Origin of the sequence: Streptomyces sp. NBC_01707 (assembly GCF_041438805.1) — a bacterium.
GTDB lineage: Bacteria > Actinomycetota > Actinomycetes > Streptomycetales > Streptomycetaceae > Streptomyces.
In genome coordinates this window covers 4,416,694-4,871,125 of the sequence record NZ_CP109190.1, presented here as the reverse complement: position 1 = coordinate 4,871,125, position 454,432 = coordinate 4,416,694, and the positions used below count along the sequence as shown (strand labels likewise).

At 69.9% G+C, this 454,432-nt stretch carries 418 protein-coding genes, 5 tRNA genes, 7 pseudogenes and 1 riboswitch (2 of these 431 running past the window's edge); of the genes and pseudogenes, 244 read left to right on the top strand and 186 right to left on the bottom strand.

What is annotated here, in order from left to right:
* Positions 1–61, top strand: the final stretch of a protein-coding gene (rlmB, locus tag OG963_RS21865) for a 23S rRNA (guanosine(2251)-2'-O)-methyltransferase RlmB (RefSeq protein WP_030929505.1). The gene continues 896 nt to the left of window position 1, outside the view; the window shows 61 of its 957 coding nt (coding positions 897–957); the start codon falls outside the window, past its left edge; the stop codon is at positions 59–61.
* 378 nt (positions 62–439) lie between these two features.
* The gene (locus OG963_RS21860) at positions 440–2,041 is read left to right on the top strand and encodes a DoxX family membrane protein (protein WP_093931228.1); all 1,602 of its coding nucleotides are present in this window, start codon (positions 440–442) and stop codon (positions 2,039–2,041) included.
* An 88-nt stretch (positions 2,042–2,129) separates the two neighbouring features.
* Here the strand turns inward: OG963_RS21860 and OG963_RS21855 are convergent, their stop codons facing one another.
* From OG963_RS21855 to OG963_RS21845, 3 genes are all read right to left on the bottom strand, one after another.
* The gene (locus tag OG963_RS21855; RefSeq protein WP_030977824.1) at positions 2,130–2,849 is read right to left on the bottom strand and encodes a nucleotidyltransferase family protein; all 720 of its coding nucleotides are present in this window, start codon (positions 2,847–2,849) and stop codon (positions 2,130–2,132) included.
* A 35-nt stretch (positions 2,850–2,884) separates the two neighbouring features.
* Positions 2,885–3,301, bottom strand: a complete 417-nt coding sequence (locus OG963_RS21850) for a hypothetical protein (protein ID WP_093773469.1) — start codon at positions 3,299–3,301, stop codon at positions 2,885–2,887.
* Positions 3,302–3,536: 235 nt separating this feature from the next.
* Positions 3,537–4,673 (bottom strand): ABC transporter ATP-binding protein, encoded by a 1,137-nt coding sequence (locus OG963_RS21845; RefSeq protein ID WP_030929515.1) that lies wholly within the window; start codon positions 4,671–4,673, stop codon positions 3,537–3,539.
* Between the two features lie 241 nt (positions 4,674–4,914).
* On the opposite strand from OG963_RS21845, the gene OG963_RS21840 reads away from it, so the two are divergent.
* Positions 4,915–4,988 (top strand) — tRNA-Thr (locus tag OG963_RS21840).
* 383 nt (positions 4,989–5,371) lie between these two features.
* On the opposite strand, the gene OG963_RS21835 is transcribed toward OG963_RS21840, so the two are convergent.
* Together OG963_RS21835 and OG963_RS21830 are read right to left on the bottom strand one after the other, a co-directional pair.
* Complete coding sequence (locus OG963_RS21835) at positions 5,372–5,836, bottom strand: hypothetical protein (protein ID WP_371799366.1); 465 nt, start codon at positions 5,834–5,836, stop codon at positions 5,372–5,374.
* 333 nt (positions 5,837–6,169) lie between these two features.
* Positions 6,170–6,604 carry a hypothetical protein gene (locus tag OG963_RS21830; RefSeq protein ID WP_371799365.1) on the bottom strand — a complete coding sequence of 145 codons (435 nt, stop codon included), beginning with the start codon at positions 6,602–6,604 and terminating at the stop codon, positions 6,170–6,172.
* 28 nt (positions 6,605–6,632) lie between these two features.
* On the opposite strand from OG963_RS21830, the gene OG963_RS21825 reads away from it, so the two are divergent.
* Entirely contained in the window at positions 6,633–6,776 is a 144-nt protein-coding gene (locus tag OG963_RS21825; RefSeq protein ID WP_371799364.1) for a hypothetical protein, read from the top strand.
* Positions 6,777–6,814: 38 nt separating this feature from the next.
* Here the strand turns inward: OG963_RS21825 and OG963_RS21820 are convergent, their stop codons facing one another.
* The 3 genes from OG963_RS21820 to OG963_RS21810 all read right to left on the bottom strand — a co-directional run bounded on the left by OG963_RS21820 (position 6,815) and on the right by OG963_RS21810 (position 9,519).
* Positions 6,815–7,387 carry a hypothetical protein gene (locus OG963_RS21820; RefSeq protein WP_371799363.1) on the bottom strand — a complete coding sequence of 191 codons (573 nt, stop codon included), beginning with the start codon at positions 7,385–7,387 and terminating at the stop codon, positions 6,815–6,817.
* 64 nt (positions 7,388–7,451) lie between these two features.
* The gene (locus OG963_RS21815; protein WP_371799362.1) at positions 7,452–8,009 is read right to left on the bottom strand and encodes a ribonuclease HI; all 558 of its coding nucleotides are present in this window, start codon (positions 8,007–8,009) and stop codon (positions 7,452–7,454) included.
* A 226-nt stretch (positions 8,010–8,235) separates the two neighbouring features.
* Entirely contained in the window at positions 8,236–9,519 is a 1,284-nt protein-coding gene (locus OG963_RS21810; protein ID WP_371799361.1) for a DNA sulfur modification protein DndB, read from the bottom strand.
* A 315-nt stretch (positions 9,520–9,834) separates the two neighbouring features.
* Between OG963_RS21810 and OG963_RS21805 the strand changes: the two genes are divergently transcribed.
* The 5 genes from OG963_RS21805 to OG963_RS21785 all read left to right on the top strand — a co-directional run bounded on the left by OG963_RS21805 (position 9,835) and on the right by OG963_RS21785 (position 20,105).
* Positions 9,835–12,048, top strand: coding sequence for an N-6 DNA methylase (locus tag OG963_RS21805; protein ID WP_371799360.1), 2,214 nt, complete (start codon positions 9,835–9,837; stop codon positions 12,046–12,048).
* A gap of 90 nt (positions 12,049–12,138) precedes the next feature.
* Positions 12,139–14,148: an N-6 DNA methylase gene (locus OG963_RS21800; RefSeq protein ID WP_371799359.1), complete on the top strand. Its 2,010-nt coding sequence runs from the start codon at positions 12,139–12,141 to the stop codon at positions 14,146–14,148.
* Entirely contained in the window at positions 14,145–15,386 is a 1,242-nt protein-coding gene (locus OG963_RS21795; RefSeq protein WP_371799358.1) for a restriction endonuclease subunit S, read from the top strand. Before OG963_RS21800 ends, OG963_RS21795 begins: the two co-directional genes overlap by 4 nt.
* A 2-nt stretch (positions 15,387–15,388) precedes the next feature.
* The gene (locus OG963_RS21790; RefSeq protein ID WP_371799357.1) at positions 15,389–18,586 is read left to right on the top strand and encodes a type I restriction endonuclease subunit R; all 3,198 of its coding nucleotides are present in this window, start codon (positions 15,389–15,391) and stop codon (positions 18,584–18,586) included.
* 205 nt (positions 18,587–18,791) lie between these two features.
* Positions 18,792–20,105 carry a hypothetical protein gene (locus tag OG963_RS21785; protein ID WP_356671754.1) on the top strand — a complete coding sequence of 438 codons (1,314 nt, stop codon included), beginning with the start codon at positions 18,792–18,794 and terminating at the stop codon, positions 20,103–20,105.
* A 111-nt stretch (positions 20,106–20,216) separates the two neighbouring features.
* Here the strand turns inward: OG963_RS21785 and OG963_RS21780 are convergent, their stop codons facing one another.
* Complete coding sequence (locus tag OG963_RS21780; protein WP_371799356.1) at positions 20,217–20,615, bottom strand: DUF397 domain-containing protein; 399 nt, start codon at positions 20,613–20,615, stop codon at positions 20,217–20,219.
* Between OG963_RS21780 and OG963_RS21775 the strand changes: the two genes are divergently transcribed.
* From OG963_RS21775 to OG963_RS21755, 5 genes are all read left to right on the top strand, one after another.
* Positions 20,562–22,151, top strand: a complete 1,590-nt coding sequence (locus tag OG963_RS21775) for a serine/threonine-protein kinase (RefSeq protein ID WP_371799355.1) — start codon at positions 20,562–20,564, stop codon at positions 22,149–22,151. The two genes, OG963_RS21780 and OG963_RS21775, sit on opposite strands and share 54 nt — an antisense overlap.
* Before the next feature lie 69 nt (positions 22,152–22,220).
* Positions 22,221–24,353 (top strand): UvrD-helicase domain-containing protein, encoded by a 2,133-nt coding sequence (locus tag OG963_RS21770; protein WP_371799354.1) that lies wholly within the window; start codon positions 22,221–22,223, stop codon positions 24,351–24,353.
* Between the two features lie 215 nt (positions 24,354–24,568).
* A complete protein-coding gene (locus OG963_RS21765; protein ID WP_371799353.1) occupies positions 24,569–24,982 on the top strand; it encodes a hypothetical protein in 414 nt (137 codons plus the stop codon).
* Positions 24,983–25,124: 142 nt separating this feature from the next.
* Positions 25,125–25,670 carry a GIY-YIG nuclease family protein gene (locus OG963_RS21760; RefSeq protein WP_356671747.1) on the top strand — a complete coding sequence of 182 codons (546 nt, stop codon included), beginning with the start codon at positions 25,125–25,127 and terminating at the stop codon, positions 25,668–25,670.
* Positions 25,671–25,744: 74 nt separating this feature from the next.
* Positions 25,745–26,320 carry a hypothetical protein gene (locus OG963_RS21755; RefSeq protein ID WP_371799352.1) on the top strand — a complete coding sequence of 192 codons (576 nt, stop codon included), beginning with the start codon at positions 25,745–25,747 and terminating at the stop codon, positions 26,318–26,320.
* A gap of 319 nt (positions 26,321–26,639) precedes the next feature.
* Here the strand turns inward: OG963_RS21755 and drmB are convergent, their stop codons facing one another.
* From drmB to OG963_RS21615, 28 genes and pseudogenes are all read right to left on the bottom strand, one after another.
* Entirely contained in the window at positions 26,640–28,499 is a 1,860-nt protein-coding gene (drmB, locus tag OG963_RS21750; RefSeq protein ID WP_371799351.1) for a DrmB family protein, read from the bottom strand.
* 1 nt (position 28,500) lies between these two features.
* Positions 28,501–31,761, bottom strand: a complete 3,261-nt coding sequence (locus OG963_RS21745) for a helicase-related protein (protein ID WP_371799350.1) — start codon at positions 31,759–31,761, stop codon at positions 28,501–28,503.
* Entirely contained in the window at positions 31,754–33,673 is a 1,920-nt protein-coding gene (locus tag OG963_RS21740) for a UvrD-helicase domain-containing protein (protein ID WP_371799349.1), read from the bottom strand. The genes OG963_RS21745 and OG963_RS21740 overlap by 8 nt, the downstream gene beginning before the upstream one ends.
* Positions 33,673–38,367, bottom strand: a complete 4,695-nt coding sequence (locus OG963_RS21735; RefSeq protein WP_371799348.1) for a sacsin N-terminal ATP-binding-like domain-containing protein — start codon at positions 38,365–38,367, stop codon at positions 33,673–33,675. Before OG963_RS21735 ends, OG963_RS21740 begins: the two co-directional genes overlap by 1 nt.
* A 340-nt stretch (positions 38,368–38,707) precedes the next feature.
* Positions 38,708–38,839, bottom strand: a pseudogene (locus OG963_RS21730) (IS5/IS1182 family transposase); the annotation flags it as partial.
* A 1,039-nt stretch (positions 38,840–39,878) separates the two neighbouring features.
* Positions 39,879–40,748: a hypothetical protein gene (locus tag OG963_RS21725; protein WP_371799347.1), complete on the bottom strand. Its 870-nt coding sequence runs from the start codon at positions 40,746–40,748 to the stop codon at positions 39,879–39,881.
* A 183-nt stretch (positions 40,749–40,931) separates the two neighbouring features.
* Positions 40,932–42,275, bottom strand: coding sequence for an esterase-like activity of phytase family protein (locus OG963_RS21720; RefSeq protein ID WP_093773465.1), 1,344 nt, complete (start codon positions 42,273–42,275; stop codon positions 40,932–40,934).
* Between the two features lie 186 nt (positions 42,276–42,461).
* Positions 42,462–43,877, bottom strand: coding sequence for a DUF6177 family protein (locus tag OG963_RS21715; RefSeq protein WP_371799346.1), 1,416 nt, complete (start codon positions 43,875–43,877; stop codon positions 42,462–42,464).
* A gap of 69 nt (positions 43,878–43,946) precedes the next feature.
* Entirely contained in the window at positions 43,947–47,921 is a 3,975-nt protein-coding gene (eccCa, locus tag OG963_RS21710) for a type VII secretion protein EccCa (RefSeq protein ID WP_371799345.1), read from the bottom strand.
* 37 nt (positions 47,922–47,958) lie between these two features.
* A complete protein-coding gene (locus OG963_RS21705) occupies positions 47,959–49,518 on the bottom strand; it encodes a hypothetical protein (RefSeq protein WP_371799344.1) in 1,560 nt (519 codons plus the stop codon).
* 54 nt (positions 49,519–49,572) lie between these two features.
* Positions 49,573–50,913 carry a type VII secretion integral membrane protein EccD gene (gene eccD, locus OG963_RS21700; RefSeq protein ID WP_093773459.1) on the bottom strand — a complete coding sequence of 447 codons (1,341 nt, stop codon included), beginning with the start codon at positions 50,911–50,913 and terminating at the stop codon, positions 49,573–49,575.
* Positions 50,914–51,021: 108 nt separating this feature from the next.
* Complete coding sequence (locus OG963_RS21695; RefSeq protein WP_030929537.1) at positions 51,022–51,333, bottom strand: hypothetical protein; 312 nt, start codon at positions 51,331–51,333, stop codon at positions 51,022–51,024.
* Positions 51,334–51,999: 666 nt separating this feature from the next.
* A complete protein-coding gene (locus tag OG963_RS21690; RefSeq protein ID WP_319328164.1) occupies positions 52,000–52,371 on the bottom strand; it encodes a hypothetical protein in 372 nt (123 codons plus the stop codon).
* A 493-nt stretch (positions 52,372–52,864) separates the two neighbouring features.
* Entirely contained in the window at positions 52,865–53,725 is an 861-nt protein-coding gene (locus OG963_RS21685) for an immunity 49 family protein (protein ID WP_093773454.1), read from the bottom strand.
* A gap of 170 nt (positions 53,726–53,895) precedes the next feature.
* Positions 53,896–54,774: an immunity 49 family protein gene (locus OG963_RS21680; RefSeq protein WP_371799343.1), complete on the bottom strand. Its 879-nt coding sequence runs from the start codon at positions 54,772–54,774 to the stop codon at positions 53,896–53,898.
* Between the two features lie 188 nt (positions 54,775–54,962).
* A complete protein-coding gene (locus OG963_RS21675; protein ID WP_371799342.1) occupies positions 54,963–55,832 on the bottom strand; it encodes an immunity 49 family protein in 870 nt (289 codons plus the stop codon).
* A gap of 15 nt (positions 55,833–55,847) precedes the next feature.
* Entirely contained in the window at positions 55,848–58,733 is a 2,886-nt protein-coding gene (locus OG963_RS21670) for a hypothetical protein (protein WP_371799341.1), read from the bottom strand.
* Entirely contained in the window at positions 58,730–59,122 is a 393-nt protein-coding gene (locus OG963_RS21665; protein ID WP_327125030.1) for a DUF6507 family protein, read from the bottom strand. The genes OG963_RS21670 and OG963_RS21665 overlap by 4 nt, the downstream gene beginning before the upstream one ends.
* Before the next feature lie 110 nt (positions 59,123–59,232).
* The gene (locus OG963_RS21660) at positions 59,233–59,544 is read right to left on the bottom strand and encodes a pore-forming ESAT-6 family protein (RefSeq protein WP_267003503.1); all 312 of its coding nucleotides are present in this window, start codon (positions 59,542–59,544) and stop codon (positions 59,233–59,235) included.
* A 59-nt stretch (positions 59,545–59,603) separates the two neighbouring features.
* The gene (locus OG963_RS21655; protein WP_093779629.1) at positions 59,604–59,936 is read right to left on the bottom strand and encodes a hypothetical protein; all 333 of its coding nucleotides are present in this window, start codon (positions 59,934–59,936) and stop codon (positions 59,604–59,606) included.
* Between the two features lie 192 nt (positions 59,937–60,128).
* Positions 60,129–60,530 carry a hypothetical protein gene (locus OG963_RS21650; protein ID WP_093931618.1) on the bottom strand — a complete coding sequence of 134 codons (402 nt, stop codon included), beginning with the start codon at positions 60,528–60,530 and terminating at the stop codon, positions 60,129–60,131.
* 34 nt (positions 60,531–60,564) lie between these two features.
* Positions 60,565–60,963, bottom strand: a complete 399-nt coding sequence (locus tag OG963_RS21645) for a hypothetical protein (RefSeq protein WP_093779751.1) — start codon at positions 60,961–60,963, stop codon at positions 60,565–60,567.
* Positions 60,964–60,977: 14 nt separating this feature from the next.
* The gene (locus OG963_RS21640; RefSeq protein ID WP_371799340.1) at positions 60,978–63,635 is read right to left on the bottom strand and encodes an ADP-ribosyltransferase; all 2,658 of its coding nucleotides are present in this window, start codon (positions 63,633–63,635) and stop codon (positions 60,978–60,980) included.
* Positions 63,632–64,024 carry a DUF6507 family protein gene (locus tag OG963_RS21635; protein ID WP_267003505.1) on the bottom strand — a complete coding sequence of 131 codons (393 nt, stop codon included), beginning with the start codon at positions 64,022–64,024 and terminating at the stop codon, positions 63,632–63,634. The genes OG963_RS21640 and OG963_RS21635 overlap by 4 nt, the downstream gene beginning before the upstream one ends.
* Positions 64,025–64,110: 86 nt before the next feature.
* Entirely contained in the window at positions 64,111–64,422 is a 312-nt protein-coding gene (locus tag OG963_RS21630) for a pore-forming ESAT-6 family protein (RefSeq protein ID WP_267003503.1), read from the bottom strand.
* Between the two features lie 22 nt (positions 64,423–64,444).
* Complete coding sequence (locus OG963_RS21625; protein ID WP_093779629.1) at positions 64,445–64,777, bottom strand: hypothetical protein; 333 nt, start codon at positions 64,775–64,777, stop codon at positions 64,445–64,447.
* Between the two features lie 201 nt (positions 64,778–64,978).
* Positions 64,979–66,379, bottom strand: coding sequence for an FAD-dependent oxidoreductase (locus tag OG963_RS21620; RefSeq protein WP_313938509.1), 1,401 nt, complete (start codon positions 66,377–66,379; stop codon positions 64,979–64,981).
* Positions 66,380–66,462: 83 nt separating this feature from the next.
* Positions 66,463–67,125 (bottom strand): rhomboid-like protein, encoded by a 663-nt coding sequence (locus tag OG963_RS21615; protein ID WP_030933159.1) that lies wholly within the window; start codon positions 67,123–67,125, stop codon positions 66,463–66,465.
* Positions 67,126–67,134: 9 nt separating this feature from the next.
* Between OG963_RS21615 and OG963_RS21610 the strand changes: the two genes are divergently transcribed.
* The gene (locus OG963_RS21610) at positions 67,135–68,073 is read left to right on the top strand and encodes an aminoglycoside phosphotransferase family protein (protein ID WP_371799339.1); all 939 of its coding nucleotides are present in this window, start codon (positions 67,135–67,137) and stop codon (positions 68,071–68,073) included.
* A gap of 55 nt (positions 68,074–68,128) precedes the next feature.
* Positions 68,129–68,602 carry a GNAT family N-acetyltransferase gene (locus tag OG963_RS21605; RefSeq protein WP_030933154.1) on the top strand — a complete coding sequence of 158 codons (474 nt, stop codon included), beginning with the start codon at positions 68,129–68,131 and terminating at the stop codon, positions 68,600–68,602.
* Positions 68,603–68,619: 17 nt separating this feature from the next.
* Here the strand turns inward: OG963_RS21605 and OG963_RS21600 are convergent, their stop codons facing one another.
* Positions 68,620–69,621, bottom strand: coding sequence for a zinc-binding dehydrogenase (locus tag OG963_RS21600; RefSeq protein ID WP_093779619.1), 1,002 nt, complete (start codon positions 69,619–69,621; stop codon positions 68,620–68,622).
* Positions 69,622–69,667: 46 nt separating this feature from the next.
* Entirely contained in the window at positions 69,668–70,867 is a 1,200-nt protein-coding gene (locus tag OG963_RS21595; protein ID WP_371799338.1) for an NAD(P)-binding protein, read from the bottom strand.
* 101 nt (positions 70,868–70,968) lie between these two features.
* On the opposite strand from OG963_RS21595, the gene OG963_RS21590 reads away from it, so the two are divergent.
* Positions 70,969–71,670 (top strand): pentapeptide repeat-containing protein, encoded by a 702-nt coding sequence (locus OG963_RS21590; protein WP_093779640.1) that lies wholly within the window; start codon positions 70,969–70,971, stop codon positions 71,668–71,670.
* Between the two features lie 28 nt (positions 71,671–71,698).
* Here OG963_RS21590 and OG963_RS21585 read toward each other — a convergent pair whose 3' ends face one another.
* The 3 genes from OG963_RS21585 to OG963_RS21575 all read right to left on the bottom strand — a co-directional run bounded on the left by OG963_RS21585 (position 71,699) and on the right by OG963_RS21575 (position 74,317).
* The gene (locus OG963_RS21585; protein ID WP_030933146.1) at positions 71,699–72,196 is read right to left on the bottom strand and encodes a hypothetical protein; all 498 of its coding nucleotides are present in this window, start codon (positions 72,194–72,196) and stop codon (positions 71,699–71,701) included.
* A 154-nt stretch (positions 72,197–72,350) separates the two neighbouring features.
* On the bottom strand, positions 72,351–72,977 hold the full coding sequence (locus OG963_RS21580) for a response regulator transcription factor (protein ID WP_030933144.1): 627 nt from the start codon (positions 72,975–72,977) through the stop codon (positions 72,351–72,353).
* Positions 72,974–74,317: a sensor histidine kinase gene (locus tag OG963_RS21575; RefSeq protein ID WP_093779638.1), complete on the bottom strand. Its 1,344-nt coding sequence runs from the start codon at positions 74,315–74,317 to the stop codon at positions 72,974–72,976. The genes OG963_RS21580 and OG963_RS21575 overlap by 4 nt, the downstream gene beginning before the upstream one ends.
* Positions 74,318–74,503: 186 nt before the next feature.
* On the opposite strand from OG963_RS21575, the gene OG963_RS21570 reads away from it, so the two are divergent.
* From OG963_RS21570 to OG963_RS21560, 3 genes are read left to right on the top strand one after another with little or no spacing between them, the layout of a single operon-like run.
* Entirely contained in the window at positions 74,504–75,061 is a 558-nt protein-coding gene (locus OG963_RS21570; protein ID WP_093779615.1) for a heme-binding protein, read from the top strand.
* A gap of 26 nt (positions 75,062–75,087) precedes the next feature.
* Entirely contained in the window at positions 75,088–75,690 is a 603-nt protein-coding gene (locus OG963_RS21565) for an ankyrin repeat domain-containing protein (protein ID WP_093779613.1), read from the top strand.
* A gap of 47 nt (positions 75,691–75,737) precedes the next feature.
* A complete protein-coding gene (locus OG963_RS21560) occupies positions 75,738–77,144 on the top strand; it encodes a M1 family metallopeptidase (RefSeq protein WP_371799337.1) in 1,407 nt (468 codons plus the stop codon).
* 24 nt (positions 77,145–77,168) lie between these two features.
* Here the strand turns inward: OG963_RS21560 and OG963_RS21555 are convergent, their stop codons facing one another.
* From OG963_RS21555 to OG963_RS21540, 4 genes are all read right to left on the bottom strand, one after another.
* Positions 77,169–78,767 carry a M4 family metallopeptidase gene (locus OG963_RS21555; RefSeq protein WP_319740895.1) on the bottom strand — a complete coding sequence of 533 codons (1,599 nt, stop codon included), beginning with the start codon at positions 78,765–78,767 and terminating at the stop codon, positions 77,169–77,171.
* Positions 78,768–78,903: 136 nt separating this feature from the next.
* Entirely contained in the window at positions 78,904–79,425 is a 522-nt protein-coding gene (locus OG963_RS21550) for a GNAT family N-acetyltransferase (protein WP_319740896.1), read from the bottom strand.
* A gap of 213 nt (positions 79,426–79,638) precedes the next feature.
* Positions 79,639–81,141, bottom strand: a complete 1,503-nt coding sequence (locus OG963_RS21545) for a M4 family metallopeptidase (RefSeq protein ID WP_371800315.1) — start codon at positions 81,139–81,141, stop codon at positions 79,639–79,641.
* A gap of 297 nt (positions 81,142–81,438) precedes the next feature.
* The gene (locus OG963_RS21540; protein ID WP_030933124.1) at positions 81,439–82,014 is read right to left on the bottom strand and encodes a TerD family protein; all 576 of its coding nucleotides are present in this window, start codon (positions 82,012–82,014) and stop codon (positions 81,439–81,441) included.
* Between the two features lie 191 nt (positions 82,015–82,205).
* Between OG963_RS21540 and arfB the strand changes: the two genes are divergently transcribed.
* Positions 82,206–82,631 (top strand): alternative ribosome rescue aminoacyl-tRNA hydrolase ArfB, encoded by a 426-nt coding sequence (arfB, locus tag OG963_RS21535; protein ID WP_030933121.1) that lies wholly within the window; start codon positions 82,206–82,208, stop codon positions 82,629–82,631.
* Between the two features lie 16 nt (positions 82,632–82,647).
* On the opposite strand, the gene OG963_RS21530 is transcribed toward arfB, so the two are convergent.
* Positions 82,648–83,154: a flavin reductase family protein gene (locus OG963_RS21530; protein ID WP_030933118.1), complete on the bottom strand. Its 507-nt coding sequence runs from the start codon at positions 83,152–83,154 to the stop codon at positions 82,648–82,650.
* 385 nt (positions 83,155–83,539) lie between these two features.
* Here OG963_RS21530 and cdgB point away from each other — a divergent pair, with 385 nt between their 5' ends.
* Positions 83,540–85,201, top strand: coding sequence for a diguanylate cyclase CdgB (cdgB, locus tag OG963_RS21525; RefSeq protein ID WP_093779605.1), 1,662 nt, complete (start codon positions 83,540–83,542; stop codon positions 85,199–85,201).
* A gap of 174 nt (positions 85,202–85,375) precedes the next feature.
* Positions 85,376–86,371: a CBM35 domain-containing protein gene (locus OG963_RS21520; RefSeq protein WP_093779603.1), complete on the top strand. Its 996-nt coding sequence runs from the start codon at positions 85,376–85,378 to the stop codon at positions 86,369–86,371.
* A 116-nt stretch (positions 86,372–86,487) separates the two neighbouring features.
* Here the strand turns inward: OG963_RS21520 and OG963_RS21515 are convergent, their stop codons facing one another.
* From OG963_RS21515 to OG963_RS21495, 5 genes are all read right to left on the bottom strand, one after another.
* Entirely contained in the window at positions 86,488–87,336 is an 849-nt protein-coding gene (locus OG963_RS21515; RefSeq protein WP_093779601.1) for a class II fructose-bisphosphate aldolase, read from the bottom strand.
* Positions 87,337–87,413: 77 nt separating this feature from the next.
* A complete protein-coding gene (locus tag OG963_RS21510) occupies positions 87,414–88,343 on the bottom strand; it encodes a 1-phosphofructokinase family hexose kinase (protein WP_093779634.1) in 930 nt (309 codons plus the stop codon).
* A 167-nt stretch (positions 88,344–88,510) separates the two neighbouring features.
* Positions 88,511–89,665, bottom strand: a complete 1,155-nt coding sequence (nagA, locus tag OG963_RS21505; protein ID WP_371799336.1) for an N-acetylglucosamine-6-phosphate deacetylase — start codon at positions 89,663–89,665, stop codon at positions 88,511–88,513.
* A complete protein-coding gene (locus OG963_RS21500) occupies positions 89,665–90,597 on the bottom strand; it encodes an ROK family protein (RefSeq protein ID WP_030933102.1) in 933 nt (310 codons plus the stop codon). Before OG963_RS21500 ends, nagA begins: the two co-directional genes overlap by 1 nt.
* 102 nt (positions 90,598–90,699) lie before the next feature.
* Positions 90,700–91,608 carry an SIS domain-containing protein gene (locus OG963_RS21495; RefSeq protein WP_093779597.1) on the bottom strand — a complete coding sequence of 303 codons (909 nt, stop codon included), beginning with the start codon at positions 91,606–91,608 and terminating at the stop codon, positions 90,700–90,702.
* A gap of 325 nt (positions 91,609–91,933) precedes the next feature.
* Between OG963_RS21495 and OG963_RS21490 the strand changes: the two genes are divergently transcribed.
* From OG963_RS21490 to otsB, 3 genes are all read left to right on the top strand, one after another.
* Positions 91,934–93,151 (top strand): ABC transporter substrate-binding protein, encoded by a 1,218-nt coding sequence (locus OG963_RS21490; RefSeq protein WP_256224124.1) that lies wholly within the window; start codon positions 91,934–91,936, stop codon positions 93,149–93,151.
* Positions 93,152–93,183: 32 nt separating this feature from the next.
* Positions 93,184–93,462, top strand: a complete 279-nt coding sequence (locus tag OG963_RS21485) for a DUF3263 domain-containing protein (protein WP_030933093.1) — start codon at positions 93,184–93,186, stop codon at positions 93,460–93,462.
* Between the two features lie 154 nt (positions 93,463–93,616).
* On the top strand, positions 93,617–94,471 hold the full coding sequence (gene otsB / locus OG963_RS21480) for a trehalose-phosphatase (RefSeq protein WP_093779593.1): 855 nt from the start codon (positions 93,617–93,619) through the stop codon (positions 94,469–94,471).
* Between the two features lie 19 nt (positions 94,472–94,490).
* On the opposite strand, the gene OG963_RS21475 is transcribed toward otsB, so the two are convergent.
* A complete protein-coding gene (locus OG963_RS21475; RefSeq protein WP_371799335.1) occupies positions 94,491–95,885 on the bottom strand; it encodes a trehalose-6-phosphate synthase in 1,395 nt (464 codons plus the stop codon).
* A gap of 54 nt (positions 95,886–95,939) precedes the next feature.
* Positions 95,940–96,890: a glucosyl-3-phosphoglycerate synthase gene (locus OG963_RS21470; RefSeq protein WP_371799334.1), complete on the bottom strand. Its 951-nt coding sequence runs from the start codon at positions 96,888–96,890 to the stop codon at positions 95,940–95,942.
* A gap of 152 nt (positions 96,891–97,042) precedes the next feature.
* A riboswitch (SAM riboswitch) is annotated at positions 97,043–97,169 on the top strand.
* Between the two features lie 17 nt (positions 97,170–97,186).
* On the opposite strand from OG963_RS21470, the gene thrC reads away from it, so the two are divergent.
* The 4 genes from thrC (at position 97,187) to groL (OG963_RS21450) (ending at position 101,462) form a co-directional block, all read left to right on the top strand.
* Entirely contained in the window at positions 97,187–98,488 is a 1,302-nt protein-coding gene (gene thrC, locus OG963_RS21465; protein ID WP_030933081.1) for a threonine synthase, read from the top strand.
* A 60-nt stretch (positions 98,489–98,548) separates the two neighbouring features.
* A complete protein-coding gene (locus OG963_RS21460) occupies positions 98,549–98,827 on the top strand; it encodes a MoaD/ThiS family protein (RefSeq protein WP_093779587.1) in 279 nt (92 codons plus the stop codon).
* Between the two features lie 454 nt (positions 98,828–99,281).
* Positions 99,282–99,488 (top strand): cold-shock protein, encoded by a 207-nt coding sequence (locus OG963_RS21455; protein WP_003967346.1) that lies wholly within the window; start codon positions 99,282–99,284, stop codon positions 99,486–99,488.
* A gap of 351 nt (positions 99,489–99,839) precedes the next feature.
* Positions 99,840–101,462 (top strand): chaperonin GroEL, encoded by a 1,623-nt coding sequence (groL, locus tag OG963_RS21450; RefSeq protein ID WP_030933074.1) that lies wholly within the window; start codon positions 99,840–99,842, stop codon positions 101,460–101,462.
* Between the two features lie 99 nt (positions 101,463–101,561).
* Here the strand turns inward: groL (OG963_RS21450) and OG963_RS21445 are convergent, their stop codons facing one another.
* Together OG963_RS21445 and OG963_RS21440 are read right to left on the bottom strand one after the other, a co-directional pair.
* Complete coding sequence (locus OG963_RS21445; RefSeq protein WP_319325085.1) at positions 101,562–102,230, bottom strand: HAD family acid phosphatase; 669 nt, start codon at positions 102,228–102,230, stop codon at positions 101,562–101,564.
* Between the two features lie 236 nt (positions 102,231–102,466).
* Positions 102,467–103,338 (bottom strand): annotated as a pseudogene (locus OG963_RS21440) (hypothetical protein).
* Positions 103,339–103,760: 422 nt separating this feature from the next.
* Here OG963_RS21440 and OG963_RS21435 point away from each other — a divergent pair.
* Positions 103,761–105,728: a YncE family protein gene (locus tag OG963_RS21435; RefSeq protein ID WP_093779581.1), complete on the top strand. Its 1,968-nt coding sequence runs from the start codon at positions 103,761–103,763 to the stop codon at positions 105,726–105,728.
* Between the two features lie 437 nt (positions 105,729–106,165).
* Entirely contained in the window at positions 106,166–107,440 is a 1,275-nt protein-coding gene (locus OG963_RS21430; RefSeq protein WP_371799333.1) for an LPXTG cell wall anchor domain-containing protein, read from the top strand.
* Between the two features lie 155 nt (positions 107,441–107,595).
* Here OG963_RS21430 and OG963_RS21425 read toward each other — a convergent pair whose 3' ends face one another.
* A complete protein-coding gene (locus OG963_RS21425) occupies positions 107,596–107,862 on the bottom strand; it encodes a DUF397 domain-containing protein (protein ID WP_093931496.1) in 267 nt (88 codons plus the stop codon).
* Positions 107,843–108,685, bottom strand: coding sequence for a helix-turn-helix transcriptional regulator (locus tag OG963_RS21420; protein WP_093931497.1), 843 nt, complete (start codon positions 108,683–108,685; stop codon positions 107,843–107,845). The genes OG963_RS21425 and OG963_RS21420 overlap by 20 nt, the downstream gene beginning before the upstream one ends.
* A gap of 113 nt (positions 108,686–108,798) precedes the next feature.
* Between OG963_RS21420 and OG963_RS21415 the strand changes: the two genes are divergently transcribed.
* The 3 genes from OG963_RS21415 (at position 108,799) to OG963_RS21405 (ending at position 110,097) form a co-directional block, all read left to right on the top strand.
* The gene (locus tag OG963_RS21415; protein ID WP_093779632.1) at positions 108,799–109,050 is read left to right on the top strand and encodes a hypothetical protein; all 252 of its coding nucleotides are present in this window, start codon (positions 108,799–108,801) and stop codon (positions 109,048–109,050) included.
* A complete protein-coding gene (locus OG963_RS21410; RefSeq protein ID WP_078879236.1) occupies positions 109,040–109,273 on the top strand; it encodes a hypothetical protein in 234 nt (77 codons plus the stop codon). Before OG963_RS21415 ends, OG963_RS21410 begins: the two co-directional genes overlap by 11 nt.
* Positions 109,274–109,491: 218 nt before the next feature.
* The gene (locus OG963_RS21405; RefSeq protein ID WP_093779573.1) at positions 109,492–110,097 is read left to right on the top strand and encodes a Uma2 family endonuclease; all 606 of its coding nucleotides are present in this window, start codon (positions 109,492–109,494) and stop codon (positions 110,095–110,097) included.
* A 57-nt stretch (positions 110,098–110,154) separates the two neighbouring features.
* On the opposite strand, the gene OG963_RS21400 is transcribed toward OG963_RS21405, so the two are convergent.
* The 3 genes from OG963_RS21400 to OG963_RS21390 all read right to left on the bottom strand — a co-directional run bounded on the left by OG963_RS21400 (position 110,155) and on the right by OG963_RS21390 (position 113,706).
* On the bottom strand, positions 110,155–111,693 hold the full coding sequence (locus tag OG963_RS21400; protein WP_030933051.1) for a PTS transporter subunit EIIC: 1,539 nt from the start codon (positions 111,691–111,693) through the stop codon (positions 110,155–110,157).
* 52 nt (positions 111,694–111,745) lie between these two features.
* A complete protein-coding gene (murQ, locus tag OG963_RS21395) occupies positions 111,746–112,723 on the bottom strand; it encodes an N-acetylmuramic acid 6-phosphate etherase (protein WP_093779571.1) in 978 nt (325 codons plus the stop codon).
* 62 nt (positions 112,724–112,785) lie between these two features.
* On the bottom strand, positions 112,786–113,706 hold the full coding sequence (locus OG963_RS21390; protein WP_030933046.1) for a MurR/RpiR family transcriptional regulator: 921 nt from the start codon (positions 113,704–113,706) through the stop codon (positions 112,786–112,788).
* A gap of 134 nt (positions 113,707–113,840) precedes the next feature.
* Between OG963_RS21390 and OG963_RS21385 the strand changes: the two genes are divergently transcribed.
* Together OG963_RS21385 and OG963_RS21380 are read left to right on the top strand one after the other, a co-directional pair.
* On the top strand, positions 113,841–114,209 hold the full coding sequence (locus tag OG963_RS21385; RefSeq protein ID WP_030933043.1) for a hypothetical protein: 369 nt from the start codon (positions 113,841–113,843) through the stop codon (positions 114,207–114,209).
* Positions 114,206–114,481, top strand: a complete 276-nt coding sequence (locus OG963_RS21380) for a DUF4031 domain-containing protein (protein WP_093931498.1) — start codon at positions 114,206–114,208, stop codon at positions 114,479–114,481. Before OG963_RS21385 ends, OG963_RS21380 begins: the two co-directional genes overlap by 4 nt.
* A gap of 28 nt (positions 114,482–114,509) precedes the next feature.
* Here the strand turns inward: OG963_RS21380 and OG963_RS21375 are convergent, their stop codons facing one another.
* The 6 genes from OG963_RS21375 to OG963_RS21350 form a co-directional block, all read right to left on the bottom strand.
* Entirely contained in the window at positions 114,510–115,736 is a 1,227-nt protein-coding gene (locus tag OG963_RS21375; RefSeq protein WP_176902404.1) for a Cmx/CmrA family chloramphenicol efflux MFS transporter, read from the bottom strand.
* 95 nt (positions 115,737–115,831) lie between these two features.
* Entirely contained in the window at positions 115,832–116,545 is a 714-nt protein-coding gene (locus tag OG963_RS21370; protein WP_093779565.1) for a hypothetical protein, read from the bottom strand.
* 108 nt (positions 116,546–116,653) lie between these two features.
* Positions 116,654–117,682: a DUF2891 domain-containing protein gene (locus tag OG963_RS21365; protein WP_093779563.1), complete on the bottom strand. Its 1,029-nt coding sequence runs from the start codon at positions 117,680–117,682 to the stop codon at positions 116,654–116,656.
* Positions 117,683–117,780: 98 nt separating this feature from the next.
* On the bottom strand, positions 117,781–118,749 hold the full coding sequence (locus tag OG963_RS21360; RefSeq protein WP_093779561.1) for a DUF979 domain-containing protein: 969 nt from the start codon (positions 118,747–118,749) through the stop codon (positions 117,781–117,783).
* Positions 118,746–119,477, bottom strand: a complete 732-nt coding sequence (locus tag OG963_RS21355) for a DUF969 domain-containing protein (protein WP_093779559.1) — start codon at positions 119,475–119,477, stop codon at positions 118,746–118,748. The genes OG963_RS21360 and OG963_RS21355 overlap by 4 nt, the downstream gene beginning before the upstream one ends.
* Before the next feature lie 378 nt (positions 119,478–119,855).
* Positions 119,856–120,572 (bottom strand): GntR family transcriptional regulator, encoded by a 717-nt coding sequence (locus OG963_RS21350; RefSeq protein ID WP_030933023.1) that lies wholly within the window; start codon positions 120,570–120,572, stop codon positions 119,856–119,858.
* 165 nt (positions 120,573–120,737) lie between these two features.
* Between OG963_RS21350 and OG963_RS21345 the strand changes: the two genes are divergently transcribed.
* From OG963_RS21345 to OG963_RS21335, 3 genes are all read left to right on the top strand, one after another.
* On the top strand, positions 120,738–121,487 hold the full coding sequence (locus OG963_RS21345) for a LamB/YcsF family protein (protein ID WP_093779630.1): 750 nt from the start codon (positions 120,738–120,740) through the stop codon (positions 121,485–121,487).
* A 140-nt stretch (positions 121,488–121,627) separates the two neighbouring features.
* Complete coding sequence (locus tag OG963_RS21340) at positions 121,628–122,266, top strand: allophanate hydrolase subunit 1 (protein ID WP_371800314.1); 639 nt, start codon at positions 121,628–121,630, stop codon at positions 122,264–122,266.
* Complete coding sequence (locus OG963_RS21335) at positions 122,263–123,123, top strand: biotin-dependent carboxyltransferase family protein (protein WP_093779555.1); 861 nt, start codon at positions 122,263–122,265, stop codon at positions 123,121–123,123. Before OG963_RS21340 ends, OG963_RS21335 begins: the two co-directional genes overlap by 4 nt.
* Positions 123,124–123,146: 23 nt before the next feature.
* Here OG963_RS21335 and OG963_RS21330 read toward each other — a convergent pair whose 3' ends face one another.
* The gene (locus OG963_RS21330; RefSeq protein ID WP_319787746.1) at positions 123,147–125,426 is read right to left on the bottom strand and encodes a heavy metal translocating P-type ATPase; all 2,280 of its coding nucleotides are present in this window, start codon (positions 125,424–125,426) and stop codon (positions 123,147–123,149) included.
* 245 nt (positions 125,427–125,671) lie between these two features.
* Here OG963_RS21330 and OG963_RS21325 point away from each other — a divergent pair, with 245 nt between their 5' ends.
* A complete protein-coding gene (locus OG963_RS21325; protein WP_093778332.1) occupies positions 125,672–126,379 on the top strand; it encodes a copper homeostasis protein CutC in 708 nt (235 codons plus the stop codon).
* A gap of 66 nt (positions 126,380–126,445) precedes the next feature.
* Here OG963_RS21325 and OG963_RS21320 read toward each other — a convergent pair whose 3' ends face one another.
* Positions 126,446–128,536 (bottom strand): UvrD-helicase domain-containing protein, encoded by a 2,091-nt coding sequence (locus OG963_RS21320; RefSeq protein ID WP_093778330.1) that lies wholly within the window; start codon positions 128,534–128,536, stop codon positions 126,446–126,448.
* 384 nt (positions 128,537–128,920) lie between these two features.
* Here OG963_RS21320 and OG963_RS21315 point away from each other — a divergent pair, with 384 nt between their 5' ends.
* Positions 128,921–129,148, top strand: a complete 228-nt coding sequence (locus tag OG963_RS21315; protein ID WP_093778328.1) for a hypothetical protein — start codon at positions 128,921–128,923, stop codon at positions 129,146–129,148.
* 98 nt (positions 129,149–129,246) lie between these two features.
* Here OG963_RS21315 and OG963_RS21310 read toward each other — a convergent pair whose 3' ends face one another.
* Both OG963_RS21310 and OG963_RS21305 read right to left on the bottom strand, forming a co-directional pair.
* A complete protein-coding gene (locus OG963_RS21310; RefSeq protein ID WP_093778326.1) occupies positions 129,247–130,890 on the bottom strand; it encodes a DNA repair helicase XPB in 1,644 nt (547 codons plus the stop codon).
* 209 nt (positions 130,891–131,099) lie between these two features.
* Positions 131,100–133,559: a helicase C-terminal domain-containing protein gene (locus tag OG963_RS21305; RefSeq protein WP_093778324.1), complete on the bottom strand. Its 2,460-nt coding sequence runs from the start codon at positions 133,557–133,559 to the stop codon at positions 131,100–131,102.
* A gap of 76 nt (positions 133,560–133,635) precedes the next feature.
* On the opposite strand from OG963_RS21305, the gene OG963_RS21300 reads away from it, so the two are divergent.
* Positions 133,636–134,751 carry a hypothetical protein gene (locus OG963_RS21300; protein WP_093778322.1) on the top strand — a complete coding sequence of 372 codons (1,116 nt, stop codon included), beginning with the start codon at positions 133,636–133,638 and terminating at the stop codon, positions 134,749–134,751.
* A 508-nt stretch (positions 134,752–135,259) separates the two neighbouring features.
* On the opposite strand, the gene OG963_RS21295 is transcribed toward OG963_RS21300, so the two are convergent.
* The 3 genes from OG963_RS21295 to OG963_RS21285 are packed head-to-tail and all read right to left on the bottom strand — an operon-like array spanning position 135,260 to position 138,194.
* Entirely contained in the window at positions 135,260–136,114 is an 855-nt protein-coding gene (locus OG963_RS21295; protein WP_093778320.1) for an ABC transporter ATP-binding protein, read from the bottom strand.
* Positions 136,111–137,187, bottom strand: coding sequence for an iron chelate uptake ABC transporter family permease subunit (locus OG963_RS21290; RefSeq protein ID WP_030926555.1), 1,077 nt, complete (start codon positions 137,185–137,187; stop codon positions 136,111–136,113). Before OG963_RS21290 ends, OG963_RS21295 begins: the two co-directional genes overlap by 4 nt.
* Positions 137,184–138,194 (bottom strand): iron ABC transporter permease, encoded by a 1,011-nt coding sequence (locus OG963_RS21285; RefSeq protein WP_093778318.1) that lies wholly within the window; start codon positions 138,192–138,194, stop codon positions 137,184–137,186. Before OG963_RS21285 ends, OG963_RS21290 begins: the two co-directional genes overlap by 4 nt.
* Positions 138,195–138,339: 145 nt before the next feature.
* Between OG963_RS21285 and OG963_RS21280 the strand changes: the two genes are divergently transcribed.
* Positions 138,340–138,957 (top strand): HAD family hydrolase, encoded by a 618-nt coding sequence (locus tag OG963_RS21280; RefSeq protein WP_093778316.1) that lies wholly within the window; start codon positions 138,340–138,342, stop codon positions 138,955–138,957.
* A 35-nt stretch (positions 138,958–138,992) separates the two neighbouring features.
* On the opposite strand, the gene OG963_RS21275 is transcribed toward OG963_RS21280, so the two are convergent.
* Positions 138,993–139,229, bottom strand: a complete 237-nt coding sequence (locus OG963_RS21275; RefSeq protein WP_030926548.1) for a hypothetical protein — start codon at positions 139,227–139,229, stop codon at positions 138,993–138,995.
* A 197-nt stretch (positions 139,230–139,426) separates the two neighbouring features.
* On the opposite strand from OG963_RS21275, the gene OG963_RS21270 reads away from it, so the two are divergent.
* Complete coding sequence (locus OG963_RS21270) at positions 139,427–139,810, top strand: cold-shock protein (RefSeq protein WP_030926546.1); 384 nt, start codon at positions 139,427–139,429, stop codon at positions 139,808–139,810.
* Positions 139,811–139,860: 50 nt separating this feature from the next.
* On the opposite strand, the gene OG963_RS21265 is transcribed toward OG963_RS21270, so the two are convergent.
* Genes OG963_RS21265 through OG963_RS21250 form a run of 4 tightly spaced genes read right to left on the bottom strand, consistent with a single transcriptional unit; the run spans position 139,861 to position 143,418 of the window.
* Positions 139,861–140,727 (bottom strand): 1,4-dihydroxy-6-naphthoate synthase, encoded by an 867-nt coding sequence (locus OG963_RS21265; protein ID WP_030926543.1) that lies wholly within the window; start codon positions 140,725–140,727, stop codon positions 139,861–139,863.
* Positions 140,711–141,445 (bottom strand): futalosine hydrolase, encoded by a 735-nt coding sequence (locus OG963_RS21260; RefSeq protein ID WP_093778314.1) that lies wholly within the window; start codon positions 141,443–141,445, stop codon positions 140,711–140,713. The genes OG963_RS21265 and OG963_RS21260 overlap by 17 nt, the downstream gene beginning before the upstream one ends.
* 29 nt (positions 141,446–141,474) lie before the next feature.
* Complete coding sequence (locus OG963_RS21255) at positions 141,475–141,954, bottom strand: hypothetical protein (RefSeq protein WP_030926539.1); 480 nt, start codon at positions 141,952–141,954, stop codon at positions 141,475–141,477.
* 27 nt (positions 141,955–141,981) lie between these two features.
* A complete protein-coding gene (locus OG963_RS21250) occupies positions 141,982–143,418 on the bottom strand; it encodes an MFS transporter (RefSeq protein WP_093778312.1) in 1,437 nt (478 codons plus the stop codon).
* 403 nt (positions 143,419–143,821) lie between these two features.
* On the opposite strand from OG963_RS21250, the gene OG963_RS21245 reads away from it, so the two are divergent.
* The 4 genes from OG963_RS21245 (at position 143,822) to OG963_RS21230 (ending at position 150,312) form a co-directional block, all read left to right on the top strand.
* Positions 143,822–144,757: a DUF3027 domain-containing protein gene (locus OG963_RS21245; RefSeq protein ID WP_093778310.1), complete on the top strand. Its 936-nt coding sequence runs from the start codon at positions 143,822–143,824 to the stop codon at positions 144,755–144,757.
* A gap of 314 nt (positions 144,758–145,071) precedes the next feature.
* Positions 145,072–148,278 carry a sacsin N-terminal ATP-binding-like domain-containing protein gene (locus tag OG963_RS21240; protein ID WP_093778308.1) on the top strand — a complete coding sequence of 1,069 codons (3,207 nt, stop codon included), beginning with the start codon at positions 145,072–145,074 and terminating at the stop codon, positions 148,276–148,278.
* A 175-nt stretch (positions 148,279–148,453) separates the two neighbouring features.
* Positions 148,454–149,383 (top strand): hypothetical protein, encoded by a 930-nt coding sequence (locus tag OG963_RS21235; RefSeq protein ID WP_371799332.1) that lies wholly within the window; start codon positions 148,454–148,456, stop codon positions 149,381–149,383.
* A 161-nt stretch (positions 149,384–149,544) separates the two neighbouring features.
* Positions 149,545–150,312 carry a DUF5707 domain-containing protein gene (locus OG963_RS21230; protein ID WP_093931100.1) on the top strand — a complete coding sequence of 256 codons (768 nt, stop codon included), beginning with the start codon at positions 149,545–149,547 and terminating at the stop codon, positions 150,310–150,312.
* 3 nt (positions 150,313–150,315) lie between these two features.
* On the opposite strand, the gene OG963_RS21225 is transcribed toward OG963_RS21230, so the two are convergent.
* Complete coding sequence (locus tag OG963_RS21225; RefSeq protein ID WP_093778304.1) at positions 150,316–152,784, bottom strand: HAD-IC family P-type ATPase; 2,469 nt, start codon at positions 152,782–152,784, stop codon at positions 150,316–150,318.
* A 190-nt stretch (positions 152,785–152,974) separates the two neighbouring features.
* The gene (locus tag OG963_RS21220; RefSeq protein WP_093778302.1) at positions 152,975–153,250 is read right to left on the bottom strand and encodes a DUF2530 domain-containing protein; all 276 of its coding nucleotides are present in this window, start codon (positions 153,248–153,250) and stop codon (positions 152,975–152,977) included.
* Between the two features lie 187 nt (positions 153,251–153,437).
* Between OG963_RS21220 and OG963_RS21215 the strand changes: the two genes are divergently transcribed.
* On the top strand, positions 153,438–154,895 hold the full coding sequence (locus OG963_RS21215) for an NCS2 family permease (RefSeq protein WP_030926520.1): 1,458 nt from the start codon (positions 153,438–153,440) through the stop codon (positions 154,893–154,895).
* Positions 154,896–154,937: 42 nt separating this feature from the next.
* Here the strand turns inward: OG963_RS21215 and OG963_RS21210 are convergent, their stop codons facing one another.
* Positions 154,938–155,132 (bottom strand): hypothetical protein, encoded by a 195-nt coding sequence (locus OG963_RS21210; RefSeq protein WP_030926518.1) that lies wholly within the window; start codon positions 155,130–155,132, stop codon positions 154,938–154,940.
* A gap of 135 nt (positions 155,133–155,267) precedes the next feature.
* Here OG963_RS21210 and OG963_RS21205 point away from each other — a divergent pair, with 135 nt between their 5' ends.
* The 3 genes from OG963_RS21205 to thpR all read left to right on the top strand — a co-directional run bounded on the left by OG963_RS21205 (position 155,268) and on the right by thpR (position 157,856).
* Positions 155,268–155,708, top strand: coding sequence for a MarR family winged helix-turn-helix transcriptional regulator (locus OG963_RS21205; protein WP_030926516.1), 441 nt, complete (start codon positions 155,268–155,270; stop codon positions 155,706–155,708).
* Between the two features lie 97 nt (positions 155,709–155,805).
* Complete coding sequence (locus tag OG963_RS21200; RefSeq protein ID WP_093778300.1) at positions 155,806–157,140, top strand: MFS transporter; 1,335 nt, start codon at positions 155,806–155,808, stop codon at positions 157,138–157,140.
* 152 nt (positions 157,141–157,292) lie between these two features.
* On the top strand, positions 157,293–157,856 hold the full coding sequence (thpR, locus tag OG963_RS21195) for an RNA 2',3'-cyclic phosphodiesterase (protein ID WP_030926508.1): 564 nt from the start codon (positions 157,293–157,295) through the stop codon (positions 157,854–157,856).
* A 138-nt stretch (positions 157,857–157,994) separates the two neighbouring features.
* On the opposite strand, the gene OG963_RS21190 is transcribed toward thpR, so the two are convergent.
* On the bottom strand, positions 157,995–158,768 hold the full coding sequence (locus OG963_RS21190) for an alpha/beta fold hydrolase (RefSeq protein WP_093931101.1): 774 nt from the start codon (positions 158,766–158,768) through the stop codon (positions 157,995–157,997).
* Between the two features lie 55 nt (positions 158,769–158,823).
* Here OG963_RS21190 and OG963_RS21185 point away from each other — a divergent pair, with 55 nt between their 5' ends.
* The gene (locus tag OG963_RS21185) at positions 158,824–159,393 is read left to right on the top strand and encodes a PadR family transcriptional regulator (RefSeq protein ID WP_371799331.1); all 570 of its coding nucleotides are present in this window, start codon (positions 158,824–158,826) and stop codon (positions 159,391–159,393) included.
* Between the two features lie 55 nt (positions 159,394–159,448).
* The gene (locus OG963_RS21180; RefSeq protein WP_030926504.1) at positions 159,449–160,444 is read left to right on the top strand and encodes an aldo/keto reductase; all 996 of its coding nucleotides are present in this window, start codon (positions 159,449–159,451) and stop codon (positions 160,442–160,444) included.
* A gap of 84 nt (positions 160,445–160,528) precedes the next feature.
* Here OG963_RS21180 and OG963_RS21175 read toward each other — a convergent pair whose 3' ends face one another.
* Together OG963_RS21175 and pip are read right to left on the bottom strand one after the other, a co-directional pair.
* Entirely contained in the window at positions 160,529–162,832 is a 2,304-nt protein-coding gene (locus OG963_RS21175; RefSeq protein WP_371799330.1) for an N-acetylmuramoyl-L-alanine amidase, read from the bottom strand.
* 182 nt (positions 162,833–163,014) lie between these two features.
* Positions 163,015–163,986, bottom strand: a complete 972-nt coding sequence (pip, locus tag OG963_RS21170) for a prolyl aminopeptidase (RefSeq protein WP_371799329.1) — start codon at positions 163,984–163,986, stop codon at positions 163,015–163,017.
* A 65-nt stretch (positions 163,987–164,051) separates the two neighbouring features.
* On the opposite strand from pip, the gene OG963_RS21165 reads away from it, so the two are divergent.
* The 5 genes from OG963_RS21165 (at position 164,052) to OG963_RS21145 (ending at position 168,580) form a co-directional block, all read left to right on the top strand.
* Positions 164,052–164,546, top strand: coding sequence for a hypothetical protein (locus tag OG963_RS21165; protein WP_371799328.1), 495 nt, complete (start codon positions 164,052–164,054; stop codon positions 164,544–164,546).
* A gap of 286 nt (positions 164,547–164,832) precedes the next feature.
* Positions 164,833–166,194, top strand: coding sequence for a C1 family peptidase (locus tag OG963_RS21160; RefSeq protein ID WP_319324201.1), 1,362 nt, complete (start codon positions 164,833–164,835; stop codon positions 166,192–166,194).
* 238 nt (positions 166,195–166,432) lie between these two features.
* Positions 166,433–166,888: a MarR family winged helix-turn-helix transcriptional regulator gene (locus OG963_RS21155; RefSeq protein ID WP_093778291.1), complete on the top strand. Its 456-nt coding sequence runs from the start codon at positions 166,433–166,435 to the stop codon at positions 166,886–166,888.
* A complete protein-coding gene (locus tag OG963_RS21150; protein ID WP_371799327.1) occupies positions 166,885–167,757 on the top strand; it encodes an ABC transporter ATP-binding protein in 873 nt (290 codons plus the stop codon). Before OG963_RS21155 ends, OG963_RS21150 begins: the two co-directional genes overlap by 4 nt.
* Positions 167,717–168,580, top strand: coding sequence for an ABC transporter permease (locus OG963_RS21145; protein ID WP_093778287.1), 864 nt, complete (start codon positions 167,717–167,719; stop codon positions 168,578–168,580). The genes OG963_RS21150 and OG963_RS21145 overlap by 41 nt, the downstream gene beginning before the upstream one ends.
* A 1-nt stretch (position 168,581) precedes the next feature.
* On the opposite strand, the gene OG963_RS21140 is transcribed toward OG963_RS21145, so the two are convergent.
* Together OG963_RS21140 and OG963_RS21135 are read right to left on the bottom strand one after the other, a co-directional pair.
* Positions 168,582–169,646, bottom strand: a complete 1,065-nt coding sequence (locus OG963_RS21140; protein ID WP_371799326.1) for a tetratricopeptide repeat protein — start codon at positions 169,644–169,646, stop codon at positions 168,582–168,584.
* The gene (locus tag OG963_RS21135; RefSeq protein WP_371799325.1) at positions 169,643–170,965 is read right to left on the bottom strand and encodes a 26S protease regulatory subunit; all 1,323 of its coding nucleotides are present in this window, start codon (positions 170,963–170,965) and stop codon (positions 169,643–169,645) included. The genes OG963_RS21140 and OG963_RS21135 overlap by 4 nt, the downstream gene beginning before the upstream one ends.
* Before the next feature lie 401 nt (positions 170,966–171,366).
* Between OG963_RS21135 and OG963_RS21130 the strand changes: the two genes are divergently transcribed.
* Entirely contained in the window at positions 171,367–171,993 is a 627-nt protein-coding gene (locus OG963_RS21130) for a TetR/AcrR family transcriptional regulator (protein ID WP_030926491.1), read from the top strand.
* Here the strand turns inward: OG963_RS21130 and OG963_RS21125 are convergent.
* Positions 171,974–172,708, bottom strand: coding sequence for a GDSL-type esterase/lipase family protein (locus OG963_RS21125; RefSeq protein ID WP_371799324.1), 735 nt, complete (start codon positions 172,706–172,708; stop codon positions 171,974–171,976). The genes OG963_RS21130 and OG963_RS21125 overlap by 20 nt on opposite strands.
* Positions 172,709–172,767: 59 nt before the next feature.
* Here OG963_RS21125 and OG963_RS21120 point away from each other — a divergent pair, with 59 nt between their 5' ends.
* The 3 genes from OG963_RS21120 (at position 172,768) to OG963_RS21110 (ending at position 175,026) form a co-directional block, all read left to right on the top strand.
* Positions 172,768–173,772 carry a hypothetical protein gene (locus tag OG963_RS21120; RefSeq protein ID WP_093778279.1) on the top strand — a complete coding sequence of 335 codons (1,005 nt, stop codon included), beginning with the start codon at positions 172,768–172,770 and terminating at the stop codon, positions 173,770–173,772.
* A 50-nt stretch (positions 173,773–173,822) separates the two neighbouring features.
* A complete protein-coding gene (locus OG963_RS21115) occupies positions 173,823–174,374 on the top strand; it encodes a GNAT family N-acetyltransferase (protein ID WP_093931104.1) in 552 nt (183 codons plus the stop codon).
* A gap of 241 nt (positions 174,375–174,615) precedes the next feature.
* Positions 174,616–175,026, top strand: a complete 411-nt coding sequence (locus OG963_RS21110) for a DUF4259 domain-containing protein (protein ID WP_093778357.1) — start codon at positions 174,616–174,618, stop codon at positions 175,024–175,026.
* 65 nt (positions 175,027–175,091) lie between these two features.
* Here OG963_RS21110 and serC read toward each other — a convergent pair whose 3' ends face one another.
* The 7 genes from serC to OG963_RS21075 all read right to left on the bottom strand — a co-directional run bounded on the left by serC (position 175,092) and on the right by OG963_RS21075 (position 181,643).
* Positions 175,092–176,210, bottom strand: coding sequence for a phosphoserine transaminase (serC, locus tag OG963_RS21105; RefSeq protein WP_093778275.1), 1,119 nt, complete (start codon positions 176,208–176,210; stop codon positions 175,092–175,094).
* A 93-nt stretch (positions 176,211–176,303) separates the two neighbouring features.
* Positions 176,304–177,512: a cytochrome P450 gene (locus OG963_RS21100; RefSeq protein ID WP_093778273.1), complete on the bottom strand. Its 1,209-nt coding sequence runs from the start codon at positions 177,510–177,512 to the stop codon at positions 176,304–176,306.
* Positions 177,512–178,765 (bottom strand): cytochrome P450, encoded by a 1,254-nt coding sequence (locus tag OG963_RS21095; RefSeq protein ID WP_371799323.1) that lies wholly within the window; start codon positions 178,763–178,765, stop codon positions 177,512–177,514. Before OG963_RS21095 ends, OG963_RS21100 begins: the two co-directional genes overlap by 1 nt.
* A complete protein-coding gene (locus tag OG963_RS21090; RefSeq protein ID WP_093778271.1) occupies positions 178,762–179,424 on the bottom strand; it encodes an ATP/GTP-binding protein in 663 nt (220 codons plus the stop codon). The genes OG963_RS21095 and OG963_RS21090 overlap by 4 nt, the downstream gene beginning before the upstream one ends.
* Positions 179,405–179,767: a DUF742 domain-containing protein gene (locus OG963_RS21085; protein WP_030926577.1), complete on the bottom strand. Its 363-nt coding sequence runs from the start codon at positions 179,765–179,767 to the stop codon at positions 179,405–179,407. The genes OG963_RS21090 and OG963_RS21085 overlap by 20 nt, the downstream gene beginning before the upstream one ends.
* Positions 179,764–180,204 (bottom strand): roadblock/LC7 domain-containing protein, encoded by a 441-nt coding sequence (locus tag OG963_RS21080; protein ID WP_093778269.1) that lies wholly within the window; start codon positions 180,202–180,204, stop codon positions 179,764–179,766. Before OG963_RS21080 ends, OG963_RS21085 begins: the two co-directional genes overlap by 4 nt.
* On the bottom strand, positions 180,201–181,643 hold the full coding sequence (locus tag OG963_RS21075) for an ATP-binding protein (RefSeq protein ID WP_093778267.1): 1,443 nt from the start codon (positions 181,641–181,643) through the stop codon (positions 180,201–180,203). The genes OG963_RS21080 and OG963_RS21075 overlap by 4 nt, the downstream gene beginning before the upstream one ends.
* Positions 181,644–181,928: 285 nt before the next feature.
* Between OG963_RS21075 and OG963_RS21070 the strand changes: the two genes are divergently transcribed.
* A complete protein-coding gene (locus OG963_RS21070) occupies positions 181,929–184,748 on the top strand; it encodes an FAD-binding and (Fe-S)-binding domain-containing protein (protein ID WP_093778265.1) in 2,820 nt (939 codons plus the stop codon).
* 120 nt (positions 184,749–184,868) lie between these two features.
* Here the strand turns inward: OG963_RS21070 and OG963_RS21065 are convergent, their stop codons facing one another.
* Both OG963_RS21065 and OG963_RS21060 read right to left on the bottom strand, forming a co-directional pair.
* A complete protein-coding gene (locus OG963_RS21065; protein ID WP_371800313.1) occupies positions 184,869–186,017 on the bottom strand; it encodes a serine hydrolase domain-containing protein in 1,149 nt (382 codons plus the stop codon).
* A 72-nt stretch (positions 186,018–186,089) separates the two neighbouring features.
* Positions 186,090–186,974: a LysR family transcriptional regulator gene (locus OG963_RS21060; RefSeq protein ID WP_093778263.1), complete on the bottom strand. Its 885-nt coding sequence runs from the start codon at positions 186,972–186,974 to the stop codon at positions 186,090–186,092.
* 162 nt (positions 186,975–187,136) lie between these two features.
* Here OG963_RS21060 and OG963_RS21055 point away from each other — a divergent pair, with 162 nt between their 5' ends.
* The gene (locus OG963_RS21055; protein WP_093778261.1) at positions 187,137–188,111 is read left to right on the top strand and encodes a DMT family transporter; all 975 of its coding nucleotides are present in this window, start codon (positions 187,137–187,139) and stop codon (positions 188,109–188,111) included.
* Positions 188,112–188,120: 9 nt separating this feature from the next.
* On the opposite strand, the gene OG963_RS21050 is transcribed toward OG963_RS21055, so the two are convergent.
* On the bottom strand, positions 188,121–188,867 hold the full coding sequence (locus OG963_RS21050) for an NUDIX domain-containing protein (RefSeq protein WP_319324214.1): 747 nt from the start codon (positions 188,865–188,867) through the stop codon (positions 188,121–188,123).
* A gap of 132 nt (positions 188,868–188,999) precedes the next feature.
* Here OG963_RS21050 and OG963_RS21045 point away from each other — a divergent pair, with 132 nt between their 5' ends.
* The 8 genes from OG963_RS21045 to OG963_RS21010 are packed head-to-tail and all read left to right on the top strand — an operon-like array spanning position 189,000 to position 199,226.
* On the top strand, positions 189,000–189,821 hold the full coding sequence (locus OG963_RS21045; RefSeq protein ID WP_371799322.1) for a TIGR03084 family metal-binding protein: 822 nt from the start codon (positions 189,000–189,002) through the stop codon (positions 189,819–189,821).
* On the top strand, positions 189,818–191,536 hold the full coding sequence (locus OG963_RS21040; protein ID WP_371799321.1) for an acyclic terpene utilization AtuA family protein: 1,719 nt from the start codon (positions 189,818–189,820) through the stop codon (positions 191,534–191,536). Before OG963_RS21045 ends, OG963_RS21040 begins: the two co-directional genes overlap by 4 nt.
* On the top strand, positions 191,533–193,131 hold the full coding sequence (locus OG963_RS21035) for an acyl-CoA carboxylase subunit beta (RefSeq protein ID WP_030926463.1): 1,599 nt from the start codon (positions 191,533–191,535) through the stop codon (positions 193,129–193,131). The genes OG963_RS21040 and OG963_RS21035 overlap by 4 nt, the downstream gene beginning before the upstream one ends.
* 8 nt (positions 193,132–193,139) lie before the next feature.
* A complete protein-coding gene (locus OG963_RS21030) occupies positions 193,140–195,086 on the top strand; it encodes a biotin carboxylase N-terminal domain-containing protein (RefSeq protein WP_319740068.1) in 1,947 nt (648 codons plus the stop codon).
* Positions 195,083–196,243, top strand: coding sequence for an acyl-CoA dehydrogenase family protein (locus OG963_RS21025; RefSeq protein WP_093778251.1), 1,161 nt, complete (start codon positions 195,083–195,085; stop codon positions 196,241–196,243). The genes OG963_RS21030 and OG963_RS21025 overlap by 4 nt, the downstream gene beginning before the upstream one ends.
* Before the next feature lie 45 nt (positions 196,244–196,288).
* Entirely contained in the window at positions 196,289–197,914 is a 1,626-nt protein-coding gene (locus tag OG963_RS21020) for a 4-coumarate--CoA ligase family protein (protein ID WP_319324217.1), read from the top strand.
* The gene (locus tag OG963_RS21015; protein ID WP_030926459.1) at positions 197,911–198,645 is read left to right on the top strand and encodes an enoyl-CoA hydratase family protein; all 735 of its coding nucleotides are present in this window, start codon (positions 197,911–197,913) and stop codon (positions 198,643–198,645) included. The genes OG963_RS21020 and OG963_RS21015 overlap by 4 nt, the downstream gene beginning before the upstream one ends.
* Positions 198,633–199,226, top strand: a complete 594-nt coding sequence (locus tag OG963_RS21010) for a TetR/AcrR family transcriptional regulator (RefSeq protein WP_093778247.1) — start codon at positions 198,633–198,635, stop codon at positions 199,224–199,226. Before OG963_RS21015 ends, OG963_RS21010 begins: the two co-directional genes overlap by 13 nt.
* Positions 199,227–199,371: 145 nt before the next feature.
* Here the strand turns inward: OG963_RS21010 and OG963_RS21005 are convergent, their stop codons facing one another.
* A complete protein-coding gene (locus OG963_RS21005) occupies positions 199,372–200,472 on the bottom strand; it encodes a citrate synthase 2 (protein ID WP_030926457.1) in 1,101 nt (366 codons plus the stop codon).
* Between the two features lie 224 nt (positions 200,473–200,696).
* Here OG963_RS21005 and pdxH point away from each other — a divergent pair, with 224 nt between their 5' ends.
* A complete protein-coding gene (gene pdxH / locus OG963_RS21000) occupies positions 200,697–201,323 on the top strand; it encodes a pyridoxamine 5'-phosphate oxidase (protein WP_093778353.1) in 627 nt (208 codons plus the stop codon).
* Between the two features lie 251 nt (positions 201,324–201,574).
* On the opposite strand, the gene OG963_RS20995 is transcribed toward pdxH, so the two are convergent.
* A complete protein-coding gene (locus OG963_RS20995) occupies positions 201,575–201,982 on the bottom strand; it encodes a hypothetical protein (RefSeq protein WP_319740065.1) in 408 nt (135 codons plus the stop codon).
* Positions 201,983–202,153: 171 nt separating this feature from the next.
* On the opposite strand from OG963_RS20995, the gene OG963_RS20990 reads away from it, so the two are divergent.
* The 6 genes from OG963_RS20990 to OG963_RS20965 all read left to right on the top strand — a co-directional run bounded on the left by OG963_RS20990 (position 202,154) and on the right by OG963_RS20965 (position 208,600).
* The gene (locus OG963_RS20990) at positions 202,154–203,488 is read left to right on the top strand and encodes a PAS domain-containing protein (protein WP_093778245.1); all 1,335 of its coding nucleotides are present in this window, start codon (positions 202,154–202,156) and stop codon (positions 203,486–203,488) included.
* 413 nt (positions 203,489–203,901) lie between these two features.
* Positions 203,902–204,351: a hypothetical protein gene (locus tag OG963_RS20985; protein ID WP_030926452.1), complete on the top strand. Its 450-nt coding sequence runs from the start codon at positions 203,902–203,904 to the stop codon at positions 204,349–204,351.
* A gap of 114 nt (positions 204,352–204,465) precedes the next feature.
* A complete protein-coding gene (locus tag OG963_RS20980; protein WP_234322168.1) occupies positions 204,466–205,368 on the top strand; it encodes a hypothetical protein in 903 nt (300 codons plus the stop codon).
* A 13-nt stretch (positions 205,369–205,381) separates the two neighbouring features.
* Complete coding sequence (locus tag OG963_RS20975) at positions 205,382–206,647, top strand: peptidoglycan-binding protein (protein WP_093931111.1); 1,266 nt, start codon at positions 205,382–205,384, stop codon at positions 206,645–206,647.
* 32 nt (positions 206,648–206,679) lie between these two features.
* Positions 206,680–207,345 carry an ABC transporter ATP-binding protein gene (locus OG963_RS20970; RefSeq protein ID WP_093931163.1) on the top strand — a complete coding sequence of 222 codons (666 nt, stop codon included), beginning with the start codon at positions 206,680–206,682 and terminating at the stop codon, positions 207,343–207,345.
* A gap of 4 nt (positions 207,346–207,349) precedes the next feature.
* On the top strand, positions 207,350–208,600 hold the full coding sequence (locus OG963_RS20965; RefSeq protein ID WP_319324228.1) for an ABC transporter permease: 1,251 nt from the start codon (positions 207,350–207,352) through the stop codon (positions 208,598–208,600).
* 62 nt (positions 208,601–208,662) lie between these two features.
* Here the strand turns inward: OG963_RS20965 and OG963_RS20960 are convergent, their stop codons facing one another.
* Complete coding sequence (locus tag OG963_RS20960) at positions 208,663–209,418, bottom strand: SIS domain-containing protein (RefSeq protein ID WP_093778239.1); 756 nt, start codon at positions 209,416–209,418, stop codon at positions 208,663–208,665.
* Positions 209,419–209,637: 219 nt separating this feature from the next.
* On the opposite strand from OG963_RS20960, the gene OG963_RS20955 reads away from it, so the two are divergent.
* Both OG963_RS20955 and OG963_RS20950 read left to right on the top strand, forming a co-directional pair.
* Positions 209,638–210,330 carry a metal-dependent transcriptional regulator gene (locus tag OG963_RS20955; protein WP_030926443.1) on the top strand — a complete coding sequence of 231 codons (693 nt, stop codon included), beginning with the start codon at positions 209,638–209,640 and terminating at the stop codon, positions 210,328–210,330.
* A gap of 597 nt (positions 210,331–210,927) precedes the next feature.
* Complete coding sequence (locus tag OG963_RS20950; RefSeq protein ID WP_093778238.1) at positions 210,928–211,821, top strand: alpha/beta fold hydrolase; 894 nt, start codon at positions 210,928–210,930, stop codon at positions 211,819–211,821.
* 30 nt (positions 211,822–211,851) lie between these two features.
* Here the strand turns inward: OG963_RS20950 and OG963_RS20945 are convergent, their stop codons facing one another.
* From OG963_RS20945 to OG963_RS20935, 3 genes are read right to left on the bottom strand one after another with little or no spacing between them, the layout of a single operon-like run.
* On the bottom strand, positions 211,852–213,504 hold the full coding sequence (locus OG963_RS20945; RefSeq protein ID WP_093778236.1) for a transporter: 1,653 nt from the start codon (positions 213,502–213,504) through the stop codon (positions 211,852–211,854).
* A complete protein-coding gene (locus OG963_RS20940; RefSeq protein WP_051878711.1) occupies positions 213,501–214,310 on the bottom strand; it encodes an ABC transporter ATP-binding protein in 810 nt (269 codons plus the stop codon). The genes OG963_RS20945 and OG963_RS20940 overlap by 4 nt, the downstream gene beginning before the upstream one ends.
* Positions 214,311–214,350: 40 nt before the next feature.
* Positions 214,351–215,007, bottom strand: coding sequence for a bifunctional DNA primase/polymerase (locus OG963_RS20935; RefSeq protein WP_030926438.1), 657 nt, complete (start codon positions 215,005–215,007; stop codon positions 214,351–214,353).
* Positions 215,008–215,344: 337 nt separating this feature from the next.
* On the opposite strand from OG963_RS20935, the gene OG963_RS20930 reads away from it, so the two are divergent.
* On the top strand, positions 215,345–216,727 hold the full coding sequence (locus OG963_RS20930) for a transcriptional regulator (RefSeq protein ID WP_093778232.1): 1,383 nt from the start codon (positions 215,345–215,347) through the stop codon (positions 216,725–216,727).
* Between the two features lie 148 nt (positions 216,728–216,875).
* Positions 216,876–218,264, top strand: a complete 1,389-nt coding sequence (locus OG963_RS20925) for a hypothetical protein (protein ID WP_177309357.1) — start codon at positions 216,876–216,878, stop codon at positions 218,262–218,264.
* 92 nt (positions 218,265–218,356) lie between these two features.
* On the opposite strand, the gene OG963_RS20920 is transcribed toward OG963_RS20925, so the two are convergent.
* A complete protein-coding gene (locus OG963_RS20920; protein WP_093931165.1) occupies positions 218,357–219,637 on the bottom strand; it encodes an ABC transporter substrate-binding protein in 1,281 nt (426 codons plus the stop codon).
* Positions 219,638–219,811: 174 nt separating this feature from the next.
* On the opposite strand from OG963_RS20920, the gene OG963_RS20915 reads away from it, so the two are divergent.
* On the top strand, positions 219,812–220,258 hold the full coding sequence (locus tag OG963_RS20915) for a hypothetical protein (RefSeq protein ID WP_093778230.1): 447 nt from the start codon (positions 219,812–219,814) through the stop codon (positions 220,256–220,258).
* 28 nt (positions 220,259–220,286) lie between these two features.
* The gene (gene purU / locus OG963_RS20910) at positions 220,287–221,165 is read left to right on the top strand and encodes a formyltetrahydrofolate deformylase (protein ID WP_030926430.1); all 879 of its coding nucleotides are present in this window, start codon (positions 220,287–220,289) and stop codon (positions 221,163–221,165) included.
* Between the two features lie 43 nt (positions 221,166–221,208).
* Here the strand turns inward: purU and OG963_RS20905 are convergent, their stop codons facing one another.
* Complete coding sequence (locus OG963_RS20905) at positions 221,209–222,621, bottom strand: zf-HC2 domain-containing protein (protein ID WP_371799320.1); 1,413 nt, start codon at positions 222,619–222,621, stop codon at positions 221,209–221,211.
* On the bottom strand, positions 222,618–223,244 hold the full coding sequence (locus tag OG963_RS20900; protein ID WP_093778224.1) for an RNA polymerase sigma factor: 627 nt from the start codon (positions 223,242–223,244) through the stop codon (positions 222,618–222,620). Before OG963_RS20900 ends, OG963_RS20905 begins: the two co-directional genes overlap by 4 nt.
* Positions 223,245–223,521: 277 nt before the next feature.
* On the opposite strand from OG963_RS20900, the gene OG963_RS20895 reads away from it, so the two are divergent.
* Entirely contained in the window at positions 223,522–223,896 is a 375-nt protein-coding gene (locus tag OG963_RS20895; protein WP_093778222.1) for an STAS domain-containing protein, read from the top strand.
* A gap of 93 nt (positions 223,897–223,989) precedes the next feature.
* Positions 223,990–224,511, top strand: a complete 522-nt coding sequence (locus tag OG963_RS20890) for an EF-hand domain-containing protein (protein ID WP_093778220.1) — start codon at positions 223,990–223,992, stop codon at positions 224,509–224,511.
* 138 nt (positions 224,512–224,649) lie between these two features.
* Here OG963_RS20890 and OG963_RS20885 read toward each other — a convergent pair whose 3' ends face one another.
* A complete protein-coding gene (locus OG963_RS20885; protein WP_093778218.1) occupies positions 224,650–226,194 on the bottom strand; it encodes a class I adenylate-forming enzyme family protein in 1,545 nt (514 codons plus the stop codon).
* Between the two features lie 189 nt (positions 226,195–226,383).
* Between OG963_RS20885 and OG963_RS20880 the strand changes: the two genes are divergently transcribed.
* The 4 genes from OG963_RS20880 to OG963_RS20865 all read left to right on the top strand — a co-directional run bounded on the left by OG963_RS20880 (position 226,384) and on the right by OG963_RS20865 (position 230,724).
* Positions 226,384–227,589: an amidohydrolase family protein gene (locus OG963_RS20880; protein ID WP_030926420.1), complete on the top strand. Its 1,206-nt coding sequence runs from the start codon at positions 226,384–226,386 to the stop codon at positions 227,587–227,589.
* Positions 227,586–228,752: an acyl-CoA dehydrogenase gene (locus tag OG963_RS20875; protein ID WP_093778216.1), complete on the top strand. Its 1,167-nt coding sequence runs from the start codon at positions 227,586–227,588 to the stop codon at positions 228,750–228,752. Before OG963_RS20880 ends, OG963_RS20875 begins: the two co-directional genes overlap by 4 nt.
* Before the next feature lie 7 nt (positions 228,753–228,759).
* Positions 228,760–229,713 carry an acyl-CoA dehydrogenase family protein gene (locus OG963_RS20870; RefSeq protein WP_371799319.1) on the top strand — a complete coding sequence of 318 codons (954 nt, stop codon included), beginning with the start codon at positions 228,760–228,762 and terminating at the stop codon, positions 229,711–229,713.
* Between the two features lie 516 nt (positions 229,714–230,229).
* Positions 230,230–230,724: an ATP-binding protein gene (locus tag OG963_RS20865; RefSeq protein WP_093778212.1), complete on the top strand. Its 495-nt coding sequence runs from the start codon at positions 230,230–230,232 to the stop codon at positions 230,722–230,724.
* A gap of 3 nt (positions 230,725–230,727) precedes the next feature.
* Here the strand turns inward: OG963_RS20865 and OG963_RS20860 are convergent, their stop codons facing one another.
* Positions 230,728–231,654, bottom strand: coding sequence for a cyclase family protein (locus tag OG963_RS20860; protein WP_319740062.1), 927 nt, complete (start codon positions 231,652–231,654; stop codon positions 230,728–230,730).
* 99 nt (positions 231,655–231,753) lie between these two features.
* Here OG963_RS20860 and OG963_RS20855 point away from each other — a divergent pair, with 99 nt between their 5' ends.
* From OG963_RS20855 to OG963_RS20845, 3 genes are all read left to right on the top strand, one after another.
* Positions 231,754–232,668, top strand: coding sequence for an SDR family oxidoreductase (locus OG963_RS20855; RefSeq protein WP_030926414.1), 915 nt, complete (start codon positions 231,754–231,756; stop codon positions 232,666–232,668).
* Positions 232,669–232,750: 82 nt separating this feature from the next.
* Positions 232,751–233,902, top strand: a complete 1,152-nt coding sequence (locus tag OG963_RS20850) for an acyl-CoA dehydrogenase family protein (RefSeq protein ID WP_371799318.1) — start codon at positions 232,751–232,753, stop codon at positions 233,900–233,902.
* The gene (locus tag OG963_RS20845; RefSeq protein WP_093931118.1) at positions 233,899–234,948 is read left to right on the top strand and encodes a Zn-dependent alcohol dehydrogenase; all 1,050 of its coding nucleotides are present in this window, start codon (positions 233,899–233,901) and stop codon (positions 234,946–234,948) included. Before OG963_RS20850 ends, OG963_RS20845 begins: the two co-directional genes overlap by 4 nt.
* Positions 234,949–234,974: 26 nt before the next feature.
* Here OG963_RS20845 and OG963_RS20840 read toward each other — a convergent pair whose 3' ends face one another.
* Positions 234,975–235,964, bottom strand: a complete 990-nt coding sequence (locus OG963_RS20840) for a GlxA family transcriptional regulator (protein ID WP_093778202.1) — start codon at positions 235,962–235,964, stop codon at positions 234,975–234,977.
* 56 nt (positions 235,965–236,020) lie between these two features.
* Between OG963_RS20840 and OG963_RS20835 the strand changes: the two genes are divergently transcribed.
* Together OG963_RS20835 and OG963_RS20830 are read left to right on the top strand one after the other, a co-directional pair.
* The gene (locus OG963_RS20835) at positions 236,021–237,346 is read left to right on the top strand and encodes an MFS transporter (RefSeq protein WP_371799317.1); all 1,326 of its coding nucleotides are present in this window, start codon (positions 236,021–236,023) and stop codon (positions 237,344–237,346) included.
* Entirely contained in the window at positions 237,343–237,780 is a 438-nt protein-coding gene (locus OG963_RS20830) for a DUF2809 domain-containing protein (RefSeq protein ID WP_093778200.1), read from the top strand. Before OG963_RS20835 ends, OG963_RS20830 begins: the two co-directional genes overlap by 4 nt.
* Here OG963_RS20830 and OG963_RS20825 read toward each other — a convergent pair.
* Positions 237,734–238,066 (bottom strand): hypothetical protein, encoded by a 333-nt coding sequence (locus OG963_RS20825; RefSeq protein WP_030926404.1) that lies wholly within the window; start codon positions 238,064–238,066, stop codon positions 237,734–237,736. The genes OG963_RS20830 and OG963_RS20825 overlap by 47 nt on opposite strands.
* A 162-nt stretch (positions 238,067–238,228) precedes the next feature.
* Between OG963_RS20825 and OG963_RS20820 the strand changes: the two genes are divergently transcribed.
* On the top strand, positions 238,229–239,560 hold the full coding sequence (locus OG963_RS20820; protein WP_371126475.1) for an MFS transporter: 1,332 nt from the start codon (positions 238,229–238,231) through the stop codon (positions 239,558–239,560).
* Positions 239,561–239,620: 60 nt separating this feature from the next.
* Here OG963_RS20820 and OG963_RS20815 read toward each other — a convergent pair.
* The 4 genes and pseudogenes from OG963_RS20815 to OG963_RS20800 form a co-directional block, all read right to left on the bottom strand.
* Positions 239,621–239,755, bottom strand: a pseudogene (locus OG963_RS20815) (helix-turn-helix domain-containing protein); the annotation flags it as partial.
* A gap of 212 nt (positions 239,756–239,967) precedes the next feature.
* Entirely contained in the window at positions 239,968–240,573 is a 606-nt protein-coding gene (locus OG963_RS20810) for a flavin reductase family protein (protein WP_371800312.1), read from the bottom strand.
* A 76-nt stretch (positions 240,574–240,649) separates the two neighbouring features.
* Entirely contained in the window at positions 240,650–241,480 is an 831-nt protein-coding gene (locus OG963_RS20805) for an enoyl-CoA hydratase/isomerase family protein (protein ID WP_093778198.1), read from the bottom strand.
* A gap of 31 nt (positions 241,481–241,511) precedes the next feature.
* The gene (locus tag OG963_RS20800; RefSeq protein WP_093778196.1) at positions 241,512–243,740 is read right to left on the bottom strand and encodes an acetate--CoA ligase family protein; all 2,229 of its coding nucleotides are present in this window, start codon (positions 243,738–243,740) and stop codon (positions 241,512–241,514) included.
* A 249-nt stretch (positions 243,741–243,989) separates the two neighbouring features.
* Between OG963_RS20800 and OG963_RS20795 the strand changes: the two genes are divergently transcribed.
* The gene (locus OG963_RS20795; RefSeq protein ID WP_093778194.1) at positions 243,990–244,169 is read left to right on the top strand and encodes a hypothetical protein; all 180 of its coding nucleotides are present in this window, start codon (positions 243,990–243,992) and stop codon (positions 244,167–244,169) included.
* A 132-nt stretch (positions 244,170–244,301) separates the two neighbouring features.
* Here the strand turns inward: OG963_RS20795 and OG963_RS20790 are convergent, their stop codons facing one another.
* On the bottom strand, positions 244,302–245,519 hold the full coding sequence (locus tag OG963_RS20790; RefSeq protein WP_319324251.1) for an NAD(P)/FAD-dependent oxidoreductase: 1,218 nt from the start codon (positions 245,517–245,519) through the stop codon (positions 244,302–244,304).
* 172 nt (positions 245,520–245,691) lie between these two features.
* On the opposite strand from OG963_RS20790, the gene OG963_RS20785 reads away from it, so the two are divergent.
* On the top strand, positions 245,692–246,144 hold the full coding sequence (locus OG963_RS20785; protein ID WP_093778190.1) for a DoxX family protein: 453 nt from the start codon (positions 245,692–245,694) through the stop codon (positions 246,142–246,144).
* Positions 246,141–246,551, top strand: a complete 411-nt coding sequence (locus OG963_RS20780; protein ID WP_319324254.1) for a Zn-ribbon domain-containing OB-fold protein — start codon at positions 246,141–246,143, stop codon at positions 246,549–246,551. The genes OG963_RS20785 and OG963_RS20780 overlap by 4 nt, the downstream gene beginning before the upstream one ends.
* 26 nt (positions 246,552–246,577) lie before the next feature.
* Here OG963_RS20780 and OG963_RS20775 read toward each other — a convergent pair whose 3' ends face one another.
* The 6 genes from OG963_RS20775 to OG963_RS20750 form a co-directional block, all read right to left on the bottom strand.
* Positions 246,578–247,180: a DUF1707 domain-containing protein gene (locus OG963_RS20775; RefSeq protein WP_093778186.1), complete on the bottom strand. Its 603-nt coding sequence runs from the start codon at positions 247,178–247,180 to the stop codon at positions 246,578–246,580.
* Between the two features lie 22 nt (positions 247,181–247,202).
* Positions 247,203–247,787, bottom strand: coding sequence for a hypothetical protein (locus tag OG963_RS20770; RefSeq protein ID WP_319740060.1), 585 nt, complete (start codon positions 247,785–247,787; stop codon positions 247,203–247,205).
* Between the two features lie 18 nt (positions 247,788–247,805).
* Positions 247,806–248,714: a zinc metalloprotease HtpX gene (htpX, locus tag OG963_RS20765; RefSeq protein WP_093778182.1), complete on the bottom strand. Its 909-nt coding sequence runs from the start codon at positions 248,712–248,714 to the stop codon at positions 247,806–247,808.
* Positions 248,715–248,824: 110 nt separating this feature from the next.
* Positions 248,825–249,511: a pyridoxal 5'-phosphate synthase gene (locus tag OG963_RS20760; protein ID WP_319324258.1), complete on the bottom strand. Its 687-nt coding sequence runs from the start codon at positions 249,509–249,511 to the stop codon at positions 248,825–248,827.
* 250 nt (positions 249,512–249,761) lie between these two features.
* The gene (locus OG963_RS20755) at positions 249,762–250,121 is read right to left on the bottom strand and encodes a DUF805 domain-containing protein (RefSeq protein WP_327422449.1); all 360 of its coding nucleotides are present in this window, start codon (positions 250,119–250,121) and stop codon (positions 249,762–249,764) included.
* A 138-nt stretch (positions 250,122–250,259) separates the two neighbouring features.
* Positions 250,260–251,441 (bottom strand): acetyl-CoA acetyltransferase, encoded by a 1,182-nt coding sequence (locus OG963_RS20750; protein WP_371799316.1) that lies wholly within the window; start codon positions 251,439–251,441, stop codon positions 250,260–250,262.
* Between the two features lie 137 nt (positions 251,442–251,578).
* On the opposite strand from OG963_RS20750, the gene OG963_RS20745 reads away from it, so the two are divergent.
* Both OG963_RS20745 and OG963_RS20740 read left to right on the top strand, forming a co-directional pair.
* The gene (locus tag OG963_RS20745; protein WP_319324262.1) at positions 251,579–252,823 is read left to right on the top strand and encodes an acyl-CoA dehydrogenase family protein; all 1,245 of its coding nucleotides are present in this window, start codon (positions 251,579–251,581) and stop codon (positions 252,821–252,823) included.
* On the top strand, positions 252,823–253,314 hold the full coding sequence (locus OG963_RS20740) for a nitroreductase family deazaflavin-dependent oxidoreductase (protein WP_093778172.1): 492 nt from the start codon (positions 252,823–252,825) through the stop codon (positions 253,312–253,314). Before OG963_RS20745 ends, OG963_RS20740 begins: the two co-directional genes overlap by 1 nt.
* A gap of 115 nt (positions 253,315–253,429) precedes the next feature.
* On the opposite strand, the gene OG963_RS20735 is transcribed toward OG963_RS20740, so the two are convergent.
* Positions 253,430–254,077: a TetR family transcriptional regulator gene (locus OG963_RS20735; protein WP_093931124.1), complete on the bottom strand. Its 648-nt coding sequence runs from the start codon at positions 254,075–254,077 to the stop codon at positions 253,430–253,432.
* Positions 254,078–254,373: 296 nt separating this feature from the next.
* Here OG963_RS20735 and OG963_RS20730 point away from each other — a divergent pair, with 296 nt between their 5' ends.
* Together OG963_RS20730 and OG963_RS20725 are read left to right on the top strand one after the other, a co-directional pair.
* The gene (locus tag OG963_RS20730; protein WP_371799315.1) at positions 254,374–255,351 is read left to right on the top strand and encodes a VOC family protein; all 978 of its coding nucleotides are present in this window, start codon (positions 254,374–254,376) and stop codon (positions 255,349–255,351) included.
* 171 nt (positions 255,352–255,522) lie between these two features.
* Positions 255,523–257,934 carry a PQQ-binding-like beta-propeller repeat protein gene (locus OG963_RS20725; protein ID WP_176902363.1) on the top strand — a complete coding sequence of 804 codons (2,412 nt, stop codon included), beginning with the start codon at positions 255,523–255,525 and terminating at the stop codon, positions 257,932–257,934.
* A gap of 69 nt (positions 257,935–258,003) precedes the next feature.
* Here the strand turns inward: OG963_RS20725 and OG963_RS20720 are convergent, their stop codons facing one another.
* The gene (locus OG963_RS20720; protein WP_371799314.1) at positions 258,004–258,654 is read right to left on the bottom strand and encodes a hypothetical protein; all 651 of its coding nucleotides are present in this window, start codon (positions 258,652–258,654) and stop codon (positions 258,004–258,006) included.
* Between the two features lie 193 nt (positions 258,655–258,847).
* Between OG963_RS20720 and OG963_RS20715 the strand changes: the two genes are divergently transcribed.
* The gene (locus OG963_RS20715) at positions 258,848–259,396 is read left to right on the top strand and encodes a hypothetical protein (RefSeq protein WP_371799313.1); all 549 of its coding nucleotides are present in this window, start codon (positions 258,848–258,850) and stop codon (positions 259,394–259,396) included.
* Positions 259,397–259,447: 51 nt separating this feature from the next.
* Here the strand turns inward: OG963_RS20715 and OG963_RS20710 are convergent, their stop codons facing one another.
* Genes OG963_RS20710 through OG963_RS20700 form a run of 3 tightly spaced genes read right to left on the bottom strand, consistent with a single transcriptional unit; the run spans position 259,448 to position 261,849 of the window.
* A complete protein-coding gene (locus OG963_RS20710; RefSeq protein ID WP_371799312.1) occupies positions 259,448–260,227 on the bottom strand; it encodes an enoyl-CoA hydratase/isomerase family protein in 780 nt (259 codons plus the stop codon).
* A 31-nt stretch (positions 260,228–260,258) separates the two neighbouring features.
* Complete coding sequence (locus OG963_RS20705) at positions 260,259–260,699, bottom strand: Zn-ribbon domain-containing OB-fold protein (RefSeq protein WP_093778160.1); 441 nt, start codon at positions 260,697–260,699, stop codon at positions 260,259–260,261.
* 1 nt (position 260,700) lies between these two features.
* Positions 260,701–261,849, bottom strand: a complete 1,149-nt coding sequence (locus tag OG963_RS20700; protein ID WP_371799311.1) for a lipid-transfer protein — start codon at positions 261,847–261,849, stop codon at positions 260,701–260,703.
* A gap of 98 nt (positions 261,850–261,947) precedes the next feature.
* Between OG963_RS20700 and OG963_RS20695 the strand changes: the two genes are divergently transcribed.
* Positions 261,948–263,510, top strand: a complete 1,563-nt coding sequence (locus tag OG963_RS20695; protein ID WP_362271657.1) for a FadD3 family acyl-CoA ligase — start codon at positions 261,948–261,950, stop codon at positions 263,508–263,510.
* Positions 263,511–263,914: 404 nt separating this feature from the next.
* Here the strand turns inward: OG963_RS20695 and OG963_RS20690 are convergent, their stop codons facing one another.
* A complete protein-coding gene (locus OG963_RS20690) occupies positions 263,915–264,088 on the bottom strand; it encodes a hypothetical protein (RefSeq protein WP_177309358.1) in 174 nt (57 codons plus the stop codon).
* A gap of 196 nt (positions 264,089–264,284) precedes the next feature.
* Complete coding sequence (locus tag OG963_RS20685; protein WP_371799310.1) at positions 264,285–267,257, bottom strand: BTAD domain-containing putative transcriptional regulator; 2,973 nt, start codon at positions 267,255–267,257, stop codon at positions 264,285–264,287.
* Positions 267,258–267,518: 261 nt separating this feature from the next.
* On the opposite strand from OG963_RS20685, the gene OG963_RS20680 reads away from it, so the two are divergent.
* The gene (locus tag OG963_RS20680; protein ID WP_093778337.1) at positions 267,519–268,745 is read left to right on the top strand and encodes an amidohydrolase family protein; all 1,227 of its coding nucleotides are present in this window, start codon (positions 267,519–267,521) and stop codon (positions 268,743–268,745) included.
* A gap of 66 nt (positions 268,746–268,811) precedes the next feature.
* Here the strand turns inward: OG963_RS20680 and OG963_RS20675 are convergent, their stop codons facing one another.
* Both OG963_RS20675 and OG963_RS20670 read right to left on the bottom strand, forming a co-directional pair.
* On the bottom strand, positions 268,812–269,639 hold the full coding sequence (locus OG963_RS20675; protein ID WP_030926356.1) for a MerR family transcriptional regulator: 828 nt from the start codon (positions 269,637–269,639) through the stop codon (positions 268,812–268,814).
* 167 nt (positions 269,640–269,806) lie between these two features.
* Positions 269,807–270,010, bottom strand: coding sequence for a cold-shock protein (locus OG963_RS20670; protein WP_003967102.1), 204 nt, complete (start codon positions 270,008–270,010; stop codon positions 269,807–269,809).
* Positions 270,011–270,364: 354 nt separating this feature from the next.
* Here OG963_RS20670 and OG963_RS20665 point away from each other — a divergent pair, with 354 nt between their 5' ends.
* From OG963_RS20665 to OG963_RS20630, 8 genes and pseudogenes are all read left to right on the top strand, one after another.
* Positions 270,365–271,243 carry a menaquinone biosynthetic enzyme MqnA/MqnD family protein gene (locus OG963_RS20665; protein WP_030926355.1) on the top strand — a complete coding sequence of 293 codons (879 nt, stop codon included), beginning with the start codon at positions 270,365–270,367 and terminating at the stop codon, positions 271,241–271,243.
* 393 nt (positions 271,244–271,636) lie between these two features.
* Positions 271,637–273,406 carry a serine/threonine-protein kinase gene (locus OG963_RS20660; protein ID WP_371799309.1) on the top strand — a complete coding sequence of 590 codons (1,770 nt, stop codon included), beginning with the start codon at positions 271,637–271,639 and terminating at the stop codon, positions 273,404–273,406.
* Positions 273,407–273,478: 72 nt separating this feature from the next.
* Positions 273,479–274,678: a cyclic dehypoxanthinyl futalosine synthase gene (gene mqnC, locus OG963_RS20655; RefSeq protein WP_093778148.1), complete on the top strand. Its 1,200-nt coding sequence runs from the start codon at positions 273,479–273,481 to the stop codon at positions 274,676–274,678.
* A gap of 7 nt (positions 274,679–274,685) precedes the next feature.
* Positions 274,686–275,339 (top strand): hypothetical protein, encoded by a 654-nt coding sequence (locus tag OG963_RS20650; RefSeq protein ID WP_030926350.1) that lies wholly within the window; start codon positions 274,686–274,688, stop codon positions 275,337–275,339.
* 140 nt (positions 275,340–275,479) lie between these two features.
* On the top strand, positions 275,480–276,172 hold the full coding sequence (locus OG963_RS20645; RefSeq protein WP_093931129.1) for a demethylmenaquinone methyltransferase: 693 nt from the start codon (positions 275,480–275,482) through the stop codon (positions 276,170–276,172).
* A 229-nt stretch (positions 276,173–276,401) separates the two neighbouring features.
* Positions 276,402–276,473: pseudogene (locus OG963_RS20640) on the top strand (zinc-ribbon domain-containing protein); the annotation flags it as partial.
* A gap of 57 nt (positions 276,474–276,530) precedes the next feature.
* Positions 276,531–278,690 (top strand): hypothetical protein, encoded by a 2,160-nt coding sequence (locus OG963_RS20635; RefSeq protein WP_371800369.1) that lies wholly within the window; start codon positions 276,531–276,533, stop codon positions 278,688–278,690.
* A gap of 352 nt (positions 278,691–279,042) precedes the next feature.
* Entirely contained in the window at positions 279,043–280,326 is a 1,284-nt protein-coding gene (locus OG963_RS20630) for a geranylgeranyl reductase family protein (RefSeq protein WP_319324281.1), read from the top strand.
* Between the two features lie 545 nt (positions 280,327–280,871).
* Here OG963_RS20630 and OG963_RS20625 read toward each other — a convergent pair.
* Positions 280,872–281,681 carry a C40 family peptidase gene (locus OG963_RS20625; RefSeq protein WP_371799308.1) on the bottom strand — a complete coding sequence of 270 codons (810 nt, stop codon included), beginning with the start codon at positions 281,679–281,681 and terminating at the stop codon, positions 280,872–280,874.
* A gap of 761 nt (positions 281,682–282,442) precedes the next feature.
* On the opposite strand from OG963_RS20625, the gene OG963_RS20620 reads away from it, so the two are divergent.
* The 15 genes from OG963_RS20620 (at position 282,443) to recQ (ending at position 300,591) form a co-directional block, all read left to right on the top strand.
* On the top strand, positions 282,443–282,802 hold the full coding sequence (locus OG963_RS20620; protein ID WP_003992243.1) for an NADH-quinone oxidoreductase subunit A: 360 nt from the start codon (positions 282,443–282,445) through the stop codon (positions 282,800–282,802).
* 18 nt (positions 282,803–282,820) lie between these two features.
* The gene (locus tag OG963_RS20615; RefSeq protein ID WP_030975705.1) at positions 282,821–283,375 is read left to right on the top strand and encodes an NADH-quinone oxidoreductase subunit B family protein; all 555 of its coding nucleotides are present in this window, start codon (positions 282,821–282,823) and stop codon (positions 283,373–283,375) included.
* Positions 283,372–284,082 (top strand): NADH-quinone oxidoreductase subunit C, encoded by a 711-nt coding sequence (locus tag OG963_RS20610; protein WP_030926339.1) that lies wholly within the window; start codon positions 283,372–283,374, stop codon positions 284,080–284,082. The genes OG963_RS20615 and OG963_RS20610 overlap by 4 nt, the downstream gene beginning before the upstream one ends.
* Positions 284,082–285,404, top strand: coding sequence for an NADH-quinone oxidoreductase subunit D (locus OG963_RS20605; protein WP_093778144.1), 1,323 nt, complete (start codon positions 284,082–284,084; stop codon positions 285,402–285,404). The genes OG963_RS20610 and OG963_RS20605 overlap by 1 nt, the downstream gene beginning before the upstream one ends.
* A gap of 29 nt (positions 285,405–285,433) precedes the next feature.
* Complete coding sequence (nuoE, locus tag OG963_RS20600; protein ID WP_093778142.1) at positions 285,434–286,261, top strand: NADH-quinone oxidoreductase subunit NuoE; 828 nt, start codon at positions 285,434–285,436, stop codon at positions 286,259–286,261.
* Positions 286,261–287,640, top strand: coding sequence for an NADH-quinone oxidoreductase subunit NuoF (gene nuoF / locus OG963_RS20595; protein WP_030926335.1), 1,380 nt, complete (start codon positions 286,261–286,263; stop codon positions 287,638–287,640). The genes nuoE and nuoF overlap by 1 nt, the downstream gene beginning before the upstream one ends.
* Positions 287,637–290,144, top strand: a complete 2,508-nt coding sequence (locus tag OG963_RS20590; protein ID WP_093778140.1) for an NADH-quinone oxidoreductase subunit G — start codon at positions 287,637–287,639, stop codon at positions 290,142–290,144. Before nuoF ends, OG963_RS20590 begins: the two co-directional genes overlap by 4 nt.
* Positions 290,141–291,565 (top strand): NADH-quinone oxidoreductase subunit NuoH, encoded by a 1,425-nt coding sequence (nuoH, locus tag OG963_RS20585; protein ID WP_030926331.1) that lies wholly within the window; start codon positions 290,141–290,143, stop codon positions 291,563–291,565. The genes OG963_RS20590 and nuoH overlap by 4 nt, the downstream gene beginning before the upstream one ends.
* Positions 291,558–292,187, top strand: coding sequence for an NADH-quinone oxidoreductase subunit NuoI (nuoI, locus tag OG963_RS20580; protein ID WP_093778138.1), 630 nt, complete (start codon positions 291,558–291,560; stop codon positions 292,185–292,187). The genes nuoH and nuoI overlap by 8 nt, the downstream gene beginning before the upstream one ends.
* Entirely contained in the window at positions 292,184–293,008 is an 825-nt protein-coding gene (locus OG963_RS20575) for an NADH-quinone oxidoreductase subunit J (protein WP_030926329.1), read from the top strand. The genes nuoI and OG963_RS20575 overlap by 4 nt, the downstream gene beginning before the upstream one ends.
* The gene (gene nuoK / locus OG963_RS20570) at positions 293,005–293,304 is read left to right on the top strand and encodes an NADH-quinone oxidoreductase subunit NuoK (RefSeq protein ID WP_024493678.1); all 300 of its coding nucleotides are present in this window, start codon (positions 293,005–293,007) and stop codon (positions 293,302–293,304) included. The genes OG963_RS20575 and nuoK (OG963_RS20570) overlap by 4 nt, the downstream gene beginning before the upstream one ends.
* A gap of 14 nt (positions 293,305–293,318) precedes the next feature.
* Positions 293,319–295,214, top strand: a complete 1,896-nt coding sequence (gene nuoL, locus OG963_RS20565) for an NADH-quinone oxidoreductase subunit L (RefSeq protein WP_093778136.1) — start codon at positions 293,319–293,321, stop codon at positions 295,212–295,214.
* A gap of 4 nt (positions 295,215–295,218) precedes the next feature.
* On the top strand, positions 295,219–296,790 hold the full coding sequence (locus OG963_RS20560) for an NADH-quinone oxidoreductase subunit M (protein ID WP_030926325.1): 1,572 nt from the start codon (positions 295,219–295,221) through the stop codon (positions 296,788–296,790).
* Positions 296,787–298,451, top strand: a complete 1,665-nt coding sequence (gene nuoN, locus OG963_RS20555) for an NADH-quinone oxidoreductase subunit NuoN (protein WP_078879014.1) — start codon at positions 296,787–296,789, stop codon at positions 298,449–298,451. Before OG963_RS20560 ends, nuoN begins: the two co-directional genes overlap by 4 nt.
* Positions 298,452–298,578: 127 nt before the next feature.
* The gene (recQ, locus tag OG963_RS20550; RefSeq protein WP_319324288.1) at positions 298,579–300,591 is read left to right on the top strand and encodes a DNA helicase RecQ; all 2,013 of its coding nucleotides are present in this window, start codon (positions 298,579–298,581) and stop codon (positions 300,589–300,591) included.
* Between the two features lie 113 nt (positions 300,592–300,704).
* Here the strand turns inward: recQ and OG963_RS20545 are convergent, their stop codons facing one another.
* From OG963_RS20545 to OG963_RS20535, 3 genes are all read right to left on the bottom strand, one after another.
* On the bottom strand, positions 300,705–301,391 hold the full coding sequence (locus OG963_RS20545; protein ID WP_093778132.1) for a GPP34 family phosphoprotein: 687 nt from the start codon (positions 301,389–301,391) through the stop codon (positions 300,705–300,707).
* Positions 301,388–302,617 (bottom strand): fumarylacetoacetase, encoded by a 1,230-nt coding sequence (fahA, locus tag OG963_RS20540; RefSeq protein WP_093778130.1) that lies wholly within the window; start codon positions 302,615–302,617, stop codon positions 301,388–301,390. The genes OG963_RS20545 and fahA overlap by 4 nt, the downstream gene beginning before the upstream one ends.
* Positions 302,618–302,752: 135 nt before the next feature.
* Positions 302,753–304,747, bottom strand: a complete 1,995-nt coding sequence (locus OG963_RS20535) for a CocE/NonD family hydrolase (RefSeq protein ID WP_093931135.1) — start codon at positions 304,745–304,747, stop codon at positions 302,753–302,755.
* Between the two features lie 441 nt (positions 304,748–305,188).
* On the opposite strand from OG963_RS20535, the gene OG963_RS20530 reads away from it, so the two are divergent.
* The 5 genes from OG963_RS20530 to OG963_RS20510 all read left to right on the top strand — a co-directional run bounded on the left by OG963_RS20530 (position 305,189) and on the right by OG963_RS20510 (position 310,457).
* Complete coding sequence (locus tag OG963_RS20530; protein WP_093778126.1) at positions 305,189–306,199, top strand: polyprenyl synthetase family protein; 1,011 nt, start codon at positions 305,189–305,191, stop codon at positions 306,197–306,199.
* A gap of 229 nt (positions 306,200–306,428) precedes the next feature.
* Positions 306,429–307,694, top strand: a complete 1,266-nt coding sequence (locus tag OG963_RS20525; protein ID WP_371799307.1) for an outer membrane lipoprotein carrier protein LolA — start codon at positions 306,429–306,431, stop codon at positions 307,692–307,694.
* 117 nt (positions 307,695–307,811) lie between these two features.
* Positions 307,812–308,798 carry an ABC transporter ATP-binding protein gene (locus OG963_RS20520; protein WP_093778122.1) on the top strand — a complete coding sequence of 329 codons (987 nt, stop codon included), beginning with the start codon at positions 307,812–307,814 and terminating at the stop codon, positions 308,796–308,798.
* Positions 308,785–309,669, top strand: coding sequence for an ABC transporter permease (locus OG963_RS20515; protein ID WP_371799306.1), 885 nt, complete (start codon positions 308,785–308,787; stop codon positions 309,667–309,669). Before OG963_RS20520 ends, OG963_RS20515 begins: the two co-directional genes overlap by 14 nt.
* Positions 309,670–309,866: 197 nt before the next feature.
* Complete coding sequence (locus tag OG963_RS20510; RefSeq protein ID WP_093931138.1) at positions 309,867–310,457, top strand: TetR/AcrR family transcriptional regulator; 591 nt, start codon at positions 309,867–309,869, stop codon at positions 310,455–310,457.
* Between the two features lie 12 nt (positions 310,458–310,469).
* Here the strand turns inward: OG963_RS20510 and OG963_RS20505 are convergent, their stop codons facing one another.
* Entirely contained in the window at positions 310,470–311,021 is a 552-nt protein-coding gene (locus tag OG963_RS20505) for a flavodoxin family protein (RefSeq protein WP_030926304.1), read from the bottom strand.
* 146 nt (positions 311,022–311,167) lie between these two features.
* The gene (locus OG963_RS20500; protein ID WP_371799305.1) at positions 311,168–311,974 is read right to left on the bottom strand and encodes an HAD family hydrolase; all 807 of its coding nucleotides are present in this window, start codon (positions 311,972–311,974) and stop codon (positions 311,168–311,170) included.
* A 498-nt stretch (positions 311,975–312,472) separates the two neighbouring features.
* Here OG963_RS20500 and OG963_RS20495 point away from each other — a divergent pair, with 498 nt between their 5' ends.
* Positions 312,473–313,009, top strand: a complete 537-nt coding sequence (locus tag OG963_RS20495) for a hypothetical protein (protein WP_093778114.1) — start codon at positions 312,473–312,475, stop codon at positions 313,007–313,009.
* Here the strand turns inward: OG963_RS20495 and OG963_RS20490 are convergent.
* The 3 genes from OG963_RS20490 to OG963_RS20480 all read right to left on the bottom strand — a co-directional run bounded on the left by OG963_RS20490 (position 312,984) and on the right by OG963_RS20480 (position 316,736).
* Entirely contained in the window at positions 312,984–314,567 is a 1,584-nt protein-coding gene (locus OG963_RS20490) for an FAD-dependent monooxygenase (RefSeq protein ID WP_371799304.1), read from the bottom strand. The two genes, OG963_RS20495 and OG963_RS20490, sit on opposite strands and share 26 nt — an antisense overlap.
* A gap of 170 nt (positions 314,568–314,737) precedes the next feature.
* Positions 314,738–315,739 carry an EamA family transporter RarD gene (gene rarD, locus OG963_RS20485; protein ID WP_093778110.1) on the bottom strand — a complete coding sequence of 334 codons (1,002 nt, stop codon included), beginning with the start codon at positions 315,737–315,739 and terminating at the stop codon, positions 314,738–314,740.
* A gap of 136 nt (positions 315,740–315,875) precedes the next feature.
* Entirely contained in the window at positions 315,876–316,736 is an 861-nt protein-coding gene (locus OG963_RS20480) for an SDR family oxidoreductase (protein WP_093778108.1), read from the bottom strand.
* A gap of 109 nt (positions 316,737–316,845) precedes the next feature.
* On the opposite strand from OG963_RS20480, the gene OG963_RS20475 reads away from it, so the two are divergent.
* Positions 316,846–317,235, top strand: coding sequence for a winged helix-turn-helix transcriptional regulator (locus tag OG963_RS20475; protein ID WP_371799303.1), 390 nt, complete (start codon positions 316,846–316,848; stop codon positions 317,233–317,235).
* A gap of 41 nt (positions 317,236–317,276) precedes the next feature.
* On the opposite strand, the gene OG963_RS20470 is transcribed toward OG963_RS20475, so the two are convergent.
* The 6 genes from OG963_RS20470 to OG963_RS20445 all read right to left on the bottom strand — a co-directional run bounded on the left by OG963_RS20470 (position 317,277) and on the right by OG963_RS20445 (position 326,344).
* Positions 317,277–319,232, bottom strand: coding sequence for an APC family permease (locus OG963_RS20470; protein ID WP_093778106.1), 1,956 nt, complete (start codon positions 319,230–319,232; stop codon positions 317,277–317,279).
* Positions 319,233–319,367: 135 nt separating this feature from the next.
* A complete protein-coding gene (locus OG963_RS20465) occupies positions 319,368–320,447 on the bottom strand; it encodes a 2-oxoacid:ferredoxin oxidoreductase subunit beta (RefSeq protein WP_030926293.1) in 1,080 nt (359 codons plus the stop codon).
* Complete coding sequence (locus OG963_RS20460; protein WP_030926290.1) at positions 320,440–322,413, bottom strand: 2-oxoacid:acceptor oxidoreductase subunit alpha; 1,974 nt, start codon at positions 322,411–322,413, stop codon at positions 320,440–320,442. The genes OG963_RS20465 and OG963_RS20460 overlap by 8 nt, the downstream gene beginning before the upstream one ends.
* 257 nt (positions 322,414–322,670) lie before the next feature.
* Positions 322,671–323,330 carry a response regulator transcription factor gene (locus OG963_RS20455; RefSeq protein ID WP_093778335.1) on the bottom strand — a complete coding sequence of 220 codons (660 nt, stop codon included), beginning with the start codon at positions 323,328–323,330 and terminating at the stop codon, positions 322,671–322,673.
* Positions 323,331–323,599: 269 nt separating this feature from the next.
* Positions 323,600–324,955, bottom strand: coding sequence for a sensor domain-containing protein (locus OG963_RS20450; RefSeq protein ID WP_319324311.1), 1,356 nt, complete (start codon positions 324,953–324,955; stop codon positions 323,600–323,602).
* Positions 324,956–325,126: 171 nt separating this feature from the next.
* A complete protein-coding gene (locus tag OG963_RS20445) occupies positions 325,127–326,344 on the bottom strand; it encodes a sensor domain-containing protein (protein WP_319324313.1) in 1,218 nt (405 codons plus the stop codon).
* A gap of 179 nt (positions 326,345–326,523) precedes the next feature.
* On the opposite strand from OG963_RS20445, the gene OG963_RS20440 reads away from it, so the two are divergent.
* The 15 genes from OG963_RS20440 (at position 326,524) to OG963_RS20370 (ending at position 339,439) form a co-directional block, all read left to right on the top strand.
* Positions 326,524–326,925, top strand: coding sequence for an NADH-quinone oxidoreductase subunit A (locus tag OG963_RS20440; RefSeq protein WP_030926286.1), 402 nt, complete (start codon positions 326,524–326,526; stop codon positions 326,923–326,925).
* Positions 326,916–327,548 carry an NADH-quinone oxidoreductase subunit B gene (locus OG963_RS20435; RefSeq protein ID WP_030926285.1) on the top strand — a complete coding sequence of 211 codons (633 nt, stop codon included), beginning with the start codon at positions 326,916–326,918 and terminating at the stop codon, positions 327,546–327,548. The genes OG963_RS20440 and OG963_RS20435 overlap by 10 nt, the downstream gene beginning before the upstream one ends.
* Complete coding sequence (locus tag OG963_RS20430) at positions 327,545–328,903, top strand: NADH-quinone oxidoreductase subunit C (protein WP_256223999.1); 1,359 nt, start codon at positions 327,545–327,547, stop codon at positions 328,901–328,903. The genes OG963_RS20435 and OG963_RS20430 overlap by 4 nt, the downstream gene beginning before the upstream one ends.
* Positions 328,900–329,868 carry a complex I subunit 1 family protein gene (locus OG963_RS20425; RefSeq protein ID WP_030926281.1) on the top strand — a complete coding sequence of 323 codons (969 nt, stop codon included), beginning with the start codon at positions 328,900–328,902 and terminating at the stop codon, positions 329,866–329,868. Before OG963_RS20430 ends, OG963_RS20425 begins: the two co-directional genes overlap by 4 nt.
* The gene (locus OG963_RS20420; RefSeq protein WP_371799302.1) at positions 329,868–330,470 is read left to right on the top strand and encodes an NADH-quinone oxidoreductase subunit I; all 603 of its coding nucleotides are present in this window, start codon (positions 329,868–329,870) and stop codon (positions 330,468–330,470) included. Before OG963_RS20425 ends, OG963_RS20420 begins: the two co-directional genes overlap by 1 nt.
* Positions 330,467–331,027: an NADH-quinone oxidoreductase subunit J gene (locus OG963_RS20415; RefSeq protein ID WP_030926277.1), complete on the top strand. Its 561-nt coding sequence runs from the start codon at positions 330,467–330,469 to the stop codon at positions 331,025–331,027. The genes OG963_RS20420 and OG963_RS20415 overlap by 4 nt, the downstream gene beginning before the upstream one ends.
* Positions 331,027–331,422: an NADH-quinone oxidoreductase subunit NuoK gene (gene nuoK, locus OG963_RS20410; protein WP_030926276.1), complete on the top strand. Its 396-nt coding sequence runs from the start codon at positions 331,027–331,029 to the stop codon at positions 331,420–331,422. Before OG963_RS20415 ends, nuoK (OG963_RS20410) begins: the two co-directional genes overlap by 1 nt.
* Entirely contained in the window at positions 331,419–333,419 is a 2,001-nt protein-coding gene (locus OG963_RS20405) for an NADH-quinone oxidoreductase subunit L (RefSeq protein WP_093779692.1), read from the top strand. The genes nuoK (OG963_RS20410) and OG963_RS20405 overlap by 4 nt, the downstream gene beginning before the upstream one ends.
* A gap of 27 nt (positions 333,420–333,446) precedes the next feature.
* Positions 333,447–334,997, top strand: a complete 1,551-nt coding sequence (locus OG963_RS20400) for a NuoM family protein (protein ID WP_093779706.1) — start codon at positions 333,447–333,449, stop codon at positions 334,995–334,997.
* Positions 334,994–336,556: an NADH-quinone oxidoreductase subunit N gene (locus OG963_RS20395; protein ID WP_371799301.1), complete on the top strand. Its 1,563-nt coding sequence runs from the start codon at positions 334,994–334,996 to the stop codon at positions 336,554–336,556. Before OG963_RS20400 ends, OG963_RS20395 begins: the two co-directional genes overlap by 4 nt.
* A 130-nt stretch (positions 336,557–336,686) precedes the next feature.
* Positions 336,687–337,148: an MscL family protein gene (locus OG963_RS20390; RefSeq protein WP_093779696.1), complete on the top strand. Its 462-nt coding sequence runs from the start codon at positions 336,687–336,689 to the stop codon at positions 337,146–337,148.
* A gap of 221 nt (positions 337,149–337,369) precedes the next feature.
* Complete coding sequence (gene htpX / locus OG963_RS20385) at positions 337,370–338,233, top strand: zinc metalloprotease HtpX (protein ID WP_030926267.1); 864 nt, start codon at positions 337,370–337,372, stop codon at positions 338,231–338,233.
* The gene (locus OG963_RS20380; protein WP_030926265.1) at positions 338,230–338,622 is read left to right on the top strand and encodes a YccF domain-containing protein; all 393 of its coding nucleotides are present in this window, start codon (positions 338,230–338,232) and stop codon (positions 338,620–338,622) included. Before htpX (OG963_RS20385) ends, OG963_RS20380 begins: the two co-directional genes overlap by 4 nt.
* 100 nt (positions 338,623–338,722) lie before the next feature.
* Positions 338,723–339,067: a hypothetical protein gene (locus OG963_RS20375; RefSeq protein ID WP_319740037.1), complete on the top strand. Its 345-nt coding sequence runs from the start codon at positions 338,723–338,725 to the stop codon at positions 339,065–339,067.
* Between the two features lie 99 nt (positions 339,068–339,166).
* Positions 339,167–339,439, top strand: a complete 273-nt coding sequence (locus OG963_RS20370) for a GlsB/YeaQ/YmgE family stress response membrane protein (protein WP_030926262.1) — start codon at positions 339,167–339,169, stop codon at positions 339,437–339,439.
* On the opposite strand, the gene OG963_RS20365 is transcribed toward OG963_RS20370, so the two are convergent.
* The 3 genes from OG963_RS20365 to OG963_RS20355 all read right to left on the bottom strand — a co-directional run bounded on the left by OG963_RS20365 (position 339,433) and on the right by OG963_RS20355 (position 341,403).
* Positions 339,433–340,113 carry an alpha-ketoglutarate-dependent dioxygenase AlkB gene (locus tag OG963_RS20365; protein ID WP_093779700.1) on the bottom strand — a complete coding sequence of 227 codons (681 nt, stop codon included), beginning with the start codon at positions 340,111–340,113 and terminating at the stop codon, positions 339,433–339,435. The genes OG963_RS20370 and OG963_RS20365 overlap by 7 nt on opposite strands.
* 60 nt (positions 340,114–340,173) lie before the next feature.
* The gene (locus OG963_RS20360) at positions 340,174–340,683 is read right to left on the bottom strand and encodes a methylated-DNA--[protein]-cysteine S-methyltransferase (RefSeq protein ID WP_093931144.1); all 510 of its coding nucleotides are present in this window, start codon (positions 340,681–340,683) and stop codon (positions 340,174–340,176) included.
* A 231-nt stretch (positions 340,684–340,914) separates the two neighbouring features.
* Positions 340,915–341,403 (bottom strand): YajQ family cyclic di-GMP-binding protein, encoded by a 489-nt coding sequence (locus tag OG963_RS20355; protein WP_030926258.1) that lies wholly within the window; start codon positions 341,401–341,403, stop codon positions 340,915–340,917.
* 168 nt (positions 341,404–341,571) lie between these two features.
* Between OG963_RS20355 and OG963_RS20350 the strand changes: the two genes are divergently transcribed.
* A tRNA-Tyr gene (locus OG963_RS20350) sits at positions 341,572–341,653 on the top strand.
* Between the two features lie 160 nt (positions 341,654–341,813).
* On the opposite strand, the pseudogene OG963_RS20345 reads toward OG963_RS20350, so the two are convergent.
* Positions 341,814–342,449, bottom strand: a pseudogene (locus OG963_RS20345) (tyrosine-type recombinase/integrase); the annotation flags it as partial.
* A 69-nt stretch (positions 342,450–342,518) separates the two neighbouring features.
* Here OG963_RS20345 and OG963_RS20340 point away from each other — a divergent pair.
* Positions 342,519–343,681, top strand: a protein-coding gene (locus tag OG963_RS20340) for an IS3 family transposase (protein WP_371799300.1) whose coding sequence is annotated in 2 segments (ribosomal slippage) — positions 342,519–342,791 and positions 342,794–343,681 — 1,161 coding nt in all. Because the reading frame shifts where the segments join, the coding sequence is not laid out codon by codon here.
* A gap of 100 nt (positions 343,682–343,781) precedes the next feature.
* Here the strand turns inward: OG963_RS20340 and OG963_RS20335 are convergent.
* From OG963_RS20335 to OG963_RS20315, 5 genes are all read right to left on the bottom strand, one after another.
* The gene (locus OG963_RS20335; protein ID WP_256328072.1) at positions 343,782–343,949 is read right to left on the bottom strand and encodes a hypothetical protein; all 168 of its coding nucleotides are present in this window, start codon (positions 343,947–343,949) and stop codon (positions 343,782–343,784) included.
* 153 nt (positions 343,950–344,102) lie between these two features.
* Positions 344,103–344,906, bottom strand: a complete 804-nt coding sequence (locus OG963_RS20330; RefSeq protein WP_256328071.1) for a leucine-rich repeat domain-containing protein — start codon at positions 344,904–344,906, stop codon at positions 344,103–344,105.
* A 70-nt stretch (positions 344,907–344,976) separates the two neighbouring features.
* Positions 344,977–345,450, bottom strand: coding sequence for a hypothetical protein (locus tag OG963_RS20325; protein ID WP_319737226.1), 474 nt, complete (start codon positions 345,448–345,450; stop codon positions 344,977–344,979).
* Positions 345,451–345,832: 382 nt separating this feature from the next.
* Positions 345,833–347,965, bottom strand: coding sequence for a tetratricopeptide repeat protein (locus OG963_RS20320; protein ID WP_319737225.1), 2,133 nt, complete (start codon positions 347,963–347,965; stop codon positions 345,833–345,835).
* Complete coding sequence (locus OG963_RS20315; RefSeq protein ID WP_362271700.1) at positions 347,962–348,360, bottom strand: hypothetical protein; 399 nt, start codon at positions 348,358–348,360, stop codon at positions 347,962–347,964. Before OG963_RS20315 ends, OG963_RS20320 begins: the two co-directional genes overlap by 4 nt.
* A 483-nt stretch (positions 348,361–348,843) precedes the next feature.
* Between OG963_RS20315 and OG963_RS20310 the strand changes: the two genes are divergently transcribed.
* Together OG963_RS20310 and OG963_RS20305 are read left to right on the top strand one after the other, a co-directional pair.
* On the top strand, positions 348,844–349,542 hold the full coding sequence (locus tag OG963_RS20310) for a hypothetical protein (protein ID WP_362271702.1): 699 nt from the start codon (positions 348,844–348,846) through the stop codon (positions 349,540–349,542).
* Positions 349,515–350,051 carry a hypothetical protein gene (locus OG963_RS20305; RefSeq protein ID WP_143019984.1) on the top strand — a complete coding sequence of 179 codons (537 nt, stop codon included), beginning with the start codon at positions 349,515–349,517 and terminating at the stop codon, positions 350,049–350,051. The genes OG963_RS20310 and OG963_RS20305 overlap by 28 nt, the downstream gene beginning before the upstream one ends.
* A 294-nt stretch (positions 350,052–350,345) precedes the next feature.
* Here OG963_RS20305 and OG963_RS20300 read toward each other — a convergent pair.
* The 5 genes and pseudogenes from OG963_RS20300 to OG963_RS20280 all read right to left on the bottom strand — a co-directional run.
* Positions 350,346–350,811, bottom strand: a pseudogene (locus OG963_RS20300) (ATP-binding protein); the annotation flags it as partial.
* 2 nt (positions 350,812–350,813) lie between these two features.
* Positions 350,814–350,929, bottom strand: a pseudogene (locus OG963_RS20295) (DNA primase); the annotation flags it as partial.
* Positions 350,930–351,309: 380 nt separating this feature from the next.
* Positions 351,310–351,909, bottom strand: coding sequence for a hypothetical protein (locus OG963_RS20290; RefSeq protein WP_371799299.1), 600 nt, complete (start codon positions 351,907–351,909; stop codon positions 351,310–351,312).
* Positions 351,910–352,818: 909 nt separating this feature from the next.
* The gene (locus OG963_RS20285; RefSeq protein ID WP_371799298.1) at positions 352,819–353,256 is read right to left on the bottom strand and encodes a hypothetical protein; all 438 of its coding nucleotides are present in this window, start codon (positions 353,254–353,256) and stop codon (positions 352,819–352,821) included.
* Between the two features lie 355 nt (positions 353,257–353,611).
* A complete protein-coding gene (locus tag OG963_RS20280) occupies positions 353,612–354,541 on the bottom strand; it encodes a phosphotransferase family protein (protein ID WP_093773309.1) in 930 nt (309 codons plus the stop codon).
* 853 nt (positions 354,542–355,394) lie between these two features.
* On the opposite strand from OG963_RS20280, the gene OG963_RS20275 reads away from it, so the two are divergent.
* Entirely contained in the window at positions 355,395–355,757 is a 363-nt protein-coding gene (locus OG963_RS20275) for a hypothetical protein (protein WP_143019982.1), read from the top strand.
* Positions 355,758–356,102: 345 nt separating this feature from the next.
* Here the strand turns inward: OG963_RS20275 and OG963_RS20270 are convergent, their stop codons facing one another.
* The 5 genes from OG963_RS20270 to OG963_RS20250 form a co-directional block, all read right to left on the bottom strand.
* Positions 356,103–356,402 carry a hypothetical protein gene (locus OG963_RS20270; protein WP_143136479.1) on the bottom strand — a complete coding sequence of 100 codons (300 nt, stop codon included), beginning with the start codon at positions 356,400–356,402 and terminating at the stop codon, positions 356,103–356,105.
* 437 nt (positions 356,403–356,839) lie between these two features.
* Positions 356,840–357,061 (bottom strand): hypothetical protein, encoded by a 222-nt coding sequence (locus OG963_RS20265; protein WP_093773307.1) that lies wholly within the window; start codon positions 357,059–357,061, stop codon positions 356,840–356,842.
* A 446-nt stretch (positions 357,062–357,507) separates the two neighbouring features.
* Positions 357,508–357,783 carry a hypothetical protein gene (locus OG963_RS20260; RefSeq protein WP_093773305.1) on the bottom strand — a complete coding sequence of 92 codons (276 nt, stop codon included), beginning with the start codon at positions 357,781–357,783 and terminating at the stop codon, positions 357,508–357,510.
* Positions 357,784–358,582: 799 nt separating this feature from the next.
* Entirely contained in the window at positions 358,583–359,239 is a 657-nt protein-coding gene (locus tag OG963_RS20255; RefSeq protein WP_030914063.1) for an SDR family oxidoreductase, read from the bottom strand.
* A 34-nt stretch (positions 359,240–359,273) separates the two neighbouring features.
* Positions 359,274–360,551 (bottom strand): amidohydrolase family protein, encoded by a 1,278-nt coding sequence (locus OG963_RS20250; protein ID WP_371799297.1) that lies wholly within the window; start codon positions 360,549–360,551, stop codon positions 359,274–359,276.
* 332 nt (positions 360,552–360,883) lie between these two features.
* On the opposite strand from OG963_RS20250, the gene OG963_RS20245 reads away from it, so the two are divergent.
* From OG963_RS20245 to OG963_RS20210, 8 genes are all read left to right on the top strand, one after another.
* Positions 360,884–360,956, top strand: a tRNA-Thr gene (locus OG963_RS20245).
* A 47-nt stretch (positions 360,957–361,003) separates the two neighbouring features.
* A tRNA-Met gene (locus OG963_RS20240) sits at positions 361,004–361,076 on the top strand.
* 89 nt (positions 361,077–361,165) lie between these two features.
* Positions 361,166–361,330 (top strand): 50S ribosomal protein L33, encoded by a 165-nt coding sequence (gene rpmG, locus OG963_RS20235; RefSeq protein WP_003956487.1) that lies wholly within the window; start codon positions 361,166–361,168, stop codon positions 361,328–361,330.
* A gap of 118 nt (positions 361,331–361,448) precedes the next feature.
* Positions 361,449–361,901: a MaoC family dehydratase N-terminal domain-containing protein gene (locus tag OG963_RS20230; protein ID WP_093773301.1), complete on the top strand. Its 453-nt coding sequence runs from the start codon at positions 361,449–361,451 to the stop codon at positions 361,899–361,901.
* A complete protein-coding gene (locus OG963_RS20225; protein ID WP_371799296.1) occupies positions 361,901–362,329 on the top strand; it encodes a MaoC family dehydratase in 429 nt (142 codons plus the stop codon). The genes OG963_RS20230 and OG963_RS20225 overlap by 1 nt, the downstream gene beginning before the upstream one ends.
* Before the next feature lie 144 nt (positions 362,330–362,473).
* Complete coding sequence (locus OG963_RS20220) at positions 362,474–363,022, top strand: TetR/AcrR family transcriptional regulator (protein ID WP_093773439.1); 549 nt, start codon at positions 362,474–362,476, stop codon at positions 363,020–363,022.
* A 75-nt stretch (positions 363,023–363,097) separates the two neighbouring features.
* Entirely contained in the window at positions 363,098–364,546 is a 1,449-nt protein-coding gene (locus OG963_RS20215; protein WP_093930859.1) for an MFS transporter, read from the top strand.
* Between the two features lie 72 nt (positions 364,547–364,618).
* Positions 364,619–365,674 (top strand): UDP-N-acetylmuramate dehydrogenase, encoded by a 1,056-nt coding sequence (locus OG963_RS20210; protein ID WP_093930858.1) that lies wholly within the window; start codon positions 364,619–364,621, stop codon positions 365,672–365,674.
* A gap of 51 nt (positions 365,675–365,725) precedes the next feature.
* On the opposite strand, the gene OG963_RS20205 is transcribed toward OG963_RS20210, so the two are convergent.
* The gene (locus tag OG963_RS20205; protein ID WP_371799295.1) at positions 365,726–366,361 is read right to left on the bottom strand and encodes an NAD(P)-dependent oxidoreductase; all 636 of its coding nucleotides are present in this window, start codon (positions 366,359–366,361) and stop codon (positions 365,726–365,728) included.
* Between the two features lie 86 nt (positions 366,362–366,447).
* Between OG963_RS20205 and OG963_RS20200 the strand changes: the two genes are divergently transcribed.
* A complete protein-coding gene (locus tag OG963_RS20200; protein WP_093930857.1) occupies positions 366,448–367,059 on the top strand; it encodes a TetR/AcrR family transcriptional regulator in 612 nt (203 codons plus the stop codon).
* Between the two features lie 43 nt (positions 367,060–367,102).
* Here the strand turns inward: OG963_RS20200 and OG963_RS20195 are convergent, their stop codons facing one another.
* Complete coding sequence (locus tag OG963_RS20195; RefSeq protein WP_371799294.1) at positions 367,103–368,125, bottom strand: adenosine deaminase; 1,023 nt, start codon at positions 368,123–368,125, stop codon at positions 367,103–367,105.
* 157 nt (positions 368,126–368,282) lie between these two features.
* Positions 368,283–369,509 (bottom strand): pyridoxal phosphate-dependent aminotransferase, encoded by a 1,227-nt coding sequence (locus OG963_RS20190; protein ID WP_093930856.1) that lies wholly within the window; start codon positions 369,507–369,509, stop codon positions 368,283–368,285.
* A 225-nt stretch (positions 369,510–369,734) separates the two neighbouring features.
* Here OG963_RS20190 and OG963_RS20185 point away from each other — a divergent pair.
* The 14 genes from OG963_RS20185 to tuf all read left to right on the top strand — a co-directional run bounded on the left by OG963_RS20185 (position 369,735) and on the right by tuf (position 387,746).
* Positions 369,735–369,807 (top strand) — tRNA-Trp (locus tag OG963_RS20185).
* Between the two features lie 106 nt (positions 369,808–369,913).
* Positions 369,914–370,201, top strand: coding sequence for a preprotein translocase subunit SecE (secE, locus tag OG963_RS20180; protein WP_030914093.1), 288 nt, complete (start codon positions 369,914–369,916; stop codon positions 370,199–370,201).
* Between the two features lie 73 nt (positions 370,202–370,274).
* Positions 370,275–371,165 (top strand): transcription termination/antitermination protein NusG, encoded by an 891-nt coding sequence (nusG, locus tag OG963_RS20175; protein WP_093773286.1) that lies wholly within the window; start codon positions 370,275–370,277, stop codon positions 371,163–371,165.
* Between the two features lie 176 nt (positions 371,166–371,341).
* Positions 371,342–371,776 (top strand): 50S ribosomal protein L11, encoded by a 435-nt coding sequence (gene rplK, locus OG963_RS20170; RefSeq protein ID WP_030914099.1) that lies wholly within the window; start codon positions 371,342–371,344, stop codon positions 371,774–371,776.
* A gap of 79 nt (positions 371,777–371,855) precedes the next feature.
* A complete protein-coding gene (rplA, locus tag OG963_RS20165; RefSeq protein ID WP_030914102.1) occupies positions 371,856–372,578 on the top strand; it encodes a 50S ribosomal protein L1 in 723 nt (240 codons plus the stop codon).
* A 157-nt stretch (positions 372,579–372,735) separates the two neighbouring features.
* Positions 372,736–373,632: a hypothetical protein gene (locus tag OG963_RS20160; protein ID WP_371799293.1), complete on the top strand. Its 897-nt coding sequence runs from the start codon at positions 372,736–372,738 to the stop codon at positions 373,630–373,632.
* 276 nt (positions 373,633–373,908) lie between these two features.
* The gene (gene rplJ, locus OG963_RS20155) at positions 373,909–374,469 is read left to right on the top strand and encodes a 50S ribosomal protein L10 (protein WP_030914107.1); all 561 of its coding nucleotides are present in this window, start codon (positions 373,909–373,911) and stop codon (positions 374,467–374,469) included.
* A gap of 85 nt (positions 374,470–374,554) precedes the next feature.
* Positions 374,555–374,938, top strand: coding sequence for a 50S ribosomal protein L7/L12 (gene rplL / locus OG963_RS20150; protein WP_030914109.1), 384 nt, complete (start codon positions 374,555–374,557; stop codon positions 374,936–374,938).
* A gap of 597 nt (positions 374,939–375,535) precedes the next feature.
* Positions 375,536–379,021: a DNA-directed RNA polymerase subunit beta gene (rpoB, locus tag OG963_RS20145; protein WP_030914111.1), complete on the top strand. Its 3,486-nt coding sequence runs from the start codon at positions 375,536–375,538 to the stop codon at positions 379,019–379,021.
* Between the two features lie 99 nt (positions 379,022–379,120).
* Entirely contained in the window at positions 379,121–383,020 is a 3,900-nt protein-coding gene (locus OG963_RS20140) for a DNA-directed RNA polymerase subunit beta' (RefSeq protein ID WP_030914114.1), read from the top strand.
* A gap of 359 nt (positions 383,021–383,379) precedes the next feature.
* Positions 383,380–383,751: a 30S ribosomal protein S12 gene (gene rpsL, locus OG963_RS20135; RefSeq protein ID WP_003948652.1), complete on the top strand. Its 372-nt coding sequence runs from the start codon at positions 383,380–383,382 to the stop codon at positions 383,749–383,751.
* Between the two features lie 2 nt (positions 383,752–383,753).
* Positions 383,754–384,224: a 30S ribosomal protein S7 gene (gene rpsG / locus OG963_RS20130; RefSeq protein ID WP_028812383.1), complete on the top strand. Its 471-nt coding sequence runs from the start codon at positions 383,754–383,756 to the stop codon at positions 384,222–384,224.
* Positions 384,225–384,262: 38 nt separating this feature from the next.
* Positions 384,263–386,392, top strand: coding sequence for an elongation factor G (gene fusA / locus OG963_RS20125; RefSeq protein WP_030914122.1), 2,130 nt, complete (start codon positions 384,263–384,265; stop codon positions 386,390–386,392).
* Between the two features lie 160 nt (positions 386,393–386,552).
* Entirely contained in the window at positions 386,553–387,746 is a 1,194-nt protein-coding gene (gene tuf / locus OG963_RS20120; RefSeq protein ID WP_030914124.1) for an elongation factor Tu, read from the top strand.
* A 107-nt stretch (positions 387,747–387,853) separates the two neighbouring features.
* Here the strand turns inward: tuf and OG963_RS20115 are convergent, their stop codons facing one another.
* Both OG963_RS20115 and OG963_RS20110 read right to left on the bottom strand, forming a co-directional pair.
* A complete protein-coding gene (locus OG963_RS20115) occupies positions 387,854–389,833 on the bottom strand; it encodes a PIG-L family deacetylase (protein WP_371800311.1) in 1,980 nt (659 codons plus the stop codon).
* 185 nt (positions 389,834–390,018) lie between these two features.
* The gene (locus OG963_RS20110; protein ID WP_093930870.1) at positions 390,019–390,477 is read right to left on the bottom strand and encodes a GNAT family N-acetyltransferase; all 459 of its coding nucleotides are present in this window, start codon (positions 390,475–390,477) and stop codon (positions 390,019–390,021) included.
* 542 nt (positions 390,478–391,019) lie between these two features.
* On the opposite strand from OG963_RS20110, the gene rpsJ reads away from it, so the two are divergent.
* The 32 genes from rpsJ to truA all read left to right on the top strand — a co-directional run bounded on the left by rpsJ (position 391,020) and on the right by truA (position 409,086).
* Complete coding sequence (gene rpsJ, locus OG963_RS20105) at positions 391,020–391,328, top strand: 30S ribosomal protein S10 (RefSeq protein WP_003948644.1); 309 nt, start codon at positions 391,020–391,022, stop codon at positions 391,326–391,328.
* Positions 391,329–391,341: 13 nt separating this feature from the next.
* Positions 391,342–391,986: a 50S ribosomal protein L3 gene (gene rplC, locus OG963_RS20100; RefSeq protein ID WP_030914132.1), complete on the top strand. Its 645-nt coding sequence runs from the start codon at positions 391,342–391,344 to the stop codon at positions 391,984–391,986.
* 4 nt (positions 391,987–391,990) lie between these two features.
* A complete protein-coding gene (gene rplD, locus OG963_RS20095; RefSeq protein WP_030914133.1) occupies positions 391,991–392,641 on the top strand; it encodes a 50S ribosomal protein L4 in 651 nt (216 codons plus the stop codon).
* Positions 392,641–392,964: a 50S ribosomal protein L23 gene (gene rplW / locus OG963_RS20090; RefSeq protein WP_030914135.1), complete on the top strand. Its 324-nt coding sequence runs from the start codon at positions 392,641–392,643 to the stop codon at positions 392,962–392,964. Before rplD ends, rplW begins: the two co-directional genes overlap by 1 nt.
* Before the next feature lie 40 nt (positions 392,965–393,004).
* A complete protein-coding gene (gene rplB, locus OG963_RS20085; RefSeq protein ID WP_093773282.1) occupies positions 393,005–393,841 on the top strand; it encodes a 50S ribosomal protein L2 in 837 nt (278 codons plus the stop codon).
* A gap of 12 nt (positions 393,842–393,853) precedes the next feature.
* Positions 393,854–394,135: a 30S ribosomal protein S19 gene (rpsS, locus tag OG963_RS20080; RefSeq protein ID WP_003966956.1), complete on the top strand. Its 282-nt coding sequence runs from the start codon at positions 393,854–393,856 to the stop codon at positions 394,133–394,135.
* A gap of 40 nt (positions 394,136–394,175) precedes the next feature.
* Positions 394,176–394,523 carry a 50S ribosomal protein L22 gene (rplV, locus tag OG963_RS20075; protein ID WP_004571827.1) on the top strand — a complete coding sequence of 116 codons (348 nt, stop codon included), beginning with the start codon at positions 394,176–394,178 and terminating at the stop codon, positions 394,521–394,523.
* A complete protein-coding gene (gene rpsC, locus OG963_RS20070; RefSeq protein ID WP_030914139.1) occupies positions 394,523–395,359 on the top strand; it encodes a 30S ribosomal protein S3 in 837 nt (278 codons plus the stop codon). The genes rplV and rpsC overlap by 1 nt, the downstream gene beginning before the upstream one ends.
* Before the next feature lie 5 nt (positions 395,360–395,364).
* Positions 395,365–395,784, top strand: a complete 420-nt coding sequence (gene rplP / locus OG963_RS20065; protein ID WP_014047785.1) for a 50S ribosomal protein L16 — start codon at positions 395,365–395,367, stop codon at positions 395,782–395,784.
* On the top strand, positions 395,784–396,008 hold the full coding sequence (rpmC, locus tag OG963_RS20060) for a 50S ribosomal protein L29 (RefSeq protein ID WP_015035581.1): 225 nt from the start codon (positions 395,784–395,786) through the stop codon (positions 396,006–396,008). The genes rplP and rpmC overlap by 1 nt, the downstream gene beginning before the upstream one ends.
* The gene (gene rpsQ / locus OG963_RS20055; RefSeq protein WP_030914142.1) at positions 396,008–396,292 is read left to right on the top strand and encodes a 30S ribosomal protein S17; all 285 of its coding nucleotides are present in this window, start codon (positions 396,008–396,010) and stop codon (positions 396,290–396,292) included. The genes rpmC and rpsQ overlap by 1 nt, the downstream gene beginning before the upstream one ends.
* Before the next feature lie 106 nt (positions 396,293–396,398).
* A complete protein-coding gene (gene rplN, locus OG963_RS20050; protein ID WP_003966950.1) occupies positions 396,399–396,767 on the top strand; it encodes a 50S ribosomal protein L14 in 369 nt (122 codons plus the stop codon).
* A 2-nt stretch (positions 396,768–396,769) separates the two neighbouring features.
* Positions 396,770–397,093 carry a 50S ribosomal protein L24 gene (gene rplX / locus OG963_RS20045; protein WP_003966949.1) on the top strand — a complete coding sequence of 108 codons (324 nt, stop codon included), beginning with the start codon at positions 396,770–396,772 and terminating at the stop codon, positions 397,091–397,093.
* Positions 397,093–397,650 carry a 50S ribosomal protein L5 gene (rplE, locus tag OG963_RS20040; protein ID WP_006126888.1) on the top strand — a complete coding sequence of 186 codons (558 nt, stop codon included), beginning with the start codon at positions 397,093–397,095 and terminating at the stop codon, positions 397,648–397,650. The genes rplX and rplE overlap by 1 nt, the downstream gene beginning before the upstream one ends.
* 2 nt (positions 397,651–397,652) lie before the next feature.
* A complete protein-coding gene (locus OG963_RS20035) occupies positions 397,653–397,838 on the top strand; it encodes a type Z 30S ribosomal protein S14 (protein WP_003948630.1) in 186 nt (61 codons plus the stop codon).
* Between the two features lie 224 nt (positions 397,839–398,062).
* Positions 398,063–398,461 (top strand): 30S ribosomal protein S8, encoded by a 399-nt coding sequence (gene rpsH, locus OG963_RS20030; RefSeq protein ID WP_005313538.1) that lies wholly within the window; start codon positions 398,063–398,065, stop codon positions 398,459–398,461.
* A 21-nt stretch (positions 398,462–398,482) separates the two neighbouring features.
* Positions 398,483–399,022, top strand: coding sequence for a 50S ribosomal protein L6 (gene rplF / locus OG963_RS20025; protein ID WP_030914145.1), 540 nt, complete (start codon positions 398,483–398,485; stop codon positions 399,020–399,022).
* Between the two features lie 2 nt (positions 399,023–399,024).
* Positions 399,025–399,408, top strand: a complete 384-nt coding sequence (gene rplR, locus OG963_RS20020) for a 50S ribosomal protein L18 (RefSeq protein WP_030914149.1) — start codon at positions 399,025–399,027, stop codon at positions 399,406–399,408.
* Positions 399,409–399,455: 47 nt separating this feature from the next.
* Positions 399,456–400,061, top strand: a complete 606-nt coding sequence (gene rpsE, locus OG963_RS20015) for a 30S ribosomal protein S5 (protein WP_030914151.1) — start codon at positions 399,456–399,458, stop codon at positions 400,059–400,061.
* Positions 400,061–400,243: a 50S ribosomal protein L30 gene (rpmD, locus tag OG963_RS20010; protein ID WP_030914154.1), complete on the top strand. Its 183-nt coding sequence runs from the start codon at positions 400,061–400,063 to the stop codon at positions 400,241–400,243. The genes rpsE and rpmD overlap by 1 nt, the downstream gene beginning before the upstream one ends.
* Before the next feature lies 1 nt (position 400,244).
* Positions 400,245–400,700, top strand: coding sequence for a 50S ribosomal protein L15 (rplO, locus tag OG963_RS20005; RefSeq protein ID WP_018550610.1), 456 nt, complete (start codon positions 400,245–400,247; stop codon positions 400,698–400,700).
* Positions 400,701–400,923: 223 nt separating this feature from the next.
* On the top strand, positions 400,924–402,243 hold the full coding sequence (gene secY / locus OG963_RS20000) for a preprotein translocase subunit SecY (RefSeq protein WP_030914158.1): 1,320 nt from the start codon (positions 400,924–400,926) through the stop codon (positions 402,241–402,243).
* Positions 402,243–402,902 (top strand): adenylate kinase, encoded by a 660-nt coding sequence (locus OG963_RS19995; protein ID WP_030914161.1) that lies wholly within the window; start codon positions 402,243–402,245, stop codon positions 402,900–402,902. The genes secY and OG963_RS19995 overlap by 1 nt, the downstream gene beginning before the upstream one ends.
* 138 nt (positions 402,903–403,040) lie before the next feature.
* A complete protein-coding gene (map, locus tag OG963_RS19990) occupies positions 403,041–403,877 on the top strand; it encodes a type I methionyl aminopeptidase (protein ID WP_093773280.1) in 837 nt (278 codons plus the stop codon).
* Positions 403,878–404,198: 321 nt separating this feature from the next.
* A complete protein-coding gene (gene infA, locus OG963_RS19985; protein ID WP_003956442.1) occupies positions 404,199–404,420 on the top strand; it encodes a translation initiation factor IF-1 in 222 nt (73 codons plus the stop codon).
* Positions 404,421–404,480: 60 nt separating this feature from the next.
* The gene (gene rpmJ, locus OG963_RS19980) at positions 404,481–404,594 is read left to right on the top strand and encodes a 50S ribosomal protein L36 (protein WP_003956441.1); all 114 of its coding nucleotides are present in this window, start codon (positions 404,481–404,483) and stop codon (positions 404,592–404,594) included.
* 197 nt (positions 404,595–404,791) lie between these two features.
* Positions 404,792–405,172, top strand: a complete 381-nt coding sequence (gene rpsM, locus OG963_RS19975; protein ID WP_014047799.1) for a 30S ribosomal protein S13 — start codon at positions 404,792–404,794, stop codon at positions 405,170–405,172.
* A 105-nt stretch (positions 405,173–405,277) separates the two neighbouring features.
* Positions 405,278–405,682: a 30S ribosomal protein S11 gene (rpsK, locus tag OG963_RS19970; RefSeq protein ID WP_006376016.1), complete on the top strand. Its 405-nt coding sequence runs from the start codon at positions 405,278–405,280 to the stop codon at positions 405,680–405,682.
* 29 nt (positions 405,683–405,711) lie between these two features.
* Positions 405,712–406,338, top strand: a complete 627-nt coding sequence (gene rpsD / locus OG963_RS19965; protein ID WP_030914174.1) for a 30S ribosomal protein S4 — start codon at positions 405,712–405,714, stop codon at positions 406,336–406,338.
* A gap of 109 nt (positions 406,339–406,447) precedes the next feature.
* On the top strand, positions 406,448–407,470 hold the full coding sequence (locus tag OG963_RS19960; RefSeq protein WP_030914177.1) for a DNA-directed RNA polymerase subunit alpha: 1,023 nt from the start codon (positions 406,448–406,450) through the stop codon (positions 407,468–407,470).
* A gap of 179 nt (positions 407,471–407,649) precedes the next feature.
* Positions 407,650–408,144 (top strand): 50S ribosomal protein L17, encoded by a 495-nt coding sequence (gene rplQ / locus OG963_RS19955; protein ID WP_030914180.1) that lies wholly within the window; start codon positions 407,650–407,652, stop codon positions 408,142–408,144.
* An 87-nt stretch (positions 408,145–408,231) separates the two neighbouring features.
* Entirely contained in the window at positions 408,232–409,086 is an 855-nt protein-coding gene (truA, locus tag OG963_RS19950) for a tRNA pseudouridine(38-40) synthase TruA (RefSeq protein ID WP_093773278.1), read from the top strand.
* Between the two features lie 12 nt (positions 409,087–409,098).
* On the opposite strand, the gene OG963_RS19945 is transcribed toward truA, so the two are convergent.
* Positions 409,099–410,994, bottom strand: coding sequence for a hypothetical protein (locus OG963_RS19945; protein ID WP_093930855.1), 1,896 nt, complete (start codon positions 410,992–410,994; stop codon positions 409,099–409,101).
* Positions 410,995–411,012: 18 nt separating this feature from the next.
* On the bottom strand, positions 411,013–411,867 hold the full coding sequence (locus OG963_RS19940; protein ID WP_093773274.1) for a hypothetical protein: 855 nt from the start codon (positions 411,865–411,867) through the stop codon (positions 411,013–411,015).
* A gap of 58 nt (positions 411,868–411,925) precedes the next feature.
* On the opposite strand from OG963_RS19940, the gene OG963_RS19935 reads away from it, so the two are divergent.
* The 4 genes from OG963_RS19935 to glmM all read left to right on the top strand — a co-directional run bounded on the left by OG963_RS19935 (position 411,926) and on the right by glmM (position 416,398).
* Positions 411,926–413,554 carry an ABC-F family ATP-binding cassette domain-containing protein gene (locus tag OG963_RS19935; RefSeq protein ID WP_093773272.1) on the top strand — a complete coding sequence of 543 codons (1,629 nt, stop codon included), beginning with the start codon at positions 411,926–411,928 and terminating at the stop codon, positions 413,552–413,554.
* A 227-nt stretch (positions 413,555–413,781) separates the two neighbouring features.
* Positions 413,782–414,225 carry a 50S ribosomal protein L13 gene (gene rplM / locus OG963_RS19930; RefSeq protein ID WP_030914195.1) on the top strand — a complete coding sequence of 148 codons (444 nt, stop codon included), beginning with the start codon at positions 413,782–413,784 and terminating at the stop codon, positions 414,223–414,225.
* A 44-nt stretch (positions 414,226–414,269) separates the two neighbouring features.
* Entirely contained in the window at positions 414,270–414,797 is a 528-nt protein-coding gene (gene rpsI, locus OG963_RS19925; RefSeq protein ID WP_030914197.1) for a 30S ribosomal protein S9, read from the top strand.
* A 239-nt stretch (positions 414,798–415,036) separates the two neighbouring features.
* Complete coding sequence (glmM, locus tag OG963_RS19920; protein WP_093930854.1) at positions 415,037–416,398, top strand: phosphoglucosamine mutase; 1,362 nt, start codon at positions 415,037–415,039, stop codon at positions 416,396–416,398.
* 87 nt (positions 416,399–416,485) lie between these two features.
* On the opposite strand, the gene OG963_RS19915 is transcribed toward glmM, so the two are convergent.
* The 7 genes from OG963_RS19915 to OG963_RS19885 all read right to left on the bottom strand — a co-directional run bounded on the left by OG963_RS19915 (position 416,486) and on the right by OG963_RS19885 (position 424,996).
* Positions 416,486–417,439, bottom strand: a complete 954-nt coding sequence (locus OG963_RS19915) for a DUF389 domain-containing protein (protein WP_093773268.1) — start codon at positions 417,437–417,439, stop codon at positions 416,486–416,488.
* A gap of 26 nt (positions 417,440–417,465) precedes the next feature.
* Positions 417,466–418,461 (bottom strand): type I pantothenate kinase, encoded by a 996-nt coding sequence (gene coaA / locus OG963_RS19910; protein ID WP_030914205.1) that lies wholly within the window; start codon positions 418,459–418,461, stop codon positions 417,466–417,468.
* 173 nt (positions 418,462–418,634) lie between these two features.
* Positions 418,635–419,570, bottom strand: coding sequence for an ROK family protein (locus OG963_RS19905; protein ID WP_093773266.1), 936 nt, complete (start codon positions 419,568–419,570; stop codon positions 418,635–418,637).
* Entirely contained in the window at positions 419,567–421,276 is a 1,710-nt protein-coding gene (locus OG963_RS19900; protein WP_030914211.1) for an ABC transporter ATP-binding protein, read from the bottom strand. The genes OG963_RS19905 and OG963_RS19900 overlap by 4 nt, the downstream gene beginning before the upstream one ends.
* A complete protein-coding gene (locus tag OG963_RS19895) occupies positions 421,273–422,172 on the bottom strand; it encodes an ABC transporter permease (RefSeq protein WP_093773264.1) in 900 nt (299 codons plus the stop codon). Before OG963_RS19895 ends, OG963_RS19900 begins: the two co-directional genes overlap by 4 nt.
* Positions 422,169–423,128, bottom strand: a complete 960-nt coding sequence (locus OG963_RS19890; protein WP_093773262.1) for an ABC transporter permease — start codon at positions 423,126–423,128, stop codon at positions 422,169–422,171. The genes OG963_RS19895 and OG963_RS19890 overlap by 4 nt, the downstream gene beginning before the upstream one ends.
* Positions 423,129–423,178: 50 nt before the next feature.
* Entirely contained in the window at positions 423,179–424,996 is a 1,818-nt protein-coding gene (locus OG963_RS19885) for a peptide ABC transporter substrate-binding protein (RefSeq protein ID WP_093930851.1), read from the bottom strand.
* Positions 424,997–425,282: 286 nt separating this feature from the next.
* On the opposite strand from OG963_RS19885, the gene OG963_RS19880 reads away from it, so the two are divergent.
* The 3 genes from OG963_RS19880 to OG963_RS19870 are packed head-to-tail and all read left to right on the top strand — an operon-like array spanning position 425,283 to position 428,802.
* A complete protein-coding gene (locus tag OG963_RS19880; protein ID WP_176902155.1) occupies positions 425,283–426,503 on the top strand; it encodes an ROK family protein in 1,221 nt (406 codons plus the stop codon).
* A gap of 23 nt (positions 426,504–426,526) precedes the next feature.
* Complete coding sequence (locus OG963_RS19875) at positions 426,527–428,050, top strand: M81 family metallopeptidase (protein ID WP_371799292.1); 1,524 nt, start codon at positions 426,527–426,529, stop codon at positions 428,048–428,050.
* Entirely contained in the window at positions 428,047–428,802 is a 756-nt protein-coding gene (locus OG963_RS19870; RefSeq protein ID WP_093773253.1) for a copper homeostasis protein CutC, read from the top strand. The genes OG963_RS19875 and OG963_RS19870 overlap by 4 nt, the downstream gene beginning before the upstream one ends.
* 104 nt (positions 428,803–428,906) lie before the next feature.
* Here the strand turns inward: OG963_RS19870 and OG963_RS19865 are convergent, their stop codons facing one another.
* The gene (locus tag OG963_RS19865; protein ID WP_093773251.1) at positions 428,907–429,167 is read right to left on the bottom strand and encodes a hypothetical protein; all 261 of its coding nucleotides are present in this window, start codon (positions 429,165–429,167) and stop codon (positions 428,907–428,909) included.
* A 488-nt stretch (positions 429,168–429,655) separates the two neighbouring features.
* Between OG963_RS19865 and glmS the strand changes: the two genes are divergently transcribed.
* The 8 genes from glmS (at position 429,656) to OG963_RS19825 (ending at position 437,303) form a co-directional block, all read left to right on the top strand.
* On the top strand, positions 429,656–431,503 hold the full coding sequence (glmS, locus tag OG963_RS19860) for a glutamine--fructose-6-phosphate transaminase (isomerizing) (RefSeq protein WP_093773249.1): 1,848 nt from the start codon (positions 429,656–429,658) through the stop codon (positions 431,501–431,503).
* A 21-nt stretch (positions 431,504–431,524) separates the two neighbouring features.
* Positions 431,525–431,893 carry a holo-ACP synthase gene (locus tag OG963_RS19855; protein WP_093773247.1) on the top strand — a complete coding sequence of 123 codons (369 nt, stop codon included), beginning with the start codon at positions 431,525–431,527 and terminating at the stop codon, positions 431,891–431,893.
* 4 nt (positions 431,894–431,897) lie between these two features.
* Positions 431,898–433,358: an NAD(P)H-hydrate dehydratase gene (locus OG963_RS19850; RefSeq protein WP_093773245.1), complete on the top strand. Its 1,461-nt coding sequence runs from the start codon at positions 431,898–431,900 to the stop codon at positions 433,356–433,358.
* 34 nt (positions 433,359–433,392) lie between these two features.
* Positions 433,393–433,803, top strand: coding sequence for a DUF488 domain-containing protein (locus OG963_RS19845; protein ID WP_051877934.1), 411 nt, complete (start codon positions 433,393–433,395; stop codon positions 433,801–433,803).
* A 94-nt stretch (positions 433,804–433,897) separates the two neighbouring features.
* Positions 433,898–435,097 carry an alanine racemase gene (gene alr, locus OG963_RS19840; RefSeq protein WP_093773243.1) on the top strand — a complete coding sequence of 400 codons (1,200 nt, stop codon included), beginning with the start codon at positions 433,898–433,900 and terminating at the stop codon, positions 435,095–435,097.
* Between the two features lie 74 nt (positions 435,098–435,171).
* Positions 435,172–436,437, top strand: coding sequence for an alpha/beta fold hydrolase (locus tag OG963_RS19835; RefSeq protein ID WP_030914259.1), 1,266 nt, complete (start codon positions 435,172–435,174; stop codon positions 436,435–436,437).
* On the top strand, positions 436,406–436,999 hold the full coding sequence (gene tsaE, locus OG963_RS19830; RefSeq protein ID WP_030914261.1) for a tRNA (adenosine(37)-N6)-threonylcarbamoyltransferase complex ATPase subunit type 1 TsaE: 594 nt from the start codon (positions 436,406–436,408) through the stop codon (positions 436,997–436,999). Before OG963_RS19835 ends, tsaE begins: the two co-directional genes overlap by 32 nt.
* A 133-nt stretch (positions 437,000–437,132) precedes the next feature.
* Positions 437,133–437,303: a hypothetical protein gene (locus OG963_RS19825; protein WP_176902154.1), complete on the top strand. Its 171-nt coding sequence runs from the start codon at positions 437,133–437,135 to the stop codon at positions 437,301–437,303.
* Between the two features lie 45 nt (positions 437,304–437,348).
* Here the strand turns inward: OG963_RS19825 and OG963_RS19820 are convergent, their stop codons facing one another.
* Entirely contained in the window at positions 437,349–437,891 is a 543-nt protein-coding gene (locus OG963_RS19820) for a L,D-transpeptidase (protein WP_030914264.1), read from the bottom strand.
* A 197-nt stretch (positions 437,892–438,088) separates the two neighbouring features.
* Here OG963_RS19820 and tsaB point away from each other — a divergent pair, with 197 nt between their 5' ends.
* From tsaB to OG963_RS19770, 10 genes are all read left to right on the top strand, one after another.
* Positions 438,089–438,751, top strand: a complete 663-nt coding sequence (tsaB, locus tag OG963_RS19815) for a tRNA (adenosine(37)-N6)-threonylcarbamoyltransferase complex dimerization subunit type 1 TsaB (protein WP_234321978.1) — start codon at positions 438,089–438,091, stop codon at positions 438,749–438,751.
* Positions 438,748–439,263 (top strand): ribosomal protein S18-alanine N-acetyltransferase, encoded by a 516-nt coding sequence (gene rimI, locus OG963_RS19810; protein ID WP_030914270.1) that lies wholly within the window; start codon positions 438,748–438,750, stop codon positions 439,261–439,263. Before tsaB ends, rimI begins: the two co-directional genes overlap by 4 nt.
* A complete protein-coding gene (gene tsaD / locus OG963_RS19805) occupies positions 439,263–440,366 on the top strand; it encodes a tRNA (adenosine(37)-N6)-threonylcarbamoyltransferase complex transferase subunit TsaD (RefSeq protein WP_093773241.1) in 1,104 nt (367 codons plus the stop codon). The genes rimI and tsaD overlap by 1 nt, the downstream gene beginning before the upstream one ends.
* Complete coding sequence (locus OG963_RS19800) at positions 440,363–440,650, top strand: hypothetical protein (protein WP_093773239.1); 288 nt, start codon at positions 440,363–440,365, stop codon at positions 440,648–440,650. Before tsaD ends, OG963_RS19800 begins: the two co-directional genes overlap by 4 nt.
* An 84-nt stretch (positions 440,651–440,734) precedes the next feature.
* The gene (locus OG963_RS19795) at positions 440,735–441,775 is read left to right on the top strand and encodes an LCP family protein (protein ID WP_371799291.1); all 1,041 of its coding nucleotides are present in this window, start codon (positions 440,735–440,737) and stop codon (positions 441,773–441,775) included.
* 104 nt (positions 441,776–441,879) lie between these two features.
* Positions 441,880–442,236: a YciI family protein gene (locus tag OG963_RS19790; RefSeq protein ID WP_030914281.1), complete on the top strand. Its 357-nt coding sequence runs from the start codon at positions 441,880–441,882 to the stop codon at positions 442,234–442,236.
* A gap of 65 nt (positions 442,237–442,301) precedes the next feature.
* Positions 442,302–443,582 (top strand): RNA polymerase sigma factor, encoded by a 1,281-nt coding sequence (locus OG963_RS19785; protein ID WP_093773235.1) that lies wholly within the window; start codon positions 442,302–442,304, stop codon positions 443,580–443,582.
* Positions 443,583–443,648: 66 nt separating this feature from the next.
* Positions 443,649–444,113 carry a VOC family protein gene (locus OG963_RS19780; protein WP_030914287.1) on the top strand — a complete coding sequence of 155 codons (465 nt, stop codon included), beginning with the start codon at positions 443,649–443,651 and terminating at the stop codon, positions 444,111–444,113.
* A gap of 193 nt (positions 444,114–444,306) precedes the next feature.
* Positions 444,307–444,447: a hypothetical protein gene (locus OG963_RS19775; protein ID WP_158715867.1), complete on the top strand. Its 141-nt coding sequence runs from the start codon at positions 444,307–444,309 to the stop codon at positions 444,445–444,447.
* Positions 444,448–444,701: 254 nt separating this feature from the next.
* Positions 444,702–445,067 carry a hypothetical protein gene (locus tag OG963_RS19770; RefSeq protein WP_030914290.1) on the top strand — a complete coding sequence of 122 codons (366 nt, stop codon included), beginning with the start codon at positions 444,702–444,704 and terminating at the stop codon, positions 445,065–445,067.
* On the opposite strand, the gene OG963_RS19765 is transcribed toward OG963_RS19770, so the two are convergent.
* Positions 445,064–446,425, bottom strand: coding sequence for a class I SAM-dependent methyltransferase (locus OG963_RS19765; RefSeq protein ID WP_093773233.1), 1,362 nt, complete (start codon positions 446,423–446,425; stop codon positions 445,064–445,066). The genes OG963_RS19770 and OG963_RS19765 overlap by 4 nt on opposite strands.
* A gap of 168 nt (positions 446,426–446,593) precedes the next feature.
* On the opposite strand from OG963_RS19765, the gene OG963_RS19760 reads away from it, so the two are divergent.
* The 3 genes from OG963_RS19760 to groL (OG963_RS19750) all read left to right on the top strand — a co-directional run bounded on the left by OG963_RS19760 (position 446,594) and on the right by groL (OG963_RS19750) (position 449,318).
* The gene (locus tag OG963_RS19760; protein WP_093773231.1) at positions 446,594–446,974 is read left to right on the top strand and encodes a hypothetical protein; all 381 of its coding nucleotides are present in this window, start codon (positions 446,594–446,596) and stop codon (positions 446,972–446,974) included.
* A 310-nt stretch (positions 446,975–447,284) separates the two neighbouring features.
* Entirely contained in the window at positions 447,285–447,593 is a 309-nt protein-coding gene (groES, locus tag OG963_RS19755) for a co-chaperone GroES (protein WP_030914297.1), read from the top strand.
* A 99-nt stretch (positions 447,594–447,692) separates the two neighbouring features.
* On the top strand, positions 447,693–449,318 hold the full coding sequence (groL, locus tag OG963_RS19750) for a chaperonin GroEL (protein WP_030914299.1): 1,626 nt from the start codon (positions 447,693–447,695) through the stop codon (positions 449,316–449,318).
* A 132-nt stretch (positions 449,319–449,450) separates the two neighbouring features.
* On the opposite strand, the gene OG963_RS19745 is transcribed toward groL (OG963_RS19750), so the two are convergent.
* The 3 genes from OG963_RS19745 to OG963_RS19735 form a co-directional block, all read right to left on the bottom strand.
* Positions 449,451–450,146 (bottom strand): ester cyclase, encoded by a 696-nt coding sequence (locus tag OG963_RS19745; RefSeq protein WP_030914301.1) that lies wholly within the window; start codon positions 450,144–450,146, stop codon positions 449,451–449,453.
* A gap of 476 nt (positions 450,147–450,622) precedes the next feature.
* Positions 450,623–451,396, bottom strand: a complete 774-nt coding sequence (locus OG963_RS19740) for an SDR family oxidoreductase (protein WP_093773229.1) — start codon at positions 451,394–451,396, stop codon at positions 450,623–450,625.
* Between the two features lie 34 nt (positions 451,397–451,430).
* A complete protein-coding gene (locus OG963_RS19735; RefSeq protein ID WP_093773433.1) occupies positions 451,431–452,105 on the bottom strand; it encodes an MOSC domain-containing protein in 675 nt (224 codons plus the stop codon).
* A 90-nt stretch (positions 452,106–452,195) separates the two neighbouring features.
* On the opposite strand from OG963_RS19735, the gene OG963_RS19730 reads away from it, so the two are divergent.
* A complete protein-coding gene (locus OG963_RS19730; protein ID WP_030914309.1) occupies positions 452,196–453,086 on the top strand; it encodes a LysR family transcriptional regulator in 891 nt (296 codons plus the stop codon).
* Positions 453,087–453,130: 44 nt separating this feature from the next.
* Here the strand turns inward: OG963_RS19730 and OG963_RS19725 are convergent, their stop codons facing one another.
* Positions 453,131–453,469: a WhiB family transcriptional regulator gene (locus OG963_RS19725; RefSeq protein ID WP_030914313.1), complete on the bottom strand. Its 339-nt coding sequence runs from the start codon at positions 453,467–453,469 to the stop codon at positions 453,131–453,133.
* 412 nt (positions 453,470–453,881) lie between these two features.
* On the opposite strand from OG963_RS19725, the gene OG963_RS19720 reads away from it, so the two are divergent.
* Positions 453,882–454,432, top strand: partial view of a response regulator transcription factor gene (locus OG963_RS19720; RefSeq protein WP_003948568.1) — the 5' portion only. 61 nt of this gene lie beyond the right edge of the window; only the first 551 of its 612 coding nucleotides appear in the window; it begins with the start codon at positions 453,882–453,884; its stop codon lies beyond the right edge, outside the window.

Below are 454,432 nucleotides of genomic sequence, written 5' to 3'. Positions count from 1 at the left end.
GCTGAACGCAGGTGTCGCGGCAGGCATCGTGCTGTACGAGACGGCACGCCGCCGCGCCTGACGCGCCGCGGGTGACCGGTCCGGGCCGACCGGACCGGTCAGTGGCCCTCGACGGCCGGCGTGGCGCCGTCGGCAGGGTCGACGAACAGGAACGAACCGGTGCGCCGGGAAGCGCAGGCACCGGCCGCCATCCGACGCGCCCCTCGCACCGACGGAGCGGGAGAGCCAATTCCCCTACGCCCGCCGCAGTAACGCGAGTAATCGCTCCCCGGAAAAGCACCCGGTCGGACGTCGGCCGACGGAGCGTGCACCCGCCACCACCTGTTGACGGGCCTCGGACACATCGGGTCCGTCAAGGCAGTGTCCTAAACACACATCACTCGGTTAGATGAGTGTGGACACCAGAACGCCTCGGTTCGACGAACTACCCGCCCTGAGTATGACCAAGGTGGACTGCGACCCTGCGCAGGTCATCGTCAACCACGCCAGCTTCCGGGTGCAGCTCGCGCCCAGCCGGCACGCACGGCTGCGTGGTGCCGCTCCCGCGGGTTCGGTCAGGATCCCCGCCATGAGCGGCCCCGGTGCGGGGCGCGGCCGGCGCTCGCCCGTCGTGTGGAGCGGCAAGTCCGCCCCCGGCGACCCCGGCGCCACCGGACTCCTCCAGGCCGTACGGAACTCCACCGCGGGCCGCCCCGACGGCTCGTACGGATCGTACGACTCGTACAACTCGTACGGCTCCGAGTTCGACGACGGACGAGGCCCGGGCGCCACGCAGGTCATCCCGCGCCTGGACGAGACCCAGCCGAACCCCGTCATCACGGCACCCCACCAGCCCGGCCGCACCGGCAACGGCCCGCTGCTGCCGCCCATGCGGCAGGCGGTCGGCGCCTACGACGCCGTCGACACCGGTCCGTACGGGCAGGAACCGTACGAGGAAGAGCGGTACGAGGACGACGAGTTCGGCGAAACCGTCGGAAGCAGGTCGCACCGCCACGGCACGGACACCGTCCGGCACGCGTACTACCCCGGCCGCCGGATGAACCTCGGGGTCGTACTCCTCCCCATGCGGGTCTTCCTCGGCTTCATCTCCATCTACGCCGGCATGGGCAAGCTCTGCGACCCCGTGTACTTCGACGGCGGAGACCGCGGCTCCATGGTCAAGTGGCTGACGTCACTGCATCCTTGGGCACTCGCCGAACCGCTGCGGGACTTCGCGCTCTCCCACCCCGTCGGCGCCGGACTCACCGTCGCCTTCCTCCAGGTCGTCGTCGGCGTCCTCACCGTCCTCGGCCTGTGGCAGCGCGTCGCCGCCTCCGTCGGCGCCCTGCTCTCCGCCACGCTGCTGGTCACCGTCAGCTGGCGCACCGTCGCCGTCTACGACGCGCCGGACATCATCTACCTCGCCGCCTGGAGCCCGCTGATCATCGCGGGCGCCCCCGTCTACTCCGTCGACGGACGGCTGGCCGGCGAGGCATGGCGCAGGCTCGGGCCGCGTTCCACGATCTGGGACCTGCGCCGCCGCGTACTGCGCCGCGGCGCAGTCGTCGCCACCGTCGTCGTCGGGCTCACGCTTCTGGTCGGCTCGATGCTCGGCGGCGCCGTCCGCTCCTCCGAGGTCGTCACCGTGCCCGGCCCCCACGACAACCCGACCAACCAGCTCCCCGGAACCCCGCTCCCGCAGGAGTCCACCGGCGGCCAGGCGTCGCACACCCCCGCCGGACAGAAGCCGTCACCCTCGACGTCCAGCTCCGCCACCCCGTCCGCGCAGGCGTCCACGCCCGGCACGGACACCGGCCGCGAATCCGGCCAGGCCGCCGGAGCCGGACAGCCCAGCCAGACGCAGGGCACCGGCCAGCAGCCCCCGCCCCGGACGACCCCGCAGCAGCCCCCGACCACCAGTTCCGGACCGACCTCGTCCGGCTCCACCGGCACGGGCGGCGGCTCCACCGGCGGCGGTTCGAACGACGGCGGCTCCACGGGATCGACGTCCGGCGGCACGTCGGGCGGCGGCCGCAACCCGATCGGCGGCCTGCTCGGCTGAAGCCCGGCGTCCGACAGACACGGAGGAGGGGCGGCCACCGCGAACCCGGCGACCGCCCCTCCTCCGTACCCCTTGTCCTCGGCCGGCCTCAGCGGGCCTGCGGGCCGTCCAGCTCCCGCGCCGCCTCCGTGAGGTCCTTCGCCGTGTCGATGGCCCGCCAGTACGCCCCAAGCGGCAGCGGATACCCGGCCAGCCGACGCTCACGGGCCAGCCGCGGGAACGTCGTCCGCTCATGGTCGCCCCGGTCCGGCAGCAGCGTCGTGAACGTCGGCGAGAAGACGTACACACCCGCATTGATCAGATACGGCGACGGCGGCGCCTCGATGAAGTCCGTGATGTGCCCGAACGCATCCGTCTCCACGGCACCCCACGGGATCCTCGGCCGGGCCAGGGCCAGCGTGGCGGTCGCATCGCGCTCCGCATGGAACGCCGCCATCTCACGCAGCGAAAAACGGGTCCAGATGTCGCCGTTCGTCGCGTACCAGGGCTCCGAAGGATCCGGCAGCCGGGTCGCGGCGTACTTGAGACCCCCACCACGGCCGAGCGGCTCCGACTCCACCACAGTGGTCACCCGGAGCGGCAGAACGGCCTCGGCCAACCACTCCTGGAGCACCTCGGCGAAATGACCGCACGACACGACGGCATCGGTCACGCCCTCCGCGGCCAGCCAGGAAAGCTGATGGCCGATGATCGGGGTCCCGGTTCCCGGGATCTCGACCATCGGCTTGGGGCGGTCATCGGTGTACGGGCGCAGCCGCGACCCCTGGCCACCCGCCAGGATCACGGCCTGCGTCGGATACGTATGCATGCCAGGCACGATATGCCGTGCCCGTTCCGCACCGGTCAGCTGAACTGCGCGACACCCGAGGCGAACGACGTGTCACAGACGGGACGGGAGAACCGCTGCGCCCGCGCGGGACCGTACTGCTCGACCGCTGCCCGGCCCAACGCCCTGGCGATCGACATGCAGTGCCGGGCGAGCGACGGGCGCCCCTCGACGGTCCGCTGAAGATCCGTCAGCGCGGTACCCGGGTCCTTCTGCCGGAGCTCCACGAGCAGCCGGTCGCGCAGCACGTCCTGCGGGGCGCGCGCCACGGCGTGCTTCTTCGATACGGTCTCCGCCGACGCGGTGAGTACCTGCGACTCGGAGTTGTGCGCTGCCCACGGCACACGGGTGACCGCGAGGGTCCCGGAGAGGACCATGACGACGGGCAGGACGAGAGCGAGAGTTCGGCCGATGCGGCGCGCGGTGTGGGTCACGCAGCGAGCGTAGCGGGCAGTGATGATTTGGCGACATTTCGTCACCCTTGCGGGGGATGGTTCGAGGGTACTTTTCGAATTCCGTGTTGACGGCCACAGGCGAAATGACCGAAGTACCGGGGAATTTGGCGGTGCCCCCGGGGTCCCGTCGCCCAAACCTCGACATGCGCCCGGATACGCGAACGGCCCCGCACCACGAGGGGTGCGGGGCCGTCGTACGGCGTTGTGCGCGACGTCAGCCGACGAGACGCTCACCCGTCGAGGTCGAGAAGACGTGCAGCTCGTCCGGGCGCGGCACGACGTGCAGCTTGGTGCCCTTCTCCGGCACGGCGCGGCCGCCGACGCGGACGACGAGGTCCTTGTCCGTACCGCCGACCTGTGCGGAGCCGTAGACGAAGCCGTCGGCGCCGAGCTCCTCGACGACGTTGACCGAGACGGCCAGGCCGGCCGGGGCGTCGGCGCTGTCCTTGGAGAGCGACTTGGCGGCGGCGCCACCGTGCTCGACGATGTCGAAGTGCTCCGGACGGATACCGACCGTGACCGTGGTGTCACCCTTGTCCGCGGCGGCGGTGAGCGCCTCGCGGGAGACCGGGACGACGCTGTTGCCGAACTTCACGCCACCGTCGGTGATCGGGACCTCGACCAGGTTCATGGCCGGGGAGCCGATGAAGCCGGCGACGAAGAGGTTGGCCGGGCGGTCGTACATGTTGCGCGGCGAGTCGACCTGCTGCAGCAGACCGTCCTTGAGGACCGCGACGCGGTCACCCATGGTGAGGGCCTCGACCTGGTCGTGCGTGACGTACACGGTCGTGATGCCGAGGCGGCGCTGGAGCGACGCGATCTGCGTACGGGTGGAGACACGGAGCTTGGCGTCGAGGTTCGACAGCGGCTCGTCCATGAGGAAGACCTGCGGCTCACGCACGATGGCGCGGCCCATCGCGACACGCTGACGCTGACCACCGGAGAGCGCCTTCGGCTTGCGGTCCAGGTAGTCGGTGAGGTCGAGCATCTTGGCGGCCTCTTCGACCTTCGCCCGGATCTCGGTCTTGTTGATACCGGCGATCTTCAGCGCGAAGCCCATGTTGTCCGCGACGGACATGTGCGGGTAGAGCGCGTAGTTCTGGAACACCATGGCGATGTCCCGGTCCTTCGGCGGCAGGTGCGTGACGTCGCGGTCACCGATGCGGATCGCGCCGCCGTTGACGTCCTCGAGACCCGCGAGCATGCGCAGGGAGGTCGACTTGCCACAACCGGAAGGACCGACGAGGACGAGGAACTCACCGTCCGCGATGTCGATCTCCAGCTGGTCCACGGCGGGCTTGGTGGAGCCGGGGTAGACGCGGGACGCCTTGTCGAACGTGACACTGGCCATGCTGAATCTTCTCCTCCACCGGCAGGAACGTGCCGGACGATCCGAGTAAGGGAGTGGTCTGGTCCACTTGCGTGAACCCAGAGCGACGCTACCTGGCCATTAAGAATCTGTCAGTAGTTCGAGGGGGACGGATATCTCGCACCGGCCAGGTCGTCGCGGACGCGGAAGAACTTCGTGGATCGGGAGGCGAGCCGCTGTGTAGAGTGAGGGAACTTGCGCGCGCGGCTTTGGTGTGCGCGTTGCCTCCTTAGCTCAGCTGGCCAGAGCAACGCACTTGTAATGCGTAGGTCATCGGTTCGAATCCGATAGGGGGCTCAAGAAAAGGGGCCGGGTCAGCACCTCTGACCTGGCCCTTTGTCGTTACCTTGATCGACTCGTGGTCTACACCACACGCCTGATTCGGCTCCGAATCGGCTCATGGGGGCCAGATGGGGGCCCGTGCACGTAATGCGTAGGTCTCGGGTTCGAATCCCGAAAGCGGATCGCCGCGCCTGGCGCGAGGGCGGGATGGAGGCCCTGCGCTCGGCCGGGCCGGCGAACTCCCCGGCTGTCACTTGCTGCACGCGGCGCCACGGCGCACGCAGCGATGCGCGACCACGGTGCTTGACCCGCAGACCGGCACCAAGCGCCGCCAGTCATGGCGCATCTCACCGCGTGTCCAAATGAAGGTCACCCCGTGCCGGCGGGGAACGGGGGCGTCAGTTCGTCTCTGCCACGTCCGTGACCTTGCCGGTGATCTTGGTGCGGGAACTCGCGGTGGACAACGATGAGGGGTAGTACTCCATCGACGTCCCGTTGGTCAGGCTGATCGTCTCGATGACCGGCCCGCTCTCGTCACCGTTGATCTGGTACGTGATCTCATACGACTTGTCCGGGTCGATGGACAAGATGCCCTTGTAAGACAGATCCGGCTCCACGTCCACGTTGCACCCGGCCGAGCCGAAGCAGTGCTTCCGCTTGATCTTGAATTTCATCGTGAAGTCGGAGGGGCTCGGGTCGGCGTACGCCGGGGTCTCCGTGGTCGGGTCCGACACCGGCTCCGGGGAGGTGGTTGTCGCCGAGGCGGACGGGGACGGGGCAGTGGCCTGGGGTGCGGCGGTGCAGGCGGTACCGAGGGGGAGGGCTATCAGGGCTATGGCGGCGAGCAGCTTACGAGTAGTCACGTGTGATCCTCTCCAGGTGAGCGGCGTATGCCGGGCATTCGTTTTCGTGGTAGAGGTTTCCGATGTGGCTGTGATCCCAGCCGCGCATCACCCCCGCGTAGGCGAGAGCGCGCCAGCACCGTGGGGTCGTGACGGGTGCGGTCCGTCGAAGCGAACGAGGCCGTGCAGGAGACCGACTTCGCCACTGCCGCGCAGGGTGCGCAAAGGGGTCGGTACTCCGGCGCGCACTCAGTGCACACTGAGCCCGGCGGGGGAGTCGGCGGCCTCGTAGAGAGGAGCCGCACCCAACAAGCCCATGTTTGTGACCTTCGGATCGGCGCCGAGCGCCGCCGGTCAGGGCGCGGGGTCGGTCTTGGCGGTGTCGTTGACGTTGGTCAGGCAGGCTTTCATGAAGGCGTCGCGGTGGATGTTGCCGCCGGTGGGCTCCTGGGAGATCTGGGCGTACTCCTGCGAGCAGGTGCTGTCGCTCGCGGTGTAGGTCATGCTGCCGTCGTCTGCGTACACGCCCCCCGATATCACGCCGGCCGCGTATGCGCCGAGGAGCGTCGAGCGGCCGAAGACGGGCTTGTCCACAGTCTTGGTGACCGTACGGGTGACGATTTTGGGCGGGCGGGACTCGGCCTGATCGGCACGGTGGTCGGCAGCAGCCGCCTGGCGGCGGGCGGCGGCGAGCGCAGAGTGGGTACTGACGTGGTCCACCGTGGCCGCGGCGACGGACAGGGCTGTCAACCCGCAGGCGGCAATGGCAATGACGTTGGATCGGTTCACGGTTGTCCTTGAGGTAAGGAATCGGAGGGTGAACACCACGCAGCAGGTCGTGGCTGGGGGCGGCGCGGAGGCGGCGGAGCATCGCCTCGCCGCCGTACTCGAAGGCGTATTGACCCGCTCGGGCAGCCAGTCAGCCGGCCCTGGTGTCAGTCCACTTGCCGCTGAAGAATGAGCTGCCGCCGCGCCCCGCCACGGCCTTGGTCGAAGAGATCAGTAGTTGGCGTTGGCGATGAGGTCGCCATCCTGGCCGTAGACGCTGACGAGCCCGTTCTTGGACTCGTAGCAGGACGTGAACGCAGAGGCGATGAGCTTCGCGTCCCCCTGGTTGTCGCTCATAAGCCCGCCCTTGAAGTCGGTGTAGACCTCAGCCGAGTCCAGGATGTCGTTCCGCTTGTCCGCGCCGGTCACCTTCGTGACGTGCTGGACGGCCTTCTTCTCCGTGGCAGTACCGGACTTGGCGACGCAGGCCTTGAACTGCTCCGCCTGCGTCTTCGTCTTCTGCGCGGGCGTCGCCTCGGCCTTGTCGGACTCCGGCGTGCGGCCGGCGGTGACGGCCTTGTCCTTGGCGCCAGTATCGGTGGAGTCGCCGTTTCCGCCGGTGGCCGCGGCGACGACGCCGATCAGAACGAAGAGGGCGACGACGCCGAGGCAGCCGAAGCCGACGATCTTCCCTGCCTTCGACTTCTTCGGCGGCTGCGGCTGGAACGGCGGAGTGCCGTAGCCCTGCTGCTGCGGGCCGCCCCAACCGGGCTGGGGCTGCTGCGGGTACTGCTGCTGGCTCATGGTCCCCCCAGGGGATGTAGATGCACCTTGCGGGTGCGTGTGACTTGTGAAGCTGGAATGTGCGTCAGGCGGCCCAGGCGGCGAGGGCGCCTGTAGCCCACAGCGGGACCAACCGCGGGAGTTCGGTGCGCGGGACGGTGCCGCGCACGCAGCGCAGGCCGAGCTTGGCCAGGGAGTCGGCGGCCTCGTTGAGGGGGTGACCGGCGTGGGCCTTCTCATGGACGAAGGTCAAGTGAGGGGTGTACTCGGCAAGCAACTGCAGCTTGACCAGGCTGGGCCGGCGGCCCTGGGAGCGCAGGTGGGTGTCGTAGCCCTCGGGCATGTCCGTCCCGCCCTGCTGCCAGCTGTGCAGGTGCCGCAGCGCCTGCAGGTTGTCCACGCGGACCTCGATGGGCCGGCCGGGGTGCGCGTGGAGGACCGCCTTGAGGCCCCAGTACACGGCGCGCAGTTCGGTGACGACCACGCGGGAGCGGGGTCGTACGAGGTGCTTCGGGTAGAGGTGGGCGCGCAGACCGGTGTGGCCGGTGGTGGCGAGGTGGCCGGAGGCCACCCGGTCCGGGCCGACCGAGGCGTCCGTGGCCAGCACGATCGGCCCGGCGACGGCCTTGACCTTTTCGTTCACGCACACCTGACGGCAAGCGGACGTGGCGGGGCGCGGTGCGTGGGCGAGGGGAGAACGACGACCCATGACAGTTTGCCTCCTTGTCTTCGCGACGGGACAGCGGGAAAGAGGGCGAGCGGCGCGTGACGCCCGCCGAGCTTGGTCGTGTGTGTCAGGCGCCATCACTGCGGTGCAATGACCCCTGGAATCCGCCAGATTGCGGAGGGGCACCGGTGTTGCTGGTGGGTCAGATAGCAGCCGGGGCCTTCTTGTACCAGTCCGTGATCACCTTGGTCAGGTGCACGACGTTCTGCTGACGCATGATCGGGGCGGAAGCGTTCGGCTCGAAGTCCTCGTTCGCGTCCGTGGTGCGCCAGATGCTGTCCTCGGTGACGGGAGCGGTCATGTGCCGATCGAGCCGCTTGAAGAACTCCTGGATGTCACCGTCCTCGGCTCCGTCCTCCTTCAGGTTGCGGTAGACGCCGCCCAGGACGCGGAGCATGCCCACCGAGCCCAGAAGCGAGGACTCGCGCAGCCTCATGGCCTTGGTGGGGGGAGCCGGCGGCTCGTTCTTCTTCTTGACGGAGAGCGAGGGATCGTAGTTGTCCACGTCCTCCTCAGTGATCTCCGCGAGCGCGGTGAAAGCAATGGAGATGACATCCAAGAAGCCGCGGACGCTCTCGATGACCTCGTTGTCGGTCAGCGACTCGACCTTCTTGCTGACACGGCCACCGGGACCGGCGATGACGGCCCGCGTGATGTCGGCGACGTGCTTGGCGCCCATCAGGTTGCGGTTGATCAGGGTCATCCGGTCCCGCTCGATGTCGACCTTGCCCAGGAAGAGGGGGTGGACGACGATGTCGCTGAGCGTGCGGTTGGCGATGCGCGAGGTGTCGAAGCGGGCCCGGACGGCACCGGAGATCCCCTTGGCGTTGTCCGCGACGTCGACGAACATCTGCTGGCCGCTGACGCCGTCGGGCTCCACGTAGATGTCAATGCCGACGAACTCGTCCTTGAGTCGCTGCATTCGGCCGATCAGCGCCGCGCGGTCCTGCTCCAGCTTCGCCTTCTTGGCATCGTTGGCGCGGTGGATCTCCCGGTCGATGCGGGAGACCTCGTCCGTGATGCGCTTCTTCTCCAGGTGGACCCCGAGGATGCGGTGCTGGCCGTCGATCGTGATCAGGCGTCCGATGCCGCCGATGGACCACGGGACGGTGAGGTAGCCGACCGACCCGTCTTCGCTGATCGGCTCGAAGCGGCAGCCGCCGGTGTCGCGGATGAGGAGGGCCGGAGCCACCCACCTGGGGTTGTCGGCGAGGTACTGGCCGAAGCCCTTGGCGTGGGCGATGTCCACCTTGCGGTTGTCCGGGTCCGGCTTGGCGGGGTCCGGGATGGTGAGGATGACCGAGAGGTCGGCGAGCGGAATGCGCGTCGTGTAGACGGTCCGGCCGCCCTGGCTGGTGCGGATCGCCAGGTAAGTGGACTCCTCACGCACCAGGGAGAGGCGCGAGGAGTCGACAGTGATGGTCATGGCTGACTTCCTTTCCGAGCAGGTAGCCCTCGGGGGCAGTGGGAGAGAGGACAGGCGGCGCGTGACGCCCGCTGGGATCGGCAGGGAGCTGAAGAGATCGGATGCGCGGCACGGACTCAGCAGAGCGCCTCGGGCCGCCGCTTCCACTCGGAAGCAGGACTAGATAAGCATGACACTGAAAGCATCGTCAAACAGCTTGTCGGACTTGACGACCGCTGTATTCTGTTAACCGTCCACTATCCGACTGGCCCGAGAGGTGCGGAACCCCACGCCATGCCCCAGCAGCCACCAGCCCAACTGGCGCCCTCAGCGCACGTGACAGCCGCCGAGATCTCCCGCATCGCAGGGGTCACGCGCGCCACCGTCAGCAACTGGCGCCGCCGCCACGACGACTTCCCGGCCCCCAGCGGAGGCACGGAAACCAGCCCGCTCTACGACCTGCCGGCCGTCCAGGCATGGCTGCGGGCACGCGGGCACACCTCCACCGCCTCGCCCACCGAGGAGCTGCGTACGGCGCTACGGCTACTGGGACCCGGCTCGGGTGTGGCCGCGCGACTGTTCCCGCTGGTGGCTGCCGCGTCCCGCCGCACGCCCGACGAGCTGACCGAACTAGCCGCCGCGCCCGACGACCAGCTCATCGCCCAAGCGGAGAAGACCGCGGGCGAGCTCCCAGCCGCTGTGCCCGAGGCCGAGCCGGTCCGCTACGGTCCGGACGACGCGGGCGCGGTCCGCGCGCTGCTGAGTTGCGTCCGTGAGGTGGGGGCACAGGCCGCCGTCGACGTTCTCGCCGAACGCGAACTGGACGAGGGCGCTGCCAGCGGCGTTTACCAGACCCCGGAGGGCCTGGCCCTGCTCATGGCACGGCTCCTGCCCGCCGGCGCGTCCAGCGTCCTCGACCCTGCCTGCGGCAGCGGCACGCTGCTCGCCGCCGCCGCCCGGCAGGGCGCACAGGAGCTGTTCGGGCAGGACTCGCTCCCCGTCCAGGGCCAGCGCACCGCGGTCCGGCTGCTGCTCGCCGCGCCCGAGGCCGAGACGGCGATCCGCGTCGGCGACAGCCTGCGCGCCGACGCCTTCCCCGACGTCACGGTGGACGCAGTCCTGTGCAACCCGCCGTTCGGCGACCGCGATTGGGGTCATGACGAGCTGGCCTACGACCCAAGGTGGGCGTACGGACTCCCGCCGCGCTTCGAATCCGAACTGGCCTGGGTACAACACGCTCTCGCGCACCTGGAGCCCGGCGGCCACGCGGTCATGCTGCTGCCGCCCGCTCTCGCCTTCCGCTCCTCCGGCCGCCGCATCCGCGGGGAACTCATCCGCGGCGGGGCCCTGCGCGCCGTCGTCTCACTTCCGGCGCGTGCCGCGTATCCGCTCCACATCGGCCTGCAGGTCTGGGTGTTCCAACGCCCCGAGCCGGGCGGCACGGACCGTACGACGGTCCTGTTCGTCGACGGGGAGGGTGAACAGCGGGGCAGCGCCACGGGCACGCCGTCCACCACCGATACGGCCACGGCCGGCGCCGGCGCCCGTGGTGGCTCGCGCCCTCGCCGATCCGGCTCCTCCTCTTCCGCCGCCCCCTCTGCCCCTGCCTCTTCCGCCTCTGTCTCCTCCTTCGACTGGGCGGGGCTGACCGACCGGGTCCTCGGCCAGTGGGCCGCGTTCACCACCGCCCCCGACACCTACGCCGACGAGCCCGGCGTCGCTCGCGCGGTGCCGCTCGTCGACCTCCTCGACGATGTCGTCGACGTCACCCCGGCCCGCCATGTGCGGGCGACCGCGGCCGACATCGACCCGGCCGCCCTAGCCGGGCGCGTCCACGACCTGCACGGCCGACTGGCCGAGCAGGTCGCCGCCCTGGCGGCCGCCTCCGCGTCCGGCGGGTGGCAGCCGTCCGGGGCATCAGCCCGCGAGTGGCGTACGGCGACCGTCTCCGACCTGGCACGCGGCGGGGCACTGACCGTGCTGCGGACGGCGACGCCCGGCACACGAGGCTCCAAGGGACCCGCCGCCCGCACCGTGGACCGGCCGGTCCTCACCGCCCAGGACATCTCCTTCGGAAACCCACCGTCCAGCGGGGCCGTTGACATCCACGCTGACGCCGCGCAACCCGTCGCCGCCGGAGACGTCCTCGTACGCGCCCTCGCGGGCGGCGGCGACGCGGCCGTGATGACCCGGGTCGCGGAGGACCAGGACGCCGGAGCACTGCTCGGTCCACACATCCACCTACTGCGCCCCGACCCGGCCCGCCTCGACCCGTGGTTCCTGGCCGGATTCCTCGGCGCCGAGGACAACATCGCCTCCGCGTCCACCGGCAGCACCCTCGTGCACGTCACACCGGGCCGCCTGCGCGTACCGCTGCTGCCCTTGGAGGAGCAGAGGCGCTACGGGGAGGCCTTCCGCCGCGTGTACGAGCTGCGCGCGGCCGTCCGCCGAACCGCCGACCTCGCCGCCGACACCGCGGCCACCCTGACCACCGGCCTCACCGCCGGCGTACTCCTGCCACCGCACACCCCGGACAGCCGTTCCGCCTGAAACGCCCCACGCGACCCACCGCACACGACCACACTGGATCCCTGCCGTCCCACGCTCGGACGGTGCTCTTCGGAAGGAAGCCGGGACCTCTTGAACAGCAGCAAGCACACGGAGCTGGCGAACCACGCCTGGTCCGTCGCCGACCTCCTGCGCGGCGACTACAAACAGTCCGACTACGGCAAGGTCATCCTGCCGCTCACCGTGCTGCGCCGCCTGGAATGCGTCCTGGAGCCGACGCGCGAGAAGGTCGTCGAGACCGTCGCCAAGTTCGCAGGCCAGGAGATCGACACCGACCACTTCCTGCGCCGCGCCTCGGGTCAATCCTTCTACAACAAGAGCGACCTCACGCTGCGGAAGATCGCGGCCGACCCGCAGAACGCGGCGAAGAACCTGCAGATTTACGTCGGCGCCTTCTCCGACAACGCCCGCGAGGTCCTCGACAAGTACGAGTTCAACCAGCAGGTCAGGAAGCTCGACGGCGCGAACCTCCTCTACCAGGTCATCGGCAAGTTCACCGACCTCGACCTGCACCCTGATGTCGTGCCCAACCACAACATGGGCTACATCTTCGAGGAGTTGATCCGCCGCTTCTCCGAGCAGTCGAACGAGACCGCGGGTGAGCACTTCACCCCGCGCGAGGTCATCAAGCTGATGGTCAACCTGCTGGTGGCGCCCGACGCGGACGCCCTCAGCCTGCCCGGTGTCGTCCGCACGGTCATGGACCCGGCCTGCGGCACGGGCGGCATGCTCAGCGCCGCCGACGACCGCATCAAGGCCCTCAACCCGGACGCGACGGTCGAGGTGTACGGGCAGGAGCTCAACCCCGAGTCCTGGGCGATTTGCCGCTCCGACCTCATGATCAAGGGCCAGGACCCCGAGAACATCCGCTTCGGCAACTCCTTCTCCGACGACGGCCACGCCCGCCGCACGTTCGACTACATCCTCGCCAACCCGCCGTTCGGCGTGGAGTGGAAGAAGGTCAAGGAGGATGTCGAGTACGAGCACAAGTCGCTCGGCGACGCCGGCCGCTTCGGCGCAGGCCTGCCGCGCATCAACGACGGCTCGCTGCTCTTCCTCCAGCACATGATCTCGAAGATGAAGCCGGTGGACGTGAACGGCGGGGGCGGCTCCCGCATCGCCATCGTCTTCAACGGCTCCCCGCTCTTCGCGGGCGCGGCCGAGTCCGGCGAGTCCAACATCCGCCGCTGGATCCTGGAGAACGACTGGCTGGAGGCCATCGTCGCCCTCCCGGACCAGCTCTTCTACAACACCGGCATCTCCACGTACTTCTGGATCCTCACCAACCGCAAGGACGCCGACCACAAGGGCAAGGTCGTCCTGCTCGACGCTCGCGACCAGTGGCAGAAGATGCGCAAGTCGCTCGGCGACAAGCGTAAGGAGCTCGGCGACGGAACGAACGGCCGCCCCGACCACATCGCCGACATCACCCGGCTGTACGCGGAGGCCGTCCAGGTAGCCAAGGAACCCGAGCACCCGCTGCACGGCAAGGTCAAGGTCTTCGTCAACGAGGACTTCGGCTACCAGCGCATCACCGTCGAACGCCCCCTGAAGCTGGGCTTCGAGGCGACGGAGGAGACGTTGGCGGCGCTGGCGGAGGCCAAGCCGGTCGCGAAGCTGGAGCGGAGCGAGGAATTCGTCGCGGCGGTGCGTACGTTGACCGGCTCGTCCTGGACGACGAAGTCCGAGGCGTTCATCGCGCTCAAGGACGCGGTGGTCTCGGCCGGCCTGACGTGGCCCACGGGAGCACCGTTCGCAAAGGCGGTACGGGAGGCGGTCGGCGTCCGGGACCCGGAGGGCGAGGTCCAGAAGGTCAAGGGCGAACCGGAGCCGGACACGGACCTGCGCGACTACGAGAACGTCCCGCTCGGCGAGGACGTCGAGGGGTACCTCAAGCGCGAGGTGCTGCCGCACGTGCCGGATGCGTGGATCGACCACACGAAGACCAAGATCGGCTACGAGATCCCGTTCACGCGGCACTTCTACGTGTACAAGCCGCCGAGGCCGCTGGCGGAGATCGACGCGGAGTTGAAGTCGCTGGAGGCGGAGATTCAGCAGCTCTTGGGGGAGGTGACAGAATGAGCTGGGTCGACACGCGTCTGAAGCATCTGTGCATGGACACGGGCCAATATGGTCTCAACGTTTCCGCAGATCAGTACAGCCAGTCCGGCGTACGCCTGATCCGCACCTCCGACATCTCGTCCGACGGATCGCTTTCTGCTCCGGAGAACGGCGTCCACGTCGATTTGGTAGTGGAACCCCGCCATCGACTCCGCCCAGGCGATGTCCTGCTCTCCCGGAGCGGAACGCTGGGCCGCTCGTTCCTGGTTCCGCGCGAGGCGAACGGGCAGACTTTTGCGGGGTTTCTGATTCGATTCCGTCCCCGGAACGATGTCGATCCGCGCTTCCTTTACTACGCGACCCAGTCTCTGCCCTTCCAGGAGGTCGTGCACTCGGAGGCCGTCGCGTCCACCATTCAGAACTTCAACGCTGAGCGTTATTCCAACATTGCGCTGCGGGCCCCCGAAGCAGCGGAGCAGCGCCGCATCGCCGACTTCCTCGACACCGAGACCTCCCGCATCGACAACCTTGCGACGCTAGGGGCGCGGCAGGTTACTCTGCTTCGCGAACGTTCCGAAGCACTCATGACCCAGTTCTTCACCCAAGGAGATGGACGCCGGGAGTATCGCTTCCGGCACCTCATGCAGTCCAACCCATGCTATGGAGTACTGGTCCCGAAGTTCGCAGATGTCGGTGTCCCCTTGATTCGCGTCAGCGATCTCGGGAGGCTAGATATGGATCTCGACAGACTGCCCAGGATCGAAGATGAACAGGCCCAGGAGTACAAGCGGACACGCATCTCTCCTGGCGATCTGCTGATCACCGTGGTTGGAGCGACGATCGGTCGGTGTGATGTGGCACCTCCTGAAATCGACGGCTTCAACATAAGCCGCGCGTTGGCCCGCGTTCAGCTGGCCTCGGGGATTTCTCCTCAGATGATCGCTTCCTGGGTGCGCAGTCGCGACTTCAGAATTCAGGCAGAACTCGCCACCAGTGGTGCCGCCGCTCAGCCCGCTTTGAACATGTCAGATATCACGCATTTCACGGTTTGGCTTCCGGAAACTGATTCCGGACGGCGAGACCTAGCACGCCGCGTGAGCGCGCATGAGCACGAAAACCGAAGGCTCTTGTCTGCCATCGCGCGAAAGAAATCTTTTATTGCCGAACGCCGCCAAGCCTTGATCACCGCCGCCGTAACCGGACAGTTCGACGTCTCCACCGCCAGCGGACGCAACGTAACGGACGGAGTCACCGCGTAGCCATGAGTCCCATCCACACGGAGTCCGCCTTCGGTGATGCCATAGTCGCCGCCATGGTCGAGCGCGGCTGGCGCGAGGCGCGTCCGCAGGATTACCGGGCCGATCTCGGCCTGGACACCAATGAGTTGTTCACCTTCATCGGGGCGACCCAGCCCGACGAGTGGAGCGAGCTGCTCACCGTCTACGGCGGCGACCCGAACGAGGCCCAGCGCGGGTTCGCCGGTCGCCTCGACCAAGCGATCGCCACCAACGGCCTCCTCGACGTCGTCCGTAACGGCGTCAAGGACCGGGGCGTCCTGCTCCGCGTCGCCTACTTCAAGCCGAACCTCGTCGCCCACGACTCCGTGCTGGACGGCTACCGGGCCAACCGCCTGACTGTCGTCCGTGAACTTGAGTACGCGACGAAGCAGGCCGACTGGGGCAACCGGCTCGATCTCGCCCTCTTCCTCAACGGCATCCCGGTCGCCACGGCCGAGTTGAAGAACCCGCTGACCAAGCAAGGGGTGGAGCAGGCCAAGGAGCAGTACCGCACCGACCGGGACCCCACCGAGCTGATCTTCACGCGCCGTGTCGTCGCGAACTTCGCGGTGGACCCGGATCTGGTCTTCGTCGCCACCCAGCTCAAGGGCAAGAACACCCGCTTCCTCCCGTTCAACACCGGCTCCAACGGCCCCGGTCAGCCGGGCGGCGCCGGCAACCCGGCCCCGACCGCCTACGGCACGTACGCGACCTCCTACCTCTGGGAGCAGGTCTGGCAGCCGGACAACTGGCTGGACCTGTTGCAGCGGTTCGTGCACCTGCACAAGAGCAAGACGCCCGGCGGCGGCACGACGAAGACGATGGTCTTCCCGCGGTTCCAGCAGTGGGACGCGGTCAAGAAGCTCACCACGCACGCCGCCACGCACGGCGCCGGCTACGACTACCTAGTCATGGCTTCGGCAGGCTCAGGCAAGTCGAACACCATCGGCTGGCTCGCGCACCGCCTCAGCGACCTGCACACCCCCACCGACCCGTCGGAGCTCGACGCCGAGGCCGTGGCCAAGGGCCTCAAACCAGGCGTGCCGGTCTTCGACAAAGTCATCGTCATCACCGACCGCCGTAACCTGGACGCGCAACTCCGGGAAACGGTCGGCAACTTCGAGCAGACCGCGGGCCTCGTCGTGAAGATCGACGAGAAGCACGGGGCGAAAGGCGAGCAGCTCGCCAAGGCCCTCTCCCGCGACACCGGGAAGATCGTCACCGTCACCCTGCACTCCTTCCCGGCGCTGCTCGACTACCTCCAGCGCAACCCCACCGAGATCCAGGGCAGCCGCTTCGCGATCATCGTGGACGAGGCGCACTCCTCGCAGTCCGGCGACGCCGCCACCGCCGTACGGTCCGCCCTGCGCGACCTCGGCCTGGACTCCGATTCGGACGACGCGGGAGTGACCACGGTCAAGGCCGAGGCCGCCACCCTGGACGAGCAGCTCAAGAAGAGGGCCGAGCAGCGTTCCCGCGCCACGAACCTCTCCTACTTCGCGTTCACCGCCACACCGAAGGCCAAGACCCTCGAACTCTTCGGCACGCTCCAGGACATCGACGGCAAGGCGACCTACCGGCCCTTCCACACGTACTCGATGCGGCAAGCGATCGAGGAGGGCTTCATCCTCGACCCGCTGCGCAACTACGTCACGTACAACACGTACTGGAAGCTGGTGAACCAGAACCCCGACGAGCGAGAGGTCGACCCCTCGAAGGCGAACTCCCTGCTCGCCCGGTACGCGCTCACCCATGACTCGACGGTCGCCCAGCACGCCCAGGTGATCGTGGAGCACTTCGTGGCGCACAGCCGGGGCCGCCTCGGCGGGCGGGCCAAGTCCATGGTGGTGACCCCCTCCCGGCAGTCCGCCGTAGAGATGGCGCGCGCGATCAAGAGCTACATCAAGGACCGGGACTACGACTCCAAGTACCCCGATCTGGGTGTCCTCGTCGCGTTCTCCGGCTCGCTCACCCTCGACGGCGAGGAGACCACCGAGCCGAAGGAGAACGGCGGGCTGTCGGAGAGCGCGCTGCCGAAGGCGTTCGCGTACACGCGCGCCGACGACAAGGCCGCCCGAGCCGGCGGTGCGGGCCAGCGCGAGTACAGGATCCTGGTCGTCGCGGAGAAGTACCAGACCGGGTTCGACCAGCCGCTGCTGACGACGATGTACGTCAACAAGACACTCACCGGCATCTCCGCCGTCCAGACCCTGTCCCGGCTGAACCGGACCGCCGAGCGCAAGACCCAGGCCGACCTGGCGGTCCTGGACTTCGTCAACGACGCCGACGACATACAGGACTCCTTCCGCCCGTACTTCGAGGAGGCGAACACCCTCCCTTCCGACCCCAACCTGCTCTACACCGCGCAGAGCCGGGTCATGCGGGCGGCGATCCTGTCCGGGCAGGAGATGGACGAGTTCGCCGCCGCGTACTTCGCCGCCAAGGACAAGGCCGCAGGCTCACAGTCCAAGTGGGAGAAACTGCACGCCGAGCTGTACCGGCTGCTCTCCCCCGCCGTCGCCCGCTTCACGCCCCTGCTCGAAAGCGAGGACGAGGACGACCAGGAAACGGCGGAGGGCTTCCGCGCCGACCTCAACGACTACGTCAGGAAATACGGCTTCCTCGCGCAGATCGTCCCCTACCAGGACGCCGAGCTGGAGCGGCTGCACCTCTACGGCCGCTACCTCCTCAACCGGCTGCCGCGGCGCGCGGACGGCGGCGTGGACATAGGCGAGATCGACCTCAGCCATATGCGGGTGGAGAAGACCGGTGAGTACGACGTCTCCCTCACCGCCGAGGGGCCGACGACGATGCAGGGCTTCGGCGACGGCTCGGGCGGCGCGAAGGAAGCGGAGAAATCACTGCTCTCGCAGTTGATCGAGAAGTTCAACGAACGCTTCGGCACCGAGTTCACCGAGCAGGACGTCATCCGGCCCTTCGAGGAGGCCAAGGCCGACCCCAAGGTGCGGGCAGCGGCCGTCGTCAACGACGAGGACAACTTCGGACTCGTCTTCGACAACGTCTTCGCGGACAAGATGGCCGACCACATCGACACCATCGCAGGCATGGGCCGCCAGTACTTCGGCCCCGACAAGGGCTTCAAGTCCAGCCTGGACCGCAGCGCCCGCAAGGCCGCCTGGCGAATGATCCGCCGCGAAGAGGGCTTGGACGACGACGTCTGATCCGTACGCCCCGGCCGGACATGTCGGCCGGGGCACCCTCCGGCCTCGATTCGTCCGCGGCCTGATGGCCGTAGGTGATCTGGTGGGTTGCCCTGGTGATCGTCAGTTCACCGGCAGACAACGCCCGTAACCGATTGCACAAGGTTCATACCGTTCTTGTCGGACATCAACCAAAGGCTGATGTCGGAGAAAACAAGGGGAGACGATGACTGACGACCGCAAGACGACCGTGCCCGTGTGGACGCTGGCGACCGCTGACGTCCGGGTGCCAGGGTTGACCGCGGGCGAGTCGATGACGGCCGAGCGACTGACGGAACTGCGCGGAGTACTGGCCGTCCTGGCCGACGAGCCGATCGTCACACTTGAGGCGCATCCGCTGCCCGCCAAGATCGACCGCGCCAAGGGCCTCCCGCTCGACGCCGCGAGTCCCCTGGCGCAGCACCTGTCACAGTTCATCACGCAATCGACGCGAAGTTCCCTCACGGCGGCCAGAGCGACCGCTTCCGGCGAGAATCTGTATCGCATAGTGGTCCCGGCGAAGGTCGCCGCCCAGCTCGGGCAGGGCACCGTTCGCCTGATGGAGCCGAAGGGGGCGGCCGGTCACGTCTTCGGGGACATCGTGAACACGACGACGGGCAGGATCGCCGCCAAAGCAAGTCTCGTGCCAGTCGGAGGAGCGGCAGCGGCGGGCACGGTCGGTGGAGCCGGTGCGACAGCCGGTGCCGCAGCCGCCGGCGGCACGGTGCTCACCGTGGCCGCTCCGCTCGTGCTTATGGCCGTTGCGGTGGGGGTGAGTGCGCACGCCGACCACAAGCGCCAGCAGGCCATCGAACACATCACGGAACTGCTGGAGCAACTTCAGCAGGACAAACTCGACGACGAGCACAGCGCACTCAACGGCAGCCGCGCCGCCATCGACAAGGCCACGGCCATCCTGCTCGACGAGGGCAAGCTCGGTGTCTCACTGGGACTCGACTCGGCGGTGCACACCATCGACACGGCGCTGGGCAAAGCCGACCTCCGCCTCGCCCGATGGCAGAGCGCGCTCGACAGCCTGCCCGAGGGTGAGGCCGTCGAACTCGACACGCTGACCAAGTCGTTCCCCGGCGTCGGCGACCATGGCGGCACGTTCCGCGCCCACCTCGAACTCGCCTCGCTGGCCATCGCGCTGATGCGGCGGGTAGTCATCCTCCAGGCAGTCGAAAGCGCCCAGAGCGACTCCGGCAATCCGTTCAAGAACTTCACCCGCGCACTCAAGCGCGACCAGCAGCGACTCGACGAAATGGAGTCGAGCATCGCCACTGTCCTGGTGCGCCTGTCGGCACTGGAGCTGGCAAGCCCGAACGGTTTGCGACCCGTCTTCACCACCGGTGAAGTCGAACGCCTGATGCGCGCGGCATACCGGATTCGCCGGCTGGGCGACGGCGTCACGGTCAACAACCGGACGACAGACGTGGCAATTGAGATCGCCCGCAGCAAGGACGGCTCGGTGGTCGTGTTCCCCGCGCTGCCCGCGTAGGCGTTGGCGTTCGCGTAGACACGCTCGCACCGCCCGCGTTCGCGTCGCGGGCGGTGGTGTGGCCCAGCCGCCGGTGCCGCTGGGCCATCACGGGGCTTGCGAATGTACGGCTCAGATGGTCTGATCGGCGGCCAGCCTGACGAGCCTGGCCCACGCCTGGGGGGTGACCGTCAGAACCGGTCCGGATCGGACCTTCGAGTCCCGGATGTATATGCCGTCGGCGGCGGCTGCGATCTCTACACACTCGCCACCCCCGCCGCTGCTGTCAGACGGTCTGGGCGGAGTACGTCCTGCCTGCGGGAGGCCGACCGGCCGCCACCGGCCGCCGCACCCTCCCGCCCGTCGTCCATTGCCGCGCTCAAGCCTTGTCGCACCACGACCGCTGGACGGCGGAGCGACGCAGCGGTCACACTTGACCCCTGACCGTGACTGTTCTTCACGTACACCGGGGGCAAGGTGCCGCAGGAGGCGATCTCCGACCGTTACGAACTCCTGGAGGAGCTCAGCCACGGCGGCATGGGCGACGTGTGGCGCGGTTATGACGCCGTGCTCGACCGGCCCGTCGCCGTGAAGCTCATCCGGCAGGCGTCGGTCACCTCCCCGCAGTTGGCCGAGGAGTTCGCCAAGCGTTTCCGTCGCGAGGCCCGCATCACCGCGCGCATCCAGCACCCCGGCGTGCCGCAGGTGTACGACGCGGTGCTCGACGAGTCGTACGAGCGGCTGTTCCTGGTGATGGAGCTGGTCGACGGCATACCGCTGTCCGCCTACCTCCACCCCGACCGCCCGCTGCCCGTCAGCTGGGCGGCCGCCGTCGCCGCGCAGGTCGCGACCGTGCTGTCGTACGCGCACGACGTGCCGGTGATCCACCGGGACCTCAAGCCGGGCAACATCCTCGTCGCACGCGACGGCACCGTGAAGGTCCTCGACTTCGGTATCGCGGCGATTCTGCGCACCGACGTCACCAAGCTGACCGCGACCGGCAGCCCCATCGGCACCCACCAGTACATGTCGCCCGAGCAGGTCCGCGGCGGACGCATCACCCCGCAGACCGATCTGTATGCGCTGGGCTGTGTGCTGCACGAACTCCTCAGCGGGCGCCTCGTGTTCGAGGCGGACAACGAGTTCCTGCTGATGTATCAGCACGTCAACGCTGCCCCCACCCCGCTGCGAAAGCTGCGGCCCGACGTGCCGGAGGCGCTGGAGGAGCTCGTCCTTCACCTGCTGCGCAAAGCGCCCGAGGCGCGGCCCGAAGATACCCAGGCGGTGTACGCGCGGCTGCTCCCGTTCCTCCCGCCACCCGGCCAGGAGCCCGGCGCGGCCGAGGCCGGGCCGGCCGGCGCACCCGACCCGACGGGCGTGTTCCGTCACCCGTTCGCGCCCCGCGCCCGCGCCCAGGCCCCCGCACCCGGTGGTTCGACGCCGACAGCCGTCCTCCCGGGGGCCCAGCCGGTGCCCGTCCCCGCCCAGCTGCGCGAGGACATCAAGGAGGCGTATGCCCATTCCGACGCCCTTCTGGAGGAGGAGCGGTTCGCGCAGGCCGCCGAGGTGCTCGGCGAGGTCATCGAACCCGCGGCCCTCGCCCTCGGCTCCGAGAACAAGCCGGTCCTGGCGCTGCGCCGCCAGCGAGCAGCGATCCGCCTCCTCGGCGGCGACTACCGGGCCGCCCTGCCCGAGTTCGACGCCCTCGCCGACGCATACGCCCGCATCGCCGGACCCACCAGTGAGCAGGCCCGCGCCTGCCGTGCTCAGGCGGCCCGCTGCCGCGCCGAACTCGGCCAGGTCACCGACGCGCTCGCCGCGCTCCAGGGTGTGCTGAACGTCGTACGGACCGTCGACAGCGACGTCAGCGAGGAAGCCGTGGAACTGCGGCACAACATCGGGATGCTGCTGCTCGCCCAGGGCCGGGCCGCCGAAGCCCGGCAAGTCCTCGAACCGCTCCACCAAGACATGTGCATGGTGTTCGGCCCCGACGACGAGATGACCGTCGAGATCGCCGAGGCACTCGCCGTGATCCGCCTCGGCCTCGACGGCGACGCCGCCGGATGAACCGGTGGTACAGCTCGCAGACACTCGTAGTCACAGGACGCACGCAGCACGTACGCAGAACGGGACACCATGCCGCACCTCGCCTTCGACATAGGCTTCTGCGCCCAGCTCAGCAAACTCCACGGCGCCGAGAAACAGGGCGTCTTCGACGCGTGGGAGAAGTTCGAACGCCTCACCCTCGACCAGCTCTTCAAGGACCCCGGCCTGAAGCTGGAGTCACTGAAGCAGGCCAAGGACCCGCACATCCGCACCATCCGCATCGCCCAGGGCACCCGCGGCGTCGTCCTCGCCCCCGACAGCGGCGACACCTTCGTACTCCTGCGCGTGATGCCGCACGACAAAGCCATCGCCTGGGCGATCAAGCAGCGCGCCAGCATCAACACGGTCACCCGCGCCGTCGAGATCCGCGACATCGCCATGCTGGACGAGCTGACCCCCGCGTATGAGCGGATTGCCGCCGCGCCCGACGAGCGGCTCTTCGCCAAGGTCTCCGATGGTGACCTGGCCGCCCTCGGCATCGACGAGACCACCCTGCGCCAGGCCCGTGTTCTCACCAGCAAGGAGCAGCTGGAGGCCTTCGCCCCCTACTTCCCGCAGGACCAACGTGAGGTTCTGGAGTACCTCGCCGAGGGCTTCACCGTGGAGGACGTCTGGCGCGACCTGGTATCGGTCAACCTCCCCACCTCCGAGTCCGATCCGGTCGACACGACCGACTATGCGACCGCCATCCGCCACACCCGCACCCGTATCGCCCTCGTCACCGCCTCCGACGAACTCCGCGACATCCTCGACAAGCCGTTCACCGCCTGGCGGGTCTACCTCCACCCCTCCCAACACAAGGTCGCCTACCGGGCCAGCTACTCCGGACCCGCGCAGGTGACCGGCGGCCCCGGCACCGGAAAAACCGTCGTCGCCCTGCACCGCGTCAAGCACCTGCTGCAGTTCCTGCGCGACGGCGACCGCGTCCTGCTGACGACGTACACCAACGCCCTCGTCGCCGCACTGCGCACCGGGCTGACCACACTCATCGAGGACGAGGAACTGCTCGCCCGCGTGGACATCACCACCGTCGACGCCCTCGCCAGCCGCGTCGTCTCCACCGCGCGCCGCCCGCTGCGCAGCGGGGAAGAGGGGACCCTCTGGCAGCAGGCCGCCCGGGCCACGGGCTTCGCCGGCACAGCCCAGTTCCTGGCCCAGGAGTACAAGCACGTCATCCTGGCCCAGAACCTGCGGAGCCAGGAGGAGTACGAGACCGCCGACCGGCGTGGGCGGGGCAGCCGCCTCCCCGCCGCCGAACGCCCCCTGGTGTGGCGAACAGTCCAGGACTTCACCGACCGCCTCACAGCCGACGGCCTGCGCACCTACCTGGGAACATGCGCGGAGGCCGCCGACCTGCTGCTGACTAACGGGCCGCTGTACCGGCACATCGTCGTCGACGAGGCCCAGGACCTGCACCCGGCCCAATGGCGGCTGCTGCGTGCAGCTGCCCCGGCGCGCCCCGACGACCTGTTCATCGCCGGCGACCCTCATCAGCGCATCTACGACACGAGGGTCTCCCTGCTATCCCTCGGCATCAAGGTCGCCGGGCGCTCCACCAAGCTGCGGAAGAACTACCGCTCCACACACGAGATCCTCAGCTGGTCCACCGCCCTCCTCGTCGGCCGCCCCTTCGAGCAGCTGGAGGACGACGCCCGCAACGAGACCCTCCTCGGCTACCGTTCGGCCCTGCACGGCCACGGCCCCGAGATTCACGCGGCTGCGTCGGAGGAAGCCGAACTCGACGCGCTCGTGGACCACATACGCGCATGGACGGAGAACGGCGTGGCACCCGGCGAGATCGGAGTCACCACCCGTTTCAACAAAAGCGTCGAGAAGGCTCTCGCGAGGCTGGCGACCGCCGACATCCCAGCAGTGAAGCTGAGGGCCGATGCACCGGAAGGAACGGACGCCGTCCGCATCGGCACCATGCACTCTTTCAAGGGCCTGGAATTCCGCTGCGTCGCCGTGACCGGTGTGAACGCAGATGCCCTGCCGGCGCCGAAGGCCGTGACACCCATCGAGGTGGACCGCCTCCAGCACGAAGCCGACCTCCTGTCCGAACGCTGCCTGCTGTTCGTGGCATGCACACGTGCGCGGGACGGGCTGTATGTGTCATGGACGGGGGAGCCGAGCCGGTTCTTGGCGGAGGCGAGGGTGTGTTAGCGGAACGAGGACCAGTTCGCCCCAGTGGCGGCCGCGCGCGTGACCTGACCGGTGCCCGAGACAGCACTGGTCAGGGCCCTTCAATGCCCCACGGCGGCCTGCGGTGGACAGGGGAGGACACGGCCGACGCTGCCCACCAGCGGGGATTGTGAGCCTTCTGCTGGCGCTGTACGTTCCCGCCGTACGGATCAGGATGATTCAGGGATAGGGGCAAGATGTCTGGATACAGCCGTGCCGAGGACGAGTGGGACTTGTTGGTCGAGGCCGGGCGGCAGTTCCTCATCGAGCGGGCGAAGCTTGGCAAGGTCACGACCTACACCGAACTCAACGCCACTTTGGTTCGACGAACGGGCTGCCGCGCTTTCGATTTCGAACGCGCTGACGAGCGGGCGGCTATGGGCCACCTGTTGGGAATGATCGTGGACCGAGATCAGGCGGGCGCCCCCTCCTCCTCACCTCTCATGATCTCCGCTCTGGTGCACTACTTGGGCGCCAACGACGCCGGGCCCGGCTTCTACGAGTTGGCCAAGCAGCTCCAACTGCTGCCAAAGAACGCGTCGAAGACCGAGAAGGAGACGTTCTGGATCAGGCAAGTCAACTGGCTCCATGAACGCCACGGGGCCACGTAGGCGCAACGCTAAATCACTTCGCGCCGATAGTACGGGCGGTGGGCTAGATGGGTACGTGCCAGCCGCTTCCGGAGCCGTGTGCGGTGATGTCGGTGGGGAGGCGTACCGTGCGCCGGAAGTTTGTTCAAGGGAGGGATGACTGATGAGCGCCGAGGGTCTGATAAGTCCGGACCGCCTGTGGGCGGCGGCCGAGGTGATGGGGCAGCCAGGGCCAGTGCCGGCGGTGCCGGGGGTTTACGGGTGGCGGTTCACCGAGTCACCGTATGAGGGGCTGCCGACGGATGAGTTGCTGTACGTGGGGATTGCACCCCGGCACATGGCGACGCGGAGCAGCACGCAGAACCTGCGGACGCGGGTGCGGTATCACTTCCGCGGTAACGCGGAGGGGTCCACATTGCGACTCACCCTCGGCTGCCTGTTGGGCCTGGAATTGCGACGTGTAGGCAGTGGCAAGCGGATGACGTTCGGGAAGCAGGGCGAGGCGGAGCTGACGGAGTGGTTGGCCGAGCACGCTCGGGTGTGCTGGGTGGAGCACCTGGAGCCGTGGCATATGGAGAGCGAGCTCATTGGGGAGCTCGACCTGCCGCTGAATCTCGACCAGAACCGGCACAACGCCTTCCATGCCCAGCTGAAGGAGATTCGGGCCAAGGCGCGGCAGCGGGCGCGTGAGCTACCGATCGGGGAGTGACCGCCAGGGGTGTGGTGTATCGAGGTGACTGCCGGGTGCCAGGCGGCGGCTGTCGCGGGGTTCCGGTTCGCGCGGTGGAGTACTCCATCGCCGGCCACGAGGGCGTCTACCGGCTCATCACCACGATCCTCGACCCGGACGAGGCCCCAGCCGCGGAATTAGCCGAACTCTACGCCCAGCGCCGGGAGTTCGAGTCCACCCTCGATGAGATCAAGACCCACCTCGGCGGTTCCCACCTGGTGCTGCGTTCCCAGCACCCTGATGGAGCCGAGCAGGAACTCTACGGCTTCCTGCTCGTCCACCACGCCATCCGGCACCTGATGCACCGAGCCGCACTGCAAGCCGATCACGATCCCGACCGGATCTCCTTCACCCGCTCACTGCGCGTCGTGCGCCGTCAGGTCACCGACCTGGCGGCGTTTTCCTCCGGCAGGCTCGCCCGCGCGGTCAAAGCAACCCACGCTGAACTCCTCGAACGCCTCCTGCCACCGCGACGCCGCCGGGACAACCCTCGCGTCATCAAACGCAAAGTCGCCAGCTGGCCCCTCGAACGCGCAGCCCACCACGTTGCAGACCGCCCACGCGCCCCGGTCATCACCATCGTCAATGCCACCAAACCCAAACGAGTCAAGCGGACAAAATCTCCCTAAGTTACCGGTATTGAGGCTAATGCCACTTGATGCAGGACCAAGTGCCCCCGAGTCCGTCGTAGACCTCGACGCAGGCCCGACAGGCGTTACTGGACCCGACCATCGGTGTGTAGGCGGCGTACGAACTCCGCGGTGAACGTGCGGCGCTTCGGGCGGGGCGCGGGGGGTAGGGCTCAGGGGTGCTGGGGTGGGTGGTGCTGGCCATGCCGGGATGTACTCCTGGCTCCTCCGTCCAGGCTGACCCGGGAGATCGGGTGCCTCAGTCAAGACTGTCGGAGAGCGGCACCGGAGCGGGCGTCCGCAGAACGTCGGGACTGGATCACTCGTCTGCCCGGGGGTAGTAGCCGGTGATCCCCAGCTCTGGGGAGCCCACGAGCAGCGCCCGGTCAAGCAGGATGTTGTTCAGTTCGCAACTGGTCTCTGGAAGCAGGACGCATGCGTGGCACGCGGCGAGGTTGAGTCCACCCGTGCCGCTGGCGTCGACCTCCATGCACAGCGGGTCGGCCGAGCACCACGATATGCGGCGCAGTGCCGCATCGAGTGAGGAGGCGAGTCGATCGGGCTGTCCTTGGGCGATGATGCCGCCGAGACTACCGGCCGAGTCGCTGGTCGCCGTGTACAGGAGGAAGCCCGCCATCTCGTCCGAGACGTACAGTCGCTCCCGCAGGGCGGCGGCGGGGTAGCCGCAGTCCAGGCTCCACTCGTTGATGAGTGCGTGTGCCAGCGTGTGCACGAGGACCAGTCGGGGGGACACCGGTGATTGAGGCTGCGTGTCGCCGCGGTCGCGAAGCATCTTCAGGTGCCGCTGCCGCAGGGCCTTCACCCGCGCGCCCGCCGGTTCGGATTCCACCCTCGCCTCCCACGCGCGCAGACGGTCGGTGTCCAGTCGAACGAAGACGCCCTCGCCGATCACCTCGATCGCGGGAAGCCAGGAAACCGTGCCGCGGTGCAGCCGGGCACGCCGACCGGGCGGGTCGGACGGCATCGGGGCGGTGACCCGGGTGAACGCGGTCAGGGCACGCACTTCACGCAGCCGCTTGACCAGCATCGTCTGCTCGACGCCGGGCACGGCCGGTGAGCCGGCCGTGACGTTTGGGGGGACGCACACGAAGTGTTGGTTCTCGGGGGTGTCCTCGGTGGTGGAGCTGAGCTGACGGAACTCCTCGGCGCGTAGCCGGTCCGCCAGTTCGAAGGCATCCGGGTTCTCCGGGTCGGCGTCCTCCTCGCGCTCGGCCGCCTCGAGGGTGCGCACGGCGTCGACGATGTCCGCGGTGGTGTAGCGGCCGTCGGCCAACCAGCCCTCGTCCAAGGCGTACTCGGCGATGCGTGCGTCGTCCTTGCCGACGAGATGCCTGCGGTGCTCGCGCCGCATCACGAGCTGCATCAACGCCTTGTGCCACGGCGGAATGGTCAGGGCGGAGCGGACCACAGGGAACCAGGCCGCGGACGCACCTCGCTGCAGGGCCTGCAGGGCTTCCCCGCAGCCTGGCTGCGTCGCCTCGTCACCGAGCCAGGGACGGTGACCCTTGCAGGTGATGCCCAGCCGTGCCATCTCCTTACCGCTGAAGGCTCCCTCGAGGGAGGCCTTCTTGCCGCAGCTGCATTCGATCACGATGGAGCGCAGGGATGCGGTGCGCCCGGTGGAGATCAGTTTCATCCGGCATCGATCCGTCGATCCGGGGGATGCGGCTTCCCGGCGTCGGTGGGTCCACTCCCAGTAGGGGAACTCGGACAGGTGGCCCTGCGCGCAGGCCACGATGAAGCGGGAGGGGATGACCGCCCGGTCGCATTGTCCGCAGTGGCCGCGGCCCTTGGGCGAGTTGAACCCGTTGTAGGGCTTCAGTGCGCCGCATCCTTGGCACGAGTACGTGGTGGGGAAGCGTCGCACGCGTACCCCGTCACCGGCGGGTGGATCGGACGCCGGGGGCAGGTGGAAACCCCGTACGTGCAGGTCGCTTTCGAGTCGGGGTTCGTGGATGTCGAAGTCCGGTCCGACCTTCCAGCTGTCCAGTCCGCTCACCAGGAACGACTGGTCGCCGATGGCGACCATCGCCCCGACGCCGTAGGTCGTGATCTGCTGGGCGCGGCGCACCGCGCCGAGCCGTCCCAGTACGCCTTGGGGCGGCGGCTCCTGGCCCTCTCGGTCGAGGCGTCGTCGGCTGCCCGAACGAAGTCCCATGTCAGGCCTCCAAATACAGGTCGGATTCGACGTCCACGTCGCGGAAACTCCACATGGTTTCGATGGCTTCGGTCAGGTCGTCGTCGTTGTGGGCGCGCAGGAGTGCGGTGTCCGCCGGGCGTTTCTCGCCGGGGCGTCGGCGCCGGGGTGCCTCGTACACCAGGTGCGGGTTGTCGGCGGCGTACGCGCACCAGTCCTCGATGATCCAGTCGATCTCCTGCGCCACGTGGCCGGCCTCGACCAGGTCGATGTTTTGAGCCCTCGCGACGAGCGCGTTCCTCAGATCGACGAGTCGGTCGGCGTAGCCCTTGACGTTGCCTGCGTCAGTGTTGGAGCGGGCGTCGGGGATGGTGAGGCGGGCGAGCCCGATGAACGCGGCGTGCAGGGCACGGTCGCGCGCTCGCGGCGAGAAGGGGGTGACGCTGGTGGACTCGACCTGCCGGTACAGGGCCGAGTGGTAGGGGACGAACCCCTCGTAGTGCGAACGGTCACGGGAGCGAGCCGAGTTGAAGAGGGTGACGACGAGCCCGGGGTGCAGACGCCCCACCCGACTGGTCGCCTGGATGTACTCCGCTGTGGTCTGGGGCTGTCCCAGCACCGCCATGAGGCCCAGACGGTCGACGTCCACCCCCACGGAGATCATGTTCGTGGCCAGGACGACGTCGGAGGCGGTCTTGGGCCAGCCGGTCTCCAACTCCGCGAGTTTGTCGGGGATGCGGCTGGACGCCACGCGGCTGGTCAACTCGGTGATCCGGTCCACCTCTCGCGCACGCAGGTTTGGCAGGCCGTCGTTGCTCGCCAAGAGCTCCAGACGCCGGTGGACGTCGTCTCGGACCTGCAGCTCGGCGGCGGCCAGGAGGCGAAGGCTGTTGAAGTAGCCCACCAAGGTCCAGTAGGCGTCGCGTGTCTTGTCACTGCCGTCGATGACAGCCGCGTGGTGCAGCAGCGCCGCGTAGGCGCGCACCAGCAGCGTGGCCTGGGAGGTGCCGGGGGCGAGGAGCCCGACGTAGCGGCGGGTCGCCTTCTTGTCCGCCGGCGTCTCGACGGCGAACCAGGAGTCCCGGGCGTCGAGGCCCGCGGGCGGGAACTGGGCCACCTCCGGTCGGTCGAAGAGGGCCTTTCCTTGGTCCTGGGCGCGACGGATGGTCGCCGTGGACGCGATGATCTTCGGGCGGTCGCAGGCCAGGTCGATCGCCGCCTCGTAGAGTCCGGCGAGGGTTCCGAGCGGTCCGGAGATCAGGTGCAGCTCGTCCTGGACGATCAGTTCCGGTGGCGGGGTGTCGAGGTGTTCGATGTCCTGGTTGAAGATCGCCGCCACCTGTTCGCGCCAGGCGATCTGAGCGAACTTGTCGGCTGTCGCGATCACCAGGGTGGGGTGGTAGTGGTAGACGGCTTCGTCCACCAGGTGCACCGGCAGGCCCCGGCGGAATGCACAGCCGGCGTTCGGGCAGCGGATCGCCAGGCGCCGCTCCTGTGCTTCCACGGTGTAGGCGTGGTGGTCCAGTGCGGTCCCGCACCAGGGGCAGGACCTGAGCTGCACGGGATTGGCTTCGTGGAGCTGTTTGCCTTCGGCCAGCCTGCGCAGGCCCGTCTCCGCGGACTTCTCCTTGTCCTGTTTGGTGGTCAGGTAGTTGGGGGTGGCGGCTTTGCCGACCCACATGCCGATGGAGATCGGCTCGTCTCCGAGAGCCTCGGGCTCCTTGCGGCGCATGTGTTCCATGGCGCAGATGAGTGCGGAGGCCCGTTCGAACTGCTGCAGTGTCAGGAGACGGAGCGTGTATCGCATGAGCACGGTCACACCCGCACCCCGCTCCCCGAGGCGCAGGCGGCGCAGGAAGGTGGTGAAGGCGATGAGACCGAGGTAGGCCTCGGTCTTGCCGCCGCCGGTGGGGAACCAGAGCAGGTCCGCGGTCTCCCGATCGGGGTGGTTGGGGTCGGTGATGCCGTCCAGGCACAGCAGGAGGAACCCGATCTGGAAGGGACGCCAGACTCCGTCTTCGACGGGCTCGCCGACTCTGCCCTTCTTGATCCACGACGTGCGGGCTCGCTGGGTTGCCATGGCACGGTTGGCCAGGCGGAATGCACGCATGGCCTGAGGATCGCGCTCCAAAAGAGCGATACCCGAGTCCATGCGTTGCCTGGCCCGGTCGCACAGCTCGAGCTGTCGGTCGAGAACCCGCGCGAAGTCGGCGTCCACGCGATGGTGGGCGCGCAGCGTCGATGCGTCGATGCCGCGATCCGCGATCCAGGCGCCGTAGGCGGTGGTCAGCCCTCGCAGAGCCCGGACGACGTCGGTGTCGTCGGCGTCGGCCAGCCGCCGCATGCCCAGCGAGTCCACAGCGATGTCCGGGTTGGAGTCGGTCAGCAGCACCTCGTGGGAGGGTGCGAATTCGCTCCACACCGCTGACGTCGCGGCCGGTACACAGTCCTGCGGCCGCAGGTCGCGCGGTGTGGGGGGGCGCCAATGCCAGTCCGCCGCGCAGCCGTGTCCGGTGGCGAAGTTGGGGGCGTGCCGGTGCAGCAGTCGGCTCAGGACCACCTCGTCGTCCGTACTGGGCGGCGCGGGCCGCTCCACCAGAGCCAGGGAGCCGTCGCCGGTCGCGACACGGATCTGTGTCTGGAAGAAGCAGGAGGTGTCCTGGATCTGCCCCGATGCGATCTCGTGGGTGTTGACCAGGGTCGTGGTCACGGCGACGACGCCGCGGGGACCGCTGGGGCGGCGTACCCGTACGCGTAGTTCGAGACCGGGGGCGAGGGGGCGCGGTTCCTGGCGCAACTCGGTGACGTCCACCGGCACGGGCGGAAGGGACAGGGGGCGCCGCCGCCAGTACAGGTCCTGCTCGTCGGTCGTGCGCCGTTCCGCACGCTCGGCCGTGGTGGGGACGCCGGCTTTGTCGACCGGGTCGTACACGGCGGCGGTGACGGTGACGGTGACGGTCTGGCAGACCGCGGGGTCGACGGCGAAGGTCAGCCCCAGGGCCGAGGGCTTGCGGACGTTCGCCAGGGTGACGCCGGTGTCCGGGGTCTCGTCCACGGTCAGGGTGGAGTCGGCGTCGTCGTGGTCGAGTTCACGGGCCTCGGCGGTGAGACCGTCCGTGTCCCGTATGCGCGGGAAGAGCACACCGAGGGCATAACTGGTGGCGGGCCAGTCGCCGATGGTCTCCGTCGAATCGGCGTCCGCCCCCGTGGGACCGAGGAGGTCGCGGCGCAGCCGATGGACCAGTTCGTCCCTGAACCGATAGTGCTCGCGATGGTCATTCATGGCTGCCCTCCGACACGCCGGTGGTGTGGTCGTAGTGGAAGCGGCCCAGCCCGCCCAGGCGCGGGGCGAGCCAGATGCCGTGATCACCCAGTCCCGCGGCGATGCCGGCGGCGGTGCTGCCGGTCACCGTCTCGACGGACTCGATGCGGACGCCGGTGATCCGGACGGGCCACGTGGAGGGGCGATGCTTCGGCCCCTGGCGCTGATAGCGGTAGAGGTCCTTGCGGAAGGAGTCCGACACGAGACCGATCGGGCGGTCGCCGGCGCGTATCAGATAGCCGGGCGACATGACCCCGGGAGCGTCCTCCTCGCCGGTGGGGGGCGTGGCGTCGATCTTGTCCAGGGTGACAGGGGTACCGGCCGTCAGCTCTTCGCGGAAGAGATGCTGCAGGCTCTTCACGTCGTCGGCGAATCCGACCGTGCCCGCGGGGTGGGTGACGTGCACGTCCCCGCTCTTCATCTCGACGCCCTTGCGTTCCCATTTCTTCCAGCCGTAGCGAGCCCACCGCCCGGTTGCGGGGCAGCGACGCACCTGACGGACGTCGGGCGAGGGGTGACGGTAGAGCTCCTCGCGCGGTCGGGTCATCGCGACGTACAGGGCCCGGATCTCCTCGGAGGCCAGGGTGGGGGAGTCGAAGCGTGCCGCGTCCAGGGGGCCGGGGTCGACGACCAGGACGCGGTCGAACTCCAGTCCCTTCGCGCGGTGGAAGGTGGACACCACCAGGTGGTGATCCGGTTGAGCCGTCAGCTCGTCCGGGAGGCGTTCGCCGGCCAGTGCGTCCCGTAGACGGTCGAGGGCGACGGTGCGGCCGGTGGGGTCGCCGAAGGATCCGCGCAGCAGCCGCCACAGGCGCTCGCCGTCCTGGTCGGCGGGAAGCACGTGTCCGGCATGGTGGAGGTCGTCCCAGGCGCGGCGGGACAGCGAGGGGCCGTCGACTTCCCGCAACAGGGCCTCCAACCACGCGGGGGCCGAGCGGTCCCGGGCGCCCCGGCGCAGCCGGTGGTCGACGCTGAGCGTGTGCAGCTGCTCGGATATCAGCAGCGCCTGACCGTTGGTGCGGCACAACAGTGCGGTGGGGCGATCCGGGTCGTTCAACAGATCCCGGAAGGAGGGTTCGTTGAGGTCGCCGAAGTCGTCGGCCGCCAGCAGTTCCTGGCGGAGCTCCGCGTGGAGGGCGTCGGCGCCCCCCGCGTCGAGGCCGCCGCTGTCACGCACGCGGCCCTCGAACCGCAGGGCTGTGCGCGCCTGTTCCGTGCGGGCGCGGAAGTTCTCACTGAGCGTCAGGTGCACGAGGTCGTCGCCGAACAGGTCCTGCAGCGAGCGGAAGAAGCGCCCCGGTTCCAACGCCAGGTCGTTCGGGTCGCTGACCGAGAAGGCGTAGATTGCCTGCGCGGGGTCGCCGACGACCGTGAATCCGCAGTCGAAGCGTTCCAGCAGATTCTCCACCAGGGTGCTGCGTCCTCCGGTCAGGTCCTGCACCTCGTCGACGACGACGTGGCGCAGGTCCTTTTCGAACAGGACGTCCGCCCGGCCAGCGGCGATCGCGTCGGCGGCCTGCTCGATGCGTTCATCGAACGACGTGCTGCGCCAGTCGGTTGCGGAATCGATCCGGGTGAGCACGTCCAGCGCCCAGGAGTCGAAGGTCGTGACCCTGACCTGCCGGGCGTCCTCGCCCCCCTGGGCGAGGACCCGGTCCCTGAGTTCCCGCACGGCGGCCCGGGAGAAACTCAGGACCAGGATCTCGCCCGCGCTCAGCCCGTCGTCCTCCAGGAGGTGGTCCAGGCGCCGTACGAGCGTGTAGGTCTTCCCGGCTCCGGCTCCGGCGGTGACCAGGACCAACGCGTCGGCGGGCTGTTCGACGACGACCGCCTGCTCCGGGGTGAGGGCTCTGTCCGCGCCGCGGGTATCCATCAGTACGCCTTCTTCCACAGGTGCTCGAACTCCGTGTACGCCAGGTCGCGCCCGAAGTTCTCGATGTTGTCGCGGACGTTGAGGATCAGGCATTCGGGCTCCCCGCCGTTGGCGGGGCCGCGCAGTCCACGACCGATCATCTGCACGTAGGTGTTGGGGCTGTAGGTGGGGCGTGCCACGACCACCGCGCGGACCTTCGGCGCGTCGAAGCCCTGCGTGAGGACCCCGTAGTTCGTCAGAACCCGTATCTTGCCGTTGCGGAAGTCCTCGATGCGTTTGGCCCGGATGCTGGATCTGGTCTTCGACTCGATGAAGGCGGCCGAGACACCGCGGTCGTTGAGCAGCGCGGCGAGGACCTTGGAGTGCTCCACGGAGGTCGCGAAGACGAGGATGGGCCAGCGTGGGTCGAGTTTCTCGATCTCCGCCACGATGCGCTGGGTGCGGGAGACGTCGTCGGCGAGCTTCTTGGTGATGTCGTCGGGGATGCGCATGCCGTTGTTCTGCAGGACCGTCTCGGCCTGGGCCGGCGACAGGGCGACGCGACCGCCGGAGAGCTCGCGCTGCTTCACCCGCGACAGGACCCCGAGGTGCTGCAGGTGTCGGTGCGCCGCGTTCTCGTCGTCCCCGTCGAAGGCACCGAAGTCGAGGCGGCGCTCACCGAAACGCTTGACCAGGCGTCGCGTCTCCTCGTCGTTGCGGCCGCGATAGGCGGTCGCGGTCAGGCCTATCAGAGGGCGGGAGACCCGGTACTGGTCGATGCCCAACAGATCCAGGATCTTGGTGTAGGTCTTGGGGATCGCGAAGTGGGCCTCGTCGATGATGACCGCCGCGGCGTAGCGCAGCCACGCGTACCGTTCGTCGGCCAGACGCTGGACGAGTGTGTCGTCGATGGCGACCACCAGGTGGTGTCCGTCGTTGAACGGCTCGGGGTGGTGGCCCTGACGCATGCGGCTGATGTGCAGTTTGGAGGCGGAACCGAGGTGCGGCCACAGGAACTCCCAGGTGGCGATGGCCTGCTCGCACAGCTCCTCACTCTGCGCGATCCACAGCACCGGTCCGACCAGGTGACCCTCGCGCAGGGCGCGGATGGTCGCCTCCGCCGCGACCCGGGTCTTGCCCGCTCCGGTCGGCAGGCTGAGCATCGCCCGCTGCGGGGTGTCCTGGACCAGGAGGCGATACATGTTGGACACGACCGTGACCTGGTAGTCGTGCAGGTCGGCGACGGTTCGAGGCCCCATGACGGCGAAGCTCGTGGGGGGTGGCGTGTCATCCGGGTCGCCGGCCCAGGACGCGGGGAAGCCGTAGTTGCGCAGGAACGCGCGGGTCGTGGCGCCGCCCACCCACTGCGTGGGGGTGTCCTCGAACCCCGCCTCACGGAAGGCCGGGGCGAGGGTGCGCAGGACGTCGTCCCCGTACGACGCCATCACCAGGCGCGCGACGCGCAGGTCGTCGGCCGGGGCGCCGCGCAGCTCCTCGTCGGTGATCAGGAGACCCGCGGGAAGCCGGTCGCGCAGACGGTCGACGCCCAGGGCCAACAGTAGTTTGCGGGCGACGTCGGGCTCCCGGCGCACCGCGACGAACTTCTCGTTCTCCCGGTCCTTGACCTGCTGTGCCAACAGGGCGCGGCAGGCGGCCTCGTCGAGGCGAAGACCCAGCGCGGCGGCCACGGCCATCAGCACCGACAGTTCGCCCTCGGGGCCGCACAGCAGGATGTCGGAACCGGAGCGCGTCTGGGTCAGCGGTTCTTCCTCCCGCCCGTGGCTGGTGGTGGTCACCACGCGGGCGAGCGAAGAGCACTGAACGATCCGCAGGTCCGTGTCGTGCGGGAGGCGCTGCTTGAGCCGCGGGTAGACGTCGAACAGAGGGGTCGGATCGCCGGCGGGTACGTGCTCGATCTCCTCCTTGATGGCGAGCTCGGCGTCCTGCATCAACCACAGCCTGCGCATGCGCTCGGCGTCCGCCGCGGTCGGCGCAAGGAGAGCGGGCAACCGATGGGCCCTCAGAGCACGGTACTTGGCCCGATCATGGGTCACGTAGATGTCACCGTCCGGCCGAGAGGCCCACTCCTCGCCGACACGGCACCGCGTGCCCTCGTCGCTCGGCCAGGGAATCTCGGCGTCGCCCTCCGTGGCCTGCGCGAGGAGGGCGTAGGCGCGGCCGACGAGGGCGTCGTCGTCGGTGGACGCGAGACGCTCGAACAGGACGCGCCAGGCACCGGGTGGGACGTCGTGGACCTGTGCGGCCAGACCCAGCGCCGCCGCGATCTCGGAGTCGACCTCAGCGACGGGAAGGAGGTCGCCGTGTGTGCGCAGCTCGGGAGCGACGGCCTCGGTGATACGGCGCAGCCCCTGACCGGTGGGCAGGTGCACCTTTTGCTGTATCAGCCACACGATGGGGGAGTCGACCGTGTCCTGGGCACCCGTGGTGGGGCGGCGCACGATCCAGTGGTGCGGGACGCCGTGGCGGGGCAGGGCGCGGACGTAGGCGGCGCGTCCCTCTTCGGACAGATCCAGCAGGAGTTCCAGCGGCCCTGCGGTGTCGGAGCCCTCGACGACGATCGCCTTGGCGCCGACGTGCCGACCGGTAAGCGACTGGTTGAATTCGTCGAGCGCGTACTCGAAGTACCCTGCGAACCACGCCGCTTCCCGGTCGACACGTGCAAGAGTCGGGATCTCCGATGCCCCCAGATCCCTGAGCACCGCCAGGTCGGGACCGTGGAAACGCGGATCGATGGCTGCGTGCGCGTCACGGGACAGGTCCGAGGGGACGACGCGGCCGGGCAGGAGGCATGCGTTCAGAGGGCGGAAGCGGCCGTCACAGCACCTTACGTGGATCGTCTCCCGGTAGCCCGGACACCGGTCCTGGATCGCGGTCACCGTCGGGGCACCACCGGCCTGGCGGGCGAGTTCCCAGAACTGGGCCCAGTCGCCCTCTGCGTACCCGGCGAAGCCGATGTCCAAGACGGCTTCCAGGCGGCCAACGGCGCTGGCTTCGGTGATGCCCAGGATGGACAGGGCTTTCGACGCCTCCCGGTCGAGGGCGACCTCGGGATGCACGTACCTCTGCCCGTCGTGGAGCGGTCCGGACGCCGTGACGCGCCGGTACACGCCTCCTGGTTCGGGGACGTGGAATTCGCCGTCCTCGGTCAGCAGGATGCGTGCACGGGCGGCCTCCGCGGCGTGCGCGGAGACCTTGGACTTCATGTCGGCGGCGATGACCAGAGCGAGGATGCTCGCCTCGGGACTGCCGTCCGACACCAGTGCCTCGAGCCAGTCCTTGACGGACGCGGCGCGTCTGTCCGCCCGTTCCATGACGTCGCGCACGCGTGAGCGACGCTCGCGGGCCTCGACGCTGTGATGCACCCAGTCCGTCGGGCGACCGGGGTGTTCGGCCCACAGTCGCAGCCACTCCGGCTGCAGGTTCTCGGGGTGCAGGTGCACTTTCTTCGGCTCGCGCAGAGTGCCCGTCTGGTCGGGTACGGACGCACGCACGACCGCCGCGTCCAGCACATCCGAGCTGAGCTGCCGGTCCGCCCACTGGGCGGCCTCGCGTCCGCGGGCCGTCAGCAACGTGAGATACGAGCCGGGGTCGTCCGCCTCCACGAGCTTGGGCACCGAATCGACGATCAGTTCCGCGGCCGCCCGGATCAATTCGGTGTTGAAGGGGCTCGTCTGGAGGTTCTGGCGGTCGGGGTTCGTCTGCCAGGCCGCGTTCAGCACGCCCGTGAGGGTCGTGTTGTAGTGGGTGGGGAAATAGGCCCAGAACTCGCCGCGTTCGGAGCGATTCTTCACCCCCTTGCCGGGCACCGCCCAGGAGATGCGGATCGTCGGTCGACCGTGCTGGTCACCCGCCGTCTCCAGCGCCTGCGGCGAGGGCGAGTGATCGCGGGAGAAGACCCGCCACTGCTCCGTGCGGACCTGCTTGCCGTCCAGCTGCTCGCGGATGGTGTGGACGTCGCCGGAGGCGTCCTGGTTGATGACGCGCAGGTGGTGACGGCCGTTTCGCGCGTCCTCGAGTATGACGGTGTCCACATGGGGGGAGAGCAACTGGAAGTGCACCGGGAAGTTGTGGAGATCCCCGCCGAGCCGCTCAACCGCACCCGGCTTCAACGGCAGCACCACCACCGTGGAGGCCCACTCCATCAACGCGTCGAGGCGACGGTCCCTCTTGCGCTCTGCGACGTCGTCCAACACCTGGGCGATCCGAAGGACCGGCGTCTCCTGATCCTCCGGGACCGGCACGGTGGCCCGGATCAGTTGGGAGGACCACTGCTTATCGAAACCGAAGCTACCGCTGGTGCTGAAGAAACGAGGGGTGTCACAGACACTGAGCACGGACTTCACGCCCACGCCGAAACGCCCGATCTTCCCACCGCGCTTGGCCGACGAACTCATGTGCAAAATCGTGTCCACGCCCTGCGGGGAAACGGGGGAACCGGTGTTGGCGCAGTACAGGTAAGTGTCCGTCAGGACGACCTGGATACGGCCCTCACCCTCGTTCTCGATCTCGTCGGCGCCGTTCTGGACGAGTTCGTAGATCTGCCGGTCACTGTAACCGCCCCTGAAAATATCGCGTTCCAGGTGCGCATGCTCCAGCACGTGCCGGTGATCGGCCCGATAGACGTCGAGACTGCGTCGCGACAACTCGCGTACGGCTGTCAAGACATCAAGCAGATGGGACTCGAATTCCTGCATGGTGCGCGTGACTCCCTTTGACCCTGAAGCATCAGGGTCAGCATCGTGATCGATGAGTGTGAGGCAGGAGCTGCGCACCGCGTGCGGACGCAGGCGACACGCGCGCGGGGATCGCGGTTGCAGCGTCACCCCTGAGGTACAGGGGCATCCTTGCTGGCCACAGTGGCCGTGTGGGGAGGCCCACAGTGAGCGAGCCAAGGTTAAAACTTGTGAAGCTTCGGTGACAAGACAGTGTGTGAGATGCGTGCATTCATGTTGAAATTGATGGGCGAAGCCCTACCGGCCCAGGATTGCGCCCAATGAGCCCTTCTCGGTAACGGATCAGACGTTGCGTGATCGTTCAGATGGTGCGGTCGTACTCGATCTGGAGCAGGACGAGAGCGGCGGCAGCGATCTTCGTGATGCGGCTGGGGTCGAGGCTGACCCTGCGTAGGGCCTTGAAGGTCGTCTTGAGCAGGGAGTTGGCGCGCTCGCAGATGCCGTGGATGCCGCGGATGACCTCCCTTCTCCCGCAGCCGGTCGGCGATGTAGATCCGGTCGTCCTCGCGCAGGTATCGGGACGGACCGGAAGGCGGCACCACCGTATTGATCGGGGGTGCCGCCTTCTGGTGGCGGTCGGCGCTGCGGCCGTTGCGCCAGCGTTGGCCGGTCTTCTCGTTGATGCCGACGATCCGACATGCCTCTTCGTTACTGAAGCCCTGCTGCATGAGCTGGGAGTATGCCTCCCGCTCACGCAGCAGCTGCTTGCGCCCTTGAGCCACCGTTCGGAGCTCCCGGATCTTGAAGTCCATCGCATCCCCTGAGCTGGGATGTTGCGACGACCACTAGAACGGAAGCAGCGGGGTAGGGCCTCTTTGCGTCGCAAGGTCGATGCGCTGGAGTCACTTTCCCGCCCGGCGCTGACCTGGCGGCCCGCCAGTTCAGGGCGCAACTGCCAGCCGACGGGGGCCCATGGGGGCCAGATGGGGGCCGGAAGGATGGTGAAACCCGGTGAACGATCACGTGGATCCGAATAGGCCCCTACGTGCTGACCTGCTGAAACGGTGAATCCGGGGATAGTCAGGGAAGGACAAGGGGACGCTCTAGCGAGCTTGTAATGCGTAGGTCGTCGGTTCGAATCCGACAGGGGGCTCGGGAACGACCCAGGTCAGATGTGCTCTGACCTGGGTCTTTTGCTCTCCGGGGCCGGAACGCTCATCGGCCGAGTGGCCGGGATGGTGCCGTTCGCGCCCGGAACCGGAACCGGCATCGAGCGCCCTGTCCTGATGTTCTTGATCACTGCGGCTCGGCTTCACGTGATCAGCGAGGCCCCCGCGACGGCGACCTGGGTCTTCGTCGCGGGGTCCTTCTGCATCCTGCAGCGACCGGCCCGGGCCCCGAAGGACGCGGCTCCGGCTCGAGTCCTTGCCAGGTGGCCCGCGCGTTACAGATCCTGCTCGCGGACTGCGCCGGCGCCTGCCGCACCTGCCGCCGCGACGCGTCGTCCCCGATATCGGCCTGACCGAGCACTGCTAGTAGCGGTCGAGGATCAGCCCGGTCTTGAGGATGTCGCCGTGGTACAGCCAGCCGTGCGACTCCGCGACGTCGATCGCGTCGGTGTGGAGCTTCGCCGCGTCGGCGTAATCGTCCGCCTTGAAGGACAGTTCGACGACGTACTCGGTGCCCGAACCGCTCGCACCCACGACCGGGAGAACCTCGATGCCGGCGTCGTCGGACGCTTCCCATGCACCTTCCCAGACCTGCGAGGTCACCGGGCCGTGGGAGCGGGAGCTCTGGAGGGTGGTCTTGCCCCAGTTGTCGGTGTTCCAGTCCTGGAGCTTGCCCGGGATCTCGTTCACCAGCCAGCTCAGACCGGTGCCGCTGCTCGGCATGGCGGTGCCGGAGTAGCCGGAGGCGCTGTGGGACTTCTCGTTGCTGAAGCTGAGGGTCTGCTTGGCGTAGCCCCAGTCGACTTCGGCGTCGTAGTTGGTGTCGCTGCTGTCGAATCCGGCTGCGTCGGCTGTCGTGAGAGCGCCGTCGATGTCGCCGTCGGTGACGGCGAAGCGCTTCTTGTAGCTCTCCTCGAACGAGGAGCCGCTCTTGTGCCGGAGCCGGACGCTCCAGCCTTGGGCGTCCAGGGCCTGGGCGTCGGTGTCGTAGTAGGTGTACGAACGGGCTTTTGCGGAGCCCGTGATCCCGAAGGCGGACTTCACGGCCGCGAGCGGGGTGTGCGACGCGTCCAGTGCGGCGGTGGTGAGGTTGATCTTCACTTCGTAGGTCGGAGCGGCGTCGGACGCGGCCTGTGCGGGTGTCGTGCCGACGAAGAGGGACGCGGACGCGGCCAGGGCGATCGCCACGGCGGCGGACGGGCGGATCCTGGCGGTGCGGGAGGTGGTCGTCATGGGGGGACGATCCCGGCCGATGATGATCACCGGCTGACCGGCGGAGGCGTGCCGCGTGAACGCCTGACGCCAAGTCGGCCTGGATTGTGGGCCACTTGTGAAGTCTGGCGGTGGTGACACCGGGACGGTCCCGGCCCGGACATGGGCCGGGACCGCTCGTGGCCGCCGTCGGCGGCCGGGGACTCAGCGCAGCCGTGCGTCCAGACGGATCTGGACCAGCGTGGTCTCCACACCGCTGTCGACGAGTCGGCCGTCGGGGCCGAACGCGCCGGTGCCGTCGGTCATGCCGAAGTCGTTGTCGTTGATGACCGCGATGGTCCGCGAGTCGACGACGGCGACGCCCTCGATCTTCTTCGGCGCGCCGGGCACCGTGTTGAGGTCGACGACGAGCTTCTTCGACAGCACCGGCACGCCCGCGGCCGCCGGGTTCGGCAGCGCCTCCAGCGACGGGGTGGTGGTGGTCGAGTCCCAGGCGGTGCCCAGGATGTTGTTCCCGGGCCGGAGCACCACCCGGTGGAGACGGGCGGCCCGGTCCGTGCGCTCCTGCACCAGCAGGGTGTCCGGGCCGGTCGCGACCACCGAGGAGATCTTCAGCTCGGTCGGGTCGTCCTCGCCGGGGTCGACCGTGCCGACCGGGTCGAAGGCGTAGGCGTACTCGGCCGTGACCTTGCCCCGGTGGGGCGAGAAGCGCAGCAGACGCGTGGTCCCCGACGCTTCGCCGACCTGCTTGGAGGGGTTGAGCAGGGGGCTCTGCAAGGCGATGACCAGGTCTCCGCCCGGAAGTTGGGCGAGGCCCTCGAAACCCCGGTTGCCCTTGCGGGTGAGGAACACCGACGGAAGGCCCTCGACCACCGGGTAGTCGGCGCCCTTCAGGGCGAGGCCCTTGGGGACGTACCGGGTGAGTACCCGGCCGGTCGCCGAGACGTGGACGAGTGACGGGCCGTACTCGTCGACCAGCCAGAACGTGCCGTCGTGAGATCGCACGATGCCTTCGGTGTCCAGCCCGTCGGGGTTGAACCCCAGCGGGGTGGAGGCGTCGTAGGTGTAGGGGTTCTCGTCACGGCCGCTCTGATTGGACAGGCCGGTCACGGGTGCGCCGCTGCGTGTCCGGATCGGGAGCGCCTCGAGGATGTCGAGCCTGGCGCCGTCGACCTTGACCTTGACGATCGCGGGGTCGAAGCCGGGGACCGGGAAGGTCCGCCGGTTGACACCGTCGATCTTGATCTGGCCGTTGGGGCCGCGGTCGGTGACGGTCCAGAACTCCCCGCGTCGTCCGGCCGGGAAGAGGTCGCTGCCGATGCCGCCGAGGTCGACGCCGTGGTCGTCGGCCACCGAGTGGTGCAGCAGGGCGTTGGAGAAGGCGGCGAGCGGGATGTCCGGGAGGGTGGATGTGCGGACGACCTTGCCGGAGACGCCCTGCCCGGGTCCCGGCTGGGTGGTGGCGTCAGCCGCGGCCGGCAGCAGCAGGGAAACGGCGAGTGCCGAGACTGCCGCGACGGCGATCCGGCGGCGGGCCGGTCGAGTCATGTGTGGGTACCTCCACAAGTGGAAACGGTGAAGGGCCAGGTTGGACACCGGTGATGAACATCCGTCAGCAGGGCGGTGAAGTGGGGGCGTCGCGCCCCCGTCGATAAGGATCGCCGGGGGCGCGGACCGGTGGGGTGGTCGCCGTGCGTGTGTGCCGCTGCCGGGCGGGTTGCTCCGGGGGACCGGTCAGGCGCCCTTCAGATGCCGCACGAGGCGTTCGAAGTCCTGCCAGCCCGACAGGTCCGAAGGGTCGCCGGGCAGCGGGTAGTAGAGCGCGGGGCGGGTCTTCGGGCCGAGTTGGACCGGGGGCTCGGACAGCGGGGTGCGCCGGGCGCGGTCGCCGGGCATCTCGCGGACCTCCTCCGCGCCGAGCACGAACGCCACCGGCACGCCGGGACCTTCGAAGCGGGGCGGTACCGCCAGGTCGCGTCGGGCCTTGCGGATCTGTATAAGCATCGACTGCAGGTGGTGGCGGGTGGCGAGGATCTCCGCGACCCGGGGCAGGGCGTCCACCGGCGGTTCCTCGCCGGCCCCGTAGCCGAACGCCAGGGTGACGTCCTCCTCCACGCCGCCCGTCGTACGGCTGATGCGGACCGTGGCGAGACCGGGCCGGTCCGGGCTGCCGACCACCACGACCCAGGTCGGCGCGGGCGACCTGTCGTGGGCGACATCGGTGAGCTGGCGCAGTGACCAGGGCAGGTTGGCGGGCTCGGCGGTGCCCCAGCCCGCCGGGGGGTTGCCGGTGAGCTCGCGCCATACCGCTTCCAGGGCGCCGCCGAGCACGAGCCGGTCGTCGGCGGGGTGGACGGTGCGGAACGAGATGGCGAGCTGACGCTCGCCGGTGTCGGTGAACTCCTTGAAGGAGGCGGCCACCGGGGTGCGTGGGTCGTCGGGCGTCGCGTCGGCCGCCTCGACCGTTGCGAACATGCCGTTCTGCCAGCGCAGCACGGCGCCGGACAGGCCGTCGTAGTAGCCGTCGCGCTCGTCCTGCACGACCCAGCGCGACGGCCAGCCGGTCAGGCTGTTGCGTACGGCGGGGGAGAGCGTGGTGCCCGGGGAGGTGACGATCTGGAGGCCGAGCTCGGCGTCGGCGGTGGCCCGGAACGCGTCGGAGAGCCAGGCGGTCATGGCGACCACCGGCCGGTCCTGGATGACGACGGCCACCTTGTCGGTGAGCGCGTCGATCGCGGGCTGGGCGGCGGGTGTGGGTGCGACGCTGACGCCGTCGGTCTTGACCACGGCGACGGAGCGCGCGGCCTCCGGTGGCCAGGCGGATCCCCCTGCGAGGGCGATGAGGCGGGCCGCGAAGGTGCCCGCGAGGCGCTCGGCCTCCTCGACGCCGGTGGTGGCGCGTGCTTCGGTCCACCAGAACGGGACTGCGGGTGCGGTCGCGCCGAGCAGCCGCTCGGCCTCGCCGGCGACCTGTACGAGCAGCGGTGCCTCGACGGAGACCAGGGGGCGGCCCTCCTCGTCGCAGAGCCGTACGACCGCGTCCTCGCCCACGGTCTCCACCAGCTTGTCGGGGCCTCCGGAGAGCAGACCCGCGAGCACGGTCAGCGGGTCGGGCATTCTCCGGGTGAGGGCGATGACGTCCTTGGTCATGTGGTCGTCCGGTCCTTCGTGGTGCGGGGTGTGGATGTCGGTGCGGTCGCGGGACGGTTCCCGTGGGCGTCATCCGGCGGTGTACACGGTCTGGATCAGGCGGTTCGACTGGCCTCTGCGGATGAGCACGCCGCGGCCGGCCGGTTGCTGGGTGGCGTACACCCCGGGGAACAGCTGGCCTTCGCTGCGGTCGCCCGCCATGACGATCGCCGAGGCGCCGGACTCGCGCAGGCCCTGCATGAGTGGTTCGTACATGCCGCGCGAGGCGCCCGCGACGCGGCGGGTCAGGACGAAGTGGAGCCCGATGTCGACCGCGGAGGGGATGTACGGCAGGAAGGGTGCGAGCGGGGCGAGTCCCGCGGTGGTCAGTACGTCGTAGTCGTCGACGAGCACCACGATCCGTGGGCCGCTGCCCCAGCTTCCGGGTTCCAGGTCCTCGGTGCCCGCGCTGTCGTCGGGCAGCCGCTTCTCCAGCTCGGTGGCGATGCCTGCGGCGAGCCCGGCGCACATCTTGGCGTTGTACGCGTAGCCGCCGCGGAACTCCTCGGGGATCGCGCCGCGCAGTCCGCGCCGCGGGTCCATGACGGCGAAGACCAGCTCGTCCTCGCTGTAGCGCTCGATGAGTCCGCCGGCGACGGTCTTCAGCAGGTTTGTCTTGCCGCATTCGCTGTCGCCCATGATCAGCAGGTGCTGGTCGTGGTGGAACAGGTCGAGCAGGACGGGTGCGAGGGCCGTCTGGTCCAGGCCGATGGGTACCCGCTTGGGCTCGGCGACCGGGCCGGGCAGCAGGTGGGGTTCCAGGACGTGCGGCAGGACGCGTACGGGCTGGGCGACGTCGCCGCTCCAGGTGGCGCGGACGGTGCGGGCGGTCCGTTCCAGGACGGCGCCGAGGTCGGACGTGTCGGGGAGGCCGTCCGTACGGGGCAGCGCGACCTGGGCGAAGAGTTTGCCGTCGGTGAGGATGCGGCCGGGTTCGTCGGGCGACAGGGTCTGGGCGAGCTTGCGGTCGATGCTGGACTCGCTGGGGTCGTTGAGGCGCAGCTCGACGCGGGTGCCGAAGTTCGACTGGGTGGCGATGCGGACGTCGTTCCAGCGGAGCATGCCTGCGACGACGTGGATGCCGTAGCCGCCGCCGCGCTTGAGGATGTCGACGACGGCGTCGTCGAGCTCCTCGAAGTCGTCGCGGAGTGCGCCGAAGCCGTCGATGACGAGCACGATCTCGGCGGAGGCCAGTTGGGGCAGCCGGCCTGCGGCGTGCAGGGTGCGTAGCTGTTCGACGGAGTCGATGCCGTGTTCGCGGAAGAGTTCCTCGCGGGCGGCGAGTGCGTTGCGTACTTCCTCGACGGTGCGTCCGGCGCGTTCGCGGTCGGCGCGGCCTGCGACGCCGCCGACGTGCGGCAGGTCCGCCAGTGCCTGGAGGCCGCCGCCGACGAGGTCGAGTCCGTAGACGCCGACTTCCTGCGGGGTGTGGGTCAGTGCGATCGACAGGGCGAGTGTGCGCAGCAGGGTGGTCTTGCCCGACTGCGGGCCGCCGATGACGGCGGCGTGGCCGCCGGCGACCGTGAGGTCCAGGTACCACTGGCCCTGCCACTGCTTGGTGGGGTCGTCGAGCAGCCCGAGCGGTACTCGGAGCGGGCCGCTCCGCTTGGCCAGTTGCATGCCGCGCGGGCCGACGTCGAGCGGGCCGGCGACCTTGTCCAGGGCGATGGCGTCGGGCAGCGGCGGCAGCCAGATGCGGCGTACGGGACCGGCGGCGTTCTCCAGCTGTCCGACAATGACGCCCATCTCGGTCGGCCCGGTCTCGCGGCGCCGTACGGTCGGCTCCTGCTCGCCCGAACTCTCCTTCTTGGCAAGGGTGTTGAACGCCTCGTACTCGAGGGCGAGCGGTCCGGAGTCCGCTTCCTCGGCGCGCTGCACGGGGCCGCGGTAGGCCCCGGAGACGTAGCTCGCCTTGAAGCGCTCGTAGTGGCTGGTGTCGACCTTGAGGTAGCCGAAGCCGGGCAGCGGCGGCAGGTGGAAGGCGTCCGTGGTGTCCAGGACCGTGCGGGACTCGTCGGCGGAGAAGGTGCGCAGGCCGAGCCGGTACGAGAGGTAGGTGTCGAGGCCCTTGAGCTTGCCGCCCTCGATGCGCTGGCTGGACAGCAGCAGGTGCACGCCGATGGAGCGGCCGATGCGTCCGATGGACAGGAACAGGTCGATGAAGTCCGGCTTGGCTGTGAGGAGTTCACCGAACTCGTCGATGACGACGAAGAGGTGCGGCAGCGGGTCCAGGTCGGGCCGCTTGTCGGACCGCAGGGCGGCGTAGTCGCCGATGTCGGCGACGTTGCCCGCGTCCTTGAGGACCTGCTGGCGGCGCTTGACCTCACCGGCGAGCGAGGCGTGGACGCGCTCGACGAGGCCGGCCTGGTTCTCCAGGTTGGTGATGACACCGGCGACGTGCGGCAGGTCGGCGAAGGGTGCGAACGTCGCACCGCCCTTGTAGTCGACGAGGACGAGTGCGAGGTCCTCCGGCGGATGGGTGGCGACCAGGGCGAGGACGAGGGTGCGCAGCAGCTCCGACTTTCCGGAACCGGTGGCGCCGACGCACAGGCCGTGCGGGCCCATGCCGAGCTCGGAGGACTCCTTGAGGTCGAGGAGCACCGGCTCGCGGGAGTCGCTGACACCGATCGGTACGCGCAGGAAGGAGCGTTCGCCGCGCGGCGCCCACAGGCGTGACAGGTCGAGCTGCGCGACGTCGTCGATGCCGAGCAGGTCGGCGAAGTCGACGGGTCCGGACAGCGGGGCGTCGACGAGGGACTCGGCGGCGAGCCGCAGCGGCGCCAGCATCCGGGCCAGGCCCTCGGCGAACGGGATGCTGACCTCGTCCACGGTGCCGTGGGCGCTGATCGGTTCCTGCTCGCGCAGGTCCTCGATGACCACCTGGTCGCCGTCGACGGTGATGCGTACGCCGACGTGTCCGGGCTCCTGGACCCGCTGTTCGAGCAGGTGGAGCATCGTGACACTCATCTCGCGCAGGCCCACCGCGTCGTCGGGGCAGGGCAGGTCCACGGCGTCCTCGCCGTGTCCGTCGGCGACGACGAGCAGCCGCGACGTCATGGACAGGGCGTCCTTGCCGGACAGGCCGCGGCGCACCTCGGCCGCGTACGAGGCGCGTCGGCGCAGCTCCGCTCCGATCTGCCGGGCGAGCTGGGGTGCGGACGGGGCGATGCGTCGGGCGGCGACGGGGCCGTCGAGCTGCTCGGGGTCGAGCAGATGCGGCATCCACTTGGCCCACTCCCAGTCGGCGAGCCGGTCGCCGGGTACGGCGAGGGCCATCGCCACGTCGTCGGGGGCGTGGGTGGCCGCGGTCTGGACGAGCAGGGCGCGGGCGACGCGCAGGCAGTCCTCGCGGGGGCCGATCACGCTGACGTTGCCGACGCGGTCGAGCGGGACGGTGAGCGGGAGTTCGGTGCCGGTGCGGAACCGGGACATCAGCGCCGACGCCTCGTTGAGCATGAAGCGGTCGGGCGGGGAGAGGACCGAGGAGCCCTGCTGGGCGACCTTCAGGTCGCGTACGGGCATTTCGCCGGTGCCGACGCGGACCCGCAGGAAGTCGCCGTCGTGGCGGCGGCGCTCCCACAGCCGGGCCGGGTCGCGCACTATGTCGTACAGGGCGTCCGGCGGCGGCGTGAGGATCTCGGTGCGTTCGCGTCGTTCGCGTTCCTCGCCGGAGAGTTCCTCGCGCAGGTCCTCCAGATAGGCGAGATAGGCCTCGCGCTGGGTGCGTCGGGTGCGCTGGGCCTTGCCGCGCTGGGAGAAGACGAGCGCGACGGAGCCGATGACGGTGACGACGAGGATGATCGCGCCGAGCCCGGCGAACTGGCTGTTGCGTACGACGGTCATCATCACGACGGACGACATGACACCGGCGACGGGCAGCAGCGACATCGCGATGTTGCCCGACTTCCCCTCGGGGAGGTTGGGCGGCGCCTCGATGGTGCGTGCCTCGGAGGGGGGCGCGGGCCGGGTGGTCCTCGCCGGGCGGTGGATCAGTCGGGTACTCATCGGCGTCCGTCACTCACGGTCGGGCTCGGCATCTGGGTCAGTGGCGCTTCTGGGAGAGCTGGAAGACGTCCGCGGCGAGGCGGGTGGCGGCTTCCCGGGTCGAGTGGGCGAGCAGCTCGGTGCGGATCAGGCCGCCGGCCGCGAGGTGCCGGTCGTACGGCAGGACCTGGACGCTCGCCCCGGTGGACCTGAGCTTCTCGGCGGCCTCGGCCAGGTCGAGTCCCGCGTGCGGCACCAGTTCGGTGAGCACGACGACCGTGCCGGCGATGACGTGCTGCGGCAGCCCCTGCATCCACTGGAGCACCGAGTACGTACTGGTGACGCCCTCCAGCGTGGCGGGGGCGGTCAGGATGCGGGCCTGGGAGGCGGAGAGCGCGACCCGGGCGACCTCGGCGGGCAGGGTCTCGCAGTCGACGACCGTGACACCGAAGTAGCGGCGCAGCGAGACCATGACGCCCTCGTACGCCTTGCTGCCCAGCATGGCGCCGATCTGCCCCTGGCTGCCGGGCAGCAGCCAGGCGTTGCCGGGCAGTTGGACGAGGTAGCCGGTGATGTCGAGCAGTGACATCTGCGGTTCGACGATGTCCGCGAAGTCGCCGATGGTCCAGCGCAGCGTCTCCGCGCCGAGCCGCAGCGGCAGGGAGCCGAGCGCCGGATCGGCCTCGACGACGAGTACCGGGTCCTGCCGGTAGTGCGCGTACGTGGTGCCGAGCAGGGCCGCGACGGTCGTCTTGCCGGCGCCGCCCCGGATGGAGGTGACGGCGATCTGCCGGCCGGTCGTCACGGGCTGCTGGAGCACCTCGGCGATCCGGGTGATCTCGGCGACCTCCTTCGCGGCCGACGACGAGACGGTGCGGCGCACGGCGCGCGTGGCCCGCGAGGCGAAGGACTGCCCGTGCCGGGGCTTGCGCCCAGCGGTGACCAGGGCCTTGTCCACCACGGGCCGGGAGTCGGGGGCGTGGTGGGGTCGGGTCGTGGGGGTGTAGGCGGAGGTGTGCGCGGGCGTGGCCCGGGGCTGGTGCTGCGCGGGCTGGTGCTGTGCGGGGGCGGCCTGCTGGGGCGGGTAGCCGTAGGCGGCGTCCGGTGCGGGGGCGGCCTGTTGCTGTGGTGCGTGCCCGTACGTGGGGTCCGGCGCGGCCTGCGGGTACGCGGCGGGGGCCGCCTGCGGGTATCCGGTGGAGCCTGCGGGGGTGCCCTGCTGGGGCGGGTAGCCGTAGGCGGGGTCCGGTGCGGGGGTGTTCTGCTGCTGTGGTGCGTATCCGTATTGGGCGTCGGGTATGGGCCCGGCCTGCTGTTGGGGCGGGTACCCGTATGTGGCGTCCGGCGCGGGGGTGGGCCGGGCGTATCCGGCGGGTGCTGCGGGGGTGCTCTGCTGGGGCGGGTACCCGTAGCCGGACTCCGGTGCGGAGACGCCCTGCTGGGGTGCCGCGTGCCCGGGGTTCGGAGTGGGGCCGCCCTGCGCGTACCCGGCGGGGTCCTGCGCGCCCTGCTGCCCCGCTCCTTGCTGCGGCGGGCCCTGCTGCGGCTCGCTCTGCCGGCCGGCGGCGCCGCGCAGGTCGCGCAGCACATCGCCCTGCCAGTTGTCTCCGTTCGGCATGTCAGCCTTCCTCTTTCCGCCCTGCTGCCCCGCTCGGAGCGCCTGAGCGTCGACTCAGAACTTGTTGAGCAGCTGTCCGTACACGCCGAACGCCCCGACGGCGAGAGGGAAGAGCCCCACGACGCCGATGGACTCGACCAGGTCGGCCATGCGCCGCAGCCGGACCTGCACATGCTCGGGCGGCTGTACCGCCAGGACGAGCAGCGGCAGGACCGCGGCCGCGCACAGCACGGCGAGCGGCCCGGCGCCTCCGGAGTGCTGCATCCACACCATGACGAGGCGTACGACGAGGACCGCGGCGGCGGCGATGAGCGCAACGACCTCGGCGACCAGCGGGAAGGCCCGGGCCCGGGAGAGCAGCACGAGGGCCACGAGCGCGGGCAGCGCCGCGGTCCACACGGTCGGTGTCTGCGCCTGGGTGAGCAGCCAGCCGCCGGCCGCCGCGGAGACGGCGGTGACCGTGGTCGCGAGGGCGAGGCCGCGGTGGGTGGCCGCGAGGGCGTTGCCCACCTGGTGGCGGCTGACGGAGACGCCGCCGGAGCGGCGGTCGTCGAGTGCGGTCAGCCCGGAGGCCATCAGCGCGAGCCGGGGGAGCAGCCCGAGCAGCACCACGGAGAAGACGGCCATGACGGCGCCCAGCCGGGACAGGTCGTCCTGGACGGCGGCGACGGCCTCCCACACCACGGTGATCGCGGCGGTCGCCACGGCCCCGATGAGTCCGCCGCGGCCGAGCGGCGAGAAGTAGCCGAGCAGGAGCAGTACGAGGACGAGCGCGCCCGCGACGGCGGCGAGCCGTGCGGTGCCCGACCAGTGGTAGGCGTCCGCGGCGGTCCAGGCGGTGAGGATGCCGAGGCCGCCGGAGGCGAGCAGCAGGGCGGTCGCGAGGCCGCGGTTTCCCTGGCCGATCCTGGCGACGAGTGCGCCGGCCACCAGAAGGAGGAGCGTGACGGCGACGAGCGCGCCCGCGAGGGCGTCGAGTGCGAACTCGCGGCGGGCGAGCAGTGCCGCGATCACCGCGAACGCCACGGTCGCCACGCCCGCGCTGGCCCGTCGGGCTGCGGGGCGCCAGCGCCACGCCTGGAGGTCGAGGTCGTCGGCCACCAGATCGGTGACGTCGTGCACGACGGGGGCGGGGGGCGCGGAGTGGGCTCGGACCAGCCGGAGCACGGCGCCGTCCGCGATCTCGGCGGAGGACAGTGTGCTGTCGTGCGGCAGCGCGGAGCCGTCGGATGTGATCAACTGCCGTGTCATCGGGCGGGATGCGGCCCGGTCGTCCAGCAACTGCAATATGTCCGGAAGCAGTTGGCCGATCGGCGTGTCGGACGGCAGGACGATGTCGGCCCGGCGTCGCTCACCCACCAGGGTCACCCGGCTCAGCTGAGCCCGGGAAGTCATTGCTGTGCTCACCACTTTACGGGAACCTATCGTCGCGACGTTGAGGACGGGGGCCGGCTGGACGCGCCCATGGTGCTGTTCACGGAAGTCGTCATCGGGCGGTCGCCACTACGGAGAACCGGGGCTGGATTTCCCGGACTTGTCCGGTTTCGCCGCGGGTGTCGGCTGCTCGTACTGCTGCTCCTGGCGCTGCTGCTTCTCCTGCTCGGCCTTCTGCTTCGCCAGCGTGTGCTGGAGGAAGGACCACCCGACGCATCCCGCGCACAGAACGGCCGCGATGGCGATCCCGGCGAACACCTTCCCGAGCCGCTCGTCCGCCGTGCGCCGCGACCGCTGCACACCGAACAGCAGCGCGTCCCGCATCCGTCGGCGGCGTACCGCCACCGACTCCAGAAGCTGGCTGTCGTAATCCCGTGCCATTCGTCGTCCGCTGCCTCAGTCGTCCATTGCCTCGGTCGTCGGTGAACCGTCGCGCGTACCGCGTCCTGCGTCCACTGCATGAACGTTGCCTCGCTCGGCCGCTGCCCATCGGGCACGCCCGACGCGCGCCAGGGCGCCGGCGCCGGCCGATGTCGTCCGCGGCGCTGCAGTCGGCTGCGTGTGTTGCGGCATACGGAAATCCCCCTTGCTTTGCCTCCGCAACATAAGGCATGGACAAGTCAGCAGTACAACCCGGAGCCGGGAGTGGGACAGACCCCGGACAATCATGAAGCAGAGCCAAAGGACAGGAATCAGGGCGATACAGACGGTGGGCCGGTGAGTTGTGGGGCGGGAGATGGGGAACGGCGGGGCGCCGGGGCCGCGTTGCCCGCACCGTTGCCGGTGAACGGCCGGTGCTGCTCGGCGCGGTGGGCCTGCACCCACCGAGTCGTGCGGCTCAGTGGCTCGCGCACCGGCTTCGGTGCGCGCGTGTGCCTGCCCGAACACCGAGGAATCCGATGAGCCACTCGGGGCGTACCGCGCGCAGACGCGGGGGCAACTCCAGGTCATCGAGCGGACCCTGGATCGGAATGCGGGTGGTCGCGGCCGTGCCGCCCAGCGGAGGGATGAACCAGTCCGGTGACTCCGCTTATGTCAGGGAGGGGCTTATCTCCCGCCCTTGCGCCAGTTCTTGGTGGGCCGACCCTTTTCGTCCCACTGGCGATCCGCCAGCAAGGTCAACCCGTCTTCGGCGAACACGCGCTCAGCGGCGAGCGTGCCGTTCGGGTGCCACTCTTTGGAAACCCCTACAGGAAGCCCCATGCGGGCTGTTCCCTCGGATCTGAGCGTGCCGTCCTTGTACCACTCACGGCTGGGACCGTCCTGCACGCCGGCCACGTAGGAATCCAGGCTGACAACAACGCCCCCCAGGCGTTCTTCGGCCTCGCCCGTGAAGAGTTCCCCCCGGTACAGCACGCGCTGCCCCTGATCCCTATCGACCTCGGGGTCGTCGATGTCGATTCGCGCCACCTCGGCCATCAGGGGATCCAATAGTCGTCGGTCCGCGGATTTCCGGTGAACCTTCCATGCGAGCTGTCCACGCCATCCAGCGTAAGGTTGCAGTTTGCGCAGAAGCCAGCGTGACGAGATCACGCTCGCGATGTTCGCGTTCCTCTGCGTCGATCCACTTCCCGGCGCCCGAGACGGCGATTGGACCGACGTCGGCGTCAAGAGAGCCCACAGGGCGGTTCCGCTTCACGAGTTGAACATGCCTGACGTCTCTTCCGGTCGCCCGACCGACCCGACAGGTCTGCGGTGCTGAAGCCGAGACCCACGGCGTCGAGCCCTTTACCGTCCGATTCCTGCAGCCATTCACGCAGTCGTTCGGCGGCGGCTCGGTCGGCAGGGAATTCCTGCGGCGCCCAGCCCTTACGGATGCGAGATGACATCATCTTCCCCACGGCATCGGACCTTCGCCCCCCGTAACCGGGCCGGACGCCAATGTGCGTGATCACATGTTCTCCCCTGGAGCTCAGGTGGGGAACTCGCCGAGCCAGCTGCGCTGCAGGAGGTGCTTGGGCAGGTAGGCGGACTCCACTGCGAGAGGGATCTCGCCGTCGTGAGCGAGGCAGGCCAGGGCAAGAGGGCCCAGAGCGATACGACCATCGGGATCCTTGGCCCGGTCCTCGTCAGCCGTCCAGTACGCCTTGTGCAGTTCAAGCGCCTCCACCAGAGCCTGGTTGAAGCCCTGCTCGTCCTTCCGTGCGAAGCGGTGGAACAGGCCGATCGGCGGGTACAGAACTCCCTGGAGCAGATCCCGGGGAGTGACCGAGACCGCTTCGGGATAGGACCCTTCGATCGCAGCCACCAGCTTCTCCACCAGGCCAGGACGCTGTAGCCAGTACGCCTGCAGAGCATCCACCCAGTGGTAGATGTACTCGTCGTACTCTCCCTCGGGCGAACGCAGACGATCCAGCGGAATCTGACACAGCTGCGTCATCCTCTTCTGGTCACGGCACACGATCGCCAGCCAGAACGCCGTCAGCCAGTTTCCCGCGTCGGCGAACGAACGCTGCCCGATGGCCGGGAGAGTCCGCATCTCACGATTGATGCGGCACTCGACGGTCCCCTCGGTCGCCCCCGTCACGGCGAACAGCGCCGACCCCACCTGCATTGCGGCGACCACCGCTTCCCATGTTTCCAGCTCCGCGGCCTGTGGATCGACCGTGCAACGCGCCTCCACATGGAGAAGGGCGGTACGGAACGCGGAGTCGATCATGGTCGGCGATGCTTCGAGCCGATCGATGGATTCGGCCAGGCCCTCGCCGAGAAGTTCGGCCCACTGCGCGGAGTTGGGCCCCGCCTCACTATGCCGGGGAACAGAGATGGTCACGGGGTGCTCCGTCCAGCGATATCGCTGATAGTGGTCGAAGAGATTGATCGGCGGATAACACCGACGGGGTACGGGAATTCCGCAAGCTCGATTGGTCCGGAGCTCCCGCAGGGCAGGGACGCACTCCGCTGTCACCGTGGAAGGCAACGTCATCAACTGCGAGTCTGCGTTCAGGTGTCGTACTCGCCGACCCAGTTGCCCTGGAGGAGAGCCTTGGGCAGGTATTCGGACTCGATCTCGATCGGAATACCGGCGTCATGGGCCATACAGGCGATGGCCAGTGGGGCGAGAGCGACCAGGCCTTCGCCACTCAGAGAACGCGCCTCGTTGGCGGTCCAGTACTCCTTGTGACAGGTGAGAGCGTCGACCAGCGCCGCGTTGAACTTCTCGGTGTCCTGTCGCTGGTAGCGGTGGAAGAGCTCCAGTGGCGGATAAAGGATCTTCAGCACCAGCTCTTCGCCGGCGACCTGTGCCCTCTCGGGGGCGGTTCCATTGACCGCCGTGACCAGGGTGTCCCAGGTTTCCCGCCGCCCGAACCAGGCGTTCTGCAGGGTTTCCACCCACGCGTAGATGTACTCGTCGAACTCCGCGCCGGACTCGCGAAGGAACGAGATGGGCACCTGCGCCAGCTGATTGAGACGCTCGTTTTCGCGGCAGATCGTTGCCAGATAGAAGGAAGTGAGCCAGTCCCCCGCGTGCAGGTAATCCTGTGGGCCGGTCGCGGGCAGGTTCTTCACCTCGCCCCTGTTGCCGATATGGCACGGCACGGGCCCTTCGGCCGCCGTACCTGAGATGAACAGGGCGGAGCCGACCTGCATGGCCGTGACCCACGCCTCCCATGTCGGGAACTCCGTGGCCATCGGGTCCGTCAAGCAGTGCCACTCCGCTGCAGCCAGGGTGTAGCCCAAGGCATCGAAGCGGTCGAACTCGGACGTCTCAAGATCGTCGAGCACCTCTTCGGCGGCCTTGATGATCGGCGCCATGGTTGCAGCCGCGTTGTCCGTGCGGAAGTCGTGGCGGGGAATGTGCGTGACCACTGGTTCTCTCATTCGTCGACCAGGAGAATGCAGGGGGTCACCAGGGGCACTGGCCCACAATGAGGAGTGACATCACGGATCGGGACTGCGGTGACGGTCGCGGCGTCGACACCGGGTTTCGGGCGGACTCGAGCCGCTGAGGTGGGCCCTGGCACACCATGCAAGGGAAGGGTGACGGTCACAGCCCTCACGCCGACGGCTCAGGCATCGACCTCGCCCGCCCAGCCGAACTCCAGGAGCTCCTTGGGCAGGTACTCCGATTCGACTTCGATTGGGATGCCCCCGTCGCGGGCCAAGCAGGCCAGGGCGAGCGGGGCAAGAGCGACCAGACCGTCGCTGCTGAGAGAGCGTGCCTCGTCTGCGGTCCAGTACTGCTTGTGCCATGTGAGGGCGTCGACCAGCGCCTCGTTGAACTGTGCTGTGTCCACACGCTGGTAGCGGTCGAAGAGATTGATCGGAGGGTAGAGGACCTTCAGCACCAGTTCCGTGTCGGTGTTGCCGATCGTCTCGGGGGCGGTGCCTTTCGCCGCAGCGACGAGCTTGTTCCACATGTCCTCAGCGCGACCGGCCCAGAAGCTCTGCAGGGCCTCCACCCAGTCGTAGATGAACTCGTCGAACACCGCACCCGAAGCACGCAGGAACGAGACGGGCACCTGCGCGAGCTGCTCCAGACGCTGGTTCTCGCGGCAGATCACCGCCAGGTAGAAGGAGGTCAGCCAGGCCCCCGCATGCAGGTACGGCTTCGGCCCGGTCGCCGGAAGGTTCTTCACCTCGCCGTCGACCCCGATCCGGGACGGCACCGGACCCTCGAGCGCGGTGCCCGCGGCGAACAGGGCCGAGCCGACCTGCATGGCCGTGACCCAGGCCTCCCACGTCTCGAACTTCGTCGCCTCAGGATCGGTCGCACAGCACGACTTAGCCACGGTCAGAGTGCTGCTCAGGGCGCGCGAGCCGGCCATCTCGGACCCTTCGAGCCGAGCGATCACCCGATTCGTGCTCTGAGCCCGCGCCGCGATGGCCTCCGCGGTTTCCTCCGTCGGGAAATCGTGGCGGGGAATGCTCGTGACCACTGAAACTCTCCTCTGTCAGATCTTGAAATGTTCCAGCACGGCACCAGCGTAGGAGCCCGCGTTGTCGTTCGCCTTCACCAATACGTACTTGAGCTTTCCATCCTCCAGTGCATCGAAGAGGTCGTCCGCGATCTTGATGTCCTCGGGGCCGCGCTTCCACATCTCCGCCAGGATGGTGTGGATGTACAGCTTGGTACCCTGTTTGACCCTCATGCCCTGGGCAGTGTCGCCGACGCCCTGACGCCAGTCGAGCTCCCCGGAAGGGGCCTTTGCCTCGACGATGAGGTAGTCACCGTCATCGCTGAGCTTGTACACCTGGTCGAACATGTTGGCGCCATTGGGCGTCTTCGGGAGGTCGACCACCTGGGCTGTCGGGAACTCCTTGGGCACGACGTGCAACGCGGCGGCGTCCTCACCGAGCCGCTCGCCCAGCTTGCTGTTGTTGGGAATGTCACCGAGTTGGCTGCGGTAGGCGTCCTGCGCGGCTTCGAGCGCGTGTTTCGTCGTGTCGGACGGGGCGTTGTCGAATGCCTTTTGCGCGTCGTTGAGCTCCATGCCCAGATGACGATTCTTCGCCGCGTTGTCGAGGTCCCCGAGATGTATGGGATCGGCGGAGTTCCGCCCGAGCGGCGTCCGGTCGACCTTGACCTCGGACGGTCCGTGCGGCATGTCGTACTTGGATATCCAGTTACCGTTGCTGTCCTTGGCCAGGATGGGCAGCTCGACGCCGCTCTCCTTCGCGGACTTGTCCAATCGATGGCCCCGACTGTCGTAGTACTTCTCGAACCACGTCCTGTCGGGGTCGTTGGCCTTCCGGATGTGCTCGTCCTGGATCTGCTTCCGCTCGGCGGGGGTCAGCTCCCGCTCCCCGTTGTGGCCGCCGTTTCCGGTGCCCTCGTCCGCGTGGTTCGCCGGCGTGGCCCCGTCGTCGGCGACGTGCCCAGCGTCGTCCACGCCATGGCTCGCGTCGTCCGCGGTGTGTCCGAGGTCGTCCAGGCGGCCGGGGCCGATCGGGCCGTGGTCGCCGGTGTGGGGGAGCCCGTTGTCCGCGTTGGAGCCGCCGGGTACGTCGTGGCCGACGGCGGGACCCGTGCCCGGCGTCTCGGTGCGGGGCCCCGGCACGTGGTCACCGACGTGACTGTCAGGTGCGGCGTTGTCCAGGTTGTTGCTGGGCATGTTGTCGCCGGCGTGGCCGGTGGGCATGTGGTCGCCGACCCCGCCGCCGGGCAGGTGGTTGCCTGCGTTGCCGCCGGGGAGGTTGTCGCCGATGGTGCCGCCCGGGAGGTTGTCTCCGGTGCGGCCGATGTCGCCGAGGTCGTTGCCGAGGCTGTCGCCGATGCGGATGGCGTGGTCGCCCGCGTTGGCGCCGACGTGGGCTGTGGCGTCGGCGGTGTGGGCGCCCGCGCCTACCAGCGCCGGTTCGCGGACCGGTGAGGGGGTTTCGGCGTGCGGGGTGTTGGTGTCCGCGCCGGTGTCGGGGTTGATGTCGGGGGAGCCTTCGACGCGGGCGTCGTCGACGTTCTGGAGGACGTTGCCGTTCTCGTCGAGGAGGTTGTACTCGTTGTCGAAGTAGCGGGCGGGTGCGCCGGGTGCCGTGGGCAGCTTGGTGGCGCCCTCGGGCAGGACCGGGACGTCGTCGGGGAGCTTGAAGTTGCCGTCGGGGAGTTTGACCGCCCCGTCGGGGATGGCTGCGCCCTCGGGGAGGTGTATCGCCCCGTCGGGCAGCTTGAGCGCACCCTCGGGCAGCACGATCGCATCATCGGGCAGCTTCGGGATCTCGATGTTCTCGATGCCCTTGAGGCCCTTCGCGATGTCGCCGATTTTGGAGAGGCCTGCGCCTGCGCCTTTGGCGATGTAGGTCATGGGGTCGATGACCTTGCCGGCTTTGCCTGCGACGGAGAGGACCTTGGCGACGGCGCCGGCTTTGCCGGCGCCGGAGACGCCGGCGCCTGCGCCGCCGGTGAAGACGGTGGTCAGGACGTTGAAGGTGACGGCTCCGGCGGCGCGTCCGGGGTTCTTGCCCCATTCGTCCCAGGCGACGAGTGCTTTGCCGGTTTCCTTCATCGCGGTGCGTGAGTCGCGTAGCCAGGAGGGGAGTTTGTCGTCGGGGAGGGTCCAGAACAGGGTGCTGGCGCCGGGGATCGCGGTGATCGCGAGGCCGGTGGCGAGTTGGGCGAGGCCTTTCCAGGCCTGTCCCATGGCGTCCCAGCCGCCGAACCCGACGAGGGTGCCCAGGCCCTTGATGGTGCCCCAGATCCCGTCGACGATCAGTCCGTCCCAGACGAACGATTTGACCCAGTGGCCGACTTCCCAGACGTGGTGTTTCTCCTCGACGGGGTCGCCCCAGGGGAGTTTCGCGTTCTTGAGGTCGTCGGCGTTGAATCCGTACTGGTCTTTGCGGTCGGATCCGTCGCCGGCGACCATCTGGGTTCCGCCGAACAGGGCGGTGATCTTGTTGTGGCAGGTGCGTTCGGCGGCCCAGAACGCGGCGACGGTCGCGGTGACGTCGTCGCGGAGCTGGTTGTGCTCGTCGACCTTGTCCTCGTCGTACTCCCAGTCGTCATCGCCCTTGTTCGCGTTGACGAACGTCGTCGCGTCGGCTTTGAGCTGTGCGAGTTTCGTGACCAGCGGGCGGACCTCGGTGGCGTAGTCCGACAGGGCGGTGGAGACCTTTTCCAGGTCGTCGGCGAAGGTGTCGGCCCGGTCCTGGACCGGTTTCGTCGACGCGAAGAGTTTCTCCGCCTCGGGGGCCTGGTAGTAGGCGGACAGGCCCTGGAACTGGGTGTGGACATCCGAGCCGGTGCTGCGGATGTGCCCGGCGTCGGTTTTGAGGCTGCCGTAGTCCTTCTCCAGCTGGCCCAGGTCACCGGTGAACTGCGGTATCGCTTCCGGCTTGATCACTTGGTCTGCACCCCGGGCTTCGTCAGGTCCAGGTCCGGGATACCCAGGGCCTTGCGCTGCGATTCGGCGGCCATCTCCAGGTCACCGTTGAGGTAGGCGGTCGTCGCATCCACCGCACCGGTCAACGACTTCCCGGCCCGGGCCGCGATGAACTTCAGGTCCGTCGTGGCGTGTTCGGCGTACTGCGACAGGGCGAGAGCGACCAGACCCCCACCGGCCTTCTCCCCGCCCTCACCACCGCCCTCCGCGGTGATCGTGCCCGCACTCGTCGCCGCCGACGTCAGATGCGTGCCGTACGACTTCGCATACGTCTCGATCTTCCCCGCCGTCTCACCCGTCGTCTTCAGCACACCCTGAATACCCTGCGGCTTCAGATCCCACCCGGTCACCAGCACACCCCCGTGCCCCAACTACCCGCCACGAACAGTCGAACAAAACGTTTCCGCGCGCACCACGGTCCCGGGGGCCGACGCCCCCGGATATCCGGTGCGGTGAAGTCTCAGCCGATGTTGTCGACGGCTGCCTTCGCGCGCGTGATCGTGTGCTGCGCGGTCCCGTCGTTCTTCTCCAGCGTCGTCTTCAGCAGCTGGATGATGCTCTTGACCTCCTGCGAGGCCCGGTTCCACCGCATTTCCTTGCCGTGGTACTCATCCGCCACACCGTCCGCGGTGAAGTCGGCCATCGCGGCCTTCACCTGGCCGTCACGCGCCGCGATCACTTCCTCCAGACGCGCGATCACGACCTGGATGTTGCCCTGCGCATCCGCCGACGCACCCGTGTCATACGCACGACGATCACTGCCACCAGCCATCAACAAACACTCCCCGTGAAATCCGTGAAATCTGTGGAATCCATGAAACCGAGAGACGGTCAGCGTCCGCCGAAGCGGGCCGCGTCGAAGTTTGCCGCGCCCATCTGCTGACGCGCGTTGTCACCCTGCTCCTGGTCACCCGAGCCGAACGCCTGCTCCATGCCCGACTGACCACCCAGCAGCGCCGACAGCGAACCGTTCAACGCCGCCGTGATCTCGTCCGACCGGTTCTTGAACGAATCGAACGCCACCCGCCCCGCACCGTTGAACTTCCCCTCCAACGGCGCCGCCGCCTGCACCAACTGACGGATCAACGAGCCCAAGTCATCACTCGAGCCACGCGACTTCGACGTCAGACTCGACAGAACCTGCGCCCCCATGTCGAACTTCATGTGCTTCCCCCTGCCAAGCTAAATGATCTGATACGACAATATCCTTGCTGCTGCGGCTCATCGGTTCAACCAGCGGCCCCCCGCTGTGACCAACACATGACAGAGCCGGCCGACATCGAACGAACACGCCTTCGGCCGCGCAGGGCGGTGGGTGCGATCGCTTGGGCCGTGGATCCGCGGGAGCCAAGGGCCTCAGGTCGGGTTGGCCAGTCTCCTGACCGCGTCGGCGTTCGGTGCCTCGGTCAAGGACCCGGGCACGACGTGGCTGCTCTTCGTGGGATCCGACTCCTGAATCATCTCTGCCAGGGCTGCGGTGGGCACAATGCCGCGGGCCTTCGCGTCGTGGAGTCTTCTGGCCCATCTGGCGCCCTTGTTGAATGCCTCGTCGCCGCCCGCCCTGCGGACCACCCACCCGGCGGCGTCGTCCTCGTCGTTCGCCCAGACATAGCCGATCACGGCACCGTCTCTGTCCGCGACGGTGAGGTGGTGAACGGGCTTCTGGGACAGGTGGCTGTAGCGCGGTGGTCCGCCGGGCGCCGCGTTGAACAGCAGATCCTCGTTCAAGCGCGGGTTGGGTCGCTGTACCTCGGTCACTCGGCCGTGCTCCGTCACTTCTCGATGGGGGTGGTCAGCCCTTGTTCGCCAGTTCCTTGAGTTCATCGAGAGTCGTGGATTCGGCCAGCGAGCCGGGCACGACGCGGCTTCCCTGGATGTCGCTCGTGTCCCGGATCAGCTCGGTGAGCAGGGCGGTGGGGGCGATCTCGCGCGCCTTCGCGTCCCGCAGCTTCCGAAGCCATGCGGCGCCGGCATTGATCTCGGCTGCGCCCAGCCCCGGCGGCGCCACCCAGCCGGCCGCTTCGCCCTCGTCGTTGGCCCAGACATATCCGATCACCACGCCGTTGTCGGCGGCCACCCGCACGTACTGCACAGGCCCCTGTGCGACACGGTTGTAGCGGGGCGGCCCGGCGATGCGCTTGAACTGCATGTCTTCTTCGAAGCGCGGATTGGGTCGGTTTTCGCTGGTCATGAACTCTTCCTCTGTCACTTCGGCAGGATTTCGCCGTAGACCTGGGCTTTACCGGCCTCGTCCACGAAGACTCGGGTCACCCGGTACTCCGAGCCGCGCCCGAGCAGGATCTCACGCTCCTCCACGCCGTACTTGCTGACCTTCTCCAGCCAGAGCGCGGGCGTGCCCTTCGGTACGCGGAGGTGGAGGATCGCCTCCTTGCCCGCGAAGCTGGGGACTGGGTGGTTTCCGAGCGACGTGGAGAGGTAGCCCTCATCGCCGTAGGTGCCGCCCATCATTTCCAGCGGCGAGTCGAGGTCGAGGTGCCCGATGCCCGTGCCGCGCACGACCATGACGTCTTCCGGGACAGGCCGAGTCGACATGACCCGGTCCATCTCGCTGATGTCGTGCAGGACCTCGGGTCGGGGGCCGTAGTAGGGGTCCCCTCGCAGGTAGCCGTTCATGTCCTTGTACGAGGGGAACGTGTCCCCCGTGTAGTCCCGGAGCGCCTGCTTCGCGGACGGGTCCAGGTCGTGCACGTAGTCGTTCCAGTAGTCCCGGCCGTAGTCGATCGCTGCCCAGTCGTCGGCGAACGGGACTGTTCCGTCTGCCAGTTCGGCGGCGGCGACCTGGTGCTTCTCGGCGGTGGTCAGATTGTCGAAGTCGGCTTCCGACATGTGCGGGGTGTACTTGAAGTCGTCCGCCGCGCCGGCGACATCCGTCCCGTCCACACCATGGTGGCCGGCCGTCGCCGTGTCGTCCGCGCCGTGCAGTGCGTCTCCGGTTGCGCCGTGCGGGTCGACATGTCCGCCGGTGTCACCGGCGTGCGCCGCATCGTCGGCGTGTGCGGCCGCGTCGTCGGCGTGCCCGCCGGGGTGTGAGGCGTCGTGCCCGTGCGTACCCGGTGCGTCGTGCCCGTGCGTGGTCGGTATGTCGTGCCCCGGGCCGTGCGGGCCCGTGGTCGGGACGTCGTGCCCCGCAGTCGTCGGGAAGTGCTCCCCGGGAATGTGCGCTGCCGGACCGCCGGGTATGTGGCTTGCTGGACCTCCGGGTACGTGGCCCGCGGCGTCGAACGCCGCCGGGGCAGGGCCGAACGAGCCGCTCGGGACGTGGCCTGCCGGTGTGCCCGGTATGTGACCCGCAGGGCCGCCCGGTACGTGGCCCGCCGGGTCGAAGGCCGCCGGGGCGGGGCCGAAGGAACCGTTCGGTACGTGCGACGCCGGGCTCCCCGGTACGTGGCCCGCCGGGTCGAAGGCCGCCGGGGCGGGGCCGAAGGAACCGTTCGGTACGTGGGTTGCCGGAGCGCCGGGCACATGGCTGCCCGCGCCGGCCGGCACGTTGTCGAAGCCGCCACCCGTGTGCGGCACATCCGGGATGCCGCTTCCGGCATGGACTCCGGGCACCGACGTGGGCTGGATCTGCCAGGAGGTGGGCAGCGACGTCCCGGGCACCGTGGCGTGCGGGATGGAGGGAGTGTCGAGCGCGCCGGTCGGCGAGATGAGGTTGCCGTTGGGGTCCAGCACATGTCCGTCGGGCAACTGGAACGAGCCGTCGGGCAGCTTCGGGATCTCGACGTTGCCGATTCCTTTGAGGCCTTTGGTGATGTCGCCGATTTTGGAGAGGCCTGCGCCTGCGCCTTTGGCGATGTAGGTCATGGGGTCGATGACCTTGCCGGCTTTGCCTGCGACGGAGAGGACCTTGGCGACGGCGCCGGCTTTGCCGGCGCCGGAGACGCCGGCGCCTGCGCCGCCGGTGAAGACGGTGGTCAGGACGTTGAAGGTGACGGCTCCGGCGGCGCGTCCGGGGTTCTTGCCCCATTCGTCCCAGGCGACGAGTGCTTTGCCGGTTTCCTTCATCGCGGTGCGTGAGTCACGCAGCCAGGAGGGGAGTTTGTCGTCCGGGAGGGTCCAGAACAGGGCGCCGGCGCCGGGGATCGCGGTGATCGCGAGGCCGGTGGCGAGTTGGGCGAGGCCTTTCCAGGCCTGTCCCATGGCGTCCCAGCCGCCGAACCCGACGAGGGTGCCCAGGCCCTTGATGGTGCCCCAGATCCCGTCGACGATCAGTCCGTCCCAGACGAACGATTTGACCCAGTGGCCGACTTCCCAGACGTGGTGTTTCTCCTCGACGGGGTCGCCCCAGGGGAGTTTCGCGTTCTTGAGGTCGTCGGCGTTGAATCCGTACTGGTCTTTGCGGTCGGATCCGTCGCCGGCGACCATCTGGGTCCCGCCGAACAGGGCGGTGATCTTGTTGTGGCAGGTGCGTTCGGCGGCCCAGAACGCGGCGACGGTCGCGGTGACGTCGTCGCGGAGCTGGTTGTGCTCGTCGACCTTGTCCTCGTCGTACTCCCAGTCGTCATCGCCCTTGTTCGCGTTGACGAACGTCGTCGCATCCGTTTTGAGCTGTGCGAGCTTCGTGACCAGCGGGCGGACTTCGGTGGCGTAGTCCGACAGAGCGGTGGAGACCTTTTCCAGGTCGTCGGCGAAGCCGTCGGCCCGGTCCTGGACCGGCTTCGTCGACGCGAACAGCTTCTCCGCCTCGGGGGCCTGATAGTAGGCGGACAGGCCCTGGAACTGGGTATGGACGTCGGACCCGGTGCCGCGGATGTGCCCGGCATCGGTTTTCAGGCTGCCGTAGTCCTTCTCCAGCTGCCCCAGGTCACCGGTGAACTGCGGTATCGCTTCCGGCTTGATCACTTGGTCTGCACCCCGGGCTTCGTCAGATCCAGATCCGGGATACCCAGGGCCTTGCGCTGTGACTCGGCGGCCATCTCCAGGTCACCGTTCAAGTACGCGGTCGTCGCGTCCACCGCACCGGTCAACGACTTCCCGGCCCGGGCGGCGATGAACTTCAGGTCCGTCGTGGCGTGTTCGGCGTACTGCGACAGGGCGAGAGCGACCAGACCGCCACCGGCCTTCTCCCCGCCCTCACCACCGTCCTCCGCGGTGATCGTGCCCGCACTCGTCGCCGCCGACGTCAGATGCGTGCCGTACGACTTCGCGTACGTCTCGATCTTCCCCGCCGTCTCACCCGTCGTCTTCAGCACACCCTGAATACCCTGCGGCTTCAGATCCCACCCGGTCATGCCCTACCCCATGCTCCCCGTCACCGACCGGCGCCCAACCGCACCCAGGTCAGCCGATGTTGTCCACCGCTGCTTCCGCCCGCGTGTCAGCCGATGTTGTCGACGGCTGCCTTCGCGCGCGTGATCGTGTGCTGCGCCGTCCCGTCGTTCTTCTCCAGCGTCGTCTTCAGCAGCTGGATGATGCTCTTGACCTCCTGCGAGGCCCGGTTCCACCGCATTTCCTTGCCGTGGTACTCATCCGCCACACCGTCCGCGGTGAAGTCGGCCATCGCGGCCTTCACCTGGCCGTCACGCGCCGCGATCACTTCCTCCAGACGCGCGATCACGACCTGGATGTTGCCCTGCGCATCCGCCGACGCACCCGTGTCATACGCCCGACGATCACTGCCACCAGCCATCAGAAACCCCAACCCCTACTGCTCAGCGTCCGCCGAAGCGGGCCGCGTCGAAGTTCGCCGCGCCCATCTGCTGACGCGCGTTGTCACCCTGCTCCTGGTCACCCGAGCCGAACGCCTGCTCCATGCCCGACTGACCGCCCAGCAGCGCCGACAGCGAACCGTTCAACGCCGCCGTGATCTCGTCCGACCGGTTCTTGAACGAATCGAACGCCACCCGCCCCGCACCGTTGAACTTCCCCTCCAACGGCGCTGCCGCCTGCACCAGCTGACGGATCAACGAGCCCAAGTCATCACTCGAACCACGCGACTTCGACGTCAGACTCGACAGAACCTGCGCCCCCATGTCGAACTTCATTCGCTTCCCCCTGCCAAGCCGAGTGATCCCATAGGAGGCCATCCTTGCGAACCCGGCGCGCCCGTTCAACCGGCGATCCCGGCCACGACCGACGCATGACGAGGCCGCGCGTGATCAAAGGCGTGTGAAGCGGATATTCAGGCCATCGCGAGTTCGCGGGTTCGCGGGATCTTCAGGAGATCTTCGCGGGATCTCCGTCGGTCAGTGACGCCCCGCCAGCCGGTCCGCCGCCTTGGCGATGGGGTCGGTGCCGGGGCGCGGGGAGGTGAGTTCCCGGCGGTCCGCGGCGCGGTAGGCGGCGTACATGCCGTGGACGCCGATCCAGCGGAAGGGCTCCGGTTCCCACCGGCGGACCTTGTGGTCGACCCAGGGGAGGGTGGTCAGGTCGGTGGGGCCCGACTGGCCGGAGTCCTGCTGGATCAGGTCGCGCAGGGTGCGGGCGGCGAGGTTCGTGGTGGCGACGCCGGAGCCGACGTAGCCGCCGGCCCAGCCCAGACCGGTGGAGCGGTCGAGAGTGACGGTGGCGCACCAGTCGCGGGGGACGCCGAGGACGCCGGACCAGGCGTGGTCGATGCGGACGCCCGCCGTGGTGGGGAAGAAGCGGACCAGGATGTCGCGGAGCGCCTCGATGGTGGCGGGCTGGGTGCGGCCGTCGTTGTCGGTGGCGGAGCCGTAGCGGTAGGGGACGCCGCGGCCGCCGAGTGCGATGCGGTCGTCGGCGGTGCGCTGGGCGTACATGTAGGCGTGGGCCATGTCGCCGAGGGTCTCGCGGCCGTCCCAGCCGATGGTGTCCCAGATCTCCTTGGGGAGCGGCTCGGTGGCGATCATCGAGGAGTTCATCGGGAGCCAGGTGCGCCGCTGGCCCTTGAGTCCCGAGGTGAAGCCTTCGGTGCAGCGCAGGATGTACGGGGCGCGGACGGTGCCGTACGGGGTGTGGGCGTGCTTGGGCTTGATCTCTGTGACGGGGGTCGATTCGTGGATGGTGACGCCGAGCGCTTCGACGGCGTCGGCGAGGCCCTTGACGAGTTTGACCGGGTGCAGGCGGGCGCCGTGCGGGGTCCAGGTGGAGCCGACGGCTCCGGTGACGCGGATGCGTTCGGCGGTCTCGCGGGCGCCGCGCAGGACACGGTCGGTCTCGCCGAAGGCGATCTCCACGGAGTGGAAGTCCTTGAGGCGGGCCAGCTGGGCGGGGGTGTACGCGACTTCGAGGACGCCGCCCTGGTGGATGTCGGCGTCGATGTTCTCCTCGGCGGCGACGCGTACGACTTCGTCGACGGTGTCGTTCATCGCCTTCTGGAGGCGGACCGCGGCGTCGTGGCCGTGGAGTTTCGCGTAGCGGTCGCGGCCCGCGATGCCGTTGTAGAGCCAGCCGCCGTTGCGCCCGGAAGCGCCGTATCCGCAGAACTTGGCTTCCAGGACGGTGATGTTGAGGAAGGGGACGGCCTTCTTGAGGTAGTAGGCGGTCCACAGGCCGGTGTATCCGCCGCCGACGATGCAGACGTCGGCCGTGCTGTCGCCGGGCAGGGGTTCGCGGGCTGTGGGGGTGCCCTGATCCGCGTACCAGAACGATATTCCGCCGTTGACCGTGCTGACGGTGCTCATGTTGCCCCTGCTTGTCCGGTGTGAAGCCGAGTCTGTGTGAAGCCCGGGGACGTGTGAAGCCCGAGTTCCTGTGTGGCGGGACGTTACTGGGCGGGGGGCGGTTTCGTCGTCCCCCGGGTGAGCGGGTAGCAGGCGAGACCGATGAGTGCGGCGGTGAAGTGACCGAGGTCGGTGAAGGTGCGGCCGGTGATCAGGGGGACGCCGTAGACGACGAGTACGGCGAAGAGGTACACCAGCCGCCAGGGGCGGGGGACGTGGTACGTGAGGACGGCGACCACACCCGCGAGTGCGTAACTGACCCCGACATCAAGGGTGTTGACCGCGGACACGGGTGCCTGACCGTGGCGGACGGCCCAGGCGAGGACGCCCTCGCTGACGAGCGTGGCCAGGACGTGCGCGAGCGCGGCGACCGCGAACCACCGCAGCGTGCCGAGCCAGCGCTCGGCTGGGGCGTGGAAGACCGTGAAGAGGAAGGCGTACGTGAGCCAGTGGCCGCCCTCGATCCAGAAGGCGCTGGAGATGAGGACGCGTACCGGGTCGCGGACGAGTTCGTGGATGTTGGTCGAGCGCTGGCGCAGGAAGTCCTCTTCGAAGTCGGGGGACATCTGGTGTACGACGAAGGTCGTGGCGAAGAGGATCGTCAGCCAGATGTAGGTGCCGGGGGCGCTGCGGATCCAGGCGCCGACGGCGCGGACGGTTCGCGCAGCGGCCGGGGGTGCGGGTGGGGAGGGGCTGCTCGGGGCCATAGTCGATTGATGCACGGTCCTACGATCGGGTGCGTGATTGACATTCCGGACGCGCTGATCGCCACCCAGTCCAAGTACAACGGGGAGGCCGGGCGGGCGTTCGTGGCCGCGCTGCCGGGGCTCGCGGGGCGGTTCCTCGGGGAGTGGGGGCTGCGGCGGGACGGGGCCGCGCTGTACGGGGTGTGCGCGCTGGTGCTGCCGGTGGTGCGTGCGTCGGACGGTCGGCGGGCGGCGCTGAAGCTTCAGGCGCAGGACGAGGAGACGGCGGGGGAGCCGGTCGCGCTGCGGGTCTGGGGCGAGGCGGGTGCGGGAGCGGTGGGGCTGCTCGACCATGACCCCGGGACCGGCACGATGCTGCTGGAACGGCTGGACGAGCGGCGGCCGCTGTCGGTGGTGGCCGATGAACGGGCGGCGGTCGAGGTGCTCGCAGGGCTGCTGGCCCGGCTGACGTCCGTGCCTGCGCCGGACGGACTGCGCCGGCTCGGGGATGCCGCGGAGCGGATGCTGGACGGGGTGGCGCGGGCGGTGGAGGGGCTGGCGGAAGCGGAGGAGCGGCGGCTGCTGCGGGACTGCGCCGCGGCGGTACGGGAGGTGGCGGGCGAACCGGGGGACCGGCTGCTCCACTGGGACCTGCACTACGACAACATCCTGGCCGGCCGGGCCGACGAGGGCCGGGCGCACGAGTGGATCGCGCTGGACCCGAAGCCGCTGGCCGGGGACCCCGGGTTCGATCTGATGCCCGCCCTGGCCAACCGGTTCGACGCGTCGGCGGTGCGGTGGCGGTTCGATCTGATGACGGAGGTGCTGGGGCTGGACCGGGAGCGGGCGCGGGCCTGGACCCTGGGGCGGGCGTTGCAGAACGGCCTCTGGGGTGTGGCGGAGGGCGAGCACCGGCTGCCGCCGGACCAGGTGGAGATCGTCCGGCAGCTGCTGGGGCGCGGGGAGTGAGCGAGGAGGAGGGGCGAGCGGCGGCACGGGGCGGGCGCGTGTCTACGCTGCCCTCATGATTCGTACCGCTACCGCTGCCGATGTTCCTGTCATTCACGCGATGGTCCGCGAGCTCGCCGACTACGAGAAGGCGCTCCACGAGGCGAACGCCACCGAGGAGCAGCTGCGCGAGGCACTCTTCGGTGAGCGGCCCGCAGCGTACGCGCACATCGCCGAGTCCGACGAGGACGGTGAGATCGTCGGTTTCGCGCTGTGGTTCCTGAACTTCTCGACGTGGCGCGGGGTGCACGGCATCTACCTGGAGGACCTGTACGTACGTCCGGACCGGCGCGGTGGCGGGCACGGGAAGGCACTGCTGACGGAGCTGGCGCGGATCTGTGTGGAGCGTGGTTACGAGCGTCTGGAGTGGTCGGTGCTGGACTGGAACGCCCCGTCCATCGCCTTCTACGAGTCGCTGGGTGCGCGGCCGCAGGACGAGTGGACGGTGTACCGGCTGACGGACGGGGCGCTGGCGGAACTCGGCGGCTGACCTCTGCCGGACACCTCCTACGGCACGAGGACGACCTTGCCCATCGTGCCGCGTGTCTCCAGGGCGCGGTGGGCGGCGGCCGCCGCGGCGAGGGGGAAGCGCTGGACGGCAGGGCGCAGCCGCCCCGCGGCGGCTTCGGTGAGCGCGCGTTCTTCGAGGACGCGCAGACCGCCCGCCTTCTGCATCATCGCCGGTCCGAGGACGCTCCGGGATGTGATGCCGCGCTCGGCGAGTTCCTCGTCGGTGAAGGTGAGCGGGGAGCCGTTGTGGAGTCCTTCGCCGGACCAGCCGAAGACGATGTGCTGCCCGCCCTTGCCGAGGAGGTCGACGGCCGCACGGCCGGTGGCACCGCCCACGGAGTCGTAGACGACGGTGGCGCGGCGGCCGAGGCCGTCCAGGTGGGCGCGGACCTGCCGGGGCCAGTCGGGGAGGGTGTAGTCGACGGCGAGGTCGGCGCCGTTGGCCCGGACCGCGGCGGTCTTGGCGGGACCGCCGGCCAGGCCCAGGACGGTCGCCCCGGCGTTCTTGGCGTACTGCACGAGCAGGGTGCCGATGCCGCCCGCGGCGGCCGGGACCAGGGCGATGGAGTCGGGGCCGAGATCCGTGAACTGCAGGATGCCGAGTGTGGTGCGGCCGGTGCCGATCATGGCGACGGCTTCGGCTTCGTCGAGGGCGGGCGGGATCCGGTGGAGCCTGTCGGCGTCGGTGACGGCGAGTTCGGCGTAACCGCCGGGGGCCGTGCCGAGATGGGCGACGACGCGCTTGCCGAGCAGAGCGGGGTCGGTGGACTCGCCGAGCATGTCGACCGTGCCGGCGACTTCCCGGCCGGGGACGGTGGGCAGCTCGGCGGGGGCCGGGAAGGGGCCCGTCAAGCCCTCGCGCAGGGCGGTGTCCAGGAGGTGCACACCCGCCGCGGCGACGGCGACACGGACCTGACCGGGGCCGGGCACGGGGTCGTCGGTCGTCTCGTACGTGAGGTTCTCGGCGGGGCCGAAGGTGTGGAGGCGGACGGCGTGCATGGCGGGCTCCCCGGGTCGACTGGCTCTCGGAGCCCACCCTCCGACCTCAACTCCGCTCGAGGTCAAGCGGCCGACGGTTCGGCCGTGGCTGCTCGCTCGCTCCGAGCGCGAGCACGACAGCCTCCATTCCGCTGTTGAACGACACCTCACTGAGCAGTCCGGGCGCGGCGACCTGGTCGCCCGCGAGGTAGATGCCGTTGCCGCGGTCGATGGCCGGCCGGTCCCGCCAGGTGGTACCGGGGTGGTCGACCGCGCCCGTACGGCCGGCGGCGAGGGCCTCGCGCCGCCACTCGACGCGGTCGCGCCAGCCCGGGAAGCCGAGGTCGAGGAGGTCTTCGGCCCGGGCGATGCCGGCCGCCTTCGACTCGCCGGGGGCGACGGGGATCTGGCCCTGGACGAGCTGCCGGCCCGCCGGGGCGAGGGTGCGGTCCTGGGCGGTGAAGCGTTCTGTCCAGCCGGGGGCGTCCAGGTCGGAGACGGCGAACGCGTCGCCGCGCCGGGTACGCAGCCCCAGGTCGATCAGGGCGCTCCTGCCGCTGGCCCACGTCAGGGTGGGGTCGCGCAGCAGGCTGCGGGCGGCGTCGAGGGAGGTGGCGACGACGACCGGGCCGCTGCGGGCCAGGCCGTCGAGGTCGCCCGGGTCGATCCGGGTCGCCGTCTCGATCCGGACGCTCAGGTTCCAGGCGCGCGCCGCCATCCGGTCGATGACCTGCGCCCAGCCGCCGACCGGGTAGCGGGCCTCGGGCGGCAGTGCCGCGGCGCGGCGCAGCCGCTCCTGGACGAACGCGGCGGAGAGCGAACCGGGGTCGTGGTGGTACAGCGCGACAGCGGCGAAATGCGCGGCCGTGCGGGCGCCCTCCTCGCCGACCTGAGCGGTGGCCCAGGTGCGGAAATCTGCGTCGACGGGGGCGTGTTCGGCCCGGCGGCGGGTCAGCCGGAGGAGGGCGAGGGGCGGGGTCCTGCGCAGGGTGCCGTCCAGCCGGAAGCGGAGTCTGCCGGCCTGGCGCAGCGGCACGGTGACGGTCGGGCCGAGGAGACCCCGCTGCGCGAGCCAGGTCCAGTGCGGTCCGCGGCGGTAGAGGGCGTGGGGTCCGTCATTGGTGAGATACGGGCCTTCGGCGGTCCTGGCGCGGCCGCCGAGGGTGTGGTGGGCCTCGTGGACGGTCACCAGGGCACCGGACTCGGCGGCCGTGATCGCTGCGGTGAACCCGGCGAGGCCGCCGCCGATGATGTGGATGCGCTGCATGAGTTCCGGTCCCTTCGGTCGAGGAAGGCGTCATGAAGGGGACGGCCGGAAACGCCGATGTGTGACATCGGCGCGGCGCGTTGTCGGTGGCGTGGGTCACGATGGGGCCCATGGCACGTAACAGCAGGAACGACGGCGCGGGTGGGAAGGGCGTCGTGGTGGCGGCGCGGCGGCCGGAGGTGCGGCTGCCGCCGCTCGTCCCCTACGACGGGGAGGGACTGGAGCCGGACGGCGACTACGACGGTGTGCGCTTCGAGGGGGTCGATCTCGCGGACGGGTCGGGGCCGGGCGCGCGGTTCATGGACTGCGCGCTGGAGAAGTGCGGTCTCGACCGTACGGAGCTGGTCAGGGCCCGCTTCATCGACTCGGTGCTGACGGGGGTGCGGGGTGTCGGCACCGACCTCGCGGGGGCGTCGCTGCGCGATGTGGAGGTGGTGGACGCTCGGCTGGGCGGGGTGCAGCTGCACGGTGCGGTGCTGGAGCGGGTGCATGTGCGCGGCGGGAAGATCGACTACCTGAATCTGCGGAAGGCGCGGCTGACGGACGTGGTCTTCGAGGGCTGCGTGCTGTCCGAGCCGGACTTCGGGGACGCGCAGCTGGTGCGGGTGGAGTTCCGGGACTGCGTGCTGAAGCGGGCCGACTTCAGCTCCGCGCGGATGGACGCGGTGGATCTGCGGACGGCCGCCGAGCTGGACATCGCGCGGGGGGTGGAGCGGCTGGCGGGGGCGGTGATCAGCCCGCTGCAGCTGATGGAGCTGGCGCCGGCCTTCGCGGCACAGATCGGGGTGCGGGTGGAGGCGTAGAGGGTTGCTAACGGTCCTTCCGGGCAGGTCAGACGCGGGGGAAGCGCGCCTGGAGGTCCCAGATCACGGGGTTGTCGGCGAGCCCCTCGTGCATGTCGGCGAGGTCCGCGATCAGGTCGTGCAGGAAGTCGCGGGCCTCGCGGCGCAGGAGGGAGTGGCCGAAGGTGAGCGGGGGCTCGTCGCCGGGCATCCAGTCGGCCTCGACGTCGACCCAGCCGAAGCGGCGCTCGAAGAGCATCCGGTCGGACGATTCGGTGAAGTCGAGCTCGGCGAACTGGCGCCGGTGCGAGCGGCTGCCGCGGGGGTCCTGGTCGATCTGCTCGACGATGTCGCAGAGCGCCCAGGCGAAGTCGAGCACGGGAACCCATCCCCAGGCTGTGGATACTTCGCGGTCCGCCTTGGTGTCCGCGAGGTAGACGTCCCCGGAGAAGAGATCGTGCCGCAGGGCGTGGACGTCCGCGCGGCGGTAGTCGGTCTGCGGGGGATCGGGGAAGCGTCGGGAGAGGGAGTAGCCGATGTCGAGCACAGTTCGATGGTGTCATGCCCGGGGGTGCGCCCACGCCGGAGCGATCGGTGCCGCTGCCCCAATGCCTCACGGCCTCGCTTGCCTCACAGCCCCGCTGCCCCGGGACCGCGGGCGCCCGGAGCACTGCGGCGGACCTCACCGCGGACGGGCCGGCTCACGGCAGCAGTCGCTGCTCCTTCGCCACGGACACGGCGCCTGCGCGGGTGTCGACGCCGAGTTTGTCGTAGATGCGGCCCAGGTGCGTCTTGACCGTGGCCTCGCTGATGAACAGGGCCCGGGCGATGTCCCGGTTGCCCAGCCCCTGGGACAGCTGGCCCAGGATGTCGCGCTCGCGGTCCGTGAGCGTCGGCAGGGGGCTGCGCATCCGGGCCATGACACGGCTGGCAACCGGTGGGGAGAGCGTGGTGCGGCCCTGGGCCGCCGAGCGGATCGCGGCGAAGAGTTCCTCCGGGCGTTCGGCCTTCAGCAGATAGCCGGTGGCGCCCGCTTCGATGGCGCGGGTGATGTCGGCGTCCGTGTCGTACGTCGTGAGGACGAGGACATGGACGCCGGTGACCGCGATGCGACGGGTGGCTTCGACTCCGTCGATCCCTTCGCCCAGTTGGAGGTCCATCAGGACGACGTCCGGGGTCAGCCGGGCGGCCAGGACGACGGCCTCCTCGCCGCTGCCCGCCTCGCCGACGACCTCGATGTCCGGTTCGCTGCCCAGAAGGGCGAGCAGTCCGGCGCGTACGACGGCGTGGTCGTCGCAGAGCAGGATCCGTACGGCGGGCGGGGTCATGAGGGTTCCTCCGGCGAGGGCGACGGGGCGGGCGAGGACGAGGGCGCGGACAGGGGTACCTCGGCGGAGACGACGGTTCCCTCGCCCGGTGCCGACTCGATCGTCAGCGTGCCGCCGAGCTGGTGCAGTCGGGCGCGCATCGCGGGCAGCCCATGGCCGCGTACGCCCGATGCCGGGCGCGGAGCGGTCGGCGTCGGTGTGCGGCTTCCACGGGTCACCGCCGGTGCGGGCGGGGTGAAGCCGCGGCCGTTGTCGGCGATGTCCAGGACGGTCCGGTCGTCCAGGTGGGTCAGTGTCAGCGCGGCCTCCGTGGCGTCCGCGTGCTCCCTCACGTTGGCCAGGGCGCCCTGGGCGATGCGCAGCAGCGCGGACTGCACCCGGTCGGGCAGTGCCGCGTGCGCCGTCCCCTCCACATGGCAGCGGACCGTGAACAGCCCCTGGGCCTGGGCCGTTTCGCGGGTGGCCAGTGCGCGCAGCGCCGCCTCCAGGCCGCCGCCCGCCGCGAGATCGGCCGGTGCCAGGTCGTGGACGAAGCGGCGCGCCTCGGCGAGGTTGCGCTCGGCGAAGCCGGTGGCCGTACGGACATGGCGGCGGGCGGTCGCCGGGTCGGCGTCCCAGGTGCGGTCCGCGGCCTGGAGCAGCATCTGCTGGCTGGACAGGCCCTGCGCGAGGCTGTCGTGGATCTCCATGGAGAGCCGCTGGCGTTCGGCGAGGGTTCCTTCGCGGCGTTCGGTGGCGGCGAGTTCGCGGCGGGTCCGCAGCAGATCGTCGATCAGTTCGCGCTGGCGCACGGACTGGCGCTGCATGTGGACGAAGACCGCGGTCGCGGTGGCCGCCACGGCGGGGGGCGCCAGCGCCAGATTCGGGTCGAAGCCGTGGGCCAGCCGCAACTGCGCGGCCACGACGAACACGGTGAGCAGTGCGACGAGAGCGAACGCGGCGCGCGGCGGGAGCAGCCGCAGCCCGGTGTAGAAGAGCGGCACCGCGCACCAGGCGAAGCTCGGCGCGAGGACGACGAGCACCATCCACACGGCCACGAGCACGCCGAGCCGGGCCAGCCGGCGCGGGGTGGGGCGGGAACCGAGCGCCGGGCCCAGCAGATACAGAGCGGCGAGCGCGACGGACAGCGCGATGATCCACGGAGTGCGGTCCTCGCCCGGGTGGCGGAGCAGGAAGCGGGCCAGGGACGCGCCGAGCAGCAGGAAGAACGCGGCGTGCATGAGCAGCGCGAGCCACCGGGCATCCGGGTCGGTGGCTTCGGTCCCGTGCTCCACCTCGTACCTCTTACTCCCTGCCGACTGCCGAAAGAGCTGCTGCTCGACCTGCGCGGATACATCCATGGTGACCCGGTGCGGCCACGCCCGCATCAACCGATCGGCCGATGGGCCCGTCAGCCGTCCTGCGCGCGGTGTCGAGCCGGTACGTCGACGTATCGGGGCCGGGTCCGACCGGAGGATCGATCGCAGAGACCGCCTGATCGGATCACCGCCGGGCGGAACACCTTCGAACCGTCGAGGAGCCCCATCATGAAGAAGATGTCGCTGCGCACCCGTGTCGTCACCGGTGCCGTCGCCGCCGCCGCGCTCGGTGCCGGCACCTTCGGTGCCATGTCCGCGAGCGCCTCCGCACCTGCCGCTGCCCCTGCCGCCGCCGTCACGGCCGACACGGCGGACCGGAACCTCCGGCAGACCACCCATCTGACCGTCGTCGCCGCCACCAAGGCCGCGCGGGCCGCCCTCGACGCCGCCGAGAAGGAGAACCAGCGTGTGGCGGTCGCCGTGGTCGACCGGAACGGCAACACCGTCGTGACGCTGCGCGGCGACGGCTCCGGGCCGCAGGCCTACGAGTCCGCCGAGAAGAAGGCGTACACCGCTGTCTCCTGGAACGCCCCCACCTCCGTGCTCGCGGGCCGCCTGGCGCAGGCCCCGAACCTGAAGGACATCCCTGGCACCCTGTTCCTCGCGGGCGGCGCCCCGGTGCAGGTCAAGGACGCACCGGTGGCGGGCATCGGAGTGGCCGGCGCCCCCAGCGGCGACCTCGACGAGAAGTTCGCCCGGGCGGGCGTCGCCGCACTCGCCAAGTAGGACGACGACCACAGGAGAAACCGCCGATGAACACCCTCGATCAGGACCTCCTCCGAGCCGCGCGTACCGGCGACGCCGATGCCGCACGCACCGCGATCGAGGGCGGCGCCCGCGTCGACGCCCGCGACGAGGAGCGGCGCACCCCGCTGCTCCTCGCCGTGCACGGCGACCACGTCCAGGTCGCCGGACTGCTCGTCGAGGCGGGCGCGGATCCCGATGCGCAGGACCGGCGCGAGGACAGTCCCTGGCTGGCGACCGGCGTCACCGGCAGCGTCGCGATGCTGCACATCCTGCTGCCGGCCGGTCCCGATCTGAAGCTCCGTAACCGGTTCGGCGGCATCGCGCTGATCCCGGCGAGCGAGCGCGGCCACGTCGGTTACGTACGGGAGCTGCTCCGCGTCACGGACATCGACGTCGACCACGTCAACCGGCTCGGCTGGACCGCCCTGCTGGAGGCCGTGATCCTGGGCGACGGCGGCCGGTCGCACCAGGAGATCGTCGAACTGTTGCTGGCGGCGGGCGCGACCCCCGGTCTGCCGGACGGCGACGGGGTGACGGCGCTGGAACATGCGGAGCGGCGCGGGTTCGCGGAGATCGCGGCGCTGCTGCGGAACCGGGACCCGAGGTGAGTATCCGCCGACCTCTCGATCCGACATTTCGCACTTAGGATCATTGGGTGCGCCCCACCGCCCTGTTCCTGGCCTTCGTCACCGCCACCGTCGTCTCCCTCGCCGCCGGCTGCACCGGCGGGACCGGTGGCGTGGAGGGCACTCCCGGCGCCGCCGGTCTCCACGACCCGTACTTCCCGAAGGCCGGCAACGGCGGGTACGACGTCACGCACTACGACCTCACCTTCGACATCGACCCGGCCGCCCAGCGGATCCGTTCCACCGCCGTGATCACCGCGCGCGCCACCCAGGACCTCAGCGCCTTCAACCTCGACCTGGCCGGGCTGACCGTCGATTCCGCGAAGGTCGAGGGGCGTCCGGCCGCCGTCAACCGGGCGGGCCACGAGCTGACGCTGCGCCCCGCCGCCGAGGTGGAGCGCCACCTGCGCAAGGGCAGGACCTTCCGTACGGTCGTCCACTACTCCGGTTCCCCGCTGACCCTCACCGACCCGGACGGGTCGAAGGAGGGCTGGCTGAGGACGGCGGACGGGTCGGTCGCGCTGGGTGAGCCGGTCGGGTCGATGGCCTGGTTCCCCGGCAACGACCACCCGAGCGACAAGGCGACGTACGACCTCACGGCCACCGTCCCCCGGGGTCTGACGGCCGTCTCCAACGGTGAGCTGACGTCCCGGAAGGTCTCCGGCGCCACCACCACGTACCACTGGCACACGGCCGAACCCATGGCGAGCTATCTCGCGACGCTCGTCGTCGGCCGCTTCGACACGAAGGAGTCGACGACCCCCGACGGCATCAAGGTGTTCACGGCCGTGGACCCGAAGGTGGCCGCGGCGAGTGCCCGGACCCTCGCCCGGATCCCCGAGGTGGTGCGGTGGGAGGCCGAGCGCTTCGGCCCGTACCCGTTCTCGTCGACCGGCGCGATCGTCGGCCGTCCGCACGACTCCGGGTATGCGCTGGAGACCCAGAACCGGCCGTACTTCCCGGGGCCGCCGACCGTCGGAGTCCTCGTCCACGAGATGGCCCACCAGTGGTTCGGGGACTCCGTCACGCCCGCCAGCTGGCGTGACATGTGGCTCAACGAGGGCTTCGCGACCTACGCGGAGTGGCTGTGGAAGGCGGACAAGGAGGGCGTTCCCGTCCGGCGCAGTTTCGACGCCGCCTTCGCCGACGATGCCAACTGGGCGTTCCCGCCCGCCCGTCCGCCGTCGGCCGCGGACATCTCCCAGGACCCGGTGTACGAGCGCGGGGCGATGGTGATCCACAAGATCCGGCAGGCGGTCGCCGACGACCGGCGGTTCCTCGCGCTCGTCGCCGGCTGGACGAAGGCCCATCGGTACGGCACCGCGTCGACGGCCGACTTCACCGCGTACGTGGAGAGGACGACGGGGAAGGATCTGACGGATCTGTGGAACACCTGGCTGTACGGCAAAGGCCGGCCCGCCCCGGACGGGAGCTGACCGGCCCCTGGAACCCGCCGGGAACTACTTCACGTTGACGCCGGACCAGGCGGCGTCAACGGCTGCCAGCTCCGGGCTGTCCGCCCCGTACAGGTCGGTCGCCGCCTTCTGCGTTGCCGTGCGCGCGGCCGCGTAGTCGGTGGACGAAGTCATGTACGCGGAGAGCGCCTTGTACCAGATCTGGACCGCCTTGTCCCGGCCGATGCCGGTGACGGCCGAGCCGTCGGCGGTCGGGGAGTCGTAGTCCACCCCGTTGATGGTCTTGGGGCCGCTGCCCTCGGACAGCAGGTAGAAGAAGTGGTTGGCGACGCCGGAGGAGTAGTGGACGTCGAGGTCGCCGACGCCGGCGCTCCAGTAGTCCGCCGAACCGCCGTCCTTGCTCGGCTTGTCCATGTAGCGCAGCGGGGTGCCGTCGCCGTTGATGTCGATCTTCTCGCCGATGAGGTAGTCGCCGACGTCGCTGCTGCTGTCGGCGAAGAACTCGACCGAGGTGCCGAGGATGTCGCTGGTGGCCTCGTTGAGGCCGCCGGACTCGCCTGCGTAGTCGAGATTGGCCGTTGCCGCGGTCAGGCCGTGGCTCATCTCGTGGCCCGCGACGTCGAGGCTGGTGAGGGCGCTCTTGTTGTCGGCGCCGTCGCCGTACGTCATGCAGAAGCAGCTGTCGTCCCAGAACGCGTTGACGTACGCGTTGCCGTAGTGGACCCGGGAGTAGGCGGCCTTGCCGTCGCCCGCGATGCCGCTGCGACCCAGCGCGGACTTGTAGAAGTCCCAGGTCATGGCGGCGCCGTAGTGGGCGTCGACCGCGGCGGTCTGCCGGTCGCCGCCGGTGCCGTCGCCCCAGGTGTCGTCGTCGTCGGTGACGAGCGCGCCGGTGCCGCTCTCGCCCTGGTTCAGGTCGTACGTCTTGTGGCCGCCGCGGTCGCTGTCGGTCAGCTCGAAACCGGAGCCGCTCGCGGTGGTCGACAGGGTGACCTTGCCGCTGTACTGGCTGTTGCCGACGCCCGTCTCGATCGCCTCGTAGCTGTGCAGCGTCCTGCCGGTGGCGGCGTCCGTGATGACGTGACGCCTGCTGGGCGTGCCGTCCTTCTGCACGCCGGTCCGTACCGTCTCGAAGGCGAGGACGGGCTTGCCGCTGCCCGCCCAGATCACCTTGCGGGCGCCCGCCGCGGTCCTCACCTTCGGCGTCGTGGACGACACCGTTATCCGGGCGGTGTTCGCCTTGGTGACGCTCTTGAGCTTTCCGCTGCCGGTGGTGTGGGTGACGAGGTCGCCGCCGAGGACCGGCAGTCCGGCGTAGGTGCGCTCGTAGCGGGTGTGGACGGTGCCGTCGGCGTCCTTGATCACATCGCGGACGATCAGCTTCTCCTGGCTGCCGAGCCCGATCGCGTCGGCCGTCGAAGAGGCGTCCGACTGGGCCGACTTGATCGCGGCGGTCCGCTCCGACGCGGTGTTCGGGTCGATCGCGGTCCTCGCGCCGGACGTGCCGGAGGTACGGGTGACGGAGCCGCCGTCGCGGGCGTTGCCCGGGGCCGCGGTCGCCGCACCGGACTGCACGCCGACGACGACCATCGCGGCCACGGCCGCCAGGGCTGCGGCGCGACGGGTGTTCATGTGGGGGGTCATGCGTTCTCCGTTGTTCGTTCCGTGGGGGGTTACGAGCGGAGAGCGTGCCACCGCATGACCGAGTTTGACGGTGTGCTGACAATTGCCTCACATTATTTTGACCACTTCTTGTCCGACTGGGATGCTCTCGTGTCCGTTATTCGACGGGCTTCAGAGGCTTGCGCAACACCGCGCAGGGACGGCCCAGTTGGCGGTCGCGCCGGTGGTCGATGGCCTCGTAGCCGAGCGCTGTCCAGAAGGCGAGCGCCTTGGGGTTGTTGTCCAGGACGGCCAGTCGGATCCCGTCCCGCCCCGCTGCCCGGAACCGCTCCTCGACGAGCCCGGCCAACTGTCGCCCGTAACCGGAGCGGTGGTGGCGTGCGTCGACCATGAGCAGTCCGATCCACGGGTCGGGGTCGGCCGGGTCCGGATGGCGCGCGAGGGTGATGACCACACCGACCAACCGCCCCTGCGTCCGGGCGAGCAGCACCTCGGTGTCCCGGTTCGCCAGCTCCTCGGCGAGCGAGGCCGCGACCTGTTCCGACCGGATGTCATGGGGGTCCGGGAAGTCGCCGCTGATCTGCTGGAACGTCGGATCGGACGCGTACAGCGCGGTGAGTTCGGCGAGCAGCGGGCCGGGAAGCGCGCCGGCCACCGGCAGCAGCGGTTCGATGATCACGCGGCGCAGCCTATGCGGGCGCGCGGTGCACCCGGTGCGGGCGCGCGGTGCCGACACACGTCGGCACCGCGCTGAGCCACCCGTAGGGCGGCAATCCGCAGGGCGACCGTCCGTGGAACGGCCGGACGCCGCGCACATCTCCGGGAACCGGTGGCTGTACGCGGCGCGTGGGCGATCCGCAGGTGCCGTCGGGCGGTAGCGCCGGACGGCGTACTAGTTCACATTGATCGCGGACCAGGCGGAGGCGACGGCTGCGTACTCCGCGCTGCCTGCTCCGTACAGGTCGGTCGCCGCCTGCAGGGTGGCGACCCGCGCCGCCGCGTAGTCGGTGGACGATGTCATGTACGTGGTGAGCGCCTTGTACCAGATCTGGACGGCCTTCGCGCGGCCGATGCCCGTGACCGTGGAGCCGTTGGAGGTCGGCGAGTTATAGGCGACGCCGTTGATGGTCTTCGCGCCGCTGCCCTCGGACAGCAGGTAGAAGAAGTGGTTGGCGGGCCCGGACGAGTAGTGGACGTCGAGACGGCCGACTGTCCTCGACCAGTAGTCCGCCGAACCGCCGTCCTTGCTCGGCTTGTCCATGTAGCGCAGCGGGGTGCCGTTGCCGTTGATGTCGATCTTCTCGCCGATGAGGTAGTCACCGGCGTCGCTGCTGTTGCCCGCGTAGAACTCGACCGCGGTGCCGAACATGTCGCTGGTCGCCTCGTTGAGGCCGCCCGATTCACGGCTGTACTTCAGACCCGCGGTCGCCGCGGTCAGACCGTGGCTCATTTCGTGTCCGGCGACATCCAGCGAGGTGAGCGGCTTGACGTTGCCCGAGCCGTCGCCGTACGTCATGCAGAAGCAGTTGTCCTGCCAGAAGGCGTTGACGTACGCGTTGCCGTAATGGACCCGGGAGTAGGCGGCCCTGCCGTCGCCGGCGATGCCGTTGCGGCCCAGTTCGTTCTTGTAGAAGTCCCAGGTCATGGCGGCGCCGTAGTGGGCGTCGACCGCAGCGGTCTGACGGTTGGTCGCGAGACCGTTGCCCCAGATGTCGTCCGCGTCGGTGAAGAGGGTCCCGGTGCCGGAGGTGCCGCCGTTCAGGTCGTACGTGTTGTGGCCGCCGCGCCCGGCGTCGGTCAGGTTGTAGCCGGATCCGGAGGCCGAGGTGCCGAGGGCGACGGTGCCGCTGTACTGGCTGGTGCCGGACCCCGTGTCGATGGCCTCGTACGAGTAGAGCTCCTTGCCGCTGGCGGCGTCGGTGATGACGTGGCGCTCACTGGGAGTCCCGTCGGCCTGAGTGCCCTTGACCACGTTCTCGTAGGCGAGCACAGGCTTGCCGGTGACGGCCCAGATCACCTTCCGGGCACCGGACCTGGCGGTGGCCGTGGCAGTCGTCGATGCCACGGATATCTTTGCCTCGGTTGCCTTGGACACCCCCTTGAGGGAGCCGTCCTTCCTGGTGTGGGTGACCAGGTCGCCGCCGAGGACAGGCAGTCCGGCGTAGGTGCGCTCGTAGCGGGTGTGGACGGTGCCGTCGGCGTCCTTGATCACATCGCGGACGACGAGCTTCTCCTTGTCGCCCAGCTTGATCTTCGCGGCGGTCGAGGCCGCCCCGGCCTGGGCTTCCTCGATGGCCGCGGCCCGCTGGGGCGCGCTGAGCGGCAGCGCGGTGGCTCCGGCGGCGCGGTCCTGGGCGGCATCGGCCGAGCCTGCTTGTACGGCGACGACGACCATGGCGGCGGATGCGGCAAGAGCGGCGGCACGCAGAGTGGTTCTCACTCGTTCTCCTTCACTCGGTCCATGAGCTCCGTGAGGGGTGTGCGGTGAGACTGGCACCGATGCCGCCAAACTTGGCAGGGATGCGTCAATTATTTGACCGGATCTTGTCCGTCCAGGGGGTCGCGCTGTCCGTTATGCGTCAGACGTCGTGCGGCGGACGTGGGCCTTCTGACGGCATGACAGACGGGAGCCCCCGGTCGAGGAATCGACCGGGGGCTCCCGTCTGTCAGGTCAGGCCATGAAGCCTCTGGGTCAGAGGTTGACGCCGAAGTCCTGGGCGATGCCGCGCAGGCCCGAGGCGTAGCCCTGGCCCACGGCGCGGAACTTCCACTCCGCGCCGTTGCGGTACAGCTCGCCGAAGACCATCGCGGTCTCGGTGGCGGCGTCCTCGCTCAGGTCGTAGCGGGCGATCTCGGTGCCGCCGGCCTGGTTGATGATGCGGATGAACGCGTTGCGCACCTGGCCGAAGTTCTGGCTGCGGGTCTCGGCGTCGTAGATGGAGACCGGGAAGACGATCTTGTCGACGTCGGCCGGCAGGCCCGCCAGGTTGACGTTGATCTGCTCGTCGTCGCCCTCGCCCGCGCCCGTGACGTTGTCACCGGTGTGGACGATGGTCTGGTCCGGGGTCGACTTGTTGTTGAAGAAGACGAAGTGGCCGTCGGAGACGACCTTCCCTCCCGGGTTCACCGCGATCGCCGAGGCGTCGAGGTCGAAGTCGGTGCCGGTGGTGGTACGGACGTCCCAGCCGAGGCCGACCGTGACGGCGGTCAGGCCCGGGGCCTCCTTGGTGAGCGAGACGTTGCCGCCCTTGGACAGGCTTACTGCCATGGGAAGTCCCTTTCATCGTCGTGTGCGGGCTTCGTGCCATCACGAAGCTACCGTCACAGGTCATAACGCAGGCAGAGGACCGGGAGGTTCCTGCTCCCTTTACTTTCTTTACCGAACCGTCGGCCGAACGGGTGAGCGGATGCGGCAAAAGGAGGTGACGGGAGGGGCGGCGGCCGGGGAACATAGGTGTCATGTCCGGGCCCTATGTCATCCGCGGTTCGGTCTCCCTGCCGGAGGCCGAGCTCATGTGGCGTTTCTCGCGGTCCTCCGGGCCCGGCGGTCAGCACGTCAACACCAGTGACTCCCAGGTGGAGCTCCGCTTCGACCTCGCGGCGACCGACTCGCTTCCCGAGGTGTGGAAGGACCGGGCGCTCCAGCGGCTGGAGAGCCGGCTGGTGGGCGGCGTGGTCACGGTGCGGGCGTCGGAGCACCGGTCCCAGTGGCGCAACCGTGAGACCGCCCTCGTCCGCCTCGCCTCCCTGCTGGCCGAAGCCACGGCGCCGCCCCCCAAGCCGCGTCGCAAGACCAGGATCCCGCGCGGGATCAACGAACGCCGGCTGCGCGAGAAGAAGCAGCGCGGCGACACGAAGCGCGGCCGTTCCGGCCGCGACTGGTGAACCCGGACGCCGGGGTTCAGCCCAGCTGCCGGTAACGCCCCAGGAAGTACGTCAGCGGCCCGCCGTCCGCGCTCGGCAGCGCCGCGCTCAGCACCCGTCCGATCACCAGCGTGTGGTCGCCCGCGGGCACCCGCTGCTCCGTGCGGCACTCCAGGGTGGCGAGGGCCCCGCCGACCAGCGGTGCGCTCGATACCTCTCCCCGTACATAGGGGATGTCCTCGAACAGCAGCCGGTCACTGATCCGGCCCTTCATCGCGAACCGTCCCGCGATGTGCCGCTGGCTCTCCGACAGCACGGAGACCGCCCACAGCGGCTGTTCGTCGAGCAGGTCGTCCATCCGGGAGCCGTTGCGCAGGCTCACCAGGACGAGCGGTGGGTCCAGCGACACGGACATGAAGGCGGTCGCCGTCATGCCGACGTCCTCGCCGCGCCCGTTCTCGTCCAGCGGCGGCTCCTGGGCGGTGATCAGGACCACACCGGCGGCCAGCCGGGAGAGGGCGCCGCGGAACTCGTCGTTGCTCACCCCCTCAGCATGGAGGATGGGCTCGGACCGCGAGGTGGGGGGCTTCGTCTGCAACACAACGGGCACGCTAGCCGCGGGCCGCGGGCCGCCGCATCGGGCCAGGGGACCAGAGGGGTCCTAGGACTCCGGGCCGATGGGGACGTGCCGGGACGGGGCGGTGCAACGTACTGCAACGTACAGATTTGCGTTCAAGAAACGGAGGGGCCACCTCGCTGCGCTGCTCACAACCCTTCATCATCTGTTGTGACTTGAGTCACAGAGTGCAATATTTGTTGACCCTGTGTACCGGGTGCACAGCTCACTGTGATTCAGTGGCGGTGACACTGCGAACAAGTACGTCGATATGAAACCTGGAGTGCTGTCGAGGTCTCGGGGAGTGCGAGCAATGGAGGCCGAGTCGGAGCCGTACGTCCGTCTAGCGACGATGCGGCAGCTGCATCAGGCCGTCGCCGATCTCAATACGGCGCGGAGCCTGGCCGACACACTGCAGACCGTGGCCGACGGAATCGTCGCCGGTCTCGGATACGAGCTGGCCTGCGTCAACCTCGTCCGTCCCGACGGTGATCTCGTCGTCGCCGCCTTCGCGGGCAATTCCGCCGCCGAATCCCTGATCACCGGCCGAGTCGGCTCCCGCACGTCGTGGGATCGCCGCCTGGCCATGGGTGAGTGCTGGGACGGGCTCCGGTTCATCCCGCACACAGACGGCTGGGTCCTCCTGGACGACGACGTTCCGCAGTGGCACACCGAGGGCCCCGAGCCCCGCTTCGAGGACGAGTGGCACCCGCAGGATCGGCTCTACGCCCCGATGTACGCGTCCGGCGGCGGTCAGGACCTCCTCGGCGTCATCTCCGTCGACCGCCCGCGCAATGGCCGCCGTCCCGGCTCGTGGGGTCGCGAGGCTCTCCAGATGTACGCGTCACAGGCGGCCATTGCGATCAGTAACGCCCGGCTGCGAGCAAACATGCAGCGTGCTCTGGTCCGGCTCGAACGCGAACAGCAGGCGCTGCGGGCCAGCGAGGAGTCGTTCCGCCAGGCCTTCGAGTACGCCCCCAGCGGCATGGCCATCGCGGAGATGGGCGGTGACCAGCACGGCAGACTGCTGCGCACCAACGACGCCCTGTGCCGGCTGCTCGGCCGCCCCGCCTCCGTACTGCGCCGCTACTCCTTCGCCGACCTGGTCCACCCCGAGGACGTCGGCACCCTGCTGCGGACGTCCGCCGAGGGGGGCCGCGCCGAGCTGCGGCTCGCGCGCCGGGACGGCTCGTACCTCTGGGTGTCGCTGCGCAACTCCGTCGTCGCGGACACCGCCGACGGGCCGCGTTTCCTCCTCACCCACGTGGAGGACATAGAGGAGCGCAAGCGCCACGAGCTGCATCTGGCGCACCGCGCCTCGCACGACGCGCTGACCGGACTGCCCAACAGTGCCGAGCTGCGTGCGCGGCTCAGTGCCCGGCTCTGCGAGCGTCCGCACGCGGCGTCCACCACCACCGCCGTGGAGGCTCTGGACGCGGCGTACGGCGACGTCGAGGACGCGGAGGGGCGTGTGCACGGTTTCCGTGCCGACGGCTTCGAGGCCGACGCGGTGGCCGGCGGTCCGTACGACCACCATGTGCACGCCGTGGCGCCCGACGACGAGGGCGACGACGGGGCGAAGGGGCTCGCGGTCCTCTTCTGCGACCTCGACGGCTTCAAGTCGATCAACGACCGCTTCGGGCACCACACCGGCGACGCCGTACTGATCGAGGTCGCCCGCCGTCTCACCACCTGTGTGCGCGACGGCGACACCGTCGCACGGCTCGGGGGTGACGAATTCGTCGTCCTCGCGGACGGGCTCGGCGCCGCAGACGCCGCGGATCTGGCCGTACGTCTACGAAACGCCATCATTCCGCCCATTCGGGTGGATGGTCGCGCGGTGCGGGTCGGGGCGAGTTTCGGGATCGGATGGGCCGGCTGCGGCATGACGGCCGAAGAGGTGCTGCGCTCCGCCGACCAGCGGATGTACGTGGAGAAGCGGTCTCGGTCCAAGGTTCACCGAAGGGCCGGCTGACGTTCACGACAGGTCTGTTCCGGCATCCGTTGTCGTACCCCGACCACGGTCCGTGAGGGGCCCCTGTGGCCGACGGCAATTCTTGGTGTGCTCCGTTCGAGGTAGGCTCGGCCGGTCGGCCACGGCTGGCAATTTTCGGCGACGGCTGGCGACATGGTGAGGAGTGACCCAGGGATGACGGCCGGGAACAACGGCGCAAACACACCCGAGGACGACGATCCGTTCGGCTACCTCTACGAGGACGGACAGGCGGCCGGCGCCCAGGCGCCGCGGCAGGGCGGATACGGGTACCCGGGTCCGGTCTCGCAGCCCGGCGTGCCGAGGACCTCGTACAACCAGGTGCGGACCGTCGGTGAGCGCCAGTACGGTCAGCAGGTGCCGCAGCAGCAGCCTTACGGCCAGCCGCAGGCACCGTACGGTCAGCCGCAGGCGCCCTACGGCGGGCCGAATGCGCAGTACGCCGCCCCCGAGACCTACCCCGGCGGTGCGCCCACCGCACCGGTCGCGGCGCAGGGCGGCCACGGCCGGGCCGGTGGTCCCGGCAGGGGCGGTCCGAACAACAAGGGTCTGCTGATCGGCGCGGTCGCCGTCGTCGCGGTCGTGATCATCGGCATCGGTGCCGCGCTGATGACCGGCGACGACAGCGACGACAAGAAGAACGAGGCCACCACCTCGGCCGGTGCCACCGGCCAGGTCGACGAGTCCCCGAAGCCGAAGGACACCGACGGGGCCTCCGAAGCTCCGGTGGAGCTGCCGAAGCAGGACGCGGCGACGCTGAAGCTGGGTGGCACGGCCACCGTCGAGAAGACCATCAAGGGAGCCGAGGGCGCGGACGGCGTGTACGTCACCGGCTTCAACCAGCCGGGGTCCTCGGTGACCTGGAAGGCATCCATGAAGACGGCCGGGGCGTACCGGCTGACTGTCCGGTACGCCATCCCCGCCAAGGACGCCAACGCCACGCTGACGGTCAACGGCAAGGCCAACAGCCAGCCCATCGGTCTGAAGAACTTCGTGGAGTCCTCGGACCCGAACTGGGAGAAGAACTGGCAGACCACATGGGCGCCGGTGACCTTGAACCAGGGCGACAACGAGATCAAGATCTCGTGCGAGACCGGCAACCAGTGCGACGTGATCCTCGACTGGCTCGAGGTCACGCCGGCGAAGGACTGAGCACTCCCGGAACCGATCTGCCCTACGCCTTCTTCCGAACCGCGACGGTTCGGAAGAAGGCGTAGGGCAGTTCTTTTTCCGTGCCGGCTCTTGCGTACCGGCCGCCTCGTGGCTGCTCAGCCCATCAGGGCCAGGAATCCCGCCACCGTCGCGGCCATCGCCTCGCGGCCCGGGACGAGGTACTTGCGCGGGTCGACGCCCGTCGGGTTCTCGGCCAGGTAGGCGCGCACCGCGCCCGTGAAGGCCGTGTTCAGGGCCGTGCCCACATTGATCTTGCGCATGCCCGAGGCGACCGCCTGGCGGATCTCGTCGTCCGGGACGCCGCTGGAGCCGTGCAGCACGAGCGGGACCGTCACAGCGTCGCGCAGCTGCCCGATCAGGGCGTGGTCCAGGGCGGCGGTGCGTTCCGTCATGGCGTGCGAGGAGCCGACCGCTACGGCCAGCGCGTCCACGCCGGTCGCCGCGACATAGGCGGCGGCCTCGGCCGGGTCCGTGCGGACGCCGGGGGCGTGGGCGTCGAGCGGGGCCTCGCCCTCCTTGCCGCCGACCTTGCCGAGCTCCGCCTCGATCCAGATGCCGCGCTCGTGGCCCCAGGCCACCGCGTCGGCCGTGGCCCGCACGTTCTCCTCGTACGGCAGCTTCGAGGCGTCGAACATCACCGAACCGAAGCCCGCCGCGTGCGCCTGGTGCAGCAGGTCGACGGACTCGACGTGGTCGAGGTGGAGGGCGAGCTGAGCGCTGGAGGCGCGGGCGACGGCGGCCGCTGCGGCGGCGATCGCGGAGAGCCGGCCGCCGTGGAACTTCACGGCGTTCTCGGAGATCTGCAGGATGGCGGGCGCCCCGGCGCGCTCCGCGCCCGCGGCGATGGCCTCCGCGTGCTCCAGCGTGATGACGTTGAAGGCGGCGATCCCGTGGCGGTCGGCCTGGGCGGCCGAGACGAGTTCACCGGTGCTGACGAGCGGCATGCTGCCCCCTGAGACTGACTTCTGATGGTGCGGGATGGTGCGGGATGGTGCGGGATGGTGCCGGGCGGTTCCGCGGCTCAGGCCGTCGTCGCTGCGTACTCCTCGACATCGACGCGCGACAGCAGCTCCTCGTACGCCGCCCGGTCGAACTCCCCGGCCGCGGGGGCCAGCACCGTCGCCGTCGACAGCGCCACCGCCCTGCGCAGCCGGTCCGGCCAGCTCAGGCCCTCCACGAGCCCGGACAGCAGTCCGGCCACCGCGGAGTCGCCCGCTCCGGTCGGGTTGCCCGCGACCCTGGCGGGCGGTGCGGCCCGCCAGGTGCCGTCGGGAGTGACGGCGAGCATGCCGTCCGCGCCGAGCGAGGCTATGACGCCGTGCGCGCCGCGGCGGCGGGCGTCGCGAGTGGCGCGCAGCGGTTCGCGGGAGCCGGTGAGCTGGGCCAGTTCGTCGGCGTTCGGCTTGATCAGGTCGGGGCGGGCGGCGATGCCCCGGCGCAGCGGTTCGCCGCTGGTGTCGAGGAGGACCGGGACGTCGGCGGTGCGGGCCACGCGGACCAGTTCGGCGTACGCGCCTACGTGGATGCCGGGCGGCAGGCTGCCGCAGAGGGCGACCGCGTCCGCTTCGCCGAGGAGCCCTCGGTACGTGGTGAGGAAGGCTGCCCATTCGCCGGCGGTGACGAGCGGGCCCGGTTCGTTGAGCTGGGTGGTGTCGCCGGTGGAGGCGTCGACGACGGCGATCGTGCGGCGGGTGTTCCCGGCGACGGCGACGAGTGCGTCGCGCGGCGGGAGGCCGGCCAGCAGGTCACGGAGGACCGCTCCGGTGGCGCCTCCGGCGAACCCGGTGACCACGGTCTCGTGGCCGAGCGCGGAGAGCACCCGGGCCACGTTGAGGCCCTTGCCGCCGGGGCGTTCGGAGATGTCGCCGACGCGGTGGCTGGTGTGCGGGACCAACGCCGGTACGCCGTACGTCAGGTCGAGTGCCGTGTTCAGCGTGACCGTGAGGATCACCTCGGTCACCCCTTCGATCCGTGCCGGAGCGCGGATCCCTTGCCAGAACGCGCTTTCCCTGCTGTTTACGAAGCGATCATGCCAAAGAGACGGCGGTCGGCCCAGACCTCGGGGCCAACCGCCTTCTCTTCGTTACGTATTCGACTCGCCGTCAATAATGGGCTGAATCACCCAAGATGGGGCTCAATGACCCAATCGCCCTTGCGCATGACGCCCTTCAGCGTGAAGTCCGCGTCCAGGACCACCAGGTCGGCGTCCTTGCCCGGCTCCAGCGAGCCGACCTTGTCGTACACGCCGAGCAGGCGCGCCGGGTTGGCGGAGATGGACTGCACGACGTCGCCGACCGGGATCCGGTCGAGGGTGACGGCCCGGCGGAACGCGGTGTCCAGGGTGAGCGTGGAGCCCGCGATCGAACCGCCCTCGACGAGCCGCGCGACGCCGTCCTTGACCTCGACGGCGAGCGGGCCCAGCTGGTACTGGCCGTCACCGAAGCCTGCCGCGTCCATCGCGTCCGTGATCAGCGCGACGCGGGCGGCGCCCGCGTGGTGGTAGGCCAGTTCCAGGGCGGCCGGGTGCAGGTGCGTGCCGTCGTTGATCAGCTCGACGGTGATCCGCTCGTCCTCCAGGAGCGCGGCGATCGGGCCGGGCTCGCGGTGGGCGAGCGGCGGCATCGCGTTGAACAGGTGGGTGGCGACGGTGGCGCCCGCGTCGATCGCCTCGACGGTCTGCTCGTACGTCGCGTCGGTGTGCCCGATCGCGGCGATCACCCCGTGCTCGGCGAGCAGCCGCACCGACTCGATGCCGCCCGGCAGTTCGGTGGCGAGCGTGAACATCTTCGCGGCGCCGCGCGCCGCGTCCATCAGCTTGTGGACCTCGGCCGGGTCCGGGTGGCGCAGCAGCTTCTCGCTGTGCGCGCCCTTGCGGCACGGCGAGATGAACGGGCCCTCGAAGTGGATTCCGGCCAGATCGCCCTGCTCGACGAGCTCGGAGAGGATGCCGGCCCGCTGGGCGAGGAAGTCCATCTCGCCGGTGACGGTGGAGGCGACCAGGGTGGTGGTGCCGTGCTCGCGGTGGGTGCGGACGCCGGTGAGGACCTCGTCCACGGTGCCGGAGGTGAAGGACGCGCCGCCGCCGCCGTGGTTGTGCATGTCGACGAAGCCGGGCACGACCCAGTGGCCGGTCAGATCGACCGTCCGGGCGCCTTCGTGCGCGCTACCGGCGATCCGGGCGCCCTCGACGATCACCCGCCCGTTCTCGACGGTCCCGGTGGGAAGAACCACCCTGGCCCCTGCGAGAACCGTGCTGTCTGCGCGTCCGGCCATCAGGCGGATACCTCCGTGGAGAGAAGATCCCAGGCGAGCAGCCCTGCGCCCAGGCATCCGGCGGTGTCCCCGAGGGCCGCCGGGACGATGTGGGGCAGCTTCTGGAACGTGACGCGTTCCTCGACGGCCGCACGGAGTGGTACGAACAAGGTTTCCCCTGCCTCGGCGAGCCCGCCACCGATGATCAGCATGCGCGGGTCGAGCAGGGTGAGCGCGGTGACCAGCCCGGCCGCGAGCGCGTCGACCGCGTCCCGCCAGACCCGTACGGCCGCGGGGTCGCCCGACTCGACGGCCTTCGCGCAGTCCGCCGCATCGGCCTCCGGGTCGCCCGACGCGGCGGCCCAGGCGCGGCTGACCGCGGAGGCGGAGGCCAGGGTCTCCAGGCAGCCGCGCTGTCCGCAGCCGCAGTCCGGCCCGTCCGGCCGGACCACGATGTGGCCGATCTCGCCCGCGTACCCGTGCGCACCCGCCTCGATGGTGCCGGTGATGCCGATGGCCCCGGCGATACCGGTGCCCAGCGGTACGAAGAGGAAGCGGTCGGCGCCCTTGCCCGCGCCGATCCGGCCCTCGGCGAGGCCGCCGGTCCTGACGTCGTGGCCGAGCGCGACGGGCACTCCGCCGAGCCGCTTGCCGAGCTTTTCCCGCATCGGTACGTCGCGCCAGCCGAGGTTCGCGGCGTAGACCGCGATCCCGTTCTCCGCGTCGACGATGCCGGGTACGGCGACACCGGCCGCGGCGGCACTCTCGCCGAACTGTTCCTCGCCGTGGGCGCGCAGCTCGGCGGCGAAGGCGAGGATCGACTCCACGACGGCGTCGGGCCCGCGCTCCCGGCCGGTCGCGCGCCGGGCCTCGTGCAGCAGGGTGCCGTCGGCCCCGACCAGGGCGGCCTTCATTCCGGTGCCGCCCACATCGAGGGCGATGACGTGTTTCACGGAAAACAGTTTCGCCCGCCGGACCCCGATAGGTCTAGTCCACTATCGCTGTTTGTTGCGCGTACATACAAAACGAAGCGGGCGGTCGGCGCGGCCGACGGGTCAGGGCGCCAGGATCACGCTGCGGGAAAGATTGCGCGGGTGGTCCGGGTCGTACCCCTTCGACTCCGCGATCTCGACCGCGAGCCGCTGGGCCCGGATCAGATCGGCCATCGGGTCGGCCGTGGCATGGGCCACCAGCGTGCCGCCGACCCCCGCGACCTCGCCCGCGAGCCCCTCGGGCAGTGCACCGAACACCCACGCGACCCGGTTCGGCCCGGTGATCGATATCGGTCCGTGGCGGTACTCCATCGCCGGGTACGACTCGGTCCAGGCACCCGCCGCCTCGCGCATCTTGAGCCCGGCCTCCTGGGCCAGCCCGTACGTCCAGCCGCGCCCCAGGAATGTCCACTGCTCGGCCGCCACGACCGCCTCCGCCAGCGGTTCCGTCACCGCGAGCTCCGCATCGACTGCTGCCTCGGCGACCGTCTTCACCCCCGCCGGAAGCGGACCTGCCGCCTCCAGGCCGGCCCGCAGGAAGGCCAGCGCGGTGGTGGCGAACCGGGTCTGGACGACGGACTCCTCGTCCGCCCAGTCCAGTACGGCCACGGCGTCGGCGGCGTCCGTCACGGGCGTCTTCGGATCGGCGGTCAGCGCGACGGTGGTCACCTTGCCGCGCAGCTCACCGAGGAGGTCGAGGACCTCGGTCGTCGTGCCGGAGCGGGTGATCGCCACGACCCGGTCGTACGGACGCCCCGCGGGGAACTCCGACGAGGCGAACGCATCGGTCTCTCCCTGCCCGGCCGCCTCGCGCAGCGCCGCGTACGCGATCGCCATGAACCAGGAGGTCCCGCACCCGGTGACGGCGACCCGCTCACCCGGCCGCGGCAGTCCGTCGAACTCGGCCCCCGCCTCCGCGGCGCGCCGCCAGCAACTGGGCTGGGTGGCAATCTCTGATGCGGTACGGGACATCCTGGACGGCTCCTCGGTGCGTGGGGGAACGGTGACGACGGGGCGGTGCAGAACAGCGGGCACGGAAAGGTACGGACCACGAAGTGCCATGTGCCGAGATGTACTTAACAGCGGGTCCCGTTCCCATGCAATGACACCCCGGACCAACCGGACACAGGTCCGGTTACGTTGCAGAAGCGATACTTCTCTGGTGTAGACCTCCCTTGGCGACATGGGTAAAAATCGCAGCTCATCCGGACGGTCGGGTGGTCACCGAATCGATGAGGATGGACTGGCTGTGCAGCGGCACTACTTGGCACTGACCGCGGCGATAGCCGCACTCGGCATGGCGGCGACGTTGACGGGCTGTGGCGCCGACAGCGCATCGGGGGACGTCACCCTCAAACTTGTCGCGGCCGACTACGGCAACAGTGCGGCGAACAGCTCCAAGAAGTACTGGGACGAACTCGCCAGGAACTTCGAGGCGTCCCACGAGGGCATCAAGGTCGACGTCGACGTCTATTCGTGGAAGGACGTCGACCGCGAGGTCGCCGACATGGTGAAGAAGGGGCATGCCCCGGACATCGCGCAGATCGGTGCCTACGCGGACTATGCCAAGGCCGGGAAGCTCTACAGCGCCGACGACATGCTCGCCATCCGCACGCAGGCGAACTTCCTGCCGCGGCTGGCCGATGCGGGCCAGTACAACCAGACCCAGTACGGACTGCCGTTCGTCGCCAGCACCCGGCTGCTCTTCTACAACAAGAAGTACTTCAGCCGGGCGGGCCTGGACGCCCCGAAGACCTGGGAAGACATCCGTGACGACGCCGTGGTGCTCAAGCAGCGTGGCGTCACCTACCCGTTCGCGCTGCCGCTCGGTCAGGAGGAGTCCCAGGCCGAGACCATGATGTGGTTGCTCAGCGGAGGCGGCGGCTACACGGACGACGTCGGCTCGTACGACATCGACTCGCCCGAGAACGTCAAGACCTTCGACTGGCTGAAGACGAATCTGGTCGACAAGGGGCTGGTCGGCCCGGTGGCGCCCGGAAAGCTGGACCGGGCGCAGGCGTTCGAGGCGTTCACGAGCGGCAAGGTGGGGATGCTCAACGGGCACCCCACGCTGATGCAGGAGGCCGAGCAGAAGGGCGTCCAGGTCGGCATGGTGCCGCTGCCCGGTATCAACGGCCCGACCGAGGGGTCGATGGGCGTCGCCGACTGGATCATGGGGTTCAAGCAGAACAACCACCGCGAAGCCATCGGTAAATTCTTCGACTACATGTTCCAGGACAAGAACGTGGTGGCCTTCGCCGACGAGTACGACCTGCTGCCGGTCACCGACAGCGCGTCCGCGGTGATGGAGACGGACGCCAAGCACAAGCCGCTGCGGAAGTTCCTGGAGGCGCTGCCGAACTCCGAGTTCTACCCCGTCGGCAAGACGTCGTGGGCGCGGACGAGTGAGCTGATCAAGCAGAACATCGGCAAGGCGGTGGAGCCGGGCGGTAGTCCGGCGGGTGTGCTGGCCGAGATCGCGCGGGGGGCGGCGACGGCGGAAGAGGCGGAGTAGCGGGATGCGGCGCGGGCGTTATGTTGGCTGATATGACCGCCTCCGAGAACGACTCCCACGGTGCGGAGACCCCGGACACGACACGGCCGGGGCTCTCCGAGCGGGAGCGTGCGGTGCTGGCCGTGGAACGGCGGTCGTGGCCCGGGCCCGGGGCGAAGGAGCGGGAGATCCGCGAGGGACTGGGGATCTCGCCGACGCGCTACTACCAGCTGCTGAACGCGTTGCTGGACGACCGGCGGGCGCTGGAGGAGGACCCGGTGACGGTCAACCGGCTGCGGCGCGTACGGGAGGCCCGGCGCGGGAGGCGGTAGCCGGGGCGCTGCCCCGGAAGGGCCGGCCCCCGGGTGTCCGAGGAACGGGAGGTCCGGGCGGAGCCGCGGGTTTCGGACAGCGGCGGGGCAGCGGCACAGCCCCGCCGCAGGCGCAGCCGTAGCCGCACTCCGGCACCCCCGATAGGCTCGGCCCATGGGCAGCAACCCAGAGCAACTCCTCCCCACCCCCACCACGCCGGCCGGCCGCGAAGGTCTCGCCGCCATCCTGGCCCGCCCCGACCGCGCCGTGGTCGCCCTCGATTTCGACGGCACCCTCGCCGACATAGTCCCGGACCCGGAGCAGGCCCGCGCCCACCCCGGAGCCGTCCCGGCCATCGCCGCGCTCGCCCCGAAGGTCGCCTCCGTCGCCGTGATCACCGGCCGCCCGGCCGGCGTCGCGGTCCGGCACGGCGGTTTTGCGGGCGTCCCGGGGCTCGACCACCTCGTCGTCCTCGGTCACTACGGCGCCGAACGCTGGGACGCCGTGTCCAGCACCGTTCACGCCCCCGCCCCGCACCCCGGTGTGGCGGCGGTCCGCGCCGAACTTCCCGGCGTGCTGGACCGGTTCGACTCCTGGCACGGCACATGGATCGAGGAGAAGGGCCAGGCGCTCGCCGTCCACACGCGCCGCGCCGCCGACCCGCAGGCCGCCTTCGACGCGCTGCGCAGCCCGCTGGGTGAGCTCGCGGCCCGGCACGGGCTGATCGTCGAGCCGGGACGCCTCGTCCTGGAGCTGCGTCCACCCGGCATGGACAAGGGCGTGGCGCTGGCGAAGTACGTACGGGAGACGGACGCCGAGTCCGTCCTGTACGCCGGGGACGACCTGGGCGACCTCGCCGCGTACGCCGCGGTGGAGAAGCTCCGCACGGAGGGCCCCGACGGCATCCCGGGTCTGCTGGTGTGCAGCGGAAGCGCGGAAGTCCCGGAACTGGCCGAGCGGGCGGACCTGTTGCTGCCGGGACCGGCGGCCGTGGTCGACTTCCTCGCCGCCCTCGCCCGTCGCCTCTGAACGAAGCGCCGCCGAACGGTCAGTCCCGCCGCAACGCCTCCAGCTGTTCCAGGAACCACCGCTGCGGCGGCAACGCGGTCGCCGCAGCGGCCAGCCGCTTCGACCGCTCCGCCCGCTCCCCGTCCGGCATCGTCAGCGCCTCGTGCAGCGCCACGGCCGTCGCCGACACGTCGTACGGGTTCACCACGATCGCGTCCGCGCCCAGCTCCTCGTACGCCCCCGCCTCTCGCGACAGAACCAGCGCGCAGCCCTGGTCGGAGACCACCGGGACCTCCTTCGCGACCAGGTTCATGCCGTCGCGGATCGGGTTGACGAGCGCCACGTCCGCCAGCCGGTACGCCCCCAGCGAGCGCGCGAAGTCGTCGTTCACATGCAGCAGGACCGGGGTCCAATCAGGCGTTCCGTACGCCTCGTTGATGTCGTCCGCCAGCCGCTGCACCTCGGCCGTGTACTCCCGGTACACCGCCAGGTCCTGACGCGAGGGATACGCGAACGCCACATGCACCACCCGCTCGCGCCACTGCGGGCGGGTGTTCAGCAGCTCCCGGTAGGCCAGCAGCCCGCGCACGATGTTCTTGGACAGTTCCGTACGGTCGACCCGCACGATCGTCTTCCGGCCGGTGCCGCCCACCTGCTCCCGCAGGATCGCCATCCGCTCGTCCACGTCCGCCTCGTGCGCGCGGCGGCGCAGGAAGTCCGCGTCCGCGCCCAGACCGTGCACGCCGGTCCTCGTCCGGCCGGTGCCGCCCAGGACCTCCGTGCAGCAGGCGGTGAACGCGTCCGCCCACCGCCGGGTCAGGAATCCCACCCGGTCCGCGCCGAGCATGCCGCGCAGCAGTTGCTCCGCGATGTCGTCGGGCAGCAGGCGGAAGTAGTCGACCGGGGCCCACGGTGTGTGCGAGAAGTGGCCGATCCGCAGGTCGGGACGGAGATCGCGGAGCATGCCGGGGACCAGGGCCAGGTGGTAGTCCTGCACCAGCACCGCCGCGCCCTCGCCCGCCTCCTCGGCGAGTGCCTGGGCGAAGGCCAGGTTGTACGCCTCGAACGACGCCCACTGCCGGCGGAACTCCGAGTCGAAGACCGGCTCCAGCGGCGTCTGGTACAGCATGTGGTGGACGAACCAGAGCACCGAGTTCGCGATGCCGTTGTACGCGTCGGCGTGCACATCGGCGTCGATGCCGAGCATCCGTACGCCCGGCTCGGCGATCCCGCGCCGGACCGCCACCCTGTCCCCGTCGCCGAGCGCCGCGCAGACCCACAGCTTGTCCTCGACGGCGCTCAGCCCGGAGACGAGTCCGCCGCCGCCCCGTCTGGCGCTGATCGAGCCGTCCTCGCTCAGTGCGTACGAGACCGGGCCGCGGTTGGACGCGACGAGTACCTGGGCAGCAGACGTGATCACGTGCTCGGAGACCATGTTGCGGAATCTAGCCCGATCGCGAACCGCCCAAACGTGCGAAGTCAGGCCACCTCAGGCGGCGCGGCGCGAAACGTACTCCCTGATCTCCTGCATCGGCGGCCGCTCCTCCGTGTCCACGGCGTGCGTACGCGGTACGAAGCCGGTCTCGCCCCGCTCGAACTGGGTGAGGGCCGGCCGTACCAAGTGGCCGCGGGAAAGGCGCAGTTGTGCCGTCCGGTAGATCGCCGCCGCCATCCGGCCCAGTGCCTGCCCGTCCTGATGGCGGTGTTTCCTGACCCCCACATCCACCTGTGCCAGCGCGTCCAGACCCACGGTGTGCAGCGCATCCACGAGCAGGCCCAGTTCCACTCCGTAACCGACCGGGAACGGCAGCCGCTCCAGCAACGAGCGCCGCACCGCGTACTCGCCGCCCAGCGGCTGGACGAGGCCGGCCAGCTGGGGCCAGTGCAGATTGAGCAGCGGGCGGGCCACCAGTTCCGTGACGCGACCGCCCTGGCCTGCTGTGTCCCCGAGCGGGCGGTCGTACATCGCCTTCACGAACTGCACCTCGGGATCGGTGAGCAGCGGGCCGATGATGCCGGAGACGAAGTCCGCGGAGAAGTCCTTCAGGTCGGCGTCTATGAAGCAGACGATGTCACCGTCGGTGACCAGGAGTGATCGCCAGAGGACCTCGCCCTTGCCCGGCAGGGCGGGCATCCGCGGGAGTATGTCGTCACGGTGCACCACCCGGGCGCCCGCCTTCCGGGCGACCTCGGAGGTGGCGTCCGTAGAACCGGAGTCGATCACCAGCAGCTCGTCGACCAGCTGGACCTTCTCCATCAACTCGACCCGGATCGTCTCGACGATCGTGCCGACCGTCGCCTCCTCGTTGAGGGCGGGCAGCACGACACTCACACTTCCGCGCCGCGGGTCCCTGGCCCTGGCGGCGACGAGCCGGTCCAGCGGGCGGTCGGCGGCCGACCAGGAACGCCTGGTCAGCCAGCGTTCGACCTCTTCCAGCACGGTCGATACTCCCTGTATGTGATCCATCTCGCGGTTCGGACGGCTATCTCAACCGTCCGATGCTTCGGTTACAGTCTTGAACAACGCGGACGACCCTCGCATGCCGGGGTCCTCCGCCGACAAATGCCTGGATCGATGATCCAGTGCCACAGCGCTCATCCAGAGGGACTGAGGGAACGGCCCGTTGAAGTCCCGGCAACCCTCCTGCCGACCGCGAGGTCAGGTGGGGAAGGTGCCAATTCCGTCTCGTGGCGAAATGCGTCGCGAGGAAGATGAGGAGAAAGGGCCTCGCCATCATGGCTACGCAGACCGTTGCAGTGAGCACCAATTCTTCCGCCGACGCTGTCGACCTCGGTCCCGCCGCGGCACTTTCCTGCCGCGAGTGCGGAGAGCGTTTCGAGCTCGGTCCCATTTTCGCCTGCGCGACCTGTTTCGGGCCGCTCGAAGTGGCGTACGACCTGCCGAGCGGCTCCCCGGACGAGCTGAAGAAGCGCATCGAGGCCGGACCGAACAACATCTGGCGTTACGCGCCGCTGCTGCCGGTCCCCGCCGATGTCGCGGACAAGCCGAACATCAACCCCGGCTTCACCAAGCTGGTCAAGGCCGACAACCTCGCCCGTGAACTGGGCGTCACCGGCGGCCTGTACGTCAAGGACGACTCCGGCAACCCGACGCACTCCTTCAAGGACCGCGTCGTCGCGATCGCCGTCGAGGCCGCCCGCGCCTTCGGCTTCACCACTCTCTCCTGCTCCTCCACCGGCAACCTCGCCGGCGCCGTGGGCGCGGCCGCCGCCCGGGCCGGCCTGCGGTCCTGCGTGTTCATCCCGCACGACCTGGAGCAGGGCAAGGTCGTCATGGCCGCGGTGTACGGCGGTGAACTGGTCGGCATCGAGGGCAACTACGACGACGTCAACCGCTTCTGCTCGGAGCTCATCGGCGACCCGCTCGGCGAGGGCTGGGGCTTCGTCAACGTCAACCTGCGCCCCTACTACGGCGAGGGTTCCAAGACGCTCGCGTACGAGATCTGCGAGCAGCTCGGCTGGCGGCTGCCCGACCAGCTCGTCATCCCGATCGCGTCCGGCTCGCAGCTCACGAAGATTGACAAGGGTCTGCAGGAGCTGATCAAGCTCGGTCTCGTCGAGGACAAGCCGTACAAGATCTTCGGCGCGCAGGCCGAGGGCTGCTCCCCGGTCTCCACCGCCTTCAAGGCCGGTCACGACGTCGTACGCCCCCAGAAGCCGAACACGATCGCCAAGTCGCTGGCGATCGGCAACCCGGCCGACGGCCCCTACGTCCTGGACATCGCCCGCCGGACCGGGGGCGCAGTCGAGGATGTCGACGACGAGCAGGTCGTCGACGCGATCAAACTGCTGGCACGCACCGAGGGCATCTTCGCGGAGACGGCCGGCGGGGTGACGGTCGGCGTGACGAAGAAGCTGATCGAGGCCGGTCTGCTGGACCCGACGCTCACCACCGTCGTCCTCAACACCGGTGACGGTCTGAAGACGCTGGACGCGGTCGCCCCGACCACCGGTCCGACGGCGACCATCCGGCCCAGCCTCGACGCGTTCCGCGCCGCCGGCCTGGCCCGCAGCTGACCCGACCACCCCGGGACGTCCATCCGTGACGTCCACCCGAGACGCAAGGAAGGCACCCACATGAGCGTCAAGGTCCGTATCCCCACCATCCTGCGCACCTACACGGGCGGTCAGGCCGAGGTCCCGGCCGAGGGCGCGACCCTCTCCCAGGTGATCGAGTCGCTCGAGCGGAACCACCCGGGCATCGCCGCGCGCGTCCTGGACGACCAGGGCAAGCTGCGCCGGTTCGTGAACGTGTACGTCAACGACGACGACGTGCGCTTCGAGGGCGGCCTGGAGGCGGCCACCCCGGACGGCGCCGGCATCTCGATCATCCCGGCCGTCGCGGGCGGCTGCTGACCCTCCGTCGCCCCGGCACGGACTCTCCGTAGGCCCCGCGGCCGACTTCACAGCGTCACCGGAATTGCCCCCTCTGCGAGGTAAGCGGAGGGGGCAATTCTGCATGGTTAAGCGCGGTACAGTTGGGAAGTCCCCTCCGCTGCCCGTGCCGACCGCATATGAGAATGCGCCCGCCCGCGACAAGATGCAGCCAACGTGCTCGAACTCCTTGCGTCATAAGTGGCCTTTGCCCGGCCCGAGTTGCCCTGGAATCGCATAAATTCCGCATATTCGGGTGTTCGGTGCTGCCCAGAATTCTCGTCCGATTGACCTGTTGCAGAGGGCAGTTGGGCAGATACATTCGGCCGCGGTCGACGCGTTCCGGCGCACGCACCCTCTCCTGTCGGGGGGTGAGTTCTGACCCGGGCCCGCGAAGTGCGGTCCTGTGCAAGGGCCAGTAATAGGGGAGTTAGGCATGGCTCAGGGCACCGTCAAGTGGTTCAACGCGGAGAAGGGGTACGGCTTCATCGCGGTCGACGGTGGTGCGGATGTTTTCGTCCACTACAGCGCGATCCAGATGGACGGGTACCGCACCCTCGAAGAGGGTCAGCGAGTTGAATTCGAGATCTCGCAGGGCCAGAAGGGGCCGCAGGCGGACATGGTCAAGCTCGCCGTCGGCTGAGCTCGGCGCGGTCGGCCAACGACACCACTCACGCATGAAGGGTCCGTACCCCCAGGGGGACGGACCCTTCACGCGTCATGGCGGCCGTCGCCCCACGTGGCATCCCCACGGCATCCCGGTGCCGTCGTCCGGTCCACGCCTTGTCCACAACCGTCGGGGGCGCTTGCACTCGTGGGGGTCGAGTGCTAATCATTGGCGTTAGCACTCTCCAGGTGAGAGTGACAGAACTTGGACCGGGCCGGTGAGGCCCGCAGGCGCGGTGGGGCAAGGAACCACCGGGCAGGCAGGCCGTCCGTCGCGGGCGCCACTCGGTCCGGAGAAATCCACCCCTGTCCGGGAGGACCACTTCACATGGCCAAGATCATCGCGTTCGACGAGGAGGCACGGCGCGGTCTCGAGCGCGGGATGAACCAGCTCGCCGACGCCGTCAAGGTCACCCTTGGCCCCAAGGGCCGCAACGTCGTCCTCGAGAAGAAGTGGGGCGCGCCCACGATCACCAACGATGGTGTTTCCATCGCCAAGGAGATCGAGCTCGAGGACCCGTACGAGAAGATCGGCGCCGAGCTGGTCAAGGAAGTCGCCAAGAAGACGGACGACGTCGCCGGCGACGGTACGACCACCGCCACCGTTCTCGCCCAGGCGCTCGTCCGCGAGGGCCTGCGCAACGTAGCCGCGGGTGCGAACCCGATGGCCCTCAAGCGGGGCATCGAGAAGGCCGTCGAGGCCGTCTCCGCCGCTCTGCTGGAGCAGGCCAAGGACGTGGAGACCAAGGAGCAGATCGCTTCGACGGCCTCCATCTCCGCCGCCGACACCCAGATCGGCGAGCTCATCGCCGAGGCGATGGACAAGGTCGGCAAGGAAGGCGTCATCACCGTCGAGGAGTCCCAGACCTTCGGTCTGGAGCTGGAGCTCACCGAGGGTATGCGCTTCGACAAGGGCTACATCTCGGCGTACTTCGCCACCGACATGGAGCGCATGGAGTCGTCCCTGGACGACCCGTACATCCTGATCGTCAACTCCAAGGTCAGCAACGTGAAGGACCTCCTTCCGCTGCTGGAGAAGGTCATGCAGTCCGGTAAGGCGCTGCTGATCATCGCCGAGGACGTCGAGGGCGAGGCCCTGTCGACCCTGGTCGTCAACAAGATCCGTGGCACCTTCAAGTCCGTTGCCGTCAAGGCCCCGGGCTTCGGTGACCGCCGCAAGGCCATGCTCGGCGACATCGCCATCCTCACCGGTGGCACGGTCATCTCCGAGGAGGTCGGTCTCAAGCTCGAGAACGCCGGCCTGGACCTGCTGGGCCGCGCCCGCAAGGTCGTCATCACCAAGGACGAGACCACGATCGTCGACGGTGCCGGTGACAGCGACCAGGTTCAGGGTCGCGTCAACCAGATCCGTGCCGAGATCGAGAACTCCGACTCGGACTACGACCGCGAGAAGCTCCAGGAGCGCCTGGCGAAGCTGGCCGGCGGCGTGGCCGTCATCAAGGCCGGTGCCGCCACCGAGGTCGAGCTCAAGGAGCGCAAGCACCGCATCGAGGACGCCGTTCGCAACGCGAAGGCGGCCGTCGAGGAGGGCATCGTCGCCGGTGGTGGCGTGGCGCTGCTGCAGGCCTCCGCCGTCTTCGAGAAGCTGGAGCTCTCGGGTGACGAGGCGACCGGCGCCAACGCCGTCAAGCTGGCGCTGGAGGCCCCGCTCAAGCAGATCGCCGTCAACGGTGGTCTCGAGGGTGGCGTCGTCGTCGAGAAGGTGCGCAACCTGCCGATCGGTCACGGTCTGAACGCCGCGACCGGCGAGTACGTCGACATGATCGCCGAGGGCATTCTCGACCCGGCGAAGGTCACGCGCTCCGCTCTGCAGAACGCCGCGTCGATCGCCGCGCTGTTCCTGACCACCGAGGCCGTCATCGCCGACAAGCCGGAGAAGGCCTCTGCGGCCGCTCCGGGCGGCATGCCGGGCGGTGACATGGACTTCTGATCCTGACGGATCAGTAGCTCGGTCGCACATCGGCCCCCGGGACCTGTACTGGTCCCGGGGGCCGATGTCATGTCCGCGGTGGTGACGGCAGGTCAGCGGTCAGGAGAGCTTCCCGTCGTAGTCCGGGAGCTTGAACGTCCGCTCGGCGTGGCCGCCGACCAGGTCGCTCTCGTTGTTGCCGATGTTGGCGATGATCGTGTAGCCCCGGGCCTCGATCTCGGCGCGCTTGGCGGTCTTGTACGTGCTGACTTCGTCGAAGAGGTCCGGCAGGTCGCGGACGTAGAGGCCGGTCACCGGGTAGCCGACCGCGGTGAGGTTGTGCTGCGTCAGTGAGGCGATGATGCCCGGACGGGCGGTGACGAAGAAGATGGCGACGCCCTGGGAATCGGCGTACCGGACCAGATCGCGGACCTGGGCGATCGCGGGGGTCGGAAACGTCCAGAAGTAGTGGAAGTCCGTCTCCAGCGACGAGTTGTCGATGTCGAGGACGATCGCCGGTTTCTGGCCCGCGGGGGTCTGCGCGATGCGCTGCTGGATGTAGGGGCGGGCCACGTCGATGACCGCGGCGACATCGCGCTGCCAGGTGCCGTAGTCGATGCCCAGGATGGCGGCATTGCCGCCGGGGGCCCATGACGTGGTGGCGGTGGGCTCGGACACGGGGGCGGCCTGGGCGGCGCCGGCGGGTGCGACGAGGGCGAGAACGGCGGCTGCGACGGACACGGCACCGGCCGTACGGACGGACCGGGTACGGCTTCGAGTTCGGCTCATGAGGGTGTCTCCTGGGTCGACTTTGGCATGCACGCGCTCAACACTCGGTCGGGCCGGGCCGCATGTCTACTGGTCGGTAGGAAACTTCTCGTGGACGCACGATGAATCGGGGTGCGCGGGCTTCGGGCCGACCGCGCACAGCGCCGCGGGGCTTTCCGGGCACGCTCGTGGTCCCGAACGGCCCGGGAGGATCGGGCAGGTCGCCGATCACCGCATGGTTCGTCCGTGAGTCGAAGTCATGCCCGTGTCCTTCGGGTTCGGGGGACCATCGCGGCGCGCACCTCGGCCATCCGGTCGCGGACCCCGCCGACCGGGATCCCGCGACTGCTCGCCGGTACGGGGACCTGTTCGCCCCGGCACGGTCCGCATGTACCGCCGGGCAGTGCCTCCCCCCGGGCCGGTGCGCCGCATTTCGTGCACTCCAGGACTCGCAGCACGGCGGGCGGGGTGGGCGGAGCGGCCCGTTCGGGTGGCATTTTGGAGATCAGGCGGCTGCGGACCAGGGCCGCCGCGTGGTGGACGGGCACCGGCAGTCCGCCGGTGAGGGCGTGCAGCAGCTGGGCTTCGGTGGCGCCTCGTGCGAGCCACTCGGTGACGTACGGCTCCAGCCCCGCACAGTCGGCCGCGGAGAGGCTCAGTGCGGGCGCGGTCCGGCCGAGCGCGGCGAGCAGGACGAACGCCCGTGACCGGGTGGGCCGTTGCTGCTCCGGTGGTACGTCGCCCCGGGTGAATGCCGCCCACCAGGCGTCGTCGCGAGGTGTGCGGGAGAAGAACGTACGCGTCACCCAGCGCGCGCTGCCCGAACCGATGACGTGCTCGCTGCCCCGGCGCAGATGGCCGGTCCGCTGCAGGTTGTTCAGCGTGGTCCGCAGTGCGCACTGCCCGTACGGGAGCACCTTGGCCAGCGTCTTCACGGAGATGTCGGCACCGTCCGGCAGTGGTCGACATAGCCGGCGACGGCGGCCTCACGCGGCGGAAGGTGCGCGAAGTCGTGTGCGGTACGGGGTCGTTGGCCGGACGCGGACCGCTTGCCGTAGCCCGGGTTGGCCATCGGGTGCGGGGGTACGTGCGGTGCGCGCGGGGCAGCACTAAGCTGGCTGACAGCCATTTGATCGCCTGTTTCGATCTCGTTGGTCAGACCCCTGTTCGGTGTTCCCGCACCGGCAGGGGTCGTTCGTTATTCGGAACGCTAGAGCGTCCGTACCGTGCGTGGCAAGCCGGTCACGAGAAGTGAACTCTCCAGCTGGGGAGGGTGGGTGGGTGGGGAGGAGCCCTCCGCCCCTTCCTTGGAAAGAGGGCTCGGAGCACGGGGCTTGAGCCCCGAGGCGGACCGAGGGGGCGTGAAGAGCGCGCCGCGCGTCGTCTGGGGCACGGCCGGCTGCCGGCGGCGGGGGTGGCGGTCATGCTGTCGGTCGCGTGACCTAGTCTTCGCTCACTCGCCACGCGCACGGCACAGGTCACACACATCACCTGTCTCCTGTCAGTCTGCGCGCAATGGCTAAACACTCGTTCCGGGGGGTTCGAATCACCGTGCGTATGCGCACTCTTCCGGCCGCCACCGCACTGGCGGTCCTCTTCAGCTCGGCGGTGCTCACCGCCGCACCGGCGTCCGCCGACACCGCCAGGACCGTCGCGGTCACGGCCGCGGCCGACACGATCGTCGACGGCGTCCATCAGCGGCTGTTCTTCAGCGACAGGTACCAGAACAAGATCGTCGTCACCGACTACGCAGGCAAGGCCATCGCCGAGCTCACCGGCCTGCCTCAGGTCCAGGACCTCGAACTGAGCCCGGACTCGGGCACGCTGTACGCCGCGGTCTACGACGCCGACAAGATCGTCGCCTTCGACACCGCGACACTCACGCAGACCGCCGAGTACCCCACCGGTACCAGGACCACGCCCTCCCGGCTCGCCTACGCGGACGGCAAGCTGTGGTTCGGATACGGCGACCAGTGGGACTCCGGGCTCGGCTCGGTCGACCTGACCGCCGAGACGCCCACAGTGACGCTGGACCTGGCGGCCGGGCACGACTTCGCCGGTCCGCCCAAGCTCTACGCGGACCCCGACAACCCGGGCACGCTGCTCGCCCTCGATGCGGGCATCAGCTCCGGTCCGATCGTCGTCTACGACATCTCCTCCGGTACTCCGGCCATCCGCGTCTCCGCCGAGAAGGGCGGCTTCTACAACGACGCGGCCCTCACCCCGGACGGCCAGAACGTCGTCGTGGCCGGGCCCGGGAACCGCGCGCTCACCGAGTACCGGCTCTCCGACCTGGAGGAGGTCCGCACCTTCCCCGTCGCCTCCGAACCGGAGACGGTCAGCATCGCCCCGGACGGCACGGTCGCGGCCACCGTCCTCGACACCGACGACCTCGGCGACACGTACGTCTTCGCCGCCGACCCCGGCCGGCCCGCCAGCGTCCGCAACCTGTCGCACAGCTGGATGCCCTGGTTCGGGCACTCGACGAACTGGTCGGCCGACGGCGGAAAGCTGTTCGTGATGAGCGAGGGGGGCGACAACGACTCCTCCACGTTCAACGTCGTCGACGAACCCCGTAAGTACGTCGCCACGCTGAAGGCCGACGCCCCGGCCACCGCCACCCGCGCCAAGTCCCTCACCGTCAAGGGCTCGCTCGTCTCCACCCTCGCGCTGCCTGCGGGGACGCCGCTGACCGTCACCCGCACCGACCTGGAGTCGCCGAACGGCAAGTCGCTCGGCACCAAGTCCCTGGCAACGGGCGGCAAGTTCTCCTTCACGGACACCCCGCCGGCCGGCGGCAAGGTCACATACAAGGTGTCGTACGCCGGTGACGCCACGCACGTCCCGGCGACCGCCTCGGACACGGTCGACGTCTCCCGCGCCACGCCCACGCTGACGCTGAACAACAACGGCAAGGTGTACGACTACGGCAAGGACGTCGCGTTCACGGCGCACCTCGGCACGACGTACAAGAGCCGCACGGTCGAGATCTGGGCCAACCCCTTCGGCTCGGACAAGCCGAACAAGCTGGTGAAGACCGGCACGGTCAACTCCAGCGGCAATCTGTCGGTCACCCTGGACATGACCCGGGACGCCACGGTCACGGCCGTGTTCAAGGGCGACGCCCGCTATGCCCCGAAGACGACCAAGTCCACGGCGTACGCCAGGGTGAAGGTCTCGACGGCACTGTCCAAGCACTACAAGACCGGCAAGATCGGCTCCACGACGTACTACTACTTCCACAAGAACACCGACGTCATCTCCACGACGACGATGAGCTACTACAAGGACCGCAAGCAGCGGCTCGAGCTCCAGGTGTACTCCCAGGGCAAGTGGTACTCCGGGGCCACCGAGTACTTCAAGCTCGGCACCAACGGGAAGTCGGTCGTCAACCTGGGCCACGCCGGCAAGTCCGGCGTCCGCGCCCGGGTGCGCTCCTCGTACATCAACGCCAGCTCCGGGGACAATGTGAACTCCACTACGCACGGCGCCTGGAAGTACTTCATCTTCACCAGCTGAGTCGGTGACCGGTCCCATGAGGCCGTGACGTCGGGGCGCGTTCCCAGCACTGGGAGGGAACGTGCCCCGGCTCTGCCTTGACCCCCGAGGGAAAGGCCCCAACTCTCCTTCCGGTCTTCCGGGTTGTGGGCGCAGTGACAGCGGCGGGGTGGCGTGCGCGAAGCTGCAGGGGCTCGCCGGGCGGGTACGGCCCCCGGGGAGGCGTGGGGCGACGCATCCAGGGCCATGTGGCATTCCTCACAGTGAAAGTGTGTGTAGTGAAAGCAACTGCACCCTTTCGTCTCTTCTGTCTGTGCCGGTGTGGTGGTGTCGGCCGGAACGGGTGGAAAACTCGTGACGATCGACCGTTGTCCCGGTCATACCATCGCCTCAAGTCGCATCTGCGTGTCCCATTCCGCTGCGACCCCTTCTTCTTTTTCGGACCCCGAAGGGCTCTTGTGAAGATTCGCCGGATTCTTGCCACAGCCGTTGCCGCCGCAGTGACCACGCCTGCCCTCCTGCTGTCGGTCACCCCCGCGTTCGCCGACGACAAGCCGACCGTGCAGACGCAGGAGAAGCCGTCCATCGCGGAGTTGGAAAAGGCCGCCGACGCCGCGCAGGCGGCGTACGACGACGCAGTAGCTGCCGAGAGCGCCGCCTACGCGGCTCTGGAGGCGGTCCTGTCCGACACCGCTCCGCTGGCCGTGGCGGCCAAGGCCGCCCAGGCCGTGGCGGCCGACGCCGCCACCACCAAGACCAACGCCGACCAGGCGGTCGTCGACGCCAAGGCGGCGATCGACGCCCTCCCGGAGACGGCCACCGAGGAGGAGAAGACCGCGGCGGCGACGACTCTCACCGAGGCGGAAGCCGCCGCCGCGACGGCCGCCGATGCCAAGGTCGCCGCCGATGCCAAGGTCGTGGAGGCCCTGGACGCGCGTGACGACGAGCGGGTCGCCGCGACCCGGAAGCTGGACCAGGCGCGGAAGGCCACCGAGGCGGCGCTCGCCGACAAGACCGCCGCCGACGACGCGCTGGCCAAGGCGAAGGAGGAGGCGGGTGAGGGCGGCGAGGACTGCGTCCCCGAGGCCGAGCTCACCACGGTCGTCACGGGTCTGCCGTCCACGGTCGTCGCCGGCACGAAGGTCAACTTCAATCTCCGGGTGACCAACGGCACCGACAAGACCATGGACGAGGTGCTTCCGTTCGCCTACGTCCACGCGACCGACAAGAGCGGGCTCAAGGACATCGACGACCTGGTGCACCTGCAGTGGTCGTCCGCCTCGTCCTCGACGTGGAAGACCGTCGACAACGAGCACTACATGGACGCCATCAGCCCGCTGAAGGCAGGCGCCCACGCCGACGTCAAGATGCGCCTCACGGTCGACGCCTCGGCCCCCGCGGGCAACGGCGTCACCTTCGTCGCCGGTGACTACTTCAACGACAACGGCACCTGCGGCGGGAACCCGGACCTCGAAGGCTACGAGTTCCTGATCGCCGCCGCGGGCAGCAAGCCCGGCAAGGTCGACGACGCCAAGCCGAGCACGACCGAGCCGAACACCTCGGACGTCAATCCGCAGGGCAGCGCGTCGGCCAGTCCCGTGAGCGGCAGCCTCGCCTCCACGGGCTCGTCCTCCGCGACGTCGCAGCTCGCCCTCGCGAGCGGCACGGCTCTGGCGATCGGCGCGGGCGCGGTGTTCGCCGCACGCCGTCGCAAGGCCGGCTCCCACGCCTGACGCATGAGGCGGGGTGCCCACCAGGCACCCCGGCCCACGCACTGACTGCCCAACGGGCCCGACACCGAGTGGTGTCGGGCCCGCTGTGTGCGTGGGGAGTCCTCCACCTGGTCCTCGGGAAGAGCGCTCGGAGTGCGGGGCTCGAGCCTCGGGGCTCAGCTGCGCTTGAGGTCCGCGACGAAGGACGACCACGCCGCCGTCCGGAACACGAGCGCGGGGCCGTCCGGGACCTTGGAGTCGCGGACGGGGACGACGCCGGGGTGGCCGTCGGCGACCTCCAGGCAGTTGCCGCCGCTGCCGTCGCTGTACGTCGATTTCCGCCACGTGGCGACTTCGAGGCAATTGCCGCCATTTGTGTCGCCGTAAGAGGGCTTGTGCCAGGTCGCCAGGACCATGTCGTAGTCAGAACTGCTGAGATCCATGCTCGTAATCCTCCGCCGCCGACTCGATCAAGGCCTGGGACGCTTCAGGTGACGCTGCGCTGGCCACCAGCAGATCGTAAGTCAGCCCGTACGCCTTGACTGTTGCTGGATCGTCCAGCAACTGGCCTGAACCGAGACCGTCCAGATAGGCGAGCGGGGGAGCATCGGGAAATGCCATCAGCTTGAGGGGGCCGCCCATCGCCGCGTGGCCGCCTGCACTGAAGGGCAAGATCTGGACAATGGCGCGGCGTTGGCGAATCAGCGAGGCGAGGTGTTTGAGGGCTCCCGCCATCACTGCAGGGCCGCCGACCTCCCGACGTAAGACCGCCTCGTCGAGAACGGTCCAAACCATGGGAGTTGTTGGATCGGACAGCAGCACCGCCCGCTCCAGCCTGGCGGCCACGAGTTCATCGATCACGTCGTCCGGCGCGGTTGGCCGATAGGACACGAAGACGGCTCGGGCGTAAGGCGCCGTCTGCAACAGTCCCGGAATCAACAGCGGTGAGTACTCCTTGATTACTTCCGCGCCCGCTTCCGCCTCGGCGGCCTCCGCGAAGTGATCCGGGTACTTCGACTTCTTCAGGGCTACGCAGTTCCGTACGAAGAACCCGTCCGCGTGCAGGATCTCGTCGATCTTCTGGGCCTGGTCCACCTGCATCCGGCGCGTACCGGACTCCAGTTGGCCGATGAATGAGCCGCTGACGAAGAGCGGCAGCCCGAGCTCTTCCTGTGAGAGGCCGGCCCTGTCCCTCCGGTGGCGGAGTTCGGCGCCGAGAAGGGCGCGTGGAGACGAGGACGGGTCGAGCTTCTTGGGGCTCGGCATGGCAACTCCCTGTGACACAACTGCGGTTGTTGGACCTGCGCCACTACCAGGCTAGCCGCGTGTTGGACACGCTGGGTATGCATTGTGATTACCGAGCGTGGAAGGTGTGCAGGATGACCACTACGGAGCGACGACGGGTTGCCGCCGGAAGAGTGCGAGAGGCGGAGGACGCGGTGGAGACGCTGAGGCAGGGGCTGAAAGGTATGGGGCTCACACTGCCGTCGTTGCGGATCGACCCGGTGTCGTGCGCGGGGAACGAGCCCGCGCCGTTGGTGGATCTCGGGCGCTGCAACATCGACACGGCGCTGCGGCTGAGCGCCTTTCTGGAGAAGAAGTGTGACGGGGAGGCCGGTCATGACGGGTGAGGGACTCGAACCGTGTACGCCGGAGCCCGGGACGTACGCGGTGGACTCGCGGGACGGGCGCGTGGGGCGCGTGATGGGCTGCGTCGGACCGTATGTGCAGCTACGGCCGCCGGGTGGTGGGGCCGAGTGGGACTGTCCACCGGAGTCCGTGCGGCCGGCCTCGCCCGGGGACGCGCTGCGGGCCAGGGTCAGGGAGGTCAACCGGGAGGGGCGGCTGCCGTGAGAGGCGTGAAGGGCGGCGCCCCGGCCGGGGTGCCGCCCTTCGGCCGGGCCCGTTGCCGTACGGGGTGTGGGCTTCCCGTACGAGCTTCGAGGTCCAGGGGCCGTATGGGGAGATCCGTGCGTTCGTCACCCGGTCGTGGGACGCTGATGGCATCGGCAGACCGCCGCAGAACCGTCGATCTACGCTCCTTTGACAGGCCGCAGGAGAGGGGACCCGCGATGACCGCCGCGATGGTCGAGAACGACCAGGCCTCTGAGGGCCGCCCGTGGGACTACCTGCTGCAGACATGGCGTGAACTGGACGTGCCCGAGGGGTGGCGCGCCGAGATCGACGAAGGGCAGATCGTCTTGGTGCCACCGCCGCACGCGCATCACAACGGCATCGCGGCCAAAGTGCAGCGCAGGCTCTACCGAGATCTGCCCGAAGAGCTGGAGATCTACCAGACCCTCGGCATCCACGTGGCCCCGCTCGACAAGCTCTACGTGCCGGATCTAGTGGTCATGCCTTCGGAGCTGATCGATGCTGCTGATCCGGAATCCAGCGATCCGATGGAGGCTTCGGACGCCCTGCTGATCGTCGAGATCACGTCGAAGGGAAACGCCCGGGAGGACCGGACGAAGAAGTACCGCGCCTACGCCCGCGCGGCTGTGCCGATGTACCTCTTGATCGACCGCTTCGACACGCGCGGGGCGATGGCCACGCTGTTCACGGAGCCGAACGAGGACGGGACGTACAAGCGCTCGGACGCCGTGCCGTTCGGGAAGCCGCTCACACTCCCCGAGCCCTTCGGCACGACGCTGCTCACCGCGGACTTTCCGGCGTGACCGGGCAGCAGTGAGGGCGGCACCCGTGCGGGTGCCGCCCTCTGTTGCGTCACGGGATCAGGCGCGGGCCGGCTCCGGTGCCGGGTCGGTGACCGGTGTGGCCGGGGTACCGGTTGCCGCGACCGTCGAAGCCGCCGGCTCCTGCGACACGTTGAACTCCGTCAGCAGATCCTTGCTGAAGCCGAAGAAGTACGTGGCGACGAAGCCCGCCAGATAGCCGACCAGCAGGCCGCCCGCGTAGATCGCGATCGTCGTGCCCAGGCCGTGGTTGCCGTCGAGCAGCGGGAACAGGGCCCAGCCGGACGGGCCGATCGCCGTGGAACCGACCGCGCTGCCGAGCTGGTTGAAGAAGCCGACGAACGCCCCGCCGAACGCACCGCCCACGCACGCCGTGATGAACGGGCGGCCGAGGGGGAGCGAGACACCGTAGATCAGGGGCTCGCCCACACCCAGCAGACCGGCCGGGAGAGCCGACTTGATCGTCCGGCGGATCGACTCGTTGCGGGGGAGACGGAGGTAGACCGCGAGGGCCGCGCCGACCTGGCCCGCACCTGCCATGGCGAGGATCGGGAGGAGGACCGTGTAGCCCTGCTGCTCGATCAGGGTGGTGTGGATCGGGATCAGCGCCTGGTGCAGACCCAGCATGACCAGGGGGAGGAAGAAGCCGCCGAGGACCAGGCCCGCGCCCGCACCGCCGTTGGACAGCAGCCAGTTGGCGAAGTCGCCGATCGCGGTGGAGACCTCACCGGCCACGTACATCAGGCCGAAGATCGTCACCAGGCCGGAGACCAGCACCGTCAGCGTCGGGGTGACCAGGACGTCCAGCGCCTCGGGGACCCAGCGGCGGCACCACTTCTCCACGTACACCGCGAGGACCGCCGCGCCGAGCGCTCCCAGCACACCGCCCTGGCCCGGGGAGAGCTTCTGCCCGAACGCCTCGATGTCCGCGACACCGGGGAAGACGATGATCGCGGCGACCGCACCGCCGAGGATCGGCGTGCCGCCGAACTCCTTCGCCGTGTTGTAGCCGACGAAGACGGCGATCAGTGCCATGAAGCCGGACGCCATCGCGCCGAGCGCGGGCGTCACCGACGTCAGCCAGCCCAGGTTCTTCAGCAGGCCGTTGAGACCGGCGATGATGCCGCAGCCGATGAGAGCCGGGATCAGCGGGACGAAGATGTTCGCGATCTTCCGGAGGAAGAGCTTGAACGGGGTGGCGTTCTTCGCCTTCCGCGCTGCCTTGATCGCGGCGCCCTGCGCGGCGAGTTCGGCCGCCGTGGTGTCGGTGGCAGCGGCCGGTTCGGCCGCGGTGGCCGGTTCGGGGGTGGCTGCGCGACCCTCCTCGACCAGCTTCTCGAACTCCGGGGTGACCCGGGCGACGGTGCCCGGACCGAGGACGATCTGGTAGGTGTCGTCCTCGACCACACCCATGACGGCGGGGAGCGCCTTCAGGGCCTCGTCGTCGACGAGCGAGCGGTCGTGCAGGCCCAGCCGGAGCCGGGTCATGCAGTGGACGACGGAGCTGACGTTCGCGGCGCCACCGACGAGCGGAAGGATCGCGGCGGCAGTGGCGCGGTTCTTGTCTTCTGTAGCCATGGTGCGTGGTGCCTTGCTGTGCGGGGGGTGCTGAGCGGTTCCCCGGATGGGGTCAGGTGGTGGTGCGTGGTGCGGCCGCGAGGGCGGCACGGAGATGGCCGTCGGACGCGGACAGAAGGGTGGCGGCGGTGCGACCGTCGACCTGGCCGAGGATGGTGAGGATCGCGTTCTTCACCTCGCCGTCGGTGGCGGCGAGCGCGGCCTCGATCTCCTCGTCGGAAGCGCCGGTGGCGAGGGCGACGATCCGGCGGGAGCGGGCGCGCAGCTTCTCGTTGGAGGCGCGGACGTCGACCATGAGGTTTCCGTACGTCTTGCCGAGCCGGATCATCGTGATCGTCGAGAGCATGTTGAGGACGAGCTTCTGCGCCGTACCGGCCTTCAGCCGGGTCGAACCGGTGAGCAGCTCGGGACCGACGACGATCTCGATGGGGTGCTCGGCCGCGGCGCCGAGCGCCGAGTCCGCGTTGCAGGACAGGCCGATGGTCAGCGCGCCCTTGGCGCGGGCGTGCTCTACGGCCCCGACCGCGTACGGCGTACGGCCGGAGGCGGAGATGCCGACGACCGTGTCGTCGGAGGTGAGGTCCAGGGCATCGAGGTCGGCGGCGGCCAGCTCCGCGCTGTCCTCGGCCCCCTCGACGGCCGTGATGATGGCGGACGGTCCGCCCGCGATCAGGCCGATGACCTCGGACGGGTCGGTGTTGAACGTGGGCGGGCACTCACTGGCGTCCAGGATGCCCAGCCGGCCCGGGGTGCCGGCGCCCGCGTAGATCAGCCGGCCGCCGCGGGCCATGCGAGCGGCCGTGCCGTCGATCGCCGCTGCGATCTCGGGCAGCCGGGCGGCGACGGCGGTCGGGACGGTCCGGTCCTCGCCGTTCATGATCCGGGCAATCTCCAGCGTGTCCAGCCGGTCGATCTCGGCGAGCTCGGGCCGGAACGCCTCGGTGGTGAGTGTGGCGAGCTCGGCGCGCAGCTCCCCGTACTCGGAGTCCCGGCCGGGCGTCGCGGCGTTGGCGTCGGTGGTGGAGGTCATGGACAGCGGCTCTGCTTTCTCGATCTCGTGTCTCGTGCGGTTCAGCGGGTACGGCGTCGTGGTCAGCGGGTGCTGCGGGGGGTATGTCGGTGGGCGAGCGCCTCGTAGGAGGCGGCCAGCGCCGGGGCGGCCGTCTCGTACGTCCGCTGGGCGACGCCTATGAACAGGCAGTCGACGACGAGCAGCTGGCTCGTACGGCTCGACATCGCGGCGGGGCGCAGTTCGCTCTCACGGGCGGTGGACGTCGTCAGCACGTGGTCCGCGTACTGCGTCACCGGGCCGTCGGGGCGGCCGGTGATCGCGATCGTCGTGGCCCCCTGGTCGAAGGCCACCCGGAGCGGTTCGATCACATCGACCGTGGAGCCGGAGTGGGTGATCGCGATCGCCACATCGCCGGAGCGGAGCTGCACGGCGTTGGTCACCGCCAGGTGCGGGTCCGTGTGGGCGTGCGCGATCAGGCCGATCCGGAGCAGCTTCTGCCCCAGGTCCTGGGCGACGAGGGAGGAGGCGCCGACGCCGTAGATGTCGATCCGGCGGGCGGTCGACGCGGCGGCGACGGCGGCACCGAGCTGCACCGTGTCGAGCCCGGCGGCCGTGTCGGCGAGGGTCTGCTGCTCGTCGAAGGCGAGCTTGGCGACCACATCGGCGATCGGGTCGTCGACCGCTATGTCCGCCGTGACGGCGGGGGCGCGGCCGGACTGCTGGTGGGCGGCGAGCCCGGCCAGGGCGAGGCGCAGATCCCGGTAGCCGGGGTAGCCGAGGAGACGGGCCGTGCGGACCACGGTCGCCTCGCTGGTGCCGGTGAGCTCGGCGAGACCGGTGACCGTCAGGGCGGCGCAGCCGGCGGGGTCGCCGGCGACGGCTTCGGCGACCCGCTGCATGGAGCGGGTCATGGAAGGTGCGAGCGTCCGCACCTTGGCCGCGAGGGCGGCCGGTGCGGGCGGAGAATCACCGCTGAAACTTTCCTTCAGGTCATTGGTCACGTTTGAAAGATATTTTCAACCCTCTGGCACGTCAACCCCTCTTTGGTCCCGACCTCTGGCGGAACCGAGAATCTGTCGGTGCCAAAGGTCTCCTTACGGCGAAGGCCGGTCGGGCACGGGGTGAGAATGGCTCCATGGAGTTGAACCGCCTGGAGCAGGCGCTGCATACCGCCCGCGCGCTGGTGATGGCCGATCTCACGGCCGGCGACGTCGCCGAGGCCGAGATCGTCTCCCTCGTCGAGGACGCGGTGACGCACCGGCGGTGGTGGGTCGAACAGTGGCCGGACGGCGTGGAGTACCTGGTCGGCCTGGTCGCCCAGGACGTCCAGGACGCGCTGCTGGAGCGTTACGGCCGGTGGCCGCTCTGCCCGGTCTGCGACGCCGGCGACCCGCACGCCCTCGACGTCGAACCGGAACTGGGGCCGGACCCGCGCTGGGTATGCACCAAGGCGACGGTGATGGTGGCGCGCGTCGGCGCGCTGAGCGGGGTGCTGCGCCGGTGACGGTCTATATCGACCCGCCGGACTGGCCCGGCCACGGACGTCTCTGGTCGCATCTGGTCAGCGATGTCTCGTTCGAGGAACTGCACGCCTTCGCCGCCTCGATCGGCTGCCCGCCGAAGGCCTTCGAGCGCGACCACTACGACGTACCGGAAACCCGGTACGCGGACGCGGTGCGGGCCGGGGCCCGGGAGATCGGCTCCAAGGAACTGGTGCGCCGGCTGACGGACGCGGGGCTGCGACGCCCCAAGGGACGCCCGGCTCCCGGCAGCTGAACGGATGCGGCCGACGCGGTTGCCGGGGTCACACCGCCGGGGCAGCCGCTTCCACGGACGTCTCCGAAGAAGACGCCGCTGCGGTCGAACCGGCCACCCGGCGCGACCGGCCACCGCCCTGCAGCCGCAGTGACCACACCACCCCCACCAGTGCCAGCACCGTCATCGCCGCGCCCGCCCAGGCCGTCGCCGCGAACCCGAAGTCCGCGTCGATCACCGTGCCGCCCAGCCAGGGGCCGCCCGTGTTGCCCAGATTGAACGCGGCGGTCGTCGTCGCACCCGCCAGGGTCGGGGCCGCGCCCGCGATGTTGAACATCCGGGCGTTCAGCGCCGGGGCCGTGTAGAACGCCGACAGGCCCAGCAGGAACGCGAGCCCGACCGCGGCGATCTGGTTCGAGGCGAACAGCGCCAGCGCGACCAGGAAGACCGTCGACGCCGCGATGCCGCTCATCAGCACCCCGAAGAGGTGCGCGTCCGCGACCCGGCCACCGATCGTCGTACCGATCAGCGCACCGATCCCGAACAGCGCGAGGACCGTCGGCACCCAGCCCGAGTCCAGTCCCGCGACATCCGTCAGCAGCGGCGCGAGATAGCTGAACGCGCAGAAGACCCCGCCCGCCGCCAGCGCCGTGACCGCGATCGACAGCCACACCTGACGGTCGCGGTAGATGGTCATCTCCCGCTTGAGCTGCGGCTTCTCCGCAGGGAGCGGGATGCGGGGGATCAGCGTCGCCACACCGGCCAGGGCCACCGCCGACGCCGCGCCGACCGCCCAGAACGCCGACCGCCAGCCGAGGTTCTCACCGAGAAACGCCCCCAGCGGTACGCCGAGGACGTTCGCGATCGACAACCCGCCGATCATCACGGCCATCGCTCTGGCCCGCGCGTTCACCGGCACCATCGCGATGGCGACCGCCGCACCGACCGCCCAGAACCCGGCGCACGCGAAGGCGCTCACCACACGGGACGCGAAGAGCACCTCGTACGTCGGAGCGAGCGCACCCGCGACCTGCCCGAGGCCGAAGACCGAGATCAGCGCGATGAGGGTGGTCCGGCGCGGCAGCCGGAGCGTGGCCACGGCGAGCAGGGGCGCGCCGATCACCATGCCGATGGCGAAGGCGGATATGAGGAGCCCGGCCCGCGGGATCGACACATTCATGTCGTCGGCGATCGGCGGCAGCAGCCCGGAGAGCATGAACTCGCTCGTACCGAGTGCGAAAACCGAAAGGCCGAGAATGTATACGGCCAAAGGCATACGGGTGCGATGACGAACGGCGGAGTCGGGCATGACAGGTGCCAACGACGATGTAGGCCGTTACATTCCCGTATCGGCGGATCGTGCCGACCGTCTCAACGGGTGAGCAGCTCGAGCTCCGTCAGCAGGTTCTGCCGGGCGCGCGGCTCCCACTGCGCGATCCCGTGCGGCGTACGGAACAGTCTCGGCAGCCCCAGCAGTTGACGCAGTACGGCTGCCCGGCCGTCCCGGAACGCGTCGTCGGGGACGAAGCCGTACTCCTCCCGCACCTGAGCCGCGTACTCCGCGTACTCCTTGGGGGCGGCCGCCAGGATCGCCAGATCCGCGTCGCACAGCACTTCGCCGTTGGTGTCGCCTGCCACAGGGTCGTGGGTGACGGTGAGCCGGACCAGCCGCGCCACTTCGGCGGTGATGTCGTCCGGGACACCGGCCTCGGGCAGGGCGCGCTCGGCCAGAGCGGCGCTGCGCTCCTCGTTCTCGGAGCGGTCCGGGCGGTACACCGCGTCGTGGAACCACGCGGCGAGCCGGACGGCGTCCGGGTCGGCGGCGTGGCCGGCCAGTGTGTCGATGCGGTCGAGCACCGCCGTCAGATGGGCGGTGGTGTGGTAGCGGCGCTGCGGTTCGGCCCAACGGGTCAGCAGGATGTCGGCGTACGGCACGGGGTCCGGACCTCCGGCGCCGCCCCGCGCGCCGACGAGCGCCTCCCGCCAGCGGCCGCGGAGGACGTCGGCGGCGGTTCCCGCCCCGTGAACAGCGTCCGCCTCGTGGGCGGCCCCGGAGGCACTGCTTTCGCGCGAGCTGTCGGTCATGGGACGACCCTAAGGGCCGGCCTGCCGCCGGAGGGCCGGGCCGGGCGTCGCGGGGGCCGGGGCGGCCCGTCGAGGGCCGACCCGGTCGTTGTGCGAGTGCCGGACCGGTCAGTGACCGGGCGGGGTGTCCAGGGCCAGTGCGGCGAAGGTGGCCAGCCAGTGGTCCGTGCTGAAGTCACCGGAGGAGACCGACGGCAGGCCGACGGCGAGATGAGCCTCGGCCGAGGCGGTCAGAGCGGTGTGGGCGGGGCCCTCGCCCAGCGCGTCGGCGATCGTACGGAGGGCCGCGGCCCGGCTCATGGTGAGACCCAGGAGGTGGCCGATCTGCGGGTCGGCGTGGTCGGAGACCACGGGCGGGGTGAGCAGCGGAGAGTCCGTCAGCCCCGGCAGGAACCCGGCCAGCCAGGTCCGGAACTCCGCGGTGGGGAGCACTCGGCGCATGGCGTCCGCCTCGGTCAGGGCGGGGGAGAGGAAGTCCTGTCCGGACGGCTCCCAGTGGGCGGGGGCGTCATGGTCCTCGGCGAACCAGGTGCGCAGCCGTTCCGCCACCGCGTCGAGCACCGGGCGGGGCAGACCGGCGCGCTCGCCCGCGTCCAGAACCATGCCCAGGCCGAAGGCGCTGTTGGGGTGGATGCCGTGCCTGATCGGGTACGTCGCCTTGGGCAGCCAGGCGGTGAGGAGTTCGCCGACCGTCTCCACGGCGGGGGCGAGGGCGTCGGCCCAGCGGTCGCCCTCGGGGGTGGCGAGCGCACGGCACTCCGCCGCCAGCGCCACCAACCACGCCCAGCCGTAGGGGCGTTCGAAATGCGGGCGCTTGCGGAGATACGCCGCCTCGACGGCGAGGTTCTCCGGGGTGAGGTGGGAGTCCAGTACCTCGTGGACACGGGTGGTGACCGTGGCCGGAAGGTCCCCGGTGGTGGAGAAGCGGCGCAGCAGGCGGACGAGCAGCCAGTGCATGTGCACGGTGGAATGCCAGTCGTACCCGCCGTAGAAGGCGGGGTGCAGGGTGCGGGGCGCGACCAGTTCCTCGGGGCCGGCGTACAGGTGGGCAGGGGCGTTGGGGTACTCGCGTACGACGTTGGCGAGGGCCAGTTCCGTGAAGGGGACGGCGTACGTGGCAGGGAGCGCGGGGGACATCGGGGTCACTCCAGAGAGGTGGGCGAGCGGCTCGGGTCAAGGGGCGGCTCGGGCCAGGGGGCAGGGGTGGATGGAGCTCGGGTCAGGGGCGGGCCGGGTCAGAAGGCGAAGAGGGCCATGATCGCGACGTTGCAGACCAGCAGGGCGGCTGCCGTGGGGAGCTGGGCCTTGATCGGGCCGTACTGGTCCTTGAGTTCGAGCAGAGCGGCGGGAACCAGGTTGAAGTTGGCGGCCATCGGGGTGACGAGGGTGCCGCAGAAGCCGCAGAGCATGCCGATCGCGAGGATCGCGGGCGCGTTGCCGTTCATCTGCTCGATGAGGACGGGCCAGCCGATCGCGGCGGTCATCACCGGGAACGCGGCGAAGGCATTGCCCATGACGACGGTGAACAGCGCCATGCCGCAGCAGTAGACGGCCACGGCCACGAACTTCTGGCCGTCCGGCAGCACCGCCTCGGTGATCCTTCCGACCTGCTCGCCGACACCGGCGGACTGGAAGATCGAGCCGAGGACTGCGAGCAGCTGAGGCAGGATCAGCGCCCAGCCCATCGATTCCAGCATGTTGCGACCGGAGTGCAGCGGTACGGAGATCTTCCGCTCGCGCAACAGCACCATGCCCACGACCAGCGCGGCGATGGCACCGACGCCGAGGCCCAGGATGGTCTCGTACCCCGGTTCCAGGACCGGTTCGCCACCGATCTTCCAGTTCTTCACGAGCGTCGCGCAGATCATCGCGACGACGGGGATGGTGAGAGCCGGAAGGAACAGCTTGTTGCCGAAACGGGCGGCCGAGGCCGCGCGCTTCTCGCGGGAAGGAGTGTGCGATGTGCCCTTGCCGGTGAGACCGCAGCCGCCCAGGACGATCAGGATCAGGACGGCGACACCCAGCGGTTCGGCGGGGAGGGACTTGTCGACGACTCCGGTGGAGTAGAAGAACGCCGCGCCCAGCAGACCCCAGAACCCGGCCGATCCGAAGCGCTTGGGGTTGCTGCGGTCCATGACCATCTGCGTGGCCATGACGAGGAACACCGCGCCGACCAGCCAGAAGAAGTACTCGGACTTGATCACTTGGCGTCCTCCGTCCGGAGCCCGGCGTGCGTCGTCAGGTCGTTCTCGGCGGCGGCGACGGCGAGTTCGCGCTCCAGCTGCCGGTCCAGGTTGAGCAGGCGGGCCCCGTGGATCAGGAAGGCGCAGATCGCGGAGGGGATCGCCCACAGGGCCAGGTGCAGGGGTTCGAGGTGCTGGTCGTACGTGGAGTTCACGAAGCCGGTGATCAGCAGGATCGATCCGATGGCGATGAAGCAGTCCTCACCGAAGAACACTCCGATGGTGTCGGCGCCGGACGCGTGCGAGCGGACCTTCTCGCGCAGCTTCTGCGGCAGCGGACGACCGGCCTTGGCCTCGGCGGCGGCCTCGGCCATCGGGGCGATCAGCGGCCGCACACTCTGCGCGGGGCCGCCGATGCTGGTGAGGCCGACGGAGGCGGTGAGCTGCCGTATCAGCAGGTAGAGCGCCAGGAAGCGGCCGGTGGTCAGTTTGCCCAGCCTGCCGATGAGCGTACGGGCCTGCTCCTGGAGTCCGTACCGCTCGAGAAGCCCGATGACGGGCAGGGTGATGACGAAGACGGTCACGGAGCGCGCGGAGGCGAAGCTGTTGCCGAAGGTGGCCAGCACCTCCTGCGGGGAGAGCTTGCCGAGCAGCCCTGTGACGATGCCTGCGACACCCACCACGAGGAGGGGATTGCGGCGGGTGGCGAATCCGAGGATCACCACGAGCACGCCGAGGAGAACGATCACGCGTCGGCCTTCTTCCGCGCATGGACGTGCAGGCAGGCCTGCTCGGTCCTGATCAGACGGGGGTAGTGCGCGAGACATTAGGCGATTGTTCAACAAACCCACAAGGGTGCGGGCTACATGGATAGCAAAGCGTGAGGTGGGCGCGGCGGTGCGGCCGGGCGGGCGGTGTGCCGTTCGGTCGGTACGGGCAATAGATGGTGCGTTTTGGCCCTGATCTGCGGGTTCGCCCGGAAGAGGTCCGGTGCGTGGTGTGGAGGGTTGCGTTCGGGGGTTGGTGCGGATTGTGGAACGTTCCACGCGTGAAACGGCCAGGCGCGGGGTGGAACGCCGAGCCGGGCGGGGTGGTCTGCCGTGCGGGGTGCGGTGCCGGGGGCGGGGCTATCGCGCGGTCAGGCGCTCCGCGTACGCCTCCGCCAGCTGGCGCCGTGAGTCCTCCAGGTAGAAGGCCAGCATCCGCTCGGCGCCCACGGCGTCGCCGTCGGCGAGTCTGTCCGCGATCTCCCTGTTCCGGGTGAGGTAGGGCTCGTGGAACCGTCGCGGGTCGGCCATCACGTGGAAGGCCAGCCGCAGTTCGGCGAGGACGTTGCGCATCAGCTCGTCCGTGCGGGGGCTGTTGGCGAGCCCGGCCAGAGCCTGGTGGAAGCGGATGTTGGCGGTCGAGCAGCCCGGCCAGTCGCCGGCCAGTGCCGCCTGCTCGCCCGTCGACACGGCTGCCTCGACGGCCGTCAGGTCGTACGGCGGCTCGCCCAGCGTCCGCAGGGCGGCGCACTCGACGAGCAGCCGGACCCGGTAGATGTCCACCAGGTCGTCGACGGCGAGCACGCGGACGAAGACGCCCTTGTTGAGCCGATGTTCCAGGAGGCGTTCGTGCGACAGCAGGCGGAACGCCTCGCGCAGGGTGTTCCGGGACACGGCGAGGGCTCCGCTGATGCTCTCCTCGGAGAGCCGGCTGCCCGGCGGGAAGTAGCCTTCGGTGATCCGGTCCCGCAGGATGGCGGCGACCCGCTCGGCGGTGCCGGACCGGGCCAGCAGGGCGCTGTCCGCCGCCAGTTCCGAGAGATCCGGAGAAGTCCGGCCGCCCGCATTCCCCGCCATGCCCCGTCCTCCGCCTGTTGCCGTGCGCGTCGTCCGCTGCGCACTCTGTGCCCAGTGAACCGTACGGGTGTCTCGCCCCCCAAGCCGGGTCTTGTCAGATTGTTGAACAATCGCTAGCGTGCGCTCGTGATGGATCTGACGAACCCGACGAACCAGGCGAGCCCGATGGATCTCAACGCGGATCTCGGCGAAGGGTTCGGGCACTGGACCCTCACCGATGACGACGCGCTGCTCGACTGCGTCACCAGCGCCAATGTGGCCTGCGGTTTCCACGCGGGAGACGCCTCCGTGATGCGGCGGGTCTGCGACATCGCGGCCGCCAGGGGCGTCCGGATCGGTGCCCAGGTCGCCTACCGCGATCTGGCCGGCTTCGGACGTCGCTCCATGGATGTGCCACCCGCCGAACTCACCGCCGAGATCGCCTACCAGATCGGCGCCCTGCGGGTCTTCGCCGAAGCGGCCGGCTCCACGGTCGCGTACGTCAAACCGCACGGCGCCCTCTACAACCGCGCCGTCTGGGACGACGACCAGGCCGCAGCGGTGGTGGAGGGCGTCAGGCTGGCCGGCGGGGACCTGGCGGTCCTCGGACTTCCCGGGTCGCGCCTGCTCGACCACGCCCGGGCCGCGGGTCTCACCGCCGTCGAGGAGGCCTTCGCCGACCGCGCGTACACCCCGCAGGGCACGCTGGTCCCGCGGAGCGAGCCCGGCGCGGTGCTGCACGACGAGGACGAAGTCGTACGCCGCAGTGTCGGGATGGCCGTGGACCAGGGCGTCACCGGCGCGGACGGCAGCCGGATACCCGTCGCGGCACGCTCGCTGTGCGTGCACGGCGACACCCCGGGCGCGGCGGCGCTGGCACGCAGGATCAGAGCGGCGCTCGAAGAAGCGGGCGTGGCCGTGCGGGCATTCGCATGAGCTCGGGTTCCGACGCCACGCGGGGGGTCACGGCCGAGCGGAGCGTCCTCACCGGACAGCCCCGCGACGCGGGTACGTCAGGGGCGCGGGGGACGAGCGCCCGCCCGTCCCGTGACACGAGCAGCCCGACCGGCATCCGCGTGCTTCCCGCCGGGGCCGGAGCGCTGCTCGTCGAGCTGCCCTCCGGTGAGCACGCCGAGGCGTTTCACGCCGAGCTGCTGCGGCGGCGGGCACGCGGTGAACTGCCCGCCGTACGCGAGATCGTTCCCGGTGCCCGTACCGTCCTGCTCGACGGCATCGCGGACCGCACCCCGGACGGCAGCGCGCGGCTCGCCCGGGAACTCGTCTCCTGGAAGGTGCCGCCGCTGCGGCGCGACACCGGGGAAGCCGTCGAGATCCCCGTGGTCTACGACGGCCCGGACCTCACCGACGTCGCGGCGGCCTGGGGCGTCACCGTCGCCGACGTGCCCCGCATCCACGCCGGGACCGAGTTCCGTGTGGCCTTCTGCGGGTTCGCCCCCGGCTTCGGCTACCTCACGGGTCTTCCCGAGCACCTGCACATGCCGCGCCGCGCGACTCCGCGCACCAGGGTTCCGGCCGGTGCGCTGGCCCTCGCGGGGGCGTACACCGGGGTGTACCCGCGCCCGTCGCCCGGCGGCTGGCAGATCATCGGGCGGATGCCCGAGCCGGGCGAACTGTGGAACCCGGCCCGCGAACCGGCCGCCCTGCTGAGCCCCGGGGCGCGGGTGCGCTTTGTCGCGGCGGAGGTGCGGCCATGACCGGTGCCATCGAGGTGGCGCGGGCCGGAGCCCTGACCACCGTTCAGGACGCGGGCCGTATCGGCTGGGCGCACCTCGGGGTGCCGCGTGCCGGAGCCCTGGACGCCCCCTCCCACCGCCTTGCCAACCGGCTGGCGGGAAACCCCGCGGACGCGGCGCTGTTGGAGACGACCGCCACCGGCTGCGCGGTCCGCCCGGACCGGCCGGTGGTCGCCGTCGTCGGCGGTGCACCCTGCCGGGTCACGGTCGACGGCCGGCCCGTGGCCTGGGGGACACCCGTGCACGTACCGGCGGGTGCGGTGCTCGACGCCGGCCCCGCGGTGCAGGGGCTGCGCAGCTATCTCGCGTTCGGGGGCGGTCTGCTGCCGGAACCGGTGCTGGGCAGCAGGTCCGCGGACCTGCTCTCCGGGCTCGGGCCGGCCCCGCTGCGCGACGGCGACGTACTGCCCCTGGGACACGGGGGGTCGCTTCCTGCGGCCCCCGACACCGTGCCCTGGCCGGGCGCGCCCGCCGAGCTCGTTCTCCCGGTACGTCTTGGTCCCCGCCACACCTGGTTCACGGATCAGGCGCTGCGCACGCTCACCACGGCCACGTACCGGGTCTCGCCGCACAGCAACCGGATCGGCCTGCGCACGGAGGGCCCGGCCCTGACGCGAGCCCACGAGGGCGAACTCCCCAGTGAGGGGATGGTGCTCGGCGCGATCCAGGTGCCTCCGGACGGCCGCCCGGTGGTGTTCCTCAACGACCACCCGACGACCGGGGGCTACCCGGTCGTCGGGGTCGTGGACGAGACCGCACTTGCGGGGGCGGCACAGGCGGTGCCCGGCACCCGGGTGCGGTTCGTGAGCGCGGGCTGAGCACCGGCCCGTCGAGCGCGGTCCTACGCTGCCGCGCGGAACCCCCGCAGCCGCAACGAGTTGCCCACCACGAACACCGACGAGAACGCCATCGCCGCCCCCGCGATCATCGGGTTCAGCAGCCCCGCCGCGGCGAGTGGCAGCGCCGCCACGTTGTACGCGAACGCCCAGAACAGGTTCGTACGGATGGTCCCCAGCGTCTTCCGTGACAGCCGGATCGCGTCCGCCGCCGCCCGCAGGTCCCCGCGGACCAGGGTGAGGTCGCCGGCCTCGATCGCCGCGTCGGTGCCCGTGCCCATCGCCAGGCCCAGGTCCGCCTGGGCCAGCGCCGCCGCGTCGTTGACGCCGTCGCCGACCATCGCGACCGAACGGCCCTGAGCCTGCAGCCGCTTGACGACATCGACCTTGTCCTCGGGCATGACCTGCGCGTACACGTCGTCCGGGTGGATCCCGACCTCCGCCGCGACCGACTCCGCCACCGCCCGGTTGTCCCCGGTGAGCAGAAGGGGTGTCAGGCCCAGGGCCCGCAGCCGTGCGATCGCCTCGGCGCTGGTGTCCTTCACCGCGTCGGCGACATCCAGCACCGCCCGTGCCTCGCCGTCCCAGGCCACCACGACGGCCGTCCGGCCGGCCGCTTCCGCCGCCGCCTTCTTCCGGGCCAGCTCCTCAGGCAGATGTATCTCCCACTCGGCGAGCAGCTGCTCACGGCCGACGAGGACGGCGTGGCCCTCGACAACACCCTGGACGCCGAGGCCGGGGAGGTTGGCGAAGTCCTCGGGGACGGGGAGTGCTGTTCCGGTTCGGTCGCGGGCGCCGGTGGCGACCGCTCGGGCGATGGGGTGTTCGGAGGCGTGTTCCAGGGCGCCGGCCAGGCGCAGGACCTGTGTGGTGTCGGTGTCGGCCGTGGCGTGGACGTCCTGGAGGGTCATCCGGCCGGTCGTGACGGTGCCGGTCTTGTCCAGGACGATCGTGTCGATACGGCGGGTGGTCTCCAGGACCTCGGGTCCCTTGATCAGGATGCCGAGCTGTGCGCCGCGGCCGGTGCCGACCATGAGGGCGGTGGGCGTGGCGAGGCCGAGGGCGCAGGGGCAGGCGATGATCAGTACGGCGACGGCTGCGGTGAAGGAGGCTGTCACGTCGGATGTGAGGAGCAGCCAGACGACCAGGGTGACCAGTGCGATCAGCAGGACGACCGGCACGAACACCGCAGAGATCCGGTCGGCGAGCCGCTGGGCCGCCGCCTTGCCGTTCTGTGCGTCCTCGACGAGCCTGGCCATCCGTGCCAGCTGGGTGTCGGCGCCGATCCGGGTCGCCTCGACGACGAGCCGGCCGCCCGCGTTGAGCGTGGCACCGGTGACGGCGTCACCGACCGCGACCTCGACCGGGACCGACTCGCCGGTGAGCATCGACGCGTCCACCGCCGAGGCGCCCTCGACGACGATGCCGTCGGTGGCGACCTTCTCGCCGGGACGGACCAGGAACCGGTTCCCGACCTGCAGCTCAGCCGTCGGCACGGTCACCTCGCGGCCGCCCCTCAGCACGGTGACCTCCTTGGCACCCAGCTCCAGGAGCGCCTTGAGTGCCGCGCCGGCCTTCCGCTTGGAGCGGGCCTCGAACCAGCGGCCGGCCAGGATGAACGCGGTGACTCCGGCCGCGGCCTCCAGATAGATGTTCCCGGCGCCGTCGCTGCGGCCGATGGTCAGCTCGAAGGGGTGCGTCATGCCCGGCATCCCGGCCGTGCCGAGGAACAGCGCCCACACGGACCAGAGGAACGCGGCCGATGTGCCGACGGAGATCAGCGTGTCCATCGTCGCCGCGCCGTGCCGGGCGTTGGTCCAGGCGGCGCGGTGGAACGGCCAGGCGGCGTAGGTGATGACAGGGGCGGTCAGGGCCAGTGAGAGCCACTGCCAGTACATGAACTGCAGCGCCGGGATCATCGCCATCGCGATCACCGGGACGGCGAGCACGACGGCGGTGAGCAGCCGCTGCCGCAGCGGGCGGAGCGCGTCGGCCTCGCCCTCGCCGCCGGGCGTGGACTCCTCGGTTCGTACCGGAGGGGCAGGCTCCCGCGCCGTGTAGCCGGTCTTCTCGACGGTGGCGATCAGGTCCTGTACGGACATGCCCGCGTCCCGGTAGCTGACCTTGGCCCTCTCGGTGGCGTAGTTGACGGTGGCGGTGACGCCGTCCATCCGGTTGAGCTTCTTCTCGATGCGGGCCGCGCACGAGGCGCAGGTCATGCCGCCGATGGAGAGCTCGACCTCTGCGGTGGTGCCGGTGCCGGTTGCGGCGGTGTGCGCGGGCACGGTGTCCTCCCTGGCGTATATACCCCTAGGGGGTATCTGATACTGATGCATGTATACCCCCCTCCCCTATGAAGCGCAAGGGTGGATCGCGTGCCGAGCCGCGGGCCCGGGTGTGTCCGGCCGGCGGGCACCCCTCTGACCTCGCGTATCTTCACGTCCGCAGGGAAGCTGCACCTTCAGCCGACTGACCCGTAGGCTGGCCATTGGACTAGACCTATAGCTGTTTACTGGAGGAATGGGGTCCCATGAGCAACCGTGCAGTCCTGGAGGTGATCGCTCTCGACGCGGAGGACGCGGTCGCTGCTCAGGCGGGTGGTGCAGACCGGCTCGAGCTGGTCACCGACATGGCGGCGGACGGACTCACCCCGTCCTGCGCGACCTTCGCGAAGATCCGTGCCGCGGTCGACATCCCGCTGCGGGTGATGCTCAGGGTGGCGGACGGCTTCGCGGCCGGTGACATCGACGTACTCGTACGGAAGGCACGCGAGCTGCGCGCCGAGGGCGCCGAGGAATTCGTCCTCGGCTTCCTGGACGCGCGGGGCCACGCGGACCTCGTCGCCGTCGAGCGGCTCGTCGCCGAGCTGGACGGCTGCGGCTGGACGTTCCACCGCGCGATCGACCGCGCCACCGACCGGGACGCCCTGCGCAAGCAGCTCGCGGACCTCCCGGGCCTCGACACGTACCTCACGGCCGGATCGGCGCTCGGCGTCGACGACGGCATCCCGACGCTCCTCGTCGAGGCGGCACGGAAGGGCGAGCCCGGTTACGAGCCGCAGATCCTGGTGGGGGGCGGGCTGCGGCTCGAACATCTGGAGGAGCTGCTGGCCGCGGGCATCGACGCGGTGCACATCGGGGGCGCGGCGCGGCCCGGGGGATGGGGCGCGCCGGTGGACGTGGCAGCGGTACGGGAGTGGCGGGCGCGGCTCGACGGACAGGGCGGCTCTCAGGGGTGACCGGTTCCGTCCTCGATCGCCGGACGGGCGGCAAGCCCGGCCCGTCCGGCGACTGAGGCCCGGCCGCTACCGGACCCCGGTGTCCCCAAGAGCCTCCGGCAGCCCCGTCGCGTGCACCACCGTCAGCCCCGACACCGCACGGGTCAGCGCCACATACAACCGGCGCAGGCCCGTGCGCTCGTCCGGTTCGCCGTCGACCACCGCCGCCGGCTCGTCCAGCACCACGTAGTCGTACTCCAGCCCCTTCGCCAAGGAAGCCGGGACCAGCGTCAGCCGGGACTCGGCCGTCGTCTCCTCGCCGGGGGAGAGATAGGCGTGCCCCGCCGCAGTGAGTGCCTCCGCCAGCGCCGGGATCCGGGCGTCCGCCGCGATCAGGCCGATCGACCCCTCCTGGGTCAGCGACTCCTCGCACGCCGCGAGTACCGCCGCGTCCAGAGCGGCCGGGCCGGCCACCTCCCGCACCGCCAGGGAACCCGGCGACTCACGCACCGACTCCACCTCCGCCAGACCCGGCGAGATCACCGGAAGCAGCCGTGACGCGTACGCGATGACCTCCCTCGGCACGCGGAAGCCCGCCGTCAGCTCCTCCACCACCGCGTCCTCCTTGCCCAGGTGGTGCAGCGCCTGCGCCCAGCTCTCCGTCGACCACGGCGTCGTCCCCTGCGCCAGGTCGCCGAGCACGGTCGCCGAACCGGTCGTGCAGCGGCGGCCCACCGCCCGGTACTGCATGGGGGAGAGGTCCTGCGCCTCGTCGAGGACGACATGGCCGAGCGAGTGCGTACGCGCCACCAGATCGCCCGCCTCGTCGATCAGCACCGCGTCCGCCGCCGACCACTTCGCCGACTTCACGCTCCGGGCCGGTTTCGTCCACAGGATCGTCTTCTGCTCGTCCTCGGTGAGCAGACCGTCCGCGTGCGCGGCCAGGAACTCCGGGTCGGACAGGAGTCGCAGGACGAGCTTCGCCGGGTCGACGGCCGGCCAGATGGCCTTCACGGCCGCCTTGACCGCGGGAGTACGGGCCACCGCGTTCTGCACCCGGTCGTCGGGGGCCTCGCCGGCCTCCTCCATCCGCACCAGAACGGCGTGCGCGATGCGCTGCGGAAGCGCCTCGTGCGCCGCGCCGTACCGCATGTCGCGGGCCAGCAACTCGGTGACCATCTCCTCCAGTTCGTACGCGGGCACCCGCCAGCGGCGCGACCCGCGCACCACCATCACCGGCTCCGTCGGCAGCGTCACATGCGAACGGATCGCCCGCCGCAGCACCTCCGCCATCCGGGCATCACCCTTGACGACCGCCGCCTCCGCCGCGTCCGTGCCCCGCACCTCGACGTGCGCCGCCACCAGATCGTCGACGGTCGCCTGCTTCACCTCCAGCTCACCGAGGGCCGGGAGCACCTGCTCGATGTAGTGGAGGAACGACCGGTTCGGCCCGATGACCAGCGTGCCGGTGCGGGCGAGCCGCTCACGGTGCGCGTACAGCAGATACGCGACCCGGTGCAGGCCGACGGCGGTCTTGCCGGTGCCGGGCCCTCCCTGCACGCAGACCGTCCCGCCGAGCCCGCTGCGGACGATCTCGTCCTGCTCGGGCTGGATCGTCGCCACGATGTCGCGCATCGGACCGACGCGCGGCCGCTCGATCTCCGCCTGGAGCAGCTTGCTGGTCTGCGCGGCCTCGGTGGGGTCGCTGAGGTGCTCGTCCTCGTACGCGGTCAGCTCGCCGCCGGTGTACCCGAAGCGGCGACGCTGTCCGACGTCCTGCGGGTCCTTCTTCGAAGCCCGGTAGAACGGCTGAGAGACCGGCGCACGCCAGTCGATGACCATCGGATCGCCATCGGCGTCATGGACATGGCGCCGGCCGATGTAGAACTGCTCGCCCTCCGCGCCCTCGGCCTGCTCGGCACCGACCGGGTGCAGATAGTCGAGGCGGCCGAAGAAGAGCGGGGTGTGGGAGAGGTCGGCGAGCGACTTGATGCGTTCGTCGATCTGGGCCTGCAGGACGGCGGCGTTGACCCAGTTCGCGGTGACATCGCGGATGTCGAGGGCCTGGGCGTCCTCCCGCATGGCGCGCAACGCGGCCCGGGACGCGGCGAGGTGGGAGCGCTCGCGAGCCAGCGGATCGGTGGTGGTGGTGTCGCTTTCGTGTTCGTGCGCGGGCACGGTGTTGCCTCCGGCTTTTCAACGCAGGACGGCGGCCCGCAGCTCGCTCCCGGTTTCCGTCAGGGGGCGATGCGGTCCGCTCGAGGATCGATCACGGGGTACGCACGCAGGGGCACGTACGACTGTCGGCCGGTTTCCGTCCGGTCGGCGGCGCTCCCCCGGCTGCCGGCGGCGAGCCGGTACCACGGTGCGGGAGGCGGGCAGACCGGCGATTGTATCGACCGCGATCGGCAGGGTCGAACGAATTGAGCTGCCCGGCCCACCCCCGGTCCCCCCGCCCCACCCCGTAGGGGACGGCATGCGACCCGAGACCTATGCGAAGACCACGGGGATTCCGTCCGTGGGCCGATGCCTTTACGGGACGGGCGCAGGACCATGGATCACATGAGCACCGTCGGTCTGAACCCACATGGAACCGGCCCCGCGCACGGCGCGACGGCCGCCACCGGTCACCCGCCCACCCACCACGTCGGCGACGCCGTGCGCGCCGTGAAGGTTTTCGCACGCGCCGCGTTCGGCGTGGTCGTCCTCGGCGAGTACGCGGAGGAGGCGGGCGTCCTGCGCCGCGACCCTCGAGAACAGCACGACCACTCCGTACGCCGCGAACACTGATTACGGCGGGGCCTCCGGGCACGCACGCGCCGGTACGAGCGTCCGGCGCGGACACGACGAGCCCCGGCTTCTCGCCGGGACCCGCCTGTTCCGTCCGCTCAGTTGTCCGTCAGCAGCTCGTCCGCGTCCACGATCCGGTACGCGTAGCCCTGCTCGGCCAGGAACCGCTGGCGGTGTGCCGCGAAGTCCTGGTCGATCGTGTCGCGGGCGACCACCGAGTAGAACCGGGCCTCGTGCCCGTCCGCCTTGGGCCGCAGCACCCGGCCGAGCCGTTGCGCCTCCTCCTGCCGTGAGCCGAAGGTGCCCGACACCTGGATGGCGACAGTCGCCTCCGGCAGGTCGATCGAGAAGTTCGCGACCTTCGACACGACGAGGACGCTGATCTCGCCCTGGCGGAACGCGTCGAAGAGCTTCTCCCGCTGGGCGTTGCTCGTCTCGCCCTTGATCACAGGTGCGTCCAGGTGCTCGCCCAGCTCGTCGAGCTGGTCGATGTACTGCCCGATGACGAGGGTCTGCTCGCCCCGGTGCTTGCGCACCAGCGCCTCCGTCACCTTCCGCTTCGTCGCGGTCGTCGCGCAGAACCGGTACTTCTCCTCGGCCTCCGCGGTCGCGTAGGCCAGCCGCTCCGAATCCGTCAGATTGACCCGGACCTCGACACAGTCGGCGGGCGCGATGTACCCCTGCGCCTCGATCTCCTTCCACGGCGCGTCGAACCGCTTGGGGCCGATGAGCGAGAAGACGTCCGACTCGCGGCCGTCCTCCCGGACGAGCGTCGCGGTGAGGCCGAGCCGCCGCCGGGCCTGCAGGTCGGCGGTGAACTTGAAGACGGGTGCGGGCAGCAGATGCACCTCGTCGTAGATCACCAGGCCCCAGTCGCGGGAGTCGAACAGCTCCAGATGCGGATAGACGCCCTTACGGCGGGTCGTCAGCACCTGGTACGTGGCGATGGTGACCGGCCGGATCTCCTTGCGCGTACCGCTGTACTCGCCGATCTCGTCCTCGGTCAGCGACGTCCGCTTGACCAGCTCGTGCTTCCACTGCCGGGCCGAGACGGTGTTCGTCACCAGGATCAGCGTGGTCGCCTTGGCCTCCGCCATCGCACCGGCCCCGACCAGAGTCTTGCCCGCACCACAGGGCAGTACGACGACACCGGAACCGCCGTGCCAGAACCCCTCGACGGCCTGCTTCTGGTACGGCCGCAGTGCCCAGCCGTCCTCGGCCAGCTCGATCGGGTGCGCCTCGCCGTCGACGTACCCGGCGAGGTCCTCGGCCGGCCAGCCCAGCTTCAGCAGCGTCTGCTTGATCTGCCCGCGCTCGGACGGGTGCACGGCCACGGTGTCCGGGTCGATCCTGGCCCCGACCAGCGGCTGGACCTTCTTCGACCGGAGGATCTCCTCCAGCACGGGCCGGTCGGTGGAGGTCAGCACCAGCCCGTGGACCGGATGCTTGGAGAGCGTGAGGCGGCCGTACCGGGCCATCGTCTCGGCGATGTCGACGAGCAGCGCGTGCGGTACCGGATAACGCGAGTACTGCACGAGCGCGTCGACGACCTGCTCGGCGTCGTGCCCGGCGGCGCGTGCGTTCCACAGCCCGAGGGGGGTCAGCCGGTAGGTGTGGATGTGCTCGGGCGCCCGCTCCAGTTCCGCGAAGGGCGCGATCGCGCGACGGCAGGCATCGGCCTGGTCGTGGTCGACTTCCAGGAGCAGCGTCTTGTCGCTTTGGACGATGAGGGGTCCGGTCACGCGTCTCGGCCCTTTCTACGGGGTGCGGCCGCCCGTGCGGCCAAACGTCCAGTGTGCCGCATGCGGGGTAGGTGGCGCGTAGGTGTCGGCGCGCGGGCTGTCCGGCCCACTCGCTCGCCGTGGCCGTACGGGACGCGTCCGGGCCCGCCGGTGCCCCCTCGGGCCGTGGAACGCGCGGGCCGGCGGTGGCTCGCCCGCCGGGCGGGAGGTCAGGTGGTGGCGTCGTCGGCCAGTTCGGCGACGCCGGTGATCCGGTGCAGCGGGTAGGTGCGGACCTCGTCCGCCGTATGGTCGTAGGCCGTCACGAAGCCGCCCTCCACCCGGACCGGGGCGATGACCCGCTGGCTGGCCGCGCCGTCCGCGTTGACGTACCCGATCCATACCGCGGAGCCCGTCATGGCCGCCGCCTGGACCGTGGCGAGGGTCTCCGCGGACGTCGTGCGGGGCAGTGAGCCGGCCGGGGCGGTGGTGGTCCCGTCCGTCTCCTTGTGGACGATCGTCGCGGCCGTGTCCCCGGCACGGATCGCCCGCACCGCCGCGCCCAGCAGCGTTCCGTCGGGGACCGGCGGGCCCTCGGGGACGGGGGCGGGCGGTGTACGGGGCGGGGTGCGGCGGGTGCCCGCGCGGGTGATCAGGACGTCGCCCTCGGCGGACTCGGCGGCCGGGGCGTAGCCCATCTCGCGCAGCCCTTCGAGCAGGGACGCCGGGTCGATCTGGGCGGCCAGTGCCGTCGGCGCGAGGCGGCGCAGGCGCAGGGTGGCCGAGCGCCGGTCGGCCAGGATCTCGTTGAGCACGGCCTCGTCGTCGCAGCGCACGTACGCGGACGCGGCGCCGATCCGCAGATGGCCGTGGCGGCGGGCGACGTCGTCGATGAGATAGCTGAGGGGCTGCGGGACCGGCGTACGGCTGTGCGCGGCGAGGAACGCGTGCAGATCGGCCGCGGACTGTCCGGCGTCCAGCGCGCGGCGTACGGAGCCGGGCGTGAACCGGTAGACCGTCGCACCACCCTTCGACTCGATGTCCGCGAGGACGGACAGGGTGTCGGCGAGGGGACGTTCCAGCGGGCCGGGTGCGACGGCCGTCAGGTCGGCCTGGAGCAGCACGTGGTCGAGGGGGTCCGGGATGAGCGGGGCGAGCAGCGCGGCGGCCTTCGCCGGCCCGGAGTCGAGCAGGGCGCGGGACTGGGAGGAGAGCGCGCCGCGTCCGGTGATGCCGAGGAGTTCGGACTCGTTCAGCGTCCACAGGGCGATCCGGGACCGGAGGTCGGTGGTGTTCCCGGCGGAGGTGGAGGCGCCGCGCAGCGGCCGCTCCCAGCGGAGCCGGGCGAGCAGCGTCTCCGGGTCCGGGGCGGTGCCGGCGTCCAGCGAGGCGAGCAGGGCCAGGACGCGGTGACGTACCTCGGGGGCCGCCGAGCGGTCGAGGTCGGGGCCGAGTGCGGACAGGGCCCGGCCCTTGGCGTCCTGGCCGCCGACCAGGCCGGCGGTGCGGGTGGCGGCGAGCCAGGTGGTGGCGAGGTGCACCCAGCGGTCCTGGACGGGGAGTTCGGTCCAGTCGTCGTACGCGGGCGTCGGCGCGTACCGCTCGTCGGCCTCGCCGTCGGAGGCCAGCAGCCCGGCCGCGTAGGCGAGTTCGAGCCAGAACGTGGCGATCGGCTCGGAGACGTCGAGGACGGCCGCGGTCCGCTTCAGCTCGCGGACGCTGAGGCCGCCGGCGCGCAGTATCGGTGGGCCGCCGCCGTTCCAGCTCGTCAGGAGTTCCTCGACGGTGGACACCGCCAGGAATGCCTGGCCCGCGGCCGCGCTGTCCACAGCCTGGGGATCGCGCGTCGCGACCGCCACGACCGCGGGCGGCAGCGGCTCCGGTACGCGATGGGCGCGCCCGGCCCGCAGATGCAGGGCGGCCTCGCGCGGCAGGACGACCGTGCGCGTCGACACGGGCAGCAGCAGCCCGCGGTCGCGCAGCCACTTCACCGGGGGCGTCGGGTTCGGGGTCACCTCCCCGTACGGCGGGCCCCACACCAACCGGTCCAGCACCGACAGGGCCTCGACCGGCGCGGTGTCGAGCAGCTCGCCCATCCTGGGCCGGTCGGTGAAGAGCGCGGACAAGGAGGCCACGGCGGAGACCGGGTCGTGGGTGGCGGGCAGCCCGGCCGCCGTCAGGATCTCCTGGAGCCGGCCGGGCGACATGCCGGCCGTGGCCTCGGCGACGGTCGGCCCCAGACCGGTGGGGGAGGGGTGCTGCGGGGACGGGGCGAGAAGTTCGCGCGCGGTGCGCACCAGCCGCAGCCGGTCGTCCTCGCCCCAGACGAGGGCCTGTTCGCGCAGGGTCGCGAGGGCGTCGGGGGTCGCGCGCCGGATCGCCGCCCCCGAGTCGTCGCGGGCCGTGCCGTCGTCCTGGCCGTCGCCGGTGAGCAGGGCGAGCAGGGTCTCGTACGGGGCCGGATCGGGCGCGACGGCCAGCGCCTCCGCGGTCTGCAGGGCGAACCGGTCGAGGTGCTCCAGCGCGCGTACGACGGAGGCCCGGGTGCCGGCCCTCGTCGCCAGCTGGGTGATGTCGTTCGGCACCGGAGACAGAAGATCGGGGCGGGCGCGGAGCAGCCCGGCCAACGACTCGTCGTCCCGGGCGCGCAGAGCTTCGGCGAGCGTCCGCGGTGGTGTGGTCATCCCCATCCGTCCCACGGTAGTCGCTCCGGACAGGCCCGAGGGCGCTACCGTCGGTGCAGGCCGGTCAGAGGGGAACCATCGCGTGGGGATCGAGAGCGACCAGCTCGTCTACGACTATCTGAGCCGGGTCGGGGATCTGGCCCAGCAGCAACAGCTGTCCTCGGGCACCCGGATGCGGCTCGTGGCGGCACTGCGCACCGAGATCGACCAGCAGCGCGGAAGCCAGGCCACGGACACGCCGGCGGCGGTGCGCCGCATCATCGGGCGGCTCGGCACGCCGGACGAACTGGTCGCCGCGGCGGCCCGGTCGGCCGACGGAACGGTGACGTTGCCGGGGGCGGCGGAGGCTCCGGATGCGGGTGATCCGGAGTCGCGAGGGATCCCCCGGCCGCGTAGAGGGACGCTTCGGAAAGAGAGTTCGCGCAAGGGCGCGTCGGACGGGGCGGCGGGGTCCTCCCGGACCCCGGAGATCTCGGGGGCCTCAGGTGCTCCGGGTGCTTCGGGGGGCGATGTGCCGGCCCAGCGGGTGCCGTCGCCGCCGCACATGGCGGGATCGGACGAACTGGGCGCGTCCGGGAGCGAACCCGACTGGTGGCGCATCGAGTCGGGGCCGTTCGGGGACGGTGTGGAGGTGCCGGGGTTCGTCGGCGGGGTGGAGATCGCCGAGCTGTTGAGGCCGCCGCGGCCGCCGGCGGAGGGGGCCGCGGCGGTGGCCGGTGCGGATGCGGAAGACCCCGTGCGGGAGGACGGCGCCGGGGCCGGCTCCGACGGTGCTGATTCCGGTGAGGCGGACGACGCGCCGCGCGGTCGGTGGCGGCCGCGGCTGCGTCGGCGTGCGCCCCGGGAGGGCAAGGGGTTCCGCTTCTCCCACCCGTTGTTGCTGCTCGCCGCCGCGCTGCTGGTCACCGGGGCGGTGACCGGGTACTGGGTGGCCCTGGCGGGCGGCTGGCTGCTCGCGTACGGCTCACGCACGCTCTCGCGTACGGAGGCGAAACTGGCCGCGATGTGGCTGCCGGGCATGGTCGCGGCGGGCGGACTGGCCTGGCTGTGGGGGCGGCTGGACGGGCGCTGGGGCGAGCCGATCCCTCAGGACGGGATGGGCGAGGCACTGAGCGGGGTGTGGCCGGTGGTGGTGCGGGTGGCGGCGGTGACGTCCGCTCTGTTCCTGGTGTGGCGGGCGCGGAGGCGGGTGGAGTAGGCGGGGCTGCGCGTGCCGGGGCGTCCGGCTGACGGTTCCGTCCTCAAGCGCCGGACGGGCTTGAAGGGTGCGTGCCCGGTACGTGGACGCGCACCGGTGCGCCTGCCGGGGGCGCGTGGTGGGTGGTGCCCCTCCGGGGCGTCTCCTCGGGACTGGCGCGGAAGTCGGCAACACGGACGAGCCCGGCACGTACGCCAGCCCCTGCGGGGACTCCCCTGCACGGCCCCACCCGGGCATCACCCGCGTCTGCGACCCGGTGGAGCGCATTGCGGCACTCGCGGGACGGCCGGTCCGGGGCCGTGCAGGGGAGTCCCCGCAGGGTGACGAACAAAGACCCGGGCTCCCCTCTGCGGTACCCGCCGAACGTTCGTTGCCCGAGGAGACGCCCCGGAGGGGCACCGGACCACCCGACAAGGCGACGGTACCCCCAAGGACCAGACGCACACATCAAGCCCGTCGAGGGGGCCCATGTCGTTGTGCCCACGGGGGAGATCGAGGACGGAACAGGTCACCGCGGACCGGGGGACCACGGGGCGCCCGGTACGACCAGGGGAGAACCCGTCACCGGGTCCGGGACGATCACCGCCTCCAGGCCGAACACCTCGCGTACGAGCTCCGCGGTGACGATGTCCGCCGGGTGGCCCTCGGCGACGATCCGGCCCGCCTTCATCGCGACCAGGTGGTCCGCGTAGCGGGCGGCCTGGTTCAGGTCGTGGAGCACGGTGACGACCGTCCGGCCGCGGCTGCCGTCGGCCGCCGGTGCGGCGAGCTGACGCACCAGGTCGAGGACCTCCACCTGGTGCGAGATGTCGAGGTACGTCGTCGGTTCGTCGAGCAGCAGCAGATCCGTCTCCTGGGCCAGCGCCATCGCGATCCAGACCCGCTGCCGCTGTCCACCGGACAGTTCGTCCACCGACCGGTCGCCGAGTGCCGTGATGTCCGTACGGACCATGGCGTCGGTGACGGCCCGCTCGTCCTCCTCCGACCACTGCTGCCACCAGTGCTGGTGCGGTTGACGGCCGCGGGCGACGAGGTCGGAGACGGTGATCGCCTCGGGCGCGACCGGGGTCTGCGGCAGCAGTCCTATCGACTGGGCGATCTTCTTGGTGGGGATCCGGGACAGCTCCGTACCGTCGAGGAGTACGGCTCCGCCGCGCGGCTTGAGCAGTCGGCCCAGCGCGCGCAGGGTGGTCGACTTGCCGCACGCGTTCGGGCCGACGATGACCGTCACCCGGCCGTCGGGAACGGTGAGGTCCAGCTCGTGCACGACCGTGCGGTCCTCGTAGGCGAGGGTCAGCCGGCGCGCGGCGAGACGGCCGGTCGTCGCCTCGGCGACGGCATCGGGCGTACGGGTCGAGCTCATGCCTTGCCTCCATTGCGGCCACCGTGACCGCGGATGATCAGCCAGATCAGATACGGGGCGCCGACCGCCGCCGTCAGCACACCCACCGGCAGCTCGGTGGGTGAGAAGAGTTTGCGCGCCAGCAGATCGCCGAAGACGACGATCACCGCGCCGAGCAGCGCCGAGCACAGCAGCGGGATCTGGGCGGTACGTGTCATGCGGCGGGCGATCTGCGGGGCGAGCAGCGCCACGAAGTCGACCGGCCCGGCCGTGCCCGTCGCCACGGACGCCAGGATCACACCGAGCGCGACGAGCCCCAGGCGCACCCGGCCCAGCCGTACTCCCAGCGCGGTCGCGGTGTCGTCGTCCATCGACACGGTGCGCTGCGCACGCGCCGCCCACAGGACGGCCGGCAGCAGCGCGAGCAGCGTCCAGCCGATCGGCGCCACCTCGTTCCAGCCGCGGCCGTTCAGCGAACCCGTCATCCAGATCTGCGCCTGCTGGGCGACCAGATAGTCGCCCTTGGTCAGGAACAGTGTGGTGACGGACCGCAGCGCGATGGCGAAGCCGATGCCGATGAGGACGAACCGGGTGGCGTGCAGCCCGCCGCGCCATGCGAAGACGTACACGAGCGCCGCCGCCGCGATCCCGCCGATGACCGACAGGTACGGCAGCACGGTGTACGAGGTGACGCCGAACGTCATCGCGCCGACCGTGAGCGCGCCCGCACCCTGGCTGATGCCGATGATGTCGGGGCTGGCCAGCGGATTGCGGGCCACCGTCTGGATCAGCGCCCCGGCGATCCCGAAGGCCGCGCCGACGAGCAGACCGACGACCATGCGGGGCAGCCGCAGCGTCCCGACGACCAGTTCGTACGGCGACGGCTGCCCGAGGATCACCTTCACGACGTCGGCCGGCGCGACGAAGCTCTCGCCGACGCAGAGGTACGCGACGCAGACGACCGCCAGCAGCACGACGAGGACCGCCGCGGCGACGACCGCACGCCGGTGCAGCAGGAACCGCCCGCGTGCCCCGATCCGTACGACGCTGTACCCGGCGGGCCGGACCGGGGTCCGGGTGAGGGTGCCGCTCATGCCGGGACCGCCTTCCGACGTACGAGTGCGACCAGGAACGGCACTCCGATCAGCGCCGTCATCACGCCCGCCGGGACCTCGCCCGGCGGGAAGACGATCCGGCCGATGACGTCCGAGACCAGCAGCATCACGGGGCCGATCAGCGCCGCCATCGGCAGTACCCACCGGTGGTCGCTGCCGACGATCGCGCGGGCGATGTGCGGGACGGCCAGCCCGATGAACGCGATCGGCCCGGCCGCGGCCACTCCGACCCCGGTCAGCACGGTGGCTCCGACGCCGCCGACGATCCGTACCGTCGCGACCTTCTGCCCCAGCCCCTTCGCCACGTCCTCGCCCAGTGCCAGCGCATCGAGGCCCCGCGCCACGGACAGCACGAGCACCGTGCCGGCCAGCAGGAACGGCCAGATCTGCTGCGCCACCTCGGCCTCCCGCCCGGAGATCGAACCGACCTGCCAGAAGCGGAACTCGTCGAGCGCGGACGCCTTCGTCGTCAGCACCGCCATCGTCACGGAGACCAGCAGCGCATTGATCGCGGCGCCGCCCAGCGCGAGCTTCACCGGCGTCGCCCCGCCGCGCCCGCGCGACGCGATCGCGTACACGGCGACGGACGCGACGGCCGCCCCGGTGAACGCGAACCAGACGTACCCGGTCAGCGTGTGGATCCCCGCGTACGCGATGGCCAGCACCACGCCGACCGAGGCGCCCTGGCTGATGCCGAGGATCCCGGGGTCGGCGATGGGGTTACGGGTGATGCCCTGGAGCACGGTGCCCGCGAGGGCCAGCGCCGCACCGACCATCAGCCCGATCAGGGTGCGTGGCACCCGCAGCCGGCGGATCACTTCGGCGGCGTCGGAGTGCCCGCCGTGCAGCAGGGCGTCGAGCACCGCGGACGGCGCGATGGTGCGCGCGCCCACGGCAAGGCTGAGCAGTACGGCCACGAGCAGCGCCAGGACGGCCGTCGCCGTCGCGAGAGCGCGTCTGTGGCGGCGAGGTGCGGCGGCTGGCATCGGACCCAATCGGCGAACTGGACGACCTGGCTCTGTGCAGCCACGCAAGGCCGACACAGCTAGGTAAGGCTTGGCTTAGTCTAGGCGGGGTGTGACGGGGCCCGGAGGGCGAGGGGCAGTTCCGTGACCTCGGCACAATGGAGCCATGGCTCCGCACCCCCTGACGGTCGGCTTCGACCTCGATATGACGCTCATCGATTCCCGGCCCGGCATCAAGGCTGCCTACCAGGCGCTTTCCGCCGAGACGGGGAGGCAGATCGACACCGATCTGGTGGTCAGCCGGCTCGGTCCGCCGCTGGAGGACGAACTGGCGAACTGGTTCCCGGCGGACGTCGTGGCCGCCACGGCCGACCGGTACCGGGAGATCTATCCCACACACGCCATCACCCCGACCCCGGCTCTGCCCGGCGCCCGGGAGTCCATCGCCGCGATCCGCGAGCGGGGCGGCCGGACGATCGTCGTCACGGCGAAGTACGAGCCGAACGCCAGGCTCCACCTGGCGCATCTCGGGATCGAGGCCGACGAGATCGTCGGCGGCCTGTGGGCGGAGGGAAAGGCGCGGGCGCTGCGCGAGCACGGCGCACAGGTCTATGTCGGCGACCACACCGGGGACGTACGCGGTGCCCGCACGGCGCAGGCGCTGTCGGTGGCGGTGACGACGGGCCCGTGCGACGCGGACGAACTGCGAGCGGCGGGCGCGGATGTGATCCTGCAGAACCTGACGGAGTTCCCGGCCTGGCTGGACGTCTACCGGGCCGCGTAGGGCGGGTCCGGCGGGACTCCGCCCCCGCTCTCGCTCTACCGCGTGGCGTCCCGCTTCGGAGACCCTGCCCACGCCGACCGCACCACGCCGGCCGCCGCGATCAGGAATCCCACCCCCATCAACATGCACACCGCGTACGCGATGGACGGGAACGGGTCGGTTCCGAGGAACAACGGAGCCACTGTGACCAGCGTGGCCAGTGCCCCGATGAAGAAGACGATCGCGCCGACCCGGACGAGCCGGTCGCCTGCACCAGAAGGAGGAGTACTCACCCCGCAAGGGTAGTTCCCACCCCGGAAGAACCCCTCTTCACCCGTAGTGCGCCGTTTCTGGACACAGTCCGGATGACCAGGCTTGACGAGGGGTACTGCACCTGTGGAGGCTTCTGCCAGCAGGGGAGCACGACCATGGTCCGGCCTGACCTGCTGAGGCTTGGTTCCGGCATACAGGTTGAGATGGGGTGCGTGCTTTGCCGACTGGCAAGGTCAAATGGTTCAACAGCGAGAAGGGCTTCGGCTTCCTTTCCCGCGACGACGGTGGCGACGTGTTCGTGCACTCGTCGGTGCTCCCTGACGGAGTAGACGCCCTCAAGCCCGGTCAGCGCGTCGAATTCGGCGTCGTCGCAGGTCAGCGCGGAGACCAGGCGCTATCGGTGACGATTCTGGACCCGACGCCGTCCGTCGCGGCCGCCCAGCGCCGCAAGCCGGACGAACTGGCGTCGATCGTGCAGGATCTGACGACGCTGCTGGAGAACATCACGCCGATGCTGGAGCGGGGCCGCTACCCCGACAAGGCGGCGGGCAAGCAGATCGGCGGCCTGCTGCGCGCGGTCGCCGACCAGCTGGACGTGTAGCGGGCCGGCGACAGGCCGCGCAGCCTGTCGCCGGCCGGCGCCCGTCGACGTCAGACGAACGACAGCGCGTCCGGGCCGAGGGGCGGCACCAGCCCCTCGGCCGCCGCGCGGGTCAGCAGTCCGCGGATCGCCGCGTAGCCGTTCTCGCCGAGGTCCGCGGTGAACTCGTTGACGTACAGCCCGATGTGCTGGTCGGCCACGGCCGGGTCCATCTCCTGGGCGTGCTCCAGCACGTACGGCCGCGACGCCTCCGGGTCGTCCCAGGCCATCCGCACCGACGTGCGCACCGACTCGGCCAGCGCCTTCAGCTTCTCGGCGCCCAGCGACCGCTTGGCGATGATCGCGCCGAGCGGGATCGGCAGGCCGGTCGTCAACTCCCAGTGCTCGCCCATGTCGGCGAGGCTGTGCAGGCCGTAGTTCCGGTACGTGAACCTCGCCTCGTGGATGACGAGACCGGCGTCCACCTTCCCGTCCCGCACGGCGGGCATGATCTCGTCGAACGGCATGACGACGATCTCGCCGACGTCGCCCGGGACGACATCCGCCGCCCAGAGCCGGAACAGCAGATAGGCGGTCGAGCGCTCGCTCGGCACGGCGACGGTCTTCCCCGTCAGATCCGTACCCGGCTCCTTCGTCAGGACGAGCGGCCCGCAGCCGCGTCCCAGCGCCCCGCCGCAGGGCAGCAGCGCGTACTCCTCCAGGACCCAGGGCAGCACCGCGTACGACACCTTCAGCACGTCCAGCTCGCCGCGCTCGGCCATGCCGTTGGTGAGATCGATGTCGGCGAACGTGACATCGAGGGCGGGCGCGCCGGGGACCCGGCCGTGCGCCCAGGCATCGAAGACGAACGTGTCGTTCGGGCACGGCGAGAAGGCGATGCGCAGGGCGTCGCCGGTGGTGTCAGCGGTGTCGGTCATGGGGAGTGGTCCAGCCTTCCAGTACGGGGGTGAGCTTCCCGAATGCCTCGGTGAGCGCGGCCAGCGCGTCGCCGATGCGCCAGGCGTTCCGGTCGCGCGGGCCGACGGCGTTCGAGACGGCCCGGATCTCCAGCACCGGTACGCGCAGCCGCTCGGCGGCCTCGGCGACCCCGAACCCCTCCATCGCCTCGGCGACGGCTTGCGGGTGGGCGGTGCGCAGGGCGGCGGCGCGGCCGGCGCTGCCGGTCACGGTGGAGACGGTGAGGACCTCGCCGGTCAGCGCGCCGGTGGCCGCGGCCACATCCCGTACCAGGTCGGGCGGCGGCAGGAACCGTTCCCGTCCGAACCCCAGGTCGGTGACGGGAACGAAGCCGTCGGGGGTCTCGGCGCCCAGGTCGGCGGCGACGATCCCGCTTGCCACGACGAGGGAGCCGACGGGGGCGTCGGGTGCGAACCCGCCGCCGATCCCGGCCGAGACGACCAGGCCGTACGGTCCCGTCCCGGCGCCCGGACCGGCCTCCGCCCCGGCCCCCGAGGCCAGGGCGAAGGCGGCCGCGGCGGCCGCGGAAGCCGGACCCGCTCCGCCCGCGACGACATCGAAGGAACCGGCGCGGTGCAGCTCGGCGCCGGGGACGTCGAGGATCTGCGGTCCGTCCGTGAACGCACGCGTGACCGCGTCCCGTTCCACCGGGACAGCGGTCACGACAAGCACACGCACGGGGAGGGCCCTCCCAGGTCAGGAGGGGATCAGTCGGTCTTCTTGAGCTCGAAGTGCCAGATGCCGGTGAGCTTCTTGCCGTCGGTCTCCACGATGCTGATCTGCGTCTTGTTCGTGGTCTCGCCGGTCTGGCTGGAGAAGAAGGCGCTGCCCGGGACGGACCGGTAGGTCTTCTTGTACGGCTCCTGCTCGGCCTGCTGGCCGTTGATGAAGAGCGTCCAGCCGTTGTCCGCGATCTCGGGGTCGACGCCGAAGCGGACCTTGTCGTCCATCGCGACCTTGACGGACTTGTCCGCCTTCTTGTTCAAGCAGGCCTGGATCTGCGAGTTCTTGAGGGCGTCGCCGTCGTTGTAGCAGGACGCCTCGGTGGTCACCGTGGTGTCGCCGACCGTCACGGTGGCGAGCGGCGTCGGCTTGTCGCAGGCGGACAGGACAAGGAGTCCCGCGGACACGGCACCAAGAGCGACGCCGATACGACGGCCCTTACCGGAGAAGAACGCAACGGTCATGGCCCGAAGGTTATCGGTCGCTCCGGCTCACGCCACGCGGGGGTGCGGCGAGCCGCGCCGCGCGGCGCTCAGCAGACCCCGTACGGAGGCTGCCGCGCCGACGGCGAGGATCCCCGAGGCGACCGACATCCCCAGTACGCCGTTGAGGGGGAGGGAAATACCGATGGCGCCGCCGACCACCCAGGACATCTGCAGCAGTGTCTCGGACCGGGCGAACGCGGAGGTCCGGACCTCTTCCGGCACGTCACGCTGGATCGTGGCGTCCAGCGACAGCTTGGACAGGGCCTGGGTGAAGCCCGCCACCGCACTGAGCGCGGCGACCATCAGGGTGGAATAGAAGACCGCGGCGAGGACGGCGATGCCGAGGGCCAGTCCCAGCACCGCGGCGATGATCACCTCGGGGCCACGGGCCCGGAGCCAGGACCCCATGGCCGTACCGAGGGCATTGCCGACACCGGCCGCGACACCGACGATGCCGAGCGAGACGGCGGCGCTCTGCCCGGCCAGCGGCTGCTCACGCAGCAGGAACGCCAGGAAGAAGATCAGGAAGCCGGAGAGGGCGCGGTGCGCGGCGTTCGCCTGGAGCCCGTGCAGGACGGACGGCCCGACGGTCCGCAGCCCCGGCCGCTTCTCCTTCTCCCCGGACCTCATGGTGGTCTTCTTGCCGTTGGCCCGTTTTCCGTTGGTCTTGGACGGCTTGGCCGGGACGGACGGCTGGTGGCCGTGGTGCTCGACCAGCTGGGCCCGGCGCTCACCCTTCGCCGAGTCGACCTTGCGTGGCAGTGTGAAGGCGAGCACGGTGCCGCCGATGAAGATCACGCACGCGCCGAACAGCGGCCAGCCGGGTCCGACGGTCTGCAGCCCGGCGCCGATCGGCGCCGCCACACCGGTGGCCAGGAGCCCGGCCAGGGTGACCCGGGAGTTCGCCTTCACCAGGGAGAAACCCGGTGGCAGCAGGCGCGGCACCACCGCGCTGCGTACGACCCCGTACGCCTTCGAGGAGACCAGGACGCCCAGCGCCGCCGGATACAGCTCCAGATCGCCCGTGGCGACCGCACTCGACATGGTGATCGCCAGCAGCGCCCGGGCCAGCATGGCGCCCGCCATCGCGGCGCGGCGGCCGTGCGGCAGGCGGTCCAGGAGCGGGCCGATGACCGGGGCGAGGAGCGTGAAGGGTGCCATCGTGATGGCGAGATAGAGCGCGACGCGCCCGCGGGCCTCGTCCGTCGGCACCGAGAAGAACACCGTCGAGGCGAGTGCGACGGTGATCATCACGTCGCCCGCGCCGTTCACGGCATGCAGTTCGATCAGTTTGCCGAGCCCGGATTCGCCGGCGCCGTGGGCGTGGGTCGCCTTGCGAATGCCCTTCGCCGTGCCGGTGAACGGCACGTGCAGGGCATGACCGATCGTCCGGGCCGTCCTGCGGAGCGGGCCGGACCCGTCGTGCGACCTGGCGGAAGCCACCCCGTCATAGTGCCCCAGTCACACCGGTAACGAACCGAGAACGGTGTGAGGCGCGATGAGCGCCGCCCTGTCGGGTCAGTGGGGACCACGGTCGCCCGTCGTCGTGGCTGCCCGGCCCGTTCTGACACGGACACGGCAGTGGATACGGCCTTGTTTGGGACGGGCAGGTGGGCGGGGAGCGGCAGAGAGGGTAGCGTGCGTAGCGCGCCACCGGCGGTTGTTCTTGGCCGCGCGCCTCTCGGCGATCCCGCAGAATGGATAGCAGAAGGCGCGCCCGAGGCAGGCACAACGGGTGTGGACGTCGACGCGGCCCCCAGGTCCGCTCCGCCCGCAACCGTTATGGCCGTAATCGATGGATCTGCTGGCGCGCTCGTGAGACGGCGTATGGAGAGAAGCGAGACCTGTGAGTGCTGCTACGACGCGAAGCCGTACTGCCCGTACCCCTGCCCCCGACCGTCTGTGCGCCGAGGCGGTAGACCTCGCGCGCTCGGCGGCCGAGGAAGCCGCCGCGCCAGGAGTGGTCGGTGAGCATGTGGCGCTGGTCTCCGAAGGGGACCGGGTCGTCACGCACTACTTCGAGTGCAAGGAACCCGGCTACCGGGGCTGGCGCTGGGCGGTGACGGTCGCCAGGGCCTCCCGCGCCAAGAACGTCACGCTCGACGAGGCGGTACTGCTGCCCGGGGCGGATGCGCTCCTCGCGCCCGAGTGGGTGCCGTGGAGCGAGCGCCTGCGCCCCGGCGACATGGGGCCCGGCGATCTGCTGCCCACCGAGGCGGAGGATCTCCGTCTGGAGCCCGGGTACACCGGTGAGGACGAGCCGCCGCCGAACTCGGTGGTCTCCGAGATGTCGGAGGAACTGGCCGATCTCGTCGACGCGGAGGACGCGGAGCTGACGACGCGCCCGGAGGCGACGGACCGCGGCTCGATCGCCGCGGTCGCCGAAGAGCTCGGGATGCGGCGGGCGCGGGTGCTGTCCCGGTACGGGCTGCACGCGGCGGCCGACCGGTGGGACGAGGCATTCGGCGCGAAGACGCCGATGGCGCAGGCGGCACCGGCCTCCTGCGACACGTGTGCCTTCCTGGTGCCGATCGCGGGATCGCTGCGGCAGGCGTTCGGGGTGTGCGCGAACGAGTTCAGCCCGGCGGACGGGCGGGTCGTCTCGCTGTCGTACGGGTGCGGTGGGCACTCGGAGGCCGCGGTGATGCCGAAGCCGCCGAAGCCGGCGCCGCACGCACTGGACACGATGCAGGTGGACGAGTATCTGCTGCGCCCGGCAAGGGACGGCGGGTCCGTTCCGGCGGAGCCGGATGCGCCGTCGGAGGACCTCGGCCACTCCTGACGCTCCTGGGCGCCGGGGGATTCGGGTCCACGGTGCCGGGGGCCGTTCGCGCCGTCCGGCCACCGGGTGACCGCTTTGTCCGGTGACCGCTTCTTCCCCGGTCTCCCCCATGGCCTCAACGGCACGGCGGAGCCTTTCGACGGGGCCGACCCGAGCCTGTCCGGCGTTTGAGGACAAAACGTGGCGCACGGGCTCGGCGCACCGGCTTTCCGCTCGCGGTACCTTCGGGCGCACACTGGCGGCACGGGTGCACCCGCACTCCCCGCCGCACACGGATATCGCGTCACCGGACAGAGCGGAGTCAGAGCGTGAGCATGAATGCGACCGAGGGGGCCGATCCGTTCGGGACGGCACGGCTGCGGCGCGGGGTGCTCGATGCCTGGGGCGCCGGTCCCGCCCGGTTCCGGGAGGACGCCAACGCCGAGGAGGACCTCGCCCTCGGCGGCTACCGTGACCGTCTCGTCGTCGAGCTGGCCCAGAACGCCGCCGACGCCGCCGCCCGCGCCGGCGTCGCCGGCCGTCTCCGTCTCACCCTGCACCCCGGCGACACCGGGAACGCCGTCCTCGCCGCCGCCAACACCGGTGCCCCTCTCGACGCCACCGGTGTCGAATCGCTCAGCACGCTCCGGGCCTCCGCCAAGCGTGAGGGCCATGAGTCCGCGGTGGGCAGGTTCGGTGTCGGTTTCGCCGCCGTGCTCGCGGTCAGCGACGAGCCCGCCGTAGTGGGCAGGCACGGTGGGGTCCGCTGGTCCCTCGCCGAGGCCCGCGGCCTCGCCCGGCAGGCCGCCGTCGGCAGCCCCGGCCTCGGTGACGAACTCCGCCGCCGCGACGGTCACGTACCCCTGCTCCGGCTCCCGCTGCCCGCCGAGGGCACCGCGCCGGACGGGTACGACACGGTCGTCGTCCTGCCGCTGCGCGACGGCGTCGCCGAGGATCTCGTCGGCCGACTGCTCGCCGCCGTCGACGACGCGCTGCTCCTGACGCTGCCCGGCCTCGAGGAGATCGTCATCGACACCCCTGACGGGGTACGGACGTTGCACCGGTCCCAGCACGGCCCGTACACGCACGTCGACGACTCCGTGCACGGCAGGAACCGCTGGCGCACGGTCGCGCACCACGGTCCGATCGAGCCGGCCCTGCTCGCCGACCGCCCCCTCGAGGAGCGGCTGCGCCCTCACTGGTCGGTGACCTGGGCGGTACCCGTGGACATGGACGGGGCGCCGGTCTACCCCCGTACCGCCGCCGTCGTCCACGCCCCGACCCCCACCGACGAGCCCCTCGGCGTGCCCGCCCTGCTCATCGCGTCGCTGCCGCTCGACACCACCCGCCGCCACCCCGCGCCCGGCCCGCTCACCGACTTCCTGGTGCAGCGCGCGGCCGACGCCTACGCCGAACTGCTCGCGGACTGGCATCCGGTGAGCGTCGGAACGATCGACCTGGTGCCCGGCCCGCTCGGCAACGGCGAACTGGACGGTGCGCTGCGCGGCGCGATCCTGGAACGGCTGCCGCGCGTCGCGTTCCTGGAGCCTGCCGCCCCGCGCGACACCGCCGCCGAGCCGGACCGGTGGGACGCCTGGGACGCCGAGCCGGAGAGCGCCCACGAGCCCACCACCGCGCTGCGGCCCATCGAGGCCGAAGTGCTGGAGGGGGTCGGCGCCGAGACCGTCCGGGTGCTCGCCGAGGTGCTGCCGTGCCTGCTGCCCGCGGGACTTGAGCGCCGCAGCGAGCTGCGCACGCTCGGGGTGGCCAGGGTGCCGCTGACCGAGGCCATCGACCGGCTCGCCGGTCTGGAGCGCGATCCCGGCTGGTGGCGGCGGCTGTACGACAGCCTGTCCGGCATCGACCCGGACCGGCTCTCCGGACTGCCGGTGCCACTGGCCGGGACGGTGGATCAGGCGGTGGAGGGACCGGGCGGCGTCGCGGCCCCGCGTACCACGATCGGTCCCCGTCAGGTCCTGCTGCCGCTGCCCGAAGCGCTCACCGGCCCCGTTCTCGACCGGCTGGCCAGACTCGGCCTGAAGGTCGCGCATCCGGAGGCAGCCCATCCGCTCCTGGAGAAGCTGGGCGCCCTGCCCGCCACTCCGCGCGCCGTGCTGACGACCCCGCAGGTGCGCGCCGCCGTCGCCGGTTCGCTGGACGCGGGCGAGGTGTGGGACGAGGACGCTCTGGACGCCGAAGAGCTCGCGGAGACCGTCCTCACGCTGGTCCGGGACGCAGACCTGTCGCCCGGCGACGAACCATGGCTCGGCGCACTCGCGCTCCCGGACGAGGAGGGCGAGCCCGCTCCGGCCGGTGAACTCGTGCTGCCGGGAAGCCCGTTCGCCCAGATCATGCGCGACGGCGAACTCGCCCTCTGCGACGAGGAACTGGCCGCGCGCTGGGGCGAACAGCCGCTGACCGCCTGCGGGGTGCTGGCCACCTTCGCACTCGTCCGCGCCACCGATGTCGTCCTCGACCCGGACGAACTGGAGCCGCGTGAAGGCGACTTCGCCGAGCCCGACGACGCGGGGCTGCTCGACGCCGTCGACGTGTGGTGCGAGGACATCCTCGACCAGCTGCCGGACACCCCCGTGCCGCCGGTCGTCACCGAACTCGTCGCCGTCCGTGACCTCGACCTCGTCGACGACGACGCCTGGCCGCAGGCGCTCGCCCTGCTCTCCCGCCCGCCGCTGCGCGACGCGCTGACGCAGCCGGTGCGGGTGTTGCTCCCGGACGGCACGACCCGGTCCGTGCGCCCGTACACCGCCTGGTGGCTGCGCGACCACCCGGTGCTCGCCGGCCGCCGGCCGGCGGGTCTGCGGGCCGCGGGCGGCGACCCGCGGCTGTCCGGACTGTACGACTCCGCCGACGCGACCGGCTTCGACGACGTCCAGGTGCTGCGCGCGCTCGGCGTACGGACGTCCGTCGCGGCGCTCCTCGACGAGCCGGGCGGTGCCGCCGAACTCCTCGGCCGGCTCGCGGACGGCAGCCGCCCGGTGGGCTCCGTGCAACTCCACGAGCTGTACACGGCCCTGGCCGATCTCGACCCCGAACATGTCACGCTGCCCGACGAGCTGCGGGCCGTGGTCGACGGCGAGGTACGGGTCGTCGACGCGGCGGACGCGGTGATCGCGGACGCCCCCGATCTGCTGCCCCTGACGGACAGCCTTCCGCTGCTGCCGGTGGCCCCGGCACGCGCCGCCGAACTGGCCGAGCTGTTCCAGGTGCGGCGGCTCGGCGAGACCGTCGAGGCGCAGGTGACGACGGAGGGCGAGGAGCACCAGGTGCCGGAGCCGGTACGGATCCTGCTCGGCGCCGGGACCCCGGACACGTACATCGAGCACGGCGAACTCCGCGCGGGCGGCGTCGAGCTGGACTGGCGCCGCACGCCGGACGGGGTCGTCCACGCGTCGACGCTCGAGGGTGTCGCGGCGGGCCTGGCGTGGGCGGCGGGGCAGTGGCCGCGCCGCTTCGAGGTCGCGGCGCTGCTGGAGGACCCGTCGCGCACGGAGGAACTGGCCCGGGACCGCTGGTTCGACTGACGGCGCAGGCCCGATTGCCATGGCCCGGTCACGTGCGCGTAAAGAATCCCTCCGGCCGCACAACCGTTCACCCGCCCCATCGATCTCGTCCGTGAAGCCACCAGGCTTCACAGACGATCTTGGGCCTCACGGACGGACGACCTCCGCGGGCCCCTTTCTCCACCGGGGAATGAACATGCGTATACGTGCCACTGTGGCCGCCCTGAGCGGCGCCCTGGCTCTCTCCGCCCTCGTCGTACCGTCGGCGGCCACCGCCGCCGACGCGCACCACTCGGCCCTCTCCGACGTCGCGCGTGCCGCGCACGCCGCGTCCGGCACGAAGACCGGCGCGCGCTCCGTCGGCGCCGCCGAAACCGCCGGGACCCCGCTCGACCTCACCTTCTCCAAGGTCACGGTGAACGGCGGCAAGCCGATCGTCGTCGGCACCACCAACACGGTGACCGTGCCGACCACGTTCACCGTGACGCACGCCGCCGACGTGGACCTCTTCGCCGACGACTTCGAGCTGGGTGTCGACCTCTACCGCGGTTCGTTCGACACGCCGACCAACGACCTCTTCGGTGACGTGGCCCCCACCTGCAAGACCGTCTCCTCGACGGTCGCCACCTGCAAGGGGCAGATCGACGTCTGGCCGCAGATCGACTTCATCGGCAATGCGGACGCCACGACGTGGAAGGCCATGGGTTGGGCCTACGACCTCAACGGCCAGGACCCGTCCGACCCCGCCTTCGACCCGAGCCAGATCGACTACGCGATGCAGGACGGCCTGGGCACCTCCAAGCTGCAGCGCTACTCGAAGCTGACCGTCAACGCCGCCCCGGAGCCCGTCAAGAAGGGCAGGACCATCACGGTCACCGGCAAGCTGACGCGTGCCAACTGGGACGACTTCGCCTACCACGGCTACACCGTCCAGCCGGTGAAGCTCCAGTTCCGTAAGAAGACCAGCACCGCCTACACCACGGTGAAGACGATCAAGTCGAGCAGCACCGGCGCCCTGAAGACCACGGTCACGGCCTCGGTCGACGGCTACTGGCGCTACAGCTTCGCCGGCACGTCCACCACCCCGGCCGTCACCACCACCGGTGACTACGTCGACGTGCAGTAGTCAAAGCGGTAGTTGCACCAACGGTTCCATCCGGGCAGCGGGATCTCCGAGCGAGGTCCCGCTGCCCGGCGGACCCACCCACTCATCGGGTCCCGCCGAGGCCGATCCGTCGGAGCCACTGCCGGCGGGGCCCATTCCCGTCATCTCACCTGGGGACACCCATGCGCATTCGTGCCACTGTCGCCGCCCTGACCGGCGCCCTGGCCCTCTCCGCCCTCGCCGTGCCGTCCGCGCACGCGGCAACGGCTCCCGTCCTCTCCAAGGTCACCGTCAACGGCGGCAAGGACATCGTTCTGGGGACGACGGTGCCGAAGACGGTCACCGTCTCCGTCACCGCCTCGCACGCCTCTGGCATAGCCACCGGCTGGGCGATCCTCTGGCACGGGACGAGTCTGGAGAAGGGCATGGACGGCGCGTTGGTGCCGACGCAGGAAGCCACCTGCAAGAACGCGAGCGCCACCACCGCCACCTGCTCGTTCACCCTCACGGTCGACCCGAGGGCCGACCTGACCAGCAACGCACTGGCCGGTTCCTGGCACGTCCTCGCGGGCGCCGAGGCCAAGGACGGCTCCAGCACGTCGTACGACTCCTTCGCCACGACCCGTGTGCAGCGGCTGTCGAAGCTGACGGTCAACGCGGCCCCGGAGCCTGTCAAGAAGGGCAGGACCATCACGGTCACCGGCAAGCTGACGCGCGCCAACTGGGAGACGCACGCCTACGCCGGCTACACCGTCCAGCCGGTGAAGCTGCAGTTCCGTAAGAAGACCAGCACCGCCTACACCACGGTGAAGACGATCAAGTCGAGCAGCACCGGCGCCCTCAAGGCGACGGTGAAGGCCTCGGTCGACGGCTACTGGCGTTACAGCTTCGCCGGCACGTCCACCACCCCGGCCGTCACCACCACCGGTGACTACGTCGACGTGCGTTGACAGCTATACGGGGAAGCGGCGACTGACCAGGCGCCAGGAGAACTCCAGGGCGGTCGCCGCCACCACCGCGATCCCCACCGCTGCCCACGGCATGACCGTGCCCACCAGCTTCAGGGCGAAGAAGCCCTGCAGCCAGGGCACCACCAGCACGACCAGGAACGCCGCCCCCATCGCCGCGACCAGGAGGATCCGCCACCAGGTGTAGGGGCGGGCGATGATCGCGAGGACCCACATCGAGACCAGGAACAGCGTGAGCGTCGCCGCACTGGTCTCCGCGTCCAGCGAACCGGGCCCCGTGTAGTAGTGGCGGGCGATCAGATACGTCGCGAACGTGGCGACGGCCGCGATGACGCCGGACGGGACCGAGTACCGCATGACTCTGCGGACGAAGTGCGGCCGGGCCCGCTCCGTGTTGGGCGCGAGGGCCAGGAAGAACGCGGGGACGCCGATCGTCAGCGTCGACAGCAGGGTCAGATGCCGGGGCAGGAACGGGTACTCGACCTGGAAGCAGACCACCAGGATCGCCAGCAGCACCGAGTAGACGGTCTTCGTCAGGAACAGGGTGGCCACCCGGGTGATGTTGCCGATGACCCGGCGGCCCTCGGCGACCACCGACGGCAGGGTCGCGAAGCTGTTGTTGAGCAGCACGATCTGCGCCACCGCGCGCGTCGCCTCCGAGCCGGATCCCATCGAGACCCCGATGTCGGCGTCCTTGAGTGCGAGCACGTCATTGACCCCGTCCCCCGTCATCGCGACCGTGTGGCCGCGGGACTGGAGCGCGGCGACCATCTCCCGCTTCTGCTGCGGGGTGACCCGGCCGAAGACCGCGTTCTCCTCCATGGCCGTGGCCATGTCGTCCGGGTCCGTGGGCAGCCGACGCGCGTCCAGGGTGTGTTCGGCGCCGGGCAGGCCGAGCTTGCCCGCGACCGCGCCGACCGAGACGGCGTTGTCCCCGGAGATGACCTTCGTGGCGACCCGCTGGTCGGCGAAGTAGCGGAGTGTCTGCCCGGCGTCCGGCCGCAACCGCTGCTCCAGGACGACCAGCGCGGCCGGTTCGGCTCCGGCGGCGCTCTGCGGCCCTTCCAGCTCGCCCTGCGCGCGGGCCAGCAGCAGGACCCGCAGTCCCTGCCGGTTGAGCTGTTCGATCTCGCCGAGCGCCGGGTCGTGGTCCGGGAGCAGCACATCGGGTGCGCCGAGCAGCCAGCTCGACGCCTTGCCGCTGCCCTCGTCGAACGCGGCGCCGCTGTACTTGCGTGCCGAGGAGAACGGCAGCGCCTCCGTGCAACGCCACGCCTCGCCGTTCGGGGACGGGTACGCGTCGATGATCGCCTGCAGGCTGGCATTGGGCCGCGGGTCGGACGCGCCGAGATTGGCCAGCACCTGGCGGATGTACGGGTCGTCCGCACCGCCCAGCGCCCGCACCTCGGTGACGTCCATGCCGCCTTCGGTGAGCGTGCCGGTCTTGTCGAGGCAGACGACGTCGACCCGGGCGAGGCCCTCGATGGCGGGCAGCTCCTGCACCAGGCACTGCTTCCGGCCGAGCCGTACGACACCGATCGCGAAGGCGACCGAGGTGAGCAGGACCAGGCCCTCCGGGATCATCGGGACGATTCCGCCGACCGTCCGGGCGATGGAGTCCTTGAGGTCGCTCTTCTTGACGACGAGCTGGCTGATGATCAGGCCGATCGCGGTCGGCACCATCATCCAGGTGACGTACTTGAGGATCGTGCTGATGCCGCTGCGCAGTTCGGACTGGACGAGGGTGAAGCGCGACGCCTCCTCCGCGAGCTGCGCGGCGTAGGCCTCGCGGCCGACCTTGGTGGCGGAGAACGCGCCGCCGCCCGCGACGACGAAGCTGCCGGACATCACCGGATCGCCGGGCTGTTTCACCACGGGGTCGGCCTCACCGGTGAGCAGCGACTCGTCGATCTCCAGGTTGTCGGCCTCGGCCACCGCGCCGTCCACGACGACCTTGTCGCCGGGGCCGAGCTCGACCAGATCGCCGAGGACGATCTCCGAGGTGGATATCTCTGCGGCGACCCCGTCGCGCCGGACCGTGGGTTTCGCCTCGCCGATGACGGCCAGGCCGTCGAGGGTCTTCTTGGCCCGCCACTCCTGGACGATGCCGATGCCGGTGTTGGCGATGATCACGTAGCCGAAGAGGCTGTCCTGGAACGGTGCGACGAACAGCATGACCAGCCAGAGCACGCCGATGATCAGATTGAACCGGGTGAAGACATTGGCGCGGACGATCTCGCCCACGGAGCGCGACGAGCGGACGGGCACGTCGTTGACTTCGCCCCGGGCGATCCGCTCGGCGACCTCGGCGGCGGTCAGCCCGGTGCTGCGCACGGCCGAGTCCGGCAGCTTCATCGGGTGTACCGGGTCGAGTTCGGAACCGGCGTCGATGGGGGCCGGCCGGGGCCGGCGGGGTTTTGGCTTCCCGGAGGAGTCGACTGCCCGCTGCGTCATGGTTCCGACGGTACGGGCGGAACGTCCGATTCACCCGCCGGGGATCCGAAGATCAGACCGCAGGAGGACGGGCGCGGTCCGGGGCATCAGGGAAGTCGGGGGTCGCGTCCCTGAGTTCCGTGACGGTTGCGCGCCGGTCCGTGTCCCGGTTTCCGCCGATGGCTCGAGGCAGCGGCTTGCGCCGATGGCGTCAGTGGCCGCCGTCGGCCGTTCCGGGCTTCGCGGCGGCCGCCCGCTTGAGCGCGGCGTCGCGTCCCCGCACGTACCAGATGCCGATCAGTCCGAGCCCGGCACCGGCCAGACACGTCCACACCCACCAGGTGTGCCCGTGGTCGTCGAACCAGCCGTAGAACGGGAGCTGGACGAGGAAGAGGACGAACCAGAGGATCGTTCCGCCGGTGATGGTGGCGACGACGGGCCCCTCCAGGGGCTCGGGTGCCTCGTGTGTCGGTGTCCACTTCGCCATGACGTCAGTGTATGCGGCCCGTATGTAAAGCCTGTCAGGCCAGTCGGCCCAAGGGTCTACGCGCGGAGATAGCGATCTTCGCCTTATGTATTCATACTGAATCTGCTTACGGCTGTCTCGATTTATTCGTGTAAAAGTCCAAAGCTGACCACTCTCTTCCCCCCTCTACGCACGACTGAGGTCATACATGTCCCCCTCGGCCACCGCTTCGGTCGACTCCAGGCAGCCCATAGCTCCACAGCCGCACGGCGGCCTGGACCGTTTCTTCAAGATCTCCGAGCGGGGGTCGTCGGTCGCGCGTGAGATCCGCGGCGGATTCGCCACGTTCTTCGCGATGGCGTACATCATCGTGCTGAACCCGATCATCCTCGGCAGCGCGAAGGACATGTACGGGCATCAGCTCAATGGCGGCCAGCTGGTCACCGCCACCGTGCTGACCGCGGCGTTCTCCACCCTGTTGATGGGCGTCATCGGCAATGTGCCGATCGCGCTGGCCGCCGGTCTCGGCGTCAACACCGTTGTCGCCCTGCAGCTCGCCCCCCGGATGAGCTGGCCGGACGCGATGGGCATGGTCGTCCTCGCCGGCATCGTCGTCATGCTGCTCGTCGCGACCGGGCTGCGCGAACGCGTGATGAACGCCGTACCGAAGTCGCTCCGCAAGGGCATCGCGATCGGTATCGGTCTCTTCATCCTGCTGATCGGTCTGGTCGACTCGGGCTTCGTCTCCCGCATCCCGGACGTCGCGCACACCACCGTGCCGCTTCAGCTCGGCAGTGACGGCCACCTCAACGGCTGGCCGGTTCTGGTCTTCATCCTCGGCGCGCTGCTCACCCTCGCGCTGATCGTCCGCAAGGTGCCGGGCGCGATCCTGATCTCGATCGTCGCCATGACGGTCGTCGCGATGGTCATCGACACGGTCGCCGACCTGCCGGGCGAGGCCTGGGGCCTGACCGTTCCGCAGTGGCCGGGCAATCCGGTCGCCACCCCCGACTTCGGACTGATCGGCAAGGTCAGCCTGTTCGGCGGCTTCGACAAGGTCGGTGCGCTCACCGGCATCCTGTTCGTCTTCACCGTGCTGCTGTCCTGCTTCTTCGACGCGATGGGCACCATCCTCGGTGTCGGTGACGAGGCCAAGCTGACGGACAAGGACGGCAACTTCCCCGGCATCAACAAGGTGCTGTTCGTGGACGGCATCGCGGTCGCCGCGGGTGGTGCGAGCTCCTCCTCCGCCAGTACCTGCTTCGTGGAGTCCACGGCGGGCGTCGGAGAGGGCGCCCGCACCGGCTTCGCCAGCGTGGTGACGGGTCTGCTGTTCACGGTGGCGCTGTTCCTGACGCCGCTGGCGACCATGGTTCCGTCGCAGGCGGCCACGCCGGCGCTGCTCGCGGTCGGCTTCCTGATCATCGCGGGGTCGGTGCGGGACATCGACTGGAGCGACTACACGCTCGCCGTCCCGGCCTTCCTGGCCATGGTGATGATGCCGTTCACGTACTCGATCACCAACGGCATCGGCATCGGCTTCATCGCCTTCTCCGTGCTGCGGGTGGCGGCCGGTCGCTGGCGCGAGGTGCCGGTGGCCATGTACGTGGTGTCGGCGGTCTTCGTCTTCTACTACGCGATGCCGGCCCTCGGCCTGACGTCGTAACCCTTCACACGTCGCCCTCTGCGGGGCGGACGACCGGGCGAGTCAGTTCACCCGGTCGTCCGCCCCGTAGAACTTTTCCGTCTCCTCGACGGCGGATTGGAAGCGCTCGTCGAAATCGTCGCGGATGAGCGTCCTGACGACATAGTCCTGGACGCTCATTCCGCGTCTGGCGGCGTGCTGCCGGAGCCGGTCGAGCAGCTCACCGTCCATCCGCAGGCTGAGCACTGTCGATCCCATGGCAAGCAGGGTTACGGCCTTTGGGGTCGTTTCGCGTCACTTTCCGGTTCCGACTCACTCGTTTGGGTGATCGATAGCCCGCGCGTGTACCAGTCGAGTGGTATTTAGGGTAGGTAATGAGTTACGCTAACGAACATGCCTGACCTGATCCACGACGGCGAGAGTGCCGCCGCCGTGAGCTCCCTTCGTTCCGCCGTGATGCTGCTGGGCCGACGCCTCAAGCACCAGCGCGTCGACGAGTCGCTGAGCCCCACCGAGATGTCGGTGCTCGGCACGCTCGCCCGCTGCGGTTCCGCCACCCCCGGTGAGCTGGCCCGCAAGGAGCATGTGCAGCCTCCGTCGATGACCCGCATCGTCGCGCTGCTCGAAGCCAAGGGACTGGTCAGACTGGAACCGCACCCCGATGACCGTCGCCAGAAGATGGTCAGCCAGACCGAGCAGGCCGAAGCCATGCTCGAGGAGAGCCGCTCCAAGCGGAACGCCTGGCTGGCCACCCTCGCCGAGGGCCTGGACGAGGACGAGTGGGAGACGCTGCGCAAGGCCGCACCAGTGCTGGAGAAGCTCGCCCACCTGTAGCGGTACGGGGGGTACGCCGGGCCGGAGTCCGCGTGCAGCCCGTACGGCCGCATCCCGTCAGTCAGCACGCAGTCCACGCCCGAGGAGGCGAACCCTTTTGAGTACGGGATCCGGAGCAGACTCCGCCCCCGCACCGACGTCCACCCACGAGAGCAAGCCCGGCGGGACCTTCTCGTCGCTGAAGATCCGCAACTACCGCCTGTTCGCCACAGGCGCGGTGATCTCCAACACCGGTACCTGGATGTCCCGCATCACGCAGGACTGGCTCGTCCTGAGCCTCACCGGGTCCGCCACCGCCGTCGGCATCACCACGGCCCTCCAGTTCCTTCCCATGCTGCTCTTCGGCCTGTACGGCGGCGTCATCGCCGACCGACTGCCGAAGCGCAAGCTCCTCCTCTTCAGCCAGGCCGCGCTCGGCCTCTGTGGGCTCGCCCTCGCCGCCCTCACCCTCTCCGGCGTCGTCCAGGTGTGGCACGTCTACCTGATCGCCTTCCTGCTCGGCATGGTCACGGTCGTGGACAACCCGGCCCGCCAGTCCTTCGTCTCCGAGATGGTCGGCCCCGCCCAGCTGCGGAACGCGGTCAGTCTGAATTCGGCCAACTTCCAGTCGGCCCGGCTGATCGGTCCCGCCGTCGCGGGTGTCCTGATCACCACGGTCGGCAGCGGCTGGGCCTTCATGTTCAACGGCCTGTCCTTCGGCGCCCCGCTCATCGGCCTGCTGCTGATGCGCACGAGCGAACTGCACAAGGCGGTCGTCGTGCCGCGTGCCAAGGGGCAGCTCCGCGAGGGGCTGCGCTACGTCTCGGGACGCCCCGAGCTGATCTGGCCGATCGTCCTGGTCGGCTTCGTCGGCACGTTCGGCTTCAACTTCCCGATCTGGCTCACCGCCTTCGCGGACGAGATCTTCCACGGCGGCGCGGGGATGTACTCGTTCTTCAACATCCTCATGGCGGCCGGTTCGCTGGCCGGCGCACTGCTGGCCGCCCGGCGGCGCTCCTCGCGGCTGCGGATGCTGGTGGCGGCGGGAACGGTGTTCGGTCTCCTGGAGATCGTCGCGTCCATGTCGCCGTACGTCTGGCTCTTCGCGATCCTGCTGGTCCCGATCGGCATGATCGGCCTGACCACCAACATCAGCGCGAACACGAGCGTCCAGATGGCCGCCGACCCGGCCATGCGCGGCCGGGTGATGAGCCTGTACATGATGGTCTTCGCCGGGGGTACGCCGGTGGGCGCCCCGATCGTGGGCTGGATCAGCGACACGTACGGTGTCCGGACCGCCATGGCGGTCGGCGGCACGTTCTCGATGTTCGCCGCACTCGGCGTCGGCTTCATGCTGGCCCGTGTCGGCGGCCTGCGGATCAAGGTCGACCTGAGGCCGGGCCACCCGCATGTGCGGTTCGTCCCCCGCGAGCAACTGGCGACGGCGGCCTGAGAACCGCCCGTACGCGACGTGGCAAGGCCCCGGTCGGTGGAAACCGGCCGGGGCCTGCCCGTAGCGACTCGGGCCGATCGACGGGTACGACGCGGTACGCACGGTGACCGGGGCGCGCGGGGGTACGGTGCGACACTCGGCCCATGAGCCGGATGAGACTCTTCGTCGCCGTTCTGCCGCCCGACTCCGCGATCGCGGAGCTCCGCCGTGCCGTCGCCCCGCTGCACACCCTTCCGGGGGCCGGTGGCATGCGCTGGACCGGCACCGACGCGTGGCACTTCACGCTCGCCTTCCTCGGCGTGGTCGACGAAGGGCTGCTGCCCGACCTGCACGAACGGCTGGGGCGCGCCGCCCACCGCACCGAGCGGTTCCCGCTGCGCATCCACCGAGGCGGCCGGTTCGACGGCCATGTGCTGTGGGCCGGGGCCGCCGGCGAACTCGACACGCTGAGGCTCCTCGCCGAGCGCGCCGACGCGGCAGCCCGCCGCGCCGGCGTCGCGATGGACGAGCACCGCCGCTACACCCCGCACCTCACCCTCGCCCGCAGCCGCTCCGAGACGGACCTGCACCCCTACGTGGAGGCCCTGGACCCCTTCGAGGGCACACCGTGGGAGGTCGGCGAGGTCGCTCTCGTGCGCAGCAATCTGCCGGTCGCCGGGGTGCCGGGGGAGCGGCCGCGGTACGAGGTGGTGGCCTCCTGGCCGCTGGGGCACTGAGCGGTGCGGTTACGCTCGACGGGTGGACCCGAAGACCAGAAACCGCATCATGGCCGTCGTACTCGTACTGATGTTCGCCGTTGTCGCCGTCGCAGCCGCAGTCGGAGGCTGAGGCCGGGGCGCGGACACCGGCTCCCGTCAGCCGAGCCCCAGGGCCCGGGCCGTCTCCTTCACGAACGCCTCGGGGTTGTCCAGCATGATGTTGTGCTCGCACCCCGGGACGGGCACGACCCGCACCCCGCCCTCGACCAGACCGTCCTCGTCGGGCAGCGGCCCGTCGCCCTCCGGCCGCAGGTAAGTGCGCGGAATCTTGAGCTCCAGCAGCTGCTCGCGCATCGTGGGCGTCGTTCCGCGCGCGAGGTGCACGGCACTGCGGTACAGCGCCTCCGGGCCCGAGAGCCGCATCGTCGACCACCAGTGGGGTCCCACCCGGTCGCGCACCTCGGCCATGCCCTGACCGAGGAACTCCTCCTCCGTGTACGCGGCGATGCCGCTGCTGCCGGGCCGCTGCCGATCGGGTGCGACCGGGTCGAGGTTGGCGTCGATCAGGACGAGCCGCGCCACCAGCTCCGGGTGGCGTGCCGCGAGCACGATGGCCACCGAACCGCCCATGCTGTGTGCCACGACGTCCGTCGCGTACGCATCGGCGGCCCTGAGTGCGACGGCGATCGCGTCGGCGTGCGCCTCGAGCGTGTAGTCGAAGTCCGTGGGCCGGTCACTGATGCCGAAGCCGAGCATGTCCATGAGCAGCGAACGGCTGTCGGCGAGGAGCGGATGGACGGCGCTCGCGGTGAAGTACGGACCGGACGAGGCGCCGAGCCCATGCAGATAGACGCGGGTCCGTCCGTCGCTGCCCGGGATCTCCACCCACCGGATGCGCGCACCGCCCGCAGTCACCTGTGCGTTCTGCATGTCTCCCGCTCCCCTCCGGCCATGAAACCATCGGCGAGACCATATATCGGTGCCGATGTATGACGCGAGAGGGGAGGATGCTCAGGTGCTGGAACTGGCCATCCTGGGATTTCTGTACGAGCAGCCGCTGCACGGCTACGAGTTGAAGCGCCGCGTCGCCCATCTCACCGGCCATGTCCGCCCGATCGCGGACGGCACGCTGTACCCGGCGATCAAGCGCCTGGAGCGCGCCGGGTGGCTCGGCCGCCGGACCGAGCCCGGAAGCAGGGCGGCACCCCGTCACACGTTGACCCTGACGGACGAAGGGCGCGAGGAGCTGCGCCGCCGGCTGCGCGAGGCCGACGACGTGGACATCAGCGACGAGAACCGCTGGTTCACCGTCCTCGCCTTCCTCCGCCACCTGCGGGCCCCCGCCGAGCAGGCGGACGTACTGCGACGCAGGCTGACGTTCCTTCAGGAGCCGAGCAGTTTCTTCTACGACTACGGCTCCGGGGGCGAGCGCCCGCTCGGCCTGGAGGCCTTCCACGACCCGTTCCGACGAGGCGTTCTCACGATCGCCCGTGCGGCGAGCGAAGCGGAACTGAGCTGGCTGACAACGACCCTCGAGGATCTCGAAACCCGCTGAGCCCGCCCGCCGAGCCCTTGCTTCGAGCGGACTCGAAGGCGTTGGGTTGGTACCCATGAAGTACACGCAGCTCGGACGCACCGGACTCGAAGTCAGCCGACTTGTCCTCGGCACCATGAACTTCGGCCCGCAGACCAATGAGGCCGACAGCCACGCGATCATGGACGCCGCGCTGGACGCGGGCGTCAACTTTTTCGACACTGCCAATGTCTACGGTTGGGGCGAGAACAAGGGCCGCACGGAGGAGATCCTCGGCACCTGGTTCGCCAAGGGCGGTGAACGCCGCGACAAGGTCGTACTCGCCACCAAGGTGTACGGGAACATGGCCGCGGAGGGCGATGCCTGGCCCAACCACCACAAGCTCTCCGCGCTCAACATCAGGCGCGCCGTCGACGCCAGCCTCAAGCGGCTGCAGACGGACCACATCGACCTGTACCAGTTCCACCACATCGACCGCGCCACCCCGGTCGAGGAGATCTGGCAGGCCATCGACGTCCTGATCCAGCAGGGCAAGATCCTCTACGCGGGCTCGTCCAACTTCGCCGGCTGGAAGATCGCCCAGACCAACGAGACCGCGAAGCGTCTCGGCTCCTACGGCCTGGTCAGCGAGCAGTGCCTCTACAACCTCGCCGAACGTCGCGCCGAGATGGAGGTCATCCCGGCCGCGCAGGAGTACGGCCTCGGTGTCATCCCGTGGTCCCCGCTGCACGGCGGGCTGCTCGGCGGAGTGATCCGCAAGGAGCGCGAGGGCGGCGGGGCCCGTTCGACGTCCGGCCGGTCCGCGGACGCGCTCGCCGACTCCACGGTGCGCGCGCAGATCCAGGCGTACGAGGACCTGCTGGAGAAGCACGGCCTGGAGCCCGGCGAGGTGGGCCTGGCCTGGCTGCTGACCCGTCCGGGCGTGACGGGTCCGATCTCCGGCCCGCGTACGCGTGAGCAGCTGGACTCGGCGGTGCGCGCCGTGGACCTGGAGCTGTCGGACGAGGTGCTGGCAGGCCTGGACGAGATCTTCCCGGGCACCGGCCCGTCGCCGGAGGCCTTCGCCTGGTGAGTGGGGGCACCCCTCCGTGAACACCTGAGCCCGGCTCTGCGGCACAAGCGCGCGGAGCCGGGCTCAGGTCATCGTGCGTGGCGGCTACTTGAGGTAGACCAGGCCGTCGGTGGTGATCGTCGGCCGTCCCGAGGTGGCGACGACGACGATCTTGACCGTGTGCTTGGCGCTCGTGGACCAGCTCTTCGTCCAGAGCGCGTCGCGGTACTTGGTGGTGGACGACTTCAGGTCGACCGTCGCCACCTTCGTGCCGTCGACGTAGACGTACGCCTGGCCGGACGTACTGGCGCGCGAGACCACCCAGGCGGCCGACCTGCCGGTGAACGTCCAGGTCAGGCTCGCGCCCTTGGACGAGCTGGAGTACGACTTGCCGCCGAGGTAGCTGGACGACGACTTCGACGTCCAGGTGCCGGTCTTCGTGGCCGAGGTCTCCTGGAGGATGACCGGGGTGCCGGAGACGGAGGCGGCCGCGGTGTTGCCCGCCAGGTCGTACGCGGTCATGGACCAGGCGGTCGCCACGCCGGACTTGGCGGTGTGCGAGGCGCTCGTGGTGGTCGGCCCGTAGGTCTTGGCGACCGGGGCGGTCAGCCGGACCTCCTTCAGGGACGCGGCGTCGGCCGCCTTCCACTTCAGGGTGAGCGGGACGGCGGTGGTGTTCACCGTGCCGGTGCGCAGGGCGAGGTTCGGCTTGGTGGTGAACGTGGGAGCCGTCTGATCGGCGATCACGGTCGCGGCCGCGGACGTGGCCGTCTTCCCCGACTGGTGCGTGGCCCGGACCTGGATCTTGTGGGTGCCGGCACCGAGCGTGGCCTTCGCCGAGGTGGCGGTGGACCCGGCCGTGGCGACACTCTTGCCGTCGACCAGCAGCTCGTACTTGGAGATCAGGGCGTTCGGCGTGGTCGCCGTCCAGCCCACGGTGATCGCCGACTTGGTGTAGTACGTCGTGCCGGACAGGCCGGCGCCGGTCACGGATTTGACGATCAGTCCGGTGACGGGCCCGGCCGCGTTGCTGCGGATGGTCGGCAGTTGGCCGTACAGCTTGGTGCCGGGGCACTCGGTGTTGTAGCCGTCGCGGTGGCCGGAGATCGTTTTGAACGAGTACTGCGTTCCCGAGACGAACTTCGTCCCGGCGTAGTTGTTGCCGTCGGCGCCGGCGGTGAGCATCGTGGTGCCCGCCGGGTCGACCTTGTACTGGCCGAGCTTCCACGCGGCCACCCGAGCGACCGAGGTGAGCGCCGCGGTCGGCGCGCCGGCGCCTGTGTAGGTGCCGATGACCGCGATACCGGCCGACTCCCGGTTGAAGCCGTAGGTGTGTGCGCCGAGGACGGGCCGGTCCACGCCGCCCTTACGGCCCTCGAAGACCGTCCCGCACTTGTCGACCACGAAGTTGTAGCCGATGTCCTTCCAGCCGTTGCTCTGTACGTGGTACGCGTACAGGCTGCGGACGACGGCGGCGGAGTCGGTGCAGGAGTAGTCGTTGGTCCCCGCGGTGTGGTGGACGAAGACGGCCTTGACCGTGTCGTTGTACTCCGGTGCCTCCGGGCTGATCGACTCGTCGGCGCCCCAGCCCGCGCGGGACGTGATCGGCGGCCGGGGCACGGTGGACGGCGGTGCGACCGGCAGCGTCGCGGACGGCGAGGTGCTCACGCCCGACGTGGGTGTGCCGCTCTCCGTGACGGTGGGGCTCTGCGACACCGACGTGGACGGCGAAGGCTCGGACACCGTGGGCTCGGCGGCCGGTGACGAGGCGTCGGACGCCTCGGGCGTGGGGGAGTCGCCGGGGACCGACGGGTCGGTGGACGGGTCGGCCGACGGGTCCGCCGGATTCTCGTCCGCGGCGACGAAGGCGGCCGGGTCCGCGTTCAGCGCGGTTCCGTCGCCGGAGTCCTTGCCGGGGGTCCTTCCGGGGGCGACGGTGTCCAGCCGCAGGCCCGCCGGGAGCTTGGCGGAGATCTTGTCCCCCGCCGTCACTCGTACCTCGACACCGTTCGACGGCCCGACCCAGCGCGGCTCGGTGGCCCCGCGGACACCGGACCGGCCGGTCTCCGTACGCCCGTCCAGGTCGGTTTCGAGGGGCAGCCAGGACGTCCAGTTCCCGTCGGCGGCGGACCGGGTCCTCACCTCGACGGATCCGGACACCTTGGCCGCCGGGTCGGTCCAGGTGACGCCGAGCATGCTGAACGGAGCGGTGTCCCGCCTGCCGAGCGTCGCGGAACTGCCGTCGGCGGACACCTTCAGCGCCGCCTCGCGCACCTCGGCCCGGACCGGACCTGCCTTGCTGTCGGCACTGTCGTCGGAATTTCCGGTCATGCCCTGGAACACCAGGACACCGGCCACCGCCGTCGTCGCAACAGCAGCCGTGGCCCAGAGTCTTCGCCGCGATCTCAAGTCGTATCCCTTGGGAGAGTGGTGGGACAGTCAGGTTCCGTCGGCTCGGGGGCACGTTGGGGGAACGCCACGGGAATTCCGACGAGAGGAGCAAGATCCACCGCATTGCGGCGGGCTGCACAGCATGCCATTGCTCTGTCCGGCCGACAGGACCGCCCCCGTGTCGCGCCGCCCCCGGTCCACTACCGCGCGGCGAACCGGTCCAGCGCCTCCAGGACCGCCCGGGTGGTCGCCGGCCCGCCCAGATGCCCAGCCCCGTCGATCACGGTCAGCTCCGCGTCCGGCCATGCCTTCGCCAGCTCCCACGCGGTGATCAGCGGGCCGCCGAGGTCGAACCGGCCGTGCACCAGCACACCCGGGATGCCCGCCAGCCGCCCGGCGTTCCGGATCAGCTGCCCTTCCTCCAGCCAGGCGCCGTGCGAGAAGTAGTGCGAACAGATCCGTACCAGCGCCTGCTGAGCCCTGCCCGGCCGGCCGCTGTAGGGGGGCGGCCCCGAGTACGTCTCCTGGGAGAGCACCGCGTCCTCCCAGGCACACCAGTCGGCCGTGGCCTTCGCCCGTACCGCAGCGTCCGTGCTCTCCATCCGCCGGGCGTACGCGGCCACCAGACCGTCGTCCCCGGCGGCCTCCGGGACGCCCGCCCGGAACAGGTCCCAGGCCTCCGGAAAGATCTTCCCGACGCCCCGGTACAGCCAGTCGATCTCACTGCGCCGGGTCGTCGTGACGGCCGGGATCACGATCTCGGAGACCCGCTCCGGATGTTCCTCGGCGTACGCCAGGATCAGCGTCGACCCCCAGGACCCCCCGTACAGCAGCCACTTCTCGATCCCGAGACGGACACGCAGCCGCTCCATGTCGGCGATGAGGTGGGCGGTGGTGTTGTGCCGCATGTCGGCGGCAGGGTCGCTCGCGTGCGGGGTCGACCGGCCGCAGCCCCGCTGGTCGAAGAGGACGACGCGGTACCGGTCCGGGTCGAAGTACTGCCGGGTGTGCGCGCCGCACCCCGACCCCGGGCCGCCGTGGACGACGAGCGCGGGCTTGCCCTCCGGGTTGCCGCAGACCTCCCAGTGCACGAGATTGCCGTCACCGACATCGAGCATGCCCTGGTCGTACGGTTCGATCGGGGGGTACTTCGCGTGGGGCTCGCGGTCCATGGCGGCGTCGTCCTTCCGGTCCGGGCCAAAGGGCTCACCCTATGGCGGGGCGTAGCGTGGCTGCCGTGAATTCCACCCCACGGGTCCTCGCCGTACTCGACGATCTGCTCGCCACCGCAGCCCCCGACCGGCGTGGTGCGCTCTGGCAACTGGCCGAACAAGGGCGGGAGATGGATGCCAATCTGGTGCGTCTGCCGCCGGGCGCCGAAGTCGGTGAGCATCAGGAGGACGTCCTCGACGTGCTCCTCGTCGTCGTCGCGGGGAGCGGCCGGATGGCCACGGGCGCAGAGGTCCTGGAGCTCGCAGCCACCACGGTCCTGTGGTTGCCCCGCACCTCCCGCCGTGCTCTCGTGGCCGGACCGGACGGCCTGGCGTACCTCACCGTCCACCGCCGCCGTCCGGGCCTGACGATCAAGTCCTCGGCCGAGGCCCCGGCGGCGGACGAAGGCGGCGAGGGGCCCTGCATGCTGGACCGGGTCTGTCCCGACTGCGGCCGTCTCTCGGCCGATCCCGCGCCGGTGTTCTGCAGCAGGTGCGGGGAGCGGTTCCCGGAGCGGTGAGCGCACCGTGGCCTGCACGTGGCCGACGGGTCGCTCGGGGGCCGCTCCGTTCACCCCGCCGTGAGTCGTGGCGTAAGGGTCCGGCCGACACGTACTGACCGGCGCACAGTTACCGAAAGCGCGGTCGGGTGCGCGCTCGGCACGTCACGGCAGTTCACCTCGTCGATCGTGCAGCAACTCCGTTGACTGCGGCTGAACGGCCGTGCGACGGTGAGAACGCTTTCCCCTCCCGCCTGCCCCGGGCCCGCGCGATCACGGGCCGACTCGAGAACTGGAAGCGGATACTGTGACGCTCGGACACCCTCACCCCCATCAGGCCACCGACCGCAGTCTGACCCCCGCGCAGTTCGAGGTCTTCGAGAAGGAGTTCGCCTCTCGGCCGGCGAACCGGCTGATGCAGAACGCCGTGACCCAGACGCCCGTGGACGACATCGCCCTGGACCGGCGGATCGTGACCGCCGTCGACCACTCGGTCTCCCACCACCTGGACGACTGGAAAGTCACCAACCAGAAGAAGAGCGGACGCTGTTGGATGTTCGCCGGGCTCAACCTGCTGCGTGTCGGCGCCGCACAGAAGCTCGGTGTGAAGGACTTCGAGTTCTCCCAGAACTACCTGCTCTGGTGGGACAAGTTCGAGCGGGCGAACCACTTCCTCGAGGCCATCATCGAGACCTCTGACCGAGACGTCGACGACCGGACGGTGGCGCACCTGCTCGGGGACCCCATCAGCGACGGCGGCCAGTGGAACATGTTCGTGGCGCTGGTCGCCAAGCACGGTCTGGTGCCGAAGTCGGCGATGCCGGAGACGGACAGCTCGTCGGCGACGGGACCGATGAACCGGGCCCTGAAGAGCCTGCTCCGCCGGGGTGCCCGGGATCTGCGCCGAACGGTTGCCGAGGGGGCCGAGGCGCAGCGCGTGCACAAGCGAGCGGTGCTGGCCGCCGTCCACCGCGTACTCAGCATCCACCTCGGTACACCGCCGCAGCGGTTTCTGTGGCAGTGGCGGGACAAGGACCAGGAGTTCCACCGCGCGGGCTGGATGACGCCGGCCGAGTTCGCGAAGTCGTACGTGCAGATACCCCTCGACGACTACGTCTGTATCGTCCATGACCCGAGGGAGTCGAGTCCGGTCGGCCGCACCTTCACCGTCGAGTACTTGGGCAACGTCGTCGAAGCTCCGCCGGTGGTCTACCTGAACGTGGAGATGGACCTGCTGAAGCGTCTCAGCATGGACGCCGTAGTCGGCGGCGAGCCGGTGTGGTTCGGCTGCGACGTGGCCCGGATGATGCGTGCGGACCTCGGGATCTGGGACGCCGATCTGTTCGACTACGAGGCCGTCTACGACACGTCGTTCGAGCTGGACAAGGCGGCACGGCTCATCCACCACGAGACCCAGATGACGCACGCGATGCTGTTGACCGGCGTGGACGTGGTCGACGGCGCTCCGCGCCGCTGGCGGGTCGAGAACAGCTGGGGCGACGAGAAGGCCGACAAGGGGTTCTGGACCATGAACGACTCATGGTTCGGCGAGCACGTCTTCGAGGTCGCGGTGCGGCGCTCCGCACTGCCGCCGGAACTGGTCGCCGCCCTCGACGAGCCGCCGATCGTCCTGCCGGCCTGGGACCCCATGGGTGCGCTCGCCGATTGAGGCCCGCCCGTTCGAAGCCGCCGACGGGGTGGGGCGACGGCCCGCCCGTCGGCAGTGCGGGCGTGTTCATGCCCGTGACCGCCGGCCGGCCGTGTCGTACGTAGCCGGCCGGCCCTGTCGTACGTATATGCAGCGGAGAGTTCGCAGCGCACCCGATTCCGCCGGTCGGACCGCGGCAATCGCACACGGCGGTCATCACACCCGGCCGATACCTCGCCTACAGAGATAAAATGGACGTATGGCGGCGGGTGATCTACCGGATGAGCTCGCCGGACTTCTGCCCCGCATCCAGAGGCTCGCCCGGCGACGACTGTGGAGCGACCTGCCGGCTCCCAGGCTGCGCGGGGCACACGCCGAACTGCTGCGGGTGGTGGCCGCCGAGCCCGGCATACGTGTCTCGGCGGCGGCGCACGACCTCTGCCTCGCGGCCAACTCCGTCAGCACCCTGGTCAATCGCCTGGTCATGGAGGGGTTGTTGCGTCGCGAGACCGACCCCGGCGACGGGCGTGCCGCGCTGCTGTACCCGACCCCGGCAGGCGTCGCGCGGCTGTGGGAGTGGCGTGCCCGGCGCGACGCGCTCTTCCGTGAACACGTCGCGAAGCTCGACGCGGCCGACCGGGCCGCGCTGACCGCCGCGCTCCCGTCACTGCGCAGACTCGCGGACTCATTGCGCGAAGGGGAGGAGCCCCCGTGACCCCCGCTCTCAGCTGTACCGGTCTGACTTATTCCTTCGGTACGTCGAAAGCCGTCGACGGGCTGGACCTGCTGGTCCGCCCCGGCGAGGTCTTCGGCCTGCTCGGGCCCAACGGCGCGGGCAAGACGACCACCATGCGCGCGATCACCACCCTGCTGCCCGTGCCGTCCGGGGTCATCGAGGTCCTCGGTCATGACGCGGCCCGGCAGAAGATGGCCGTACGGCGCCTGCTCGGTTACGTACCGCAGCAGCTGTCGGCCGACGCCGGCCTCACCGGCCGGGAGAACGTCGCCCTCTTCGCCCGCGTCTTCGACGTGCCCCGCCGCCGGCGCGCGGCGCGCGTCGGACAGGCGCTGGACGCTGTCGGCCTCGGCGCCCAGGCGCACCGGCTCGCGGCCACCTACTCCGGTGGCATGGTGCGCCGCCTAGAACTGGCCCAGGCCCTGGTCAGCGCACCCCGGCTGATGATCCTGGACGAACCGACCATCGGCCTGGACCCGATCGCGCGCGACAGTGTCTGGGACCGCATCACGGAGATCCGGACCGGCACCGGGATGACGGTGCTGGTCACCACCCACTCCATGGACGAGGCCGATCAGCGCTGCGACCGGCTGGCCCTCATGCACCTCGGCAGGCTCCGGGCGCTCGGCACGCCCGCCGAGCTCAAGGCCGAACTGATCGAGCACCGCCGGGAGTCCGGCGAGACCGCCCTGCCGCCGCCGACGCTGGAGGACGTCTTCCGGTACCACTCCGGAAGCGGTCTGGACGACCGCGGCTCGGGCTCCGGCCCCGGCTCAGGTTCCGACGAAGGGAAGGGGGCGTTCCGCGATGTCCGCCGTACCCGTCGCACCGCATCACGCCTCGGCTGAACCCGGCTCACCCGACGAGCGATTCTCTCTCCTGCTGGACCCGCCGCCGTCCCGCACCGGCTGGCGCGTCGTCCCCGCGCGCGTCGCCGCGATGTGCGTCGTCGAAATGCAGAAGCTGCGCCACGACCGTACCGAGATCTACACCCGTGCCGTGCAGCCGGCACTCTGGCTGCTCATCTTCGGCGTGACGTTCTCCCGTATCCACGCCATCCCGACCGGCGGCGTCCCCTATCTCGACTTCCTGGCGCCCGGCATCATCGCCCAGTCCGCCATGTTCATCGCGATCTTCTACGGCATCATGATCATCTGGGAGCGGGACTCAGGAGTCCTGACCAAGCTCATGGTCACACCGACGCCCCGGACCGCCCTGGTGACCGGCAAGGCCTTCGCCGCCGGGGTGAAGGCCGTGATCCAGGCGGCGGTCGTCATCGTGATCGCCGCGCTGATCGGTGTCGGCATGACCTGGAACCCGTTGCGTCTGCTCGGCGTGGTCGTGGTCGTCGTCCTCGCCTCGGCGTTCTTCTCCTGCCTGTCGATGTCGATCGCCGGCATCGTCCTGACCCGCGACCGGCTGATGGGCATCGGCCAGGCCATCACCATGCCGCTGTTCTTCGCCTCCAACGCGCTGTACCCGGTCGCCCTGATGCCGGGCTGGCTCCAGGCCATCAGCAGGGTGAACCCGCTGAGCTACCAGGTCGACGCCCTGCGCGGGCTGCTCATCGGTACACCGGCCCACCTGGGGCTCGACTTCGCCATCCTCGCCCTTGCGGCGCTCGTCGGCATCGTCGCCGCAGGTTCGCTCCTCGGCCGGCTGGCCCGCTGAGCTACCGCGTGCGCGGACGGTCGAACCAGATCGTCAGCAGCGTCGGCCCGAGTCCCAGCCAGAACAGCACCTGCGGAACACCACGGTCCGTCCACGGCACCGCCATGACGACCACCGCGCACAGCGTCCCCACCGCCGCCTGCACCAGCACCAGCCGCGCCCAGAACATCCGCCGCAACAGCGACCGGACACTCAGCTGCACCCCCGCGCGCAGCTTCCGGTAGCGCCGCCACGCGCCGAACGCCCAGACCACCCCGATCAGCGCCAGTGCGTACAGCCGGGTACCGATCGGCAGCGGCAGATCGGGCCCGTCCCCGTCGGACGGGAACAGGTTGATCGCGGCACCCGCCAGCACCAGACTCAGCACGGCGAGCCACCGGGTGCCGCGCAGCATCTGGAACACGGCCCGGTCCAGCCCCATGCGCATGCTGTCGGAACCGGGGTCGGCGGCCAGCGCGGACGCGTACACCTCCGCCCGCCGCTCGGGCCCCGTGCCGGGCGCGGCGGCCTGTTTCTCGGCGAGCTCACGCAGCGCCCAGGCACTCGTCGGGTCGAGCCGCAGCGTCTCGCGGATCGCATGGTCCCGCACGTCGAAGGCCCCGTTGAGCAGCGCCGCCTTCCACAGCCCCTGGTACACCTCCGGCTCCTCGGGGGCCATCCGGACCGCCGTCTGCGCCAGCTCGAGCACCTCGGGCCAGCGCGGCTGCCAGGCACTGACCGCCTCCGAGAGCGCGATGACCGCCTGCCACGACTGCGGGGCGATCCGCACCGCCTCCTGGGCCGCCGCGAGCGCCTCGTCCCGACGACCGGTCCTGCGCAGCCCGTACGTCCGCACGATCCACGCGTCGCAGTCCTGCGGGGCGATCCGCAGTGCCTCGCCGGTCGTGGTGACGACGTCCTCGAACTCCCGCTCGCGCAGATGGCAGCGCGCCAGCCGCACCCAGGCCCGGAAGTCCTCGGGGTCCTCGGCGAGGCGCCTGGCCAGCAGGGCCTTCGCCTCGTCCAGCCGGTCCAGGCCGATGAGGGCGGCCGCCTGCGCGGCCAGAGGGTGCTCGGCCGTGGTCACAGCTTGCGCTTCCTCTTCAGGTAGGCGAGCAACTCGTCATACATTCCACCCTCGTTGGCGAACATCGCGACATTGCGCGCCGAGGCGAACCAGGGATCGGTGGACGGCCGGATCTCCTTCGCCGCACCCAGCAGATCCTTCATGTTGATCATCCGGACCACCCCGGTACGGGTCGAGTCGAGCAGCGCGCGCTCCGACGCGGATTCGCAGAGGTGGGCCAGATCGGCGCCCGACAGATCCTCGGTGACCTTGACCAGCTTGCCCAGGTCGACGGATTCGATCGGCCGGTCGCGCAGGTGGTAGCGGAGGATCGCCTCACGCGCGGGCGCGTCCGGCGGCAGGACGAGCAGGGTGCGGTCGAGCCGGCCGGGCCGTCGCAGCGCGATGTCCACGTCCCAGGGGACGTTGGTCGCGGCGAGCACGAACACGCCCTCGTTGGCCCCGCCGACGCCGTCGAGCTCGGTGAGCAACTGGTTGACGGTGTTGCGCATCCCGCCGTGCTGCATGCGACTGCGCTTGGCTCCCAGCGCATCCACCTCGTCCAGGAACAGCACGCACGGCGCCTGGCGGCGGGCGGTCTCGAAGACCTCGTGCATGTTGCGCTCGGAGTTGCCCATCCACATGTCGAGGACGTCGTTGATCGACACGGACATGAAGCTCGCCCCGAGCTCACCTGCGACGGCCCGTGCGATGAACGTCTTCCCGCAGCCGGGCGGCCCGTACATCAACAGCCCGCCCCGCAGGCTCTTCCCGTACAGCCTGCCCAGTTCGGGATTGCGCATGGGGGCGAGGAACGCGGCTTCGAGGCGCTCCTTGATCTCCTTCATGCCGCCGACGTCGGCGAGTGTGACGGTGCCGGGGGTGTCGACCTCCCAGGCCGTGGCGTCCCCCGGGTCGCCGCCGCCGTCCGCGGCGAGCGGTGCCTCGGGGGCGGTGGAGGTGGGGCCGGGGGTCACGAACCGTGGCGGTACGGCGTCCGCGACCTCGTTCTCGGCGGCCGCCCAGTCGAAGCCGGTGGGCGGGGCGGGGGCGGCGGGCACCTCCGGTGCCGGCTCCTGCGCCCGGGGCTTCTCCGGAATCGGCTCCGGCCCCGGCTGTTCGGCAGCCGGTGCGGGCAGGCCCATCGCCCGCATCATGAGCGTCCGCGCCCCCATGTCCCCGGGTGCGTGCTGCAACGCCACGGCGGCCTCGGCGACCGCGGCCTCGCTCAGACCCTCACCGAGCAACAGCTCGGCGAGATGCAGGCGCAGAGGGACATCGGTGGGAGCCGCGGCGACAGCGGTCCGCATGCTCTGGATCAGGGGCGACTCGGTGGACATGCCAACACCCTACGGAGCGGGTCCGACAGCCCACGACGCGGCCTCCGGCGCCGCCCGGCCCCTACTGCCGCACGGCGTACGGGAGGAAGTCCGGCCAGGCGGTGGCGGAAAGGGCGCCTGCCGACCAGGGGCCGGTCACGGCGGAAGTGACAACTCCGCTTCCTGCCGCCGGAAGGACGGGGCCGTGTCGGCAGGAGTGCGGCGGGCGAACGGAGTTGGGGCGGACTCGGAGCGCCTGTCGATCGGCGGGCGTCGAAGGCGTGGCGGATCCTCCGCTTGTGCGACGAAACGGGGAGAATGGCGGCGTTTCCTGGGTTGCCGCCCCGAGCCGGGATGTCGGGGCCGACGAAAGAGGACCTGTGGTGGATGCCCTGGTGAGCCGTGGAACGGGGACGGGCGAGGTGGTCGGGCCGGTCGGGACGGTCCATGCGATCGCCGAGGACCGTGCGCAGTGGCGTGGACGGCTGTTGCGGGCCGGACGGGCGCTGTTCGCCGCCTACGGCTACGCGAACACGACCGTCGAGCAGCTCTGCGCCGAGGCCAAGGTGCCGGTCCGGGCCTTCTCCCAGCAGTTCACCTCACGCGAGGCGCTGTTGATCGCACTGTACGACGAGGTGGCGACCCGCGGACTGCGCGCGTCCGAGGCGGTCCTGCTCTCCGACGGCATGGACGAGTGCTCGACCGAGGAACGGTTCCGTCGCCTCTTCGACGCCTATGTGCGGGCCGTCACGGCCGATCCGCGCGCCGCACGCGTGGCATTCGTCGAAGTGCTGGGCGTCAGCCGCACGGTGGACGAACACCTCGCGATGTGGCGGACGATGTGGTCGGAGTTCCTGACCTGCGAGGCCGAGCGCGCCGCGGAGCGGGGTGAGGTGGGGGACGGCGACCAGCGGGTCGCCGTCATGGTGATGACCCACTCGGTCGACGAACTCCTCGCCCACCACGGCCGGCGTCCGCGCCAGGTCACGCCCGACTGGCTGACCGATGAGCTGACCCGGCTCTCCCTGATCATGCTGGGCTCGCCGTGACGGTTCGCAGTTGTCCTCGATGATCGCCGGACGGGCTCGACATGTAGGGAGCGCCCAGGCCCCACGCCTGGTGCATCGCGTCGGCGAACGCCGCGGCCAGTTTCTGTTCGCCGGTGGGGCCGGGGTGCGTACCGTCGTAGGTGTCCGTGTGGATGTCGTACGTGGCCGGGCGCGACGCCAGCAGGATCGGGGACGTCGGCGCGTCGAGATCGGCGACGGCCTTCGCGAGCAGTTCGTTGAAGCGGTCGCACTCGGCGGCGAACGGGGTATCGGACTCGGCCCGGACGTTCGGTATCACCGGCAGGAGCACGGCCCTGATGTGCGGTGCGGCGGTGCGGGCGGCCTTGATGAACGCCCTTACGTTCAGGGCGGTCTGCTCGCTGTCCGTGTAGAACCCGAGGTCTATCAGGCCGAGCGAGACGAGCAGCACGTCCGCACGGGTCGCGGTGACCGTGTCCGCGATCACCGGGGCCATGTGCAGCCACCCCTCGCCCCAGCCCGCCAGATGGCGGCGGGCCTCGGCGGGGAACCCCGGGTCCCCGTAGGCGTACGAGACCGGGGTGTTCGTCGCGGTGTCGTACAGCTCGGTGCGCGGGCCGACGATCTCGTAAGGGCCGTCGAAGGCCGCTTCGAGGTGCTGCCACATGCGGTAGCGCCAGGTGAAGTCGCCGGCGCGCCCGATGGTCATGGAATCGCCGACGAACATGAAACGCATGGCGACATCATGGCGGATCAACGCGCCGGGCTGCGACGTGACGATGGACACTTGACCCCATGCGTTCGTATCTGACTGTCTCCGGCGCCGCCGCGCTGCTCGTCCTCGCCGGCGCGGCCGTGACCGCTGCCCCGGCCACGGCCGACGACGGAGCTGCCGACCGCAGCTTCACGATCGAGGACCCCCGGATCACCGAGTCCAGCGGCCTCGCCGCGAGCCAGGCCCACCCGGGCATCTACTGGACGCACAACGACAGCGAGGACGGTCCGTACATCTACGCCGTGGACTCCCGGACCGGGAGGACCGTCGCGACGATCACCATGCGCGGGGTCGGCGCGCCGCGCGACGTGGAGGCGATCTCGCTCGGGCCGGACGGCAACCTGTACGTCGGCGACATCGGCGACAACCTGAACGGCAGCTGGGACCACGTCTGGATCTACCGGTTCCCCGAGCCGAAGGTGCTGAAGGACGCGACGGTCCGGGCGACCCAGTTCGACGTGAAGTACGCGGACGGGGCGCGCAACGCCGAGGCGCTGATGGTCCACCCGAAGACCGGCCGCGTCTACATCGCCTCGAAGAACGAGGGCGGGGGCGGACTCTACGAAGGCCCCGCACGGCTCACCACCGGCCGGACCAATGTGTTCCGGCGGGTCGGGGAGGTGCCGTGGGTGACGGACGGGACGTTCTCGCCGGACGGCAAGGAACTGGTGCTGCGGTCCTACTTCAGCGCCCGTGGCTACGCGTTCGAGGACGGCCGGCTCGGCGCCGACCACCGTGTGGACGCGCCGCTGCAGGGGCAGTCCGAGTCCGTGACGTACACGGCGGACGGTTCGGCGCTGATGTTCGGCTCGGAAGGCGCGCGGAGCGAGGTGGTCCGGGTGGACGTCGCAGGAGCGCGCGGAAACGGCAGCGACTCCAAGTCGCCGTCGAAGGACGGCGGAGGCGCGTCGTCGGCCGGCGGCGCGGGCGGCCGTGAGATGAAGGGCAGCACGCTGGTCGGAGCGGCGCTGCTCGCAGCGGTGGGCGCACTCGTCTTCATGAACCGGCGCCGCAAGCGCGGCTGACGGACCGCACCCGAAGCCATCGGCAAGCGCCGCACGTAGGGTCGGGCGCTATGACGAACCACGGGCCCGAGGCCTTCTCCACCGAGCGGCTCGACGCAACTCCGCTGCGAGCCGCGCACGCCGAGGAGATGGCGACGGTTCTCGCCGACCCGGCCCTGCACACGTACACGGGCGGCGCCCCGGAGGACCTCGACACCCTGCGGGCCCGGTACACCCGTTGGGAATCCGGCTCCCCCGACCCTGCCGAACACTGGTGGAACTGGGTACTCCGGGTCCGCGCCGACGGCCGCCTGGCGGGCTGGGTCCAGGCCACGGTGGCGGGCCCGCGGGCCGAGATCGCCTGGGTGATCGGCACCCGGTGGCAGGGCCTGGGCTACGCGAAGGAGGCGGCGGCGGGGCTGGTGGCGCACCTGCTGGCCGGGGGCGCGGTCCATACGGTCGTCGCGCACATCCACCCCGACCACACCGCATCGGCGGCGGTGGCCGCGGCCGCAGGACTCGCCCCCACCGACGAGTGGGAGGACGGGGAGCGGCGGTGGAGCCGCACGGATGTCACTTCCGGTGCTGCCCGGCATCGAGCAGCTCCGCGACATCGAGGGTGACCTCGGCGCCGATGGAGGCGGGGAGCATGACTGCCTGCCGGGGTGGACAACCCTCAGGGGTGTGCGACTGCCGCTGCCGACATCGAGGGCGTCCCGATGGGTGGTGCCGAGAGCATCGGCGTAGGACGATGCCCCCGCATGTCCCGTTTGTGATCGTTCACTCGGTCGGGTGAACGAGCGGGACAGGCTCTTGTCAGTCGTCGTTGGCACGATGAACCGCATCACTGAGGGAGGGGTCGCCATGGGCGCCTGGGACATCGGTCATTTCGACAGCGACACCGCAGCGGACTTCTCGGGGGATCTGGACGACGTGCCGCAGGGCGCGCGTGCCGAGCTGATCCGGGAGGCTCTGACCGTCGTCGCCGGGACCCAGGACTATCTCGACTCCGACGAGGCCGTCGTGGCCGTGGCGGCGGCCGCCCTGGTGGCCGCGCAGTGCCCCGGCGGGGAGCCCGTGACGACTGCGTACGGGCCGGACGAGCCACTTCCGGAGCTTCCCCTGGAGCTGCGAGGCCTTGCGGTGCAGGCTCTTGACCGGGTGGTGACCGAGCCGTCCGAACTGCTCGAGCTGTGGAGCGAGGGCGGTCACGGCGAACCGTGGGAGGAAGGGATCGGCAGGCTCCGGACGGTCCTGGCGGAGGCGGCGGGGTGAGGAACGGCGAGGGGCCCTCGGTACGGATCCGTACCGAGGGCCCCTCGCCGTCGGACAGCTGCTCGTTACAGCTTCTCGATCACGTAGTCGATGCAGGCCGTCAGGGCCAGCACGTCCGCCGGGTCGATCGCCGGGAACATCGCGACACGCAGCTGGTTGCGGCCCAGCTTGCGGTACGGCTCCGTGTCGACGATGCCGTTGGCACGCAGCACCTTGGCGACCGCCGACGCGTCGATCTCGTCCGCGAAGTCGATGGTGCCGATGACCTGCGAGCGCTTCGCCGGGTCGGTGACGAACGGGGTCGCGTACTTCGACTCCTCGGCCCAGCCGTACAGGTTCCGCGCGGACGTGGCCGTGCGGCCGACCGAGAAGTCCAGGCCGCCCTGGGAGTTCAGCCAGGTCAGCTGCTCGTTGAAGAGGAACAGCGTGGCGAGCGCCGGGGTGTTGTACGTCTGGTTCTTCAGGGAGTTGTCGATCGCGGTCGGCAGCGAGAAGAACTCCGGGATGTGCCGGCCGGAGGCGTGGATACGCGCGGCGCGCTCCAGGGCCGCCGGGGAGAACGCGGCGATCCACAGGCCACCGTCGGCGGCGAAGCACTTCTGCGGACCGAAGTAGTAGACGTCCGTCTCGGTGACGTCGACCGGCAGACCACCGGCGCCGGAGGTGGCGTCCACCAGGACGAGGGAGCCCTCGTCGGCACCCGCGACGCGCTTGATCGGCATGGCGACACCGGTCGACGTCTCGTTCTGCGTGAACGCGTAGACGTCGACGCCCACCTCGGCCTGCGGCTCCGGGTGGGTGCCCGGCTCGGAGGCGATGACGCTCGGGTCGGCCAGCCACGGGGCGAGCTGGGCGGCCTTCGTGAACTTCGAAGAGAACTCACCGAAGTTGAGGTGCTGGGACTTCGTCTCGATCAGACCGTGCGTCGCGATGTCCCAGAAGGCGGTGGAACCGCCGTTGCCCAGGATCACCTCGTAGCCCTCGGGGAGGGAGAAGAGGTCGCGCACACCCTGACGCACCGAGCCGACCAGGTTCTTGACCGGGGCCTGGCGGTGGGACGTACCGAGAAGAGACGTTCCGGTGGCGGCCAGCGCGTCGAGCGCCTCCGTCCGCACCTTGGAAGGACCGGCGCCGAAGCGTCCGTCGGAGGGCTTGATGTCAGCGGGAATCTGGATATCGGCCACGAACCGGAGCGTAGTACCTGACGGACACGGTCGAGGACCGTGTCCGTCGGATGAGACACCCACTCCGGCCTGTGGAACACCTCGAACGGTGGATCAGCCCAGCTCGACCGGCAGGTCGTGCAGGTCGTTCTGGGTGACGATCGGCTTGTTCCGCAGCTCGGAGGCCGGGACGGCGAGCTCCAGATCCGGGAACCGCTCGTACAGCGCGGGCAGCGCCACCCCCGCCTCCAGCCGCGACAGCGCCGCCCCGGGGCACACATGCGGGCCGTGGCCGAACGCGATGTGGCGGTTGGGGGAGCGGGTGACATCGAAGTCACCGGCGGTCGGCCCGTACTGCGCCTCGTCGCGGCCGAGCGCACCGAAGGAGACGATCAGCGCCTCGCCCTTCGGCAGCACCTTGTCGCCGACTTCGACGTCCTCGGTGGCGAACCGGATCAGCACGTGCGAGGTCGGGGTGTTCCAGCGCAGGGTCTCCTCGATCACGTTCTCCCACGGCACCTCCCCGCCGAGTACCTGCTTGCGCTGCTCGGGGTGGGTCTGGAGGGCGACGACCGCGTTCACGATCAGGCTGATCGTCGTCTCGTGACCCGCCGCGATGATCAGCTGCAGGGTGTTGACGATCTCCTCGTCGGTGAGGTGGTCGCCGTTCTCGGAGGCCGCGATCAGCGCGCTCGTCAGATCGTCGCCCGGGTTCTCGCGCTTGGCGTCGACGATCTTCGTGAAGAGGGCGCCGAGGTCCGCCATCATCTGCGGGACCTCCTCCGGCGGCGTCTGCGTCGAGAAGAACTTCTCGAAGAGCTCCTTCAGCCGCGGGTGGTCGGCACCGTCCACGCCCATCAGCTCGCTGATCACGTTCATCGGCAGCGGGTACGCGAACTCCGCCTTCAGGTCGACCCGCTCGCCCCGGGGCAGCGCCGAGAGCCGGTCCAGGCTCGCCGTCGTCAGCGCCTCGATGCCGGCCCGCAGCCGCTCCACCCGCTTAACGGTCAGTGCCTGCGCGACCAGGGTGCGCAGCCGGCGGTGGTCCGCGCCGTCGACCGTCAGCATGGAACGGCCCGGGTTGGCGAGGCCGATCAGCGGCCAGTCCATCGGTATCTCGCCACGCTGCCAGGCGGTCCAGACGTTGATGTCCTTGACCACCCGGCTGTCGGTGAGCAGCTGCCGCGCCTCGGCGTGGTGGGTGACCGCGTAGCAGTGCACCCCGCCGGGCAGCTCCACCTCGGCGAGCGGGCCCGCCGCGCGCAGCCGGGCGCTCTCGCCGTCGAGGTCGGCGACGAAGGGGTCAAGCGCGATCCGGGTCATCAATGGCCTCCAAGGGCGGGAGTGGGAGTGAACGTCACGGGCAGGTCGGTCAGGCCACGCAGCCACGGTGACGGGCGCCGGGTCAGGTCTTCGGCGGGGGCGGCGAGGTCGAGGTCAGGCAGCCGGTCCAGCAGCACCTCGATGCCGGTGCGGGCGATGACCTCGGCGGTCTCCTGGGCCGGGAACGGGCAGCGGTGCTCGCCGTGGCCGAAGGAGAGGAACGCGTTGTTGCCACCGGTCAGTGACGAGCCGTCGGTGCGGACCTGCGGATCCCCGTTGGCGGCGGCGATGCCGAGCAGCAGCAGGTCGCCCGCCTGGATGTGGCGGCCGCCGAGGTGGGTGTCGCGCGACGCCCAGCGGCCCGCCACGTTCTGCGTCGGGGTGTCCTCCCAGAGGACCTCGTTCATCGCTTCGGCGACGCTGTGCCGGCCGCCCGACAGGGACGCGGCGAACCGGTCGTCGGTGAGCATCAGCCGCAGCGAGTTGCCCATCCAGTCGGCGGTCGGCTGGTGGCCCGCGGCCATCATGACCATCAGGTCCTGGACGATCTCCTCGTCGGTGAAGCCGCCGGGGTCGGCGAGCATCCGGGTGGCGACGTCGTCGGCGGGCTCGGCGTGCTTGTCGACCAGCAACTGGATCATGGACGAGGCGAGGTGCTGCTGCCCGGCGAGGGCCCGCTCCCTGCCGTCGATCATGTCGTTGATCGAGCCGACGAGCGCGAATCCGGTGTCACTGCCGAAGCCGTAGATCTTCGCCAGGACGAGCGCCGGGAGCAGCATCGCGTAGTCGGCGATGATGTCGGTCCCGCCCTTGGAGCAGAACCGGTCGATGAGCGTGTCCGCGAAGTCCTCCGCGTACCGCTTGAGCGCGAACGGGTCGACGGCCTCCAGCGCATTGCTGATCATCGCGGCGCGCTCGGTGTGGCGCGGTCCGACCGTGTACAGGATCGACGGCTGCTTCCGGCCGATCATCGGCAGCAGAGGCCAGTCGTCCGGGATCCGGTCCCACTGGTTCCACAGGTCGGAGTCGCGGCTGAACAGCACCGGGTCGTTGGTCAGCTGGTGCAGTTCGCGGTAGCCGAGGACGAGCCAGGCGGGTACGTCGCCGTCGAGGACGACAGGCGCCACGGCTCCGTGGTCTCGACGCATCTCCCGGTACAGCCGGGTCGGTTCGGTCTGGAACCGGGGGCCGGAGAGCGGCGCGGGGCCGTGCGGGACGGGGCAGCCGGCGGGGGGCGCCGGGGGCTGGGTCACGAGCTGGGCTCCGGGGTCTTCTGCGGTGCGGGTTCCGGCGCGGTCCCCGGACGGGTGGCGGACGGGGCGGGCACCTTGCCCTGCGCGAGCGCATGGAGGTGCTCGACCAGCGTGATCAGTACGTACTTGCTCGACGAACGGTCCCGGGCGTCGCACTCCACCAGGGGTACGTCGTCCGAGAGGTCGAGCGCCTCACGTATCTGCTGTTCGGTGTGGAGCGGGCCGCCGAAGTCGTTGCACGCCACGATGAACGGCGTGCCGTGGTGCTCCAGGCGGTCGATCGCGTACCAGGAGTCGGCGAGCCGGCGGGTGTCGACGAGGACGACGGCGCCGAGCGTGCCCGAGAACAGACGGTCCCACAGGAACCAGAAGCGTTCCTGACCGGGGGCGCCGAACAGGTACAGCACCGAGCGTTCGTCGAGCGTGATCCGGCCGAAGTCGAAGGCGACGGTCGTGGACGACTTCGCGTGCACTCCGTCGAGACGGTCGACGGTCTCGCCCGCGCGGGTCATGGTCTCTTCCGTGTTCAGCGGACGGATCTCGCTGACGGAACGGACCATGGTGGTCTTGCCGACCCCGAAGCCGCCGACGACGACGATCTTCAGTCCGTTGTCGGCCGTCGCCTGCAGGGCGGAACGGTCAGAGGTTACGGAGTCCAACGAGCACCTGTTCCAGGATGTCGGGGTCGGGGAACCGGTCCGCGACACGGGCGGTACGGGGGTGACGGGCGCTGATCCGGCCGGTGTCCAGCAGATCGGACAGCATGATCCGGACGATGCTGACCGGCAGGCCGAGGCCCGCCGCGATCTCCACGACCGCGGTGGGGCGCTCGCACATGCGCAGGATGGTGACGTGCTCCGACTGCATGCCGGGGGACGGCTCGCATTCGGAGACCACCAGCGTCACCAGGTCGAACGCGTCCGAATCGGACCGGCTGCGGCCACCGGTGAGGGTGTACAGCCGGTCCGGACCGTCGTCCCGGCCGGGTCGGGGGCGGGTCATACGTCGGCGGTCGCGTCGACGGTGGCGGCCGGGTCCGAGGGGGAGCGCGGCGGGGCGCTGAGGTGCTCGCCGAGCTGCTCGACGAGTTCGCTCATGTTGTGCCCGATGAGGCCGACATCGGCGTCCTCGGAGGCGACGACCGCGAGATGGGCGCCCGCGCCCGCCTCGACGATGAACAGCACGCCGCCGTAGAACTCGGCCATCGCGGACCGTACGCCGCCGGTGCCGTCGCCGAACTCGACGGACGCGCCGTGCGACAGGCTCTGGATGCCGGCCGAGATCGCGGCCAGCTGGTCGGCCTGGTCGACGGAGAGCTCGGGGGTGCGGCACAGCTTGAGGCCGTCCCTGGACAGGACGAGGGCATGCCGGGTACCGGGGGTGCGCTCCAGGAGCCCCTCCAGCAGCCAGTTGAGCTTCTCGTCGGTGGTCGCGGTCATCGGGTGTTGCCTTCCGGGTGCGGGGAATTGGGCCGTACAGCCTGGCGGAAGCTGCTGAAGCGCGCTCCCTGTTCCTTGGGGTCGGCGGTACGGGGCCGGGGAGTTGCGTCGGCGCCGTCGGTCCGGGCGCGGGCCTCGGCGGCGGCGAGGGTGCGGCCGCGGGTGCGCCTGGGCAGTCCGCTGTCGCCGGTGACGGGCTCGGGCTCGATGCCGGCGCCGGTGTCCGTCCCGGGCTCGGTGCCGGTGTCGGCCTTCGGCGCCGTGTCCGCCGCGTCGTGGGCGGGTTCCGGCCGGGCGGCCGGCGCGTGGGTCGCCGGGTCGGCCGGGGCGGGTGCGGGGACGCTCACCGGGGTCCGGGTGATGAGCTCCTGGGGGAGCATCATCAATGCCCCCGTGCCGCCCCGCGCGGACGGCCGGAACGACACCGTCAGACCGTGCTTACGGGCCAGTCGGCCGACGACGGCCAGGCCGAGCCGGGTGCCCGACAGGCCGGTCAGGTCCTGGTCGGTGGCGGACACCGCGCGTTCGGCGCGCCGCAACTGAACATCGCTCATCACCAGGCCGCTGTCCTCGACCGTCAGCACGACACCGGCCGGCACCTCCTCGACGTACACATGGACTTCCGCGGTGGGCGGCGAGAAGTTGGCAGCGTTGTCGAGGAGTTCGGCGAGGGCGTGCATGACGCCCTCGGCGGCGTGACCGGCGATCGCGACATCACTGGTCGAGTGGAGACGTACCCGCTGATAGCCGCCGATCCGGCCCATCGCACCGCGCAGGATGGACTCCATCACGATCGGCTTCGCCCACCGACGCCCGGAGCGGGCACCGGTCAGTACGGCGATGGAGTCGGCCACCCGGCCGACCTGGGCGGTGCGGTGGTCCAGATGCAGCAGATCGCCGAGGATGTCCTCGGCGGAGTGCCGGTGCTCCATCTCACGCAGGTCGGCGAGCATGCTCGTGGCCAGGGCCTGCATCCGGCCCGCGGCATTGGCGCACGCGGCGACCGCGGCGGAGCGCTCGGTGGCGCTGCGGGCCGCGCGGGCGGTCAGCTGTTCCACGTCGGCGCCCAGCCGGGCGGTCTCGGCGGCCGCCTGCTCGGCGATCCGGGCGGTCTCGGCCGTGGCGGCGGCCTTGATCCTGGCCGTCTCCGCGGTGAACCGCTGGGCCTCGGCCGCGGACGACGACACCAGCCGCGAGGTCTCCGCGGTGAACCGCTCGGCCTGCGCCGCGTGACGCGCGCGCAGCAGGCGCATGGTGGCCCGGGCGTGCACGGCGGCGGCCACGGCGACCGAAAGGAGCACGGCGGCGGCGCCCGCCCCCCAGGCCAGCGGGGTCCTTACCGAGGCGGGGGCGGCGCCGACCGCCCACAGGCAGCAGGAACCGGTGACGGCCGCCGAGACCAGCAGGGCCAGTGCGGTCGGCCGGGATGAGGAGCGCAAGCGGAGTCCTTGGGGCGGACGGTGACGGACAGGGCGGATCGGGACACTTCGGCACGGGAGAGGGTGAAGGCGTAACTGGAGCTGATAATTCCTAATCAAGTCGAGGTCACTATATGAGAATTGACGATCTGTTTGGGAAGCGCTTGCGGCTTTCTTTGTTACGTATGCGACCGCAGGGCTGACGTATTCCGACGTATTCCGACGTACTGACGTATTCAGGGGAAACGCGAGGGGTGGCGGCTCCAGTGGCCAGGTCGGCGGGACGATCGGCGGCATCCTGGGCGTATGACCGACGAGCAGACGCGGACCTCTCTTGTGCGGGCCCTCTCCGGCGCGGTGCGCGGAGAGGTGGAGTTCGACGCCACCGCACGGGCGCTGATGACGATGGACGCCTCCAACTACCGTCGTGTACCGCTCGGCGTCGTCGCCCCGCGCGACGCCGACGACATCGTCGCCGCGCTCGCCGTCTGCCGTGCGCACGAGGTGCCAGTGGTGCCGCGCGGCGGCGGGACCTCGATCGCCGGGCAGGCCACCGGCACCGGTGTGGTCCTGGACCTCACCCGCCATCTTCGGTCGATCGTGGAGCTGGACGCCGGGGCCCGCACGGCCGTCGTCCAGCCCGGCGTGATCCTGGACGACCTGCGCCGGGCCGCCGCACCGTACGGCCTCACGTTCGGCCCGGACCCGTCCACGCACAGTCGCTGCACGCTCGGCGGGATGATCGGCAACAACTCCTGCGGCTCGCACTCGGTGGCCTGGGGCACCACGGCCGACAACGTCGAAGCCCTGACCGTCGCCCGCTACGGCGGCGACACACTGCGGCTGGGCCGGGGCCGCTGGGACGGCGCCCCCGCCGGGCTGCGCGAACTGGCCGACAGCCATCTCGCCCTGCTGCGCACCGGCTTCCCCGAGCTGCCGCGCCGGATCTCCGGGTACGCCCTCGACGCCCTGCTCCCGGAGCGCGGACCGGACCTCGCCCGCGCCTTCTGCGGCAGCGAGGGGACGCTCGGGGTGGTGACGGAGGCGACCGTACGGCTGGTCGAGGCCCCCGAGGGCCGCGCCCTCGCCGTACTCGGGTACGCCGACGAGTCGGCGGCCGCCGAAGCCGCCCCCGGCCTCCTTCCGTACTGCCCGCTGACGGTCGAGGGCATGGCAGCCGATCTGGTACGCGAACCGGCCGGTCTGCCGCGCGGCGGAGCCTGGCTCTTCGTCGAGACGGGTGGCGCCACCCCGGCCGAGGCACGGGCACGCGCGGAACAGATCCTGCGGGCGGCCGACGCGGTGGACGCGACCGTCGTCACCGACCCGGCCGGGCAGCGCGCCCTGTGGCGCATCCGGGAGGACGCATCCGGCACCGCGACCCGGATGCCCGACGGCAGCGAGGCCTGGCCCGGCTGGGAGGACTGCGCCGTGCCGCCCGCCCGCCTCGGCCCCTACCTGCGCGAATTCCGCGCCCTGCTCACCGCCCACGGACTGCGCGGCACACCGTACGGGCACTTCGGCGACGGCTGCATCCATGTGCGGATCGACTTCGACCTCCTGAGCGGTGACGGCGTGGCCCGGTTCCGCAGCTTCTCCGAGGAGATGGCCACGCTCGTCGTCGCGCACGGCGGCTCACTGAGCGGGGAACACGGCGACGGGCAGGCCCGGGCCGAGCTGCTTCCGCGCATGTACGGGGACGAACTCGTCGCGCTCTTCGGTCGGTTCAAGGATCTCTGGGACCCCGACGGCGGCATGAACCCCGGGATGCTCGCCCGACCGGCCCGCCTCGACGAGAACCTCCGCTTCGACGTCCTGCCGAGGCGCCCGGTGGACGTCACCTTCGGCTACCCGCACGACGACGGCGACTTCTCGGCCGCCGTACGGAGGTGTGTCGGCGTCGCGAAGTGCCGTACGGCGCAGCCGCCGGGTGCGGGCGTGATGTGCCCGTCGTTCCGGGCGACCGGCGAGGAGGAGCACTCCACCCGTGGCCGGGCCCGGCTGCTGCACGAGATGCTCGCGGGTGAGGTGATCACGGACGGCTGGCGGTCGAAGGAGGTCCGGGACGCGCTCGACCTGTGCCTGTCCTGCAAAGGATGCCGCAGCGACTGCCCGGTGGGCGTGGACATGGCCACGTACAAGGCGGAGTTCCTGCACCACCACTACCGGCGGCGGCTGCGCCCCGCCGCCCACTACGTGATGGGCCGGCTGCCGGGGTGGCTGCGGCTCGCGGCCCCGTTCGCGCCCGTGCTGAACGCGCTGGCCCGGATCCGCCCGCTCGCCGCACTGGCGAAACGGCTCGCGGGCGTTGCTGCGGAGCGGACGATTCCGGTTCTGGCGGGGGAGACGTTCACCCGGTGGGCGGCCAAGCGCAGGCGCCGGGGTCCGGTACTCCTGTCGGGCGACCGGGTGGTGGCGGTCTGGCCGGACACCTTCACCGACCATCTCTCCCCGGAGGTCGGCAGGGCGGCGGTCCGGGTCCTGGAGGCGGCGGGCCGGACAGCCGTGCATCCGGGGCGGGGTGTGTGCTGCGGGCTCACCTACGTATCCACGGGCCAGCTGGACAAGGCCCGCAGGGTCATGCGCCGCACGCTGGACCGGATGGGGCCCTCCCTCGGCGACCCGCTCGTCGTCCTCGAACCGAGCTGCGCCGCCACCCTCCGTACGGACCTCCCGGAACTCCTCCCCGACGACCCCCGCGCCACCGAACTTGCGGCATCCGTACGCACGTTGGCGCAGTACTTGGAGGAGTACGCCCCCGACTGGCAACCGCCGCGCCTGGACCGCCCGGTCGCCGGCCAGACCCACTGCCACCAGCACGCGGTCCTGGGCGACGCGGCGGAACGACGGCTGCGCGAACGCGCCGGACTGGACGGGGAGCTGGCCGGTGGCTGCTGCGGACTGGCGGGGAACTTCGGTTTCGAACGGGGCCACTGGGGGGTGTCGGTGGCATGCGCGGAGGAGCAGTTGCTGCCGTCGGTACGGAGTGCGGAACCCGGCACGGACATCCTGGCTGACGGCTTCTCCTGCCGGACCCAGCTGGCACAGCTGGCAGGCGTGCGGTCGAGACACCTGGCGGAGCTGCTGGCAGAAGGCCTGAAGGGTACCGACACCCACCCGATCTGACCCACGTGCCCGCGGCAGCGCCCGAGCCCGTGCGGCGATCGAGCAAGGAGGCCCGGGGGCGGAGTTCCGGGTTCGGGAAGGGGCGGGGTGGGGAGCGGAACATCCCCGCCCCACGCGCTGTCAGCGCGTGGCGACCGCCCGCACCACCGCCGCCACCAACCGCTCGTTCTCCGGCGCCGCCCCGCCGGGAAAGGCATAGCGCCGCCGCGTGTACCCGTACGCCACCCCACTGGCCGGATCGGCAAGCGCCTGCGACCCCGCCGCGCCGCAGTGCCCGAACGCCCTCTCGCCCAGCGACGGATACCGCACGGCCGGCCGCTCGAAGCCGAGGCCGAAGTGGTCCTCCTCGCCGGTCACCAGGTCGGTGCCCACCGCGTGCAGCCGGGTGAACTCGGCGAGCGTCTCCGCCTTGAGCAGCGGAGCCCGGCCGTCCACCTCCGAGATGGCGGCCTCGTACATCCCGGCCAGCCCGCGCGCCGATCCCACACCACCCACCGAGGCCGGGCCGAGCGCCCGCACGGACGGTTCGTTGATCCACGTGATCAGGTCGGTCGGGTAGTTGAATGCGACGGCCCTGAGGCTCTTCGGATCGATCGCGTCGAGCGCGAGTGCGGCTGCCTGCTCCGGCGTGGGCGCCATCGGCCGGACGGCGACGTAGCGTGCTTCGAGCGCCTCGGGCTGCCCCAGAAAGAAGTCCAGCCCGTACGGGGCCCTGATCCGCTCCTCGAAGAGCTCCTGGATCGACCGCCCGGTGACCCGGCGCACCACTTCACCGGTGAGGGCCCCGATCACCAGGCCGTGATACCCGTACGCCGTACCGGGCGTCCAGAACGGCTTCTGCTCCGCCAGCCGGGCGGCGAGCAGCCGGTCGTCGGCCAGCTCCTCGTCGCTGAACCCGCCCTCCACCCCGATCGCTCCGGAGGCGTGCGCGAGCAACTGCCGCAGGGTCAGCGCGTCCTTGCCCTCGGCGGCGAAAGCGGGCCAGTAGGAGGCGACCGTACGGTCCAGGTCGAGAACGCCGTCCTGGACCAGCAGCGCGACGACCAGGTGCGCGGCGCCCTTGGTGGACGAGTACACGGCGAGCAGTGAATCGGCCTCGATCCCGTCCCCGGCCCAGAGATCGACGACCGTCCGGCCGTGCAGCCGCACCGCGAGCTGGGACCCGGGCTCGGTGGTGTCCTCGGCGAGTACGGCGGTGTAGGTCTCCCGTACGCCTTCGAAGCCCGGTGCGACCGTGCCGTGCACGGTGATGTCGTTCGGCAAGGTGATCCCCCAGATGGCGGCCGGCCTGTGTCCGGCTTTCAAAGCACCCCAACTGCCTTGCCGGGCGGGGAAATTCCCTTAACCGGTGATGTCTTCCCCGATGATCTCGCGGGCCATCGCGGCGAGCTTCGGCAGCGCCGGGTGGCCGGGTGCGTCGCGGCGGGCGAGCAACAGCGGCACGGTCGGGGCGTCGACGAGCGGGCGGTACGCGACCCCGGCGTGCGGATGCATGTCGGCGGTGGAGGAGACCGACACCCCGGAGCCGCGCCCGGCGGCGATGGCGGTCAGCCAGTCGTCGGTGTTGGCGACGGTGAGGGTGGCGGCGGGGCGGGCGTGCGGCGGCCACAGGCCGACCGTGGTGGTGCCGGAGACGGTGTTGAGGACGACCGTGCCGTCCGCCAGATCGGCGAGGCGGAGCGTGGCGTGTGCGGCGAGGGGTCCGTCCGCGGTCACCGCCGCCACCCGGTCCTCGCTGAACAGCACCTCGGTGACGAGCCCCGGCGCGTCGACGGGCCCGCGCAGCAATGCCGCGTCGACCTCGCCGCGGGTGAGCCCGGCCGTGCGGTCGTCGATCCGCAGCAGTTCGAGAGGGGTCTCCGGGTACCGCTCCTGCCAGCTGCGGAGCAGCGGTGTGGTGTACGGGCCGAACGCGGACCAGGCGTGTCCGAGCCGCAGTGGCCAGTGGCGCAGGCCACCGGAGTCGACCGCCTCGTCGAAGGCGGCGACCGCGGCGGCCGCCTTGTCGCGGAAGACGACGCCCTCGGGGGTCAGGGCGAGGTGATGGGTGGAGCGGTCCACGAGCCGGACACCGAGATGCTGCTCAAGGGCGGCGAGGGTGCGGGAGACGGCGGGCTGGGTGAGCCGGAGCGCGGCCGCGGCGCGGGTGACGTTGCCCGCGTCGGCGACGGCGAGGAAGGCCCGCAAGTGGCGCAGCTCGACGCCGCGGCCCTGTCCTGTGCTCATGCGTCGGCAGCATAACGGGAGCGCATTCGGCATTTCACGCGCCGCGCGGAGGTCTCTACGGTAAAGAAAACATCCACGCCACAAGAGTGCAGTATCTTCAATCATGAAGTGCAATACAGTGCACTCGATCCCACTCAGCCCCTCGAGGACGAAGGCCGCCACGTGAACGACCAGCGCAGTGCCGCAGAGCCGGCCGCAGCAGCCGTCGCCGTACCGGAGGCGGTGTCCGCCCTCGACGGGGCGGGCTCCGCGCGTCCGGTGCGTCCCGGCGGCCGCAGGGCGGCGCTCGCGCCGGTGGCCCTGGTGGTCGCGGGCGGCCTCTCCGTGCAGTTCGGCTCGGCGGTCGCGGCCCTGCTGATGCCGAGGGCCGGTGCGCTCGGAGTGGTCACGCTCCGGCTGGTGGTCGCCGCGGTCGTGCTGCTGGTCGTCTGCCGTCCGAAGCTACGCGGTCACTCGCGGGCAGACTGGGGCACGGTGGTCGCGTTCGGCATCGCCATGGGCGCCATGAACATGCTCTTCTACCAGGCTCTCGACCGCATTCCGCTGGGTGCGGCCGTCACCCTGGAGGTGCTCGGCCCGCTGGCGCTCTCGGTGATCGCCTCCCGTCGCCTGATCAACCTCGTCTGGGCGGGGCTCGCGCTGGGCGGGGTGTTCCTGCTGGGCGGCGGGGGCTTCGACCGGCTGGACCCGCTCGGCGCGGCGTTCGCGCTGGGTGCGGGGGCGATGTGGGCGACGTACATCGTCTTCAGTGCCCGCACCGGCCGCCGCTTCCCGCAGGCCGACGGTCTGGCCCTGGCGATGGTGGTCGCCGCAGTGCTGTCACTTCCGCTGGGCATCCTGGAATCGGGCGCGAAACTGGTGGTCCCGTCGACACTGGCGATGGGCGCGGCGGTGGCGCTGATGAGCTCGGTGCTCCCGTACACCCTGGAACTGATGGCGCTGCGCCGGCTGCCCGCGCACACGTTCGCCGTACTGATGAGCTTGGAACCGGCCATCGCGGCGACGGCCGGATTCCTCATCCTCGACCAGGCCCTGACCGCCACCGACGCGCTGGCGATCGCGCTGGTCATCGGGGCGAGCATGGGCGCGGTCCGCAGCCAGGTGGGCGCCGGCCGCCGCACGAAGGCGGACTCCTAGGGTCTGCCGTCACCACCCGCAGGCCGCGTCCAGGTCCCAGACCGAATCCGCCAGTTCCGCCGGAGACGTCGGCCAGCCGGCGGTGTGCCAGTGGGCGATCCGCCAGGACAGGCGGCGGGGCCAGAGCGGGGTGGTGGGCAGTTCGGAGACCGGTACCCAGGCCGGGGCGCCCCCGTAGTTGTCCAGGGTCTCCGGTGCGCCCACCTCGCCGTCCGCCTCCATCGTGAAGTAGTGGCCCCGGGTGCCGCCCCGCCAGATCCGGGCCACCTCGCGTACGACCGTTCCGTGCAGGCCGGTCTCCTCCCGGAGTTCGCGGACCGCCGCCACCTCGGGTGTCTCGCCGGCTTCGACGCCGCCGCCAGGGATCTCGTAATGGCAGCCGTCGTCCCCGGGGAAGTGGATCAGTAGCATCCGGCGGTCGCGGATGACGATCGCGCCGCCGCGGACCCGGGTCGGTTCGGCTGTCGTCGGGTCGTCCAGGGCGGCCGTGTCCTGCGGGGGAGCTCCTTGCGACCACGCGCGCAGGACGTTCTCCGCCGTGCCGACCGGGCGGATCCGGGCGTGCAGCGCCTCGGTCAGGGAGAGCGCGGCCGATGTGCCCTCGGCGGTCCGGCCGTCGGTGCGGAAGGAGCCCGGGGCGGAACTCAGGCCGACGCCCGGGAAGGAGTAGTAGATGCCGGAATCATCCCGATGCTGCTGCAGGACAAGCCTGTTGTCGTCGAAACGCACACCCGCGGTGCGAGGTTCGTCAGTCATCGGCGGAGGCTAGCAGCCGGTCCCGGCCCGGCCGTGGAGTCGGAGGCCTCAAACAATGCAAGCATGCTTGCTTGTTTCCTGGTCCGCTGACATGCTCCTGGGCACACCGCCACGCCCCGAGGGGAGCGCACCGTGTCCGATGCCGCAGCCGTGCTCGACGATCTGCGTAGCGAGAGCGACGAACTCGACCTGCTGGTAGCGGAGTTGAGTGCCGGGCAATGGGCCGGGCCGACCCCCGCCGAGCGCTGGACGGTCGCCCACCAGATCGCCCATCTGACCTGGACCGACGAGGTCGCCCTGCTCGCCGTCACCGACCCGGACGCCTTCGCCGCGGAGGTCGCCAAGGCGCAGGCGGCACCCGACAGCTTCGTCGACCAGGCCGCCGAGGAACTCGCGGCCGAGGAGCCGGCCGTGCTGCTCGCACGCTGGCGCGACGGGCGCGACCGGCTCCGACGAGCCCTGCGTGCCGCCCCGCCCGGCACCCGCATCCCCTGGTACGGGCCGCCCATGAGCGTCGCGTCCATGGCGACCGCGCGGCTGATGGAGACCTGGGCGCACGGGCAGGACGTCGCCGACGCCCTCGGCGCCGTACGCGCCCCGACCGCCCGGCTGCGCCACATCGCCCGGATCGGGGTGCGGACCCGTGACTACGCCTTCCTCGTACGGGGGATCAAGGCACCCGACGACGAGTTCCGCGTCGAACTCGAAGCCCCCGGCGGCGAGGTGATCGCATTCGGGCCCGAGGAAGCGGCGCAGCGTGTCACCGGACCGCTGTACGACTTCTGCCTCCTCGTCACCCGGCGCGCCCACCGTGACGACCTCGCCGTCCGCGCCCTCGGGGCCGACGCCGGCCAGTGGCTCGACATCGCCCAGGCCTTCGCCGGTCCGCCCGGACCCGGTCGCGCACCCGCGGGTGATGCCCCCGGCGGTGGTGCGCGGGGCGGCGCCCGATGACCGCCGCACCGCTGCGGATCGGGAACGCCTCCGGGTTCTACGGTGACCGCTTCGACGCCGTACGCGAGATGCTCACCGACGGCCCCCTCGACGTCCTCACCGGCGACTACCTCGCCGAGCTGACCATGCTCATCCTCGGGCGCAGCCGGCTCAAGGACCCCGCCCGCGGCTACGCCACCACCTTCCTGCAGCAGCTCGAGGAAGGCCTCGGGCTCGCCCACGAGCGCGGTGTGAAGATCGTCGCCAATGCCGGGGGGCTCAACCCGGCCGCACTCGCCGGGGCCGTCAACGAACTGGCGCGCAAGGTGGGCGTTCCGGTCCGGGTCGCGCATGTCGAGGGCGACAGCCTGCCCGTGCCCGACGGGTTCCTCACCGCCAACGCCTACCTCGGCGGCCACGGCATCGCCGCATGCCTGCGCGCCGGGGCCGATGTCGTCGTCACCGGCCGGGTCACCGACGCCGCCCTCGTCACCGGCCCCGCCGCCGCCCACTTCGGCTGGGGTCCGGACGACCACGACGCCCTCGCCGGGGCCGTCGTCGCCGGGCACGTCCTGGAGTGCGGCACCCAGGCCACCGGCGGGAACTACTCCTTCTTCCGCGGCCACGACATCCGCCGGCCCGGCTTCCCGCTCGCCGAGATCCACGCCGACGGGTCGTCCGTCATCACCAAGCACGACGGCACGGGCGGCTTCGTCGACGTCGGGACCGTCACCGCCCAGCTCCTCTACGAGACCGGCGGCGCCCGGTACGCCGGGCCGGACGTGACCGCCCGGCTCGACACCGTACGCCTGACCCAGGAAGGGCCCGACCGGGTCCGGATCTCCGGGGTGCGCGGCGAGGCCCCGCCGCCCACCCTCAAGGCGGGGCTCACCCGGCTCGGCGGCTGGCGCAACGAGGTCGTCTTCGTGCTCACCGGGCTCGACATCGAGGCCAAGGCGCAGCTGGTGCAGGACCAGTTCGCGCAGGCGCTCACCGGGTCCCGTACCGGGCCTCCCGACGAGGTGCGGTGGGAACTGGCCCGTACCGACAGGGCCGACGCCGACACCGAGGAGACCGCCGCCGCCCTGCTCCGGCTCGTCGTCCGCGACCAGGACCCGGAGTCCGTCGGAAGGTCGGTCTCCGGGGCCGCGATCGAGCTGGCCCTCGGCAGCTACCCGGGCTTTCATGTCACCGCCCCGCCCGGCAAGGGCGCGCCCTACGGAGTCTTCGAGGCGAGGTACGTACCGGCGGAGGACGTCGAGCACGTCGCCGTGGGGCCGGACGGGCGAAGGGAGCGGGTGGCACCACCCGTACGGACAAGGGCGCTCGAGGAAGTGGACGAGCCCGCTCTCCCCGAACCCCTGCCTGCCGGACTGACTCAGCTCACCCCCCTCGGCCGTGTCGCCGGCGCCCGGAGTGGCGACAAGGGCGGTGACGCCAACATCGGCATCTGGGTCCGCACCGACGACGCCTGGCGCTGGCTGGCGCACGAACTGACCGTCGATCGATTCCGGGAACTGCTCCCCGAAACCGCCGAGTTGACCGTCGTGCGGCACGTCCTGCCGAACCTTCGCGCGCTGAACTTCGTCGTCCACGGTCTCCTCGGCGAGGGCGTCGCCGCACAGGCCCGCTTCGATCCGCAGGCCAAGGCGGTGGGGGAGTGGCTGCGGTCCAGGCACGTACCCATCCCCGTGACCCTGCTCGAGAACACCGACGCACCGGAGGCGCACGCATGACCGTCCTGGCCACCGGGCTCGACACGACGAGTCCCGAATACGCCGCGAACCGCGCCACCATGCTCGACCGGCTCGACGAGCTCGACACCGAGCACGGCAAGGCCCTCGCGGGCGGCGGCGAGAAGTACGTCGAGCGGCACCGCGGGCGCGGCAAACTCCTCGCCCGGGAGCGGATCGAGCTGCTGGTCGATGCCGACACACCGTTCCTGGAGCTGTCGCCGCTCGCCGCCTGGGGGAGCGAGTACGCCGTGGGCGCCTCGCTCGTCACGGGCATCGGGGTCGTCGAGGGCGTCGAGTGCCTGATCACCGCCAACGACCCGACCGTACGCGGCGGCGCCTCCAACCCCTGGACCCTGAAGAAGGCCCTGCGCGCCAACGAGATCGCCTTCGCCAACCGGCTGCCCTGCATCAGCCTCGTCGAGTCCGGCGGGGCCGATCTGCCGTCCCAGAAGGAGATCTTCATCCCCGGCGGCGCCCTGTTCCGGGACCTCACCCGGCTCTCCGCCGCCGGCATCCCCACCGTCGCGGTCGTCTTCGGGAACTCCACGGCCGGCGGGGCGTACGTCCCCGGCATGTCCGACCACACCGTCATGATCAAGGAGCGGTCGAAGGTCTTTCTCGGCGGACCGCCGCTGGTGAAGATGGCGACCGGCGAGGAGAGCGACGACGAGTCCCTCGGCGGCGCCGACATGCACGCCCGCACCTCCGGACTCGCCGATCACTTCGCCGTCGACGAGCACGACGCGCTGCGCCAGGCGCGGCGGATCGTCGCCCGGCTCAACTGGCGCAAGGCCCACGCCGATCCGGGACCCGCCGAGCCGCCGAAGTACGACGAGGACGAGCTGCTCGGGATCGTGCCCGGAGATCTCAAGATCCCTTTCGATCCGCGCGAGGTGATCGCCCGGCTCGTCGACGGCTCCGACTTCGACGCGTTCAAACCGCTGTACGGGACGAGCCTGGTCACCGGCTGGGCCCGGCTGCACGGCTACCCCGTCGGCATCCTCGCCAACGCGCAAGGGGTGCTGTTCAGCGAGGAGTCGCAGAAGGCCGCCCAGTTCATCCAGCTCGCCAACCAGCGCGACATCCCCCTCCTCTTCCTGCACAACACCACCGGCTACATGGTCGGCAAGGAGTACGAGCAGGGCGGCATCATCAAACACGGCGCGATGATGATCAACGCGGTGTCCAACTCCAGGGTCCCGCACCTGTCCGTGCTGATGGGTGCCTCGTACGGGGCCGGGCACTACGGCATGTGCGGCCGCGCCTACGACCCCCGCTTCCTCTTCGCCTGGCCCGGCAGCAAGTCCGCCGTGATGGGCCCGCAGCAGCTCGCGGGCGTGCTGTCCATCGTCGCCCGGGCCTCCGCCGCAGCGAAGGGACGGCCCTACGACGACGAGGCCGACGCCGGGCTGCGCGCCATGGTGGAGCAGCAGATCGAGTCCGAGTCGCTGCCGATGTTCCTCTCCGGGCGGCTGTACGACGACGGGGTCATCGACCCGCGCGACACCAGGACCGTCCTCGGGATCTGCCTGTCCGCGATCCACACCGCCCCGGTCGAAGGCGCCCGCGGCGGCTTCGGCATCTTCCGGATGTGAGGACGAACATGATCAGCACCCTGCTCGTCGCCAATCGGGGCGAGATCGCCTGCCGGATCTTCCGCACCTGCCGTGCACTGGGCATCGCCACCGTCGCCGTGTACTCGGACGCGGACGCCGACGCACTGCACGTCAGGGAGGCCGACACCGCCGTGCGGCTGCCGGGGGCCGCGCCCGCCGACACCTATCTGCGCGGCGATCTCGTCGTACGCGCCGCGCGCACAGCGGGCGCCGACGCCGTGCACCCCGGCTACGGCTTCCTCTCCGAGAACGCCGGTTTCGCCCGGGCCGTGCAGGACGCCGGGCTCGTCTGGGTCGGCCCGCCGGTCAAGGCCATCGAGATGATGGCGTCCAAGACCCGGGCCAAGGAACTGATGGCCGCCGCCGGGGTGCCGCTGCTCGCACCCGTCGACCCGGCGCAGGCGACCGCGGACGACCTGCCGCTGCTGCTGAAGGCGGCGGCGGGCGGCGGCGGGCGCGGCATGCGGGTCGTGCGTGAACTGGGCGCGCTGTCCGACGAGATGGCGGCCGCCACGGCCGAGGCCGCGAGCGCCTTCGGCGACGGCGAAGTCTTCGCCGAGCCCTACGTCGAACGCGGCCGGCATGTCGAGGTCCAGATCATGGCCGACGCACACGGCACCGTGTGGGCGCTCGGCACCCGTGACTGCTCGCTCCAGCGCCGCCACCAGAAGGTCATCGAGGAGGCCCCCGCACCCGGCCTCGACGACGGGCTGCGCACCCGGCTGCACGACGCGGCGACCGCAGCGGCCCGCGCCGTCGGCTACCGGGGCGCGGGCACCGTCGAGTTCCTCGTCACCGCCGACGGGCGCCCGTACTTCCTCGAGATGAACACCCGGCTCCAGGTCGAACACCCCGTCACCGAAGCCGTCTTCGGGCTCGACCTCGTCGCCCTGCAACTGTCCGTCGCCGAAGGCGAACCCCTCCCCACCACGCCGCCCGACCCGCACGGGCACGCCGTCGAGGCCCGGCTCTACGCGGAGGACCCGGCCCGCGACTGGCAGCCACAGACTGGAGCACTGCTCACGCTGGACGTACCGGACGAACCCGGCCTGCGCCTCGACACCGGATACACCGGCGGCGACTCCATCGGCATGCACTACGACCCGATGCTCGCCAAGGTCATCGCCCACGCACCCACCCGCGCCCAGGCGGTACGGCTCCTCGCCCGCGCCCTGGAACGCGCCCGCATCCACGGCCCGGTCACCAACCGCGAGCTGCTCGTACGGTCCCTGCGCCACCCCGACTTCACCGGAGCCCGCCCCGACACCGGCTTCTACGACCGCCACCTGGACGCCCTCACCCGCGCCCCGGACGACAACGCGGACCGGCACCTCGCAGCCCTCGCCGCAGCCGCCGCCCACACCGCCCGGCACCCGGATGCCATCGGCACGTCCCGCTTCGGCGGCTGGCGCAACCTCCCTTCCCAGCCGCAGGCCAGGCGCTACCGCAGCGAACCCGACGGTGCCGAACACGAGATCACCTACCGCACCACCCGCAGCGGTGCGATCGACGCCCCCGGTGCCCGGATCCTCACCGCCACCGCCGGCCACGTCACCGTCGAAACCGACGACGGCGTCACCCACCGCTTCCGCCTCACCACCCACCACGACCGGGTCCACGTGGACGGCGCCACCGGCTCGTACACCTTCACCGCCCTCCCCCGCTTCACCGACCCCACCGAACGCACCGAACCCGGCTCCCTGCTCGCCCCCATGCCCGGCACCGTCGTCCGGCTCGCCGACGGCCTCGCACCCGGTGCCGCCGTCCGGGCCGGGCAGCCCCTCATCTGGCTCGAGGCGATGAAGATGGAACACCGCATCCTCGCGCCCGCCACCGGCACCCTCACCGCGCTCCACGCCGCACCCGGCCTCCAGGTGGAGGTCGGCGCCCTGCTCGCAGTCGTACAAGACGCACAGGAGGAACCGACCCCATGAGCACCGCCCTCGAAACCGAAGAGCAGCAAGCCCTGCGCGCCGCCGTCGCCGCACTCGGAAAGCGGTACGGGCGCGACTACATGACCTCCCTCGTCCGGGACGGCGCCCACCCCCGCGAACTGTGGACCGAAGCCGCCAAGCTCGGCTACCTGGGGGTCAACCTCCCCGAGGAGTACGGCGGCGGAGGCGGCGGCATGGCCGAACTCTCCATAGTCCTGGAAGAACTGGGAGCGGCGGGATCACCCCTCCTCATGATGATCGTCTCCCCGGCGATCTGCGGCACCGTCATCGCCCGCTTCGGCACCGACACCCAGAAACACCAGTGGCTTCCCGGCCTCGCCGACGGCACCCTCACCATGGCCTTCGGCATCACCGAACCCGACGCCGGCTCCAACTCCCACCGCATCACCACCACCGCCCGCCGCGACGGCGGGGACTGGCTGCTCACCGGGCGGAAAGTGTTCGTCTCCGGCGTCGACATCGCCGACGCCACCCTCATCGTGGGGCGCACCGAGGACGCCAGGACCGGCAGGCTCAAGCCCTGCCTCTTCATCGTCCCGCGCGACGCCCCAGGATTCCGGCGCTCGCAGATCGACATGGAACTCCAGGCACCTGAGAAGCAGTTCGAGCTGGTCCTGGACGACGTGCGGCTGCCCGCCGACGGACTTGTGGGAGACGAGGACGCAGGCCTCCTCCAGCTCTTCGCCGGGCTCAACCCCGAACGCATCATGACGGCCGCCTTCGCACTCGGCATGGGCCGGTACGCCCTCGGCCGCGCCGTCGAGTACGCGCGGACCCGGCAGGTGTGGAAGGAGCCCATCGGCTCCCACCAGGCCATCGCCCACCCTCTCGCCCAGGCGCACATCGAACTCGAACTGGCCCGCCTGATGATGCAGAAGGCGGCCAGGCTCTACGACGAGGGCGACGACATCGGCGCGGGCGAAGCCGCCAACATGGCGAAGTACGCCGCCGCCGAGGCCTGCGTGAAAGCCGTCGACCAGGCGGTGCACACCCTCGGCGGCAACGGCCTCACCCGCGAATACGGGATCGCCTCCCTGATCACCGCAGCCCGCGTCGCCCGGATCGCACCCGTCAGCCGGGAAATGATCCTGAACTACGTTTCCCACCAGTCCCTGGGTCTCCCCAAGTCGTACTGACACAGGGGACTCTGTCCCTCCAGCCGCCGTTCGAAGGGACCCGCCATGGTGAACGTGTTCCGCAGCGAGTACGCAGACGTCCAGCCGCTCGACCTCCCCATCCATGACGCGGTCCTCGGGCAGGCCGCCGGCACCTACGGCGACACGGTCGCCCTGATCGACGGCACCGACGACACCACCACGCTCACCTACCGGCAACTCGACACGTTCCACCGCCGGATCGCGGCGGCGCTCGCCGCCACCGGGGTCCGCAAGGGCGACGTCGTCGCCCTGCACAGCCCCAACACCCTCGCCTACCCGACCGTGTTCTTCGGAGCCACCCGGGCGGGCGCCACCGTCACCACCGTGCACCCCCTCGCCACGGCGGAGGAGTTCGCCAAACAGCTCCGTGACTCCTCCGCCCGCTGGATCGTCACCGTCTCCCCGCTCCTCGAAACCGCCCGCCGCGCCGCCGAACTCGTCGGCGGCATAGAGGAGATATTCGTCTGCGACCGGGCCGACGGACACACCTCCGTACTCGACATGCTGGGCTCCACCGCCCCCGAACCGGGGATCACCATCGACCCGGCCGAGGACATCGCCGCGCTGCCGTACTCCTCCGGTACCACCGGCACACCCAAGGGCGTCATGCTCACCCACCGCTCCATGGCCACCAACCTGGAGCAGCTGCGGCCGTTCATCCCGATGCGCCCCGGCCACCGGATCCTCGCCGTCCTCCCGTTCTTCCACATCTACGGGCTGACCGCCCTGATGAACGCCCCGCTGCGGCTCGGTGCCACCGTCGTCGTCCTGCCGCGCTTCGACCTCGCCCAATTCCTCACCGCGATCGAGAAGCACCGGATCAGCGGACTGTACGTGGCCCCGCCGATCGTCCTGGCCCTCGCCAAACACCCGGCCGTCGCCCAGTACGACCTGTCCTCGCTGGAGTACATCGTCAGCGCCGCCGCCCCGCTCGACGCAGGACTCGCCGCCGCCTGCTCCCGGCGCCTCGGACTGCCGCCGGTACGGCAGGCGTACGGCATGACGGAACTCTCGCCCGGCACCCACGTCGTCCCGCTCGCCGCCGAGAACCCGCCACCGGGCGCCGTCGGCAAACTCCTGCCGGGCACCGAGATGCGGATCGTCTCCCTCGACGACCCGGACCGCGACGCCGGCATCGACACCGACGGCGAGATACTCATCCGCGGCCCACAGGTGATGAAGGGCTACCTCGGCCGGCCCGAGGCCACCGCCGACATGATCGACGCCGACGGCTGGGTGCACACCGGAGACATCGGCCGCGTCGACGCCGACGGCTGGCTCCACGTCGTCGACCGGGTCAAGGAACTCATCAAGTACAAGGGCTACCAGGTCGCCCCCGCCGAACTCGAAGCCCTGCTGCTCGGCCACCCGTCGATCGCGGACGCCGCCGTCATCGGTGTGTACGACACCGACGGCAACGAAGTCCCCAAGGCGTATCTCGTCCGGCAGGCGGGAGTCGCCCCCGACGACCTCACCGCCGACGACGTCATGGCGTACGTCGCCGAGCGCGTCTCCCCGTACAAGAAGATCCGGCGGGTCGAATTCATCGGCGCCGTACCCCGCGCCACCTCCGGAAAGATCCTCCGGCGCGAACTGCGCGACCGGGAGAGCACCGACGAAGCAGTCATCGAGAAGGCGACAGAAGCATGAAACTGGTCCGCACCGGCCGAGAACGTGGCATCGCCACCGTACGGATGGACTCGCAGACGAACCGCAACGCACTCTCCGCGCGGCTCGTCGCCGAACTCCGCGAAACCCTCGCCCGATACGGCGAGGACGACACCGTACGGGCCGTGGTCCTCACCCACACGGGCAACACGTTCTGCGCCGGTGCGGACCTCGGCGCACCCCCCGACCCGGAAGCGTTCGTCGCCCTGATGCGGGAGATCGTCACCCTGCCCAAACCCGTGGTGGCCCGCGTCGACGGACACGTCCGGGCGGGCGGCCTCGGACTCCTCGCCGCCTGCGACATATCCGCCGCCGGACCAGCATCCACCTTCGCCCTCACCGAATCCCGGCTCGGCCTCGCCCCCGCCGTGATCTCCCTGCCCCTGCTGCCCCGCACCGACCCACGCGCCGCCGCCCGCTACTACCTCACCGGAGAACGCTTCGACGCTGCCGAAGCCGCCCGGATCTCCCTGATCACCCTCGCCGCCGACGACGTGGACAAGGCGCTCACACCCGTACTGGACGGACTGCGCCGAGCCTCACCACAGGGGCTGGCAGCATCGAAGGAGCTGGTCACAGCTACTGTGCGGGAAAGTTTCGACCAGTACGCCGAAGACCTCATCGCCCGCTCGGCAGCACTCTTCGCCTCCGCCGAGGCACGGGAAGGGATGACGGCCTTCCTCGAACGACGGGACCCCGCATGGGTGTTGTGACGCCCCCCACCGACAGGACCCCCAAGCAGGACCGCAGCCGCGCCACCCGCCGACGGCTGCTCGAAGCCGCGGTCGCCTGCCTCGCCGAACACGGCTGGGCAGGCTCCACGGTCTCGGTCGTCGCCGAACGCGCCGGCGTATCGCGCGGCGCCGCCCAGCACCACTTCCCCACCCGCGAGGACCTGTTCACCGCAGCCGTCGAATACGTCGCCGAGGAACGCTCCGCCGCCCTGCGCACCCTGCCCGTCCAAGGCCGCGCAGCCGTCGTCGCGGCCCTCGTCGACCTCTACACAGGACCGCTGTTCCGCGCCGCACTCCAGCTCTGGGTCGCCGCCTCGAACGAGGCGTCTCTGCACCCCCGCGTCAGCGAACTCGAAGCCCGCGTAGGCCGCGAGACCCACCGCATCGCCGTCGAACTCCTGAAGGCCGACGAATCCCGCCCCGGCACCCGAGAAACCGTCCAGGGCCTCCTCGACATGGCCCGCGGCCTCGGCCTGGCCAACGTACTGACGGACGACACCGCTCGGCGGCAGAGGGTCGTCGCACAGTGGGCGGCCCTGCTGGACGACGCACTGAACTGAGCCCCGGAGCAGCCCCTCCCCGGCATACGTCAGCCTGGGCTGCCCGCCGGGGACGGCCCGGACCACCGCTTCCGCACCGGGTCCGACCGGACGCGAAGGGCGCGGCGCCCGACATGGGACACCGCGCCCGTCCGACACCGGCGGCTCACCCGGTGATGTCGCCGTACCCCTCGATCTCCCGGGGGTTGCGCGGCCCCGGCCCGACATACCTCGCCGACGGCCGCACCAGCCGGCCCGTCCGCTTCTGCTCCAGAATGTGCGCCGACCAGCCCGCCGTACGCGCACACGTGAACATCGACGTGAACATGTGCGCCGGAACCTCCGCGAAGTCCAGCATGATCGCCGCCCAGAACTCCACGTTCGTCGCCAGCACCCGGTCCGGACGACGCGCGTGCAGCTCCTCCAGCGCGGCCTTCTCCAGCGCCTCCGCCACCTCGAACCGCGGCGCGCCCAGCTCCTTCGCCGTCCGCCGCAGCACCCGCGCCCGCGGGTCCTCCGCCCGGTACACCCGGTGCCCGAAGCCCATCAGCCGCTCACCCTTGTCCAGGGCCTTCTTCACATACGCGGTCGCGTCGCCGGTCCGCTCGATCTCCTCGATCATCCCGAGGACCCGGGACGGCGCACCACCGTGCAGCGGCCCCGACATCGCACCCACCGCGCCGGACAGCGCCGCCGCCACATCGGCGCCCGTCGAGGCGATGACCCGCGCGGTGAACGTGGAGGCGTTCATGCCGTGCTCGGCGGCCGACGTCCAGTACGCGTCGACGGCCTTCACATGCTTCGGGTCAGGCTCACCGCGCCAGCGGATCATGAACCGCTCGACGACGGACTGCGCCTTGTCGATCTCGCTCTGCGGAACCATCGGCAGCCCCTGACCGCGCGCCGACTGGGCGACGTACGACAGTGCCATCACGGCGGCCCGCGCCAGATCGTTGCGCGCGGTCTCCTCGTCGATGTCGAGCAGCGGCTTCAGACCCCACACCGGCGCCAGCATCGCCAGCGCGGACTGCACATCGACCCGGATGTCACCCGAGTGGACCGGGATCGGGAACGGCTCGGCGGGCGGCAGACCGGGGTTGAACGCCCCGTCGACCAGCAGACCCCACACGTTCCCGAACGACACGTGCCCGACGAGATCCTCGATGTCGACCCCGCGGTAGCGGAGCGAACCGCCCTCCTTGTCGGGTTCGGCGATCTCCGTCTCGAACGCGATGACTCCCTCGAGCCCGGGTACGAAGTCGGACATCATGCGGCTCCCTCGAATCGGCGGCTGTACGGAGGCCACAGTGGCCTGCCCCAAGATATTGGCGGGTTCCCACGACGCGGGGAAGCGTGACATCCCGCACAGCCCCCGGCATTACCGATGCGCGGTTGACACCCCTCCTCGCCGGGCAAACTGGGCCGCTGCGGCAGGATGATCCCGTGCCCACCGCAGATTCCCCTTCCGATTCCACCACCGATCCGGCGGCGATGCGCGAGCAGTACCGCTCCGAGGCCTTCACCGAGGACACGCTCGCCGCCGACCCCATGCATCAGTTCGCCCACTGGTTCCGGCAGATCGCCGCAGGTGGAATGGTCTACGAGCCGAACGCCATGGTGGTCTCCACCGCCACCCCCGACGGCCGTCCGTCCTCCCGCACGGTGCTGCTGAAGAAGTACGACGCCCGGGGCTTCGTCTTCTTCACCAACTACAACTCCCGCAAGGGCCGCGAACTGGACGCCAACCCGTACGTCTCGCTGCTCTTCCCCTGGCACCCGCTGGCCCGCCAGGTCGTCGTCACCGGCGCCGCGGCCCGCATCGCCCGCGAGGAGACGGTCGCCTATTTCCGCACCCGCCCCCACGGCTCGCAGCTGGGCGCCTGGGCGAGCGAACAGTCGGCCGTGATCGGCTCCCGGCAGGAGCTCATCGACCGGTACGACGAGCTGGCGGCCCGCTACCCCGAAGGCGAACACATCCCCGCCCCCCCGCAGTGGGGCGGCTTCCGCGTCGTACCGGAGACCATCGAGTTCTGGCAGGGCCACGAGAACCGGCTGCACGACCGGCTGCGATACGTACGCGAGGGCGACGACTGGCGGGTGGAGCGCCTCTCCCCGTGACCGGGCGGCCCCGCACACGCAGAAACCCGCGGGCTCTGGTCCCTCCTTACGGAGGGGCCGGCCGGACTTACCGGCGAGCCCGCGGGTCGGTGACTGCTTGGGATTGGCCGGCGACCGGCCTGCACTGCAAGAGCGCGACGACGGGCGTCAGCCCGCAGTCACCTCACGAGTCCGAGAAGAAATCACTTCCGGAACACCTCCTTTCTTCGCTGGCAGCAGCCTAGGAACCGTCGGCGAATGTCTCAACCCATTTATTCGGTGACTTCCTGCCGGTAGCTGTACGCGTATCCGTCGGCACGCTGCAGTGGTCGAAGGTTCCGGTGGGACACGGTGCAGCGTCCCACCGGCGTGCTGAGGCTGTGTTTCCCGGAGGCGCGGACGGAGATGCGTCCGGTCCAAGTGCCTGCCCACTTGCCCTTGGATACGGAGGCGTGGACGAGGTCGCCGGTGGCGAAGCCGTGATGCCGCTTCTGACGCGCGCGGGCGAGCCGGGGGAATCCGTACCGGTCGGGGGTGGTGCGGGCGTAGCTTCCGCGCTTCCGCGCCCGGTTGCCGTAACGACCTGGACCTGCCGGGGCACGCGCACGGTCCCGGCCCCCGCCTCGTGGTCGAGCGTCGGCGGGTTCGGAGTGGCCGGGGGACCGGCGTTCACCGCCCATATGCGTGATTTTCCGGTGATGCTCGAATGTGTGATCGTTCGGCGTGTTGGCAGACCGGATGCTGCGCCGGAGACAGGGCGGATTTCCTGGAAGTCGATGTGTGCTGGGTCACGTTCGAGTTCAATGGTCTGACGTGCGGCAATGGCGGACACGTCCTGCAGGGGGTCCGGGATGAGCGCTTCCACGAGCAGCGGGACCACTGATGCCCTCGGCCCCGACCCGATCCCCGGGTCGGAGCTGCTTGCGGCGTTGCTCGACGGGATGGACGCGGCGCTCTGTGCGTTCGGCGCGGACGGCACGATCACACACTGGAACCGTGAGGCGGAGCGGATTCTCGGCTGGTCGGCCGAGGAGGCTGTGGGGCGGCCCGGGTTCGCCGGGTGGGCGGTGCGCAGTGCGGACGTGGGCGAGGTGCAGGGGCGGCTGATGGCCGCCATGGATGCGCCGGGGCGTCAGGTGCATGAGTTCGCTCTGCTGCGCAAGGACGGCGGGCGGGTGCTCGTGCGGATGCAGTCGGCCGGGGTCCGGGGTGCGGACGGGAAGCCGGCCGGGGTGTACTGCGCGTTCAGCGAGGTGCATGCGCAGATCGATCTGGAGCGGTCGATCGCGCTGAGCGAGGCGCTGTTCGAGGACGCGTCGTGGGGTGTGGTCCTCGTGGATGTGGATCTGCGGCCGACGGTCGTCAACGCGTGTGCGGCGCGGGCGCTGGGCGGTGGGCGTACGACGCTGCTGGGGCGTCCGCTCGCCGAGCTGGTCGTGCAGGGGGTGGAGGAGCTCGAGGGTGCGCTGCAGCATGTCCTGGCCGAGGGGCAGCCACCCGCGCCCACCGAGCTGTGGGTGACGCTGCGGTCGGCGGACGGGGACCGGCGGCGCTGCTGGCGCAGCGGGTTTCTGCAGCTGGCGTCGCCGCTCGCGGAGGAGCCGGTGCCGTTGGGGGTCGGCTGGCTGTTCCAGGACGTGACGGCGGAGAAGCTGGCGGCGCAGGAGGCGGACCGGGTGCGGTTCCGGTCGAATCAGCTGTACCGGGCGTGCCGGTCGGCGGCCGAGTGCGAGGACCCGATGGAGGCGGCGACGTCCTATCTGGATTTCGCGCTCGCGGGGTTCGCCGACCATGTGCTGATCGATGCGCTGGTGGGGGAGCGGCTGGTGCGGGCGGCGGCGACGCCGGCCGATGCTCCGGGGCCGTGTCTGCCGGTGGCCGGCGGCGGCCTTCCCTTGCGGTACGCGCCGGGGCATCCGGCGCTGCAGGCGGTGGACCGGACGGGTTCGGTCCGGTCGAGCGCCGGCCCCGGTGCCGAGGCGTGGGCGGATGAGCGTCAGTGGCCGAAGGGTTCGGTGCACGCGTTGTGCGCCGTGATGCGCAGCCGGGGCCGGACGCTGGGCGTGGTGACGTTCCTGCGGGCGGCACATCGCACGGCCTTCGAGCGTCCGGACGCGGCGTACGCGGAGAGTGTCGCGGTGCGGGTGGCGGGCGCGGTGGACCTGGCTCAGGTGCTGGGCGGCTGAGCCTGGCCCGGCCGGGGGCGAAATCGTCCGAATGGGCTGGACAGATGGTGAAGGGCGGCAGTTACCTTCCCATATCCCATATCAGAGATGATCATCGCTGATGGGTATTTATAGCGGAATAGGTGGCGCTATTGCGCTGCCCTGGAATCCGAATGTTTTTCTATGCGTACACATCCTCCCTGTCGTATCCTGACGCAACATCAACTAGCCCTGGTGAGAGGAGTGTTGCCCGCATGGTGGACGAATTGGTGACGAGAGTCCGGGAATTAATCCACGCCTGTGGTGTGTCGGGTGACTCCTGTGGAGTTCGGGTCCTCGGTTGCGTGCGGCCCTTCGGGGCGTAACCGCCGGGCGGGTCACTCGGATCACTTGGGCAACTCGAAAGCACATCCACAGAAAAAGGTATGAAGACAATGCGTTCAAGAATTGCTGCTGCCACTGCCACCTCTGCCGTTGCCCTCGCGCTCGCCGTCGGTGTCGCCACCCCGGCCGCCGCTGACGCCGATTACGACAACTACTGGTTCGGTTGCAACTACGACTCGTCCAACACGTTCAAGTTCCGCCTCTACTACAACTCGAACCTGGGCGGCGACTACCGCAACATCGGTTACGCGGTCTACGACTTCGACTCGGTCGCCAACGGGACGTCGTACGGCCCCCTCACCTTCTGCGGCTTCAAGTCGGCCGGCAGCGGCCAGCGCGTGAAGAACAATGCAGCCTCCGCGCGCAACACGCATTCCAGCTACTTCGGTTACCTGTATTACAACAGCGGTTACAAGGGTGCTTCCGACATCGTCTGGGGCACGGTCAACCAGCTCGACGCGACATACAACAACAACGCCTCGTTCCAGTGGAAGAGCTGACGAAGCGTGTGATCCATCGCGATCCGGTGACCCAGTGATCCGGTGACGGCCGGGTGTCTGTGCGCCACAGCACGGGCGCCCGGCAGCCTCATTCAGCTCCACACGGAAGATCAGATGTTCAAGCGATTCAGGATGTGCAGGGCCGGCGCGGGGCTCCTGGTCACGGCGGCCCTTTCGGTCTCCGTCGCCGGGTGTTCGTCAGGCGGGCAGGACGACGGCTCCGCGACGACCTCGGCGTCGGGCGATCCTGCGACATGGGTGCTTCCGATCCAGGCCTACCTGCCGACGGACGAGGAGCAGCAGCAGCTCTCGCAGGCGAAGAAGCTTCTCGTCGGTGACTGCATGAAGGGGTTCGGGTTCAACTGGGTCCCGGCTCCGGATCTGCCGAAGGTGGGCCCGAAGACGCTCACCGACTGGCGTTACGGCATCCACGACATGAACCTGTCCAGGGAGCGCGGTTACAAGCCGGCCGCCACGGAGATGGCCGCGTACGACGCGGCACTCAAGGAAGGTGCCCAGGACCGCAGTTCGTCGGACAAGGCCGAGATCGGCGTACTCAACGGGACGAGCGAGGACGTGGACGGCCGGAAGGTCCCGAAGGGTGGCTGCATCGGCGCCGCCAACCGGAAGATCGACACGGCGGCGGTCGAGGCCCGCACCGCGATCGACGTCGGCAACGGCGCGTTCATCAAGGCCAAGCAGGACCCCGCGGTGGTGAAGGCGTTCGCCGCCTGGTCGGGCTGCATGAAGAAGAGCGGCTACGACTACAAGGAGCCGCTGGACGCGAGCGACAATCCGAAGTTCGGTTCGGAGGACGTCTCCGCCGAGGAGATATCCACGGCCACCACCGACATCACGTGCCGCGACAGGACCGACGTGGCGAGGATCTGGTTCAAGGCGGAAGCGGCCCTGCAGAAGCAGGCGATCGAGCAGCACGCGGAGCAGCTCCAGACGGACCGGCGGGCGCTCGACACCGCCGTCAAGAAGGCCTCGAAGCTTGTTTCCGCGGCGAAGTAAGGACAGCGCGCGCATGGTTGACCAGAGTCCCTCCCCGCAGGCCGAGGCGGCCGGCTCCCCGCACAGGCACGGTCTGCTGCGTCGCCGCCGGTTGCTCATGGCGGTGCTCGCCGGTTCCGTGGTGGTGACCGCGGCCGGGGTGGGTTCGGCCGCACTGCTCAAGTCACCGGCCCAGGCCGCGGCCGAGACCCGACCGCCCGCGCCGGATGTGATCACCGCTCCGGTGGAGCGGAAGGTCCTCTCCGAGACGGTCGTGGCCCGCGGCCAGGTGGCCGCCTCGCAGCACGTCTCCGTATCGGGGGCGGGCGTCGGCGGCAGCGCGGTGGGACGTTCCGTGGTGACCAAGGTGCGGGTCCGGCCGGGACGTCCGCTCCACATGGGGCAGGTGCTGCTGGAGATCTCGGGCCGGCCCGTCTTCGTGCTGAAGGGCGCACTCCCGGCGTACCGGGACCTGCGGACCGGCAGCCGGGGCGAGGACGTCACGCAGCTGCAGAAGGCGCTGGCCGCCGTCGGCCACTCCACGGGCGGCGACAGGGCGGGCGTCTTCGGTCCCGGTACGGAGAAGGCCGTCGCCGCCTTCTACCGTGCCATCGGTTTCGAGCCGGCGACGGCCGGTTCGGACAAGAGCGACCCCGGGTCCGGTGCGGCGACGGCCGACCCGGCCGGGTCGGGTTCCGTGGTCCCGATGTCCGAAGTCGTCTTCGTACGCTCGGCCTCGGCGCAGGTGGACGACGTCGCGGCCGAGGTGGGTGAGGAGGCGGGTCCGGATCTGGTGTCCGTGTCGGCCGGCGGTCTGGTCGTCAACGGATCGGTGGCCGCCTACCAGAAGGGGCTGCTGCGCCCCGGTCAGAAGGTCGACATCGCCTCCGAGTCCACCGGGCAGCAGCTCACCGGGACCGTGCAGTCGGTCGCCCAGCGGCCGACCGGCAAGGAGAAGGGCGGCGAACCGCAGAGCGCGGAGGGTTACGCGGTGAGGATCAGGCCCACCGGGAAGCTTCCGGCGAGCCTGGTGGGCGAGGACGTACGCCTGACCATCGCAGCGGCCTCGTCGTCCGGCAGCGTCCTGGCCGTGCCGGTCTCCGCCGTCTCGGCGGGCGCGGACGGACGCACCACGGTGACCGTGCGCAAGGCCGGTGGAGATCGCCGCGTGGCCGTCCGTACGGGGATGACCGCCGACGGATACGCGGAGATCACTCCGACGGTGCGGGGCGGCCTGGCGCCGGGCGACCAGGTGATCGTCGGCGTGGACACCCGTGGCGACACTGCGGACCGCCTGTGACGGAGCAGCCCGCCGACACCCCGGTCATCCTCATGCGGGACCTGGGCCTGACCTACCCCGGCCCGCCCCCGGTCACCGCGCTGCGCCCGTGCGACCTGCGGATCGACCGCGGGGAGTTCGTGACGATCGTCGGCCCGTCCGGCTCCGGGAAGTCCAGCCTGCTGAACATCGCGGGACTGCTGGACACCCCCACCCGGGGTACGTACTTCCTGGACGGCATCGACACCGCCGCGGCCGACGAGGCGCAGCGGGCGGCGCTGCGCAGCGAGCGGATCGGCTTCGTCTTCCAGTCCTTCCATCTGCTGCCCCACCGCAGTGCGCAGGACAACGTCGAACTGGCCATGCTCTACCAGTCCACGCCCCGGCGTGCGCGCAGCCGCCGGGCCGCCGCCGTACTGACGAGGGTCGGTCTGGGGCACCGTGCGCACGCGCTGCCCACCCAGCTGTCGGGCGGCGAACGGCAGCGCGTGGCCATTGCGCGCGCCCTGGTCGCGGAGCCGTCGCTGCTGCTCTGCGACGAGCCGACCGGCAATCTCGACACGGAGACCGCCTCGGCCATCCTCGATCTGCTGGACCGGCTCCACGAGGACGGCATGACCATCGCCGTCATCACCCACGACGCGCAGGTGGCCGCCCGCGGCCAGCGCACGATCACCATTCGCGACGGTGTGCTGACCGACGCGCGGCCAGTCAGGTAACCGCATGAAGCTGAACTTCACCCCCAGGCGGACCCCGGTGGCGGGCCGGTCCCGGCTTGCCGCACGGGATCTGCTGGCGGAAGCCGTGGCCGGTGTGCTCCAGCGACCGGCCCGTTCCGCCCTGACCTCGCTCGGCACCGTGCTCGGGGTCGGCGCCTTCGTCGCCGTACTGGGTCTGACCGGTACCGCCGCGTCCCAGATCGACACCCGGTTCAATGCCCTCTCGGCAACGGAAGTCACCGTCGAGGACACGGGTGGCCGGGACGCCGGACGCGTGGCCCTGTCCTTCCCGAAGGACGCCGACGCCCGCATGGAGAGGCTGAACGGCACCGAGGCCGCGGGGGTCTACTGGAAGGTCCGGCTGGACCCCGGACAGACCGTCCGCTCGTCGCCGATCGGCGCTGCGAACGGCGCGGTCGCCCGCACTCCCGTCGTGGCCGCCTCACCCGGCGTGCTGGCGGCGGCCGGCCCGCACTTCACCCAGGGCCGGGCGTACGACACCTTCCACGACTCGGGCCGTCAGCGCGTCGCGGTGATCGGCTCGTCCATCGCGGCGCGCCTCGGGATCCACACGCTGCGGACCCAGCCTGCCGTCTTCATCGGTGACACCCCGTTCACCGTCATCGGGATCATGGACGACGTCCGGCGCAAACCCGACCTGCTGCTGTCGGTCCTGGTTCCCCGCACGACCGCCGAACACATCTGGGGACAACCGAAGGACGAGCGGGCCAGGATGCTGGTCTCCACGCGCCTCGGCGCAGCCACCCAGATCGCCGACGAGGCGCCGCTGGCCCTGCGGCCCGATCACCCCGAATATCTCCGCCCGATCCCGCCGCCGGATCCCAGGGCGCTGCGCACCGCCGTGGGCGACGACCTCGGACAGCTCTTCCTGCTCCTGGCCGTGGTCTGCCTGGTGATCGGCGCCGTGGGTATCGCCAACACCACGCTCGTCGCCGTCATGGAACGAACCGGGGAGATCGGTCTGCGACGGGCGCTGGGCGCCCGCTCCCGGCACATCACCGTGCAGTTCCTCACCGAATCGGGGGCGCTGGGGCTGCTCGGCGGGGTGGTCGGGACGTCCGTGGGCACGGCGGTCGTGGTGGCCGTGTCGGCGTTCCGGGAGTGGACGCCGGTGATCGCACCGCTCACCCTGGCCGCGGCCCCGGCGCTGGGCCTGGCGACGGGTCTGCTGGCCGGTCTGTACCCGGCCTGGCGGGCGTCGCGGGTCCCACCCGCGGAGGCGCTCCGGCGCTGAGCGCGGTGCGGGCACCGGGCCGGCACGCACCGGCTGCGTGTGCGTGCCGGGCGCCGGTTCCGCTACTGCCGGTAGAAGATCCGGTCCGCGTACTCCGTCATCACGCGCCCGTTCCACTCGTGGCCGCCGTCGACGTTGCCGGACCGCAGCAGCGGCGGCTCGATCCCCCGCTCCACCAGCCGTTCCGCGGCCGCGGCCATCATCGCCTGCATCAGCGCACTGGTGACCACCGTCGATGCGGGCGCGAACGGTGCCTCGATTCCCTCCGCGGTCAGCTCCGCGTCACCGACGGCGATCTTGCTGTCGAGGACGATGTCGCAGTGGTCCCGCAGGAATCCGCCGGAGCTGTGCCGCGACCGTGTCGCGTCCGCGTACGCCACCGAGGTGACACCGACGACCGTCAGTCCGTGGGCGCGGGCGTCCCGTGCCATCTCGACCGGCAGCGCGTTGCGTCCGGAGAGCGAGATGATCACGAGCAGGTCGCCCGCTCTCGCGGGGCTGGAGTCCAGCACGGCACCGGCCAGACCGTCGACCCGCTCCAGCGCCGAGCCGAGCGTCGCGGGCATCACGTCGACGCCGAGCGTGCCGGGCACGGCGAGAAGGTTCATCAGGGCCAGCCCGCCGGCCCGGTAGACGACGTCCTGGGCGGCGAGCGACGAGTGGCCGGCGCCGAACGCGAAGAGCCGGCCGCCGGCCGCGACGGTGTCGGCGATCGCGGCCCCGGCGGCCGCGATGTTGCCGGCCTCCTCGTCGCGTACGCGCTCCAGCAGGCCGATCGCTGCGTCGAGGAACTGACCGGCCAGCTTGCTGTCGCTCATCGAGGAGGCCCTTTCGGCGGGGTGGGTGACCGTGGGGTGTCCGTGCCGCGGATCACGTTGCGGTCTGGACCAGTGACCTGTCAACACCGCCCGGGGCCGCACGCGTGGTCCAGGGTTCGGTCGGCGCGGCACGGTTGTCGGAGGTATGCGTCAGAATTGGCTGAGGGCCAGCGCATGGCGTTGACGGCGTTTTTCATGTCACAGCATCGAGGGGCACGAATGTCCGGACTGATCGATACAACGGAGATGTATCTCCGCACCATCCTCGAACTCGAAGAGGAAGGCGTCGTCCCCATGCGCGCCCGGATCGCGGAACGGCTGGACCAGAGCGGTCCGACGGTCAGCCAGACGGTGGCGCGCATGGAGCGCGACGGGCTGGTGCAGGTCGCGGGCGACCGGCATCTGGAGCTGACGGAGGAGGGCCGCCGGCTGGCGACCCGGGTGATGCGCAAGCACCGGCTCGCCGAGTGCCTGCTCGTCGACGTGATCGGCCTGGAGTGGGAGCAGGTGCACGCCGAGGCCTGCCGCTGGGAGCACGTGATGAGCGAGGCCGTGGAGCGCCGGGTGCTGGAGCTGCTGCGGCACCCGACGGAGTCCCCGTACGGGAATCCGATCCCGGGGCTGGAGGAGCTGGGCGAGAAGGCCGAGGCCGACCCGTTCCTGAACGCGGACATGGTCAGCCTGTCGGAGCTCGACCCGGGAGCCGAGGGCAAGACCGTGGTGGTGCGGAGGATCGGTGAGCCGATCCAGACGGACGCCCAGCTGATGTACACGTTGCGGCGGGCGGGCGTGCAGCCCGGTTCCGTGGTCAGCGTGACCCAGTCGCCCGGCGGGGTGCTGGTCGGCAGCAGTGGCGAGGCGGCGGAGCTGGACGCCGAGGTGGCTTCGCACGTCTTCGTCGCCAAGCGCTGACCGAGATATTGAAGCGTAACGTCCGCTTTCCGTTTTTCCGTCCGGAATTGCAGCGCTCGGGCGGATCGCGTGCCAGGCTGTGGCTGAGGCATACCTGAGAGTGGCGGCCGCCTGGCCACGCGGTCGGGGAGGGAGCAGGAGATGCGCCCGTCGTACTGGCATGTGCACCAGAAGGTGACTGTCACGAGCCCGGCCGCCGCGACGACTGCGCCCGGCCGGTTCGCTCCGCCCGCGCACGATCCGGCGCCCGCGGGCCCGGTCGCCCCGGGCGACCGCACTCCGGCGCAGACCGTCCCGCACGCCCCCCTGACATGGGAGGGCCCCGGCGCCGCGCGGCGCCGGGGCCTGTCCTCCCCTGTTCCGACCTGGAGCCCCGAGCTCTCAAGGTCGGTCCCCGCGGGCCCTCATCCCCGAGTGGTCCGCCTCCCGAAGAAGATCTCCCCGCCGGGGCCGACGTCAATCCTTGGGGGCTGTCACTCGAACGAGGGGTGTTACGAGCCGGAACCCGTTGTTCGAATAAAGGTTCGATAGTCTGGCGTGACGCGACCGCACGGTGAGCGAGCGGTGATCGAGGACCAGAAGGGGGTGCCAGGACATATGGTGCGGCGCATCGATGTGACGGGATCCGACGGCGTACGCCTCGCGGCCTGGGAGTTCGCCGATCCGCCCAAGGGGCGTACCGAGGGCGAGCGCGCCCCCGGGGTCTTACTGCTCCACGGACTGATGGGCCGGGCCTCCCACTGGGCCTCCACCACCCGCTGGATCGCCGAGCGGCACCGGGCCGTGGGCCTCGACCAGCGGGGGCACGGCCGCAGCGAGAAGCCGGCCGAAGGCCCGTACACCCGCGACGCGTACGTCGCCGACGCCGAGGCGGCGATCGAACAGCTCGGCCTCGGCCCCGCCACCGTCGTCGGCCACTCGATGGGCGCCCTCACCGCCTGGCAGCTCGCCGCGAAGCGCCCCGATCTCGTCCGGGCCCTGATCATCTGCGACATGCGGGCCTCCGCGCTCGGCGCCGCCTCTCAGCGGGAGTGGGAGGACTGGTTCAAGTCATGGCCGCTGCCGTTCGCGACGCTCTCCGACGTACGGAAGTGGTTCGGCGAGGACGACCCCTGGGTGGAGCGGCCGAACCCGTCCCGCGGCGAGTTCTTCGCCGAGGTGATGGCCGAGCGGGCCGACGGCTGGCGGCCGGTCTTCTCCCGCCGCCAGATGCTCCAGTCCCGCGCGACCTGGGTCCACGACGCGCACTGGGAGGAGCTGGCGCAGGTCCGCTGCCCGACACTGGTGGTCCGTGGGCTGGACGGCGAACTGGGCCGGGCGGAGGCCCAGGAGATGGTCCGCGTACTGCCGCGCGGGCAGTACGCGGAGGTGGCGGACGCCGGTCATCTCGTCCACTACGACCAGCCGGAGGGCTGGCGCGCCGCGGTCGAGCCGTTCCTCGAGCAGTTCGCCGAGGACCCCCAGGACGACCGCGAGCCCGTCTCCTCGTAACGGGAGCCGCACCCCGGCCGGACCTTCAGGTCACCCCTTGCTGACCGCCGCCAGGATCTCCGGAAGCCGGTTCGCCGTGCGGGGAGCCGCCAGCCGCAGCCCCGCCCAGGCGATCAGCGTCCCGTACAGACCACCCACCGGTACCAGCAGCCACAGCCAGTCCTCCGCATCGGCGATGTGCAGCCAGATCGTCGCCACGATCACCGGCGCGCACAGGACCGCCGCCGAGACCATGCCGCCGAAGATCGAGATCCAGGCGAGCCCGGCCTGCCCCGGTGCCACGTTCTTGAACGCGCCGTCCTGCGGGATCGAGTACGGGAAGTTGGCCGACGCCACCGCGCCCGTCGCCAGCATCGCGCCCAGCAGGGCGAAGGAGAGACCCATCACGCCCGGCAGCGCCGCCCAGTCCCCGAGCACCGCCGCCGTCACGACGGTCACCAGGATCGTGTACGGGAGGGTGATCACCAGCAGCGCCAGCGCCCGCGCCCGCAGTTCGAGGTACGCGTCCCGGGTGGAGGAGATCGTCAGTGCCACTATCCAGAACGCGGAGGTGTCCTGCCCGAACTGGTTGTACATCTGGATGCCGAGCATCCCGGCGGCGAAGCACGCGAAGTACACCGATCCGGTGCCCTGCACCGCGTTGAGCAGCGGCACGATCAGGCCGATGGCGAGCGCCGTCACCCAGGCCGCCTTGGTCTTCGGGTCCCGCGCGACGTACCGCAGACTGCGCCGCATCACCGTCCCCGTGCGCCCCTCCGGCAGCAGTGTGGACAGCCGGGAGCCGGCCGTCGCGGACTTCTTGCGGGTCGGTTCGGCGGCGGCGAGCGTCGAGCCGTCCGGGGCGGTCATCAGCTTCACCAGACTCCGCTGCCACAGCCACAGCAGTGCGCCCAGTGCCGCGACGGCGAGCAGCAGTTGCAGCACGGCCCGGCCGTACGACCCCTGCGCCGCGGAGTCCACCGCACCGATCGCCGAGGCCGGCGGCAGCCAGCGCACCACGTCCGCGGCCGGGTCGAGCGCGGACAGCCCGCCGGACCGGCCGAGCCGCTGCGCACCGAAGTTGACGACCTGGATGCCGACCGCGATCACCAGACCGCTGAGCACCGCCAGATCGCGGCCCTTGCGGGAGGTCAGCAGCCGGGTGTTGGCCGTGGCGACGGCCCGGGCCAGCGCCACGCACACCAGCAGGGTCAGCGGCGCGGCCACCACCGCGCACACCACGGCCACCGCACCGTGGGCCACCGCGAACGCCGAACCGACCGCCAGGCAGAGCGTGAACAGCGGCCCGATGCCGACCAGGGACGCCATCAGCAGCGCCCCGATCAGCGGGCGCGGCCGCAGCGGCAGCATCACCAGCCGGCTCGGGTCGAGGGTCTCGTCGCCGCTGGGGAAGAACAGCGGCATCACCGCCCAGCCGAGCGCCAACACCGCCGTGAGCAGCACCACGAGCGAGCCCGCGTGGGCGTTGCCGCGCAGCGCGATCAGCCCGATGACCTGACCGGCGGCGATCAGCAGGGTGACGACGACGGACGAGATGTAGGCGGCCCGCCGGCCCGACGACTGCCGCAGCCCGTTGCGCAGCAGTGTCAGCTTGAGCCGGACGAAGACGGAGACGAGTCCTTCACCGCCCCGGCCGTCCGAGGGGCGGGGGGCGGGGATGACGGGGGTGTCGAGCACGCTCATCGGGTGCCGCCCAGCCAGTCGAGGGACTCGCCGGTGTCCCGGCCACCCGCGCCGACGAGTTCGAGGAACGCGTTCTGCAGCGACGACGCCGAGCCGCGCACCTCGGAGAGGGTGCCCTGGGCCCGGATCGTGCCGTTCGCCATGACGGCCACCCAGTCGCACAGCGACTCGACGAGCTCCATCACATGGCTGGAGAAGACGACGGTCGCCCCCGAGCCGGTGTACCGCTCCAGCACCCTGCGGATGGTCTGTGCCGAGACGGGGTCGACGCCCTCGAACGGCTCGTCCAGGAAGAGCACTTCGGGGTTGTGCAGCAGAGCCGCCGCGAGCCCGATCTTCTTCCGCATGCCGGTCGAGTAGTCGACGACCAGCTTGTGCTGGGCGCCCGCCAGATCCAGTACGTCCAGGAGCTGGGTGGCGCGCTTGTCGACCTCGGCGCCCGGCAGCCCGCGCAACCGGCCGGTGTACGCGAGGAGTTCGCGCCCCGAAAGGCGCTCGAAGAGCCGCAGCCCCTCCGGCAGGACGCCGATCCTGGCCTTGACGTCCACCGGGTCGCGCCAGACGTCGCGCCCGCCGACCTCGATGGTGCCGTGGTCGGGGCGGAGCAGGCCGGTCACCATCGACAGCGTGGTGGTCTTGCCCGCGCCGTTGGGGCCGACCAGGCCGATGAACTTCCCGGCGGGCAGCTCCAGATCGATCCCGGCGACCGCGGTCTGCTCGCCGAAGCGCTTCCAGAGGCCCTGCACGCGAACGGCGGGCGGTGCCGTCACCGCCCCGCTCGCGTCCGCTGCTGTCCGGTCCGACATGGTGCACTGCCTTTCGGTGTCCCCGTATGTGGTGGACAGCCTACGAAAGGCGTGCGCGCGCGGCGGCTGCTTCCCGCCCGCAGGCGTACGCGAGCGGGCTGATGACCTCCGCCGCGTCCGGCAACCACCGGTTTGCGGGGGTGGGGCGGCGCGCCCACTGCACCGCACCGCGGCCGCCGATCCGGGTCGGCGGCGCCACCACGTAGTCGCCGTCGCCGCGGCCGGACAGATCGACAGCGGCGGCGCTCCAGCCCAGTTTCCGTACGAGATCGTCCACCTGGGCCGCCGCCCCGGGCAGCACGAAGAAGAGCATCCGGCGGCCGGGGGTGCAGGTGACGGGGCCGAGCGGCAGGTTCATCCGCTCCATCCGGGCCAGCGCGAGGAAGCCGGCGGCCTCCGGTACGTCGATCGCGTCGAAGGTGCGCCCGGTGGGCAACAGGACCGATGCCGTGGGGTACTCGGACCACATCCGGCGGGCCGCGGCGCCGCTGCCGGTCGAACGAGCCGCCCAGTCGGGCCGGGTGGGGTGGGCGCCGGGAGAGGCACAGCGGGCCTCTCCGCACGAGCAGCGCTCCGCCCCTCCCACCGCCTCGAGCCAGGTGCCGGGGAACACGTCCCAGTGCCGCTCTTCCGTGTACCGCAGCACGGCGTCGAGCAGTTGTTCTCCGCGCTGCTCGGGGATCTGCGCGGCTTCCATGACTTTGACGGGCTCTTCCACGAACACCTCAACTGCCGCGACCACCTGGGGTTACGGGCGTGGTGAACGCGGTCGTGGTGCACCGATCCGGCATATGGGGCGCATGGATGCATGAACGGGGGCGCGCATGAGGCGGTGCGTGGATGGGCGGGTAGCCACTTGGGGGGAATCCGGAACGGTTCACCCAAGGCGCATACGCACCAAAACGCACAATGACACGATGAGTACGTGAAAACCCTGAACAACATGAAACGACCAACACGATGCATGTGTGCATTTCTTGTGTAATCGCCGGGCAGTGATCTCCCCATCGATCACTGCGGTCTCAGGGGGAAACATGGCAGCCAGGCCTCTCGTCGCCCGCCAGCCGAACGAACGGCTCCAGGGGCTCATTCAGGAAGCCGGATGCTCCAACGCGGGCCTGGCCCGCCGCGTCAACATGGTCGGAGCGGAGCGCGGCCTCGATCTCCGCTACGACAAGACCTCCGTGGCCCGCTGGCTGCGCGGCCAGCAACCCCGCGGCCGGGCACCGGGAATCATCGCGGAGGCGCTCGGCCGCAAGCTCGGCCGCACGGTCACCATCGATGAGATCGGGATGGCCAACGGCAAGAATCTGGCTTCCGGCGTCGGTCTGCAGTTCGCGCCGACCGTGACCGGCGCGATCGAGCAGGTCTGCGAGCTGTGGCGCAGCGATGTCGGCCGCCGCGACTTCCTGTCCGGTTCGGCGGTCGCGTCGTCGGCGATGGTCGAGCCCAGCCGGGACTGGCTGATCACCGCCGCCGACCCGCAGGTCGCGCGGGCCGCCGGGGCCCGGGTCGGGATGTCGGACGTCGAGGCGGTGCGGGCGATGACGGCCGCACTGGTCGACCTCGACCACAGGTTCGGCAGCGGGCACGTCCGGCCGGTGCTGGTGCACTACCTGAACAGCGTGGTCTCCGGGCTGCTCGCGGGGGCGTACCGCGAAACGGTCGGGCGGCAGTTGTTCGCGGCCGTCGCCCGGCTCACCGAACTCGCCGGGTACATGGCGGTCGACACGGGGCAACCCGGGCTCGCCCAGCGCTACTACATTCAGGCGCTGCGGCTGGCGCAGGCGGCGGGCGACCGGGCGTACGGCGGCTACGTACTGGCTGCGTCGATGAGTCATCTCGCCGCCCAGCTCGGCAACCCACGGGAGATCGCGCAACTGGCGCGAGCCGCGCAGGAGGGGTCGCGGGGAAGGGTCACCCCACGCGCCGAGGCGATGTTCTACGCGGCCGAGGCCCGCGGGCACGCCCTGCTCGGCGACACCCGCACCTGTCAGCAGGTGATCGGGCGGGCGCTGACGGCCCTGGAGCACGCCGATCCTGACACGGGCGACGACCCGGCGTGGATCGCCCACTTCGACCACGCCTATCTGGCCGACGAGCTGGCGCACTGCCACCGCGACCTCGGCCAGGCCGATGCGGCCGTCCGCCGGGCGACGGAGTCCCTGGAGGGCCACCCGGAGTCCCGGGCCCGCCGCCGCGGCATCGGCCTGGTGCTGCTCGCGACGGCGCAGGTGCAGCTGCGCGAGGTGGAGCAGGCGTGTCATACGGGGATGCGGGCGATGGAGCTGCTGGGGACGGTGCGGTCCAGCCGGGGCACGGAGTATCTGGACGATCTGCAGCAGAGGCTCGTGCCGTACGGGGACGAGCCGGCGGTAAGGGAGTTCGGGGCGCGGCTCGAACTCCAGGCGGCCTGACCGGGGCGCCCATTATCTGCGCCGTGAGGGCCCTGTGTGTTACTGCCCCGGTGAAGCGGCGGTGAGCGACAACGGGCGCTTGGCAAAGGGTGGCAGCCACCCGATAGCGTGGGCCGACGATTCCGTAGGTTTACACGTAGGAGTCCCGGTGACGCAGAGCGGACAGGGTGACGAGCAGCTCCCTGCTGTACGGCCCGCGCACGAAGGTGTCGTGCTGCCCGCGGGTGGCGGAGAGCCCTGGATACCGGGCGGAGCGGCCGACCAGGCCGTTCCGGCGGGTGGGCAGCCGTGGGGCCAGCCCTGGGGGCCTCAGGCGTCACAGGGGCAGTACGGCCAAGGCCAGTACGACCAGCAGCAGGGCCAGTACGACCAGCAGGGTCAGTACGGCCAGGAGCCGTCGTACGGACAGCAGGGCCAGTACGGCCAGGAGCCGTCGTACGGACAGCAGCCCCAGGGGCAGCCCTTGCCCCGGCCGACGTATGCGCAGCCGTTGCCCCCGGAGGTCGTGCCGGGCGCGGTCGGGGGCGCGGACGCCGATGCCACGCAGTACATCGCCCCGGTGCCGGCCGGTCCCGCGCCGGGCGGTCTCCCGCCCGAGAGCCCCGCGGAGGCCACCCAGTTCCTGGCCCACACCCAGCCGCCCGCACCGGCTTCGGACGCCGAGGCGACCCAGTACATGCCGCCGGTGCCCGGCGGCGCTCCGTACAGCATCAGGCCCGGGACGCCCGGCGAGCGGCAGCCGCCCGCCGAGTTCGACAACCTGTTCCGCAGCGAGGGGCCGGCGGGCGCCACGCAGCAGATGCCCCGGATCGACCCGGGACAGGCCGCGCCGTACGGAGGCGCCCAGCAGCCGCCGTTCCAGCAGCCGCAGCACAGCGAGCCGCCGCAGGGACGGACCGGGCAGCGCAAGAAGCCGTCGCACGTCCCGCTGATCGCGGCGGTCGTGGTCGGGTGCGCGATCATCGGGCTCGGCGCGGGTGCGCTCATGAGCGGCGACGACAAGGGCAAGGACGACAAGCAGCCGGTGGCCGCGGCGAGTTCACCCGCCGCGCAGCCCTCCACGCAGGCGGCGGCCGACCCGGCGAAGCCGCAGGCCGAGGCGCTCGACAAGCTGCTGGCGGACAGCAACAACAGCCGTTCCGCCGTGATCGGGGCCGTCGAGAAGACCAAGTCCTGCACGGACCTGGACCAGGCGGTCACGGATCTGCAGGGCGCCGCCCAGCAGCGCCGCGAGCTGGTGACACGGTTGCAGGGGCTGTCCGTCGACAAGCTCCCCGACCACCAGCAGCTGACCGAGGCGCTCACGAAGGCCTGGCAGGCATCGGCCTCCGCCGACGCCCACTACGCGGCGTGGGCGCGCCAGGCCAAGAACGGCAAGAAGGTGTGCAAGCACGGGAAGGCCCGTGGGACGTCCGAGACGGCCCAGGCCACCGTGGCGAGCGGTGAGGCGAGCAAGGCGAAGCAGCAGGCGTCAGGGCTGTGGAACTCGATCGCGACGAAGTACGGGCTGACCCGGCGCTCGGCGACCGATCTCTGATCCGAAGATCAGCCTCTCCCACGTTCCGAGGAGAGGGCCCGGGGGCGCAGCCCCCGGGCACCGGGCAGGGAGGCGGGTCGGTTCCCCGCGCCTCATCCCTTCGCGCTGGCGTCCGACAACGTCTCCGTCACGTCCACGAACTTCTTGTTCTCCGCGACCAGCCGCCCCTTGCGGACCACCTGGAACGTCACCTTCCGGTTCACGATCCGCGGGTACGCCGTCGACCCCAGCATGTCCTTGAACCGCCACCTCAGCACCGGCGTGAGCCCGCCGGTGTCCACCGGGGCGCCCCGGTTCAGGGCAACCGTGAGCTTGCCCGCGGTGATCTCCGGCTCGTCGATCGCCGCGACGATCTGCTTCAGCACCGTGTACGCGATCCACGTCGTCTGGACACCCGTGTCGTCCGGGTCGATCCGGTTGTCGCCGAAGGCGTGCTTCCGGATCACCTCGCGCATCTCGTCCCAGCGGGCGTCCCCCGCGTCCGGGTACCAGCCGGCGACGTACGCCCCCTCGAACGGGCTCTCCCGGCCGCCGGTGCGGTCGATCAGCGGCTGGTCGACACTGCCGAGCACGGAGGAGATCCGTACGTCCCCGTACGACGGTTCGAGCCGGCGGAAGGAGTCGAAGAACGTCTCCGTACGGTCCCCGAGCACCGCCGTCACACACCCGTCGGCCGTTCCGGCTCCCTGCAGCGCCTGACCGGCCGCCTCGTCGTACGACGTCGCCGCCTCCGCGGCCCGGACGTCCGTCGCGGCCGGCCGATCCGCTTCCTTGAGCCCGGTGTTGAGCAGCCATGCCTGGTTGTCGCCGCCCAGCGTGTCGGGCCGCACCACGGAGACCCGCTCGCAACCGCGGGCGAGCTGCTTGGCGTTGCCCGCGAGGAGCGCCGGCTGGCCGCCGTTGACCGGGTACGAGTCGTAGCTGCTGAACTCCTCCTCGGAGGCTCCGTAGCCGCCGATGTACGGGATCCCGGCGACCTCCAGCGGCGCCATGAAGGCCTGACCGTGCCGGCTGTACGAGCCGACGACCGCGACCGCCTTCTTCTTGACCGCCTGCCGGGCGCAGTTCCCCGCTCCGACCGAGGTGTCGCCCTCGTTGCACGTGACGACGAGCAGCTTGTGGCCGTCGATCCCGCCGTTGTTGTTCACCCAGCGCGCGTACGCCCGTGCCATGGCGGTCATGCCGGCCATGTTCGCGGCGTCGGGGCCGGTGGAACCGTTGGGGGCCCAGGTCATGACGGTGACGGGCTCCCTGGAGTCCCCCGAGGCCCCAGGGAGCACGCCGCAGCCGGTCATCAGCAAAGCCCCGACCGCCGCCGTACATGTGAGGAATTTGTAGGGACGGGGGGAGGTGAGGCGTCGCCATCCGGTCATGGGCATGAACATTTCCGCGCCCCGGGTAACGCAGATGTGTGCTTCGCTCAACGCTCGGTGACATCGAAGTGAATTGCGGGGGCCGATGCGTGCCCGGCTGCAGGGAACGTACGATCGACAACCGTGCAGCAAGGTTCGGAGAACACTTCCCGTCGCGGCCGTCGCTCCTCCACCATGGGCGGCATGCCGCTCAATGACGTTCCTTGGTGGCGCTGGCGCAGCAACGTGCGCTCGGCGCTGCACATGCTCTCCGACCCCGTCTTCCACCACGAGTGCTGGCTGGCCGGCCGGGAAGGGTACGGCGACGTCACCGACGCCGTGTACCGCCTGGTCGAGGACACCTGGCTGGACAACTGGTCCGCCGAGAAGTACGTCGGGACGGTCTTCCGCGACTCCGGCGAGGCCGCTCTCGTCGACGTCGCCGTGCTGCGGGTGCTGCGCATCATGCACCAGATCGGCGCCGACGCTCCCGTCTCCGCGTATCTGGAGCACCACGGCTGGCCGGAGGCCGTGCGGGCCGCCCGTGAGGCCCATGTGCTGCTCGCCACGAACGACGGCGAGGACCCGGACGTTCCGCCACGTTCACTGGACGTGCTCCGCATCATGACCAGGACCGCCTGAACCGTGGTCGGTATGGCACGCTACGGACATGACCGCGCCGCAGCCTGCTGAGACCGTTCCCGATCAGTACGTCCTCACCCTCTCGTGCCCGGACAGACAGGGCATCGTGCACGCCGTGTCGAGTTATCTCTTCATGACCGGCTGCAACATCGAGGACAGTCAGCAGTTCGGTGACCACGACACGGGTCTCTTCTTCATGCGCGTCCACTTCTCGGCGGACGCGCCGGTGACCGTGGAGAAGCTGCGGGCCAGCTTCGCCGCCGTCGGGGACTCGTTCCGGATGGAGTGGCAGATCCACCGGTCGTCGGAACGCATGCGGGTCGTGCTGATGGTCAGCAAGTTCGGCCACTGCCTCAACGATCTTCTCTTCCGCGCCAGTATCGGGGCGCTGCCGGTCGAGATCGCGGCCGTCGTCTCCAACCACACGGACTTCGCCGAACTCGTCGCCTCGTACGACATCCCGTTCCGGCACATCCCGGTCACCAAGGACAACAAGGCGGAGGCCGAGGCGCAGCTGCTGGAGCTGGTGCGCGCGGAGAACGTCGAGCTGGTCGTCCTCGCCCGCTACATGCAGGTCCTCTCGGACGATCTGTGCAAGCAGCTCAGCGGCCGGATCATCAACATCCACCACTCCTTCCTGCCCAGCTTCAAGGGCGCGAAGCCGTACCACCAGGCGCACGCGCGCGGGGTGAAGCTGATCGGTGCGACGGCGCACTACGTGACCGCCGACCTCGACGAGGGGCCGATCATCGAGCAGGAGGTCGAGCGGGTCGGGCACGGTGTGACGCCGGACGAGCTGGTCGCCATCGGGCGCGATGTGGAGTGCCAGGCGCTGGCCCGCGCGGTGAAGTGGCACGCGGAGCGCCGCATCCTGCTCAACGGCCGCCGCACGGTGATCTTCGCGTAGCGCGCCGGCGGTTCGGGCCGGCGGCTGCTGCGTGCGGTACGGCTCAGAGGCGGCTGAGGGACGCCGCGGCGAACAGGACATCGCGGATCGCCTCGCGGTCGCCCTCCTGACCGGCCGCCGCCTCGACGGGCGGCACATGGCCCGCGACCAGCTGGCAGAACTCGGCGCCGTCCAGCGCCACCTGCGCGACCGCGTGGGCGGGTGAGCCGAGCGCGGCCGGGGAGTCCAGCGCGATGTACCAGTCGCCGCCGCCCGAGCCCTCGATCTCCAGATGGAGCGAGCGGCCCGGCGAACCGGCCGTCACCAGGTGGCGGGCGGGCCCCGCGAGCCCGGCCCGGCGACGTCCGGCGAGGACGGCCGGGAGGAGCCGCGCGGCCAGGTCGATCATCCGGTGGAGATGGGCGGCCGACGGGGCCTCGTACGGATAGTCGACCGCGTCCGCGATGTCGCCGCCGTGCACCCAGCACTCGAAGGCGCGGTCCAGCATGGAGTCCTGCAGCGGAAGGGCGAAGTCCCCGTACGAGACGGAGAGCTCGGCGACCGCGCGGCCGGCGAAGGACGCCGTGCGGATGAGGGCGTGGCTCTGCTCGCGCCAGGGCACGCGGACGGCGCGGGTGGGCGGGCGCCGGGCAGCCGACCAGTAGGCCTCGGTGCGCGCTCCGGGGGAGAGGGCGCGGCCCGGGGCGGAGTCGCTCCCGCCCCGTCCGCCGGCGGCGTCGCCGAGCGGATCGTCCAGGCCGAGGGCCGTGCTGACCAGTCCGTCGACGGTCATGAGATGGCCGATCACGCCGGCGACGGTCGTCTTCCGGTTGACCGCCCGCTCACGCTCGAACCACTTCAGCCGCACCGGCGCGTGCCACTCCGAGCTGCCGATGTCCCGGAGCAGCGCATCGAGCCGGGCGGTCTCCGCGTCGTACGGAGCGGCCCAGTCGGGCACCGGGATGTCGGCCGGACGGCGGCTCAGGCAGGCGTCGAGCACCCGGGAGCGCAGCATCGGATCGAGGTCCAGGCTGCCGTCGGTGTGCAGCAGGCCGACCGCGTCGCGCAGCCGGAGCGCCTCGTCCGCACAGGCGGCGCACTCGGTGAGGTGCGCCTCGACGGCTTCGGTCTCCTCGGCGGAGCAGGCGGCGAGGGCCCATGCGCCGAGGAGGGACTTGAGGACGCGGTGGGGGAGCACCAGGGCAGGCGAGGCCGCCAGGGCGGGTGGTGCCGTGGCTTCCATGGGTGCCGTACGTCCCGTGGGCTCCGCCGGCACCGCCGGTTCAGCCGTGGGCTCCTCCGCTTCGGGCGCCGGTTCCCTCTGCTGTGTGGGGTCGGTGCGCGGGGCAGGCAGTGGTACGGCGTCGAGGTCGAAGTCGTCCGCGGCGGCCCGCGGTCCCGGTATGCGCCGTGCGCCCTGCGCCTCGTCGTCGCGCCCGTTGCCCTCGCACCCGTTCCCGTCGTCGTTCGCGCTCACAGGGCCCGTCCGTATCCGGGTGGCGAGGACCCTTCGAGCGGGCGGGTGTTGGCGGTGGAGAGCAGCTGCAGCCCGAGCCGCAGGCGACGGCGGGCCTCGTCCTCGGTCACCCCGAGGTCGGCTGCGGTCTGCCGGTAGTCCCTGCGCTGGATGTACGCGAGCTCCAGCGCGGCCCGCAGCGGTGCGGGCATGGAGGCGACGATGTAGTCGGCGCGGGCCGCGGCCGTCGCGCGCCGCACCCGCTCCTCCAGTTCCTCCCGGGCCACGGCCTCTTCCGCACCGCAGGTCCCGCCGTCGTCGCCGGTCCCGTCCTCGTATCCCTGTGCGAACGCGGACGGCGCCGTCCCGCGCAGCCGCCGCACGGACTGGCGGTGGGTGAGCCGGGCCACCCAGGACCGCATCGAGCCCTGCTTGGGGTCGTACGCGTCGGGGTTCTCCCACACGTAACCGAAGACCTCGCGGGTCACCAGGTCGGCGGCAGACTCGTCGTCGAGCATCCGGTGGGCCTGGCTGTGCACGAGAGAGGCGAAACGGTCGTAGAGCTCGCCGAGGGCCGCCGCCTCGCCGCGTGCCAGCCGTTGCTGCATCTTGCGGTCCCAGCGGGGTGGTGTGTCTTTCGCCATAGGACCCCCAGCCCTGTACCCCTCGTCACGTCGAATGTAGTCGGACGTACTGACCATGCACGTCTCTTTGCGGCAAGTACGCCCCCGTGAACGCCCTGGATGGTAGGGAATGCGGCGTCGAGGGTGTTGGAATCGGACCTGAAGTGATCATTTCTGCCTGAAACCAACTGTGTCTTCCTCGGCCGGTCGGTGTTTCATGGGCGCGCGGCGGGGCAGCCGCGAGGAGGAACGGATACTTCCGGATCACTGGGATCCCTCGAACGAGAGGCCGAGTTGCGTGACTCTGCAAGTGGCCGAGACCGAGCAGGGCCCATGGACCGTACTGCGCATATGCGGCGAACTGGATCTGGTGACGTCCCCGGTCGTCCGCCAGAGCATCCACGACGCGGTCGCCTTCGGGCGGCACGATGTGGTGCTCGACCTGTCCGAGGTGCTGTTCTGCGACTCCAGCGGCGTCGGCGTGCTGGTCGCCGCCAGGCGCTTGATGCGCTCCTGCGGCGGCCGGCTGCGACTGATCCTGCCCGCCCGGGGCGCCGAGGAGGGCTCCCACGTCAACCGGGTGCTGGCCGCCCTCGGTGTACGCCGGCTGTTCGAGGTGTACCCGGACCGGGACGCGGCCGTCGACGAAGAGGCCCAGCCGCTCTCTGCCTGAAACGTGTCCGCCACCCGGCGTTAAGACCAGGTTGTAACACCGGTGGCGCGCGTAAGTGACACGTGACGCCGCTCGGCGTCGTACGCTCCCCGCATGGACAGCGCAGAGTACGAGCGCAAGATCGCTTTCCGGTTCGCCGCCTTCGACCAGGACGGCAACGGATACATCGATCGCGCCGATTTCAATGCCGCCGCGGCCCGTCTGCTCGCCGAATTCGGTACGACGGCCCGCTCCGACAAGGGCCAGGCGCTCTACACCGGGGCCGAGGCCTTCTGGCAGGGCATGGCGGGCATCGCAGATGTCGACGGGGACCAGCGCGTCACCCGTGAGGAGTTCGTGGGCGGGGCCGTGAAACGGCTGCGCGACAACCCCGAGCGCTTCGCGGAGATCGCCCGCCCGTTCCTCCGCGCGGCGATCGCGGTGGCCGACAACGACGACAACGGTGCGGCCTCGCTGCCGGCCGTGGAGCGTGCGCTGAAGGTGCTCGGCGCGAGTGCCGAATCGGCGAGCCTGGCGGCACGGGGCCTGGATGCGGACCATGATGGCCGGATCGCCGAGGAGGATGCGGTGGCCGCGTTCGCCGTCTACTTCACGGTGATCGAACCGGACGCGTAGGGCTCTTCCTCCGGATCGGTCCGCAGCGCGTCACCGACCGGGCCGGGTGCGTGGCCTCCTCGCCGGGGCCCCACCCGGCCCCACCCGTGCCCGTCGGGGAGTGTTCCGGGGCCCATGGGTGTGCCCCGTGTGCGCGTATCAGGAGAACTGCTCGCGCAGCTTGTACTTGAGCACCTTGCGCAGCGTCTCGTTGCGCGGCAGCGCCTCCACCACTTCCAGCTGCTCCGGCAGCTTGTGCACCGAGAGCCCCTCCGTGCGCAGATACCCGGCGAGCTCCGCCAGCGTCAGCGTCCCGGCCCCGGCCGGCTGCTCGACGACCGCGCAGACGCGTTCCCCGCGCTCCGTGTCCGGCAGGCCGATCACGGCCGCGTCGGCCACGCCGGGGTGGCGGTGGAGGAGGTCCTCGATCTCCTTGGCGGAGATGTTCTCGCCCTTGCGGATGATGATGTCCTTGAGCCGGCCGGTGAGGACCAGATGGCCGCTCTTCCGTAGATGGCCGACATCACCGGTGACGAGGAAGCCGTCCCCGTCGAAGGCGTCCTGTGTCGCGGCCGCGTCCAGATAGCCCTGGCAGACGGCCTCCCCCCGCAGCCGCACCTCGCCGTCCGTGCCGTACGGCAGCGGCTTGCCGTCCTCGTCGGTGATCCGTATCTCCATGCCCTCGGGCGGCCGGCCCTCCGTCTCCGCGAGGTGCTCCACCGTGTCGTCCGGGGCACCCATGGTGATCATGGGAACTTCGGTCATGCCGTAGCCGTGGGTGAGCTGGACGCCCATCTCCCGTACGACCGCGTGGTAGATCTCCGGCGGCTTCGGTGCCCCGCCGCCCGCCAGCAGCCGCAGGGTGGGCACCACCCTGGCCGTGGGGTCCTTGCGCTGTTCGGTCAGGAACATCGAGTAGAACGCGGTCGAGCCGCCCGCGACCGTCACTCCGTGGCGCCGGTAGGCGTCCAGCGCGCCGGGCATGGCGAACTGCTCGAAAAGCACCGCAGGGAAGCCGTAGAGCAGCAGCATCACGGTGTAGTCCGGCCCGGCGATATGGGCGAACGGGAACGCCATCGAGCCGATGTCGTCGGCCGACAGGTGCAGCGCGTGGGCCAGGCACGAGCCGCCCGCGATCAGGCTGCGGTCGGTGTGCAGGACGCCCTTGGGATCCGAGGTCGTCCCCGACGTCCAGTAGATCCAGCGCACCGCCGTGCCGTCGGTGGGCGGTGCGGGGAGGCCCACCGGGTCGGCGTCCGGCAGCTGGTCGTACGCCTCGAACAACACCGGTGGATGCTCAAGCTCCGCGGCCAGCCGGTGCGCCATCGCGGTGTGGTCGAAGCCGCGCCAGGTGCCGGGTACGGCGAAGAAGCCGGCCTTCGACTCGCGCAGCGCGAACCCCACCTCGCGGTCCCGGTAGAACGGGATGACGGGTGTCTGGACGGCCCCGATCCGGGTGAGGGCGAAGGAGAGCAGCGCCGTTTCGAGACGGGTCGGCAGCTGCCAGGCGACCACGCTGCCGGGGCGCACCCCCAGCTCGTACAGCCCGGCCGCGACCCGCTCGCAGCGCTCGCGCAGCTCGCCGAAGGTGAGGGAGCGGTCGTCCTGAAGGAGGACGGGACGGTCCGGGGTCAGTGCGGCGCGGCGCTCGATGAGCTCCCAGAAGGTGGCCGATGCGCCCAGGGCGTGTGCGGTCTCGTTCACTGCGTTCCCCGCTCCCTCGTAGCTGACGGGTAGTCAGATCGTGCGGAGAGCGTAGAGCGCTGCGCCTTGTCGGTCCAGGGGTGCGGGGCTAGCCTGGGAGCCGAACAGAATCTGACGGGTCATCAGATACGTATCGGATGCGTACCGGACACGCAGCCGGTACGAGCCGTGTGCGCCGAAGGGGACACCATGACGGAACTGCCTCGGATCGTCAGCGTCGACGACCATGTGATCGAGCCGCCGCACCTCTTCTCGACCTGGCTGCCCGCCAAGTACCGCGACCGCGGTCCGCAGCCGCTCACCGCGGGTATCGGCGAGCTGGCGTACACGGGCGGCAAATACGTGATCACCATGGATCCGGACGGGCCGCCGACCGACTGGTGGATCTACGAGGACCTGAAGTTCCCGTACAAGCGGAACATCGCCGCCGTCGGCTTCGACCGCGACGACATGACGCTGGAGGGCATCACCCGCGCGGAGATGCGCCGGGGCTGCTGGGACCCGGTCGAACGGCTCAAGGACATGGACCTCAACCACGTCGAGGCGTCGCTCTGCTTTCCCACGTTCCCGCGCTTCTGCGGCCAGACCTTCGCCGAGGCGCAGGACAAAGAAGTGGCGGTCGCGTGTGTCCGCGCCTACAACGACTGGATGGTGGAGGAGTGGTGCGGCGACAGCGCCGGCCGGCTGATCCCGCTCTGCATCATCCCGCTCTGGGACATCGACCTGGCGGTCGCGGAGATCAAGCGGAACGCCGCGCGCGGGGTGCGGGCGGTGACCTTCTCCGAGATCCCGACCCATCTCGGGCTGCCGTCGATCCACACCGGCCACTGGGACCCGTTCTTCGCGATCTGCCAGGAGACCGGCACGGTCGTCAACATGCACATCGGGTCCAGCTCGCAGATGCCGGCCGCCTCGCCGGACGCCCCGCCCGCCGTACAGGCCTCGCTCTCCTTCAACAACGCGATGGCCTCGATGATGGACTTCCTGTTCAGCGGGGTGCTGGTGAAGTACCCGCGGCTGAAGCTCGCCTACAGCGAGGGCCAGATGGGGTGGATCCCGTACGCCCTGGAACGGGCCGACGACGTGTGGGAGGAGCACCGGGCGTGGGGCGGGGTGCGTGATCTGATCCCCGAACCGCCGTCGACGTACTACTACCGGCAGATGTTCTGCTGCTTCTTCCGCGACAAGCACGGTGTCGCGTCGCTCGACGTGGTCGGGCGGGACAACGCGACGTTCGAGACCGACTACCCGCACGTCGACTCGACCTTCCCGCACACGAAGGAGGTCGCCCTCGACCACGTCAAGGGGCTGGACGACGAGACCGTCTACAAACTGATGCGCGGAAACGCGATCCGGATGCTGGGTCTGGACCTCGACCGGGACCTCGCCAGGTGACGGATCTGTCGTACACGCCCGAGGAGGAGGAGTTCCGGACACGGCTGCGGGAGTGGCTCGGCGACGTCCTGCCCGGGCTGCCCGCGAAGCCCCGTCCCGACGACTGGCCGGGGCGGCGGGCGTACGACACCGCCTGGCAGCGGATGCTGTACGACGCCGGGTACGCGGGGCTGCACTGGCCCGTCGACGCGGGCGGGCGGGGCGCCACCCCCACCCAGCACCTGATCTTCCTGGAGGAGACGGAGAGGGCCGGGGCACCGTACGTCGGCGCGAACTTCGTCGGACTGCTGCACGCCGGGCCGACGATCGCCACCGAGGGCACGGCCGAGCAGCGGGCCCGCTGGCTGCCGCCGGTCCTGCGCGGCGACGAGATCTGGTGCCAGGGGTTCAGCGAACCGGACGCGGGCTCCGACCTGGCCTCGCTGCGCACCCGGGCGGTCCGCGACGGCGACCACTACGTGGTCAGCGGCCAGAAGATCTGGACCTCGCACGCGGAGGTCGCCGACTGGTGCGAGCTGCTCGTGCGCACGGATCCGGCCGCGCCGAAACACCGAGGGATCAGCTGGCTCGCGATGCGGATGGACACCCCCGGCGTCACCGTCCGCCCGCTGCGCACGCTCGCCGGGTCCACCGAATTCGCCGAGATGTTCCTCGACGAGGTGCGGGTGCCTGTCTCGCACCGGGTCGGCGCGGAGAACGACGGCTGGCGGGTCACCATGGTCACCCTGTCCTTCGAGCGCGGTACGGCGTTCGTCGGCGAGGTCGTCGCCTGCCGTCGCACCCTGGCCGCCCTGGCCGCCGAGGCCCGGGCGAACGGCCGCTGGGACGACCCGGTGCTGCGCAGGAGGCTCGGCAGGCTGAACGCCGAATTCCGGGCGCTGTGGCGGCTCACCCAGTGGAACGTCAGCGAGGCGCAGCGGGCCGGGGGCAGCGGTGGTGTGCCCGGCACCGGTGGCTCGGTCTTCAAGCTGCGCTACTCGCAGGCCCGCCAGGAGCTGTACGACGCGGCGGCCGAGGTGCTCGGCGCGGACGCGGCCGATCTGGACCGGGAGTGGGTCCTGGACCGGCTGACCTCGCTCTCGTACACGATCGCCGCGGGCACCTCGCAGATCCAGCAGAACATCGTCGCCGAGCGGATCCTCGGCCTGCCGAAGGGGCGCTGAGCGGACTGTGGACTTCCAGCTTTCGGACGACCAGCGGGCCCTGCGGGCCGGGACACGGGAGCTGCTCGCCGGCCGCTTCGGCAGGGACCGGATGCGAGCGGCGCTCGACGCGGGCACGGACGTCGACCGGTCGGTGTGGGGAGAGCTGGGCGCGGCCGGGTTCTTCGCGTCGCGGCTGCCGGAGGCGGAGGGCGGGGTGGGGCTCGGGCTGCCCGAGTCCGTCCTGCTGTTCGAGGAGGCGGGGTGGGCGCTGCTGCCCGGACCGCTGGCGGCCTCGCATCTCGCCGCCGGTGCGGTGAAGGGGGCGGCGGAGGGCAGGACCGTGGTCGCGGTGCTGGACGAGGGACGCCCGGTCGCCCACCTGGGCGCGGCGGACGCTCTGATCGCCCTGGTGGCAGGAGGGGTGAGAGTGCTGGAGGGGGCCGCGCTGCGTGAGTTGGTACGGGGCGCCGCCCGTCCCGTACGGTCGCTCGACCCACTCACGCCGCTGCACCGTGTGACGGCCCCGGCCACGCTCGGGGACCCCCTGCCCGGAGCCGAGGCGGTGCGGTTCCGGCGGGAAGGTGTTCTCCTGGCCGCCGCCGAACAGCTCGGCAGCGCCGCCCGCACGACCGAGATGGCTGTTCAACACGCCCGTGGACGCGAGCAGTTCGGCTCGCCGATCGGCGCCTTCCAGGCGGTCAAACACTTGTGCGCCCAGATGCTGGTACGCGCCGAGCTGGCCCGTAGCGCGGTGTACGCGGCGGCCGTGACCGCGGACCCGGTCGAGATCGCCGGCGCGAAGCTGCTCGCCGACGAGGCGGCCGTCCGCAATGCACGGGACTGTCTCCAGGTGCACGGCGGGATGGGCTTCACCTGGGAGGCGGACGTGCATCTGCACCTCAAGCGGGCCTGGCTGCGGGCCGGGCAGTGGCTGAGGGCGGCCGAGGCCGAGGAGACGCTCGCGGCCGATCTGTGCTGAGCGTGCGGCGGACCGAGAGGAGCGCGGCCGCGGTCGGGGCGATGAGTGCCGCGTGCATGCATGTCACGCTGAGGACCCCATGGCTTCACGCTGCGGAGTCACGCAGTGCAGTCGGTAAGTGCCGATACCGGCTTGTGTCCTTTGCGTGATTCGTCACGGGCCGCAGTTGCCGTCGGCTCGGGTACGCTCCGTTGGATGCGAGTGGTTGTGGAACCGGACGATCCGGGTGTTGCCCGTGGGGCGACTCCGGTCCGGACGAGGTGCCCTGCTCGCGTCCCCGTCAGAAGCGCCGGGCCTGCCCGTGGGGCGATTCCCGCGCCCTCCATGTGCTTCTGTTCGACCCCCCGCAGCGTGCGTCGCACAGTATGCACCACGCGTACTCCTTCGCGCTGGAATATGCCCGAAGCGCTTGTTGCGGTGACTGTACGTCAACCATGCTGTCTCGTAAGGGAATCACGTTCCGTGACCCTGAGGAGGCGCGAGGCGATGTGTCCGCCGGTTCGGATGGTGTGAGCGGTGCAGGTGCTTCAGGTTCAGTTGGAGGTCGGGCCGGATCCCGCAGAGGTCGGGCGGGCCCGCAGGTGGGCGCGGTCGAGACTGGTCGGGTCCGGGATAAGGGACGACGAGCCGCTGGCCGAGACGCTCATCCTGCTGATCTCGGAGCTGGTCACCAACGCGGTCGTCCATACCGGTTGTCCGGCCGTGCTGCGCATGCTGTTCGGCGCGGCTGAAACGGCGGGGACGGCCGGGACCGTACGGGTCGAGGTGGCCGACACCAGTTGCCGCCCGCCGCAGCAGCGGCACGCGGCGGGCGAGGACACCGGCGGCCGGGGCCTGGAGCTGGTCGACGGCCTCGCCGACCGCTGGGGCTGGCAGCCGGAAGGCGCCGGCAAGCAGATCTGGTGCGAGGTGGACCGGGGAGCCCCGGTGGTGCAGGTCCAGATGCAGGTGGGGGCGCCCGGGGCCGGCGTGCACGAGCCGTCGGCCGCCGTCGTCACCCACCCCGCTTAGGAGTCACAGGACGGCCACCGGAGCGACCGGGGTGCCGGTGGCGCCGACGAACGGTTCCGGCATCGCGGAGAGCAGAAAGCTGTAACGCCTCGCCTCCGTACAGGCCGTGGACAGCCCTTCCAGATTCCAGTTCTGGCCCTGCAGCATGCCCATCTCGACCAGGTCCAGCGCATGCACCCCCAGCCACAGGTCCTCGATCTCCGCCGGAAAGATCTCGAAGGTCAGCGTGTCATTGGCGACCGCGGCGACATCGCGCGCGTGGAACCACTCGGGCGTCCGGATCGACAGGCCGGGAGACGGATAGGCGTACGCGTGCTTGTCGCCCGCCAGATAGACCTGGATCTGCCCGGTCCGTACGAGGACGATGTCACCGGCCCGGACCTGGATCCCGCCGAACTCCTCGGCCGCGTCCAGGTCCTCCGGGGTGACGGCGTGGTCGCCGGGCAGCCGGTCCACGCCGTGGGCGCGCGCCACGTCCAGCAGCACGCCGCGTGAGACGAGGTGCGGGGGTGCGGCGATGGAGCTGAACTGTGCGCCGCCGTGCGCGGTGACGGTGGCGGCGGGGCGGCCGTTGTAGATCTTCCCGGAGTGCGAGGCGTGTGTGAGCGCGTCCCAGTGGGTGGCCGCCTGCAGTCCGAGCGTCACGACGTCGTCGCTGGTGGCGACCGTGCCCGGGCCGAAGATCTCCTGATTGATCTGGACCATGGCATGCAGCGGATTGACCCGCCCCGGAATCAGCCCGCTCTGCACGCCGTCCTGCTGAAGGGCGAGCGCGAGAGGGATCCGCTGCCCGGTGCGGACGGTCGCCGCAGCGTCCCGTACCACCGCCTCGGTGATCAGGTTGAGCGTCCCGATCTCGTCTTCCGCGCCCCAGCGGCCCCAGTTGTTCACGCGTTTGGCGATCTCATGGAACTCGGCCGGCAGTGACATGGGGCCTCCTGGAATCGATGGGTCGCCGGTCTTGTGCTGACGGAGCCGACTACCCATAAAATCTAACGGTCCGTCAGAAACCGCGGGAAGGGGCCGGGCATGGGGAACTTCTTGGCAGGCAAGGTGGTGGCCGTGACCGGTGCCGGCCGTGGCATCGGACGAGCGGTCGCGCTGGCCACGGCGGCACAGGGGGCCCGGGTCGTCGTCAACGACTACGGCGTCTCCATCGAGGGCGGCGAACCGAGCAGCGAGATAGCCGAGTCCGTCGTGAAGGAGATCGAGGCGGCGGGCGGCGAGGCAGTGGCGGTCGCCGACGACATCTCCACGATGGCGGGCGGACAGCGGATCGTGGACACGGCGCTGGCGCAGTTCGGGCGGATCGACGGAGTCGTGTGCGTGGCCGGGATCCTGCGCGAACGGATGCTGTTCAACATGTCCGAGGAGGAGTGGGACCCCGTCGTCGCCACCCACCTGAAGGGCACCTTCACCGTCTTCCGGGCGGCCTCGGCGGTCATGCGGAAGCAGGAGGGCGGCGGCACGCTGGTCGGCTTCACCAGCGGCAACCATCAGGGCAGCGTCGCCCAGGCCAACTACAGCGCCGCGAAGGGCGGGATCATCTCGCTCGTCCGGAGCGCGGCGCTCGGTCTTCACAAGTACGGCGTCACGGCGAACGCGGTCGCCCCGGTGGCCCGAACCCGGATGTCCGCGAACGTCCCGATGGAGCTCAAGGAGATCGGCGAACCGGAGGACGTGGCCGCACTCGTCGTCTACCTGCTGAGCGACCGGGCCCGTGAGGAGAAGATCACCGGTCAGGTCTACACGATCGCCGGCCCGAAGATCGCGGTCTGGGCGCAGCCGAGGGAATTGCGGGCGGGGTACGCGGAGGGGGCCTGGACGCCGGAGCGGATCGCCGACTTCCTGCCGGGGACGGTGGGGGTGGATCCGATGCCGATGCTGGCGCAGCTGGAGGCGATGGCGGCCGCGGCGGCGGCGAAGGCGAGGCCCAACGCGTGACCTCCCGCCGGGGCCCCGCCCCGGCCCCCGCTCCTCGATCGACGGAGGGGCTGGACTTTCCACCCGACCTCGAGGAGTGGACATGGACTTCGCGTTCGACGCGGCGGACGACGCCTTCCGCCAGGAGGCCCGGTCCTGGCTGGACGCCCACCTCACACAGCCCTGCGCCACCGAGGGCGGCCGCGCCTGGGAGCAGGAGCTGGGGCGCGCCGGCTGGATCGGCCTCGGCTGGGACACCGGGACAGCCGGTTACGGAAACCGGCACGCCACCCTCACCCAGCAGGTCGCCTGGGCGGAGGAGTACGTGCGCACCACCGCCCCCGCCCGCGTCGGCCACATCGGCGAGAACCTGCTCGCCCCCACCCTCATCAGGTACGGAACCGACGCGCAGAAACAGCGGTTCCTCCCCGCCGTCGCCCGGGGCGAAGAACTCTGGTGCCAGGGTTACAGCGAACCCGGCGCCGGCTCCGACCTCGCCGGGGTGCGGACCGCCGCCGTGCCGGACGGCGCCGGCCGGTACGTCGTCACCGGTCAGAAGATCTGGACCTCGCTGGCTCAGGACGCCGACTGGTGCTTCGTCCTCGCCCGCACCACCCCCGGCTCGCAGCGCCACCACGGACTGTCGTTCCTGCTGGTGCCGATGGACCAGCCGGGCCGTGTCGAGGTGCGCCCGATCCGTCAGATGTCCGGTACGAGCGAGTTCAACGAGGTCTTCTTCGACGGCGCGCTCGCCGAGGAGGTGGTCGGCGGCGAGGGCAACGGCTGGACCGTGGCCATGGGGCTCCTCACCGTGGAGCGCGGCGTCTCCACCCTGGTCCAGCAGATCGGTTTCGCCGCCGAGCTGGACCGTGTGGTCCGGGTCGCCGTCGCCGGCGGGGCGGTCGCCGACGCAGTACTGCGCGAACGGCTCGTCCGGCAGTGGGCCGAACTGAGGACCATGCGCTGGAACGCCCTGCGCACCCTGGGCGGTTCCGGCGACGCGGGCGCCCCGAGCGTCGCCAAGCTGCTCTGGGGCGGCTGGCACAAACGGCTCGGCGAGCTGGCCGTGGAGATCAGGGGCGCCGCCGGAGCCGTCGGCCCGGACGACTGGTCGCCCACCACACCGTACGGACTCGACGAGGCGCAGCGCCTGTTCCTGTTCACCCGGTCCGACACCATCTACGGCGGCTCGGACGAGATCCAGCGGAACATCATCGCCGAGCGGGTGCTCGGCCTACCGAGGGAGCCGAGATGAGAGGCGTCGTCTTCGACGGCAAGCGGACCGAGGTCGTCGACGACCTGGAGATACGTGCCCCGGGACCCGGCGAGGTGCTCGTCGCGGTGGCCGCCGCCGGTCTGTGCCACAGCGATCTGTCGGTCGTGGACGGGACCATTCCGTTCCCGCTGCCGGTGGTGCTCGGGCACGAGGGTGCGGGCGTGGTGGAGGCGATCGGCGCGGGCGTCGTACATGTCGCGCCCGGCGACCATGTCTCGCTGTCCACGCTGGCCAGCTGCGGCGCGTGCGCCCAGTGCGACCGGGGCAGGCCGACGATGTGCCGCAAGGCGATCGGGATGCCCGGGCAGCCGTTCTCACGGGGCGGCAAGCCGCTGTACCAGTTCGCCTCCAACTCGGCATTCGCCGAACGGACCCTCGTCAAGGCCGTGCAGGCGGTGAAGATCCCCGCCGACATCCCGCTGACGTCGGCCGCCCTGATCGGCTGCGGTGTGCTGACGGGGGTCGGAGCGGTACTCAACCGCGCGAAGGTCGACCGCGGGGACACGGTCGTCGTGATCGGCACCGGCGGCATCGGGCTGAATGTGATCCAGGGCGCGCGGATCGCGGGCGCGCTGACGATCGTCGCGGTGGACGCCAACCCGGCGAAGGAGGCGGTGGCGCGGCAGTTCGGTGCGACGCACTTCTTGACATCGGTGGACGGCGTGCGCGAGATCCTGCCGACCGGCGCCGACCACGCCTTCGAGTGCGTGGGCCGAACGGAACTGATCCGACAGGCGATCGACCTCCTGGACCGGCACGGCCAGGCGATCCTGCTGGGTGTCCCGGCAGCGACCGCGGAGGCGTCGTTCCTGGTCTCGTCGATGTATCTGGACAAGTCGATCCTGGGCTGCCGGTACGGCTCCTCGCGCCCGCAGCGGGACGTCGCGCTCTACGCGGACCTGTACCGGGACGGCCGGCTGCTCCTCGACGAGCTGGTGACGGAGACGTATCCGGTGGAGGACTTCGCGAAGGCGGCGGACGACGCGCACCACGGGAGAGTGGCGCGCGGCGTGCTGGTGTTCTAAGGGCTGCCGCATCCGCGTCCGCGCCCTCAACGACCGCCCACTCCCGCCCGGAACGTCCGCCGGTACACCGTCGGTGACACCCCCAACGCCGCCTGGATGTGCTGGCGCAGCGACGTCGCCGTCCCGAACCCCGCTTCCCGTGCCACCTGGTCGATCGACAGGTCCGTGGCCTCCAGCAGCCCCCGTGCCCGCTCCACCCGCTGCTGGGTCAGCCACTGCCCGGGACTGATCCCGACCTCCTCACGGAACCGGCGCGTGAACGTCCGTACGCTCATCGACTCCTGCTGCGCCATGTCGCGCAGCAGGATCGGCCGGTCGAGCCGCCCGAGCGCCCAGGCCCGCGCGCTCGTCGTGGTCGCGAACTGTGCCTCGGGGACGGGGCGTCGGATGTACTGCGCCTGCCCGCCGTCGCGGTGCGGCGGCACGACCGTGCGGCGGGCGACGTCATTGGCGACGGCCGTGCCGTGGTCGCGGCGCACGATGTGCAGGCAGAGGTCGATCCCGGCGGCGACCCCGGCGGAGGTGAGGACGTCCCCGTCGTCGATGAACAGGACGTCGGGGTCGACCCGGACCTGCGGGAACAGCTGCTGGAAGTGGTCGGCGGACGACCAGTGCGTGGTGGCGGGGCGTCCGTCGAGACGCCCGGCGGCGGCAAGGACGTAACTGCCTGTGCAGATCGAGACGAGCCGGGTGCCGGGTCTGATGTACGCGAGCGCGGTGGCCAGCGCGTCCGTCAGCCTGCCCTCCTCGTAGACGGGGCCGAGTTCGTGGGAGGAGGGGATGACGACCGTGTCGGCGGTGGCCAGTGCCTCGGGGCCGCGCTCGACGGTGATGGTGAAGTCCGCGTCGGTGGTGACCGGTCCCGGTGGGCGGACGGAACAGGTCACGACTTCGTACAGATTCCGGCCTCGGTCACCGGCTTCGGAACCGCGTGCCAGGCCGAAGATCCTTTGTGGGATGCCCAGTTCGAAAGGGAGCAGCCCGTCGAGGGCCAGGACGACGACTCGATGTCGCATGGCGGACTCCCTTCACCCCTAGTGGTATAGACCTTAAACTGATACATGTCACTGACGTGAAGGAAAAGTCAGCAGAGCACGAGTGCATTCCCGGCGCGATCCGCGAGAGCGCCCCACCCCCTTCGTCCTCCCTCGACCCCACGGCTTCCCTGCCGTCCCTGGCTGCGCGACGGGACGACGGCCGACCGGGGAGCGAGCTCTGGAACCGCAACTTCCGGCTCTTCTTCATCGCCCGCACCGCCGCACTCTTCGGCGACGGCATGATCCCCGTGGCGCTCACCGCGGGCCTGCTGGGAGCCGGCCGGCCGCATTCCTCCGTGGGTTTCGCGCTGGCCGCCTGGATGGGGCCGCTGGCGCTCTTCGTGCTCTTCGGCGGTGTGTTGGCGGATCGGTTCACCCCGCGCCGGATGATGATCATCGCCGACGCGCTGCGACTGGTCGGGGCAACCGTGCTGGCCATCTCCTTCGCCACCGGCAACCCGCCGCTGTGGGCGGTGTACGCACTGAGCTCGGTGGCCGGCGTCGGCGCCGCGCTCTTCCAGCCCGGCGTCGCGTCGACGGTGCCCCGGGTGTCGCTCGACGTGCAGCGCGGCAATGCGGTGCTCCGGGTCTCCGAGGCACTGATGACCATGGCAGGCCCTGCCTTCGCGGGGCTGCTGGTCGGGCTGGCGAGCGCCGGAGCGGTGTACGCGGCCAACGCGTCGACGTTCGCGGTATCCGGCGTCTGTCTCTTCCTGCTGCGCCTCGCCCCGAGGCCGGCGGACGAGGCGCCGCGCGGCACATTCGTCGCCGAACTGGTGGACGGCTGGCGGGAATTCAGAGCGCGCAGCTGGCTGTGGGGAGTGATCGCGATCTGGACGGTGTACGGCTTCACCGTGATGGGCCCGATGCTCCCGCTGACCGCGGTCGAGGTCACCGAGGCGCACGGCTCGGGCACCTACGGCGTGATGATGGCGGTGAACGGCGCGGGCAGCGTGGTCGGCGGCCTGCTGGCACTGCGGCTGAGACCGCGGCGCCCGCTCGCGGCGGGTGCGATGGCCCTGGCCGGGGTGTGCGTGAACCTGGTGGTGCTGGGCCTCGAGATGCCGGTGTTCGCTTTGGGGGCCGGGCAGTTCGTGGCCGGTGCGGTGTTCGCGTTCTGGCTGGTGATGTGGTCGACGACCGTCCAGACGCACGTCCCGCCGGAGGCCCTGAACCGGCTGCACGCCTACGACGTGGCGGGCTCCCTGTTGATGCTGGCGGCGGGCCGCGCGCTGGCGGGACCGGTCGCGGACGCGGTGGGCGCTTCGGAAGTGCTGCTGGCCGGAGCGGTGATCAACGCGCTGGTGGTGGGGGTGCTGCTGGCGGCCCGCCCGATCCGCCGCCTGGAGCGGATCGGGTGAGCCGGGCAACCGCGGCGGGGGCGGTGGTGCTGACGGTCGTGGCCGGGCTCGGAATCCGGGCGGCGGCCTCCGGCGACCTGGCCAAGTACGCCGGGGACGCGCTCTACACCGTGCTGATCCACGCCCTGGTGGTGCTGATCGCGCCCCGCACGAGGCCACTGACGGCGGCCGGGGCCGCACTGGCGTTCAGCTGGGCGGTGGAGCTGCTGCAGCTGACCGGGGTGCCCGGGGAACTCTCCCGGCACAGCACGGTTGCTCGTCTGGTGCTGGGCTCGACGTTCAACGCGCCGGATCTGTTCTGGTACGCCGTGGGGGCGGGCGCGGCCTGGGCCGTGCACCGCGTGGCGGGTGCCCGGGCAGCCGCACGATCGACCGGGCCGGCGACCGTCAACGCTTCTGCCGGTCCCGCTCCTCGGACTTCTGCATCTCGATGACCTGGAGGACGTGCGAACTGGTCTGCCTGCGCACACTGCCACCGACGAGCAGCGCGGAGCCGAGGACGGACAGCGGTCCGGAGACTGCCAGGACGGTGAGCTGCTTGGGCAGTTCCGACACCACCGTGCACTGCATGGTGACGCGGTAGCAGTACGCCTGCGCCTGATCCCTCAGCAGGAAGGCCAGCCAGATCCAGAGCCCGGCGGCGACGAGCAGCAGCCCGGCACCCCACGCCTGCATCAGTGCCGAACGGTGATGGAACTGCTGACGTGCGACCCATTGCATGAGATCCCCCGGTTCGATCGGCTCGTCCGTCTCAATTCGGCCGGGTGAGCGTTCGCCCCGGCCGACGGATGATCGTACGCCTTCCCCGGTGGCCCGATCCCTGCGAACCATGTCCCTCGGGCCACTCGTGAGGACATGCCCGGGGACCGGATGCTGGGTGACGTGACCCAGACAACCGATAGCGCCGCCGCAGGTCCCACGCAGGACGACGGCCGCCCGGTCGACCGCAAGCCGTCCCGCCTGCGTATCCACCGTGCCTGGATCGTCGCCGTCGTCACGTTCGTGACGATCATCGGCGGCGCCGCGTTCAACTCCCTGCCCGGCCTGCTCATCGACCCGCTGCACACGGAGTTCGGCTGGTCGCGCGGGGAGATCGGGCTGGCCGTGTCGATCGACATGGCGCTGTACGGACTGACCGCGCCGTTCGCCGCCGCGCTGATGGACCGGTTCGGCATCCGCCGGGTCGTCGTCGTGGCCCTGTCCACGGTCGCGGCGGGGGCCCTGGCCAGTGTCTGGATGACGGCCGCCTGGCAGCTGATGATCTATTGGGGCCTGCTCGTGGGCCTCGGCACCGGCTCGATGGCGTTGGCCTTCTCGGCAACGGTCACCAACCGCTGGTTCGTGGCCAGGCGCGGCCTGGTCACCGGCATCCTCACCGCGGCCGGCGCCTCCGGCCAGCTGGTCTTCCTGCCGCTGTGCGCCTGGATCGTCGAGGAGCACGGCTGGCGCCCGGCCTCGGTGACCGTCGCGCTGGCCGCGCTCGTCGTCGTCCCGTTCGTCTGGCTGCTGATGCGCGACCATCCGGCCGATGTGGGCCTGGCCCCCTACGGCGGTGCGTACGTGGAGAAGCCGGCGCCTGCCCGGGGAGCGGCGGCCCGTACCGTACGCGTTCTGTTCGACGCCGCCCGCACCGGACCGTTCTGGTTGCTCGCGGGCACGTTCGCGATCTGCGGCGCCTCGACCAACGGCCTGATCCGTACGCACTTCGTGCCGTCGGCCCACGACCACGGCATGCCCATCACGGCGGCCGCCTCGCTGCTCGCGGTCATCGGGGTCTTCGACATCATCGGCACGGTCTTCTCCGGTTGGCTCACCGACCGCTTCGACGCCCGCCGGCTCCTCGCCGTCTACTACGCGCTGCGGGGCATCTCACTGCTCTTCCTGCCGATGCTGATGGCGCCGACGGTGCACCCGCCGATGGTCTTCTTCATCGTGTTCTACGGCCTGGACTGGGTGGCCACGGTCCCGCCGACGCTGGCCCTGTGCCGAGAGCAGTACGGCGAGGACAGCGCGATCGTCTTCGGCTGGGTCCTCGCCTCCCACCAGGTGGGTGCGGCGCTGGTGGCCTTCCTGGGCGGTGTGGCGCGCGATGTGTTCGGCTCGTACGACATGGTCTGGTACGCGTCGGGGGCGCTGTGCGCGACCGCGGCGCTGATGGCGCTGGTGATCCGGCGGCAGGCGCAGACCCCGCAGCCGGTGGTGGTCGCTCGGTGACCGGCTCGGCCGGCGGTCGAGTGGTCCGAAACCGACCTGCGGGCGTGGACCGAGCGACTCTGCCAGGCGTTCGAGCAGGGGGAGCGTGGGCATGGTTCCGCCGGCTTCGAACCGTGCCACGGCGGGCTGTCGCAACCCGGCAGCCCGCGCGAGTCGCGCCTGCGTCATCCCCAGGGCCTCGCGCCTCTCGCGCACCGCACTCCGCAGCCCGAAGAGGATTCGCGTGGCGGCGTAGGACTCACGGGCCTCGGGCGACGACAGTGCTGCGGCCCGCAGATCGCTCCAGCTCTCCTCGACCTCACGTCATCACAACGACGTCATGTCAGCCGGTTCACTCGGAGATCACTCGGGATGCGATCGAGTGGTGCGACGTAAGGCGGGGCGCGGCGCCGGACACAAGGGCGCACTCACCCGCTGAAGCGCCCGAAGGTCCCTCGGTGGAACAGCAGCGGATCGACCCCGTCCGCCGCCCCCAGTGCCTCCACCCGCCCGACCACGATCAGATGGTCGCCGCCCGTGTGGACGGCCTGGATACGGCAGTCGACCCAGGCCGGTACGGAGGCCAGCAGCGGCGACCCGGTCGCGGGAGCGGCCCGGTACGTCACCCCGGTGAACTTGTCGGCCCCGCTCACCGCGAACCCCCGGCACAGCGCGCCCTGCTCCGCCCCCAGGATGTTGACGCAGAACGCCCCGGCGCGGGCGATGCGCGGCCAGGTCGTCGACGTGCGGGCGACCATGAAGGTGACCAGCGGCGGGTCGAGGGAGAGCGAGGCGAACGACTGGCAGGCGAACCCCGCGGGGCCGTCCGGGTCGTCCGGGTCGTGGGCGGTGACGACGGTGACACCGGACGCGAAGTGCCCGAGTACGCGCCGGAACTCGGCCGGATCGACGGGCAGCCGCTCGTCGTCGGCGACGGCCCGAAGATCGGGGCGCGGCAGTGGATCGACCGGTGCGGGCCCGGCGGTTGTGGCGGCGCCGACGGACCTGAGGTACCGGACGGCGGTGGCGGCCATGCCTGCGTGTCCCATCACATCTCCCAGTTAAGCTGACGAGTCGTCAGATCAGAAGGGCCGGGCTGGGCCTGGATCGTCACAGCCCCCGGTACTTCGGTGTGCGGCGTTCCACGAAGCTCGCCACGCCCTCGCTCGCGTCCTGCGTCGTCATGTTGATCTCCTGGGCCATCGCCTCGGCGGCGAACGCCGTTGCGCGGTCGGCGTCCAGGGATGCGTTGACCAGCTGTTTGGTGAGAGCGAGGGCGCGCGTCGGGCCGTCCGCCAGACGTAGCGACCATGCGCGGGCCGTTGCCGTCAACTCCTCGGCCGGGACCACCCGGTTGACCAGCCCCAGACGTTCCGCCTCCGCCGCGGGGAGTGCGTCGCCGAAGAACATCAGTTCCTTGGCGCGCTGCGGTCCGATCAGACGCGGCAGCAGGTACGCGCCGCCGCCGTCCGGTACGAGGCCGCGGCGTACGAACACCTCGATGAACTTCGCCGAGTCGGCGGCCAGCACCAGGTCGCAGGCGAACGCGAGATGTGCGCCGATGCCGGCGGCCGTGCCGTTGACGGCCGCGATCACCGGCTTCTCGCAGTCCAGGACCGCGGCGATCAGACGCTGCGCTCCGAGCCGGATGGTGCGGGCCACATCGCCGGGGATCCGGTCGCCCGTGGACGGGGCCCCGCGCAGATCGGCGCCCGCGCAGAAACCGCGGCCGGTGGCGGTGAGGACGACGGCCCGGACCGCCGGGTCGGCGGAGGCCCGGGCGAGGAGGGCGATGAGGCGTTCCCGCTGGTCCCAGGTGACGGCGTTCATCGCCTCGGGGCGGTTGAGGGTGATCCATGAGACGCCGTTGTCGGTGGCGTGGAGTACCGAAGAGTCGAGCGGGTCGGCGGACCCGGGGGCGTATTCGGGGGAGGACGGCATGAGGTGGCTCCTCGGCAGGTGGCGTGGGCGGTCAGCGGCAGACGGCGAGCGCGTCCAGCGCCACGGCGCCCTGCCCGCGCCCCAGCACCATCAGCGGGTTGATGTCCAGCTCGGCGACGTCGTCGCCGAGTTCCAGTGCCATCCGCTGGACGCGCAGCACGACCTCGACGAGCGCGTCGACATCCACCGGAGGTCCGCCGCGCACGCCTTCCAGCAGCGCCCGGCCGCGCAGTTCACCGAGCATCGCCCGCGCCTGGTCCTCGCCGAACGGCGGCACCCGCACCGCCGCATCGTGCAGTACCTCCACGAGGACGCCACCGAGCCCGACCGTCACCGTCGGCCCGAACAGGGCGTCGTGGGTGACGCCGACCATCATTTCGACGCCCCGCTCGATCATCTGGCAGACCAGGACGCCGTCCAGCTCGACGCCCTCGTAGCGGGCGATGTCGGTCAGTTCGCGGTACGCGTCGCGGACCTGGCTGGCGGAGGTGAGCCCGACCTTGACCAGACCGAGCTCCGTCTTGTGGGCCAGCCGCGCGCCGGACGCCTTCATGACGACCGGGAAGCCGACCAGGCCCGCCGCCCGTACGGCCGCCGCCGCGCTGGTGACCAGCTGCTCGCGGGGGACGCGGATGCCGTACGCCCGCAGAAGCTGCTTCGCCGCGTGCTCGCTCAGCTGGTGGCCCGGACGCATCAGGGCCTGCGCCTTGCGGAACGAGGGCGACGGCGTGCGCGGCGCCTCGTCGAAGGGCGAGCGGTACGAGCCGGCGAACCGGTGATGGTCCAGATAGGCCTTCACGGCGGTGATGCAGTTGCCGAACGTGCGGAAGGTGGCGACGCGCGACGAGCCGAGCAGCGTCGTGCGGTACGCGTCCTCCGTGCCGACCGGCGATCCCCACACCACGCACACCAGCTTGTCCGTGGTCTCCGCCGCGTCCACCAGGTCCTGCGCGAGCCTGTCGCTCATCGGGGGGAACGGTCCGGTGATCGGGCAGATCAGCACCCCGACGTCCGGGTCGGCGAGGATCGCGTCGATGATCTTCCGGCCGCGCCAGTCGCCGACCGGATGCCCGCCGTTGTCGACCGGGTTCGCCACGTTCAGATAGCCGGGAATCCACTCGTGCAGTTCGCGCTGCTTGTCCTCGGACAGCGTGGGGAGTTTCAGCCCCGCCCCCGTCGCCAGGTCCGAGAAGTGCGCGCCCGTGCCGCCCGAGATCGAATACACGACGACCCCGTCTGCCTGCGGTTTCCGCGCCCGGGCCAGCAGGGCCGCGGTGTCCTGGAGTTCGTCGAGCCCGTCCACCCGGATCACGCCGAACTGCCGCATCGCCGCGTCCACCACCTGGTCGGCGCCGGTCAGCTTGCCGGTGTGCGACGCGGCCGTCCTGGCCCCCGTCTCCGTACGCCCCACCTTGACCGCCACGACCGGAACCCCGGCCCGTGCCGCCCGGTCGGCGGCGAGCAGAAAGGAACGCCCGTCCTTGAGCCCTTCCACGTAGCAGGCGATGGCCCCGACCTCGGGGCGCTGCGAGAAGTAGGAGATGAAGTCGGCGGTCTCCAGATCCGCCTCGTTGCCCGTGGGTGCCCAGTGCGACAGCCGTACGCCCAGCTCCTGGAGGGTGTAGACAGGGCGGCCCTGGTGGCCGGACTGGGTGATCAGGGCGATGGCCGGCCCGTCGAGGTCGTCCCGGAATGCCTCGAACGCGTTGAGGTTGGTGTTCGGCCCGAGCAGCCGTAGCCCCGACCGCTCCACCGCGGCCGCCAGCCGCGCCTGGGCGGCGGCGCCCTCTTCGCCGGTCTCGGCGAATCCGGACGCGAAGGCGACCGCGAACTTCACCTTGGCCTGCCCGAGTTCCTCGATCACCGGGAGCGGGTCGCCGACCAGCAGCACCGCCAGATCGACCTGCTCGGGCAGGTCCGCGACGGAAGGGGAGCAGGGGCGGCCGAAGACGGATTCCCGGGTGGGGTGGACCGGGTGCAGGCGTGCCCCGACCCGCTCGGCCCAGGCGACCAGCTGCCGGGTGATGCCGGTACGGGGCCGGCCCTCGGTGTCGGATGCCCCGATGACGGCGACGGACTCGGGTCGGAAGAACCGGTCCAGGTCGGGCACGGTCGCGTGCAGCGGGCGGCCGCTGACGTCGAGATCGCCTTCCGCGGCGGCGGCCGTCATGCTGTGGACGGCGGCGTGCGGCTCCTCGCCGCAGGCCACCACCCGGGCGCGGAAGTGTGTGGTGAGGGTGCCGTGAGTCGATCCAAGCATCGTTCCGCCCACTCCTGCTAGAGGTTCGTCCGGGCTTCGGGGCGCCCGTATCCAATTAGCTGACGCCATGTCAGGTTACTGAACTGACGCTCCGTCAGGAATGGGTAGGAAGGCAAAGGCTCGCCGGACCTCCGGCGGGTCGACAGCCCCTTCGAGCGCCCGTGGTCCTGGAGTCGACGGCGCGTCGGACCCGGATCGCAGGGCCGCCCCTACGCCGCGCATTACGCAGGTGACGCCACGCACGCGCCGGTGTCGGCCGAGGTCACGGTCGCCGTGTCGCGGGCGACGCCTTCGCCGACACCGGACCGGAACGGCCACGACACCGGCTACCGGATGCGCATGCGCCCCGCGTACGTCGACGCCTCCTCCGGCGGCACCGTGAGCGCCACCACCCGCGGAGCCTGGAAGTACTTCGTCTTCACCGAGTAGGCACCGGCAGAAGCGAGAAGGACCTCCACCGCTGTGGAGGCCCTTCTTCGTGCACCGGCCACCAGGTCGGCGGGACCGAGCGAGGGCGGAGCGCGTCGCGAGGCCGTGACGGAGGGCCGGAAGCGACCCGGTTCAGGGGCGGAGACGGCCGGGGTCCTTCGCCAGCCTCCTGGCGATCTTCCGTGCGTCCAGGGCCATTTCGCGGAACATGCCGCTGATCGGATTGGTGAACCCCGTGAAGTAGAGCCCGGGTGCCTGCTTCGGTGCGCGGCCGCCGTGCACCACCGGCCGGCCGCGGGCGTCCAGCACGCCGAGGTGTCCGACCAACGGTTCCAGGGCCCGCCGGTAGCCGGTCGCCGCGATCACCGCGTCCGGGGTGATCCGGGTCCCGTCGGCCAGCACGACCGCGTCCTTGTCGAACGAGTCGACCGTCGCCACCGGCACCACGCGGCCGCCCCGCACCGCGTCGATCAGCCCCACGTCCTGGACCGGGATGGCGCCCTCCTTGACCCGTGAGTAGAGCCCCGTGTCCGGGCGCGGCAGACCGTGTTCGGCGAGGTCGGGCACAGCGGCCCTGGCCATCAGCCGGCCGGCCCGGTCGACCAGCCGCACCGGCAGTCTGCGGACCAGGATGCCGGTCGCCTGCGCGGGCCAGCCCGCCGTCGAGCGGCGCACGATGTGCGGAACGGTGCGTACCGCGATCCGTACCCGGGAGGCGCCGCCCTCCACCAGGTCCACGGCGATCTCCGCGCCGGTGTTGCCGATCCCGACGACGAGGACGTCCTTGCCCGCGTACGGGGCGGGGTTGCGGTAGTCACGGGCGTGCACCAGCTCGCCCGTGAAGGAGTCGCGGCCGGCCCAGTCCGGTATCCGGGGGGTGTGGTTGAAGCCGGTGGCCACGACGACGGCCCGCCCGGTCAGCACCCGGCCGCCGGTCGCGGTCAGCTGCCACCCGGTGCCGTCGGCCGCCCGGTCCACACGGGTCACCTCGACGCCGGTCACCACCTCCAGCTCGTGGTGTTCGACGTACTTCTCCAGGTAGCGCACCACATGGTCGCGGGAGACCCAGCGTCCGAACCGACGGGGCATCGCGAGCCCCGGCAGCGCGGACCAGCGTCGGGTGGTGTGCAGGTGCAGCCGGTCGTAATGGCCGCGCCAGGACGCGCCGACGCTTCCGGACTTCTCCAGCACGACGGCCCGTATCCCTTGCTCGCGCAGGGCTGCCGCGGCGGCGAGACCGCCGGGGCCGCCGCCGACGACGTAGACGGGCCGGTGTTCCGTGAGGTCGGTGGGCGCGGGGGCGGGCGCGGGCATGGGACTACTGCCGGAGGTGGAGGTGCTGTTGGGCATGGATCGGAGCGTAATCGCCCGATTACTTGATGGGTCTCGGTCAAGACCGGAATCGATTGCGAATTGATCACGAGTGTGTGAGTCCGGTCCGCGTGCCGCGCACCTCTTGCGCAGCGGTGCCGGATCAGGTGAACTGACGTACCGTCAGATCCGTTCGGTGGGAGGGGCCTCGATGCAGACGATCTGGCTCGGCGGAGCCGAGTGGCTCGCCGTCCTTCGAATAGGGCTCGGCCTGTGGTGGCTGGAGAGCTGGCGGCACAAGGACAAGAAGGGCTGGTTCGAGCGCGGTACGGGCATCGCCTGGGCGGCGGACGTCGCGGGCAAGCACCGATGGGCTGCGGTGCGGACCGGCTTCCAGCGGATCGTCGCACCCCGCCCCAAGGCCATGGCCCACCTCGTCGTCCACGCCGAACTCGCCCTGGGTCTGGGCCTGGTCGCCGGCTTCCTGACACCCGTCGCGCTCCTCGGCGGACTGGTCCTCAACCTCCTCTACCTGGTGCTGATGATCCACGACTGGGCCGAGCAGGGGCAGAACGCGATGATGGCGCTGATCTCCCTCGTCGCCCTCTTCGCCGTGTCCTGGCAGGTCTGGTCCCTCGACCATGCGATCGGACTCTTCGGATGACCACGGCCGCCCCCCGCTTCGACCTGCCCGAACCGGACGACTTCACCCGGCCCTACTGGGACGCGGCCGCCGAGGGACATCTGCTGTTGCGTCGCTGCCACGCCTGCGGCAAGGCCCACCACTACCCACGCGAGTTCTGCCCGCGCTGCTGGAGCGAGGACGTCACCTGGGAGCGGGCGAGCGGCCGCGCCACGCTCTACACCTGGTCCGTCGTCCATCGGAACGACCTGCCGCCGTTCGGCGCCCGCGTCCCGTACACGGCGGCCGTCGTCGACCTCGCCGAAGGGCCGCGCATGATGACGGAGATCGTCGACTGCACGGAGTCCGACCTCGTTATCGGCATGGAACTACGTGTCACCTTCAGGCACGAGGAGGGCGGCGAGGCGGTCCCGGTCTTCCGGCCGTGAGACGGCCCCGGATCGGCCGCTCCCGCTCAGAACGACTTGCTGCGCCGCAGGGCGCGCCGCAGCTTCCACCGCTCCCAGACATTGGGGTGGCGGATGACCACACCACCCATGCCGCCCGTGCCGGTGACGCGGATCAGTGGGGTGCCCGGGAGCCTTTCGTCCCTGGTGCGGTCCTTGAAGCCGCCCATGCCGGGATCGACCTCGTCGGTCTGCGTGGCCCAGCCCGCCGGGACGATGATCCTGACCCCGCCCATCTGCCCGTTGACCTCCAGCTCGATCTCGCGCAGCCGGCAGTCGGTCAGGGTGAAGTCGAGTTTGGCGCCGCCCATGCCGCCGTCCACATCGATGTGCGCGGGCACCTTCCAGCGCCCGGTGCGCACCGCGCCGTGGATGCCGCCCTTGAGGACCAGCGGCTTCCCCGCGTCCTGCGGTGCGGGCCCCAGATCGGCGGTGAGGGGCGCCAGCTCGGCGTAGGTCTTGGCCACCAGCGCCTGGCCCAGCCGGGTGTCCAGCTCGTCGAGGTCGATACGGCCCTCGGCCGCGGCCTCCCTCAACTGGTCCACCACCGCTTCACGGTCGGCGTCGGAAGCGCGCAGCCGGCTGACGGAGTTCGGGCGCTCAGCAGTCATGAACCTGATGATAGGGAACGGCTCACAGTCCGGGCGCCCCCCAGACCGGGAACCACCGGGAGAGATCCTTCTCGACCCGCAGGTCGTCCCCGAGTGTCGCCCTGATCTGCAACTCCAACTGGTTGTCGCGCTTCTCGGCCCCGCCCCGCACCGGGGCGAACGGATAGAACGTGCCGCGCTTGTACAGGTAGACCAGCGCCAGAGACCGCCCTTCGGTGTCCCGGAAGCCGATCAGTGAGCAGAGCAACTGCGGGCCGAAGCCGCCGTCCTGGAGCAGGGTGTTGACCGCGTGCAGGTCGTTGACCAGAGCGGCCACGTCGTCGGGTGAGCGGCGGGAGAGCAGCCAGGTGTAGCCGTACGAGTCCTGGCTGAACTCCACCGGGATACCGCCCCGGTCCGTGTCCGCGTCGAGCAGTTCCTCCACGTCCTGCCGGATGCGGGCGAAGGTGCCGCCCTCCACTCCCGCGAAGCAGACCGAGCCGAGACCGGTGGGGATGAAGCCGGCGCCCGCCTGGAGGGTGAGGGCGGCGGACGGTACGGCGAAGAGCTGGTCGAGGTCGGGGCGGACCGGTTTGCTGCGGCCGAGGATGGTGTCGAGAAGACCCACTGCGGACTCCCTGGTTCCTTACGGGCGGGCGAGTTCGACGGAGATCCGGGCCAGCTGGTCGAGGCGCTGCTCGAGGGTCGGGTGGGAGGAGAGCAGCCGGCCGAGGCTCTCCTTCGAGGAGAACGCAGGGACGAAGTAGAAGGCGTTGTACGGCTCCGCCTTCCGCAGGTCCTCCGTCGGGATCCTGGCCATCTGACCGCTGACCTTGGTGAGCGCCGAGGCGAGCGCGGAGGGGCGGCCCGTGAGGAGGGCGGCGGCGCGGTCGGCGGAGAGCTCGCGGTAGCGCGAGAGCAGCCGGGTGAGCAGGAAGCTCAGGCAGTACACGGCGGCGCTGATCAACGGGATCAGCATGATCGCGATGCCGACGGGGTCGCTGCTGCGGTTGCGGGAGAGGCCGCCCCAGAGGGCGACGCGGGTGATGATGCCGGCCAGGACGCCGAGGAACGAGGCGATCGTCATGACGGCGACGTCCCGGTGGGCGACGTGCGACATCTCGTGCGCGAGGACGCCCTCCAGCTCCTCGGGTTCGAGTCTGCGCAGGAGCCCGGTGGTGGCGCAGACGAGTGCGGTCTTCTCGCCGCGGCCGGTGGCGAAGGCGTTCGGTACGTCCGACCGGGCGATGGCCACCCGTGGTTTCGGCATGTCCGCCAGGGCACAGATCCGGTCGATGGTGCCGTGCAGCTCGGGTGCTTCCTCCGGGGTGACCTCGCGGGCACCCATGCTGAATGCCGCGATGCGGTCGCTGAACCAGAACTGGGCGATGAACAGACCGCCGGTGAAGATCAGGATGATCGGCCAGGCGCCCCGCAGCACCGCCAGGAGCACGCCCACCAGCACCACGTACAGCAGTCCGATCAGGAACATGGTGGTGACCATGCGCGTGGTCAGACCGTGGTCGGGGGCATAGCGGGAACGGGTTCGTGTCATGGAAAGCCTCCAGCAACTCACCTGTCTCCCATAGTGCTCCTTTTCCGTCGGAACCCGATAAACACCACGAAACCGGATGGAGCGAGTGAGCGAGGCGGGCCGGGGGCCGGTCACGGCCAGAGCAGCTCCCGCTCCCACGCCCCGCCGTCCCGGCGGTAGCGCAGCCGGATGTGGCGCCGCCTCGCGTCACCCTGGAAGAACTCGACCTCGCGCGGCTCGACCACGTACCGCGTCCAGCTCGCCACGTCCGCCCCCGGTTCCGCCTGTGCCCGCTCCCAGGCGGCGTCGGAGGCGCGGTGCAGCTCCTCGTACGAGCCGAGCACCTCGCTCTGCCGTCCCACCAGCGCCGATGCCAGCGCCCCGGTCGAGCGGACCTGCAGGTCGGCTCGGCTCTCGGCGGGGGTGCAGGCGGTGACCGGACCTCGTACCCGCACCTGCCTTCCCTGCGCGGGCCAGTAGAAGCCGAGCGCCGCGTGCGGGTGCGCGGCCAGCTGGCGGCCTTTCGCGCTGGTGGCGTGCGTGGCGAAGTGCCAGCCACGCTCGTCCGCGTCGTGCAGCATCAGCGTCCGTAGGTCCGGGTGCCCCTCGGCGTCGACGGTGGCCAGCGTCATGGTGTGCGGCTCGGCCTGTCCGGCGGCCACCGCCTCGGCGAACCAGGCGTGGAAGAGGGGAAGCGGGGTGCGGGGCGCGGCGGCGGGATCGAACGAGGGCAGCTCGACGTCCCATACGCGCTGGGCGTGCAGGAGGTCCCGGAAGGCCTGCTGGGCGGAGTGCGGATCAGGCGTCACATCGGTCATGCGGCCCCATCATGCCCGCCGGGGCGAGGGGGCGCCGGGGAGGTCCGCGGTGGTGCGAGGCGGACGAGTTCTTCGGCGCCGAGGGCCGCGTGGGGATGACGGTCCCGGGAGCGCGGCTGTGGCCGGACGCCCACAGGGCGTCGGCCGGCAGTGGGTTGCCGGGCGACGCCCTGTGTGGTGTGCGCTCAGAGCGGTGAGCGCACGGTCATGCGGTCATGCGTGCCGCCGGACGGCCGGACGGCGGGGCCTACTAGGCCGCGGCGTAGCCCGACTTCGGGTCGGGGCCGTACGCGTTCTGGCTGCGCTCGCCCTCGAGGCACGAGAAGACGAGCAGAGTGATCCCGCCCACCGCCGGGATGATCCCGAACAGGATCCACCAGCCGGAGCGGCCGGTGTCGTGCAGGCGGCGCACGAAGACACCGAGGCTGGGCAGAAGCACGGCGAGGTAGTAGATCGCGATGATGATCGGAAACGTGCCGAGCGCCAGGTCGAGCACCACCGCGATGATGGCGGCGATGGCGTTGAACAGCGCGTACATCCAGAACTCCTGGCGGCGCGCACGGCCGCTGAACACCGCGTACTTCTTCAGGACATCGAGATACCAGTGCATGTTGTCCCCCCAAGGACGAAGGTGGCCCGTCCTCCCTGGACCGAGCCTGGACGCCAGAACCTAGAGGTTTGAGGTGCCCGGGTCAAAAAGTTATAGAGAGAGCGCTTTCAGGCAGCGCCTGCCTGGGATTCGGGCTTCTCAGCCCCGTCCCAGCACAACCGTGCCCGAGGAACAGAACCAGCCACCCGTTCCCGAGGCCACGGCCAGCTCTGGAAAGCTGCCGTCCGCCCTTCTGACCTGCCATTTCCCCGCTTCACCACGGAGCTGGCGGACGGATTCCACCAGGAGGAAGAGCCCGCGCATCCCAGGATGACAGGCCGAAAGCCCACCCCCGTCGGTGTTCACCGGAAGTTCGCCGGACCGACCGATCCGGCCCTTCTCGACGAACGCGCCACCCTCGCCCTTCGCGCAGAACCCCAGATCCTCCAGCGTCACCAGCGTCATGTAGGTGAAGGCGTCATAGATCTGCGCCAGATCGATGTCGGCGGGCCGTACCCCGGCACGCCCGAAGGCCAGCCGGCCGGAGACCGCGGCGGGGGAGACCGTGAAGTCGTCCCATTCGGACATCGTGGAGTGCGAGACGTACTCGCCCGTGCCGAGGATCCACACCGGGTCCTTCGCCGTGTCCGGTACGTACTCCTCGGCCGCCAGCAGTACCGCGCACCCGCCGTCGCTGCGGATGCAGCAGTGCAGCTTGGTGAACGGGTCCGCGATCATCGGGCCCGACAGGACGTCGTCCACCGTGATCGGGTCCCGGAACATCGCGTCCGGGTTGGCCGCCGCGTTCGCGCGCGCCTGGACGGCGACCTCGGCGAGTTGCTCCAGCGTCGTCCCGTACTCGTGCATATGGCGGCGGGCGGCCATCGCGTACTTGGCGATCAGCGAGTGCCCGTACGGCACTTCGAACTGGAGCGGGCCGCGCGAGCCGAACGAGAGGTTCGACGTGCGGCGCCCGGCCCGGATGTCGGCGCGCGCGGTGGACCCGTACACCAGCAGTACGACGTCGGCGCGGCCGGCCGCGATGGCGTCGGCGGCATGGGCGGCCATCACCTCCCAGGTCGCACCGCCGACCGCGGTGGAGTCCACCCAGGTGGGCTTGAGGCCCAGATACTCCGCGACCTCGACCGGGGCGAGTGTGCCGAGTCCGGCGGAGGCGAAGCCGTCGACGACCGAGCGGTCCAGACCCGAGTCGGCGAGCGCCCGGCGGGCGGCCTGGGCGTGCAGGGCGTACGGAGTGGGGCCGTCGACGCGTCCGCAGTCCGCGAGGGATATGCCGACGGCAGCGACCTTGCGCGGGCGGGAGGAGCGTGAGGAAGGCATGGATCTGACGGTACATCAGATATGACGGAGGGGGTCCGCGAGCACGTGCGCGGCTCTGGGTTTCTCGCAACATCACGCTTAGCATGACGACCCGTCAGATCAGAGGCCTACGGCCCCTGAGGGGAAGGAGCCCGACGATGGACGCCGCCTTCACCGCGGAGCAGGACGAGATCCGCCGCACCCTGCGCGAACTGCTGGTCAAACGCTGCGGACCCGGCGAGGTCAGGAGCGCGGTGCGGACCGCGCACGGATATGACGGGGCCCTGTGGCGGCAACTCGCCCAGGACCTCGGGCTGCCGGGGCTCGCGCTCGCGCAGGAGTACGGGGGAGTCGGCTGCGGGCCCGTCGAACTCGCCGTCGCCTGCGAGGAGACCGGCCGTGCCCTGCTGCCGTCCCCGCTGCTCGCCACCGCCGCGCTCGCCGCTCCTCTGATCGCCGCACTCGGCACCGAGGCCCAGCGCACCGCCCTGCTGCCGCGCATCGCCGCGGGTGAACTGACCGCGACCCTCGCCGCCCCCGGAGGCTCGCTCTCCACCGCTCTCGGTCTCACCGGCGACACCACCGGCGGCGCCTGGGCGGGCGGCGGGCGGGCCGGTGGCGTGCAGGCCCGGCCCGGACCGGAGGGGTGGCGGCTGTACGGGGAGGCCGCGCGGGTCCTCGACGGGCACAGCGCCGGACTGCTGCTGGTCGCGGCCCACACGGGCGGCTTCCCGCGCAGCCGTACGCTCCTCTTCCTCGTCCGAGCGGACACGGCGACCGGGCTCGCCCGCACCCGGCAGACCTCGCTGGACGAGACCCGGCCGCTGGCTCGCGTCGAGCTGCGCGACACCGCCGCGGAACTGCTCGGCGCGGACGACACGGTCGATGCAGCCGGCCCGGCGGGCGCCCTGGCCGCCGTCGGACGCACCGCCGCCGCCGTACTGGCGGCGGAGGCGGTCGGAGCCGCGGCGAGCACACTCGACCGGACCGTCGAGTACGTCAAGTCGCGCGAGCAGTTCGGCCGGGCCATCGGCTCCTTCCAGGCCGTGAAACACCGGCTGGCCGATCTGTACGTGCGGGTGCAGGCAGCCAGGTCTGCGGCGTACTACGCGGCCTGGGACCCGACGGCCGGAGGGCTCGCGCTCGCCCAGGCGCTGGAAACCCTGCGGATCACCACCGCCGAGGCCGTCCAGCTGCACGGCGGGATCGGCTTCACCTGGGAGCACGAGGCGCATCTCTACTTCAAGCGGGCCGCCGCCGACGAACTGCTCTTCGGGCCGGTCCACCGGCTGCGCGACCACGCGGCCGAGCAGGCCGGGCTCTTCACGCAGGACGCCCAGGGGCACGGGCAGGGACAGGCGCAGGGGCACGGGTACGGGCCGCGGATGGGGGTGGCGGTCTGATGGCACCCGGAGTCCGGCTGATCCAGAAGGTGTCCTCGACCCGCACCTTCGCAAGGATCGCCCCGCACGTCATACCGGCCATGGACCGCACCGTCCACCGTCTCACCCGCGGCAAGGTGCTGCTCAGCGCGCAGATGCTGCCGGGGTTGATCCTGACGGTGCGCGGGGCGAGGAGCGGGCAACTGCGGACCACCCCACTGGCCTGTATGCCCACCCCGGAGCACGGTGACGGGACGTGGGTTCTCATCGGCAGCAACTTCGGCCGTACGGGTCATCCTGCCTGGACCGCGAACCTGTTGGCCCATCCGGACGACGCGGTCATCAACTGGAAGGGCCACGACATCGCGGTGCGCGCCCGGTTGCTGGAGGGCGCGGAACGGGAGGAGGTGTGGCGGGTGGCGCTGGCGTTCTGGCCGCCGTATGCCACCTACCAGGCGCGGGTGGAGCGGGAGATCCGGCTCTTCCGGCTGGAGCGGCGTGCGACTTCGTGAGGCGCGGTGATACGCCGACGGCGGACCACATTGTGTGGTCCGCCGTCGGCGCGACAGGACGTGGGCAGCCCGGATGGCCGTGCGGTGCCCGGAGCGGAAGGGGGAAGCCGGGGCGCTACTTCGTCGGCTTCTTGCCGGTGATGCCCAGGTGCACCAACAGCGCCAGGTTCGGCTTGAGTTCGGTCTGCTTCACACCCCAGGTCTGGAAGCCCTTCTGGTGCGAGGCGACCGCGGCCAGCATCGCGACCAGCGAGCCCGCCATCGCCGCGGGGCTGATGTCCTTGTCGACCTTGCCCTTGGCCTGGAGGTCCTTCACCGAATCCGTAAGGGAGTTGGTGACCGAGTTCAGGATCTTCATGCGGATCTTGTAGAACCGCTTGTCGCCCTCGGCCGCGCCGAGGTCGACCACGCGCAGGATCGCGTCGTGGCGCCGCCAGAAGTCGAGGAACCCCTCCACGAGTTCTTCGGCGGTCTGCCAGCCGGACTTGCCGACCCAGGAGCGTCCTGCGACCAGTTCCGTCAACCCGGCGCCCTCCTTGGCCATTTCATCCGCGATCTCGAGGACGGCGCCCTCGACGTCGGGGAAGTATTGGTAGAAGGTCGCGGGTGAAGTCCCTGCCTTCCGGGCGACGTCGATGACTTTGACGTCCCGGTACGGCGAGGAGCTGAGCATCTCGCTGAGGCAGTCGAGCAGCTTCTGCCGCGTCGCCTGTCCGCGTCGACCGGCCACGCGGCCGTCGACGGTGCGCACTTGTCCTGTCATGCCGTCAGCTTACCGAGGGGTGATCGGAGCGCGATTCGGCCGACTGCAAATGGGGAGGTCCGCAGGTGCGGTGGGGTGGTGTGGGGGGAGTGGCCGGATTTCGGTGGATCCGATCCACAGCTTGAATTGTGTTATCAACAGCCTGTGGACAACTTCCGTGGATAACTTTCCGTGACGCGATGGGTAAGGCGCTCCGCCATCGAGGCCGTGTTCGACGGTTCGTCGCGGCGCGGTGCGGACGGCGCGCGGCTACTTTGGGTGTGACGAGCGTCACTACTGCGGAAGGATCCGGGCCCATGGCCGCATTCGCGCACTCCGCGCCGTGCTGGGTGGATGTGCAGCTCCCCGACCTCGAAGCGGGCAAGCGCTTCTACGGTGAGCTCTTCGGATGGACCTTCCGGGCCGGTGAAGAGGTGGACAGGGGCGGTCCCCGTGCCGATGCGCTCAGCGGCGGCAAGCTGGTCGCCGCACTGGCCGCCAAGCAGGACGGCCGGATGCCGACCGCGTGGGGCATCTACTTCGCCACCGACGACATCGTCGCGACCGTCACCAGGATCCGGCAGGCGGGCGGTCAGGTGATCACCGAGCCCGTCAGGGTGGGCGGCGCCGGCGTCCTCGCGCAGGCCGCCGATCCCGGAGGCGCGGTCTTCGGGCTCTGGCAGGCGGGGGACCGCAGCGGGTTCGAGAAGCAGAACGAGCCGGGATCCTTCTGCTGGACGGAGGTGTACACCCGGCAGAAGGACCGTGTGGACGCCTTCTACGAGCAGGTCTTCGGGTTCCGCGGAACGAATCTCGGCTCGGCCGACGCAGACGGGCCGGGCAGGAGCGAGCCAGGCACGGGGGAGCCCGGAACCGGCGGGGCGGGCACGACCGGGGCCGGCGCGGACACGTCCGGTGAGCCCGCGACCCTTGGGTCCGGGACGGGTGAGCCCGAGGCCCCCCGATCCGAGACACCCGAGTCCGGCACCGGCGGTTCCGACGAAGACGTGCCCGGGGTCGACTTCCGGATGTGGTCCCCGGCCGGCAGCGAACCGGGCCCCGACACCGCGATCGGCGGGCGCAGCGTCATCACCGACGCGTTCCCGGCCGAGATGCCCAGCTACTTCCTCAACTACTTCGCCGTCGCGGACTGCGACGCCACGGCCGAGACCGGCGCCCACCTCGGTGGCCGGGTCTCCGTGCCGCCCTTCGACATCCCGTACGGGAGGATGGCGGTCCTGCACGACAATCAGGGTGCCGAGTTCGCCGTACTTCAGCCCCCGGTGTCCCGATAGAGGGCAGAGTGACATGTGACACCCCGATCCGCCCCCGGGTTCGCAACCATCGCTTCAGCCAGGAACAATCGGGGTGCGCACCGCCGGGTGGTGCCCAGTGGTGAGACCCTGCACGGGGCGGTTTTTCGCGGGCTTCTGTTGCTGAGGTCCGTACGGGGAGGTGGCAGGTAAGTGGTGGAGCAGCTGACGCAGCACGACCCGAGGCGGATCGGCCCGTTCGAGGTACTGGGACGGCTCGGGGCCGGCGGCATGGGGCTGGTCTATCTCGCCCGTTCGGCGTCGGGCCGACGGGTGGCGATCAAGACCGTACGTACAGAACTTGCCGAGGATCAGCTGTTCCGGGTCCGCTTCACGCGTGAGGTGGAGGCCGCCCGGGCGGTCAGCGGGTTCTACACGGCGGCCGTGGTGGACGCCGATCCGCGCGCCGCCGTGCCGTGGCTGGCCACTGCGTACGTGCCCGCTCCCTCGCTCGAGGAAATAGTGAATGAGTGCGGTCCGATGCCGACCCAGGCGGTGCGCTGGCTGGCCGCCGGGATCGCCGAGGCCCTGCAGTCCATCCATGGCGCGGGCCTCGTCCACCGCGACCTCAAGCCGTCGAACGTGCTGGTGGTCGAGGACGGCCCGCGGGTGATCGACTTCGGGATCGCGTCCGGTGTCTCCAACACCCGGCTGACGATGACCAACGTGGCGGTCGGCACCCCCGCCTACATGTCGCCCGAGCAGGCGCGGGACTCGCGCAGTGTGACGGGCGCCAGCGATGTGTTCTCGCTCGGCTCGACGCTGGTGTTCGCCGCCACCGGGCATGCGCCCTTCCATGGGGCCAACCCGGTCGAGACGGTCTTCATGCTGCTGCGGGAGGGCCCCGATGTGGAGGGCCTGCCCGACGATCTGCGGCCCCTGATCGAGTCCTGCATGCAGATGGACGCGGCGCTGCGGCCCAGCCCCGCCGATCTGCAGGCCCAGCTGGCCCCGCACCTCTTCGCCTCCGGCAGCGACGACAGCGGTACGGCGTCGGCCTGGCTGCCGACATCGGCCACGGCCATGATCGAGCAGCGGCGCGGTGGAGGGCGTACGGCGGCGCCCGTGGCGTCCGCACCCGCGCCGGCGCCTGCTCCGCCGCCCCCACCGCCCCATCGCCCGCCGGGCGCGGACTGGGAGCCGGCGTGGCGCAGCGGCGCCGACCTGAGATCCCCGTCCCCCGCACCCTCCCTCTCCCGGTCGCCCGTCCAGGCTCCGGACGGGGGCGGTCCGGTGCGGCTGAGCGGCGCGAAGGTGTCGATCGGGCCCGGGCCGCGCGCCGGTGACGTGCGTGCCATGGCCGGCGCCGAGGCCGGTCCCGCGACGGGCTGGGTGCGCCCGCCCGCCGGGCTGAACGGCACGGCCCCGGTCGCCGCCCCACCCGTACCCGCGCCGGCGCACGCCCCTGAAGCGGCCCCCGCCGGGCCGGACCGCTGGCGGCCCTGGCGGTTCCGGATGTCGAACGACGTGTGGGGCACGCCGGTCGTCGCCGGGGACCTGCTGTACGTGACGTCCTTCGAGGTGCACGCGCTGGACGTCGGCAACGGCCGGCGCCAGTTCAAGACCCGCGACGTGGCCTGGTCGATGGCGCTCGACGGCGGCCGCATCCATGGCTCCGACGGCCCTTCGCTGTACGCCCTGGACGCGCTGACCGGCGCCGAGCGGTGGCGGCTGCAGACGGACGCCTGGGTGTACTCCCTCAAGGCCGACCGGGGCACGGTCGTCACCGGCACGCGTGGCGGCGGCGTCCAGGCGTGGGAGGCGTCCACCGGCGAGAAGCTGTGGGAGACGAGCGGCGTACAGACCGACTTCGAGACGGCGGAGGCCGGGCCGGCGATCCACGAAGGCACCGTGTACCTGTGGCAGGACGCCCGGCTGCGCGCCGTCGACGCCCGCACGGGCATCGAGCGCTGGTCGTACCCGATCGGCGACGCGGCCTCCTGCGGCGGCGTGCCGGTCCGGGTGACCCCGGCGCCGGACGGGCACGTGTACATCGCCGCGGGCACCCGGGTCCTCGCCGTGGACATCGCGGCGGGCCGGGTGCGCTGGCACTTCGAGTCGCCCGCGGTCTTCCTCTCCCCGCCGGCCTTCGCACCGGGCCCCGCGGTCACGGGTGGCGGGGTGTACCTGGCCGACTACCTCGGCACGGTGTACGCGCTGGACGCGACGACCGGCAAGGACCGCTGGCGCATCGCGACGGAGGCCCGGCAGTCGATCGAACCGGTGCTGGTGGCGGCGGGCAACGTCCACGTCGGCAGCGGCAGCGCGCTCTACACGCTGGACGCCGTGACGGGCACCCCGAAGTGGCGCTTCGCCGCGGGCGGCGAGGTCGTCGGCGCACCGGTCGTGGCCGACGGCCGGGTCCACTTCGGCTCCGCCGACCACGTGCTCTACACGTTGGACGCGGCGGGCGGTCAGCTGAGGTGGAAGCTGGCGACGGGCGGTGAGATCACGGGTTCACCGGTGGCACAGGGAGGCGTGGTGTACGCGTGCAGCAAGGACCGCTGCGTGTACGCGCTGGACGCGCTGAAGGGAACGGGTACGGGGAACAGGGCGCGGACGTAGGGGCGGCCACTCGGCGGACGCCTCCCGCCCGTCCGGCGTTCGAGGACGGAACCCCGCACCGGGGACGCGTCACGCCTGGGGAGGGCGTCGTGTGTCAGGGCCCTCATCCTGCACGGGGTACGGCGCCGTGTCCTGGTGCCTCGGGTGCGTGTCCGGACCCGTGTACGGGTCGACTTCCGGCTCCGGCCACGGACTCGTCTGCACCGAGGGTCCCGGCTCCTGCGTCGGCGGCCAGGTGTCCGGATCCTCCGACCCCGGCGCCGCGTACGGCTGGTTATGGGCCCTTCGGCCGAGGCGGCCGCCACTGCCGTGCCGTCCCGACATCAGCAGCGCGCCCAGCAGGAGCAGCACCCCGCCGCCCGCCGCGTACGCCACCCCCAGCTGAAGCCCGGACCCGTCCGACGCCACCGTCAGGCTCCCGCCCACCTGTCCCTGCCGCACCATCCACAGCACGGTGAAGCCGAGCACGATCACGCCCGCGCAGGCGACCAGCAGCCGCGATCGCAGCACCAGGCCCACCAGCGCCACGGCGGCCGCGAACAGAAACGGCAGCCAGATCGACGCCAACGGTCCCGGCCGCGCGCCACTGATGCCGTTGAAGAGGTCCGCGACCCGGTAATGACGTCCGAGACGGCCGTCGTACCAGTCACGGAAGGGGCTCAGCACGACGGCCGCCGCTCCTGCGAGAGCGACGATCGAGCCGAGGATGTTGCGGATCATCGTCGGCCTCCGTCGGGTGTGCGGATCGGCGTCGGGGATCTGCACCGCTCTCGGCGTCGACGCTACGCCCGGCCGTCGGCCCTCGCCACCAGGGACGGACCGGCCTTGCACCTCTTCCTGCACGGGCCATGCGTTACGGTGTCGCGCGGTCGCTGGACAGCGACATGACAACAAATCAAGGGGGGCTGCATCGATGATGCGGCAGCATCTGAAACTTTCGGCGGTTCTGGTCGTGGTGGTGCTCGCACTCACCGGATTCTCGGCGTCGAGCCATGGCGGCAAGAGCCGAGGCAGCAGGAGCCACGGTTCGAGCAGCGGCGGAGGCGGCTGCTCCAACTCCAAGAAGAGCAACGGCAGCTACCACCACGACGACTACGACGACGACATCTACGACGACTCGTCGAGCAGCTCGTCCGGCAGCTCCGACTACGAGACCGCGACCCCCGGTGCCACGGCCACGGACGCGCCCACGGTGACCGTGCTCCGCTGCGCCCAGCCCCGCAAGGGCAAGCGGCGAGCCGTGACCTCCTCCACCGTCCGAGTCGCCTCGAGCGAACTCGGCACGCACACGTACACGGTCGATGTCACCTTCCTCGACGCGCGCGGCAACACCGTCGACACAGGCGAGGCGAACGTGGAGCTGACGGGCGTCGACAGCGCGACCGTCTCCGTGCGGATGGACAGCCCGAGCAAGGTGTCCCGGGTGAAGAGGTGCCGGGCCGAGGCCGAACTCAGCTACTGACCGCAGCGACGGGGGTTCCGGCTCACCGCGACCGGGAGTTCCGGCCGCGCCTCACCGCAGCCGGAACTCCCCGTTGCCCCGCCCTCGCCCCCTGAACAGCTCCCCCTGCCGCTCCACCGGCAGGTTCCCGAGAGCGATCAGCTGCGGGGCATGGGCCAGGGCCTGCGCCCTCGCGGCCTCCTTCGCGGACCACACCGCCCGTACCGTCCCCTGTACCGCCTCGGTCGGATACGACGCGATCACGCCCGCCGCCCGCACCGCCGCCGCCACCGCGCCACCGGGCACCGTCACCTCGCTGACCAGCCCGGTCTCGTAGGCGCGGCGGGCCGTCACCCGTTCGGCCGTGCCCATCAGGGACATCCGGGCCACCTCCCCGAACGGCATCCGTTGCGCCATGTGGATCGCCTCGTACGCGCTGACCATGCCGTACGTCGTATGGGGGTCGAAGAAGGTCGCCTCCTCGGACGCGACGACGAACTCCGACTCGCCCAACAGATAGAACGCCCCGCCGCACGCCATCCCCTCCACGGCGGCGATCACCGGCTTCCACAGGTCATTCGCCTTCGGCCCGATCGCGATCAGCGGATCGTCGATCGTGTACGGGGACGAGGGCTGAGGCACCTCCACGTCGCGGTCGAGCCCCGTGCAGAAGGCGCGACCGCCCGCGCCGGTCACGACGACGGCCCGCACGTCGTCATCGAATCGGAACGCCCGCCAGACACCGGCCAGTTCGTCGGCCGTCGCCAGATCGATCGCGTTCAGCCGCTCGGCCCGGTCGAGGGTGACGAGCGCGACCCCGGTCTCCTTGTCGGTCTCCGTCCGCACCGTCATCCGCGTCCCCTCGTCGCGGGCCTCTCGCCCCTCACCGCTCCAACTGCCAGCGGACCACGGTCGACTCAGGACCCACCGGCGCGAAGACCGCCTTCACCGATGCCCCGATCCGCAACCTCTCGGGATCGACCGAGTTCAGCGGCGCGTCGGGCCCGCTGACCACATTGCCGACCAGCCGGATGTGCGGGGCGTCGGCCAGCTCGACGACGACGGCGTTGTACGGGGCCTGTGCGGCGTACGCGGGCAGCAGCGGCGGATGCGGCACCACGTACGACCAGATGCGCCCGCGCCCGCTCATCGCCCGCCACTCGCTCTCGAACGACCGGCAGTGCGGGCAGCAGGGCCGGGGCGGGAAGCGGAGCCTGCCGCAGTCGGGGGCGGCGCACGCCTGGACGCGGAGTTCGCCCCGGGCGGCGTACTCCCAGAAGGGCGCGCCGTCCTCGTCGACGACGGGCAGCAACAGCGATTCCATGTCAGCTCCTCAGCAGTACGGCGGAGGTGGGCACGCCCTCACCGGCGGTGACCAGGCAGGTGGCGGCGGACGGTACCTGGGCGGTGGAGGTGCCGCGCAATTGCTTCACGCCCTCGTTGATGAGGTTGAAACCGTGCACGTACCCCTCGCTGAGTCCGCCGCCGCCCGTGTTGATGGGCAGCCGGCCGCCGCTCTCCAAAGCCCCGCCCTCGGTGAACGCGGCACCCTCGCCGCGACCGCAGAAGCCGTAGCCCTCGAGGGAGAGCGGGATGAGCGGGGTGAACGCGTCGTAGATCTGCGCGACATCGACATCGTCCGGACCGAAGTCGGCCTGCTTCCACAGCTGCCGGGCAGCCGTCCAGGCGGGCCCGGTGAGCGGGTCGTCGTTCCAGTAGTTGACCATCCCGTGGTGCTGGGCGGGCAGGCCCTGGGCGACGGAGTGGATGTAGACGGGTTTGCGCCGGCAGTCGCGGGCCCGCTCGGCGGAGACGATGACGCAGGCCAGCGCCCCGTCCGTCTCCAGGCAGTTGTCGAAGAGGCAGAGTGGCTCGCTGATCCAGCGCGAGCTCATGTACATGTCGCGGGTCAGCGGGCGTTCGTACATCACCGCGTCGGGGTTCTGGTTGGCGCGGTTGCGGCAGGCGAGCGCGACATTGAAGAGATGGTCGCGGGTGGCCCCGTACTCGTGCATGTACCGCCGCGCGAGCATCCCGATCTCGTCGGCGGGCCGCAGCAGGCCGTACGGACGGGTCCACTGGGCGGGGGTCGGCAGCTGAACGGCGGTGTTCTTCCAGGGCCTCGGCCCCGAGCCGCGCTTCCGTGAGCGCCACGCGACCCCGACGCTCGCCTGTCCGGTGGCGACGGCGGCGGCGAGATGCGCGATCGTCGCGCACGAACCCCCGCCCCCGTAGCCGACCTTGGAGAAGAAGGTGACATCGCCGGCCCCGATCGCCTTGGCGACCTCGACCTCGTCGGTCTCCTCCATCGTGTAGGAGGCGAAGGCGTCGACCTCCGACGCGGTGATGCCCGCGTCGTCGAGGGCCGCGACGATCGCCCGGCAGGCCAAGGTCTTCTCGGACTCGGGAAGTCGTTTCGCGAAGGCCGTCTGCCCGATACCGGCTATCGCCGTCACGTCCTTGAGCGTCGCCATCCGCCACCTCCGCGATCGTCATGACTGCTGACAGCCGCAGAGGCTACAGCTAATCTGACGGATAGTCAGCTATTGCGGTTCGGGCGGGAGGGCATGCGATGCGCGGCGACGAGGAATGGGGCAGCATCCCGGGGCTGGTACGGACGGCAGCGCGCCGGTACGGGGACCGGGAGGCGGTCGTCGAGGGCCGCACCCGCATCTCGTACGCCGAACTGGGCGACCGCGTCGAGCGAGCCGCCGCCGCGTGCATGGCGTCGGGCGTGGAGCCGGGGGACCGGGTCGCGGTCTGGGCGCCGAACACCCTGGACTGGATCGTCTCGGCGCTCGGGGCGGTCACGGCCGGCGCGGTCCTGGTCCCTCTCAACACGCGCTTCAAGGGCACGGAGGCGGCGTACATCCTGCGGCGCAGCCGCGCGAAACTGCTCTTCGTCACCGGCACGTTCCTCGGCACGTCCTACGTGGCGTCGCTGCGCCGGGCCGATGTGGGACTCCCGCACCTGGAAAGGGTGGTGGTGCTGGCGGACGCGGCCCCCGAGTCCTACGTCACCTGGAAGGACTTCCTGGCGACGGGCGAGCGGATCTCCCCGGCGGAGGTGCGGGCACGAGCGGACGCGATCACCCCCTCCTCGCCCTCCGACATCATCTACACCTCGGGCACCACGGGGCGCCCCAAGGGCGCCGTGATCACCCACGCCCAGACGCTGCGCTGCTACGCGATCTGGAGCGAGCTGGCGGGCCTGCGCGAGGGCGACCGCTATCTGATCGTGAACCCGTTCTTCCACACCTTCGGCTACAAGGCGGGCATCATCGCGTGCCTGATGCGGGGTGCGACGATGGTCCCGCAGCCGGTGTTCAACGTGGACACGGTCCTCGCCAACATCGCCGCCGAACGCATCTCGGTCCTCCCCGGCCCGCCCACCCTCCACCAGTCCCTGCTGGACCACCCGGCCCGGGCCACGCACGACCTCTCGGCCCTGCGCCTGGTGGTGACGGGTGCGGCGGTCGTCCCCCTCCAACTGGTGGAACGCCTGCGCACGGAGCTGGGCATCGCGACGGTGCTCACGGCGTACGGCCTCTCCGAGGCGAGCGGCATCGTCACGATGTGCCGCCGCGGCGACCGGCCCGACGTGATCTCCTCCACCTCGGGCCGCGCGATCCCCGACACGGAGATCCGCGTCGTGGCGCCTCCCGGCACCCCGGGCGAGGTCCTGGTCCGGGGCTTCAACGTGATGCAGGGCTACTTCGAGGACCCCGACACCACGGCCACCGCCATCACCCCGGACGGCTGGCTCCACACAGGAGACGTAGGCATCCTCGACGAGGCGGGCAATCTGCGCATCACGGACCGGATCAAGGACATGTTCATCGTCGGCGGCTTCAACGCGTACCCCGCGGAGATCGAACAACTCCTCGGCCTGCACCCGGACGTGGCGGACGTGGCGGTGATCGGCATCCCGGACCCCAGGCTGGGCGAGGTCGGCAAGGCATACGCGGTCCGCCGCCCGGGCGCGACGCTCACCGCCTACGACCTGATCGCCTGGTCGAGGCGGGAGATGGCGAACTACAAGGTCCCCAGGACGGTGGAGTTCGTGGACGAGCTGCCGCGGAACGCGAGCGGCAAGGTGGTGAAGGGGGAGCTGCGGGGGCGAACGGGGGCCTGACCGCTCACGTTGAGCCGGGGCTCCGGAGCGGCTGGGGCTGCATGACCACAAGTAGGCCATCGGCGTCGCGCTCGCGGTGGTCAGGGCCCGGCTGTCGGGGCGGCGGCGGTCCTCACCTCGGATTGCAACTCCTGTGTGAGGAGAGAGCTTCCGGGCGTGAAGTGACAGTAGTGACAGGGGGACGATGGTGGGACCCCGTCGGCGCGAAAAGGTCGAACGTTGACGCGATTACGGTGACCGGTGCGCGGACATGCCAGCGGCCGCGACGGCTCCCCCTCCGCGCCGCCGCGGCCGTCCCCCGTGCGTGAGGCCCTCGGGCCTCTCGTCCGGATCACGCTGGGCTCGCAGGGCCTGGCACGCACCGGGCCCCGCTCCCTGATCCAGCCTGATCCAAACGAAAGACCCTAGTTGGCCGGCTCGCTCGTCGCGTGTGCGTCCGTGGGCTTGACGGGCTCGCTCGTCGCGTGGGCGTCAAGCGGCTTGAGCGGCTCGCTCGTTGCGTGTGCGTCCAGGGTGGTGATCTCCTCGCCGGTGGCGTGCGCGTCCGTCGGCTTGAGGTTCCCGGTGTTGTCGGCCATGAAGGTCAACTCCTGAAAAGAGTGGGTGTAATGGATGGGCAAGCCCGCCCGGCGATTCCCCCGTGGATCGCCGGGCGGGCATTCCAGGGCCGTTCACCCTAGCGGTGAGGCCACTCGCCGACCCGTCTGCCCCCCGACGCGGCGGATCGATAGGTCAGAGAGTGCCGTGCGGCGATAAACGATTGATGAACGACCGTCAGGCCGCCCCGGCCACATGTGTCGGGTGCAGCAGCGCCTGCACCTCTTCGGCTTCGGGGGAGCCGAGTTCCTCAAAGGCTGAGAGAGCCTCGCGCCAGCAGACTCGGGCCCGGTCGGTCTGCCCGATTGCGGCCAGACTTCGTCCCAGCACGGTCAGGACGTTGGCGCGCCGCCATTCGCCGCCGATACCCCTGAGCACGGCCAGGGCTTGCTCCGCGTGGGACGCGGCCCGAGCCGGCTGCCGATTCCCCAGGTGCACCTCGGCCAGACGGAACAGTGTCATGCCGTGCCACAACTGCTGGCGGCTGTCCCGGAAGACGTGCAGCGCCTCGTTCAGAGTGGCCTCGGCTCGTGAGGCCAGTCCGGTACCCATGAGGGCAAGGCCGAGTGCGTACTTTCCGTTGGCGAGGCGAAGAGCCAGGCCGGTGGTGTCCTGCTCGTAGATGGTGACGCCTTGCTGGGCAAGGTCCACGGCGCTCATCGTTCGGCCCGTTGCGAGGTGGACGCGAGACAGATTGCACAGGGCGGCTGCTTCGCCCGGCTTGTTGCCATCGGCCCTGAAGGCTGCCAGTGCTTCGGTGAGATGACTTTCCGCGTCGGTGTGACGGTTCTCGTAGAGCGCGATGATGCCACGCTGGTTGGGGGCCTGCCCCAAAGAGACCGGATCCCTGGCCGACCGCCCGAGGGCCAGTGCCCGTTGAGCCTGGATCTCGGCTTCGGCGAAGCGTCCGGAGACGCTGAGAGCATGAGTGAGCATGGTGCGCGCACGGCCCTCCGCCTGGGCGTCCCCCGCGGTGCCGGCAGCCTCGCTGACGGCCATGGCGGCGGCCGCGAACTGGTGTGAATTCGCGCCCGACTCGCCCAGGTCCACAACGGCCATGAGCAGGTCGGAGGCGCGCCTCGACATTCCGATGGAGGCCGATTGGCGGGCACAGGCGAGCAGTCCGCTGGATTCGGTGAACAGCCAGTCGAGGGCGGTCTCTCGCACCTGCACAGTCAGCCCCGGATACTCGGTGCGCGAGAAGTGGTCGAGTACCCGCTCCCCTGGCCGCTCCAGCGCATACACCCCCGCCGCCGTGGCCAGGTAGAAGTCCAGCAGTCGCGACAGCGCCAACTCCCGTTCGACCGGTGGCTGTTCGTCCCGCTCCGCGCATGCACGCGCGTAGAGCCGCACCAGGTCGTGGTAGCGGTACCTGCCCGGCGCCGCCGACTCCAGCAGTGACGTGTCGACCAGGGACTCCAGTACGTCCTCCGCCGCGTGCACCTCCAGGTTCAGCAGCGCCGCCGCTGCCGCCAGGGAGATGTCCGGGCCGTCCGCCAGGCCGAGCAGGCGGAACGCGCGGGCCTGGGCCGGTTCCAGCTGGCCGTAGCCGAGTTCGAAGGTGGCCTTCACCGCCAGGTCGCCCGCCTGGAGTTCGTCCAGGCGGCGGCGCTCGTCGGCGAGTTTCGCCGCCAGGACCGAGACCGTCCAGGTGCGGCGGGCGGCCAGGCGGGAGGCGGCGATACGGATCGCGAGGGGGAGGAAGCCGCACGCGGCCACCACGTCCAGGGCCGCCTCGCGCTCCGAGCCGACCCGTTCCTCGCCGACGATCCGGGTGAAGAGCTGGAGCGCCTCCTCGGGGGACATCACGTCGAGGTCCACCAGGTGCGCGCCCGCGAGGTCGACCATGCGGACGCGGCTCGTGACCAGGGCCGCGCAGCCCGCCGTGCCGGGGAGCAAGGGGCGGATCTGCGCCGCGTCGTGGGCGTTGTCCAGGAGGACCAGGATGCGGCGGCCGTCGAGCGTGGAGCGGTACAGCGCCGCCCGTTCGTCCAGGGAGTCGGGGATCGCCGAGTCCGCGGTGCCGAGCGCCCGCAGGAAGGCGCCCAGGACCGTCTCCGGTTCGGCGGCGCGGGCGCCCGCGCCCTGCAGGTCGACGTACAACTGGCCGTCCGGGAAGTGCGGGCGGGCCTGATGCGCGACGTGCACGGCCAGCGTCGTCTTGCCGACGCCCCCGATTCCCGCCAGCGCCGACACCGCCATGACCGAACCCTCGGCAGTCGCCAGCCGGTTGCTCAGTTCGCGTACGAAGGAGGCGCGGCCGGTGAAGTCCGGGACCGTGGCGGGGAGCTGGGCCGGCCGGACGGCGGCGGGTGCGGGCGCCTCCTCGTCGGCCGGGTGGGCCAGTTCCTCGTCGGCCTGCAGGATCCGCTGCTGGAGCTGCGAGAGCTCCGGGCGCGGGTCCACGCCGAGTTCGTCGGCGAGCAGCCGACGCGTGTCGGCGTACACGGCGAGTGCTTCCGCCTGACGGCCGCTGCGGTACAGGGCGATCATCAGCAGTTCGCGCAGCCGCTCCCGCAGCGGGTGCACGGCGGTGAGCGCGGTCAGTTCGGAGACGGCCTCCGCGTGGCAGCCGAGCTCGAGGTCGAGGTCGAGCCGGGCCTCGGTGAGCTGGAGCCGCCATTCCTCCAGCCGGGTGCGCTGGTTCTCCGCGTACGGTCCCGGGACGGAGGCCAGCGGTTCGCCGTCCCACAGCGCCAGCGCCTCGTTGAGCAGGGCGCGGGCCCGGGACCGGTCGCCGCCGGCCCGCGCCTTCTCGGCGTCCGCGGTCAGCTCCTGGGCCGCCGTGAGGTCGAGCGCGTCGGGCCGGGTCCGTATCGCGTATCCGCCGGCGTTGCTGATCAGCGTGTCCGGGTCGAGGATCTTGCGCAGCCGGGAAGCGTATGTCCGTACGGCGGCGAGCGCCTGGGACGGCGGCTCCTCACCCCAGATGGCGTCGATGAGTTCGGCGGCGGTGGCCGTGCGGCCGTCGCGCAGGAGCAGGGCGGTCAGCAGGGCTCGCTGCTGCGGTGAGCCCGAGGGCAGCGGTTCGCCGCCCCGCCAGGCGCGTACCGGGCCGAGTACGGCGAAGCGGAGGTCGGTGTCGGCCGTCTGCTGCTGCGGAGCCCGCTGCTCCGGAACACGCACGCGTGGCCCGTTGTCACGGTCCATTGATGCCCCCTGTCCTGCTCGCCCCGCCAGTCCTGCCGGTCCCGCTGGTGCTTCTGCCCGAAATGCCCGCTGGTGCGCCCATGTGCGCCGGGTGGATCCGGATTACGCCCTACCGTTGCTATCGCGCTCAACAGTCTGCCTTGTCATGGGCGGACACGTCAGCAGTGGGTGACTCTCTGCACAAGCCCTCGACAACGATCCGGAACGGGGCCCCGGTCAAGGTAGCTGACGGTTCGTCAGATCGGCGCTACCGTGGTACGCATGGAGACCTTCCCGAAGATCATCTCGGTGGACGACCACACGGTGGAGCCCGCTCATGTCTGGCGGGACCGGCTCCCGTCCAAGTACCTCGACCGCGGCCCGCGCGTCGTCCGTGCCCCGCTGAAGGAAATGACCTTCATGGGCGGCAAGTTCGCACCGGTCATGGGTGCAAAGGGTGACGACGGCCCGATCGGTGACTGGTGGGTGTACGAGGATCTGCACCGGCCGCTCACCCGGCTCGACACCTCGGTCGGCTACGACAGGGACGAGATCAAGCTCGAAATCATCACGTACGAGCAGATGCGCCCGGGTTCGTTCTCGGTGCCGGAGCGACTCGCCGACATGGACATCAACCATGTCCAGTCAGCACTGTGCTTCCCGACCTTCCCGCGGTTCTGCGGGCAGACGTTCACCGAGGCGAAGGACCGCGAACTCGGACTGCTCGGCGTGCGCGCGTACAACGACTGGATGGTCGAGGAGTGGTGCGGCCCCGAGGCGGCAGGCCGGCTGATTCCACTCACCCTCGTCCCGCTGTGGGACGCGCAGCTCGCCGCCGACGAGGTCCGGCGGAACGCCGCGCGCGGGGTGCGCGCCGTCGCGTTCTCCGAGATACCCCCACATCTCGGCCTTCCGTCGATACATACGGACGATTGGGATCCGTTCCTGCGGGCCTGCGACGAGACGGGCACCGTGATCGCGATGCATATCGGCTCCTCCTCGAAGATGCCGTCCACCTCGGCCGACGCCCCGCCCGCGGTCGGTTCCACGATCACCTTCGCCAACTGCTGCTTCTCGTTGGTCGACTGGCTGATGAGCGGCAAGTTCGAACGTTTCCCGAACCTCCGGATCATGTATGCGGAGGGCCAGATCGGCTGGATCCCGTACATCCTGGAACGCGCCGACGTTGTCTGGGAGGAGAACCGTGCCTGGGGCGGCGTCGCCGACAAGGTGCACCGGCCGCCGTCGGAGCTGTTCACCGAGCATGTGTACGGGTGCTTCTTCGACGACGCCTTCGGGCTGAGGAACCTGGACGCGATCGGCGTCGGGAACGTGCTGTACGAGACGGACTACCCGCACTCGGACTCGACCTGGCCGAAGTCCCGCGAGGTCGGCGAGGCGCAGATGGGGCACCTGGATCCGGACGTGGTGGACCGGATCGTGCGCCGCAACGCGATCGACCTTCTGGGACTGACGGACGACGGACTGTGGGCGGGGCCCGGGGCGTGACGCACAGTCCCCCCGGGCGGCACGGCACGGGGCCCACCGTCTCCGGCGGGCCCCGCGTGCCGTGGGTCAGGCCCTGGTCACCGGCTCCTGGAGCTCGGTCACCCACTTGTCCTTGTCCTCGGGGCACTCCAGATTGATCTCCCGGGTGTAGCCGAGCGACCGGTATCCGTTGGCGTCCAGCCAGCGGGCCAGCGTCTGCTCGGTGATCAGGACGCCGTCCATCGAGCCGCGGTGCACGATGGTCGCCGCCTCGAACGCGGGCAGCTCCAGCACCGTGACACCGGTGTCGCCGACCGGGCCGACCGGCGCCGAGACCGTCACTCCGGCGTGCACGACGATCGTGCCGTTGCCGTCCGATGCGTCCTCGTACCGTGCGACACCGGGGCCGGTGGGCCTGATCCCGGCCGCCTCCAGCAGCGGGAACAGCCGGTCGTACAGCGGTCCGATCACCGGAGTGATGTCCTGCGGCTGATAGCTCGCCGCCGTCCCGGTCAGTTCCGCCACGCGTACGGCCGGAACGGTCTTGACCACAACCTCGTCAGTGGGCATGTGCCCCTCGCTCTCGATCGACCGGAGCCTCGCCTCGACCTGCGCCAGCCGCGCCGCCGCTGCTGCCATGGCGGCCTCCAGCTCCACCTGCCGCAGCCGCAGCATTCCGCGCAACTCCTCGGGGCCGACCTGGTCGTCGAGGACGGCCTGCACCTGCTGGAGCGTGAAGCCGAGATCCTTCAGCGCGATGATGCGGTTGAGGCGGGCGAGCTGGGCGGCGCCGTAGAAGCGGTAGCCGGTGGCGGGGTCGGTACGGTCGGGAGGCAGGAGTCCGATGGCGTCGTAGTGACGCAGCATCCGGGCCGACACCCGTCCGTACCTGGCGAAGTCTCCGATGGTGAACATGATGTCTCCCAGTGCACGGCCTCACACGGTGTCAAGGTCAAGCCCCCCGTCACCGGCGCCGGCACCGCGACGGGGCGGCAAAAGGCAGGAGCCCCGTTCCCCGCCGAAGCGGAGGAGCGGGGCTCCTTGGGTACTGCATGCCGGCCGCGATCGGCCGACCCGGGCAACTAGGCCGGGGTGACGTTCTCAGCCTGCGGGCCCTTCGGCCCCTGAGTGACGTCGAAGTTCACGACCTGGTTCTCCTCGAGGGAGCGGAACCCGGACGCGTTGATCGCGGAGTAGTGAACGAAGACATCCGGGCCGCCGCCGTCCTGGGCGATGAAGCCGAAGCCCTTTTCAGCGTTGAACCACTTGACGGTTCCGGTAGCCATAAGCCCTCCTTGGGCCAAAGGGTTGCCCTGCTCCAGAACCTGCAAAGAAGTCTGAAAACTACAAAAGCCTGCGGGTTACATGCTCCGCAGGCTCTGTACTGCAAGGGAAACCAAACTGCAACTTGGCGATGAGCCTAGCACGCAGCATGTGCCCAGGGGTAGAGGGAAAGATCACTTCACTCGGACGTTTGATAGCCGTGCCGATGAGCTGACGAACACAGGGTCCCGGGGGTGCTCGGGAGGCGCCCGGGGGAGTCGCCGCGGACCGGTCCGAGGCGGTCGGGGGGAGCGGGATCGGGTGAGCCTCCGAGCCCCGGTGGCACCGGGTTCCGCGCGCGGGTCTAGCCTCGCGATGTGGACAATTCAACCGTCTCTCCCGCAGCAGGCGACGACCGTCGCAGCAGGCCGCGCGTCGGCCACATCCAGTTCCTGAACTGTCTCCCCCTCTACTGGGGCCTGGCACGGACCGGAACCCTGCTCGACCTGGAGCTGTCGAAGGACACCCCGGAGAAGCTCAGTGAGCAGCTGGTCCGTGGTGATCTCGACATCGGCCCCATCACCCTGGTCGAGTACCTGCGCAACGCCGATCAGCTCGTGGCCTTCCCCGACATCGCGGTCGGCTGCGACGGGCCCGTCATGTCATGCGTGATCGTCTCCCAGCGGCCGCTGGAGGAGCTCGACGGTGCCCGGGTGGCGCTCGGCTCCACCTCGCGCACCTCGGTACGCCTCGCCCAGCTGCTGCTCGCCGAGCGTTACGAGGTCTCGCCGGACTACTACACCTGCCCGCCCGACCTCGGCCTGATGATGCAGGAGGCGGACGCCGCCGTGCTCATCGGCGACGCCGCGCTGCGCGCCTCGCTGCACGACGCGCCGCGGCTCGGCCTGCAGGTCCACGACCTCGGGCAGATGTGGAAGGAGTGGACCGGGCTGCCGTTCGTCTTCGCTGTCTGGGCGGCCCGCAAGGACTACCTGGCCACCCACCCGGCCATGGTCAACGAGGTCCACCGGGCGTTCCTCGCCTCGCGCGACCTGTCCCTGGAAGAGGTCACCAAGGTCTCGGAGACCGCGGCGCGGTGGGAGGTCTTCGACGCGGAGCTGCTGGAGCGCTACTTCACGACGCTGGACTTCCGCTTCGGGGCGGCCCAGCTGGAGGGTGTGCGGGAGTTCGCGCGCCGGACGGGGCCGACGAGCGGCTTCCCGGCGGATGTGAACGTCGAGCTGCTCGACCACTGATCCGTGCGGACGGGAAAGGGCCGGGCAATGGGTGAATCCTGAACCTTCTTCTGCCCTTCCCGGCCGCCCTGCCCGTACCGGCGTTATTTATAGCCCGGTATTTATTGCCCGGTTCGGGGGATTCCCTCCTGGGGATTCCCTTCCGGCGAATGCCGCGAATGCCGCGACAGGTCACCCCGCACGCCGTACCCGAAAAGCGGATGGCGCCCGGGGGCAGTCCTGGTCGAGTGCAGGAATCGTTCGGGTGAACGACACATTCGCGCCTTTTGCTGTGTCGAAAACCGCTGTTCGTTCCCTTAGGGGCGAAATCGGCGGAGGCTTTCTCTGTGACCGCATGACCTTCGCCCCCTAGGCTTCGGTCGGAGGTCCGGCCGGTCCACAGGGGGAGTCCATATGCAGCCGCTGGAAGCCGGCGAGCCGCTCACCATCGGCGCCTACCGTTTGCTCGGCAGGCTCGGTGCGGGCGGCATGGGCCGGGTCTATCTGGGGCGCAGCGCGGGGGGACGCACCGTCGCGGTCAAGGTCGTCCATCCGCACTTCGCGCTCGACGAGCAGTTCCGGGCCCGGTTCCGCCTCGAGGTGGACGCGGCGCGGCGGATCGGGGCGCAGTGGACGGCGCCCGTCCTGGACGCCGATCCGGACGCGCCCGTGCCGTGGGTGGCCACCGGCTATGTCGCCGGGCCGCCGCTGTCGGGGGCGGTCGCCGAGCACGGGCCGCTGCCCGAACAGTCGGTACGGACCCTGGGCGCCGGACTCGCGGAGGCGCTGGCAGCCGTGCACGGGCAGGGACTCATCCACCGCGACGTGAAGCCGTCCAACGTGCTGCTCGCCCTGGACGGCCCCCGCCTGATCGACTTCGGTATCGCCCGCGCCATCGACGCCACCGCCTCGCTCACCTCCACCGGCGTCTCGGTCGGCTCGCCCGGCTACATGGCACCGGAGCAGATCCGGGGTCTGGACATCTCGGGCGCGGCCGACATGTTCTCGCTCGGCGCGGTACTCGCGTACGCGGCGACGGGCCTCGCACCCTTCCTCGGCGACTCCTCCGCGGTGCTCCTCTACAAGGTGGTGCACGAGGAACCGGAGCTGGGTGAGATCGAGGGTGAGCTGCGGGAGGTGATCGCCGCGTGTCTGGCGAAGGACCCCGCGCTCCGGCCCACTCCTTCGGAGCTGGCCCGGCAGCTGGCCCCGGACGGGGCGGCCGCGCGGGTGGCGGCGGGCTGGCTGCCCGGCACCCTGGTGCGTGAGCTCAGCCGGGCCGCGGTGGCACTGCTGGACCTGGAGCCGCAGGACGCGCCCGTGCAGTCGGGGCCGGTGCCGTTCAGCAATGCGTTCCTCGACGGCCAGGCCGACGGGACACCGGGTGGCAACGGGGCGCGGTCCGTGGGCCGGGCCGGCGGGGTGCTCGGGGCGTTCGGGCCGCCGATCGAGCCGGCCCTCCCTCCTCGGACGCGTCAGCCGGGTGGGGCCGTCGGGGGCGCCTCGAGCGGGCTGCCCGGCCCCCGTGCCGCCGAGCCGCGCTTCTCCCTCACCGTCGGCGCCGACTCCGGTCCCGCCCGCCCCGACCGGAACCGCGGCCGCAGGCTCAGTTGCACCGTAGCCCTCGCGGTGGCGGGTGCGCTCGCCGCCGTGACCGTGGGCAGCGCCTTCCTGTTCGATCTGCTGCCGGGTGGCGGTGGCGGTGTCGGCGGGGCCGGGGAGCACGACGGTGCGGCCAAGCCCCCGCCCACCACATCCGCCACCCGGCCGTCGACCCCGACGGACGAGGGCGGCGCCCACCAGGTCACCGCCCTGCCGAAGTCGTTCGTCGGCACCTGGAAGGGGCCGCTGACCGAGAAGACCACCGGACAGCCGCACGGCGACCTCACCGCCGTGTTCACCGAGGGGAAGAAGGGCACGGACGTCGTCCGTATGAACACCACGGTCTCCACCCTCGGAGTGACCGTCAGCTGCAACAGCATCGCCCGGCTCTCCTCGGGCACCGCCAAGGAACTGACGCTCCGGGAGCGCACCGATCCGGACCGCCCCAACACCGCCGGGCTGTGCACGAGCACCACCACCGACGTCGTCTTCACCCTGGCCGGCGACGGCACGCTGCGCTTCAGGTCCGAGGAGAGGGGCGCGGGACTGCCGTACGGCACGCTCAGCCGGTCCGGCCGCTGACCCCGACAGGGGCTGGCGTACGCTGAACCGGTCCGTAGATCCGTTGAAAAACCGCCGAAAGGTGACAGCCCGGTGACCGAGAAGGCCGACCTCCAGCCCATCCTCGACCGAGCCGCCGAGGGCGGGCGGATCACTCCGGAGGAGGCACTCGACCTCTACCGCTCGGCACCGCTGCACGCACTGGGTGCGGCCGCGGACGCCGTGCGCCGCCGCCGCTACGCCGGTACGGAACACATCGCGACGTACATCATCGAGCGGAACATCAACTACACCAACGTGTGCGTCACGGCCTGCAAGTTCTGCGCCTTCTACGCAGCGCCGAAGGACACCGCCAAGGGCTGGTCCCGCGACCTCGAAGACATCCTGCGCCGCTGCGCGGAGACCGTCGAACTCGGCGGCACGCAGATCATGTTCCAGGGCGGGCACCACCCGGACTACGGCGTCGAGTACTACGAGGAGCACTTCTCCGCGATCAAGAAGGCGTTCCCGCAGCTGGTGATCCACTCGCTGGGTGCCTCCGAGGTCGAGCACATGGCCCGGATCTCCAAGGTCTCCGTCGAGGAGGCCATCCAGCGGATCCACACCGCCGGTCTCGACTCCTTCGCGGGAGCCGGTGCCGAACTGCTGCCGGCCCGGCCGCGCAAGGCGATCGCCCCGCTCAAGGAGTCCGGCGAGCGCTGGCTGGAGATCATGGAGGCGGCGCACCGGCTCGGTGTCGAGTCCACCTCCACCATGCTGATGGGCACCGGCGAGACCAACGCCGAGCGTATCGAGCACCTGCGGATGATCCGCGACGTACAGGACCGGACGGGTGGCTTCCGCGCGTTCATCCCGTACACATACCAGCCGGAGAACAACCACCTGAAGGGCCGGACGCAGGCCACGCTCTTCGAGTACCTGCGGATGATCGCCATCGCCCGGCTCTTCCTCGACAACGTGGCGCACATCCAGGGCTCCTGGCTGACCACCGGCAAGGAGGTCGGTCAACTGTCGCTGCACTACGGCGCCGACGACCTCGGCTCGATCATGCTGGAGGAGAACGTCGTCTCCTCGGCGGGCGCCAAGCACCGCTCCAACCGGCTGGAGATCATCGACCTGATCCGCAAGGCGGGCCGGGTCCCGGCGCAGCGCGCCACGACGTACGAGCACCTCGTCGTCCACGACGACCCGGCGAACGACCCGGTCGACGAGCGCGTCGTCTCGCACATCTCGTCCACCGCGATCGAGGGTGGCACCGCGCATCCGGAGCTGAAGCTCCTGAACGCCAACTGAGGCCCCTTTGCTGACCGTTCATGCCGCGCCGCTGGTTCTTCCGGTCGGCGCGGCTGCCGTTGCGCAGGGCGCTGTGGCCGTGGAGGGCGACCGGATCGTCGCCCTCGGCCCGTTCGACGACGTCATGGCCGCCCACCCGACGGCCCGGGTCCGCCGGTGGCCCGGCGTCATCACCCCCGGCCTGCGGCAGTGGCACGGCCTGTGGCTGCTCACCCGCTGCTACCACCCCGACCCACGCGAGGCGGACGAGCTCGGCGACCGGCCGTTGTGGGGCGAGGCGTTCGAGCGGCTGGCCGCCGGGATGGACGCGACCCGGCGGGCGGGCAGCGTACGGCGCGGGCTGCAGCAGATGCTGCGGCACGGGACGACGCATCTCGCGGGCCGGTTCCACGACCCGGCCGTCCGCGCCGCCGTCGCCCGTTCGGGGCTGACGGAGGTATCGGCCGTCGGCGCCCCCGGCATCCTCGTCGGTGAACCCGGCCTGGACCCGTTCGCGGAGGGGCACGACCTGCCCGGCTCGGCGCACGGCCCGCTCACCGTCGGAGGCCGCGCCGACCTCGCGGTCTTCGACGTACCGGACGAGGCGGCGCTCTGCGCGGCCGGTGCGGGGGCGTGTGTGGCCACGGTGCTGGGCGGGCGGCTGGTGTACCGGCGACGGTAGGCGTCTCACCGTCCTGGCTGAGTTCCGGACAGGTCTCGTCGCCGTGCCCAGCAGGCGCCCGACCAGGGTGAGGCCGAATTCCGGCGGGCCGGGTGCCGACCGGCGCGAGGCGCCGCCGGCCGGGCTGCTTGAATGGGTGGGTGACCCGAGCATCCCTGGACAAGCAGCCGCACGAAGTCGCCTCGATGTTCGACGACGTGGCGGCGAACTACGACCTCACCAACGATGTGCTGTCGCTCGGCCAGGCCCGGCTGTGGCGCAAGGAGGTCGCGAAGGCGGTGCACGCCCGCCCGGCGGAGAAGGTCCTCGACCTGGCCGCGGGCACGGCGACGTCCTCGCTGCCGTTCGCCGCGACCGGCGCGTACGTCGTGCCGTGCGACTTCTCCGTCGGGATGCTCCAGGTGGGCAAGAAGCGGCACTCCTGGCTGCCGTTCACCGCGGGCGACGCCACGAAGCTGCCGTTCCGCGACGAGACGTTCGACGCGGTGACGATCTCCTTCGGGCTGCGCAACGTCCAGGACACGGATACCGCGCTGCGTGAGCTGTACCGGGTGACCAAGCCGGGCGGCCGGGTGGTGATCTGCGAGTTCTCGCAGCCGACCTGGGCGCCGTTCCGCACGGTCTACACCGAGTACCTGATGCGGGCACTGCCGCCGGTCGCGCGTGCCGTGTCGTCCAACCCCGACGCGTACGTCTATCTCGCCGAGTCCATCCGCGCCTGGCCCGACCAGTCCGGGCTCGCCGAGCTGCTGCAGAAGGCCGGCTGGTCGAAGGTGGCCTGGCGCAATCTCACCGGCGGTGTGGTGGCACTGCACCGGGGCGTACGCCCCTGACGCCTGCGCCGGTCGGGACGCGGCGGTGCAGTGGTGGTCCGGAGGTGCTCCGGAGGCGGCGCGGCCACGATGAACCGGGGCGATCCCCTTCGCCGGACGGAAGTTGCCGCGTTCGGTGAATGCGGGAACCGGTGGGCGGGAAGATGTGTCCGTTGATACGGCACGCGTTTTCTCCGTTTCCGTGTGTCACCGGTTCTCTGTGTCCCCGTCGCCGCGCCGGAGTCCTCCCATGCCGTCGTCCTACTGCCCGCACTGCGGAACCGCCGCGCCCGAAGGGGCGCGTTTCTGCATGAGATGCGGGCGAGAACAGCCGACCGCGGCGGGAGCAGCGAACCCGGCTCCTCCGGCGCTGCCGCCCATGGCCCCGCTGCCCGGCCACGCACCCCGACCGGCGCCGCCCGGTCACGCACCCGTCCGGCCGTCGCCCGCGGGGGAGTTCCTCGGCCGGGCGATGCGCGGCGACTGGGTGGGCTCGTCGAAGGCGGCCGCCTGGCCGACCGGGCTGATCCTGGCGCTCGCGGTGGCGCTGGCCATCCCCTCGTACGGTCAGGGCGACGAGGTCGTCGTCGGCTGGAGCGACCGCCTGCGGATCGCGCTCGCCATGCTGCTCCAGGCGTTCGGCGGCGGCTTCGAGTTACGGGCGGAGGGGCCGGGGTCGCCGTACGGCTCCGGTTCCGACGGATCCGGGGGTTCCGACGCGTTCGGCGCCGGCTACGGGACCACCGGACAGGCCGGCGCCGCGCTCTCCCTCGTACCGCTCACCGTCACCGTGCTCTGGGTCGGTGCGCTGCTGCTCGCCGCCAGGGCGGCCCGTAAGCAGGGCGGCGGCATGGAGGCGGCGGTGCGGATCAGCGCCCTGGTCACCGGCGCGATCCTGGTCCTCGGACTGTTCGCCCAGCCGGACATCGCCGGGGTCTCGGTCTCGTCCTCCCCGCTGCTCGCGGCGCTCGGCGCGCTCGTGCTCTCGCTGCTCGTCACCGGCGGCGTCCTGCAACAGGACGCGGCGGCCCAGTGGCTGGCGCAGCGCCCTGCCGCGCATGCCGTGGTCCGTGCGACGGGCACGGCGGTCCGGGCGCTCGGAGCGGTCGTCGCGCTCTGCGCGCTGATCGGGTTCGTCGCGTACGCCGACGTCGACGGGGTGGACGGCACGGCGATGCTGCTCACACTGCCGGTGTTGCCCAACATCGGGCTGGCGGTGCTCGGGGTGAGCTGGGGCGCCCCGGTCGAGTACGACGTGCGCGGCGAGTTCGGCTGGTTCGGCTCCGGGACGGAGCACGGCGGCTTCGGACTCTCCGAGTTGGGCGACGCGGTGAACGGGTGGGCGGTGACCGGTGCGGTGCTGACCGGTGTCGTCTGCGCGCTGTACGCCGGTGTGTCGGCCGCCCGCCGCTCGGCGGACCGGCGTGAACACACCATCGCCGGCGGGCTGTTCCTCGTGCTGTATCTGCTGCTCACCGGGTTCAGCGGGGTGTCCGCGGAGCTCTCGGGCGATGTCGCCGGTGTGGGCGGTCAGGGCATGGCGGAGATCGCCCCGAGCGTGCCGGACGCGCTGCTCTTCGGGCTGCTCTGGGTGGGAGGAGCGGTGCTGGTGGCGCCGCATCTGCTGCGGCTGGTGGGTCGTCCGGCCGGCACAACGGCTCCGGCGCCGGCGTGGGCCCCGGGAACGCAGCCTCGGCCTCCCGCCTGGAACCCCCCGCCCCGGACACCGCCCACCACCGTCCCCACGGCCACTCCCCAGCCCACCCCGTACCTCCCGTACGATCCGCGGACCGTACACCTCGGGCCTGCGGCGCCGGCCACCGCCACCGCCGCCCGCAGGCGCTCCGTCGTCGTGTGGAGCGTGACCCTTGTCGCGGCCGTCGTGCTGGGCGGCGGCGTCACCGCCGGAGTCCTGTTCCTCGAGAACGACAGCAGCGACAACCAGCGGCCGCCCGCGGCAGCCGCCGAGGACGACAGACCCGCGGCGTCCGAAAGCGGTGACAGCGCGTCCCCCGAAGCCGGCCCGGCGCCGTCCCCGACCACGTCCCCCACCGCATCCGTGACCACGCCCCCCGCCGCGCCCACCGTCCCCGACGGCTACCGGATGGTCTCCGACAGCGCCGGCTTCTCCTTCGCCGTCCCGGTCCAGTGGGACCGGGAGAGCGAGAAGAACCACCAGATCACGTACGCGGGCTCCACCGGCCGGGCCGAGCTGAAGGTCGGCGTCATCCGCAACGCCCCGTACACCTCGTACGAGAACTTCCAGAACCTGGAGCGGACCGCCGACGCCAACCAGAAGAACTACCGGCGGCTGCAGCTCGGTGCCAACACCTTCCGGGGACTCCAGGGCGCGATCTGGGAGTACACGTACGAGGACAAGCAGAGCGGCGAGACGATCCACGCGATCGACCAGAGCTACATCGCCGACGACGGCACCGAGTACGCGATCTACACCACCGAGCGCGACCGCTACTGGTCGGACGCCCGGCGGATCTTCGACACCGCCCTGTCCACCTGGATGCTCAACGACATCGACTGATCCGGCTCGTCACGCTTTCGGCGCCGGCCGGAAGCGCTGCACCAGCCGTCCCGACCGCTCGGCCGTGAAGGTCTCCGCCCGCTCCGTCCCCGGCCGACGGGCCACGGCGATCGCCGAGCACGGTCCGCGGCAGGAGCCGAGTTCGGCGGCGTTCCTGCGGACGGGGTCCTCCCTGCTCGAACGAAGCCGAGAGGGCGTCCTCGTCCGTCGCGACACGCAGTTCTACGGAGGGGGCGGCGGGGGCTCTGTCGACATCGGGGAGCCCTTCGGAAGGTTGGTCAGCGGGCCCCCATAGACTGCACGGGACATGTGCCGCGCGGCACGCGACTTCGAGTCCTCGGGAGATCCGACCGTGACCGAGCCCCTCTCCGAACACAGCGCGGATGTGATCGTCGTCGGGGCAGGCCCAGCCGGCTCCACGACCGCGTACTACCTCGCCAAGGCCGGACTCGACGTTCTCCTGCTGGAGAAGACCGCCTTCCCGCGCGAGAAGGTGTGCGGCGACGGCCTCACCCCGCGAGCCACCAAGCAGCTCGTCTCCATGGGCATCGACATCTCCGAAGAGGCCGGCTGGCTGCGCAACAAGGGTCTGCGCATCATCGGCGGCGGCGTCCGCCTCCAGCTGGACTGGCCGGACCTCGCCTCGTACCCGGACTACGGTCTGGTCCGCAAGCGCGACGACTTCGACGAGCAGCTGGCCCGCCAGGCACAGAAGGCGGGCGCGCGACTGTACGAGCGCTGCAACGTCGGCGCCCCGATCGTCGACGAACGCACCGGACACATCACCGGGGTGAACGCGAAGCTCGGCGAGGAGAAGACCCCGGTCACCTTCCACGCCCCGCTGGTCGTCGCCGCCGACGGCAACTCCACCCGGCTGTCGCTCGCCATGGGCCTGCACCGCCGCGAGGACCGCCCGATGGGTGTGGCGGTGCGTACGTACTTCACCTCGCCCCGGCACGACGACGACTACCTGGAGTCCTGGCTGGAGCTGTGGGACCGGCGCGGCCCCCAGGACCGGCTGCTGCCCGGCTACGGCTGGATCTTCGGCATGGGCGACGGCACGTCCAACGTCGGCCTCGGCATCCTCAACTCCTCGTCCGCGTTCAAGGAGCTGGACTGGCGCGAGGTCCTCAAGGCGTGGTGCGCCTCGATGCCCGCCGACTGGGGCTACACCGAGGAGAACATGACGGGCCCGATCCGCGGCGCCGCGCTCCCGATGGCCTTCAACCGCCAGCCGCACTACACCAAGGGGCTGCTGCTCGTCGGTGACGCGGGCGGCATGGTCAACCCGTTCAACGGGGAAGGCATCGCATACGCCATGGAGTCGGGCCAGATCGCCGCGGACGTCATCGTCCAGGCGCACGCCCGCGCGACCCCGGCCCAGCGCGAACTGGCGCTGCACAACTACCCGAAGATCCTCAAGGAGACCTACGGCGGCTACTACACGATGGGCCGGGCCTTCGTGAAGCTGATCGGCAACCCGAAGGTCATGAAGATCGCCACGCAGCGCGGTCTGACGCACCCGCTGCTGATGAGGTTCACGCTGAAGATGCTGGCCAACCTCACCGACCCGACGGGCGGCGACGCGATGGACCGCATCATCAACGGCCTGGCGAAGGTGGCCCCGAGCTCCTGAAGCCGGGATGACGGCCCACGTCCTGTCGGGCGTGGGCCGCGACGATCTCGTCGGTGACGGCGCACCGCCGCCCGGGAAGCACGGCCCGTGCCCATCCGCCTGGGACAGCCCCTCGCACCTCAGGTCGACGACCGTCCGCTGCACGTCGATCCGGTCGGGCAACGGGCTTCGCCCGGCGGGCGTACTCCCGGGCGGGGCAGGGGGAATCGAAGCTGCCGCGGCCGGCCGTCACGGGCCCGGTGCGAACGGTGGGTGAGGATGCCGTGGCCCTTCCCGCGCACCGGCTTCCCGTGCGAAGGGCCCGTCCTCGGCTCGACGGCTGCACGACCTGGGGCCACCACCGGCCGCCCGGGCTCGAGCCCCTCAAGCGCATCGACGAGGTGCGGTTCGGACCGGGGCCTCCGAACACCTTCGATCTGGGGTGAGTGCGAGGTCGGCCCGGGCGGGCCGCACGGCTGAGGGCCGTCACTCCCGAACGGGGAGTGACGGCCCTCAGCCGGATCACATGCGCTTGTGAATCCGGGAACTCGAGGAACTCGAAGGACTCAGAGAACGCGGACCGCGCCCGACGGCGGGTCGTAGTCCAGGGAGCGGAGCACCACACCGGTGCTCGGGTTCTGCGCGCCGACGAACTGGCCGCCGCCCACATAGACACCGACGTGGTACGCGGAGCCCGCGCCGCCCCAGTACAGGATGTCGCCCGGCTGAAGGTTGCTCAGGGAGACCTGGGTGCCGGCGGTCGACTGGGCCTGCGAGACGCGCGGCAGGTCGACGCCCACCGAGCGGAACGCGGCCTGGACCAGGCCGGAGCAGTCCCAGGAGTTGGGGCCGGTGCCGCCGGACACGTACGCGTCGCCGACCTGCGCCTTGACGAACGAGATGACCGAAGCGGCGGAGCCGGTGGCGCTCGACGAGGAGGCGACGGAGGCGGATCCGGAGGTGGCGCTGAGCGTCGTACGGGCCTCGGAGCGGGAGGCACGCAGGGCGGCCTCGGCCTTGGCCTTGGCGGCCGCCTCCGCCTTCTTCTTGGCCTCCGCCTTGCGTACGGCCTCGGCCTTGGCCGTCTTGGCGGCCTTGGCGGCGGTGGTGGCGGCGGCGTCCTCGTGGGCCTGCGTCTCCAGGTCCAGGGCGACCTGCTGCGTGGCCTCGGCGGATGCGGCGACGGCGGTGGAGAGCCCGGTGGTGAGGGTGGGCATCTCGATGGTCTGGGTCACCGGCTCGGCCTGGGCCGTACCGGCGGCCGCGGCGACCGCGATGGTGCTGAGGACGCCACCGGCAACTCCGGCTCGCAGCGCCGTCTTCGAGGCGTTTCGGCGGGGCTTCCGGTGGCTGGGTATGTGAGCGGTGTGGGACATGAGTACTAGCGCTATCAGGGCCTCAGGGGTCCCTTCAAGAAACGTGTGTTGCGACACAGTTACGTACGGAATCTGTGAATCCGCTTTCTGGCGGCCCTTATTGACGCCGTAACGGGCAAAACGGGCATGGGTGATCACCGCTGTGATCACGGTCTTTCGTGAATTCGCCCGAATTGCCCGCCACTTACCATCCGTTCACACCAATGGCCAAGCCCGCTTTTGTTGAAGGCCAAGTGGAGTGACGCAGGTCACAGCATGACTGTTACGTGGTGGGCATACGAGCGGCCGGCACGCCCGGCGCCGTCGGCGGCACCGGGCGGGTGGGCTTTCGTCTGGAAGATCGCGAATGTGCGCACGCGTCCACTTCGCGCCCCATGAACCCCTCGCGCGGGTGAGTCCGGACCGGGACGGATCCTCTTATCACTCCCCGTCGTCCATTGCCAATTTGCATGTCGAGGCGTCTGATTGTTAGAGGAACATCGCTTTGACCAGCGGTAACAACATCACATGTCACGTCTCGTGATCACCCGGCCGCTTTGCGTACGAAGATCACCTCTCATCCGGCTTCATGATCCTTCGCCTGGTGGTGGAGATCACAAAGCCGGTGTAGCACCCCGTGTCGCAGATCACAGGGCGGCAGGCATAGGATGCGGGGCAGTCGGGCTTGTGAACTGCCTCACATGTGCACGATCTTGGTGAGGTGGCGAGCCGGTCGCCCGATGCGGTCCAACGGTCAAGGACGACTGGAAGGAGCGAGGAGCGTGAATGCCTACGCGCCCATCCTCGTGCTCGGCGCCCTCGGGGCAGGGTTTGCGATCTTCTCCGTGGTCATGGCCACGCTTATCGGCCCGAAGCGATACAACCGAGCAAAGCTCGAAGCGTACGAGTGCGGTATTGAACCCACCCCCACTCCAGCCGGAGGCGGCCGCTTCCCCATCAAGTACTACCTGACGGCGATGCTCTTCATCGTCTTCGACATCGAGATCGTCTTCCTCTATCCCTGGGCGGTCACCTTCGACGCCCTGGGGATCTTCGGGCTCGTCGAGATGCTGCTCTTCGTGCTCACCGTCTTCGTCGCCTATGCGTATGTATGGCGTCGCGGCGGCCTGGAATGGGACTGAGGGGCTGAGGGGCACACCATGGGACTCGAAGAGAAGCTGCCCAGCGGCTTCGTGTTGACCACTGTCGAGCAGGCCGCCGGCTGGGTGCGGAAGTCCTCCGTATTCCCTGCCACCTTCGGCCTCGCCTGCTGCGCCATCGAGATGATGACGACCGGAGCCGGGCGTTACGACCTGGCCCGTTTCGGGATGGAGGTCTTCCGCGGATCGCCGCGGCAGGCGGATCTGATGATCGTGGCAGGGCGGGTCAGCCAGAAGATGGCGCCCGTCCTGAGGCAGGTCTATGACCAGATGCCGAATCCCAAGTGGGTGATCTCCATGGGGGTTTGCGCATCATCCGGTGGAATGTTCAACAATTATGCCATTGTGCAGGGTGTTGATCACATTGTCCCGGTCGATATCTATTTGCCGGGTTGCCCGCCGCGTCCCGAGATGCTGATGGACGCCATTCTCAAGCTCCACCAGAAGATCCAGAGCTCCAAGCTCGGGGTCAACGCGGAGGAGGCCGCCCGCGAGGCGGAGGACGCGGCACTCAAGGCGCTTCCCCTGATCGAGATGAAGGGGCTGCTGCGGTGAGCGACGAGCAGAACAGCAACGGCGTACCCGCGCCGCGGGACGAGACCGGCGAGGTCATCGGCGTACGGAAGGGCATGTTCGGCGCCAACAACGGCGGTGACACCTCCGGCTACGGCGGCCTCGTTCGCACGGTGACGCTGCCGGGCGCCACGTCCCGGCCGTACGGCGGCTGGTTCGACGAGGTGGCCGACGAACTCGAAGGGGCCCTGGAGGAACAGGACCTGCTTCCCGAGAACGCCATCGAGAAGACCGTCGTCGACCGCGGTGAACTCACCTTCCACATCGCCCGCGAGCACTTGCCCACCGTGGCTCGAACCCTGCGCGACGACCCGGCCCTGCGCTTCGAGCTCTGCACGGGGGTGAGCGGTGTCCACTTCCTCGGCGACAAGGGCCGGGAGCTGCACGCCGTCTACCACCTGCGGTCGATCACGCACGGCCGACTGATCCGGCTGGAGGTCTCGGCCCCGGACAGCGACCCGCACATCCCGTCGCTCGTCGCGGTCTATCCGACCAACGACTGGCACGAGCGTGAGGCCTACGACTTCTTCGGGCTCATCTTCGACGGGCACCCGGCCCTCACCCGGATCATGATGCCGGACGACTGGCAGGGCTTCCCGCAGCGCAAGGACTACCCGCTCGGTGGCATCGCCGTCGAGTACAAGGGCGCCCAGATCCCGGCTCCGGACCAGCGGAGGTCGTACTCCTGATGTCTACTCCACACGCAACGCCCCGGGCCACGACCGAGGGGACTGTATATACAGTCACCGGCGGCGACTGGGACGAGGTCGTCGAGTCGGCGGTCAAGTCCGACGACGAGCGCATCATCGTCAACATGGGGCCCCAGCACCCGTCCACGCACGGCGTGCTGCGGCTGATCCTGGAGATCGACGGCGAGACCGTCACCGAGGCCCGCTGCGGCATCGGCTACCTGCACACCGGCATCGAGAAGAACCTCGAATTCCGGAACTGGACCCAGGGCACCACGTTCGTCACGCGCATGGATTACCTGACGCCGTTCTTCAACGAGACGGCGTACTGCCTGGGCGTCGAGAAGCTGCTCGGCATCGAGGACCAGATCCCGGACCGGGCGAGCGTCCTGCGCGTCCTGCTGATGGAGCTCAACCGGATCTCCTCGCACCTGGTGTGCATCGCCACCGGTGGCATGGAGCTCGGCGCCACCACGATCATGATCTACGGGTTCCGCGATCGTGAACTGGTTCTCGATCTCTTCGAGCTGATCACCGGGCTCCGGATGAACCACGCGTTCGTCCGGCCCGGCGGACTCGCCCAGGACCTGCCGCCGGGCGCGGTCGACCAGCTGCGCGAGTTCGTGAAGACCATGAAGAACAACCTGCCGGAGTACGACAAGCTCGCCACCGGCAACCCCATCTTCAAGGCCCGCATGCAGGACGTCGGCTACCTGGACCTGACCGGCTGCATGGCGCTCGGCGCCACCGGTCCGATCCTGCGCTCCGCCGGGCTCCCGCACGACCTGCGCAAGACGGACCCGTACTGCGGATACGAGAACTACGAGTTCGACGTCCCCACCGCCGACAGCTGCGACGCCTACGGCCGCTTCCTCGTCCGTCTCGAGGAGATGCGCCAGTCGCTGCGGATCATCGAGCAGTGCATCGACCGGCTCGCCCCGGGACCGGTGATGGTCGCCGACAAGAAGATCGCCTGGCCCGCGCAGCTCGCGCTCGGACCCGACGGGCTCGGCAACTCGCTCGACCACATCAAGAAGATCATGGGCACCTCCATGGAGGCCCTGATCCACCACTTCAAGCTGGTGACCGAGGGCTTCCGGGTCCCGGCCGGCCAGGCGTACACCGCCGTCGAGTCGCCCAAGGGCGAGCTCGGCGTGCATGTCGTCTCGGACGGCGGAACCCGCCCCTACCGGGTCCACTTCCGCGACCCGTCCTTCACCAATCTTCAGGCCATGGCGGCGATGTGCGAGGGCGGCCAGGTCGCCGACGTCATCGTCGCCGTCGCGTCCATCGACCCCGTGATGGGAGGCGTCGACCGGTGACCGAAGTACGTCAGGAAGTCAGTCTGGGGATGCCGCAGCTCCCCGCCCCCGCCTACCCGGCCGAGGTACGCGCCAGGCTCGAAGCGGACGCGAAGGAGGTGATCGCCCGCTACCCCGACAGCCGCTCCGCGCTGCTGCCGCTGCTGCACCTGGTGCAGTCCGAGGAGGGGTACGTCTCCCGTACGGGCATGGCGTTCTGCGCCGAGCTGCTCGACCTCACCACCGCCGAGGTCACCGCGGTCGCCACCTTCTACTCGATGTACCGGCGCAGGCCGGGCGGCGACTACCAGGTCGGCGTCTGCACCAACACGCTGTGCGCGGTGATGGGCGGCGACGCCATCTTCGACCAGCTCAAGCAGCACCTCGGCGTCGGCAACAACGAGACGACCGAGGACGGCAAGGTCACCCTCGAACACATCGAGTGCAACGCGGCCTGCGACTTCGCACCCGTCGTGATGGTCAACTGGGAGTTCTTCGACAACCAGACGCCGGAGAGCGCGACACAGCTCGTCGACGACCTGATCGCCGGGCGCACCGTCGAACCCACCCGCGGCGCCCCGCTCTGCTCGTACAAGGAGACGGCCCGGATCCTGGCCGGCTTCCCCGACCAGCGTCCCGGCGCCGTCGAGGCCACCGGCGGCGCGGGCCCCGCCTCGCTCGTCGGCCTCCGGCTGGCGAAGGGTGAGGAGCTGCACCCGAAGGTCGTCGCTCCGCGAGGCGAGGCAGCCCGCGCGGAAGCTCCGCAGGACCGTCCGCAGCCGGGCGCCGAGCACCTCAGCTCCCACGACGCACCGCAGCAGACCTCCGCGTCGGACCCGGAGCACCCGGCCGGTCCCGCAGCTGAGGAGGGGGAGTGATGACATTGGCAGCCGAAATCAACGACGGGGGCGGCAACGGCAGCGGGGCGAGCCCCGAGAAGCTGCTCTCGCCCGTGCTCTCCGCCTTCTGGGACGAGCCCGAGTCCTGGACCCTGGACACCTACCGGCGGCACGGCGGCTACGAGGGGCTGCGCAAGGCCCTCGCCCTGTCGCCGGACGACCTCATCGCGTACGTCAAGGACTCCGGACTGCGCGGCCGCGGCGGTGCCGGCTTCCCCACCGGCATGAAGTGGCAGTTCATCCCGCAGGGAGACGGCAAGCCGCACTACCTGGTGGTCAACGCCGACGAGTCGGAGCCCGGGACCTGCAAGGACATCCCGCTCCTCTTCGCCAACCCGCACAGCCTCATCGAGGGCATCGTGATCGCCTGCTACGCGATCCGGTCCTCGCACGCCTTCATCTATCTGCGCGGTGAAGTCGTCCCCGTACTGCGGCGGTTGCACGAGGCCGTGCGCGAGGCCTACGAGGCGGGCTACCTCGGGACGAGCATCCTGGGCTCGGGGCTCGACCTGGAACTCACCGTGCACGCGGGCGCGGGCGCGTACATCTGCGGTGAGGAGACCGCGCTGCTCGACTCGCTCGAAGGGCGACGTGGCCAGCCCCGGCTGCGGCCCCCCTTCCCCGCGGTCGCCGGTCTGTACGCCTGCCCCACCGTGGTGAACAACGTCGAGTCCATCGCGTCGGTTCCCGCGATCCTGAGCAAGGGCAAGGACTGGTTCAAGTCGATGGGCAGCGAGAAGTCCCCGGGCTTCACGCTGTACTCGCTCAGCGGGCATGTCGCCAGCCCCGGTCAGTACGAGGCGCCGCTCGGCATCACGCTGCGCCAGCTGCTCGACATGAGCGGCGGCATGCGCCCCGGCCACCGGCTGAAGTTCTGGACCCCGGGCGGCTCCTCCACCCCGATGTTCACCGACGAGCACCTCGACGTGCCCCTCGACTACGAGGGTGTCGGCGCCGCCGGCTCCATGCTCGGCACCAAGGCGCTCCAGTGCTTCGACGAGACGACGTGCGTGGTGCGGGCCGTCACCCGCTGGACCGAGTTCTACGCCCACGAGTCCTGCGGAAAGTGCACGCCGTGCCGCGAAGGCACCTACTGGCTCGTCCAGTTGCTCCGCGACATCGAGGCCGGCAAGGGGCAGATGGCCGACCTCGACAAGCTGAACGACATCGCGGACAACATCAACGGCAAGTCCTTCTGCGCTCTCGGCGACGGCGCCGCCTCGCCGATCTTCTCGTCGCTGAAGTACTTCCGTGACGAGTACGAGCAGCACATCACCGGCAAGGGCTGCCCCTTCGATCCCGCCAAGTCGACCGCCTGGGCCGACGACAAGAACGCTCACCAGGGGGTGAACGCATGACAGTCACCACAAGTGCGCCCTCCGGGGGCGGCGAGGCGGCGGTCCCGCCCGAGGACCTTGTCACGCTGACGATCGACGGCATCGAGATCAGCGTGCCCAAGGGCACCCTGGTCATCCGGGCCGCCGAACTCCTCGGGATCGAGATCCCGCGCTTCTGCGACCACCCGCTCCTCGACCCGGCCGGCGCCTGCCGGCAGTGCATCGTCGAGGTCGAGGGCCAGCGCAAGCCGATGGCGTCCTGCACCATCACCTGCACCGACGGCATGGTCGTCAAGTCGCAGCTCACCTCACCGGTCGCCGACAAGGCGCAGCGCGGGGTGATGGAGCTGCTGCTGATCAACCACCCGCTGGACTGCCCGGTCTGCGACAAGGGCGGCGAGTGCCCGCTGCAGAACCAGGCGATGTCGCACGGCGACCCGGACTCCCGGTTCGACGGAAAGAAGCGGACGTACGAGAAGCCCGTCCCGATCTCCACCCAGGTGCTGCTGGACCGTGAGCGGTGCGTGCTCTGCGCGCGCTGCACCCGGTTCTCCAACCAGGTGGCGGGCGACCCGATGATCGAGCTGATCGAGCGCGGCGCGCTTCAGCAGGTCGGTACGGGCGAGGGCGACCCGTTCGAGTCGTACTTCTCCGGCAACACCATCCAGATCTGCCCGGTCGGCGCGCTGACCTCGGCGGCCTACCGATTCCGCTCCCGGCCCTTCGACCTGGTGTCGTCGCCGTCGGTCTGCGAGCACTGCGCGGGCGGCTGCGCGACCCGCACCGACCACCGGCGCGGCAAGGTCATGCGGCGGCTCGCCGCCAACGACCCCGAGGTCAACGAGGAGTGGGTCTGCGACAAGGGCCGCTTCGGGTTCCGTTACGCACAGCAGCGGGACCGGCTCACCACTCCGCTGGTACGCAACGAGGAGGGCGTCCTCGCACCGGCGAGCTGGCCCGAGGCGCTGGAGGCCGCGGCCGCAGGGCTCACCGCCGCACGCGGCAGGACCGCTGTCCTCACCGGCGGCCGGCTGACCGTCGAGGACGCCTACGCGTACAGCAAGTTCGCCCGGATCGCCCTCGACACGAACGACATCGACTTCAGGGCCCGGGTGCACAGCAGCGAGGAGGCCGACTTCCTGGCCGCCCGTGTCGCAGGACGCGGACGTGACCTGGACGGGACCGGCCTCACGTACACCACGCTGGAGAAGGCGTCGACCGTACTGCTGGTCGGCTTCGAGTCCGAGGAGGAGGCCCCCGGCGTCTTCCTGCGGCTGCGCAAGGCCAACCGCAAGCACGGTCAGCGCACCTTCGCCGTCGCCTCGCACGCCACCCGCGGACTGACGAAGGCGGGTGGCACGCTGCTTCCCGCCGCACCCGGCACCGAGACCGAGTGGCTGGACGCGATCGCGGGCAGCGTCGGACTCGACGGCGACGGGGCCGCTGCCGCCGAGGCGCTGCGCGGCGAGGGCGCCGTGATCGTGGTCGGCGAGCGACTGGCCGCGGTACCGGGCGGGCTGACCGCCGCGGTACGGGCCGCGACCGCGACCGGGGCCCGCCTGGTGTGGATCCCACGCCGGGCCGGCGAGCGCGGTGCGGTGGAGGCGGGCGCGCTCCCGTCGCTGCTGCCCGGCGGCCGTCCGGCCACCGACCCGCGGGCCAGGGACGAGGTGGCGGCCGCGTGGGGCGTCGCCGAACTCCCCGCCCGCTTCGGTCGCGACACCGGCCAGATCATCGAGGCGGCGGCCACCGGCGAACTGGGCGCGCTGCTGGTCGCCGGTGTCGAGGCCGTCGACCTGCCGGACCCGGCACGCGCGCTGGAGGCACTGGACCAGGTCGGCTTCCTCGTCTCGCTGGAGCTGCGGCCCAGCGAGGTCACCGAGCGGGCCGACGTGGTGTTCCCGGTCGCCGCGGTGGCCGAGAAGGCCGGCACCTTCCTCAACTGGGAGGGCAGGGCGCGGATGTTCGAGGCCGCGCTCAAGCCCGAGCAGCTGACGCGGACGCCCGCCCCGACGGACGCCCGGGTCCTGCACATGCTGGCCGACGCGCTGGACGTCCACTTCGCGCTGCCGGACATGAAGTCCGTACGCCGTGAGCTGGACCGGCTCGGCGGCTGGACCGGCACGTACGCCTCCGACCCGCAGGGGGCGGCGCAGCCGCTGCCCCGGGCCGGCGACGGCGAGGCGGTCCTCGCGGGCCACCGGCTCCTGCTCGACCAGGGCAGGCTCCAGGAGGGCGACGCCGCGCTGGCCGGCACCCGGCATGCCGCGGTCGCCCGGCTCTCCGCCGTCACCGCCGCCGAGACGGGGGTGAAGGACGGCGACCTGCTGGCCGTCACCGGCCCGTCCGGCAGCGTCGAACTCCCGCTGCAGGTCACCGACATGCCGGACCGGGTGGTCTGGGTTCCGCTGAACTCCGTCGGGCGGGGCGTGCCGGCCGACACCGGTGCCCACCCCGGCGGCCTGGTCCGGATCGGTCCCGCCGCACCGGGTACTCCCGACGTCACACCGGAGGTGCGAGCGTGACTGCCCTCGCTCAACTGGCCGCGGCACCCGACCGTGCCGTACTCGCCGCCGAGGATCTGTCGATGTTCGGCACCGACCCCTGGTGGCTCGTCGTCATCAAGGCGGTGTTCTGCTTCGCGTTCCTGATGGTGACCGTGCTCTTCTCCATCGTGTGGGAGCGCAAGGTCGTCGCCTGGATGCAGCTGCGCATCGGCCCCAACAGGCACGGCCCCTGGGGCATGCTCCAGTCGCTCGCCGACGGCATCAAGCTGATGCTGAAGGAAGACGTCATCGTCAAGCGGGCGGACAAGGTCGTCTATGTCCTCGCGCCGATCGTCGCCGCCGTACCGGCGTTCATGGCGATCGCGGTGATCCCGTTCGGCCCGTCCGGCAACGAGGTCTCGATCTTCGGACACCGTACGGCGATGCAGCTCACCGACCTGCCGATCGCGATGCTCTACATCCTCGCGGTCGCCTCGGTCGGGATCTACGGCATCGTGCTGGCCGGCTGGTCGTCCGGGTCGACGTACCCGCTCCTCGGCGGCCTGCGCTCGTGCGCGCAGATGATCTCGTACGAGATCGCGATGGGCGCGGCGTTCGCCTCCGTCTTCCTCTACTCCGGGTCGATGTCGACCTCGAAGATCGTGGAGGCGCAGCACGACCGCTGGTTCATCCTCCTGCTGCCGGTCTCGTTCATCATCTACATCGTCACGATGGTCGGCGAGACCAACCGTGCCCCGTTCGACATGCCGGAGTCCGAGGGCGACCTGGTCGGCGGCTTCAACACCGAGTACTCGTCGATCAAGTTCGCGATGTTCATGCTCGCCGAGTACGTCAACATGGTCACCGTCTCCGCGGTCTCCACGACCCTGTTCCTGGGCGGCTGGCGGGCCCCATGGCCGATCAGCACCTTCTGGGAGGGGGCGAACCACGGCTGGTGGCCGATGCTGTGGTTCGTCGTCAAGGTCCAGCTGCTGCTGTTCTTCTTCATCTGGCTGCGCGGCACCCTGCCCCGCGTCCGCTACGACCAGCTGATGAAGCTCGGCTGGAAGATCCTGATCCCGGTCTCCGTGGTCTGGCTGATGCTGGTCGCGACCGTGCGGGCGCTGCGCAACGACGGCTACGACTTCAACACGCTGTTGCTGTCCGTGGCGGGCGCCGTGATCGCGATCCTGCTGATCTCCTTCGTCGTCGACATCTTCCGGGACCGTTCGGCCAAGGGGGCCGGGGCGGAACCGGCACCGGAACCAGGACCCGCGTTCGATCCGATGGCGGGCGGATTCCCGGTGCCACCGCTGCCCGGGCAGACCCTCCCGCCGGTACCGCGCCGCGGGCCGCGGCATGAGCGGGAGCTCGTTGTCAGTGGCGGTCCGGATACTCAGAGTGACGGCAGTCAGATGGGCGCAAGTCCGAGTGACGGAAAGGAGGCTGACGGTGCCTGAGTCATCGGAACCCTCGGGGGAGAAGTTCCAGAACCCTGTGGCCGGCTTCGGCGTGACCTTCAAGGCCATGTTCAAGAAGCGGCTGACCGAGCAGTACCCGGAACAGCGGAAGGTGACGGCGCCGCGCTTCCACGGCCGGCATCAGCTCAACCGTCACCCCGACGGTCTGGAGAAGTGCGTCGGCTGCGAGCTGTGCGCCTGGGCCTGTCCGGCCGACGCCATCTATGTGGAGGGCGCGGACAACACCGACGAGGAGCGCTACTCCCCGGGTGAGCGCTACGGCCGCGTCTACCAGATCAACTACGCGCGCTGCATTCTCTGCGGACTGTGCATCGAGGCCTGCCCCACCCGGGCGCTGACGATGACCAATGAGTTCGAGCTCGCCAACACCACCCGCGAGAGCCTCATCTACACCAAGAGTGAGCTGCTCGCGGGCCTGGAGGAAGGCATGGTCGACACCCCGCACGCGATCTTCCCGGGGATGGACGAGCAGGACTACTACCGGGGCCTGGTGACGGAAGCATCGCCCGGCACGGAGCGTCAGGTCGCGGTCTCCAAGGGCGAGAAGCCGTCCGACGGCGACAACGAGAACAACGGCGCGGGCCAGGAGGTGGACGCATGACCGGCCTCGCCGCAGCCTCCCTCACGTCGACCGGGGAGGCCGTCCAGTTCTGGCTGCTCGGCACGGTCGCCGTGATCGGCGCGCTGTCCACCGTACTGATGAAGAAGGCCGTGCACAGCGCGCTGAGCCTGGCCGGGACCATGATCGTCCTGGCGGTCTTCTACCTCGCCAACGGCGCGTACTTCCTGGGTGTCGTCCAGATCGTCGTCTACACCGGCGCGATCATGATGCTGTTCCTCTTCGTGGTCATGCTCGTCGGTGTCACGGCGGCGGACTCACTGAAGGAGACCCTCAAGGGCCAGCGCTGGCTGGCTGCGGGGTGCGGACTCGGCTTCGGTGTCCTGCTGATCGCGGGCATCGCCCACGCGTCCCTGAACAGTTTCAACGGACTCGGCACCGCCAACGCCGCGCACGGCGGGAACGTCGAGGGGCTGGCCAGCCTCATCTTCACCAAGTACGTCTTCGCCTTCGAGATCACCGGCGCCCTGCTGATCACGGCGACGGTCGGCGCGATGGTGCTCACCCACCGCGAGCGCACCGAACGGGCCAAGACCCAGCGGGAGATGTCCGAGGAGCGCGTACGCGGCAAGCACCTGCCGCCGCTGCCCGCCCCCGGCGTCTACGCCCGGCACAACGCGGTGGACATCGCCGGTCTGCTCCCGGACGGCACCCCGTCCGAGCTGACCGTCATGCAGACGCTGCGTAAGCGCGGCCAGATCCGCGACGTGTCGAACGAGTCGCTCGCCCAGCTCAAGGCCCTGGAGCAGCGCTCCGAGGAGCGGCTCGGCCGTGACAACGAAGAAGAGGGGGCCGCCAAGTGAACCCGGTCAACTACCTCTATCTCGCCGCTCTGTTGTTCACCATCGGTGCGTCCGGGGTGCTGATCAGGCGGAATGCGATCGTGGTGTTCATGTGCGTCGAGCTGATGCTCAACGCCTGCAACCTCGCGTTCGTCACCTTCTCCCGGATGCACGGCAACCTCGACGGCCAGATCATCGCCTTCTTCACGATGGTCGTCGCCGCCGCCGAGGTCGTGGTCGGGCTCGCGATCATCGTGTCGCTGTTCCGTTCCCGCCACTCGGCCTCGGTCGACGACGCCAGCCTGATGAAGTTGTAAGGGGACGCTGAATCGTGGACAACCTCATTGCGCTGCTCGTCGCGGCGCCCCTGCTCGGAGCGGCCGTCCTGCTCTGCGGAGGCCGTCGGCTGGACCGCTTCGGACACTGGATCGGCACGCTGCTCGCCGCCGCTTCATTCGTCATCGGTGCGGTGCTCTTCGCCGACATGCTGGGTAAGGGCGCCGAGCACCGGGCGCTGCACCAGTACCTGTTCAGCTGGATCCCGGTCGAGGGCTTCCAGGCCGATGTGGCCTTCCAGCTCGACCAGTTGTCGATGACGTTCGTACTGCTGATCACCGGTGTGGGCACCTTGATCCACATCTACTCGATCGGCTACATGGAGCACGACGAGCGTCGGCGCCGGTTCTTCGGCTACCTGAACCTGTTCCTCGCGGCGATGCTCCTGCTGGTCCTCGCCGACAACTACCTGCTGCTGTACGTCGGGTGGGAGGGCGTCGGTCTGGCGTCGTACCTGCTGATCGGCTTCTGGCAGCACAAGCCCAGTGCGGCCACCGCCGCCAAGAAGGCGTTCCTGGTCAACCGGGTCGGCGACATGGGCCTGTCGATCGCGATCATGCTGATGTTCACCACGTTCGGCACGTTCGCCTTCGGACCGGTCCTGGCATCGACCGGGGGGACGAGCGAGGGCAAGCTGACGGCGATCGGCCTGATGCTGCTGCTCGCCGCCTGCGGCAAGTCGGCCCAGGTGCCGCTGCAGTCCTGGCTCGGTGACGCGATGGAGGGCCCGACCCCGGTCTCCGCCCTCATCCACGCCGCCACCATGGTCACCGCGGGCGTCTACCTGATCGTACGCTCCGGCGCGATCTTCAACGCCGCGCCGGACGCACAGTTGGTCGTCGTGGTGGTCGGCGCGGTCACGCTGCTCTTCGGTGCGATCGTCGGTTGCGCGAAGGACGACATCAAGAAGGCCCTCGCCGGGTCGACGATGTCGCAGATCGGCTACATGATCCTGGCCGCCGGGCTCGGCCCGATCGGCTACGTCTTCGCGATCATGCACCTGGTGACGCACGGCTTCTTCAAGGCCGGGCTCTTCCTCGGCGCCGGTTCGGTCATGCACGGCATGAACGACGAGGTCGACATGCGGAAGTTCGGCGGCCTGCGCACGTACATGCCGGTCACCTTCATCACCTTCGGCCTCGGCTATCTGGCGATCATCGGCTTCCCCGGCCTGTCCGGCTTCTTCTCCAAGGACAAGATCATCGAGGCGGCGTTCGCCAAGGGCGGCACCGAGGGCTGGATCCTCGGCGGCGTCGCGTTGCTGGGCGCCGCGATCACCGCGTTCTACATGACGCGCGTGATGCTGCTGACGTTCTTCGGCGAGAAGCGGTGGCAGCCCGACGCGGAAGGCCATGAGCCGCATCCGCACGAGTCCCCGAAGTCGATGACGATCCCCATGATCGTCCTTGCGTTCGGCTCGGTCTTCGCCGGAGGCTTCTTCTCCATCGGTGACCGTTTCCTGAACTGGCTGGAGCCGGTCACCGGCCACAGCCACGGCGACTCGCCCGTCAGCGCCGCGACGGTCACCGCCGCCACCATGGTGGTGCTGGTCATCGGCGTCGCCATCGCCTGGACGATGTACGGGCGCCGGCCGGTACCGGTCGTCGCCCCGCGCGGCTCGCTGCTCACCCGGGCCGCCCGCCGCGACCTCCTGCAGGACGACTTCAACCACGTGGTCCTGGTCCGCGGCGGTGAGCACCTCACCCGCTCCCTGGTGTACGTCGACCACACCCTGGTCGACGGCGTCGTCAACGGCACGGCCGCGTCGATGGGCGGGCTCTCCGGCCGGCTGCGCAAGCTGCAGAACGGCTATGCCCGCACCTACGCGGTCTCGATGTTCGGCGGTACGGCGGTCGTCATCGCCGCGACCCTGCTGATGAGGGCGGTCTGATCACATGTCCTTTCCCCTCCTGACAGCGACGGCGGCGCTCCCGGCGATCGGCGCGATCGCCACCGCAGCCGTCCCGGCCGCCCGGCGCACCGCGGCCAAATGGCTGGCGCTGCTCTTCTCGCTGGCCACACTCGTGCTGGCGGGCGTCGCTCTTGCCCGCTTCGAGCCCGGCGGCGCCCGCTATCAGCTCACCGAATCACACGCCTGGATCAAGGACTTCGGCGTCAGGTACGAACTCGGGGTGGACGGCATCGGGGTGGCGCTCATGGCGCTCACCGCCCTGCTGATCCCGTTCGTCATCCTGGCCGGCTGGCACGACGCCGACCCCCTGGAGACGAAGTCCTCGCGCTGGCGCCCCACACAGGGCTTCTTCGCACTGATCCTGATGGTCGAAGCGATGGTGATCCTCTCCTTCGAGGCCACCGACGTCTTCCTCTTCTACATCCTCTTCGAAGCCATGCTCATCCCGATGTACTTCCTCATCGGCGGCTTCGGGGACCGGGCCCACACCGGCAGCGACGAGAACGCCGCGGCGCAACGCTCCTACGCGGCCGTGAAGTTCCTCCTCTACAACCTGGTCGGCGGGCTGATCATGCTGGCCGCCGTCATCGGTCTGTATGTCGTCGCGGGAACCTTCTCGCTCTCCGAGATCGCCGAGGCCCGCGCCAACGGGTCGCTCTCCATGGCGACCAGCACCGAACGGTGGCTGTTCCTCGGGTTCTTCTTCGCCTTCGCGGTGAAGGCCCCGCTCTGGCCGCTGCACACCTGGCTGCCCAACGCCATGGGGGAGGCGACCTCCCCGGTCGCCGTCCTGATCACCGCGGTCGTCGACAAGGTCGGCACGTTCGCGATGCTCCGCTTCTGCCTCCAGCTGTTCCCGGAGGCAAGCAAGTGGGCGACGCCGGTGATCCTGGTCCTGGCGCTGATCAGCATCGTGTACGGGGCGTTGCTCGCCGTCGGCCAGCGCGACATCAAGCGGCTGATCGCCTACGCGTCGATCTCGCACTTCGGCTTCATCATCCTGGGCATCTTCGCGATGACCAGCCAGGGGCAGTCGGGCGCCACGCTCTACATGGTCAACCACGGCATCTCGACTGCCGCGCTGATGCTGGTGGCCGGCTTCCTGATCACCCGGCGTGGTTCGCGGCTCATCGCCGACTACGGCGGAGTGCAGAAGGTGGCGCCGGTCCTGGCCGGCACCTTCCTGATCGGCGGGCTCGCCACCCTGTCGCTGCCCGGACTCTCGCCGTTCGTCAGCGAATTCCTGGTGCTGGTCGGCACGTTCAGTGCCTACCCGGCGGCCGGCATCGTCGCCACCACCGGCATCGTGCTCGCCGCGCTCTACGTCCTCGTCCTCTACCAGCGGACGATGACGGGCCCGGTGAAGGCCGGGGTCCAGGGCATGGCCGACCTCAAGGCCCGGGAGCTGGTGGTGGTCCTCCCGCTGATCGCGCTGCTGATCTTCCTGGGTGTCTATCCGAAGCCGCTGACGGAGATCGTCAATCCGGCGGTGCAGCACACCATGTCGGACGTCCAGAAGAAGGACCCCCAGCCTGAGGTGGAGGCCGCCAAGTGAGCGCAACAGCTGTCCACAGCCTGTGGACAATGGCGGGCGGGGTGACATCGGCCGCCCCGAAAGAGAAGTTCAACGCACCGGTCATCGAGTACGCCCAGCTGACCCCGGTCCTCATCGTGATCGGTGTCGCCGTCGTCGGCGTACTCGTCGAGGCCTTCGTGCCGCGCCGGGCCCGCTACTACACGCAGGTCTTCCTGACCGTCGTCGCCCTCGCCGCCGCGTTCGCCGCGGTCGTCGGTCTCGCGGCCGGGGGGTACGGCACGACGAAGGCCCACATCGCCGCGATGGGTGCCATCGCCGTCGACGGACCCGCCCTGTTCCTGCAGGGCACCATCCTGCTGACGTCGCTGGTCGCGGTCTTCACGTTCGCCGAGCGCCGGCTCGACCCCGTGGCGCACGGCAACCACGTCGACTCGTTCGCCGCGCAGGCCGCGTCCGTCCCCGGCAGCGAGAGCGAGCAGGCCGCGGTCAAGGCGGGCTTCACCACCACCGAGGTCTTCCCGCTGCTCCTCTTCTCGGTGGCCGGCATGCTGGTCTTCCCGGCGGCCAACGACCTGCTGACGCTCTTCGTGGCCCTGGAGGTCTTCTCCCTCCCGCTCTACCTCCTGTGCGCCGTCGCCCGCCGCAAGCGGCTGATGTCGCAGGAGGCCGCGGTGAAGTACTTCCTGCTCGGTGCCTTCTCGTCGGCGTTCCTGCTCTTCGGGATCGCCCTGCTGTACGGGTACGCGGGCTCCGTCTCGTACGCGGCCGTCGCCGACGTGGTCGACGGCTCGGTCACCCAGATCGACCCGGCGCTCGCCGACACCATGGGCAACGACGTGTTGCTGCTGATCGGCGGCGCGATGATCCTGACCGGGCTGCTCTTCAAGGTCGGTGCCGTCCCGTTCCACATGTGGACCCCGGACGTCTACCAGGGCGCCCCGACCCCGGTCACCGGCTTCATGGCCGCGGCCACGAAGGTCGCCGCGTTCGGTGCGCTGCTGCGCCTGCTGTACGTGGTGCTGCCGGGCCTGAGCTGGGACTGGCGACCGGTCATGTGGGCCGTCGCGATCGTCACGATGCTGGGCGGCGCGATCGTCGCCATCACCCAGACCGACATCAAGCGACTGCTGGCCTACTCGTCCATCGCGCACGCCGGCTTCATCCTCGCCGGTGTCATCGCGACGACCCCCAGCGGCATCTCCTCGGTGCTCTTCTACCTGGGCGCGTACTCCTTCGTGACGGTCGGCGCGTTCGCCGTCGTCACCCTGGTGCGCGACGCGGGCGGCGAGGCCACGCACCTGTCGAAGTGGGCCGGGCTCGGCCGACGCTCGCCGCTGGTCGCCGCGGTCTTCGCGGTGTATCTGCTGGCCTTCGCCGGTATCCCGCTGACCTCGGGCTTCGCCGGAAAGTTCGCGGTCTTCAAGGCGGCGGCGGAGGGCGGGGCCGGCGGTCTGGTCGTGGTCGGTGTGATCTCGTCCGCGATCGCCGCGTTCTTCTACATCAGGGTCATCGTGCTGATGTTCTTCAGCGAGCCGAAGGCGGACGGCCCGACGGTCGCCGTGCCGTCGCCGCTGACGATGACGACGATCGCGGTCGGCGTCGCGGTCACGCTGGTGCTGGGCCTGGCCCCGCAGTACTTCCTCGACCTGGCGAGCCAGGCGGGAGTGTTCGTGCGGTAACGCGCAGAGACCACGCAGACGCCGGACGGGCCCCAGAAGTCAAGCCCGTCCGGCGTTGTCGTAGGCGGCGCTTATCGTGGCAGGGACGGTGCCGGACAGAACAGGGCAGACCCCGGGGGACAGAGCGATGAGCGGGACGGGCGTGACCATGGGTGTGACCGAGAGCGACGCATTGCGGACGCTGCATCGGGTGTTCGGCTACGAGGCGTTCCGCGGCGAGCAGGAAGCGGTCGTCGACCATGTGGTGGCGGGCGGTGACGCCGTCGTCCTGATGCCGACCGGTGGCGGAAAGTCCCTCTGCTACCAGATCCCGGCCCTGGTCAGACCCGGTACGGGCATTGTGATCTCCCCGCTGATCGCCCTCATGCAGGACCAGGTGGACGCACTGCGGGCGCTCGGTGTGCGCGCCGGGTTCGTCAACTCCACGCAGGACTTCGACGAGCGCCGCGTGATGGAGGCCGCATTTCTCGCCGGTGAGCTCGACCTGCTCTATCTGGCGCCGGAGCGGCTGCGCCTGGACTCCACCCTCGATCTGCTGGCGCGGGGCAAGATCTCCGTCTTCGCCATCGACGAGGCGCACTGCGTCGCCCAGTGGGGCCACGACTTCCGTCCGGACTACCTGGCCCTGTCCGTGCTCGGCGAGCGCTGGCCCGACGTACCGCGGATCGCCCTGACGGCGACGGCGACGAACGCCACGCACCACGAGATCACCCAGCGCCTCGGCATGCCCGACGCGAAGCACTTCGTCGCCAGCTTCGACCGGCCCAACATCCAGTACCGGATCGTGTCGAAGTCCGACCCGAAGAAGCAGCTGCTGTCCTTCCTGAAGGAGGAGCACGCCGGGGACGTCGGCATCGTCTATTGCCTGTCGCGCAACTCGACGGAGAAGACGGCCGAGTTCCTCTGTCGCAACGGCATCGAGGCCGTCCCGTACCACGCGGGTCTGGACGCCGGGACGCGGGCGCGCCACCAGGCGCGGTTCCTGCGCGAGGACGGCCTGGTCGTCGTGGCGACGATCGCGTTCGGCATGGGCATCGACAAGCCGGACGTGCGGTTCGTCGCCCACCTCGACCTGCCGAAGTCCGTCGAGGGCTACTACCAGGAGACCGGCCGCGCGGGCCGTGACGGGCTGCCGTCCACGGCCTGGATGGCGTACGGCCTCCAGGACGTCGTGCAGCAGCGCAAGCTGATCCAGGGCGGCGAGGGCGACGAGGCGTTCCGCCGTCGCGCCGGCGCCCACCTCGACGCGATGCTGGCCCTGTGCGAGACCGCCGACTGCCGTCGCGCCCGGCTGCTGACGTACTTCGGCCAGGAGCCGCAGAAGGCGGCCTGCGGCAACTGCGACACCTGCCTCACCCCGCCCGAGACCTGGGACGGCACGGTGGCCTCGCAGAAGCTGCTGTCCACCGTGGTGCGGCTGAAGCGGGAGCGCGGCCAGAAGTTCGGCGCCGGCCAGATCATCGACATCCTGCTGGGCCGCAAGACCGCGAAGGTCATCCAGTTCGATCACGACCAGCTCTCGGTGTTCGGGATCGGCGAGGAGCTGTCCGAGGCGGAGTGGCGGGGCGTGGTGCGGCAGTTGCTGGCCCAGGGCCTGCTGGAGGTCGAGGGCGAGTACGGCACGCTGGTGCTCACCGAGCAGAGCGCTTCGGTGCTCGGCCGGGAACGGGAGGTACGGCTGCGCAAGGAGGCGCCGAAGCCCGCGTCGCGCTCCTCGAAGGGTGAGCGGAGCACGAAGGCGGCTGCGGCCGTTGCCGAGCTGGCCCCGGAGGCCGTACCGGTCTTCGAAGCGTTGCGCGCCTGGCGCGGCGCCCAGGCGAAGGAGCAGGGCGTCCCGGCGTACGTCATCTTCCACGACGCGACGCTGCGGGAGATCGCGTCCGTGCGCCCCGGCTCCCTGACCGAGCTGGGCACGATCAGTGGCCTCGGCGAGAAGAAGCTGGCGACGTACGGCGAGGGGGTGCTGGAGGTGCTCACGTCGTTCGGGGAGACCGGGGCGCCCGCGCCGGGCGACGGGGAGCCGGCCGCGCCTGCGGTGGAGCCCACCCGTCAGCCGGCGGCCCCGCGACCGGTCGCAGCCACGGTCCCGGAAGCGGACCCGGAGTTCGGCTGGGACGAGGAGCCGCCCGAGTACGAGTGAGCCCGGGCCGAGCCGTGGTGGACAGCCTCGCGGCCGTCCACGGAGTGCGCGCCGGAAACCGGATCGGCCCCGGCTGCGGCTGACCGCCTCGGGCCGCGGTCGGCCGCCCCCGGTCAGTCGTCGCCGCCGCTTCCTCCGCCGGCGACGCGCACGCTCCCGCCGCTCCTGTTCGCCTTGTCCTGACGGACGTTCTGGTGCACCGCGTGCGCGGTCCACTCCTGATGTACGAGGCCACGCATCTCCGAACGGGCTCTCCAGCCGCCCTGCGCCACCGCGCCGGACAGGCCGACGGCCGAGACCAGCGCGGCCAGCGTGCGGCTGTGCCGGTCCGGAAAGCCGGCCGCCTGGGCCTCCGTGAAGCGTTCCCGGACCGAGGCGGGCAGGTCCGGGGTCGCCGCCGGGTGGCGGTGGTACGGCAGCAGGCCGAGGAAGCGGTGGGTCTCCCTGCGCAGGACCCCGCGGTCGACCAGGTGGCCCAGGCACAGCTCCTCGACGTGCCGGCCGGTCCGCCGGATCCACCGCTTCGCGCTGACGCCGCCCGCGAAGCTGCCCTTGTCCGGGGCCGGCAGACTCCCCAGAACCTGTGCGAGGAGCGGGTCCTGGGGAGTCAGCGGGTTGATCACCCGTATCCGGCCGAGCTGCTCGGTGATCCGGCCCTGGAGCTCCAGCTCCGCGAGAACCGCGCCCGCCATCCCGTACTCCAGGAAGCGGTTGCGGCAGTACGGCCTGCCCCGCTGCGGGTCCAGTGCGAGCAGCAGCAGTTCCTCGGGGAGCGTGAGTCCCGGCCGATCCGCGGTCATGGCGCCGGGACGATTCGGCCCGTCACTTCGCCGAGACCCACCCGCGTGCCGTGCGGGCCCGGAGCCCAGGCCGTCAGCGTCACCGTGTCACCGTCCTCCAGGAACGTCCGCTTGCCGTCCGGGAGGTCCAGCGGGTCGCGTCCGTTCCAGGTGAGTTCCAGCAGGGAGCCGCGCTGGCCCGCCTCGGAGCCGCTGACCGTGCCGGAGCCGTACAGGTCGCCGGTACGCAGCGACGCGCCGTTCACCGTCATCTGAGCCAGCATCTGCGCCGCCGTCCAGTACATGGTGGCGAACGGCGGCTCGGCGACCAGCTGTCCGTTGATCGCGACGGCGATCCGCAGGTCGAGGCCGCCGGGCTCCTCCTCGCCCGCGTCCTCCAGATAGGGGAGGAGCGGGAAGTCCCGGGCGGGTGGTGCGATGCGGGCCGCTTCCAGAGCTTCGAGCGGGGTCACCCACGCCGACACGGACGTGGCGAAGGACTTGCCGAGGAACGGGCCCAGCGGGACGTACTCCCACGCCTGGATGTCCCGCGCCGACCAGTCGTTGAGCAGCGAGAGCCCGAACACGTGGTCGCGGAAGTCGCCGAGCGCGACCGGCCGGCCCTGCTCGGACCCCACGCCGACGAGGAAGCCGACCTCGGCCTCGATGTCGAGCTTGGCCGAGGGGCCGAAGACCGGGGCGGCGTCGGAGGGCGCCTTGCGCTGGCCGGCGGGGCGCACCACATCCGTACCGGAGACGACGACGGTGCCGGACCGGCCGTGGTAGCCGATCGGGAGGTGCTTCCAGTTGGGGGTGAGCGGCTCGCCGTCCGGGCGGAAGATCCTTCCGACGTTGGTGGCGTGGTTCTCGCTCGCGTAGAAGTCGACGTAGTCCGCGACCTGGTACGGGAGATGGAGGGTCACCGACTCGACGGGGTGCAGCAGCGGCTCGATGTCCGCACGGTGCGCCGGGACCGTCAGCCATGCGGTCAGCGCCCGCCGGACGTCCCGCCAGGCGGTGCGGCCGGCCGACAGCAGCGCGGTCAGGTCCGGCTGGGCGAGGAGCTGCGCGTAGGGCGAGCCGAGCGCATGCGCCGCGGCTCCGGCGTCCAGCACATGGTTGCCGATGCGGACACCGACACGGCGCTCGGCGGGGTGGCCGGTCATGGAGAACACGCCGTACGGAAGGTTGTGCGGACCGAAGGGATCGCCCTCGGCCAGATCGAGCGGGCTGCTCTGCTCGGGCATGTGGTGCTGCCTCGCTTTCCAGGTCGCTTGGGGGACACGTTACGTCGGTGTGGCCACCGCGCGGCAGTGCCCCAACTTCGCCGCATTCCCGGAAAGTTCCGCCGTACCCCCACGTCGGACGGGGTACGGCGGTGTTCAGCCCGCCGTGCGGGGGATCCGCTTCACCCAGGTGCGGTGGAAGACGATCTCGTCGCCGTCCTTGCACACCATCTCGTCGGAGGTGAGGAAGTCGTGCTCGTCCCCACCGATCTCGGACCGCGTCTCGATCTTCACGTCCCAGGCCGTCTCCGGCCGGTGGAGCCTGATCGTCCGGTCGGAGCGGGTGCGTGCCGACAGCGGGTCGTTCTCCTGGATCGTGTACACATCCACCCCGTCCTCGGTGAATTCGAGGCCGTCCGGGTGCACGCGTGTGCCGCCGTAGCGCGGGTCGACCTCCAGCCGCCATTCGCCCTTGGCGACGTCGCGGACCACCAGCCGCTCGGGGCGCGGCTCGTCGAGCGTCACCGGGAGGACGACGAGGAGCGGCTCCGCCTGCTCCGGCTCCTCGAACGTGATCGACGGTTCCTCGGCGCGGTGGCGCACCGGCAGTTCGAGGAGGCTGCCGTCCGCGTCCAGGGTGAACCCCGCCGAACCGGCCTGCGGCCAGATCCACGGCCAGTACGAGGACGAGACGGCGAGCCTGATCCGGTGGCCGGGCGAGAAGGCGTGCCCGATGCCGTTCAGCTCGAAGGTGACGTCCTCGGTCGCGCCGGGCGTCCAGTCGTCGGACCGGTCGCGGCCGTGCCGGGCGGACAGGTTGAGGGCGCCGCGGGTGACGAGCGTGGAGGCCCCTTCGGGTGTGACCTCGCAGAGCCGGACGATCACCTGGCCGCGCGGTACGTCCATCCGGATCCGGAGCTTCACCCGTGGGCGGCCCAGGATCTCGAGAGGGGCGTCCACGACCGGGAACTCGAACGAGACCGACTTGGCGTCCTCGTCCCGCTGGTCGGGTGGCAGATCGGCGTCGTTGCCGAACGGGACGAAGCGCCCGGCGTCCAGCCCGGTCTGCTGCGGCGAGCGCACGGTCTGCGGGCCCCCCTGGAGGGCGTACGCGACCGTCGCGACGTTCCTCGACGGCCAGCCGGTGTCGCCGACCCACCGGCCGGGAAGTGTCTCGTACACCGTCGCGGGCCGGTGCGACCGGCTGATCCAGGACCGCAGCAGTGGCTCGGACATGACGCCGGTCTCCTCGCCCTTCAGATGCTGGTCCCACCAGCGCAGCGTCTCCTGGAGGAAGCCGATCGAGGGCCCCGGCGGCAGGCCGCGGTCCGGGTACTGGTGCGACCACGGCCCGATCAGTCCGCGCACCTTCGCCGGGTCGAGGTGTGCCACGAGCCGCAGCACGGTGTCGCGGTACGGGTCGTGCCAGCCGCCCACCGCGAGCACGTGCGCCTCGATGGCGGAGTAGTCCTCGCAGACGCTGCCGTGGGCCCAGTAGGCGTCGCGGGTCCGGTGCGCCAGCCAGGTGTGGACGGGCGGGTCGACCGCTTCGAGCCGCTTGAGCCACATGGCCTTCCACCCGTCGCCGACGTGCGCCGGGTCCGGTGGCCGGGCTGCGAAGGCCAGCGTGGTGGCCGCCCGGGCGTGCATGCCGACGGCGAGGACCGAGCCGCCCATGTAGTGCGCGTCGTTGTCGTAGCGGTCGTCGGTCGAGCAGACCGTGACGATCGCCTTCAGCGGCTCGGGGGCGAGCGCGGCGATCCGGAGCGAGACGGAGCCGCCCCAGGAGATGCCGAACATGCCGACCCGGCCGGTGCACCACTCCTGCCCGGCCAGCCAGCGGACGACGGCGACCCCGTCGGCCGGCCCGGTCGCGTCGTACGCGTCGCCCGGCAGTCCCTCACTGTTGCCGTACCCACGGGCATCGACGCGTACGGAGGCGTAGCCGTGACCCGCGTACCAGGGGTGGCGCTGCCGGTCGCGCGGCGCCGTCCAGTCGCTCAGCCGGTACGGCAGGTACTCCAGGAGCGCCGGTACGGGTTCGTCGGTGATCGGCCGCCAGATCCGGGCGTGGAGCCGTGTGCCGTCCGGGAGCGGGATCCAGACATCCTCGTGGGCCGTGTCGTAGGGGAACCGGGTGCGGATGTGCATGGCGTACCTCGGTGGACGGAGGGCATGGGGCGCTTGGTCGGGGGTGCGGCGGCGCCGGCGGTGGCCTGGACCGCACCTCCGAGGATCGGCCGTGCGGTGTGACTCCGGGGCGACGGGGGACCCGGCGCCGTGGCTGCGCCCGGCCAGGTGACGCCGGACGGCACGTACCGGATCGGGCCGGGCGTCATCCCGACGGCGGCCGCCACCCGGGGCTCGCGGCCGGACAGGGGCGTGAGCCCCGGCCGGCCGGAAAGGGCCCGGCGTCGCCGGGAGGCGGCCGGGTCCGTCCGGCTGCGGCGGGTGCTCCTGGACAACCCGAACATACCGGCGGTGGCGGGAAGGCGCCCACGGTGATCCAAAGGGGACCGGATACGCTGACTTGAGTGATGACAGCGACACATCGACATTCCGTGTGATCGTCAGCAGACAGGAGATCCCCTCGTGACCGTCGTCGGGCCGTTCGGACTGAGCGTGCGGGACCAGGCTCTTGAGGCCGATGTCCAGACCGGTTTGGCAGCTGTCGAGGCGGGGCTGCTCGATGCCACCAAGAGCGAAGTCCCCTTCATCACGGAGGCTGCGCAGCATCTCGTACGGGCCGGGGGCAAGCGTTTCCGGCCGCTGCTGGCGATGCTGTCCGCCCAGTTCGGTGACGCGGACGCGCCGGGTGTCGTGCCGTCCGCCGTGGTCGTCGAGCTGACGCACCTCGCCACGCTGTACCACGACGACGTCATGGACGAGGCGGACGTACGCCGCGGAGTCGACAGCGCCAACACCCGCTGGGGCAACTCGGTGGCCGTGCTGACCGGCGACTTCCTCTTCGCCCGCGCCTCGCACATACTGGCCGACCTCGGTCCGGAGGCCGTACGCATCCAGGCGGAGGCGTTCGAGCGCCTGGTCACCGGCCAGATCCTGGAGACCGCGGGGCCGCGCGACGGCCGCGACCCGGTCGAGCACTACCTGGACGTGATGCGCGGCAAGACCGGCTCGCTGATCGCCGTCGCCTGCCGGTTCGGCGCGATGATGGCCGGCGCCGACGAGTCGGCCGTCGACATCCTCACCCAGTACGGGGAGCGCCTCGGTGTCGCCTTCCAGCTCGCGGACGACGTACTCGACATCGCCTCCGACTCCCACGAGTCCGGCAAGACCCCCGGCACGGACCTGCGCGAAGGCATCCCGACGCTCCCCGTACTGCACCTGCGGGCGCAGGCGGCGGCCGACGGCAAGCCGGAGGACCTGGAGCTGCTGAAGCTGCTGGACGGCGACCTCAGCGACGACGCCCGGCTCGCCGAGGCGCTCTGCCGGCTGCGCGCGCACCCGGCGCTGGAGCAGGCCCGGCGGGACACCATCCGGTGGACCGAGGAGGCGCGGGCGACGCTGGCGCCGCTGCCCGAGTGCTACGCGAAGGCAGCGCTGGAAGAGCTGTGCGACGCCGTGGTGCACCGCGCGGGCTGAGCCCCGGCAGACGTGCCGCGCACCCCGACCCCTACGGGTCGGGGGAGGCCGGGCCGGGTGGTGTCATACCGCAGAGGTATGCGGAGTTGCTCCCGCGGGCTGACGCTTCGCCACCTCGAATTTGGTCAGATGGAGAACAACCACTCCTGACCAAAACGGGTGAGAATGGCGGCACGGAGTGGACGAGTGCATCCGGACGGAAGCCGCCGACCACGGAGGTAGGGCACACATGGCACCGAACGACAGCGCAGAGACCACCGGCGACGCCGCGGACGAGGCCACCGGCACCATGGCCGGCCGCCGCAGGGCGGCGCGGTACGTGGTTCCGGTCGCGGTGGCGGGGGTGGCGGCCGCGACGATCGGGCTGGTCCCGGCGCTCGCGGACTCCGGTGACCCCGATCTGCCGAAGATCACCGCACAGCAGCTCATCGAGAAGATCGCCGCGTCGGACACCGAGCAGCTCTCCGGCACGGTGAAGATCAGCACGGACCTCGGCATCCCGTCGCTGGGCGGGCTCGCCGGCTCGCTGGCGCAGGGCGACGGAGCGCACGGCGGCTCGAGCGCCGACCCGCAGGAGAAGCTGACGGAGCTCGCCTCCGGCACGCACACGCTGCGGGTGGCCGCCGACGGCCCCGACAAGCAGCGCGTCTCGATACTGGACAGCGCCGCCGAGTACAGCGTGATCCGCAACGGTGACCAGGTCTGGGCGTACGACAGCAAGTCCAACCAGGCGTACCACGCGACCGGCGACAAGGCTTCGGGTCACGCGGAGAAGCGTGGCGAGGCCACGGTCCCGGACGGTGTGCCGACCACGCCGAAGGCGTTCGCCGAAGAGGCGCTGAAGACGGCCGGCCCCACCACGTCGGTGACGGTCGACGGCACGGCGCAGGTCGCCGGACGTGACGCGTACAAGCTGGTCATCAAGCCCAAGCAAGGCGGCTCGACGATCGGTGCGATCACGATCGCGGTCGACGCGAAGAACGGCGTACCGCTGAAGTTCACACTCTCCCCGAGCAGCGGCGGCAAGGCCGTGATCGACGCCGGGTTCACCGGCGTCGACTTCGCGAAGCCCGCGGGCTCCTCGTTCACGTTCACCCCGCCGAAGGGCGCCAAGGTGACCGAGGCCGACGACGCGAAGGCGCAGCGGCAAGCCGGGAAGCAGGCACCGGAGTTCAAGGTGCCGGGTGAACCGGCCGGGCTGGACGGACTGGCCGGCGGCAAGGGGATGAAGGTGATCGGCGAGGGCTGGAGCGCGGTCGCGGAGATCGAGGCGCCGGGCGGCCGGGCGGTCCCGACGTCGCCGAAGTCCGGGGATGTGCCGCCTGCGGCACAGCAGTTCCTGGACTCGTTCGGCGACAAGGTCACCGGAAAGTTCGGCTCGGGCACGGTCTTCAAGACCCGCCTGGTCAACGCACTGATGACGGACGACGGCAAGGTCTACGTCGGGCTGGTCACCAAGGACGCGCTCGTCAGGGCGGCCAACAGCGCCAACTGACGCCCCGGCCCCACCCGTACCGCCCGGACGACCCGCACATCCCGCACTGCGCGACCGCCCCGCCGTACGCTCCGTACGGCGGGGCGGTCGGTTATCCGACCCCATGGGGAGTCACGCATGACAGAGACCGGCGCCGTGATCGAGTCCGAGGCGGTGCCCCGGACCGGAACGGCCGTGATCGAGACCCGCGGTCTCACCAAGCGGTACCGCGGTGGCCAGCTCGCCGTCGACGGCCTCGACCTCAGCGTCCCGGGCGGCAGCGTCTTCGGCTTCCTCGGGCCCAACGGCTCCGGGAAGACCACCACGATCCGGATGCTGATGGGCCTCATCGACCCTACGTCCGGCACCGCCCGGGTCCTCGGCCACCCCATGCCGGGCGCCGCCCGAACCGTACTCCCACAGGTCGGAGCGCTGATCGAAGGGCCCGCGCTGTACGGGTTCCTGACCGGCCGGGACAATCTCCTGCGCTACGACTCCGCCGACCCGACCGCCGATCCACGCACCCGCCGGGCACGGGTCGCGACCGCGCTGGACCGGGTCGGCCTCGGCGCGGCGGCAGGCAAGAGGGCGAAGGCGTACTCGCTGGGCATGAAGCAGCGCCTCGGCCTGGCCGCTGCCCTGCTCCAGCCGCGCCGCCTCCTCGTGCTGGACGAGCCGACCAACGGACTGGACCCGCAGGGGATGCGCGAGATCCGCGCACTGGTCCGGGAACTGGCGGCGGACGGCACCACGGTCTTCCTCTCCTCCCACCTCCTCGACGAGATCGAGCAGGTCTGTACGCACGCCGCGGTGATGGCCCGGGGCCGGCTGATCACCCAGGGCCCGGTCGCCGACCTCGCGGCGGGCACCCGTGGCCGGCTCACCGTCACCACCCCCGACCCGGGCGACGCCGCCCGCGTCCTCAAGGAGCTCGGCGTCACCGGCATCACCGCCGACGGTGACCGGGTGAGTGCCGAGGCCCCGCCGGCCGACGTCGAACTCGCGGACCTGAACGGGGCGCTGGTCCGCCACGGGGTGCGCGTACGGTCGTTCGGCGTCGAGCGGGCCTCGCTGGAGGACGCCTTTGTCGCACTCACCGGAGAGGGTTTCGATGTCGCAGGCTGAAGCAGTCGGACCGGCGGGGGCGGGCCGGTCCCGCAACCCGCTGTGGACCTTCGGGATCCTCCGCTCCGAACTGACCACGACGCTGCGCCGCTGGCGCACGCTGGCGCTCCTCGGGGTGCTGGCCGCCGTCCCCGTGCTGATCGGGATCGCGGTGAGGATCGAGACGAGCGACGGCTCGCCGGCAGGCTCGGGCGGGGGCGGCCCGGCGTTTCTCTCCCAGGTGACCAACAACGGCCTGTTCCTGGTCTTCGCCGCACTTTCCGTGACCCTGCCGGTCTTCCTCCCCATGGCCGTCGGCGTCGTCGCGGGGGATTCGATCGCGGGCGAGGCCGGTGCGGGCACCCTGCGCTATCTGCTGGTCGCGCCCGCGGGCCGGACCCGGCTGCTGCTCGCCAAGTACGCCTCCACGCTGGTGTTCTGCCTGGTCGCGACGGTGGTCGTGGCGGCGTCGGCACTGGCCGTCGGTGCGCTGCTGTTCCCGGTCGGCGAGGTCACGACGATCTCCGGGACGCAGATCGGCTTCGGCGAGGGGCTGCTGCGGGCCGGGCTGATCGCGGTGGCGGTGGCGGCGTCGCTCATCGGGTTCGCGGCGCTCGGGCTGTTCATCTCGACGCTCACCGGCAGCGGGATCGCGGCGATGGCCACGACGGTCGGGGTGCTGATCACGGTGCAGATCCTGGACTCGATCCCGCAGCTGAGCGGTATGCACCCGTATCTGTTCCCGCACTACTGGCTGTCCTTCGCGGACCTGCTGCGCGACCCCGTCTACTGGGACGACATGGTCAAGAACCTGGGCCTGCAGGGGCTGTACGCGGCGGTGTTCGGCTCGGCCGCCTGGGCGCGGTTCACGGCGAAGGACATCACGGCCTGAGCGGCGGGGCGTTCGCGGTTCCGCCCGTGCCGTCGGCCGGGCGAGCCGTCCCCCGATCGGCTCGTCGCGGCACGAACGGCACGAACGGTGCGAACAGCAGGAACGACACGGTACGTTCCGTTTCTGCCTCTGTATTGTTCGACTTCTGACGACGCCCTGTCAACAAGGAATGGACTCAACACCCCTATGCTCACCGAATGATCACATCGCCGAGTTCGCTGCGTCGTAGTGAGCGATCACGACGGGCGACACTGGACGCCGCCCTCGCACTGTGCACGGAGAAGGGGTACGGCCGCGTCACCATCGAGGCGATCGCGGCCCGGGCGGGCGTCAGTAAGAAGACGATCTACCGCTGGTGGCCGTCGAAGAGCGCGGTGCTGCTGGAGGCGTTCACGGAGGCACTGGTCGACGCCACGCCGTTCGTCGACACCGGCGACATCGCCGCCGACATCCGTACCCATGTGACAGGCGCGGTGAGACTGCTCTCCACGCCTCCGTTCGGCCCGGCCTACGCAGGGATCCTCTCCGAACTCCACCACGACGACGAACTCGCCGAAACGGTCCGGACCCAGCTGATCGAACCCCGTTTCGCCGCGGCGGTGGCCCGGTTGCGCCGAGCCCAGGAGCAGGGCCAGATCCCGCCGGGCGCGGATCTGCCACTGGCCGTGGAGATGCTCTACGGGCCGGTCTACTACCGCCATGTGCTGCGCAAACCGGGCCAGGACGAGGCGACGGTCGCGGCACTGGTCACGCACGTGCTCCGGGCGCTGGGCGCACCGGAGCCGTGAGATGAGGCACCGTCAGCCGAAGAAGGTCTTGGCGCGGGCGACGGCGGCCGTGTCGCCCAGTACGTCACCGGGCCGGGTGCCGACTCCCAGCAGCATCCCGCCCCACTCCATCCGCATGTACGAGGCGATGGTCCGCAACGTCCCCGTCGCCGGTTCGGCGACGCTGTGATCGGATGTCGCCAGCGCCGTGACGCCCCACAGGGTCCGCCCGCCCATCCGCTGCTTGAAGTCGAGGCCGGGTACCCGCATCCATCCCGACCAGTGGTCCAGATACCGCTTGGTGGAGGTGGACATCGCGTACCAGTACAGCGGTGACGCGAGGACCAGATCGGTCGCGCCGAGCGTCGCGTCCAGCAGGGTGGCGGCGTTGCCGGTGGGGGTGGGGTAGCGGCCGTCACCGTCGTGGCGCAGGTCCTCGAAGTCGGGAAGTGCCAGTTCGTTCAGGTTCAGCCAGCGCTGCTCGGTCTCGGGCGGCAGTTGTTCGGCGGCGAGCCGCGCGAGTTCTTCGGTGTTGCCGTCGGTGCGGCTGCTGCCGAGCAGGAACAGAAACGTACGAGTGGTCATGGCTGGTCCCCCGTGAACGGTTGCGTGCTACGACTGTGTGCGCCTGCACTATATGCGTGTGCATATAGTTTTGGGAACGGGCACACGCCGCTTCCGCCGGCCGACGCCGCTCCGGTGTGCTGTACGGATGCCGCTCCAGGGACGGTTCAGCCGAACACGCGCTCCAGCACGACCGCGACCCCGTCGTCGCCGTTCGACGCCGTCACCTCGTCCGCTGCCGCGCGCAGGGCCGGATGGGCGTCGGCCATCGCGACCCCGTACCCGGACCGGCGGAACATCGGCAGATCGTTGGGCATGTCCCCGAACGCGATCGTGGCAGCCGGATCCACTCCCAGGGCCTCCGCGGCCAGCGCGAGCCCGGTGCCCTTGTCGATGCCGTACGGCTGGAGTTCGACCGTGCCGGGGCCGGACAGGGTGACGGTGGCCAGATCGCCGACGACCGCGCGGGCCGCGGCGGCCAGCGCGTCGTCCGTGAGCTCGGGGTGGCGGACGAGGACCTTGACGATCGGGGTGGCCCACAACTCGTCCCGGTGGCCGGTCCGCTGGGCGGGCAGTGCCGGGTGCGGCATCAGGTAGCCCGGCTCGATCAGCGTCCGACCGTCGGGCCCGTCCTGGTCCACGGCCGCGAAGACCGGACCCACCTGGGCCTCGATCTTGCCGAGCGCGGTGTCGGCCAGGTCCCGGTCCAGCGTGGCCGCGTACACCATGCGCCCGGTCCCGGCGTCGAACAGCTGCGTGCCCTGGCCGCAGACCGCGAGACCCCGGTAATCCAGCTCCGTGAGCAGGTTCCGTATTCCCGGCACCGGCCGCCCGGTGACCACGAGATGGAGCGCGCCCGCCGCGGCGGCCAGGGCGAGCGCGGCACGGGAACGAGGGCTGACGGTGTCGTCGTGGCGCAGCAGAGTGCCGTCCAGGTCCGTCGCGACAAGTGCATATGCGGGTGGGATGGGCATGGGCCAAGCCTAGGGAGATCCGCTTCCCGTCGTACGGCCCTGACCTGCACGGACGGTCCGGGTCCGGGGCGCGGTCGCGACCCGGCAGGGGCATAGCCGGAGGAACTGCCCAGAGCGGCGGCCCCGTACCGGACCCGGCATCGCTGCATGCGGCATCGGTGAATGCCGCGCGCACGACTGCCAGTTGCTGTTCGTCGACACCTCGCGGCCCGGCCTGGTGCGGAACCCGGCACAAGGTCCGGGCTCACCGCGCCCGTCATCGAGAAGGAGACGGGTGTGCCGACAGGGCTCACCCGGGACGCCCGCGCCCCGGCCGACGGTCCGGACCGTTGCCCGCGATGCCCCACGCCGCCGGCCGTGAGGTACCTTCGCGCAGGTCAGCCAGTGGTGACAACAGCCCCCACCGCTCCCGCCGTCCAGAACAGGCGTCCTGTGACCAACCCGTCCGACAGCAGCCATTCCATACGGTCCGTCAGGACCTCGACCGGTCGGATCCGTATGCGTCCGGTTCTCGCCACCGTCCTCCTGGCCGCCCTGCTCACCGCCTGCGGCAGCGGCCCCGACGAGGCCGGCAGCCGCGGCGGCCACGCCGCGCCCACAGGTGCTGTCGGCTCGGGGGCGGTCGACGGGGCCGAGCCGAGCCCGCCCGACCGCACCGTCTCGGGACTGCGCGACGACACCCGCCACGTCACACGGAGGACCGCCACGGGAACCCGTCCGCGCATGGTCAACCGCTGTACGACCCGCGTCAGAAAGGTCAAGCACACCTCCACCAGCGGCACGGGCCGCCGGAAGAGGACCCGGACCTGGTACAGCGACGACTCCTACAAGGACTGCAAGAAGGTCCAGCAGGGCACCACCAGCTACACCCGTGTCGTGCGCCGGGCACGCTGGTGCGTCGAACTCGACGACGTCGGCGGCAACTCCACCAAGGACGACGTCTGGTACGAGGTCGAGTCGGACGTCTACCGCAACGCCACCCAGCTCAAGGAGGGCGCCAAGCTGTCCTTCACTCCGCTGCGAAGGGGCTGCTGACCCACGCCGACCGGTCGAGGTGGTCCACGACGGCCCGGCCGTCCGTGGCCGGAGCGATCAGGCCCACGTGGTTGTCGGGCCGGACCAGGACGAGGGTGTCCTCACCCGGCACGATCCCGTACGCCGAGTGGGCATGGCCCTCGTCGTCGGTCAGGCCGTCCGTGTGCGCCGGGTCGATCGCGTACGCCCGCAATGCGTCGCCGTACTTCGCGGCCGCCTCCCGCAGTGCCTCGGCCGTGCCCGCACCGAAGCCCAGCAGGGTGAAGTGCGGTCCGGCGAAAGCGTCGAACAGGCGGATCGGTGCGCCGGTCGCGGTCTTGCGGCAGGGGGCGTCAGGGGCGCGGTCGCCCGCCCGCAACGGACCGTCGGAGTTCCCGCCCGTGCCGTTGCGGGAGAGGGAGCTCCAGCGGTAGCCGCGGCTCAGGCCGGTGGTCTCCGGGGTGGCCGCCGCGTCCAGCCCGCCGCCCGGCTCCTTGATCGCTTCGAGTGTCGCCCGTAGCCGCTCGGAGGTGATGTCCAGCGTCCAGGAGGCGACCGGCAGCCGCTCCTCCTCGTAGGTGTCGAGAAGAGCCGGTCCCGCCTGGCCGCCGACGACCAGCGCGAGCTTCCAGCCCAGGTTGAACGCGTCCTGGATCCCGGTGTTCATGCCCAGGCCACCCGCCACCGAGTGCACGTGCGCGGCGTCGCCGGCCAGGAACGCGCGGCCCACCCGGTAGCGGTCGACCATGCGGACATTGACCCGGTACGTGGAGAGCAGGGTGGCGTTCGACAGATGGGTCCCCGGCAGTCCGGTGTGCCGGGCGAAGAGCCTGCGGAAGCTCTCCGGCGACGGGGGCACGGGTGCTCCCGAGGCGTCGGTCTCGGGTCCCGCCTGGAACCACCAGCCCGACCGCGTACCCGGGATCGGGCACAGCATCACGGCGCCGTCCTCGTCGAACCACTGGTGCCAGTAGCCGCGGTCGAGGCCGTCCACCTCGACGTCGCCGCAGACCATCATCTGCTCCTCGTTCGTCTGCCCTTCGAACGGGATGCCGAGGAGTTTCCGTACCGCGCTGTGGGCGCCGTCGCAGCCCACCACGTAACGCGCCTCGATGTCCCTGCCGTCGGCGAGCGACGCGGTCACCGAGTCCGGTCCCTCCGCCAGCCCGGTCACCTCGGCCGACAGCTCCACCTGCACGCCGTACTCCGAGAGGCGGCTCCGCAGGATCTCCTCCAGCTTCCACTGGGCGATCAGCCATGGCCGGTCGTACGGGGCGTCGGGCGTCGGGTGCGATGTGGCGAACGGGTCGGCGTCGGCGACCGGCATCCCGTCCCGGTACTTGCGCATGGGCAGCGGTGCCGAGCCGGCGGCCATGACCTCCGCGACGACGCCGAGATCCGCCAGGATCTCCAGGGAGCGGGGATTGGGCCCCTTGGCGCGCGAGCTGCGCGGGAACTCGGGGGACTTGTCGATGATCCGTACGGGGATCGAGCGGCGGGCGAGGTCGCAGGCCAGGGTGAGTCCCGTCGGTCCGGCCCCCACGATCAGGACGGCGGCCGTGAGCGGGGAGGCGGTCATGGGTACTCCTCGATTGCGTTTCCGTGGACATCCAGGAAAACGCAACGAAGTTAAAAAAGCAACCGAGTCACATTTGTTGGCCGGTCGTGATCGCCCGGGCGTCGCGGGCGGCGGGCGGGCGCCACCGTGATCCGGCGCACCGGTGGCGACGGTGACGCCGGGCGCACCGATCACTGCCCTCGGGCTGCGTACGGGGAAGAAGGCCCGTCGGTCGGCAGCTGGTGCGGGAGACGCTGCGACGGCGGCTGCGGCTGTGCCGACGCGGCAAGCTGCGCAGCCTGTGTCTTCGCCCGCCGTGCCGTCCGGAGCGCGTCCCATGTCAGCAGCGTGAGCGCCAGCCACACGAGCGCGAACCCGGCCCACCGCTCCGGCGGCATCGCCTCGTGGAAGTACAGGATGCCGAGGCCGAACTGGAAGACCGGCGCCAGATACTGGAGGAGGCCCAGTGTGGAGAGCGGTACGCGGATCGCCGCGGCCCCGAACAGGACCAGCGGTGCGGCCGTCACGACACCCGTCGCGGCGAGCAGTGCCGCATGGCCCGCACCCGCGGACATGAATGTCGCGTCGCCCTGCGCCCCGAGCCACAGCAGATATCCGAGCGCGGGCACGAACAGCACCGCGGTCTCCGCGCTGAGCGACTCCAGGCCGCCCATGTTGACCTTCTTCTTCACCAGGCCGTACGTCGCGAAGGAGAACGCCAGGGTCAACGAGATCCACGGCGGGCGCCCGTATCCGATCGCCAGCACGAGCACCGCCGCGACGCCGGTGCCGACCGCCACCCACTGCACCGGGCGCAGCCGTTCGCCGAGAAGCAGGACGCCCATGGCGATGGTCACCAGGGGGTTGATGAAGTAGCCGAGTGAGGCCTCGACGACATGGCCGTTGTTCACCGACCAGATGTACAGACCCCAGTTGACGGTGATGACGGCCGCGGCGATCGCGATCAGTCCCAGCTTCTTCGGCTGCCGTACCAGCTCGCCGATCCATGCCCAGCGGCGCAGCGCGAGGAGCGCGAGGCCGACGACGGCGAGCGACCAGACCATGCGGTGGGCGAGGATCTCGATCGCCCCGGACGGCTTCAGCAGCGGCCAGAAGAGCGGGACGAGGCCCCAGAGGCCGTACGCGCCGAAGCCGGACAGCAAGCCCGCCCGCTGTTCATTCGTCCCCGCCACGGGCCCTCCCGGCATCCTCCGCGTCAGCCATTCGGCTGCACCGTCAACTGCACGACGGTAACGCCACGAGGGCCCGGTGTCATACCCGTATTGCGATACGGTCATGACGCCGGGCCGAGCCCGGTCGAGGAACGCTCTAAGCGGCGGCGACCGCGGCGGCCACCGTCTCGGCGAGCGGCGTCGTCGGGCGCCCGATCAGGCGGGCCAGGTCGCCGTTGGTCCCGGCGAGCAGCCCGCGCGCGATCGCCTCGTCGACGTCGACCAGGATCGCCGCGAACTCCTCGGGCAGACCGGCGCCGACCAGGATCTCCTGGTGCACGGCGGCGGGGACGTCGTTGTACGCGATCTCCTTGCCGGTGGCCTCCGACACCTCGGCCGCGTACTCCGCGAGCGACCAGGCGACGTCGCCGCTCAGCTCGTAGGCCTTGCCGAGGTGGCCCTCGCCGGTCAGTACGGCGGCCGCCGCGGCTGCGTAGTCGGCGCGCGTGGCGGAGGCGACCCGGCCCTCGCCCGCGTTGGAGACGACGGCGCCGTGCGTCAGGACGGGGGCGAGGTTCGCCGTGTAGTTCTCGGTGTACCAGCCGTTGCGCAGGAAGGTGTGGGGCAGACCCGAGTCGAGGATCAGCCGCTCGGTGACCTTGTGCTCGGCGGCCAGCCGGAAGTCGGCGTCGGGGCCGCCCAGCACGCCGGTGTACGCGAGCTGCGCGACGCCCGCCGCCTTGGCCGCGTCGATGACGGCGGTGTGCTGCGGCACGCGCCTGCCCACCTCGTTGCCGGAGATGAGCAGGACCCGGTCCCCGGCCTTGAAGGCGTCGCTGAGGGTCTCGGGCCGGTCGTAGTCGGCGATCCGCAGCTCGACGCCGCGGGCGGCCAGGCCGGCGGCCTTCTCCTTGTTGCGGACGACGGCGGCTATCTCGCTCGCGGGCACGGTGGCCAGCAACTCGTCGACGACGAGACGGCCGAGCTCTCCGGTGGCTCCGGTGACGACGATGCTCATGGGGGTTTCTCCTCTTTGGATGCTCTGGTCCTCGTTCGGGCTCTCCGTCGCTCACCCTAGGGGCAGCACTAACTGAGGGAAAGTACCCACTCTGAAGTAAGGTACTGATATGAGCGTAAGCAAGGTGCCGGATGTGAACCGGCAGATGTGCCCCTCCCGGCTGGTGCTCGAACACGTCACCAGCCGCTGGGGCGTCCTCGTCCTCGCCGCCCTGCTGGAGCGCTCGTACCGGTTCAGCGAACTGCGCCGCGAGGTCGGCGGCGTCAGCGAGAAGATGCTGGCCCAGACCCTCCAGACGCTGGAGCGCGACGGCTTCGTGCACCGGGACGCCAAGCCGGTGATCCCGCCACGGGTGGACTACACGCTCACCGAGCTGGGCAAGGAGGCTGCCGAGCAGGTGTGGGGGCTGGCGCGCTGGACCGAGCGGCGCCTCGACGTCGTACACGCGGCCCGCGAGACGTACGACGCACGGAAGGCCACGCAGGACCAGCCGGGCTGAGCCTGCACGGAGGCAGTCGGCCTCAGGGGGCAGGTGGTTGCTCAGTCGGGTTGAGGGGCCCGCCCCTCCGCCAGCGCCCGCAGTGCGCGCGAGACGTCGAACGGCAGGATCGTCACCGCCACGTGCGGCAGCTGCTCCAGCGCGATGGCCATCGCCTCGCCGGTACCCCGGTGCAGGATCTTCCCGAGCGCGTTGGAGTACAGCCGCCGCGGCACGAGCACCGTCAGCGAGGTCCGCCCGTCGGCTGTGGTCCGGGTCGCGAGTTCCTTCATCGCATGACGCAGCCGCCGGTCCGGGCACGCCACCAGCTCCAGCGACACGGACGTCGCGGCCGTCGCCTCCCAGCGGGCGGCCAGCCGTCTGCCGTGCGCCTCGTCGATCGAGAAGTGCACCGCCCGGATCTCGTCCGGACGCAGCTCGTGGGCGTACCGCAGTGCTTTCAGCGTCGCCAGGTCGAGCGTGTCGACGAGGACGAAGACCAGATGGCGCCGGACCCGTGGCCGGTCGGCGCCCGGTGCCTGGATGCTCTGCAGCGCGGCGGCCTCGCGCCGGTACTCGCGGTTGATCCGCGTCAGCGCCCAGACGCCGAGCGGAAAGACCACCACGACCAGCCAGGCGCCCTCGGTGAATTTGGTGACCGCGAAGATCAGCACCACGGCGGCCGAAATGACCGCGGCCAGCCCGTTGACCGCGATCTTCACCCGGCGGTACGGCTCGCGGCGGCGCAGGTGGTACGCGGTGAGGCCGGACCCGGCCATGGTGAACGCGGTGAACACACCGATCGCGTACAGCGCCACGAGCTTGTCCACGCTGGCGCCGGTGACCACCAGCAGCGCCAGCGAGACGACGGTCAGCGCGATGATCCCGTTGGAGAACGCCAGCCGGTGCCCGCGTCGGGTGAGCACCCGCGGCAGGAACCGGTCCGCGGCCACGAAACTGGCGAGGAACGGGAAGCCGGTGAACGGCGTGTTGGCGCCCGTATAGAGGACCAGCGCGGTCGCCAGCTGTACGAAGGTCAGCCCGACCATCCCCAACGGACCGTTGCCGAACGCGAGATGGGCCTCCTGTGCGATGACGGTCGGCGTGCCGTCGGTGTACGGGACGGCGTGCGTGAAATGCGCCAGGGTGGAGACGCCGAGGACGAGGACGCCCAGCACACAGCTCATGGTGATGAGCGTGCGGCGGGCGTTGCGGCCCTGCGGCTCGCGGAACGCGGAGATGCCGTTGGAGATCGCTTCGAGTCCGGTGAGCGACGAGCCGCCGTTGGCGAAGGACCGCAGCACGATGAAGAGCGAGGCGCCGTAGAGCCAGCCGTTGCCCGGCGTGCCCAGCGGCACCACCCCCGGCGCGTGCAGATCGGCGTGCGGCAGCCCGCCCGTCAGCCCGCGCGCCGCGGCGACGACCAGCACCAGACCGACCGCGGCCATGAAGAGATAGGCGGGCAGTGCGAACGTCCGGCCCGCCTCGCGGATGCCACGCAGATTGCCGTACGCGAGCAGCACGATCACCGCTACGGAGACCGGCAGCTGCAGATGGTCCAGGCCGGTCCAGCCGCCCCCGATCAGATGGGCGAGCGAGATGAGGGCGTTCGTGCCGGCCGACACCTGGACGGCGACGGTCACGATGTAGTCGACGAGCAGCGCCACGGAGGCGATCTGCGCGATGTTCGGCCCGAAGTTCTCCCGGGCGACGACGTACGAACCGCCCGCCCGGGTGTAGATCATGACGACATCGCTGTAACAGAGCGTCAGGAGCAGCAGGACGAACAGGATCGCGCCGGTCACCGGCATGAGCAGGGTGAAGGCCGCCGCGCCGACGACGGGCACGAGGACCCGCAGCATCTCCTCGGAGCCGTACGCGGACGAACTGATGCAGTCGGAGGCGAGTACCCCGAGCGCCGTCCGGTTGCTCAGTTTCTCGTCGCTGATGCGCTCGGTGGTGAGGGGCTTGCCGAGCAGATGCCGTTTGATGCGGTACGCGGGACGGTCCAGGGCCATGGGCACATGAGAACGGGTGCCGGGCCGGGAGCGGTGAAGACTCCCCGGTCCGGCACCCGTACGGTGTGCCCGTCCGCGTCGCGGCGCATCTCCTGCGGATCCTGCCGGCCCGAGGGCCGATCCCGGAGCGAGGCCCTAGCCGATGACCGTCCAGTTGTCGTTACCGGCGAGCAGCGCGGCCAGGTCGCCCTTGCCGTTCTGCTCGACCGCGGTGTCGAGCTGGTCGGCCATCTGTGTGTCGTAGACCGGGCGCTCCACACTGCGCAGCACCCCGATCGGGGTCTGGTGCAGGGTGTCGGGGTCGGCGAGCCGGGAGAGCGCGAACGCCGTGGTGGGGCTGGCGGCGTGCGCGTCGTGGATCAGGACCTGCGACTCGTTCTCCGCGGTGACCTCGACGACCTTGAGGTCACCGGTGGCCGGGTCGCGTACGACACCCTTGGACTGCCCGGTGCCGAAGCGGATCGGCTGCCCGTGCTCCAGCCGGATCACCGCGTTCTCGGCCTGGTCCTTGTCCTTGAGGACCTCGAACGCGCCGTCGTTGAAGATGTTGCAGTTCTGGTAGATCTCCACCAGCGCCGTACCGGGGTGGGCCGCCGCCTCGCGCAGCACGCTCGTGAGGTGCTTGCGGTCGGAGTCCACGGTGCGGGCGACGAACGACGCCTCCGCGCCGAGGGCCAGCGACACCGGGTTGAAGGGGGCGTCGAGCGACCCCATCGGCGTCGACTTGGTGATCTTGCCGACCTCGCTCGTCGGTGAGTACTGGCCCTTGGTGAGCCCGTAGATCCGGTTGTTGAACAGCAGGATCTTCAGGTTCACATTGCGGCGCAGCGCGTGGATCAGGTGGTTGCCGCCGATGGACAGCGCGTCGCCGTCACCCGTGACGACCCAGACGGACAGGTCGCGCCGCGACGAGGCCAGGCCGGTGGCGATGGCCGGGGCGCGGCCGTGGATCGAGTGCATCCCGTACGTGTTCATGTAGTACGGGAACCGGGAGGAGCAGCCGATGCCGGAGACGAAGACGATGTTCTCCTTCGCCAGACCGAGCTCGGGCATGAAGCCCTGCACGGCGGCGAGGACCGCGTAGTCACCGCAACCGGGGCACCAGCGCACTTCCTGGTCGGACTTGAAGTCCTTCATGGACTGCCTGGCCTCGGCCTTGGGCACCAGCTGCAGGGCGGGGAGCCCGGCAGGGAGTGCCTGGTCGGTGTTAGGCATCGATGGCCTCCTTGAGAGCTGTCGCGAGCTGCTCGGCCTTGAACGGCATACCGTTGACCTGGTTGTAACTGTGGGCGTCCACCAGATACTTCGCCCGGACGAGCGCAGCCAGCTGGCCGAGGTTCATCTCCGGGACGACCACCTTGTCGTAACGCTTCAACACCTCGCCGAGATTCCTCGGGAAGGGGTTGAGATGGCGCAGATGGGCCTGGGCGATCGGATGCCCACCCGCGCGCAGCCGGCGGACGGCGGCGGTGATCGGGCCGTACGTGGAGCCCCAGCCCAGGACCAGGGTCCGGGCGCCGGCCGGGTCGTCGACCTCGAGGTCGGGGACCTCGATGCCGTCGATCTTCGCCTGGCGGGTGCGGACCATGAAGTCGTGGTTCGCCGGGTCGTACGAGATGTTGCCGGTGCCGTCCTGCTTCTCGATGCCGCCGATGCGGTGTTCGAGACCGGGCGTGCCGGGAACGGCCCACGGGCGGGCCAGGGTGTGCGGGTCGCGCTTGTACGGCCAGAACACCTCGGTGCCGTCGGCCAGTTCGTGGTTGGGCCCGGTGGCGAACTGCACACGCAGGTCCGGAAGCTCGTCGATGTCCGGGATCCGCCACGGCTCGGAGCCGTTGGCGAGGTAGCCGTCCGAGAGCAGGAACACCGGTGTGCGGTACGTCAGTGCGATCCGGGCCGCGTCGATCGCGGCGTCGAAGCAGTCGGCCGGGGTCCTCGGCGCCACGATCGGCACCGGGGCCTCGCCGTTGCGCCCGTACATCGCCTGGAGCAGGTCCGCCTGCTCGGTCTTGGTGGGCAGACCGGTGGACGGGCCGCCGCGCTGGATGTCGATGACGAGCAGCGGCAGTTCGAGCGAGACGGCGAGACCGATGGTCTCCGACTTCAGGGCCACACCGGGCCCGGACGTCGTCGTCACGGCGAGCGAGCCGCCGAACGCCGCGCCGAGAGCGGCACCGATGCCCGCGATCTCGTCCTCCGCCTGGAAGGTGCGGACGCCGAAGTTCTTGTGCTTGCTGAGCTCGTGCAGGATGTCGGAGGCCGGGGTGATCGGGTACGAGCCCAGGTAGAGCGGTAGATCCGCCTGCCGGCTCGCGGCGATCAGCCCGTACGACAGGGCGAGGTTCCCGGAGATGTTCCGGTACGTACCGGTGGGGAAGGTGTGCGAGGCGGGCGCCACCTCGTAGCTGACCGCGAAGTCCTCGGTCGTCTCACCGAAATTCCAGCCCGCCCGGAACGCGGCCACGTTCGCCTCGGCGATCTCCGGCTTCTTGGCGAACTTCGCCCGCAGGAACGCCTCGGTGCCGTCGGTCGGCCGGTGATACATCCAGGAGAGCAGCCCGAGCGCGAACATGTTCTTCGAGCGCTCGGCCTCCTTGCGGGAGAGTCCGAACTCCTTCAGCGCCTCGATCGTCAGCGTCGTCAGCGGCACCGGATGGACGTTGTACGCCTGCAACGAGCCGTCCTCCAGCGGACTGGTCTCGTAGCCCACCTTCGCCATCGGGCGCTTGGTGAACTCATCCGTGTTGACGATGATTTCGGCGCCGCGCGGCACATCGCCGATGTTCGCCTTGAGCGCGGCGGGGTTCATCGCGACCAGCACGTTCGGGGCGTCGCCCGGCGTGAGGATGTCATGGTCGGCGAAGTGCAACTGGAACGACGAGACGCCCGGAAGGGTGCCTGCGGGGGCCCGGATCTCGGCCGGGAAGTTCGGCAGCGTCGACAGGTCGTTCCCGAACGACGCCGTCTCGGAGGTGAACCGGTCGCCTGTGAGCTGCATACCGTCTCCGGAGTCACCCGCGAAGCGAATGATCACCCGGTCCAGGCGGCGGATCTCTTTCCCGTCGGCGCCCGGCGTTGCGGACTGGGGGGCTCGCTGCTCCCCGAGAACAGCCTCACTGGCCTGATCGGCGTCATTGGCCTCATCGGCCTGGTCGGCTGGGCTACTGACCTGGCTGGTCACTGAACTGGACCTCCCTCGGGGCGGCGGCTCGGGACCGTCCGGCCCGCCGGCGGTCCCAAGGCCCACCCTACGTCGGTAAGGGTCGCCTTCCCCGGACCGGTCACATGGTGGACGCCACTATGAGACGCCTTTTTGTGCCGCTTTGCCATATTTCGCGAACCCCCTGGGATGTCCGTCGGCGTGGCCGGGCGCTCGCAGGCGTGTATTCCGCGGCCCGGGCACGGCTACCGGCCATTACCTGACAGGGTGTCAGGTAATCAGGAGTTGAGGTAGGTCAGAACGGCCAGGACGCGGCGGTGATCCCCCTCACTGGGCGACAGGCCGAGCTTCAGGAAGATGTTGCTGACGTGCTTCTCCACCGCGCCGTCGCTCACCACCAGCTGCTTCGCGACCGCCGAGTTGGTCCGCCCCTCCGCCATCAGACCGAGCACCTCGCGCTCGCGCGGCGTCAGCCCGGCCAGGACGTCCTGCTTACGGCTTCGGCCCAGCAGCTGAGCCACAACTTCAGGGTCCAGCGCCGTGCCGCCCTGCGCCACCCGGACCACGGCGTCCACGAACTCACGGACCTCCGCCACCCGGTCCTTCAGCAGATAGCCCACACCACGGCTGCTGCCGGCCAGCAATTCGGTGGCGTACTGCTCCTCGACGTACTGCGAGAGGACCAGGACCCCGATGCCGGGATACTCCTTGCGCAGCCGCACCGCAGCCCGCACACCCTCGTCGGTGTGGGTCGGCGGCATCCGCACGTCGGCGACGACCACATCGGGCAGCTCGCCCCCCTCGGCAAGATCGCCCACGGTCTTGATCAGAGCCTCGGCGTCTCCTACCCCCGCGACGACGTCGTGCCCGAGATCGGTCAGCAATCGGGTGAGCCCCTCCCGGAGCAGTACCGAATCCTCGGCAATGACCACTCGCACCCTGTCCTCCACCACGACGCCCTGTCCCCCTGTTGCTGTCCGTCGGCTCCACCGCGACCCGATCCGTCCCTCGTGCCCCCAGCATCCCAGCATCGGTCCGCGGACGGGAGCTGTGACGGACGTTTGTGTGCCGGCGGGGGACGCGACGGAGGCGCCCGGACGGGATCCGGGCGCCGCACGACGATTCGTACCTGCGTATGGATGTGCTGTGCGAGATGTGTTGCGCGACAATGTTCGGGTGTGACGAGGCCTCCGCGAGGTGCTCCGCCTCAGCCACGCCAGGGGAGCTCGGCCGTGATCCTCGTCGGGCCGCCTTCCGGGGAATCGACGACAAGGACACCGTCGACCGCGTCCAGCCGCTCGGCCAGACCGGCGAGGCCGCTGCCCGCCGACAGATTCGCGCCGCCCCGCCCGTTGTCGGTGACCTGGAGCAGCAGCCGGTCGGCCGTACGCCACACGTCGACCGTCGCGCGCGTCGCCCGCGCGTGCTTGCTGACGTTCTGCAGCAGTTCGGACACGGTGAAGTAGGCGATGCCCTCGATGGCCTGCGCGGGCCGGGACGCCAGATCCACCTCGACCGTCACCGGGACGGTGCAGCGGGAGGCGATGGCGGAGAGTGCGGCGTCCAGGCCGCGGTCGGTGAGGACGGCGGGGTGGATGCCGCGGGCGAGGTCGCGGAGTTCCTGGAGGGCGACCTTCACTTCGCCGTGTGCCTCGTCGACCATGCGGGCGGCCGCCTCGGGGTCCTCGGTGAGCTTCTCCTTCGCCAGACCCAGATCCATCGCCAGGGCGACGAGGCGGGCCTGGGCGCCGTCGTGCAGATCGCGCTCGATGCGTCGCAGGTCCGCGGCGGCCGTGTCCACGACCACCCCACGGTCCGACTCCAGCTCGACGACGCGAGACGCCAGCCGCGACGGCCCGAGCAGCCCGTAGACCATCACCCGGTCCACGGACGCCAGACCGCGGATGATCCACGGGGTGAGGAGGACGAGTGCCAGACCGAACGCGCTGGTCGCGGCCAGCTCGAACGGCGAGTCGAGATAGATGTCGTGCGTGGCGTCGCCGTACAGCTGAATGCCGTCGACCCCCGCGTACGCAGGGAACACCCACTGCCACAGCGGGTAGCTGAACGCCGCCCACCCGTACGCCCAGAACGTCAACGACACGGTGAAGGCGAAGACCGCCCACGGGAAGTGCAGCAGCGCGTAGAGCAGATGCCGCCAGGACACCCCGCTCTTCAGGACCGCCCCCACCCACGACATCAGGCCGCCCGTCCTGCCGCGCACCGGAGCCGGCTCCGCCACCTGCAGCTTCAGCAGCCCCCGCGCCCGGGCCCGCTCCATCACGCCGAAGCCTCGGCACATCGCCAGACCGAGGGCGAGGACCGGGATGCCGAGAAAGGTGATCAGCAGGCCCGCGCCCAGCGACGTCATGGTGATCGCGAAGCTGAAGAGCACCACGCTGATCGGCAGACTCAGCAGCAGATAGCCGAACTCGCGCCAGGTCCTCGCCTCCAGCGGCGCGCGCAGCACCGCCGGGAAGAAGTGCTTCACCGGGGGGTTGTCCCCGGAGCCGGCACCGGACCGCTGATGGTCCCGAGTGTCCGGTCCGTATGCCGTGGCCATGGGTGCCGTCCGTTTCTTCTTTCGGCGGTGGTCTTGTCCGGTCCAGCCCGTACAGCGGCTGACACATCAAGGGTGCTGTTCTGCGGGACGAGGCACCATGAGGCCGGTATCCCTCTTCGACCGGGGGTTTTCCCCACCCCCGGCCCAAGGGCTGTCCCTTAGGCGCTGCGGCTAATGGCGTTCTGCGGCGCCCGCGCCGTCCCGACCCCGGTCCCGCCCCTGGTCGCGGTCCCGCCAGGGCAGCTCCGCGGTGACCGTCGTCGGCCCGCCGACCGGCGAGTCCAGGACGAACAGCCCGTCGACCGCTCCCAGCCGCTCCGCCAGCCCCGACATCCCCGTACCGCCGTCCATCCGCGCCCCACCCCGGCCGTCGTCGCTGACCCGGATCAGCAGCCGCTCCGCCGACCGCCAGACCTCGACGGACGCCGAGCGCGCCCCGCTGTGTTTGCTCACGTTCTGCAGCAGCTCGGAGACGGTGAAGTACGCGATGCCCTCGATCGCCTCCGCCGGACGCCCCGGCAGGTCCACCCCCACCCGCACGGGGACGGTGCAGCGGGAGGCGATGGCGGAGAGTGCGGCGTCCAGGCCGCGGTCGGTGAGGACGGCGGGGTGGATGCCGCGGGCGAGGTCGCGGAGTTCCTGGAGGGCGACCTTCACTTCGCCGTGTGCCTCGTCGACCATGCGGGCGGCCGCCTCGGGGTCCTCGGTGAGCTTCTCCTTCGCCAGACCCAGGCCCATCGCCAGGGCGACGAGGCGGGCCTGGGCGCCGTCGTGCAGATCGCGCTCGATGCGTCGCAGGTCCGCGGCGGCCGTGTCCACGACCACCCCGCGGTCCGACTCCAGCTCGGCGATCCGGCGCTCCAGCTCGTCCGACGGCGAGAGCAGCCCGCGCGCCATCGCCCGGTCCGCGTTGGTGAGCAGACGCGCGGTGAAGGGCAGCACGGGCCACAGAACGAACAGGCTCACAAGCGTCACCGTGAACGTGAGCACGCCCCAGGGCAGGCGGATGAACGAGTACAGCACCGCGCGCCAGCCCACCGGATCCTTGAGGCTCGACCACAGCCACGGAAAGAAGCCCTGGTCGTGACGGGTCAGTGCCACCGAGCTCGGCTCGTCGATCCGTATCCCGAGCAGCCCCCGGGCCCGGCCCCGCTCCGCCCGGCCGAGCAGCCGCGCCCCCTGCAGCCCGGCGGCCAGCAGCGGCAGACCGATCACCGTGACCGAAAGCCCCACACCGACACCGATCATGAACACTGTGTAAACAAACCCGGCGAGCGCCATCGGCAGGTTGGACAGGAGATAGGAGATCTCCTTCCACGTCCACGGATCGAGGGCGAAGCGGGCGGGCGGCAGCCGGTCGTCGTCGGGCACCGGGGGGCTCATGGTCATACGCCCAGCCTGCCGGGCCGGACCTGCGCACGCCATGGGGTTCATGGGTGGGGTGAAGTAGGGATAACCCCACCCCTTGCCCGATGCGGCTGCTTACCGTCTCTTTAGCAGGGCCTAGACTCCCGTGCGTACAGATCGTCGAACAGGTATGAGGGAGCGGAGGGGCGGACGTGGCCTACGTGGCGGACCTGCCAGGATCGACCGTTCTCGCGTCGGACTACTTCGACAGCTACTCGGTGGTCGGACTGCTCGCACTGATCGGCGTGCTGTTCGTGGCCGTGGCCTTCGGGGCCGGACGACTGCTGCGCCCCGTGGTACCGACACCGGAAAAACTCCTCACGTACGAGTGCGGCGTGGACCCCGTGGGTGAAGGATGGGCACATACCCAGGTCCGTTATTACGTCTATGCCTTTTTGTACGTGATCTTCGCCGTCGACTCGATCTTCCTGTTTCCATGGGCGACCGTATTCGCCGCGCCCGGATACGGCGCGACGACGCTGGTGGAAATGTTCATCTTCCTCGGTTTCCTGGCCGTGGGACTGCTCTACGCATGGAAGAAGGGCGTCCTCGAATGGACGTGACGAGCCCGCAGACCCCCGAGCCGCAGCCCCGGCCCGAAACGACACTGCTGCCGGAGCCGAAACGGCTCGGCGTGCTGTCCCGGCTCGCACCGGAGCCGATGAAGGTGGTCCTCAACTGGGGGCGCCGCTACAGCCTCTGGGTCTTCAACTTCGGCCTCGCCTGCTGCGCCATCGAATTCATCGCCGCGTCCATGGCCCGGCACGACTTCATCCGGCTCGGCGTGATCCCGTTCGCCCCCGGCCCCCGCCAGGCCGACCTCATGATCGTTTCCGGCACGGTGACGGACAAGATGGCTCCGGCCGTCAAGCGGCTGTACGAGCAGATGCCGGAGCCCAAGTACGTCATCTCCTTCGGCGCCTGCTCGAACTGCGGCGGCCCCTACTGGGACTCGTACTCCGTGACGAAGGGCGTCGACCAGATCATCCCCGTCGACGTCTACGTACCGGGCTGCCCGCCCCGGCCGGAGGCCCTGCTCCAGGGCATTCTCAAGCTGCAGGAGAAGATCGCCCGCGAGTCGCTGGGTGAGCGGTACGCGACGGGCGGCGGCAGCCGGCCCTCCACGGCCGCACTGCGCAGCGGCCTTGTCGCCGCGCCGCCCGCACCGGGGGAGGACCGTAAGTGACCAGCACTCCCGCCGCCGACGCGTACGACAGCCTGCCGGACGCCGTCACCGAACTCTTCGGCGAGGACGCCACGGCGGAGCACGCCTACGACCTGCTGACCGTCGACGTCCCGGCCGCCGCCTGGATCGCCGCCCTCGAAACGGCCCGCGACCGGCTGGGCTGCACCTACTTCGACTGGCTGAGCGCCGTCGACGAACCGGGCACCGGCTTCCGTGTCTGTGCCCACGTCGCCGCCCCGGCGCACGGCAAGGTCCGCCGACTCCTGATCCGTACGACCGTCCCGCACGACGCCGCCGTCCTTCCCACGGCCGTCGGCGTCTACTCGGGCGCGGCCTGGCACGAGCGCGAGACGCACGAGATGTTCGGCATCGGCTTCGAAGGCCACCCGCATCTGGTGCCGCTGCTGCTGCCGGAAGGCTTCGAGGGGCACCCGCTGCGCAAGGACTTCGTGCTGGCGGCCCGGGTCGCCAAGGCCTGGCCGGGCGCCAAGGAGCCGGGCGAATCCGAACACGGCGGCCCGAAGCGGCGCACGATGCTGCCGCCGGGCGTCCCCGACCCGAACGAATGGGGCCCCCTCAAGGGCCAGCTCCCACCCGCCCCGACCCGCCCGGCCCGCACCCCCAGGGCCGCGGGCGAGCGTCCGGTGCGCCGCGCCCGCAGCGTGAGCGACGGCTCGGCGAGCCAGCAGCCGGAGGCGGCGGCGCCCGCCGCGAGCACGGAGACGACACCCCCGACCGCGCCCCCGCGCCGCACCCGCAGTGCGTCCCAGGGCTCGGCGAGCCAGCTGGGGGAGACGGCGGCGCCCCAGCGGGGAGCGACGGAACCGGCCGCGACGGAACCGGCAGCGACGCAATCGGCACCGGCGCCTGCGGAACCCGCACCGGCGCCTGCGGAACCCGCACCGGCCCCCCGTAGCACGGACGCGCCCTGGCACAACGCCCGCCCGGCCTTCGACGAGACCCAGGAAGAGGACTCCTCCCGGACCGTCGGCAGGACCGAGGAGCCGGGTGTCTCCCAGCCCCTCGGCACATCCCAGGAGCCGGGCACCGCGCAGGAGCCGGGCACCTCTCAGCCCCTCCGGCGCTCGAGGAGCGAGGGACCCGGGGCGGAGCCCCCGGTCCGGGAAGAGGCGGGCAGGGAAGAGGCCCCGCGCAGCGGCCCCGCCACCGACACCCCGGACGCCTCGGACGAGCCCGAGCCTCCGGCACGGCCCGACACCTCGGACGAGCCCGAGCCTCCGGCGCGGCCCGGCACCTCGGACGAGCCGGAGCCCCCGGCGCAGCCCGACACCCCGAACCCTGACCCCGCACCCGAGCCGACCCCCAACCCCCCCGCCGGAGGCGATACCGCGTGAACGACGTACTCGACGTCGCCCTCCGGCTCATCATCGTCTTCGGGGTGTTCATGGTCGTCCCACTCGTCGTGGGCCAGACCGAGCACAAGGTGATGGCCCACATGCAGGGCCGCCTCGGCCCCATGTACGCGGGTGGCTTCCACGGCTGGGCCCAGCTCGTCGCCGACGGTGTGAAGTTCGCCCAGAAGGAAGACATCGTCCCGGCCGAGGCCGACCGGCGTATCTTCCAGCTCGCGCCGGCCGTCGCCCTCCTCCCGTACCTCCTGGTGCTCGTCGCCATCCCGATCGGCCCGAGTGAGGGCGCGGTCGGCCAGGTGGTCGACGCGGGCATCTTCTTCGTGCTCGCCGTCATGGGCGTGGGCGTGCTCGGCTCGCTGATGGCCGGCTGGGCATCGGCGAACAAGTTCTCCCTCCTCGGCGGCCTGCGCACCGCCGCCCAGCTCCTCGCGTACGAACTGCCGATGCTGCTCGCCGCGGCGTCCGTCGCGATGGCGGCCGGCACCGTCTCCCTCCCCGGCATCGTAAATGCCTTCGAGTGGTGGTGGCTGCCCTGGCAGATCGTCGGCGGCCTGGTCTTCTTCGTGGCCGGACTCGCCGAACTGCAGCGACCGCCGTTCGACATGCCGGTCGCCGACTCGGAGATCATCTTCGGGGCGTACACCGAGTACACCGGTCTGCGGTTCGCACTGTTCCTGCTCGCCGAGTACGCAGGCATCGTCGTCCTCTGCGGACTGACCACCGTCCTCTTCCTCGGCGGCTGGCACGGCCCGCTCGGCGCCGACGGACTCGGCTGGGTCTGGACACTCCTCAAGACCGCGGTCCTCGCCTTCGTCGTCATCTGGCTGCGGGTGAGCTACCCCCGCCTCCGCGAGGACCAGCTGCAGAAGCTCGCCTGGACCACACTCATCCCGCTCGCCCTCGCGCAGATCGCGCTCACCGGCATCGTGAAGGTGGCGATCAACTAATGCCTCCGATCCCCGGCTCAGGCCTGGCCAAGGGCCTGGCCGTCACCCTGCGGACGATGACGAAGAAGACGGTCACCGCGCAGTACCCGGACGTCCAGCCCGAACTCCCGCCCCGCTCCCGCGGTGTCATCGGGCTGTTCGAGGAGAACTGCACGGTCTGCATGCTGTGCGCCCGTGAGTGCCCGGACTGGTGCATCTACATCGACTCCCACAAGGAGACGGTGCCCGCAGCCGCCCCGGGCGGACGCGAGCGCAGCCGCAACGTCCTGGACCGCTTCGCGATCGACTTCTCGCTCTGCATGTACTGCGGCATCTGCATCGAGGTCTGTCCCTTCGACGCGCTGTTCTGGTCGCCGGAGTTCGAGTACGCGGAGACGGACATCCACGACCTCACCCATGAGCGGGACAAGCTCCGCGAATGGATGTGGACGGTTCCCGAACCGCCCGCGCTCGACCCGGGCGCGGAGGACCCGAAGGAGATCGCCGCCGCCCGCAAGACGGCGGAGAAACTCGAAGCCCAGCGCGCCCAAGAGGCCGAGCAGGTCAAGGAAGCCGCCCAGCCGTCCCAGCAGGCCCACGAAGAGGAAGAGGGAGAGGAGTGACACTCGCAGCCACCGCGGCCACGGCCCACCCCGGCTTCCTCTCCCCGACCGGCATCGAGATCGCCTTCGTCCTGGTCGGCATCGCCACCCTCGGAGCGGCCCTCATCACCGTCACGACCAAGCAGTTGGTCCACGCCGCTCTCTGGCTGGTCGTCGCGCTCGGCGGCCTCGCCGTCGAGTACCTCCTGCTCACCGCCGAGTTCATCGCCTGGGTGCAGGTGCTGATCTACGTCGGTTCCGTCGTCGTCCTCCTTCTCTTCGGGCTGATGCTCACCAAGGCCCCCATCGGCCGCTCCCCGGACGCCGACTCCGGCAACCGCTGGGCGGCCCTCGGTGTGGCGGTCGCCGCCGCGGCGGCCCTCGTCTGGGTCGTCGTCGACGCCTTCCGCACCACCTGGATCGACCTGGACGGACCGGCCCACGGGTCCACCGAGGCGACCGGAGCCTTCCTCTTCCGGCACTGGGTCCTGCCCTTCGAAGCACTCTCCGTCCTGCTGCTCGCCGCCCTCGTCGGCGCGATCGTCCTGTCCCGCAAGCGCAGTAAGGAGCAGAGCTGATGCACCTCGCCTATCCCGCCGTGCTCGCCGCCCTCCTCTTCTGCACCGGGCTGTACGGAGTCCTCGCACGCCGCAACGCGATCCTGGTCCTGATGTCCGTCGAGCTGATGCTCAACGCCGTCAACCTCAACCTGGTCGCCTTCGACGTCTGGCTCCGCGACGCCCTGCACTCCGGCCAGGCCCTCACCCTCTTCACCATCGCCATCGCGGCGGCGGAGATCGGCATCGGCCTGGCCATCGTCCTCGCCGTCTACCGCAACCGAGGCAGCTCGGACGTCGACCGCCTCCGCGACACCGCCGAAACCGACGCCGCCGAAGCCCTCCCCGGCGACAGCACCGAAGACCAGGCCACTGCTCCGGCAGGGAAGGCAAAGAAGGCAGAGGCCACCGCGTGACCACCACGACCCTCGCCGTCCTCGTCCCCCTCCTCCCGTTCCTCGGCGCAGTGGCCGGCCTGCTCCTCGGCCGTACCGCCCCCGGCTACGTACGCCCCCTCGCCGTCCTCCCCACCCTCGTCGCGGCCGTACTCGCCGTCGTGGTCGCCGCACGCCAGGGTGGCGGCCCGGCCATCGACGCCGCGACCCGGCTCACCCCCACCGGCTCGGTCCCGATCGACCTCGCCCTCCACCTCGACGGCTTCGCGGTCCTCGTCGCCGTCCTGGTCGGGCTCGTCGCGACCTGCGTGCAGATCTACTCGACCGGCTACCTGCGCGACGACCCCCGCTACCCCTCGTACGCGGCCCTCGTCTCCCTGTTCACCGCCGCGATGCTGCTCGTCGTCTACTCCGGCGACCTGATGGTGCTGATGGTCGGCTGGGAGATCATGGGCATCTGCTCGTACTTCCTCGTCGGCCACTACTGGGAGACACCCGAAGCGCGTGCCGCCTCCCTCAAGGCCTTCCTGGTCACCAAGCTCGGCGACGTCCCCTTCCTGATCGGCCTGTTCGCGCTCGCCGCCGACACCGGCACCTTCCGGATCACCGGCATCCTCGGCGCCGTCGCCAACGGCGGCCTGGACCACCCCACCGTCATCGCCCTGCTGCTCCTCGCAGGCGTCGCCGGCAAGTCCGCCCAGTTCCCCCTCCACACCTGGCTGCCCGACGCGATGGCGGGCCCGACCCCCGTCTCCGCGCTGATCCACGCCGCGACGATGGTCGCCGCCGGCATCTACTTCGTGGCCCGGCTCCTCCCCGTCTTCGCGGAATCCGGCGCCGCCCTCGTCGTCCTCGCCGTGATGGCGGCGGTCACGATGATCGGCTCAGGCCTCGCAGCACTCGCCCAGGACGACATCAAACGCGTCCTCGCGTACTCGACGATCGGCCAGCTCGGCTACATGTCCGGTGCACTGGCCGTCGGCGACCGCGGGGCCGCGGTCTTCCACCTCATCTCGCACGGCGCGTTCAAGGCCGTCCTCTTCCTCGCGGCGGGCGTCGTCATCCACGCCGCCGGGACCAACTCACTGGCCGCCATGTCCCGCATGGGCGGACTGGCCAAGCGCATCCCGGACGCCTACTGGACGATGACCGTCGCCCTCCTCGCGCTCGCCGCCATCCCGCCGTTCGCCGGCTTCTTCTCCAAGGAAGCCGTCCTCGTCGCCGCCGAACACACCGCGCTCGGCGACCGGCACGTCGCCCCGGCCGCCGCCGGGTGGACCGTCCTCGTCGCCGGACTGCTCGCCGCCGTCCTCACTGCCGCGTACGCCACCCGCCTCTGGCTCCTCGCCTTCCGTGGCCGCGGCGCCGAGGTCCCCGACCACGGCAGGCAGCCCGTCGCGATGACCGCCGTCCTCTGGGTCCTGGCCGTCCCCACCATCGCCTTCGGACTGACCGTCGGCGTGATCACCGACTGGTTCGACGGCCACAGCCTCACCCCGACCGTGACCACCGCCGTCCTCTCCACAGGCGTCGCCCTCGTCGGCGGCCTCGTCACCTACGCCGCCTGGCGCCACACCGCGGCCCTCGCCACCCGCGTCCCCGTCGGCGCCGTCGTCGCCCACCCCGACGCCGAACCCGCACTCGTCGAGGCCGAGGCCATGACCCATCACACCGCCGGCTACGGCGACACCCCGGGCGCCCCCGACCCGGCCGACCCGGGCCGTCTGCTGCTCGGCCCGCTGCACCGCCACGCCGCCACCGGCTTCCACCTGGACGCCCTCTACACGAAACTGTTCGTCCGCCCCGTCCAGGCCGCGGCGAGCCTCGTCCGCTTCCTGGACCGCGAGGTCGTCGACACGTACGTACGCGGCTCCGGCACCGGGGCACGCCTGCTCGGCACCGCCGTCCGCCGCGCCCAGACCGGCAATGTGCAGACCTACCTCAGCGCACTGCTCGCCGGTTCCCTTGTCCTGGCGATCGCCGCCGTCGTCTTTGCCACCGTCAACGCCGGGTCGTGAGCCGTGATCGATATCAGCGCATCCGTGATGCAGTTCCTTCTCGCGTTCATCGTCGTGGGCCCGCTCGTCGGCGCCGTCGCCGCCCTCCTGCCGGCCCCGCCCGGGCTGCGGGGAAAGAACCCCGACCAGGCCGTGCTCCGCCACGGCGTGACCGTCACGGGCGCGATCCTCGTCGCCGCGATCGTGCTGGCCCTAGGCTTCGACCACGACCACCCGTCGAAGATGCAGGCCACCACCGACATCAGCTGGATCCCCGCGCTCGACGTCCGTATCCACCTCGGCATCGACGGCATCTCGCTCCCCCTTCTCGTACTGACGGCGCTGCTGACCTTCCTCTGCGCGCTCTACAGCTACTTCAAGATGCCCGACGGGCCCTCCCCGAAGGCCTTTGTCGCACTCGTCCTCGTCCTCGAGTCCGGCACCCTCGCGACCTTCGCCGTCCTCGACCTGCTGCTGTTCTTCCTGGCGTTCGAGATGGTCCTCATCCCGATGTACTTCCTGATCGCCCGCTGGGGCGGCGCACAGAGGCAGGCCGCCGCCTGGAAATTCATCCTCTACACGCTGCTCGGCTCCGTGATCATGCTGCTGGGCCTGCTCCTCATCGGGCTGAAGAGCGGCACCTTCGACATGGTGGCACTCGCCACTGACAACGGCCGTGGGCTCACCTCGTCCGTGCAGGTCATCGCCGTACTCGCGATCGGCGTCGGGCTCGCCGTGAAGACCCCGATGTGGCCGCTGCACAGCTGGCTGCCGGACGCCCACACCGCCGCCCCGACCGTCGGCTCGGTGCTCCTCGCAGGCGTCCTGCTGAAAATGGGCACGTACGGATTCGTCCGCATCCTGCTGCCCATCACCCCCGACGGAATGCACACCTTCGCGCCGTACCTCGCCGCGTTCGCAGTCGTCGGCATCATCTACGGATCGCTCGCCTGCCTGGCGCTGGCCCGCCCCGGTTCCAAGGGCGACCTGAAGCGCCTGATCGCGTACTCCTCCGTCGGCCACATGGGCTTCGTACTCCTCGGCATCGCGACCATGACCCCCACCGGCGTCAACGGCGCGCTCTTCGCCAATATCGCCCACGGCCTCATCACCGGCCTGCTGTTCTTCCTGGTCGGCGCCGTCAAGGACCGGTACGGCACCGCCGACCTCGACACCCTCTCCGGTGCCACCGGAGCCGCCCTCTACGGCCGCGCCCCCCGCCTCGGCGGCCTCCTCGCCTTCGCCGCCGTCGCCTCGCTCGGCCTGCCCGGGCTCGCCGGATTCTGGGGCGAGATGCTCACCCTGTTCGGCGCCTTCGACCCGGCCCAGGGCCTCAGCCGCCCGGCCTTCCTCACCTTCATGTCGATCGGCGCGTTCGGCACCCTGCTCACCGCCGCATACATGCTCATCGTGGTACGCCGCGTCTGCATGGGCGAGAAGCGCGAGGAACCGCACCGGATCGCAGACATCCAGACGTACGAGTTCGCCGCCTGGACCCCGCTCGCCGCCCTCACCGTCCTCGCCGGCCTGTGGCCCGCCGTCCTCCTCGGCCTCACCGACCCGGCCGTGCAGAAGCTCCTCGCAGGAGGCAAGTCGTGATCACAGCGGCCGACAGCACCACCAGCCTCGTCCAGTCCGTCGACTGGCTGGCCATCGCGCCCCCCGTCGTCGTCGCGACGGTCGCCCTGATCATCCTGGTCGCCGACCTCTTCCTCCCCGAGGAACGCAAACCGCTCCTCGGCCTGGCGAGCATCGCCGCCCTCGTCGCCGCCCTGGCCCTCCTCATCCCGCTGCGCGACGGCAATCGCTCCACCTTCTGCCTCACCACGGGGACCGGCACCGGAGCCTGCAGCTACACCGCCGACCACTTCGCCCTGATCATCCAGGTCCTCGTCCTCGGCGGCGCCCTGCTCACCGCGCTGCTCTCCTTCGGCGACATGCGCAGACTCCCCGCCGGCGAATTCTGGTTCCTGCTCCTGTCCTCCGCGGCAGGCGCCGCACTCCTGCCTGCCGCCCGCGACCTCGCCACCCTCGTCGTCGCCCTCGAAGTCGCATCCCTGCCCGCCTTCGCCCTCGTCGGCATCAAGCGCGACGACCGGCGCTCCTCCGAGGCGGCCCTCAAGTTCTTCCTCTCCTCCGTCGTCGCGACCGCAGTGATGCTCCTCGGCGTCAGCTTCGTCTACGCCACGACCGGCACCCTCCACCTCACGGAACTCGCCACCCGCCTCCACGACGTCCCCGACCAGTTCGCCACCCTCGCCAAGGCGGGCGTCGCCCTCACCCTCGTCGGCTTCGCCTTCAAGACGGCAGCCGCACCGTTCCACTTCTGGGTCCCCGACACCTACGTCGGCGCCCCGCTGCCGGTCGCCGCCTATCTGTCGGTCGTCGGCAAGGCCGTCGGCTTCTCCGGGCTGATCCTCGTCACCGTGATCGCGTTCCCGTCGTACGCCGACGTCTGGGGACCGGCCCTCGCCGTCGTCGCCGCCCTGACCATGACCGTCGGCAACGTCGCCGCCCTGCGCCAGACCGCCACCCGCGCCCGCAGCGCCGTACGCCTGCTCGCCTGGTCGTCCATCGCCCAGGCCGGCTACCTCCTCGTGCCGATCGCCTCCGCCGCCTACTCCAGCGACGAACAGATCGGCTCCACCGTCGCGTACGCCCTCATGTACGCCGTCGTGAACCTCGGCGCGTTCGCCGTGGCCGCCCTTGTCGCCCGCGCGAAGCCGGACAACCGCCTTTCCGACTACCGGGGCCTGTACGCAACCCGCCCCCTCACCGCCCTCGCGATGGGCTTCTTCCTGCTCTGCCTGGCCGGCCTCCCGCCGGGCATCGTCGGCCTCTTCGCCAAGGTCACGGTCTTCTCCTCGGCCGTGGACGCGGGACTCGGCTGGCTCGCCGTCGTGATGGCCGTGAACGTCGTGATCGCGCTCTACTACTACCTGCAGTGGACGGCGGCGCTGTTCCGCGCCCCGGAGGAGGCCGAGCCGGCCACCCCGGCCCTGGCCGACGGCCCGGCGATGGCGGTCCAGCCGCTGGGCGCACCTGTAGCGGCACCCGTCTCCCTCGCCGCCGCGATCGCCCTGACCGCCGCAGTCGGCATCGTGCTCTCCGGAGCCCCGCAGATCGTTCTGCGGTTCGCCGCGGTCAACCTCTTCTGACCGCACGCCCCCGTCCAAGATCGGCTTGCCCCGGGCGGACCGGACAGGGCAGGGTCATGCCCGCACAACGACACAGACGTACGACACAGACGTACGACACACACGCACACAGCGAAGAGGAGCGAGAGCAGTGCTGAACGGGTTCAAGGACTTCATCCTGCGTGGAAACGTCATCTCCATGGCGATCGGACTCGCCGTCGGAGCCGCGTTCACCGCAGTCGTCACCGGCTTCAGCACCGCCTTCATCACCCCCCTGATCGGCCTCGCCACCGGCTCCGTCGGCGACTTCAGCACGGCCCAGTTCTCCGTCGAGGGCGCCATCTTCCCGTACGGAAAGTTCCTCGCCGCCGCCATCGCCTTCCTGATCACCGCCGCGGTGCTCTACTTCTGCGTCGTCGTCCCGATGACCAAGGTCCAGAACCGCTTCGCGCCCAGCAAGGACCAGAAGGTCGACATCAAGGCCGCCCTGCGCGACTGCCCTCGCTGCTACACCGAGATCCCCGCCATCGCGTCCCGCTGCGCCCACTGCACCAGCGAGGTCGAGCCCGACCCCGAGGCCCTCGCGCTCGCCAAGCTCCCCGCCCAGCGCTGACCCACCCGGCGCTGCCCCGCAGCGACCCCCGACACCCGTACGGCCCAACGCCTGCTCCGGCCCCGACAGCCGGACAAGCCGCCGGACACGGCCCGCCCTCCGGCCGCGCGCACAAGGGAACTAGCTCTCCTCGCCTGGCGTTGACCAGTACAGGAGGCTCCACTGGGGAGTGGAGCACCACAGCAAAGGGTTCCCCTGCTGCACCACTTGGAGGGCGTACCGTGCACCGCCGGCACAACGGGCTGAGAACCGCCGTACTCCTCGGGGGTCTGTCAGCACTCATCATCGTCATCGGCAGCTTCTTCGGACGTACCGGCCTCGTCGTCGCGCTCGTCGTAGCAGTAGGGACCAACGCCTACGCCTACTGGAACAGCGACAAGCTCGCGCTCAGGGCCATGCGGGCCCGCCCGGTCAGCGAGTTCGAAGCACCACAGCTGTACCGAATGGTCCGTGAACTCTCCACGGCAGCCCGGCAGCCCATGCCACGGCTCTACATCTCCCCGACCCAGGCACCCAACGCATTCGCCACCGGACGCAACCCGCGCAACGCGGCAGTCTGCTGCACCGATGGCATCCTCCAGATCCTGGACGAACGCGAACTGCGCGGCGTCCTCGGACACGAGCTCAGCCATGTCTACAACCGCGACATCCTGATCTCATCCGTCGCCGGAGCACTTGCCTCGGTCGTCATGTTCCTGGTGAACTTCGCCTGGCTGATCCCCGTGGGCCGATCCAACGACGACGAAGGCCCCGGCATCCTCGGCATGCTGCTGATCATGATCCTGGGCCCGCTCGCCGCCTCCGTCATCCAGCTCGCCGTCAGCCGCTCACGGGAGTACGAAGCAGACGCCTCGGGCGCCCGGCTGACCGGTGACCCCCTGGCCCTCGCCAGCGCCCTGCGCAAACTGGACGCAGGTACAAAACAGCTCCCCCTGCCCCCCGAGCCGAAGATCGAGACCGCGAGCCACATGATGATCGCGAACCCGTTCCGCCCCGGCCAGGGGATGTCCAAGATGTTCTCGACACATCCGCCCATGGCAGAGCGCATCGCCCGACTCGAGCAGATGGCAGGTCATCGCCCGTGAAGACAATCCTGAACGTCATATGGCTGGTCCTGTGCGGCTTCTGGATGTTCCTCGCCTACATAGCCGCCGGACTCCTCCTCTGCATCACCATCATCGGAATCCCGTTCGGCCTGGCCGCCTTCCGCATCGGCATCTACGCCCTCTGGCCCTTCGGCTACACGGTCGTCGACCGCCGCGACGCCGGTGCGCCCTCCTGCGTGGGCAACGTCCTCTGGCTGATCCTCGCCGGCTGGTGGCTCGCCCTCGGCCACATCACCACCGGCATCCTCCTCTGCCTCACGATCATCGGCATCCCACTCGGCATCGCCAACTTCAAGCTGATCCCGGTCTCCCTCATGCCCTTCGGCAAGGAAATCGTCCGTACGGACCAGCCGTTCGCCGGACGCTGAGGCGGGTCGGACGACCGGACAGCGAGGCGGCGCAGCCACCGAGGACCACCTCGTCGCCCGTCAACGGCCCACTGTCAGTGCCGTCGTCCACCATGAACCCATGAACGACACCGAGCAGTTGTCGACAGCGGCCGAGAAGACAGCGCACACCGCCCCGCGAGGGGAGAAGCGCCCGCTCCCCGCAGTCCCCACCACCGAAGACGTCACCCGTGCGACAGCGGTCCCCGGTTACTCCCCGCCGCCACTGCCCACCGTCCTCCGTAGCCGCATCACCGACGGCGGCCTCGGCCCGGGACACGGGCCGCGGCCGCTCACCGGCGGACCCACCCTCTCCGGACAGCAGTCCCTCGTCGCCCTGCTGGACCGAACCGGCTGGTACGGGGAGGACCCCGACGACGACGCACCCGAACTGCAACCCTGGCCGGACTACAACGCCCGCATCTGAGCCCGCTGTGACCTGCCGCTCTTTCTGCTCGACCGGCAACCACGCAGGCCTGTGAGACGTCTTGGGTTTCACAACCAGGCGAAGGGTAGGTTCGGCAACATGAGCATCATCGGTTGGATCATTCTCGGACTGCTGGCCGGAGCCATTGCCAAGGTCCTGCTCCCGGGTCGCGACCCCGGCGGGCTGGTCGGCACCACCCTCATCGGGATCATCGGTGCCTTCATCGGCGGCTGGATATCGTCGCACTTCCTCGACCGTCCGATATCCAACGACTTCTACGACACCACGACGTGGATCTCCGCCATCGGCGGCTCACTGGTGCTGCTCATCATCTACCGGCTGCTCTTCGGGAACTCACGGGAACGTCACTGACGCCCACCCGCGCCCGGTCCGCCCAACCCGGTCTCGCGCAGCGTCACATTGAGCCGGCCACCGCTCATACCCGTCGCAGGATCAGCCGTCCCGGGACGGACCTTCGGTACGCCGTGAAAGGCGAAGCGTGACGGTCCACCGAAGACGAACAGGTCACCGGAAGCCAATTCCACATCCGTGTAAGGCCGTCCACGGTCCTCCGTATTGCCGAAGCGGAAGACGCACGTATCGCCGATGCTGAGCGAGACGACCGGAGCGCCCGACCGCTCCTCCTTGTCCTGGTGCATGCCCATCCTTGCCGCACCGTCATAGAAGTTGATCAGTGCGGTATCCGGCGCATACGTCTCGGCCGAGTACTCGTCCCCGTAGGCCTCGACCAACGCCTCCCGCCCCAACTCCGTCAACCAGTCCGGGAATTCGGCCACCCGGGCACCGTTCACGTCATCCGCGGTACGCGAATAGCGATACGGCTGCCAGTGCCAGCCCACGCAGACCGACTGCACGGACATCACCCCGCCACCCGGCAACACCGTGTGCCGCAGCGGTACGGGCCCCCGCGCCCACCCCCGGCACGCCTCGACCAGCTCCCGCTGCCGCTCCACCGACAGCCACTCCGGCACGTGCACCGCCCCCGGCGCCACAACGGTCCGCGGTCTGGGGAAGAGACCCGCCATTCAGCACACCGCCATTCGGTACTCAGCCGCCCAGCGCACACCCATGCAGCACGCGGCCCCTCAGCGCACCACCAGGGCACCTTCCAGTCCCAGCAGCCGCTCCTTGCGCTCCAGACCGCCCGCGTAACCCCGCAGTGCCCCGTCCGCGCCGATCACCCGATGGCACGGGCGCACGACCAGCAGAGGATTGCGCCCGATCGCCGTCCCCACGGCCCGCACGCCCGCTCCGGGCGAGCCGACCCGCTCGGCAATCTGTCCGTAGGACACCGTCTCCCCGTACGGGACGGCGTCCAGCGCACTCCAGACCCGGCGCTGGAACTCGGTGCCCTGCCCCTCCACGTACGCGATGTCGAAGTGAGTCAGCCGGCCCTCGAAGTACGCCCGCAGCTGGGCGGCGATCCCGGCGAAAGCCTCCGGCGCGTGGATCCAGCCGTCCTGGACGACCGCGGCACCCTTCTGACCGGGCATGGAGAGCGACGCGAGCGCCACACCACCCGCCTCGTCAGCTGCTTCCTCGCCGACCAGCAGCAGTTCGCCCAGCGGGCTGTCGACGGTCGCGTACATGGTCATGGCCGGTCCCTCTCCTCATCCGTACCGGGCGACTCCGTACAGAGTGACTCCGTACAAGGCGGCGGATCGCCGAGCCACCCGAATCGCCCGATTCGTCGTTCCGTACGGACAAGTCTGCGCCCGTCCGCCCCCTACGACCGGCGGTATTCGGACGTCGCACCCGGAGGTGCGAGGCCGGCCGGCACATGCCACCCCGCCCCGCCCCCGCGCCCGGCCGGGCGGCCGAAAGACCTACCGGTAGTTCACGAACTGCACGGCGAAGTCGAAGTCCTGCCCCTTCAGCAGCGCCTGCACGGCCTGCAGGTCGTCCCGGCTCTTCGAGCTGACCCGCAGCTCATCGCCCTGGACCTGCGCCTTGACACCCTTCGGGCCCTCATCGCGAATGATCTTCGCCACCTTCTTGGCGTTCTCCTGGGAGATGCCTTCCTCGATCGTGGCGAAGATCTTGTACTCCTTGCCGGACAGCTGCGGCTCGCCCGCGTCCAGCGACTTCAGCGAGATGCCCCGCTTGATCAACTTGGACTGGAAGATGTCGAGGATCGCCTTCACGCGCTCCTCGCCGTTCGCCTCCATCAGGATCTTCTCGCCGGACCAGGAGATCGAGGCACCCGTGCCCTTGAAGTCGTAGCGCTGCGAGATCTCCTTGGCGGCCTGGTTGAGGGCGTTGTCGACCTCCTGCCGCTCGACCTTCGAGACGATGTCGAAACTGGAGTCGGCCATGACGTGTGGCTCCTTGCGTCGTATGCGGTGGGTACAGGGCAAAGCCTAGCCACCGCCGACCGCCACGAGCACTGATCAATCAGGTGGCGGAGCACCCCCGGTCATCAGGTATCGTTTACGTCGTCGCCAAGGAGCCCCAGTCAAACGGAGTTCCAATGCGTCGTTCGAGGCGGTGTGCCCGAGTGGCCAAAGGGAGCAGACTGTAAATCTGCCGGCTCAGCCTACCCAGGTTCGAACCCTGGCGCCGCCACACGAACGAGAGGGCCCGTGAGCAGCAGAAATGCTGCACGCGGGCCCTTTTTCATTGTCTGGCGTCAGTGGTTCTCTATGGGTTCTTTATCCCACTCTGTCTCACTGGATTCCGCGTGGTGACCAGCCTGTGTGGGGCAGGTGTGGGGCAGCTTTAGGGGCTACCTTCCGCCCCGCAGCGTCGCTTCGATCCGGGCATTCGCCGTCGCTGCAGCACCCTCCAGGCATTTGGCATAGACGCGGAAGAGAACGGCCACGCTGTGGCCGGCGCGTTGCGCCACCACCTGAGGCTCCACACCCGAACTGAGCCAGGTCGAGACTGCTGCATGACGTAGGTCATACGGGCGCTTGGCCAGCGGAGTACTCCGTTGGGCAGGCGTCAGGACTCGCGAACGGGCCTCGGCCCAGACCTCCCCGTACCCGGTGTCCTGGATCAGCCCACCGCGCTGCGTACGGAAGAGCCGTCCGTCGGGGGCCACTCCATAGGCGGTGATGTGCCAGCGCAGCAGGGCGACCAAGTCAGGCGGGATTGGTACGGAGCGCACCGCTTTCCGGGGGCGATGCTTGAGCCCGCGTCGGTCGTGGGCAGTGCCGCTGTCGGTCCAAGCGGCACCCGATCGGGGGCGGGTCTCATGCAGCCGCAGCACGCCCCAGCCGTGCCGGGGGAGGTCGCAGTCCCCAGTAGAGAGCCCGATCACTTCGGCCGGCCGCGCAGCCGCGTAGTACATGCACCCGAAGAACGCCACCAAATGGCAGCCTCTGGCGCTCTGTGCCTGCACGGCGTCGAGGAGAGCGAGGGGTCTGACGCACGATTGGGTGACATCTGAACTGGCTTGTCCTGTAGGGCAGGTGGGAAGGATGTCGCTGTGCCCAAGCCATACCCGGAAGAGTTCCGCCAGGATGTCGTGCGGGTCGCGAGGAACCGCGGCCCGGGCGTCACGGTCGAGCAGGTGGCTGCCGACTTCGGAGTCCACTCGATGACGCTATGGAAGTGGATGCGCCGCGCCGGCATCGACGACGGGGCAAAGCCCGGAACGTCCAGCCAGGAAAGCGCGGAACTCCGCGAAGCACGTCGGCGGATCAAGCTGCTGGAGCAGGAGAACGAGGTCCTGCGCCGGGCCGCGGCCTACCTGTCCCAGGCGAATCTTCCGGGAAAAGGATCTACCCGCTCGTGAAAGAGCTGGCCGGCGACGGGGTGCCCGTCACGGTGACGTGCCGGGTCCTCAAGCTCGCCAGACAGCCCTACTACCGCTGGCTCGACCGACCGGTGACCGATGCTGAGTTCGAGCAGGCTGCTCGCGCGAACGCATTGTTCGACGCTCACCGCGAGGACCCCGAGTTCGGCTACCGCTTCCTGGCCGACGAAGCCCGCAGCGTGGGATCGGGCATGGCCGACCGGACCGCGTGGCGGATCTGCCGGGACAACCGCTGGTGGAGCGTCTTCGGGAAGAAGCGCGGGCGGACCAAGAAGGCCGGCCCGCCGGTGCATGACGACCTTGTCCGCCGGGACTTCACGACCGACGGTCCGAACCGGCTGTGGCTCACCGACATCACCGAACATCGCACCAGCGAAGGGAAGTTGTATCTCCGTGCAATCAAGGACGTGTTCAGCAAGAGGATCGTGGGTTACTCCATCGACCATCGGATGAAGTCCCGCCTGGCCGTCGCGGCCCTGGACAACGCCGTGGCCCGCCGTGACAACGTCGCCGGGTGCATTCTCCACAGCGATCGCGGATCGCAATTCCGGTCAAGGAAGTTCGTCCGAGCACTCGCCGGCCACCAGATGGCCGGCTCGATAGGGAGGGTCGGGGCGGCGGGCGACAACGCGGCCATGGAGTCGTTCTTCAGCCTGCTGCAGAAAAACGTCCTCGACCGCCGACAGTGGGCCACCCGACAGGAACTGCGGATCGCGATCGTGACCTGGATCGAGAAGACCTACCACCGACGCCGCAGACAAGCCTCGCTCGGCCGACTGACCCCCGTCGAATTCGAGACCGTCATGACCACACCTGCCTACCAGGCCGCGTGACCACACCTGTCACCCGACACTGCATCAGACCCAAGATCATCTGCTGGGTTCTGGTCAGTGACCGCTCCCAGGCGGCCTCTGGCTCCTCGTTGTAGATCCGCTAGGGGATGGCGACGGTCTCGCCCTGCACCTCAACCTCGAAGGGCAGCAGTGGCATGAGCCTGGCGTCCGGCATGACCGCCAGGACGCTCTGCACGTCACCGGCAAGATGGGTCGGAAACGCTGCCACCAGGACACGGGTGACGTTGGGATCCCGAGGCAGCTGCATGGCATGAGGATAGGGGGCGCGCCCTTCGCTCCCTTTGTCGCCCGGCTCACCAATTGTGAAACAGGCCTCAGGCGTTCGAGCCTCAGGTACTTGGCCGTGTTCGCTTCTCCGGGGAGCGGCGTGCGGGGAGGGAGGCTGTTCGGCTGGTCAGTCTCAGTCAGTCGCCGGCTGGTCGACTCGGCCACCTTTGTGGGGTGAAGGGACGTAGTCACGAGCGCCGCCGGGCAGCGCGGCCACACACGCCGATGAGCAGGCGCTGACCAGCAGGGGCAGTACGTCGGTGGCCACGCGTAGTGAGATCCACACCTGTTGGAGTCCGCCCTGTTCGAGCGGGCGGTCGCAGACGCTGCAACTGTGCATGGCGGTGGCCCCCCAGCGCCGGGGATCCAGGTTTCCCATATCAAGGTCCGCGACGGAGCCCAGGGGAGGCTGAAGCCGTGGGAAGGGCGGTCGCACCTTGTAGTTGCCGAACAATGCGCGCGTGCTCACCGTGCTGCGGGTCAGCTTCCGGCATCGGGTGATCTCGTAGGGGAACCAGTGCAGCCGGTAGGAGGTGTAGGGGGTGAACTCCTCGAGGCTGGTCATGGCCCCGACCTCGGGCGGGATTCGGACCAGGTTGCTGCCGTAGAGCACGAGGTGCTTGACCGCTGTGAGCCTGGCGATGCTCGGCGGCAGGGTGATGACCTGCCTCCGCTCTTCCGGGCTGAGCTCGATCAGGGGGCGGAACTCTTCGCGTCCGTCGGTAGCGGCCTCGTCGACCAGTTCCAGTAGGTGCTGCCAGCCCGGGGCGGAGGTGTTCTGCCGTTCGGTGTGGAATCCGACTCGGGCGCGCGGATGCGGCTTGGACTGGTCGAAGCACGAGCAGATTTCCCTGTAGGACCCGGGCCGACCTGGGGCCGGATCCGATGTGTCGCCCCAGCGGTTCACGTAGAGCCTCAGCGCTTTCTCGTCCGTCATGGCGCCAAGATACGGATGTGCCGTGGGCTGTCCCAGTGATTGTGCAAACGAGAGCACAGCCTCTCACCGGTCAGGTGAGAGTCTCCTGCGCCCAGCGGGCAATGCCACCGAGCCTGGCTGCCGCTACGTCGATATCGCCGGTTCGGACAGGTTGCTCGACTTCGTAGTCGTAGCCTTCGAGGCCGCACTCCTCCTCAACCATCCGCCCGATGCGGTACGCCTCCGCCATGATCGGCAGTGCTTCGCTTCCCGGGTAGCGGTAGGGAATGTCGAGGTTGGCCGAGTCCCCGTCGTAGTCCAGCTGCACATGGCCAGCAGGCCCGTCACGCCACAGGGTCAGGCTGTAGGGGAACTCCTCGGTGGTGACCGGACCGACCTCCCGCGATATTCGCTGCATGAGCCTGTCCCAATCGGCACGTTGCTCACCAGTCAGGTTCATGGGCTTGAGGTCGGCATCCGGGTCGTAGGCGGAGTTGATCTCCTCCAGGGTCTCGTCGAAGGTGCGGCCCGGGAGAACCCGCAAGAACATGATGTCGTAGGTCACCGTCCGCAGCCTACGTGTCCACGCTCGCTACTTTCGGGGTCGTGCCGGGGCGGGTACGCGTTCGCGAGATAGAGGACGGCAGGGCAAACGTTGCGTGATGCGGCACTACCCACATGGGCGTTGGGGCATCTGTGGGGCGGGCCTACGCGCTCGGCGTGTTTGCCAGGCCGCCCTGTGCGCAGAGCGCGGACTGTAAAGCTGCTGCCGCTGGGACCGGATCGTCACGCACGGCTGCACCGCAAGCCGTGCGCCTGTGGGGCAACTGGCTGGGGGAGCGGAAAATCGCAGATCCGATGCGGAGCCCGCTAACGGGGGCCATCGGCCGATCTGCTTACAGTGCTCCGTCGCGCGGTCTGGGCGACTGAGGATATCGGCTTGTTTTTCAAGATACTTGCTGCGAGCCTCCATATTGCTTGAGGAGCTCATTGGCGCTAAGCGTCCAAGGGTGATTCGGTCCAAGTACTCTGGTCCGTCCTTCTGTAACTTCTTTCAGATGCTCGATTGCTTCAGTATTTTGGCTGAGTGCATGCAGAATCGCGCCTAGTGTTTGCCGAGCATTCAACGTGATGGGGAAATCGGCACCAAAACGCCGCACAAATTTCGTAAAGGCGGATTGAATATACGGTAGCGCCTCTTCTGGTCTCCCGGCGCGATGAAGTGTAAAAGCATAGTTGAGTTCTGCGCCGAGCGTAATGGTGTGGTCTTCTCCCACCTCACGATGGCATTCTGTAACCAAGTCCGCCCCAGCTTCTATGTCTGTCAGCTGGGTGGATACCTCTAGAAGGGCCGAGCGCGCCATAAGAGTGAGAGGGTGCACTGGGCCGAGCGCTTGGGTGTACCCCTGTGCTGCTCGCCGAATCAACGAAACGCCATCGGGTCTTTGGCCAAGGACGACGAGTGGACCGGCCAGTCGATTGCAAGCGGCTAGAGTGTCCGGCGCCTCTGGGCCTAGCGTGGCTTCGCAGTCGTCCAGCACTTGCCGGAGGAGGGCCTTTGCCTCCTCGAACCGTCCGAGCCGAAAGAGAGTTCGCCCAACGCGTTGACGCAGTCGGAGTAGCGAAACGCTGTCTTCGCCCAGCCGAGGTTTTAGTAGTTCCACGGCATCATTGCCCAAGCTGAGCGCTGAGTCGTAATCGCCGGCCCTATGAACAGCGGTGACAAGTCGAAGGGCGCAATCTGCCGCAGTTTCTACTGTCGATTGACTGGTTGCCCAGTTCGCTGTTCTCCGCAGCAGTGCAATCACATGAGGTGCCAGCAGGTTCAGACGAGGGTCCTGTGTCCCTCGGTCAGGTACTTCCGGCAATACAGCGAGACACAGGCGGGCAGCCGTGGCGGAGAGCTGCTCGTGTTGGTCAGTGGGCGTGGCCCGGGCCACGCTGTCGAGGAGTACGCCGTGGGTGCGTAGGCAGCGCATTTCCCCAGGGGCCAGCTCGGTGAGGGAGTGATCAAGGAGTCCGCGGAGGGCTGATTCCACGTGAGAGGCCGGAAGAGCCGGGTCGAGTTCGGCCCCGCGTAGAACTGACAGTGGCAATGGGTCACTGGACCAGCAAGCGAATAGGCGTAGAAGGTGACCCGCTTCGGGTGAGCCTTGTGCAGCGAGGGCGTCGAGGGACAGTTGCCAAGTGCGGCTGGGCAGGTGTCGGGAATCGCCGCCGACAGCTGTGGCGCCTTGTTCGATGAGCTCGATGGGATCGAAGCCTGCGCTGCCGTCGAGTCGGCGGCCGTAGTCGGCCAGGCTCCATGGGTCAATCACCTGGTGGGCGAGGAATCCGCCGGCGAGGGTAAGGGCTAGAGGCAGTCGTCCGAGGCGGTCGGCGACGTCCGCAGCATCTTCGATCGACCCGGTATGGGGTGCGAGGTCGCGCAGGACGAGTGCTGCATCGTTACGTGGGAGTACACCGAGTTGAAGTAGTTTCGCCCCCGGCCACCAGTGAGCCGCCGCTTGCCGGGTCGTGACCAGGACGGTCCCGATGGGGCTGGTTCGCAGCCAGCCGCCGTCGCGAAGGATGGCGGGGTTATCAGCATTGTCGAGGACCAGTAACCAGGGTTGGTCGGAGCGGTCGAGATGGTGCCAGACGAGATCGGCGGCGGGGCGCAGTCCGCTGCGTGCTCCCACCAGTTCACCGTCGGTGGCTCCGCGGTCGGCCGCGACGGCGAGCATGCCTGCGCGCAGGGAGGCGGGGTCGGACGCGTTGACCCACAGTCCGAGTCGGCCTGCCTGATTGGTGGCGTGGTCGAAGAGCTCATAGGCAACGGCGGTTTTGCCACAACCGCCTAAGCCGTGGAGGACATACACGCGGTTGCCGACGCCGGGCGCGACGGCGGCGCGCAGACGGTCCATCTCTCCGACGCGGTCGCGAAGTACCACGGGGGTGCGGCCGATCGCCGGGCGCCGCACAGAGTCCGGCCCCGACCAATCAGGGGTGTGGTGGTGCTGCTCGATGAAGTGCTGGTCGCCGGAGGCTTGGTAGATGCGGCCCTGGCCGTCGGCCCGGGCATCGTTGTGGGCGCTCATCGGTGGCCAAAGTTCTGGTCACGGCCGGCTTGGTAGACCCGGGCATGCCCCGAAGCGGTGGCGTGCTGCGTCACCGATGTGTCTGCGGGCGCGTGCGGAGCCAGTTCGGCAAGCAGCGTCCGCAGTGCCTCTGTCTCCTCGGGATGTGCTGCGAGCAGCCGCCGCATGCGGCCCTGCCATTCAGCCCCCAGTTCGTTGCGGGATTCGCCGTCGCCGCCGGCCTGCGCGGCCAGTAGATCTCTTCGAGTGACGTCGAGCTCGGCGGAAATCGCCTCGGCCCGCTCCGGCTCGGCACGGCGCCACAACGAAGCAATACCATCCCTCGCGCGTTGCCAGGCTTCGGTCGTCAACAAGGTGACCAAGGTTGTCCCCGCTGTACCCGCCAGCATGGTCATCTCCGGATCCACGAACCCGCCCCCTCCAGCCGGTTATTGCCCGTTGGCTCAGACTAGCCAGCGGACCTGGTGCCCGCACGGGAAGTCGCCCGGCACCACCACCGCATCCGACTGCGCGACCCGCGCGCGGGACCGCTGGCTCCCGCTGGGCGAAAGCCGGGCGTTCGCCTGGATCGACACCTGGGCGAAGGAGCACCACGACGGTCCCGCTCTAATGCACCGGCTCTACCCCCGATGCGGCCTTGACTTTGCCGAGCTGACGGCATGGGCGATGGTCTGGACTTATTCCGCAGCCAATCGACAGCCGCCTGCGACGACGTGCTGCACCCCCGTTACGGGACAGTCCTCAGAAGCGGCAACCTGGATTCCGTTCCTCAAGTCTTCCTCAGGAAATCCAATAAGTTCCCAATCAAGGTGCGGCAGTTACGTAGGTTATTTACAGACCCGCCCAGTCGTCTGGGCGCCATCCGTAGGGGGAATCACGTGCGAAAGACAGCATTGCGGTACTTTTTAACTCCAGTCACGACTCTGGCTTTGACTCTGGTGCTGGCCACCACGGCCGGGGCAGCCGAGGAGTCGTCTGACGTCGCGCCTGAAGATGTCACCTCTGACCAGATCGCCTCGCAGGAATCGGCTGACAGCATGGTGGAAGGCCCGTCCAAGTCTGCCGCCGAGGTCGCCGTCGACAACACCCTTTCCGCTCTCCCTGAGGTGAGCGCCGACGGTGATGTCGGGACCATGCGTTGCGACAATCCGGCCAAGCAGTGGGTGCAAGTGAGTAATAAAAAGGACCACTACCACGTTCCTTCATGGTGGAACGGCACCAGCTATAAAGACGGTCCGGGTGGATCGATGAGGGTGAGTGTGGAGAAGGCGGGCAAGATCGGGGTCGAGGTGAGTGGCACCGCCGGAGTCACTGCCAGTGTCATTCTCGCTGAGGTCAAGGCGGAGTACAGCGTCAAGGTGGTGGCCGAAGTGGGAGTCACCGTGGGGCACACTTACACCCACGAGATACCTGCAAAGAAGTACGGTCACCTGCAATATGGCTCTTGGGGCCACAAGGTGAACTGGACGAAGTACAAAACCAGTGCAAACCGCTGCGGGAAGGTGAAAATTGGGGCAGGTACCGCGAAGCTTCCCACCAGAGAAGTCGGGTGGCGATACTGGACGACGAGCTCATGACGAAACAACCGCGCCCTCTGGGGCGTAACCTCGTCCTCTGCGCCTCCGCATTGTGCGTTGCCTTGGTCACGGGATGCACGAGCGAGCCCGGTGGGCCAAACGCGCCGGCGAGCAGCCCGGGCCAGCCGCGGGAAAGCCCCTCAAGCCCGTCCGACCTCACCGACGACAAGCTGGGTAAACAAGTCGAGAGGACCCTCGACACAGCCGAGGTCAGCGACAGCGATCCGACGTTCGTCGAGGCCGGCCTTGAACGTGTCGGCGACGGCTTCCACTCGGTACCGGAACTAACGCGCGGGCATTCGTACAAGTTGTCGGTAGTCTGCGCAGGAAAGGGTAAAATCATCCTTTCCATAGCTGTGAAGAACCCCGTTCGTCAGACCCTTGTTTGCGACGGTGTCACTTTCCGGCAGGACCTCACGGCGTCAGCGGCCCCGATCAAGATCGATGGCGACGGAATGCCGGGGGCCACGGGAATGGTCGGGTGGCGCCTGGACAAGGCTGACAAGTAAGCCGCCTGTGGGGTCGGTGTGGGGCGCGATGTCCAGCGACTGAGGAAGTGCCTGGTCCGCGGGCGCGTTGGGCGCAGACTGTAAATCTGCCGGCTCAGCCTACCCAGGTGCGAACCCTGGCGCCGCCACAGAACGGGAGACCCCCGCTGACCTGCTGACACAGCAGATCAGCGGGGGTTTCTGCATGCTCAGGACACGCCTGGGGGAGGGGCCCGAAATAGGTGGCTTGTCTCACCTCATGCCGCCGGTATCCCGTCTCTGTTCAGGCCGTGTCCCCCGCCTGTCCCCCGGGGGGATAGACGGACCCCTCACATCCCTGCCCGGCAGGGGCAGTTCCCCGGTGAGCTGGGCCCGCCGCCAGCAGACCTCGCGTGGGTCGGGGGGAGGTCTCTGCCGGTGGGGTGGATGCGGACGGACTGCCCGTCATCGTGGCCCAGGTCCAGCCACGTCGCCCGTCGGACCCGGGGACGACGCGGATGTGGACCGGCTGCACGTCCTCGGACAGCGCGAGTGCTTCGATCAAGTCCGACGCCTCGTTGAGCGCGGTCCCGTTGAACACGCCGCGTCCGACCTTGAACAGGCCGACCATGAGTTCTTGGCGGTGGCTGCCCGTCGTTCCCTGGGAGCGGATCGGGCGGGCGACGGGGTGGCCGTTCTTCTGCGCGTACACGGTCCCTTCAGCGGTGCGGAAGTACCTGAAGTGCGCCTGCGTGTAGTCCGCGATGACCTCGCGAGCCGGAGTCTTGTCGTCGTCGGACATGGCTACAGTCCCGACCTGGTACGGGCGTTGGCCCACGCGTCAGTGCAGTGCCGGGGGACTCGTCCTTGGCTCGAGCGACGGCGAACAGCCGCGCGACGTGGGCATCGGTCAGGCAGCCGCCCTACTTCACCAAGATCCACGCACTGCGCGGGTGCGCGCCGTCTCAGCGGCGCGGCCTGCCTCTGTCTTCGCCCCGGCTGGCCGCGCCCGGCGGCGCGCTATGGGGTGCCGTCCGCGAGTGCCGGCCGGATGGTGGTGAGCGTTGGCTCCACGGCGTGCCGGTCGAAGGTGGACGGGATGGGAGCGGGGTTTCTCGTGGGTTGAGGCAGTCTGTCCCGACGGGCCTGAACCATCTCACCGAAAACATGACCCCCCGGCGAAGCCCACCCAACGCGAAAATCGGGCCAGCGGCCTGCCCACACGCCCCGACAAGCGAAGAGGAGCCCGTCAGCAAGCTGACGGGCTCCTGCGAGAGATCGAGGCTAACCTGCCATCAGGTCAGATCGTCGGTGTGTCATCAACGATCTCCTTGTGCGGTTCGACAATGAACCTCCAGCCATCGCTGGGCTCCAGGAACCGCACTCGGGTCGGGTAGATGTCCAGGGCGCGGCGGTCGCGGTTTTGGCTGTTCGTGTTCTTCCGCCCCCGGGCCGGCTCCTCGTACAGGTCGACCTTAACGTCCGGCACCGCGACGGTTTCCTCGCTCCAGCGCTGAACAATCCCCGCGCCGAATGCTTCCCGTGCGGCGGAGTAGAGCGACTCCAGGGATTCCTTGTTCCCGTCGGGCACGAAGAGGGCGAGGTTCAGGAGGACGCCGGCACTCTGGAGAACCTCGATTTGTTCCCCTGCCTTGTCGGCAATCCAGATCCCGCGCTCTTCGACGTTGTCCGGGAGAATATGAATTTCCTCACCGAAGATCGTCCTCGCGGTGAAGGACCCTCCCTCGAAATTCTTACCCGGCTTCGTAAGGAAAGCCGGGGCGTAGGAGTCGAGAGGAAGGCCATTCATCTCCGCCGAGACGAAGATGCCGTCCTGGAGGCCCAATTCGGAAACCTCGTCGGCCGTAAGACGTCGAGCCGTAACCTTCTCGGTATTCACGCCATTCCCCTTTTTTTGTGGCGCCTGTAAATTCATTAGGACTATACCATGAAACCGAACAGTGAATCCCTTTACGCGCACCTTCGCTCCCGCGACTGTGCAGTCAACCCTCCGAGTGGTTTCTTCCGACAGAACGGCAGGAAATTCCTCTCGCATCGCCAGTGAAATATAACCCCCGTAGGGAAATATGGTGAGATCCAAGAGGTGGGTGACTCATCGCTTCGGTGGGGTTTTCGGAACCGAGTCAGCCGCCAAGTGAAATATGAGCGGCCTTGGCCGAATGGCAGCCCAGCGGCCCAAAGCTGTGGGTCTGGATGAACCTGGACAACGCCGAGTACCGCATCCTGAGCAAACAGCCCTGAGAGCGGTGCTCAGATGGACGGGCTCCTCCAGAGATGCCGCTCCTCGAGCGTGCCGAACCGTACGTTTCCGTTGTCAAGGTCAACCAGGATGGGCCAGCAATCCAGCAACCGTTTCCTCTGATCACGTGAGGCGAGGTACTGGACCGGAGTTGTAGGGGGCGATCAGGAGCCCGTTGTACTCCCGCACCGGTTCTGCATCGATGGCAAGGGGTGGTTCGTCATCGCGCTGGCTGCGCTCCAGAAACGAAACCGCGAACCTCAGGGACTCTGCTCGCTGCAACATATGTCTCCCGTACGACGGCTGATGATCCGCAGAGCACCCTAGGTCGGCCGGTCCTGAGGTAGCGCCCTGCACCTCTTGGTGGGGCCCTGTGGGGTCGGCGTGGGGCGCCGCATCAATCGACTGAGGAAGTGCTGGTCCGCGGGCACGCTGGGCGCGGACTGCAAATCCCCTCGGCGAGAGATCACCGTGTCCATCGTCGAACCGGTAACCAGTAGAACTGACCCTTTGCGAATGGGGTCTACGCTCTGAACGGTCCACGATGAATCAGGACGGCACCCGACCGACCGTGAATCCCTCACCGTCCTGGAACTCGATCAACACCCTGCTGTCGGTGAGGTAGATCCAGCATTCAGGGGAGCAGTCCAACAACGTCTCAGCATGGAGTGCTGCCAAAGCGGCCTCCAGTATCACCGATGGCACGGCGAGACTTCCCCAGAAAACGACCACCAGCTCACCCTTGTCCCCGTGGTCGTGCAGCAGCCGCCGGAGCTCCGCACCATCAAAACCGGTGGAACGCTCCACGACCTCAGCAGCCTGCCAGTCCAGCCGCGTCGACCCCACAGCACTGAAGCGGCTCAGGCTGGCAGCAGCGAAGGAGCGATCCTCCTCGTAGGAGAGCACAATCGCCGCATCACCAACTGCGGCCAATATGTGGGCGATCGCAGCGCGATGCACCCCATAGCCTCGCTGTTCGGCGCTCAAAGCATCTCCCAGATGACTGAGTTACGACTTTCAAGGCTCAGGCGCACTGGCTTCCCGATCTGATGGGCCACGGTTGGCCTCGACCTGCCTGCTCGGCTGTCAGCGGATTCAGGGCTGACGCGCCGTCTCGTGGAGTCGCTCACGCGCGGCACTCAGCACGCCCTGCGACCACCGTGGTACGGGTCCGCCGCGTCCGCATCTTCCACGCGGAGCCGGGAGAAGCCCTCGTCCGGGCCGCCCGCCACGACCCGCTTGGCGGTCGCTGTGAGGAGGCGCCGCAGCTTCTCCCGGTTCTCTACGTAGGTCGGGCTTTTTGGCGACCGTGTCAGTGTTCGGGTTGTGCCTGACGTGCATCTCAGCGTCGCGTGGAGGCACGCGACGTTGAGGATCTCTGGGCCCCGGCGGTGTGGTTCAGCAGGATCAGTACGCGCTCATGGAGCGTGCTCACGTTCTGAATGCCTGGGCGAAGGTTTCGGCGATGGACGAAGACGGCAAGGTCGAGGACGACGTGGACGAAGCAGTAGGCCAGAGCGCCGGGGCCGGCGACCCGCGCGCCTGCGGCGCAGAGCATCTGCAGCGCCGCAGGGGTGATGTCGTGGGCGCTCAGAAGCGTTGCGTAATCGAAGACCCTGGTGCCACTGCCTAGTGCTTCTATGTCAACGACGGCGCTGACTCGATCTGCATGGAAAAGGATGTTGCCAGGTCGGAAATCGCCGTGGACCAAGTCGCCGGTGGGCAAAGTGACAGTCCCGTGGGCAGCGAGAAGCCGTTCGCAGGCGTTGACGAGGTCACGCCCGGTTGGGCCGATCTCGGCCGCCTGCCGCCACAGGTCCTCACGTCGGTCGGTCAGGCGGTCTGTCACGTACTGCGACCAGCACCTGTCAGGGTCGGGATCGAGGCCCGTGTGCGTCTCCAGGAGGTCAATCAGCAACCGGGCCTCTTTTGCCGCCACTTGTCTCGGGCTGCGTCCGGTTGAAAATTCCTGGATCTGGTATCCAAAGCCTTCTGCGCTCGTGCCGACGGCCAGCCAGGCGGGCGTCGGATACCCGGCAGAGCGGATCTTTGCGACTCCCTCAACGGCACGCTCGATCTGACGAGCCCAGGCGCGATCAGGACTCCATTTCAGCACCGCTCGTCGGCCGGTGTCGTCGGTCAGGAGCCAGGCGCCTGACTGGACTCCGTCATCGAATCGGTGATTCAACCGGAACTGGGTGCCATGCGCGTGGTTGGCCTCCCTCAGCACAGCCTGGGCAGTGCGAGTATCAGACATGTTGCTCTGGGGCATGAAGGATCTCCCGGGTAAGGCAGACGAGCCGCGGTCGGATGCCGACGGCGGCGGAGCGAATGCTTCGACCGCCGGTCAGGCCGACGGCATGGGAGATCAAGCCACCTGCCGCACGTTACTGAGCCTTGATACTGCGCAGCAAGGACATTTCCGCTTCGTCCGCCGGGCGCACAACACAAGCGACAGCGGGCGCGCTGCTCGATGCCAGCGCCGCCGCTGAGTGGCGGCCTACCCCAGGCCAGAGGGGTTGTGAGGCTTGATCGGCGCAATCTCTCCGGATCCGTGTGCGGTCTCCACGCACCGACGTCGAACTCCCTCACCAGGCCCGCGCGCCGCTTCTGCACATCCTTTCCGGGCCGGCTGGCGCCGACGCCGACCGCGCTCCGCCCGGGAGTGCCCTGGGCCGCACAGGCTGAGCACCGCCGCACAGCCCTGGAGACGCGGTCCCCCACCGGCTTCGGCGACTGCCCGCTGCGGGCTCGGATTCACGAGAGGCTTGTCGGCAGGGCGCACGTCCGGGGTGAACCCGCCTACGGATCGGATGTCGGCAGGACGCTGGTCGTCTGCCGCCTGAGTGGGCCCGCAGTCTCGTTCATGGGGTCAAATCCCCACCCACCACAGCAGTTCAGCGCATGCGCTGGTCGCAAGGGGTGTCTCTCGGCGAGGGGCGCCCTTTCCGCGTTCGCCTTGTCTCACCTTGATTCCCACTGTCCCGGCTTTGACCGGTGCGTGTGGGCCTGTGAGCTCGCCGCGGGGCGGACACTCGATGATGAGGTCCGCCTTGTCCGGCTATGCGTCGTTTACACTTTCGCCGTCACACAGAGTGAGGCATCACGTGAGCAGGGTAATTGAAATGCTGCGTAAACCGTGGCGCCCCCTTGTGCTCGGGGCAGCGCTGATCGTCGCGCTCATCGCGGAGTCGGCTGCGATCGTCGCCCAGCAAGAGCAGATCGACGATCTGCGGACGCAGCACATCGACTTCCAGGGACACCTTGTCGAGCCCAGTGCCTCCGGTCCGTCCGGCCCTCCTGGTCCGCAAGGCCCTCCCGGCCCGCCGGGCAAGGATGGGAAAGACGGGCAGGACGGGCAGGACGGGCGGGACGGGCGGGACGGGCGGGACGGCCCGCCGGGCAAGGACGGGAAGGACGGACAAGACGCTGCAGCCGAGCCGGAACCGACTGAGTCCCCGAGTCGCCATGGGGAGGCTGACGACTGAGCTCTCCGGGGCAGCTCCTCCGGCACGCACTAGAAGACGTTCAGCCCTTCCGTGACCAGACGGGGGCATGCGCGGTCACGGACGGCGACATGCGACGAACTGCAGCACCGGGTGCTGTGGAGGTAGCCGATCCTGTGCCGGCCCTGAGTCGGCTCGCTGCCCTGCGCTCGACTCGGGTTGCCGTTGTCTTGTGCCCGCCAACGGTGAGGTCGTCCTTTCGCCTCAATGGCTGCCTCGGTGGCTCCGTGCGGTGTTGGGCACTTCCGGGGCCTGCGAGGTCGTCGCGGGGCAGACGCCCGACGAGGAGTCCGCCTCCTCCGGTTCCTTGCCATTTACACCTCTTCGTCAGCACACACTGTGAGGGATGACGTGAGCAACGTGAACGAAACGCCGCCCAGACCGTGGCTCCACCTTGTCCTCGGCGCCGTGCTGATCTCCGTGCTCGTCGCGCAGGCGGTTGCACTGATCGCCCACCAAATGCAGCTCGATGATCTGCAGACACAGCACATCGACCTCCAGGCGCACCCCGTCGAGCCCAGTGCCTCCGGTCCGTCCGGCCCCCCTGGTCCGCGCGGCCCCTCCGGCCCGCCAGGCAGGGACGGCGAGCGCGGGCGAAACGGCGAAAACGGCCACATCGGCAGACATGGCCATGAGGGAAGGAAGGGGAGGGACGGCCGGGACGGGTGGTAAAACGCTGCGGCCGTGCCATCGCCGGCTGAGACCGACTGGCGGATGTTCAACGGTCGGACGGGGACACCAGCAGAGACGGACGACGACAAGCGACGAACTGCAGCACCGGGTGCTGTGGAGGTGGTCGACCCCGGGATCCCCCGTGCGGCTGCTGACGGGGATGCGGGTGGCCTGAGTTGCTGACGGGGACGCGGATGGCCTGAGGGTGCGGCTACCTGGGGGTGCCGGTCCGGAGGCGGCTGATGCCGCGGGCCGGCCGCCGCTGCATCGTGCTGCGCAGGCCCAGGCTTCCTAGGCTTCGCCGCCTGTTTACGGAGCTACGAAGAAGGTAAATGTGATGGTCGTCCCGCGGCTTGGGTTGCTGGGGGCGGTTTCGTGCGTCCGGGGCTCGCTCACCACGGGGCAGGCCACAGGTTCGGTCCTCCTCCACGCCAGTCGATCATCCCGGACAGAATCACGTCTTCCTCGCTGATGTCCTCCATTCCGGCCCGACGCAGGAACTCCGTCACATCACGCAGGCTGTGCGCCATGCCGAGGATTTCCCCGTCGACACGCACCCGGCGGCCGCCGGACTCATCGGGCGGATAGATCACGATCGGCAGGTATCCGGACATGGGCCAAGCCTCGTCCCGGTCGGCAACCCGCGCCTGCTCGGATAAGCCACATGCGGCAGCGCCCGCTCAGGACCAGACAGGGCGGCCCGTGCGCCATCGCGAGACCGTTTTTCGTCGGTTCGCTCCCGATGATCGTCACGAAGACTGCCGGTAACCCGTCTTCCTCACGGCGACCATTGCGGATGGCTATTGCCGGAGACCTCTGCTCCTAGGATGGCCGGTTTCTTGATGCGCGCTCTGCCGAGTGTGAAGCTCCTGTTGGGAGCGGCGTTCGGCCCTACGAGGTGCTGAGAGGGGACACCGTTTGTGAACGAGCGCCTGTCTTTCGCTCCGGTGGTCGAAGGGAGAAAGTCATGCGTGGCAAGCGGTACCTCGTCCGGCTCAGCCCACTGCTCATCGCTTCTCTGGCGTTCCCAGCAGGATTCGTCGCGGAAACGGCCAGCGCCTCACCGCCAGCCGCTGTGGCGGCATCGGCCCCCGCGAAGGCAGCGCCCATGACCATCGACCAACCGCGTTTCCCGGGTCAGCAGCAACAGCAGCAGGGCGGTCGGCAGCAACAGCAGGGCGGCCTGCCGTGCTTCGGTTCGCAGCAACAGCAGCAGGGCGGTCGGCAGCAACAGCAGCAGCAGGGCGGCCTGCCGTGCTTCTTCTTCGGGCAGCAGCAGGGCGGCCTGCCGGGCTTCTTCGGGCAGCAACAGCAGCAGGGTGGTGGCGGACAGCAACAGCAGCAGGGCTAGTCAGAGTGTGCAAGGCGCAGGATTGCCCCTGTTGGGCCTGGCCCTACCGTTGCTAGGTCTCGAAGCCCCATTGGGTGCGAGAAGACCCCAGTTCCGCTTGGAAACTGGGGTCGAGGGGCTCGCCCTGGGAGCCGGCGCCGGCCTGCCGATCCTGCTGGGCCGACCACGTCAAAGACCTGGCCTAGGGCTGGCCCGACGTGCCATGGAACATGACTGCCCTGTGCCCGAACTGCCAGGCTCCAAGGCCTACTGCGAGAACAGGGAAGACCTCCGACACCAGCACGCCGCCTCCATGCGGCGTGACTCGGCCAGCGTCTGGCAAGAGGCCCCTGTCTTGAGGTCGCGCGAGCAGGCTGTGCACGACGGGAACGGCTTTCAAGCCCGTTCGGTGCAGCGTCCCCGCAGCCTGTGCCCTTGACGTAGGAACCCGGCCGGACTCCCTGCCGGCCCGTGCGCTGTGGCGTGCGCGCGCTGGGTTCGCGGAATCCCGCGAGAGGTCCTGCCGGCCCTTTGTGACCGGATCAAACGGTTGATTCTGGTCGATCAGGGCCCGGTCGCTGTCGAAGAACTGGTGCCGGGCGAGCGGCCGGAGCAACTTGGCGCCGGATGGCCGGACCGCCCGCCGAGTGCGACAACGAGCGCGTAGTGGATGGTCACTCGTTCGACACAAGAACGCCCGTGCGATCGAGAGTTGGCGAGGGGTATGAGGGCTGCGTTCGACGGTGGTCGCGTGTGATCACCGTCGAACGGGGTTCCGGAGACCCGGAGCCGCGCAGCCGGTCCCTCAGTTCCCCGCGACGTCCTTCACCGCCACCGTCACCGGCACGTTCCCCGAGATCAGCTCCAGCGTCAGGCCGGTCGTCGCCGGGGTGTCCAGCAGTTCCAGCAGCGCTGCCGCCACGTCGTCGCGCGGCACCGGTGCGCGTCCCGTCGAGACGGACAGCTGGACCTGGCCGGTGCCTGCGTCGTTCGTCAGCATTCCGGGGCGCAGGATCGTCCAGTCGAGTGCCGTCCTGGACCGCACGTACGCGTCGGCGGCGCCCTTGGCCCTCAGGTACGCGTCGAAGACCTCGTCGCCCGGGTGGTCCGGATCGGCACCCATGGCCGACACCACGACGTAGCGCCGGACGCCGGCCCGTTCCGCGGCGTCCGCGAAGAGCACTGCCGCGCCGCGGTCCACCGTGTCCTTGCGTTCGGTCCCGCTGTTGGGCCCCGCGCCGGCTGCGAAGACCGCTGCGTCGGCGCCGCGCAGGACCTCCGCCGTCTGGTCCACGGTGGCCGATTCGAGGTCCAGGACGACCGGTTCGGCGCCGGCCGACCGGAGGTCCTCGCTCTGTTCCGGATTGCGGATGATGCCTGCCGCTTCATCTCCGCGCGCAGCGAGCAGCCGCTCCAGCCGCAGCGCGATCTGACCATGTCCACCTGCGATGACAATGCGCATGGTCACGACCGTACGCCGCAGCGCGCCGCCTCGCTCAAGGCCCGCCGCTCGGACCGGAATCCGGTCGTCCCTGACGTGGCAGGTCGAGGGCCACGACGGCCTCCGAGTCGCAGTACTCGCGTACCGCGCTCGTGCGTGCCACGACTCGCCCGCGATGCACGACGATCCGGCTGTACGCGAGGGAGAGCACGCCCGGGAGTTGTTCGCCGCGTACGGCGAGGAGTTCGGCGGGAAAGCCCGCCTCGACGCGGACCTCGGGCAGCCCCATGGCCCTTCTGGCGGCGGAGGACACCGTGTCGTAGGCGTCCTCCGCCCGTAGTCCGCTCTGCGAGGCGAGCAGGTAGGCGGCCTCGAGCGGGTCGCCTCGGCCGACCGGGTTGGCGACGTCGCGCAGCGCCCCGCTGCCGGCCGCGACGTGCACTCCGGCCTCGCGCAGGAGCCGGACCGGCGCCGTGCCTCGGCGCTCCGCCCCGCAGCAGCCGCCCTGGGGGAGGCAGATGACGGTCACTCCGGCGGCGGCGAGCTGATCAGCGGCGCGGATCGTGGTCTGCGGGGGGAGGTGGGAGAGGCCGGCGCACGGGCCGATCGAGACTCCGGACCGCAGTCCCGCTGCCATGGCGGCGAGGCGGGTGAGGCGGGCGGGATCGTCACCGTCCGTATGGAGGTCGACGGGGCAACCGTGTTCGGCGGCGATCTCCAGGACGGCTTCGGCGTATCCGGCCGGGTCGGGGTCGAGGTCGGGGCAGCCGCCGACGACGCCGGCGCCCATCTTCACCGCGTCCCGGAGCATCGCGAGGCTGTCGGCCCCCGCGGTTCCGGTGAGCAGGCGGGGTACGGCGACCGGGGTGAGGTCGGTGAGTCCGCGCAGTGAGTGGCGCGCCTGCAGTATTGCTTCGAGCGGGGCGAGCCCGGTTGCGTCGCCGATCCGTACGTGTGCGCGCAGTGCGGTGGCGCCGTGGCCCAGTTGCAGGAGGGCGGCTTCGGTGGCGCGGCGCTGGATGTCCTCGGGGTGGTGCGAGGCAGGTCCGGGGCTGTGGGGGCCCGCACTGTCGGCTGTGAGGGCGGTGTCGCTGTGGGCGTGGGGTTCGGCGGGGGCGGGGAGCAGCAGGTAGCCGCGGAGGTCCACGCGGGCGCCGGGTGCGGTCAGGCTGCCTGTGGTGCCGACAGCTTCGATGCGGCCGCCGCCGAGCCGTACGTCCACGATGCGGCCGTCGACGAGACGGGCGCCGCACAGCACCAGCGAGGTGGTTTCGGTGGTGCTGGTGGAGTCGGTGCCGGGGTCGTCCGGCTGCCGTGGCTGGCTGTCGGGCATCGTGCTCCTGAATGGGTCGCAAGATCACGCAGAGTGAGTCGAGCCTAGGGGCGTGTTCGTCCCGGTTCGAGCAGGGGCGAAATAGTCGTACCGGTGTGGCCCGATGCGGGGTACGGGGCGGGTGTGGGGGCCGGGACGGTCGGTGCGGTGGGCGGACCGGCGGTGGCCGGGGGTGGATCAAGTCGCTGATCAGGTGGCAGGTCCGGGCTTCGACCGGTCGGGGACGAGTGGCCGATCAGGGGGATCGGGGCGGTGGCGATCTACGTGTTGGTGGGGGGCTCCGAAACGGATTTGGGCGATCGGCGAGGGACCGTGTAATGTCTTCATCGCTCGCCCCAATAGCTCAGTCGGTAGAGCGTCTCCATGGTAAGGAGAAGGTCTACGGTTCGATTCCGTATTGGGGCTCTGGTGATCGGGGAACCCCGCCTCACGGCGGGGGGACCCGGCATCAAAGCGGTGTAGCTCAGTCGGTAGAGCAAGCGGCTCATAATCGCTGTGTCACCGGTTCAAGTCCGGTCACCGCTACTTACGGTAGCCGATTGTGGGGTCGGTCCTTCGATCGGCTACTCTTTTTTGCGTTCATCCGTCCATCCGTCCGTCCAAGGAGCACTCACGTGGCTGCCACCGACGTCCGCCCGAAGATCACGCTGGCCTGCGTGGAGTGCAAGGAGCGGAACTACATCACCAAGAAGAACCGGCGTAACAACCCGGACCGTCTTGAGATGAAGAAGCACTGCCCGCGCTGCAACTCGCACACTGCGCACCGCGAAACCCGCTGAATCAGGCTCGTACACGAGGCCGTCCCCACTGGGGGCGGCCTCGTGTCGTTGTATAGGGCTGTTCTGTGCAGGGCTGCTCTTCAGCCCATTCGTCTTTCCATCAGGAGGTAGCGAGCCCATGGCGCTCGACCAGTCCTTCGTGGGGCGGACCTATCCGCCCACCGCGCCGTACGAGGTCGGCCGGGAGAAGATCCGTGAGTTCGCCGAGGCGGTGGGCGACTCCAATCCGGCGTATGTGGATCCTGCGGCTGCTCGCGCGCTCGGGCATTCCGATGTGATCGCGCCGCCCACCTTCGTCTTCTCGATCACTTTCAAGGCCGCGGGCCAGGTGGTGCAGGACCCGCAGCTGGGCCTGGACTACAGCCGTGTCGTGCACGGTGACCAGAAGTTCACGTATGTGCGTCCGGTGCGGGCGGGGGACCGGCTGACGGTCACCTCGACGATCGAGGGCATCAAGTCCCTCGCGGGCAACGACATCCTCGACATCCGTGGCGAGGTCCACGACGAGGCCGGCGAGCATGTCGTGACCGCGTGGACGAAGCTGGTGGCGCGCGCCGCCGAGGAGGCGTGATGACGGCGAAGGTTGCGTACAAGTCGGTCGAGGTCGGTACGGAGCTGCCCGCGAAGTCGTTCCCGGTGACCCGCGCGATGCTGGTGCAGTACGCGGGTGCCTCCGGTGACTTCAACCCGATCCACTGGAACGAGAAGTTCGCGCGTGAGGTCGGGCTGCCGGATGTGATCGCGCACGGCATGTTCACCATGGCCGAGGCGATCCGGGTGGTCACGGACTGGGTCGGGGACCCGGGCGCGGTCGTGGAGTACGGGGTGCGGTTCACCAAGCCGGTCGTCGTGCCGAACGACGGCAAGGGTGCGCTGGTCGAGGTCAGTGCCAAGGTGGCGGCCCTGCTGGACGACAACCAGGTGCGGGTGGACCTGACGGCGATGAGTGACGACAAGAAGGTGCTGGGCATGTCCCGCGCCCTTGTGCGGCTCGCCTGAGCCGCTGAGCCGATCTGACGCGTAAGGGGCACCCGCCCATGGTGGGTGCCCCTTACGCGTCGGCCCCTTGCGCGGCTTTCCCGGGCTCATGCATACCGCTTGACCAAGTTAGTGATTGAGTACTAACTTAGCCGCATGGTCAGGATGAGTGCAGAAGAGCGGCGCGAGAGCGTCGTCCTCGCGGCGATCGCCGAGTTCGCCCGCGGCGGGTACGACGGCACCTCCACGGAGGCGATCGCCAAGCGGGTCGGTGTCTCGCAGCCGTATCTCTTCCGCCTCTTCCCGAGCAAGCAGGCCATGTTCCTCGCCGCCTCCGACCGCTGCCTGGCGGACACCCGGAAGGTCTTCGCCGAGGCCGGTGACGGTCTGGACGGCGAGGAGGCGCTCCAGGCCATGGCGGCGGCGTACCAGCGCCTCATCGTCGACGACCCCGACAAGCTGCTGATGCAGATGCAGATGTACGCGGCGGTCGCCGCGGCCGAGGCGGCCGGGGACCACGAGTTCGGCGAGTCGGCGCGGGCCGGCTGGCTGCAGATGTGGGACGAGATCCACCTCGCGCTCGGTGCCGATGTCGGCGAGACCACGACATTCCTCGCGTACGGCATGCTCATCAACACCCTGGCCTCGCTCGGCTTCCCGTCCGACCACCGGGTGTGGGCCGGTTTCTACCCTTCGGCCCGGCCGACCGTCTGAACAGTGCGACCCGGGTTCGGCCCGGTTTTCTGCCCATCAAAGTTAGTCATCAATAACTAACCCCCAGGGGGAGCAGTGAACCAGCACACCACAGGCCGCTCAGGAGCGGTCTGGGCCCTCGTCATCACCAGTGTCGCCAGCTTCATGGCGGCGCTCGACAATCTCGTCGTCACCACCGCCCTGCCCTCCATCCGCGAGAGCCTCGGCGGCGAACTGCCGGAGCTCGAATGGACGGTGAACGCGTACACCCTGACCTTCGCCGTTCTGCTGATGTTCGGGGCGGCCCTCGGTGACCGGTTCGGCCGGAGACGGCTCTTCCTCGCCGGGCTCACCGTCTTCACCGGCGCCTCCGCCGCCGCGGCCCTGTCGTCCGGGATCAACGAACTGATCGCCTTCCGGGCAGTCCAGGGGGTCGGGGCGGCGATCATGATGCCGCTGACGCTCACCCTGCTCACGGCCGCCGTGCCGGCCGCTCGCCGTGGCATGGCGCTCGGCATCTTCAGCGCCGTCACCGGACTGGCCGTCGCCAGTGGGCCCCTGATCGGCGGCAGCCTCACCGAGCACCTCTCCTGGCAGTGGATCTTCTGGCTGAACGTGCCGATCGGCCTGGTCCTGCTGCCGCTGGCCCGCCTGCGGCTGGCGGAGTCGTACGCCCCGAACGCCCGGCTCGACCTCGTCGGCACCCTCTTGGTCAGCGGCGGACTCTTCGGCATCGTCTACGGGCTGGTCAACGCCAACGCCGACGGCTGGACCAGCCCCACGGTCCTCACCGGACTGATCGCCGGTACCGCGTTGATCGGCGGATTCATCCACCACGGCTTCCACGCGAAGAACCCGATGCTGCCCATGCGGCTCTTCCGCAACCGCGGCTTCTTCGGGATCAACATGGCCGGCCTGCTGATGTTCCTCGGGATGTTCGGCTCGATCTTCCTGCTCAGCCAGTACTTCCAGGGCGTGCTGGGCTACTCGCCGAGCGAGGCAGGGCTGCGGATGCTGCCCTGGACGGGCATGCCGATGCTGGTCGCCCCGATCGCCGGATATCTCTCCGACCGGTTCGGCGGCCGTCCGGTCGTCGTCACCGGCCTCGCGCTCCAGGCCGTCGGACTGGCCCTCTTCGCCATGATCATCGCCCCCGACGTCCCGTACACCACCCAGCTGCCGGCCCTGATGATCGGCGGCATCGGAATGGCGCTCTACTTCGCGCCGGCCGCCAGCCTGGTGATGTCCAGCGTCCGCCCCGCCGAGCAGGGCATCGCCTCCGGCGCCAACAACTCCCTGCGCGAGGTCGGTGGCGCCCTCGGTGTCGCGGTGCTCGGCTCGGTCTTCTCGGCGCAGGGCGGTTACGGCTCCGCGGAGTCCTTCACGGACGGGACCGTCCCGGCGGTCTGGATCGGCGCCGGGGTGGTGGCGCTCGCCGCACTCGCCGCCCTGCTGATCCCGGGGCGCCGCACCGCACCTGCGCCCGAGGCGGACCCGATGACGGGCGCGGAACCGGCCGAGGGACTGGCCCCGGTCGCCGCCTGATCCATGGCCCACCACGTACGTGGTCCGTGGCCCCGCCCGAGCGGCGGGGCCACGGACCGTACTCTTGTCCCCGTGCAGGAACTCCACGACGCCCCCCTCGCCCCCCTGACCACCTTCCGGCTCGGCGGCCCCGCGGCCCGCCTCCTCACGGCGACGACCGACGCCGAGGTGGTCGCAGCCGTGCGCGAGGCCGACGACAGCGGTACGCCGCTCCTCGTCATCGGCGGCGGCAGCAACCTGGTCATCGGCGACAAGGGCTTCGACGGCACCGCCCTGCGCATCGCGACCAAGGGGTTCGAGCTGGTCGGCACGGCGCTGGAACTGGCCGCCGGAGAGATCTGGACGGAGGCCGTCGCCCGGACCGTCGAGGCCGGTCTGGCCGGAATCGAATGCCTGGCCGGAATCCCCGGCTCCGCGGGCGCGACGCCGATCCAGAACGTCGGTGCGTACGGTCAGGAGGTGGCGTCGACCATCACGGAGGTCGTCGCCTACGACCGGTACACCCGCGAAACGGTCACCATCCCGAACGACGAGTGCGCATTCTCGTACCGGCACAGTCGCTTCAAGGCCGAACCCGACCGCTTCGTGGTGCTGCGTGTCCGGTTCGAACTGGAAGACGCGGGTGGTCTCTCCGCGCCCCTGAAGTACCCCGAAACGGCCCGCGCCATGGGCGTCGAGCAGGGAGAGCGGGTGCCTGCTGCGGCCGCCCGCGAGACCGTGCTGCGACTCCGCGCCGGCAAGGGCATGGTGCTCGACGCCGAGGACCACGACACCTGGTCGGCGGGCTCCTTCTTCACCAACCCGATCCTCGACGCCGCGCAGTACGCGGCGTTCCTCGCCCGCGCCAAGGACCGGCTCGGCCCCGAGGTGACGCCCCCCGCCTTCCCCGCGGACGGGGGACACACCAAGACCTCGGCGGCCTGGCTCATCGACAGGGCCGGCTTCACCAAGGGGTACGGCACCGGCCCCGCCCGTATCTCCACCAAGCACACGCTCGCCCTCACCAACCGCGGCGGGGCGACCACCGAGGATCTGCTCGCGCTGGCCCGCGAGGTCGTGGCAGGGGTCCAGGACGTCTTCGGCGTCACGCTCGTCAACGAGCCGGTGACGGTCGGCGTCAGCCTCTGAGTCCCTGCCTTCCGGGCCTTTCGAGGGCCGCTGGGGGGCGTGGCGGGGGCGTCAGTACGCCACGCCCACGCCCTGCTTGACCGCCGCCGGATCGTCGATCAGCGCCAGCATCGCGTGTGCCACATCGGCCCGCGAGATGAACCTGCCGCTGCGCGGGTTGCTGCCGTAGACCGTCCGGTACTTCCCCGTCAGCTGCCCGTCGGTGAGCTTCGGCGGGCGCACCGACGTCCAGTCCGTGGCGCTGTGCGCCAGCGCACCCTCCATCAGTGTCAGGTCGGCGTAGACCTCCTTGAGGATCGCGCCGATCGCCTTCAGCGTCATCCGGTCCAGCAGGGGGTCGTCCGCGGGCTTCGGTGCGACCGGGGCCGCGCTCACCACGAGCAGCCGCCGCGTCCCCTCGGCCTCCATGGCATGGATCACCGAGCCGGTGAGCCGTTCGGTGATCCCGTCGGCCTTCCGGCCGCGCGAGCCGAGCCCCGAGAGCACCGCGTCCCGCCCGGCGACCGCCTCGCGCAGCCCCTCCGGATCGTCGATCCGCTCCGCGGTGTGGACCGTGACGTCGGAGAGCGGAACCGGCAGCCGTGCCGGATCGCGGACCACCGCCGTCACGTCGTGGCCCGCTGCCACGGCCTGGCGGACGATCTCCTGGCCGATGCCGCCTGTCGCACCGAACACCGTGAGTCTCATTGCGCACCCTCCCGGGGTGGGTAAGTATTCACTCACCCCTAGAGTGAGTGGATACTCACCACGCGTCAAGCCTCATTGGAGTGCCCATGGAGCAGAAGCCGGCCCGCGTCCGCATCGTCGACGCCGCCCACCAGCTGATGCTCACCATCGGCCTGGCCCGGGCCACCACCAAGGAGATCGCCCGGGCCGCGGGCTGCTCGGAGGCGGCGCTCTACAAGCACTTCCCCAGCAAGGAAGAACTGTTCGTGGCCGTGCTCAAGGAGCGGCTGCCCAAGCTCAACCCACTGCTGCGGCGGCTGACCGCCGACCCGGGGGCGGGGGAGCGGACCGTCGAGGAGAATCTCACCGACATCGCCCGCGAGGCCGCGCTCTTCTACGCCCAGAGCTTCCCGATCGCCGCCTCGCTCTATGCCGAGCCGCGGCTCAAGAGTCGCCACGACGCGGCCATGCGCGAGCTCGGCACCGGCCCGCACGTGCCCATCCGGGGCGTCGCCGGCTATCTCCGCAGCGAACAGGCGGCCGGCCGCGTGCGGCTCGGTGCCGACACCTACGCGGCCGCGTCGCTGCTGCTCGGCGCCTGTGTCCAGCGCGCGTTCGCGTACGACGCGACGGAGGAGGGCCGGCCGCCGCAGTCCCTGGACGAGTTCGCCGCTTCCGTCGCGCGGACGGTGCTGCACGGGATCGGCACACAGGCCTGAGTCCACCTGTGCGGCCGGCGCGGGCTCCCGCAGGAGGAGGCGGCTAGTCGGCCGGCTCCGCCAGCCAGTCGTCGACCCCGGCCAGCAGCCGCGCCCGCACGTCGGGGGGAGCCGCCGACCCCCGCACCGACTGCCGCGCCAGCTCCGCCAGCTCCTCGTCGGTGAACGCGTGATGGCGCCGTACGAGCTCGTACTGCGCGGCGAGGCGGGACCCGAAGAGCAGCGGATCGTCCGCGCCGAGCGCCATCGGCACGCCGGCCTCGAACAGGGTGCGCAGGGGTACGTCCGCAGGCTTCTCGTAGACGCCTAGGGCGACGTTCGACGCCGGGCACACTTCGCAGGTCACCCCACGCTCCGCCAGTTTGCGCATCAGCCGCGGGTCCTCGGCGGCCCGGACGCCGTGGCCGATCCTGGCCGCGTCGAGATCGTCCAGGCAGTCCCGCACGCTCGATGGGCCGGCCAGTTCGCCGCCGTGCGGAGCCGCCAGCAGTCCGCCCTCCCTGGCGATGGCGAAGGCCCGGTCGAAGTCGCGCGCCATGCCGCGCCGCTCGTCGTTGGAGAGCCCGAAGCCGACGACACCGCGGTCCGCGTACCGCACCGCGAGCCGGGCCAGCGTCCGCGCGTCCAGCGGGTGCTTCATCCGGTTCGCAGCGATCACCACACGGATCCCGAGCCCGGTCTCGCGCGCCGCGGAGTCCACCGCGTCAAGGATGATCTCGATCGCCGGGATGAGTCCGCCGAGCAGCGGGGCGTACGAGGTGGGGTCGACCTGGATCTCCAGCCAGCCGGAGCCGTCCGCGACGTCCTCCTGGGCCGTCTCGCGCACCAGTCGCTGGATGTCCTCGGGCGCCCGCAGGCAGGACCGGGCGATGTCGTAGAGCCGCTGGAAGCGGAACCAGCCGCGCTCGTCCGTCGCCCGCAGTCTGGGTGGCTCGCCACCGGTCAGCGCCTCGGGTAGCCGTACGCCGTACTTGTCGGCGAGTTCGAGCAGCGTCGTGGGCCGCATCGACCCGGTGAAATGCAAGTGCAGGTGGGCCTTGGGCAACAGCCGTACGTCACGCTCCATTCGAAGATCCTGCCGTACCCATGGGCTGTCGCGGTAGCGGGATTCCCCATCGAGTTGATCCTCGAACGCAAGCTCGTGCGACCGCTTGATCGAAAGCGCACAAAGAAGGTGCCCCCCGGCGTCGGCCGGGGGGCACCTGAGCGGAAGGGCGCGGAGGTCAGTCCTTCGCCTCGCCCAGCAGCTTCTGGAGCCGCGACACGCCCTCGACGAGGTCCTCGTCGCCCAGCGCGTAGGACAGCCGCAGGTAGCCCGGCGTGCCGAAGGCCTCGCCCGGAACGACCGCGACCTCGGCCTCGTCCAGGATCAGCGCCGCCAGCTCGACCGAGGTGGCCGGGCGCTTGCCGCGGATCTCCTTGCCGAGCAGCGCCTTCACCGACGGGTACGCGTAGAACGCGCCCTCGGGCTCCGGGCACAGCACGCCGTCGATCTCGTTGAGCATCCGCACGATGGTCCGGCGGCGGCGGTCGAAGGCGGTCCGCATCTCGGCGACCGCGTCCAGGTTGCCCGAGACGGCGGCCAGCGCGGCGACCTGGGCGACATTGGAGACGTTGGACGTGGCGTGCGACTGCAGGTTGGTCGCGGCCTTGACGACGTCCTTGGGGCCGATGAGCCAGCCCACACGCCAGCCGGTCATCGCGTACGTCTTGGCGACACCGTTGACCACGATGCACTTGTCGCGCAGGGCGGGCACGAGCGCGGGCAGCGAGGTGAACTTCGCGGTGCCGTAGACCAGGTGCTCGTAGATCTCGTCGGTGAGCACCCACAGGCCGTGCTCGACGGCCCACTCACCGATCGCCTTGGCGTCCGCCTCGCTGTACACCGCACCGGTCGGGTTCGACGGCGAGACGAAGAGGACGACCTTCGTGCGCTCGGTGCGTGCCGCCTCCAGTTGCTCGACGGAGACCCGGTAGCCGGTGGTCTCGTCGGCCACGACCTCCACCGGGACACCGCCGGCGAGACGGATCGACTCGGGGTAGGTGGTCCAGTACGGCGCCGGGACGATGACCTCGTCGCCCGGGTCGAGGATCGCGGCGAACGCCTCGTAGATGGCCTGCTTGCCGCCGTTGGTCACCAGGATCTGGGAGGCGTCGACCTGGTACCCGGAGTCGCGCAGCGTCTTCTCTGCAATGGCGGCCTTGAGCTCGGGGAGCCCGCCCGCCGGGGTGTAGCGGTGGTACTTCGGGTTGCGGCAGGCCTCGACCGCGGCGTCGACGATGTAGCCGGGGGTCGGGAAGTCGGGCTCACCGGCACCGAAGCCGATCACCGGACGGCCGGCGGCCTTGAGGGCCTTGGCCTTGGCGTCGACGGCCAGAGTGGCGGACTCGGAGATTGCACCGATGCGGGCGGAGACCCGGCGCTCGGAGGGAGAAGTTGCAGCGCTCATGCGCCCCATGCTCGCAGACCGCAATCCCGGTCGGCACAGCGGTTTCAGGGACCGGACAGCACCCGGACAGCATGCGGACAAGAACCGGACAGGAGTTGTCCGGAGCTATCTGTTCGACGCCGGGCCGCTGAGCACGTACACTCACCTGTCGTTGGCCTTCACCAGCCGCACCGTTCCTGCACCCGGAGCATCGGGGGAGATGCGGTAGGTTGGTGGAAACCACAAAGGGTCGTAGCTCAATTGGTAGAGCACTGGTCTCCAAAACCAGCGGTTGGGGGTTCAAGTCCCTCCGGCCCTGCTACACACTCCTTCGCCAGGATGTGTGCGCATGTACGTACTTCAATGCACCGCCGTGCGGCTCCACCGGGCGCGGCACGGCCATGACCCGGAATCAGGTGAGAAGCGTGACGGACGCCGTGGGCTCCATCGACATGCCTGATGCTGAGGATGAAGTACCCGAGTCCAAGAAGAGGACTCGGAAGGGCGGCAAGCGCGGAAAGAAGGGCCCCATGGGTCGTCTCGCGCTTTTCTACCGCCAGATCGTCGCCGAGTTGCGCAAGGTTGTCTGGCCGACTCGTAACCAGCTGACGACGTACACGTCCGTGGTGATTGTTTTCGTGGTCGTCATGATTGGTCTTGTGACCGTGATTGACTTCGGATTCCAGCGGGCCATCAAGTACGTCTTCGGCTGATCCCGCGGAGGGCGCCTCATGGGCGCCCCTTTCGCATGTTCCACCCATTTGTATCCAGGAAGAAGCAGCCACCGTGTCTGACCCGAACCTGAACGACGCCGTCGAGCCGACGGCGGGCGCCTTCGAGTCCGCCGAGGCCGAGGCCGAGATCGTCGAGGCGGCTGACGCTGTGGAGCCGGACCAGGCCGAAGCTGCCGACGCCGACGCCGCGGGAGAGCCCGCCGAGCAGGCCGCCGTGGACGTCGAGGACGAGGCCGCTGCGGCCGACTCCGACGAGGAGTCCGGCGAGGACGAGGCCGCCGAGGGCGACGACGAGACCGAGGAAGAGGCCGAGCCGGCCGCTCCGGTCGATGCCGTCACCGCTCTGCGTGACGAGCTCCGGGGCCTCCCCGGCGAGTGGTACGTCATCCACACGTACGCCGGTTACGAGAAGCGTGTGAAGGCCAACCTGGAGCAGCGCGCCGTCTCGCTCAACGTCGAGGACTTCATCTACCAGGCCGAAGTGCCCGAGGAAGAGATCGTCCAGATCAAGAACGGCGAGCGCAAGAACGTCCGTCAGAACAAGCTCCCGGGTTACGTCCTGGTGCGCATGGACCTGACGAACGAGTCCTGGGGCGTCGTGCGCAACACTCCCGGTGTCACCGGCTTCGTGGGCAACGCCTACGACCCGTACCCGCTGACCCTGGACGAGATCGTCAAGATGCTCGCCCCGGAGGCCGAGGAGAAGGCTGCCCGCGAGGCCGCCGAGGCCGAGGGCAAGCCGGTTCCGTCCCGCAAGGTCGAGGTCCAGGTGCTGGACTTCGAGGTGGGCGACTCGGTCACCGTCACCGACGGTCCGTTCGCGACGCTGCAGGCGACGATCAACGAGATCAACGCCGACTCGAAGAAGGTCAAGGGCCTCGTCGAGATCTTCGGTCGCGAGACCCCGGTCGAGCTCAGCTTCGACCAGATCCAGAAGAACTGACGGTTTTCGCCGACTTCTGGACACATGCCTACCGAGCAGGTCAGACAGGCTCTAGAGCCTGTCTGACCTGCTCGGTTTTTGGTCGCGCAGCTATACCCGTTATCGTTGTGCGGTATGCCTGCATCCGGATGATCCGGATGACGGCGAAAAACTCTCACTAGGACCCGGAGAGAGCAATGCCTCCCAAGAAGAAGAAGGTCACGGGGCTTATCAAGCTCCAGATCAACGCCGGTGCGGCCAACCCGGCCCCGCCGGTCGGCCCCGCGCTCGGCCAGCACGGCGTCAACATCATGGAGTTCTGCAAGGCCTACAACGCCGCGACCGAGTCGCAGCGTGGCATGGTCGTGCCGGTGGAGATCACGGTCTACGAAGACCGCTCCTTCACCTTCGTGACGAAGACCCCGCCGGCTGCCAAGCTCATCCTCAAGGCCGCAGGTGTGGACAAGGGCTCCGGCGAGCCGCACAAGACCAAGGTCGCGAAGCTCACGAGCGCCCAGGTCCGCGAGATCGCCACGGTCAAGCTGCCCGACCTGAACGCCAACGACCTGGACGCCGCGTCGAAGATCATCGCCGGCACCGCCCGTTCCATGGGCATCACGGTCGAGGGCTGATCAGCCCCGTAGTCCCTCAGTGGTAGGGCCAAGCGCTGGCCCGCACCACGCCTCCACACTTGAAACCACAGGAGCAGCAGTGAAGCGCAGCAAGAACCTCCGCGCTGCGGACGCCAAGATCGACCGGGAGCGCAACTACGCCCCCCTCGAGGCCGTCCGTCTCGCCAAGGACACCGCCAGCACCAAGTTCGACGGCACCGTCGAGGTCGCGTTCTGCCTGGGTGTAGACCCGCGCAAGGCCGACCAGATGGTCCGTGGCACCGTGAACCTCCCGCACGGCACCGGCAAGACCGCCCGGGTCCTGGTCTTCGCGACCGGTGACCGTGCTGCGGCCGCGGAAGCCGCGGGCGCCGACATCGTCGGCGCCGACGAGCTCATCGACGAGGTGGCGAAGGGTCGTCTGGACTTCGACGCCGTCGTCGCCACTCCGGACCTCATGGGCAAGGTCGGCCGCCTCGGCCGCGTGCTCGGTCCGCGTGGTCTGATGCCGAACCCGAAGACCGGCACCGTCACCCCCGACGTCGTGAAGGCTGTCAACGACATCAAGGGCGGCAAGATCGAGTTCCGCGTCGACAAGCACTCGAACCTGCACTTCATCATCGGCAAGGTCTCTTTCGATGACACGAAGCTGGTCGAGAACTACGCCGCGGCGCTGGAGGAGATCCTCCGTCTGAAGCCGTCCGCCGCCAAGGGCCGCTACATCAAGAAGGCCACCCTGGCCACCACGATGGGCCCCGGCATCCCGCTGGACGCCAACCGCACCCGTAACCTCCTCGTCGAGGAGGACCCGGCCGCCGTCTGAGCCTCCGCGCTCGTACGAAAGCCGCGTCTCGTGTGACTTGAGCGGGCCCCGCAACCTTTCGAGGTGCGGGGCCCGTCCTCGTTCTCGTACGCAGCAGTGGCTGTCCGCGCCGTGCGTCGGCGTGGGACGACCGTACGGAGCGAGGGTGGAGAAGACGATGACGACGATGACCGTGCGACGCGTGTGCCTGTCGGCTGCGGTGCTGGCGGCGCTGACATCGGTGGCGGCCTGCGGGGGAAGCGACGACACCGGCAGCGGCGCCGGTGGCGCCGTCAGGGCCGACCCGATCGCGGCGCTGCGCAGTGTGCAGAAGAAGACCAGTGGTGCCAGCTCGGCCAGGATCGAGGGCACCACGGTGATGGGCACGACGATGTCCATGAAACAGACCGGCGCCATGGACTGGTCCGACGGCATGACCGGCACCATGGAGATCACGTACACCGGCGGCACCATGGGTGATGCCCTGAAGCAGTCCGGCGGCGACGGCACGATGCAGGCCCGCTACTTCAAGGACGGGTACGTCGCCAACATGGGCGAGGCGTTCGCCAGGCAGGCGGGCGGCAAGCACTGGATCCGTTACTCCTACGACGACCTGGCCCGGCTGGCGGGCGCCTCCGGCGAGGTGATGAAGGACCAGCTGCAGAGCAGCACCCCCGGCCAGGGAGTACAGGCTCTGCTGGCCTCGGGAGACGTGAAGAAGGTCGGCCAGGAGGACGTACGGGGCGTCGCCACGACGCATTACTCCGGCACGGTCGACGTCGCCGAGCTGAGCACCAAGAACTCCGCCGTCGACGCCGATCAGCTCGCCGAGCTCAAGAAGCAGCTGAGCGACGCCGGTATCGCGACGGAGAAGGTCGACATCTGGGTCGACAAGGACGAGCTGCTGGTGAAGAAGACCGAGCACGGCCGGATGAAGACCGGCGAGCTGAACTCCACGGTGTTCTACAGCGACTACGGCACCGACGTCGCGGTCGAGGAGCCCCCGGCCTCCGACACCGTGGACTTCCAGAAGCTTCTGGAGCAGCAGCAGGGCAGCGCCGCGGGCGCGTCTTAAACCTCCCGCACCGCCCGAACCGGGACGGATTTGCTCGGCGCGACCCCGGTCGCGTACTCTCCTACAGAAGCCAAAGACCGCTGGTCGTTGCTGCGCTCTCGCAAGAGGGGGCAGTGACCGAAGGATCCGTTGAGTGCGGACGACCTGCGCAGGTGACTGTGGAACGCTCCCGGACTTATGTCCGGTCGAGCTGCGCCCTGGCACTTGTGCCGGGGCGTTTCGTCTTTCCCGGCCCCTTCTGAGCGGTCCTCATCACCCGGAAGGAGGCCGACGCTCATGGCAAGGCCCGACAAGGCTGCCGCGGTAGCCGAGCTCGCGGACCAGTTCCGCAGCTCGAACGCCGCTGTGCTGACCGAGTACCGGGGTCTCACCGTGGCACAGCTCAAGCAGCTGCGCCGTTCGCTCGGTGAGAACGCCCAGTACGCCGTGGTGAAGAACACGCTGACCAAGATTGCGGCCAACGAGGCCGGGATCGACACGCTGGACGACCTGTTCGCAGGCCCGACGGCGGTTGCCTTCGTCACCGGTGACCCGGTGGAGTCGGCGAAGGGTCTTCGTGACTTCGCCAAGGACAACCCGAACCTCATCATCAAGGGCGGTGTCCTTGACGGTAAGGCGCTGTCCGCCGATGAGATCAAGAAGCTTGCGGACCTCGAGTCCCGCGAGGTTCTGCTCGCCAAGGTGGCCGGTGGAATCAAGGCGTCGATGGCCAAGGCCGCGGCGACTTTCCAGGCCCCTCTGTCGGAGTTCGTCCGCACTGCGGACGCCCTTCGCGCCAAGGTCGAGCAGGGCGGTGCCGGTACGCCGGCTCCCGCCGACGCCGAGGTGGCGGAGTAACACTCCGCTCCACGGCTCGCAGCGGGCCCGTACGCCCGCCTTCATATACACCCGGCACCTGCCGACTTAGTGGAAGGACGCCATCATGGCGAAGCTGTCCCAGGACGAGCTGCTCGAGCAGTTCGAGACCCTGACCCTCATCGAGCTCTCCGAGTTCGTCAAGGCGTTCGAGGAGAAGTTCGACGTCAAGGCTGCCGCTCCGGTCGCCGTTGCCGCCGCCGGTGGCGCCGCTGCCGCCGCCGAGGCCGTCGAGGAGCAGGACGAGTTCGACGTCATCCTCACCGGCGCCGGCGAGAAGAAGATCCAGGTCATCAAGGTCGTGCGTGAGCTGACCTCCCTGGGTCTGAAGGAGGCCAAGGACCTCGTCGACGGCACCCCGAAGCCGGTCCTCGAGAAGGTCGCGAAGGAGGCCGCCGAGAAGGCTGCCGAGTCCCTCAAGGCCGCTGGCGCCTCGGTCGAGGTCAAGTGACCCTGCGAGTCATCTGACTCGTCTGGACTGCTCGTGCCGCACGGCACGGACGTCACATCGCGAAGGGCGATCACCCATCCGGGTGGTCGCCCTTCGGCGTACCCGAGGCGCTCGTCTTGCTCTTCCGTGGCTGACGAGTAGGGTGATCTTCGCCGTACGCCTCCGAAGGGGGCTTGCGGCCGGTGCCGAGGGGCGGCGGACGAGGGTCTCGGGGCTCTCTCCCGCAGGGGGGCCTTGACGAACCGCACGCGGCGCGCAATTCTCAGGACGCGTCGTCACTCGATCCGGATCCGATGCATGGATCGTGGGCGAAGAGGGCAGTAAAGAAGAGCGCATCCGCGCGAGGGCGATTCATAGGTGTTGAGAACAGCTGTTGCGAGCTTCGAGGGTCTCTGAGAACCCGGACTGGACATCAGTGTGCCGTTTGGCTACACTGACCCTTTGCGCTGCCTGTTAGCTGCCTCCTGCCCGTCACCAGGGGCATGCCCAATGCTTGAACACCGATGATCGATCGTCCCTGACCTGGGAATTCGTCACCGTGTCCAACTTGGGACCGGTACGCGCGTAGTGAGTCCGAGCCCTCGGAAGGACCCCCTCTTGGCCGCCTCGCGCAACGCCTCGACCGCGAATACGAACAACGGTGCCAGCACCGCCCCGCTGCGCATCTCTTTTGCAAAGATCAAGGAGCCCCTCGAGGTTCCGAACCTCCTCGCGCTGCAGACCGAGAGCTTTGACTGGCTCCTCGGCAATGCCGCCTGGAAGGCTCGCGTCGAGGCTGCTCTGGACAGTGGACAAGACGTCCCCACCAAGTCCGGCCTGGAGGAGATCTTCGAGGAGATTTCACCGATTGAGGACTTCTCCGGGTCGATGTCGCTTACGTTCCGCGACCACCGCTTCGAGCCCCCGAAGAACTCGATCGACGAGTGCAAGGAGCGCGACTTCACGTTCGCCGCCCCGCTCTTCGTCACGGCCGAGTTCACAAACAACGAGACCGGCGAGATCAAGTCTCAGACGGTCTTCATGGGCGACTTCCCGCTCATGACCAACAAGGGCACCTTCGTCATCAACGGCACCGAGCGTGTCGTCGTGTCGCAGCTCGTGCGCTCGCCGGGTGTCTACTTCGACTCCTCGATCGACAAGACGTCCGACAAGGACATCTTCTCCGCCAAGATCATCCCGTCCCGGGGTGCCTGGCTGGAGATGGAGATCGACAAGCGCGACATGGTCGGTGTCCGTATCGACCGCAAGCGCAAGCAGTCCGTCACCGTCCTCCTGAAGGCTCTCGGTTGGACCACCGAGCAGATCCTCGAGGAGTTCGGCGAGTACGAGTCCATGCGCGCCACCCTGGAGAAGGACCACACCCAGGGCCAGGACGACGCGCTGCTCGACATCTACCGCAAGCTGCGCCCGGGCGAGCCGCCCACCCGCGAGGCTGCTCAGACGCTGCTCGAGAACCTCTACTTCAACCCGAAGCGCTACGACCTCGCGAAGGTCGGCCGCTACAAGGTGAACAAGAAGCTCGGCGCCGAAGAGCCGCTGGACGCCGGCGTACTCACCTCCGACGACGTCATCGCGACCATCAAGTACCTGGTCAAGCTGCACGCCGGGGAGACCGAGACGGTCGGTGAGTCCGGTCGTTCGATCGTCGTCGAGACCGACGACATCGACCACTTCGGCAACCGTCGTCTGCGTAACGTCGGCGAGCTCATCCAGAACCAGGTCCGTACGGGTCTGGCCCGTATGGAGCGCGTCGTGCGTGAGCGCATGACGACTCAGGACGTCGAGGCGATCACGCCGCAGACCCTGATCAACATCCGGCCGGTCGTCGCCTCCATCAAGGAGTTCTTCGGCACCAGCCAGCTGTCGCAGTTCATGGACCAGAACAACCCGCTGTCGGGTCTCACCCACAAGCGCCGTCTGTCGGCTCTTGGCCCGGGTGGTCTCTCCCGTGAGCGGGCCGGCTTCGAGGTCCGTGACGTGCACCCGTCCCACTACGGACGCATGTGCCCGATCGAGACCCCTGAAGGCCCGAACATCGGTCTGATCGGTTCGCTCGCCTCGTACGGACGTGTCAACGCGTTCGGCTTCATCGAGACGCCGTACCGCAAGGTCGTCGACGGTCAGGTCACCGACGAGGTCGACTACATCACCGCCGACGAGGAAGACCGCTTCGTGATCGCCCAGGCGAACGCGACGCTCTCCGAGGACATGCGGTTCACCGAGCCCCGCGTCCTGGTCCGCCGTCGTGGCGGAGAGGTCGACTACATCCCGGGCGACGACGTCGACTACATGGACGTCTCGCCGCGCCAGATGGTGTCCGTCGCCACCGCGATGATCCCCTTCCTGGAGCACGACGACGCCAACCGTGCCCTCATGGGCGCGAACATGATGCGTCAGGCGGTGCCGCTGATTAAGTCGGAGGCCCCGCTCGTCGGCACGGGCATGGAGTACCGCTGCGCCACCGACGCCGGTGACGTCCTGAAGGCCGAGAAGGACGGTGTCGTCCAGGAGGTCTCCGCGGACTACATCACCGTCACCAACGACGACGGCACGTACACGACGTACCGCATCGCCAAGTTCTCGCGCTCCAACCAGGGCACCTCGGTCAACCAGAAGGTCGTCGTCTCCGAGGGCGACCGGGTCATCGAGGGCCAGGTCCTCGCCGACGGACCGGCCACCGAGAACGGTGAGATGGCGCTCGGCAAGAACCTGCTCGTGGCATTCATGCCGTGGGAGGGTCACAACTACGAGGACGCGATCATCCTGTCGCAGCGCCTCGTGCAGGACGACGTCCTCTCCTCGATCCACATCGAGGAGCACGAGGTCGACGCCCGTGACACCAAGCTCGGCCCGGAGGAGATCACCCGGGACATCCCGAACGTCTCCGAAGAGGTCCTCGCCGACCTCGACGAGCGCGGCATCATCCGTATCGGTGCCGAGGTCGTCGCCGGTGACATCCTCGTCGGCAAGGTCACGCCCAAGGGTGAGACCGAGCTGACCCCCGAGGAGCGCCTGCTCCGCGCGATCTTCGGTGAGAAGGCGCGCGAGGTGCGCGACACCTCGCTGAAGGTCCCGCACGGCGAGATCGGCAAGGTCATCGGCGTCCGCGTCTTCGACCGCGAAGAGGGCGACGAGCTGCCGCCGGGCGTGAACCAGCTGGTCCGCGTCTACGTCGCGCAGAAGCGCAAGATCACCGATGGTGACAAGCTCGCCGGCCGTCACGGCAACAAGGGCGTCATCTCGAAGATCCTCCCGATCGAGGACATGCCGTTCCTGGAGGACGGCACCCCGGTCGACATCATCCTCAACCCGCTGGGTGTCCCGTCCCGAATGAACCCGGGACAGGTCCTGGAGATCCACCTCGGCTGGCTCGCCAGCCGCGGCTGGGACGTCTCCGGCCTCGGTGACGAGTGGGCCAAGCGCCTGCAGGCCATCGGCGCCGACCAGGTCGCCCCCGGCACCAACGTCGCCACGCCCGTCTTCGACGGTGCGCGCGAGGACGAGATCTCCGGTCTCTTCGAGGCCACGATCCCGAACCGCGACGGCGACCGCCTGGTGCAGCCCTCCGGCAAGGCCCAGCTGTTCGACGGCCGCTCCGGCGAGCCGTTCCCGGACCCGGTTTCGGTCGGGTACATGTACATCCTCAAGCTCCACCACCTCGTCGACGACAAGCTGCACGCTCGGTCGACGGGCCCGTACTCCATGATCACCCAGCAGCCGCTGGGTGGTAAGGCTCAGTTCGGTGGACAGCGCTTCGGTGAGATGGAGGTGTGGGCGCTGGAGGCATACGGCGCCGCTTACGCCCTCCAGGAGCTGCTGACGATCAAGTCCGACGACGTGACCGGCCGCGTGAAGGTCTACGAGGCCATCGTCAAGGGCGAGAACATCCCCGAGCCGGGCATCCCCGAGTCCTTCAAGGTGCTCATCAAGGAAATGCAGTCGCTCTGCCTCAACGTGGAGGTGCTCTCCTCGGACGGCATGTCCATCGAGATGCGTGACACGGACGAGGACGTCTTCCGCGCGGCGGAGGAGCTCGGTATCGACCTGTCCCGGCGCGAGCCGAGCAGCGTCGAAGAGGTCTGACGGGTCTGGCCGGGGCCTCGCTCATGAGGCCCCGGCCCTGCCCCGGACCCGTTCAGACCATTGATTGAGACTCGACCCCGAAAGAGGGATTGACGACAAGTGCTCGACGTCAACTTCTTCGACGAGCTGCGGATCGGCCTTGCCACCGCGGACGACATCCGGACCTGGTCGCACGGCGAAGTGAAGAAGCCGGAGACCATCAACTACCGCACGCTCAAGCCCGAAAAGGACGGACTCTTCTGCGAGAAGATCTTCGGTCCGACCCGGGACTGGGAGTGCTACTGCGGCAAGTACAAGCGTGTCCGCTTCAAGGGCATCATCTGTGAGCGTTGTGGCGTGGAGGTCACGCGCGCCAAGGTGCGTCGTGAGCGCATGGGCCACATCGAGCTTGCCGCTCCCGTCACTCACATCTGGTACTTCAAGGGCGTTCCGTCGCGCCTCGGCTACCTGCTTGATCTCGCGCCGAAGGACCTCGAAAAGGTCATCTACTTCGCCGCGTACATGATCACGTTCGTGGACGAGGAGCGCCGCACGCGTGACCTGCCCTCGCTGGAGGCGCACGTCTCCGTCGAGCGTCAGCAGGTCGAGAACCGTCGCGACTCCGACCTGGAGGCTCGCGCCAAGAAGCTCGAGACCGACCTGGCCGAGCTCGAGGCCGAGGGTGCCAAGGCCGACGTGCGCCGCAAGGTGCGCGAAGGCGCCGAGCGTGAGATGAAGCAGCTGCGCGACCGTGCGCAGCGCGAGATCGACCGTCTCGACGAGGTGTGGAACCGCTTCAAGAACCTCAAGGTCCAGGACCTCGAGGGCGACGAGCTGCTCTACCGCGAGCTGCGTGACCGCTTCGGCACGTACTTCGACGGCTCCATGGGTGCCGCTGCCCTGCAGAAGCGCCTGGAGTCCTTCGACCTCAACGAGGAGGCCGAGCGCCTCCGCGAGATCATCCGTACCGGCAAGGGCCAGAAGAAGACCCGTGCGCTCAAGCGCCTCAAGGTCGTCTCCGCGTTCCTGCAGACCAGCAACAGCCCCAAGGGCATGGTGCTCGACTGCGTGCCGGTCATCCCGCCGGACCTGCGTCCGATGGTGCAGCTGGACGGTGGCCGCTTCGCGACCTCCGACCTGAACGACCTGTACCGCCGTGTGATCAACCGCAACAACCGCCTCAAGCGTCTCCTTGACCTCGGTGCCCCCGAGATCATCGTGAACAACGAGAAGCGGATGCTGCAGGAGGCCGTCGACGCGCTGTTCGACAACGGCCGCCGTGGTCGCCCGGTCACCGGTCCGGGCAACCGCCCGCTGAAGTCCCTGAGCGACATGCTCAAGGGCAAGCAGGGTCGTTTCCGTCAGAACCTTCTCGGTAAGCGTGTGGACTACTCCGCGCGTTCCGTGATCGTCGTGGGTCCGCAGCTGAAGCTGCACCAGTGCGGTCTGCCGAAGGCCATGGCGCTGGAGCTCTTCAAGCCGTTCGTGATGAAGCGCCTGGTCGACCTGAACCACGCGCAGAACATCAAGTCGGCCAAGCGCATGGTCGAGCGCGGCCGCACCGTGGTGTACGACGTCCTCGAAGAGGTCATCGCCGAGCACCCGGTGCTGCTGAACCGTGCACCGACCCTGCACCGACTCGGCATCCAGGCCTTCGAGCCGCAGCTGGTCGAGGGCAAGGCCATCCAGATCCACCCGCTCGTCTGCACCGCGTTCAACGCGGACTTCGACGGTGACCAGATGGCCGTGCACCTGCCGCTCTCCGCGGAGGCGCAGGCCGAGGCCCGCATCCTGATGCTGTCCTCGAACAACATCCTGAAGCCGGCCGACGGTCGTCCCGTCACCATGCCGACCCAGGACATGGTGCTGGGCCTGTTCTTCCTCACCACGGACGAGGAGGAGCGCAAGGTCGTCGGACAGGGTCGTTCCTTCGGCTCCACGGCCGAGGCGATCATGGCCTTCGACGCCCGGGAGCTCTCGCTCCAGGCCAAGGTCGACATCCGCTTCCCGGTGGGCACCATCCCGCCGCGTGGCTGGGTGCCGCCGGTCGCCGAGGAGGGTGAGCAGGAGTACCAGCAGGGCGACACGTTCCGGCTGCGTACCTCCCTGGGCCGTGCGCTCTTCAACGAGCTGCTGCCCGAGGACTACCCGTTCGTCGACTACTCGGTGGGCAAGAAGCAGCTCTCCGAGATCGTCAACGACCTGGCCGAGCGCTACCCCAAGGTCATCGTGGCGGCGACGCTCGACAACCTGAAGGCGGCCGGTTTCCACTGGGCGACCCGTTCCGGTGTGACCGTGGCCATCTCCGACGTCGTCGTGCCCGAGGCCAAGAAGGCCATCGTCGCGGGTTACGAGGCTCAGGACGAGAAGGTCCAGAAGCAGTACGAGCGCGGTCTGATCACCAAGGACGAGCGCACGCAGGAGCTCATCGCGATCTGGACCAAGGCGACCAACGAGGTTGCCGAGGCGATGAACGCGAACTTCCCGAAGACGAACCCCATCTTCATGATGGTTGACTCGGGTGCCCGAGGAAACATGATGCAGATGCGTCAGATCGCGGGTATGCGTGGTCTGGTGTCGAACGCGAAGAACGAGACGATCCCGCGTCCCATCAAGGCGTCGTTCCGTGAGGGCCTGACCGTTCTGGAGTACTTCATCTCCACGCACGGTGCCCGTAAGGGTCTGGCGGACACCGCCCTGCGTACCGCGGACTCGGGTTACCTGACCCGTCGTCTGGTGGACGTCTCGCAGGACGTGATCATTCGCGAGGAGGACTGCGGCACCGACCGCGGCCTCAAGCTGAAGATCGCCGTCAAGGGTGCGGACGGTGTGCTCCGCAAGACGGAGGACGTCGAGACCTCGGTCTACGCCCGCATGCTCGCCGAGGACGTCGTCGTCGACGGCAAGGTCATCGCGCCTGCCAACGTCGACCTCGGTGACGTCCTGATCGACGCCCTGGTGGGCGCCGGCGTCGAGGAGGTCAAGACCCGTTCGGTCCTGACCTGTGAGTCCGCGGTCGGCACCTGTGCCTTCTGCTACGGACGCTCGCTCGCCACCGGCAAGCTGGTCGACATCGGTGAGGCGGTCGGCATCATCGCCGCCCAGTCCATCGGTGAGCCCGGTACCCAGCTGACGATGCGTACCTTCCACACCGGTGGTGTGGCCGGTGACGACATCACCCAGGGTCTGCCCCGAGTCGTCGAGCTCTTCGAAGCCCGTACGCCCAAGGGTGTCGCCCCGATCTCGGAGGCGGCCGGCCGCGTCCGTATCGAGGAGACCGAGAAGACCAAGAAGATCGTCGTCACCCCGGACGACGGCAGCGACGAGACGCCGTTCCCGATCTCGAAGCGTGCCCGTCTGCTGGTGGGCGAGGGCGACCACGTCGAGGTGGGCCAGAAGCTCACCGTGGGTGCCACCAACCCGCACGACGTGCTGCGGATCCTCGGTCAGCGCGCGGTCCAGGTCCACCTGGTCGGCGAGGTCCAGAAGGTCTACAACTCGCAGGGTGTGTCGATCCACGACAAGCACATCGAGATCATCATCCGGCAGATGCTGCGCCGGGTGACGATCATCGAGTCCGGCGACGCGGAGCTGCTGCCGGGCGAGCTCGTCGAGCGCTCGAAGTTCGAGACCGAGAACCGTCGTGTGGTCACCGAGGGCGGTCACCCCGCCTCCGGCCGTCCGCAGCTGATGGGTATCACCAAGGCCTCGCTCGCCACCGAGTCGTGGCTGTCGGCGGCGTCCTTCCAGGAGACGACCAGGGTTCTGACCGACGCGGCGATCAACGCCAAGTCGGACTCCCTGATCGGCCTCAAGGAGAACGTCATCATCGGTAAGCTCATCCCGGCCGGTACGGGTCTGTCCCGCTACCGCAACATCCGGGTCGAGCCGACCGAGGAGGCCAAGGCCGCGATGTACTCGGCCGTCGGCTACGACGACATCGACTACTCGCCGTTCGGCACGGGCTCCGGCCAGGCCGTTCCGCTGGAGGACTACGACTACGGTCCGTACAACCAGTAAGGCGCATGTCCCGTCCGCAGGGCGGTCACCCCGTTTCGTACGGGGTGACCGCCCTGCGGCGTTGCCCGTCGGTGCCGGAACAGAGGTACTGTCGGCAATGTCACGCGCAGCGCGTCGTCGTGGACAGCATTTGTTTTGACCGGAGTCCGTGAGGTAGGTACGCTCAGACCTTGTGCCTGGGGTGTGCCTGGGCTCGTGTGCGTGTCCTCAACCGCATGGCGAGCCTGTCTTTGGCCACCGCAATCTGCGCTTCTTCCTGCCTTCGGGCAGGGACCTGCAGTATTCGACACACCCGACCGCGTGGGTCGGCGAAGTGTTCCAGGTTAGTTTTACTACGGCACACAGAAACCGGAGAAGTAGTGCCTACGATCCAGCAGCTGGTCCGGAAGGGCCGGCAGGACAAGGTCGAGAAGAACAAGACGCCCGCACTCGAGGGTTCGCCCCAGCGCCGCGGCGTCTGCACGCGCGTGTTCACGACCACCCCGAAGAAGCCGAACTCGGCACTCCGTAAGGTCGCGCGTGTGCGTCTGACCTCCGGCATCGAGGTCACGGCCTACATCCCGGGTGAGGGCCACAACCTGCAGGAGCACTCCATCGTGCTCGTGCGCGGTGGCCGTGTGAAGGACCTGCCGGGTGTTCGTTACAAGATCATCCGCGGTTCCCTCGACACGCAGGGCGTCAAGAACCGTAAGCAGGCTCGCAGCCGCTACGGCGCCAAGAAGGAGAAGTAAGAATGCCTCGTAAGGGCCCCGCCCCGAAGCGCCCGGTCATCATCGACCCGGTCTACAGCTCTCCTCTTGTCACGTCGCTGATCAACAAGATCCTGCTGGACGGCAAGCGCTCCACCGCCGAGCGCATCGTCTACGGCGCCATGGAAGGCCTCCGCGAGAAGACCGGCAACGACCCGGTCATCACGCTGAAGCGCGCGCTGGAGAACGTCAAGCCGTCCCTCGAGGTCAAGTCCCGCCGTGTCGGTGGCGCGACCTACCAGGTGCCGATCGAGGTCAAGCCCGGTCGTGCCGCCACCCTCGCGCTTCGCTGGGTCGTGGGTTACTCCCGCGCCCGCCGCGAGAAGACGATGACCGAGCGCCTCATGAACGAGCTGCTCGACGCCTCCAACGGTCTTGGCGCTGCCGTCAAGAAGCGCGAGGACACCCACAAGATGGCCGAGTCCAACAAGGCCTTCGCGCACTACCGCTGGTAGTCGCTACCCACATCGAGACCGAGAGAAGATTGAGCCTTATGGCCACCACTTCGCTTGACCTGGCCAAGGTCCGCAACATCGGGATCATGGCCCACATCGACGCGGGCAAGACGACCACCACTGAGCGGATCCTGTTCTACACCGGTGTTTCGTACAAGATCGGTGAAGTCCACGACGGCGCTGCCACGATGGACTGGATGGAGCAGGAGCAGGAGCGCGGCATCACGATCACGTCCGCCGCGACGACCTGTCACTGGCCGCTCAATGATGTTGACCACACCATCAACATCATCGACACCCCGGGTCACGTCGACTTCACCGTCGAGGTGGAGCGTTCGCTCCGCGTCCTCGACGGCGCTGTCACCGTGTTCGACGGTGTCGCCGGCGTCGAGCCGCAGTCCGAGACCGTTTGGCGTCAGGCGGACCGCTACGGCGTGCCGCGTATCTGCTTCGTCAACAAGCTCGACCGCACGGGTGCCGAGTTCCACCGCTGCGTCGACATGATCGTCGACCGCCTCGGTGCGGTCCCGCTCGTCATGCAGCTCCCCATCGGTGCCGAAGCCGACTTCAAGGGCGTCGTCGACCTCGTGTCGATGAAGGCCTTTGTGTGGCCGGAAGAGGCCGTCAAGGGCGAGATGTACGACACCGTCGACATCCCGGACACCCACATCGAGGCGGCTCAGGAGTGGCGCGGCAAGCTGCTCGAGGCCGTTTCCGAGAACGACGACCAGATGATGGAGCTGTACCTGGAGGGCGTCGAGCCCACCGAGGAGCAGCTGCACGAGGCGATCCGTCGGATCACCCTCGCATCGAAGGGCGGCGCGGGCTCCGTCACCGTCACCCCGGTGTTCTGTGGCACGGCGTTCAAGAACAAGGGCGTCCAGCCCCTGCTCGACGCGGTCGTCCGCTACCTGCCTTCCCCCCTGGACGTCGAGGCCATCGAAGGCCACGACGTCAAGGACCCCGAGGTTGTCGTCAAGCGCAAGCCCTCGGACGACGAGCCGTTCTCCGGCCTGGCGTTCAAGATCGCTAGCGACCCGCACCTCGGCAAGCTCACCTTCGTCCGGATCTACTCCGGTCGCCTCGAGGCCGGCACCGCGGTGCTGAACTCGGTCAAGGGCAAGAAGGAGCGCATCGGCAAGATCTACCGCATGCACGCGAACAAGCGTGAGGAGATCGCGTCGGTGGGCGCCGGTGACATCATCGCCGTCATGGGCCTGAAGCAGACCACCACCGGTGAGACGCTGTGTGACGACAAGAACCCGGTGATCCTGGAGTCCATGGACTTCCCGGCGCCGGTCATTCAGGTCGCCATCGAGCCCAAGTCCAAGGGTGACCAGGAGAAGCTGGGTGTCGCCATCCAGCGCCTCTCCGAGGAGGACCCGTCCTTCCAGGTGCACTCCGACGAGGAGACCGGCCAGACCATCATCGGTGGTATGGGCGAGCTTCACCTCGAGGTGCTCGTCGACCGCATGAAGCGCGAGTTCCGCGTCGAGGCGAACGTCGGCAAGCCGCAGGTCGCGTACCGCGAGACGATCCGCAAGGCCGTCGAGCGCATCGACTACACGCACAAGAAGCAGACTGGTGGTACCGGCCAGTTCGCGAAGGTGCAGATCGCCCTTGAGCCCATCGAGGGTGGCGACGCGTCCTACGAGTTCGTCAACAAGGTCACCGGTGGCCGCATCCCCCGTGAGTACATCCCCTCGGTGGACGCGGGTGCTCAGGAAGCCATGCAGTTCGGCATCCTGGCCGGTTACGAGATGGTCGGCGTTCGCGTCACCCTGCTCGACGGTGGTTACCACGAGGTCGACTCCTCGGAGCTCGCCTTCAAGATCGCCGGTTCGCAGGCGTTCAAGGAGGGTGCCCGCAAGGCGTCCCCCGTGCTCCTCGAGCCGATGATGGCCGTCGAGGTCACCACGCCCGAGGACTACATGGGCGATGTCATCGGTGACCTCAACTCCCGCCGTGGCCAGATCCAGGCCATGGAGGAGCGCAGCGGCGCTCGCGTCGTGAAGGGCCTCGTGCCCCTCTCGGAGATGTTCGGCTACGTCGGAGACCTCCGCAGCAAGACCTCGGGTCGCGCAAGCTACTCGATGCAGTTCGACTCCTACGCCGAGGTTCCGCGGAACGTCGCCGAGGAGATCATCGCGAAGGCCAAGGGCGAGTAACTCTCCCGAGCTCACGCTTTAGGCTTGTCACCGGAGCCTGGTGGGGCATTCGTCGCAGAGCGCAAGCAATGCGATGAATGCCCCCGGCCCCGGCATCCCAGCAAAGATCACCTGGCGCCGATGAAGCAAGGCGTACAGAACCACTCCACAGGAGGACCCAGTGGCGAAGGCGAAGTTCGAGCGGACTAAGCCGCACGTCAACATCGGCACCATCGGTCACATCGACCACGGTAAGACGACCCTCACGGCCGCCATTACCAAGGTGCTGCACGACGCGTACCCGGACCTGAACGAGGCCTCGGCCTTCGACCAGATCGACAAGGCTCCTGAGGAGCGCCAGCGCGGTATCACGATCTCGATCGCGCACGTCGAGTACCAGACGGAGTCGCGTCACTACGCGCACGTCGACTGCCCGGGTCACGCCGACTACATCAAGAACATGATCACGGGTGCGGCGCAGATGGACGGCGCCATCCTCGTGGTCGCCGCCACCGACGGCCCGATGCCGCAGACCAAGGAGCACGTGCTCCTGGCCCGCCAGGTCGGCGTTCCGTACATCGTCGTCGCCCTGAACAAGGCCGACATGGTGGACGACGAGGAGATCCTGGAGCTCGTCGAGCTCGAGGTCCGTGAGCTCCTCTCCGAGTACGAGTTCCCGGGCGACGACCTGCCGGTCGTCAAGGTCTCGGCGCTCAAGGCGCTCGAGGGCGACAAGGAGTGGGGCCAGTCGGTCCTGAACCTGATGGCCGCCGTCGACGAGGCGATCCCGCAGCCCGAGCGTGACGTCGACAAGCCGTTCCTGATGCCGATCGAGGACGTCTTCACGATCACCGGTCGTGGCACCGTCGTCACCGGTCGTATCGAGCGTGGTGTCCTGAAGGTCAACGAGACCGTCGACATCGTCGGTATCAAGCAGGAGAAGACCACCACCACGGTCACCGGCATCGAGATGTTCCGCAAGCTGCTCGACGAGGGCCAGGCCGGTGAGAACGTCGGTCTGCTCCTCCGTGGCATCAAGCGCGAGGACGTCGAGCGCGGCCAGGTCATCATCAAGCCCGGTTCGGTCACGCCGCACACCGAGTTCGAGGCCCAGGCCTACATCCTGTCGAAGGACGAGGGTGGCCGTCACACCCCCTTCTTCAACAACTACCGCCCGCAGTTCTACTTCCGTACCACGGACGTGACGGGCGTTGTGACCCTTCCCGAGGGCACCGAGATGGTCATGCCGGGCGACAACACCGTCATGAACGTCGTGCTGATCCAGCCGGTCGCCATGGAAGAGGGCCTGAAGTTCGCCATCCGTGAGGGTGGCCGGACCGTGGGCGCCGGCCAGGTCACCAAGATCGTCAAGTAATTACCTGACTGTCTGACCTGGTTGCTCCGCACAGAGCACCAAGGAGGGCCCCGGCCCGCCGCGCAAGCGGTGGACCGGGGCCCTTCGGCATTCCCCGGTGCGCACGGTCATGGATGCCAGAGCCAGGGGGCCGCGTCCGGTCCCAGGCCGATCACCGCCGGGCGTCCCAGGCCTGCGACGTACAGCGCGGGACCGTCGAGCGCCACCGGCCCCTGCATCCGTACGGACAGTCGTTCGCCGGTGCGCAGTTGGAGCCGGCCCTCCTCGGTGCGGCCCAGCAGCACCGGCCCGAGCGACGAGTCGGCGACGCCCACCGGCCCGTACCCGTCGAAGTCCGCCCGGTCCGCCGCAGTCCCCCCGGCGACGACCGTCAGCCGGGCCCGTGCCGCGGCCCGGTAGAGCAGTTCGACGGAACCGTCCGTGGTGATCCGGGCGGTGGGCCCGTCACCCGGCACCGGCCCCCCGTCGATCTGCCGTCGCGCGGTCAGCCGGTCCCCGGGTCTCTCCTGGGTCCAGTGGTGCACCGCGTGATGACCGGCGCCGTACACATGGACCAGGCCGTGTCCGTCCACCACGGCGCTCAGCCCGTCCTGGATCTCGCCGCCGCCCAGGTCCGTCCACTCGCCCCACCGACCGGACGCGTCCCGCACGCGTGTGCTCACGCCCTTGGCCGCGTTCCGTACGAAGAGATGGCTCCGCCCGTCGGGTGCGGTCACCGCCACCGGCACGCCGATCCGGCGGCCGCGGTCCGGGTCCGGTTCCGGGTTGCCCAGGGCGCGCCAGGCACGGAAGGTCCCGCCCCGGGAGCTCTGCTCCAGGAGCGCGATCTCCCGTTCGTTCTCCGCCCCGTGTCCGGCGAGCGCAGCAAAGCGCAGCCCGAACAGGAGCAGCCTGCCGTCCGCCGTCACGGTCTGGCCCAGTACCGGCGCGAAAGGCCCGCCGCCGAGATCGTCCGGCCCGTCCCAGACCCCGCTGCCGGGCGCGCTCTCGCGCCACCGCGCCACCCGCAGCCCGAGCACCCCGTGGACGGCGAGCCGCCCGTCGGGTTCGGCGGTGACGGCGGGGCGGGGGCCGGGGTAGCGGTACCGGGTGGAGCGGACCCAGCCCTTCCTGTTGGTCAGGGGCCGGTCACCGCCGACGTTGTAGTCGCCGCAGCCCGCCCGGTTCCCGCAACGCCAGTCGGCCTCGCCGCCGTACGGGACCAGGTGCGCGGCCTTCTCCTTCAGCACTCCGCCCGGCAGGTTCTTGGGCCAGTGCCGGTTGTAGTAACCGCGGAACGCGGTGGTGACGAACCGCGGCACACCCCCGCCGTCCTCGGTCGCGCGGGCGACCCACCGGATCAGCGCCGCCCAGGCGAACGATGCGGCCGCGGTGTGGTCGGCATGGTCGGAGTAGCCGGGCTGCTCGATGTCCTGCCGGCGGACGGCCTCGGAGCTGTGCTGGATGTCCGGGTCCGGGTCGAGCGTGTGGACGACGGTCGGCCGGTACCGGTCGAGCAGCCCGACGAGAACATCGATCAGCCCGTCGTACGTGTACTCACCCGCCCGCTCCAGCGGTGAGTCGGCGGCGACGACGGTGCGCAGCTTCAGCGCCCGGTCGTGCCAGAGGCTCGGCAGCCCGAGCCGGCCGTGGCCGACGTGCATCGCCGTATTGAGGAAGATCAGCTCGACCCGCCGGCCGCCGCCCCGCAGGGTGTTGATCTCCGCCCGGTGGCCGCCGGCCAGATCGAGGACGGACTTGTGCCAGCGGGTGAACATCGGCAGGCCGAGCTGGGCCGCGTAGCTCTGGCGCAGCCCCTGGTGCCGGGCCGAGGAGTAGGCGGCCCGGTCGGGGGCGGGCCGCGCCCGGCCGGGGATCCTGTTGAGACCGAAGACTTCTCCGGCGGTGAGGTACACACAGACCAGCGGTGTCCCGGCTGTCAGGGCCTGCTCGGTGTCCGGGTTCATGAAGTACAGGTCGTCGTCCGGGTGGGCGAGGATCTGCATCATCAGGGCCGGCCGGGCGTCGGCGACCGGGAGACCGGGGGCAGGGTCCGCCATGGGGCCGCTGCGCCGCGGGGCCGGTACGGAACAGGCGCCGAGGCCCATCAGGGCGGCCGCGGCGGCGGCCCGGACGACACTGCGCCGCCGTACCCCGCCACTGCCGCACTCAGAGTCGGGTCGATCCGTCACGCGCCGCACTCCGTCCGCTCACCACGTCCGAGCGGCGGGTCGGGTGCCGCTTCCCGCGGCACGTTAGACGGCGATCGGGGCGCTTTCGGCGCGTGTCGCGGCTACACGCCGGAGCGGCGCACCAGATAGACATCGATCGGGTCCTCGTGCTCCAGAGTGAACCCGTGACGTTCGTACAGACGACGGGCTGCGCTGCCCTGCAGGACGTCGAGGCGGACGTCCGCCCCGTCCGCGTCGGCGCGCTCCAGCAGAGTCCGCAGGACGGCTGAGCCGATCCCCTGGCCGTGGAGAGCGGGGGACAGGTAGAAGTTCTCCACCCACCAGCCGTTCTCGACCGGACGCATGGTGACGCAGCCGGCGAACTCGCCTTCAGCGAGAACGACCGAGGTGTGCTCGGGCGTGAAGATGTCCCGCAGCCGCTGCCGCACGCGATGTTCGTCGTACCGGCCGAGGCGTTCCAGATCCGGGCGCATGACGAGGGCCCGGAGTTCGGTCATGGCCTCGAGATCCGCCGCTTCCGCCGGGCGCAGCGTCCAGGCCGGCTTGATGATCGTATGCATGCCCGGAGTATTCCAGCGGCCGTGCGGCAGGCCGGAGCAGGACCGGTGGCGGGCGTCCAGTGTGCTGTCGGTCACGGTGGTGGGCAGGCCCCGAACGGCCGTGTCCGGACCTGTCGGCATCGCCGCAGCTCGCCGGTGACGTCCGGCCGCGTTTGACCAGTCGGCCACGGGGGGTAAGATCCTCCGCCCGATTGGCCAGCGCCGTGCCGCATATGGCACACTGACCAGGTTGCTCGGTTGAGTGTCAATGCTGCGCGCCTCCCGCCGGGAGGACCGGAAGCGAGTCCCACAGTACTCGTCGGCCCCATGCGGGCCGGACGTACGGGAATCTTCCGGGAAGTGACAGTGGGGCGCCGACCAGGCACCCGGTGGGTGTTCCGCCCCCGGTTCCGCGGTCTTACGGCCCGCACCCCCTTGGTTGGGAATTCCTTCGGGAATTCTGCGTAGAGGGGATGCGACACGCCCGACCGCGTGGGTCGGAGGTGGAGTTACGAGAGCCCTCGGGTTCCAGAGCGTTTCGAGAGACAGGACTACTAGTAGCCATGGCGGGACAGAAGATCCGCATCCGGCTCAAGGCCTACGACCACGAGGTCATCGACTCCTCGGCGAAGAAGATCGTCGAGACGGTGACCCGCACTGGTGCGTCGGTCGCAGGCCCGGTGCCGCTGCCCACTGAGAAGAACGTGTACTGCGTCATCAAGTCGCCGCACAAGTACAAGGACTCGCGCGAGCACTTCGAGATGCGCACGCACAAGCGCCTCATCGACATCCTCGACCCCACGCCGAAGACGGTTGACTCGCTGATGCGTCTCGACCTGCCGGCCGGCGTCGACATCGAGATCAAGCTCTGAGGTGACGCGCGAGATGGCTAAGAACATTAAGGGCGTCCTGGGCGAGAAGCTCGGCATGACCCAGGTCTGGGACGAGAACAACCGGGTTGTCCCGGTGACCGTCGTCAAGGCCGGGCCCTGCGTCGTCACCCAGGTCCGCACGAACGACAGCGACGGCTACGAGTCGGTCCAGATCGCCTTCGGCGAGATCGACCCGCGCAAGGTGAACAAGCCCCTCAAGGGCCACTTCGCCAAGGCCGACGTCACCCCGCGCCGCCACCTGGTGGAGCTCCGCACCCCTGACGCCAGCGAGTACACGCTGGGCCAGGAGGTCACTGCCGCAGTGTTCGAGTCCGGCGTCAAGGTTGACGTCACGGGCAAGAGCAAGGGCAAGGGCTTCGCCGGTGTGATGAAGCGCCACAACTTCAAGGGTGGCAAGGCGTCCCACGGTGCCCACCGTGTGCACCGCATGCCCGGCTCCATCGGTGGCTGTGCCACCCCCGGCCGTGTCTTCAAGGGCATGCGCATGGCGGGTCGCATGGGCAACGAGCGCGTCACCACCCAGAACCTGACCATCCACGCGGTTGACGCGGAGAAGGGTCTGCTCCTCATCAAGGGCGCAGTCCCCGGTCCGAACGGCGGCCTCGTCCTGGTCCGTACCGCGGCCAAGGGGGCTTGAGGTAATGAGCACCATTGACATCCTTTCGCCGGCAGGCGACAAGGCCGGTACCGTCGAGCTCCCCGCGGAGATCTTCGACGCGAAGACCAGCGTTCCGCTGATCCACCAGGTCGTTGTCGCTCAGCTGGCTGCTGCCCGTCAGGGCACGCACAAGACCAAGCGTCGCGGCGAAGTCCGTGGTGGTGGCCGCAAGCCGTACCGCCAGAAGGGCACCGGCCGCGCCCGCCAGGGTTCGACCCGTGCGCCGCAGTTCGTCGGCGGTGGCGTCGTCCACGGCCCGCAGCCGCGTGACTACTCGCAGCGCACCCCGAAGAAGATGAAGGCCGCCGCCCTGCGCGGTGCCCTCTCCGACCGGGCACGCCACTCCCGCATCCACGTCGTCACCGGCGTGGTCGACGGTGCAGTCTCCACGAAGGCCGCCAAGACGCTGTTCGGCAAGATCTCGGAGCGCAAGAACCTGCTCCTGGTCGTCGACCGCGCCGACGAGGCCGCGTGGCTGTCCGCCCGCAACCTGCCCCAGGTGCACATCCTGGAGCCGGGCCAGCTCAACACGTACGACGTGATCGTCTCCGACGACGTGGTCTTCACCCAGGCCGCTTTCGAGTCCTTCGTGTCTGGCCCCAAGGCCGATGAGACCGAAGGGAGCGACGCCTGATGAGCGAGGCGACCGTAACCAGCAAGACCTTCACGGACCCGCGCGACGTTCTCGTCAAGCCGGTCGTTTCCGAGAAGAGCTACGCGCTGCTCGACGAGAACAAGTACACGTTCATCGTCGCGCCCGGCTCCAACAAGACCCAGATCAAGCAGGCCGTGGAAGCGGTCTTCTCGGTCAAGGTCACCGGGGTCAACACGATCAACCGGCAGGGTAAGCGCAAGCGCACCAAGACCGGTTTCGGCAAGCGCGCCGACACGAAGCGCGCCATCGTGACCCTCGCCGAGGGCGACCGTATCGACATCTTCGGCGGTCCGACCGCCTAAGGGCGGTCTGGATCGTCCGAAATCGGACGAGGACTGAGAAATGGGTATCCGCAAGTACAAGCCGACGACCCCGGGCCGTCGTGGCTCCAGCGTCGCCGACTTTGTCGAGATCACGCGGTCCACGCCGGAGAAGTCGCTGGTCCGCCCCCTGCACAGCAAGGGCGGCCGTAACAACGCCGGTCGTGTGACCGTTCGCCACCAGGGCGGTGGCCACAAGCGCGCCTACCGAGTGATCGACTTCCGTCGTCACGACAAGGACGGCGTGCCGGCCAAGGTCGCGCACATCGAGTACGACCCGAACCGCACCGCGCGCATCGCGCTCCTGCACTACGCGGACGGCGAGAAGCGCTACATCATCGCGCCGCGTGGACTGACGCAGGGCGACCGTGTCGAGAACGGCCCGGCCGCCGACATCAAGCCCGGTAACAACCTGGCGCTGCGCAACATCCCGGTCGGTACGACCATCCACGCCATCGAGCTGCGGCCCGGCGGCGGCGCGAAGTTCGCCCGTTCCGCGGGTGCCTCCGTGCAGCTGCTGGCGAAGGAGGGCACCATGGCCCACCTTCGTATGCCGTCGGGTGAAATCCGCCTGGTCGACGCCCGCTGCCGCGCCACGATCGGCGAGGTCGGCAACGCCGAGCAGTCGAACATCAACTGGGGCAAGGCCGGCCGCATGCGCTGGAAGGGCGTTCGCCCGACCGTCCGCGGTGTCGCGATGAACCCGGTTGACCACCCGCACGGTGGTGGTGAAGGCAAGACCTCCGGTGGTCGCCACCCGGTCTCGCCGTGGGGTCAGAAGGAGGGTCGTACTCGCTCGCCGAAGAAGGCATCGAGCAAGTACATCGTCCGCCGCCGCAAGACGAACAAGAAGCGCTAGGAGCGGGTTTAGATGCCGCGCAGTCTCAAGAAGGGGCCCTTCGTCGACGGCCACCTCATCAAGAAGGTGGACGTACAGAACGAGGCAGGCACCAAGAACGTCATCAAGACCTGGTCCCGTCGCTCGATGATCGTCCCGGCCATGCTGGGTCACACCATCGCGGTGCACAACGGCAAGATTCACGTCCCGGTGTTCGTCACCGAGTCGATGGTCGGCCACAAGCTCGGCGAGTTCTCGCCGACTCGCACCTTCCGCGGCCACGTCAAGGACGACCGGAAGTCGAAGCGCCGCTAACGCGGGGTGACTGACTATGACTTACACCGAAGGGACAACCATGGAAGCCAGGGCCCAGGCGCGGTACATCCGCGTCACGCCCATGAAGGCCCGCCGCGTGGTGGACCTCATCCGTGGCATGGATGCCACGGAGGCTCAGGCGGTCCTGCGTTTCGCCCCGCAGGCCGCGAGCGTGCCGGTTGGCAAGGTGCTGGACAGCGCCATCGCCAACGCTGCACACAACTACGACCACACCGACGCCTCTTCGCTGGTCATCAGCGAGGCGTACGTGGACGAGGGCCCGACCCTGAAGCGGTTCCGTCCGCGTGCTCAGGGCCGTGCCTACCGGATCCGTAAGCGGACCAGCCACATCACCGTGGTCGTCAGCAGCAAGGAAGGAACCCGGTAATGGGCCAGAAGGTAAACCCGCACGGGTTCCGGCTCGGCATCACCACGGACTTCAAGTCCCGTTGGTACGCCGACAAGCTGTACAAGGACTACGTCAAGGAAGACGTCGCCATTCGTCGCATGATGACGAAGGGCATGGAGCGGGCCGGCATCTCGAAGGTCGAGATCGAGCGCACCCGTGACCGCGTCCGCGTTGACATCCACACCGCCCGCCCGGGCATCGTCATCGGTCGCCGTGGCGCCGAGGCCGACCGCATCCGTGGCGAGCTGGAGAAGCTGACCGGCAAGCAGGTCCAGCTGAACATCCTCGAGGTCAAGAACCCCGAGGTGGACGCTCAGCTGGTGGCCCAGGCCGTCGCCGAGCAGCTCTCCTCCCGCGTCTCCTTCCGTCGTGCCATGCGTAAGAGCATGCAGAGCTCGATGAAGGCCGGCGCCAAGGGCATCAAGATCCAGTGCGGTGGCCGCCTCGGCGGCGCCGAGATGTCCCGCTCGGAGTTCTACCGCGAGGGCCGTGTGCCCCTGCACACGCTCCGTGCGAACGTCGACTACGGCTTCTTCGAGGCCAAGACGACCTTCGGCCGCATCGGTGTGAAGGTCTGGATCTACAAGGGCGACGTCAAGAACATCGCCGAGGTCCGCGCCGAGAACGCTGCTGCCCGCGCTGGCAACCGCCCGGCCCGTGGCGGCGCTGACCGCCCGGCCGGCCGCGGTGGCCGCGGTGGCGAGCGTGGCGGTCGCGGTCGCAAGCCGCAGCAGTCCGCGCCGGCAGCCGAGGCCCCCAAGGCCGAGGCTCCCGCCGCCGCTGCTCCGGCTGAGAGCACCGGAACGGAGGCCTGACCGAAATGCTGATCCCCCGTAGGGTCAAGCACCGCAAGCAGCACCACCCGAAGCGCAGCGGTATGTCCAAGGGTGGCACGCAGGTTGCGTTCGGCGAGTACGGCATCCAGGCGCTGACCCCGGCGTATGTGACGAACCGCCAGATCGAGGCAGCTCGTATCGCGATGACCCGCCACATCAAGCGTGGCGGCAAGGTCTGGATCAACATCTACCCGGACCGCCCCCTGACGAAGAAGCCTGCCGAGACCCGCATGGGTTCCGGTAAGGGTTCTCCCGAGTGGTGGATCGCGAACGTCAAGCCCGGTCGGGTGATGTTCGAGCTGTCCTACCCGAACGAGAAGATTGCTCGTGAGGCGCTTACCCGCGCTGCTCACAAGCTTCCGATGAAGTGCCGGATCGTTCGGCGCGAGGCAGGTGAGTCGTGATGTCGGCCGGTACCAAGGCGTCCGAGCTGCGCGAGCTGGGCAACGAGGAGCTCCTCAACAAGCTCCGCGAGGCCAAGGAAGAGCTGTTCAATCTCCGCTTTCAGGCGGCGACCGGTCAGCTCGAGAACCACGGCCGGCTCAAGTCCGTCCGTAAGGACATCGCCCGGATCTACACCCTGATGCGCGAGCGCGAGCTGGGCATCGAGACGGTGGAGAGCGCCTGATGAGCGAGAAGACTGTGACTGAGACGAACACCGACCGCGGTTTCCGCAAGACCCGTGAGGGTCTGGTCGTCAGCGACAAGATGGACAAGACCGTCGTCGTCGCTGTCGAGGACCGTGTCAAGCACGCGCTGTACGGCAAGGTCATCCGCCGTACGAACAAGCTCAAGGCGCACGACGAGCAGAACGCCGCCGGCGTCGGCGACCGTGTCCTCCTCATGGAGACCCGGCCGCTGTCCGCCTCGAAGCGTTGGCGCGTCGTCGAGATCCTCGAGAAGGCCAAGTAATTCCTGAGGGGCACTCCCCTCAGGCAAGTTCCGCCAGGCTCGGTGGGGTTCGCACCCAACAAGGTCCGAACCCCGCCGGGAACCGGCAGACGATCAGGAGATAGACGTGATCCAGCAGGAGTCGCGACTTCGCGTCGCCGACAACACGGGTGCGAAGGAAATCCTCACCATCCGTGTTCTCGGTGGTTCGGGTCGCCGCTACGCGGGCATCGGTGACGTCATCGTCGCCACCGTCAAGGACGCGATCCCCGGTGGCAACGTGAAGAAGGGTGACGTCGTCAAGGCCGTCATCGTTCGCACCGTCAAGGAGCGTCGTCGTCAGGATGGCTCGTACATCCGCTTCGACGAGAACGCCGCCGTCATTCTGAAGAACGACGGCGACCCCCGCGGCACCCGTATCTTCGGCCCGGTGGGCCGTGAGCTGCGCGAGAAGAAGTTCATGAAGATCATCTCGCTCGCGCCGGAGGTGCTGTAAGCATGAAGATCAAGAAGGGCGACCTGGTTCAGGTCATCACCGGTAAGGACAAGGGCAAGCAGGGCAAGGTCATCGTGGCCTACCCCGCTCAGGACCGCGTCCTCGTCGAGGGTGTCAACCGGGTCAAGAAGCACACCAAGGCCGGTCAGACGGCTCGCGGTTCGCAGACCGGCGGCATCGTGACCACCGAGGCCCCGATTCACGTCAGCAACGTGCAGCTGGTCGTGGAGAAGGACGGCAACAAGGTCGTCACCCGCGTCGGCTACCGCTTTGACGACGAGGGCAACAAGATCCGCGTTGCCAAGCGGACCGGTGAGGACATCTGATGACTGCCACCACTGCGCCGCGTCTGAAGACGCGCTACCGCGAGGAAATCGCCGGCAAGCTGCGTGAGGAGTTCTCGTACGAGAACGTCATGCAGGTTCCCGGTCTGGTCAAGATCGTGGTCAACATGGGTGTGGGCGACGCCGCCCGCGACTCCAAGCTGATCGATGGCGCCGTGCGCGACCTCACCACGATCACCGGCCAGAAGCCGGCCGTCACCAAGGCCCGCAAGTCCATCGCGCAGTTCAAGCTGCGTGAGGGTCAGCCGATCGGCTGCCACGTCACCCTCCGTGGTGACCGGATGTGGGAGTTCCTGGACCGTACGCTGTCGCTCGCGCTGCCGCGTATCCGTGACTTCCGTGGCCTGTCGCCGAAGCAGTTCGACGGCCGTGGCAACTACACCTTCGGTCTCACGGAGCAGGTCATGTTCCACGAGATCGACCAGGACAAGATCGACCGGGTCCGGGGCATGGACATCACCGTGGTCACCACGGCGACCAATGACGACGAGGGTCGTGCCCTCCTTCGTCACCTCGGCTTCCCGTTCAAGGAGAACTGACCGTGGCGAAGAAGGCTCTGATCGCTAAGGCCGCCCGTAAGCCGAAGTTCGGCGTTCGCGGGTACACCCGCTGCCAGCGCTGCGGCCGGCCCCACTCCGTCTACCGCAAGTTCGGCCTGTGCCGCGTGTGCCTTCGTGAGATGGCTCACCGTGGCGAGCTGCCGGGCGTGACCAAGAGTTCCTGGTAATTCTCCTTCGCCCTCCGGGCGTTGGGAATTGACGGAAGCTCTCGGTAAGCATCTGGTCGGCAGGAGCCCGGCCTCACATGCCGTAGGCTTGTGGGGTTGGGCGCCTGCCGCCCAAGACCGACTTACTACGCCGTAGGTCCCCGCACCGCACCCGTCCCGCCACTGAGTGGGGAGAGGGATGGCGCATACAGGAAACCCCGGCGAGAGAGGCCGAAGGCCAATTCATGACCATGACTGATCCCATCGCAGACATGCTCACGCGTCTGCGTAACGCGAACTCGGCGTACCACGACTCCGTCGTGATGCCGCACAGCAAGATCAAGTCGCACATCGCGGAGATCCTCCAGCAGGAGGGCTTCATCACCGGCTGGAAGGTCGAGGACGCCGAGGTCGGCAAGAACCTCGTCCTCGAGCTGAAGTTCGGCCCGAACCGCGAGCGCTCGATCGCCGGCATCAAGCGAATCTCGAAGCCGGGTCTGCGTGTATACGCAAAGTCCACCAACCTGCCGAAGGTCCTCGGCGGCCTGGGCGTGGCGATCATCTCCACGTCCCACGGTCTCCTGACCGGCCAGCAGGCTCAGAAGAAGGGCGTAGGTGGGGAAGTCCTCGCCTACGTCTGGTAGTCGGGAACGGAGGAATAGCTCATGTCGCGAATCGGCAAGCTCCCCATCCAGGTTCCCGCCGGTGTGGACGTCACCATCGATGGCCGTACGGTCGCGGTGAAGGGCCCCAAGGGCACCCTCTCGCACACCGTTGCGTCGCCGATCGAGGTCACCAAGGGTGAGGACGGCGTTCTGAACGTCGTCCGCCCGAACGACGAGCGTCAGAACAAGGCCCTTCACGGCCTGTCCCGCACGCTGGTGGCGAACATGATCACCGGTGTGACCCAGGGATACACCAAGGCGCTCGAGATCAGTGGTGTCGGTTACCGAGTCCAGGCGAAGGGCTCCAACCTGGAGTTCGCCCTGGGCTACAGCCACCCGATCCTGATCGAGGCCCCGGAGGGCATCACCTTCAAGGTGGAGTCCCCCACGAAGTTCTCCGTCGAGGGCATCGACAAGCAGAAGGTCGGCGAGACCGCGGCCAAGATCCGCAAGCTGCGGAAGCCTGACCCGTACAAGGCCAAGGGCGTCAAGTACGCCGGCGAGGTCATCCGCCGCAAGGTCGGAAAGGCTGGTAAGTAGCCATGGCATACGGCGTAAAGATCGCCAAGGGCGACGCGTACAAGCGCGCTGCCCTCAAGCGTCGCCACATTCGCGTCCGCAAGCACATCTCCGGTTCGCCGGAGCGTCCCCGCTTGGTCGTGACGCGTTCCAACCGCCACATGGTCGCTCAGGTGATCGACGACATCGCGGGCCACACGCTCGCGTCGGCGTCGACCCTGGACGTGTCCATCCGTGGTGGCGAGGGTGACAAGAGCGCCCAGGCCAAGCAGGTCGGCGCCCTGGTCGCCGAGCGTGCCAAGGCTGCAGGCGTCGAGGCCGTCGTGTTTGACCGCGGTGGCAACCAGTACGCCGGGCGGATTGCCGCTCTGGCTGACGCCGCCCGTGAAGCCGGGCTGAAGTTCTAAGCCCCGGTTCCTACGCACAGCGGACGTAACAGAGAGAGGTAAATCCAATGGCTGGACCCCAGCGCCGCGGAAGCGGTGCCGGTGGCGGCGAGCGGCGGGACCGGAAGGGCCGTGACGGCGGCGCAGCTGCCGCCGAGAAGACCGCGTACGTTGAGCGCGTTGTCGCGATCAACCGCGTCGCCAAGGTTGTGAAGGGTGGTCGTCGCTTCAGCTTCACCGCGCTGGTCGTGGTGGGCGATGGTGACGGCACCGTCGGTGTCGGTTACGGCAAGGCCAAGGAAGTTCCCGCGGCCATTGCCAAGGGCGTGGAAGAAGCCAAGAAGAACTTCTTCAAGGTTCCGCGTATCCAGGGCACCATTCCTCACCCGATCCAGGGCGAGAAGGCTGCGGGCGTCGTCCTGCTGAAGCCTGCTTCCCCCGGTACCGGTGTTATCGCCGGTGGCCCGGTGCGCGCCGTTCTGGAGTGCGCCGGCGTTCACGACATCCTGTCGAAGTCGCTCGGCTCCGACAACGCGATCAACATCGTGCACGCGACCGTGGCGGCCCTCAAGGGCCTGCAGCGTCCCGAGGAGATCGCGGCTCGCCGTGGTCTGCCCCTCGAGGACGTCGCCCCCGCGGCTCTGCTTCGTGCACGTGCGGGAGCGGGTGCGTAATGGCTCGCCTCAAGATCACGCAGACGAAGTCGTACATCGGCAGCAAGCAGAACCACCGCGACACCCTTCGTTCGCTCGGGCTCAAGCGCCTGAACGACGTGGTTGTCAAGGAGGACCGTCCCGAGTTCCGCGGCATGGCTCACACCGTCCGCCACCTCGTGACGGTTGAGGAGGTCGACTGACATGGCGGAGAACAAGCCGCTGAAGGCTCACGACCTCCGGCCTGCCCCGGGCGCCAAGACCGCCAAGACCCGTGTGGGTCGTGGTGAGGCGTCCAAGGGTAAGACCGCTGGTCGTGGTACCAAGGGCACGAAGGCCCGCTACCAGGTTCCGGAGCGCTTCGAGGGTGGCCAGATGCCCCTCCACATGCGTCTCCCGAAGCTCAAGGGCTTCAAGAACCCGTTCCGCACCGAGTACCAGGTCGTGAACCTGGACAAGCTCGCGACGCTCTACCCCGAGGGTGGAGAGGTCACCGTGGCCGACCTGGTCGCCAAGGGTGCGGTGCGCAACAACCACCTCGTCAAGGTCCTCGGACAGGGCGAGATCTCCGTGGCGCTGCAGGTTTCGGTTGACGCCGTCTCCGGCTCCGCCAAGGAGAAGATTGCCGCCGCCGGCGGCACCGTCACTGAGCTCGTCTGAGACAACTCGGACAACTCGATGGCCTGAACATCCGACCGGGGATGCCTCTTATTTGGGGCATCCCCGGTTGGTCGTTCCTAGGTGGGCATGGTCGCCGGTAAGGTGGCCAGCACTGTTGCTGTGGTAACCCCTGGGCAGACGCCCGGGAATCTTTGACTGTTTCGTATTCGTCGATCCTCAAGACCGTCACCTCTCGCTCTGCGCGGGGGTCGCAGGAGGCACCGTGCTCACCGCGTTCGCCCGGGCGTTCAAGACGCCCGACCTGCGCAAGAAGCTGCTCTTCACGCTCGGCATCATCGTGCTCTACCGGCTCGGGGCACACATCCCGGTACCGGGAGTGAGCTACGAGAACGTCCAGACCTGTGTTGACCAGGCAAGTAAGGGCAACAACAGCCTCTTCGGCCTGGTGAACATGTTCAGCGGTGGTGCACTGCTGCAGATCACGATCTTCGCGCTCGGCATCATGCCGTACATCACGGCCAGCATCATTCTTCAGCTGCTGACCGTGGTCATTCCCCGACTCGAGGCGCTCAAGAAGGAGGGGCAGTCCGGCCAGGCCAAGATCACGCAGTACACGCGTTATCTGACCGTCGCGCTCGCCATCCTCCAGGGCACCGGCCTGGTGGCCACCGCCACCAGCGGCGCGCTGTTCAGCGGCTGCCCGGTCGCCGACCAGATCGTCCCGAACCACTCGATCTTCACGACCATCGTCATGGTGGTCACGATGACCGCGGGCACCGCCGCCGTCATGTGGCTCGGTGAGCTCATCACCGACCGCGGCATCGGCAACGGCATGTCGATCCTGATGTTCATCTCGATCGCCGCCAGCTTCCCCGGCGCCCTGTGGGCCATCAAGCAGAGCGGCAAGCTGGCCGACGGCTGGATCGAGTTCGGCACCGTCATCCTGGTCGGCTTCGTGATGGTGGCCCTCGTGGTCTTCGTCGAGCAGGCCCAGCGCCGGATTCCGGTCCAGTACGCGAAGCGCATGATCGGCCGCAGGTCCTACGGGGGTACGTCCACGTACATCCCGCTGAAGGTGAATCAGGCGGGTGTGATTCCCGTCATCTTCGCTTCTTCGCTGCTCTACATCCCGGCCCTGATCGTCCAGTTCTCCAACTCCACGGCGGGCTGGGCCACATGGATCAAGGACCACTTCGTCAAGGGCGACCACCCGTACTACATCACGGCGTACTTCCTGTTGATCGTCTTCTTCGCCTTCTTCTATGTGGCGATTTCGTTCAACCCCGAGGAAGTCGCCGACAACATGAAGAAGTATGGTGGCTTCATCCCGGGTATCCGGGCTGGTCGACCTACTGCCGAGTACCTGAGCTACGTGCTCAACAGGATCACTTGGCCGGGCTCGCTGTACCTGGGTCTGATCGCTCTGGTGCCGACGATGGCGTTGGCAGGCTTCGGTGGCGCTAACCAGAACTTCCCGTTCGGCGGGACGAGCATCCTCATCATCGTGGGTGTGGGTCTGGAGACCGTGAAGCAGATTGAGAGTCAGCTCCAGCAGCGCAATTACGAAGGGTTCCTCCGCTGATGCGAATCGTCCTCGTCGGGCCGCCCGGTGCCGGCAAGGGAACGCAGGCTGCGTACCTTGCCAAGAACCTGTCGATTCCGCAGATCTCCACGGGCGACCTCTTCCGCGCCAACATCAGCCAGGGCACTGACCTTGGCAAGCAGGCCCGCGCCTACATGGACGCAGGCCAACTGGTGCCGGACGAGGTCACCATCGGGATGGCCAAGGACCGCATGGCCCAGCCGGACGCCGCGAACGGTTTCCTGCTCGACGGCTTCCCCCGCAACGTGGGACAGGCCGAAGCCCTTGACGCGATGCTCAAGGACGAGGGCGCCAAGCTGGACGCGGTCCTGGACCTGGAGGTCCCCGAGGACGAGGTGGTCAAGCGTATTGCCGGCCGCCGCATCTGCCGGAACGACGGCTCGCACGTCTTCCACGTCACGTACAACCAGCCGAAGACCGAGGGCGTCTGCGACGTCTGCGGCGGCGAGCTGTACCAGCGTGACGACGACACCGAGGACACGGTCCGTACCCGGCTCGAGGTCTACCACACGCAGACCGAGCCGATCATCGACTACTACCGGTCCCAGGGCCTGGTGGTCACGATCTCCGCGCTCGGCAAGGTCACGGACGTGACCGAGCGGGCGATGGAAGCCCTCAAGAAGTCCGGCGAGGACTGAGCAAACACCCGTAGTAGCTGTACGGCCGGCCGCGGCGTCCTTGGGCGCCGCGGCCGGCTCTGTTTGCGCCGTATCGTGGAGTACGCCGCAGCACCCGTCACCCTTCGATACCCGTCCGATGCAGAGAGGCGCCGCGCAATGGTGCAGATCAAGACCCCCGAGCAGATCGCGAAGATGCGTGAGGCGGGGCTGGTGGTCGCTGCCATTCACGCGGCCACGCGGGAAGCGGCGGTGCCCGGCGCCACGACCCAGGACCTGGACCAGGTCGCGCGCAAGGTGATCGCCGACCACGGTGCGAAGTCGAACTTCCTCGGGTACGGCGGGTTCCCCGCGACCATCTGCACCTCGGTCAACGAGGTCGTCGTCCACGGCATCCCGGACGACAAGACCGTCCTCAAGGACGGCGACATCATCTCCATCGACGCCGGCGCCATCGTCGACGGCTGGCACGGCGACGCCGCGTACACCGCGTTCGTCGGTACCGGTCACGCTCCGGAGCTCATCGAGCTGTCCCGGGTGACCGAGGAGTCCATGTGGGCCGGGATCGCCGCGATGAAGGTGAACAACCGCCTCGTCGACATCTCGAAGGCGATCGAGTCCTACATCCGCCGCCAGCCCCGCCCGGCCACCGGCAAGTACGGGATCATCGAGGACTACGGCGGCCACGGCATCGGCACCGAGATGCACATGGACCCGCACCTGCTGAACTATGTCGCGCGCAAGCGCGGCAAGGGCATCAAGCTCGTGCCCGGAGTCTGCCTGGCGATCGAGCCGATGGTCTCGCTCGGTACGGCGCAGACCGAGGTGCTGCAGGACGACTGGACGGTCATCACGACGGACGGCACCTGGTCCTCCCACTGGGAGCACTCGATCGCCCTCACTGAGCAGGGTCCCCTGGTCCTGACTGCCCCCGACTGCGGCCGCGCGAAGCTTGCGCAGTACGGCATCGAGGCGGCACCGGACCCGCTGGGCTGATCGCCGATCCGGCGGACGGATTCCGGGGCAGTGGGCCGAAGCCCGTGAGGCGCCCGGCCCCGAACCCGTGAGGTCCGCGTGGGGGAGGGGCAGGCATCGCGACTGCACCGGACCCGCCGGGCTGATCGCGCGAGGCGGCCCCGGACCGCTGGGCTGAGAACGCCTGCCCGGGCAGGTCTAAGGATCTACTCCGGTGGGCAAACTTGACGGATTCGTCTTTTGGGGTCCGCTGACGTAGACTGACTCGTCGGCTCTCGTGCATCCGTGTGTCCACATACGGGGCAGAGGGTCGATCAAGGTAGCCGATTCGAAAGGCGAAGCGTGGCCAAGAAGCAAGGTGCCATCGAAATTGAGGGCACCGTGATCGAGTCCCTCCCGAACGCCATGTTCAAGGTGGAACTCCAGAACGGTCACAAGGTCCTCGCGCACATCTCCGGCAAGATGCGGATGCACTACATCCGTATCCTCCCGGACGACCGGGTCGTGGTGGAGCTCTCTCCGTACGACCTGACGCGTGGCCGGATCGTCTACCGATACAAGTAGATCTTGCCCACGCCCTGCTTCGGCAGGGTGGTGGCACTGACCCGGAGAACCTGACATCCCATGAAGGTCAAGCCGAGCGTCAAGAAGATCTGCGACAAGTGCAAGGTGATCCGCCGTCACGGTCGGGTCATGGTCATCTGCGACAACCTGCGCCACAAGCAGCGCCAGGGCTGACGCACGACCCCCTGCATCTCGCAGCACTTCGCGCGACGCACGTAATACGTACATACGCAGAGCCCGTCCAAGCCACGGCTGACGACACCTCCGGCGGGGGCCGGGGACCCGGACGTACCACCTCTCCTTCCACGGAGCGGTCGGCGGTCGGGAGTGGAACTGCGGAAGACCCCCGAAATAACAACTGGAGCCATTGAATGGCACGCGTTTCAGGTGTTGACATCCCGCGCGAAAAGCGCGTGGAGGTCGCCCTCACCTACGTCTTCGGTATCGGGCGCACCCGGTCCAAGGAGATCCTTGCCACCACGGGTGTGAACCCGAACACCCGCGTTCGTGACCTGGCCGAAGAGGACCTGGTCAAGATCCGCGAGTACGTGGACGCCAACCTCCGCACCGAGGGTGACCTTCGCCGCGAGATCCAGGGCGACATCCGCCGCAAGATCGAGATCGGCTGCTACCAGGGCATCCGCCACCGTCGTGGTCTGCCGGTCCACGGCCAGCGCACCAGCACGAACGCTCGTACCCGCAAGGGCCCGCGTCGCGCGATCGCCGGTAAGAAGAAGCCGGGCAAGAAGTAGTCCTCAGCGGACGCACTGCGGCAGTCCGGATCCCCGGGCCGTTGCAGCATCCAGCGGTCTTCGCTGTAGGACCGATCACCTCCCCTCTCCATCTGGAGTCAAGACATGCCCCCCAAGGGTCGTCAGGGCGCAGCCAAGAAGGTGCGTCGCAAGGAAAAGAAGAACGTCGCTCACGGCCACGCGCACATCAAGAGCACGTTCAACAACACGATCGTCTCGATCACGGACCCCGCGGGCAACGTGATCTCCTGGGCCTCCGCCGGTCACGTCGGCTTCAAGGGCTCGCGCAAGTCCACCCCCTTCGCCGCGCAGATGGCCGCCGAGTCGGCCGCCCGTCGCGCGCAGGAGCACGGCATGCGCAAGGTGGACGTCTTCGTGAAGGGTCCGGGCTCCGGCCGCGAGACCGCGATCCGCTCCCTCCAGGCCACGGGCCTCGAGGTCGGTTCGATCCAGGACGTCACCCCCACTCCGCACAACGGATGCCGGCCGCCCAAGCGCCGTCGCGTCTGACGCACTGAAGCAACGGAGACAACTGGAAAATGGCGCGATACACCGGGGCCGACTGCAAGCGTTGCCGTCGGGAGAAGCAGAAGCTGTTCCTTAAGGGCAGCAAGTGCGAGAGCGCGAAGTGCCCGATCGAGATCCGTCCTTACCCCCCGGGTGAGCACGGACGCGGGCGCACCAAGGACAGCGAGTACCTTCTTCAGCTTCGTGAGAAGCAGAAGTGCTCGCGGATCTACGGTGTCCTTGAAAAGCAGTTCGTGAACTACTACAAGGAAGCGAACCAGAAGTCCGGCAAGACCGGTGAGAACCTTCTGCGCATCCTTGAGACCCGCCTCGACAACGTGGTCTACCGGGCCGGCTTCGCCAAGTCCCGCGACCACGCCCGTCAGCTGGTGCGTCACGGACACATCGCCGTGAACGGCACGAAGACCGACATTCCGTCGGCCCGCGTCGCCGCGAACGACGTCATCGAGGTCCGCCAGAAGTCCAAGGCCCTGACCCCCTTCCAGGTGGCCCAGGCCGAGGCCGGCGAGCGCACCGTTCCGGCATGGCTCGAAGCCGTGCCGTCGACGATGCGGATCCTCGTGCACTCCCTGCCCGAGCGCCAGGTGATCGACACCCAGGTGCAGGAGCAGCTGATCGTCGAGCTCTACTCCAAGTAGAAGAGCTCGTGGGTCCGGGCGGTACGGCTCTTTCGGGTCGTGCCGCCCGTACCCTTGTCAGTATCTGGGGGCGTCAAATAGTGGGCGCCCACGACTGAAGGATCCAAGCATGCTTATCGCTCAGCGTCCCTCGCTGACCGAAGAGGTCGTTGACGAGTTCCGCTCCCGGTTCGTGATCGAGCCGCTGGAGCCGGGCTTCGGCTACACCCTCGGTAACTCTCTCCGCCGTACGCTCCTCTCCTCGATCCCCGGCGCCGCTGTCACCAGCATCCGGATCGACGGTGTCCTGCACGAGTTCACCACCGTGCCGGGCGTCAAGGAGGACGTCACCGACCTCATCCTCAACATCAAGCAGCTGGTCGTCTCCTCGGAGCACGACGAGCCGGTCGTGATGTACCTGCGCAAGCAGGGTCCCGGCCTGGTCACGGCTGCTGACATCGCCCCGCCGGCCGGTGTCGAGGTCCACAACCCGGACCTGGTCCTGGCCACGCTGAACAGCAAGGGCAAGCTGGAGATGGAGCTGACCGTCGAGCGCGGTCGCGGCTATGTCTCCGCCGTCCAGAACAAGCAGGCGGGCCAGGAGATCGGCCGTATCCCGGTCGACTCCATCTACTCGCCGGTGCTCAAGGTCACGTACAAGGTCGAGGCGACCCGTGTCGAGCAGCGCACCGACTTCGACAAGCTGATCGTCGACGTCGAGACCAAGCAGGCCATGCGTCCCCGTGACGCCATGGCGTCGGCCGGTAAGACCCTGGTCGAGCTGTTCGGTCTGGCGCGCGAGCTCAACATCGATGCCGAGGGCATCGACATGGGCCCGTCCCCGACGGACGCTGCACTCGCCGCCGATCTGGCGCTGCCGATCGAGGAGCTCGAGCTCACGGTCCGTTCGTACAACTGCCTCAAGCGTGAGGGCATCCACTCCGTGGGTGAGCTCGTCGCTCGTTCCGAGGCCGACCTGCTCGACATCCGCAACTTCGGTGCGAAGTCGATCGACGAGGTCAAGGCGAAGCTGGCCGGCATGGGCCTGGCGCTCAAGGACAGCCCGCCCGGATTCGACCCGACCGCCGCTGCCGACGCCTTCGGCGCCGACGACGACGCGGACGCGGGCTTCGTCGAGACCGAGCAGTACTAGTACGCCTCCGGTCGGGGCGTCCGGATATCCGGGCGCCCGGACCGGGGTGAGGCTCCGGCCTCGATCGCCGGACGGGCTCGATGAGCCCCGACGGCCCATGATCTTCCGTGAGGCGGCCGCTTCACGGGAACTGACACCGGTACCTGATACGGCCGGTGCAGCACACAAGGAGAAACACCATGCCGCGTCCCGCAAAGGGTGCCCGTCTGGGCGGCAGCGCCGCGCACGAGAAGCTTCTTCTCAACAACCTCGCGAAGTCGCTGTTCGAGCACGGCCGCATCACGACGACCGAGGCCAAGGCCCGCCGCCTGCGTCCGGTCGCCGAGCGTTTCATCACCAAGGCGAAGAAGGGCGACATCCACAACCGTCGCCTCGTTCTGCAGTCGATCACGGACAAGGGCATCGTGCACACGCTCTTCACCGAGATCGCCCCGCGCTACGAGAACCGCCCCGGTGGTTACACGCGTATCACCAAGATCGGCAACCGTCGTGGCGACAACGCCCCGATGGCCGTCATCGAGCTGGTCGAGGCGCTGACCGTGGCGCAGCAGGCCACCGGTGAGGCCGAGGCCGCGACGAAGCGTGCGGTCAAGGAAGACTCCCTCAAGAAGGACGCGGCCCCGGCCGAGTCCACCGAGGACGCCGCTCCGGCGGAGGAGTCCAAGGACGCCTGAGCGTTCTGAGACCACTGGACGGGCCCGCACCACCCTTCGGGGCGGTACGGGCCCGTTCCGTATGTTCAGGCTTGAGAGGATCGTTGGGTGAGTGACGAAGTAGAGCCCGGGTTCGTGCGGGTACGGCTGGACCTGGCGTACGACGGCAAGGATTTCTCCGGCTGGGCGAAGCAGACCGCCCGGCGCACGGTGCAGGGGGAGATCGAGGACGCACTGCGGACCGTGACGAGGTCGTCGCGGACGTACGACCTGACGGTCGCCGGGCGCACCGACGCCGGGGTGCACGCCCGTGGCCAGGTCGCGCACGTCGACCTGCCGGCCGAGGTGTGGGCCGAGCACGGCTCGCTGCTGCTGCGGCGGATGGCCGGGCGGATGGCACCCGACGTACGCATCTGGCGGGTGGCGGAGGCCCCGGTGGGGTTCAACGCGCGCTTCTCCGCGTTGTGGCGGCGCTACGCGTACCGGATCTCCGACCGGCCCGGTGGGGCCGACCCGTTGACGCGTGGTCATGTGCTCTGGCACGACCGGCCGTTGGATGTGGACGCGATGAATGCGGCGTCGGCCCGGATGCTCGGGGAGCACGACTTCGCCGCGTACTGCAAGAAGCGCGAGGGCGCGACGACCATCCGTACGCTGCAGAAGCTGAGTTGGGTACGGGACGCGGAGTCGGGAGTCGTCACGGGGACCGTGCAGGCCGATGCCTTCTGCCACAACATGGTGCGTGCACTGGTAGGGGCGATGCTGTTCGTGGGCGACGGCCGCCGCCCCGACCCGTGGCCCGCCCAGGTGCTGGCTGCCGGGGTGCGGGATCCAGGGGTGCATGTGGTGCGGCCGCACGGCCTGACGCTCGAGGAAGTCGCCTACCCGGCCGATGAGTTGCTCGCCGCGCGCAACAAGGAGGCGCGCAATGTGCGGTCGCTGCCGGGGCGCGGATGCTGCTGAGGCGGACCGGGCTCAGCGGGGCGTCTTCCCCGCGTGTGCCCGCCGTCGGCGCCATGCTGCTGTCAGCTGTCCTGCCAGGAACAGCGCGGTGAGCGTCGACAGCGTCGACCGCACCGGGCCGATGTCCGGGTTCCACCAGGCGTAGGCCGCGGCCGCTGTGAACAGCGGCAGGCCCACGGCGCGCAGCAGCCACCAGCGGGCCGTGCGGGGTTCGTAGGCGCCGGGGGCCGGTGGGTGGCTGCCGTCCTGCGTCGTCATCGTGTCGCGCATCCCGGCGAGCAGTCCGCGGCGGGTGAGGACCCGGTTGCCGGGGAGGGTGTCCAGGACCTCCGGGCGGGTGCCGAAGTCCGCGGGGAGCGCCGGGAGGGCGAGGGCGGCCAGCAGGTCCGACTGGTGCCGGGGCGGATTGCCGGTGGAGCGGAGGATGTGGCTCAGGGGGCGCGGGTCCGCGACCGCGAAGAGCCGGGACAAGGTGGCGGCCGTGGCGGCGACCGTGGTGTGGTCCGGTGCCGGGGACGTGGTGTTCCACTCGTGCGCCGCCAGTGGTCTGCCCTTGTGGAACACGGTGAAGCCGCAGCGTTCGGGGGTGCGGCGCAGGACCAGCGTCGGCCACTTCTCGCCCGTGGTGAAGTTGTCGGCCGCCGTGGTCAGCCGGTCCTCCGTGGACAGGACCGAGCGTTTGGCCGGCTTGAGGTCGGGGACGGCCTCGATGTACGTGTGCGTCGCCGATGCCGGGGCCGTACGCAGGGAGATGCCGCACATCAGCGCGGCCTGCGCCACGTCCTCCGGGCGGGCGGCCGCTATCGCGAGCGCGCAGGGGGCGTCCGCCGTCCAGCCGGTGGCCGGTACGGCGTGCGGGTGCGGGGGACGGGCGAAGAACGGGGTTCTGGTCGCGACATGGATACGGACACCCGAGCGGGTCTCGAGGAACTCCTGACGCGGGTCGTCGCCGAAGTACGCCCAGGGGTACTTGGTGGCGGCGGTGCCGATGGCGCGGAACGTGTCGAGGGCGTCGTGCCAGCGGTCCTGGCGCAGCAGCATCAGGGCCAGCTGGTTGCGGAAGCCGGCGGCCTCGCGGCTGCCCGGGGCGTATTCGGCGGAGAGGGCCAGGGCGCGGGTGACGGCGGCCGCCACACGGGGCGCGAACGGGTCGGGGCCCGCGGAGGCGGTCGTCGGGCCGGCGGTGAGGACCTCGTACTCCAGCGCCGCCGACAGCGGCAGCGCGTGCAGCTTCGAGCCGGGCGGGGCCGTGTCCGCCGCGCTCTCGGCGAAGGCGAACATCTCCTCGTGCGAGCCGTGCCACTTCGCGCACAGGTACTGCAGGGCCGCGGTGTGGCAGCCGTAGTGGTGCGGATCGCGGGCGACGGCCTCGGCCCAGTAGTCGTCGAAGACGGCACGTGGGGCCTGGCTGCCGAGGGCGTGGGTGAGGGCGATGCGCCAGGGGACCGGGTCGGCCGGATTGAGTTCGGCCGCCGTGCCGATCACCGGGGCCGCGTCCTCCAGGAGCGCGAAGAAGGCCTGGAACTGGTCGCGCGAGACCTGCCGGGCGCGGGCCGCGGTACGTATCTCCCAGGCCTGGTCGACACAGAGCTCGGCCTTGACCAGGGCCGCGTCCGGATCCTCGGGCGCCCTGTCCAGCCACGCGTCCAGCCAGCCGGGGTTGTGCAGAGCGGCCTCGGCGAGACGTGTGACGTACCCGTCCCTCAGCTCCCACTGGGCGTGCGCGCGGGTCGCGGCGAGGAGGTCACGGGCGGGGCCGTGGTCGCCCGCGGTGGCCGCCGCCAGTGCCGCCCGCAGCGGCGCGTCCGGCGGGTCGACGACCACGGCCTCGTCCGGCGGCAGGTCCGCCCCGATCGTGGCGCTGTGGCGCAGGACCCGGGGCAGTGTGAGCAGGAAGGGAAGGCGCACGACGTCTTCGGGACCGGATCAGCCGGTCGACGCGGTTGCCGCGGCGGAGGCCTGGACCTCGCCGCGGTGGCGTATCTGACGGAACGTGAAGTTCCGTAGGTCGTCGCCGACGGTGAAGACGTTCTTGTCGGCCTTGGAGACGTTCTTGCCGTTCGTGAAACCGCCGATGGTGAAGTAGGCGTAGCGGCCGTACCAGTTGGTGGTACGACGGCAGATCGAACCACCGCGGCAGAACGTCGGCACGCCCGCGCCGCTCAGCGACGCCAGGCCGCCGGACGCCTGCTGCGCCGACTTCTTCGCCTGCGCCTCCGTCTCGAAGACCGCGACACCGACGGTCACGGCGACCCCTGCCCTGCTGTACGTGGCACGGATGACCTGGTCGCAACCGTTGTTCATGAGGATCGAGCCGAGTGCGCCCTGCGTGGTCGCCGCGCAGTTCGTGGTGCGGTGCGTGGCGCCCTTGGCGTACACGCGGTCGCCCATCGTCAGCTTCTTGCCCGGGTAGAAGGAGTCGATGGTGAGCGGCGCCTTGTCCTTCTTCACGTCGGAGACGTAGTCCTTCGGGTCCGGCGGGGGCGGCGGCGCCACCGTGGAGAAGGAAGGCTCGGGCGCGGCCGAGTCGGACGGCAGATCGGCGGGTCCCGGCAGTTGGCTCGCGTTCGTGTCCGAGCCGGTGGAGCCGCCGTTGTCGTTGGTCGAGATGACGGCTGTGGCGACGATCGCCGCGACCGCGGCGGTGGCGAGCGCGCCGCCGCCGATCAGCAGCCATTTCTTGCGACGGCTCCGCGCGGCGGATGCCTCGGCCAGCGCTGCCCAGTCCGGAGTCTGATTGCCCCCGGGCCCCCAGGAGGGCCCCCCTTGCCCAAAGCTCATGCGGCGAATCCTAGACGGAAGGTAAACCGGTTGGGCCAGGGCTTCGCGTGCCGTGACAATGCTGTGCATGGGACATCTTGAAGCGGGCCATCTGGAGTACTACCTACCGGACGGGCGGGTGCTGCTCGGCGATGCTTCGTTCCGGGTCGCGGACGGGGCCGTCGTCGCCCTCGTCGGCGCGAACGGCGCCGGGAAGACGACGCTGCTGCGACTCCTGTCCGGGGAGCTCCAGCCGCACGGCGGCACTGTGTCGGTGAGCGGCGGACTCGGGGTGATGCCGCAGTTCGTGGGCTCGGTCCGGGACGACCGTACGGTCAGGGATCTGCTCGTCTCCGTCGCCCAGCCCCGCATCCGTGAGGCCGCGCGGGCCGTCGACAGGGCCGAGGAGCTGATCCTCACCGTCGACGACGAGGCCGCGCAGATGAAGTACGCGCAGGCCCTCAGCGACTGGGCGGAGGCCCGCGGATACGAGGCCGAGACCGTCTGGGACATGTGCACCATGGCCGCGCTCGGTGTTCCGTACGAGAAGGCGCAGTGGCGTGAGGTGCGGACACTCAGCGGAGGTGAGCAGAAGCGGCTCGTGCTGGAGGCGCTGCTGCGCGGTCCGGACGAGGTGCTGCTGCTCGACGAGCCGGACAACTACCTCGACGTCCCCGGCAAGCGGTGGCTGGAGTCGAAGCTCAAGGAGACGCGGAAGACGGTGCTCTTCGTCTCCCACGACCGGGAGCTCCTCTCCCGGGCCGCGGAGAAGATCGTCAGCGTGGAGCCCAGCCCGGCGGGCAGCGATGTGTGGGTGCACGGCGCCGGCTTCGATACGTACCACCAGGCCCGCAAGGACCGGTTCGCGCGGTTCGAGGAGCTGCTGCGGCGCTGGGAGGAGGAGCACGCCCGGCTGAAGGCGCTGGTCCACCGGCTGCGGCAGCAGGCGGCGATCAGCCCCGACATGGCGTCGCGCTACCGGGCCATGCAGACCCGCTTCAAGAAGTTCGAGGACGCGGGGCCGCCGCCGGAGCCGCCGCGCGAGCAGGACATCAAGATGCGGCTGCGCGGTGGCCGGACCGGTGTGCGGGCCGTGACCTGCAAGGGGCTCGAACTGACCGGGCTGATGAAACCGTTCGACCTGGAGATCTTCTACGGGGAACGGGTCGCCGTCCTCGGCTCGAACGGGTCGGGCAAGTCTCACTTCCTGCGGCTGCTGGCCGGGGAGCCGGTGGCGCACACGGGCGAGTGGAAGCTGGGCGCGCGGGTCGTGCCCGGGCACTTCGCGCAGACGCACGCCCATCCGGAGCTGATGGGGCACACACTCGTCGAGATCCTGTGGACCGAGCACGCGAAGGACCGGGGCGGGGCCATGTCCGTACTGCGCCGGTACGAGCTGGAGCGGCAGGGGGACCAGCCCTTCGAGAAGCTGTCCGGCGGGCAGCAGGCGCGGTTCCAGATCCTGCTGCTGGAGCTGGCGGGGACCACTGCGCTGCTGCTGGACGAGCCGACGGACAACCTGGACCTGGAGTCGGCGGAGGCGCTGCAGGACGGTCTCGAGGCGTACGACGGGACCGTGATGGCCGTCACGCACGACCGGTGGTTCGCGAAGTCGTTCGACCGCTATCTGGTGTTCGGGTCGGACGGGGTCGTGCGCGAGACCACGGAGCCGGTGTGGGACGAGCGCAGGGTCGTGCGGGAACGGTAGAGGCGGCGCGTTTTGACCCGTCCCGGGCGGTGCGGGTACTGTCGGGGGTTGTTATACGTATGGGCTTCGTCGTTCTCACGCGAAGAGCCCTTACGTAGGTTCTCTGGAGCAGTTACCAGTGGCTCGCATACGGGCAGCGTTCCCGGCATTGTGGGCCCCAGCTGCATGATCGCTTCAGGGGTGCCATGTGTCTGGACCTCATCCACTGAAGAAGCGAAGGCTACGAAGTGCGTACGTACAGCCCCAAGCCCGGCGATGTCACTCGCCAGTGGCACATCATCGACGCCGAGGACATCGTCCTGGGGCGCCTGGCCACCACGGCTGCGAACCTCCTCCGAGGCAAGCACAAGGCGATCTACGCCCCCCACATGGACATGGGCGACTTCGTCATCATCATCAACGCCGAGAAGGTTCACCTCTCCGGTAACAAGAAGACCCAGAAGATGGCGTACCGCCACTCGGGCTTCCCGGGCGGTCTCCGTTCCGTGCGTTACGACGAGCTCCTCTCGAAGAACCCCGAGAAGGCCGTCGAGAAGGCCATCAAGGGCATGATCCCCAAGAACACCCTGGGCCGTCAGATGCTCTCGAAGCTCAAGGTCTACGCGGGCGACCAGCACCCGCACGCTGCTCAGCAGCCGGTCCCGTTCGAGATCACCCAGGTCGCGCAGTAGTTCCGGCCTCCCCCTAAGACATAAAGAAAGATCTGAGGAGAATCGTGGCCGAGACCACTGTTGAGAACCCCGTCGAGGGCACCGAGGGCGAAGAGGTCTTCGCCGAGGTGACCACCTTCGAGTCGGAGGTTCCCGTCGAGGGCGAGTACACCAGCGAGTCGCTGGCGTCCCGCTTCGGCGACCCGCAGCCCGCCGCCGGCCTTGGCCGTCGGAAGAACGCCATCGCCCGCGTCCGGATCGTTCCGGGCACCGGCAAGTGGAAGATCAACGGTCGCACCCTTGAGGACTACTTCCCCAACAAGGTGCACCAGCAGGAAGTCAACGAGCCCTTCAAGGTGCTCGAGCTCGACAACCGCTACGACGTCATCGCCCGTATCTCGGGTGGCGGCGTCTCGGGTCAGGCCGGTGCCCTGCGCCTCGGTGTCGCCCGTGCGCTGAACGAGGCGGACGTGGACAACAACCGCGCCCCGCTGAAGAAGGCCGGCTTCCTCTCCCGCGACGACCGTGCGGTCGAGCGCAAGAAGGCCGGTCTCAAGAAGGCCCGTAAGGCCCCGCAGTACAGCAAGCGCTAAATCGCCTGCTCAACTGCTTCACACGTTCGCCCCGGCGGCACTTCTCGTGCTTCCGGGGCGTTCGTCTATAGACGCCCACGGGCGTATAACGGCATGAGACGTTCATAGGCCCGCCCTGGTCGGCATCACTCTTCGCGTCGCCACGCGTCTCGCCTTGCGTCTTGCCCTGAGTCGTTTTGACTTGTGATGGCTTGTTTTGTTTTTGCGGTTCGGTTTCGGAGCATCTTCGGAGGACACCAGTGGGACGACTCTTCGGCACGGACGGTGTACGCGGTGTCGCCAATGCGGATCTGACGGCCGAGCTCGCGCTCGGCCTGTCGGTCGCTGCGGCGCATGTACTTGCCGAGACGGGCACCCTCGACGGTGAGCGGCGGCCGACAGCCGTGGTGGGCCGTGACCCACGCGCGTCCGGAGAGTTCCTGGAGGCCGCCGTCGTGGCCGGTCTGGCGAGCGCGGGCGTGGACGTCCTGCGCGTCGGTGTGCTGCCCACCCCCGCGGTGGCGTACCTCACCGGCGCGCTGGGCGCCGACCTGGGCGTGATGCTCTCCGCCAGTCACAACGCCATGCCGGACAACGGGGTCAAGTTCATCGCCCGCGGTGGCCACAAGCTCTCCGACGAGCTCGAGGACCGGATCGAGACCCTGTACGAGCAGCACCGCACCGGTGCGCCGTGGGAGCGTCCGACCGGTGCCGGTGTGGGCCGTGTCACGGAGTACGCGGAAGGCTTCGACCGGTACGTGGCGCACCTTGTCGCGGTCCTGCCGAACCGGCTCGACGGGCTGAAGATCGTCCTCGACGAGGCGCACGGCGCGGCCGCCCGGGTCTCGCCCGAGGCCTTCGCACGGGCCGGCGCCGAGGTGATCACGATCGGTGCGTCCCCCGACGGTCTGAACATCAACGCCGGCTGCGGATCCACCCATCTGGACCTGCTGAAGGCCGCCGTCGTCGAGCACGGCGCCGACTTCGGTATCGCGCACGACGGCGACGCCGACCGCTGCCTCGCCGTGGACGCCTCGGGCGAGGAGGTCGACGGCGACCAGATCCTGGCCGTGCTCGCCCTCGCCATGCGCGAGGCCGGACAACTGCGCAAGGACACCGTGGTCGGCACGGTCATGTCCAACCTCGGCTTCAAGATCGCCATGGAGCGCGAGGGCATACACGTCGTCCAGACCGCCGTCGGCGACCGGTACGTGCTGGAGTCGATGAAGGCCGAGGGCTTCGCGCTGGGCGGCGAGCAGTCCGGTCATGTCATCGTCCTCGACCACGCCACGACCGGTGACGGCACGCTGACCGGCCTGCTGCTGGCGGCCAGGGTCGTCGCCACCGGCCGTACGCTCGCCGAACTCGCCGGCGTCATGCAGCGGCTCCCGCAGATCCTGATCAACGTCCCGGACGTCGACAAGTCCCGGGTGGAGACGTCGGCGGAGCTGTCGGCAGCGATCGACGAGGCGGAGCGCGAGCTGGGTGACACCGGCCGCGTACTGCTGCGCCAGTCGGGTACCGAGCCACTGGTGCGGGTCATGGTCGAGGCGGCCGACATCGAGCAGGCGCGGTCCGTCGCCGGGCGACTGGCCGATGTGGTGAAGTCCGCGCTCGGGTAGCGCGTCGTCCCGCTGTCGCCGAACGGCTGACTGTCACCGAACGCCTGAGGGGCCCGATGCACGCATCGAGCCCCTCAGGCGCTTCTCTCAGGCGCGGCTTGTCGCCGCGGCGGCGGTCCGGCGGCGCCGGACCGCCCACAGCGCCTTCTGCAGCAGCAGTGTCAGCGTCCCCGCGAGCACGATCCCGGCGAGGTTCGCCATCAGCTGGCCCACCGAGCCCCACATCTGCCCGTAGTCCCGGTAGCTGAACGCCACCGCCGCATTGGCCGCGGCCGGCACGGTCGTCACCGAGATCGCGACGCCGATCAGTGCCCCGGACTTGGTCGAGGTGAGGGAGAGCGTCCCGGCGATGCCCGCCAGGAAGGCCACCACGAACGACATCCAGTCCGGCTTCCAGATGAACGCCGTGTTGGGCCTGGCCGCCTCGATCATCGCCTCGGTGAACAGCCCGAAGGCGTTCATCATCCAGGCGAATCCGACCGTCACCACTATCGCGACGGCGAACCCGGCGATCAGCGTCCACAGCGAACGCCACGCCAGACGCGGGGCGCGCTGCACCAGCGCCGTGGAGATACCGGCCAGCGGTCCGAACTCCGGGCCCACCGCCATCGCGCCCACGATCAGGATCGCGTTGTCGAGCATCACACCGCAGGCGGCGAGCATCGTCGCGACCGCCAGGAACGCCGCATAGGTGACGCTGAACGTCGACTCCTCGTGGGTCGCGTCCGTCAGCTTCTCCCAGAGCACGGCGTCCACACCTTCGCCCGGAGCCTCCTCCTTGGCCCGGTCGGCGAGGGAGGAGAGCGTCAGGTCCGAGTGCTCGACGGTGATCGAGCCGGACTCGTCGACACCGAGTGCGCGCAGGGCGCTGATCAGCTCGTCGCCCGCCTCGCGCGCCACGTCGAACAGCACCACGTCGCCCGCCGGGTCACGGGCGGCCGCCGGCAGTACCACCAGATGCGTGGCGCCGACGGTGTGCTCGACGAGATGGAGCACCTCGTCCGTACGGTCGGCGGGGACGATCAGGCGCAGGTGCAGCACGCGGGTACTCCCGGGAGGTCGGGTTCTCAGAGCTTGCGCAGCGACAGACGTTGGACCTTGTGATCCGGGCCCTTCCGCAGCACCAGGGTGGCACGGCCCCGGGTGGGGGCGACATTTTCCAGCAGGTTGGGCTTGTTGATGGTCCGCCACATGGTGCGGGCGTACTCCATGGCCTCCTCCTCGGAGACCTGTGTGTACTTGCGGAAGTACGAGAACGGGTTCTGGAACGCGGTCTCGCGCAGCTTGCGGAAGCGGTTGAGATACCAGGTCTCGATGTCCTCGGCCCGCGCGTCCACGTACACACTGAAGTCGAAGTAGTCGGCGAGCCCGACCCTGGTGCGGCCGTCCTTGCCGGGCAGCGCGGGCTGCAGCACGTTGAGGCCCTCGACGATCAGGATGTCGGGGCGGCGCACCGTGAGCCGCTCGCCCGGCACGATGTCGTAGATCAGGTGCGAGTAGACGGGGGCCGTCACCTCGTCCTTGCCGGCCTTGATGTCGGCGACGAAACGGGTCAGGGCGCGTCGGTCGTACGACTCCGGGAACCCCTTGCGCGACATCAGCCCGCGCGCCTGGAGCTCCTTCATCGGCAGCAGGAAACCGTCCGTGGTCACCAGCTCGACCCGGGGGTGCTCGGGCCAGCGGGCCAGCAGCGCCTGGAGGATACGGGCACTGGTGGACTTGCCGACGGCGACACTGCCCGCGACCCCTATGACGAAAGGAGTGCCGCGCTGCGCACCGTGGCCGTTGCCCGCGTCCCCGAGGAAGGTGTTGAGGGCGCCGCGCAGGCCGGAGGTGGCCTGGACGTAGAGGTTCAGGAGCCGGGAGAGCGGCAGGTAGACGTCCCGTACCTCGTCGAGGTCGATGACGTCCCCGAGCCCGCGCAGCTGCTCGACCTCGGCGGCGGTCAGCGGCAGCGGGGTCTTGTCGCGCAGGGCACTCCATTCGGCACGCGACAGGTCGACGTACGGCGTCGAAGCGTGCTCGGCGCGTCGCTGGGTGCTCCGTGGCGGCGAAGTGATCACAGGTTCATTGTTGCGGGAGTTTCAACCGAGTGGGGGGTGGGGTCGGTCACGTGGGGTGTGGATCCCCGGGCGACCGGGGAGCGGGGGCCGGTCTCGGAGGGCCCGCTCCGGTGCTGCGCCGCACAGGGCACGTGGCACCGGAGCGTACGGGTGTCGCCCGAGACCGGGCCGCCTCAGACCCCGGCCTTCACCATCAGCTCCCGTCGGGCCCGCGCCGCGGCGCCGACCGGCACCGCGTCGGAGGCGAGGGCCGCCTTGACCAGCCGGACCGGGTGGCCGCTGACCGGTGGGTCGGCGGCCAGCGACGACAGGATGAGGGGTTCCAGCAGGGACCAGGCCCGGCTGACCCCGCCACCGACCACCACCGTGGTGATGTCGACGACGCCCGCCGTCATCACGATCGCCTGAGCGATCCCGGCAGCGGCGGCGTCGTACACCGCGAGGGCGTCCTGGTCACCGCGGCCGGCGGCCTGTGCGACCTCGCGGGCGGTCAGCCGGCGGCCGGTGCGCTCCGCGTAACGGGCGCCGATGGAACGTCCGGAGGCCAGGGTCTCCAGATGGCCCCGGCCGCCGCACGAGCAGAGCAGATCACCGAAGCCGGGGATGTGCCCGATCTCGCCGGCCGCGCCGTGCGGCCCGGCGAACAGCGCGCCGCCGGTCCACAACGCGCCGCCGACCCCGGTGCCCAGCGTCATCCCGAGGACGTCCGACTCGCCGCGCACGGCGCCGCCGGACACCTCCCCGTAGAGGAAGGCGTTGACGTCGTTGTCCAGGAACGCCGGGACCCCCAGCGCCTCCTCGACGGCGTCCGTCACCGCGAAACCGGCCCAGCCGGAGAAGGAGTCGCTGGCCACCAGGATGCGGCCGGTGGCGGCGTCCACCACGCCGGCCGCGCCGACCCCGCAGCCGGCGAGCCGGCCGGGGGTGCGCTCCAGCAGCGGGGCCAGCGCGCCCAGGGCCGCGCCGATCATGGCCCGGCCGCCGTCGGCCGCCGGGGTCGCCACCTCCGAGCGGTCCAGCACGGTGAGGTCCTCTGCGCAGACCACCACCTGGGTCGTGGTGCCGCCGATGTCCACTCCGGCGAAGAGCGTACGGTCACGGAAGCTCATACCTGGGCCTCCGTCCGGCCGGCTGCCAGGGTGGCCAGACGTTCGGCTCTGCGGCCGCGCTGGATCACCGGGTCGGGCACCGGCACGGCGGCCAGCAGCCGGCGGGTGTAGTCGGTCTCCGGGTGCAGCAGGGTCGCGCCGGTGGGGCCCTGCTCCTCGATCCGGCCGGCCCGCATCACCACGACGCGCTGCGCGAAGTGCTGTACGACGGCCAGGTCGTGGGAGACGAAAAGACAGGCGAAGCCCAGCTCGTGCTGGAGCTCGGAGATCACTTCGAGTACCGCCTCCTGCACGCTCACGTCGAGCGCGCTGGTGGGCTCGTCGGCGACCAGCAGCCGGGGCTCCAGGACCAGGGCGCGGGCCAGGCTGACCCGCTGGCGCTGACCGCCGGACAGCTCCCGGGGGGCGCGCCGGGCGAGTTCACGCGGCAGCCGGACCCGGTCGAGGACGTCGGCCACCTTGCTCCGGCGGTCCTTGGCGGAGAGCTCACGGCGGTGCACCCTGAGCGGCTCGGCGATGCACTCGCCGACCGTCATCCGGGCGTCCAGCGAGGCCACGGGGTCCTGGAGGACCACGCCGATACCGGCCCGCAGCGCCCGGCGGGCCCGGGACCGGGTGCGGCCCAGGTCGGTGCCGAACAGTGAGACGGTGCCGGAACTCGGCGGGATCAGACCGAGCGCGACCCGGGACGCGGTGGACTTGCCGGAACCCGACTCGCCCACCAGACCCAGGGTCTCCCCGGCGTGGACGGCGAGGGAGACCCCGTCCAGAGCCCGCACGGCGCCCTTGCCGCGACCGAACACCACGGATATGTCGCGGAGTTCGACCACAGGATCGGTGTCCGGGCGGGGGGCGGCGGCCGGCGCGGCCGGCCGGCCCGCCTCCGCGACCGACAGCCGGGGTACCGCGGCCAGCAGCCGCTTGGTGTAGTCGTGGGACGGTCGGAGCAGCACGTCCTCGACGGGTCCGGTCTCCACGATCTCACCCTGGTACATCACGGCGACCCGGTCGGCGAAGTCCGCGACGACGCCCATGTTGTGCGTGACCAGCAGGACACCGGTGCCGGTCTCGACGGCGAGCCGGCGCAGCAGGTCCAGGATCTCGGCCTGCACCGTGACGTCCAGCGCGGTGGTCGGCTCGTCGGCGATCAGCAGGGCGGGCTCGTTGGCGATGGCCATGGCGATGACCACCCGCTGACGCTGTCCGCCGGAGAGCTGGAAGGGGTAGGCGGTGGCCCGCCTCTCCGGCTCGGGGATGCCGACCTTGCGCAGGAGTTCGACGGCCTCGGCGGCGGCGTCCTTGGCGGACACCTGGCGGTGGTTGCGGATCACCTCGGCGATCTGCTTGCCGATCCGGGTCAGCGGGTCCAGTGCGGTGGCCGGCTCCTGGAACACCATGGAGACGGTCCGGCCGCGCAGCGCCGCCAGATCGGCCTCACGGGCACCGACCACCGGGGTGCCGGCGATGGTGGCGAAGCCGGTGGCGCGGGCGTTGCCGTCCAGCAGTCCCATCGCGGCCAGCGCGATGGTGGACTTTCCGGAGCCCGACTCGCCGACCAGGGCGAGCGTCTCACCGGGGCTGACGTGCAGGGAGACGCCCCGGACGGCCGGAACTTCGCCGGTCTCGGTGGTGAAGACGACGCCGAGGCCGTCGAGTTCGAGAATCGGCCCGGCCGGCGGGGCGGCGGAGCCCTGGGTGGCGGTCATCCGCGTCCCCTCACGTCGAATGCGTCGCGGAGCCCGTCCCCGATCGCGTTGAACGCCCACACCACCAGGATGATGGCCAGGCCCGGCGGCAGGATGAGCCACCAGTAGCCGGAGTACGCGGCGGTGAGACCGGCCGAGAGCATGCCGCCCCAGTCGGTGGCCGGCGGCTGGACGCCCAGGCCCAGGTAGGAGACGTAGGCGACCAGCAGGATGGCGTCGGCGATCTGGAACGTGGCCGCGACGATGATGGTCGAGACCGAGTTCGGCAGGATGTGCCGGGTGATCGCCCGGGCGTGCGTTCCGCCGATGGCCCGCAGGGTCAGGACGTAGTCGCGGTTCTTCAGGCTCAGCGTCTCGGCCCGGATCAGCCGGGACGGCACCAGCCAGGAGACGAAGCCCAGGATGACGATCAGCCCCGTCAGGCCCGGGGTGGTGATGGCCGAGACCACCAGCAGGATGAAGAGCGCCGGGATGGCGATCCCCGCGTCCACGATCCGCATCATGACCGCGTCGATCCAGCCGCCCGCGTAGCCGGCGACGGCGCCCCACAGGGTGCCGATCACCGTGGCCAGGATGCCTGCGGCCAGACCGACGATGAGCGACACCTTGCCGCCGTACATCAGCCGGCCCAGTTCGTCGTGGCCGACCGCGTCGGTGCCGAGCCAGTGCGAGCCGCTGGGTGCGAGATTGACCTGCTGGAGCATCGTGTGGGTCTGGTCGGTGGAGTACACCAGCGGACCGACGAAGCAGAGCAGGAAGAAGAAGACCACGACGCCGAGCCCGACCACGGCGAGCCGGTTGCGCAGGAAGCGCCGGACGGCGAGCCGGTAGCCGGACGGGCTGTCGGCGGCGGTGGCCGTGGTGGGCGCCTGGCCCGGCTGGATGACGGCGCTCATGCCCGGCCTGCCTTCACTCGGGGGTCGATGATCCGCTGGACGATGTCGGCGAGCAGTGTGCCGACCACCGTGGCGGTCGCGATGACCAGCACACAGCCCAGCAGCACCGGGTAGTCGGACGACTGTGCGGCCGTCCAGAAGAGCAGGCCCATACCGGGGTAGTTGAAGAGCTGCTCGACCACCAGCGCGCCGCCGAACAGCACCGGCACGTAGTAGCCGAGCATGGCGACCACCGGCGTCAGCGAGTTGCGGAACACATGACGCCACAGGATGGCGCGGGAGCGGGAACCGCCGGCCCGCGCCGTCCTGACGTAGTCCTCGGAGAGGTTCTCCAGGGTGGCCGCCCGCATGTAGCGGCTGAACACCGCGATCATCGAGGCGGCACCGGCGACGACCGGCAGCACCAGCGCCTGCGGGTCGGCGAGCACCTGGGCGAGCGTGTCCCCCTGCGGAGCCTGGGACGGGAACCACGGCAGCGCCTGACTGAACACCAGCACCAGGATCAGCCCGAGGAAGTAGACGGGCGTGGAGTAGGCGATGAAGCTCAGCGTGGTGATGACGTAGTCGACCGGCTTGTTGCGCCGGACCGCCTGCCACATGCCCAACGGGATCGCCAGCACGAGGCCGACGACCGCCGACAGGGCGGTGAGGAGCAGGGTCTTGGCCAGCCGCTCGGTAATGAGCTGGGAGACCGGCTCATTGAGTGTGTACGAGGTTCCGAGGTCGCCGTGCAGCAGCTGATTCAGGTAGTAGAAGTACTGCACGGGGAGGGGCTTGTCGAGGCCCTGCTCGTGGTTGAAGGACGCGATCTGCTGCGCCGTGGCCTGCGGGCCGAGGATCCCGCGAGCGGGACCCCCGGGCAGGGCGTGCAGCAGACCGAAGACCACGATCGTCACGATGACGATCACCACGACGGCTTGGAGAACTCGTCTGGTCAGGTACGAGGAAGTGCTCATGTGTTTTCCGGTCGCTTCGGCTCAGTGGTACGCGTGGTCACCGACCGGGCTCACTTGGTGGTCCACTTCCACATGGCGGGGTGGAAGTTGGCGAGCGAGTCCTGGGCGAAGCCGTCCAGGCCCTTCTTGACCACGGAGACCTGGTAGTCCGGCTCCGGCAGCCAGATGACCGGAAGGTCCTTGGCCAGGGCGGCGCTGTACTGCTGCACCGCCTCGTCGGAGGCTGACGTGGTGGTCTGGGTGATCAGCTTGTCCACGTCGGGGTTGCTGTAGCTGCCGAAGTTGGAGCCGCCGCCGGTGGCGAAGAGGGAGTCACCGCTCGGGTAGGCCGGGAAGTACCAGCTGCCCGCGGTGCCGAAGAACGACAGCTGCCACTTGCAGCCGGCGTCGTCGGCCTTGCACTGGCCGGACTGCGCGAGGACCGAGTTGACCGGGGCGGTCTTGATGGAGAAGTCGATGCCGGTCTTGGCGAACGACGACTGCAGGGCGCTCATCATGTTGTCGGTCACGGTGGAACCGGACTGCGAGAGCACCTGCATCCGGAACTTGGTGCCCTTGTCCACGCCGGCGCCGCACTGGCTGTCTCCGGTGCCCGGGTCGGTGCACACCATGGTGCCGCCCTGCTCGGTCCAGCCGTGGCCGGTCAGCAGCTCCTTCGCCTTGGCGGTGGAGAACGGGTACGGGTTGTTCTTCTGGTCCGACGAGACGAAGGACGAGCTCTGGCCCTGCGGGATCGGGCCGTAGGTGGGGACCGCGGTGCCGTTGAAGACGACCTTGGAGAGGGTGGTCTGATCCACCGACATCTGGATCGCCTGGCGGGCGTAGAGCTGCTTGAAGACCGCGCCCATGGCCGGGTTGTTGAAGTTGTAGGGCATGTAGGTGATGGCCCAGCCCGACCACGGCTTCACCGCGTAGCCCTTGGAGGTGAAGGACGACTCCTGGCTGAGGTTGGTGGCGTTGATGTAGCCGTAGTCGACCGTGCCGGCCCGGAGGGCGTTCTCCTCGGCGTCCGTGGTGGTGAACGGCAGCAGGTTCACGTTCTTGATGTTGGCCTTGCCACCGCCGTCGTACGCGGCGTTGGCGGTCAGGTTGACCTTGCCGGCCGTGGAGAACGACTTGATGGTGTACGGGCCGCTGACCGTCTTCCAGAGCGGGTCGGTGGCGTAGCCGGAGATCTTCTTGGCCGCGTCGTTCAGGTACGACCAGACCTTCTTGGCGCCCGCAGGGGTGCGGTCGAGGTCCGACACGGCGTCCGAGTCGCCGGTCTTGTCCCAGACGTGCTGCGGCATCGGACGGATCATGCTCAACTCGTTGGCGAGCATCCACTGCTGGTTGTACGCACGGTCGAAGGTGAGGGTGAAGTGCGTGTCGTCGACGATCTTCAGCGAGGTCCAGTTGTCCGGCGCCTTGCCCGGGCTGTAGCTGGCCCAGTCGGCCTTGTTGGCCTTGACCAGGTTGAACCAGAACTCCACGTCGCGGGAGGTGATCTGCTTGCCGTCGCTCCACTTCCGGTCGCCGAGCGTGATCGTGACGCTCTTGCTGTCCTTGGCGAAGTCGGCGGCGGTGGCCAGCGAGTTGTCCTTGTTCCAGCCGACCTTGCCGGTGGAGCCGTCGTACGCGATCAGCGGCTCCCAGAGGGACTGGGATATGGAGGAGTTGTTGGTGTTCAGGTGCGCGGCGGTGCCGATCGGGAGAATCCAGTTCGGCGTGAAGTTGGCCGGCAGCGCGTAGTTGATGGTGTCCGAAGAGCCGGACGCGGACGACGACGTGCCGCCGCCGGAACAGCCGGTCAGCAGAGCACCCGCGGTGACAGCGGCGCCCGCGACGAGGGCCCAGCGGCGGCTGTTCGCCGTGTGAGCAAGGAACATGACTCTCCTCAGAGTGAATGGGCCCCTGTGTGTCCCAGGACCGGCACTGCGTTCACGACAGCTAACGCCGGACACTCCGAAGAAACAAACAAGAATTAGTAAAAAGTAAGTAACTGCGTCACCGAAAAAAGTCCCCTCACTCCGATCGACCCACTTCATTGGGTGGATTTGGGTGGATTGATGGGGTTTCGGGATCGGCCCACTTCCTTCGCGAGGCTGTTCCCCCGCGCCAAGTGCGGGCGTATCGTCTCTCGCCACACACACCATTGCGGAAGTTACTTCGTACATGACTGGAATAAGTGCAGGGGACCGCAAGGCCATGAAAAGCACTCCGGCCCTCGCCGCTCGGGTCCTGGAACTCGTGGCATCGGGCCAGGCCTCGTCACGCGCCGAACTCGCCGGGCTGCTGGGGGCCGCGGCCTCCACCATCTCTCTCACCGTGGCCCATCTGGTGGAGCGCGGGCTGATCGCCGAGGAGGGCACCCAGTCCTCCACCGGGGGGCGCCCCCGCAAGGCGCTGAGACTGGGAGGCAACGACGAGTTCGCCGTCGCCGCCGATCTCGGCGGCCGCCATGCCCGGATCGGTGTGGTGCTGCCCGGCGGCGGTCTCACCGATGTCTCGACCGTCCCCTTCGTGATCGCCGACGGCCCGGAGGCGGCCCTGCCCCGGCTCGCCGAGACCCTGGAGGCGTTGGCCGAGCAGCGCGGTCGCGGCTACCTGCGCGGGGTCGGGCTCTCGCTGCCCGGACCGGTGGACATCGCGTCGGGCTCGGTGGTCCTGCCGTCCCGGATGCCGGGTTGGAACCGTTTCCCGGTCACCGCCTGGCTGGAGGAACGGTTCGGGGTCCCGGCCGCCGTGGACAACGACGCCAACTGCATGGCGGTCGGCGAGCACACCGTACGGCCCGCCGAACACCGGCAGGCGATCATGGTGAAGATCGGCTCCGCGATCGGCGCCGGGGTCATCGCCGACGGACGTCTCTACCGGGGCGCCACCGGCGCGGCCGGTGACATCACCCATATCCGGATCGACGGCGGCGCCGACATCCCCTGTTCCTGCGGGAACACCGGCTGTCTGGAGACCGTGGCCTCCGGTGCCGCCCTGGTCCGCATCCTGCGCGAGCGCGGGGCCGACGTCAGCAGCACCGAGGACGTGGCCCGGTTGGCCGTCGACGCGGACCCGGAAGCGACTCGCGCGGTCCGCAGGGCCGGCGACTACCTGGGCCAAGTGCTCGCGACCAACGTCAACTTCTTCAACCCGGACGCCGTCTATCTCGGCGGCATCCTCTCCACCCTGGAGCCGTTCGTAGCCGCCGTGCGCAGCCAGCTCTACGAGAGCTGCCATCCGCTGGTCACCGAACACCTCACCATCGAGCGGGCCAGCCTGGGCGCCGACGCCGGACTGGTCGGTGCCGGGCAGTTCGCCCTGCAGCGAGCCCTGAGCGTGGCCCTGCGCGAGGTCGGCGGCACCGACCCGTTCCGTGCCCCGGCGCCCCGCCACGCCTGACACTCCACCCCCTACGAGGAGCCATGCCGCAATCCCGCACCGCCGCAGCCCGCCCGGTCATAGCCATCGCCGGACTCGGCATCGAGTCGTCCACCTTCTCTCCCGCCCGCACCCAGGCCCCCGCCTTCCACCCCTCGCGCGGCGCCGAGGTGCTGGACCGTTACCCCTTCCTCGCGCCCGGTGAGGAACTGCGCGAGGCGGCCGACTGGCACGGCGCCCTGGTCGGCAAGTCGCTGCCGGGCGGCACCGTCACCGCCGCCGCCTGGGCCGAGTTGACCGACGAACTGATCGAACGGCTCGCCGCGCTGCCCGAGCCGGACGGCCTCTGGTACGACATCCACGGCGCCATGACCGTGGAGGGCGTCGACGACGCCGAGGCGGTGCTGCTGGAGCGCATCCGCGCCACCGTCGGCCCCGACGTGATCATCTCCACCTCGATGGACCTGCACGGCAATGTCTCCCGAGAACTCGCCCACGGCAGCGACCTGATCACCTGCTACCGGATGGCCCCGCACGAGGACCACATGGAGACCAAGGAGCGGGCCGTCCGCAACCTGGTGGACCTGCTTGTCTCCGGTGCGCCCCGTCCGGTCAAGGCGTGGGTACCGGTGCCGGTGCTGCTGGCCGGCGAGCAGACCTCCACCCGGATCGAGCCGGCCAGGAGCGTGTACGCGGCCGTGGACGAGGTCGAGGCCATGGACGGTGTGATCGACGCCGCGATATGGGTCGGCTACGCCTGGGCCGACGAACCGCGCAACCGCGCCGTGGTGGTGGTCACCGGCACCGACCGGGCCGCCGTGTCGGCCGGCTCCGAGCGCCTGGCCCAGGGTTTCTGGAAGGTCCGCGACGACTTCGACTTCGTCGCCCCGACCGGCACCTTCGACGGCATCCTGGACGAGGCCCTGGTCTCCGACCGGCGCCCGTACTTCATCAGCGACACCGGGGACAACCCGACCGCCGGCGGCGCCGGTGACGTGACCTGGGGCCTGACCCGGTTGCTGACCCGCCCGGAGTTCCAGAAGGACGACGGACCGACCGTCATCTACGCCTCGGTGCCCGGACCTGCCGCCGTCGAGACCGCCGTCGCCGCCGGTGTCGGCGCCACCGTCACGGTCACCGCCGGCGCCGAGGTGGACGACCGGCACGCGGGTCCGGTCACCCTGACCGGTGTGGTGCATGCCATTCGGCACGGCGACCGTGACGCCAGGACCGAGGTCGTCATCCGGGTCGGCAGCGTGTACGCGATTCTCACCGGACTCCGCAAGCCGTACCACCACGAGCACGATTTCACCGACCTGGACCTCGACCCGCGCGGTGCCGACATCGTGATCGTGAAGATCGGTTACCTGGAGCCCGAACTCTTCGACATGTCGGTCGGCTGGAAGATGGCGCTCACCCCGGGCGGGGTGGACCAGGACCTGGTACGTCTGGGCCACCACCGCATCCGCCGCCCGATGTTCCCCTTCGACCGCGAGATGGCCGACCCGGACCTGTCGGCCCGTATCATCCCCGCCTCCGACCAGCCGCTGACCGGGGACGACGAGTGACCGCACACCCCGCTCTGGAGATCGCCGTCACCTCACCGGCCGGTGCCCGCGCCGCCCGGGAGAACGGCGCCGACCGGGTCGAGCTCTGCATCGCCCTGGAGCTGGGCGGCCTGACCCCGTCGGCGGCCCTCGTGGAGGCGGTCGCGGGGGAGGGGCTGCCGGTGCAGGTGCTGGTCAGGTGCCGGCCCGGCGATTTCGTCCATGACGCGGAGGAGATCACGCTGATGGCCGCCGAGGTGCGGTCCGTCATCGCCTCGGGCGCCTCCGGTGTGGTGATCGGCGCGCTGACCGCGGACGGCGCCCTGGACACCGTGGCGATCACCAGGCTCGCCGAAGCGGCCCGCGCCTCGGGCCGCCCGGTGGACATCACCCTGCACCGCGCCATCGACCAGTCCGCCGACCCGGTGGCCGCCGCGGCACTGCTGCCCTCGCTCGGCCTCACCCGGGTCCTCACCTCGGGCGGTGCCCCCACCGCGGCCGAGGGGGTGGCGGCGATCACCGCGATGGTCGCCGCCGCGCCCGGCGTGCAGGTGATGGCAGGCGGCGGGGTGCGCCCCGCCGACATCCCGGCCCTGACCTCCGCCGGAGCCGCCGCCGTCCACCTATCCGCCAAGGCCCGGGCGCTGCCCCGGCGTGGCGGCGGTTGGGTGCCGCTCGGCGCCGGGGGTGCGTCGGCCGAGCAGGACACCCACTTCGTGACCGATCCCGACGTGGTGGCCGAGGCGCGACGGGCGGTGGGCGCGAGGGGGTAGGACGGCCCCCGACGGCAGGGGCCGGCGTCCGTACCTCTGTGGTGGACACCGGGCCCCTGGGTGCAGCCGCAGGGATCAGCCTCTACGGCCGATCCGCAGCGACCTCAGCACGGACCGGGTCCAGCGCTTCGGACCGCCGCCGGGCGAGGGCGTGGGCCGACCTGCTCCAGGAACCGCTCGGCGGTGCTTAGGCCGGTCACCACCGACGATGCGATCGCCCGGTCGTCCTCGTGGTCGAGGAAGTCGAAGTACGCCTCGGTCGACTCCCAGTCGTTGTTCAGTACGGAGGTGCGCAGATCGGCGAGGGAGGGGATGTTCGCGCAGAGGTCGAACTCCGCGCGTATCAGGGTGCTGGTCTGTGACATGACAGTCCTCGGAGCGGACGCGACCGGTGGGGGCTCGCGTGCGGGACGGCTCGCGGGCGTGTCGACGACGGGCGGGGTGAGACAACGAAGAACCGGAGGTTAGCAGCCTGCGCGGACAGTACGGCGGTGAGTTCTCCAGCCGTCCGATGCGCGGAACCGGAGGGACTTCACCTCACGTCGGGGCCACACAGACGTCGCCGTTTCCGACGACGCGGCCGGATGAATCGGGATGCCCGTCTCTCCCCCGCGGACCGTCGGAGCGGCCGGCTCCGGTGCACCGGATCGACGGTGCCGGGTCCGAGTCCGAGGCCTGCGTCTGAGGGGCCGGCGGATCGCAGAGCTTCGGCGATGGGCGCGGGAGGAGGACCGGACCTGGGGCTGCGGCCCGCAGAGGATTGCCGCGACTCCGCCGACGAGTGATCCCGGCCGCCCAGCGCCCCTTCTGCGACGATGCCAAGCGAGGGGAGGGCGACCACGAAAGGATCGTTATGTGTGGAATCGTCGGGTACGTCGGTGGGCAGTCCGCGCTTGATGTTGTTGTCGCCGGGCTCAAGCGCCTGGAATACCGGGGATACGACTCCGCGGGCATCGCCGTTCTCGCGGACGGCGGGCTGGCTTCCGTGAAGAAGGCCGGGAAGCTCGTCAATCTGGAGAAGGCGCTGGTGGAGCGGCCCCTTCCGGCCGGGACCACCGGCATCGGGCACACCCGTTGGGCCACCCACGGCGCTCCCACCGATGCCAATGCCCATCCGCATCTCGACAACGCGGGGCGCGTCGCCGTCGTGCACAACGGCATCATCGAGAACTTTGCCGCGCTGCGCGCCGAACTCGCCGAGCGCGGCCACGAGCTGGCGTCCGAGACCGACACCGAGGTCGTCGCCCATCTGCTCGCCGAGGCCTACTCGTCGAGCGGCGATCCGGCGGAGGCGATGCGGCAGGTCTGCCGGCAGCTGGAAGGGGCGTTCACCCTGGTGGCCGTGCATGCCGACGAGCCGGATGTGGTGGTCGGGGCCCGGCGGAACTCGCCGCTGGTGGTCGGGGTCGGGGAGGGGGAGGCGTTTCTGGCCTCCGATGTGGCCGCGTTCATCGCGCACACCCGGTCCGCGATCGAGCTGGGGCAGGATCAGGTGGTCGAGCTGCGACGGGAGTCCGTCACCGTCACCGACTTCGACGGGCAGCCCGCCGACGTCCGCAAGTACCACGTGGACTGGGACGCTTCCGCGGCCGAGAAGGGCGGCTACGACTACTTCATGCTCAAGGAGATCTCCGAGCAGCCGAGGGCGGTCGCCGACACCCTGCTGGGCCGCATCGACCGCGCGGGCTCGCTCCACCTCGACGAGGTGCGCATCCCGCCGCACGTGCTCCGGGAGGTCGACAAGGTCGTCATCGTCGCGTGCGGGACCGCGTTCCACGCCGGGATGATCGCCAAGTACGCCATCGAGCACTGGACCCGGCTGCCCTGCGAGACGGAGCTCGCCAGCGAGTTCCGCTACCGCGACCCGATCCTCGACCAGCGCACCCTCGTCATCGCGATCTCCCAGTCCGGGGAGACGATGGACACGCTGATGGCTCTGCGGCACGCCCGCGAGCAGGGGGCGAAGGTCCTCGCCATCTGCAATACGAACGGGTCGACCATTCCGCGTGAGTCCGACGCGGTGCTGTACACGCACGCCGGGCCGGAGGTCGCCGTCGCCTCGACCAAGGCGTTCCTGACGCAGCTCGTCGCCTGCTATCTCGTCGCGCTGTATCTCGGCCAGACCCGCGGCACGAAGTGGGGCGACGAGATCCGGACCGTCGTCCGTCAGCTCTCCGAGGTGCCGGGGCAGGTCGAACGGGTCCTGGAGACGATGGAGCCGGTGCGTGAGCTGGCCCGCTCGCTGGCGGACCAGGACACCGTCCTCTTCCTCGGGCGCCATGTGGGTTACCCGGTGGCGCTCGAAGGCGCGTTGAAGCTCAAGGAACTCGCGTACATGCACGCCGAGGGCTTTGCCGCGGGTGAGCTCAAGCACGGACCGATCGCGCTCATCGAGAACGATCTGCCGGTCGTGGTGGTCGTGCCGTCGCCGCGCGGCCGGTCGGTGCTCCACGAGAAGATCGTGTCGAACATCCAGGAGATCCGGGCCCGAGGCGCTCGCACCGTCGTCATCGCGGAGGAGGGCGACGAGGCGGTCGTTCCGTACGCCGACCATCTGATCTGGATCCCCGCTACGCCTACGCTGCTTCAGCCACTGGTGGCAACCGTGCCGTTGCAGGTCTTCGCCTGCGAACTGGCCACCGCCCGCGGCAACGAGGTGGACCAGCCGCGCAATCTGGCGAAGTCCGTGACGGTCGAGTGAACGGAATGAGTGAGTGAGCGCGTGATCATCGGGGTCGGGATCGATGTGGCGGAGATCGAACGGTTCGACGCGGCGCTGCGGCGTACGCCGCATCTGGCTCAGCGGCTGTTCCTGGACAGCGAGTTGCTGCTGCCCAACGGCGAGCGGCGGGGGATCGCCTCGCTGGCCGCCAGGTTCGCCGCCAAGGAGGCCATCGCCAAGGCGCTGGGGGCGCCCGGCAATCTGCTGTGGACGGATGCCGAGGTGTTCGTCGAGGACAGCGGGCAGCCCCGGCTGCGCGTCGTCGGCACGGTCGCCGCGCGCGCGGCCGAGCTGGGCGTACAGCACTGGCACGTCTCGTTGAGCCACGACGCGGGGGTGGCGTCGGCCGTGGTGATCGCGGAGGGTTGACCGTATGCGAACTGCGTACAGCGTGGAGACCGTACGGGCCGCCGAGCGCGCCCTGATGGCACGGCTGCCCGACGGCGCCCTGATGCAGCGGGCCGCCGCGGGTCTCGCGGCGGCCTGCGCCGATCTGCTGCGGCGGAGCGGCCGGGTGTACGGGTCCCGGGTCGTCCTGCTCGTCGGCAGCGGAGACAACGGCGGCGACGCGCTGTACGCGGGGGCCCGGCTGGCCCGGCGCGGCGCGGGCGTCCGCGCCCTGCTGACCGCGCCGGACCGGGCCCACGAGGGCGGGGTCGCGGCGCTCCGCGCGGCGGGCGGGCGTGTGGACGGCGCCGACCGGGTGAGCACCGACCTGATCGGCCGTGTCGATCTCGTCGTCGACGGCATCACCGGCATCGGCGGCCGCGGCGGGCTGCGTGAGGGCGCGGCCGCGCTGGTGCGGGCCCTCGAGGCGACCGGGGCGCCGATCGTCGCCGTCGATCTGCCCAGCGGTGTCGAGGCGGACACCGGCGAGGTCCTCGGCGACGCCGTACGGGCCGATGCGACGGTCACCTTCGGCACGTACAAACCGGGGCTGCTCATCGACCCGGCCGCCGACCGGGCGGGCGCGCTGCACCTCGTCGACATCGGGCTCGACGACGAACTGCCCGGCGTACCCGATCTGGAGGCGCTGCAGTACGCGGACGTCGCCGCGCTGCTGCCCGTTCCCGCCAATGAGAGCGACAAGTACCGGCGCGGGGTCGTCGGCATCGTCGCCGGGTCCGCCCGGTATCCCGGGGCGGCGGTGCTCGCGGTCGGCGGGGCGCTGCGGGGCGGTGCGGGGGCCGTGCGGTACGTCGGCCCGGGCGCCGACGCCGTGATCGCCCGGCACCCCGAGACGCTGGTCCACTCGGGGCCGCCGTCGAAGGCGGGTCGGGTTCAGGCATGGGTCGTCGGCCCCGGGCTCGGTGACGGTACGGCGGCCGTCTCGGCGGTCGCCGACGTGCTCGCCGCCGACGTCCCGGTGCTGGTGGACGCGGACGGGCTGCGGCTGCTCGACGCCTCCGTCGTGCGGTCGCGCACCGCTCCGACGTTGCTCACCCCGCACGCCGGGGAGGCTGCCGCACTGCTCGGCGTCCCGCGCGAGGAGGTCGAGGCGGGGCGGCTCGCCGCCGTGCGGGAACTCGCCGCGCGTTACCGCTCCACCGTGCTGCTCAAGGGGTCGACGACGCTGGTCGCCACCGACACCGAGCACACTCCCGTACGGGTCAATCCGACCGGCACCTCCTGGCTGGCCACGGCGGGCAGCGGCGACGTCCTCTCCGGCCTGACGGGATCCCTGCTGGCCGCGGGCCTCCGCCCGCGCGACGCCGCCTCCGTCGGTGCCCATCTGCATGGTCTGGCGGCCCGGCACGCCTCGGACGGCGGCCCGGTCGCCGCGCAGGACGTGGCGGACGCGATCCCGGCGGCGTGGCGGGACGTGCGGGCCTGAGTGATCATGAGCACCAGCAGACAGGGAACCGCAGATGAGAGCCGGTGAGGAGTGGTCGACGGTGGGCAGCAGTTCCGTACGGGTACGCCGGGTGTACGACCCGCAGGAGGACGGTGACGGGACCCGCGTCCTCGTCGACCGGCTCTGGCCCCGCGGCGTCGCCAAGGACCGGGCAAGGATCGACCGGTGGCTCAAGGAGCTCACCCCGTCGAACGAACTCCGCTCCTGGTACCACGAGGACCGCACCGGCACCCGCTACGACGACTTCGTCGACCGCTACCGCGCCGAGCTCGCCGACCCGGTGCACACGGCGGCGGTGGACGAGCTGGTGGAACTGGTCCGTGCGGGCGGGCCGGTGACCCTGGTCACGGCGGTGAAGGACGTCCCGCACAGTCATGTCCCGGTCCTCGTCGACCATGTGGAACATGAGCTGCGCCACCGGTGACGTCGGCGGCGTCGTAAGCGGTCCGGACGCCCTTGACGCGCCTCGGGCCCGGCACCTGAGGGCCCCGTCGTACGCCTCTGAGAGACTGGGCGCGATGAACGAGACAGCGTCCTTGAGAGCCCGAGCCGAGATCGACCTCGCCGCACTGCGCGCCAACGTGCGTGCGCTGCGTGCGCGGGCGGCCGGCGCGCAACTCATGGCCGTCGTCAAGTCCGACGCGTACGGGCACGGGGCGGTCCCCTGCGCCAGGGCCGCGCTCGAAGCCGGGGCGACCTGGCTCGGCACCGCGACGCCGCACGAGGCACTGGCGCTGCGCGCCGCCGGGCTCGGCGGCCGGGTGATGTGCTGGCTGTGGACGCCGGGCGGCCCCTGGCGCGAGGCGATCGAGGCCGACATCGATGTGTCGGTGAGCGGTATGTGGGCGCTGCGCGAGGTCGTCGCCGCGGCCGAGGAGGCCGGCCGGCCGGCCCGCATCCAGCTCAAGGCGGACACCGGCCTCGGGCGCAACGGCTGCCAGCCCTCCGACTGGCCGGAGCTGGTCGCCGCCGCCCGCACCGCCGAGCAGGCGGGCACGGTCCGGATCACCGGTCTCTGGTCCCACTTCGCCTGCGCCGACGAGCCCGGTCACCCGTCGATCGCCGCCCAGCTGGGCGTGTACCGGGACATGGTGGCGTACGCGGAGAAGGCGGGCGTAGAACCCGAGGTACGGCACATGGCGAACTCTCCGGCGACGCTGACGGTCCCCGAGTCGTACTTCGACCTCGTGCGGACCGGGATCGCCATGTACGGCATCTCGCCCAGCCCCGAGCTGGGCACCCCGGCGGACTTCGGGCTGCGCCCGGTGATGACGCTCGCCGCGTCGGTCGCCCTGGTCAAGCAGGTGCCGGCGGGTCACGGTGTCAGCTACGGGCACCACTACACGACGTCCGCGGAGACGACGCTCGGCCTGATCCCGCTCGGCTACGCGGACGGCATCCCGCGCCACGCCTCCGGGCGCGGCCCGGTCCTCGTCGGCGGCGCCCTGCGGCGGGTCGCGGGCCGGGTGGCGATGGACCAGTTCGTCGTCGACCTCGGCGGGGACGTCGTCGAGGCGGGCAGCGAAGCGGTGCTGTTCGGCCCGGGGGACCGGGGCGAGCCGAGCGCCGAGGACTGGGCGGAGGCGGCCGGCACGATCGCGTACGAGATCGTCACCCGCATCGGCGGGCGGGTACCGCGCGTCTATGTGAACGAGACCCCGGCCGACGAGAACGACGCCCAGGCCGACGAGAACGAGTCCCCGCCCGATCCGACCTGATCCAGCCCGATCCGGCACGTCCTGCATCTCCTGACCAGACCTGACGGACAACGATCGACGAGGAGCGCGGCACGGTGAGCGAGAGCAGTGCGGGGGACGCGATGGCGACGGCGGCCGCTGTGGCGGTCGGCTGGCGCCGGGCAGGCATTGCCGGAGCCGCCATAGGCGTGATCGCGGCCGGTGCGGCGGCCGGCGTCGCGGTCGAGCGGATGACTGTCGGCCGCGGCATGCGCAGGAGGGCCAGGCTGGCGCTGGACGCCTCGGGGCCGTACGGGTCGCTGCGCGGCATGCCCGGCCGGGCCACCGCCGACGACGGCACCGAGCTGTACTACGAGACCGACGAGGTCGAACCGGACGGTGGTACGGGCGCGGGCACCCGACCGGGGGCGGGTGCCGGCGCCGCCGGTACCGGACCGCGGCGGCGCCGGCTCTTCGGCCGCAAGGCCCCTGGGCCCGTCACCGTCGTCTTCAGCCACGGCTACTGCCTCAGCCAGGACTCCTGGCACTTCCAGCGGGCGGCGCTGCGCGGCCTGGTGCGCACCGTGCACTGGGACCAGCGCAGCCACGGCCGCTCCGAGCGCGGCCGGGCCCAGGCCGAGGGTGTGACGGTCGGCATCGACCAGCTCGGCCGCGACCTGAAGGCGGTCATCGACGCGGCCGCCCCCGAAGGCCGGCTGCTGCTGGTCGGACACTCGATGGGCGGCATGACGATCATGGCGCTCGCCGATCAGTACCCGCAGCTGATCCGGGACCGGGTCGCCGCTGTCGCGTTCGTCGGCACGTCGAGCGGGAAGCTCGGCGAGGTCAGCTTCGGGCTGCCGGTCGCGGGCGTGAACGCCGTGCGACGGGTGCTGCCCGGGGTGCTGAAGGCACTCGGCTCGCAGGCGGAGCTGGTGGAGCGGGGCAGGCGGGCGACCGCCGATCTCTTCGCCGGGCTCATCAAGCGGTACTCGTTCGGTTCGCGCGACGTGGATCCGGCGGTCGAGCGGTTCGCCGAGCGGCTGATCGAGTCCACCCCGATCGATGTGGTCGCGGAGTTCTACCCGGCCTTCACCGAGCACGACAAGAGTGCGGCGCTGCCCGCGTTCCGCGACATCCCGGTGCTGATCCTGGCGGGCGACAAGGACCTGGTGACGCCCAGTTCGCACAGCGAGGCCATCGCCGACGAGCTGCCGGACGCGGAGCTGGTCATCGTGCCGGACGCCGGGCATCTGGTGATGCTGGAGCACCCGGAGACGGTGACGGACCGGATGGCGGACCTGCTGGTCCGGATCGGAGCCGTACAGGCAGCGGCTAACGTTGGCGGGCATGGAAGCACCGCACAACAGCCTGGCGGCTGACGCCGCGAACGCCCCGGTAGCGCACGCCGCGCCCGGGGAGACGCAGGCAGGAGCAGCCCCGGCCGGGGAAACCCCGGTCACCGCCCGCCTCGACGTCACCTCCCCCGAACAGATGCAGGCCCTGGGCCGCCGGATCGCCGGCCTGCTGCGCCCCGGCGACCTCGTGATGCTCAGCGGTGAGCTCGGCGCCGGGAAGACGACGCTGACCCGGGGCCTCGGTGAGGGGCTCGGGGTGCGTGGCGCCGTGACCTCTCCCACCTTTGTGATCGCCCGCGTCCACCCGTCGCTGGGCACCGGCCCGGCGCTCGTCCATGTCGACGCGTACCGGCTGGGCGGCGGGCTCGACGAGATGGAGGACCTGGACCTCGACGTGTCGCTGCCGGAGTCGGTGGTGGTCGTGGAGTGGGGCGACGGCAAGGTCGAGGAGCTGTCGGACGACCGGCTGCACGTGGTGATCCACCGTGCGGTAGGCGATACGGACGACGAACGGCGCTCGGTGACGCTGGTCGGGATCGGCGCGCGCTGGTCCGGGATGCGGGCGGAGCTGGAAGCGGCGCACTGAGCCCGCGCCGACAGTTTTCCGACAGGGTGTCGGCATATTGTTGCGCCGGGCGGGCCGGGCGTGGTCACATGGATGCCGAGAGCGGGTTAGGTGTACCTAACCACGCCTTCCACCGGAGCACCAGGAGGCATCCATGCCGACGCCCGAGCGTGAAGCGCAGCCGCAGCCGCCAGTGCCGTCCGCGGTGTCGATGAAGGATCTGCTGGCGGCCTGCGCCGCGGCCACCGCGGTCTCCACCCCGCCGTCGGAGCAACGGCAGGACTCGGGAGAGCCGCCGGCGTCCGAGGAGCGCGACGCCGCGTAGCGGGTTTCCGCGCGCGACGGCGCGCAGCCGGCTTCCGTCCGGGCGTTACGGGACCACGACCACCTTGGCGCCGACTGTCGCGAACGCCCACATCGCGTTGCCGTCCGCCCGCTTCATCCGTACCCCGCCGGTCTTCAGCTTGCGGTCCGGGCTCTCCATGGAGCCGTCCTGCGCCGCACTGAACCCGACGGGTACACCGCCGTCGGCCACCGCGAACAGCACCACGTGCTCGATCGGCACGCCGTCCGAGCCCTTGATGACGCCCGTGCGCGAACGCACCTTGTACGACCCGGGCCGCGGGTTCACCGAGCTCGGCATGACCGCGAAGGACCGGATCGTCTTCCCCTTCGCGTTGACCAGCCACACCCGCCGGTCGTCCAGCGCGTACACGACCCGGGCACCGGTGCCGGAGTCGGCGGGGACCGTGAGCGGGTGCTTCTTGTCCTTGTGCTCGGCGGCGTGGCCGGCGGGCGGGGCGGTGCTGGTCGTCTTCGGACTGGGGGCGGCGAGTGTCTCGGGGACGTTCGCCGATGCCTGGTAGGCCAGGAAGCCGACCGCGGCGAGTGCCGCCGCAGTGAGCCCGGCCACGATTCCCGAGCTGCCCCTTGCCACCGTGCGCGCCCCTTTCGCTTTCGTCCGTCACGCAAGCGCTTCGTATGTCGCATGTCGTACAAGCGTTTACGTCGTACTCGCGTACACCGGGTGACGGTAGCAGCAGCGGCCGGTGGGAACGGGACTCCGTACGGGGAGCCGTGGTGCCGTCGCCGGAGCCGTAGGCTGTTTGCGTGCTCTTGCTCGCTGTGGATACCGCCACCCCCGCCGTCACCGTTGCCCTGTACGACGGGACCGCCGTCGTCGCCGAGTCGAGTCAGGTCGACGCCCGACGGCACGGGGAACTGCTGCTGCCCGCTGTCGACCGGGTCCTCGGCGAGGCCGGAACGGGACTCGACGCCGTGACCGCCGTGGTCGTGGGTGTCGGCCCGGGACCGTACACGGGCCTGCGGGTCGGGCTGGTGACGGCCGCGACGTTCGGCTCGGTGCTCTCCGTGCCGGTGCACGGGTTGTGCACGCTGGACGCCCTCGCCTACGCCGCCGGGCGCAGCGGCCTGGAGGGGCCGTTCGCCGTCGCGACGGACGCCCGCCGCAAGGAGGTCTACTGGGCGCGGTACGAGGACCCGCGAACCCGCACGGGTGAACCCGCCGTCGACCGTCCCGCCGACATCGCCGAACAGCTCGCCGGGCTTCCGGTGGTCGGAGCGGGCGCGGCGCTCTACCCCGACGCGTTCCCGGACGCCCGCGGTCCCGAGCACGTCTCCGCGGGTGCGCTCGCAGCCCTGGCCGCCGAGCGTCTCGCCGCGGGAGCGCAGCTGCTGCCGCCGCAGCCGCTGTATCTGCGCAGACCCGACGCCCAGGTCCCGAAGAACTACAAGGTGGTCACCCCGAAGTGACGCCCCCGACTGCCGTACTGCGTGAAATGCGCTGGTGGGACATCGATCCGGTGCTGGAGCTCGAACACGAGCTGTTCCCGGAGGACGCCTGGTCGGCCGGCATGTTCTGGTCCGAGCTGGCGCACGCGCGCGGACCACAGGCGACCCGGCGCTATGTCGTCGCCGAGTCCCCGGTCACCGGCCGGATCGTCGGGTACGCGGGGCTCGCCGCGGCCGGTGACCTCGCCGACGTCCAGACGATCGGCGTCACCCGCGACCACTGGGGCGGCGGCCTCGGCTCCGAACTCCTCACCGACCTGCTGAAGCACGCCACGGCCTTCGAGTGCGCCGAGGTGCTGCTCGAGGTCCGGGTCGACAACACCCGCGCGCAGAAGCTGTACGAACGCTTCGGCTTCGAACCGATCGGCTTCCGCCGCGGTTACTACCAGCCGGGCAACATCGACGCGCTCGTCATGCGCCTGACGGTGCAAGAGCCCGCACAAGAGCCCGTACAAGAGACAGAGACTGACTGATGGCTGACGAACCGCTCGTACTCGGCATCGAGACCTCCTGCGACGAGACCGGCGTCGGTATCGTCCGCGGTACGACGCTGCTCGCCGACGCCATCGCGTCCAGCGTCGACACCCATGCCCGCTTCGGTGGCGTCGTCCCGGAGATCGCGTCCCGCGCCCACCTGGAGTCGATGGTCCCCACCATCGAACGCGCCCTGAAGGAAGCCGGCATCAGCGCCCGCGACCTCGACGGCATCGCCGTCACGGCCGGCCCCGGGCTCGCGGGCGCGCTGCTCGTCGGCGTCTCGGCGGCGAAGGCGTACGCGTACGCGCTGAACAAGCCGCTGTACGGCGTGAACCACCTCGCCTCGCACATCTGCGTAGACCAGCTGGAGCACGGGCCGCTGCCCGAGCCGACGATGGCGCTGCTGGTCAGTGGCGGCCACTCGTCGCTGCTGCTCGCGCCGGACATCACCAACGACGTACGGCCGATGGGCGCGACCATCGACGACGCGGCGGGCGAGGCCTTCGACAAGATCGCCCGGGTGCTGAACCTCGGCTTCCCCGGCGGCCCGGTCATCGACCGGCTGGCGAAGGAGGGCGACCCGAAGGCCATCGCGTTCCCGCGCGGATTGAGCGGCTCGCGCGACCCCGCGTACGACTTCTCCTTCTCCGGCCTGAAGACATCCGTCGCCCGTTGGGTCGAGGCGAAGCGGGCCGCGGGCGAGGAGGTGCCGGTACGCGATGTGGCGGCATCCTTCCAGGAGGCCGTGGTGGACGTGCTCACCCGCAAGGCCGTCCGGGCGTGCAAGGACGAGGGCGTCGACCACCTGATGATCGGCGGCGGGGTCGCGGCCAACTCGCGGCTGCGGGCGCTGGCCCAGGAGCGGTGCGAGCGGGCGGGCATCCGGCTGCGGGTGCCGCGGCCGGGGCTGTGCACGGACAACGGTGCGATGGTCGCGGCGCTGGGCGCCGAGATGGTGGCACGCAACCGCTCCGCGTCGGACCTGGACCTGTCGGCGGACTCGTCGCTGCCGGTGACGGACACGCATGTGCCGGGCAGCGCGCACCACCACGACCACGATCATGTGCACGAGGTCAGCAAGGACAACCTCTACTCATGACGGTCGCACTCATGTGGGAGGCCCGGGCCGTGGCCGGCCGGGGCGCCGAGCTGCTGGAGTGGGCGCGGACGCGCACGGGCGAGCTGGCGTACGAGCCGCTGCGGTACGAGCTGCTGCGCGCGCCGCAGGACCGGGTGCTGGTCATCACCTGGTGGGAGGCGGCGTACGGCGATGCGCTGCCCGAACTTCCCGAGCCCGAGCCGGAGTTGATCACTCGGGCGGTGCACCGCTGGCGGTTCGAGGTCGCCGTTCCGGACAGCGGCCCGGATATCGGCCGGATATGAGAAAACTCAACGGATCCTGAGATTTCCCGAAAGAAAACCGAACAAGGGTTCCGGGCGTAATAGTTCGGACTTACGTTCCTGGACGTGACCGGAGACAAGAGACGCCTTTCCCGTCGGCTCAAGGCGGCCGCGGCGGTGACGGGCTGCATCCTGGTGCTCGTCGCGGCCGGGGCGGGGTGGGCGTACTGGCATCTGAACCAGAACATCCGCAGCGTGGACATCGACAGCGCGCTCGGCGACGACCGCCCGGCCAGGGCGCCCGTCACCACCGTCCCGACCGCGGCCCCGTCGGCGTCGGCCTCCGCGTCCCCGCTGCCGACCGGTGTGCTGAACATCCTGGTTCTCGGGTCGGACTCGCGCAGTGGCGGCGAGAACGCCGCGCTCGGCGGCGGTGACAGCACGGGCGCCCGCTCCGACACGGCGATGGTCGTCCATCTCGATGCCGACCGTACGAAGGCCACCGTCGTCAGCATTCCGCGCGACACCCTGGTGACGCGTCCCTCGTGTCCGACCCCGTCGGGCGGCACCACTCCGACGACGTACGGCGCGATGTTCAACAGCGCGTACGCGGTCGGCGGTCCCGTCTGCGCCGTCAAGACGGTGGAGCAGCTCACCGGCGTCCGGATGGACCACTACATCGAGATCGACTTCGCAGGCTTCGCCGGTCTCGTCGACGCGTTGGGCGGGGTGACCGTCACCACGACACAGGACATCGACGACGACAGGAGTCATCTCCACCTCGACGCGGGCACGCACCGGCTCGACGGCACCCAGGCCCTCGCCTTCGCCCGCACCCGCCACGGCATCGGCGACGGCAGCGACCTGGGCCGGATAAAGCTCCAGCAACAGCTGGTCGCGGCGCTGCTGAAGGAAGCCGGGAAGACCGAGCTGCTGACCGACCCGGCCGCCCTGTACAAGATGGCGGACGCGGCCACCGGCAGTCTGACCACGGACACCGGCCTCGACTCGCTCGGCGAGCTGAGAGGCCTGGCGCAGGGCCTGGGCGCCATCCCCGCGACCGGGCTGACCACGGTCACCATGCCCGTCGTCGCGGCCCCGTCCGACCCCAACCGGGTGGTGGCGCAGGAGCCTGCCGCGAGCACGCTCTGGGAGTCCCTGCGATAAGGGCCGAAAAAATCTTCCGGAGGTGTGTCGATTGCGGCGTCTTCCGTTCGACGCAAGGGTGAGAGGCAGGGATAGCCCCCGCCCTCCCGTACCGAGGAGTCACCATGCCGCGCTTCCTGTCGATGATCCGCATCGATGAGCAGAACCTGCCCGCCCAGACCCCCGACCCCGACTTCGAGACGCGCATGGGGGCACTGTTCGAGGAGATCACCAAGGCCGGGGTCATGCTGGACACGGCAGGGCTCGCCCCCACCTCGCAGGGGACGAGGGTCCGCTGGGAGGACGGCAAGCTGAGCTACACGGACGGGCCGTTCACCGAGACCAAGGAAGTCGTCGGCGGCTACGCCATCATGCAGTGCAAGGACAGGCCCGAGGCCCTGGAGTGGACCAAGCGGTTCCTGGAGATCCACCCCGACAACTGGACAGTCACCGCCGAGGTCCGCGAGATCGCCGAGGGCTGAGCCGGTACACCCTCCGGTCCCGGCCCGGCCGCGCTTGCTCCGCCTCCGATCGGCTGCTCTGATGGGTGGCCGTGACGGAAGCAAGCGCGACCGCGGCGGTCGAGGCCGTGTTCAGGATCGAGTCCGCACGGATCATCGCCGGTGTCACCCGCATCGTGCGGGACGTGGGCATCGCCGAGGAACTCGCGCAGGACGCCCTGGTCGCGGCACTGGAGCAGTGGCCGGAGTCGGGTGTCCCGGACCGGCCGGGCGCCTGGCTGACGGCCACCGCCAAGCACCGCGCGATCGATCTGGTCCGCCGCAAGGAGACGTACGCCCGCAAGCTCGCCGAGGTCGGGCGGACCCTGGAGGACGTACAGCCGCCCGGGCCGGAGGACATCGCCGGCGCCGACGACATCGACGACGACCTGCTGCGGCTGATCTTCACCGCCTGCCACCCCGTGCTGTCGACCGAGGCCCGGATCGCGCTCACCCTGCGGCTGCTCGGCGGCCTCACCACCGACGAGATCGCCCGGGCGTTCCTGGTGTCCGAGCCGACCGTCGCCCAGCGCATCGTCCGCGCGAAACGCACCCTGGGCCGGGCCGGCGTCCCCTTCGAGGTGCCGTACGGAGCCGACCGCGCGGCCCGGCTCGGCTCGGTACTCGAAGTGATCTACCTGATCTTCAACGAGGGGTACGCGGCCACCGCGGGCGACGACTGGCTGCGCCCGGGGCTGTGCGAGGACGCGCTGCGGCTGGCGCGGGTGCTGGCCGGGCTGATGGGGCAGGAACCCGAAGTGCACGGCCTGGCCGCCCTGCTGGAGCTCCAGGCGTCCCGCACCGCGGCCAGGACCGGCCCGGACGGCGAGCCCGTCCTGCTCGCCGAGCAGAACCGGTCCCGTTGGGACCGGTTGCTGATCCGGCGCGGGTACGCGGCCCTGGAGCGGGCGAACGCGCTGGGCGGGGCCCCCGGCCCGTACGCCCTGCAGGCCGCCATCGCGGCGTGCCACGCCCACGCGGTGACGTACGAGGAGACGGACTGGGCGGTCATCGCCACGCTCTACGGCCTGCTGGTCAAGGCGGCCCCGTCACCGGTGGTGGAACTGAACCGCGCCGTCGCGGTGTCGATGGCCGAGGGGCCCGAGGCCGGGCTCGCCCTGGTCGATGCCCTGGCGGGTGACCCGGCGCTGGCGGCGTACCACCTGCTGCCGAGCGTGCGCGGCGATCTGCTGGCGCGGCTCGGGCGCGCGGACGAGGCGCGGGCGGAATTCGTTCGGGCGGCGGGGCTGACCCGTAACGCACGCGAGCGGGCGCTGCTGCTTGCACGGGCGGAGAAGGAGGCGGAGGAGGGCGGCGCGGCGCGATGAGTTCCGGGCGGCCGCGGGGTCTACCTTGCACAACCATCCCCCGCACGAGTCGCCGAGGAGCAGGCCATGCAGAAGATCAAGACCTTCCTGTGGTTCGACAACCAGGCCGAGGAGGCCGCGAACCACTACGTCTCCATCTTCGGAGGGGACTCGAAGGTGCTGGGTGTCACCCACTACACCGAGGCGTCGCCGGGCGAGCCGGGCGCGGTCATGACCGTCGAATTCCGGCTGGCGGGCCAGGAGTACGTCGCACTCAACGGCGGCCCGCAGTTCCCCTTCACCGAAGCGATCTCGCTCTCCGTCGACTGCGAGTCGCAGGCGGAGGTCGACGAGTTGTGGGCCAGGCTCACCGACGGCGGCGAGGAGGGTCAGTGCGGCTGGCTCAAGGACAGGTACGGGCTGTCCTGGCAGATCGTCCCGCGTGGGCTGTCCGAGGCGCTCTCCGACCCGGACCCGGTCAAGGCGGACCGGGCCATGAAGGCCATGCTCGGCATGAAGAAGCTCGACATCGAGGCGCTGCTCGACGCCTGACGTTCCGGGGCGTGGCCGACCCTGCCGGTCTGCCGCCGCACCCGGTCAACCGGCCACTCGAGCTGTACGCCACTGAGGTGGCCCCGGTCATCCGCATGGAGTCAGTCCGATCGCACGGGCGCACCGGGCGGTTCGGCGGGCTCGTTGACCGCGTGACCGGGCGCATCGGGTGCCCGTCGAGAGAGGAGGCGCCATGTCCGATCGGTACGACTACAGCGGCGAACCGGAGCACGATCCCGACGTGGCGGACGGCATCCACGACTCCGAGTACATCGGCTCGGCCGACGAGCCCGACGCGTACGACGACTATCTGGACAGTGAGCAGTACGACTGAACCCGACAGGGACGGGCGGGGCTCACGCTGTCGACCGACCCCGCCCGTCCCCCTGGTCGTTCACGGGCCTCCGGACGACCGGCCGGCTGCTCGGGTCCGGCGTCACCACGGCGTTCGTACACCGCGGCCGGGTGCTGCGGGTGCTCGTCGGGCGCGCGGGCCGAGCCGTTGTTCTCCGTCGTCGGCGGCGCCCACCACTGCCCCCGCCCCTATCCTGGCCGCGTAGCAGGATCTGGGCAGGGGGAGGGTGTCACATGGAGTGGTACTGGTGGGTGCTCATCATCTTCTGGACCGGCGGCTTCGGATGGGCGGTCGACAACGTCCGTACGGCGCTGCGCAACCGGCACACGCGCAAGCTGGAACTGCTGGAGGCGAGCAAGCAGGAACGCCTGGCCGTCGAGGCGGCGAACCGGCCGCCGGAGCCGATCTGCGGCTGCACGCACCACCTTGCGAAGCACGACAAGCGGGGCAAGTGCCATGAGCGGATCGAGGTGCCGACGGCCTGGGACGAGAGCAAGAAGCCGGTCCGCTTCGAAGCCGGGCAGTGCAACTGCCAGCAGTACGTGGGCCCGCAGCCGCTCTCCCAGGTGTACGCGGAGGACCTGACCGACCTGGCCTAGGGCGTCTCCGGCCGCAGGGGGTGGCCGATCAGCATGGTCGGCGCCCCGGCGACCCGGGTCAGGAACACGGTCGCGGCGTTCGGGCCCTGGAGCTTCATCCTGCGGCGCAGCTCCTCCGGTTCGACCGCCGAGCCCCGCTTCTTGACGGTCAGTACGCCGACCTTCCGCTCCCGCAGCAGCGCCTTCAGCTTCTTCATGTTGAACGGCAGCCGGTCGGTGATCTCGTACGCGGCGGTGTACGGGGAGTCGTACGGCTCGTCGCTCGTGACGTACGCGATCGTCTCGTCGATCAGCCGGCCGCCCGACCGCCCCACGATGTCGGCGACCAGATGCGCACGGATGACGGCACCGTCCGGCTCGTACAGATAGCGGCCGACCGGACCGACGGGCGGAGCGGGCAGCGCGGCCGGAGCCGACAGGGTCGCGCCGGCCGGGAGCAGCGTGGCGCGGTACGAGCCGGCCGCGAACCCTTCGCCGAACCAGAGCACCGCCTCCTTCACATCGCCGCCGTCCGAGATCCACTCGGCCTCCGCCTGCGCCGGGACCGCCTCGTGAGGGATGCCGGGGGCGATCTTCAGCGCGGCGCGAGGGGCCTTCAGCGCGGTGCCGGTCGCCCAGGAGAGCGGCGGCGAGTATGCCTCCGGGTCGAAGATCCTGCCGCGCCCGCCGCGCCGGGCCGGGTCGACGAAGACGGCGTCGTAGGCGGCGGTGTCGATCTCGGTGACATCGGCGCACCGCACCTCGATCAGGGCGTCCAGTCCGAGCGCGGCGGCGTTGGCGCGGGCGACCTCGGCGGTCAGCGGGTCGCGGTCCACGGCGAGGACGGAGATGCCCGCGCGGGCGAGCGCGATGGCGTCACCACCGATCCCGCAGCAGAGATCGGCGACGCTGCGGACGCCGGCCGCGGCGAACCGGCCGGCCCGGTACGTGGCGACCGACGTACGGGTCGCCTGCTCGACACCGTTCGGCGTGAAGAACATCCGGTACGCGTCCTCGGCGCCGAACTTCGCCACCGCCCGCTGCCGCAGCCGCGCCTGCCCCAGTGCCGCCGAAACCAGGGCGGCCGGGTGGCTGCGGCGCAGCCGGGTCGCGGTGGCGAGCTCCTGTGCGGGGTCGTAGGACCGCAGCTCGGTCAGGAGCGCCGTGCCCTCCGGCGCGCGCAGTGCCGTGAAGGCGGCGAGCGGGTCGTCGAGCGGGTCGGCGGCACCGGAGGGGTCGCTCGGTTCGGGCGGGTCTGTCGGGCCGGTCGGGGCGAAGGCGTTCACCGGCCCATTGTGAGCCAGCCGGGGGACCGCTCGGGGGCCGGCGGCGGTGTCAGGGCGAGTGATCGTTCGACTGCTGTCACTATCCGAAATCATGTGGTCTTACGACAAAAGGAAGAATTTGCCATGACGTGGCGGAGGCCGGGCTCGATCCGTCGCGGCCGGGGTGACCTGCGGGCGGAGGCCGGGATGCGAGGCTCCCTGCGTGGTCGTGAAGACCATCCTGGACGACGGGTGCGCCGTGGCACGGCCGGAGGGCCACGTATGGGCCGGGCGCGGCGGCTGCTCGCCGGACTGCTGGCGGCCGGTGCGCTCCTGACCGCCACTGCCGGGTGCGCGCAGTCGGTCGACCCGATCGAACGGCTGGGCCGGAAGGCCGCACAGAAGGTGCAGGGCCCGCACCGCGCACCGGCGGCGGGGCCCGAGGGGGTGTCGGAGTCAGGGGCGAAGGCGGGCGCGCGGCGTGATCACGGGGCGCCCGGGTCGTGGGCCGTCACCGCCTGCGGGCGGCGGGACCGGCCGCAGGAGTCCGCGGACTCCCGGCCGTCGCCACCGCCGCGGCACCGGTGGCCGGACCGGCCGGAGTCGTACGACGCCGTGGACCCCGACGTCATGGACTCCGGCGACGGGTGCGAGCGGCGGTAGCCGCGTGCCCGCGGGCTTCGCGCGCCCATGAACTTCACCCCGCGGACCTCACCGAGGGCGCATGCTCCGGCCCCCGCACCGCGGGAACCTGGCCTGGGCTGCCGCGCCACGACCGCACGTAATTGGCACTCCGCTTGACCGAGTGCTAATCGCGGTCATAGTCTCGGCTCTGGCACTCCCCAGTGGAGAGTGCCAGCAGTACTGTGCGACTGGCAGGTCCGGCACCCGCGACGACGGATCCACCTGGTCGCCACCCCAGACAGTTAACCCCGCAGTTAACCCCGAGATCTCCGAAGGGGGAGGCCGGATCGTGACGACCACCAGCTCCAAGGTTGCCATCAAGCCGCTTGAGGACCGCATTGTGGTCCAGCCGCTCGACGCCGAGCAGACCACGGCCTCTGGCCTGGTCATCCCGGACACCGCCAAGGAGAAGCCCCAGGAGGGCGTCGTCCTGGCCGTGGGCCCGGGTCGCTTCGAGAACGGCGAGCGTCTTCCGCTCGACGTCAACACCGGTGACATCGTGCTCTACAGCAAGTACGGCGGCACCGAGGTGAAGTACAACGGCGAGGAGTACCTCGTCCTCTCGGCTCGCGACGTGCTCGCGATCGTCGAGAAGTAATTCACCCACGTTTGCTTCTGTTCTGCGCCCCTGGCCCCCTGCGAAATAACTAGCCGGCGGTCGGGGGCGCAGTTCGTTTGAGAGGACAGCTCAGCTCCCATGGCGAAGATTCTGAAGTTCGACGAGGACGCCCGTCGCGCCCTTGAGCGTGGCGTCAACAAGCTTGCCGACACGGTGAAGGTGACGATCGGCCCCAAGGGCCGCAACGTCGTCATCGACAAGAAGTTCGGCGCTCCCACCATCACCAACGACGGTGTCACCATCGCGCGCGAGGTCGAGCTCGACGACCCGTACGAGAACCTCGGTGCCCAGCTGGTGAAGGAGGTGGCGACCAAGACCAACGACGTAGCGGGTGACGGCACCACCACCGCCACCGTGCTCGCCCAGGCGCTCGTCCGCGAGGGCCTGCGCAACGTTGCCGCGGGCGCGTCCCCGGCCGCCCTGAAGAAGGGCATCGACGCCGCGGTCAAGGCCGTGTCCGAGGAGCTCCTCGCGACCGCCCGACCGATCGACGACAAGTCCGACATCGCCGCTGTGGCCGCGCTCTCCGCGCAGGACTCGCAGGTCGGCGAGCTCATCGCGGACGCGATGGACAAGGTCGGCAAGGACGGTGTCATCACCGTCGAGGAGTCCAACACCTTCGGTCTGGACCTCGAGTTCACCGAGGGCATGGCCTTCGACAAGGGTTACCTGTCCCCGTACATGGTGACCGACCAGGAGCGTATGGAGGCCGTCCTCGACGACCCGTACATCCTGATCCACCAGGGCAAGATCGGCTCGATCCAGGAGCTGCTCCCGCTGCTGGAGAAGGTCATCCAGGCCGGTGGCTCCAAGCCGCTGCTGATCATCGCCGAGGACGTCGAGGGCGAGGCCCTGTCGACCCTGGTCGTCAACAAGATCCGTGGCACCTTCAACGCCGTCGCGGTGAAGGCCCCGGGCTTCGGTGACCGCCGCAAGGCCATGCTCGGCGACATCGCCACCCTCACCGGTGCGACCGTCATCGCCGAGGAGGTCGGCCTCAAGCTCGACCAGGCCGGTCTGGACGTGCTGGGCACGGCGCGCCGCGTGACCGTCTCCAAGGACGACACGACCATCGTGGACGGCGGCGGCGAGCCCGGCGACGTCAAGGGCCGGGTCAACCAGATCAAGGCCGAGATCGACTCCACGGACTCCGACTGGGACCGCGAGAAGCTCCAGGAGCGCCTTGCGAAGCTGGCCGGCGGCGTGTGCGTGATCCGCGTCGGTGCCGCCACCGAGGTGGAGCTCAAGGAGAAGAAGCACCGTCTGGAGGACGCCATCTCCGCGACCCGCGCCGCGGTCGAGGAGGGCATCGTCTCCGGTGGTGGCTCCGCTCTGGTCCACGCCGTCAAGGTCCTCGAGGGCAACCTCGACAAGACCGGCGACGAGGCCACCGGTGTCGCGGTCGTGCGCCGCGCCGCCGTCGAGCCGCTGCGCTGGATCGCCGAGAACGCGGGCCTCGAGGGTTACGTCATCACCTCGAAGGTCGCCGAGCTCGACAAGGGCCAGGGCTTCAACGCCGCGACCGGCGAGTACGGCGACCTGGTGAAGGCCGGCGTCATCGACCCGGTCAAGGTCACCCGCTCCGCGCTGGAGAACGCCGCGTCCATCGCGTCGCTGCTGCTCACGACCGAGACCCTGGTCGTCGAGAAGCCGGCCGAGGAAGAGGCCGAGGCAGGCCACGGCGGTCACGGTCACTCGCACTGACGCGTAGCCGCGCCGGCGCACAGCCGTAGAAGGCCCCCTGTTCCCACCGCTCAGCGGCGGGAACAGGGGGCCTTCGGTCTTCTTCGTTCCGCGGTGCCCGGTGTCGTTCCGCGGTACCCGGTCGGGCGCGGTTCAGTCGAGCGCGCCGAGCTGGCGCATCAGGCCCATGATGTCTTCGTGCCACCAGCCCTCCTGGATCCTGCCGTCCCTGAACCGGAAGATGGTGGTGCCGGTCATGATGCACTGCCTGCCCGTCGGCGGGATGCCCATGAAGTCGCCCTTGTGGGTGCCGGTCCAGGTCCACAGCGTCACGACGTCGTCGCCCTCGCAGATCTGCCGGTCCAGGTCGAAGGAGAAGTCGAAGGCGGCCCGCCATCGGATGAGATCGTCCCGGAGTCCGCCGGATCCGATCACGGTGTCCTCTTCCTTCGCGATGTCGTGGTCGGCGTAGTCGATCGCGAACACCTCGCCGATGGCGTCCAGGTTGCCGCCGACGGCGATCTCGTGGAAGAACCGGCGGGACAGTGTCTGGTTCAACTGCTCGTCGCGGACCACGTCGAGATCGGTGAAGGTGGGCGTCCCGTCGCAGAGCGCGACCATTTCCTGGAAGATCCGGTCGGTCTCCGGCAGTTTGGAGTTCGCCACCGCGTCTTCGTACGAAGGGAATTCGACGATCTCCACGTAGTGGGACCCGTCGGAGCGGTCCTTGCCGATCAGGCTGTGAGTGGCGGTCCGGGAGCCCTTGGTCAGTTCGACCCACTCGTCCATGAGGCGGTCCATGTCATCGAACCGCTCCGTCTTGCAGTCGATTACTTGTACGAATCTCATGGCGTCTCCCGGTCTCACGAGCCCGGATGGGATGGTTCCATTTTATTGGGACACGGGGTTCGTGACGGTTCGGGCGGAGCGCTCGGACCGAGTGATTCAGGCTTCTCGGCAGGCACCGGCTTCGCGGAGGACGGGCCGGCCGCGCACCGCGCCGTCCTGTCCGGCGCCTGGCCCGCCGACCCGTGCCGCTCGGCACCCGGCGACGATGCGGCACACCGACTCGGCAGCGCATTCGGCAGGCCGCGCAACGGCGCCGTTCCGGACGGAAAGTGAAGATCCGTCACAGCGGGCGTGATGCTGTGCGCCCCGCCGTGTCACCGAGGTCCGAGCCGTGCCGAGACCTCCGGCTCGGCTTGCCCCCGCCGCCCGTGCCGTCATGGAGAACAACGGCGGCGAGGAGCGGTTCGGCGACAGGACGAAGCCCGCCGCCCCGACATCGGCGCCCGCACGGGCCGCGGCAGCCGACAGGAACCCGCTCACTGCGGTCCGTACTTGCGGCCCGTCTTGGAGGTGACCCCGCCGAGCAGGCCGCGCGGCGCCACCTTCACCAGCCCCATCAGCGTCTTGTACCGCGCGTCCGGGATCGAGACCGACTTGCCGCGCGCCAGATCCGCCAGCGCCGCCTCCACCAGCTTGTCCGCGTCGAGCCACATCCAGCCCGGGATGTTGCCGGTCCCCATTCCGGCCCGCTCATGGAACTCGGTCCGTACGAAGCCGGGGCAGAGCGCCATCAGCCGCACCCCCGACCCGGCCAGATCCTTCGCCGCGCCCTGGGTGAACTGCACGACCCACGCCTTCGACGCGCCGTACGTACCGCGCGGTACGAACGCCGCCACCGAGGCCACGTTGACGACCCCGCCCCGCCCGCGCTCCTTCATTCCGGCCGCGGCCGCCGAGGTCAGCCGCAGCACCGCCTCGCAGTGCACCTTCAGCATCTTCAGCTCATCGGCCGTCGACACCTCCAGGTAGCGGCCCTTGTTGCCGAACCCGGCGTTGTTGATCAGTAGATCGACGGATTGCCGATGGTCCGTCAGTCGTGCCTCGACCGAGGCGATCCCGTCGTCCTCGGACAGGTCGGCGGTCAGCACCTCGGCCTCGATGCCATGCAGGTCGTGCAGTTCGGTGGCCTGCTCCCGGAGCCGCTCGGTGTCGCGCGCCACCAGCACCAGGTTGTGCCCATCGGCCGCGAGCCGCCGTGCGAAGGCGGCCCCGATCCCCGCGGTCGCGCCCGTAATCAGTGCAGTCGTCATACGCGGCACGTTAGTGCCACGCCCGCCGCGGGGATCACTCGCCCGTGGCCACCGACTCCACGTACTTCAGGGCGGAGCGCAGCGCCCGGGGATGGAGTGCGTCCCGGGCCGGGAGCAGCTGTGGCAGCAGCTCCCGGCGCGTCGTCGCGGCCAGGAACTCCAGCTGCACGGTGACGTCGTGGTCCGGCCGGTGGACGATCTCGACCGGGTCCCCGGCGCGGATCTCGCCCGGCTCGACCACGCGCAGGTAGGCACCCGGAGCGGCCGCCTCCATGAACCGCTTGACCCAGCGGCTCTCGCCGAGGTGACCGGCGAACGTACGGCACGGAATGCGGCCGGACGTCACCTCCAGCACCAGGTCGGGGCCGATCCGCCAGCGCTCGCCGATCTTCGCGCCGCTCACGTCCAGTCCGGAGACCGTCAGGTTCTCTCCGAACGCGCCGTTGGCCAGCGTGCGGCCGAGCGAGCTCTCCCAGGCGTCGAGGTCCTCGCGGGCGAACGCGTACACGGCCTGGTCGGTGCCGCCGTGATGGCGCAGATCGCAGACCGCGTCCCCGGCCACCCCGCTGCCGCCGGTGCCCTTGGGGCCGGGATCGGTGACCCGTACCGGACCGTCGGCCGGCCGCTTGTCGATCCCGGTGACGCCGTCGGGGGCGTCGGTGTGGGCGACCGCCTTGGGACGTCCCACGTTCACGGTCAGCAGTTTCATCGGCTTCATAGGGAGCAACGGTAACCACCCCGCCTCAAAGTCACAGGCCCGTTACTGGCTTCCTCCCCAAGAGCACCTTATGGTTGAGAGGTGATCGAAGCCCGTCATCTCCGTGTCCTGCGCGCCGTGGCCGCCACCGGTTCGTTCTCCGCCGCCGCGCGGGAACTGGGGTGCACCCAGCCCGCGGTCAGCCAGCAGATGAAGGCTCTGGAGTCCTCCGCGGGCACGCCGCTGCTGATCCGCACAGGTCGCGAGATGAGGCTCACGCAGGCGGGTGAGGCGCTCGTACGTCACGCCTCCGGCATCCTCGCCGGGCTGACCGCCGCCGAGGAGGAGATCGCCGCGATCGCCGGGCTGCGGGCCGGCCGGGTCCGGCTGGTCTCGTTCCCCAGTGGCAGCTCCACCCTGGTTCCCGGCGCCCTCGCCGCCCTCCGCGCCGCCCACCCCGGTACGAGGGTCTCCCTGGTCGAGGCCGAGCCGCCGCGCTCGGTCGAGATGCTCCGGGAGGGGGACTGCGACATCGCGCTGGCGTTCCGCTACGGCACCTCGGGCGCCGAATGGGACGACCTGGTCGTACGTCCGCTGCTCACCGACCGGCTGATCGGCCTCGTCCCGGAGGGGCACCGGCTGGCCGGCGCGGATGCGGTGGGGATCGGTGAACTGGCCGAGGAGTCCTGGATCGCGGGCTGCCCGCGCTGCCGCCGTCAACTGGTGGAGGTCTGCGAGGAGTCCGGCTTCACCCCCCGGATCGACTTCGCCACCGACGACTACCCGGCGGTGATCGGCCTGGTCGGCGCCGGCCTGGGGGTGGCCGTGCTGCCGGAGCTGGCGATCGAATCGGTACGTCCCAAAGGGGCCCGCACCGTAACGGTGGAGCCGGCGGTCGAGCGTGAGATCGTCGCGCTCACGCTCCCGGACCTGGCGCAGGTCCCGGCCGTCGCGGCCACGCTGGACCAGCTTTCCCTGGCGGCTGCCCGCTAGGGAGTGCAGGAACGTTTCTTCGATTGTTCCGCGCGGTTCGAGGGTCAGCCGTGCCCTGAGGAGGCGGTCAGCCCCGACGGCGCCCCTGCTGTCGCGATCAGTCGGTTGCGGGCCCGTCCCATGAGCTCTTCGCGCTCGTCCTCGGTCAGCCCGCCCCACACTCCGTAGGGCTCGCGCACGGCCAGGGCGTGCGCTGCGCACTCGGCGCGTACCGGGCATCGCATACAGACCTCTTTCGCCGAGTTCTCGCGGGCGCTCCTGGCCGCTCCGCGCTCACCCTCCGGGTGGAAGAACAGTGAGCTGTCGACCCCACGGCAGGCCGCCAGCAGCTGCCAGTCCCACAGATCGGCGTTGGGTCCGGGAAGGCGGGAGAAATCTGCCATTGCTTGTCCCCTCGAAACCATGCTGAGTCGGCTACGCGGTAGTCGTTCGTCGGTGACCGTGCTCATGACCGTACATCTACGGTGTAAGTAGATGTAAATATGACTGATTGCGAATCTATCCACAGACACCAGCAAAAGGGAAGAAAACCCGCTAAATGGGGCATACCTTCAGGTGAAGCTTCGATTGACGACTGGACAATCCGCGCGGCTCTCCTCCGTGTGCGACTCCTCACGTAGAGTGCCGAACCTGGTCCTCGGACCCGTAACTCTTTCGAGTGACCATCGTTGAGAGGGCGGAGGCGGTTGACGGAAAAAGCGATCGGGCAGATGTCCGAGAGTGTCAACCGCACAGGTGACGACTTGTATCAGCCTGGAGGCTCAAGGTGACGCGCATCAGCTGCGGAGGACGGTCATGACATCCGTCCTCGTCTGCGACGACTCCCCGCTTGCCCGAGAGGCGCTCCGTCGCGCGGTCGCGACCGTGCCCGGCGTCGAGCGTGTGACGACGGCGGCCAACGGTGAGGAAGTTCTCCGCCGCTGGGGTGCCGACCGTTCGGATCTCATTCTGATGGACGTACGCATGCCCGGTCTGGGGGGTGTGGAGACGGTCCGGCGGCTGCTCTCCGCCGACCCCGGGGCGCGGATCATCATGCTGACCGTCGCCGAGGACCTGGACGGTGTCGCGCTAGCGGTCGCCGCCGGGGCCCGCGGCTATCTGCACAAGGACGCCTCCCGCGCGGAGCTGCGGGCGACCGTCACCCAGGCGCTGGCCGATCCGACGTGGCGGCTTGCCCCGCGTCGGCTGCGGTCGGCCGAGATGGGTGCGGCGCCGACGCTCACCGCGCGTGAGATCCAGGTGCTCGAAGGGATGAGCCACGGCCGTTCCAACGCGGAGATCGGGCGCGAGCTCTTCCTCTCCGAGGACACGGTGAAGACGCACGCCCGGCGGCTTTTCAAGAAGCT

What these genes read in the sequence shown, in the direction of transcription:
- OG963_RS21860 (WP_093931228.1), top strand. Translation starts at nt 440, where the DNA reads ATGACCAAGGTGGACTGCGACCCTGCGCAGGTCATCGTCAACCACGCC.
- OG963_RS21855 (WP_030977824.1), bottom strand. Translation starts at nt 2,849, where the DNA reads ATGCATACGTATCCGACGCAGGCCGTGATCCTGGCGGGTGGCCAGGGG.
- OG963_RS21845 (WP_030929515.1), bottom strand. Translation starts at nt 4,673, where the DNA reads ATGGCCAGTGTCACGTTCGACAAGGCGTCCCGCGTCTACCCCGGCTCC.
- OG963_RS21820 (WP_371799363.1), bottom strand. Translation starts at nt 7,387, where the DNA reads ATGAGCCAGCAGCAGTACCCGCAGCAGCCCCAGCCCGGTTGGGGCGGC.
- OG963_RS21810 (WP_371799361.1), bottom strand. Translation starts at nt 9,519, where the DNA reads ATGACCATCACTGTCGACTCCTCGCGCCTCTCCCTGGTGCGTGAGGAG.
- OG963_RS21795 (WP_371799358.1), top strand. Translation starts at nt 14,145, where the DNA reads ATGAGCTGGGTCGACACGCGTCTGAAGCATCTGTGCATGGACACGGGC.
- OG963_RS21790 (WP_371799357.1), top strand. Translation starts at nt 15,389, where the DNA reads ATGAGTCCCATCCACACGGAGTCCGCCTTCGGTGATGCCATAGTCGCC.
- OG963_RS21785 (WP_356671754.1), top strand. Translation starts at nt 18,792, where the DNA reads ATGACTGACGACCGCAAGACGACCGTGCCCGTGTGGACGCTGGCGACC.
- OG963_RS21770 (WP_371799354.1), top strand. Translation starts at nt 22,221, where the DNA reads ATGCCGCACCTCGCCTTCGACATAGGCTTCTGCGCCCAGCTCAGCAAA.
- OG963_RS21765 (WP_371799353.1), top strand. Translation starts at nt 24,569, where the DNA reads ATGTCTGGATACAGCCGTGCCGAGGACGAGTGGGACTTGTTGGTCGAG.
- OG963_RS21760 (WP_356671747.1), top strand. Translation starts at nt 25,125, where the DNA reads ATGAGCGCCGAGGGTCTGATAAGTCCGGACCGCCTGTGGGCGGCGGCC.
- drmB (WP_371799351.1), bottom strand. Translation starts at nt 28,499, where the DNA reads ATGGGACTTCGTTCGGGCAGCCGACGACGCCTCGACCGAGAGGGCCAG.
- OG963_RS21745 (WP_371799350.1), bottom strand. Translation starts at nt 31,761, where the DNA reads ATGAATGACCATCGCGAGCACTATCGGTTCAGGGACGAACTGGTCCAT.
- OG963_RS21740 (WP_371799349.1), bottom strand. Translation starts at nt 33,673, where the DNA reads ATGGATACCCGCGGCGCGGACAGAGCCCTCACCCCGGAGCAGGCGGTC.
- OG963_RS21735 (WP_371799348.1), bottom strand. Translation starts at nt 38,367, where the DNA reads ATGCAGGAATTCGAGTCCCATCTGCTTGATGTCTTGACAGCCGTACGC.
- OG963_RS21725 (WP_371799347.1), bottom strand. Translation starts at nt 40,748, where the DNA reads ATGACGACCACCTCCCGCACCGCCAGGATCCGCCCGTCCGCCGCCGTG.
- OG963_RS21720 (WP_093773465.1), bottom strand. Translation starts at nt 42,275, where the DNA reads ATGACTCGACCGGCCCGCCGCCGGATCGCCGTCGCGGCAGTCTCGGCA.
- OG963_RS21715 (WP_371799346.1), bottom strand. Translation starts at nt 43,877, where the DNA reads ATGACCAAGGACGTCATCGCCCTCACCCGGAGAATGCCCGACCCGCTG.
- eccCa (WP_371799345.1), bottom strand. Translation starts at nt 47,921, where the DNA reads ATGAGTACCCGACTGATCCACCGCCCGGCGAGGACCACCCGGCCCGCG.
- OG963_RS21705 (WP_371799344.1), bottom strand. Translation starts at nt 49,518, where the DNA reads ATGCCGAACGGAGACAACTGGCAGGGCGATGTGCTGCGCGACCTGCGC.
- eccD (WP_093773459.1), bottom strand. Translation starts at nt 50,913, where the DNA reads ATGACTTCCCGGGCTCAGCTGAGCCGGGTGACCCTGGTGGGTGAGCGA.
- OG963_RS21695 (WP_030929537.1), bottom strand. Translation starts at nt 51,333, where the DNA reads ATGGCACGGGATTACGACAGCCAGCTTCTGGAGTCGGTGGCGGTACGC.
- OG963_RS21690 (WP_319328164.1), bottom strand. Translation starts at nt 52,371, where the DNA reads ATGGCCGAGGTGGCGCGAATCGACATCGACGACCCCGAGGTCGATAGG.
- OG963_RS21680 (WP_371799343.1), bottom strand. Translation starts at nt 54,774, where the DNA reads ATGAGAGAACCAGTGGTCACGCACATTCCCCGCCACGACTTCCGCACG.
- OG963_RS21660 (WP_267003503.1), bottom strand. Translation starts at nt 59,544, where the DNA reads ATGGCTGGTGGCAGTGATCGTCGTGCGTATGACACGGGTGCGTCGGCG.
- OG963_RS21655 (WP_093779629.1), bottom strand. Translation starts at nt 59,936, where the DNA reads ATGAAGTTCGACATGGGGGCGCAGGTTCTGTCGAGTCTGACGTCGAAG.
- OG963_RS21645 (WP_093779751.1), bottom strand. Translation starts at nt 60,963, where the DNA reads ATGACCAGCGAAAACCGACCCAATCCGCGCTTCGAAGAAGACATGCAG.
- OG963_RS21635 (WP_267003505.1), bottom strand. Translation starts at nt 64,024, where the DNA reads ATGACCGGGTGGGATCTGAAGCCGCAGGGTATTCAGGGTGTGCTGAAG.
- OG963_RS21630 (WP_267003503.1), bottom strand. Translation starts at nt 64,422, where the DNA reads ATGGCTGGTGGCAGTGATCGTCGGGCGTATGACACGGGTGCGTCGGCG.
- OG963_RS21625 (WP_093779629.1), bottom strand. Translation starts at nt 64,777, where the DNA reads ATGAAGTTCGACATGGGGGCGCAGGTTCTGTCGAGTCTGACGTCGAAG.
- OG963_RS21620 (WP_313938509.1), bottom strand. Translation starts at nt 66,379, where the DNA reads ATGAGCACCGTCAGCACGGTCAACGGCGGAATATCGTTCTGGTACGCG.
- OG963_RS21615 (WP_030933159.1), bottom strand. Translation starts at nt 67,125, where the DNA reads ATGGCCCCGAGCAGCCCCTCCCCACCCGCACCCCCGGCCGCTGCGCGA.
- OG963_RS21610 (WP_371799339.1), top strand. Translation starts at nt 67,135, where the DNA reads ATGCACGGTCCTACGATCGGGTGCGTGATTGACATTCCGGACGCGCTG.
- OG963_RS21605 (WP_030933154.1), top strand. Translation starts at nt 68,129, where the DNA reads ATGATTCGTACCGCTACCGCTGCCGATGTTCCTGTCATTCACGCGATG.
- OG963_RS21600 (WP_093779619.1), bottom strand. Translation starts at nt 69,621, where the DNA reads ATGCACGCCGTCCGCCTCCACACCTTCGGCCCCGCCGAGAACCTCACG.
- OG963_RS21595 (WP_371799338.1), bottom strand. Translation starts at nt 70,867, where the DNA reads ATGCAGCGCATCCACATCATCGGCGGCGGCCTCGCCGGGTTCACCGCA.
- OG963_RS21590 (WP_093779640.1), top strand. Translation starts at nt 70,969, where the DNA reads ATGGGGCCCATGGCACGTAACAGCAGGAACGACGGCGCGGGTGGGAAG.
- OG963_RS21580 (WP_030933144.1), bottom strand. Translation starts at nt 72,977, where the DNA reads ATGACCCCGCCCGCCGTACGGATCCTGCTCTGCGACGACCACGCCGTC.
- OG963_RS21575 (WP_093779638.1), bottom strand. Translation starts at nt 74,317, where the DNA reads ATGGATGTATCCGCGCAGGTCGAGCAGCAGCTCTTTCGGCAGTCGGCA.
- OG963_RS21570 (WP_093779615.1), top strand. Translation starts at nt 74,504, where the DNA reads ATGAAGAAGATGTCGCTGCGCACCCGTGTCGTCACCGGTGCCGTCGCC.
- OG963_RS21565 (WP_093779613.1), top strand. Translation starts at nt 75,088, where the DNA reads ATGAACACCCTCGATCAGGACCTCCTCCGAGCCGCGCGTACCGGCGAC.
- OG963_RS21555 (WP_319740895.1), bottom strand. Translation starts at nt 78,767, where the DNA reads ATGACCCCCCACATGAACACCCGTCGCGCCGCAGCCCTGGCGGCCGTG.
- OG963_RS21545 (WP_371800315.1), bottom strand. Translation starts at nt 81,141, where the DNA reads ATGGTCGTCGTCGCCGTACAAGCAGGCTCGGCCGATGCCGCCCAGGAC.
- OG963_RS21540 (WP_030933124.1), bottom strand. Translation starts at nt 82,014, where the DNA reads ATGGCAGTAAGCCTGTCCAAGGGCGGCAACGTCTCGCTCACCAAGGAG.
- arfB (WP_030933121.1), top strand. Translation starts at nt 82,206, where the DNA reads ATGTCCGGGCCCTATGTCATCCGCGGTTCGGTCTCCCTGCCGGAGGCC.
- cdgB (WP_093779605.1), top strand. Translation starts at nt 83,540, where the DNA reads ATGGAGGCCGAGTCGGAGCCGTACGTCCGTCTAGCGACGATGCGGCAG.
- OG963_RS21520 (WP_093779603.1), top strand. Translation starts at nt 85,376, where the DNA reads ATGACGGCCGGGAACAACGGCGCAAACACACCCGAGGACGACGATCCG.
- OG963_RS21515 (WP_093779601.1), bottom strand. Translation starts at nt 87,336, where the DNA reads ATGCCGCTCGTCAGCACCGGTGAACTCGTCTCGGCCGCCCAGGCCGAC.
- nagA (WP_371799336.1), bottom strand. Translation starts at nt 89,665, where the DNA reads ATGGCCGGACGCGCAGACAGCACGGTTCTCGCAGGGGCCAGGGTGGTT.
- OG963_RS21495 (WP_093779597.1), bottom strand. Translation starts at nt 91,608, where the DNA reads ATGTCCCGTACCGCATCAGAGATTGCCACCCAGCCCAGTTGCTGGCGG.
- OG963_RS21490 (WP_256224124.1), top strand. Translation starts at nt 91,934, where the DNA reads ATGGCGGCGACGTTGACGGGCTGTGGCGCCGACAGCGCATCGGGGGAC.
- OG963_RS21485 (WP_030933093.1), top strand. Translation starts at nt 93,184, where the DNA reads ATGACCGCCTCCGAGAACGACTCCCACGGTGCGGAGACCCCGGACACG.
- otsB (WP_093779593.1), top strand. Translation starts at nt 93,617, where the DNA reads ATGGGCAGCAACCCAGAGCAACTCCTCCCCACCCCCACCACGCCGGCC.
- OG963_RS21475 (WP_371799335.1), bottom strand. Translation starts at nt 95,885, where the DNA reads ATGGTCTCCGAGCACGTGATCACGTCTGCTGCCCAGGTACTCGTCGCG.
- thrC (WP_030933081.1), top strand. Translation starts at nt 97,187, where the DNA reads ATGGCTACGCAGACCGTTGCAGTGAGCACCAATTCTTCCGCCGACGCT.
- OG963_RS21460 (WP_093779587.1), top strand. Translation starts at nt 98,549, where the DNA reads ATGAGCGTCAAGGTCCGTATCCCCACCATCCTGCGCACCTACACGGGC.
- OG963_RS21455 (WP_003967346.1), top strand. Translation starts at nt 99,282, where the DNA reads ATGGCTCAGGGCACCGTCAAGTGGTTCAACGCGGAGAAGGGGTACGGC.
- groL (WP_030933074.1), top strand. Translation starts at nt 99,840, where the DNA reads ATGGCCAAGATCATCGCGTTCGACGAGGAGGCACGGCGCGGTCTCGAG.
- OG963_RS21445 (WP_319325085.1), bottom strand. Translation starts at nt 102,230, where the DNA reads ATGAGCCGAACTCGAAGCCGTACCCGGTCCGTCCGTACGGCCGGTGCC.
- OG963_RS21425 (WP_093931496.1), bottom strand. Translation starts at nt 107,862, where the DNA reads ATGGATCTCAGCAGTTCTGACTACGACATGGTCCTGGCGACCTGGCAC.
- OG963_RS21420 (WP_093931497.1), bottom strand. Translation starts at nt 108,685, where the DNA reads ATGCCGAGCCCCAAGAAGCTCGACCCGTCCTCGTCTCCACGCGCCCTT.
- OG963_RS21415 (WP_093779632.1), top strand. Translation starts at nt 108,799, where the DNA reads ATGACCACTACGGAGCGACGACGGGTTGCCGCCGGAAGAGTGCGAGAG.
- OG963_RS21410 (WP_078879236.1), top strand. Translation starts at nt 109,040, where the DNA reads ATGACGGGTGAGGGACTCGAACCGTGTACGCCGGAGCCCGGGACGTAC.
- OG963_RS21405 (WP_093779573.1), top strand. Translation starts at nt 109,492, where the DNA reads ATGACCGCCGCGATGGTCGAGAACGACCAGGCCTCTGAGGGCCGCCCG.
- OG963_RS21400 (WP_030933051.1), bottom strand. Translation starts at nt 111,693, where the DNA reads ATGGCTACAGAAGACAAGAACCGCGCCACTGCCGCCGCGATCCTTCCG.
- murQ (WP_093779571.1), bottom strand. Translation starts at nt 112,723, where the DNA reads ATGACCTCCACCACCGACGCCAACGCCGCGACGCCCGGCCGGGACTCC.
- OG963_RS21385 (WP_030933043.1), top strand. Translation starts at nt 113,841, where the DNA reads ATGGAGTTGAACCGCCTGGAGCAGGCGCTGCATACCGCCCGCGCGCTG.
- OG963_RS21375 (WP_176902404.1), bottom strand. Translation starts at nt 115,736, where the DNA reads ATGCCTTTGGCCGTATACATTCTCGGCCTTTCGGTTTTCGCACTCGGT.
- OG963_RS21370 (WP_093779565.1), bottom strand. Translation starts at nt 116,545, where the DNA reads ATGACCGACAGCTCGCGCGAAAGCAGTGCCTCCGGGGCCGCCCACGAG.
- OG963_RS21365 (WP_093779563.1), bottom strand. Translation starts at nt 117,682, where the DNA reads ATGTCCCCCGCGCTCCCTGCCACGTACGCCGTCCCCTTCACGGAACTG.
- OG963_RS21350 (WP_030933023.1), bottom strand. Translation starts at nt 120,572, where the DNA reads ATGGCGGGGAATGCGGGCGGCCGGACTTCTCCGGATCTCTCGGAACTG.
- OG963_RS21345 (WP_093779630.1), top strand. Translation starts at nt 120,738, where the DNA reads ATGGATCTCAACGCGGATCTCGGCGAAGGGTTCGGGCACTGGACCCTC.
- OG963_RS21335 (WP_093779555.1), top strand. Translation starts at nt 122,263, where the DNA reads ATGACCGGTGCCATCGAGGTGGCGCGGGCCGGAGCCCTGACCACCGTT.
- OG963_RS21325 (WP_093778332.1), top strand. Translation starts at nt 125,672, where the DNA reads ATGAGCAACCGTGCAGTCCTGGAGGTGATCGCTCTCGACGCGGAGGAC.
- OG963_RS21315 (WP_093778328.1), top strand. Translation starts at nt 128,921, where the DNA reads ATGAGCACCGTCGGTCTGAACCCACATGGAACCGGCCCCGCGCACGGC.
- OG963_RS21305 (WP_093778324.1), bottom strand. Translation starts at nt 133,559, where the DNA reads ATGGGGATGACCACACCACCGCGGACGCTCGCCGAAGCTCTGCGCGCC.
- OG963_RS21295 (WP_093778320.1), bottom strand. Translation starts at nt 136,114, where the DNA reads ATGAGCTCGACCCGTACGCCCGATGCCGTCGCCGAGGCGACGACCGGC.
- OG963_RS21290 (WP_030926555.1), bottom strand. Translation starts at nt 137,187, where the DNA reads ATGAGCGGCACCCTCACCCGGACCCCGGTCCGGCCCGCCGGGTACAGC.
- OG963_RS21285 (WP_093778318.1), bottom strand. Translation starts at nt 138,194, where the DNA reads ATGCCAGCCGCCGCACCTCGCCGCCACAGACGCGCTCTCGCGACGGCG.
- OG963_RS21280 (WP_093778316.1), top strand. Translation starts at nt 138,340, where the DNA reads ATGGCTCCGCACCCCCTGACGGTCGGCTTCGACCTCGATATGACGCTC.
- OG963_RS21265 (WP_030926543.1), bottom strand. Translation starts at nt 140,727, where the DNA reads ATGACCGACACCGCTGACACCACCGGCGACGCCCTGCGCATCGCCTTC.
- OG963_RS21255 (WP_030926539.1), bottom strand. Translation starts at nt 141,954, where the DNA reads ATGACCGTTGCGTTCTTCTCCGGTAAGGGCCGTCGTATCGGCGTCGCT.
- OG963_RS21240 (WP_093778308.1), top strand. Translation starts at nt 145,072, where the DNA reads ATGAATGCGACCGAGGGGGCCGATCCGTTCGGGACGGCACGGCTGCGG.
- OG963_RS21235 (WP_371799332.1), top strand. Translation starts at nt 148,454, where the DNA reads ATGCGTATACGTGCCACTGTGGCCGCCCTGAGCGGCGCCCTGGCTCTC.
- OG963_RS21230 (WP_093931100.1), top strand. Translation starts at nt 149,545, where the DNA reads ATGCGCATTCGTGCCACTGTCGCCGCCCTGACCGGCGCCCTGGCCCTC.
- OG963_RS21225 (WP_093778304.1), bottom strand. Translation starts at nt 152,784, where the DNA reads ATGACGCAGCGGGCAGTCGACTCCTCCGGGAAGCCAAAACCCCGCCGG.
- OG963_RS21220 (WP_093778302.1), bottom strand. Translation starts at nt 153,250, where the DNA reads ATGGCGAAGTGGACACCGACACACGAGGCACCCGAGCCCCTGGAGGGG.
- OG963_RS21215 (WP_030926520.1), top strand. Translation starts at nt 153,438, where the DNA reads ATGTCCCCCTCGGCCACCGCTTCGGTCGACTCCAGGCAGCCCATAGCT.
- OG963_RS21210 (WP_030926518.1), bottom strand. Translation starts at nt 155,132, where the DNA reads ATGGGATCGACAGTGCTCAGCCTGCGGATGGACGGTGAGCTGCTCGAC.
- OG963_RS21205 (WP_030926516.1), top strand. Translation starts at nt 155,268, where the DNA reads ATGCCTGACCTGATCCACGACGGCGAGAGTGCCGCCGCCGTGAGCTCC.
- thpR (WP_030926508.1), top strand. Translation starts at nt 157,293, where the DNA reads ATGAGACTCTTCGTCGCCGTTCTGCCGCCCGACTCCGCGATCGCGGAG.
- OG963_RS21190 (WP_093931101.1), bottom strand. Translation starts at nt 158,768, where the DNA reads ATGCAGAACGCACAGGTGACTGCGGGCGGTGCGCGCATCCGGTGGGTG.
- OG963_RS21185 (WP_371799331.1), top strand. Translation starts at nt 158,824, where the DNA reads ATGTATGACGCGAGAGGGGAGGATGCTCAGGTGCTGGAACTGGCCATC.
- OG963_RS21180 (WP_030926504.1), top strand. Translation starts at nt 159,449, where the DNA reads ATGAAGTACACGCAGCTCGGACGCACCGGACTCGAAGTCAGCCGACTT.
- pip (WP_371799329.1), bottom strand. Translation starts at nt 163,986, where the DNA reads ATGGACCGCGAGCCCCACGCGAAGTACCCCCCGATCGAACCGTACGAC.
- OG963_RS21155 (WP_093778291.1), top strand. Translation starts at nt 166,433, where the DNA reads ATGGCGGCGGGTGATCTACCGGATGAGCTCGCCGGACTTCTGCCCCGC.
- OG963_RS21145 (WP_093778287.1), top strand. Translation starts at nt 167,717, where the DNA reads ATGTCCGCCGTACCCGTCGCACCGCATCACGCCTCGGCTGAACCCGGC.
- OG963_RS21135 (WP_371799325.1), bottom strand. Translation starts at nt 170,965, where the DNA reads ATGTCCACCGAGTCGCCCCTGATCCAGAGCATGCGGACCGCTGTCGCC.
- OG963_RS21125 (WP_371799324.1), bottom strand. Translation starts at nt 172,708, where the DNA reads ATGCGTTTCATGTTCGTCGGCGATTCCATGACCATCGGGCGCGCCGGC.
- OG963_RS21120 (WP_093778279.1), top strand. Translation starts at nt 172,768, where the DNA reads ATGCGTTCGTATCTGACTGTCTCCGGCGCCGCCGCGCTGCTCGTCCTC.
- OG963_RS21115 (WP_093931104.1), top strand. Translation starts at nt 173,823, where the DNA reads ATGACGAACCACGGGCCCGAGGCCTTCTCCACCGAGCGGCTCGACGCA.
- OG963_RS21110 (WP_093778357.1), top strand. Translation starts at nt 174,616, where the DNA reads ATGGGCGCCTGGGACATCGGTCATTTCGACAGCGACACCGCAGCGGAC.
- OG963_RS21100 (WP_093778273.1), bottom strand. Translation starts at nt 177,512, where the DNA reads ATGACCCGGATCGCGCTTGACCCCTTCGTCGCCGACCTCGACGGCGAG.
- OG963_RS21085 (WP_030926577.1), bottom strand. Translation starts at nt 179,767, where the DNA reads ATGACCCGCCCCCGACCCGGCCGGGACGACGGTCCGGACCGGCTGTAC.
- OG963_RS21080 (WP_093778269.1), bottom strand. Translation starts at nt 180,204, where the DNA reads ATGACCGCGACCACCGACGAGAAGCTCAACTGGCTGCTGGAGGGGCTC.
- OG963_RS21070 (WP_093778265.1), top strand. Translation starts at nt 181,929, where the DNA reads ATGACCGACGAGCAGACGCGGACCTCTCTTGTGCGGGCCCTCTCCGGC.
- OG963_RS21060 (WP_093778263.1), bottom strand. Translation starts at nt 186,974, where the DNA reads ATGAGCACAGGACAGGGCCGCGGCGTCGAGCTGCGCCACTTGCGGGCC.
- OG963_RS21050 (WP_319324214.1), bottom strand. Translation starts at nt 188,867, where the DNA reads ATGACTGACGAACCTCGCACCGCGGGTGTGCGTTTCGACGACAACAGG.
- OG963_RS21040 (WP_371799321.1), top strand. Translation starts at nt 189,818, where the DNA reads ATGACCGCCGCACCGCTGCGGATCGGGAACGCCTCCGGGTTCTACGGT.
- OG963_RS21035 (WP_030926463.1), top strand. Translation starts at nt 191,533, where the DNA reads ATGACCGTCCTGGCCACCGGGCTCGACACGACGAGTCCCGAATACGCC.
- OG963_RS21030 (WP_319740068.1), top strand. Translation starts at nt 193,140, where the DNA reads ATGATCAGCACCCTGCTCGTCGCCAATCGGGGCGAGATCGCCTGCCGG.
- OG963_RS21025 (WP_093778251.1), top strand. Translation starts at nt 195,083, where the DNA reads ATGAGCACCGCCCTCGAAACCGAAGAGCAGCAAGCCCTGCGCGCCGCC.
- OG963_RS21020 (WP_319324217.1), top strand. Translation starts at nt 196,289, where the DNA reads ATGGTGAACGTGTTCCGCAGCGAGTACGCAGACGTCCAGCCGCTCGAC.
- OG963_RS21015 (WP_030926459.1), top strand. Translation starts at nt 197,911, where the DNA reads ATGAAACTGGTCCGCACCGGCCGAGAACGTGGCATCGCCACCGTACGG.
- OG963_RS21010 (WP_093778247.1), top strand. Translation starts at nt 198,633, where the DNA reads ATGGGTGTTGTGACGCCCCCCACCGACAGGACCCCCAAGCAGGACCGC.
- OG963_RS21005 (WP_030926457.1), bottom strand. Translation starts at nt 200,472, where the DNA reads ATGTCCGACTTCGTACCCGGGCTCGAGGGAGTCATCGCGTTCGAGACG.
- pdxH (WP_093778353.1), top strand. Translation starts at nt 200,697, where the DNA reads ATGCGCGAGCAGTACCGCTCCGAGGCCTTCACCGAGGACACGCTCGCC.
- OG963_RS20995 (WP_319740065.1), bottom strand. Translation starts at nt 201,982, where the DNA reads ATGGGCGGTGAACGCCGGTCCCCCGGCCACTCCGAACCCGCCGACGCT.
- OG963_RS20990 (WP_093778245.1), top strand. Translation starts at nt 202,154, where the DNA reads ATGAGCGCTTCCACGAGCAGCGGGACCACTGATGCCCTCGGCCCCGAC.
- OG963_RS20985 (WP_030926452.1), top strand. Translation starts at nt 203,902, where the DNA reads ATGCGTTCAAGAATTGCTGCTGCCACTGCCACCTCTGCCGTTGCCCTC.
- OG963_RS20980 (WP_234322168.1), top strand. Translation starts at nt 204,466, where the DNA reads ATGTTCAAGCGATTCAGGATGTGCAGGGCCGGCGCGGGGCTCCTGGTC.
- OG963_RS20975 (WP_093931111.1), top strand. Translation starts at nt 205,382, where the DNA reads ATGGTTGACCAGAGTCCCTCCCCGCAGGCCGAGGCGGCCGGCTCCCCG.
- OG963_RS20970 (WP_093931163.1), top strand. Translation starts at nt 206,680, where the DNA reads ATGCGGGACCTGGGCCTGACCTACCCCGGCCCGCCCCCGGTCACCGCG.
- OG963_RS20965 (WP_319324228.1), top strand. Translation starts at nt 207,350, where the DNA reads ATGAAGCTGAACTTCACCCCCAGGCGGACCCCGGTGGCGGGCCGGTCC.
- OG963_RS20960 (WP_093778239.1), bottom strand. Translation starts at nt 209,418, where the DNA reads ATGAGCGACAGCAAGCTGGCCGGTCAGTTCCTCGACGCAGCGATCGGC.
- OG963_RS20955 (WP_030926443.1), top strand. Translation starts at nt 209,638, where the DNA reads ATGTCCGGACTGATCGATACAACGGAGATGTATCTCCGCACCATCCTC.
- OG963_RS20950 (WP_093778238.1), top strand. Translation starts at nt 210,928, where the DNA reads ATGGTGCGGCGCATCGATGTGACGGGATCCGACGGCGTACGCCTCGCG.
- OG963_RS20945 (WP_093778236.1), bottom strand. Translation starts at nt 213,504, where the DNA reads ATGAGCGTGCTCGACACCCCCGTCATCCCCGCCCCCCGCCCCTCGGAC.
- OG963_RS20940 (WP_051878711.1), bottom strand. Translation starts at nt 214,310, where the DNA reads ATGTCGGACCGGACAGCAGCGGACGCGAGCGGGGCGGTGACGGCACCG.
- OG963_RS20935 (WP_030926438.1), bottom strand. Translation starts at nt 215,007, where the DNA reads ATGGAAGCCGCGCAGATCCCCGAGCAGCGCGGAGAACAACTGCTCGAC.
- OG963_RS20930 (WP_093778232.1), top strand. Translation starts at nt 215,345, where the DNA reads ATGGCAGCCAGGCCTCTCGTCGCCCGCCAGCCGAACGAACGGCTCCAG.
- OG963_RS20920 (WP_093931165.1), bottom strand. Translation starts at nt 219,637, where the DNA reads ATGACCGGATGGCGACGCCTCACCTCCCCCCGTCCCTACAAATTCCTC.
- OG963_RS20915 (WP_093778230.1), top strand. Translation starts at nt 219,812, where the DNA reads ATGGGCGGCATGCCGCTCAATGACGTTCCTTGGTGGCGCTGGCGCAGC.
- purU (WP_030926430.1), top strand. Translation starts at nt 220,287, where the DNA reads ATGACCGCGCCGCAGCCTGCTGAGACCGTTCCCGATCAGTACGTCCTC.
- OG963_RS20900 (WP_093778224.1), bottom strand. Translation starts at nt 223,244, where the DNA reads ATGGCGAAAGACACACCACCCCGCTGGGACCGCAAGATGCAGCAACGG.
- OG963_RS20890 (WP_093778220.1), top strand. Translation starts at nt 223,990, where the DNA reads ATGGACAGCGCAGAGTACGAGCGCAAGATCGCTTTCCGGTTCGCCGCC.
- OG963_RS20880 (WP_030926420.1), top strand. Translation starts at nt 226,384, where the DNA reads ATGACGGAACTGCCTCGGATCGTCAGCGTCGACGACCATGTGATCGAG.
- OG963_RS20860 (WP_319740062.1), bottom strand. Translation starts at nt 231,654, where the DNA reads ATGTCACTGCCGGCCGAGTTCCATGAGATCGCCAAACGCGTGAACAAC.
- OG963_RS20855 (WP_030926414.1), top strand. Translation starts at nt 231,754, where the DNA reads ATGGGGAACTTCTTGGCAGGCAAGGTGGTGGCCGTGACCGGTGCCGGC.
- OG963_RS20850 (WP_371799318.1), top strand. Translation starts at nt 232,751, where the DNA reads ATGGACTTCGCGTTCGACGCGGCGGACGACGCCTTCCGCCAGGAGGCC.
- OG963_RS20845 (WP_093931118.1), top strand. Translation starts at nt 233,899, where the DNA reads ATGAGAGGCGTCGTCTTCGACGGCAAGCGGACCGAGGTCGTCGACGAC.
- OG963_RS20840 (WP_093778202.1), bottom strand. Translation starts at nt 235,964, where the DNA reads ATGCGACATCGAGTCGTCGTCCTGGCCCTCGACGGGCTGCTCCCTTTC.
- OG963_RS20825 (WP_030926404.1), bottom strand. Translation starts at nt 238,066, where the DNA reads ATGCAATGGGTCGCACGTCAGCAGTTCCATCACCGTTCGGCACTGATG.
- OG963_RS20810 (WP_371800312.1), bottom strand. Translation starts at nt 240,573, where the DNA reads ATGGCCGCCACCGCCGTCCGGTACCTCAGGTCCGTCGGCGCCGCCACA.
- OG963_RS20805 (WP_093778198.1), bottom strand. Translation starts at nt 241,480, where the DNA reads ATGCCGTCCTCCCCCGAATACGCCCCCGGGTCCGCCGACCCGCTCGAC.
- OG963_RS20800 (WP_093778196.1), bottom strand. Translation starts at nt 243,740, where the DNA reads ATGCTTGGATCGACTCACGGCACCCTCACCACACACTTCCGCGCCCGG.
- OG963_RS20790 (WP_319324251.1), bottom strand. Translation starts at nt 245,519, where the DNA reads ATGCCCAACAGCACCTCCACCTCCGGCAGTAGTCCCATGCCCGCGCCC.
- OG963_RS20785 (WP_093778190.1), top strand. Translation starts at nt 245,692, where the DNA reads ATGCAGACGATCTGGCTCGGCGGAGCCGAGTGGCTCGCCGTCCTTCGA.
- OG963_RS20780 (WP_319324254.1), top strand. Translation starts at nt 246,141, where the DNA reads ATGACCACGGCCGCCCCCCGCTTCGACCTGCCCGAACCGGACGACTTC.
- OG963_RS20775 (WP_093778186.1), bottom strand. Translation starts at nt 247,180, where the DNA reads ATGACTGCTGAGCGCCCGAACTCCGTCAGCCGGCTGCGCGCTTCCGAC.
- htpX (WP_093778182.1), bottom strand. Translation starts at nt 248,714, where the DNA reads ATGACACGAACCCGTTCCCGCTATGCCCCCGACCACGGTCTGACCACG.
- OG963_RS20760 (WP_319324258.1), bottom strand. Translation starts at nt 249,511, where the DNA reads ATGACCGATGTGACGCCTGATCCGCACTCCGCCCAGCAGGCCTTCCGG.
- OG963_RS20755 (WP_327422449.1), bottom strand. Translation starts at nt 250,121, where the DNA reads ATGCACTGGTATCTCGATGTCCTGAAGAAGTACGCGGTGTTCAGCGGC.
- OG963_RS20750 (WP_371799316.1), bottom strand. Translation starts at nt 251,441, where the DNA reads ATGCCTTCCTCACGCTCCTCCCGCCCGCGCAAGGTCGCTGCCGTCGGC.
- OG963_RS20745 (WP_319324262.1), top strand. Translation starts at nt 251,579, where the DNA reads ATGGACGCCGCCTTCACCGCGGAGCAGGACGAGATCCGCCGCACCCTG.
- OG963_RS20740 (WP_093778172.1), top strand. Translation starts at nt 252,823, where the DNA reads ATGGCACCCGGAGTCCGGCTGATCCAGAAGGTGTCCTCGACCCGCACC.
- OG963_RS20735 (WP_093931124.1), bottom strand. Translation starts at nt 254,077, where the DNA reads ATGACAGGACAAGTGCGCACCGTCGACGGCCGCGTGGCCGGTCGACGC.
- OG963_RS20730 (WP_371799315.1), top strand. Translation starts at nt 254,374, where the DNA reads ATGGCCGCATTCGCGCACTCCGCGCCGTGCTGGGTGGATGTGCAGCTC.
- OG963_RS20720 (WP_371799314.1), bottom strand. Translation starts at nt 258,654, where the DNA reads ATGATCCGCAACATCCTCGGCTCGATCGTCGCTCTCGCAGGAGCGGCG.
- OG963_RS20715 (WP_371799313.1), top strand. Translation starts at nt 258,848, where the DNA reads ATGATGCGGCAGCATCTGAAACTTTCGGCGGTTCTGGTCGTGGTGGTG.
- OG963_RS20710 (WP_371799312.1), bottom strand. Translation starts at nt 260,227, where the DNA reads ATGACGGTGCGGACGGAGACCGACAAGGAGACCGGGGTCGCGCTCGTC.
- OG963_RS20705 (WP_093778160.1), bottom strand. Translation starts at nt 260,699, where the DNA reads ATGGAATCGCTGTTGCTGCCCGTCGTCGACGAGGACGGCGCGCCCTTC.
- OG963_RS20700 (WP_371799311.1), bottom strand. Translation starts at nt 261,849, where the DNA reads ATGGCGACGCTCAAGGACGTGACGGCGATAGCCGGTATCGGGCAGACG.
- OG963_RS20695 (WP_362271657.1), top strand. Translation starts at nt 261,948, where the DNA reads ATGCGCGGCGACGAGGAATGGGGCAGCATCCCGGGGCTGGTACGGACG.
- OG963_RS20690 (WP_177309358.1), bottom strand. Translation starts at nt 264,088, where the DNA reads ATGGCCGACAACACCGGGAACCTCAAGCCGACGGACGCGCACGCCACC.
- OG963_RS20685 (WP_371799310.1), bottom strand. Translation starts at nt 267,257, where the DNA reads ATGGACCGTGACAACGGGCCACGCGTGCGTGTTCCGGAGCAGCGGGCT.
- OG963_RS20680 (WP_093778337.1), top strand. Translation starts at nt 267,519, where the DNA reads ATGGAGACCTTCCCGAAGATCATCTCGGTGGACGACCACACGGTGGAG.
- OG963_RS20675 (WP_030926356.1), bottom strand. Translation starts at nt 269,639, where the DNA reads ATGTTCACCATCGGAGACTTCGCCAGGTACGGACGGGTGTCGGCCCGG.
- OG963_RS20670 (WP_003967102.1), bottom strand. Translation starts at nt 270,010, where the DNA reads ATGGCTACCGGAACCGTCAAGTGGTTCAACGCTGAAAAGGGCTTCGGC.
- OG963_RS20660 (WP_371799309.1), top strand. Translation starts at nt 271,637, where the DNA reads ATGCAGCCGCTGGAAGCCGGCGAGCCGCTCACCATCGGCGCCTACCGT.
- OG963_RS20635 (WP_371800369.1), top strand. Translation starts at nt 276,531, where the DNA reads ATGGCCCCGCTGCCCGGCCACGCACCCCGACCGGCGCCGCCCGGTCAC.
- OG963_RS20625 (WP_371799308.1), bottom strand. Translation starts at nt 281,681, where the DNA reads ATGTCCCACACCGCTCACATACCCAGCCACCGGAAGCCCCGCCGAAAC.
- OG963_RS20615 (WP_030975705.1), top strand. Translation starts at nt 282,821, where the DNA reads ATGGGACTCGAAGAGAAGCTGCCCAGCGGCTTCGTGTTGACCACTGTC.
- OG963_RS20605 (WP_093778144.1), top strand. Translation starts at nt 284,082, where the DNA reads ATGTCTACTCCACACGCAACGCCCCGGGCCACGACCGAGGGGACTGTA.
- nuoE (WP_093778142.1), top strand. Translation starts at nt 285,434, where the DNA reads ATGCCGCAGCTCCCCGCCCCCGCCTACCCGGCCGAGGTACGCGCCAGG.
- nuoF (WP_030926335.1), top strand. Translation starts at nt 286,261, where the DNA reads ATGACATTGGCAGCCGAAATCAACGACGGGGGCGGCAACGGCAGCGGG.
- OG963_RS20590 (WP_093778140.1), top strand. Translation starts at nt 287,637, where the DNA reads ATGACAGTCACCACAAGTGCGCCCTCCGGGGGCGGCGAGGCGGCGGTC.
- OG963_RS20575 (WP_030926329.1), top strand. Translation starts at nt 292,184, where the DNA reads ATGACCGGCCTCGCCGCAGCCTCCCTCACGTCGACCGGGGAGGCCGTC.
- OG963_RS20560 (WP_030926325.1), top strand. Translation starts at nt 295,219, where the DNA reads ATGTCCTTTCCCCTCCTGACAGCGACGGCGGCGCTCCCGGCGATCGGC.
- recQ (WP_319324288.1), top strand. Translation starts at nt 298,579, where the DNA reads ATGAGCGGGACGGGCGTGACCATGGGTGTGACCGAGAGCGACGCATTG.
- OG963_RS20545 (WP_093778132.1), bottom strand. Translation starts at nt 301,391, where the DNA reads ATGACCGCGGATCGGCCGGGACTCACGCTCCCCGAGGAACTGCTGCTG.
- fahA (WP_093778130.1), bottom strand. Translation starts at nt 302,617, where the DNA reads ATGCCCGAGCAGAGCAGCCCGCTCGATCTGGCCGAGGGCGATCCCTTC.
- OG963_RS20535 (WP_093931135.1), bottom strand. Translation starts at nt 304,747, where the DNA reads ATGCACATCCGCACCCGGTTCCCCTACGACACGGCCCACGAGGATGTC.
- OG963_RS20525 (WP_371799307.1), top strand. Translation starts at nt 306,429, where the DNA reads ATGGCACCGAACGACAGCGCAGAGACCACCGGCGACGCCGCGGACGAG.
- OG963_RS20520 (WP_093778122.1), top strand. Translation starts at nt 307,812, where the DNA reads ATGACAGAGACCGGCGCCGTGATCGAGTCCGAGGCGGTGCCCCGGACC.
- OG963_RS20515 (WP_371799306.1), top strand. Translation starts at nt 308,785, where the DNA reads ATGTCGCAGGCTGAAGCAGTCGGACCGGCGGGGGCGGGCCGGTCCCGC.
- OG963_RS20510 (WP_093931138.1), top strand. Translation starts at nt 309,867, where the DNA reads ATGATCACATCGCCGAGTTCGCTGCGTCGTAGTGAGCGATCACGACGG.
- OG963_RS20505 (WP_030926304.1), bottom strand. Translation starts at nt 311,021, where the DNA reads ATGACCACTCGTACGTTTCTGTTCCTGCTCGGCAGCAGCCGCACCGAC.
- OG963_RS20500 (WP_371799305.1), bottom strand. Translation starts at nt 311,974, where the DNA reads ATGCCCATCCCACCCGCATATGCACTTGTCGCGACGGACCTGGACGGC.
- OG963_RS20495 (WP_093778114.1), top strand. Translation starts at nt 312,473, where the DNA reads ATGCGTCCGGTTCTCGCCACCGTCCTCCTGGCCGCCCTGCTCACCGCC.
- OG963_RS20490 (WP_371799304.1), bottom strand. Translation starts at nt 314,567, where the DNA reads ATGACCGCCTCCCCGCTCACGGCCGCCGTCCTGATCGTGGGGGCCGGA.
- OG963_RS20480 (WP_093778108.1), bottom strand. Translation starts at nt 316,736, where the DNA reads ATGAGCATCGTCGTCACCGGAGCCACCGGAGAGCTCGGCCGTCTCGTC.
- OG963_RS20475 (WP_371799303.1), top strand. Translation starts at nt 316,846, where the DNA reads ATGAGCGTAAGCAAGGTGCCGGATGTGAACCGGCAGATGTGCCCCTCC.
- OG963_RS20470 (WP_093778106.1), bottom strand. Translation starts at nt 319,232, where the DNA reads ATGGCCCTGGACCGTCCCGCGTACCGCATCAAACGGCATCTGCTCGGC.
- OG963_RS20465 (WP_030926293.1), bottom strand. Translation starts at nt 320,447, where the DNA reads ATGCCTAACACCGACCAGGCACTCCCTGCCGGGCTCCCCGCCCTGCAG.
- OG963_RS20450 (WP_319324311.1), bottom strand. Translation starts at nt 324,955, where the DNA reads ATGGCCACGGCATACGGACCGGACACTCGGGACCATCAGCGGTCCGGT.
- OG963_RS20445 (WP_319324313.1), bottom strand. Translation starts at nt 326,344, where the DNA reads ATGACCATGAGCCCCCCGGTGCCCGACGACGACCGGCTGCCGCCCGCC.
- OG963_RS20435 (WP_030926285.1), top strand. Translation starts at nt 326,916, where the DNA reads ATGGACGTGACGAGCCCGCAGACCCCCGAGCCGCAGCCCCGGCCCGAA.
- OG963_RS20420 (WP_371799302.1), top strand. Translation starts at nt 329,868, where the DNA reads ATGCCTCCGATCCCCGGCTCAGGCCTGGCCAAGGGCCTGGCCGTCACC.
- nuoK (WP_030926276.1), top strand. Translation starts at nt 331,027, where the DNA reads ATGCACCTCGCCTATCCCGCCGTGCTCGCCGCCCTCCTCTTCTGCACC.
- OG963_RS20400 (WP_093779706.1), top strand. Translation starts at nt 333,447, where the DNA reads ATGCAGTTCCTTCTCGCGTTCATCGTCGTGGGCCCGCTCGTCGGCGCC.
- OG963_RS20375 (WP_319740037.1), top strand. Translation starts at nt 338,723, where the DNA reads ATGAACGACACCGAGCAGTTGTCGACAGCGGCCGAGAAGACAGCGCAC.
- OG963_RS20370 (WP_030926262.1), top strand. Translation starts at nt 339,167, where the DNA reads ATGAGCATCATCGGTTGGATCATTCTCGGACTGCTGGCCGGAGCCATT.
- OG963_RS20365 (WP_093779700.1), bottom strand. Translation starts at nt 340,113, where the DNA reads ATGGCGGGTCTCTTCCCCAGACCGCGGACCGTTGTGGCGCCGGGGGCG.
- OG963_RS20360 (WP_093931144.1), bottom strand. Translation starts at nt 340,683, where the DNA reads ATGACCATGTACGCGACCGTCGACAGCCCGCTGGGCGAACTGCTGCTG.
- OG963_RS20355 (WP_030926258.1), bottom strand. Translation starts at nt 341,403, where the DNA reads ATGGCCGACTCCAGTTTCGACATCGTCTCGAAGGTCGAGCGGCAGGAG.
- OG963_RS20335 (WP_256328072.1), bottom strand. Translation starts at nt 343,949, where the DNA reads ATGCAGCTGCCTCGGGATCCCAACGTCACCCGTGTCCTGGTGGCAGCG.
- OG963_RS20330 (WP_256328071.1), bottom strand. Translation starts at nt 344,906, where the DNA reads ATGACGGACGAGAAAGCGCTGAGGCTCTACGTGAACCGCTGGGGCGAC.
- OG963_RS20320 (WP_319737225.1), bottom strand. Translation starts at nt 347,965, where the DNA reads ATGAGCGCCCACAACGATGCCCGGGCCGACGGCCAGGGCCGCATCTAC.
- OG963_RS20315 (WP_362271700.1), bottom strand. Translation starts at nt 348,360, where the DNA reads ATGACCATGCTGGCGGGTACAGCGGGGACAACCTTGGTCACCTTGTTG.
- OG963_RS20280 (WP_093773309.1), bottom strand. Translation starts at nt 354,541, where the DNA reads ATGCCCCAGAGCAACATGTCTGATACTCGCACTGCCCAGGCTGTGCTG.
- OG963_RS20275 (WP_143019982.1), top strand. Translation starts at nt 355,395, where the DNA reads ATGCTGCGTAAACCGTGGCGCCCCCTTGTGCTCGGGGCAGCGCTGATC.
- OG963_RS20270 (WP_143136479.1), bottom strand. Translation starts at nt 356,402, where the DNA reads ATGTCTGCCGATGTGGCCGTTTTCGCCGTTTCGCCCGCGCTCGCCGTC.
- OG963_RS20265 (WP_093773307.1), bottom strand. Translation starts at nt 357,061, where the DNA reads ATGTCCGGATACCTGCCGATCGTGATCTATCCGCCCGATGAGTCCGGC.
- OG963_RS20255 (WP_030914063.1), bottom strand. Translation starts at nt 359,239, where the DNA reads ATGCGCATTGTCATCGCAGGTGGACATGGTCAGATCGCGCTGCGGCTG.
- OG963_RS20250 (WP_371799297.1), bottom strand. Translation starts at nt 360,551, where the DNA reads ATGCCCGACAGCCAGCCACGGCAGCCGGACGACCCCGGCACCGACTCC.
- OG963_RS20230 (WP_093773301.1), top strand. Translation starts at nt 361,449, where the DNA reads ATGGCGCTCGACCAGTCCTTCGTGGGGCGGACCTATCCGCCCACCGCG.
- OG963_RS20225 (WP_371799296.1), top strand. Translation starts at nt 361,901, where the DNA reads ATGACGGCGAAGGTTGCGTACAAGTCGGTCGAGGTCGGTACGGAGCTG.
- OG963_RS20220 (WP_093773439.1), top strand. Translation starts at nt 362,474, where the DNA reads ATGAGTGCAGAAGAGCGGCGCGAGAGCGTCGTCCTCGCGGCGATCGCC.
- OG963_RS20205 (WP_371799295.1), bottom strand. Translation starts at nt 366,361, where the DNA reads ATGAGACTCACGGTGTTCGGTGCGACAGGCGGCATCGGCCAGGAGATC.
- OG963_RS20200 (WP_093930857.1), top strand. Translation starts at nt 366,448, where the DNA reads ATGGAGCAGAAGCCGGCCCGCGTCCGCATCGTCGACGCCGCCCACCAG.
- OG963_RS20195 (WP_371799294.1), bottom strand. Translation starts at nt 368,125, where the DNA reads ATGGAGCGTGACGTACGGCTGTTGCCCAAGGCCCACCTGCACTTGCAT.
- OG963_RS20190 (WP_093930856.1), bottom strand. Translation starts at nt 369,509, where the DNA reads ATGAGCGCTGCAACTTCTCCCTCCGAGCGCCGGGTCTCCGCCCGCATC.
- rplK (WP_030914099.1), top strand. Translation starts at nt 371,342, where the DNA reads ATGCCTCCCAAGAAGAAGAAGGTCACGGGGCTTATCAAGCTCCAGATC.
- OG963_RS20160 (WP_371799293.1), top strand. Translation starts at nt 372,736, where the DNA reads ATGACGACGATGACCGTGCGACGCGTGTGCCTGTCGGCTGCGGTGCTG.
- rplJ (WP_030914107.1), top strand. Translation starts at nt 373,909, where the DNA reads ATGGCAAGGCCCGACAAGGCTGCCGCGGTAGCCGAGCTCGCGGACCAG.
- rplL (WP_030914109.1), top strand. Translation starts at nt 374,555, where the DNA reads ATGGCGAAGCTGTCCCAGGACGAGCTGCTCGAGCAGTTCGAGACCCTG.
- rpsG (WP_028812383.1), top strand. Translation starts at nt 383,754, where the DNA reads ATGCCTCGTAAGGGCCCCGCCCCGAAGCGCCCGGTCATCATCGACCCG.
- fusA (WP_030914122.1), top strand. Translation starts at nt 384,263, where the DNA reads ATGGCCACCACTTCGCTTGACCTGGCCAAGGTCCGCAACATCGGGATC.
- OG963_RS20115 (WP_371800311.1), bottom strand. Translation starts at nt 389,833, where the DNA reads ATGGGCCTCGGCGCCTGTTCCGTACCGGCCCCGCGGCGCAGCGGCCCC.
- OG963_RS20110 (WP_093930870.1), bottom strand. Translation starts at nt 390,477, where the DNA reads ATGCATACGATCATCAAGCCGGCCTGGACGCTGCGCCCGGCGGAAGCG.
- rpsJ (WP_003948644.1), top strand. Translation starts at nt 391,020, where the DNA reads ATGGCGGGACAGAAGATCCGCATCCGGCTCAAGGCCTACGACCACGAG.
- rplC (WP_030914132.1), top strand. Translation starts at nt 391,342, where the DNA reads ATGGCTAAGAACATTAAGGGCGTCCTGGGCGAGAAGCTCGGCATGACC.
- rplD (WP_030914133.1), top strand. Translation starts at nt 391,991, where the DNA reads ATGAGCACCATTGACATCCTTTCGCCGGCAGGCGACAAGGCCGGTACC.
- rplW (WP_030914135.1), top strand. Translation starts at nt 392,641, where the DNA reads ATGAGCGAGGCGACCGTAACCAGCAAGACCTTCACGGACCCGCGCGAC.
- rplB (WP_093773282.1), top strand. Translation starts at nt 393,005, where the DNA reads ATGGGTATCCGCAAGTACAAGCCGACGACCCCGGGCCGTCGTGGCTCC.
- rpsS (WP_003966956.1), top strand. Translation starts at nt 393,854, where the DNA reads ATGCCGCGCAGTCTCAAGAAGGGGCCCTTCGTCGACGGCCACCTCATC.
- rplV (WP_004571827.1), top strand. Translation starts at nt 394,176, where the DNA reads ATGGAAGCCAGGGCCCAGGCGCGGTACATCCGCGTCACGCCCATGAAG.
- rpsC (WP_030914139.1), top strand. Translation starts at nt 394,523, where the DNA reads ATGGGCCAGAAGGTAAACCCGCACGGGTTCCGGCTCGGCATCACCACG.
- rplP (WP_014047785.1), top strand. Translation starts at nt 395,365, where the DNA reads ATGCTGATCCCCCGTAGGGTCAAGCACCGCAAGCAGCACCACCCGAAG.
- rpmC (WP_015035581.1), top strand. Translation starts at nt 395,784, where the DNA reads ATGTCGGCCGGTACCAAGGCGTCCGAGCTGCGCGAGCTGGGCAACGAG.
- rpsQ (WP_030914142.1), top strand. Translation starts at nt 396,008, where the DNA reads ATGAGCGAGAAGACTGTGACTGAGACGAACACCGACCGCGGTTTCCGC.
- rplX (WP_003966949.1), top strand. Translation starts at nt 396,770, where the DNA reads ATGAAGATCAAGAAGGGCGACCTGGTTCAGGTCATCACCGGTAAGGAC.
- rplE (WP_006126888.1), top strand. Translation starts at nt 397,093, where the DNA reads ATGACTGCCACCACTGCGCCGCGTCTGAAGACGCGCTACCGCGAGGAA.
- rpsH (WP_005313538.1), top strand. Translation starts at nt 398,063, where the DNA reads ATGACCATGACTGATCCCATCGCAGACATGCTCACGCGTCTGCGTAAC.
- rplF (WP_030914145.1), top strand. Translation starts at nt 398,483, where the DNA reads ATGTCGCGAATCGGCAAGCTCCCCATCCAGGTTCCCGCCGGTGTGGAC.
- rplR (WP_030914149.1), top strand. Translation starts at nt 399,025, where the DNA reads ATGGCATACGGCGTAAAGATCGCCAAGGGCGACGCGTACAAGCGCGCT.
- rpsE (WP_030914151.1), top strand. Translation starts at nt 399,456, where the DNA reads ATGGCTGGACCCCAGCGCCGCGGAAGCGGTGCCGGTGGCGGCGAGCGG.
- rpmD (WP_030914154.1), top strand. Translation starts at nt 400,061, where the DNA reads ATGGCTCGCCTCAAGATCACGCAGACGAAGTCGTACATCGGCAGCAAG.
- rplO (WP_018550610.1), top strand. Translation starts at nt 400,245, where the DNA reads ATGGCGGAGAACAAGCCGCTGAAGGCTCACGACCTCCGGCCTGCCCCG.
- OG963_RS19995 (WP_030914161.1), top strand. Translation starts at nt 402,243, where the DNA reads ATGCGAATCGTCCTCGTCGGGCCGCCCGGTGCCGGCAAGGGAACGCAG.
- map (WP_093773280.1), top strand. Translation starts at nt 403,041, where the DNA reads ATGGTGCAGATCAAGACCCCCGAGCAGATCGCGAAGATGCGTGAGGCG.
- rpmJ (WP_003956441.1), top strand. Translation starts at nt 404,481, where the DNA reads ATGAAGGTCAAGCCGAGCGTCAAGAAGATCTGCGACAAGTGCAAGGTG.
- rpsM (WP_014047799.1), top strand. Translation starts at nt 404,792, where the DNA reads ATGGCACGCGTTTCAGGTGTTGACATCCCGCGCGAAAAGCGCGTGGAG.
- rpsK (WP_006376016.1), top strand. Translation starts at nt 405,278, where the DNA reads ATGCCCCCCAAGGGTCGTCAGGGCGCAGCCAAGAAGGTGCGTCGCAAG.
- rpsD (WP_030914174.1), top strand. Translation starts at nt 405,712, where the DNA reads ATGGCGCGATACACCGGGGCCGACTGCAAGCGTTGCCGTCGGGAGAAG.
- OG963_RS19960 (WP_030914177.1), top strand. Translation starts at nt 406,448, where the DNA reads ATGCTTATCGCTCAGCGTCCCTCGCTGACCGAAGAGGTCGTTGACGAG.
- rplQ (WP_030914180.1), top strand. Translation starts at nt 407,650, where the DNA reads ATGCCGCGTCCCGCAAAGGGTGCCCGTCTGGGCGGCAGCGCCGCGCAC.
- OG963_RS19940 (WP_093773274.1), bottom strand. Translation starts at nt 411,867, where the DNA reads ATGAGCTTTGGGCAAGGGGGGCCCTCCTGGGGGCCCGGGGGCAATCAG.
- OG963_RS19935 (WP_093773272.1), top strand. Translation starts at nt 411,926, where the DNA reads ATGCTGTGCATGGGACATCTTGAAGCGGGCCATCTGGAGTACTACCTA.
- OG963_RS19905 (WP_093773266.1), bottom strand. Translation starts at nt 419,570, where the DNA reads ATGAGCTTCCGTGACCGTACGCTCTTCGCCGGAGTGGACATCGGCGGC.
- OG963_RS19900 (WP_030914211.1), bottom strand. Translation starts at nt 421,276, where the DNA reads ATGACCGCCACCCAGGGCTCCGCCGCCCCGCCGGCCGGGCCGATTCTC.
- OG963_RS19895 (WP_093773264.1), bottom strand. Translation starts at nt 422,172, where the DNA reads ATGAGCGCCGTCATCCAGCCGGGCCAGGCGCCCACCACGGCCACCGCC.
- OG963_RS19890 (WP_093773262.1), bottom strand. Translation starts at nt 423,128, where the DNA reads ATGAGCACTTCCTCGTACCTGACCAGACGAGTTCTCCAAGCCGTCGTG.
- OG963_RS19885 (WP_093930851.1), bottom strand. Translation starts at nt 424,996, where the DNA reads ATGTTCCTTGCTCACACGGCGAACAGCCGCCGCTGGGCCCTCGTCGCG.
- OG963_RS19880 (WP_176902155.1), top strand. Translation starts at nt 425,283, where the DNA reads ATGACTGGAATAAGTGCAGGGGACCGCAAGGCCATGAAAAGCACTCCG.
- OG963_RS19875 (WP_371799292.1), top strand. Translation starts at nt 426,527, where the DNA reads ATGCCGCAATCCCGCACCGCCGCAGCCCGCCCGGTCATAGCCATCGCC.
- OG963_RS19865 (WP_093773251.1), bottom strand. Translation starts at nt 429,167, where the DNA reads ATGTCACAGACCAGCACCCTGATACGCGCGGAGTTCGACCTCTGCGCG.
- glmS (WP_093773249.1), top strand. Translation starts at nt 429,656, where the DNA reads ATGTGTGGAATCGTCGGGTACGTCGGTGGGCAGTCCGCGCTTGATGTT.
- OG963_RS19850 (WP_093773245.1), top strand. Translation starts at nt 431,898, where the DNA reads ATGCGAACTGCGTACAGCGTGGAGACCGTACGGGCCGCCGAGCGCGCC.
- OG963_RS19845 (WP_051877934.1), top strand. Translation starts at nt 433,393, where the DNA reads ATGAGAGCCGGTGAGGAGTGGTCGACGGTGGGCAGCAGTTCCGTACGG.
- alr (WP_093773243.1), top strand. Translation starts at nt 433,898, where the DNA reads ATGAACGAGACAGCGTCCTTGAGAGCCCGAGCCGAGATCGACCTCGCC.
- tsaE (WP_030914261.1), top strand. Translation starts at nt 436,406, where the DNA reads ATGGAAGCACCGCACAACAGCCTGGCGGCTGACGCCGCGAACGCCCCG.
- OG963_RS19825 (WP_176902154.1), top strand. Translation starts at nt 437,133, where the DNA reads ATGCCGACGCCCGAGCGTGAAGCGCAGCCGCAGCCGCCAGTGCCGTCC.
- tsaD (WP_093773241.1), top strand. Translation starts at nt 439,263, where the DNA reads ATGGCTGACGAACCGCTCGTACTCGGCATCGAGACCTCCTGCGACGAG.
- OG963_RS19800 (WP_093773239.1), top strand. Translation starts at nt 440,363, where the DNA reads ATGACGGTCGCACTCATGTGGGAGGCCCGGGCCGTGGCCGGCCGGGGC.
- OG963_RS19790 (WP_030914281.1), top strand. Translation starts at nt 441,880, where the DNA reads ATGCCGCGCTTCCTGTCGATGATCCGCATCGATGAGCAGAACCTGCCC.
- OG963_RS19780 (WP_030914287.1), top strand. Translation starts at nt 443,649, where the DNA reads ATGCAGAAGATCAAGACCTTCCTGTGGTTCGACAACCAGGCCGAGGAG.
- OG963_RS19775 (WP_158715867.1), top strand. Translation starts at nt 444,307, where the DNA reads ATGTCCGATCGGTACGACTACAGCGGCGAACCGGAGCACGATCCCGAC.
- OG963_RS19770 (WP_030914290.1), top strand. Translation starts at nt 444,702, where the DNA reads ATGGAGTGGTACTGGTGGGTGCTCATCATCTTCTGGACCGGCGGCTTC.
- OG963_RS19765 (WP_093773233.1), bottom strand. Translation starts at nt 446,425, where the DNA reads ATGATTTCGGATAGTGACAGCAGTCGAACGATCACTCGCCCTGACACC.
- OG963_RS19760 (WP_093773231.1), top strand. Translation starts at nt 446,594, where the DNA reads ATGGGCCGGGCGCGGCGGCTGCTCGCCGGACTGCTGGCGGCCGGTGCG.
- groL (WP_030914299.1), top strand. Translation starts at nt 447,693, where the DNA reads ATGGCGAAGATTCTGAAGTTCGACGAGGACGCCCGTCGCGCCCTTGAG.
- OG963_RS19745 (WP_030914301.1), bottom strand. Translation starts at nt 450,146, where the DNA reads ATGAGATTCGTACAAGTAATCGACTGCAAGACGGAGCGGTTCGATGAC.
- OG963_RS19740 (WP_093773229.1), bottom strand. Translation starts at nt 451,396, where the DNA reads ATGACGACTGCACTGATTACGGGCGCGACCGCGGGGATCGGGGCCGCC.
- OG963_RS19735 (WP_093773433.1), bottom strand. Translation starts at nt 452,105, where the DNA reads ATGAAACTGCTGACCGTGAACGTGGGACGTCCCAAGGCGGTCGCCCAC.
- OG963_RS19725 (WP_030914313.1), bottom strand. Translation starts at nt 453,469, where the DNA reads ATGGCAGATTTCTCCCGCCTTCCCGGACCCAACGCCGATCTGTGGGAC.